Source organism: Pseudomonas sp. DL, from assembly GCF_047199225.1.
GTDB lineage: Bacteria > Pseudomonadota > Gammaproteobacteria > Pseudomonadales > Pseudomonadaceae > Pseudomonas > Pseudomonas aeruginosa.
This window is the reverse complement of record NZ_CP178323.1, coordinates 2,863,222-3,324,594: the sequence shown is the minus strand read 5'-3', so window position 1 is coordinate 3,324,594 and position 461,373 is coordinate 2,863,222. Positions and strand designations below refer to the sequence as shown.

General features: G+C 67.5%; 379 protein-coding genes and 4 pseudogenes (2 of these 383 cut by a window edge). 226 read left to right on the top strand and 157 right to left on the bottom strand.

All coding sequences use genetic code 11. The features are described from left to right. The 6 genes from ACI766_RS15405 to ACI766_RS15380 form a co-directional block, all read right to left on the bottom strand. Positions 1–1,107, bottom strand: the 5' portion of a protein-coding gene (locus ACI766_RS15405) for a copper resistance system multicopper oxidase (protein ID WP_087823895.1). It extends 738 nt beyond the left edge of the window; 1,107 of the gene's 1,845 nt are visible here — the first part of the coding sequence; it begins with the start codon at positions 1,105–1,107; its stop codon lies beyond the left edge, outside the window. 148 nt (positions 1,108–1,255) lie between these two features. Further along, entirely contained in the window at positions 1,256–1,894 is a 639-nt protein-coding gene (locus ACI766_RS15400) for a YdcF family protein (RefSeq protein ID WP_003088740.1), read from the bottom strand. Next, positions 1,891–2,559 carry an HAD family hydrolase gene (locus ACI766_RS15395; protein ID WP_003103648.1) on the bottom strand — a complete coding sequence of 223 codons (669 nt, stop codon included), beginning with the start codon at positions 2,557–2,559 and terminating at the stop codon, positions 1,891–1,893. Before ACI766_RS15395 ends, ACI766_RS15400 begins: the two co-directional genes overlap by 4 nt. A gap of 1 nt (position 2,560) precedes the next feature. Next, positions 2,561–3,724, bottom strand: coding sequence for an MFS transporter (locus ACI766_RS15390; RefSeq protein ID WP_087823896.1), 1,164 nt, complete (start codon positions 3,722–3,724; stop codon positions 2,561–2,563). Positions 3,725–3,767: 43 nt separating this feature from the next. Continuing rightward, positions 3,768–5,492 (bottom strand): carbamoyltransferase, encoded by a 1,725-nt coding sequence (locus ACI766_RS15385; protein WP_015648711.1) that lies wholly within the window; start codon positions 5,490–5,492, stop codon positions 3,768–3,770. A gap of 179 nt (positions 5,493–5,671) precedes the next feature. Next, on the bottom strand, positions 5,672–8,314 hold the full coding sequence (locus ACI766_RS15380; protein ID WP_412828458.1) for a TonB-dependent receptor: 2,643 nt from the start codon (positions 8,312–8,314) through the stop codon (positions 5,672–5,674). A 275-nt stretch (positions 8,315–8,589) separates the two neighbouring features. Between ACI766_RS15380 and fusA the strand changes: the two genes are divergently transcribed. From fusA to ACI766_RS15360, 4 genes are all read left to right on the top strand, one after another. Beyond that, positions 8,590–10,698: an elongation factor G gene (gene fusA, locus ACI766_RS15375; protein ID WP_023085213.1), complete on the top strand. Its 2,109-nt coding sequence runs from the start codon at positions 8,590–8,592 to the stop codon at positions 10,696–10,698. A 171-nt stretch (positions 10,699–10,869) separates the two neighbouring features. After that, positions 10,870–13,464, top strand: coding sequence for a bifunctional diguanylate cyclase/phosphodiesterase (locus tag ACI766_RS15370; RefSeq protein WP_023086303.1), 2,595 nt, complete (start codon positions 10,870–10,872; stop codon positions 13,462–13,464). A gap of 217 nt (positions 13,465–13,681) precedes the next feature. Further along, positions 13,682–15,112, top strand: coding sequence for a purine-cytosine permease family protein (locus ACI766_RS15365; RefSeq protein ID WP_003114861.1), 1,431 nt, complete (start codon positions 13,682–13,684; stop codon positions 15,110–15,112). After that, entirely contained in the window at positions 15,112–15,924 is an 813-nt protein-coding gene (locus ACI766_RS15360) for a nitrilase family protein (RefSeq protein WP_003114860.1), read from the top strand. Before ACI766_RS15365 ends, ACI766_RS15360 begins: the two co-directional genes overlap by 1 nt. Positions 15,925–16,046: 122 nt before the next feature. On the opposite strand, the gene ACI766_RS15355 is transcribed toward ACI766_RS15360, so the two are convergent. Beyond that, complete coding sequence (locus tag ACI766_RS15355; protein WP_003142545.1) at positions 16,047–17,708, bottom strand: hypothetical protein; 1,662 nt, start codon at positions 17,706–17,708, stop codon at positions 16,047–16,049. A 176-nt stretch (positions 17,709–17,884) separates the two neighbouring features. Further along, complete coding sequence (locus ACI766_RS15350) at positions 17,885–18,094, bottom strand: hypothetical protein (RefSeq protein ID WP_003088759.1); 210 nt, start codon at positions 18,092–18,094, stop codon at positions 17,885–17,887. A gap of 513 nt (positions 18,095–18,607) precedes the next feature. Between ACI766_RS15350 and ACI766_RS15345 the strand changes: the two genes are divergently transcribed. Beyond that, positions 18,608–19,510 (top strand): LysR family transcriptional regulator, encoded by a 903-nt coding sequence (locus ACI766_RS15345; RefSeq protein WP_073651995.1) that lies wholly within the window; start codon positions 18,608–18,610, stop codon positions 19,508–19,510. A 36-nt stretch (positions 19,511–19,546) separates the two neighbouring features. On the opposite strand, the gene ACI766_RS15340 is transcribed toward ACI766_RS15345, so the two are convergent. From ACI766_RS15340 to kynB, 5 genes are all read right to left on the bottom strand, one after another. Further along, a complete protein-coding gene (locus ACI766_RS15340; protein WP_003118525.1) occupies positions 19,547–21,451 on the bottom strand; it encodes a 10S-dioxygenase in 1,905 nt (634 codons plus the stop codon). A 39-nt stretch (positions 21,452–21,490) separates the two neighbouring features. After that, a complete protein-coding gene (locus ACI766_RS15335) occupies positions 21,491–23,365 on the bottom strand; it encodes a (7S,10S)-hydroperoxide diol synthase (protein ID WP_087823898.1) in 1,875 nt (624 codons plus the stop codon). Positions 23,366–23,650: 285 nt separating this feature from the next. Continuing rightward, complete coding sequence (locus ACI766_RS15330) at positions 23,651–25,057, bottom strand: amino acid permease (RefSeq protein WP_003088769.1); 1,407 nt, start codon at positions 25,055–25,057, stop codon at positions 23,651–23,653. Between the two features lie 155 nt (positions 25,058–25,212). Further along, on the bottom strand, positions 25,213–26,463 hold the full coding sequence (gene kynU / locus ACI766_RS15325; RefSeq protein ID WP_003160184.1) for a kynureninase: 1,251 nt from the start codon (positions 26,461–26,463) through the stop codon (positions 25,213–25,215). A 3-nt stretch (positions 26,464–26,466) separates the two neighbouring features. Beyond that, entirely contained in the window at positions 26,467–27,108 is a 642-nt protein-coding gene (gene kynB / locus ACI766_RS15320; RefSeq protein ID WP_003162661.1) for a kynurenine formamidase KynB, read from the bottom strand. A gap of 132 nt (positions 27,109–27,240) precedes the next feature. On the opposite strand from kynB, the gene kynR reads away from it, so the two are divergent. The 13 genes from kynR to ACI766_RS15255 all read left to right on the top strand — a co-directional run bounded on the left by kynR (position 27,241) and on the right by ACI766_RS15255 (position 41,908). Then, a complete protein-coding gene (gene kynR / locus ACI766_RS15315; protein WP_003088777.1) occupies positions 27,241–27,717 on the top strand; it encodes a kynurenine pathway transcriptional regulator KynR in 477 nt (158 codons plus the stop codon). A 201-nt stretch (positions 27,718–27,918) separates the two neighbouring features. Continuing rightward, positions 27,919–29,193 carry an aromatic ring-hydroxylating oxygenase subunit alpha gene (locus ACI766_RS15310; RefSeq protein WP_003105323.1) on the top strand — a complete coding sequence of 425 codons (1,275 nt, stop codon included), beginning with the start codon at positions 27,919–27,921 and terminating at the stop codon, positions 29,191–29,193. 87 nt (positions 29,194–29,280) lie between these two features. Next, positions 29,281–31,113 carry an asparagine synthase (glutamine-hydrolyzing) gene (asnB, locus tag ACI766_RS15305; RefSeq protein ID WP_003105325.1) on the top strand — a complete coding sequence of 611 codons (1,833 nt, stop codon included), beginning with the start codon at positions 29,281–29,283 and terminating at the stop codon, positions 31,111–31,113. A 27-nt stretch (positions 31,114–31,140) separates the two neighbouring features. After that, positions 31,141–31,650 carry an aromatic-ring-hydroxylating dioxygenase subunit beta gene (locus tag ACI766_RS15300; protein WP_003105327.1) on the top strand — a complete coding sequence of 170 codons (510 nt, stop codon included), beginning with the start codon at positions 31,141–31,143 and terminating at the stop codon, positions 31,648–31,650. Positions 31,651–31,660: 10 nt separating this feature from the next. Beyond that, a complete protein-coding gene (locus ACI766_RS15295; RefSeq protein WP_003105331.1) occupies positions 31,661–32,563 on the top strand; it encodes an alpha/beta fold hydrolase in 903 nt (300 codons plus the stop codon). Then, entirely contained in the window at positions 32,560–33,216 is a 657-nt protein-coding gene (locus ACI766_RS15290; RefSeq protein ID WP_003114849.1) for a hypothetical protein, read from the top strand. Before ACI766_RS15295 ends, ACI766_RS15290 begins: the two co-directional genes overlap by 4 nt. Then, on the top strand, positions 33,200–34,048 hold the full coding sequence (locus ACI766_RS15285; RefSeq protein WP_003105335.1) for a class I SAM-dependent methyltransferase: 849 nt from the start codon (positions 33,200–33,202) through the stop codon (positions 34,046–34,048). The genes ACI766_RS15290 and ACI766_RS15285 overlap by 17 nt, the downstream gene beginning before the upstream one ends. Before the next feature lie 91 nt (positions 34,049–34,139). Further along, entirely contained in the window at positions 34,140–36,791 is a 2,652-nt protein-coding gene (locus ACI766_RS15280) for a TonB-dependent receptor (RefSeq protein WP_016561844.1), read from the top strand. Between the two features lie 12 nt (positions 36,792–36,803). After that, entirely contained in the window at positions 36,804–37,883 is a 1,080-nt protein-coding gene (locus ACI766_RS15275) for an LLM class flavin-dependent oxidoreductase (protein ID WP_003120261.1), read from the top strand. Further along, entirely contained in the window at positions 37,880–39,163 is a 1,284-nt protein-coding gene (locus tag ACI766_RS15270; protein ID WP_023097675.1) for an MFS transporter, read from the top strand. Before ACI766_RS15275 ends, ACI766_RS15270 begins: the two co-directional genes overlap by 4 nt. After that, positions 39,150–40,343 (top strand): MFS transporter, encoded by a 1,194-nt coding sequence (locus ACI766_RS15265; RefSeq protein ID WP_023096773.1) that lies wholly within the window; start codon positions 39,150–39,152, stop codon positions 40,341–40,343. Before ACI766_RS15270 ends, ACI766_RS15265 begins: the two co-directional genes overlap by 14 nt. Before the next feature lie 102 nt (positions 40,344–40,445). Next, a complete protein-coding gene (locus ACI766_RS15260; protein ID WP_003107976.1) occupies positions 40,446–40,955 on the top strand; it encodes a sigma-70 family RNA polymerase sigma factor in 510 nt (169 codons plus the stop codon). Continuing rightward, positions 40,952–41,908, top strand: a complete 957-nt coding sequence (locus tag ACI766_RS15255) for a FecR family protein (RefSeq protein WP_003118512.1) — start codon at positions 40,952–40,954, stop codon at positions 41,906–41,908. The genes ACI766_RS15260 and ACI766_RS15255 overlap by 4 nt, the downstream gene beginning before the upstream one ends. Before the next feature lies 1 nt (position 41,909). Here the strand turns inward: ACI766_RS15255 and ACI766_RS15250 are convergent, their stop codons facing one another. After that, positions 41,910–42,755 carry a CmcJ/NvfI family oxidoreductase gene (locus tag ACI766_RS15250; RefSeq protein WP_003107935.1) on the bottom strand — a complete coding sequence of 282 codons (846 nt, stop codon included), beginning with the start codon at positions 42,753–42,755 and terminating at the stop codon, positions 41,910–41,912. 148 nt (positions 42,756–42,903) lie between these two features. Continuing rightward, positions 42,904–43,938: an AraC family transcriptional regulator gene (locus tag ACI766_RS15245; protein ID WP_003118509.1), complete on the bottom strand. Its 1,035-nt coding sequence runs from the start codon at positions 43,936–43,938 to the stop codon at positions 42,904–42,906. 146 nt (positions 43,939–44,084) lie between these two features. Between ACI766_RS15245 and ACI766_RS15240 the strand changes: the two genes are divergently transcribed. From ACI766_RS15240 to ACI766_RS15230, 3 genes are read left to right on the top strand one after another with little or no spacing between them, the layout of a single operon-like run. Further along, a complete protein-coding gene (locus ACI766_RS15240) occupies positions 44,085–45,560 on the top strand; it encodes a flavin-containing monooxygenase (protein ID WP_003107859.1) in 1,476 nt (491 codons plus the stop codon). Positions 45,561–45,570: 10 nt separating this feature from the next. Further along, entirely contained in the window at positions 45,571–46,500 is a 930-nt protein-coding gene (locus ACI766_RS15235; RefSeq protein ID WP_079279572.1) for an alpha/beta hydrolase, read from the top strand. After that, positions 46,485–47,240, top strand: coding sequence for an SDR family oxidoreductase (locus ACI766_RS15230; RefSeq protein WP_023122130.1), 756 nt, complete (start codon positions 46,485–46,487; stop codon positions 47,238–47,240). The genes ACI766_RS15235 and ACI766_RS15230 overlap by 16 nt, the downstream gene beginning before the upstream one ends. Before the next feature lie 220 nt (positions 47,241–47,460). On the opposite strand, the gene mdrR2 is transcribed toward ACI766_RS15230, so the two are convergent. Next, the gene (gene mdrR2 / locus ACI766_RS15225) at positions 47,461–48,894 is read right to left on the bottom strand and encodes a transcriptional regulator MdrR2 (RefSeq protein ID WP_003106149.1); all 1,434 of its coding nucleotides are present in this window, start codon (positions 48,892–48,894) and stop codon (positions 47,461–47,463) included. Between the two features lie 132 nt (positions 48,895–49,026). Here mdrR2 and ACI766_RS15220 point away from each other — a divergent pair, with 132 nt between their 5' ends. The 6 genes from ACI766_RS15220 (at position 49,027) to ACI766_RS15195 (ending at position 54,262) form a co-directional block, all read left to right on the top strand. Continuing rightward, complete coding sequence (locus ACI766_RS15220) at positions 49,027–49,917, top strand: DMT family transporter (protein WP_412828457.1); 891 nt, start codon at positions 49,027–49,029, stop codon at positions 49,915–49,917. Position 49,918: 1 nt separating this feature from the next. Next, entirely contained in the window at positions 49,919–50,377 is a 459-nt protein-coding gene (locus tag ACI766_RS15215) for a Mov34/MPN/PAD-1 family protein (protein ID WP_003106151.1), read from the top strand. A gap of 22 nt (positions 50,378–50,399) precedes the next feature. Continuing rightward, entirely contained in the window at positions 50,400–51,818 is a 1,419-nt protein-coding gene (gene moeB / locus ACI766_RS15210) for a molybdopterin-synthase adenylyltransferase MoeB (protein WP_003106152.1), read from the top strand. 18 nt (positions 51,819–51,836) lie between these two features. Beyond that, entirely contained in the window at positions 51,837–52,754 is a 918-nt protein-coding gene (locus ACI766_RS15205) for a PLP-dependent cysteine synthase family protein (RefSeq protein ID WP_003106153.1), read from the top strand. An 81-nt stretch (positions 52,755–52,835) separates the two neighbouring features. After that, on the top strand, positions 52,836–53,531 hold the full coding sequence (locus ACI766_RS15200) for a serine O-acetyltransferase (protein ID WP_003120270.1): 696 nt from the start codon (positions 52,836–52,838) through the stop codon (positions 53,529–53,531). Beyond that, positions 53,528–54,262 (top strand): alanyl-tRNA editing protein, encoded by a 735-nt coding sequence (locus tag ACI766_RS15195; RefSeq protein WP_003106155.1) that lies wholly within the window; start codon positions 53,528–53,530, stop codon positions 54,260–54,262. The genes ACI766_RS15200 and ACI766_RS15195 overlap by 4 nt, the downstream gene beginning before the upstream one ends. A gap of 91 nt (positions 54,263–54,353) precedes the next feature. Here ACI766_RS15195 and ACI766_RS15190 read toward each other — a convergent pair whose 3' ends face one another. After that, complete coding sequence (locus ACI766_RS15190; protein WP_003106156.1) at positions 54,354–54,752, bottom strand: four-helix bundle copper-binding protein; 399 nt, start codon at positions 54,750–54,752, stop codon at positions 54,354–54,356. Positions 54,753–54,922: 170 nt separating this feature from the next. Here ACI766_RS15190 and ACI766_RS15185 point away from each other — a divergent pair, with 170 nt between their 5' ends. After that, positions 54,923–56,695 (top strand): thiamine pyrophosphate-requiring protein, encoded by a 1,773-nt coding sequence (locus tag ACI766_RS15185; protein WP_003088823.1) that lies wholly within the window; start codon positions 54,923–54,925, stop codon positions 56,693–56,695. Positions 56,696–56,713: 18 nt separating this feature from the next. Here the strand turns inward: ACI766_RS15185 and ACI766_RS15180 are convergent, their stop codons facing one another. From ACI766_RS15180 to ACI766_RS15155, 6 genes are all read right to left on the bottom strand, one after another. Then, on the bottom strand, positions 56,714–57,190 hold the full coding sequence (locus ACI766_RS15180; RefSeq protein WP_003106158.1) for a DUF4142 domain-containing protein: 477 nt from the start codon (positions 57,188–57,190) through the stop codon (positions 56,714–56,716). A gap of 67 nt (positions 57,191–57,257) precedes the next feature. Continuing rightward, positions 57,258–58,199 (bottom strand): biotin-dependent carboxyltransferase family protein, encoded by a 942-nt coding sequence (locus ACI766_RS15175; protein ID WP_003118506.1) that lies wholly within the window; start codon positions 58,197–58,199, stop codon positions 57,258–57,260. After that, positions 58,196–58,909, bottom strand: a complete 714-nt coding sequence (locus tag ACI766_RS15170; protein ID WP_023128914.1) for a 5-oxoprolinase subunit B family protein — start codon at positions 58,907–58,909, stop codon at positions 58,196–58,198. The genes ACI766_RS15175 and ACI766_RS15170 overlap by 4 nt, the downstream gene beginning before the upstream one ends. Further along, positions 58,906–59,649, bottom strand: a complete 744-nt coding sequence (locus ACI766_RS15165; protein WP_003161852.1) for a 5-oxoprolinase subunit PxpA — start codon at positions 59,647–59,649, stop codon at positions 58,906–58,908. Before ACI766_RS15165 ends, ACI766_RS15170 begins: the two co-directional genes overlap by 4 nt. A 32-nt stretch (positions 59,650–59,681) precedes the next feature. Continuing rightward, the gene (locus ACI766_RS15160) at positions 59,682–60,911 is read right to left on the bottom strand and encodes an OprD family porin (RefSeq protein ID WP_023089851.1); all 1,230 of its coding nucleotides are present in this window, start codon (positions 60,909–60,911) and stop codon (positions 59,682–59,684) included. 24 nt (positions 60,912–60,935) lie between these two features. Beyond that, complete coding sequence (locus ACI766_RS15155; protein ID WP_003102111.1) at positions 60,936–62,207, bottom strand: MFS transporter; 1,272 nt, start codon at positions 62,205–62,207, stop codon at positions 60,936–60,938. A 254-nt stretch (positions 62,208–62,461) separates the two neighbouring features. Here ACI766_RS15155 and ACI766_RS15150 point away from each other — a divergent pair, with 254 nt between their 5' ends. Together ACI766_RS15150 and ACI766_RS15145 are read left to right on the top strand one after the other, a co-directional pair. Next, a complete protein-coding gene (locus ACI766_RS15150; RefSeq protein WP_003102114.1) occupies positions 62,462–63,415 on the top strand; it encodes a LysR family transcriptional regulator in 954 nt (317 codons plus the stop codon). A gap of 106 nt (positions 63,416–63,521) precedes the next feature. Next, positions 63,522–64,319 carry a putative hydro-lyase gene (locus ACI766_RS15145; protein WP_003120275.1) on the top strand — a complete coding sequence of 266 codons (798 nt, stop codon included), beginning with the start codon at positions 63,522–63,524 and terminating at the stop codon, positions 64,317–64,319. On the opposite strand, the gene ACI766_RS15140 is transcribed toward ACI766_RS15145, so the two are convergent. Beyond that, complete coding sequence (locus ACI766_RS15140) at positions 64,304–65,278, bottom strand: hypothetical protein (RefSeq protein ID WP_087823899.1); 975 nt, start codon at positions 65,276–65,278, stop codon at positions 64,304–64,306. The genes ACI766_RS15145 and ACI766_RS15140 overlap by 16 nt on opposite strands. Before the next feature lie 191 nt (positions 65,279–65,469). Here ACI766_RS15140 and ada point away from each other — a divergent pair, with 191 nt between their 5' ends. After that, positions 65,470–66,546, top strand: a complete 1,077-nt coding sequence (ada, locus tag ACI766_RS15135; protein ID WP_003122790.1) for a bifunctional DNA-binding transcriptional regulator/O6-methylguanine-DNA methyltransferase Ada — start codon at positions 65,470–65,472, stop codon at positions 66,544–66,546. A gap of 167 nt (positions 66,547–66,713) precedes the next feature. On the opposite strand, the gene ACI766_RS15130 is transcribed toward ada, so the two are convergent. The 4 genes from ACI766_RS15130 to ACI766_RS15115 all read right to left on the bottom strand — a co-directional run bounded on the left by ACI766_RS15130 (position 66,714) and on the right by ACI766_RS15115 (position 69,993). Next, positions 66,714–66,953, bottom strand: a complete 240-nt coding sequence (locus ACI766_RS15130; RefSeq protein WP_003102137.1) for a DUF2790 domain-containing protein — start codon at positions 66,951–66,953, stop codon at positions 66,714–66,716. Positions 66,954–67,078: 125 nt separating this feature from the next. Next, positions 67,079–68,179: an NAD(P)-dependent alcohol dehydrogenase gene (locus tag ACI766_RS15125; RefSeq protein WP_003113628.1), complete on the bottom strand. Its 1,101-nt coding sequence runs from the start codon at positions 68,177–68,179 to the stop codon at positions 67,079–67,081. Between the two features lie 332 nt (positions 68,180–68,511). Beyond that, the gene (locus ACI766_RS15120) at positions 68,512–68,940 is read right to left on the bottom strand and encodes a nuclear transport factor 2 family protein (RefSeq protein ID WP_003102139.1); all 429 of its coding nucleotides are present in this window, start codon (positions 68,938–68,940) and stop codon (positions 68,512–68,514) included. Between the two features lie 147 nt (positions 68,941–69,087). Next, on the bottom strand, positions 69,088–69,993 hold the full coding sequence (locus tag ACI766_RS15115; protein WP_003102141.1) for a LysR family transcriptional regulator: 906 nt from the start codon (positions 69,991–69,993) through the stop codon (positions 69,088–69,090). A gap of 125 nt (positions 69,994–70,118) precedes the next feature. Between ACI766_RS15115 and ACI766_RS15110 the strand changes: the two genes are divergently transcribed. From ACI766_RS15110 to ACI766_RS15095, 4 genes are all read left to right on the top strand, one after another. Continuing rightward, positions 70,119–71,255: an SRPBCC family protein gene (locus ACI766_RS15110; protein ID WP_412828456.1), complete on the top strand. Its 1,137-nt coding sequence runs from the start codon at positions 70,119–70,121 to the stop codon at positions 71,253–71,255. 36 nt (positions 71,256–71,291) lie between these two features. Continuing rightward, positions 71,292–72,224, top strand: a complete 933-nt coding sequence (locus ACI766_RS15105) for a LysR family transcriptional regulator (RefSeq protein ID WP_016253474.1) — start codon at positions 71,292–71,294, stop codon at positions 72,222–72,224. A 104-nt stretch (positions 72,225–72,328) separates the two neighbouring features. Next, entirely contained in the window at positions 72,329–73,966 is a 1,638-nt protein-coding gene (locus ACI766_RS15100) for a GMC family oxidoreductase (RefSeq protein WP_003102147.1), read from the top strand. A gap of 21 nt (positions 73,967–73,987) precedes the next feature. Next, the gene (locus tag ACI766_RS15095) at positions 73,988–75,436 is read left to right on the top strand and encodes an aldehyde dehydrogenase family protein (protein ID WP_003122786.1); all 1,449 of its coding nucleotides are present in this window, start codon (positions 73,988–73,990) and stop codon (positions 75,434–75,436) included. Positions 75,437–75,471: 35 nt separating this feature from the next. Here the strand turns inward: ACI766_RS15095 and ACI766_RS15090 are convergent, their stop codons facing one another. The 3 genes from ACI766_RS15090 to ACI766_RS15080 are packed head-to-tail and all read right to left on the bottom strand — an operon-like array spanning position 75,472 to position 77,760. Then, positions 75,472–76,107 carry an IbrB-like domain-containing protein gene (locus ACI766_RS15090; protein ID WP_003088853.1) on the bottom strand — a complete coding sequence of 212 codons (636 nt, stop codon included), beginning with the start codon at positions 76,105–76,107 and terminating at the stop codon, positions 75,472–75,474. Further along, complete coding sequence (locus ACI766_RS15085) at positions 76,025–76,537, bottom strand: GNAT family N-acetyltransferase (protein ID WP_003102153.1); 513 nt, start codon at positions 76,535–76,537, stop codon at positions 76,025–76,027. The genes ACI766_RS15090 and ACI766_RS15085 overlap by 83 nt, the downstream gene beginning before the upstream one ends. After that, a complete protein-coding gene (locus tag ACI766_RS15080; protein WP_003160205.1) occupies positions 76,534–77,760 on the bottom strand; it encodes a phosphoadenosine phosphosulfate reductase in 1,227 nt (408 codons plus the stop codon). The genes ACI766_RS15085 and ACI766_RS15080 overlap by 4 nt, the downstream gene beginning before the upstream one ends. A gap of 853 nt (positions 77,761–78,613) precedes the next feature. Between ACI766_RS15080 and ACI766_RS15075 the strand changes: the two genes are divergently transcribed. The 8 genes from ACI766_RS15075 to ACI766_RS15040 all read left to right on the top strand — a co-directional run bounded on the left by ACI766_RS15075 (position 78,614) and on the right by ACI766_RS15040 (position 87,574). Then, on the top strand, positions 78,614–79,165 hold the full coding sequence (locus ACI766_RS15075) for a fimbrial protein (protein WP_003120281.1): 552 nt from the start codon (positions 78,614–78,616) through the stop codon (positions 79,163–79,165). 87 nt (positions 79,166–79,252) lie between these two features. Further along, complete coding sequence (locus tag ACI766_RS15070; RefSeq protein ID WP_003088863.1) at positions 79,253–79,999, top strand: molecular chaperone; 747 nt, start codon at positions 79,253–79,255, stop codon at positions 79,997–79,999. Next, entirely contained in the window at positions 79,983–82,601 is a 2,619-nt protein-coding gene (locus ACI766_RS15065; RefSeq protein WP_003120282.1) for a fimbria/pilus outer membrane usher protein, read from the top strand. Before ACI766_RS15070 ends, ACI766_RS15065 begins: the two co-directional genes overlap by 17 nt. Further along, positions 82,598–83,959, top strand: a complete 1,362-nt coding sequence (locus ACI766_RS15060) for a fimbrial protein (RefSeq protein WP_033975908.1) — start codon at positions 82,598–82,600, stop codon at positions 83,957–83,959. Before ACI766_RS15065 ends, ACI766_RS15060 begins: the two co-directional genes overlap by 4 nt. Next, complete coding sequence (locus ACI766_RS15055; protein ID WP_034010728.1) at positions 83,949–84,662, top strand: molecular chaperone; 714 nt, start codon at positions 83,949–83,951, stop codon at positions 84,660–84,662. The genes ACI766_RS15060 and ACI766_RS15055 overlap by 11 nt, the downstream gene beginning before the upstream one ends. Then, the gene (locus ACI766_RS15050; RefSeq protein WP_034010731.1) at positions 84,659–85,516 is read left to right on the top strand and encodes an EAL domain-containing protein; all 858 of its coding nucleotides are present in this window, start codon (positions 84,659–84,661) and stop codon (positions 85,514–85,516) included. Before ACI766_RS15055 ends, ACI766_RS15050 begins: the two co-directional genes overlap by 4 nt. Before the next feature lie 140 nt (positions 85,517–85,656). Further along, positions 85,657–86,181 (top strand): DUF4142 domain-containing protein, encoded by a 525-nt coding sequence (locus tag ACI766_RS15045; RefSeq protein WP_003088871.1) that lies wholly within the window; start codon positions 85,657–85,659, stop codon positions 86,179–86,181. A 28-nt stretch (positions 86,182–86,209) separates the two neighbouring features. Next, the gene (locus ACI766_RS15040) at positions 86,210–87,574 is read left to right on the top strand and encodes a cation:proton antiporter (RefSeq protein ID WP_019371818.1); all 1,365 of its coding nucleotides are present in this window, start codon (positions 86,210–86,212) and stop codon (positions 87,572–87,574) included. Here the strand turns inward: ACI766_RS15040 and ACI766_RS15035 are convergent. Both ACI766_RS15035 and ACI766_RS15030 read right to left on the bottom strand, forming a co-directional pair. Continuing rightward, entirely contained in the window at positions 87,552–88,001 is a 450-nt protein-coding gene (locus tag ACI766_RS15035; protein WP_003102168.1) for a DUF421 domain-containing protein, read from the bottom strand. The genes ACI766_RS15040 and ACI766_RS15035 overlap by 23 nt on opposite strands. Positions 88,002–88,026: 25 nt before the next feature. Continuing rightward, positions 88,027–88,551 (bottom strand): hypothetical protein, encoded by a 525-nt coding sequence (locus ACI766_RS15030; RefSeq protein WP_003088874.1) that lies wholly within the window; start codon positions 88,549–88,551, stop codon positions 88,027–88,029. Positions 88,552–88,799: 248 nt separating this feature from the next. Here ACI766_RS15030 and ACI766_RS15025 point away from each other — a divergent pair, with 248 nt between their 5' ends. The 6 genes and pseudogenes from ACI766_RS15025 to ACI766_RS15000 all read left to right on the top strand — a co-directional run bounded on the left by ACI766_RS15025 (position 88,800) and on the right by ACI766_RS15000 (position 93,694). Continuing rightward, a complete protein-coding gene (locus ACI766_RS15025) occupies positions 88,800–89,189 on the top strand; it encodes a response regulator (RefSeq protein WP_023082932.1) in 390 nt (129 codons plus the stop codon). Between the two features lie 17 nt (positions 89,190–89,206). Continuing rightward, positions 89,207–91,729, top strand: coding sequence for a DNA ligase D (gene ligD, locus ACI766_RS15020; RefSeq protein ID WP_009876372.1), 2,523 nt, complete (start codon positions 89,207–89,209; stop codon positions 91,727–91,729). A gap of 75 nt (positions 91,730–91,804) precedes the next feature. Beyond that, the gene (locus ACI766_RS15015) at positions 91,805–92,020 is read left to right on the top strand and encodes a PLDc N-terminal domain-containing protein (RefSeq protein ID WP_003088893.1); all 216 of its coding nucleotides are present in this window, start codon (positions 91,805–91,807) and stop codon (positions 92,018–92,020) included. Between the two features lie 19 nt (positions 92,021–92,039). After that, a complete protein-coding gene (locus ACI766_RS15010; protein WP_003120196.1) occupies positions 92,040–92,279 on the top strand; it encodes a metallothionein in 240 nt (79 codons plus the stop codon). Between the two features lie 10 nt (positions 92,280–92,289). Beyond that, positions 92,290–92,837, top strand: a pseudogene (locus ACI766_RS15005) (CinA family protein). Then, positions 92,834–93,694 (top strand): SDR family oxidoreductase, encoded by an 861-nt coding sequence (locus ACI766_RS15000; RefSeq protein ID WP_003100806.1) that lies wholly within the window; start codon positions 92,834–92,836, stop codon positions 93,692–93,694. Before ACI766_RS15005 ends, ACI766_RS15000 begins: the two are co-directional and overlap by 4 nt. A gap of 19 nt (positions 93,695–93,713) precedes the next feature. On the opposite strand, the gene ACI766_RS14995 is transcribed toward ACI766_RS15000, so the two are convergent. Next, on the bottom strand, positions 93,714–93,890 hold the full coding sequence (locus ACI766_RS14995; RefSeq protein ID WP_170945041.1) for a hypothetical protein: 177 nt from the start codon (positions 93,888–93,890) through the stop codon (positions 93,714–93,716). A 254-nt stretch (positions 93,891–94,144) separates the two neighbouring features. Between ACI766_RS14995 and ACI766_RS14990 the strand changes: the two genes are divergently transcribed. Both ACI766_RS14990 and ACI766_RS14985 read left to right on the top strand, forming a co-directional pair. Next, positions 94,145–94,432, top strand: coding sequence for a DUF2513 domain-containing protein (locus tag ACI766_RS14990; protein WP_003100808.1), 288 nt, complete (start codon positions 94,145–94,147; stop codon positions 94,430–94,432). A gap of 52 nt (positions 94,433–94,484) precedes the next feature. Then, positions 94,485–96,923 carry a glycogen/starch/alpha-glucan phosphorylase gene (locus tag ACI766_RS14985; protein ID WP_003100816.1) on the top strand — a complete coding sequence of 813 codons (2,439 nt, stop codon included), beginning with the start codon at positions 94,485–94,487 and terminating at the stop codon, positions 96,921–96,923. Positions 96,924–96,929: 6 nt separating this feature from the next. On the opposite strand, the gene ACI766_RS14980 is transcribed toward ACI766_RS14985, so the two are convergent. Further along, a complete protein-coding gene (locus ACI766_RS14980; RefSeq protein WP_003100818.1) occupies positions 96,930–97,328 on the bottom strand; it encodes a hypothetical protein in 399 nt (132 codons plus the stop codon). A 498-nt stretch (positions 97,329–97,826) separates the two neighbouring features. Between ACI766_RS14980 and ACI766_RS14975 the strand changes: the two genes are divergently transcribed. The 9 genes from ACI766_RS14975 to glgB all read left to right on the top strand — a co-directional run bounded on the left by ACI766_RS14975 (position 97,827) and on the right by glgB (position 109,729). Beyond that, positions 97,827–97,994, top strand: coding sequence for a general stress protein (locus ACI766_RS14975; RefSeq protein WP_003088912.1), 168 nt, complete (start codon positions 97,827–97,829; stop codon positions 97,992–97,994). Positions 97,995–98,074: 80 nt separating this feature from the next. Further along, positions 98,075–100,204: a catalase HPII gene (gene katE / locus ACI766_RS14970; RefSeq protein WP_004343460.1), complete on the top strand. Its 2,130-nt coding sequence runs from the start codon at positions 98,075–98,077 to the stop codon at positions 100,202–100,204. A 96-nt stretch (positions 100,205–100,300) separates the two neighbouring features. Then, positions 100,301–100,435 (top strand): PSPA7_2676 family Cys-rich small protein, encoded by a 135-nt coding sequence (locus ACI766_RS14965; protein WP_003088917.1) that lies wholly within the window; start codon positions 100,301–100,303, stop codon positions 100,433–100,435. Then, complete coding sequence (locus ACI766_RS14960; RefSeq protein ID WP_003088919.1) at positions 100,432–100,923, top strand: MgtC/SapB family protein; 492 nt, start codon at positions 100,432–100,434, stop codon at positions 100,921–100,923. The genes ACI766_RS14965 and ACI766_RS14960 overlap by 4 nt, the downstream gene beginning before the upstream one ends. A 13-nt stretch (positions 100,924–100,936) precedes the next feature. Further along, on the top strand, positions 100,937–101,179 hold the full coding sequence (locus tag ACI766_RS14955) for a hypothetical protein (RefSeq protein WP_003088922.1): 243 nt from the start codon (positions 100,937–100,939) through the stop codon (positions 101,177–101,179). 22 nt (positions 101,180–101,201) lie between these two features. Next, positions 101,202–102,083, top strand: coding sequence for a Ku protein (locus ACI766_RS14950; protein WP_003100825.1), 882 nt, complete (start codon positions 101,202–101,204; stop codon positions 102,081–102,083). A gap of 143 nt (positions 102,084–102,226) precedes the next feature. Beyond that, a complete protein-coding gene (locus ACI766_RS14945) occupies positions 102,227–104,221 on the top strand; it encodes an alpha-1,4-glucan--maltose-1-phosphate maltosyltransferase (RefSeq protein ID WP_003116987.1) in 1,995 nt (664 codons plus the stop codon). A 10-nt stretch (positions 104,222–104,231) separates the two neighbouring features. Beyond that, positions 104,232–107,534 carry a maltose alpha-D-glucosyltransferase gene (gene treS / locus ACI766_RS14940; RefSeq protein ID WP_003088929.1) on the top strand — a complete coding sequence of 1,101 codons (3,303 nt, stop codon included), beginning with the start codon at positions 104,232–104,234 and terminating at the stop codon, positions 107,532–107,534. Beyond that, positions 107,531–109,729 carry a 1,4-alpha-glucan branching protein GlgB gene (glgB, locus tag ACI766_RS14935; protein WP_003113646.1) on the top strand — a complete coding sequence of 733 codons (2,199 nt, stop codon included), beginning with the start codon at positions 107,531–107,533 and terminating at the stop codon, positions 109,727–109,729. Before treS ends, glgB begins: the two co-directional genes overlap by 4 nt. A gap of 1 nt (position 109,730) precedes the next feature. Here the strand turns inward: glgB and ACI766_RS14930 are convergent, their stop codons facing one another. The 12 genes from ACI766_RS14930 to glgA form a co-directional block, all read right to left on the bottom strand. Beyond that, the gene (locus ACI766_RS14930) at positions 109,731–110,726 is read right to left on the bottom strand and encodes a lysylphosphatidylglycerol synthase domain-containing protein (protein ID WP_023089842.1); all 996 of its coding nucleotides are present in this window, start codon (positions 110,724–110,726) and stop codon (positions 109,731–109,733) included. Then, positions 110,723–111,928 carry a cardiolipin synthase ClsB gene (gene clsB / locus ACI766_RS14925; protein ID WP_012614202.1) on the bottom strand — a complete coding sequence of 402 codons (1,206 nt, stop codon included), beginning with the start codon at positions 111,926–111,928 and terminating at the stop codon, positions 110,723–110,725. The genes ACI766_RS14930 and clsB overlap by 4 nt, the downstream gene beginning before the upstream one ends. Then, positions 111,925–112,662, bottom strand: a complete 738-nt coding sequence (locus ACI766_RS14920) for an endonuclease/exonuclease/phosphatase family protein (RefSeq protein WP_058170395.1) — start codon at positions 112,660–112,662, stop codon at positions 111,925–111,927. The genes clsB and ACI766_RS14920 overlap by 4 nt, the downstream gene beginning before the upstream one ends. Beyond that, positions 112,659–113,597, bottom strand: a complete 939-nt coding sequence (locus ACI766_RS14915; protein WP_003118104.1) for a DUF72 domain-containing protein — start codon at positions 113,595–113,597, stop codon at positions 112,659–112,661. Before ACI766_RS14915 ends, ACI766_RS14920 begins: the two co-directional genes overlap by 4 nt. 3 nt (positions 113,598–113,600) lie before the next feature. Next, positions 113,601–114,848, bottom strand: coding sequence for a zinc-dependent alcohol dehydrogenase (locus ACI766_RS14910; protein WP_003088939.1), 1,248 nt, complete (start codon positions 114,846–114,848; stop codon positions 113,601–113,603). Positions 114,849–114,914: 66 nt separating this feature from the next. Then, positions 114,915–115,331, bottom strand: a complete 417-nt coding sequence (locus ACI766_RS14905; protein ID WP_003088942.1) for a CBS domain-containing protein — start codon at positions 115,329–115,331, stop codon at positions 114,915–114,917. Between the two features lie 99 nt (positions 115,332–115,430). After that, entirely contained in the window at positions 115,431–117,581 is a 2,151-nt protein-coding gene (gene glgX / locus ACI766_RS14900; RefSeq protein ID WP_003113651.1) for a glycogen debranching protein GlgX, read from the bottom strand. Positions 117,582–117,593: 12 nt separating this feature from the next. Continuing rightward, complete coding sequence (locus ACI766_RS14895) at positions 117,594–117,899, bottom strand: DUF2934 domain-containing protein (protein WP_003113653.1); 306 nt, start codon at positions 117,897–117,899, stop codon at positions 117,594–117,596. Beyond that, positions 117,896–120,676, bottom strand: coding sequence for a malto-oligosyltrehalose synthase (locus tag ACI766_RS14890; protein ID WP_023089839.1), 2,781 nt, complete (start codon positions 120,674–120,676; stop codon positions 117,896–117,898). The genes ACI766_RS14895 and ACI766_RS14890 overlap by 4 nt, the downstream gene beginning before the upstream one ends. Then, positions 120,669–122,723: a 4-alpha-glucanotransferase gene (gene malQ, locus ACI766_RS14885; protein WP_003120183.1), complete on the bottom strand. Its 2,055-nt coding sequence runs from the start codon at positions 122,721–122,723 to the stop codon at positions 120,669–120,671. The genes ACI766_RS14890 and malQ overlap by 8 nt, the downstream gene beginning before the upstream one ends. After that, positions 122,716–124,467 (bottom strand): malto-oligosyltrehalose trehalohydrolase, encoded by a 1,752-nt coding sequence (gene treZ / locus ACI766_RS14880; protein ID WP_023110063.1) that lies wholly within the window; start codon positions 124,465–124,467, stop codon positions 122,716–122,718. The genes malQ and treZ overlap by 8 nt, the downstream gene beginning before the upstream one ends. Next, complete coding sequence (gene glgA, locus ACI766_RS14875) at positions 124,467–126,008, bottom strand: glycogen synthase GlgA (RefSeq protein WP_003115521.1); 1,542 nt, start codon at positions 126,006–126,008, stop codon at positions 124,467–124,469. Before glgA ends, treZ begins: the two co-directional genes overlap by 1 nt. Before the next feature lie 367 nt (positions 126,009–126,375). Here glgA and ACI766_RS14870 point away from each other — a divergent pair, with 367 nt between their 5' ends. The 9 genes from ACI766_RS14870 to ACI766_RS14830 all read left to right on the top strand — a co-directional run bounded on the left by ACI766_RS14870 (position 126,376) and on the right by ACI766_RS14830 (position 132,033). Continuing rightward, positions 126,376–126,741 (top strand): DUF3509 domain-containing protein, encoded by a 366-nt coding sequence (locus tag ACI766_RS14870; RefSeq protein ID WP_003113659.1) that lies wholly within the window; start codon positions 126,376–126,378, stop codon positions 126,739–126,741. A gap of 328 nt (positions 126,742–127,069) precedes the next feature. After that, positions 127,070–128,167: a DUF3182 family protein gene (locus tag ACI766_RS14865; protein ID WP_017149010.1), complete on the top strand. Its 1,098-nt coding sequence runs from the start codon at positions 127,070–127,072 to the stop codon at positions 128,165–128,167. Then, positions 128,164–128,940: an alpha/beta hydrolase family protein gene (locus ACI766_RS14860; protein WP_003113660.1), complete on the top strand. Its 777-nt coding sequence runs from the start codon at positions 128,164–128,166 to the stop codon at positions 128,938–128,940. The genes ACI766_RS14865 and ACI766_RS14860 overlap by 4 nt, the downstream gene beginning before the upstream one ends. Positions 128,941–129,065: 125 nt before the next feature. Further along, entirely contained in the window at positions 129,066–129,518 is a 453-nt protein-coding gene (locus ACI766_RS14855) for a PA2169 family four-helix-bundle protein (protein ID WP_003113661.1), read from the top strand. Between the two features lie 26 nt (positions 129,519–129,544). Then, entirely contained in the window at positions 129,545–129,754 is a 210-nt protein-coding gene (locus tag ACI766_RS14850; protein WP_087823901.1) for a PLD nuclease N-terminal domain-containing protein, read from the top strand. A gap of 74 nt (positions 129,755–129,828) precedes the next feature. Next, a complete protein-coding gene (locus ACI766_RS14845) occupies positions 129,829–130,299 on the top strand; it encodes a hemerythrin domain-containing protein (RefSeq protein ID WP_003113663.1) in 471 nt (156 codons plus the stop codon). Positions 130,300–130,302: 3 nt separating this feature from the next. Further along, positions 130,303–131,379, top strand: a complete 1,077-nt coding sequence (locus ACI766_RS14840; protein WP_017149011.1) for a peptidase M42 — start codon at positions 130,303–130,305, stop codon at positions 131,377–131,379. 26 nt (positions 131,380–131,405) lie between these two features. Continuing rightward, on the top strand, positions 131,406–131,756 hold the full coding sequence (locus ACI766_RS14835; RefSeq protein ID WP_003088973.1) for a DUF2892 domain-containing protein: 351 nt from the start codon (positions 131,406–131,408) through the stop codon (positions 131,754–131,756). Between the two features lie 55 nt (positions 131,757–131,811). Beyond that, on the top strand, positions 131,812–132,033 hold the full coding sequence (locus tag ACI766_RS14830) for a hypothetical protein (RefSeq protein ID WP_003113664.1): 222 nt from the start codon (positions 131,812–131,814) through the stop codon (positions 132,031–132,033). 32 nt (positions 132,034–132,065) lie between these two features. Here the strand turns inward: ACI766_RS14830 and ACI766_RS14825 are convergent, their stop codons facing one another. The 3 genes from ACI766_RS14825 to ACI766_RS14815 form a co-directional block, all read right to left on the bottom strand. Then, positions 132,066–132,374, bottom strand: a complete 309-nt coding sequence (locus tag ACI766_RS14825; RefSeq protein ID WP_003144276.1) for a hypothetical protein — start codon at positions 132,372–132,374, stop codon at positions 132,066–132,068. 283 nt (positions 132,375–132,657) lie between these two features. Next, positions 132,658–133,005: a hypothetical protein gene (locus ACI766_RS14820; RefSeq protein ID WP_003088982.1), complete on the bottom strand. Its 348-nt coding sequence runs from the start codon at positions 133,003–133,005 to the stop codon at positions 132,658–132,660. A gap of 12 nt (positions 133,006–133,017) precedes the next feature. After that, the gene (locus ACI766_RS14815; RefSeq protein WP_073652798.1) at positions 133,018–133,608 is read right to left on the bottom strand and encodes an NAD-dependent epimerase; all 591 of its coding nucleotides are present in this window, start codon (positions 133,606–133,608) and stop codon (positions 133,018–133,020) included. A 229-nt stretch (positions 133,609–133,837) separates the two neighbouring features. On the opposite strand from ACI766_RS14815, the gene ACI766_RS14810 reads away from it, so the two are divergent. Then, positions 133,838–135,790, top strand: a complete 1,953-nt coding sequence (locus tag ACI766_RS14810) for a PAS domain-containing sensor histidine kinase (protein WP_010794153.1) — start codon at positions 133,838–133,840, stop codon at positions 135,788–135,790. A gap of 3 nt (positions 135,791–135,793) precedes the next feature. Here ACI766_RS14810 and ACI766_RS14805 read toward each other — a convergent pair whose 3' ends face one another. Further along, entirely contained in the window at positions 135,794–136,402 is a 609-nt protein-coding gene (locus ACI766_RS14805; RefSeq protein WP_003123473.1) for a Yip1 family protein, read from the bottom strand. 161 nt (positions 136,403–136,563) lie between these two features. Between ACI766_RS14805 and ACI766_RS14800 the strand changes: the two genes are divergently transcribed. Continuing rightward, complete coding sequence (locus ACI766_RS14800; protein ID WP_009876384.1) at positions 136,564–136,785, top strand: hypothetical protein; 222 nt, start codon at positions 136,564–136,566, stop codon at positions 136,783–136,785. Here the strand turns inward: ACI766_RS14800 and ACI766_RS14795 are convergent. Beyond that, positions 136,769–137,719 carry a methyltransferase gene (locus tag ACI766_RS14795; RefSeq protein WP_009876385.1) on the bottom strand — a complete coding sequence of 317 codons (951 nt, stop codon included), beginning with the start codon at positions 137,717–137,719 and terminating at the stop codon, positions 136,769–136,771. The genes ACI766_RS14800 and ACI766_RS14795 overlap by 17 nt on opposite strands. Beyond that, positions 137,703–139,079: an iron-containing redox enzyme family protein gene (locus ACI766_RS14790; protein WP_070142654.1), complete on the bottom strand. Its 1,377-nt coding sequence runs from the start codon at positions 139,077–139,079 to the stop codon at positions 137,703–137,705. The genes ACI766_RS14795 and ACI766_RS14790 overlap by 17 nt, the downstream gene beginning before the upstream one ends. Positions 139,080–139,264: 185 nt before the next feature. Between ACI766_RS14790 and ACI766_RS14785 the strand changes: the two genes are divergently transcribed. Both ACI766_RS14785 and ACI766_RS14780 read left to right on the top strand, forming a co-directional pair. Further along, on the top strand, positions 139,265–140,398 hold the full coding sequence (locus ACI766_RS14785) for a carboxylate-amine ligase (protein WP_034012357.1): 1,134 nt from the start codon (positions 139,265–139,267) through the stop codon (positions 140,396–140,398). Further along, positions 140,388–140,489: pseudogene (locus ACI766_RS14780) on the top strand (hypothetical protein); the annotation flags it as partial. The gene ACI766_RS14785 and the pseudogene ACI766_RS14780, both read left to right, overlap by 11 nt. A 10-nt stretch (positions 140,490–140,499) precedes the next feature. On the opposite strand, the gene ACI766_RS14775 reads toward ACI766_RS14780, so the two are convergent. The 3 genes from ACI766_RS14775 to ACI766_RS14765 form a co-directional block, all read right to left on the bottom strand. Further along, positions 140,500–140,769, bottom strand: a complete 270-nt coding sequence (locus tag ACI766_RS14775) for a hypothetical protein (RefSeq protein WP_003116974.1) — start codon at positions 140,767–140,769, stop codon at positions 140,500–140,502. A 293-nt stretch (positions 140,770–141,062) separates the two neighbouring features. Beyond that, positions 141,063–141,347: a DUF2061 domain-containing protein gene (locus tag ACI766_RS14770; RefSeq protein ID WP_003115518.1), complete on the bottom strand. Its 285-nt coding sequence runs from the start codon at positions 141,345–141,347 to the stop codon at positions 141,063–141,065. Beyond that, a complete protein-coding gene (locus tag ACI766_RS14765) occupies positions 141,344–141,853 on the bottom strand; it encodes a ferritin-like domain-containing protein (protein ID WP_003113674.1) in 510 nt (169 codons plus the stop codon). Before ACI766_RS14765 ends, ACI766_RS14770 begins: the two co-directional genes overlap by 4 nt. 253 nt (positions 141,854–142,106) lie before the next feature. On the opposite strand from ACI766_RS14765, the gene ACI766_RS14760 reads away from it, so the two are divergent. The 3 genes from ACI766_RS14760 (at position 142,107) to ACI766_RS14750 (ending at position 143,775) form a co-directional block, all read left to right on the top strand. Next, on the top strand, positions 142,107–142,991 hold the full coding sequence (locus ACI766_RS14760; RefSeq protein ID WP_003113675.1) for a manganese catalase family protein: 885 nt from the start codon (positions 142,107–142,109) through the stop codon (positions 142,989–142,991). 83 nt (positions 142,992–143,074) lie between these two features. Then, the gene (locus ACI766_RS14755; protein ID WP_003113676.1) at positions 143,075–143,245 is read left to right on the top strand and encodes a hypothetical protein; all 171 of its coding nucleotides are present in this window, start codon (positions 143,075–143,077) and stop codon (positions 143,243–143,245) included. A gap of 104 nt (positions 143,246–143,349) precedes the next feature. Beyond that, complete coding sequence (locus ACI766_RS14750) at positions 143,350–143,775, top strand: low affinity iron permease family protein (protein WP_003116972.1); 426 nt, start codon at positions 143,350–143,352, stop codon at positions 143,773–143,775. A gap of 19 nt (positions 143,776–143,794) precedes the next feature. Here the strand turns inward: ACI766_RS14750 and ACI766_RS14745 are convergent, their stop codons facing one another. Then, entirely contained in the window at positions 143,795–144,961 is a 1,167-nt protein-coding gene (locus tag ACI766_RS14745) for a zinc-dependent alcohol dehydrogenase (protein WP_412828511.1), read from the bottom strand. Between the two features lie 259 nt (positions 144,962–145,220). Here ACI766_RS14745 and ACI766_RS14740 point away from each other — a divergent pair, with 259 nt between their 5' ends. Both ACI766_RS14740 and ACI766_RS14735 read left to right on the top strand, forming a co-directional pair. Beyond that, positions 145,221–145,775: a ClpP family protease gene (locus tag ACI766_RS14740; protein WP_003113679.1), complete on the top strand. Its 555-nt coding sequence runs from the start codon at positions 145,221–145,223 to the stop codon at positions 145,773–145,775. A gap of 175 nt (positions 145,776–145,950) precedes the next feature. Next, positions 145,951–146,295: a general stress protein gene (locus tag ACI766_RS14735; RefSeq protein ID WP_003113680.1), complete on the top strand. Its 345-nt coding sequence runs from the start codon at positions 145,951–145,953 to the stop codon at positions 146,293–146,295. Positions 146,296–146,454: 159 nt separating this feature from the next. On the opposite strand, the gene exoY is transcribed toward ACI766_RS14735, so the two are convergent. After that, the gene (gene exoY / locus ACI766_RS14730) at positions 146,455–147,591 is read right to left on the bottom strand and encodes a type III secretion system adenylate cyclase effector ExoY (protein ID WP_004343509.1); all 1,137 of its coding nucleotides are present in this window, start codon (positions 147,589–147,591) and stop codon (positions 146,455–146,457) included. Positions 147,592–147,819: 228 nt separating this feature from the next. On the opposite strand from exoY, the gene ACI766_RS14725 reads away from it, so the two are divergent. Further along, the gene (locus ACI766_RS14725) at positions 147,820–148,233 is read left to right on the top strand and encodes a CBS domain-containing protein (protein ID WP_003089022.1); all 414 of its coding nucleotides are present in this window, start codon (positions 147,820–147,822) and stop codon (positions 148,231–148,233) included. On the opposite strand, the gene ACI766_RS14720 is transcribed toward ACI766_RS14725, so the two are convergent. Then, positions 148,193–148,459: a hypothetical protein gene (locus tag ACI766_RS14720; protein ID WP_003162802.1), complete on the bottom strand. Its 267-nt coding sequence runs from the start codon at positions 148,457–148,459 to the stop codon at positions 148,193–148,195. The two genes, ACI766_RS14725 and ACI766_RS14720, sit on opposite strands and share 41 nt — an antisense overlap. A 197-nt stretch (positions 148,460–148,656) precedes the next feature. Between ACI766_RS14720 and hcnA the strand changes: the two genes are divergently transcribed. The 9 genes from hcnA (at position 148,657) to ACI766_RS14675 (ending at position 157,438) form a co-directional block, all read left to right on the top strand. Then, the gene (gene hcnA, locus ACI766_RS14715) at positions 148,657–148,971 is read left to right on the top strand and encodes a cyanide-forming glycine dehydrogenase subunit HcnA (protein WP_003113684.1); all 315 of its coding nucleotides are present in this window, start codon (positions 148,657–148,659) and stop codon (positions 148,969–148,971) included. Further along, on the top strand, positions 148,968–150,362 hold the full coding sequence (hcnB, locus tag ACI766_RS14710; protein ID WP_087823902.1) for a cyanide-forming glycine dehydrogenase subunit HcnB: 1,395 nt from the start codon (positions 148,968–148,970) through the stop codon (positions 150,360–150,362). Before hcnA ends, hcnB begins: the two co-directional genes overlap by 4 nt. Positions 150,363–150,364: 2 nt before the next feature. After that, positions 150,365–151,618, top strand: coding sequence for a cyanide-forming glycine dehydrogenase subunit HcnC (hcnC, locus tag ACI766_RS14705; RefSeq protein WP_003113686.1), 1,254 nt, complete (start codon positions 150,365–150,367; stop codon positions 151,616–151,618). A gap of 153 nt (positions 151,619–151,771) precedes the next feature. Continuing rightward, the gene (locus ACI766_RS14700) at positions 151,772–152,356 is read left to right on the top strand and encodes a TetR/AcrR family transcriptional regulator (protein WP_010794159.1); all 585 of its coding nucleotides are present in this window, start codon (positions 151,772–151,774) and stop codon (positions 152,354–152,356) included. Between the two features lie 130 nt (positions 152,357–152,486). Next, positions 152,487–153,524, top strand: coding sequence for an NADP-dependent oxidoreductase (locus ACI766_RS14695; protein ID WP_003144252.1), 1,038 nt, complete (start codon positions 152,487–152,489; stop codon positions 153,522–153,524). Continuing rightward, on the top strand, positions 153,521–153,865 hold the full coding sequence (locus ACI766_RS14690; RefSeq protein WP_003113690.1) for a putative quinol monooxygenase: 345 nt from the start codon (positions 153,521–153,523) through the stop codon (positions 153,863–153,865). Before ACI766_RS14695 ends, ACI766_RS14690 begins: the two co-directional genes overlap by 4 nt. A 5-nt stretch (positions 153,866–153,870) precedes the next feature. Beyond that, positions 153,871–154,746 (top strand): NAD(P)-dependent oxidoreductase, encoded by an 876-nt coding sequence (locus ACI766_RS14685; protein ID WP_003113691.1) that lies wholly within the window; start codon positions 153,871–153,873, stop codon positions 154,744–154,746. 87 nt (positions 154,747–154,833) lie between these two features. After that, positions 154,834–156,429, top strand: a complete 1,596-nt coding sequence (locus tag ACI766_RS14680) for an EAL domain-containing protein (protein WP_009876395.1) — start codon at positions 154,834–154,836, stop codon at positions 156,427–156,429. A gap of 124 nt (positions 156,430–156,553) precedes the next feature. Then, a complete protein-coding gene (locus tag ACI766_RS14675) occupies positions 156,554–157,438 on the top strand; it encodes a DUF1911 domain-containing protein (protein ID WP_003113693.1) in 885 nt (294 codons plus the stop codon). A gap of 15 nt (positions 157,439–157,453) precedes the next feature. Here ACI766_RS14675 and ACI766_RS14670 read toward each other — a convergent pair whose 3' ends face one another. The 8 genes from ACI766_RS14670 to ACI766_RS14635 form a co-directional block, all read right to left on the bottom strand. Further along, positions 157,454–158,131: an amino acid ABC transporter permease gene (locus ACI766_RS14670; protein ID WP_034022134.1), complete on the bottom strand. Its 678-nt coding sequence runs from the start codon at positions 158,129–158,131 to the stop codon at positions 157,454–157,456. A 1-nt stretch (position 158,132) separates the two neighbouring features. Further along, a complete protein-coding gene (locus ACI766_RS14665) occupies positions 158,133–158,849 on the bottom strand; it encodes an amino acid ABC transporter permease (RefSeq protein WP_016851652.1) in 717 nt (238 codons plus the stop codon). An 80-nt stretch (positions 158,850–158,929) separates the two neighbouring features. Further along, entirely contained in the window at positions 158,930–159,742 is an 813-nt protein-coding gene (locus tag ACI766_RS14660; protein ID WP_003123456.1) for an ABC transporter substrate-binding protein, read from the bottom strand. Positions 159,743–160,040: 298 nt separating this feature from the next. After that, a complete protein-coding gene (locus ACI766_RS14655; protein ID WP_003089049.1) occupies positions 160,041–160,517 on the bottom strand; it encodes a hypothetical protein in 477 nt (158 codons plus the stop codon). 81 nt (positions 160,518–160,598) lie between these two features. Beyond that, the gene (locus ACI766_RS14650; protein ID WP_003089050.1) at positions 160,599–161,546 is read right to left on the bottom strand and encodes a LysR family transcriptional regulator; all 948 of its coding nucleotides are present in this window, start codon (positions 161,544–161,546) and stop codon (positions 160,599–160,601) included. A gap of 67 nt (positions 161,547–161,613) precedes the next feature. Then, positions 161,614–163,134 (bottom strand): tripartite tricarboxylate transporter permease, encoded by a 1,521-nt coding sequence (locus ACI766_RS14645; protein ID WP_003089051.1) that lies wholly within the window; start codon positions 163,132–163,134, stop codon positions 161,614–161,616. Then, complete coding sequence (locus tag ACI766_RS14640; protein ID WP_003113696.1) at positions 163,131–163,661, bottom strand: tripartite tricarboxylate transporter TctB family protein; 531 nt, start codon at positions 163,659–163,661, stop codon at positions 163,131–163,133. Before ACI766_RS14640 ends, ACI766_RS14645 begins: the two co-directional genes overlap by 4 nt. A 27-nt stretch (positions 163,662–163,688) precedes the next feature. Continuing rightward, positions 163,689–164,702 carry a Bug family tripartite tricarboxylate transporter substrate binding protein gene (locus tag ACI766_RS14635; protein ID WP_017001613.1) on the bottom strand — a complete coding sequence of 338 codons (1,014 nt, stop codon included), beginning with the start codon at positions 164,700–164,702 and terminating at the stop codon, positions 163,689–163,691. A 266-nt stretch (positions 164,703–164,968) separates the two neighbouring features. On the opposite strand from ACI766_RS14635, the gene ACI766_RS14630 reads away from it, so the two are divergent. The 11 genes from ACI766_RS14630 to ACI766_RS14580 all read left to right on the top strand — a co-directional run bounded on the left by ACI766_RS14630 (position 164,969) and on the right by ACI766_RS14580 (position 179,254). Continuing rightward, complete coding sequence (locus tag ACI766_RS14630; RefSeq protein WP_003111001.1) at positions 164,969–166,294, top strand: MFS transporter; 1,326 nt, start codon at positions 164,969–164,971, stop codon at positions 166,292–166,294. Next, entirely contained in the window at positions 166,287–167,246 is a 960-nt protein-coding gene (locus tag ACI766_RS14625) for an amidohydrolase family protein (RefSeq protein WP_003113699.1), read from the top strand. The genes ACI766_RS14630 and ACI766_RS14625 overlap by 8 nt, the downstream gene beginning before the upstream one ends. Then, positions 167,243–168,256 carry a 4-hydroxythreonine-4-phosphate dehydrogenase PdxA gene (locus ACI766_RS14620; protein WP_003123450.1) on the top strand — a complete coding sequence of 338 codons (1,014 nt, stop codon included), beginning with the start codon at positions 167,243–167,245 and terminating at the stop codon, positions 168,254–168,256. Before ACI766_RS14625 ends, ACI766_RS14620 begins: the two co-directional genes overlap by 4 nt. Before the next feature lie 172 nt (positions 168,257–168,428). Next, the gene (locus ACI766_RS14615) at positions 168,429–169,679 is read left to right on the top strand and encodes an OprD family porin (protein WP_023084281.1); all 1,251 of its coding nucleotides are present in this window, start codon (positions 168,429–168,431) and stop codon (positions 169,677–169,679) included. A 185-nt stretch (positions 169,680–169,864) separates the two neighbouring features. Next, positions 169,865–171,187 (top strand): MFS transporter, encoded by a 1,323-nt coding sequence (locus ACI766_RS14610; RefSeq protein WP_003113702.1) that lies wholly within the window; start codon positions 169,865–169,867, stop codon positions 171,185–171,187. Positions 171,188–171,217: 30 nt separating this feature from the next. Continuing rightward, a complete protein-coding gene (locus ACI766_RS14605; protein WP_003113703.1) occupies positions 171,218–172,393 on the top strand; it encodes an L-lyxonate dehydratase in 1,176 nt (391 codons plus the stop codon). A 27-nt stretch (positions 172,394–172,420) separates the two neighbouring features. After that, on the top strand, positions 172,421–173,416 hold the full coding sequence (araD1, locus tag ACI766_RS14600) for an AraD1 family protein (protein ID WP_003123447.1): 996 nt from the start codon (positions 172,421–172,423) through the stop codon (positions 173,414–173,416). A gap of 128 nt (positions 173,417–173,544) precedes the next feature. Continuing rightward, complete coding sequence (locus ACI766_RS14595; RefSeq protein WP_023116127.1) at positions 173,545–175,128, top strand: aldehyde dehydrogenase (NADP(+)); 1,584 nt, start codon at positions 173,545–173,547, stop codon at positions 175,126–175,128. A 647-nt stretch (positions 175,129–175,775) separates the two neighbouring features. Further along, positions 175,776–176,396 carry a paraquat-inducible protein A gene (locus ACI766_RS14590; RefSeq protein ID WP_003089139.1) on the top strand — a complete coding sequence of 207 codons (621 nt, stop codon included), beginning with the start codon at positions 175,776–175,778 and terminating at the stop codon, positions 176,394–176,396. Then, on the top strand, positions 176,389–178,692 hold the full coding sequence (locus ACI766_RS14585; RefSeq protein WP_023086271.1) for a PqiB family protein: 2,304 nt from the start codon (positions 176,389–176,391) through the stop codon (positions 178,690–178,692). The genes ACI766_RS14590 and ACI766_RS14585 overlap by 8 nt, the downstream gene beginning before the upstream one ends. Before the next feature lie 79 nt (positions 178,693–178,771). Then, positions 178,772–179,254, top strand: a complete 483-nt coding sequence (locus tag ACI766_RS14580) for a transcriptional regulator (RefSeq protein WP_223309047.1) — start codon at positions 178,772–178,774, stop codon at positions 179,252–179,254. A 65-nt stretch (positions 179,255–179,319) separates the two neighbouring features. On the opposite strand, the gene ACI766_RS14575 is transcribed toward ACI766_RS14580, so the two are convergent. After that, a complete protein-coding gene (locus ACI766_RS14575; protein ID WP_219828273.1) occupies positions 179,320–181,272 on the bottom strand; it encodes a sigma-54-dependent Fis family transcriptional regulator in 1,953 nt (650 codons plus the stop codon). Between the two features lie 196 nt (positions 181,273–181,468). Between ACI766_RS14575 and ACI766_RS14570 the strand changes: the two genes are divergently transcribed. The 7 genes from ACI766_RS14570 to ACI766_RS14540 all read left to right on the top strand — a co-directional run bounded on the left by ACI766_RS14570 (position 181,469) and on the right by ACI766_RS14540 (position 188,635). Continuing rightward, complete coding sequence (locus ACI766_RS14570) at positions 181,469–182,524, top strand: phosphotransferase family protein (RefSeq protein ID WP_016253453.1); 1,056 nt, start codon at positions 181,469–181,471, stop codon at positions 182,522–182,524. Further along, complete coding sequence (locus ACI766_RS14565) at positions 182,521–182,877, top strand: DUF6285 domain-containing protein (RefSeq protein WP_028680867.1); 357 nt, start codon at positions 182,521–182,523, stop codon at positions 182,875–182,877. The genes ACI766_RS14570 and ACI766_RS14565 overlap by 4 nt, the downstream gene beginning before the upstream one ends. 50 nt (positions 182,878–182,927) lie before the next feature. Continuing rightward, positions 182,928–184,100, top strand: a complete 1,173-nt coding sequence (locus ACI766_RS14560; protein ID WP_028680868.1) for an acyl-CoA dehydrogenase family protein — start codon at positions 182,928–182,930, stop codon at positions 184,098–184,100. After that, on the top strand, positions 184,100–184,867 hold the full coding sequence (locus tag ACI766_RS14555; protein ID WP_028680869.1) for an SDR family NAD(P)-dependent oxidoreductase: 768 nt from the start codon (positions 184,100–184,102) through the stop codon (positions 184,865–184,867). The genes ACI766_RS14560 and ACI766_RS14555 overlap by 1 nt, the downstream gene beginning before the upstream one ends. An 86-nt stretch (positions 184,868–184,953) precedes the next feature. Continuing rightward, positions 184,954–186,600 carry an AMP-binding protein gene (locus ACI766_RS14550; RefSeq protein ID WP_371320539.1) on the top strand — a complete coding sequence of 549 codons (1,647 nt, stop codon included), beginning with the start codon at positions 184,954–184,956 and terminating at the stop codon, positions 186,598–186,600. 56 nt (positions 186,601–186,656) lie between these two features. Further along, positions 186,657–186,980: a DUF485 domain-containing protein gene (locus ACI766_RS14545; RefSeq protein ID WP_003089157.1), complete on the top strand. Its 324-nt coding sequence runs from the start codon at positions 186,657–186,659 to the stop codon at positions 186,978–186,980. Next, positions 186,977–188,635 carry a cation acetate symporter gene (locus ACI766_RS14540; RefSeq protein WP_009876408.1) on the top strand — a complete coding sequence of 553 codons (1,659 nt, stop codon included), beginning with the start codon at positions 186,977–186,979 and terminating at the stop codon, positions 188,633–188,635. The genes ACI766_RS14545 and ACI766_RS14540 overlap by 4 nt, the downstream gene beginning before the upstream one ends. 303 nt (positions 188,636–188,938) lie before the next feature. Here the strand turns inward: ACI766_RS14540 and ACI766_RS14535 are convergent, their stop codons facing one another. From ACI766_RS14535 to ACI766_RS14500, 8 genes are all read right to left on the bottom strand, one after another. Beyond that, a complete protein-coding gene (locus ACI766_RS14535; RefSeq protein WP_003122778.1) occupies positions 188,939–189,859 on the bottom strand; it encodes an NAD(P)-dependent oxidoreductase in 921 nt (306 codons plus the stop codon). A gap of 87 nt (positions 189,860–189,946) precedes the next feature. After that, positions 189,947–191,200, bottom strand: a complete 1,254-nt coding sequence (locus tag ACI766_RS14530) for an aspartate aminotransferase family protein (RefSeq protein WP_023086269.1) — start codon at positions 191,198–191,200, stop codon at positions 189,947–189,949. A 45-nt stretch (positions 191,201–191,245) separates the two neighbouring features. Further along, the gene (locus ACI766_RS14525; protein ID WP_023091335.1) at positions 191,246–192,670 is read right to left on the bottom strand and encodes a gamma-aminobutyraldehyde dehydrogenase; all 1,425 of its coding nucleotides are present in this window, start codon (positions 192,668–192,670) and stop codon (positions 191,246–191,248) included. 78 nt (positions 192,671–192,748) lie between these two features. Beyond that, positions 192,749–194,080, bottom strand: coding sequence for an APC family permease (locus ACI766_RS14520; protein WP_023086267.1), 1,332 nt, complete (start codon positions 194,078–194,080; stop codon positions 192,749–192,751). A 12-nt stretch (positions 194,081–194,092) separates the two neighbouring features. Continuing rightward, complete coding sequence (locus ACI766_RS14515; RefSeq protein ID WP_003158800.1) at positions 194,093–195,250, bottom strand: iron-containing alcohol dehydrogenase; 1,158 nt, start codon at positions 195,248–195,250, stop codon at positions 194,093–194,095. Positions 195,251–195,480: 230 nt separating this feature from the next. Next, positions 195,481–196,356 (bottom strand): alpha/beta fold hydrolase, encoded by an 876-nt coding sequence (locus ACI766_RS14510; protein ID WP_003144183.1) that lies wholly within the window; start codon positions 196,354–196,356, stop codon positions 195,481–195,483. Beyond that, positions 196,353–197,879, bottom strand: a complete 1,527-nt coding sequence (locus ACI766_RS14505; protein WP_023086266.1) for a flavin-containing monooxygenase — start codon at positions 197,877–197,879, stop codon at positions 196,353–196,355. The genes ACI766_RS14510 and ACI766_RS14505 overlap by 4 nt, the downstream gene beginning before the upstream one ends. 370 nt (positions 197,880–198,249) lie before the next feature. Further along, a complete protein-coding gene (locus tag ACI766_RS14500) occupies positions 198,250–198,831 on the bottom strand; it encodes a TetR/AcrR family transcriptional regulator (RefSeq protein ID WP_003089176.1) in 582 nt (193 codons plus the stop codon). 448 nt (positions 198,832–199,279) lie between these two features. Here ACI766_RS14500 and ACI766_RS14495 point away from each other — a divergent pair, with 448 nt between their 5' ends. The 7 genes from ACI766_RS14495 (at position 199,280) to ACI766_RS14465 (ending at position 209,387) form a co-directional block, all read left to right on the top strand. Then, positions 199,280–200,167: a phytanoyl-CoA dioxygenase family protein gene (locus ACI766_RS14495; protein WP_023091818.1), complete on the top strand. Its 888-nt coding sequence runs from the start codon at positions 199,280–199,282 to the stop codon at positions 200,165–200,167. A gap of 61 nt (positions 200,168–200,228) precedes the next feature. Further along, a complete protein-coding gene (locus ACI766_RS14490; RefSeq protein ID WP_003122771.1) occupies positions 200,229–201,596 on the top strand; it encodes an NAD(P)/FAD-dependent oxidoreductase in 1,368 nt (455 codons plus the stop codon). Positions 201,597–201,706: 110 nt separating this feature from the next. Further along, positions 201,707–202,354, top strand: a complete 648-nt coding sequence (locus ACI766_RS14485) for a hypothetical protein (protein WP_015648784.1) — start codon at positions 201,707–201,709, stop codon at positions 202,352–202,354. Positions 202,355–202,908: 554 nt separating this feature from the next. Next, on the top strand, positions 202,909–204,333 hold the full coding sequence (locus tag ACI766_RS14480; protein ID WP_003089182.1) for a DUF1329 domain-containing protein: 1,425 nt from the start codon (positions 202,909–202,911) through the stop codon (positions 204,331–204,333). Between the two features lie 83 nt (positions 204,334–204,416). After that, on the top strand, positions 204,417–206,003 hold the full coding sequence (locus tag ACI766_RS14475; protein ID WP_003160252.1) for a DUF1302 domain-containing protein: 1,587 nt from the start codon (positions 204,417–204,419) through the stop codon (positions 206,001–206,003). 8 nt (positions 206,004–206,011) lie between these two features. Beyond that, a complete protein-coding gene (locus tag ACI766_RS14470) occupies positions 206,012–208,414 on the top strand; it encodes an efflux RND transporter permease subunit (RefSeq protein ID WP_023111224.1) in 2,403 nt (800 codons plus the stop codon). A gap of 10 nt (positions 208,415–208,424) precedes the next feature. Beyond that, positions 208,425–209,387, top strand: coding sequence for a WD40/YVTN/BNR-like repeat-containing protein (locus ACI766_RS14465; RefSeq protein ID WP_003144176.1), 963 nt, complete (start codon positions 208,425–208,427; stop codon positions 209,385–209,387). A gap of 84 nt (positions 209,388–209,471) precedes the next feature. On the opposite strand, the gene ACI766_RS14460 is transcribed toward ACI766_RS14465, so the two are convergent. Then, complete coding sequence (locus tag ACI766_RS14460; RefSeq protein WP_003089190.1) at positions 209,472–210,338, bottom strand: phytanoyl-CoA dioxygenase family protein; 867 nt, start codon at positions 210,336–210,338, stop codon at positions 209,472–209,474. 294 nt (positions 210,339–210,632) lie between these two features. On the opposite strand from ACI766_RS14460, the gene ACI766_RS14455 reads away from it, so the two are divergent. After that, positions 210,633–211,832: a PucR family transcriptional regulator gene (locus ACI766_RS14455; RefSeq protein WP_003160255.1), complete on the top strand. Its 1,200-nt coding sequence runs from the start codon at positions 210,633–210,635 to the stop codon at positions 211,830–211,832. Between the two features lie 22 nt (positions 211,833–211,854). Here ACI766_RS14455 and ACI766_RS14450 read toward each other — a convergent pair whose 3' ends face one another. The 5 genes and pseudogenes from ACI766_RS14450 to ACI766_RS14430 all read right to left on the bottom strand — a co-directional run bounded on the left by ACI766_RS14450 (position 211,855) and on the right by ACI766_RS14430 (position 216,693). Beyond that, on the bottom strand, positions 211,855–212,397 hold the full coding sequence (locus tag ACI766_RS14450; protein ID WP_003122765.1) for a hypothetical protein: 543 nt from the start codon (positions 212,395–212,397) through the stop codon (positions 211,855–211,857). A gap of 124 nt (positions 212,398–212,521) precedes the next feature. Then, positions 212,522–212,910: pseudogene (locus tag ACI766_RS14445) on the bottom strand (IS3 family transposase); the annotation flags it as partial. A 33-nt stretch (positions 212,911–212,943) separates the two neighbouring features. Further along, a pseudogene (locus tag ACI766_RS14440) lies at positions 212,944–213,947 on the bottom strand (integrase core domain-containing protein). Between the two features lie 349 nt (positions 213,948–214,296). Then, positions 214,297–215,376 carry a hypothetical protein gene (locus ACI766_RS14435; protein WP_023114377.1) on the bottom strand — a complete coding sequence of 360 codons (1,080 nt, stop codon included), beginning with the start codon at positions 215,374–215,376 and terminating at the stop codon, positions 214,297–214,299. A gap of 222 nt (positions 215,377–215,598) precedes the next feature. Continuing rightward, positions 215,599–216,693 carry an MBL fold metallo-hydrolase gene (locus ACI766_RS14430; protein ID WP_004343548.1) on the bottom strand — a complete coding sequence of 365 codons (1,095 nt, stop codon included), beginning with the start codon at positions 216,691–216,693 and terminating at the stop codon, positions 215,599–215,601. A 349-nt stretch (positions 216,694–217,042) separates the two neighbouring features. Here ACI766_RS14430 and ACI766_RS14425 point away from each other — a divergent pair, with 349 nt between their 5' ends. From ACI766_RS14425 to ACI766_RS14340, 18 genes are all read left to right on the top strand, one after another. Continuing rightward, positions 217,043–217,405 (top strand): hypothetical protein, encoded by a 363-nt coding sequence (locus ACI766_RS14425; protein WP_003117251.1) that lies wholly within the window; start codon positions 217,043–217,045, stop codon positions 217,403–217,405. A gap of 49 nt (positions 217,406–217,454) precedes the next feature. After that, positions 217,455–218,195 carry an SDR family NAD(P)-dependent oxidoreductase gene (locus tag ACI766_RS14420; RefSeq protein ID WP_003117250.1) on the top strand — a complete coding sequence of 247 codons (741 nt, stop codon included), beginning with the start codon at positions 217,455–217,457 and terminating at the stop codon, positions 218,193–218,195. A 215-nt stretch (positions 218,196–218,410) separates the two neighbouring features. After that, positions 218,411–219,130: an MOSC domain-containing protein gene (locus ACI766_RS14415; RefSeq protein WP_004343550.1), complete on the top strand. Its 720-nt coding sequence runs from the start codon at positions 218,411–218,413 to the stop codon at positions 219,128–219,130. Positions 219,131–219,247: 117 nt separating this feature from the next. After that, positions 219,248–219,844 carry a hypothetical protein gene (locus ACI766_RS14410; protein WP_003089218.1) on the top strand — a complete coding sequence of 199 codons (597 nt, stop codon included), beginning with the start codon at positions 219,248–219,250 and terminating at the stop codon, positions 219,842–219,844. 527 nt (positions 219,845–220,371) lie between these two features. After that, on the top strand, positions 220,372–221,808 hold the full coding sequence (locus tag ACI766_RS14405) for an undecaprenyl-phosphate glucose phosphotransferase (RefSeq protein ID WP_003111160.1): 1,437 nt from the start codon (positions 220,372–220,374) through the stop codon (positions 221,806–221,808). Further along, positions 221,808–223,274: a mannose-1-phosphate guanylyltransferase/mannose-6-phosphate isomerase gene (locus ACI766_RS14400; RefSeq protein ID WP_003117248.1), complete on the top strand. Its 1,467-nt coding sequence runs from the start codon at positions 221,808–221,810 to the stop codon at positions 223,272–223,274. The genes ACI766_RS14405 and ACI766_RS14400 overlap by 1 nt, the downstream gene beginning before the upstream one ends. After that, complete coding sequence (locus ACI766_RS14395) at positions 223,274–224,185, top strand: glycosyltransferase family 2 protein (protein WP_003089226.1); 912 nt, start codon at positions 223,274–223,276, stop codon at positions 224,183–224,185. Before ACI766_RS14400 ends, ACI766_RS14395 begins: the two co-directional genes overlap by 1 nt. A 29-nt stretch (positions 224,186–224,214) precedes the next feature. Further along, on the top strand, positions 224,215–224,985 hold the full coding sequence (locus tag ACI766_RS14390; RefSeq protein WP_003089227.1) for a polysaccharide biosynthesis/export family protein: 771 nt from the start codon (positions 224,215–224,217) through the stop codon (positions 224,983–224,985). A 14-nt stretch (positions 224,986–224,999) separates the two neighbouring features. Next, entirely contained in the window at positions 225,000–226,988 is a 1,989-nt protein-coding gene (locus ACI766_RS14385; RefSeq protein ID WP_003113719.1) for a GumC family protein, read from the top strand. Further along, positions 226,988–228,175 carry a glycosyltransferase family 4 protein gene (locus ACI766_RS14380; RefSeq protein WP_003158941.1) on the top strand — a complete coding sequence of 396 codons (1,188 nt, stop codon included), beginning with the start codon at positions 226,988–226,990 and terminating at the stop codon, positions 228,173–228,175. Before ACI766_RS14385 ends, ACI766_RS14380 begins: the two co-directional genes overlap by 1 nt. Beyond that, a complete protein-coding gene (locus tag ACI766_RS14375) occupies positions 228,165–229,493 on the top strand; it encodes a cellulase family glycosylhydrolase (protein WP_003089230.1) in 1,329 nt (442 codons plus the stop codon). Before ACI766_RS14380 ends, ACI766_RS14375 begins: the two co-directional genes overlap by 11 nt. A gap of 8 nt (positions 229,494–229,501) precedes the next feature. Next, positions 229,502–230,710, top strand: a complete 1,209-nt coding sequence (locus ACI766_RS14370) for a glycosyltransferase family 4 protein (protein ID WP_003158940.1) — start codon at positions 229,502–229,504, stop codon at positions 230,708–230,710. Further along, positions 230,701–231,804: a glycosyltransferase family 4 protein gene (locus ACI766_RS14365; RefSeq protein ID WP_023091333.1), complete on the top strand. Its 1,104-nt coding sequence runs from the start codon at positions 230,701–230,703 to the stop codon at positions 231,802–231,804. The genes ACI766_RS14370 and ACI766_RS14365 overlap by 10 nt, the downstream gene beginning before the upstream one ends. 2 nt (positions 231,805–231,806) lie before the next feature. Beyond that, complete coding sequence (locus ACI766_RS14360; RefSeq protein ID WP_003089234.1) at positions 231,807–233,243, top strand: biofilm formation protein PslJ; 1,437 nt, start codon at positions 231,807–231,809, stop codon at positions 233,241–233,243. A 1-nt stretch (position 233,244) separates the two neighbouring features. After that, positions 233,245–234,654 carry a lipid II flippase MurJ gene (locus tag ACI766_RS14355; RefSeq protein WP_003122758.1) on the top strand — a complete coding sequence of 470 codons (1,410 nt, stop codon included), beginning with the start codon at positions 233,245–233,247 and terminating at the stop codon, positions 234,652–234,654. Positions 234,655–234,736: 82 nt separating this feature from the next. After that, positions 234,737–235,804, top strand: a complete 1,068-nt coding sequence (locus tag ACI766_RS14350) for an acyltransferase family protein (RefSeq protein WP_003089238.1) — start codon at positions 234,737–234,739, stop codon at positions 235,802–235,804. 186 nt (positions 235,805–235,990) lie between these two features. Continuing rightward, positions 235,991–237,724 (top strand): FAD-dependent oxidoreductase, encoded by a 1,734-nt coding sequence (locus tag ACI766_RS14345; protein WP_023087517.1) that lies wholly within the window; start codon positions 235,991–235,993, stop codon positions 237,722–237,724. Positions 237,725–237,779: 55 nt separating this feature from the next. Beyond that, on the top strand, positions 237,780–238,781 hold the full coding sequence (locus ACI766_RS14340; protein ID WP_003113726.1) for a DNA topoisomerase IB: 1,002 nt from the start codon (positions 237,780–237,782) through the stop codon (positions 238,779–238,781). Here ACI766_RS14340 and ACI766_RS14335 read toward each other — a convergent pair whose 3' ends face one another. Then, positions 238,782–239,075 carry an inner centromere protein gene (locus ACI766_RS14335; RefSeq protein WP_003113727.1) on the bottom strand — a complete coding sequence of 98 codons (294 nt, stop codon included), beginning with the start codon at positions 239,073–239,075 and terminating at the stop codon, positions 238,782–238,784. Positions 239,076–239,146: 71 nt separating this feature from the next. Then, a complete protein-coding gene (locus ACI766_RS14330; protein ID WP_003089245.1) occupies positions 239,147–239,608 on the bottom strand; it encodes an Lrp/AsnC family transcriptional regulator in 462 nt (153 codons plus the stop codon). 309 nt (positions 239,609–239,917) lie between these two features. Here ACI766_RS14330 and ACI766_RS14325 point away from each other — a divergent pair, with 309 nt between their 5' ends. From ACI766_RS14325 to lpdA, 4 genes are read left to right on the top strand one after another with little or no spacing between them, the layout of a single operon-like run. Then, positions 239,918–241,150 carry a 3-methyl-2-oxobutanoate dehydrogenase (2-methylpropanoyl-transferring) subunit alpha gene (locus ACI766_RS14325; RefSeq protein ID WP_031631069.1) on the top strand — a complete coding sequence of 411 codons (1,233 nt, stop codon included), beginning with the start codon at positions 239,918–239,920 and terminating at the stop codon, positions 241,148–241,150. Next, the gene (locus tag ACI766_RS14320; RefSeq protein ID WP_003089248.1) at positions 241,147–242,199 is read left to right on the top strand and encodes an alpha-ketoacid dehydrogenase subunit beta; all 1,053 of its coding nucleotides are present in this window, start codon (positions 241,147–241,149) and stop codon (positions 242,197–242,199) included. The genes ACI766_RS14325 and ACI766_RS14320 overlap by 4 nt, the downstream gene beginning before the upstream one ends. Then, on the top strand, positions 242,200–243,471 hold the full coding sequence (locus tag ACI766_RS14315) for a dihydrolipoamide acetyltransferase family protein (protein ID WP_014602933.1): 1,272 nt from the start codon (positions 242,200–242,202) through the stop codon (positions 243,469–243,471). 3 nt (positions 243,472–243,474) lie between these two features. Further along, a complete protein-coding gene (gene lpdA / locus ACI766_RS14310) occupies positions 243,475–244,869 on the top strand; it encodes a dihydrolipoyl dehydrogenase (RefSeq protein ID WP_014602932.1) in 1,395 nt (464 codons plus the stop codon). A 132-nt stretch (positions 244,870–245,001) separates the two neighbouring features. Here the strand turns inward: lpdA and ACI766_RS14305 are convergent, their stop codons facing one another. Beyond that, the gene (locus ACI766_RS14305) at positions 245,002–245,820 is read right to left on the bottom strand and encodes a transcriptional regulator (protein ID WP_003160264.1); all 819 of its coding nucleotides are present in this window, start codon (positions 245,818–245,820) and stop codon (positions 245,002–245,004) included. A gap of 168 nt (positions 245,821–245,988) precedes the next feature. Between ACI766_RS14305 and ACI766_RS14300 the strand changes: the two genes are divergently transcribed. The 6 genes from ACI766_RS14300 (at position 245,989) to pvcD (ending at position 252,808) form a co-directional block, all read left to right on the top strand. Continuing rightward, complete coding sequence (locus tag ACI766_RS14300; protein ID WP_003113731.1) at positions 245,989–247,434, top strand: alanine/glycine:cation symporter family protein; 1,446 nt, start codon at positions 245,989–245,991, stop codon at positions 247,432–247,434. Positions 247,435–247,533: 99 nt separating this feature from the next. Then, positions 247,534–248,520: an asparaginase gene (locus ACI766_RS14295; protein ID WP_003113732.1), complete on the top strand. Its 987-nt coding sequence runs from the start codon at positions 247,534–247,536 to the stop codon at positions 248,518–248,520. Positions 248,521–248,734: 214 nt separating this feature from the next. After that, positions 248,735–249,721 (top strand): paerucumarin biosynthesis protein PvcA, encoded by a 987-nt coding sequence (gene pvcA, locus ACI766_RS14290; RefSeq protein ID WP_003089256.1) that lies wholly within the window; start codon positions 248,735–248,737, stop codon positions 249,719–249,721. A gap of 17 nt (positions 249,722–249,738) precedes the next feature. Beyond that, positions 249,739–250,614, top strand: coding sequence for a paerucumarin biosynthesis oxygenase PvcB (pvcB, locus tag ACI766_RS14285; protein WP_014602931.1), 876 nt, complete (start codon positions 249,739–249,741; stop codon positions 250,612–250,614). Between the two features lie 51 nt (positions 250,615–250,665). Then, positions 250,666–252,168: a paerucumarin biosynthesis protein PvcC gene (pvcC, locus tag ACI766_RS14280; protein WP_003117812.1), complete on the top strand. Its 1,503-nt coding sequence runs from the start codon at positions 250,666–250,668 to the stop codon at positions 252,166–252,168. Continuing rightward, complete coding sequence (pvcD, locus tag ACI766_RS14275; RefSeq protein ID WP_014602929.1) at positions 252,161–252,808, top strand: paerucumarin biosynthesis heme-binding protein PvcD; 648 nt, start codon at positions 252,161–252,163, stop codon at positions 252,806–252,808. The genes pvcC and pvcD overlap by 8 nt, the downstream gene beginning before the upstream one ends. A 235-nt stretch (positions 252,809–253,043) precedes the next feature. On the opposite strand, the gene ptxR is transcribed toward pvcD, so the two are convergent. Continuing rightward, positions 253,044–253,982 carry an HTH-type transcriptional regulator PtxR gene (ptxR, locus tag ACI766_RS14270; protein ID WP_003139449.1) on the bottom strand — a complete coding sequence of 313 codons (939 nt, stop codon included), beginning with the start codon at positions 253,980–253,982 and terminating at the stop codon, positions 253,044–253,046. 562 nt (positions 253,983–254,544) lie between these two features. On the opposite strand from ptxR, the gene ptxS reads away from it, so the two are divergent. The 8 genes from ptxS (at position 254,545) to ACI766_RS14230 (ending at position 263,732) form a co-directional block, all read left to right on the top strand. Continuing rightward, positions 254,545–255,567, top strand: coding sequence for a transcriptional regulator PtxS (gene ptxS, locus ACI766_RS14265; RefSeq protein WP_003113738.1), 1,023 nt, complete (start codon positions 254,545–254,547; stop codon positions 255,565–255,567). Positions 255,568–255,638: 71 nt separating this feature from the next. After that, positions 255,639–256,421: a sugar phosphate isomerase/epimerase family protein gene (locus ACI766_RS14260; RefSeq protein WP_003113739.1), complete on the top strand. Its 783-nt coding sequence runs from the start codon at positions 255,639–255,641 to the stop codon at positions 256,419–256,421. Then, positions 256,414–257,364: a sugar kinase gene (locus ACI766_RS14255; RefSeq protein WP_003158932.1), complete on the top strand. Its 951-nt coding sequence runs from the start codon at positions 256,414–256,416 to the stop codon at positions 257,362–257,364. The genes ACI766_RS14260 and ACI766_RS14255 overlap by 8 nt, the downstream gene beginning before the upstream one ends. Before the next feature lie 62 nt (positions 257,365–257,426). Beyond that, complete coding sequence (locus ACI766_RS14250) at positions 257,427–258,734, top strand: MFS transporter (protein ID WP_003113740.1); 1,308 nt, start codon at positions 257,427–257,429, stop codon at positions 258,732–258,734. Between the two features lie 18 nt (positions 258,735–258,752). After that, positions 258,753–259,739: a 2-hydroxyacid dehydrogenase gene (locus ACI766_RS14245; RefSeq protein WP_003122747.1), complete on the top strand. Its 987-nt coding sequence runs from the start codon at positions 258,753–258,755 to the stop codon at positions 259,737–259,739. A gap of 167 nt (positions 259,740–259,906) precedes the next feature. Further along, entirely contained in the window at positions 259,907–260,623 is a 717-nt protein-coding gene (locus ACI766_RS14240; protein ID WP_003110746.1) for a gluconate 2-dehydrogenase subunit 3 family protein, read from the top strand. A 2-nt stretch (positions 260,624–260,625) separates the two neighbouring features. After that, positions 260,626–262,401, top strand: coding sequence for a GMC family oxidoreductase (locus ACI766_RS14235; RefSeq protein WP_003110747.1), 1,776 nt, complete (start codon positions 260,626–260,628; stop codon positions 262,399–262,401). A gap of 11 nt (positions 262,402–262,412) precedes the next feature. Further along, on the top strand, positions 262,413–263,732 hold the full coding sequence (locus ACI766_RS14230; protein WP_003113742.1) for a cytochrome c: 1,320 nt from the start codon (positions 262,413–262,415) through the stop codon (positions 263,730–263,732). A 72-nt stretch (positions 263,733–263,804) separates the two neighbouring features. Here the strand turns inward: ACI766_RS14230 and ACI766_RS14225 are convergent, their stop codons facing one another. Next, positions 263,805–264,701 carry a LysR family transcriptional regulator gene (locus tag ACI766_RS14225; protein WP_003117815.1) on the bottom strand — a complete coding sequence of 299 codons (897 nt, stop codon included), beginning with the start codon at positions 264,699–264,701 and terminating at the stop codon, positions 263,805–263,807. 86 nt (positions 264,702–264,787) lie between these two features. Between ACI766_RS14225 and ACI766_RS14220 the strand changes: the two genes are divergently transcribed. Next, positions 264,788–265,858: an antibiotic biosynthesis monooxygenase gene (locus tag ACI766_RS14220; RefSeq protein ID WP_023086253.1), complete on the top strand. Its 1,071-nt coding sequence runs from the start codon at positions 264,788–264,790 to the stop codon at positions 265,856–265,858. Here the strand turns inward: ACI766_RS14220 and ACI766_RS14215 are convergent. Next, the gene (locus ACI766_RS14215) at positions 265,822–267,027 is read right to left on the bottom strand and encodes an MFS transporter (RefSeq protein ID WP_003117816.1); all 1,206 of its coding nucleotides are present in this window, start codon (positions 267,025–267,027) and stop codon (positions 265,822–265,824) included. The two genes, ACI766_RS14220 and ACI766_RS14215, sit on opposite strands and share 37 nt — an antisense overlap. Positions 267,028–267,173: 146 nt before the next feature. On the opposite strand from ACI766_RS14215, the gene ACI766_RS14210 reads away from it, so the two are divergent. The 3 genes from ACI766_RS14210 (at position 267,174) to ACI766_RS14200 (ending at position 270,106) form a co-directional block, all read left to right on the top strand. Further along, on the top strand, positions 267,174–267,764 hold the full coding sequence (locus ACI766_RS14210; protein WP_003113746.1) for a TetR/AcrR family transcriptional regulator: 591 nt from the start codon (positions 267,174–267,176) through the stop codon (positions 267,762–267,764). Positions 267,765–267,771: 7 nt separating this feature from the next. Next, a complete protein-coding gene (locus ACI766_RS14205; RefSeq protein WP_003089295.1) occupies positions 267,772–268,287 on the top strand; it encodes a GNAT family N-acetyltransferase in 516 nt (171 codons plus the stop codon). 121 nt (positions 268,288–268,408) lie between these two features. Further along, positions 268,409–270,106, top strand: a complete 1,698-nt coding sequence (locus ACI766_RS14200; protein WP_003110751.1) for a peptidoglycan D,D-transpeptidase FtsI family protein — start codon at positions 268,409–268,411, stop codon at positions 270,104–270,106. 7 nt (positions 270,107–270,113) lie between these two features. Here ACI766_RS14200 and soxR read toward each other — a convergent pair whose 3' ends face one another. Further along, entirely contained in the window at positions 270,114–270,584 is a 471-nt protein-coding gene (soxR, locus tag ACI766_RS14195; RefSeq protein ID WP_003089301.1) for a redox-sensitive transcriptional activator SoxR, read from the bottom strand. A 77-nt stretch (positions 270,585–270,661) separates the two neighbouring features. On the opposite strand from soxR, the gene pumA reads away from it, so the two are divergent. Continuing rightward, positions 270,662–271,039 (top strand): monooxygenase PumA, encoded by a 378-nt coding sequence (gene pumA, locus ACI766_RS14190; RefSeq protein WP_003089304.1) that lies wholly within the window; start codon positions 270,662–270,664, stop codon positions 271,037–271,039. A 24-nt stretch (positions 271,040–271,063) separates the two neighbouring features. Here pumA and ACI766_RS14185 read toward each other — a convergent pair whose 3' ends face one another. Beyond that, entirely contained in the window at positions 271,064–272,125 is a 1,062-nt protein-coding gene (locus ACI766_RS14185; protein ID WP_058148764.1) for an NAD(P)-dependent alcohol dehydrogenase, read from the bottom strand. Positions 272,126–272,333: 208 nt separating this feature from the next. On the opposite strand from ACI766_RS14185, the gene ACI766_RS14180 reads away from it, so the two are divergent. The 5 genes from ACI766_RS14180 (at position 272,334) to arsH (ending at position 276,156) form a co-directional block, all read left to right on the top strand. After that, a complete protein-coding gene (locus ACI766_RS14180; protein WP_003158927.1) occupies positions 272,334–273,224 on the top strand; it encodes an AraC family transcriptional regulator in 891 nt (296 codons plus the stop codon). A gap of 78 nt (positions 273,225–273,302) precedes the next feature. Continuing rightward, a complete protein-coding gene (locus ACI766_RS14175; RefSeq protein WP_003089312.1) occupies positions 273,303–273,653 on the top strand; it encodes a metalloregulator ArsR/SmtB family transcription factor in 351 nt (116 codons plus the stop codon). A gap of 13 nt (positions 273,654–273,666) precedes the next feature. Continuing rightward, positions 273,667–274,950, top strand: coding sequence for an arsenic transporter (locus tag ACI766_RS14170; protein ID WP_003122742.1), 1,284 nt, complete (start codon positions 273,667–273,669; stop codon positions 274,948–274,950). Positions 274,951–274,981: 31 nt separating this feature from the next. Beyond that, positions 274,982–275,452: an arsenate reductase ArsC gene (locus tag ACI766_RS14165; RefSeq protein WP_003112098.1), complete on the top strand. Its 471-nt coding sequence runs from the start codon at positions 274,982–274,984 to the stop codon at positions 275,450–275,452. Between the two features lie 11 nt (positions 275,453–275,463). Continuing rightward, positions 275,464–276,156, top strand: a complete 693-nt coding sequence (gene arsH, locus ACI766_RS14160) for an arsenical resistance protein ArsH (RefSeq protein ID WP_031805315.1) — start codon at positions 275,464–275,466, stop codon at positions 276,154–276,156. 12 nt (positions 276,157–276,168) lie between these two features. Here the strand turns inward: arsH and ACI766_RS14155 are convergent, their stop codons facing one another. Continuing rightward, positions 276,169–277,023: a helix-turn-helix transcriptional regulator gene (locus tag ACI766_RS14155; protein ID WP_003122741.1), complete on the bottom strand. Its 855-nt coding sequence runs from the start codon at positions 277,021–277,023 to the stop codon at positions 276,169–276,171. A gap of 287 nt (positions 277,024–277,310) precedes the next feature. On the opposite strand from ACI766_RS14155, the gene ACI766_RS14150 reads away from it, so the two are divergent. The 6 genes from ACI766_RS14150 to ACI766_RS14125 are packed head-to-tail and all read left to right on the top strand — an operon-like array spanning position 277,311 to position 282,697. After that, positions 277,311–277,739 (top strand): hypothetical protein, encoded by a 429-nt coding sequence (locus tag ACI766_RS14150; protein WP_003089323.1) that lies wholly within the window; start codon positions 277,311–277,313, stop codon positions 277,737–277,739. A 6-nt stretch (positions 277,740–277,745) separates the two neighbouring features. Next, a complete protein-coding gene (locus ACI766_RS14145; RefSeq protein WP_034022128.1) occupies positions 277,746–279,203 on the top strand; it encodes a M48 family metalloprotease in 1,458 nt (485 codons plus the stop codon). Then, complete coding sequence (locus ACI766_RS14140) at positions 279,200–279,871, top strand: hypothetical protein (RefSeq protein WP_003122739.1); 672 nt, start codon at positions 279,200–279,202, stop codon at positions 279,869–279,871. The genes ACI766_RS14145 and ACI766_RS14140 overlap by 4 nt, the downstream gene beginning before the upstream one ends. Beyond that, the gene (locus ACI766_RS14135; protein ID WP_003089328.1) at positions 279,868–280,530 is read left to right on the top strand and encodes a hypothetical protein; all 663 of its coding nucleotides are present in this window, start codon (positions 279,868–279,870) and stop codon (positions 280,528–280,530) included. Before ACI766_RS14140 ends, ACI766_RS14135 begins: the two co-directional genes overlap by 4 nt. After that, positions 280,531–282,075: a M48 family metallopeptidase gene (locus tag ACI766_RS14130; RefSeq protein WP_003117821.1), complete on the top strand. Its 1,545-nt coding sequence runs from the start codon at positions 280,531–280,533 to the stop codon at positions 282,073–282,075. Beyond that, positions 282,062–282,697: a hypothetical protein gene (locus ACI766_RS14125; protein WP_009876436.1), complete on the top strand. Its 636-nt coding sequence runs from the start codon at positions 282,062–282,064 to the stop codon at positions 282,695–282,697. The genes ACI766_RS14130 and ACI766_RS14125 overlap by 14 nt, the downstream gene beginning before the upstream one ends. A gap of 12 nt (positions 282,698–282,709) precedes the next feature. On the opposite strand, the gene ACI766_RS14120 is transcribed toward ACI766_RS14125, so the two are convergent. The 23 genes from ACI766_RS14120 to ACI766_RS14010 form a co-directional block, all read right to left on the bottom strand. Further along, positions 282,710–282,997 (bottom strand): hypothetical protein, encoded by a 288-nt coding sequence (locus ACI766_RS14120; protein WP_023115335.1) that lies wholly within the window; start codon positions 282,995–282,997, stop codon positions 282,710–282,712. 120 nt (positions 282,998–283,117) lie between these two features. Continuing rightward, entirely contained in the window at positions 283,118–285,238 is a 2,121-nt protein-coding gene (locus ACI766_RS14115) for a TonB-dependent receptor family protein (RefSeq protein WP_033979732.1), read from the bottom strand. 131 nt (positions 285,239–285,369) lie between these two features. Then, positions 285,370–287,781 carry a glucose/quinate/shikimate family membrane-bound PQQ-dependent dehydrogenase gene (locus ACI766_RS14110; RefSeq protein ID WP_058148763.1) on the bottom strand — a complete coding sequence of 804 codons (2,412 nt, stop codon included), beginning with the start codon at positions 287,779–287,781 and terminating at the stop codon, positions 285,370–285,372. Positions 287,782–287,934: 153 nt separating this feature from the next. Continuing rightward, complete coding sequence (oprB, locus tag ACI766_RS14105) at positions 287,935–289,293, bottom strand: carbohydrate porin OprB (RefSeq protein ID WP_023104355.1); 1,359 nt, start codon at positions 289,291–289,293, stop codon at positions 287,935–287,937. Between the two features lie 341 nt (positions 289,294–289,634). Beyond that, positions 289,635–289,916, bottom strand: coding sequence for a DUF971 domain-containing protein (locus ACI766_RS14100; RefSeq protein WP_003113105.1), 282 nt, complete (start codon positions 289,914–289,916; stop codon positions 289,635–289,637). Next, positions 289,913–290,878 carry a HEAT repeat domain-containing protein gene (locus ACI766_RS14095; protein WP_023114386.1) on the bottom strand — a complete coding sequence of 322 codons (966 nt, stop codon included), beginning with the start codon at positions 290,876–290,878 and terminating at the stop codon, positions 289,913–289,915. The genes ACI766_RS14100 and ACI766_RS14095 overlap by 4 nt, the downstream gene beginning before the upstream one ends. Continuing rightward, positions 290,875–291,729, bottom strand: a complete 855-nt coding sequence (locus ACI766_RS14090) for an ABC transporter ATP-binding protein (RefSeq protein ID WP_003113103.1) — start codon at positions 291,727–291,729, stop codon at positions 290,875–290,877. Before ACI766_RS14090 ends, ACI766_RS14095 begins: the two co-directional genes overlap by 4 nt. Beyond that, positions 291,726–292,523 (bottom strand): ABC transporter permease, encoded by a 798-nt coding sequence (locus ACI766_RS14085; RefSeq protein WP_003113102.1) that lies wholly within the window; start codon positions 292,521–292,523, stop codon positions 291,726–291,728. The genes ACI766_RS14090 and ACI766_RS14085 overlap by 4 nt, the downstream gene beginning before the upstream one ends. A gap of 24 nt (positions 292,524–292,547) precedes the next feature. Next, positions 292,548–293,954: an ABC transporter substrate-binding protein gene (locus ACI766_RS14080; RefSeq protein WP_003113101.1), complete on the bottom strand. Its 1,407-nt coding sequence runs from the start codon at positions 293,952–293,954 to the stop codon at positions 292,548–292,550. Between the two features lie 134 nt (positions 293,955–294,088). Next, positions 294,089–294,334, bottom strand: a complete 246-nt coding sequence (locus ACI766_RS14075) for a ferredoxin family protein (protein ID WP_003089354.1) — start codon at positions 294,332–294,334, stop codon at positions 294,089–294,091. Positions 294,335–294,419: 85 nt separating this feature from the next. Continuing rightward, a complete protein-coding gene (locus ACI766_RS14070; RefSeq protein WP_003113100.1) occupies positions 294,420–296,144 on the bottom strand; it encodes a fumarate reductase/succinate dehydrogenase flavoprotein subunit in 1,725 nt (574 codons plus the stop codon). Then, positions 296,141–296,890, bottom strand: a complete 750-nt coding sequence (locus ACI766_RS14065) for a GntR family transcriptional regulator (RefSeq protein ID WP_003113099.1) — start codon at positions 296,888–296,890, stop codon at positions 296,141–296,143. Before ACI766_RS14065 ends, ACI766_RS14070 begins: the two co-directional genes overlap by 4 nt. Positions 296,891–297,066: 176 nt before the next feature. After that, positions 297,067–298,518, bottom strand: a complete 1,452-nt coding sequence (locus ACI766_RS14060) for a carbohydrate-binding protein (protein ID WP_412828510.1) — start codon at positions 298,516–298,518, stop codon at positions 297,067–297,069. 219 nt (positions 298,519–298,737) lie between these two features. Continuing rightward, complete coding sequence (locus tag ACI766_RS14055) at positions 298,738–299,280, bottom strand: YbaK/EbsC family protein (protein ID WP_003089366.1); 543 nt, start codon at positions 299,278–299,280, stop codon at positions 298,738–298,740. Positions 299,281–299,347: 67 nt separating this feature from the next. Continuing rightward, positions 299,348–305,725 (bottom strand): non-ribosomal peptide synthetase, encoded by a 6,378-nt coding sequence (locus ACI766_RS14050; RefSeq protein WP_043088745.1) that lies wholly within the window; start codon positions 305,723–305,725, stop codon positions 299,348–299,350. A gap of 19 nt (positions 305,726–305,744) precedes the next feature. After that, positions 305,745–306,764 (bottom strand): TauD/TfdA family dioxygenase, encoded by a 1,020-nt coding sequence (locus ACI766_RS14045; protein WP_003113096.1) that lies wholly within the window; start codon positions 306,762–306,764, stop codon positions 305,745–305,747. After that, the gene (locus ACI766_RS14040; protein ID WP_003160283.1) at positions 306,761–307,849 is read right to left on the bottom strand and encodes a TauD/TfdA family dioxygenase; all 1,089 of its coding nucleotides are present in this window, start codon (positions 307,847–307,849) and stop codon (positions 306,761–306,763) included. Before ACI766_RS14040 ends, ACI766_RS14045 begins: the two co-directional genes overlap by 4 nt. A 29-nt stretch (positions 307,850–307,878) precedes the next feature. Then, positions 307,879–311,559 (bottom strand): non-ribosomal peptide synthetase, encoded by a 3,681-nt coding sequence (locus ACI766_RS14035; RefSeq protein WP_170955563.1) that lies wholly within the window; start codon positions 311,557–311,559, stop codon positions 307,879–307,881. A 164-nt stretch (positions 311,560–311,723) separates the two neighbouring features. Continuing rightward, the gene (locus tag ACI766_RS14030) at positions 311,724–312,341 is read right to left on the bottom strand and encodes a LysE family translocator (protein ID WP_003089383.1); all 618 of its coding nucleotides are present in this window, start codon (positions 312,339–312,341) and stop codon (positions 311,724–311,726) included. Positions 312,342–312,450: 109 nt separating this feature from the next. Then, positions 312,451–313,317 carry an ABC transporter permease gene (locus tag ACI766_RS14025; protein ID WP_003117834.1) on the bottom strand — a complete coding sequence of 289 codons (867 nt, stop codon included), beginning with the start codon at positions 313,315–313,317 and terminating at the stop codon, positions 312,451–312,453. A gap of 16 nt (positions 313,318–313,333) precedes the next feature. Beyond that, positions 313,334–314,182 (bottom strand): ABC transporter ATP-binding protein, encoded by an 849-nt coding sequence (locus ACI766_RS14020; RefSeq protein WP_003113091.1) that lies wholly within the window; start codon positions 314,180–314,182, stop codon positions 313,334–313,336. Positions 314,183–314,189: 7 nt separating this feature from the next. Continuing rightward, positions 314,190–315,212 (bottom strand): ABC transporter substrate-binding protein, encoded by a 1,023-nt coding sequence (locus tag ACI766_RS14015; RefSeq protein WP_023104360.1) that lies wholly within the window; start codon positions 315,210–315,212, stop codon positions 314,190–314,192. A gap of 40 nt (positions 315,213–315,252) precedes the next feature. Next, complete coding sequence (locus ACI766_RS14010; protein WP_003124614.1) at positions 315,253–316,140, bottom strand: TauD/TfdA dioxygenase family protein; 888 nt, start codon at positions 316,138–316,140, stop codon at positions 315,253–315,255. A 289-nt stretch (positions 316,141–316,429) separates the two neighbouring features. On the opposite strand from ACI766_RS14010, the gene ACI766_RS14005 reads away from it, so the two are divergent. Beyond that, on the top strand, positions 316,430–316,588 hold the full coding sequence (locus ACI766_RS14005) for a hypothetical protein (protein WP_003089396.1): 159 nt from the start codon (positions 316,430–316,432) through the stop codon (positions 316,586–316,588). Positions 316,589–316,642: 54 nt separating this feature from the next. Beyond that, positions 316,643–317,224: a helix-turn-helix domain-containing protein gene (locus ACI766_RS14000; protein ID WP_003122724.1), complete on the top strand. Its 582-nt coding sequence runs from the start codon at positions 316,643–316,645 to the stop codon at positions 317,222–317,224. 76 nt (positions 317,225–317,300) lie between these two features. On the opposite strand, the gene ACI766_RS13995 is transcribed toward ACI766_RS14000, so the two are convergent. The 3 genes from ACI766_RS13995 to ACI766_RS13985 all read right to left on the bottom strand — a co-directional run bounded on the left by ACI766_RS13995 (position 317,301) and on the right by ACI766_RS13985 (position 320,532). Then, on the bottom strand, positions 317,301–317,804 hold the full coding sequence (locus ACI766_RS13995) for a hypothetical protein (protein ID WP_003113089.1): 504 nt from the start codon (positions 317,802–317,804) through the stop codon (positions 317,301–317,303). 299 nt (positions 317,805–318,103) lie between these two features. Continuing rightward, positions 318,104–319,357 (bottom strand): MFS transporter, encoded by a 1,254-nt coding sequence (locus ACI766_RS13990; protein WP_003450896.1) that lies wholly within the window; start codon positions 319,355–319,357, stop codon positions 318,104–318,106. Continuing rightward, on the bottom strand, positions 319,357–320,532 hold the full coding sequence (locus ACI766_RS13985) for a serine hydrolase domain-containing protein (RefSeq protein ID WP_003122721.1): 1,176 nt from the start codon (positions 320,530–320,532) through the stop codon (positions 319,357–319,359). Before ACI766_RS13985 ends, ACI766_RS13990 begins: the two co-directional genes overlap by 1 nt. 114 nt (positions 320,533–320,646) lie before the next feature. On the opposite strand from ACI766_RS13985, the gene ACI766_RS13980 reads away from it, so the two are divergent. The 3 genes from ACI766_RS13980 (at position 320,647) to ACI766_RS13970 (ending at position 323,340) form a co-directional block, all read left to right on the top strand. Then, positions 320,647–321,540, top strand: coding sequence for a LysR family transcriptional regulator (locus tag ACI766_RS13980; RefSeq protein WP_003117841.1), 894 nt, complete (start codon positions 320,647–320,649; stop codon positions 321,538–321,540). Between the two features lie 103 nt (positions 321,541–321,643). After that, positions 321,644–322,942, top strand: coding sequence for an NAD(P)/FAD-dependent oxidoreductase (locus ACI766_RS13975; protein WP_003122720.1), 1,299 nt, complete (start codon positions 321,644–321,646; stop codon positions 322,940–322,942). 32 nt (positions 322,943–322,974) lie between these two features. Further along, positions 322,975–323,340 (top strand): cupin domain-containing protein, encoded by a 366-nt coding sequence (locus tag ACI766_RS13970; RefSeq protein ID WP_003089408.1) that lies wholly within the window; start codon positions 322,975–322,977, stop codon positions 323,338–323,340. 484 nt (positions 323,341–323,824) lie between these two features. Here ACI766_RS13970 and gntR read toward each other — a convergent pair whose 3' ends face one another. After that, positions 323,825–324,856 carry a LacI family DNA-binding transcriptional regulator GntR gene (gntR, locus tag ACI766_RS13965; protein WP_003107131.1) on the bottom strand — a complete coding sequence of 344 codons (1,032 nt, stop codon included), beginning with the start codon at positions 324,854–324,856 and terminating at the stop codon, positions 323,825–323,827. 194 nt (positions 324,857–325,050) lie between these two features. On the opposite strand from gntR, the gene ACI766_RS13960 reads away from it, so the two are divergent. The 6 genes from ACI766_RS13960 (at position 325,051) to ACI766_RS13935 (ending at position 331,722) form a co-directional block, all read left to right on the top strand. After that, positions 325,051–325,572 (top strand): gluconokinase, GntK/IdnK-type, encoded by a 522-nt coding sequence (locus ACI766_RS13960; RefSeq protein WP_003107130.1) that lies wholly within the window; start codon positions 325,051–325,053, stop codon positions 325,570–325,572. Between the two features lie 96 nt (positions 325,573–325,668). After that, positions 325,669–327,021 (top strand): GntP family permease, encoded by a 1,353-nt coding sequence (locus ACI766_RS13955; RefSeq protein WP_003107128.1) that lies wholly within the window; start codon positions 325,669–325,671, stop codon positions 327,019–327,021. Positions 327,022–327,046: 25 nt separating this feature from the next. Next, positions 327,047–327,190, top strand: coding sequence for a hypothetical protein (locus ACI766_RS13950; protein ID WP_003089416.1), 144 nt, complete (start codon positions 327,047–327,049; stop codon positions 327,188–327,190). 163 nt (positions 327,191–327,353) lie between these two features. Further along, entirely contained in the window at positions 327,354–328,979 is a 1,626-nt protein-coding gene (locus tag ACI766_RS13945; RefSeq protein ID WP_003117844.1) for an NADP-dependent glyceraldehyde-3-phosphate dehydrogenase, read from the top strand. Positions 328,980–329,196: 217 nt separating this feature from the next. Beyond that, positions 329,197–330,456 carry an acyl-CoA dehydrogenase family protein gene (locus ACI766_RS13940; protein ID WP_003117845.1) on the top strand — a complete coding sequence of 420 codons (1,260 nt, stop codon included), beginning with the start codon at positions 329,197–329,199 and terminating at the stop codon, positions 330,454–330,456. A gap of 30 nt (positions 330,457–330,486) precedes the next feature. Beyond that, complete coding sequence (locus ACI766_RS13935) at positions 330,487–331,722, top strand: SfnB family sulfur acquisition oxidoreductase (protein WP_058148770.1); 1,236 nt, start codon at positions 330,487–330,489, stop codon at positions 331,720–331,722. A gap of 60 nt (positions 331,723–331,782) precedes the next feature. Here the strand turns inward: ACI766_RS13935 and ACI766_RS13930 are convergent, their stop codons facing one another. From ACI766_RS13930 to ACI766_RS13905, 6 genes are all read right to left on the bottom strand, one after another. Next, entirely contained in the window at positions 331,783–333,192 is a 1,410-nt protein-coding gene (locus tag ACI766_RS13930; protein WP_003107490.1) for an LLM class flavin-dependent oxidoreductase, read from the bottom strand. Between the two features lie 857 nt (positions 333,193–334,049). Then, positions 334,050–334,814: an ABC transporter permease gene (locus tag ACI766_RS13925; RefSeq protein WP_003107734.1), complete on the bottom strand. Its 765-nt coding sequence runs from the start codon at positions 334,812–334,814 to the stop codon at positions 334,050–334,052. After that, positions 334,811–336,010, bottom strand: a complete 1,200-nt coding sequence (locus ACI766_RS13920; protein ID WP_003107732.1) for an ABC transporter substrate-binding protein — start codon at positions 336,008–336,010, stop codon at positions 334,811–334,813. The genes ACI766_RS13925 and ACI766_RS13920 overlap by 4 nt, the downstream gene beginning before the upstream one ends. Then, positions 335,976–336,812, bottom strand: coding sequence for an ABC transporter ATP-binding protein (locus ACI766_RS13915; protein ID WP_003115101.1), 837 nt, complete (start codon positions 336,810–336,812; stop codon positions 335,976–335,978). Before ACI766_RS13915 ends, ACI766_RS13920 begins: the two co-directional genes overlap by 35 nt. Beyond that, a complete protein-coding gene (locus tag ACI766_RS13910; protein ID WP_003117847.1) occupies positions 336,809–337,876 on the bottom strand; it encodes an acyl-CoA dehydrogenase family protein in 1,068 nt (355 codons plus the stop codon). The genes ACI766_RS13915 and ACI766_RS13910 overlap by 4 nt, the downstream gene beginning before the upstream one ends. A gap of 49 nt (positions 337,877–337,925) precedes the next feature. Beyond that, positions 337,926–338,486 (bottom strand): carboxymuconolactone decarboxylase family protein, encoded by a 561-nt coding sequence (locus ACI766_RS13905; RefSeq protein ID WP_003122713.1) that lies wholly within the window; start codon positions 338,484–338,486, stop codon positions 337,926–337,928. Between the two features lie 104 nt (positions 338,487–338,590). On the opposite strand from ACI766_RS13905, the gene ACI766_RS13900 reads away from it, so the two are divergent. After that, the gene (locus tag ACI766_RS13900; protein WP_003089436.1) at positions 338,591–339,496 is read left to right on the top strand and encodes an AraC family transcriptional regulator; all 906 of its coding nucleotides are present in this window, start codon (positions 338,591–338,593) and stop codon (positions 339,494–339,496) included. Here ACI766_RS13900 and ACI766_RS13895 read toward each other — a convergent pair whose 3' ends face one another. Then, positions 339,497–341,113 carry an alkaline phosphatase family protein gene (locus ACI766_RS13895; protein ID WP_012614158.1) on the bottom strand — a complete coding sequence of 539 codons (1,617 nt, stop codon included), beginning with the start codon at positions 341,111–341,113 and terminating at the stop codon, positions 339,497–339,499. Between the two features lie 96 nt (positions 341,114–341,209). Then, the gene (locus tag ACI766_RS13890; protein WP_003105356.1) at positions 341,210–342,121 is read right to left on the bottom strand and encodes a LysR family transcriptional regulator; all 912 of its coding nucleotides are present in this window, start codon (positions 342,119–342,121) and stop codon (positions 341,210–341,212) included. Between the two features lie 149 nt (positions 342,122–342,270). Here ACI766_RS13890 and ACI766_RS13885 point away from each other — a divergent pair, with 149 nt between their 5' ends. From ACI766_RS13885 to ACI766_RS13840, 10 genes are all read left to right on the top strand, one after another. Then, positions 342,271–344,640 carry a TonB-dependent receptor gene (locus ACI766_RS13885; protein ID WP_003114997.1) on the top strand — a complete coding sequence of 790 codons (2,370 nt, stop codon included), beginning with the start codon at positions 342,271–342,273 and terminating at the stop codon, positions 344,638–344,640. 22 nt (positions 344,641–344,662) lie between these two features. Continuing rightward, positions 344,663–346,003, top strand: coding sequence for an aryl-sulfate sulfotransferase (locus ACI766_RS13880; protein WP_014602910.1), 1,341 nt, complete (start codon positions 344,663–344,665; stop codon positions 346,001–346,003). 151 nt (positions 346,004–346,154) lie between these two features. After that, positions 346,155–347,060 (top strand): AraC family transcriptional regulator, encoded by a 906-nt coding sequence (locus ACI766_RS13875; protein ID WP_058148772.1) that lies wholly within the window; start codon positions 346,155–346,157, stop codon positions 347,058–347,060. Positions 347,061–347,217: 157 nt separating this feature from the next. Then, complete coding sequence (locus ACI766_RS13870; RefSeq protein WP_003105362.1) at positions 347,218–348,528, top strand: ABC transporter substrate-binding protein; 1,311 nt, start codon at positions 347,218–347,220, stop codon at positions 348,526–348,528. A 75-nt stretch (positions 348,529–348,603) separates the two neighbouring features. Then, positions 348,604–349,536 carry a carbohydrate ABC transporter permease gene (locus ACI766_RS13865; RefSeq protein WP_003105364.1) on the top strand — a complete coding sequence of 311 codons (933 nt, stop codon included), beginning with the start codon at positions 348,604–348,606 and terminating at the stop codon, positions 349,534–349,536. Between the two features lie 10 nt (positions 349,537–349,546). Further along, positions 349,547–350,380: a carbohydrate ABC transporter permease gene (locus ACI766_RS13860; RefSeq protein WP_003105365.1), complete on the top strand. Its 834-nt coding sequence runs from the start codon at positions 349,547–349,549 to the stop codon at positions 350,378–350,380. A gap of 39 nt (positions 350,381–350,419) precedes the next feature. Then, entirely contained in the window at positions 350,420–351,532 is a 1,113-nt protein-coding gene (locus tag ACI766_RS13855) for an ABC transporter ATP-binding protein (RefSeq protein ID WP_003089446.1), read from the top strand. 22 nt (positions 351,533–351,554) lie between these two features. Next, positions 351,555–353,030 (top strand): mannitol dehydrogenase family protein, encoded by a 1,476-nt coding sequence (locus ACI766_RS13850; RefSeq protein WP_003105368.1) that lies wholly within the window; start codon positions 351,555–351,557, stop codon positions 353,028–353,030. Continuing rightward, positions 353,027–354,535 (top strand): xylulokinase, encoded by a 1,509-nt coding sequence (gene xylB, locus ACI766_RS13845; protein ID WP_023087498.1) that lies wholly within the window; start codon positions 353,027–353,029, stop codon positions 354,533–354,535. The genes ACI766_RS13850 and xylB overlap by 4 nt, the downstream gene beginning before the upstream one ends. 40 nt (positions 354,536–354,575) lie before the next feature. Beyond that, complete coding sequence (locus ACI766_RS13840; RefSeq protein ID WP_003106865.1) at positions 354,576–355,508, top strand: carbohydrate kinase family protein; 933 nt, start codon at positions 354,576–354,578, stop codon at positions 355,506–355,508. Positions 355,509–355,550: 42 nt separating this feature from the next. Here the strand turns inward: ACI766_RS13840 and ACI766_RS13835 are convergent, their stop codons facing one another. After that, the gene (locus ACI766_RS13835) at positions 355,551–356,786 is read right to left on the bottom strand and encodes an FAD/NAD(P)-binding oxidoreductase (RefSeq protein WP_003106867.1); all 1,236 of its coding nucleotides are present in this window, start codon (positions 356,784–356,786) and stop codon (positions 355,551–355,553) included. Between the two features lie 418 nt (positions 356,787–357,204). On the opposite strand from ACI766_RS13835, the gene ACI766_RS13830 reads away from it, so the two are divergent. From ACI766_RS13830 to ACI766_RS13800, 7 genes are all read left to right on the top strand, one after another. Then, positions 357,205–358,440 carry an SfnB family sulfur acquisition oxidoreductase gene (locus tag ACI766_RS13830; RefSeq protein WP_003106870.1) on the top strand — a complete coding sequence of 412 codons (1,236 nt, stop codon included), beginning with the start codon at positions 357,205–357,207 and terminating at the stop codon, positions 358,438–358,440. 10 nt (positions 358,441–358,450) lie between these two features. Continuing rightward, entirely contained in the window at positions 358,451–359,668 is a 1,218-nt protein-coding gene (locus tag ACI766_RS13825; protein ID WP_115282370.1) for an SfnB family sulfur acquisition oxidoreductase, read from the top strand. Positions 359,669–359,685: 17 nt separating this feature from the next. Next, entirely contained in the window at positions 359,686–361,074 is a 1,389-nt protein-coding gene (locus ACI766_RS13820) for an LLM class flavin-dependent oxidoreductase (RefSeq protein WP_003106871.1), read from the top strand. Positions 361,075–361,105: 31 nt separating this feature from the next. After that, complete coding sequence (locus ACI766_RS13815; RefSeq protein ID WP_009316120.1) at positions 361,106–361,900, top strand: MetQ/NlpA family ABC transporter substrate-binding protein; 795 nt, start codon at positions 361,106–361,108, stop codon at positions 361,898–361,900. Then, the gene (locus tag ACI766_RS13810; RefSeq protein ID WP_087823967.1) at positions 361,897–363,006 is read left to right on the top strand and encodes a methionine ABC transporter ATP-binding protein; all 1,110 of its coding nucleotides are present in this window, start codon (positions 361,897–361,899) and stop codon (positions 363,004–363,006) included. Before ACI766_RS13815 ends, ACI766_RS13810 begins: the two co-directional genes overlap by 4 nt. Then, entirely contained in the window at positions 362,990–363,643 is a 654-nt protein-coding gene (locus tag ACI766_RS13805) for a methionine ABC transporter permease (RefSeq protein ID WP_019726211.1), read from the top strand. The genes ACI766_RS13810 and ACI766_RS13805 overlap by 17 nt, the downstream gene beginning before the upstream one ends. 177 nt (positions 363,644–363,820) lie before the next feature. Next, entirely contained in the window at positions 363,821–364,948 is a 1,128-nt protein-coding gene (locus ACI766_RS13800) for a glycerophosphodiester phosphodiesterase (RefSeq protein ID WP_003122702.1), read from the top strand. A 65-nt stretch (positions 364,949–365,013) separates the two neighbouring features. Here the strand turns inward: ACI766_RS13800 and zapE are convergent, their stop codons facing one another. From zapE to ACI766_RS13740, 12 genes are all read right to left on the bottom strand, one after another. Then, positions 365,014–366,168, bottom strand: a complete 1,155-nt coding sequence (gene zapE, locus ACI766_RS13795; protein WP_003122701.1) for a cell division protein ZapE — start codon at positions 366,166–366,168, stop codon at positions 365,014–365,016. Between the two features lie 171 nt (positions 366,169–366,339). Beyond that, on the bottom strand, positions 366,340–367,470 hold the full coding sequence (locus ACI766_RS13790; protein ID WP_003111445.1) for a sigma-54 interaction domain-containing protein: 1,131 nt from the start codon (positions 367,468–367,470) through the stop codon (positions 366,340–366,342). Then, complete coding sequence (locus ACI766_RS13785) at positions 367,467–368,651, bottom strand: acyl-CoA dehydrogenase family protein (RefSeq protein WP_003104714.1); 1,185 nt, start codon at positions 368,649–368,651, stop codon at positions 367,467–367,469. The genes ACI766_RS13790 and ACI766_RS13785 overlap by 4 nt, the downstream gene beginning before the upstream one ends. A 29-nt stretch (positions 368,652–368,680) precedes the next feature. Continuing rightward, positions 368,681–369,826: an FMNH2-dependent alkanesulfonate monooxygenase gene (gene ssuD, locus ACI766_RS13780; protein ID WP_003104713.1), complete on the bottom strand. Its 1,146-nt coding sequence runs from the start codon at positions 369,824–369,826 to the stop codon at positions 368,681–368,683. Positions 369,827–369,835: 9 nt separating this feature from the next. Continuing rightward, positions 369,836–370,396, bottom strand: coding sequence for an FMN reductase (msuE, locus tag ACI766_RS13775; RefSeq protein WP_003089470.1), 561 nt, complete (start codon positions 370,394–370,396; stop codon positions 369,836–369,838). Positions 370,397–370,555: 159 nt separating this feature from the next. Continuing rightward, a complete protein-coding gene (locus tag ACI766_RS13770) occupies positions 370,556–370,822 on the bottom strand; it encodes a hypothetical protein (protein ID WP_003104712.1) in 267 nt (88 codons plus the stop codon). A gap of 235 nt (positions 370,823–371,057) precedes the next feature. Further along, the gene (locus tag ACI766_RS13765; protein ID WP_031684598.1) at positions 371,058–372,143 is read right to left on the bottom strand and encodes a sigma-54 interaction domain-containing protein; all 1,086 of its coding nucleotides are present in this window, start codon (positions 372,141–372,143) and stop codon (positions 371,058–371,060) included. Positions 372,144–372,252: 109 nt separating this feature from the next. Next, positions 372,253–373,353, bottom strand: coding sequence for a type VI secretion system protein TssA (gene tssA / locus ACI766_RS13760; RefSeq protein ID WP_087823968.1), 1,101 nt, complete (start codon positions 373,351–373,353; stop codon positions 372,253–372,255). Continuing rightward, positions 373,350–377,165, bottom strand: a complete 3,816-nt coding sequence (locus tag ACI766_RS13755; protein ID WP_023113770.1) for a type VI secretion system protein — start codon at positions 377,163–377,165, stop codon at positions 373,350–373,352. Before ACI766_RS13755 ends, tssA begins: the two co-directional genes overlap by 4 nt. Further along, positions 377,162–377,920, bottom strand: a complete 759-nt coding sequence (locus ACI766_RS13750; RefSeq protein ID WP_003104706.1) for a DotU family type IV/VI secretion system protein — start codon at positions 377,918–377,920, stop codon at positions 377,162–377,164. The genes ACI766_RS13755 and ACI766_RS13750 overlap by 4 nt, the downstream gene beginning before the upstream one ends. 17 nt (positions 377,921–377,937) lie before the next feature. Continuing rightward, a complete protein-coding gene (gene tssK / locus ACI766_RS13745) occupies positions 377,938–379,269 on the bottom strand; it encodes a type VI secretion system baseplate subunit TssK (RefSeq protein ID WP_023088798.1) in 1,332 nt (443 codons plus the stop codon). Between the two features lie 59 nt (positions 379,270–379,328). Then, on the bottom strand, positions 379,329–379,805 hold the full coding sequence (locus ACI766_RS13740) for a hypothetical protein (RefSeq protein WP_003124582.1): 477 nt from the start codon (positions 379,803–379,805) through the stop codon (positions 379,329–379,331). Positions 379,806–380,013: 208 nt separating this feature from the next. Here ACI766_RS13740 and tssB point away from each other — a divergent pair, with 208 nt between their 5' ends. The 11 genes from tssB to ACI766_RS13685 all read left to right on the top strand — a co-directional run bounded on the left by tssB (position 380,014) and on the right by ACI766_RS13685 (position 392,761). Then, positions 380,014–380,559 (top strand): type VI secretion system contractile sheath small subunit, encoded by a 546-nt coding sequence (gene tssB, locus ACI766_RS13735; protein ID WP_003089493.1) that lies wholly within the window; start codon positions 380,014–380,016, stop codon positions 380,557–380,559. A 22-nt stretch (positions 380,560–380,581) separates the two neighbouring features. Continuing rightward, a complete protein-coding gene (tssC, locus tag ACI766_RS13730; RefSeq protein WP_003089494.1) occupies positions 380,582–382,066 on the top strand; it encodes a type VI secretion system contractile sheath large subunit in 1,485 nt (494 codons plus the stop codon). Between the two features lie 73 nt (positions 382,067–382,139). Beyond that, complete coding sequence (locus tag ACI766_RS13725; protein ID WP_003089495.1) at positions 382,140–382,637, top strand: Hcp family type VI secretion system effector; 498 nt, start codon at positions 382,140–382,142, stop codon at positions 382,635–382,637. Between the two features lie 12 nt (positions 382,638–382,649). Then, positions 382,650–383,075 (top strand): type VI secretion system baseplate subunit TssE, encoded by a 426-nt coding sequence (tssE, locus tag ACI766_RS13720; RefSeq protein WP_003122696.1) that lies wholly within the window; start codon positions 382,650–382,652, stop codon positions 383,073–383,075. Next, positions 383,059–384,852, top strand: a complete 1,794-nt coding sequence (gene tssF, locus ACI766_RS13715; protein ID WP_023087492.1) for a type VI secretion system baseplate subunit TssF — start codon at positions 383,059–383,061, stop codon at positions 384,850–384,852. The genes tssE and tssF overlap by 17 nt, the downstream gene beginning before the upstream one ends. Beyond that, on the top strand, positions 384,816–385,832 hold the full coding sequence (gene tssG, locus ACI766_RS13710) for a type VI secretion system baseplate subunit TssG (protein WP_412828509.1): 1,017 nt from the start codon (positions 384,816–384,818) through the stop codon (positions 385,830–385,832). The genes tssF and tssG overlap by 37 nt, the downstream gene beginning before the upstream one ends. 1 nt (position 385,833) lies before the next feature. Next, positions 385,834–388,383: a type VI secretion system ATPase TssH gene (tssH, locus tag ACI766_RS13705; protein ID WP_003110897.1), complete on the top strand. Its 2,550-nt coding sequence runs from the start codon at positions 385,834–385,836 to the stop codon at positions 388,381–388,383. Between the two features lie 90 nt (positions 388,384–388,473). After that, complete coding sequence (locus tag ACI766_RS13700; RefSeq protein WP_003116944.1) at positions 388,474–389,349, top strand: hypothetical protein; 876 nt, start codon at positions 388,474–388,476, stop codon at positions 389,347–389,349. Positions 389,350–389,418: 69 nt separating this feature from the next. After that, positions 389,419–390,204, top strand: a complete 786-nt coding sequence (locus tag ACI766_RS13695) for a hypothetical protein (RefSeq protein ID WP_003116945.1) — start codon at positions 389,419–389,421, stop codon at positions 390,202–390,204. A 6-nt stretch (positions 390,205–390,210) separates the two neighbouring features. Further along, positions 390,211–392,214, top strand: coding sequence for a type VI secretion system tip protein VgrG (tssI, locus tag ACI766_RS13690; protein WP_023104366.1), 2,004 nt, complete (start codon positions 390,211–390,213; stop codon positions 392,212–392,214). A 10-nt stretch (positions 392,215–392,224) separates the two neighbouring features. Then, positions 392,225–392,761 (top strand): toxin-antitoxin system YwqK family antitoxin, encoded by a 537-nt coding sequence (locus tag ACI766_RS13685; protein ID WP_023095583.1) that lies wholly within the window; start codon positions 392,225–392,227, stop codon positions 392,759–392,761. Between the two features lie 22 nt (positions 392,762–392,783). Here the strand turns inward: ACI766_RS13685 and ACI766_RS13680 are convergent, their stop codons facing one another. Beyond that, positions 392,784–393,179: a DUF4280 domain-containing protein gene (locus ACI766_RS13680; RefSeq protein WP_003089513.1), complete on the bottom strand. Its 396-nt coding sequence runs from the start codon at positions 393,177–393,179 to the stop codon at positions 392,784–392,786. Between the two features lie 276 nt (positions 393,180–393,455). Between ACI766_RS13680 and ACI766_RS13675 the strand changes: the two genes are divergently transcribed. Together ACI766_RS13675 and ACI766_RS13670 are read left to right on the top strand one after the other, a co-directional pair. Continuing rightward, the gene (locus tag ACI766_RS13675; RefSeq protein ID WP_023104367.1) at positions 393,456–394,097 is read left to right on the top strand and encodes a LuxR C-terminal-related transcriptional regulator; all 642 of its coding nucleotides are present in this window, start codon (positions 393,456–393,458) and stop codon (positions 394,095–394,097) included. Between the two features lie 200 nt (positions 394,098–394,297). After that, positions 394,298–395,503 (top strand): ABC transporter substrate-binding protein, encoded by a 1,206-nt coding sequence (locus tag ACI766_RS13670; protein ID WP_170954900.1) that lies wholly within the window; start codon positions 394,298–394,300, stop codon positions 395,501–395,503. A gap of 416 nt (positions 395,504–395,919) precedes the next feature. Here ACI766_RS13670 and ACI766_RS13665 read toward each other — a convergent pair whose 3' ends face one another. From ACI766_RS13665 to ACI766_RS13655, 3 genes are all read right to left on the bottom strand, one after another. Continuing rightward, positions 395,920–398,235 (bottom strand): xanthine dehydrogenase family protein molybdopterin-binding subunit, encoded by a 2,316-nt coding sequence (locus ACI766_RS13665; protein WP_023122094.1) that lies wholly within the window; start codon positions 398,233–398,235, stop codon positions 395,920–395,922. Further along, on the bottom strand, positions 398,232–398,702 hold the full coding sequence (locus tag ACI766_RS13660) for a (2Fe-2S)-binding protein (protein WP_003089521.1): 471 nt from the start codon (positions 398,700–398,702) through the stop codon (positions 398,232–398,234). Before ACI766_RS13660 ends, ACI766_RS13665 begins: the two co-directional genes overlap by 4 nt. 265 nt (positions 398,703–398,967) lie before the next feature. Beyond that, the gene (locus ACI766_RS13655) at positions 398,968–399,204 is read right to left on the bottom strand and encodes a hypothetical protein (RefSeq protein ID WP_003104944.1); all 237 of its coding nucleotides are present in this window, start codon (positions 399,202–399,204) and stop codon (positions 398,968–398,970) included. Positions 399,205–399,498: 294 nt separating this feature from the next. Between ACI766_RS13655 and ACI766_RS13650 the strand changes: the two genes are divergently transcribed. Continuing rightward, entirely contained in the window at positions 399,499–399,741 is a 243-nt protein-coding gene (locus ACI766_RS13650; protein ID WP_003089526.1) for a DUF1654 domain-containing protein, read from the top strand. A gap of 86 nt (positions 399,742–399,827) precedes the next feature. Here ACI766_RS13650 and lldA read toward each other — a convergent pair whose 3' ends face one another. The 6 genes from lldA to fpvI form a co-directional block, all read right to left on the bottom strand. Beyond that, positions 399,828–400,979 (bottom strand): L-lactate dehydrogenase LldA, encoded by a 1,152-nt coding sequence (lldA, locus tag ACI766_RS13645; RefSeq protein WP_003104946.1) that lies wholly within the window; start codon positions 400,977–400,979, stop codon positions 399,828–399,830. A gap of 96 nt (positions 400,980–401,075) precedes the next feature. Next, positions 401,076–401,996 carry a LysR substrate-binding domain-containing protein gene (locus tag ACI766_RS13640; protein ID WP_003124571.1) on the bottom strand — a complete coding sequence of 307 codons (921 nt, stop codon included), beginning with the start codon at positions 401,994–401,996 and terminating at the stop codon, positions 401,076–401,078. A 41-nt stretch (positions 401,997–402,037) separates the two neighbouring features. Then, on the bottom strand, positions 402,038–402,361 hold the full coding sequence (locus ACI766_RS13635; RefSeq protein WP_003089535.1) for a transcriptional repressor: 324 nt from the start codon (positions 402,359–402,361) through the stop codon (positions 402,038–402,040). Positions 402,362–402,541: 180 nt separating this feature from the next. Further along, positions 402,542–404,830: an acyl-homoserine lactone acylase PvdQ gene (gene pvdQ / locus ACI766_RS13630; RefSeq protein ID WP_023104372.1), complete on the bottom strand. Its 2,289-nt coding sequence runs from the start codon at positions 404,828–404,830 to the stop codon at positions 402,542–402,544. A 122-nt stretch (positions 404,831–404,952) separates the two neighbouring features. Next, positions 404,953–406,284, bottom strand: a complete 1,332-nt coding sequence (gene pvdA / locus ACI766_RS13625; protein WP_015648860.1) for an L-ornithine N(5)-monooxygenase PvdA — start codon at positions 406,282–406,284, stop codon at positions 404,953–404,955. 132 nt (positions 406,285–406,416) lie between these two features. Continuing rightward, positions 406,417–406,896: a pyoverdine signaling pathway sigma factor FpvI gene (gene fpvI / locus ACI766_RS13620; protein WP_003103620.1), complete on the bottom strand. Its 480-nt coding sequence runs from the start codon at positions 406,894–406,896 to the stop codon at positions 406,417–406,419. Positions 406,897–407,059: 163 nt separating this feature from the next. On the opposite strand from fpvI, the gene fpvR reads away from it, so the two are divergent. The 4 genes from fpvR (at position 407,060) to ompQ (ending at position 412,752) form a co-directional block, all read left to right on the top strand. Next, the gene (gene fpvR, locus ACI766_RS13615; protein ID WP_023104373.1) at positions 407,060–408,055 is read left to right on the top strand and encodes a pyoverdine signaling pathway anti-sigma factor FpvR; all 996 of its coding nucleotides are present in this window, start codon (positions 407,060–407,062) and stop codon (positions 408,053–408,055) included. 100 nt (positions 408,056–408,155) lie between these two features. Next, positions 408,156–409,331 (top strand): pyoverdine export/recycling transporter periplasmic adaptor subunit PvdR, encoded by a 1,176-nt coding sequence (gene pvdR, locus ACI766_RS13610; protein WP_003089547.1) that lies wholly within the window; start codon positions 408,156–408,158, stop codon positions 409,329–409,331. Next, complete coding sequence (gene pvdT / locus ACI766_RS13605; protein ID WP_003131508.1) at positions 409,331–411,322, top strand: pyoverdine export/recycling transporter ATP-binding/permease subunit PvdT; 1,992 nt, start codon at positions 409,331–409,333, stop codon at positions 411,320–411,322. The genes pvdR and pvdT overlap by 1 nt, the downstream gene beginning before the upstream one ends. A 5-nt stretch (positions 411,323–411,327) precedes the next feature. Further along, positions 411,328–412,752, top strand: a complete 1,425-nt coding sequence (gene ompQ, locus ACI766_RS13600; protein ID WP_019371757.1) for a pyoverdine export/recycling transporter outer membrane subunit OmpQ — start codon at positions 411,328–411,330, stop codon at positions 412,750–412,752. Positions 412,753–412,800: 48 nt separating this feature from the next. On the opposite strand, the gene pvdP is transcribed toward ompQ, so the two are convergent. Beyond that, complete coding sequence (gene pvdP, locus ACI766_RS13595; RefSeq protein WP_003124566.1) at positions 412,801–414,435, bottom strand: pyoverdine maturation tyrosinase PvdP; 1,635 nt, start codon at positions 414,433–414,435, stop codon at positions 412,801–412,803. A 215-nt stretch (positions 414,436–414,650) separates the two neighbouring features. Here pvdP and pvdM point away from each other — a divergent pair, with 215 nt between their 5' ends. The 3 genes from pvdM to ACI766_RS13580 are packed head-to-tail and all read left to right on the top strand — an operon-like array spanning position 414,651 to position 418,186. Further along, positions 414,651–415,997, top strand: a complete 1,347-nt coding sequence (gene pvdM, locus ACI766_RS13590) for a pyoverdine-tailoring dipeptidase-like protein PvdM (protein WP_003103610.1) — start codon at positions 414,651–414,653, stop codon at positions 415,995–415,997. Positions 415,998–416,019: 22 nt separating this feature from the next. Further along, positions 416,020–417,303, top strand: a complete 1,284-nt coding sequence (gene pvdN, locus ACI766_RS13585; protein ID WP_003122677.1) for a pyoverdine-tailoring periplasmic protein PvdN — start codon at positions 416,020–416,022, stop codon at positions 417,301–417,303. Positions 417,304–417,331: 28 nt separating this feature from the next. Further along, positions 417,332–418,186: a formylglycine-generating enzyme family protein gene (locus ACI766_RS13580; RefSeq protein ID WP_003103606.1), complete on the top strand. Its 855-nt coding sequence runs from the start codon at positions 417,332–417,334 to the stop codon at positions 418,184–418,186. A gap of 68 nt (positions 418,187–418,254) precedes the next feature. Here the strand turns inward: ACI766_RS13580 and pvdF are convergent, their stop codons facing one another. Continuing rightward, positions 418,255–419,082: a pyoverdine biosynthesis hydroxyornithine transformylase PvdF gene (pvdF, locus tag ACI766_RS13575; protein WP_003114501.1), complete on the bottom strand. Its 828-nt coding sequence runs from the start codon at positions 419,080–419,082 to the stop codon at positions 418,255–418,257. Positions 419,083–419,459: 377 nt separating this feature from the next. Between pvdF and pvdE the strand changes: the two genes are divergently transcribed. Both pvdE and fpvA read left to right on the top strand, forming a co-directional pair. Continuing rightward, on the top strand, positions 419,460–421,109 hold the full coding sequence (pvdE, locus tag ACI766_RS13570) for a pyoverdine export ABC transporter PvdE (protein ID WP_003103601.1): 1,650 nt from the start codon (positions 419,460–419,462) through the stop codon (positions 421,107–421,109). 102 nt (positions 421,110–421,211) lie between these two features. Continuing rightward, complete coding sequence (fpvA, locus tag ACI766_RS13565) at positions 421,212–423,659, top strand: ferripyoverdine/pyocin S3 receptor FpvA (protein ID WP_004349900.1); 2,448 nt, start codon at positions 421,212–421,214, stop codon at positions 423,657–423,659. A gap of 163 nt (positions 423,660–423,822) precedes the next feature. Here fpvA and pvdD read toward each other — a convergent pair whose 3' ends face one another. The 3 genes from pvdD to ACI766_RS13550 all read right to left on the bottom strand — a co-directional run bounded on the left by pvdD (position 423,823) and on the right by ACI766_RS13550 (position 453,203). Beyond that, positions 423,823–431,169, bottom strand: a complete 7,347-nt coding sequence (pvdD, locus tag ACI766_RS13560; RefSeq protein ID WP_269973684.1) for a pyoverdine non-ribosomal peptide synthetase PvdD — start codon at positions 431,167–431,169, stop codon at positions 423,823–423,825. An 11-nt stretch (positions 431,170–431,180) separates the two neighbouring features. After that, positions 431,181–437,654: a non-ribosomal peptide synthetase gene (locus ACI766_RS13555; protein ID WP_076939084.1), complete on the bottom strand. Its 6,474-nt coding sequence runs from the start codon at positions 437,652–437,654 to the stop codon at positions 431,181–431,183. A gap of 99 nt (positions 437,655–437,753) precedes the next feature. Then, complete coding sequence (locus ACI766_RS13550; protein WP_115282365.1) at positions 437,754–453,203, bottom strand: non-ribosomal peptide synthetase; 15,450 nt, start codon at positions 453,201–453,203, stop codon at positions 437,754–437,756. 318 nt (positions 453,204–453,521) lie between these two features. Here ACI766_RS13550 and ACI766_RS13545 point away from each other — a divergent pair, with 318 nt between their 5' ends. Genes ACI766_RS13545 through ACI766_RS13510 form a run of 8 tightly spaced genes read left to right on the top strand, consistent with a single transcriptional unit; the run spans position 453,522 to position 459,706 of the window. Further along, positions 453,522–454,733 (top strand): PepSY-associated TM helix domain-containing protein, encoded by a 1,212-nt coding sequence (locus ACI766_RS13545; protein WP_003106912.1) that lies wholly within the window; start codon positions 453,522–453,524, stop codon positions 454,731–454,733. Further along, the gene (locus ACI766_RS13540) at positions 454,730–455,269 is read left to right on the top strand and encodes a hypothetical protein (protein WP_003111932.1); all 540 of its coding nucleotides are present in this window, start codon (positions 454,730–454,732) and stop codon (positions 455,267–455,269) included. Before ACI766_RS13545 ends, ACI766_RS13540 begins: the two co-directional genes overlap by 4 nt. Continuing rightward, complete coding sequence (locus tag ACI766_RS13535) at positions 455,266–455,595, top strand: hypothetical protein (protein ID WP_003089624.1); 330 nt, start codon at positions 455,266–455,268, stop codon at positions 455,593–455,595. Before ACI766_RS13540 ends, ACI766_RS13535 begins: the two co-directional genes overlap by 4 nt. Next, the gene (locus ACI766_RS13530; protein WP_003089625.1) at positions 455,592–456,152 is read left to right on the top strand and encodes a DUF6162 family protein; all 561 of its coding nucleotides are present in this window, start codon (positions 455,592–455,594) and stop codon (positions 456,150–456,152) included. The genes ACI766_RS13535 and ACI766_RS13530 overlap by 4 nt, the downstream gene beginning before the upstream one ends. A gap of 32 nt (positions 456,153–456,184) precedes the next feature. Further along, entirely contained in the window at positions 456,185–457,138 is a 954-nt protein-coding gene (locus tag ACI766_RS13525; RefSeq protein WP_003113055.1) for a metal ABC transporter substrate-binding protein, read from the top strand. Then, positions 457,135–457,890 (top strand): metal ABC transporter ATP-binding protein, encoded by a 756-nt coding sequence (locus ACI766_RS13520; RefSeq protein WP_003116923.1) that lies wholly within the window; start codon positions 457,135–457,137, stop codon positions 457,888–457,890. The genes ACI766_RS13525 and ACI766_RS13520 overlap by 4 nt, the downstream gene beginning before the upstream one ends. After that, the gene (locus ACI766_RS13515) at positions 457,887–458,792 is read left to right on the top strand and encodes a metal ABC transporter permease (RefSeq protein ID WP_003106903.1); all 906 of its coding nucleotides are present in this window, start codon (positions 457,887–457,889) and stop codon (positions 458,790–458,792) included. Before ACI766_RS13520 ends, ACI766_RS13515 begins: the two co-directional genes overlap by 4 nt. Then, positions 458,789–459,706: a metal ABC transporter solute-binding protein, Zn/Mn family gene (locus ACI766_RS13510; protein ID WP_003120118.1), complete on the top strand. Its 918-nt coding sequence runs from the start codon at positions 458,789–458,791 to the stop codon at positions 459,704–459,706. The genes ACI766_RS13515 and ACI766_RS13510 overlap by 4 nt, the downstream gene beginning before the upstream one ends. 99 nt (positions 459,707–459,805) lie before the next feature. Here the strand turns inward: ACI766_RS13510 and ACI766_RS13505 are convergent, their stop codons facing one another. The 3 genes from ACI766_RS13505 to ACI766_RS13495 form a co-directional block, all read right to left on the bottom strand. Further along, the gene (locus ACI766_RS13505; protein WP_003105945.1) at positions 459,806–460,570 is read right to left on the bottom strand and encodes a thioesterase II family protein; all 765 of its coding nucleotides are present in this window, start codon (positions 460,568–460,570) and stop codon (positions 459,806–459,808) included. Then, a complete protein-coding gene (locus tag ACI766_RS13500) occupies positions 460,571–460,789 on the bottom strand; it encodes an MbtH family protein (protein ID WP_003089636.1) in 219 nt (72 codons plus the stop codon). It abuts the gene before it with no gap. Positions 460,790–460,866: 77 nt separating this feature from the next. Beyond that, positions 460,867–461,373, bottom strand: partial view of an aspartate aminotransferase family protein gene (locus tag ACI766_RS13495; protein WP_087823993.1) — the end only. 903 nt of this gene lie beyond the right edge of the window; only the last 507 of its 1,410 coding nucleotides appear in the window; its start codon lies beyond the right edge, outside the window — the gene reads right to left on this strand; it ends in the stop codon at positions 460,867–460,869.

Genomic DNA, 461,373 nt, shown 5'->3' with positions numbered 1-461,373 from the left:
CATGTCGTCCATGCCGATCAGCGGGCGCGGATCGGGCGTCGGCACCGGCGCGCTAAGCCCTTCGGCCAGCGCCAGGGTGCCGCGGGCGTAGCCGCTGCGGTCCATGGACTGGGCGAAGAGGGTATAGGCGTGCTCGCCGCCCGGTTCGACGATCACGTCGTAGGTCTCGGCCACGGCGATGCGCAACTCGTCGACGCTGACCGGCTCGACGTGCTGTCCGTCGGCGGCCACCACGGTCATCTTCAGGCCGGGAATGCGGACGTCGAAATAGCTCATCGCCGAGGCGTTGACGAAGCGCAGGCGGAGCTTTTCGCCGGGGCGGAACAGGCCGGTCCAGTTGCCGTCCGGCGGCTGTCCGTTGAGCAGGTAGGTATAGGTGTAGCCGCTGACGTCGGCGAGATCGGTGGGACTCATCTTCATCTCGGCCCACATCTTGCGGTCGGCCAGGGTCGCGGCCCAGCCGTTGGCGCTGACGTCGTCGATGAAGTCGCCGACGGTGCGCTTGTGGAAGTTGTAGTAGTCGGACTGCTTCTTCAGCTTGGCGAGGATGCGCTGCGGCTTCTCGTCCGACCAGTCGCTGAGCAGCACCACGTAGTCGCGGTCGTAGCTGAACGGTTCCGGCTCGCGGGCGTCGATCACCAGGGCGCCGTAGACCCCGGCCTGCTCCTGTAGCCCCGAGTGGCTGTGGTACCAGTAGGTGCCGTTCTGCCGGACCTTGAAGCGGTATTCGTAGAGACCGCCGGGAGCGATGCCCTCGAAGCTGAGGCCCGGCACGCCATCCATGTTGGCCGGCAGGATGATGCCGTGCCAGTGGATCGAGGTGTCCTCGGCGAGGCGGTTGCGCACCCGCAGGGTCACGTTGTCGCCTTCGCGCCAGCGCAGGGTCGGGCCGGGCAGCGAACCGTTGATGGTCATGGCGGTGGCCGGCGAGCCGCTGAGGTTCACCGGGGTCTCGCCGATGAACAGGTCGAAACTGTCGCCGGCGAGCAGGTTCTGCTGGCCCGGCCCGGCCAGGGCCCAGGCCGGGGCGCGCCAGAGACCCAGTCCGCCGAGCAGACCGGTGGCGGCGAGGCCTTTGACGAAGGTGCGTCGCGAAGTTCTGTGCATCCGCTGGTTTCCACGCAGGTGGCAGGACGGACTGCGCGAGCCTGCGCAGCCGGGAGGTCGCGGCCCCGCCAGGGCGGTGCGGCGATGCGGACACCCTAGCGGCGCGCGCCTGTCGGCAAGCTGTGGGGAAGATTACAGTGCTGTCAGCTCAGCGCGGCGGGTTCACCAGGTGGCGGTCGAAACCGCGCGCCACCAGGCGTTCCCAGGCGTCCATGACCTGCGCCGGGATCGGGCAGGCGACCTGGAAGCCCAGCGCCGGGTAACGCATGATGCGGTCAAGGTCGCCGACCATCTCGTCGATCACCCCGAGTACGCCGACCAGGTTCGAGATGCCGTCGGGAAATGCGTAGTCGGGCGCATCCACGTGTCCCTCCAGACCCGGCCAGCGGACCGGCAGGGTCAGCGCCACGCGGCGGATCGAGTTGGGCTTGGTGACGAAGGTCGCGCGGCGCAGGTCGGGGAACAGCTCGCGGGCGAAGGCGATGTTCTCGGCGAAGTTGGTCGCCCGCGGCTCGATCACGATGAGGCTGTCGCTTACCCCGCGTGCCCTGGCATGGCGGGCGAACAGCTCGGCTTCCGGCTCGACCCAGAGATGGCGCGTCCAGTGCCCGGTGTTGCCGGTGAACAGCAGGCGTTCGGCGAGGCCGCGTTCGAGCAGTTCGCAGGCGTGGTCGCAGACTCGCAGGTCGTAGGAGCCGCATACCACCAGCAGTTCGCAGGGCACATGGCAGCGGCCCTGGCCGAGGAAGTCCCAGAGCAGCCGGGCATCTTGCAGGGTCGGGCTCATGGGACGCCAACGCTCCTCTCGCTGCCGGTCGTGGCGGGGTGCCGATGCTGGCAGTACAGCCGGTCGTCTTCGCGGACGATCCGTAGCTCGCGGAAATCCCGGACCGACCAGCGCGCGCCGGCGGCGAGCAGGCCGCTCTCCTCGCCGATCGCCACGCAGGTCGCGCCGGCGGCACAGGCGGCCTGCACGCCGCTGAGGGAGTCTTCGAACACCAGGCAGCGCGACGGTGCCACGCCGAGCCTGGCCGCGGCCAGGCGATAGCCATCCGGAGCCGGCTTGCCGTGGACCACGTCGTCGCGGCTGACCAGGGTGCGGAACGCCGCCTGCAGGTCGTGCTGGCGCAGCACGTGGTCGATGCGTGCCGGCCAACTGCTGGTGACCAGCGCCAAGGGCACGTCCAGCCAACGCAGCTGGCGGATCACCGCGGCGACGCCGGGCAGCAGGGGACAGTCGGCGCCTTCCTCCAGCGCATCGACCCGTTGCTTGAGGATCCGCCGGCGCTCCATCGGCAGGTGGCCGAACAGATAGTCCAGGGTGTAGCCGCCCGGGCGACCGTGCACGTGGTCGCGCAGGCAGTCCGGGCCGAGCGCCACGCCCTGTTCGCCGGCGACCCGGCTCCAGGCCGCGGCGATGGCTTCGCGGGAGCTGATCAGGACGCCGTCCATGTCAAACAGAACGGCTGAAAACGCTAGTCGATGCATCTCGGGCACTCTGTAGGGCAAGCCAGACCAGGACCGCGCCGCCGAGGGCGAACAGCGCCATGATCAGATAGGACCACTGCGGCAGGCCTTCGTACAGCCAGCCGGCGGCCGGACTGGCGAGGCCCATGGGCAGCGCTACCGCCAGAGAGTAGTAGATCCCCTGGGTCAGTACCCGCGCGCTTTCCGGCGCGTGGTCGCGGATGTAACGCATCACCGCGGCGTGGTAGGCGGCGAAGCTGAGGGCGTGCAGGCACTGGCCGAGGAGGATCGCGGCGAGGTGTTCGCTGCCGGCCAGCAGGCCCCAGCGCAGCGCCGCGCAAAGGCTGGAGAAGAGCATCACCTGGAGCGCCGGGTGGCGGTCCAGGATGCGGTTGGAGACGGCGAAGAAGCTGATCTCGGCGATCACCGCCAGGCCCCAGAAGGCGCCGACCGAGAACGACGAGTAGCCCAGCGTCTGCCAGCCCAGCGAGGCGGTGGTGAAGTACAGCGAGTGGCTCAGTTGGATCATTCCCGCCGCGGCGATGGCCAGCAGCAGGGGGCGTTGCCGGAGGATCCCGCGCAGGTCGGGACGGCGCCTGGCGCCCGGCAGCGGCGAGTCCGGACGGCGCAGGCTGCGGCGACGGAGGAGCAGGCAGGCCAGCGCGGTGAGCAGCATCGTCAGGCCGACCAGGGCGGGCACCAGTTGCTGGCCGAACCGACCGAGCAGCAGGCCGCCCAGGGTCGCGGTGAGGATGAAGGCCAGCGAACCGACTGCGCGTACCCGCCCGTAGTTCTGCAGGGCGGCCTTGTCGCGCTTGAGCAGGTAGGATTCGGTGAGCGGCAGCACGCTGGTCCAGAACGCGCCGTAGAGCACGCTCAGGGCGATGAACAGGGGCAGGCCCTCGGTCAGCTGGAACAGCAGGGCGCAGGCGCCGGCCAGGGCCGCCAGCAGGGTCGCCAGGCGCAACTGGTCGATGCGCCAGTCGGCCACGTAGGTCAGCGCCACCCCGGCGATCACCTGCGGCCAGTAGGCCGCGGCGATCAACAGGCCGATCTGGCTGGCGCCGAAGCCCAGGCTGGCCAGCCAGGTCGGCCAGAACGGATAGATCAGCCCCTCGGCGGCGAAGTAGCCGGAAAAGATCAGGTACATGCCGGTTCCCGCGTCGCCGTGCCGGTTCGCTGCGGTTTGCGCCTCACTCGAAGCGCGCCCTGGCGAAGGCGTTCTCGCCCTTGCGCCAGACCAGCAGGGACTCGCCCAGCACCACCAGGTCGACCATGCCGTCCTCCAGCGCGCCGAGGGCGTCCTGCGGGGCGCAGACGATCGGTTCCTCGTGGCGGTTGAAGGAGGTGTTGATCAGCGCCGGCTGGCCGCTGCGGGCATGCCAGGCATGCAGCAGGGCGTGCATGAACGGATCGGCCTGCGGCCGGATGATCTGCGGCCGCGCGGTGCCGTCGACATGCACCACCGCCGGGCAGCGCGCGCGGAAATCCGCATGGCAGTCGTAGGTCATGGTCATGTAGTCGGCCGCCACCTGGTCTTCACGCCAGCCAACGTAGCAAGCCTCGGCGTGTTCTACCGCGGTGACCGGGGCGAATGGCATGAACTCGGTGCGTTCCATGCGCTGATTGAGCCAGTCGTTGGCGCTGGCATCGCCGGGATGGTAGACGATGCTGCGGTTGCACAAGGCGCGCGGGCCGAACTCCATGCGGCCCTTGAACATGCCCAGCACCTGGTTTTCCCGCAGCGCTTCGACCAGCGTCTCGATCAGGTTGGCCGGCCGGCTGTAGGCCAGTTGCGGGTACTGGCTGGCGATCAGCTCGGCATTCTGCGCGGCGCTGCGCGCGTCCGGCCCGAGGGCCATGCTCGGCGCCGGGAAGCGCGTACCGTTCTCGCGATAGGCCACCGCCACCGCCGCGGCCAGGGCCAGGCCGCCGTCGCCCATGCAGGGCAGCACGTAGACATCGCGGACCCCGGGGATCTCGCGCAGGCGCTGGTTCAGCTTGACGTTGCCGAACACCCCGCCGGCCAGGCACAGGTTGGCGCAGCCGGTGCGCGCCACGTGCTCCCGGGCGATGGCCACCAGCAGGTCTTCGGAGTGCCGTTGCGCGGCGGCGGCGACATCCGCCGGGCGTTCCGCCGCGCAGCGTTGCAGCAGCGGATCGCTGTAGCCGTCGTAGGAGGGCAGGTACAGTTCGCCGCAGCGGGCGCGCAGGCGGCCGTTCTCCAGGCGGATCATGTCGTTCATCAGCGGCAGCAGCTTTTCCGCGTCGCCGAACGCCGCCAGGCCGGTGATCTTGCCTTCGTGGCGGTTCGGCTTGAAGCCGAGCAGGCGGGTGATGCGCCCGTAGAAGTAGCCCAGGCTGTCGACGCTGGTCTCGCGTTGCAGGACCGTCTCGCCGCCGTCGGCGCGGTAGTGGGTGACGGTGAGCGACTGGAAGTCGCCGCGGCCGTCGCAGGTGAGGGTCAGCGCCTCGTCGAACGGCGAGCAGACGAACGCGCCGAGGGCGTGGCATTCGTGATGGTCGATGTACTCGACCTTGCCGCGCAGGCCGTTGGCGCGGACGAAGGCATCGAATTCGCCGCGCTTGGCCTTGTCGTTGGCCATTTCGTCGGCGATCCGCTTGCGCAGGTGCGGCAGGCCCTCGGGACGCTCGCGGGCTTCCTCGAGGACCCGGTCCAGATAGAGGTCGAGGTGCCGCCCGGCGTCGAACCCGGCGTTCCAGCCGTAGGCGATGCGGTCGATGTCGGCCAGGTCGATGCCGGCCTCGCCGAGCACATAGTCGATGGAGCGGCTCGGCCAGGCCTTGTGGTCCTTCTGGCGGGTGAAGCGCTCCTCGCTGGCGGCGGCGACGATCCCGCCGTCGCGCACCAGGCAGGCGCCGGCCAGGTCGTTGTTGGTGATCCCGAGAATGATCATGCGGTGTCCTCTTGCGCGAACGGGTGGGGGGCGAGAGGCGTAATAGGTTGCATGGCACCGGGAGCCCAACAACCTGCCAGATCTGGTCGCCTGCGAAATCTGGCAGGGCTACCGGATCTGGTAGCTGGACAGCCGTCGACGGGCTTGCCGGCCATACCGGCCGGGCGCCCGCGCCGGCATCAGAAGCTGTAGCTGAGGCGGCCGAACAGGATGCGCCCGTAGGGATCGGTGTAGCGCGGGTCGTAGCCGCTCTGGAAGGTGTAGGTCTGGTTGCTGAACGGCGGTTCGCGGTCGAACAGGTTCTTCACCCCGAGGGTCAGCCCCAGCGCGTGGCTGAGGCGGTAGCTGCCGGCCAGGTCCCAGAGGTTCCACGAGCCGACCTTGCCGTGGCTGGCGCGGTCGTAGTCGTTGTAGCCGCTGGTGTAGCGGTTGCTCAGGGTGGCCTGCCAGGCGTCGCGGCTCCAGGTGGCGTTGGCGACGTGCTTCCAGCGGGCGATCACGCCGACGCCCTGGAAGTCGCCGACATTGTCCAGGTACTGGCCGCCGATCTGCTGCTGGAAGTCGTAGCGGGACACGTAGGTGCCTTGCAGGTCGAGCCCGAACTGCCCGTAGCGGCTGGCCGGGAAACGATAATCGAGGCTCAGGTCGACGCCGCTGGTCTTTACCTTGCCGAGGTTGGCCAGTCCGGTGACGACGTGATCGATCGAGCCGTCGGCCTTGCGCACGATGCGTCCGGCGTAGGCCTGCGGGTCGGCGAAGATCGCCGCTTCGGGAAACTCGGCGATCTGGTTGGCGATCCTGATCCACCAGAAGTCCAGGCCGACGGAAAGGTCGCGCAGCGGCTGGTAGACCAGGCCCAGGGTAACGTTGCGCGCGGTTTCCGGTCGCAGGTCGGTATTGCCGCCGGTGGCGTTGTAGAACTGCTGGGCGCAGTCGCGGTTGGCGATGCCGCCCTGGCTCGGCTGGCCGCCGGCGCACAGGCGCGGGTCGTCGTAGTTGGCGCTGGTATAGGTGGTGAAGGTCGGGTTGTACAGTTCGTACAGCGACGGCGCACGGAAACCTTCGCTGTAGGCGCCGCGCAGGACCAACTGGCGGAACGGCTGGAAGCGGAACGAATATTTCGGGTTGCTGGTGCTGCCGAAGTCGCTGTACTTGTCGTGGCGGATCGCCGCGCTGAGTTCCAGGCTGTCCAGCACCGGCACGTTGAGTTCGGCGTACTGCGCCTTCAGGTTGCGCTCGCCGCTGACCGTGGCGGCGGGATCGACGCCGAGGCTCTGCACGTTGCCGGCGAAGTCCTGGATGTCCTGGTGGAACGCTTCCTTGCGGAACTCGCCGCCCAGCGCCAGGGCCGCCGGCCCGGCGCCGAACCAGTCGCCGATCTCCCGGCTGGCGCGGGCGTCCAGGCCCTTGACGCGGCCGACCGAGGTACGGAAGTCGCCGCTCAGGGCATGGCTGCCGAGGTAGGCGAGGCCGGCGTCGGTCTGCGGCCCGAACGGGTTCAGCGTCCCGTTGGCGATGCCGAGGGCGGCGGCGCGATCATCGACGTAGCCGCTGTGGATATGGTCGACCACCTTGTTCTGGTTGTACGAGGCGCCGATATCGTAGTCCCAGTCGGCGAACTGGCCGTCGAAGCCGAGCAGCAGGCGCTGGCCGGTGTTCTGCGAGGATTGCAGGCGCGGCCCGAGCACGCTCTGTCGCCAGTTGACCTCCACCGGCCGGCTCGGGTCGAGGACGAAGCCGCCGGGTCCGGGAGTGATGCCGTTGCCGGGATAGAAGGCGGTGCCGGGATCGATCTGCAGGCCGGTGAGGGTCCCTGGGCCGACCTGGGTAGCGTTGTCGTTGCGCGACCAGAAGTACTCCAGGCTGACGTTGTGCTCGTCGGCCAGCTTGCCGGTGGCGCGGCTGAACACCGAGGTCTTCTCGGTTTCCGGCACCAGGTCGAGGTAGCGCCACAGGCTCTGCCGGCAGATGCCGTTGCGCGGAATCAGGTCGGCGCCCTTGCAACAGCCGGCGGCCAGCGGATTGCTGGCGTTGGCGCCCTGGCTCCAGTTGCCGGGGAAGGCGGTTCCGGAACTGTAGTCGAGGCCGCGTCCCGGCTGGTAGTTGTAGGTGTAGCCACGGTCCTTGGCGCCGAGGCGCTCCTGCTTGTCGTAGTTGGCCACCGCGAAGACATTGAAGCGATCCTCCTCCAGCTCGCCGAAGCCCCAGCTAGCGCTGACGTTGCGCTGGTTGCCGCCGCCGTCGTGGGTGGGGGAGGCGTAGCCGCTGTCGAAGCGGCCTTCGTTCAGGCTCTTGCGGGTGATGAAGTTGATCACCCCGCCGATGGCATCGGTGCCGTACAGCGCGGAGGCGCCGTCGCGCAGCACCTCGACCCGGTCGATGGCGGCGAAGGGAATGGTGTTGAGATCCACCGCGGAGCCGTCGATGGCATTGTTCGCCAGGCGCCGGTCGTTGAGCAGCACCAGGGTCTTGTTCGCGCCGATTCCGCGCAGGTCGGCGAACGAGGCGCCGCCGGTGGCGCTGCCGACCGAGCGACTGGAGTTGTATACGCCCTGGTTGCCGGAAAGCCGGCCGATCAGTTCCTCGGTGCTGGTCACGCCCTGTTGGCGCAGCTCCTCGGCGCGCAGGACGCTGATCGGCACCGCGGTTTCCGCATCGACCCGGCGGATCGCGCTGCCGGTCACCTCGATTCGTTGCAACTGGGCCGTGGGCGGGTCGACAGGCGCCTGTTCCTCCGCCGCGGCGGCGCTGCCGGGAGCGAGCTGCAGGGCCAGCAGCAGGGCGGCGCCCAGCGGCGCGTCGGTGTGGAGCGATCGGTGCATGGTCGGGGCATCCCTTGTTCCGGTGTGTCCAGGGATGTCCGTCGAGCCGGGGGATTTTCCAGGGACGGCTTAGACCTTTGCGCCATGAGTTTATGTCCGCTGGGAACAAGCCCTGCCGTCGCGCCTTTCGTCGGCGGGCCGGAGCGGCAGAACCAGTCCCCTCTGCCGAGGTCGAAAAGCAGGCGTCGCGGCGGTGCTGCGGCGTCCTTTCTTCAGCTACATTTTTCTTTCAGCAGTCGTTCCCATCATCCAGGGCAGCACCCAAGGGGCAGATCATGGCTCGCACCACTCCCATCGAGCTCTATCGCAACATCGGCATCGTCGCCCACGTCGACGCCGGCAAGACCACGACGACCGAGCGGATCCTCTTCTACACCGGCGTCAACCACAAGATGGGCGAGGTCCATGACGGCGCGGCGACCATGGACTGGATGGTCCAGGAGCAGGAGCGCGGCATCACCATCACCTCGGCGGCGACCACGGCCTTCTGGCAGGGCTCGACCAAGCAGTTCCCGCACCGCTATCGCTTCAACATCATCGACACCCCCGGCCACGTCGACTTCACCATCGAGGTGGAGCGCTCGCTGCGCGTGCTCGATGGCGCGGTGGTGGTGTTCAGCGGCGCCGACGGGGTCGAGCCGCAGTCCGAGACGGTCTGGCGCCAGGCCAACAAGTACCATGTGCCGCGCCTGGCCTACGTCAACAAAATGGATCGCCAGGGCGCCGATTTCCTCCGCGTGGTCGCGCAGATCAAGCAACGCCTGGGCCATGTCCCGGTGCCGATCCAACTGGCGATCGGCGCGGAGGAAAACTTCAGCGGGCAGATCGACCTGGTGAAGATGAAGGCCATCTACTGGAACGATGCCGACCAGGGCACCAGCTACCGCGAGGAGGAGATCCCGGCGGAGCTGCGGGCGCTGGCCGAGGAGTGGCGGGCGCACATGGTCGAGGCCGCCGCCGAGGCCAACGACGAACTGATGAACAAGTATCTGGAAGGCGAGGAACTGAGCATCGAGGAGATCAAGGCCGGGCTGCGCCAGCGGACCCTGGCCAACCAGATCGTACCGGCGGTGCTCGGCTCCTCGTTCAAGAACAAGGGCGTGCCGCTGGTGCTCGACGCGGTGATCGACTATCTCCCGGCTCCGTCGGAAATCCCGGCGATCAGGGGCACCGACCCGGACGACGAAGAGAAGCACGACGAGCGCCATGCGGACGACGACGAGCCTTTCTCGGCGCTGGCGTTCAAGATCGCCACCGACCCCTTCGTCGGCACCCTGACCTTCGCCCGCGTGTATTCCGGGGTGCTGACTTCCGGCGACGCGGTGCTCAACTCGGTGAAAGGCAAGAAGGAGCGGGTCGGGCGGATGGTGCAGATGCACGCCAACCAGCGCGACGAGATCAAGGAAGTGCGCGCCGGCGACATCGCCGCGCTGATCGGCATGAAGGACGTGACCACCGGCGACACCCTGTGCGCCATCGACAAGCCGATCATCCTCGAACGCATGGACTTCCCCGATCCGGTGATCTCGGTGGCGGTGGAACCGAAGACCAAGGCCGACCAGGAGAAGATGGGCATCGCCCTGAGCAAGCTGGCCCAGGAAGACCCGTCGTTCCGCGTGAAGACCGACGAGGAGACCGCGCAAACCATCATTTCCGGGATGGGCGAGTTGCACCTGGACATCATCGTCGACCGCATGCGCCGCGAGTTCAGCGTCGAAGCCAATATCGGCAAGCCGCAGGTGGCCTATCGCGAGACCATCCGCAACACCTGCGAGATCGAGGGCAAGTTCGTCCGCCAGTCCGGCGGCCGCGGCCAGTTCGGCCATTGCTGGATCCGCTTCGCTCCGGCCGACGAGGGGCAGGAAGGCCTGGAGTTCCACAACGAGGTGGTCGGCGGGGTGATTCCCCGAGAGTTCATCCCGGCGATCCAGAAGGGCATCGAGGACCAGATGCAGAACGGCGTGCTCGCCGGCTACCCGCTGATCGGCCTGAAGGCGACGGTGTACGACGGCTCCTACCATGACGTCGACTCCAGCGAGATGGCGTTCAAGATCGCCGCCTCGATGGCCACCAAGCAACTCTCGCAGAAGGGCGGAGCGGTGCTCCTGGAGCCGGTGATGAAGGTCGAGGTGGTGACCCCGGAGGACTACATGGGCGATGTGATGGGCGACCTCAACCGCCGGCGTGGCCTGATCCAGGGCATGGAGGATACTCCGGCGGGCAAGGTGATCCGTGCCGAGGTCCCGCTGGGCGAAATGTTCGGCTATGCCACCGACGTGCGCTCGATGTCCCAGGGGCGCGCGAGCTACTCGATGGAGTTCGTCCGCTATGCCGAGGTACCGGCCAGCGTGGCCGAGGCGATCATCGCCAGGCAGGGCCGCTGAGAGCCGCCGCGCGCCGCCGAGGCCAGCGGCGGCGCGCGCCTTTGCGGGAGCGGCAGCCGCATCTTCGGCGCCGATGCGCTTGCCAAGCGGGGTTTTTGACGCCCCCTGGATGCTTAACTATAAGACAGTGACCAAGGCCCGCACCTATACGGTCACAAGGATGGCGAATCGATGCTTGCTTCAGCGATTGCCAGCGGTACCGCAGTCTCCCAGGTCTCCAAGCATCTCCTAATGTTCCTGGCCGCCCTTTTCCTCGCCCTCGGTGCATGCGGCTGGGCGATCCTGCACATCGCCAGGCACCAGGACGACATCGCCATCGAGCAGAGCCATTTCTACGTGGAAAAGGCGCTGCAGAATCGCCGGGAAAATTCCGAGCAGTTCTCCACCACCTATTCCTTCTGGACCGATGCTTACGTCTATCTGGGAAACCGGGTCGACGTGGACTGGGCCTTCACCAAGAACAACCTCGGCTCGGTGCTCTACACCACCAACGGCTACGACGGCGTCTTCGTCATCGACGACCGTGGCACTCGCTACGCCATGCTCGAGGGCGAGCTTTCCGAACGCTCGCTGGCCGACTCGCTGAACGCCGACACCGGGGACATCCTCCGCTCCGCACGCCGTGCCGCGGTGGACGAAGCGGCGATCAGCCGCTACGTCGACTTCGACGGCGCACCGGCGATCCTGGTTGCCTCGGCGATCAAGCCCACCAGCGATCATGCGCCCATCGACCTGGCCAAGGCCTCGGTGATGGTCTTCGTCGACCGGCTGACCCCGGCGAAGCTGGCCAAGCTCGGCGGCGACTACGGCATCGCCAACCTGCACCTGCTGGCCGGCGGCGCGGCGGGCGACAAGGAAAGCCTTGCCCTGGAGGGCACTCCCCATCGCCTGGCCTGGGTGTCGTCGCGTCCGGGTAGCGCCATGCTGCGGGAGACCGCGTTGCCGCTGCTGGGAATCTTCGTGCTCGCCGCCGGGCTGCTGTTCTGGCTGAGCCGCAGCGCCGTGCTCAACGCCCGCGCGGTGGATCGCCAGCAGAAGGTCCTGAAACGCAGCAACCAGGCCCTGCTGGCCAGCGAGGAACGTTTCAAGTCGATAGCCGAGGCGGCCTCGGACTGGATCTGGGAAGTCGACGGGCATTTCGTCTTCACCTATCTCTCCGTGCGCTTCCGCGACGTCACCGGCTACCAGCCGGAAGCCTGGATCGGGCGGCGGCTGGACGAGTTGCTGGATAGCGATACGGTGAACATCGTCAAGTGGCTGGAAGGGCTGCCCGATGCCGGTGCGCCGTCCAGCCTGGTCTGCGCTTTCCGCGACAGCCAGGGCCAGGCGCGGATCGGCAAGCTGAGCGCCAGCGCGATCCGCAACGGCGTCGCCAGCGGCTATCGCGGCACGGCGGCCGACATCACCGACGAAGTCGAAGCCCATGCGAAGATCCAGCATCTGTCCCTGCACGATGCCCTGACCGGCCTGCCGAACCGCAACAAGCTGTTCCAGTTCCTCGAACGCCTGCTGGCGGAAAAGGCTGGCAAGTCGCCGGTAGCGGTACTGATGCTCGACCTCGACCGCTTCAAGCCGATCAACGACCAGCACGGCCATCCCGCCGGCGATGCGGTGCTCTACGCCATCGCCGAACGGCTGCGCGCCTCGACCCGCGACCAGGACATGGTTGCCCGGCTCGGCGGCGACGAGTTCGTGGTGGTCAGTACCCACGTGTCGTCGAAGCTGGAAATCGAGAAGTTCTGTAGCCGGCTGATCGACGTGATCAACCGCGAGGTCGCCTACGAAGGGCACAGCTTCCATGTCGGCGCCAGCATCGGCGTGGCCCTGGCGCCGGAGCACGGCGGCGATCCGCGCGGCCTGCTGCGTTGCGCCGACGTGGCGATGTACGAGGCCAAGGCCGCGGGGCGCAATACCTGGCGTTTCTACTTGGAAGCGATGGACTCCCATCTCGCCGAGAAGAAGCTGCGCGAGACCGAGTTGCGCGCCGCCTTGCAGAACGGCGAGTTCGAGTTGTACTACCAGCCGCGTTTCCTGGCGCAGGAACAGACGATCGCCTCGGCGGAGGCGTTGATCCGCTGGAACCATCCGCGCCGCGGGCTGATCGGCCCGGACGAGTTCATCGGCCTGGCGGAAGAAAGCGACCTGATCGTGCAGATCGGCAACTGGGTGCTGCGCGAGGCCTGCGCCACCGCCGCCAGCTGGCCAGGCGAGGTGATGGTCTCGGTGAACGTGTCGCCGGCGCAGTTCATGACCGGCGATATCGTCTGGCAGGTGCGCGAGGCGCTGCGCCTGGCCCGCCTGGATGCTCGCCGGCTGGAGCTGGAGGTGACCGAGAACGTCATGCTCAACGATGTCGATGGCGCGCTGCGGACCATGACGGCCCTCAAGGAGCTGGGCGTCCGCCTCAACATGGACGACTTCGGTACCGGCTATTCCTCGCTCGGCTACCTGCGCACCTATCCCTTCGACAGCATCAAGATCGACAAGCGCTTCGTCGCCAGCATGGAGAAGACCGGGCGCGACCGTTCGATCGTGCAGGCCATCATCAATCTCGGCAACGCCCTGAACCTGCGGGTCACCGCCGAGGGCGTGGAGACCGAAGGGCAGATGCACATCCTGCGCGACGAGCAATGCCACGAACTGCAAGGGTTCCTGCTCAGCCGACCGCTGGATGCGCAGCGCCTGCGCGATCTGCTGGAGCGCGAGGCGGGGCAGACCCAGGCGCCCCAGGTTTCCGCCGAAGGCCATGCTGCGCGCCGGCCTTGAGCGGGCGTCAGAAGGGCGCACGCGGTGCCTCGGCGACCCTCGGTTCAGCGATCGCCCTGCGTATGGTTCAGAAAATGCTGAACTGATTATTTGACCTGACTGATTCCCTTCCCGTCTTCGCTTGCCGACACTCCGTCCTTCCCATGGCCTTGTGCCAGGGCCGCCGGCCGGAATGTCTGCTTCCGGCGAGCGATAACAAGAATGACGAGGAAGCCGCATGAGCAATAACAACGAGGCGTCACGCCCGAAGATCGAAGTGCGTTCGATCGATTACGTTCCCCGCCACGAGCGTCACGGCAAGGTCTGGCACCAGGCGCCGTTCTGGTTCACCGGCAATTTCGTACTCACCACCATGGTCACCGGCTTCACCGGGCCGGCCCTCGGCCTGGGGGCGCTGTACTCGATCCTGGCGATCGTCCTCGGCGTCTGCTTCGGCACCTTCTTCATGGCCTTCCATGCCAACCAGGGCCCGCGCATGGGCTTGCCGCAGATGATCCAGTCGCGTGCCCAGTTCGGCCTGCGCGGGGCCATCGTGCCGTTCGCCGCGGTGGTCTTCGTCTATATCGGTTTCAACGTGTTCAACGTGATCCTCGCCACCGACGCGATCAACACCGTGCTGCCGGGACACCGCGCGCCCTGGTACGTCCTGCTGATCGGCGTGGCGGTGTTGCTCGCCATCGTCGGCCACGACCTGCTGCATACCGTGCAGCGCTGGCTGACCTACGTGATGATCGCGGTGTTCGGCGTCCTCACCGTCAGTGCGCTGCGCAGCCTCGAAGCGGACGCGGCGCTGGGCGGTACGCCGGCGTTCTCCTGGAGCGCGTTCCTGGTCCAACTGTCGGCCGCCGCCGGCTACCAGATCAGCTATGCGGTCTACGTCTCCGACTACTCCCGCTACCTGCCGCACGAAACGCCGACCCGCAAGGTGATCTTCTGGACCTACCTGGGCGCCGCCGGTTCGGCGCTCTGGCTGATGTCGCTGGGCGCATTCCTGGCCTCGGCATTGCCGGCGCCGGACGCCATCGGCAGCGTGCGCGAGGTGGGCAACCGGCTGTATCCCGGCTTCGGCACCTTCACCGTGCTGATCGCCGTCCCGGCCCTGGTGGGGATCATGGCGGTCAACTGCTATGGCGCCATGCTCACCAGCCTCAGCGCCATCGATGCCTTCCGCAAGGTCACTCCGACCCTCAACCTGCGCGTCACCGGGATCGGCGTGATCGCCCTGGTGGTATTCGGCGTGGCCCTGTCGATCCCGGAAAGCTACCTGGGCAGCTTCAACACCTTCGTCCTGCTGATGCTGTACTTCCTGGTGCCCTGGACCGCGGTCAACCTGGTGGACTTCTACTTCGTGCGCAACGGTCACTACGCGATCAGCGAAATCTTCAATCCCGAAGGCATCTACGGTCACTGGGGCCGACCGGGGTTGAGCGCCTACCTGGCCGGGTTGCTGGCGATGGTCCCGTTCATGTCCCTGAGCTTCTACAGCGGTCCCTTCGCCGTGGCGCTGGGCGGCGCCGACGTCGCCTTCGTGGTCGGCCTGCTGGTGGCCGGCGCGGTCTATGCCTTCATGTGCCGGGCCCTGGACCTGGAGGCGGAACGACGGCTCGCCACCCTCGGCGAGCGCCTGCTGGAAGAGGGGGGCGCCTGATGGCCAAGGTTACCGTCGCCTGTTGCCAGATCGCTCCGCGGATCGGCGCACAGGAGCACAACCTGCGCCTGGCCGAGCGGGCGATCCGCGAGGCCGCACGGCGCGGCGCCAACGTCGTGGTGCTGCCCGAGCTGGCCGCCAGCGGCTACGTTTTCGCCGATCGCGGCGAAGCCCTGGCCCTGGCGGAAACCCGCGACGGACCGAGCCTGGGGTTGTGGAAAGCGCTGGCAGGCGAACTCGACCTGGTCATCGTCGGCGGCTTCTGCGAACGCCTCGACCCGCAGCGAGTGGCGAACAGCGCGGCGCTGGTGGACGCCGACGGCGTGCGGGCGATCTATCGCAAGGCCCACTTGTGGAACGAGGAAAGCGGCATCTTCGAGGCCGGCGAGCAGCCACCGCCGGTGGTCGCTACCCGCTTCGGGCGAATCGCGGTGATGGTCTGCTACGACCTGGAGTTTCCCGAATGGGTGCGCCTGCCGGCGCTGTCCGGCGCGCAACTGCTCTGCGCGCCGGTGAACTGGCCGGCGGCGCCGCGTCCCGAGGGCGAGCGGCCGGCGGAAGTGGTCAGGGTGCAGGCCAATGCCTCGGTCAACCGCCTGTTCATCGCCGCCTGCGACCGCTGCGGGCAGGAACGCGGGGTTGACTGGGTGGGCGGCTCGGTGATCGTCGACGCCGACGGCTACCCGCTGGACGGGCCGCTGCAGGGCGAGGCGGGTATGCTGCTGGCCCGTCTCGACCTTGCCGAGGCCGACGAGAAACGCATCAGTGCGCACAACCACGTGCACCGCGACCGGCGACCCGAGCTGTATTGAGCGCGCGATACCCTGGGCGCGGCAAAGCGACCCCGGTGTTTGCCGGCGGCCGGACGCAGCTGGGCGAATGAAAAAGGGCGCGGGCCAGTATCGGCGCCGCGCCCTTTTGCCGGAGGAGAACCTTATTCCAGTTCGGCTGCGCTCTCTTCCTGGCGCTTCAACCCGGTATGACTGATGGCGTGCAGAGCGGTATTGAACTGCACGGTCTCGTTGAAACCCTTGACGATCTGCGCCAGCTTCTCGCGGGCGCTTTCCAGCTTCTTGAAGCGCTCGCCGAGTTCCAGGCTGCGCTGCTGGACGCTGGCTTCGCGCTTTTCCAGTTCGGCCTGGCGCAGGTTCTGCTGGCTGCGCAACTCTTCGAGGCGTTCCTGCTCGATCTGCAGTACTTCGGCTCGCCGCGCGCTGCTGCGCTCGCGGGCTTCGACGCTTTCCGCGAGTTGTTGCAGGGCCGCGCTGCGCTCGGCGAGGAGACGGTTGCTCTGCTCGGTTTCCCGCTCCAGCGCCTGGCGGTCGTCCTGCAGGCGCTTGTGCCACTGCCGGAGCTGCTTTTCCTTTTCCTGCAATTGCCGCTCCTTCTCGTGCAGTTGCGTCTGGAGCGACTCCAGCGACTCCTGCTGCTTGAGCGCTTCCTGCTTCTGCTGGCTCAGTTGCTGGGCCATGCCGGCGAGGTCGGCCAGGGTGCCCTGCACGTCCTGTAGCAGATGCTCGGTATCGTTGCCGATATCGAGCGCGGTATCCGTATCCACGTGGGCTTCATCCTCGGGTTGGCGAATGACGGCGGCGGCCTGGGTGGGCGCCTCTCTGGCGTTGGCCCCGCCCTCGGCGCCGGCCAGGCGTGCGGGCGGCACCCGGAGGCGCAGCGACAGGCTGGGGACCCTGGCCGATACCGGTTCCGGCGCGGGTGCGGCGAGGGGGGAGGGGCTCGGGGGCATGGAGGATTCCTCGGCGGCGTCTGGTGACGGAAGGTTGGCGCTGCCCGTGGCGTCGGCGGCGTGCAGCGCGGGGTGGAGCATCTGCGCCAGGTCGGCAAGCTCCTCGCGAAGATGACTGGCGTTGTCGACGAAGGCGCCGATGGCCTCGGCATCCGCTACCTTGGCGGACTGCTCCGCTTTCGCCGCGAACTCGGCTGGCGCCCCACCCTCGGGCGCTGCCGTTTCCGCCTCCGGCCGCGGCTCGGGCTCGACGCATCCGGCCTCGGTGACGGTTTCGTCTTCCGCCGCCTCGGGCTCGTCGATGGGCTCCGCCGGCCCGTCCGTGGTCTCGTCCGCATCGTCTTCGGCGAGGACATCGGGAGCGGCGTCTTCGAAAAGGGCCTCCTGGACGAGCGGCGGGACTTCCGCGCAGGGTTCCTCGCCATCCAGGGCGGGGCCGTAGCCATGGGGGGACTCGAAGGTGACGAGCTTCATCACCCATTCGCGTTCGAGCACCAGGGAGCGGTGTTCTTCCCGCCGCGAAGGGGCGATGGCCGCGTCCTGCAGGTCGATGAGGTGGTAGGCCAGATCGCTGGTCCGGCGGTTGCCGGTGGTGGCTTCGCGGACCAGTTGGCGGAACACCTGGATGGCCGCCTCGCAGGCCTCGTCGGTGTCGAGACGGCCCAGGCGGAAGCCGTCGTCGGTCTTGAACAGGGAGGCGATGTAGACGCGCGAGTCGTTTTCGTCGACCTGTTCGTTGAGGCTGTAGGCGATGAAGTTGCGGTCGCTGGCGGGAATGGCGAAACCACACAACAAGGCCGCATTCAGTTCCGTCTGCTCGGCAGTTTCCACACTGATGGTTCGAAGAAGCATAAGCCCTGGAGATCCCGTTGGTGCTTGAAAGGTGTAACGGGCGAGGGTACCGGGAGCTATGGGCGAGGTAACTTGGACGAGTCCTATTGCCTTGTAAGAAAAATCTTGAAGATTTTACTGCGCACCGTGCCCAGCACACCGCGCAGGCTCGTCCGCTCGTACGGGGGCGGCGCGCTTCAGCGATCCGCCATCAGGACGACGATGGCCTCGGCGACGAAGTCGGCATTGCGCTCCAGGGTCTGCAGGTGGTTCATGACGACATCGTAGGTTTCGCCGCCTTCATGGCGCTTCGCCCAGATCGCCAGCTCCTCCAGGGCCATGCCGAGGGCACTCTGGTTCTGGTTGAGACGGCAGAGCAGGGCGACAGTCAGGTCGTGATCCAGCATGGCGGTACTCCTGATCCTGAAAAACTCAGCGTAGCCCCCCTGGCGCTCCGCCGACACGGAAGCGGTTCACGAAAAGACGAAGCGGTTCAGCCGCTGCCGACGGGGTGGCCTGCGTTCGTGGCCGGTGCCCACGGCGCAGCGCTTTCGATAGCCCCCGGCAGCTTCGGACCGACCTGGCAAGGGGACCTATCCGAACGGCGAGGGTGGCCCGCGGTGGTGGCGCGCCGCATGGCCAGTTTCCCATGCCGCCTGGCTATACTGGCGGCGCGGGAACAAGACGCCGTCCATGAAGAGCGTCCCGGACCCGAACGTCGCGCTTCCTGTCATCTCCGCTACCTATCTTTCGTTCTTCTGCCGCGAAACGGCTTTCGGATGAAGGCGGCCGGCGGTCGCTCGTCGCGCCGTCCCGGGGTTTCCCTGTCCGTGCCGATCCGACCCGTGTTGCCAGCGAGGGGTATGTACGCAATGTCCGTGACCGATGCCAGTTTCCCGATCATCAACTGGTCGAAGGCGATGCCTTCGTTGCGCCAGCTGATGTATTTCGCCTGTGTCGCCGAGTACGGCAGCATCGGCCAGGCCGCCGAGGTGCTGCACGTTTCGCAGCCGTCGCTGTCGCGGCAGATCCAGGCGCTCGAAGTGCACATCGGCGAGGCGCTGTTCGTCCGCGGTCCGGCCGGGGTGAGCCTGACCGAGGTGGGCAGGGTGGTGCATTGCCGCGCGGTGAAGATCATCGCCGAGGCCAAGGCGCTGACCCGCGACATCGGCGACGGCGACGACCGCCAGTTGCACATCGGTTTCAGTCGCTACCTCGATCCCGGCTGGTCCGGCGAGCTGGCCCGGCAACTGAAGGAAGCGCGGGTGTGCAGCGCCGTTTCGCCATCCTGGGCGCCATCGCTGGACCTGCTCAGCCTGGTCCGCGAGTCGTCCCTGGACGCGGCGATCATCGGCGCGCCGCCGAAGGTGGTGCGTGAATACGAGTTGATGGAGATCGGCAGCTACGAGCACGTCATCGCCCTGTCGGAAACCCTGCACCGGCGACTGGCGCCCGACTGGTCGCTGAACGACCTGATCGGCGAGCCGCTGCTGGTACCGAAGGACTCGCTGTTTCCCGCCTACAGCCAGTTCATGAACGATGCGATGGATGCCGCCGCCTTCGCGCCCCGGCGCAGCGTGCGGCCGAACGACCTGAGCATTCTCCTGGCCCAGGTCGCCAGCGGCGACGGCTTCGCCTTCCTGCCGTTGTCGCTGACCAAGTTCGCCTATCCGGGGGTGGCCTTCACCGCTCTGCCGGCGGCGGTCAACGAAGGCTTCCGCCTGCCGGTGGGGCTGGCGGTGTCGCCGACTTCGCGGCTTCGCGCCAGCGAAACCCAGTTCGAATGCTTCGTCGAGACCGCGCGGCGGGTCGCCGCCGGTTGAGGGACGCGGCCGGGAGCGCCGGCCGCGCGAGGGGCTTCAGAGGGTCTTCATGTACTCGACCAGGGCGCGGCGCTGCTGCTCGTTGAACTGCGCGTTGCCGTAGTCGTGGCCGCCATTGGCGTTGCCCGGCTTGCCGCTGTCGAAGAGGAAGCGGTTGGCGCCGCCGGCATCGGTGATGTAGCCGACGTTGACCGGGTCGAACTCGACGCTGCCGGTATAGAAGGTCCGCGGCCGCAGGTCCGGCGGCAGCAGCAGGTCGTAGAGGGTCGCCACCGAGCCGTTGTGCAGGTAGGGCGGGCTGGCCCAGATACCGTTCAGCGGGCGCGCCTTGTAGGCCATCAGGTCGCTGGTCATCGCCAGGCACTGCTCCAGGCGCCGGGCCTTGTCGCTGCCGGCCGCGACGTTTTCGGCCAGGAGCAGGGCGCCTGGCGCGTCCGCGGCGGTCGCTTCGACGCTGTCGGCGTCGGGGCTGTCCGGCACCGGACTGATCAGCGGCGGCAACTGCCCGTCGAAGATGCCCAGGGCGGCGGTCTGGAAGGCACCCAGGGCGACGCTCAGGCCGCGCGCGGCCAGGGCCTGGACCACCACTTCCTGGAGCACGTCCACCGCATAGGCCTGCTTGCCGTAGAAACCGCGCTGGCCGGTGCCGACGAAGGACAGGTAGGGCTTGCCGCGCACGTAGCCGGTCTTCAGTTGGGCGATGCTGTTGCAGGCGGTCCACGGGTCGGTGCCGATCGGCGCGACCTCTCCGCGCGCCTGCAGGTGGGTGAGCACGGTCTTCACCGGGGTCCGCAGGTCGTTGCGGTCCAGCGGCGTGTGGCAACTGGAGCAATGTTGCCGGTACAGCTCGCGGCCCTCGGCGACCCTGGTCGGCTCCGGGGCGCCGAACAGCTGGTTCGGCCAGGCCGGCGGCTTCAGTTGGCCGAGCTGGTCTTCGATGCGGATCAGGTTGTCGACGTTGATGCTCGACGGGTAGCCGATGTGCAGCGCCGACTGGATCGGGCTGAGCACCTTGACGTCGGCGAATACCCCGACCGCCTCGCCGGCGTTGCGCGCCAGGGCGCCGACGTCGAACTTGCGGTTGTCGATCTCGACCACGTTGATGTGGTTCGGGTTGAAGCCGGTCCACTGTACGCGGTCCAGCTGCGGTACGTTCCACAGGAACGGATAGCTCACGGGGGCGTCCTCGGCGCCGTAGATCTGCTCGTCGGCATGCAGTTCGTAGCCCACCGAGTTGAAGATCGAACCGATGGCGTCCAGGCGGCCCGGGCCGAACTCGGGATCGTGCGGCAGGTTGAAGTGCGAGCCGTCGCGCAGGCGCACGATGGTGGCGTCCAGGGCTGCCTGCAGGCGTGCCTTGTTGGCGTCGTTGTAGCCGCTGACCAGGCCATCGGCGCCGAGCACCTTGCGGGCGAAGCGCTCGAACTTGGCGGTGTCGGCGCGGGTGCTCTGCAGGGCGCCGAGGATCTCCAGCTGGAAGCCGGCGAGGTCGCCCATGGTCTGCCCGCCGTAGACGGTCAGCTGGGTGCCCTGGTAGCTGATGTGCGAAGTGTGGCACATGCTGCAGGTCGGTCCGACCCAGGGTTCCCTGGAGCCCTGCAGGGCTTTCCAGCGCAGCTTGGTGAAGGTCAGGTCGCTGTCGTCGCTGCGGTCGACCGCGTAGCCCTGCACCACCTTCACGCTGGAACCGCCGAGGGTGTGCGGGACATAGCCGTACTGGCGGATCAGCGCATCGGACATCAGCGGTTCTTCGCTGGCGCGCTGCTCCAGCGCCACCAGCCAGGCCAGCGGCAGCATCCGCGAGCCCTGGCCGGCTTCCAGCCAGGCGGTCTTCTGGGTCTGGTTCCAGCCCTGGTCGAGGTCGACGCCGCTGTCGTCGGCGAATGCCGGGGCACCGGCGAGGACGGAAAGGATGGCAAGGCTGAGTCGCGATAGGGTCATCGGGCGGTTCTCTCTATTGGGCATGTGGGCGGGGCCGGCTCACAGGGTCTTGAGGTATTCGAGCAGCGCCAGGCGCTGGCTTTCGTCGTACTCGCGGGCGAAGTCGTGGCCGGCGTTGGAGTTGCCTTCCAGGTGGGTGTCGAAAAGGAAGGCGTTGTCCGGGCCGGGCGCGGTGAGGTAGCCGACCCGGCTCGGATCGAACTCGTGGCTGCCGGTGTAGAAGGTGGCCGGCCGTTGCTCCTGGGGCAGCAGCAGGTCGTACAGCGACGGCACCGAACCGTTGTGCAGGTAGGGTGCGGTGGCCCAGATGCCGTTCAGCGGGCGAGCGATGTAGCCGAGGAATGGATGCTCGGTATTCAGGCAGTAGTCCTTGCGCGCACTCTTGTCGGTGGGGACTTCGCCGGCGGTGAGGCTCTGCGCCTGGCTGTCGGCAGGGGCGGCGCCGGCCAGCAGCAATTGTCCGGCGGGCACCGCTTGCAGGCTGTCGGAGCCGGGCAGGGTCTGCTGCCCGGTGACGATGGCGTGGATGATCTCGGCGATGCCGTCGGCCAGCTGGCCTTTCTTGCCGAGCATGATCTGGAACACCTCGGGGACCTGCATGTCGCCGATCTTCGAAGTCCGCCCGACGATGCCGACGCCGCTGGGGGTGCCGAGGGACGGTCGGAACAGGCCGAAGTAGTTGCCGCTGGGGCTGCTGAAGGTGAAGGTGTTGCAGGCCATCCACGGGTCGGTGCCGATCGGCGCGTCGTCGCCATGGGCCTTCAGGCGCACCTGGCGGACCTTGATCGGGGTTTGCAGGTCGTCGCGGCCGATGCTCGCATGGCAGGCCGCGCAGTTCTCCTCGTAGAGGCGCTTGCCCTGGGCCAGCCTGGCGCTGTCCGGGGCGCCGAACAGCTGGCTCGGCCAGGCCGGCGCCTTGAGCTTGTGGATCAGGCCCTCGACACGGGTCAGGTTGTCCACGCGGATGCTCGATATATAGCCCTCCAGGCCGGACAGCGGATGGCTGACCACGTCGCCGTAGTCGCCCTGGACCACACCGATGTCGCCGGCCAGGTAGCCGAGGTCGAAGACCTGGCCGTTGAGGTCGAGGACCTTGACGTTGGGCACGAATCCGCTGGATTGCAGCTTGTCCATCTGCAACGTGTGCCACAGTGCCGGGAAGCTGGTCGGCGCGTCGGTCGGGTTCGCTTGCAGATGGCGGGCGCCGGAGTTGATTGCCGCGCGGTTGAGTGACTGGCCGGTGGCGTCGAGGCGCCCCGGGCCGGGTTGCAGGTCGGTCGCGGACATGCTCAGCAGGGTGTCGATCAGCGCCGCGCGTTTGACCAGGGCGGCCTTCAGCAGCTCGCGGTTGGCCGGGCTGTCCTCGCTGCCGAGGACGTTGCCGGCGAAGCGCGCGAACTTGTCGCCGTCGTCGCTGGTGCGGCGCAGCGCGGCGAGCACTTCGTCGAAGATCGCCTGGACGTTGGCCAGGGTGGCGCCGGCGTCGACGGTCAGTTCGCTGCCGCGGTAACTGATGTCGGTGGAGTGGCAGCCGGCGCAATTCAGCCCGACCCAGGGTTCGCTGGACGACTGGCGGGCTTTCCAGCGCAGGCGGGTGTCGGAGAACTGGCTGTCGTCCTGCTGGTCGAGGGCGAAGCCGCGCGGCAGGCGCAGTTCGCCGCCTTGCCAGTTGCGCAGGGGAAAGCCGAGGCGCCGGGCGTTGTCTTCGGAGAACAGGCGCTCCTCGCTGTCCGGACGCTCCAGCGCCTGGGCCCAGGCCAGCGGCAGCAGCCGTGAACCGAGCGAGGCGTCGTACCAGGAGGCGCGTTGCTCGGCGTTCCAGCCTTGCTCGAGCTGGATTTCGGTGGCGACGGCAGGGCTGCCGGCGGCGGCCAGTGCGGCGGCCAGCAGGACCCGCGAAAAGGTCGGATGCATCGTGTTCCCCTCATGGCTGACGACGTCTGCGTCCCCACAGGGCAGAGCGATGCAGTGCGCTCGATGGCTGGGCGTGCCGCCACTTCGTCCCTGACGGGAGCGCGCCGGCCGCGGCGCGCCGCGGGCCGGAACGTCCGGTTGGGCACTACGCTACGGAGTCGCGGCGGCCGGCGGGTAATGCTTTTTGTGCGACGGAAAAGGTATGGGAAACGGAACCGCCCGGTCCGGAAAGGGCGCGCCGGTCGGGCTTCGCCGTGCGCGCCAGGTTCGCAGGGCGGAGAGCGCCTAGGGCGTTGCCCGTTCTATCGGACAATCCCTGCCGGGCTTGCGGACGAAGACCAGGTAGAGTGCGCTGAGCAGCGCGAGGAACGGCACGCCGAAGACCAGGGTCATGCGGAACGCCTCGGTGAAGAAGGTGGTGACCAGGATCGCCGCCATCAGCGCCAGGCCGAGCAATGTCGACCAGGGCGCCAGGCGCATGCGGAAGGCCAGCGGCGCGCCGCCGTGGCGGGCGCGGTGGCGGCGGAAGCAGAGGTGGGTGAAGAAGATCATCAGCCAGGTGAAGAGGGCGCCGAACATCGACACCGCCATCATCAGGGTGAAGGACTGCTCGGGGTAGACCAGGTTGAGCAGGGTCGCCAGGGCGATACCGACGCTCGACAGCAGCAGCGCGTTCAGCGGCACGCCCTGGCGGCTCAGTTCGCCGAGGCCCTTCGGCGCGTGCCCCGCGCGCGACAGGCTGAACATCATCCGGGTGGTGATGTAGAGCTGGCTGTTCATCGCCGACAGCGCGGCCACCAGCACCACGAAGTTCATCACCCCGGTGGCGCCGGGCAGGCCGATCGCCTGCATCACCGTGACGAACGGGCTCTGGCTCTGCCCGGCCTGGTCCCAGGGGACGATGGCGAGCATCAGCGCCAGGGTCAGCAGGTAGAACACCACCAGGCGCACGATGGTCGAGCGGAACGCCGACTTCACCGCCTGTTCCGGATGCTCGGCCTCGGCGGCGGCGACCGCGATCATCTCCACGCTGAGATAACTGAAGATCGACACCACCACGGCGATCCACATGCCTTTCAGGCCGTGCGGGAAGAAGCCGCCGTGGGCGCTGTAGTTGTGCACGCCGTAGGCCGGGTTGGCGGAGCCGAACACCAGGTAGGCGCCGAGCAGGATGAAGGCGACGATGGCGGCGATCTTCAGTGTCGAGAAGCAGTATTCGAAGTTGCCGAAGGCTTTCACGCTGCTGGCGTTCAGGCCGATCAGCAGGGTCGAGAAGGAGATGATCCAGACCCATTCCGGGATACCGGCGAACCAGTACTTCATGTACATGGCCACCGCCGTGACCTCGGTGCCCACCGCCAGGACGATGGCCGCCCAGTAGGCGTAGCGCACCAGGAACCCGGCCAGCGGGCCGACGTAGTGCTCGGCGAAGGCGCCGAACGAGCCGGGGGTGGCATGGGCCACGGTCATTTCCGCCAGGCAGCCCATCAGCAGCAGGGTGATCAGCGCGCCGATGGCGTAGCTGAGCAGGACGCTGGGGCCGGCGAAACCGATGGCGAAGGCGCTGCCCATGAACAGGCCGGTGCCGATGGCGCCGCCGATGGCGATCATGCTCATCTGCGCGGCCGAGAGCCGCCGTTGCAGGCCCTGTTCGCGGCGCGAGATGGCCTCGAAGCCCTGGGGGTCGTTCATCTGGATGTCCTCTGGAATCTTATTGGGGTTCTTATGAATTGCCGAGGGAACGTCGGTGGCGATGTGCGGGTGCCGGTCGCGGGCTCCTGTGCGCGAGAGCGGTGGGTGTTCGCGGGCCGCCCCGGGAATACCGGCGCGGCCCGCGCGAGCGGGGCTCAGGTCACCTTGTGCCGGACCTGGTAGCGCGGCTCTTTCCAGGCTTCGCTCTGGAGGATTTCCAGCAACGCCTGCACCGCATCCCAGACCTCGACGAAGCGGGTGTACAGCGGAGTGAAGCCGAAGCGCAGGATGCCCGGCTCGCGGTAGTCGCCGATTACCCCCCGGTCGATCAGAGCCTGGACGATGGCGTAGCCCTGGGCATGCTCGAAGCTGACATGGCTGCCGCGCCGGGCATGCTCGCGCGGGGTCACCAGGGTCAGGCCGAAGCGTTCGCAACGGCTTTCCACCAATTCGATGAACAGATCGGCAAGGGCCAGCGACTTGTCGCGCAGGCGCTGCATGTCGGTCCGGGCGAAGATATCCAGGCCGCATTCGACCAGGGCCAGCGAGGTGATCGGCTGGGTGCCGCAGAGGAACCGGGTGATGCCTTCGCCGGGCTGGTAGCGCGGCTCCATGGCGAACTGGCGGGAATGGCCGAACCAGCCGGACAGCGGTTGCCAGACACGCTCGCGCAGGCGCGGCGCGACCCACACGTAGGCCGGCGAGCCGGGGCCGCCGTTGAGGTACTTGTAGGTGCAGCCGATGGCGTAGTCGGCGTCGGCCGCGTGCAGGTCCAGCGGCAGCGCGCCGGCCGAGTGGGCCAGGTCCCAGATCGCCAGGGCGCCGTTTTCGTGGACCAGGCGGGTGACCTCGCGCATGTCGTGCAGGTAGCCGGTCTTGTAGTTGACATGGCTGAGCATCACCACCGCGGTATCCGCGTCGATCGCCGCCGGCAATTGCTCCGGGTCATCCACCAGGCGCAGCCGGTAGCCGCGCTGGAGCATGTCGGTAAGGCCCTCGGCGATGTACAGATCAGTGGGGAAGTTGCTCGATTCGGAAACGATCACCTTGCGCCCTGGCGCTTCTTCCTCCTGGATCCGCAGGGCGGCGCTGAGCACCTTGAACAGGTTGATCGATGTGGTGTCGGTGATCACCACTTCGCCGGCGCGCGCGCCGATCAGGGGCGCCAGCTTGTCGCCGAGGCGCTCCGGCAGGCCGCGCCAGTCGGCGCTGTTCCAGCTGCGGATGAGCCCCTCGCCCCATTCCGCGGCGACCACTTCGGCGGCGCGCTCCACGGCGGCCCGGGGGCGGGCGCCGAGGGAGTTGCCGTCGAGGTAGATCACGCCGTCGGGCAGGGCGAACAGTTGGCGCAGGTCGGCCAGGGGATCGCCGGCGTCGAGCGCCAGGCAGTCGTCACGAGTGGTCATCGGTTACTCCGCGGTAGGCAGGGCTCGCAGCACGGCACGCACCGGGCTGGCATCGAGGTGGGTGAATTTCAGCGGCAGGGCGAGCAGTTCGTAGTCGCCGGCGGGCACGTCGTCGAGAACCACGCCTTCGAGGATCGCCATGCCGTGGCAGCCCACCGCGTGGTGGGCGTCGAGGGTCTTGGAGTGCTGGGGGTCGAGCGACGGGGTGTCGATGCCGACCAGCCTGACGCCGCGCTCGGCGAGGCACTCGATGGTGGCCGGAGCGATAGCGCAGAAGCCTTCCGGCCAGTTCGCCGGGACCCGTTCGAAGGTCCGCAGCAGCACCCGCGAGGGCAGGTCGTCGAGCTGGCCGGCGAGGTGTTCGGGGGTCACCAGCGGGTTAGCGCCGATACAGTGGATCACCCGGCACGGTCCCATGTAGACGTCCAGCGGCACCTGGCCGATGGGCAGGCCGTCGGCGCGGTAGTGCAGGGGGCCGTCGACGTGGGCGCCGGTATGCGGCGAAAGGGTGATCCGGCCGACGTTGACCGGGCACTGCTCGTCCAGCCGCGCCGCCCATTCCTGCTGGAACGGCGTGTCGCCGGGCCAGGTCGGCGTGTTCGGGTCGAGGGCGGGACTGATGTCCCAGTAGCGGAGCGAAGTCATTGTTTTTCTCCGGAAATCCAGCGAATGATAATGAACGAGATTTCGGAGAATTTTCGTGCGAAATGCAAGGTAGCATGGCAATCTATTCGCACAAAATTCGAAGATAGCTATTCATTCTGATAGGAACTGCACATGTCCCTGGACGCCATCGATCTGCGCATTCTCCGTCACCTGCAGCAGGACGGGCGGATGAGCAACCAGGACCTGGCGGAGAAGGTCTCCCTCTCGCCATCCGCTTGCCTGCGCCGGCTGCGCCTGCTGGAAAGCGAGGGGATCATCCGCGGCTACTCGGTGGAGCTGGATGCCGAGCGACTGGGCGTGGAGCTGGAAGCCATCGTCCATGTGTCGCTGCGCCAGGACGTCGAGGGTTGGCACGAGGCGTTCATCGCCAGGGTCCGGGACTGGCCGGAGGTGGTCACCGCCTATGTGGTGACCGGCGCCACCAACTATGTGCTACGGGTCCGGGCGCGCAACCTCAAGCACTATTCGGACTTCATCGTGAACAAGCTGAACCGCGCCGCCGGCGTCACCGACATCCGCTCGGAAATCGTCCTGCAGGAGATCAAGGCCGGTGCCGACCTGCTCGACCTGGTGAACCTGAAGAGTTGAACGGGGCGACCCCTCATAAAAGCATGAGTGCAATGAGCGGGAGGAATTTTCAGTCGTCGACGGAAATAATTATTTTGTCTTTTTTCATGGGGTTACGAGTTATTAGCTAATGAATAAATAGTCTGCCGGAATTGATTTTCCCCGTGCTAGGTTTCCTCCGTCCCCGTTGCCGGGTTGTCAACGTTACACGGAGGTTAGGCGGTGAGTGAATATATCGAGACCGACGACGCAAGTTACTTCCGGGTCAGGCGCCAGGCCTATGTTTCCGCGGAACTGCACCGGCGCGAACTGCACGAGATATTCGACGACAGCTGGCTGTATGCCGCCCACCTCAGCGAACTGCGCGAGCCCGGCGACTTCATCACCCGCGACGTCGGCGGGCGCAACCTGATCATCCAGCGTCGCGCCGATGGCGAGCCGGCGGTCTACCTGAACGCCTGCGCGCACCGTGGGGCCAAGGTCTGCGCCGAGCGCCAGGGCAACAGCCAGCGTTTCACCTGTCCCTACCATGGCTGGACCTACGACAGCCACGGCAGCCTGATCGGCCTGCCGGACAAGGCCGCCTACCAGCATGCCGGGCAATGCCATCCGGAGCTGTCCCTGACACGGGTGAAACACGCGGTCTACCGCAACTTCCTGTTCATCCACTACGCCGCCCGGCAACCGTCCCTGGAAACCTACCTGGGCCAGGCGAAGGACTATATCGACCTGATCTGCGACCAGTCCGAGGCGGAACTGGAGATCATCCCCGGCGGCTTCGAGCATTCGATCAAGGCCAACTGGAAGCTGCTCGCGGAAAACGGCGTGGACGCCTACCACCTGCCGTTCGCCCACAAGCGCTACCTGGAATACCTGAATACCCTCGGCACCGATCCGGAGTCGCACAAGCGCCACGGTCGCGGCGAGGCGCTGGGCAACGGCCACGCGCTGATCATCAGCGGCCCGCCGTCCACCGGACGGCCGATCGCCTACTGGAGCCCGTTGTTCCCGGAAGCGCTCAAGCCGTCCATCGCCGCCAAGTTCGAACGCCTGGTGGAACGCTTCGGGCAGGCGCGGGCAGAGGACATCGCCCACACCAACAAAAGCCTGTTCATCTTTCCCAACCTGGTGATCAACGACATCCTCGGCCTGAACATCCGCTCGTTCTTCCCGACTGCCGCCGATGAGGTCAGCGTCACCGTATGGGGCGCCGGCTTCGCCGATGAGACCCGCGAGGAGCGGGCGGCGCGGATCAATGGGTTGATCTCGTTCATCGGCCCGGGCGGTTTCGGCACCCCCGACGACGTCGAGATCCTCGAATCCTGTCAGCGCGCCTACGCCCACGCCGCCCTCGGCTACAGCGATTTTTCCCGCGGCATGGGACCGGCAACCCGCCGCCACGTCGACGAGGAGCAGAACCGCGGCTTCTGGCGCGAGTGGAGCCGCCGGCTCGGGCAGCAGCCCGCCGCCCTGCGGCTTCTCGCCGTGGCCGTCTGAGCCGTCTTCAACCATCGCTCCCTGCAGATCCCTGCGCGCCGCCCTGGCTACGCGGGGAATAAAGGGTCACTGCAAGGAACGTCATCCATGTGTGGAATCACCGGCTGGACCGACTGGAGCCGCGACCTCGGCGAGCAGCGCAGCATCCTCGAACGCATGACCCGTACCCTGGCCCCGCGCGGGCCGGACGCCGAAGGCCTGTGGCTGTCGCGGCACGCGCTGCTCGGCCATCGGCGCCTGGCGATCATCGACCTGGAGAACGGAGCTCAACCGATGCTTGCCGAGGCTGGTGGGCGGGTGGCGCTGACCTACAGCGGCGAGGTCTACAACTTCCGCGAGCTGCGCGCCGAGCTGGAGACGCTGGGCCAGGTCTTCCGCACCCGCTCGGACACCGAAGTGGTGCTGCGCGCCTATCTGCAATGGGGCGAGGCTTCCTTCGCCCGCCTCCGCGGCATCTACGGCTTCGCCCTGTGGGACGAGCGCGAGCAGAGCCTGTGGCTGGTGCGCGATCGCTTCGGGGTCAAGCCGCTGTACTACTACCCGACCGCCGGAGGCGTGCTGTTCGCCTCGGAACCCAAGGCGATCTTCGCCAACCCCGAGGCCAACCCGGTGCTCGACGCCAGCGGCATCGCCGAGCTGTTCGCCCTGACCACCGCGCCGACTCCCGGCCACGGCCTGTACAAGGGCCTGCGCCAGGTCCGGCCGGGCCAGGCGCTGCGCTTCGACCGCAATGGTGTGCGCGAGTTGGTCTACTGGGCGCTGCGCGCGGAACGTCACGAAGAGGGCGCCGAGGACAGCGCCGAACGCGCCGGCCAGTTGCTCCGCGAGGCGGTGGCCGAGCAACTGGTGGCCGACGTCCCGCTGGGCAGCCTGCTTTCCGGCGGGCTCGACTCCAGCGCCATCAGTGCCTTCGCGGTGGCCGCGCTGGATGGCGACGCGCGGCGCCTGCCGACCTTCTCCGTGGACTTCCCCGGCGAAGGCCGCGGCTTCGTCCCGACGCCCTGGCAAAGCAGCTGGGACGAACCCTATGCGCAGCTGGCGGCGAACTTCCTCGGTACGCCGCACCGTACCGTGCTGGTCGCCCCGGAAGAGGTGCTGGAACAGGACGAGGCGGTGCTCCAGGCCCGCGACCTGCCCGGCTGGGGCGAGCTGGACGCCTCGCTCTACCTGCTGTTCCGCCAGGTCCGCGAGCACACCACGGTGGCACTGTCGGGCGAGTCGGCCGACGAGGTGTTCGGCGGCTACCCGTTCTTCCACGACCCGAGCGCCCTCGCACACGACGGCTTCCCCTGGCTGGCCGGCAAGAGCGGGCCCTGGCAACTGCTGCGGCGGGAGGTCGCCGAACGGGTGGCGGCGCCGGAATACATCCGGGCGCGCTACCGCGAGGCCCTCGCCGAAGTGCCGCGGCTGGATGGCGAGGATGCCGCCCAGCGACGCCAGCGCGAGGTCGCCTACCTGGCGCTGAGCCGCTGGCTGCCGGCGATGCTCGAACGCAAGGACCGGATGAGCATGGCGGTCGGCCTGGAAGTGCGCGTGCCGTTCTGCGACCACCGCCTGGTGGAGTACGTATGGAACCTGCCCTGGGCGCTGAAGAGCGTCGCCGGGGAAAGCAAGAGCCTGCTGCGCCGGGCCCTGCGCGGGCACCTGCCGCAGGCGATCCTGGAGCGGCGCAAGAGCGGTTTCCCGGCCAACCCCGACCCACGTTACCTGGCGCTGCTGCGCGAGCGGGTCGGCCGCCTGCTCGACGACGGCCGCTCGCCGCTGTTCGAACTGGTGGACGCCGGGCGGGTCCGCCAGGCTCTCGAACAGGGCACGCCGCTGCCCAGCCCGCGTGCCTCGGCGAGCCCGACCGCCGGCCTGGCCTACCTGCTGAACCTGGACCGCTGGCTGACCCGCCATGGGGTCGACATCAGCCTCTGAGCGGCACTTTCTTCCCGGAGGATACTCATGAGCCTTGCCTTGTCCCGTCCCGACAGCGACCTGCTGGCGCGGGTCAGCGATTTCCTCGTCGCCGAAGCCGAGCTGCTCGACGACCGCCTGCTGGATACCTGGTTCGCGCTGTTCGAGCGCGCCGCACGCTACCGGGTGCTGCCCTTGCAGGAGCAACTGGCCGGCCAGGCGCCGGAGGACAGCCTGTACATCATCGACGACGACCACGTGCGCCTGCGCGAGCGGGTCGACAGCATCCTCGGCGGGCATACCTGGATGGAGCAGCCGCGCTCGCGCACCCGCCGCCTGGTGGGCAACGTGCGGCTGAAGCGGGTCGAGGGCGAACTGGTCAGCAGCCGCAGCAACTTCGTCGTCCATCAGTTCCGCAACCGCGAGGCCTGGAGCTTCGTCGGCGAAGCCAGTCATGTCCTGCGCGACGGCCCCGGGGGCTTGCGCATCGTCTCGCGGGAGATCCGCCTGGACCACGAGACCATCAGCGCCCAGCGGCGCATCAGCATCATCCTGTGAGGCGCCGCCCATGAATACCGATCCGTTGCTGCCCGGCTTCGACTACCTGACCCTGCACACCTCCGCCGCGCGCCTCCGCGTCGCCGTGAAGGGCAGCGGCCCGCCGCTGCTGCTGTTGCATGGCTATCCGCAGACCCACCTGGCCTGGCATCGCATCGCTCCGCGCCTGGCCGAGGACTACAGCGTGGTCCTCGCCGACCTGCGCGGCTATGGCGAATCGCGGGCGCTGGACGAGGAGGGCGCCGACTATTCCAAGGCCGCGCTGGCCCGCGACCAACTGGAAACGATGGGCCAGCTAGGCTTCGAACGCTTCGCGGTGATCGGCCACGACCGCGGCGCGCGGGTCGGCTATCGCCTGGCGCTGGACCATCCGCAAGCGGTCGCGGCCTTCGTCTCGCTGACCGTGGTGCCGATCCTCGACAACTGGGCCGCGGTGAACAAGGCCTTCGCCCTCAACGCCTACCACTGGTTCCTCCTCGCCCAGCCGTACGACCTGCCGGAGCGCCTGATCGGCGCCGATCCGGAGCACTTCCTCGACTACACCCTGCGACGCATGGCCCAGGGCCGCGACATCTACCACCCGCAGGCGCTGGAAAGTTACCGCCGGGCGTTCCGCGACCCCGCCGTGCGCCATGCGATGTGCGAGGACTACCGGGCCGCGGTGGGCGTCGATGCCGACGCCGACCAGGCCGATCGCGACGCCGGCCGGCGCCTGCAATGCCCGGTCCAGGTGCTCTGGCAGGAGCGCCCCTACGCCGCCGGGCAGCATCCGCTGGAAATCTGGAAGACCTGGGCCGGGCAGGTCGAGGGCGCCGCCATCGGCGCCAGCCACATGCTTCCCGAGGACGCGCCGGACGCCGTGCTGGAGCACCTGCTGGGGTTTCTCGCCAGCCACCGGGAGGCGCTCCGATGAGCGCCGTCGAACGCGATCCGGCGGCGCAGGCGACGCTCTGGCGACAGCGGGTGTTCGAGGTGCACGCGGCGATGTCCGCCTACGTCGCCGAGCGCCATCGGCGTGAAGACCTGGGGGACTGGGTGGCGACCAGCGCGCGGATATTCGCCGATCTGCCGGCGACCGACGATCTGCGCGCCGAAGCCTGGCAGGCGGTGTTCTTCCGCGCCCAGGCGCTGATCGAACAGTTCATCGTCGCGCGCCCGGCGGATTACCGGCTCGACGACTGGGCGCGCGCCACCGCGCGGATCTATCGCGCGCTGGAACCGGCGGGGCGGGGCGATCCGGCCAGCGCCGCCGACCGTCTGGCACGCCAGGCCGCGCTCTACGGTTCGCGTTTCGAGGTGCAGGCCGAGGCTGACGGGCGCGCGGTATTCCACAACCGTCACTGCGCGATCTGGGACTACCGCGAGCGCGCCCGCGCCCGAGGCGTGCCGATCACCCTGGAGTCGGCCTGCACCTATTGCACCAAGCTGCTGTCGGCGTTCGTCACCGCCAGCGATTGCCGCGCCGACTGGCGGCTCTACGAAGAGCCGCAAGGCCACGGCTGCGTATGGACCATCACGGCGGACAGCCTCAACCAAGGAGCAGGCGTACATGAACGCGATCATTGAACAGGCGCGCAGCCTGGACGGCTACCAGGATTCCAGCGAACTGCTGCAACGTCGCGACCAGGACTGGGTGCTCGACCGCGCCGGCATCGAGCCGCGCAGCCTGCTCGATCTCGGCTGCGGCATCGGCTCGCTGCTGCTCGGTGGCGCCCGGCGCTGGCCCGGCCTGCAACGGTTGTGGGGCATCGAACGTTCGCCGCTACGCCTGGAGCAGGCGCGCGCGCAGTTGCGCGGGGCTGGCGTCGAGGCGCGTCTGCTGGAGGGCGACCTGCTCGACCTGCCGCCGCTGGCGGAACGCTTCGAGCTGATCAGCATGACCGCCGTGCTGCACTGGCTGTATCCCGATGAAGAGCGGCTGTTCCGGTGGGTCGCGCGGCACCTCGAGGCGCAGGGGGTATTCCTGTTCACCTCGCACCATCCGTTCGCCGAGGATGGCCTCGGCGGCGAGGACGACCTGGTCGCCCAGGCCCTGGTCGAGATGGGCCTGGCTGCGCCGGAACGGGTGGCGGCGCTCTACGCGGAAGCCGGGCTGCTGCCGATGGGAACCCGCACCCGTGGCCGGGAGGCGTTGCGCGAACGCGTCGAACGACACTTCCGGGTCGACTCCATCGTCTCCCGCCCGGCGGTCCTGCGTGTCGCCGACTCCGCCGAATACCAGCGTTTCCACGCCGCCACCTTCGGCACCTATTTCGCACCGCTGGTGCCGGCGACGCGCCTGGAGGAATTCTTCGTCCGCCTCGGGCGGATCGCCGAGCGGCGCATGCAGGCCGACGGACAGGTCAGCGAAATCCCGGTCAGTGTCTGGCGCTGCCGGGCTCGGGAGGGCGAGGCATAACCTTATGCGCAATCGGTCTGCCGCGCGGCTGAAAATCGGTACGGGCAATTGCACTCGGTGGCATCCGCAACCGATCAAGGATGAACCGACCATGTCCAACCCGCGTTCGCCACGTCTTCGACTCGTCCCCGTGCTCTGCGCGGTCGGCCTGGCCTGCCTTGGCCAGCCCGGCGAGTCGGCGGCAGAGGAGGTCCGCGCCACCAGCAGCGCCGAGATCCAGCGCTTCGACATCCCGGCCGGCGAACTGGCCCAGGTACTGCTGAGCATAGTCCGCCAGAGTCGCACCCCGATCGCCTTCGACCAGCACCTGGTGGAGGGCCTGCCGGCACCGGCGATCCAGGGCTCCTACAGCGTCGAGCAGGCGCTGCAGCGGGCCTTGCAGGGCAGCGGCCTGGAATACATCCGCAGCGCCGCCGGCGTGCTCAGCCTGCAACGCGCCACGGCGCCGGATGCCGCGCTGCCGGCGGCGAAGCCCGCCGGGACCCTGGCCACGGTGGTGGTCACCGGCACCCGCAAGGCCGATGTCAAGGCCGGCGAGAGCCTGGCACCGATCGATGTGGTCAGCGCCGAGCAATTGCGCGACAGTGGCAGCGGCGACCTGCGCGACGCCCTGGTGCGCCTGCTGCCCTCGCTGTCGCGCCAGGCCCAGGCCTACAACGCTTCGGCGCTGACCAACGCGCAGTCGCTGCGCGGCCTGAGTCCCAACCACGTGCTGGTGCTGGTGAACGGCAAGCGCCGTCACGAGACCGCCAACATCAATGTCAGCGGCGGGCTGCAGAGCGGCTCCACCGGGGTCGACCTGGATACCATCCCGCTCGCCGCCATCGAGCGCATCGAGGTGCTGCGCGACGGCGCCTCGGCGCAGTACGGCTCGGACGCCATCGCCGGGGTGATCAATGTCATCCTCAAGTCGGCCGACCACGGCGGCCGGCTCGCCTACGACAACGGTCGCTACGGCGATGGCGACGGCCTGACCCAGAACGGCGGGGTGAATGGCGGCCTGCGTTTCGGCGAGAGCGGTTTCCTCAACCTCAGCGCGCAGTTCCGCGAACAGGCGCGGACCATCCGCGCCGGCATCGACCAGCGTACCGGGCACTACGGCAACCCGTCCATCGGCGACCCTTCGCTGCACCGCCAGGCGCTGGCCTACAACGCCGGCGTGGCGCTGGACGACAACGTCGAGCTGTACAGCTTCGCCACCTATACCCATCGCTCGGTGTCCTCGGCGCAGATCTACCAGTTGCCGTCCCTGGCGCCGCGACTCTATCCGAACGGCTTCACCCCGCGCATCACCAGCGACGAAGACGACTATTCGCTGACCCTCGGCGCCCGTGGCGGCGAGCTGTTCGGCGCCTGGGACTGGGACCTCAGTTCGACCTACGGTGCCGACCGCCCGGAGATCGGCATGGACCATTCGATCAACCTCGCCCTCTACGGCGAGACCGGCGATTCGCCGCGCTCCTTCGACCTGGCGCGCTACAAGGCCACCCAGTGGACCAACAATCTCGACCTGCGCCGCGACTTCGACCTCGCCTGGCTGCCGGCGCCGCTGAATTTCTCCTGGGGCCTGGAGCAGCGCCGCGAGCTCTACGAGGTCGAGGCCGGCGATCCCTGGTCCTACTACAACGGCGGTTCCAAGGCACTCCCCGGGCAGGCGCCGGCCACCGCCGGACAGTGGAGCCGCGACGTGCTCGGCGCCTATCTCGACCTGTCCATCGCCCTCGACGAGCGCTGGCAACTGGAGACGGCGGCGCGCTACGAGCACTACAGCGACTTCGGCAGCACCACCAACGGCAAGCTCGCCAGCCGCTACCGCTTCAGCCCCGAGGTATCGGCGCGGGCCAGTCTCAGCAGCGGCTTCCGCGCGCCGTCGCTGGCCCAGGAGAACTACACAAGCCTGGGCGTCTCGCCGACCATCGCCAGCGGCCTGCTGGCGGTCAACTCGCCGGCGGCCAGGCTGCTCGGCGCCGAAGACCTGGAGCCGGAAAAATCGATCAGCTACAACCTCGGCCTGGTGCTCGATCCCTTGCCGGACCTGAACCTGGCCATCGACGCCTATCGCATCGAGATCCGCGACCGCATCGTCGACGGTGCCACCTATTCCGGACAGCCGGCGATCGATGCGCTGCGCGCCGGCGGGATCAGCATCCCGGCCGGACTGACCCAGGTCAGCACCCACTACATGACCAACGGCGCCGACACCCGTACCCACGGCCTCGACCTCACCGCCAGCTACCTGACCCGGCTCGGCGAGTGGGGCCGGATCGACTGGCGCCTGGGCGCCAACGTCAATCGCACGAAGCTGGTCAGGAATCATCGCGGACGCAACGGCCAGCCGCTGCTCAACGACCAGCAGCAGGCCTGGATCACCAGCTCCACGCCGCGCAGCCAGGTCAGCCTGCAGGCCGACTGGAGCTACCGGCGCTGGGGCCTGACCCTGCGCGAAACGCGCTACAGCAAGACGGTTTCCAAACTGGACTACTACACCGGCGAGCATGCCTATTCGACCACGGTCTTCAACCGCTTCGAGAACTCGCCCAAGTACATCACCGACGTTGCCCTGCGCTATGCGGCGAGCCGCAACCTGACCCTGAGCGCCGGGGCCAACAATCTGTTCGACGTGAAGCCCGACAAGCTGCCGGCCGAGAGCGCCTACCTCGGCTTCAACCAGTACGACACCTATGCCTCGCAGATCAGCTTCAACGGCGCCTTCTACTACCTCGGCGCGGCCTACACCTTCTAAGGAGGACGAACCATGAGCATCGAACTGCGCGGCGGCGTGCGCGCCTCCGCAGTCATCGGCGACAGTGCCTTCGCCCGCCAGGCCGCGCGTTTCCTGCCGGACACCCGCAGTCGCGCGGTGAGCGCCTTCGACATCCAGCAGAAGGCCCGCCTGGAAGAGGCGGACGGCCTCGACGGCGCGCTGTTCACCGTTTCCGCTGCCTGGCCCGACCCCTGGCTGGTCGCCGGCTGGGCTTTGGCCGCGGCGCCGCGCCTGCGCGCCACCGTCGCGCACCGACCGGGGAGCGCCCAGCCGACCGTTGCCGCGCGCGCCCTGGCCACTCTCGACGGCCTGTCCAACGGGCGCGCCGGCGTACACCTGGTGATCGGCTCCAGCGACGCCGACGTGCGCCGCGACGGCGACTTCGCCGACAAGGACGAACGCTACCGGCGCGCCGTGGAGTACCTGGAGGTCTTCACCCGCGCCCTGGAAAGCCGCGAACCCTTCGACTACCACGGCGAGTTCTACCGGCTGGAGGACGCCGGCAGCGGCTTCCTGCCGATCCAGCGGCCGCGCCCGCCGCTATCCGTTGGCGGCTCCTCGGCGCAGGCACAACGCCTGGCGGTGCGCTTCGCCGACGTCTACGCCGGCCACTTCGCCAGCCCCACGCAGACCGCGGAGCTCAAGCGCAGGCTGAACGAGGAGGCGGCGGAGCAGGGACGGCGGCTGAAGTTCTGGAAGCACTTCCAGGTGATCCTCGGCGACAGTCCGGCGGCGGCCCTGGACATCGCCGAGCACTACCGCCAGGCCGCTTTCGAACTGCTTCTGGCACGGCCCCTCGACGAACTGGCGGCATCGCCGCAGGTCGCCCGCGACGGCGAGCGCGACCGGCTCGCCCGGCTGGAGCCGGAGGCCTTGCGCGAATGGGTGGCGAATACCGTGCAGCGCAGCTTCGCCGGGGTGCTGGTGGGCAGCGTCGGCGAGGTGGCGGAACAGATCCTGGCCTTTCATCGCGCCGGCATCGAGATCGTCCAGCTTGAGGCCACCACCGAGAACGCCGAGGACATCCGCTTGCGCCGCCAACTGATCGAGCGCCTGAGGCGCGACGCATGAGCGGCGTCGCCCGCGAGGCCATGGAGGACGTCGCGCCGGCGGCGCCTGGCGTCGGCGAGTTCGGCGTGGCCAGTTGTGGGGTGCTGCTGGCCTCGGTAGTGGGGGTGATCTTCGGCCCCACCGGGCTGGTGATCAGCAGCTTCTCGCTGTTCATCGAGCCGATCGCCGCCGACCTGGACTGGGACCGCGGCCAGTCGGCGCTGCCGGTGACCCTGCTGGGCCTGGCGGTAGCCCTGAGTAGCCCGCTGAAGGGCTGGCTGGTGGATCGCTGGGGCGCGCGCGCCCTGGTCCTGCCGCTGACCGCCGCGCTGGCCCTGTGCCTGGCCAGCCTGGCGCTGGCGCGCAGCGGCTGGCAGCTATACCTGCTGTTCGCGCTGCTCGGCCTGCTGACGCCGGGCAACATTCCCTATGCGCGGATTCTCGGCGGCTGGTTCGAGCGTCGTCGCGGCGCGGCCTACGGCATCCTCGGACTCGGCTTCGGCGTCGGCGGGCCGCTGGCGCTGTACCTGGGCAGCGCCTGCATCGACGCCTTCGGCTGGCGCGCCACCTTCCTCGTCTATGGCCTGCTCGAAGGCCTCCTGGCGCTGCCGCTGCTCTATGCGTTGTTCCGCGAGCGACCCGGCGACCTGCCGCAGGCGCGGCGCACGCCAGCCGACGCGCTGCCCGGAGCGACGCCAGGCCAGGCCTGGCGCTCGGCGGACTTCTGGCTGATCGTCGGCAACCTGATCCTCGGCGTGTTCGCCGTCACTGGCGTGATGGTGCATGGCGTGCCGCTGTTGCAGGAGCGCGGCCTGTCGCGGGAAGTCGCCACCGACGTGCTGGCGGCGCTGTGGGTCGGCATGATCGTTTCGCAACCGGCGCTGGGCTACCTGCTGGACCGCTACGACACCCCGCGCATCGCCTTGCCGTTCGCCCTGCTGGCGGCGCTCGGGCTGCTGCTCCTGCTCCTTGGCGGACCGCCGGCGCTGCTCTGGGGCGCGGTATTCCTGATCGGCCTGGGCGCCGGCGGCGAGACCGGCACCACCCAGTACTTCGTCAGCCGCTACTTCGGCCTGCGCCATTTCAGCGTGATCTATGGCTCGATCCAGCCCTTCACCTTCGCCATCGCCATCAGCCTGGGGTCCTGGCTGCTGGGTTACTTCTACGACCGCGCGGGCTCCTACGCGGGCTCGACGCTGGTCCTGCTCGGCGCGTTCGGCGTGGCGGCAGGGCTGCTGGTCATGCTCGGGCGCTATCGCTACGCCATCGACGGGGAGGCATGCAGCCATGGGCGAGACTGAACGGAGCAGGGCGGAGGTCGGCGTCTGGCTGCTGGCCGGACTGGCCTTCGTGGTCGGCACGGTGGAACTGGTGGTGGCCGGGGTGCTCGACGAACTGGCCGCCAGTTTCGCCGTCAGCCAGGGCCGGGCCGGGTTGCTGATGAGCCTGTACGCGCTGGTCTATGCGCTGCTCGGCCCGCTGCTGGTCTACCTCAGCGCCGGTATCGAGCGCCGCCGCCTGCTGGCCGGCGCGCTGCTGGTGTTCATCGGCGCCAACCTGGCCAGCGCCGCCGCGCCGAGCTTCGCCCTGTTGCTGGCGAGCCGGCTGCTGGTGGCGGCCAGCGCCTCGGTCATCGTGGTGGTGGCGATCACCCTGGCGGTGGCCATTGTCGCGCCGGAACGGCGCGGCCGGGCGATCGGTCTGGTGTTCGCCGGCATCGTCGCCTCGCTGGTGCTGGGCGTACCGCTGGGCACCCTGATCGGCGAGTTCTGGGGCTGGCGTAGCCTGTTCCTGCTGCTCGCCGGGGTCGCGTTGCTCGGCCTGCCGCTGCTCCTGCGCCTGCTGCCGGCCATCCCCGGCGCGCCCGGCATCGCCCCGGCGGAGCAACTGCGGGCGCTGGCCCGGGGCCGGGTGCCGTTCGCCCACCTGGCATCGCTGTTGCAGATGACCGGCCAGTTCACCGTCTACACCTACATCGTGCCGTTCCTGGTCGGCAGCATGGCCCTCGACAAACCGACCATCAGCCTGGTCCTGCTGGTCTACGGGGGCGGCGGCATCCTCGGCGCGCTGCTCGGCGGACGCGCCGCCGACCGCTGGCCGGGGCCGGCCACCTTCGTCGCCTTCCTGCTCCTGCACGCACTGGCCCTGGTCCTGCTGCCGTTCGCCACCGGCGGCCTGCCGCTGCTGCTGGGCGCGGTGGTGTTCTGGTGCGTGTTCAACATGGCGCCGGGGCCGGCGATCCAGAAATACCTGGTGGAACTCAGCCCGGACACCGCGGCGATCCAGATCAGCCTCAACACCAGCGCGATCCAGCTCGGCGTGGCCCTGGGCGCCTTCATCGGCGCGATCCTGGTGGACCAGGTGGCGGTGCGCGCGCTCCCCTGGTGGGGCGCCGCGCTGATCCTCGGCGCCGCCGCCTGCGGCTGGCTGTCCGCGCAGCGGCCGGCGGGCACGGCGGACTGCCGGGAGCGCCTCGATTGATTCCCTACCGCGCGCCACGGGAACAGCCCCGGGCGCCGTTCCTCAACCTCCAGGCTCACTACCGCTATCCGTGGCGTGGCCTGCCAGCAGCGAACGCTTACCATGGATAGCCAAGGCTCCATCAAGAACACCCTGATCGCCCAGTTGTTCCAGCAGAACTACGACTGGCTGTGCAAGAAGCTGTCCTACCAGACCGGCTGTAGCCACAGCGCCGAAGACCTCGCCGCCGAGGCCTTCCTGCAGGTCTGGATGCTCCCCGACCCGGCGTCGATCCGCTCGCCGCGGGCGTTCCTCGCGACCATCGCGCAACGCCTGATGTACGAGAGCTGGCGGCGCAAGGACCTGGAGCGCGCCTACCTGCAGATCCTCGCCGAGGCGCCGGAGGCGGTGCAGCCGTCGCCTCACGAGCAGTGGATGCTGATCGAGAGCCTGCAAGCCATCGACCGCCTGCTCGACGGCCTGTCCGGGCAGGCCAGGGCAGTGTTCCTGATGAGCCAGCTGGAAGGCCTGACCTACGTGCAGATCGGCGAACGCCTCGGATTGTCCCTGGGGCGCATCCACCAGTTGATGAAGGATGCCTTGCACTGCTGCTACCGGGGATTCCAGGAATGAGCGAGAAGCCGGAACGGCAACGCATCGTCGAGGAGGCCATCGAATGGATGGTGCGCCTGCAATCCGGCGACTTCAGCGCCGCCGAGGGCGATGCCCTGGAACGCTGGAAGGCGCTGTCGAGCGAGCATGCCGAGGTGTTCCGGCAACTGCTTGGCAGCCTCGCGCCGCTACAGGACTCGCCCTGGCGCGGCCAGCCGAGCGCTACCGTGCTGCGCGCCCTGGAGCAGCCGTCGAGCCGCCGGCGCTTCGTCGGCGGCGCCCTCGGGCTGTTCGTCCTGCTCGCCGGCGGCGCCGGCCTGGAGCGCTGGGTCCAGGCCGGCATGGGTCTGCCCGGCGAACTGGCGACCGGCACCGGCGAGCGCCGCGACTGGTTGCTGGCCGACGGCAGCCGCCTGCGCCTGAACGCGCGGAGCAAGGCGCGACCGCTGCTCGACGGCGCCCAGCGGCGCCTGGAGCTGCGGCGCGGCGCGATGCGCCTGGAAGTGAAGGAGGACCCGCGCGGCGCCTTCGCCCTCGACTGCGCCGCCGGACGGGTGGACTGCGCCAGCGGCAGCCTGCTGCTGGCCGAGGAGCGCGGGGCGATCCGCCTGGTGACCCTGCGCGGCAGCGCGCGGCTGACCACCGGCGAGGGACGCCAGCTGGCGGTGGCGGCACGACGTAGCCTGCTGTTCGATGCCGGCGGCCTGCTCGAACAGGGCCCGATGCAGGCCGGAGAGGATGCCTGGGCCAGCGGCTGGCTGGAGGTCCACGACCGCTCCCTGGCCTGGGTCGCGGAGGCCTTCCGGCCCTATCTGCCAGGCATCCTCCAGCTCGACGCGGAGATCGCCGGCAACCGCGTCAGCGGTCTGTTCCCGCTGGACGACATGCACACGTCCCTGGACATGCTCGGACGCAGCCTGCCGATCCGCGTGCTGCGCTACAGCGACTACTGGATCAGCCTGCGCCCCGCCTGACTCATTCGTCGAAGAACAGCAGGCAACGCAGTTCGATACTCTGCCGCGGCGGCGCATCGGCCGGGGTGCAGGGATCGTCGAAGGCGGTGTGCGCGCCGAGGCGGGCCTGCGCGTCCTCCCGCGAATCGTAGATCTTCAGCAGCAGCGCTTCCTCCGGCAGCAGGTGCGGGTAGTAGTACCAGCGGTGCTCCGGGTTGGGCTTGACCGAGTAGGTTTCGCCCACCTTGTCGCGGTACACCAGGTCACTGGCCACCAGGTCGTCGAACGCCAGGCTGCGGGCGTCCAGCAACGCCAGCGGCGCGCGCTGCGCCGGGTGGCCGAACGGACGCCACAGGTTGACGATCTGGAAGCGTCCGGCCAGGCGCCGTTCGGCGCGTTCCGCCGGCAGGTGGTCGCGGACCCGGCGCGGCGCCGAGCGCAGGGTCTGGTCGTTGTGCACGTAGCGCACCGGTTCGCGCAGGCCGCGTTCTTCGCGCCCGGCCTGGTCGACGCGCAGCGTGTGGTCGAAGATCACCGCCTCGGCGGCGCCGGTCAGGCGGCGGAGCAGGGCGATGCTTTCCGGGTAGTAGCGTTCACGAACCTGGGCTTCATCCTCGAAATCGCCCACCGCGCTCGCCTCGCGCACCAGTTGGAAACCCTCGCGCTCCAGGCTGGCCGGTTGCGCCAGCAGACGCGCATTGCGGATCGCCACCCGGGTCGGCTGCAACAGCGCGCTGCGCTGCGGCGTCCCGGCAGGGGCCGGATAGGTGTAGGCGACCGGCCGTTGGCCGTTGTCGCGGATATAGTTGACCTCGGCCTCGACCTGCTCCGGCGCGTGCGCCGGCCATGCGTGTTGCTGGCAACCCATGTGTCGTTCTCCCGTTGCCAGCGGAGATGCCTCCGCTGCCGCGCCGCCGGATGCCGCGCGTGAACGGCCAATCTAGCCGCTGGCAGGCGGCGGCGAAACGAACATCGAGCGCTGGCGTCCTGCCTTCGTGGAATAAGCCCGGAGCGGCTCAGGACATCGCGTCGAGTCGTCGCCGCTGGCGATACTGGCGCGGCGTCATGCCTTTCCAGCGCCTGAAGGCATGGATGAAGTTGGACACCTCGCCGTAGCCGAGGCGCTCGGCGATCTCCTCCAGGCGAATCGCGCCGGTGGCCAGCAGCTCTTCGGCGAGGGCCTGGCGCACCTCGTCGAGCAACAGGCGGTAGCTGCTGCCCTCGTCGTCCAGGCGGCGACGCAGGGTACGCACGGTGAGGTGCAGTTCCATGGCCAGGGTCTGCATGTCCGGCAAGTGGCCGGGCGTCCTCAGCAAGCGGTCGCGGATGCGTCCGGCCAGACCGCCGCGCACCTGGCGGCGAGCGAGCAGGGCGCGGCACTGCTCCTCGCAGGCGCGCGCCACCTCTGGATTGGCGCCGGGCAGCGGGAGGTCGAGGAAGCGCCGTTCGAAGACCACCCGGTTGTCCGCCTGGCCGAACGCCGGGCACAGGCCCAGCTCGCGCACGTAGGGCGCGGGATCGGCGGGCGGTGGGCGGCGGAAGCCGGCGCGGAGGATCGGCAGGCGCTGCCCGGTGAGGTCGCGCTGGATGCGCAGCACGCCACCGGCGTCGCGTTCGAGGAGGAAAATCCGCAGGTCCTCGGGAATGCCGGCGTCGTCGAGCACCAGGTGCGCTTCATCGTCGTGTACCTCCAGGCGAATGCCATGGAAGGCGAAGGTCAGGTCGAGGTAGCGCAGGCCCAGTTGCGCGGCGCTGAGGAAGGTCGGGCTGCTGAGCAGGGCGAAGCCCCAGATGCCGTAGGCGTTGAGGTGATAGCGCAGGCCTGCCGCCAGGCCCGGCGCGCAGGCGTCGCCCAGGTGCCGGACCAGGTTGCGCACTACGCTCAGTTCCTGGGCCGCGTCGATTTCCCCGGAGGGATCGCCGAGCAGGCGGATATCCAGGCCGCTACCTGCCAGGCACTGCTCCAGGCCGAGGCCGCGGTCGATGCCGAACTGGATCAGCAGGTGCGCGCTGATGGCGCTGCGGCGGGGAGACCAGGGCGGAGTGGGCATGGTGGCGTCCGAGGTTGACCGAAAATCACAACTTTATGTCCGGCCCGGCCATAACGCCAGTCGCCCCGGCGAACTAGGATGCTGCCATCCGCCGCTGGGCGGAATCGCGCCGGACGGCGTGGCAAGCAACAAACGGGAGCACAACAATGCACAACGAGTCCCGCCCTGAAGCCCCCTTGCGGGTGCTGGTGGTCGGCGCCGGCTTCGCCGGTCTCGGCCTGGCGATCCGCCTGCGACAGGCAGGCATCGACGATTATCTGGTCCTGGAAAAGGCCGCCGATGTCGGCGGTTGCTGGCGGGAAAACCGCTACCCGGGCGCCGCCTGCGACGTCCCCTCGCATCTCTATTCGTTTTCCTTCGAGCCGAAGGCCGACTGGTCGCGCAAGTTCGCCCCGCAGGCGGAAATCCTCGACTACCTGCGGCATTGCGCGGACAAGTACCGTCTGCGCGAGAAGATCCGTTTCCACTGCGAGGTGGAGGAGGCCCGTTTCGACGCCGGCAGCGGCGAATGGCAGGTGCGCTGCGCCGATGGCCAGACGCTGCGCGCACGGGCCCTGGTCTGCGCCACCGGCCAGTTGAGCCGGCCGCTGCTGCCGCGCCTGCCGGGCCTGGAGCGCTTCCAGGGTCCGGCGTTCCACTCGGCGAACTGGGACGCCGAGGTCGAGCTGGCCGGCAAGCGGGTCGCGGTGATCGGCACCGGAGCCAGCGCTATCCAGTTCGTCCCGCGGATCGCCCCGCAGGTGCAACGCCTGTCGCTGTTCCAGCGCAGCGCGCCTTACGTGATCGCCAAGCCGGACCGTACCTACGCCGACTGGGAACGCCGCCTGAAGGCGCGCTGGCCGTGGCTGCAACGCCTGGATCGGGGGCTCAAGTACCTGCACCATGAATCGCGGATGCTCGCCTTCGCGACCTTCCCGGCGCTGATGAAGGTGATGCGGCTGAGCTTCCATCGTCACCTGCACCGGCAGATCGCCGATCCGCAACTGCGCGCGCGGCTGGTTCCCGACTACCCGCTGGGTTGCAAGCGCATCCTGATCAGCAACGACTATTACCCGGCGCTGGCCAGGAGCAATGTCGAACTGGTCGACACGGGCATTCGCGAAGTCACCGAAGACGCCGTGGTCGGCCGTGACGGCCGCCGGCACGAGGTCGACGCGATCATCTTCGGTACCGGCTTCGCCGCCACCGAGTTCCTCGCCCCGATGCGCATCCTCGGCCTCGACGGACGCGACCTGCGGCAGGCCTGGGCGGATGGCGCGGAAGCCTACAAGGGCATCAGCGTCAGCGGCTTCCCCAACCTGTTCATCCTTTACGGGCCGAACACCAACCTCGGCCACAACTCCATCGTCTACATGCTGGAAAGCCAGTTCCCCTACGTGCTCGGCTGCCTGCGCCAGCTCCAGGAGCAGGGCTTGCGCTACCTCGACGTGAAGCCCGAGGTCCAGCGGCGCTTCAACCTGGAGGTGCAACAGGGGTTGCGCCATACCGTCTGGGAGCGTGGCTGCGACAGCTGGTACAAGACTGCCGCCGGCAAGAACACCAACAACTGGCCGGGCTACACCTTCGTCTATCGCTGGCGTACGCGCCGGCCGGAGCTTGCCGACTATGACCTGGCCCGCTGAAGCGCCCCTGATGTCGCCGCCGCAACGCCTGCGCGCCGGTCTCCTGCGCGGCTGCCTGCGCCTGTTGTTCCGCGGGCTGGTCCGTCCGCCCATGCCAGTGGCGCTGCAACGCGGCGTGTTGCGCGGGCTGAGCCTGGCGACGCTGGGCGCCGGCGGCGTCGTCCGCGAGCGCCGCAGCCTCGCCGGCGTGCCCTGCGAGTGGTTGCGGCCGCGCGGGGTGGAGGCGCGGCGCCGGGTGCTCTACCTGCACGGCGGCGCCTACCTGATCGGCTCGCCGGCGACCCACCGGGCGATCACCACGCACCTGGCCCGGCGTTGCGCCGCCGAGGTCTGCGCGGTGGACTACCGGCGCGCCCCGGAACATCCGTTCCCCGCAGCCCGCGACGACGCCCTGGCGGTCTACCTGGCATTGCTGGAGGCCGGCCATTCGCCGCGCCGGCTGCTGCTCGCCGGCGACTCCGCGGGCGGCCACCTGGCGCTGTCCCTGGCCCTGGAGCTGAAGGCGCGCGGCTTGCCGTTGCCGGCCGGGTTGCTGCTGTTCTCGCCCTGGACCGACCTCGGCTGCCAGCGCCTGCACACGCCGGCGGCCGGCGACCCGCTGCTGTCGCGGGCCTGGCTGGAAAGCGCGGTGCGCCTGCTGCTGCCGGCCGACGCGGAGCCAGGCTCGGCCGCCCTGTCGCCGCTGCATGCCGACCTGGCGGGGCTGCCGCCGCTGCTGGTACAGGTCGGCGAGGACGAACTGCTGCGCGACGACAGCCTGCGCCTGGCGCAACGGGCCGGTGAGCAGGGCGTCGCGGTGCGATTGCAGCGCTACGCCGATTGCTGGCACGTGTTCCAGGCTCATGCCGGCGTGTTGGCCAGCGCCGACCGGGCGTTGGACGAGGCGGCCGCGTTCGTCGTCGAATGCAGCGCGGAGGGCGACAGGTGCAGAACATCCTGATCACTGGTGCCGCTTCCGGAATCGGCGCCGCCAGCGCGCGTCTGTTCCACCGCCGGGGCTGGCGGGTCGGTTTGCTGGACATCGATGCCGAGGCGTTGCGCGGCTTGGCCGTGCAACTGCCGGGCGCCTGGCACCGCGCCGTGGACGTCAGCGAGCCCGACGCGGTCGGCGAGGCGCTTGCGCAGTTCTGTGCCGATGGCCGCCTGCGCCTGCTATTCAACTGCGCCGGCGTCCTGCGTTTCGGCCGCTTCGAAGAGGTCGCCCTGGAGGACCACGCGCGGTTGCTGGCGATCAACCTGCATGGCGTCCTCAACTGCTGTCACGCGGCCTTTCCGTTCCTGCGCGCGACGCCGCAGGCGCAGGTACTCAACATGGGCTCGGCATCGGGGCTGTATGGCGTACCGGAGATGGCCGTCTACTCGGCTTCGAAGTTCGCCGTGCGCGGGCTCACCGAGGCGCTGGAGCTGGAATGGCGCCGCCACGGTATTAGTGTGGCCGACCTGATGCCGCCGTTCGTCCGCACGCCGATGGTCGCCGGGCAGACCTACCGACCGCCGGTGTTGCGTCGCCTGGGGCTGAGACTGGACGCCGAGGATATCGCCGAGGCGGCCTGGCGGCAGGCGCACAGCCGGCGGGTACACCGGCCGGTGGGCGGGTTGTTCACGGCGCTGTACTGGGCTGGGCAGTTGTCTCCGCCGTGGGTGAACCGAGCGGTGATGGCGTGGTTGTCGCGGGGTTAGGCTCTGCGCAGGATGGATAGAACGGATTAAAGTTTGGGTGGGTTTCACGCTGGATGGTCTAGCTGCTTTTCGTGGCTGCCTCGACTTCTTGTTTCGCCGTCCCAGGCGAGTGAAATCCATGGTAGATCTCGGACCATAGGTATGCCTTAGCCAGGCGCCGGTGCTTATCGCTACCGTTGAGCCCAAGAGTCCTCCTCGGGTGGGACCGTTGCCTCCCGTATCAAGCACGCATCGTCAGCATCTCTTGGGGGCCTTCGCGTAGGAGCGCTGCCAGGACTGCGAAGCCGTCAGATAACGTATTCCCCCCTCCTGGGGAATTGCTGACGCTGATTCGAATGGCCTGGGGAAGCGTACCGCGGCCCGTACTAAAGGCCTCTGCGGTGGTGACAAGATGCTGCTGTCCGCGCATGCCTTGCTCTATTTCGATGGCGCGCCAGGGGGCTGGCACTTCTACCCAGAAATGCGGACAGCATAGATGGCTGCGATAGGTCAGGCCCTGCAGCAGGTCCACAACCAGCGCTTGGCGACGCGCGATTTCCCCTCTCTGGTATTCGAGCAGTGCGCTTGCAGTACCGTCCTCGACCCATCGGCTCGCAATCTCGAGAACCAGTGGTGTCGCCATCCAGCACGAATTGCGAAGCGCTGCTGCCATGCGACTTACCATGGATGCAGGAGCATGAACGTATCCAACCCGCAATCCTGCAGCGACCGCCTTGCTCATGCCACCGATGAGGATGCCCCGCTCAGGCAGCAGATGGCAGAGAGGGGTGGGGCGTTCGGCCATCAATACAGCATGGGTTTCGTCCTCGATGACGATCAAGCCGTGCTCGCGGCAGATCTTCGCGATTTCCTTCCGCCTGGCGCCTGACATCACTGCAGTGGTCGGGTTCTGGATGGTGGGTGTGCAGTACAGGGCGGTGATCCTGTTCGTGCGGCAGGCCTCTTCGAGGGCGTCGGGCAGTAGCCCCTCTTCATCCATTTCCAAGCCGAGCACCTTGATGCCCAAGAGTTGCGCGGCACTGATCAGCCCAGGATAGGAGAGCTGCTCCGTTACCAGGGTGTCGCCGGCGCGCAGCATGGCCATAAGCACGACGAGCAGACCGTGTTGGCTGCCATTGACGCACAGAATCTGCTGGTGCTCCGCTTGAAACTCACCGTGAGACAGCCATGTTGCTCCCGCTTGCCGGTGTCGGAGCAGTCCTGTGTCGGGTGTGTAGAGCATTAACTCCTGCAGGAGCTCAGGGGCCGCACTCAATTGCTGAAGGCTGCGGGAAAGCAGTTCGGTCTCATTGCCCGGAATATGCATATTCCGGCTCATGTCGTTGCACATCTCGGTGCTGTCTACGAAATTGCGAAAGCCCGCCTCCCGAGCACGTTCTCGACCGCGGTTGCGGACGAACGTACCGTCGCCGACCCGAGCCTCAACCAGCCCCATGCGCTCCAGCTCACCATAGGCCCGGCTCACCGTGCCCGCGGTCACACCGAGCTTGTCCGCGAGGATGCGATGTGGCGGCAGCTTGACTCCCTGCCGGAGAACCCCATTGCGAATAGATTCTTCGATGCCCTGGGCCAGCCGTTTGTACTTCAGGCCGGGCCCTTCTGGTAGGAAGAATCTGAAAATTGAATCGGTGTCAATATTTGCTTTGACCGGCATATTTTCTCCGAATTAACCTCAAATAAAGAGGTTTGATAAGCAATAAAGGGCATCAATCAAAGAATAACATGGGGGAAAGACGTGCAACTTATGTCAATTCAAGCTCTGACTATCAACAGGCGGCAGGTACGTGTGACCAGCCTGGTGACCGCTGTTCTATTTCTAGTGGTGTGTATCAGCTGGGGGACTACCTGGCTCGGCATCAAGATCGCCGTGGAGAGCGTGCCGCCGCTAACTGCCGCCGGATTGCGCTTTCTGATCGCATTTCCGCTTTTCCTGCTCTTTGCGCGGCTGCGCCACGAGACGATCTTTTTCCCGCGGCGACTCCTGGCCTTCTTCGTCTTCGTGACGCTCGGCTACTTCAGCGTGCCCTACTACCTGCTGAACTATGGCGAGCAATACGTCGCTTCAGGTCTTACCGCGCTGCTGTTCAGCAGCATGCCCGTGTTCATCCTGATCTTCTCCGCGATCTTCCTGCGCGAGCGCATCTACCTGTCGCAGATCCTTGGTATTGCGATTGGCTTCGGCAGCCTGTTCATGATCATCAGGTCTCAAGGGCTGCATCTGGACTACACGGAGTTGTTAGGCGTACTTGCCATCCTGCTCGCGGCGATCATGCACGCACTCAGCTACGTCATCACCAAAAGGCAAGGTGCTGACATCGGCGTGATCACCTTCAATACGCTGCCCATTGGCATCGCCGGCTTGGGGCTGTTCATGGCCGGACTCGTGATGGAACACCCGAACCTGTCTGCCGTCACAAGCCGATCTTGGGCTGCCCTGATCTATCTCGGTCTGGTGGCATCAGTCGGGGGATTCATCGTGTACTTCTTCCTGCTCAAGCGTTTGAGTCCCGTTGTGCTGTCGTTCGTCTTCATCATTTTCCCGGTGTTCGCCGTGATCATCGGCGCCTGGTACGAAGGGGTTGCCATCTCTCGCGAGTTGATTGGCTTCACCGTGCTCCTATTGGCTGGATTTGCCATCACCAAGCTTCCCATCGAGAAGCTGCTCGGCAGGAGGTGACATGAATACGAACGTGTTGACCGAGCATGCATTGAGCGTGATCTACAGACACGCCTGCAGGACCTATCCAAGGGAATGCTGCGGATTCGTTCTCGCCGATGCAAAAGTGAAAGAGGGTACGAACATCCAGGATGAACTGCACATGGCTGACCCCCGGAGGTACCCACGCACGGCCGCCAACGGGTACACGTTTTCCGTGACGGATACCGTATTCCTCAACAGCAGCTTCAAGACGTGCAGCCCGGTATCCGTCATCTACCACTCCCACCCGGACGTCGGTGCCTACTTCAGCCGGGAGGATATCGACAAGGCATTGTATGCCGGGGAGCCAATGCTGCCGGTCGACTACCTGGTTGTTGATGTGGCCGCCGGCAACGTTCGCGGCGCAAAACTGTTTGCCTGGCGCAACGGACGCTTTGAATGCACACGAGAGTTCGGGCCATCGAGCCAGGACGAGTAGACATCTGGCAAGGAGCTGAAAAGTGAAGACGGTAATTTTTCCGGAAGTACTGGTACGGGCCGCCCAACTGGAAGGCGGGCGCCTGGAGGGAGCGGGCTTGACGGTTGGCGAGCTGCTGGCAGGCCTTGCCAGGAAGCATCCTTCATTACTCGGGCACCTGTATTACGAAAACGGTCAATTGAAAGAACACTTCCTGCTGACCCACAAAGGTTCGCTAGTCAATCTGGATGGCGAGCTTTCCGATGGAGATGAAGTCGAAGTCATGCTCGCGACATCTGGCGGTTCTGGCGTTGAAGCGTTGAGCGACGAAGAAGTTCAACGCTACGTTCGCCACATCACGTTGCCAGGCGTTGGCAGGGAAGGCCAGCAGCGCCTGAAGCAGGCCAGGGTGCTGATAATCGGAACGGGCGGCCTGGGTTCGCCCGCTTGCCTTTATCTGGCCGCAGCAGGAGTGGGCACCATCGGGCTGGTTGACTTTGACGTGGTGGAGTCGAGCAATCTCCAGCGCCAGGTCGTCCATGGCTATAGCACGCTCGGTATGCCGAAGGTTGAGTCCGCCCAGCGCCGGATGCAGGACCTGAACCCCTACATTGAAGTCGTAACCCACCGTTACGCCATCGACGCGGACAATGCGCAGTCACTGATTCAGAGCTATGACCTGGTATTGGATGGCACCGACAACTTCGCCACACGTTACTTGGTCAACGCGGTTTGCGCCAAGCTCGGAAAACCACTCGTCTTTGGCGCGATCTATCGGTTCGAAGGTCAGGTCAGCGTCTTCAATCTGGAGGGAGGCCCCTGCTACCAATGTCTCTTCCCGAACAATCCCCCGCCTGAGATGGCTCCAAGCTGTAACGCAGGGGGAGTTATTGGTGTGCTGCCTGGAGTGATTGGCCTGCTGCAGGCAACCGAGGCGGTGAAGGCCCTCGTCGGCCTGGGCAAGTCCCTATCAGGCAGACTTCTTCGATTCGACGCGCTGCTCATGCACTTCAATGAAGTGAAGTTCAATCGGCGCGACGATTGTCCGGCCTGCGGCAAAACCGCTGCAGAGAATCCCCGCCACTGGAGGGAGGGATTGCTCTGCCAGGCAAGCGCGGCACCGTCGCAACGACTCGACGACGATCGCTATATCGATCCCGGCTGCCTGTTGCAGTTGATGAAATCCAACAGCGAAAACTATGCCCTTCTGGATGTACGCGACGCGGGCGAGCTCGAAGTGTGCCAGTTGCCGGGGATCGTCCACGTTCCCTTGAACGAACTCGCCAGCCATTTCGCCAATCTCGACTTCAGTAAGCGCTACATCCTCGTGTGCTACGCCGGCACTCGTGCCGAACGCGCGGCCATACAGCTCATGGGGGCAGGGTTCTCCAACGTCCAAGTGCTCGATGGCGGCATGAAGCGATGGGCGAAAGAGATAGAGCAGCACATGCCGATGTACTGAACCATAGGCAGGGAAAGCATGATCTACGATTCGCTACTCGATTTAATTGGCGGGACGCCGGTGATACGGCTGAGCAAATTGTCTGCTCGCCTGGGGGTGAGCGTATTCACCAAGCTGGAATCCTTCAATCCAGGAGGAAGTCATAAGGCGCGTATCGCGCTCTGGATGATTCTGGATGCCGAACGCAAAGGAATCCTGGTGCGCGGGAAAGGGCAGACCATTCTCGAGCCGAGCGGGGGAAATACGGGGATTGGACTGGCAATGGCGGGGAACATCCTGGGGTACCGCGTGACCCTGGTGGTTCCCGACAACTACAGCCCTGACAAGAGACAATTGCTCGAGCTGTATGGCGCTCACGTCGTGCTGTCGGATAGCAGAAAAGGGAACAACTCGCATGGCGAGCTGGCAATCCAGATACTGCTGGAACATCCGGAGTTCGTCATGCTCAACCAGCAGCGCAATCCAGCCAACCCGCAAGCCCATCGCGAAGCTACAGCCCTGGAAATCCTGAGGGACTTTGCAGGCCAGCCACCCCCGGACTTCTTCTTCGCTGGCATTGGAACTGGTGGACATATCACGGGTGTTGGAGAGGTGCTGAGGAACCACTGGCCGGATATGGCCATCTATGGCGTGCAGCCAGAGCAGTGCGACTTGCTCGACGATAGGCACGCACCGCATGAGATTCAGGGACTTTCCATTGGTATCGTGCCGGAAGTCTGCAACCTCGGCATTGTTACTGGCATGGTCGGGGTGTCGAAATCTGCCTGCTTGTCGATGATCCGGGAAGTCCTGCAAAACGACTCTGTGAGCATGGGGTTGTCCTCCGCAGCCAACCTGGTCGCGGTGCTGAACATGGCATCTGCCATGCCGTCAGGCGCTCGTGTACTGACGATGATCTACGATGGCGTCGAGTCATACATGGACGCTTTTCGATGAAGTTGTAGAGCAGAGCACGGCGATAACGCTTGCATGGTCGAAATGAGGTCGCATGCGATGGACAAACTGGTAGGTAATCTGATGCGCGCGGCATTGATGGAGTGCTGCTCACCCCAACTGGTGGAGCGGATAGTCGCTCATTCGATGTTCGAAGAAGCCAGACGTTGGTGCGAGGAAGACCTGCAGGCATTCGCCAGCAAGGATCCAGCCGCACAGGGACGGACATCCGACATTGCGTTTGGCTACAGCTCGTTCAAGGCAGTGCTGCACTACCGGCTTTCCCACATGCTGTGTCTGCGAAGCACATCTGAAGGCGATCCTGAGAGAGCGTTGGAGGCTACCGCGCTCCTGGTCTCCTCTCGTGGAAAGCTCCTGTCGGGCGCGGAAATCCACCCAAGATGCAAGATTGGCAGTCGATTCATCCTGGACCATGGGCATGGCACGGTCATTGGCGAGACAGCGGTAATCGGTGATGACTGTTACATCCTCGGAGGTGTGGTATTGGGGGCAACTGGCATATCGGCTAATCCCGCCGGTAAGCGTCACCCCACCATAGGGAGCCGCGTCCAAATCGGGGCCTTCACGCGTGTACTGGGTGACATCGCTATCGGCGACGATGTGTTTGTCGGTCCGCATTGTGTCATCAAGGACGACATCCCTGTCGGTTCAGTCGTAACCCTGCGTTCTGAACTACAGGTCATCCGAGGCCCCCACATAGTTCAGCAACTACAGCCGGCAGCCACGCAGACCCAAATTCAACCAATGGAGGCATCATGACGCAGACCGCCTCCCTTTTTCTCCAGGACTCCTACCGGGAAGAGTGTTTGGCGAGAATCACCGATGTCGTTGAAGATGGCCTGCTGCTCGACCAGACCGTTTTCTATCCCCAGGGGGGTGGCCAGGCTGGAGACAGTGGTTGGCTGACGCTGGCTGATGGCACGCGGCTCCGGATCGCCGATACACGCAAGGGGACAGAAGCAGGTGCTGGCAGGGATGCCATCCTGCATATCCCAGCTGAAGGCCAGGCAACCGTTCTCCGAGCAATGAAGCCTGGCGAGGTGGTTCTTGCGCAGATCGATTGGGTGCGTCGTTACCGGCACATGCGACTGCATACCGCAGCGCACATGCTCTGTGCTGTCCTGCCCTATCCGGTCAATGGGTGCAGCATCACTGATGAGCATGCGCGCCTGGACTTCGTGACGAGTGAACCGCTGTCCCGCGAGGCCATTGATAGCGCCTTGGCGGCAATGGTCGAGGCAGCACATCCGGTTTCGATCGACACCATGAGCGACGATGCACTGCGGGCTAGGCCGGATCTGGTGCGCACCATGAGTGTCCAACCTCCGATGGGCGCCGGGCAGGTTCGGTTGGTGAGTATTAAAGACACCGACCTGCAGCCTTGCGGTGGAACCCATGTGGCGAATACCGAAGAAGTTGGGGTGGTGCGCGTTTCCAAGATGGAGAAGAAATCAGCGCGCACCCGTAGGGTGGTACTGGTACTGGGTTGAGCGACTACCGTCGACATGGCCGTCGGTTTCCCATTCTACGCCACAGGTCACCCTCGCCACGCCCGGCAGCTCCATGCAATGCCAGAGGGCCTCAGGCCGGCAACAACGGCCGACAGGCCTCGACGAAGCGCCGGCAGGCACCCGCACATTCGCGCTCCAGCGGCTCGTCGCCATCGCAACGCTCCGCGCATGCCAGGGCATAGCGCGCCGCCAGCTCGCAGGCTGCCGGCGCCCATGGGCTGCGGCGCTCCAGCAGCAGGGCGGCGAGGCGGCAGAGGTCGGCGCAGTCGCCGGCGTGCTGGCGTTGTTCCCTGCTGGACTCGGTGCAGAGCGCCAGGTAGCGCTCGCACGCGCGGATGCAGTCCTGGGACGCGAGCCGGCAGCGCTCTTCCGGCGCCTGGACGGCGGCACCGCCGAGCAGGGCGTCGGCGTCGGTTTCCAGCAGGGAGCCGGGGTCTTCGTTTCCGGGATCGTTGATGGCGCGGGTCATGGCGGCACCTCCTGGCGATTGCGCCCATGCGGGCCCTGTTCCTTGGGCCGGTCGACGATGCCGACAGTTCAGTCGATTTCGCCGTCGGCACCGCCGCTCGATTGCCTTGAACCCTCGCCCGCGGCGCCAGTCCTCACTGGTACGACCCCAGACACGACCAGGAGGCGAGAATGTCCAGCACGGTTGCCGATCAATTGCTCGAACGCTTGAGCCAGTGGGGGGTGAAGCGCGTCTTCGGCTACCCCGGCGATGGCATCAACGGGATCATGGGCGCCATGGGCCGGCGCGCCGAGGCATTCGACTATATCCGCGTGCGCCACGAGGAGATGGCGGCCTTCATGGCCGGCGCCCACGCCAAGTTCACCGGAGAGGTTGGGGTGTGCCTGGCCACCTCGGGGCCGGGCGCGATCCACCTGCTGAACGGGCTCTACGACGCGCGCATGGATCATCAGCCGGTGCTGGCCATCGTCGGCCAGCAGGCGGCTACCGCGTTGGGCAGCGACTACCAGCAGGAAGTCGATCTGCAGAGCTTGTTCAAGGACGTTTCCGCCTATGTCGAGACCGTGGTCAGCCCGGCACAACTGCTCCATGTGCTGGACCGAGCCCTGCGCGTGGCGGTCGGCGAGCGGCAGGTGGCGACGGTGATCGTGCCCAACGACGTGCAACAGATGGCGGCCCCGAAGCGCCAGCCCCACGAGCACGGCCACGTGATGTCGGCGGTGGGCTTCGTCCAGCCGCGACCCTACGCGCGCGACGCCGACCTGGAGGCCGCCGCGGCGATCCTCAATCGCGGCCGGCGCGTGGCGATCCTCGCCGGTGCCGGGGCCCTGGGCGCGCACCGGCAACTGGAAGCGGTCGCCGAGCGCCTGGCCGCCGGAGTGGCCAAGGCGCTCCTGGGCAAGGCGGCGGTTTCCGACGACCTGCCGTACGTGACCGGCTCCATCGGCCTGCTCGGCACCCGCGCCAGCAGCATGCTGATGGAGCATTGCGACACCCTGCTGATCGTCGGCAGCACTTTCCCCTACAGCGAGTTCCTACCCAAGGCCGGCCAGGCGCGGGCGGTGCAGATCGACCTGTATCCGCGCAACATCGGTATCCGCTATCCGATCGACCAGGCCTTGCTCGGCGATGCAGGGGAAACCCTGGAGCGCCTGCTGCCGCTGCTCGAGCAGAAAAAGCACGGTGCCTGGCGCCGCCGGGTCGAGCGGGCGGTGACGGCCAGTCGCGAGGAAGCCCGGCGCCAGGCCGAAGAGCCAGCCGACCCGATCAACCCGCAGCGGGTATTCCGTTCCTTGTCGGAGCAACTGCCGGACGATGCGATTCTCTGCGGCGACAGCGGCTCGCATACCAACTGGTACGCCCGCGACATCCGCATGCGCCCGGGCATGCTCGGCTCGCTGTCGGGCAAGCTGGCGACCATGGGCAGCGGCGTGCCCTACGCCATCGCCGCCAAGCTCGCCTATCCGCAGCGGCCGGTGGTGGCGATGGTCGGCGACGGCGCCATGCAGATGAACGGCAACGCCGAACTGGTCACCGTGCAGCAGTACTGGCAGCGCTGGGACTCGCCGACCTTCATCGTGCTGGTGCTGAACAACGGCGATCTCAACCAGGTGACCTGGGAGCAGCGTGCCCTGGCCGGCGACCCGGAGTTCAGCCCGGCGCAGGAAGTTATCGATTTCCCCTACGCGCGTTATGCGGACATGCTCGGCTTCAAGGGCATCCGCGTGGATCGCCCGGAGGACATCGACGCCGCCTGGGCCGAGGCCTTCGCCGCCGACCGCCCGGTGCTGCTGGAGGTGGTCACCGACCCGAACGTGCCGCCGCTGCCGCCGCACATCAGCTTCGAGCAGGCCAAGCACCTGCTTGGCGCCATGCTGCAGGACGATCCCAAGCGCTGGGGGGTGATTCGCCAGAGCGCCCGGCAGGTCCTCGCGCGGCACTGAGCAAGGCGGTCGCGGCGCTCAGTCGGCGCGGCCGCTACGCAACTGGTCGGCCAGTTCGCGGTGGTGGTAGAAGCGCGCCAGCCATTCGTCGGCGAAGCGGCGCAGGTCGGGATCGGCGGAGTCCCGGGCGATTCCCTCGAAGCGTGCGACCAGACGGTCCTGCTGGCGAATCTGCGCGTCGAGGAAACCGCGCTCGTCGAAGCCGCCGGGAGCGGCGGCCTGCCGTTCGGTCTGGCGCGGCGAGGGCAGCGCCAAGGCCTTTTCCCCGGCCAGGGCGCGTAACTGGTGGTCGAACTCCTGCTGTTCGGTGAGTACGCGCTTGGCATAGAGCTGCACCGCCTTGTTTTCGGATCGGCGCATGGCTTGCTCGGCTGCCTCCACCTGGGCCTGGCTGTCGGCCAGGCTGTCGGCGAGCAGGGCGCGGGTATCAGCGGGTTCGGCCTGGACGGCCAGGGGCAACAGCAGGGCGGCGATCAGTGACAGGCGACTGGGCATGGCGAACCTCCGGACGGGACGAGTGTGCGGTGGACGCTCGCCATACGGCGCCGTTCAAAAAAACCGCCTATGCGTCCCAGGCCGCCAGCAGGCGTCGATGCTCGCGGTGCGCCGCCTCCTGCACCGTCGGCAGCAGCCGCACCCGCTGGCCTGGCAGGCATTGCGCCAGGCGCGCCAGCGCCAGCGGGGCGAGGGCGCCGAGACGGGGGTAGCCGCCGATGGTCTGCCGGTCGTTGAGCAGGACGATCGGCTGACCGTCCGGCGGCACCTGCACCGCGCCGAGGGCGATGCCTTCGGAAATCATCGACTGCTGCCGGCATTCCAGGCGCGGGCCGAGCAGACGTACGCCCATGCGGTCGGCGCGTGTATCCACCTGCCAGTCGCCGTTGAACGCATCGAACAGGCTCATGGCCGGGAAGTCGCCGATCTGCGCGCCGAGGATCAGCTCCAGGCGCGCTTCGCCGGTGCAGTCCATGATCCGTTCGCTGGGCAGGGGCAGCGCGCGCGGTCGCGCGCCATCGGCCAGCCAGCCGAGGCTGTCGCCTGCGGCCAGGGCCTTGCCGTCGGCGCGGGGGCCGCCCAGGCCTTCGCGGGCCACCGTGGCCAGGCTGCCCAACTGGCGCTCGCCGGCGAAGCCGCCGGGCGCCGCCAGGTAGGCGCGGGCGCCCTGGCGCGGGTGGGCGAAGGCCAGGCGCTGGCCGCCGCGCACGGCGAACGCGCCCCAGGCCGGTAGCGGCTGGCCATCGAGGGTCGCGCCGAGATCGCCGCCGGCCAGGGCCAACCAGCCGTCGGCACGGCATTCGGCGACGAAACCGCCGAGGGCGATCTCGATCACCGCGGCGTCCAGGGGATTGCCCAGCAGCCAGTTGGCCCAGCCCATGGACAGCCAGTCGAGGGCGCCGCCCTGGGTCACGCCGAGATGGCGGCAACCGAAGCGGCCGCGATCCTGCAACTGGACCAGCGGGGTGCTCTGGCACACCCGCAGGCCGCCGTGGATGGAGTCGTTCATGCCTGGACCTCCAGGGGCGTGTCGTCGCCGCCGAGACGGACGAATTCGGCGTGTCCGATGGGTTCGAAACGCACCCGGTCGCCGGCGCGCAGCAGGCTGTAGCCGTCCAGGGTGAGGTCGAACAGGCGCACCGGGCAGCGCCCGAGCAGGTTCCAGCCGCCTGGCGAGGCCTGCGGATAGACCGCCGTCTGGCGCTCGGCGATGCCGACGCTGCCGGCGGCGATGCGTTGCCGGGGAGTCGCCAGGCGGGGTGCCGCCAGGGCTTCCTCGACCAGCCCCATGAAGGCGAAGCCGGGGCTGAAACCGAGGGCGAAGATCCGATACTCGCGCTGGCTGTGGCGGCGGATCAGCTCGGCGACGCCGAGCTGCTTGCGCCGCGCCAGGGGTTCCAGGTCGGGGCCGACCCGCGGGTCGTACCAGGTCGGCAGGATGTGCAGACGGCCGCCGTCCTGGCGTTTCGGGCGCAAGTCGGACAGCGCCGCGGCGATCCGCGCGCGGGCCTCGCCAGGGTCGAGCTGGAGCAGGTCGTATTGCAGGAGCAGGGTGGTGTAGGACGGCACCAGGTCGAGCAGGGCGGCGCCGAACGCCGCCCGCAGGTTTTCCTCCGCCGCCAGCAGCCAGGGCATGTTGGCTTCGTCGATGCGCTCGAACAGGCGCAGGACGAAGCTGTCGATGGCGGCCACCTCGATGCGCGGTTGCGGTTGGCTCATGCCGCCTCCAGGGCGTCGCGGATGCGCCGCACCGCAGCCAGCGAGGCGGGATTGTCGCCGTGTACGCAGAGGGTCTGCGCCTCCAGCGCCAGGGCGCTGCCGTCGCTGGCTCGCAGCGCCCCGCCACGGGCCAGCAGGAGGGCCTGGGCGAGCACCGTCTCGGCGTCGTGGTGTACCGCGCCGGGCTGGCTGCGCGAGACCAGGTAGCCGGCGCCGTCGTAGGCGCGGTCGGCGAACGCCTCGAACCACAGCTCGATGCCGTGGGCCTCGCCCAGCGCGCGCGCCGCGGTGTTGTCGCGGGTGCTCATCAGCATCAGCGGCAGGGTGCGGTCGTAGGCCGCCAGTGCGCGCAGCACGGCGGCGAGGATCGCCGGGTCGCGCATCATGTCCTGGTACAGCGCGCCATGCGGCTTGACGTAGCGTACCCGCGTGCCCTGGGCGCGGCAGAGTCCGTCGAGGGCGCCGATCTGGTAGAGCAGCAGGTCTTCCACTTCCTGCGCCGAGCAGGCCAGCGAGCGCCGGCCGAAGCCGACCAGGTCGGGGTAGCCGGGGTGCGCGCCGATGCGCACGCCATGCTCCACCGCCAGGGCCACGGTGCGGCGCATGGTGCCGGGATCGCCGGCGTGGAAGCCGCAGGCGATGTTGGCGCAATCGATCAGCGGCATCACCTCGGCGTCCAGGCCCATGCGCCAGGCACCGAAGCTCTCGCCGATATCGCAGTTCAACAACAGGTTGTTCATGCAGGTTCCTTCAGGTCATTGCTCGCCGGACCTCACCACAGCGCCAGGCTGTAGCTGAGGATCAGGCGATTTTCGTCGAGGTCGTTGGCGAAATTCGAACGCACCGTGGCGTTGCGCCATTTCACCCCGAGGTTCTTCAGCGGCCCGCTCTGCACCACGTAGCCGAGGTCGGTGTTGCGTTCCCATTCCTTGCCGTCGTTGGCCGCGCCGCGGGCGACGTTGTCGCCGGAGACGTAGCGGCTCATGAAGCTCAGGCCGGGCAGGCCGAGCGCGCCGAAATCGTAGTCGTAGCGCAGTTGCCAGGAACGCTCGTCGACGTTGCCGAAGTCGCCGATCTGGATGAAGTTGACCAGGTACGGGTCGCTGCCGGCGATGTAGGGATAGGGATCGTCGCCACTGATCCGCTGGTAGCCGGCGGCCACCGCGTGGGCGCCCAGGCGCAGGCTGAAGAGGGCGCCGAAGGCGCGGTTGTCCAGTTCGCGGAAGCCGCCGTCCTCGCTGGCCCGGGCGAAGCGCAGGTCGCTCTTGAGCGAACGCTGTCCGCCGAGGTCGAGGGTGTGTACCAGGCCGGCGAAGGTCTGCCGGTAGATGTCCCTGAGCCGACCCTGGTGCAGGCTGGCGGTCAGCGCCGGGGTCAGGCGATAGTCGCCGCCGGCGAAGTCGAAGGCATCGCTGCGCCCGCCGATGCGGTTGGCGCTGAACACCTGGTAGTCGCTGGAGCTGTTCAGCTTGTTGCGGTCCAGGTGCGCGCCGCGCAGGGTCAGGCCGTCGATCTCCTGCACGTCGAGCAGCGCGCCACGGAACAGTTCCGGCAGCAGGCGGGTGTCGTTGGCCGAGACCAGCGGGCTCTTGAAGTGCAGCGCGCCGACCTTGAGCAGGCTGTTGGAGACCCGCGCCTTGGCGGTCAGGCCGAGCTTGGCGTAGTCATCCTGGGAGCCGCCGGCGGAGCCGTCGGCCGGCAGCAGCCCGGTTCCTCCGCTGCCGCTGCCGGAGTCGAGCTTGAAGCCGAGCAGGCCGATGGCGTCGACGCCGAAGCCGACGGTGCCTTCGCTGAAGCCGGACTCCAGGCGCAGGAGGAAGCCCTGCGCCCATTCGTCGGCGTTGTCGCGCGCGCCGCTCTGGCGGAAGTCGCGATTGAAGTAGAAGTTGCGCAGTTCGAGGCTGGCGTGGCTGTCCTCGACCAGGTCGGCCTGGGCGAGCAGCGGCCAGCCCAGCCCGCTGCCGGCGAGCAGCGCGGCAGCCAGGCGGGGAGTGGGATGCATGCTGGGATTTCCTCGGTCGACGGCTCAGAGTTCCAGTTGCTTGCCGCGGGTTTCCGGCAGGCTGAGGGCGGCGAGGATCACCACGCCGTAGGAGACCGCGGCGAAGGCGCCGATCCCCAGGCCCAGCGAGAGCTTCTGGCCGAGCATGCCGATCAGCATCGGGAACAGCGCGGCGATGGCGCGCCCGGCGTTGTAGCAGAAGCCCTGGCCGGAGCCGCGGATGCGGGTTGGGAACAGTTCGGTGAGGAACGAGCCCATGCCGCTGAAGATGCCCGAGGCGAAGAAGCCGAGCGGGAAGCCGAGCCAGAGCATGGCGCCGTTGCTCACCGGCAACTGGGTGTAGAGCAGGACCACGGTGAAGGAGCCGACGGCGAACAGGACGAAGTTCTTCTTGCGCCCGATCAGGTCGGTGAGGAAGGCACTGACCACGTAGCCGACGTAGGAGCCGAGGATCACCATCGCCAGGTAGCCGCTGGTGCCGAGCACGGTCAGCCCGCGTTCGGTCTTGAGGAAGGTCGGCAGCCAGGCGGTGATGGCGTAGTAGCCGCCGAGCGCGCCGGTGGTCAGCAGCGAGGCGCGCAGGGTGATGCTGAGCATCCCGGGGGCGAAGATCTCGTAGAAGCTGACCTTGTCGGCGCCCTGGTTGCGTTGCCTGGCCTCGCGGTAGATCTCCGGTTCCTTGACCAGCCGGCGTACCACCAGGACGAACAGCGCCGGCAACAGGCCGAGCATGAACAGCGCGCGCCAGGCCTCTTCCGGCGGCAGCAGGCTGAACATCAGCGAGTATAGGATGGCGGTGAGGCCCCAGCCGATGGCCCAGCCGGACTGCACCAGGCCGACCGCCTTGCCGCGGTCGCGGGCCTTGATCACTTCGCCGATGAGTACCGCGCCGGCGGTCCATTCGCCACCGAAGCCGAAGCCCATCAGGGTCCGTGCGACCAGCAACTGCTCGTAGTTCTGCGCGAGGCCGCAGAGGAAGGTGAAGAAGGCGAACCAGAGCACCGTCAGTTGCAGGGTCAGCACCCGGCCGATGCGGTCGGAGAGGATCCCGGCGATCCAGCCGCCGGCGGCGGAGGCGAGCAGGGTCATGGTGTGGATGAAGCCGGCTTCGCCGGTGCCGATCCCCCACAGGGCGATCAGGGTAGGGATCACGAAGCTGAGCATCTGGGTGTCCATGCCGTCCAGGCCGTAGCCGATCTTGCAGCTCCAGAAGGCCCGGCGTTCCTGCTTGTCGAGGGCGCGATACCAGCCGAAATGACCGTCCCGGGAAGCGTCCGGGCCGGCGTCGAGGGTCATGTGTTTTTCCATGGGGGCACCGATCGTCGTTATTGGTGTTATGAAGATTCGGTGGGCGCCGTCGCACCCGGTGGTCGCATTCTTCGAGGCTGGCCAGCGAGCGTCCAACTAATTTATGCGGCCGCCGGGGATAAGAAATTTCGATGGCGGAGCAGGCCGTCATGCGTCGATCATGTGCCGCCGGAAGGTGGGCGCTGGCATGGAAGCTGCTCGCTCCCGCCACCTTGTGTCCCTCGCCCGTCGGTACCCGCCACATGAACCTGAAATTCCTCGAGACCTTCGTCTGGGTCGCGCGCCTGAAGAGCTTCCGCCTCACCGCGGAGAAGCTGTTCAGCACCCAGGCTTCCATTTCCAGCCGGATCGCCGTGCTGGAGGACGAACTCGGCGTGAAACTGTTCGTCCGCGACTCGCGCGGCGTGACCCTGACCCCGGAAGGCGACAAGGTACTGGCCTACGCCGAGCGGATGATGGACACCATGCACGCGCTGAAGCAGTCGCTCGACACCGGCGCCAGCACCCAGGGACGGATTCGTATCGGCGCCATGGACACGGTCATCCACACCTGGCTGAGCCCGTTGGTGGCCAGGGTCACGGAAACCTTCCCGGCGGTGGAGATCGAGCTGATGGCGGACACCGCGCGCAACCTCTCCGAGCAGTTGCAGAAGGGCTACCTGGACCTGATCTTCCAGACCGACTCGCTGCGCCACGAGTCGGTGCTGAACCTCGAACTGGGCAGCTATCCGCTGCGCTGGATCGTTTCCACCGGCTCGATCTACCACCGCGACTACGCCTCGCTGGCGGACCTGGCGCGGGAGCGGGTGGTGACCTTCTCCAAGCACTCGCGGCCGCACCAGGACGTGCTTGGCCTGCTGCACGCCAACGGCGTCGCGGCGCCGCGCCTGAACTGCGTGAACTCGGTGGCGGCGATGACCCGCCTGCTGCGCGACGGCTTCGGCGTCGGCGCCTTGCCGCCGGCGCTGGTCAGCCAGGAACTGGAACGCGGCGAACTGACCCTGCTGCGCCTCGGCCCGCCGCCGCCGAACCTGCCGGTGGTGGTGTCCTGGCGCGGCGGCACCGGCCTGGAACTGGTGGACGAAGTGGTGGAGCTGAGCAAGGCGGTGTTGGCCGACTACGCGGCCAACGTCGGCCCGGAGTGCATGCTCCTGGCGCCGCTGAAGAAAGGAGTGGGGCGGCTGCGTTCGCGCTGATTCGGATTTTCCGATCGCCCCCGGCGGAAAAATCTCGTTGGACGCTGACCGCCGTCCGCTTCTACAAACCTGCCAACAACGACGTCCGCCAGCGCACGGAGCCGCCATGCCCGAACCGACCTTCCACGAACTCGCGCAACTGCCGCCGCCGGTCCTGCGCCAACTGATCCGCCGCGGCGACTACACCGGCCATACCAGCGGCCTCGGCCAGCGCCACCTGCAGGCCAACCTGGTGATCCTGCAGAAATCCTGGGCCGACGAGTTCCTTCGCTTCTGTGCCCTGAACCCCCGGGCCTGCCCGCTGCTCGACGTCAGCGAACCCGGCTCGCCGCACTTCGCCAGGCTCGGCGCGGATATCGACGTGCGCAGCGACCTGCCGCGCTACAGGGTGCATCGACGCGGTCAGGAGCCCGTCGAGGTGAGCGACATCGGCACCTTCTGGGAAGCGGATTTCGTCGCCTTCGCCATCGGCTGCTCGTTCTCCTTCGAACAGGCGTTGCTCGACGCCGGCATCGGCCTGCGCCACCTCGAGCTGGGGCGCAACGTGGCGATGTACCGCAGCTCCATCGCTACCCGGCCGAGCGGTCGCCTGGCCGGGCCCACGGTGGTATCGATGCGGCCGTTGAAGGCCGCCGAGGCGATCCGGGCGATCCAGGTCACCAGCCGCTTCCCTATGACCCATGGCGCACCGCTGCACCTGGGCGATCCGGCGCTGATCGGCATCCGCGACCTGGCGCGGCCCGACTACGGCGACCCGGTGCCGCTCGCGGCGGACGAGATCCCGCTGTTCTGGGCCTGCGGGGTCACGCCCCAGGCGGTGCTCGCCGAGGTTCAGCCGGAGCTGTACATCAGTCACGCGCCGGGGCACATGCTGGTCAGCGACCGACTCTACGACGAGCTCTGAGGGGCGTCGTCCTTCGCCGGACCGGGGATGATCGCCAGGTGGCGCAGGGCATCCGGCTCCAGGCTGTAGCTCTTGCCGCTCGGCGCTTCGATGAGCCGCCCGAGGGCGTAGAGGGTGAAGTAGCGCACCGTTTCGGCGCAACCGAGGATGTCTTCGAGGTAGCGCCGATGCGGATAGCCCTGCAAGGTTTCCGGAGCGACGTAGAGGAATACCGGCTTGCCGTCGATGCGGTCGCGGAACTTGAAGCGGAAGCCCTGCGGCCGGCTCGGCGCACCGTAGCGCCGGACCAGGTCGGCGCCGCCGTAGAATACCTTGCCGGCGCTGCCCGGGGTGGCATAGCCGATGTGCTGGAAATAGGCGCGCAGCGGTATCCGGCCGAGGCCGCTGATGCGGATGTCCAGTTGCTTGAACTCTTCCGCCGGCAGCTCGGCGCGGGCCTGGCGGAAGGTGTCGACGAGCAGTTCGAAATCGCGGGTGCGCCGTGGCCGTTGCGTTCTCTGCCGAGGCGCGGCGGGAGCGTCGGTGCGCACTGCGGCGGAGGCCGGCGGCTGTCCCTCGGCGTCCGGGTCCGCTTGCGGCGGCGCGGCCTCCTCGGCAATGGCCGGGTCGAACTCCTCGACGTAGGCATCCAGCTTGTCGCGGATGCGCCGCTGGCCGGCATCCTCGGCGGACTCGCCCGGGCGCAGAGCGTCCTCCTCGACGAACCATTCGCAATCCGACAGGTGGGTGGAGTGCGGGAACTTGCTGAAGTGCGCGGCCTTGCGGGTGTCCTGCGGCAGCTTGTCGTAGTTGCTCGCCGATACCTTGATCCCCTGTGCCCGGCACCCTTCGCTGGAGCAGAGGAAATCGAAGCGTTTGCGCGGCTCGGCCTGGGAGAAGTATTCGCGGCGGGCGCTGGCGATGGAGATCACCCGATCCAGTTGCACGCAGTAGGCCAGTGCTATCCGTTTGAACGCCATGTTCCCAATCCTTCCGCCGGTTCGAGCGGGCCATTATGGCGCGTGGCGATGGGTAGGCAAGCCGACGGCCTTCCGCACCTGCCGAAGCCGGGCACATGGCCTTGCTCGAATTCAAGCGCAAGAACCGGAGTTCTTGCGCTTGAATGGCGAATTAGTCTGCGGGCATCATCCGCTCCCACAGGGGAAACGCCATGAGCCAGCAGCTCGATCCTTGCAACGCCTACCACACCGACGAACAGCGCTGGGCCGCCGTGCTGGCGCGCGACGCGGCGGCGGACGGGGCGTTCGTCTATGCGGTGAAGACCACCGGGGTCTATTGCCGCCCGAGTTCCTCGGCGCGTCGGCCCAGGCGCGAGAACGTCGAGTTCTTCGCCACTGCCGAGGCCGCCGAGGCCGCCGGCTATCGGCCCAGCCGGCGCGCCGCCGGCGACCGCAGCCTGGCGGCGGAGCAGCGCGCCGAGCGGGTGGCGCAGGCCTGCCGGATGATCGAGACGGCGGAGACGCCGCCGGCACTGGAGGCGCTGGCCGCCCGACTGGGCATGAGTCCGTTCCACTTCCATCGTCTGTTCAAGGCCGAAACCGGCCTGACGCCCAAGGCCTACGCCTCGGCCTATCGTGCCCGGCGCCTGCGCGAGCGCCTGGGCCAGGCGTCCGCCTCGGTGACCGAGGCGATCTACGACTCCGGTTTCAACTCCAACAGCCGCTTCTACGAGTCCTCGTCGCAACGCCTCGGCATGCGCCCGCGCGATTACCGCGATGGCGGCGCCGGCGCGGCGATCCGTTTCGCCATCGGCCAGTGCTCGCTGGGCGCGATCCTGGTGGCGCAGAGCCAGCGCGGCATCTGCGCGATCCTCCTCGGCGAGGAGCCGGAGCCATTGCTGCGCGAGTTGCAGGACCAGTTCCCGCGCGCCCAGCTACTCGGCGGCGACGCCGACTTCGAACGGCTGGTGGCGCAGGTGGTGGGCTTCGTCGAGTCGCCTCAACTGGGACTGGACCTGCCGCTGGACGTACGCGGTACGGCGTTCCAGGAACGGGTCTGGCAGGCACTGCGGGAAATACCGCCGGGCAGCACGGCGAGCTACGCGCAGATCGCCGAACGGATCGGCGCGCCGCGAGCGGTGCGCGCGGTGGCGCAGGCCTGCGCGGCGAACCGGATCGCGGTGGCGATTCCCTGCCACCGGGTGGTACGTCGCGACGGCGACATTTCCGGCTACCGCTGGGGCGTGGAGCGCAAGCGCGAACTGCTGCGCAGGGAAGAGCGGGATTGAACCCAAGGCCAGGCGATACGCGGCCCGGAATGCAAAAAGCCCACTCGATGGTGGGCTCTATGCAATGGGGCGCTGGTCCTTCAGCTGGTTCCAGTATCCATGTCAGGGGTGAAAATTTCGTGAAATGAAACGACAACCCTGACCGTTCGTCCTTTCCTATCGTGGTTTCATTCGTTGCTGCACGTACGCGCCTGCTTCAGGTAGTGCAACACCTGGCGCTCGCCGTGGGAGTCCAGGTATACCAGGGTGGCGCGCACCACCTGGCAGGTATCGCTGGGCGCCTCGTCGACGCTCAGCACCCTGGCCACGTCCAGCGGCATGCCGTAGACGTAGTCGGCAGTCGCCGCGCCGGCGATGACCGGCGCCAGCAGCGTGACGCAGCAGAGGTAGAGCCTGGCTCGGTTCATGGACGGTTTCTCTCCATTCCCCCGCGAAGCGACGGCGCAAGGGCGCCGCCGACGCCATGGGTGGAACCCGCTTCGTCGTTCGCGACGGGTTCGCCACCTCCGTCCAGCAGTATAGGATGACGGTCTCAGTGCGGCTTGATCGCCACCTTCAGTACGTTGTCACGCTGGTTGGCGAACAGGTCGTAAGCGGCGACGATGTCGTCGAGGCGGTATTCGTGGCTGACCAAAGGCCCGAGGTTGACCCGGCCCGAAGCCACGATATTGAGCAGTCGGCGCATGCGCTCCTTGCCGCCGGGGCACAGCGCGGTATTGATCCGGTGGTCGCCGAGGCCGGCGGCGAAGGCCGACAACGGAATCGTCAGGTCTTCCGAATAGACCCCGAGGCTGGAAAGGGTGCCGCCGGGCTTGAGCACCCTCAGGGCGGTCTCGAAGGTCGATTGCGTACCGAGTGCCTCGATCGAAGCATCCACGCCGCGCCCGCCGGTGAGTTTGAGAATTTCCTCGATCACGTCGCACTCCCTGAAGTTCAGCGTGACGTCGGCGCCCATTCCACGGGCGATATCGAGGCGATGGGCGTTGCCGTCGATGGCGATGATCGTGCTGGCGCCCAGCAGCCGGGCGCCGGCGGTGGCGCACAGGCCTATGGGACCCTGGGCGAAGATCGCCACGCTATCGCCGATGCGGATGTTGGCGTTCTCCGCGCCCTTGAAGCCCGTGGACATGATGTCCGGACACATCAGCACCTGTTCGTCGCTGAGACCATCGGGTATGGGGGCAAGGTTGGCCTGAGCGTCGGGAACCAGCACATACTCGGCCTGGGTGCCGTCGATCAGGTTGCCGAAGCGCCAACCGGCGGTCGCCTTGTAGCCATGGCAGGCGCAACGGCCGGATTCCACCAGGTAGCTGCCGTCCTGCGACGGTACGCCGTCCTGGGCGGCATAGGAGTTGAAGTTGGGGCAGATGGCACCGGCGATCACGCGTTGGCCTTCGCGGTAGCCGACCACCGCGCTGCCGAGCTTTTCGATGATCCCGACCGGCTCGTGGCCCACCGTCAGGCCGGGCGCGACCGGATACTCGCCCTTGAGGATGTGCACGTCGGTGCCGCAGAGCGTGGTGGTGGTGATGCGCACCAATGCATCGTTCGGCCCCACGTCGGGAATCGGCTTGTCGACCAGCTCGATACGGCCGGGCTGGATGAATACGGCGGCTTTCATCATCTTGCTCATGGAGCATCCTCACGGGTGGAGGCCCTGGGGCGGCACGGGGCAGGAAAGAACGGACGGATGCCAGGACAGTGGCGGAATTGCCGTCCGATGTCCTTGATATGGGTCATGGCCGCGATGGACGCGGGTTCGCGAAGTACCGACCTGGCGTTTTTGCTGGGAAATGTCCTCGCCCGGTTCGCTGCGGAACTACCCAAGCCCCTTCGCTGTGGCTTGGGTCGACGCTGAACGCGGGAGGGCGGGGGCGTTGCACCCATGTCGGGAGTTCGCCGCGGCGGGCCGACGCTGCGCTCTTGGCAAAGGCAGCGTCGGGCCTTGGCCCAAAGGCTATCGCCTCAGGCCTTGCTCGCGGCCAGATAGGAGGCCAGGCGCCGGCCCATCTCCTCGCCGAGGGCCTGGAGGCCGCTCATGGGACGGACCATCACTTCGAAGTCGACGATCCGGCCGTCGTCGTCGAAGCGGATCATGTCGATGCCTTTCAGTTCGCGTTCGCCGACCCGTGCGCTGAATTCCAGCACCACGCTGCGGCCGTCGGCGCTGGCCAACTGGCGGTGATAGGCGAAATCCTCGAAGACCGTGAGCACGGTATTCAGGATCATCGAGACCACCGGTGCGCCGGCATACGGCTTGTGCGCCATCGGCGAGCGGAACACGGCATCGGGGTGCAGCAGGCGCGGCAACCCGGAGAGGTCGCGGCGGGCGATCAGCCCGTGCCATTCGGCGAGGGTGGCGGCGGCGTTGGCTTCGAGCGGCAGGCTGGTCATACGGTGGCTCCTCTGGCGGGTGCTGGACTGTATCCCCGGGGCGGCCTGGGGCCGGTTGCGGGGCGGAGCCTCACCATAGGTTGTGGGAAAGGCCTCGCTCAATGATCGAAAGTGACGGAAGACTGATCCTCGCGCGCAACCTATGACTCAGCCCTGTTCGATCTGCACGATCTGCTCGCGCAGCCATTGCAGGCCGGGCGTCGCTTCCTGCTGGCGATGCCAGATCAGGTTGACCTGCACCGGGGCCATCTCGAAGGGGACGTCCGCCAGTTGCAAACCATGGCTGCCGGCGAAGCGCTCGGCCAGGCGGCGTGGCACGGTGCCGAGCAGCTCGGTGCTGGCGACGATGGCCGGGATGGTCAGGTAGTGAGGCACCAGCAATTGCACCTGGCGCTGTACCCTGGCCGAGCCGAGGACGATCTCCAGCGGACTGCCGCGCCCGACCCGCGGCAGGATCGAGACGTGCTGCGCGGCCTCGTAGGCCGCGCGGTCGAGGCCGCCGCGGAAGGCCGGATGGCCCTGCCGGGCGATCACCACCAGGCGTTCCTCGCCGACCGGCCGGTAGGCCAGCTCGGGCTCGTCGAAGTACAGGTAGTCGATCGCCAGGTCGAGTTCGCCGCTGGCCAGTTGCGCCGGGATCGAGGCGCCTTCGTCGGGACGTACCTCCAGCGTCACCCGCGGGGCCAGGGTCTTCAGGCGGGTCACCAGGCCCGGCAGCAGGCGCAACTGGGCATAGTCGTTCATCGTCAGGCGAAAGGTCCGCGCAGTGTGCGGATCGAAGGTTTCCTGGGAGCCAAGGCCGGCCTGCAGCAGATGCAGGGCCTGGCGCACCGGCACGTACAGGGCGAGGGCGGCGGCGGTGGGTTCCAGGCCCTTGGCGGTGCGCCGGAACAGCGGCTGGTCGAGCTGCTCGCGCAGGCGGGCGAGGGCGTTGCTCACCGCCGGCTGGCTGCGATGCAGGCGGATCGCCGCGCGCGACAGGTTGCGTTCGCGCATCAGGGCATCGAAGACCAGAAGCAGGTTGAGGTCGAGCTGCTGCAAGTTCAGCTTCATGAATAATCCTCATTCTATTTATCCATTACCCTGATAAGACTGGCATCGCTACACTCGAATGCAAGCCCTTCCGCCCCGGCGGATCGGCCCGGTTCGCGGCCCAGCCAATAACAATCACACGCGAGATGCCGACCATGTCCTTCGATCCCCAACCCTTTCGCCAGCAGTACCGCGCGGCCATCCGGCCCGGCTACAACCCCTGGCTGCACGCCGGCTTCGTCCTCGCCTACGGCGGCGCCTGGATCGTCTTCTTCCTCTCCCGACTCGAGCAGCCGAGCCTGCTGGAATGGCTGACGGTGCCGGCCGCGCTGGTGTTCTTCAACTGGGGCGAGTACCGCATCCACAAGTCCCTCGGCCACCACAAGCACCCGCTGGGGCGGATGTTCTACAAGCGCCATACCGGCGACCACCACAGCTTCTTCGTCGCCGGCCAGATGCGCTACGAACAGGCCCGCGACTGGCGGGTGATCCTGTTCCCGGCCTGGCTGGTGGTGGTCTTCAGCCTCGGCGCGCTGCTCGCCTGGAGCCTGCTCGGCCTGCTGAACGACAACCTCGCCGCGCTGTTCGCCGCGACCCTGCTGCTGGGCTACCTCAGCTACGAGATCTTCCACGCCTGCGAACACCAGCCGCCGGAGCATCCGCTCAGCCGTCTGCCGTGGATCAGCCACATGCGCCGCCTGCACGAACTGCATCACCGTCGCGAGCTGATGCAGACGCACAACTTCAACCTGGTCTTCCCGTTGATGGACTGGTGCTACGGTACCCTCCACTGGGAAGCGGAAACCGCCGAGGAGCACGCCATGACCCGCATGCAGCACCGAATCGAGATCGCCCGCGAGCCCGAGGCGACCCTCGCCTACGCCGCCAGCCCGGGGCTCTGGCCGGAATGGCATCCCTCGTCGTTGCGGGTCGACGGCGCCGCTGGCCCGCTGCCGGCCGGCGCGCGCTTCGAGGAGGACATCCACGCCGGCGGCCGCGCCGGGCACTTGTCCTGGACGGTGGTCGAGTACCAGCCGGGACACCTGTGGCGCGCCAACGCCCGTGGCGACCGGGGGCTGCACCTGCGCCTGAGCTACGAATGCCAGCCGAGCGCGGCCGGCACCCGCTTCGTGCGCACCCTGGAATACCGCTTCGACGGCTGGTCGATGCGCCTGGCCAACCTGTTCCTGCTGCGCCGTCGCATCGAACGTGAGTCGGAGGAGTCCATGCACCGCCTGCGTCGGGTCGCCGAGGCGCGGATAGCGGCGGCGGAAAGCGTATGATCGGGGTCCGCGGGGGCGGATCGCAGAAGGACACCGATGAACAAGTTTGCCGAAATGACCACCTTCGTCAGCGTGGTCGACGCCCATAGCTTCTCCGAGGCCGCCCGCCGCCTGGGCACCACCAAGTCGCAAGTCAGCCAGCGTATCCAGCAACTGGAGAGGCGCCTGGGCCGGGTGCTGCTGAACCGCACCCGGCCGCTGAGTCTCACCGACCCCGGTCGCACCTACTACGAACATGCCTGCCGCCTGCTACAGGAGCTGGAGCAGGCGGAAGCCTCGGTGCTCGACGCCGACGACGACCTGCGCGGCCAGTTGCGCCTCTCCGCGCCGCTGGCCTTCACTCCGCGCTACCTGGCGCCGCTGCTGGCGCGCTTCGCCGAGCGCCATCCGCAATTGCGGGTGGACGTGCAGGCCGACGATCGTTTCGTCAACCTCCAGGAACCGCGCTTCGACATGGCCCTGCGCATGGGCCGGCTGGACGACTCCTGCCTGGTGGCGCGGCCGATCACCGCCAACCGCCACCTGCTCTGCGCCAGTCCCGACTACCTGGCGCGGCATGGCGTGCCGCAGCATCCCGAGGAATTACAGGCGCACGACGGGCTGGTCTACTACAACCGCGAGCCCGGCGGCATGCTCTGTCTGCCGGTGGACGGCGAACCGGCCTCGTTCCGCATCCGGGTGAGGATGCGCACCGACTCCGGGCACCAGTTGCTCGAAGGTGCGCGCGCCGGGCTCGGCCTGGCGATCCTGCCGAGCTTCCTGGCCGCCGATGCCTTGCTGGCCGGCGAGCTGCTGCCGGTCCTGCCTGGCTACTCGCCGGACGGCGGGCAGGTTTCCGTGGTCTACCGCAAGACCCAACGGACGCCCCGGAAGATCCTCGTCCTCGGCCAGTTCCTCGAAGAGGAAATCGGCGATCCGGCACCCTGGGACCGCGCGCTCGTCGAGCGTGGCCTGTTGCCGCCGGGCTGAGTTCGGAAAAACCGAACCAGCGGTTCGCCTTCCGCTGTCTGTCGCCGAGGGCGCGCCGGGCATAGCGTTGCTCCCGTCAATCGATCTGGATACGGGAGAACCCCATGCACCAACCCGAAAACCCGGCGCGCCGCACCTTGCTGGCGCAGACCGTCGCCGGCTCCGCCGCGCTCGCCCTGGGCTCGCTGCTCGGCGGCGCGCCCGGCGTGGCCAGCGCCACGGCGGAAACGCCCCGCAAGGCCTTCGATGGCGGCAGGATCGATGTGCTGATCGTCGGCGGCGGCTCCGCCGGCGCGGTCCTCGCCCGGCGCCTGAGCGAGCGCGGCGACCGCCGGGTACTGTTGCTGGAAGCCGGCCAGGCCTATCCGGCCTGGGACTACCCCAGGATCATCGCCAGCAGCGACAGCGTCGGCGGCGACCCCTCCAGCGACTGGGGCTACCAGTCCCAACCGGGGGCGATCGGGCACCCGATCCATGCGATCCGCGGCAAGGTCCTCGGCGGCAGCTCGGCGATCAACGGCGCGGTGGCGATCCGCGCGCGGCGCGAAGACTTCGCCCGCTGGAACCTGCCGGGCTGGTCCTACGACGACCTGCTGCCGGCGTTCCGCCGCCTGGAGACCCGCCAGGGCGGCGACCCGGCCCTGCACGGCGGGGACGGACCGCTGCCGGTGCGGCAACTGAGCCGCGCCGATCTCTCGCCGATGCAGAGGGCCTTCGTCGACGCCACCCTGGCCAACGGTTTCAAGGCCATCGCCGATTTCGACGGCGCCGACGCCAACGGCGTCGGGCCGTACCCGATGAATGTCGTCAACGGTGTGCGCGTCAACACCGGCATGGCCTACCTCGACAACGCCGTGCGCGCTCGCGCCAACCTGTCGATCCGCGGCGACGCGCTGGTCGACCGGGTGCTCTTCGAAGGCAAGCGCGCGGTGGGTGTGCGCCTGGCCTCCGGCGAGGAAATCCACGCCGGCGAAGTGATCCTCAGCGCCGGCGCCTACGGCAGCCCGGCGATCCTGCTGCGCTCCGGTGTCGGCCCGGCCGACGAGCTGAAGGCGCTGTCGATCCCGTTGCTTGCCGACTTGCCGGTGGGCCGCCGGCTCAAGGACCATCCGTTCTACTACAACGCCTATGCCGCCCGGCCGGAGCGCATCGGCGCGCAGTCGCCGGTGATCGGCGCCAAGCTCTGGACCCATAGCTCGCGGGCGCAGAACGGCGAGCTGGACCTGCACATCACCGCCACCCACCTGTTCCCCGCCGAGATGAGCCCGACCGGGGTCGGCTTCGTCCTCGCCGTGGCCCTGACCCGGCCGCAATCGCTGGGCAGTGTGCGCCTGGCCAGCCGCGACCCGGCCGTCGCGCCGCTGATCGACCTGAACTTCCTCGCCGAGGCCGAAGACCGCGCGCGGTTGCTGGAAGGGGTCAAGCTGGCGCGCCGGATAGGCCGCAGCGAACCGCTCGCCGGGCTGATCCACGCCGAACTCGGGCCGGGGCCCGAGGCACGCAGCGATGCGCAGATCGAAGCGGCGATCCGCGCCACCCTCGATACCTACCACCACCCGACCTCCAGCGCGCCGATGGGCCGCGCCGGCGAGCGCTGGGCGGTGGTCGACCTGGAGGGCAGGGTGCATGGCCTGCAAGGATTGCGGGTGATCGACGCCTCGATCTTCCCCGATGCCATTTCGGTGGCCACCAACATCACCACCATCGCCGTTGCCGAGCACCTCGCGCAGCGCATCGCCTGACCGACCCAGGAGAACTTGCAGATGAACGGACACGCCAGACACTGGATCGACGGCGCATGGCTCGATTCCGCGCAGCGGGGACAATCCTTCGACCCGGCCAGCGGCCAGCCGATCGGCACCTACGCCGACGGCGGGCGGGCCGAGGCCGATGCGGCGATCGCCGCCGCTGTGCGCGCCTTCGAAGATGGTCCCTGGAAGGACGACCACGCGCTGCGCGCGAAAGCCCTGGAGGAAATCGCCGCGGCCTTCGAGCGGCATGCCGATGCGCTCATCGACCTGCTTGCCCTGGAGAACGGCAAGATCAAGCCCGAGGCTGCCTTCGAGGTCGGCATGGTGCCGGGCAAGCTGCGCTACTACGCCGGCCTGGCGCGCAGCGAACGGGGCGCCAGCGGCACGCCGCGCCCCGACGTGGTGTCGCTGGTGCTGCGCGAGCCGATGGGCGTCGCCGGCATCATCGTGCCGTGGAATTCACCGGTGGTGCTGATGATCCGCTCCCTGGCGCCGGCGCTGGCCGCCGGTACCACCACGGTGGTGAAGATGCCGGGGCAGACCGCGCAGACCAACGCCATGGTCGCGCGGATCATCGCCGAAGCGCCGTCGCTGCCTGCCGGGGCGGTGAACATCTTCAGCGAATCGGGTTCCGAAGGCGCCCGGCGATTGATCGACGCGGCCGAGGTGCCGGTGATCAGCTTCACCGGCTCGAGCGCCACCGGCCGAGCGATTTCCGCCGCCGGCGCGCGGCACCTGAAGCGCTTCGGCCTGGAACTGGGCGGCAAGACACCGCACCTGATGTTCGACGACGCCGACCTGGACGCCGCCTTGCCCGTGCTGGAGAAGTCGCTGACGGTGTTCGCCGGGCAGTTCTGCATGACCGGTTCGCGCCTGCTGGTGCAGCGCGGCGTTGCCGAACGGCTACGCGAACGCCTGGCGCAGCGCCTGGAAAACCTGCGCGTGGGGCCGGCGGCGGACCCGCGCAGCGACATGGGGCCGTTGATCGACAAGGCCAACGTCGAGCGCGTCGAGCGAGCCGTACGCCAGGCCATCGCCGCCGGCGCGCGGGTGGTGGTCCGCGGCGGCCCGGTAACCGAGGGCGAGCTGGCGGCCGGCGCCTTCTACCGTCCGACCCTGCTGGAGGTCGATGATCCGGACCTGGACATCGTGCAACAGGAAACCTTCGGACCGGTGCTGACCCTGCAGGTATTCGAGCACGAGGAGGAGGGCGTCGCCCTGGCCAACCGCAGCGAGTACGGGCTGGCGGCCGGGGTCTGGACCCGCGATGTCGCGCGTGCCTTCCGGGTGGCGCGGAAGATTCGCGCCGGCACCGTGTGGATCAACGACTGGGCCAAGGTCTACGACGAATTCGAGGAGGGCGGCTACCGCCAGTCCGGCCTCGGCCGGCTGAACGGGGTCGCCGCCCTGGACGACTTCGTCGAATACAAGCACATCAGCCTGACCACCGGCGCGGCCTGAGCCTGGGCGAGCGGTGCGGCCGACGGCGCCGCCCGCTACTCCCAGGAGCGGGAATACACGTGTTCGCGGAACAGCTCGGGCAATCCGGAAACCTGCTTGAAACGCAGCACCTCGTCATTGTCCATGCCCAGTTCGCGGGCCACGTCGGCCTCGCTCCAGCCGGCCTTGAGCAGGGTCACCACGATCGCCGTCATCGGCAATACGCCGTGCACGCCGCGTGCTCGGTTGTGGCGGATGGTGGCGGCGATGCGCTCGCTGTCGCCTTCACGCCCGGCGCGTATCGCGGCGATCGGCAGGTAGCCGTGCAGACGCTGGCGCAGCGCGCCCTTGGCGCTGCCCACGCGCAGGCGGTGAAAGCCGTCGACCACCTCGTAGCGCCCGTCGGCCTGCGGATAGGCGACGATGGGCTGGGTGAATCCGTCGGACTCGATGGACAGCCTCAGCAGTCGCATCTCCGGTGGCGCGACGGTATTGGGGTTGTAGTCGTTGCCGGCGACGCGCTCGGCACGCACCCACTGTACGCAATCGACCGGCTCTTCGGCGAACGGACTGTGCGCGTGGAGCAGCCGGCGGATCCGGTTGATGGCTTCAATCCGCTCGGCAAGCGGCAACCCGTGCAGTTCGCCGAACAGCGCCTCGGCTCGCTCCGTCAGTGTCTTTGTCTGTGCCATGGGCTTTCCTCATGAGCGTCACCCAGCTACCCCGGGTGGAATGCACGGCGAAGCCGTGCGGTTCGAGAAGGCGCGCGCAGGCCTGGGGCGCGCGGGTGGTACAGGCCAGCCCGAGTTGGTCGACATGCCCGAGGACCCGCTCGCGCAGGGTGCGGAACAGCCCGCGACCGCGCGCTTCCGCACGCAGGTAGGCATCGCGCAGGCGAACCACGTCGGGATGTTGCTCCAGGCTGACGAACCCCAGTATCCGCGTGTCCCCCTGGCGGCGGAGCACGAACCAGCGGTGGTAGGGACCGTCGCTCAGCGGGTAGCCGCCGCATTCGCGGCGCACCCGGGCGCTGGCGAAGAAGCGGCCCATGCTGGCGAAGAAGGCGGCCTCGTCGTCGAACGAGCGCCACTGCAGGATCTCGCAGTCTTGCGGGCGGATCACGAGCGCTTCTCCCGACCGGGGACCAGTCTGTCGATATCGGCCTGGGAGAAGCCGAAGGACAGCGAGCGGGCCATGTCCTGCTTCAGCAGGGATAGCGCGATACGCCGCCAGGACGGCTGCTTGCGACGATTCTCCAGGGCCGGGATCCCCGCGTCCGGCCAGATGGCAAGGGGATAGTCGTGCTGCTTCCACCAGAGGATGAAACGCTCGATGCGCCGCTGGTAGATGCCGCGCAGAGGCGGCGGCATGCTGCGCAGGAGGAACTGGCTGTACTCGCGCCAGGTGCCGAAGGAGGGCGGCAGGCCAAGGCCGCCACGGTAGCCGAGGAAGCGCTGGCGACAATAGCGCGCCCCATAGTTGGCGCCGGCGACGCGCCGGACTACCTTGAACCAGGTGCGTGGCTCGATCCGGTGGAACAGGTCGAGGCCCTTGCGCTGGTCGTCGCCATAGGGCTGGCAGATGCGCATCTGCGAGAACGGCACGCCGGCGCGGTACATCTGGTCGTAGAGGCGGTTATAGGCGTAGCCGTGGTCGGCGACGCAACGCCAGATATCCTCGAAACGCCAGTCGTAGATCGGGAAGAAGCTCACCGCCTGCGGGTTGGCCCGGTCGCGCGCGCTCCAGGCCAGCGGCGCGCAGCCGCCCGGCGGCGTCCAGGCGCATTGTTTCGCCCGGCTCCTGCGCTTGACCGCCAGGTAGCGATTGAGCGATTCGTCCGAACGGATGCCGACCAGGAACGCGGTAGGCTCTTCCCTGGCCAGCCAGGCGTTGAAGCCGGCGACGAACTCCTCGAACTCCATGCGGTAGCGGTAGAAGGGGAAGAACGCCGGGTCGCTGATCACCCCTCGCTGCTTCGGTAGCGGGCGCACCCAGTCGGCCTCGGCGCCGGGCTCCCAGCAGCACCAGTAGGGTTCCTCCAGGCTGGAGGCGTTGCGCAGGTTGAGTGGCAGGCAGACCCACCAGGGGCGTACGTCGGGACGCCCGAGCATCTCGCTGACGTGATCGATGGTGGCCTGGTACTGCCCCTCCAGGTCGATGAACAGTACGTCCACCGGGCTGCGTCCCAACTCGCGTGCCACGTCCAGCGCCAATTGCAGGGTGACCGAGCTGTCCTTGCCACCGGAGAAGGCGACACAGACGCGCTCGAAGTTCCGGAATACCAGTCGGAGGCGGGATAGGGTTGCGGCATGCACATCGGCATCCTGGTAATGCTTGCCTGCCATGGGTGCGAACCTCTTCTTTTAATAACTATTGAGGGAGACCGTTGCGACGACGGTCCATGTGCAATGTTTGTTTCGGAGTTTCTCCAGGCTATTTTTTCGAGAGTCGCGGCAGCCGGCACGTTCGGCGACGTTGGACTCCGAATCAGTGGATAACGGAAATATGTCCAGGCACTTGGCAGAGCGACGACCAACAGGCCCGACAACTGTCGTGCAGGAACTTTTTCAATGCTAGGCGAAACCGTGGTTCGAGTTGTTGACTTGTCGCAAGACGGATTCTCCGAACAGCATCGGCGCAGCGCCCACTTGCAACGAGAGTGCGCACGCCGCCGTTGGCGCTCGTCTGCGCACCGGACTTCTGAGCGGCGGCGGAAAAAGCTTGCTGCGCAAGGAGAAGCGCCTGCGGGTGAACATGGAAATTGCCCGGGAAAAGTCGACGGTAATTATTCGTTGAATAACAGGGAAGTGCATACTTCCAACTTGGAAGTTAACTGCATGGAACCATCCATGCATTACACGGATGACGGTTTTTATTATAAGTCCAAACTGGCGAAGACAAGCAAGAGAGGCCGGGATGCCAGAGTTCCATAGTCGGAAATACAAGCGTTGCAATGTCGACGGATAGCGCGAAGAGGCGGCGGTACCCTGCGAAACGAGGCAATTCCCCGAATGGCGGGCACTCGAACGGATTTATAAGTCCGCCGTTCGGCGTTCACCTCGACGCCTGTGCACGGGATACTTATATCGGTGGTTCGCACCACTGATTATCGATTTGAACTCGTTCGAGTCTTTACCGCGTTCCCGGCCGAAATAAAAGGCGGGTGGACGATTATTGCCTCACACAAGGAACATAGGCATGACCAGAACTTCGAACCCATGCGCAGTGGTATTGGCCTTTGCGGCAATTGCCGCTTCGGGAACCGCGATGGCGGCAAACACTATCACATTCAGCGGCGAAGTGACCGACCAGACCTGCCAGGTCGCGGTCAACGGCTTCACCGACCCCACGGTGATCCTCGACAGCGTACCGGTGAGCGCCCTCGATGGCGCAGTGGGCCGCAGCGCCGGCGAAACCGCCTTCACCCTGCAACTCACCGATTGCGTCGCGCCGACGGCCGACGAGCATTTCACCACCCTGTTCCAGGCCACCAACCCCAGCGCCGCCGGGAACCTGGTGAACACCGCCGCCAGCGGCGCGACGGGCGTGGCGCTGCAATTGCTCGATAGCGTCGGCGGCAACCCGGTCGACCTGGCCGGCGGCGCGGCGGTGCCCGCCGGCGATATCGTGCTCGCCAACGGAGCCACCAGCACCAGCTACGACTACGCGGTGCAGTACGTCTCCGAAGCGGCGACCGTGACGCCCGGTCCGGTACTCGGCGCCGTGACCTACACGCTGCGTTACGAGTGAATGCCGGCGGCGCATGCGCCGCCCCTTCCTTTTCCCAGCACTAAAGCCGGGCCCGGTCGCTGGACCGTGCCCGGCCAGGTAAGCCGCATGCCCAGACATTCGTACCGATCCGGCAGGACATCGGCGCTTCTGCTCGTCCTGCTGGCGAGCATCGCCCAGGCGCGGGCAAGCGTGGTGGTGACCGGGACCCGGGTGATCTATCCCGGCGAGGCACGGGAGAAGACCGTGCAACTGAGCAATCGCGATGCGTTTCCCAACGTCGTCCAGGCCTGGGTCGACATCGACGCCCCGGACGCGCCGCCGGACCAGGCGGACGCGCCGTTCCTGGTCAACCCGGCGGTATTCCGCATGGCCCCGGACAGCGGCCAGACGCTGCGCATCGTCTACACCGGGCAGGGCCTGCCGGGCGATCGCGAATCGCTGTTCCATCTCAACGTCCTGCAGATCCCGCCACGCAACAGCAGCCATGCGGATCGGAACCAGATGCTGCTGATGCTGCGCAATCGCCTGAAGCTGTTCTACCGCCCGGCGGGTATCCAGGGCCGTCCCGAGGACCTGCCCGGGCAACTGCGTTTCGCACTGGTCCGGCGCAGCGCCGGCTGGGCGGTGCGGGTGGACAACCCGAGCGGCTACTACGCCTCGTTCGCCAGCGCCACGCTCAGCGTCGGCCAGCGCCGCTGGCGCTTGCGCAGCGGCATGCTGGAGCCGCGCAGCCATGCCGAATGGCAGGCCGAAACCCGAGAAGCCCTGCCGCCGGGACGCGTGCGCCTGCACGCGCTGCTGATCAACGACTACGGCGCCCATATGGATATCCGTCATGACCTATCGCCATGAACGCCGCTGCCGCACCGGCACGGCCCTGATGGCGGGCGGCATGGCGCTGGCGGCGAGCGCCTTCGGTCATGCCCAGCCCGGCTACGAATTCGATGATCGCCTGTTGCTCGGCTCTTCCCTGGGCGGCGGCGACCTGTCGCGCTTCAACCAGGACGGTCGGATCGATCCGGGTCGCTATCACGTCGATGTCTACCTCAACGAGCGCTTCGCCAGCCGCAGCGAAGTGAGTTTCCGCGCCAACCCCGCCAGCGGCGCGGTGGAGCCCTGCCTCGACGAAGACTTCCTGCGCCAGCGCCTCGGCGCCAAGCCTGGTGACGATCCGCGCAAGAGCGGCGACGGGCGCCACTGCGCCTTTCTCGATGCACGCCTGCCCGGCTCGCGGTTCAGCCTGGACGTCGCCCGCCTGCGCCTGGATCTCTCGGTGCCGCAAGCCTTGCTCGACCTCAAGCCGCGCGGCTACGTCAGCCCCGAGGAGTGGGACGCCGGCGACAGCATGGGCTTCGTCAACTACGACACCAACCTCTATCGCTCCGAATACCGCGGCGGCGAATCGGGACGATCGGACTACGCCTATGTCGGCCTGAACAGCGGCATCAACCTCGGCCTGTGGCGTTTGCGCCACCAGTCCAACTACACCTATTCCCGCTACAACGGGCAGGCCAGGCGCAAGTGGAACAGCATCCGCACCTATGCCCAGCGCGCCTTGCCGGCCTGGCGCAGCGAACTGACGGCGGGGGAGAGCTACACCGCCGGCAACCTGCTCGGCAGCATCGGCTACCGCGGCCTGAGCCTGGCCACCGACGACCGCATGCTGCCCGAGTCCCTGCGCCGCTATGCGCCGCAGGTGCGCGGCACCGCGGCCACCGCGGCGCGGGTGGTGATCAGCCAGAACGGCAGGAAGATCCGCGAGGTGAATGTCGCCCCCGGTCCGTTCGTCATCGACGATCTCTACGACAGCGCCTATGCCGGCGATCTGGATGTCCAGGTGTTCGAAGCCGATGGCAGCGTATCGAGCTTCAGCGTGCCGTTCGCCTCGGTCCCGGAGTCCATGCGTCCCGGCCTGTCGCGCTACAGCTTCACCCTGGGCCAGGCGCGCCAGTACGGCGACGGCGACGACCTGTTCGCCGACTTCACCTACCAGCGCGGCATGAGCAACGCCCTGACCGCCAACCTGGGACTGCGTGTCGCCGACGACTACCTGGCCATGCTGGGCGGCGGCGTCCTCGCCACCCGCTTCGGCGCCTTCGGCCTGAACAGCACCTATTCCAGCGCACGCGTCGAGGATGGCGCGCGCAAGCAGGGCTGGCGCATCGGGCTCGACTACAGCCGGACCTTCCAGCCCACCGGCACTACCCTGACCCTGGCCGGCTACCGCTATTCCACCGAAGGCTATCGCGAACTCGGCGACGTGCTCGGCTCGCGCGACGCACTGCGCCACGGGGACACCTGGGATTCCGGCAGCTACAAGCAGCGCAACCAGTTCAACCTGCTGGTGAGCCAGGCCCTCGGCGGTTACGGCAACCTCTATCTTTCCGGCTCCTCCAGCGATTTCTACGACGGCAAGAGCCGCGACACCCAATTGCAGTTCGGCTACTCCAATACCTGGGGGCAGTTGAGCTACAACCTCGCCTGGTCGCGGCAGACCACCACCTACTACCAGGAGCAGGGCGACCAGGACCCTGGCGTCGAGCTGCTCCGGCGCGACCGGCGCAGCGGCCAGCGCAACGACACCCTGACCCTCAGCGTCTCCATGCCGCTGGGTTCTTCCAGTCGGGCGCCGACGCTCAGCGCCATGGCTACCCGGCGCTCCGGCGACAGCCGTGGCGGCAGCCTGCAAACCGGGCTGAACGGTACGCTGGGCGACGAGCGTACCTGGAGCTACGCGCTGTCCGCCAACCGCGACAGCGAGGTCGCCGACACCACCTGGAACGGCACGTTGCAGAAGCAGGCGGCGCTGGCCACCGTGAATGCCGGCTATGCCCAGGGCGATCGCTACCGGCAATACAGTGGCGGCATCCGTGGCGCGCTGGTCGCCCACCGCGACGGGCTGACCCTTGGCCCCAGCGTCGGCGATACCTTCGCCCTGGTCGAGGCCAAGGGCGCCAGCGGTGCCGCGATACGCGGCGGGCAGGGCGCGCGCATCGACGGCAACGGCTATGCGCTGGCCCCCTCGCTGTCGCCCTATCGCTACAACCCGATCTCCCTCGATCCCGTTGGCATCGATCCCGACGCCGAACTGCTGGAAACCGAGCGCAAGGTCGCGCCCTACGCCGGTGCCAGCGTGCGCGTGACGTTCAGGACGCTGACCGGCCATCCGCTGCTGATCCAGGCACGGCGCGAGGACGGCAGTGTGCTGCCGCTCGGCGCCGTGGTGGTCGACGACGGCGGGGCGGCCATCGGCATGGTCGGGCAGGGCGGCCAGGTCTATGCGCGCGCGGAAAACCAGCGGGGCAGGTTGCTGGTGCAATGGGGAACGGCGCGCAAGGAGCGTTGCGAGTTGCCCTACGACCTGGCCGGTGTGTCTCGCGACCAGGCGCTGATCCGCCTGCGCGGCACCTGCCGGGCAGCCACCACCGACTCCAACCTGGAGAACGCCAGATGAACCGCACGCTTCCCCTGCTGCCCGCGCTGGCCCTCGGCGTGTTGCTGGGGCTTCCCGCCAGTGGCCAGGCGACTTGCTACCGGGTCACCTCGGTAGGCAGCGAGACGACCACCTCGAACACCCAGATCCGCCCAGGCGAAGGTACCGCCGGCAGCTGGACCGGCGCCTGCGACACCTGCAATGGCTCGCTCGGCCTGCCCAGCGTGGTCAACGTCAGCGACGAGAGTTTCCAGCCCTATCCGACGCTCATCGCCAGCGCGGTGGCGCCGCTGACCCAGTACGGCGCCACCGGCGGCTACGACCCCGAGCGGGTGTTCTTCCGCTGTAGCGCCGGGGACGCCGTCTACGAGATGTTTTCTACCAACGGCGACGATCTCTATAGCGGCTACTACACCGGCGCCGACACGGTGGGCAACGACATCGGCCTGCAGGATGCCTACCGGACCGCCTGGCCCAACGTGCTGCTGCGCCTGACCAACGTCGAGACGGGGGAAACCATCACGCCGATCTGGAAGGAGCGCCAGCTCTCCGGGCTGGACATCGACTCGCGCGGCTTCCAGCTGGTCAAGGCGAAGAACCTCGCAGCGGTACGCGCCGAGCTGTACAGCGCGCCGCTGGAGGCGATCCGCTACTACTCGCCGACGATCCTCTCGCAGCCCTATTCCTACACCCAGCCGGCGGCCTACATCGCCATCAAGGGGCCGGGCCTGACCGCGCCGACCGTCGGCCAGGCGCACGTGGGCGGCAACTGGGGCGGCTGGTACAGCAACTGGCCGGGTGCCATCGGGCTGTACCGCTACGTGACCCTGAAACGCTATCCCACCTGCGCGGTGATGACGGTCACCCCGCACGTGCAGTTCCCGTCCATCACCCTGGCCGAGATCGATAGCGGCGGCGTGCGCGAGGCGCCCTTCGAACTCACCTTCAAGTGCCAGAGCGGCATGACCAACGGCACCGGGGCCGGCGCCACGGCGCTGGGCATCCGCGTGTCCAGCGGGGCCCTGACGGCCAGCCCGGCGCTGGGCCTGGTCAACGCCAGTGGCGGACTGTCCTACCTGCTCTCCGACCGTTACGGGGAGCCGGGCATTGCCCGTGGGGTCGGCATCCGCATCTACCGCGACGGCACGCCGATGACGCTCCTGGCCAACGAGAACTCCGCCGGCGGCAGCAACGCCGAGGCCACCGGCTGGTACCCCGCCATCGGTGGCGCGACCCAGGCCAACGGCGGTAGCGGCGGCATCGACCTGTACCGCGAAACCTTCCGCGCGCGCCTGGAGAAACTCGCGCTCGGCAGCCAGCCCGGCGTCACGGCGGGGCGAGTCGAGGCCACGGCGCAGGTGGTTATCCGTGTCCAGTAGGCGCGCGCTCGCGCTGCTGGCCATGCTTTGCCTCGCGCCGACGAGCGAGGCCGGAGTGACCGCGGAGCGCACCCGCCTGGTGTTCGTGGAGGGCCAGCGCGAGGCCTCGTTGCTGCTGGTCAACCAGAATCCCTACCCGGTGCTGGTGCAGGCGTGGGTCGATGACGGCGCCCTCGACGGCGAACCGGAAACCGCGCTGGCTCCGTTCCTGCCGCTGCCGCCCGTATTCCGCCTGGAGCCGGGACGCCAGCGCAGCCTGCGCCTGCTGGCTACCGGCCAGGCCCAGGCACGGGATCGCGAATCGCTGTACTGGCTGAACATCTACGAGATCCCCCCGCAAGCCACCGCCGAGGCCGCTGGCCGGCCCCGGCTCACGGTCACCCTGCGAACCCAGATGAAGGTGCTGTACCGCCCGCACGGCCTGCATCCGCACGCCGAGGACGCGGCCGCCGAACTGGGCTTCGCGCTGCGCGACGAGACCCTGCGGGTGGACAACCCGACGCCGTACTTCGTGTCCCTGGCGGGGCTGGCGCTGGAGATAGGGGAGACGCGCCTGGATCTGCCCGGAACGCTGCTGGCTCCGCGCTCGCAACGACGCCTCGGCTTGCCGCGGCGGGTGGACGGCGGGACGCGCGGCGAGGTGGCGTTCGACTGGATCGACGACAACGGCGTCAGCCGCCAGGAAAGGAAAGCTCTACAGTGAACAGTTCCCCACAGGCTCGCCAGCACGAGCACCCACCGGCCGTTGCCGACTCCCTGGCCGGCGACCTGCGCCTCGCCCGGCGTTTCCAGGCCGCCCTGGCGCGCGGTCGGGTGCGCCTGGACTGGCAGGCCGTACGGCATGCCGGGCATCCGGAATGGGAGCCGCTCTACCGGGAAACCCTGCTCAGGGTCACGGCCGCCAGCGGCGAGCCGCCGTTGCCGACCCAGGAACTGATCCTGGCGCTGGAGCGGCTCGGCCTGATACGCCTGCTCGATCGCTGCGTGCTGGGCACGGTCCTCGACCGGCTGAACGCCGAGCCTACCTTGCGCCTGGCCTGCAACCTGTCGCGCCAGAGCGCGGCGATGGATGCCTGGTGGGAAGCGGTCTGCCGATGGCTGGCCGCCCGTCCGCAGGTGGCACGGAGGCTGACGCTGGAGCTGACCGAGACCGCCGTGGGCGAGAGAGTCGCGACCCGGGAGTTCATCCGACGCCTGCGCGAACATGGCGTGCGCATCGCGATAGACGACTTCGGCGCGGCGCACAACAACCTGGACTTCGTTCTCGATGCCCGTCCCGATGTGATCAAGATCGATTGCCGGTATACCCGCGAAGCACGTCGCTCGGCGAAGGGCGCCGAAGTGCTGCGCCATCTGCTGGCCCTGTGCCGCGAACTGGCGCCCTGCGTGGTCCTGGAAGGTCTCGAGGAGGACGATGCGTTCGCCCGGCTGCCGACCGGGGACGTCTATCTCCAGGGCAACGCGATCGCGCCGCCGATGCGGGTCGAACCGCCGCTGTCCGTACGCCGGCCGAAGAGCCGGGCGCGGATCGAGGCGCTGGCGAGCCGCCAGGGGTGACCGGGGAGGGCGCCCGGCCTGGCACGGTCGGCGAAAAATCTGAACGGTCGGCCGGCGGCGCCGTCACAGCAGCGACGATGCCGAGGTGCGTTGTGCCCAAGTCCCGGCATTTTTTCCCTGTCACGCCAACGGAGTCGACCATGAACAGAGCAATCAGCCTTCCCCTCAAGGGAGCCGCCTGGCTCCTGCTGGTCCTGGCCCTGCCTTTCGCCAACGCCCAGGACATGAACAAGACCGCGCCACAGACCTTCGTCAGCGAGGCCTCGGCGGCCGGCGTAGCGGAAATCGAAGCCGGCAAGATGGCGCTGGAAAAGAGCACCGCCGCCGATGTGAAGGTATTCGCCAAGCAGATGATCGACGACCACGGCAAGGTCAACGCCGAACTGCGCAGCCTGGCCGAGCGCAAGAAACTGGAGGTCGAAGACGACGCCAGCCTGACCGACAAGGCCAAGGCGACCCTGCTCGACCTGCGCGACGCCTCCTTCGACCCGGCCTACGCCAATAACCAGGTGGCGGCTCACGAAAAAGCCGTGGAACTGTTCACCCAGGCCGCGGACAACCTGACCGACCCGGAACTGCAGGCATTCGCCAAGACCCATCTGCCGGCCCTGAAGCATCACCTGGAGATGGCCCGCGCGCTGGCCAAGGCGCACCCATCCAAGTAACGCCCCCGCGGGCGGAGCCTGGCCAGGCATGAGTTTCAGCCTGTGGTTGCTGGTACTGGGCTGCATCCTGCTGACGCTCGGCCTGGCCTCGGCCTACCTGCGCCTGCTGCCGGTCAGCACCTCGTTCATCTACCTGCTGTTCGGCCTGGCCATCGGCCCGGCCGGGCTGCACGCCTGGCGCAGCGGCCTGGCGGACATCAGCGGCTGGTTCGAACACCTCAGCGAGGCGGCTCTGCTGATCTCGCTGTTCATCGGCGGCCTCAAGCTGCGCCTGCCGCTGCGCTCGCCGGCCTGGACCGCCGCCTGGCTGCTGGCCGGACCGGTCCTGCTCGGCTGTATCCTCGGCCTTACCCTGGGCGCGCATTTCCTGTTCGGCCTGGACTGGGGGCTGGCCTTGCTGGTCGCGGCGATCCTCGCGCCCACCGACCCGGTGCTGGCCAGCGACATCCAGGTCAACCACGCCGGCGACGACGATCGCCTGCGCTACGCCGTATCCGGCGAGGCGGGACTCAACGACGGCATCGCCTTTCCCTTCGTCATCGCCGCCCTGCTGCTGATCGGTCAGGGCGGCGGCCTGCCTGGCGAGTTCGACCGCAGCGGCCTGGACTGGCTGCTGCGCGACGTCCTCTGGGCCATCCCCGCCGGATTGCTGGTGGGCTATTGCCTGGGCCATGGCCTCGGCCGCCTGGCCATCCACCTGCGGGCGCGGCACACCGACACCTCGGTGTCGGCCAACGACTTCCTCGCCCTGGCGCTGATCGCGCTGTCCTATGTCGGCGCCGACGCGCTGGGCGGCTGGGGCTTCCTCGCCAGCTTCGCCGCCGGGATCGGCCTGCGCCACGCCGAGGTGGCGACGCTGGGGCGCGCCTCGGCACCGGCCGAGGCGCAGGCGGCCGCCGCCGACGTGCGCGAGGCAGGGCAGGCCAGCGGCGCCATCGAGTACGGCGCCGACCGCAGCGAACACCCGAAGGTGGCGGCCGGCGCGGTGATGCTCGACGTGCTCTCCTTCGGCAACCTGCTGGAGCGCTCGCTGGAAGTGCTGCTGGTGACCCTGCTCGGCGCCATGCTCTACCAGCACTGGGACTGGCGCGCGCTGCCGCTGGCGCTGCTGCTGTTCTGCGTGTGCCGGCCGGCGATGGTCTGGCTGCTGGTCGGCCGGCGGCTGATGCACCCGGCGCAGCGGCGCCTGCTCGGCTGGTTCGGCATCCGCGGCATCGGCAGCCTGTACTACCTCAGCTACGCGCTGAACCAGGGGCTGCCTACGGCGCTCGCGCATACCGCCAGCGACCTGGTGCTGAGCCTCGTCGCCCTGAGCATCTGCGTGCACGGCCTGAGCATCCAGCCGCTGCTGATGCGCCACGCGCGCAGCGTCAGTCGCCGCGATCGGGAATGATCGAGATCTTGCCGTTCTTCTCGAGGATGGCGAAGCGGATCTGCTCCATGCGTTCCAGGCCCTGGGTCTCGCGGGCGGCCAGGAGAATGTCTTCCTCGCGCAGGCGGGCCTCGGCCAGGCGTGCGTGCAATGGCCTGCCGTACTCGACGATGAGCGTCGGGGAGCCCTCGATCAGGGTGTCGAGCTTCGGATGGCGCAGCTTGAGCAGGGACAGACCGACGTCGATGACGATCAGGGTGATGATCACCAGTACCGCGTTGACCAGCGAGAAGTCGTCGCCCAGCAGCGCCTGCTGGGTGGCTTCGCCGATGATCATCAGCAGCAGCAGGTCGAAGGTGGTGATGTCGGTCAGTGAACGCCGCCCGGCGATGCGGAAGAGTACCAGCAGGACCAGGTAGAGCGCGGCGGCTCGCAGTATGGAATCCATCGTGCGCCTCCTCGGAACGGATGACTCAGGGGTAGATGAACTGGTCGAAGGCCAGGCTCTCGCCGGCGAACTCCAGTCGACTGGCGACTTCGCCGAGCTGGTTCGGCAACAACGTCAGGAACAGGCTCAGGCGACCGTCTTCGTCGAGCCTTCCCTCCAGTTCCAGGCCACCCCGCCAGCTGTGACTGCGCAGCGGTTGCGGTTGCAGGCTCTGGATGCTGTGCGCCTGTAGCAGTCCGCCGCCCAGGCGCACGCCAACTTCGGTGCCCGGCGCGCCGCGCAGATCGATGCGCAGGCGGCTGGCGGCGCCGCTGCGTTCGAAACGCTCGTAGGCCAGGGTCAGCCTGCCGCTGTCGCTGACCAGCGTCCGCGAACTCAGAGGCCCGCCGGCGAACACCCCGGTCAGCGCCAGGAGGATCACCCCGAGCAGGACCCACAGGCCCGCCCGTTCGAAACGCCAGGCGCGGCGCTGGCTTTCCAGGCGCTCCGGGATCGGATACTCGCGCTGGTCGAACGCATCGTCTGCGGCGTCTTCTGGGGCAGGGCGCATGGCTGGCTCCTTCGCTCGCGGTCTCTCAGGCTGGACCCCGGTCGACGTGGTTGGTGCCGGCGGGCTTACCAGCGGTCCGCGCGGGTCGGGCAATCTGCACGATGAACAGGCTCCTTCCGGGCACTCTGCTGATCGCACTTTGCGATCAGTCCGCGCCCAATCGCCGTGGTCACGCTGCTCCGGCGCAAGCGGGGCGGACGGCGCGAACCTTGCAGCGAAGCCTTCCTGACAATCCGACAGGGAGAACCATGGTGAACGGAGAAAACAAGATCGTCCTGGTCCTCGAAGAACACGCCGACCAGCTCTGGCGGATCGAGGAATTCCTCCTCGATCGAGGCTACGCGGTGCTCAGCGCGGCGAGTCGCGACGAAGCCCTCGACCACCTGGCCTCGGACGCGGTGATCGACCTGTTCCTGCTCAGCGAGCAGCTCGAAGGTCCTCTGAGCGGCAGCATGCTCATCGAAACCAGCCTGCCGGTGCGCCCGCGGATGCGGGTGATCCTGCTCAGCGACAGCGCTCGCGTCGGCATCGACCCGGCGGCACCCTATCCGGTGCTGCTCAAACCGGTGACCCTGGAGGAACTGGGGAAAACCATCGACATGGTCCTGCACAGCGCGCCGGTCTGCCCCGGCGTCTGACCACCGAGGAGCCCACCATGCCCAGCAGCAAGCCGCTCGCCGAGTACGCCCGCAAGCGCGATTTCCGCCAGACCCCGGAGCCCAGCGGCCGCAAGCCTCGCAAGGACAGCACCGGGCTGCTCCGCTATTGCGTCCAGAAGCACGACGCCAGCCGCCTGCACTACGACTTCCGCCTGGAGCTGGATGGCACCCTGAAGAGCTGGGCGGTGCCCAAGGGGCCGTGCCTCGACCCGGCGGTGAAGCGGCTCGCGGTGCAGGTTGAGGACCATCCGCTGGACTATGCCGATTTCGAAGGCAGCATCCCCCAGGGGCACTACGGCGCCGGCGATGTCATCGTCTGGGACCGAGGCGCCTGGACGCCTCTGGACGATCCGCGCGAGGGTCTGGAAAAGGGCCATCTCAGCTTCGCCCTGGATGGCGAGAAACTCTCCGGGCGTTGGCACCTGATCCGCACCAACCTGCGCGGCAAGCAGCCCCAGTGGTTCCTGGTCAAGGCCAAGGACGGCGAGGCGCGCAGCCTGGATCGCTTCGACGTGCTGAAGGAGCGTCCCGACAGCGTGCTCAGCGAGCGTACGCTGCTGCCCCGCCATGGCGAAGCCGCCACGCCCGCGGCCAGGCCGGCACGACGCGGCAAGAGCGGGGGGAAGACGCCGATGCCCGAATGGATCGCCCCCGAGCTGGCCAGCCTGGTCGAGCAGCCTCCGCGAGGGGAGTGGGCCTACGAACTCAAGCTGGACGGCTATCGGCTGATGAGCCGCATCGAAGATGGCCACGTGCGCCTGCTGACCCGCAACGGCCATGACTGGACCGAACGCCTGCCGCACCTGGAGAAGGCCTTGGCCGGGCTCGGTCTGCAGCGCAGTTGGCTGGACGGCGAACTGGTCGTCCTCGACGAGGAGGGTCGACCGGACTTCCAGGCCCTGCAGAACGCCTTCGAGGAAGGTCGCGGCGAGAACATCCTGTACGTCCTCTTCGACCTGCCGTACCACGAAGGCGAGGATCTGCGCGATGTCGCCCTGGAGGAGCGCCGCGCGCGCCTGGAGGCGCTGCTGGAAGGGCGAGACGAAGACCCGCTGCGGTTCTCCGCGACGCTCGCGGAAGACCCCCGCGACCTGCTGGCCAGCGCCTGCAAGCTCGGTCTCGAAGGCGTGATCGGCAAGCGTCTGGGCAGCGCCTACCGTTCGCGCCGCAGCAACGACTGGATCAAGCTGAAGTGCCAGTTGCGCCAGGAGTTCGTGATCGTCGGCTATACCGAGCCGAAGGGCTCTCGCCGGCATATCGGCGCCTTGCTGCTCGGCCTCTACAGCCCTGACGAGGAGCGCCGGCTGCGCTATGCCGGCAAGGTCGGCAGCGGCTTCACCGCGGCCAGCCTGAAGAAGGTCCGTGAGCGCCTGGAACCCCTCGCGGTCCGCTCCAGCCCATTGGCGAAGGTGCCGCCGGCGCGCGAGACCGGGTCGGTGCAGTGGGTGCGCCCGCAACAGCTGTGCGAGGTTTCCTATGCGCAGATGACCCGTGGCGGGATCATCCGCCAGGCAGTGTTCCACGGCTTGCGCGAAGACAAGCCGGCGCGCGAGGTGACCGGCGAGCGTCCCGCCGGCCCGCCGCCGCTGCGCGGCGCGCGCAAGGCCGGCGCCGGTGCGTCGCGGGCGGCCACCGCCGGCGTGCGCATCAGCCATCCGCAGCGGCTGATCGACCCGTCGATCCAGGCCAGCAAGCTGGAACTCGCCGAGTTCCATGCGCGCTACGCCGACCTGCTCCTGCGCGACCTGCGCGAGCGCCCGGTGTCGCTGGTGCGCGGCCCCGACGGAATCGGCGGCGAACTGTTCTTCCAGAAGCACGCGGCGCGCCTGAAGATCCCCGGCATCGTCCAGCTCGACCCGGCGCTCGATCCCGGTCATCCGCCGCTGTTGCAGATCCGCAGCGCCGAGGCGCTGGTCGGCGCGGTGCAGATGGGCAGCATCGAATTCCATACCTGGAACGCCAGCCTGGCCAACCTGGAGCGGCCCGACCGTTTCGTCCTCGACCTCGACCCGGACCCGGCGCTGCCGTGGAAGCGCATGCTCGAAGCGACCCAGCTGAGCCTGACGTTGCTCGACGAGCTGGGCCTGCGCGCCTTCCTCAAGACCAGCGGCGGCAAGGGCATGCACCTGCTGGTGCCGCTGGAGCGCCGGCATGGCTGGGACGAGGTCAAGGATTTCGCCCAGGCCATCTCCCAGCACTTGGCGCGCCTGATGCCGGAGCGTTTCTCGGCGGTTTCCGGGCCGCGCAACCGGGTCGGCAAGATCTTCGTCGACTACCTGCGCAACAGCCGCGGCGCCAGCACCGTGGCTGCCTACTCGGTGCGCGCCCGCGAAGGGTTGCCGGTGTCGGTACCGGTGTTCCGCGAGGAACTCGACTCGCTGCAGGGCGCCAACCAATGGAACCTGCGCAGTCTGCCGCAGCGCCTCGACGAACTCGCCGGCGACGATCCCTGGGCCGACTACGCCGGCACCCGCCAGCGCATCAGCGCGGCCATGCGGCGCCAGCTCGGGCGCGGCTGACCGTCCGCGAAAAAGGCGGAACTCCCCCGGCGCACAGGGCCTCCACCGTGCAACGAGATGCCGAGGAGGCCCCCGATGGATACCGCCTACCTGATCCTCGCGCTGCTGGTCCTGTTGCTCCTGGTGGATGCCTGGGCCATCAACAGCGTGCTCCGCAGCGACAGCTCCGCCAGTCGCAAACTCGGCTGGTCGCTGCTGATCCTGCTCCTGCCCGTGCTCGGCCTGGTCCTCTGGGGCTGGACCGGCCCCCGTGGCTTGCGCCCGGTGACCTCGCCGGAACACAGCAAGTGAACCCCACTGGAGATTGCCCATGAACAGCGAAACCTGTGCCTGTCCCAAATGCACCTGCCAGCCCGGCGCCGATGCCGTCGAACGCGACGGCCAGCACTATTGCTGCGCGGCCTGCGCCGGCGGCCACCCCCAGGGCGAGCCGTGTCGCGACGCCGATTGCCCCTGTGGCGGCACTACCCGGCCCCAGGTGGCGGAGGATCGCCAGCTGGACGACGCGTTGAAGGAGACCTTTCCCGCCAGCGACCCGATCTCGCCCTGAGGAGCGTGCCATGCCCGACCTGCAACTCGCGGACGAGGCCTCTCGTCTGGTGACCTACCTGCGTAGCGCCGACCTCAGCCTGATCACTGCGGAATCCTGTACTGCCGGGCAGATCAGCGCCGAACTGTCGGCGGTGGCCGGCAGCGGCAAGGTGATGGAAGGCGGCTTCGTCGTCTATTCGCCGGCGGCCAAGCTTGCCCTGCTGGGGCTCGACCCGAACTGGCTGGAGCGTTTCAACCTGACCAGCGTGGAGGTCGCCGAGGCCATGGCCAGGGCGGCCCTGCAACGCAGTCCGGCGAGCGCCGCGCTGGCGGTCACGGGGTTGCTCGGCAGTGAAGCGAAGGACGGCATCCCGCCCGGTACCGTGTGCTTCGCCTGGGCCTTCCGGTTGCCCGCCGGCCTCGCCCTGTTCTCGCGCCGCGAGCGCTTCCACGGCGACCCCGCGCGGATGCGCCGGGAAGCCACCCGCTGGGCGCTGCGGCGCCTGCCCGAATTCCATCAACGCGCCTTGCGCGGCGAACGCGCCTGAGGCGTCCGACAGAGAGGAAACCACCATGAGCGAACAGCGACAGACACTGCCGGCGCAGCACCAGGACCAACGTCCCGGCCACGAAAGCGAGATGCAGCCGAAGCCGGAGTTCGTTTCCGCCGATTACCGTCCGGCGGCCAAGCTGGAAGGTAAGGTGGCCCTGGTCACCGGCGGCGACAGTGGTATCGGCCGCGCGGTGGCGGTGGCTTTCGCCCGCGAGAAGGCGGATGTGGTGCTGGTCTACCTGGATGAGAACGAAGACGCGGCGAAGACCCGCGAGATCATCGAGTCGCTCGGCCGCCAGTGCCTGGCGTTCGCCGGCGACGTCGCCGACGCCGGCTTCTGCCGCCAGGTGGTGGACACGCTAAGGCAGAAATGGGGGCGCCTCGACGTGCTGGTCAATAACGCCGGCGAGCAGCATCCGCAGGCGCGCCTGGAGGACATCAGCGAAGAGCAGTGGGAGAAGACCTTCCGCACCAACATCTTCGGCATGTTCCAGTTGACCAAGGCGGCCCTGCCGCTGATGGGCAAGGGCGGGGCGATCATCAACACCACCTCGATCACCGCCTACAAGGGCAACCCCCAGCTGATCGACTATTCCTCGACCAAGGGCGCGATCACCTCGTTCACCCGGTCGCTGTCGATGAACCTGGTCAACCGCGGCATCCGCGTCAACGCCGTGGCCCCGGGCCCGATCTGGACGCCGCTGATCCCGTCCACCTTCAGCGCCGAGAAGGTCGCCCACTTCGGCGCGGATACGCCGATGGGCCGGCCCGGCCAGCCGGAAGAGCTGGCCGCCAGCTACGTCTACCTGGCCTGTAACGACTCGTCCTACGTCAGCGGCCAGGTGCTGCACGTCAACGGCGGTACGGTAGTCAACGGCTGAGGCGCCCCGGCGGCCGCGTTCACTCGCGTGCCGCCGCCGGCAGCAGGGGGTAGACCCGCACCGCGCTCAGACGCTGCGGGAACAGCAGGGGATAGCAGAGTTGCAGGCGAACGTGCGCCTCGCTGGTGCTGAGGGTTGGCGCGAAAGTGGTGAGCACGGTCTGGCCGGGTTGTCCGGCGTCTGAGAAATGAACCATGAAAGCCTGCATCGGAGCGCTCCTGCCGGGATACGGGAAAGGTCACTGCTCAGTGAAGCTGCGCTCCAGCTCTCGCGCCAGTCCGCACACCGACCGTTGGCAACGGCATTCCTCCCGACTGACGCCGGCGCCCGGCGGTTCCGTCGTGCGGACAGGCGGGCCGCCGGCGAAAAAGAATGAACCATCGCGGCCGCCGCGACTCCGCTTCTAGGTAGCCGGAACGGCCGGCCGCGACGCAGACAAGGAGCATGCCGATGAAACGCGACTGGGGGTTGATCAGGGATCTGCTGGAGCATCTGGAAAGCCTTGGCTTCGGCCAGCACTGGGAAGCACGCGAGCTACCCGGTCATTGCCGCGAGGCGGTGGCCTACCACTTGCAGTTGCTCAACCAGGCGCAACTGCTCTGCGGCAGCGTCCAGCATTCCTGGACCGGCCAGGAGCAATGGGTGGTCCACCACCTGACCCTGGCCGGCCACGACCTGCTCGACCGCCTGCGCCAGGAAAGCGCGGCGGCCGCCGTGCCGGTACGCAAGAGCGCCTGAGAAAACCCCGCAAGCACCGGCCTGCAGCGGCGGGCCGGAAGGAAGCCCGGCGATGCCCGACAGCCAAGACCAGACCCCAAGTGCGGTCCAGACCCTGAAAGCCAGCATCCTCGCCAAACTGCGCTACAGCGTCGGCCGCGACCCATCCACCGCCTGCCCGCACGACTGGTTCGAAGCGGTGGCCCTGGCGGTGCGCGACCACATCATCGACCACTGGGAGGAGGCCACCCCGCAAGGTGAAGCGCCCGCGCGCAAGCGGGTCTACTACCTGTCCCTGGAGTTCCTCATCGGTCGCCTGTTGCTGGACAACCTCGGCAACCTCGGGCTGCTCGAGGAAACCCGCCAGGCCCTTGCCGAGCTGGGCGTCGACCTGCAGCGGATCGTTGCCCTGGAGCCGGACGCGGCGCTCGGCAACGGCGGCCTCGGACGCCTGGCGGCATGCTTCATGGAAAGCATGGCCAGCCTCGACATTCCCGCGCATGGCTATGGCATCCGCTACGAGCATGGCCTGTTCCGCCAGGTGCTGACCGACGGCTGGCAGCAGGAGCAGACCGAGACCTGGCTGGATTTCGGCAATCCCTGGGAGTTCGAACGACCCGAGGTCAGCTACTACATCGACTTCGGCGGCAGCGTGCAGGTCGACAGCGAGCACAGTGGCCGAGCCATCTGGCGGCCGGACGAGCGGATCCGGGCGATCGCCTACGACACGCCGATCGTCGGCTGGCGGCGTGCCAGCGTCAATACCCTGCGCCTGTGGCGCGCTCGCGCTGAGGAAGACCTGCAACTGGACCGTTTCAACGCCGGCGACCATATCGGCGCGGTGGTCGACGTGGTCAAGGCGGAGAGCATCTCGCGGGTGCTGTATCCGGCAGACAGCACCGAGGCCGGTCAGGAACTGCGCCTGCGCCAGGAGTACTTCTTCGTCTCAGCCTCGCTGCAGGACCTGCTCGACCGCCACCTGCGCCATCATCACGACCTGCGTAGCCTGCCGGAACAGGTGGCGATCCAGCTCAACGACACCCACCCGGCGATCGCCGTCGCCGAGCTGATGCGGCAACTGGTGGACGTGCACCAACTGGCCTGGCCGGACGCCTGGGCGCTGAGCGTGGCGACCTTGTCCTACACCAACCACACGCTGCTCCCGGAAGCCCTGGAATCCTGGCCGGTGGCGCTGATGGAGCGCCTGTTGCCGCGCCACATGCAGATCATCTACCTGATCAATGCCTTCCATATAGACGCGCTGCGTGCCCAGGACATCCACGACTTCGACCTGTTGCGTTCGGTCAGCCTGATCGAGGAGGGCCACGGCCGACGGGTGCGCATGGGCAACCTGGCGTTCCTCGGTTCGCACCAGATCAACGGGGTATCGGCATTGCACACCGAGCTGATGCGCGAAACCGTGTTCCATGACCTGCATCGCCTCTATCCGCAGCGCATCAGCAACAAGACCAACGGCGTGTCGTTCCGCCGCTGGCTGTTCCAGGCCAACCCGGGGTTGACCGAGCTGCTGGTGGAGACCCTCGGCGCCGACCTGCTGGACACCCCGGAACGGCGCCTGCCGGACCTCGAGGAGCACGTCGAGGACGCCAGGCTGCGGGCGCGCTTCGCCGAGCAGCGTCGGCAGAACAAGACCGCCCTGGCGCGCCTGGTGCTGGACAGCCTCGGCGTGGCGATCGAACCGGAAGCGCTGTTCGATGTGCATATCAAGCGTATCCACGAATACAAGCGGCAGTTGCTCAACCTGCTGCACACCGTGGCGCTGTACCAGGAGATCCGCAACGACCCGACCGCCGACCGCGTGCCGCGGGTGAAGATCTTCGCCGGCAAGGCTGCCGCCAGCTACCACCAGGCCAAGCTGATCATCAAGCTGGCCAACGACATCGCCCGCACCATCAACGACGACCCCACCGTGCGCGGCCTGCTCAAGCTGGTGTTCCTGCCCAACTACAACGTCAGCCTGGCCGAGGCGATCATTCCCGCGGCGGACCTCTCCGAGCAGATTTCCACCGCCGGGCTCGAGGCCTCCGGGACCAGCAACATGAAGTTCGCCCTCAACGGCGCGCTGACCATCGGCACCCTGGACGGCGCCAATGTCGAGATGAGCCAGCGGATCGGCCTGGAACACATGTTCATCTTCGGCCTCAGCGCCCAGCAGGTGGAGCAGCGCCGGCAGGCCGGGGAGCTGGAGATGGGCGGGGTGATCGCGGCCTCGCCGCGGCTGGAGGAAGCCCTGGAGGCGATCCGCAGCGGGCTGTTCTCGGCCGACGACCGCAGCCGCTACGAAGGGCTGGTGGACGGCCTGGTGCACGACGACCGCTTCATGCTCTGCGCCGACTTCGAGGCCTACTGGCATGCGCAGTGCCGGGTCGAGGAAGTCTGGCGCGAGCCCGATCGCTGGTGGCGCTCGGCGTTGCTCAACGTGGCGCGGATCGGCTGGTTCAGCGCCGACCGGACGATCAGCGAATACGCCCGGGATATCTGGAAGCTATGAAGGGCCTTACCAGAAGCCGGCCGGGTGACGGCGTTCGGGGCCCTCCAGGCGAAGGTCGAAGGCGCGGCGGAAGAATACCGCCAGCTCGCTGTCCAGCACCATCGGGTTGATCGACGCCAGCTCGGCCGGCAGGCTGTGCCATTCCTGGGCCCCGGCCAGGTACTGGCGATGGATGACCCGCTCGCCGGGAATCGCCAGCAGGCTGTAGTGGCTTTTCTCGCCTCCCGGCTCGCCGACTTCCAGGCGCAGGCGAGGATGGCCGTCCTCGTCGAGGTCGAGGTCCACGTTGCAGTCCAGGCCGTAGCTGCGCGCCTCTTCGCAGGAGTCGACGAAAAGCGGTTTCGCCACCTGTTCGACGAGAGAAATGAAATAGTGCTGGAATCGCACTTCGTCACTGTTTTCCATGGCGAGTTCCATTTGTTTTAAAGTTCGACGATTAATTATTGAATGGGTCTATCGGAATGTCAGGGGTTGCAATAGAAAAGAATAATTAAGTGCCTCCGCCTGGGCATTCTTCGGTATTCGCTCCATGATATTTGGGGTAGGGTTCCTGATCACTGTCTCCCGGTTCGAAATTCCATTCATGGCAATCGCGATCGGGTTCTTCGTTGCTTACCACGGGATCGCTGTAGGCCGGATGCTCGTAGGGTTTCATGGTGCTCCTCCGAGATGTGCGGGCTTTCATCTGACGCAATTCGGGGATTCCTGTCAATGCTGGCAATGGAATAAGGCAAGGATCTTTGAACCCTATGGATTGCGCTCGAAACATGCTGGCAAAGCGCTTCGCTTTCATTCGCTGAAAATAATCTGAACCACTGGCGAAACACCCTCTCAGAGTTAGGGCATGCGCAACGCATGCGTCCATGAAATCTGTTCTGAAGAGATTATTCGGAGGAAATAGAAATGGCACAGCATCAAGGTGGTAAAGGCAACTTCGCGGAAGACCCGAAACGTGCTTCGGAGGCCGGCAAGAAGGGCGGCCAGGCCAGCGGCGGCAACTTCAAGAACGATCCGCAGCGGGCCTCCGAGGCTGGCAAGAAAGGTGGCCAGCGCAGCCACGGCGGGAACTGATAACCGCGCAGTGAAGTGAATGGGGCGGAGCAGGGAGGCATCCGCCCCATTTTCATGCCCAGGATGAGGAGAGGAAACCGATGAGCGAGCAGAATAACGAGCAGCGCAGCCAGGCGGCCGGCACCGACACCGTCGACCGTGGCAACAGCAACGCCAAGCTGGAACAGCTGGAGGCCTATCGCGAGGACGCCACCGGAGAGGCCCTGAGCACCAATACCGGCACCCGCATCGCCGATAACCAGAACACCCTGAAGGCCGGCGAGCGCGGACCGTCGTTGCTCGAAGACTTCATCATGCGCGAGAAGATCACCCACTTCGACCACGAGCGCATTCCCGAGCGCGTGGTCCACGCTCGTGGCTCGGCGGCGCATGGCTACTTCGAGGCCTACGAGGACCTCAGCGACCTGACCAAGGCCGGCTTCCTCGCCGAGGCGGGCAAGCGTACCCCGGTCTTCGTGCGTTTCTCCACCGTGCAGGGGCCGCGCGGGTCCGCGGATACGGTGCGTGACGTACGCGGCTTCGCCGTGAAGTTCTATACCGACGAAGGCAACTTCGACCTGGTTGGCAACAACATGCCGGTATTCTTCATCCAGGATGCGATCAAGTTCCCCGACTTCGTCCATGCGGTGAAACCCGAGCCGCACAACGAGATTCCCACCGGAGCGTCTGCCCACGACACCTTCTGGGACTTCGTTTCGCTGACCCCGGAGTCGGCGCACATGGTCATGTGGCTGATGTCCGATCGCGCCATTCCGATCGCCTACCGCAACATGCAGGGCTTCGGCGTGCACACCTTCCGCCTGGTCAACGCGGCCGGCGAGAGCGTGCTGGTCAAGTTCCACTGGCGACCGAAGTCCGGGACCTGCTCGCTGGTCTGGGACGAGGCGCAGAAGCTCGCCGGCAAGGACCCCGACTTCAACCGGCGGACCCTCTGGGAGGACATCGAGAAGGGCGACTATCCCGAATGGGAGCTGGGCCTGCAGGTGATCCCGGAGAACCAGCAGGACAGCTTCGACTTCGACCTGCTCGACCCCACCAAGCTGGTGCCCGAGGAGTTGGTGCCGGTAAGGGTGGTGGGGCGGATGGTACTCAACCGCAACCCCGACAATTTCTTCGCCGAGACCGAACAGGTGGCGTTCCACGTCGGCCACGTGGTCCCCGGAATCGACTTCACCAACGACCCGCTGTTGCAGGGTCGGCTGTTCTCCTATACCGACACCCAACTGCTGCGCCTGAGCGGGCCGAACTTCAACGAAATCCCGATCAACCGCCCGCTGTGTCCGTTCCACAACAACCAGCGCGACGCGCCGCACCGGCAGACCATCAACCGCGGCCGGGCTTCCTATGAACCGAACTCGATCGACGGCGGCTGGCCGAAGGAAACCCCGCCGGCGGCGCGCAACGGCGGCTTCTCCACCTACCACGAGCCGGTCAGCGGCAGCAAGCTGCGCAAGCGCGCCGACTCCTTCGCCGATCATTTCAGCCAGGCCGCATTGTTCTGGCACAGCATGAGCGAGGCCGAGCAGGCGCATATCGTCGCCGCCTACAGCTTCGAACTGTCCAAGGTCGAGCGGCAATCGATCCGTGAGCGCGAAGTCAACCAGATACTCCTCAACATCGATCCGCAACTGGCCGCCAGGGTCGCGGCGAACGTCGGTGTGCAGCTCGCCGCGCCGGCCAACCCGGCACCGCAGCCGAAGCCGTCGCCGGCGCTGAGCCAGATGAACCTGCTGTCCGGCGACATCCGTTCGCGCAAGGTGGCGATCCTGATCGCCGACGGCGTCGCCGAGAGCGACGTCAGCGACCTGCGCGACGCGCTCCGCCAGGAGGGCGCGGACGCCAAGCTGATCGCGCCCAGCGCTTCGCCGGTGCAGGCTGAAAACGGCGCCGAACTGAGCCCTGAGGGAACCTGGGACGGCCTGCCGTCGGTAGCCTTCGACGCGGTCTTCGTGCCTGGCGGCGCGGCCAGCAGCCAGGCCATCGGCGCTGACGGACGCGGCCTGCACTACCTGCTGGAAGCCTACAAGCACCTGAAGCCAGTGGCCTTCGCCGGCGATGCCCAGGCGCTGGCCAGCCAGCTTTCGTTGCCTGGCGACCCCGGCGTGGTGCTCGGCGCCACGGCCACCGATGTCTTCCCCGGCCTGCGCCAGGCATTGATGCAGCACCGGATCTGGCAGCGCGAGGCGGCGACCAAGGCGATCCCCGCCTGAGGAGCGCCGCTGGCGAATCCGATCGCACCTTCCCGTCGTCTCGTTGGTCACAGCTGGAAAGGGCGGCTGGCCGAGCGATTCGGCGGGAGGACCCGGATGACCTTGCGTTGCCTGATAGGCGGTTGCGACTGGTGCCGGCAACCGGCGTTGCGACTGGGTGAGGAAACCTTCGACTGCGAGCGCTGCCTGCGTTGCGGTGCCCTGCGCTACAGCGGGATACAACGCCGATGAGCGCCTGGGAGACGTTGTGGAAGATCCTCGGCGAGGAGTTCGCCGATCTCGCCGACTTCGAGCAGACCGCCCGCGCCGCGTTGCGCCTGCTGCTGGCGGCGGCGCTCGGCGCGGTACTCGGCTACGAGCGCGAGCAGAGCGGCAAGGCCGCCGGCCTGCGCACGCACATGCTGGTAACCCTCGGCGCGGCGCTGTTCGTCATGCCGCTGCAATTGCAGGGTGGCGGGGCGGACGCGCTGAGCCGGGTGATCCAGGGCACCGTCGCCGGCATCGGCTTCCTCTGCGCCGGCACCATCCTCAAGGCAGGTCGGGAAAGCCGGGTCAGGGGCCTGACCACCGCGGCGGGACTCTGGGCCAGCACCGCCATAGGCGTCGCGGTCGGACTCGGTCACCAGGGTACCGCGGTGCTCGGGACGGTCCTGGCGCTACTGGTGCTGCATGTCCTGGCCTGCCTGAACCGTTCGCCGCCATCTTCCGATAGCCATTGAGGAGAGTTCCGTCATGTTCAAGGACTTCGACGCCTGTACCGCCTGGACCGACGCGATGCAGGAGCGCTGCCAGCCGGTCGGCCTGATCCTCTATCAGCCCAAGCGGCGTGGCGCGGCGGTACGCATGCTGTGGGTAGTGACCCCGGGTTGCAGTTGCCTGAGCGACGCCGAGACCGCCGCCGACAACCTGCTCCAGCGCATCACCGACATCGCCGCCGACGGCCGCGTGCGTTACGCGGACGGCGGCACGCTGTAACCATCAAGAGGAGGAAACCGGCATGGCGCGTGCGATCTGGAAAGGCGCGATCAGCTTCGGCCTGGTGCATATACCGGTGAGCCTGTCGGCGGCGACCTCGTCGCAGGGCATCGATTTCGACTGGCTCGACCAGCGCAGCATGGAGCCGGTCGGCTACAAGCGGGTGAACAAGGTCACCGGCAAGGAGATCGAGCGCGAGAACATCGTCAAGGGCGTGGAGTACGAAAAGGGCCGCTACGTGGTGCTGAGCGAGGAAGAAATCCGCGCGGCGCATCCCAAGTCGACCCAGACCATCGAGATCTTCGCTTTCGTCGATAGCCAGGAAATTCCCCTGCAGCACTTCGATACCCCGTACTACCTGGCCCCCGACCGGCGCGGAGGCAAGGTCTACGCGCTGCTCCGGGAGACCCTGGAGCGCACCGGCAAGGTCGCCCTGGCCAACGTCGTCCTGCACACCCGCCAGCACCTGGCGCTCCTGCGGCCTCTGCAGGACGCCCTGGTGCTGATCACCCTGCGCTGGCCGTCGCAGGTGCGCAGCCTGGATGGCCTGGAGCTGGACGAAAGCGTCACCGAGGCGAAACTCGACAAGCGCGAGCTGGAGATGGCCAAGCGCCTGGTGGAGGACATGGCCTCCCACTGGGAGCCGGACGAATACAAGGACAGCTTCAGCGACAAGATCATGAAGCTGGTCGAGGAAAAGGCCGCCAAGGGCCAGCTGCACGCGGTGGAGGAAGAGGAGGAGGTGGCCGGCAAGGGCGCCGACATCATCGATCTCACCGACCTGCTCAAGCGCAGCCTGCGTTCCCGCGCCGGCGGCGGCAAGGACAAGGGCAGCGAAAAGGCCGGGGCCGACGCGAAGGGTCGCGCCAAGTCCGGTGCCTCGCGTTCGCGGCGCAAGGCCTGAGGCGAGCCGCTGGGTAAATCAACCTGAACCAATCGGTCGCCGGCGGGCTCGGAATCAATGACCGTCCGCGCCGCCGGCCATTCGAGGCCGGCGGAAGCCTCGCGACCCATCGCCGAACCCACGTCCCGGAGGAGCGCGCCTCGATGAGTTCGATTGTCCGCAACAGCGACGATGATCCGCTGGTCATCGCCATCCAGCAGCCCCGTATCGCCATCGAGTCGGTCAGCCCTGTGGTGGAAGAGGGTGCCTATCCCGCGAAGACCGAGAGCGACCGCGACCTGCGCCTGGCCGCGCGAATCTTCGCCGATGGCCATGAGGTACTCGGTGCCGAGGTGGTCTGGCGGCGTGTCGGGGAAACCGCGGAGCGGCGCCTGCCGCTGCTGCCCGAAGGCAACGATTTCTGGAGCGCGCAGTTGCGCACGCCGCCCTGCGGCCGCCTGTACTTCCGTATCGAGGCCTGGATCGACCGTTTTGCCGGCTACCGCCGCGAATTGCGTGCCAAGCATGGCGCACGCCTGCCGCTGGACCTGGAGCTGCGCGAGGGCGACGAACTGCTGCAGCGCTGCGCCGAGCGCGGCGGTCCGGAGATCGCCGCCGCCTGTGCGCCGCTGGCCGAACGCCTGCAGGCCTGCCAGAGCGTCGAGGAGCGGGTGGCGCTGTGGCTGGCGGCGCAGACCGGCGAACTGTTGCGTCTGGTCGGCCCGCGCGAGCACCTGGTGCGCAGCCGCGAATACCCGGTGGAGGTGGAGCGACCGCTGGCGCGCTTCGCCAGTTGGTACGAGCTGTTCCCTCGCTCGGAAAGCGGCGACCCGGCACGCCACGGTACCTTCGACGACGTGATCCGGCGCCTGCCGCAGATCGCCGCGATGGGCTTCGACGTTCTCTATTTCCCGCCGATCCACCCCATCGGCCGCACCCATCGCAAGGGCCGCAACAATTCCTTGCGTGCCGAGGCCGGCGACCCCGGCAGCCCGTATGCGATCGGCAGCGAGGAGGGCGGCCACGAGGCGATCCATCCCGAACTGGGCGACCGCGAGGATTTCCGCCGGCTGCTCGTTGCGGTGCGCGAGCACGGCATGGAACTGGCGCTGGACTTCGCCATCCAGTGCTCCCCCGACCACCCCTGGCTGCGCGAGCATCCCGGCTGGTTCGCCTGGCGTCCGGACGGTAGCTTGCGCTACGCGGAGAACCCGCCGAAGAAGTACGAGGACATCGTCAACGTCGACTTCTACGCCGAACAGGCCCTGCCGAGCCTGTGGGAAGCCTTGCGCGACGTGGTGCTGGGCTGGGTCGAGCAGGGCGTGACGCTGTTTCGCGTCGACAACCCGCACACCAAGCCACTGCCGTTCTGGGAGTGGCTGATCGCCGAGGTGCGCGGCCGCCATCCGCAGGTGATCTTCCTTTCCGAGGCGTTCACCCGCCCGGCGATGATGGCGCGCCTGGGCAAGGTCGGCTTCAGCCAGAGCTACACCTATTTCACCTGGCGCAACGACAAGCAGGAACTGGCGGAGTACTTCGCCGAACTCAACCAGCCACCCTGGCGCGACTGCTACCGGCCGAACTTCTTCGTCAACACCCCGGACATCAATCCCTGGTTCCTGCAACGCTCCGGCCGCCCCGGCTTCCTCATCCGTGCCGCCCTGGCGACCATGGGGTCGGGGCTGTGGGGCATGTACTCCGGCTTCGAGCTGTGCGAGGCGGCGGCCTTGCCGGGCAAGGAGGAGTACCTCGACTCGGAGAAATACCAGTTGCGTCCGCGCGACTACCAGGCGCCGGGCAACATCGTCGCCGAGATCGCCCGGCTCAACCGCATCCGCCGGGAAAACCCGGCATTGCAGACGCACCTCGGGTTCCAGGCCTACAACGCCTGGAACGACCGCATCCTGTATTTCGGCAAGCGCACCGCGGACCTCGCCAACTTCGTCCTGGTGGCGGTCTGCCTGGACCCGCACGAAGCCCAGGAGGCGCATTTCGAACTGCCGCTGTGGGAGTTCGGCCTGCCCGACGACGCCAGCCTCCAGGGCGAGGACCTGATGAACGGGCATCGCTGGGTCTGGCACGGCAAGGTCCAGTGGATGCGCATCGAACCCTGGCACCTGCCGTTCGGCATCTGGCGCGTGCGGCGCGTCGACGCATAAGGAGAAACCCATGGCCAGACGCGAGAAGCCGGTCTTTCTCAACGACCCGCAATGGTACAAGGACGCGGTGATCTACCAGGTCCACGTGAAATCCTTCTACGACGCCAACAACGATGGCATCGGCGACTTCGCCGGGCTGATCGAGAAGCTCGACTACATCGCCGACCTCGGCGTGAACACTCTCTGGCTGCTGCCGTTCTACCCGTCGCCACGCCGCGACGACGGCTACGACATCGCCCAGTACCGTGGCGTGCACAGCGACTACGGCAGCCTCGCCGACGCCCGCCGGTTCATCGCCGAGGCCCATCGACGCGGTCTGCGGGTGATTACCGAGCTGGTGATCAACCACACCTCCGACCAGCATCCCTGGTTCATCCGCGCCCGCCACGCGAAGAAGGGATCGCGCGCCCGCGACTACTACGTCTGGTCGGACAGCGACGAGAAATACCAGGGTACGCGGATCATCTTCATCGACACCGAGCAGTCCAACTGGACCTGGGACCCGGTAGCCCAACAGTACTACTGGCACCGCTTCTATTCCCACCAGCCGGACCTGAACTTCGACAACCCGCAGGTCCTGCGCGAGGTGCTCGGGGTGATGCGCTACTGGCTGGACATGGGCGTCGACGGCTTGCGCCTGGACGCGATTCCCTACCTGATCGAACGCGACGGCACCAGCAGCGAGAACCTGCCGGAGACCCACCAGGTGCTCAAGCGCATCCGCGCCGAGCTGGACGCGCACTATCCCGACCGCATGCTGCTGGCCGAGGCCAACCAGTGGCCGGAAGACACCCGGCCGTACTTCGGCGGCGAGGATGGCGGCGAGGGCGACGAATGCCACATGGCCTTCCACTTCCCGCTGATGCCGCGCATGTACATGGCCATCGCCCAGGAGGATCGCTATCCGATCACCGACATCCTGCGCCAGACCCCGGACATCCCGGCCAATTGCCAATGGGCGATCTTCCTGCGCAACCACGACGAGCTGACCCTGGAGATGGTCACCGACGACGAGCGCGACTATCTCTGGAACCACTATGCCGCCGACCGCCGCGCGCGCCTCAACCTGGGCATCCGCCGGCGCCTGGCGCCGCTGGTGGAGCGTGACCGGCGGCGCATCGAGCTGCTGCACAGCCTGCTGTTGTCGATGCCGGGCACGCCGACCCTGTACTACGGCGACGAGATCGGCATGGGCGACAACATCTACCTCGGCGACCGCGACGGCGTGCGGACCCCGATGCAGTGGTCGGTGGACCGCAACGGCGGCTTCTCCCGCGCCGACCCGGCGAAGCTGGTGCTGCCGCCGATTCTCGATCCGCTGTACGGCTACCAGACGATCAACGTCGAGGCGCAGGCGCGCGACCCGCATTCGCTGCTCAACTGGATGCGCCGCCTGCTCGCCGTGCGCAGCCAGCAGAAGGCCTTCGGCCGCGGCAGCCTGAAGATGCTCGCGCCGAGCAACCGACGGATCCTCGCCTACCTGCGCGAATACGCCGAGGGCGAACGGCAGGACAGCATCCTCTGCGTGGCCAACCTGTCGCGCGCGGCCCAGGCGGTGGAACTGGACCTCGCCAGCCATGCCGGCAAGGTGCCGGTGGAGATGATCGGCGGCATGTCGTTCCCGCCGATCGGCGAGCTGACCTACCTGCTGACCCTGCCGCCCTACGGCTTCTACTGGTTCTACCTGGCCGACGCGACGCAGATGCCGAGCTGGCACGTGGCCGCCGACGAGCGCCTGCCGGAACTGCCGACCCTGGTGGTCAAGCAGCGCCTCGGCGAGCTGCTGCAGGGCGCATCGCGGAACATCCTGGAAGGCGAGACGCTGCCGGCCTACCTGCCGAAGCGCCGCTGGTTCGCCGGCGAGAAAGGCCAGCCACGGCTCTGCTACATCGTTCCGCTGGACGAGGCGGAGCCGCGCTGTGCGTTGTGCGAAGTGGAGATCGACGGGCTGCGCTACCAGTTGCCGCTGGGCTTCCTCGACGCCGACCAGCGCGGCGACAGCCTGCCTCAGTTGCTGGCCCTGGCACGCTTGCGGCGCGGTCGCAAGGTCGGCCTGCTGACCGACGCCGCCAGCCTGCCGCTGTTCGCCCGCAAGGTCCTCGCGCAACTCCGCGCCGAGGCGGTGATCGCCCACGGCGACGGCGAGATCCAGTTCATCCCGGCGGCGGGACTGGCGGAAATGGACGACATCGCCGACGAAGACGTCCTGCCGTTCTCGGTGGAGCAGTCCAACAGCTCGATCCGCTTCGGCGAGCGCATGGTCCTCAAGGTGCTGCGCAAGATCCTTCCGGGGCTGCACCCGGAAATCGAGGTCGGCGGCTACCTGACCCGCCACGGCTACCCCGGCATCGCCCCGTTGCTCGGCGAGGTACGGCGGGTCGGCGCGGATGGCGAGCCGCACACGCTGATGATCCTGCAGGGCTACCTGAACAACCAGGGCGACGCCTGGAACTGGACCCTGGACAACCTGGAGCGAGCCGTGCGCGACGAGATATCCGCGGCCAGCGAGGCGCTCGAAGGGCAATACGACAGCCTCGCCGAACTGCGCGGCTTCGCCGCCAACCTCGGCGCCCGGCTCGGCGAGATGCACAGCGTACTGGCCGGCGAGTCGGACGATCCGGCCTTCGGCAGCCGCGAGAGCGACGAAGCCAGCGTCCAGGCCTGGGCGCTGCGCATCGCCGAACAGTTGCGCGAAGCCGGCAAACGCCTGAGCGAGCCGCCACGGCCGTTGCAGGGCGAGGCGGCGGAACAGGCGCGGCGCCTGCTGGAACGCCTGCCGGCGCTGCTCGAACGCCTGCCGCTGCTGGCCCGGCAGGCAGCCGGCGGGCTGCTGATCAGGGTTCACGGCGACCTGCACCTGGGCCAGGTGCTGATGGTCCAGGGCGACGCACGCTTCATCGACTTCGAGGGCGAGCCGGCGCGCAGCCTGGAAGAGCGCCGCCAGCGTCACAGTCCGATGAAGGACGTCGGCGGCATGCTGCGCTCGTTCGACTACGCGGCGGCGATGGTCCTGCGCAACGCGCAGAGCACCGATAGCTCGGAACAGGCCGACAGCGCCCGGCGCAAGGTCGCCATGCGCTATCGCAGCGAAGCCCGCGACGCCTTCCTGGCCGGCTATCGGGCCGCCGCGGCGGGTCTCATGCACGCCTGGCACGGTCGCGAAGGCGAGGGGGCGGCGCTGGCCCTGGCCTGCCTGGAAAAGGCCGCCTACGAACTGCTCTACGAAGCCGACTACCGCCCCGACTGGCTGGAAGTGCCTCTCGCCGGTCTGGCCGAACTCACCGAACACCTCCTGAAGGGCAAGAACCGATGAGCGAACCGATGTCCGAACGCGAACGCTGGCAACTGGAGCTGGACAAGCTGCAGCGCGGCCTGCAGGGCGATCCATTCGCCTTCCTCGGCCCGCAGCGCGACCCCGGCGGCGAAGGCGGCGTGCTGCGCGCCTACCTGCCCGGCGCGCAGCGCGTCGAGCTGCTCGACGAAGACGGCGCGACGCTCGCCGAACTGGAGCAGAGCGACCCCGGCAGCGGCTTGTTCCAGCGCCACCTGGAGCGCCTGCCACCGCGCTACCGCCTGCGCGTGCACTGGCCGGACGGCGTGCAGGAAAGCGAAGACCCCTATGCCTTCGGGCCGTTGCTCGGCGAACTCGACCTCTACCTGTTCGCCGAAGGCAACCACCGCCAACTGGCCTCCTGCCTGGGCGCGCAACTGACCCGTCACGAAGGCGTGGAGGGCGTGCGCTTCGCAGTCTGGGCGCCGAACGCCGTGCGCGTCTCGGTGGTCGGCGATTTCAACGGCTGGGACGGGCGCCGTCACCCGATGCGACGACGCTATCCATCCGGCGTCTGGGAACTGTTCGTCCCGCGCCTCGGCGAGGGCGAACTGTACAAGTACGAGTTGCAGGGCCACGACGGCCTCCTGCCGCTGAAGGCCGACCCCCTGGCGCTGGCCTGCGAGACGCCGCCCGGAACCGCTTCGAAGACCTGCGCGGCGTTGCGCCACGAGTGGCGCGACCAGGACTGGCTGGCCCGGCGCGCGGAGCGCCAGGGCTATGCGGCACCGCTGTCGATCTACGAAGTCCACGCCGGCTCCTGGCGCCACCGCGACGGCCGGCCGCCGCACTGGTCGGAACTGGCGGAGGAGCTGATTCCCTACGTGCGCCAGCTCGGCTTCACCCATATCGAGCTGATGCCGGTGATGGAACATCCCTTCGGCGGCTCCTGGGGCTACCAGCCGCTCGGGTTGTTCGCCCCCACCGCGCGCTACGGCACGCCGGAGGACTTCGCCGCGTTCGTCGACGCCTGCCACCAGGCCGGCATCGGCGTGATCCTCGACTGGGTGCCGGCGCATTTTCCCACCGACGCCCACGGCCTGGGCCGTTTCGACGGCACGGCGCTGTACGAGTACGAACATCCCTTCGAAGGCTTCCACCAGGACTGGGATACCTACATCTACAACCTTGGCCGCAGCGAGGTGCACGGCTTCATGCTGGCCTCGGCGCTGCACTGGCTGCGCACCTACCACGTCGACGGCCTGCGGGTGGATGCGGTGGCCTCGATGCTCTATCGCGACTATTCGCGCAAGGAAGGCGAATGGCTGCCGAACCGCCATGGCGGCCGGGAGAACCTGGAGGCCATCGACTTCCTCCATCACCTCAACCAGGTGGTCGCCAGCGAAACCCCCGGCGCGCTGGTGATCGCCGAGGAATCCACCGCCTGGCCCGGCGTCAGCCGTCCGGTGGCGGAGGGCGGCCTGGGCTTCAGCCATAAGTGGAACATGGGCTGGATGCACGACAGCCTGGCGTACATCGGCGAAGACCCGCTGCACCGGCGCTATCACCACCACCAGTTGACCTTCGGCCTGCTCTACGCCTTCTCCGAGCATTTCATCCTGCCGATCTCCCACGACGAGGTGGTACATGGCAAGCACTCGCTACTGGACAAGATGCCCGGCGACCGCTGGCAGAAGTTCGCCAACCTGCGCCTGTACCTGAGCTTCATGTGGTCGCACCCGGGCAAGAAGCTGCTGTTCATGGGATGCGAGTTCGGCCAGTGGCGCGAGTGGAACCACGACGGCGAACTGGACTGGTACCTGCTGCGCTATCCGGAGCATCAGGGCGTACAGGACCTGGTGGCGGCCCTCAACCGGCTGTACCGCGAACTCCCCGCACTGCATGCGCGCGACGGCGAGGCGCTCGGCTTCGAATGGCTGATCGGCGACGACCAGGCGAACAGTGTCTACGCCTGGCTGCGCCACGCGGCCGGCGAGCCATCGCTGCTGGCGGTACACAATTTCACCCCGGTGCCGCGCCAGGGCTATCGGATCGGCGTACCGCAAGGCGGCGACTGGGACGTGCTGCTCAATAGCGACGCCCAGGCGTTCGCCGGTTCCGGCGCAGGCAGCCAGGGCCGCGTCTCCAGCGAGTCGTGCGGCGCCCATGGCCAGGCGCAGTCGCTGGTGCTCGACCTGCCGCCGCTGGGCACGCTGCTGCTGCGTCCGGCCGGCTGATTCAGGCCTGGCCCTGGCGCAGGCGGCGCTGTTTGCGGCGCAGGCGGATCGCCCGGCGCTCCAACAGCAGGTAGACCACGCAGGCCAGCGCCAGGGGTAGGAGGAAATACAGCACCCGGTAGCCGATCAACGCGGCCAGCAGCACGCCCTGGGACAGGCGCCCCTGGAGCAGGGCGATGAACACCGCTTCGAGCACCCCGAGCCCGGCCGGGATATGGGTGATGACCCCGGCGATGCTGCTGATCAGGAGGATCGCCAGGACGCTCGGGTAATCCACGCTGTGCGGCAGCAGGCTGTACAGCAGGAGCGCCATCAGCGACCAGTTGCTCGCTCCGAGCAGGCCTTGCAGGGCCGCCAGCCGCCAGGACGGCAGGGTCAGCCGATGCTCGCGCCAGCCCCAGGCGCGGCGTCGGGCGAAACGGCAGGCCAGCAGGTAGCCTGCGGCCAGCGCCAGGAGCAGGACGCCGATCAGGCGCAGGCCGTCGCTGCCGAGCTTCCAGCCCGGCGGCAAGGCCGGCAGGCCGCAGCTGAACAGGATGCCGGCGAGCAGCAGGTAGCCGAACCAGTTGGTCACCAGGCTGAAGGTGAGGATCCGGGTGATATCGGCGATGTCCAGGCCGAGCCGACTGTACAGGCGATAGCGCAGCGCCACGGCGCCGACCCAGGAACTCAGGTTGAGGTTGAACGCATTGCACACGAACGCCACGGTGAAGACCCGCCGCTTGGGCAGCGAGTGGCCGATGTAGTAGCGGCTGAGCAGGTCGAAGCTGCTGAACACCGTATAGCCGGCGGCCGCCAGCAGCAGCCCGAGGAACAGGGTCGCGGGGCGATACTCGCCGAGGGCGTGGCGGACTTCCTGCCAGTCGAGATTCTTCACCAGCAGGAACAGCAGCACCGGGACCAGCACGAAGAACGCCAGGGTCAGCAGCCTGCGCAGCCAGCGCCAGTGAGCGCGGCGTGGCGCCGCCGAGGCAGTTGCGTGACCGCCGCCGTTCATGGGTTGCCCCGCTGGCCCTGGCGTTCCTGCCAGCGCCGCGACGGACGCGGCTCCAGCGATTTCAGGCGCGGCAGATGGGCGGGTACCCAACCGGCGATGGCCGGGAAATGCCGGGAAAAGTGGAAGCCGAGGAAGATCAGCGGCGCCCGCCACCAGTAGCCGCGCCTGGCGTGGCGGCGGCTGATGCGCCGGCAGTGGCGGCGCGCCAGCTCGCGCAGGTGCTGGTAGAGCTGGCCGTTGAAGGCGACGTCGTGGATCACCAGGTTGGCCTCCAGGTTCAGCGACAGGCTGAGGGGATCGAGATTGCTCGAACCGATGGTCGACCAGTCGTCGTCGATCACCGCGACCTTGCCGTGCAGCGGACGCTGGCAGTATTCGTGGATACGCACGCCCTCGCGCAGCAGGTAGTCGTAGAGCAGCCGGCTGCACAGGCGCACCAGCGGCATGTCCGGCATGCCCTGTAGTACCAGGTCGACGCGCACGCCGCGGCGCGCCGCATCGCGCAGCTCGCGAAGCAGGCGGTAGCCGGGGAAGAAATAGGCGTTGGCGATCAGCAGGCGTCGCCGCGCCTGGCGGATCGCCTGCAGGTACTCGCGCTCGATGTCGTCGCTGGACTGGTCGTTGTCGCGGATCACCAGGCGCACCCGCGCCGGCTGCCCGGCGCCCGACGGCCGCAACGGCGGGTAGTCGGCGTCCGGTTCGAGCAGCGCCAGGCAGGCCTGGCGGATATCGCGCACCACCGGGCCCTCGACGCGCACCGCGTAGTCCTGCTTGGCCATGTTGCCGCGACGTACCAGGTGGTCCTCGCCGTAATTGATGCCGCCGACGAAGGCCTGCCGGCGATCGATCACCACCAGCTTGCGGTGCAACCGGCGAAACAGGTTGGTGCGCATGCCGAGCAGGCGCGGGCGCGGGTCGAACAGGTGCACGCGAACCCCGGAGGCGGTCAGCCTGGCCAGGTAGTCCGGGCTGAGCGAGGCGGTGCCGTAGCCGTCCACCGTGACCTGCACCTCGACACCGCGCTCGGCGGCGGCGCTGAGGGCTTCCTGCAACTGCCGGCCGACCTCGTCCTCGAAGATGATGAAGGTTTCCAGGAGGATCTCCCGGCGCGCCTCGGCGATGCACTGGAACAGGCGCGGAAAGTACTCTTCGCCGTTGATCAGCAGTTCTACGCGGTTGCCGTCGCGCCAGGGGAAGTTCATGGCTCCACCTCCACCGCCAGCGGCAGGTGGTCGGACAGGTGCGACCAGGGCCGCCGCGAGAGGATGCGCGGCTGGCGCCCGCGGGCATTGCGCAGGTAAATGCGGTCCAGCGGCAGCACCGGCCAGCGCGCCGGGAAGCTGCGCGCCGGCCGGCCCTGGGCGCCGACGAAGACTTCGCGCAGGCCGCAACCGGCGAGCAGTTGGTCAGCGCGCTGGCGCCAGTCGTTGAAGTCGCCGGCGACCACCACCGGCTCGCGCTCCGGCAGGCCCGCCACCAGTTTGCAGAGCAGTTGCAACTGGCGCTGGCGCTGCGCCTCGCGCAATCCCAGGTGCACGCAGACCGCGTGCAGCGGACGGCCGATGTCGATCACCGCATGCAACAGGCCGCGTTCCTCGTTGCCCGCCACCGAGACGTCGAGGTTGCGGTGAGCGAGGATCGGATGCTTGGAGAGCACGGCATTGCCATGGTGGCCTTCGGGATACACCGCGTTGCGCCCGTAGGCGAACTGCGGCCACATGCTGTCGGCCAGATACTCGTATTGCGGCGCCGGCGGCCAGGACGGCAGGCGCGCGGCGTGCAGGCTATGGGAGCCGAGGACCTCCTGGAGGAACACCAGGTCGGCACCGACGCTGCGCACCGCTTCGCGCAACTCCGGTAGGATGAAGCGCCGATTGAACGGGTTGAAACCCTTGTGGGTGTTCACCGTCAGCACCTGCAGGCGCGGCAGGATCATGCGGCACTCTCCCGCAGGTCATCGGGCAACTGTCCGGGCACCGTGCGCAGGCCGCCGTCGAGTTCCAGCAGCTGCAGGAGGCGCCGGGCGTCGTAGGGCGCGCGCACCTTGACGTCGTTGTCGAAGTAGCAGTACAGGTCGCGCGCCGTCGCCGTCGCCGGGGCGTCCTGGCTGGCCCGGCGCAGGTCGTCGGTCTGGCCGCCGCCGGCCCAGGCGCGGATCCGTGCCTGCCACTGGCCCAGGGCCGCTTCCGAATAGCCGCTGCGGTAGAGCTCCTTGTCGCCATGCAGGCGCAGGTAGAGGAAGTCGGCGCAGACGTCGCCGAGCAGCGGCCACTTGCCGGCGGTATCGGCCACCACCAGGGCAACCCGGTATTCGCGCAGCAGCTCGATGAACGTCGGGTCGACGAAGCTCTCATGGCGGATTTCCACGGCATGCCGCAGGCGCTGCGCCGGATCGCCGTCGAGGTAGCCCTCGCGGTGCAGGCGCGCGGCGCTGTGCCGGGCGAGCTTCTGCGCGGCGGCGCCGTCGCGCGGCAGGCGGGCGAGGAAATCGGCGAACAGCTCGCGGTCGAAGCGCATGCTCGGCGGGAACTGCCAGAGGAACGGGCCGAGGCGCTGGCGCAGGGCGAGGGGGCCGGAGGCGAAGAAGTTCGCCAGCGGCTCGTCGATCTCGCGCAGGCGCCGCACGTGGGTGATGTAACGCGGGGCCTTGACGCTGAAAACGAAGTCCTCGGGGGTGTCCTCGGCCCAGCCGCGGAAGCGCTCGGGCGTCTGCAGGGCGTAGAAGGTGCCGTTGATCTCGATGCTGTTCACCGCCCGCGAGGCGAAGCGCAGTTCGTCCTTCTGGCGCAGCCCCTCGGGATAGAAGTCACCTCTCCAGGGGGCGTAGCGCCAGCCGGAAATGCCGATGCGCAGGCGTGCCGGTGCGCTCATGCATCACCCCCGGGCGCCGCTTTCCGGCGTCGGCCGGCGCGCCAGTTCGTCCACCGCGCGTTCGTCGAGGCGTTCCTCGCTGCCCTCGACCTGGCGCTTCTGCGGCACCAGTTCGACCTTGATCCAGCCGGTCTCGCGGCGGTCGAAGGCTTCGAAGGCCTCGATGGCGTCGCCGATCGGCTTCACCTGGGTGAGGATCTTCGCCGGGTCGATGCGTCCGCTGAGCACATGTTCGAGCAGCAGCGGAATGTACTTGCGGTGGTGGCAGTTGCCCATGCGGATGGTCAGGTTGCGGTTCATCGCCAGGCCGATGGGAAACTGCCGCGAGTCTTCGGCGTAGACGCCGATGATCGACAGGGTGCCGGCCTTGGCCAGGCCCTGCACCGCCCACTCCAGGGCCTGTGCGGGGGCGTTGCCGGGACTCCAGCTGGTGCCCTCCTGGCGCGGCGCCGGGGTGGCGGTGCCATGGCTGTGCTCGGCGTCCACGCCGACGGCGTCGATGGCGCGGTCCACGCCGATCCCGGCGGTCAGCCAGCGCAGGGCCTGGACCGGATCCTCGCGCTCGAAGTCGATCACTTCGGCGCCTTGCTGGCGGGCCATGTGCAGGCGGTCCGGGTGGCGGTCGATGGCGAACACCCGGGCGGCGCCGAGGAGCAACGCGCTGGCGATGGCGAACTGGCCCACCGGACCGCAGCCGAACACGGCGACGGTGTTGCCGGGGGCGATACCGGCCAGTTCGGCGCCGAAGTAACCGGTGGGGAAGATGTCCGACAGGAGTATCGCCTGGTCGTCGCTGATGCTGCTGGGCAGGCGGATCAGGCCGATGTTGGCATAGGGAATCCGCGCTTTCTCGGCTTGCAGCCCATGGAAGCCGCCGTTGGCCCGGGGACCGCCGAAGAACGCGGTGCCGGCCTGGCTGCCGCCGGGGTTGGCGACGTCGCACTGGGCGTAGTAGCCGGCTCGGCAATACACGCAATTGCCGCAGGCGATGGTCGAGGGAATCACCACCCGGTCGCCGACCTGAAGGTTGCGCACTTCGTCGCCGAGCGCCTCGACGATGCCCACGCCCTCATGGCCGAGGATGGTTCCCGGACGCATGCCGCCGACGCTGCCACGGACGAAGTGCAGGTCGGTGCCGCAGATCGCCGAGGCGGTCAGCCGCACGATGGCGTCGGTGGGCTCCTGCAGGCGCGGCTCCGCCACGTCTTCCAGGCGGATGTCGCCGATGTCATGGAATACCACGGCTTTCATGGCGTTCTCCCGGTTGGGGCCCGGCCTCGGCCGGTACGGCAAAGGCGGGCCGGGTGGAAGAAAGGCTCAGTAGTGGGCCTGGGCGACGCCCTGCAGGACGGTGGCGCTGGAGGCCTGGTCGCGGCAGCTGGCGATGTTGCCCAGGGAAACCACGCCGACCAGCCGCTTCTCGCGGTTGAGCACCGGCAGGCGGCGCATCTGGATGTCGGCCATGTTGCGGGCCACGTGCTGGACGTCTTCGTCTTCGAAGCAATAGTGGATGTCGCCGCTCATGATGCGGCCCAGCGGGGTATCCCCGGACAGGCCGCCGGCCACCGCGCGGATGGCGATGTCGCGATCGGTGATCATCCCGACCAGGCGGTCGCCTTCGCCGACCAGCAGGGCGCCGCTGTCGATCCTCGCCATGGTGGCGGCCGCCTCGCGGATGCTCTGCTGCGGGTCGGCGACCTGGACGTTGCGGGTCATGATGTCGCTGATCTTCATGCTGTCCTCCTGTGTAGGGTGGATGTGCGGGCGCCGCGTGCGGCACCTACAGGTTCCGACTGGAGGTGCCGGGGGCGGTTCAGCTTTTTTCCCCGCCGTTCATCCTTCCGCTCCGGCGCCCGGCGGTTGTAGCTCGAACAGCAGGAAACTGCGGCCGCCGACCAGGAACTCGCTGGCGAACGGGTAGCGTTCGCCGAGCGGGTCCTCCGGCCGCTGGGTATCCAGCAGGCAGGTCCAGCCGCTGCCTTCGGCCACCTCGGGAAGACGGAAGGACACCGCGTCGTGGTAGGCATTGAGGATCAGCAGCAGGGTGGCATCCTCACCGCTGCGCAGGATCCCGGTGGGTTGCGCGCGGCCATCGAGGAGCACGCCGAGACAGCGGGCGTGCTCGTCGTGCCAGTGTTCCTCGGTCATCTCCTCGCCGCCGGGCGCCAGCCAGGTGACGTCCTTGACACCCAGCGCCTCGTTGTACTCGCCGACCAGGAAGCGCCCCCTGCGCAGGATCGGATAGCGTTGGCGCAGGGCCAGCAGGCGCTGGGTGAAGGCCAGCAGCGAACGGCCCTCGTCGTCCAGCCGCCAGTCGATCCAGCCCAGTTCGTTGTCCTGGCAATAGACATTGTTGTTGCCCTGCTGGGTGCGGCTGAACTCGTCGCCGGCGACCAGCATCGGGGTGCCCTGGGACAGCAGCAGGGTGGACAGCAGGTTGCGCATCTGGCGCAGGCGCAGGGCGCGGATCTCCGGGTCGTCGGTGGGGCCCTCGCAGCCGTGGTTCCAGGACAGGTTGTGGTCGCTGCCGTCGGCGTTGTTCTCGCCGTTGGCCTCGTTGTGCTTGTGATCGTAGGAAACCACGTCGCGCAGGGTGAAACCGTCGTGGGCGGTGACGAAGTTCACCGACGCGTAGGGCCGCCGTCCACGCTGGTCGTAGAGATCGCCGGAGGCGGTTAGGCGTCGCGCCAGTTCCGGCAGCATGCCGTCGTCGCCGCGCCAGTAGGCGCGCACGCAATCGCGGAAACGGTCGTTCCATTCCGCCCAGCCGGGCGGGAAGCCGCCTACCTGGTAGCCGCCGGGGCCGCAATCCCAGGGTTCGGCGATCAGCTTGCACTTGCTCAGCACCGGGTCCTGGCGGCAGGCGACGAGGAAGCCGTGGCGCTCGTCGAAACCGTCCGGATGGCGGCCGAGGATGGTCGCCAGGTCGAAGCGGAAGCCGTCCACGCGCATCTCCGTGGCCCAGTAGCGCAGCGAGTCGGTGACCATCTGCAACACGCAGGGGTGGCTGAGGTCGAGGGTGTTGCCGGTGCCGGAATCGTTGATGTAGTAGCGGCGCTGGTCGGGCATCAGGCGGTAGTACGAGGCGTTGTCGATGCCGCGCATGCACAGGGTCGGACCCAGCTCGTTGCCTTCCGCGGTGTGGTTGTAGACCACGTCGAGGATCAGCTCCAGTCCGGCGTCGTGGAGGTGCGCGACCATCTCCTTGAACTCGTTGACCTGGCCGCTGGCGAGGTAGGCCGGGTGCGGGGCGAAGAAGGCGATGCTGTTGTAGCCCCAGTAGTTGCTCATGCCGTTTTCCAGCAGGTGCTTGTCGTCGACGAAGCCGTGGATCGGCAGCAGCTCGACGCTGGTCACCCCGAGCCGGCGGATGTGCGCCAGCAGGTCGGCGTTCATCAGCCCGGCGAAGGTCCCGCGAACCGCCTCCGGGACCTGTGGATGGCGCATGCTGAGGCCGCGCAGGTGGGCTTCGTAGATCACCGTGCGGTCCCAGGGGACGCGTACCGGCGGGCGCTCGGCCCAGGTGAAGGCCGGATCGATGACCTTCGACTTGGGCACGAAGGGCGCGCTGTCGCGCTCGTCGAAGCTGAGGTCGGCGTCGGCCGAGCCGATGGTGTAGCCGAACAGCGCCTCGGACCAGCGCAGGCGGCCGACCAACTGCTTGGCGTAGGGATCGAGGAGCAATTTGTTGGGATTGAAGCGGTGGCCGGCATCCGGCTCGTAGGGACCGTGCACCCGGTAGCCGTAGATCTGCCCCGGGTGGGCGTCGGGCAGGTAGCCGTGCCAGATCTCGTCGGTGTACTCGGGCAATTCGATGCGCTCGATCTCCTTTTCCCCGCGCGCGTCGAACAGGCACAGCTCGACCTTGGTCGCGTGGGCCGAGAACAGCGCGAAATTGACGCCGAGGCCGTCCCAGGTGGCGCCAAGGGGGAAGGGGTGCCCTTCGCTGATCCGCGAAGGAGCGGGGCTACGCTTTCTGCTCATGCACTGGACTCCTCATTCGCCCGCTTCGGGCTTGCGGCGGCTGCGCGGCTTGGCCGCCGCCGGTTTTTCGCTGGCGGGCCGCGCCGGGGACGCGGCCCTCGGCTTGCGCGGCTTGGCGGCCGGCGCTTGCAGCAGGGCCGGGGTTTCCTTGGCGGCCTTGGCCCGACCGCGGGTCTTCTTCGGTGCCGCCGCGGCGGCTTCCGCTTCGGCCAGTTGCCGGGCCATGGCCCAGTGGCGTTCGGCCTGGCCGTCGGGGCAGCCCTCGGATTCCCAGATCTGGTAGGCGAACTCTCGTATGCGTTTTTCGTCGGCGCTCATGGGGTGTCCTCCTGGGCGAGGCGGTAAAGCAGGTTGACGGGAAAGTCGGCGAGCACTTCGGACAGGCTCAGGTGCCCGTCGCTGGGCAGCGGCATGGTGGAAAACAGGCCGCTGTAGGTGCATTCGGAGAGACTCGGCGGCAGCAGGAGGCAGGTGTCGCCCCAGGCCTCGGCCGGCACCTGCGGCTGCGTGGCGTGGCCGAGCAGGGCGCAGGCCAGGCGCGGGACCACCACCAGCAGGCAACCGTGACGACTGCGCCGGGCGAAGGCCAGGACCCGCTCGGCATGCTCGCCGCTGACCTCCAGGGGCAGGTAGTCGCCGTCGCGGAACAGGCCCGGCTGCATCCGCCGCAGCCCCAGCACGCGGGCGATCAGGGTCTGCTTGATGCGACCGTCGCGCCAGTGCTCCAGCAGTTCCGGGAAGGGCGTCGGCGCGGCCAGGGCGGCGGCGTGCCGGGCGAAGTCCACCGGCCTCCGGTTGTCCGGGTCGACCAGGCTGAAGTCCCAGTACTCGCGCCCCTGGTAGAGATCGGGGATACCCGGGCAGGTCAGGCGCAGCAGGCATTGGGCGAGGCCATTCAGGGCCCCGGCCGGCATCAGTCGCGCCGCCGCGTTGCCCAGCGACTGGCGCAGGGCCTGGGCCAGTGGCGCGCGCAGGAGCTGTTCCAGATAGTCGGCGCAGGCGCGCTCGTAGTCTTCGTCGGGCGCGGTCCAGCGCGTGCGCAGCTTGGCTTCGCGCAAGGCCTTGCATTGCCATTCGCGCATCCGCGCGAGGAACGCTTGGTCCAGCGCGGCGCCGTCGCAAGGCGCGTCGAGCGGCCAACTGCCGAGCAGGGCCTGGAACAGGATCAGCTCGTCGCCGGGACTCGGCGCCGGCCCCTCGGCGAGGTCGCGGCGCAACGGCGTGGCCAGGCTTTGCCAGTGCTCGACGTTACGCGCGAACCAGGGCGCCAGTTCACTGAGCGCCGCAAGACGGGCGCGGGCGTCCTCGCCGCGCTTGTGGTCATGGCTGGCGGTGGCCAGCAGGGCGCGCGGGCTGGCCAGGCGCCTGGCTTCGCAGGCGGCATGGAATTCCTCGGCGGAAGCGGCGAAGCGCTGCGGGTCGAAGCCGACGTCGTTGCGCGAGAGCAGGGCCGCCGAGCGATAGCAGGCGGTATCCTCCACGGCCTTGGCGGCGGTCGGCGAACTCAACTGCTGGAAGCGCGCCAGCAACTCGCCGCGCAGGCGCCGCAGCGGACCGGGCGGCAGCTCGCGCAGCGGCTGCCCGCCGAGCCAGCGTTCGAGATGGTCGAGGACCGCCCGGTCGGCTTCGTCGAGATCCTCGCGGGCCGCCTCTGCGGCATAGCGGAACACCTCGCGATCCTGCACCGAGCGACCGCAGGCCCCAGCGTAGGTACGGTAGACCGGAAAGCGCGCGAGCAACTGGAACAGCGCGCGGCGGATACCGCCCAGGGTCAGGTCGCGGCTGGCCAGGTCGGCCCGCGCCACCCGCAAAAGACCCTGGGCGAGGTTCTCCAGGTCACCGGCGAGGCTTCCCGCCAGGACCAGTTGGCGAGCCTGGTAGACCTCGTCGAGAAACGCCTCCGGGCGTCCGCTGACCCGCTGCCAGAGTTCGCGCAACGGTCGTTCGCCGCGCGGATCGTGCTGCAACAGGCTGACCTGGTTCATGAAGTCGTAGCCGGTGGTGCCGTCGCACAGCCAATCCTCGGGCAGGCGCTCCTCGCCACCGAGGATCTTCTCAACGTACAGCAGCATCGGCGCGCCGCCGCGATGGGCGCGGATCCGCTCGCTGCGGCGGCGCAGGCGTCGGCAATAGCCGCGCGGATCGGCCAGGCCGTCGACGTGATCGATGCGCAGGCCATCGAGCAGACCGTCCTCGAGCAACTGGAAGACCTTGCCGTGCACGGCCTCGAACACCTCGCCGCGCTCGACCCGCAGGCCGACCAGTTCGCTGATGTCGAAGAAACGGCGCCAGTTGATGTCGTCCGCCGCGGTGCGCCAACTGGCCAGGCGGTAGTGCTGCGCCTCGAGCAGGCGGTGCAGGCGTTGGCGAGCCTCCTCGTGGCGTTCCTGGAGTTCGCCCAGCGTGCGCTGGAGGGCTGCGCGCGGAGCGCTCTCGGCGAGCGCAGCCGCCAGTTGACGCTGCATCTCGCGCAAGGCCTCGCGGTCCTGCCGGCACTCGCGGAAACCGCCGGCCAGGGCTGACAGGCGCGGCTCGCCGCTGTCTTCCAGCAGCTCCGGGTAGCTGCCCGGCCAGAGGGGGAAGCGCTGCTCGCCGTGGCTCGCCAGCAGGCGGCCGGCCTCGCGGTCCAGGCTCAGGCCGATCTCCCCGGCAGCCAGGACCTCGCCGTAGTCGCTGCGCAGGAACGGCAGCAGCACCTGGCCGCGCAACGCGGCGTCGTGGGATTCCCACTGAATGTCGAAGAAACTCGCGTAGGGACTCTCGCGCCCCCATTCGAGCACGTCCTGCCACCAGGGATTGGCGCCGCCGCCGATGCCCATGTGGTTCGGCACTATGTCCATGAGCAGGCCCATGCCGCGTTGCCGCAGCCCCTGGATCAGGCGCAGCAGCGCCGGCTCGCCGCCCAGTTCCGGATTGATCCGGGTCGGGTCGACCACGTCGTAGCCGTGGCTGGAGCCGGGCCGCGCGCGGAACAGCGGCGAGGCGTAGAGATGGCTGATGCCCAGGTCGGCGAAATAGTCCAGCCAGGGCAGGGCATCGTCGAGGGTGAAGCCGGCGTGGAATTGCAGGCGCAGGGTAGCGCGGGGCTCAATCATGGGCGGCCTCCTCGGCATCCCGGCGGCTGCGTTCGAGCAGGCGCAGGCGCCGGTCGACCTGCGGCGTTCCGAGCATCTGCGCGGCGTTTTCCGGCCAGCGCCGCCGCCAGTTCGGGTGGGCGTCGCCGGGGCCGGGCAGGTTCGGCTGCTCCAAGCTGCCCAGGGCGTCCTCCAGGGGCAGTAGCACCAACGGCGCGGGGGTTGCCCCGACATAGCCGATGCAGGCGTCCAGCGGTACTTCGGCGGCGGGGTCGGGATCGACCGGCGGTTCGAGGCTGGCGGCCAGGGCCCGGCGCTCCTCGGCGCGCAGTTCCAGGTCGGCCGCGCATTCCTCGGCGCTGCGGTGTCCGGCGCGGCCGCGCCAGTGGATGTCCTGGCCCCGCCACCAGCCGGACAGGCTCGGCAGGTCGTGGGTGCTGGTGGTGGCCATGGCGTCCGCCGGCCATTGCGCCGGGGGCACGAAGCGTTCGCCGCGCCGCTCGAAGAGCAGCACGCGGGTACCCAGCACTTGGCGGCGTGCCAGTTCCTCGCGCAGGCCTTCGGGCACGGTGCCGAGGTCCTCGCCGATGACCAGCGCCGAGGCGCGACTGGCCTCCAGCGCCAGCAGGCGCAGCAGCTCGCGTTGCGGGTAGCGCAGGTAGGCGCCGGCGTGGGGCGGCTGGCCGCGCGGGATCAGCCAGAGACGTTGCAGGCCCATCACATGGTCGATGCGTAGCCCTCCGGGCCAGGCCAGGTTGGCCCGCAGCATCTCGCGGAATGCCCGGTAGCCGTGGCGGCGCAGGCCTTCGGGATTGAACGCGGAAACGCCCCAGTCCTGTCCGGACTGGTTGAGGATGTCCGGCGGCGCGCCGACATTCACTTCGGCGAGCAGCTCTTCCTGCCGCGACCAGGCCTGGCTGCCGCCGCCATCGGCGCCCACCGCCAGGTCGGCGACCAGACCGATGGCCATCCCGGCCTCGCGCGCCTGGCGCTGGGCATGTTGCAGGCAACGTTGGGTCAGCCACTGGCCGAAGGCACGGAAGTCCACTTCCTCGGCGTGATCGGCGCAGAACGCGGCCACCGCCGGCTCGCCGGGACGGCGCAGCGGCTCCGGCCAGCGTCTCCAGTCGGGGCCGGCGCCCAGGTGCGCCTGCAGGGTCTCGAAGCGGCAGTGGTGCAGCAGGGCCTCGCCGGCTTCGCGGCGGAATTCGGCGAGGTCGTGGCGCAAGGGACTGGCGCGCTCGGTGAAGTCGCGGTGGAGTTGGCGCAGCAGGCGCATGCGCAGGTCCGCCGCCGCTGTCCAGTCGATCAGCTCCAGGCTCTCCAGGCGGGCCATCTCCGCGGCCAGGCCGGCGCGACGGATCGCCTGTTCCACCGCCGCCGCGCCGAGAATGGTCGCCGGCGCGGCGTGCAGGACATTGAAGAACAGCCGGCTGGACGGCGAGTAGGGGCTGTAGGCATGTCCGTTGGCCTCGGCCAGGGCGTGCAGCGGGCTGATCGCCAGCGCGTCGGCGCCATGCCGCGCGGCGCTGCGCAGCAGGTCCTCGAGGGCGGCGCTGTCGCCCAGGCCGCCGTCGCCGGGGCGGCGCAGGGCATAGACCTGGGCGGCCAGACCCCAGCGACGCGAGCGACCCGGGGCGAGGCTGGCCAGGGACGGACAGCTCGGCGGCGCCATCGCCACCGCCCATTCCCGCTGCTCCAGCGACAGCTGCGCATAGCCACTGCGGGCCTGCGCCGGCAGGCGGCCTTCGGCGTCCAGGCGCAGGGCGATCCGCGTGCCGTCCTCGTAGACCAGCTCGCCCGGGGTGCCGGCGGGGCCGAGCGCTTGCTCCAGCGGCTGGCCGCATTCGCCGACCAGCAGTCCGAGGTTGGCGCTGTCCTCGCGCAGCCGGGCCAGCGCGGCCAGGCTCTGTTCGATCTGTTGCGGACTCTGCGCCGGATAGCCGAGTGCTTCCAGCAGGCCGCGCTGGACCTCCGGGTCGACCCGCTGCGGCCGTCCGTTGGCGTCCTGCCAGTCGAGTTGCAGGCCCACGGCGGCGGCCAGTTCGGCCAGGCGTGCGTCACTCATGGGCGGGCTCCAGGCTGACCGCGATGCTGCGGGGACTTAGGCGGCCGCGGCGATACTCGGCACAGGCGAGGTTGTCGAGGAACAGCACCCAGGTGGTGGCCGCCGGCGGCTCGACTTCCGCTTCGAGCGGAGAAGGGTTGAAGTCGATTCGCCAGTCACTGCCGTCACCGAGTCGCCAGCGCGCCGACAGCGCGGCGCCGGCGATGGTGGTAACCCCCAGCGAACGGGCGCCGCGCAGGCGCGGGATCAGGTGTTCATGACGGATTTCCAGCAGTTGCCGGTAGAAGCCGCGCCAGGCCGGGTCGCAATCGGCCAGGCCGGGACGCGAGCGCTCGAAGGTCTCCACCGCGTTTGGGTCGGGGAGCGAAGCCAGGGTGGCGCCCTCGCCGAAGCGGCCGAACTCGCCGAACTCCTTGCGTCGTCCCTCGCGGACCGCGTCCGCCAGTTCGCCCTGGTGATCGGTGAAATACAGGAACGGTTCGCGCGCGGCGCATTCCTCGCCCATGAACAGCAGCGGAATCATCGGCGCGAGCAGTTGCAGCGCTATCGCCAGGCGCAACGCCTGGGGTTCGGCGAGGACGCTGAGACGCTCGCCGAAGGCGCGGTTGCCGACCTGGTCGTGGTTTTGCAGAAACAGCACGAAGGCGTCCGGCGCCAGGTCGGCACTCGGTTCGCCGCGCGGCCGGCCGTGGCGGTTGGCTTCGCCCTGGTAGACGAAGCCTTCGGCCAGGCAGCGCGCCAGGCAGCGCAGCGGCTCGGGGTAGTCCTGGTAGTAGCCGTCGTTCTCGCCGGTGAGCAGGACGTGCAGCGCATGGTGGCCATCGTCGTTCCACTGTGCGTCGTAGCCCTGGCGCAGCAGGCTGGCGCGGTTGTCGTCGTTCTCCAGGACCAGGTGCACATGGCGCTCGGGGCCGGCGGCGCCGCGCAGGCGGCGGGCCATCTCGACGAGGAACGCGCTATCGGGAATCGCGTGCACGGCATCGAAGCGCAGGCCGTCGACGCGATAGTCGAGCAGCCACATCAGGGCGTTCTCATAGAAGAACTCGCGGACTTCGCCGCGACGGAAATCGATGGCCTGGCCCCAGGGCGTCTGCCGGTCGTCGCGGAAGAACGCGGCGGCGTACTGCGCGAGGTAGTTGCCGTCCGGGCCGAAGTGGTTGTAGATCACGTCGACGAAGACCATCAGGCCCATGCCGTGAGCGCTGTCGATCAGATGCTTGAGTTGCTCGGGCGTGCCGTAGGCCGACGCCGGGGCGAACGGCAGCACGCCGTCGTAGCCCCAGTTGCGGCGACCGGGAAACTCGCCCAGCGGCATCAGCTCCACGGCGGTCACGCCCAGTTCCACCAGGCGCGGAAGGAAGCGCTCGACCTCGGCGTAGGAGCCGAACAGGCCGACGTGCAGCTCGTAGATCACCGCTTCGTGCCAGGGCCGCCCGCGCCACTCGTCGACGCGCCAGGCGTAGGCGCCATGGTCCAGCACCTGGCTGTGGCCATGCACGCCGTCGGGCTGGAACTGCGAGGCCGGGTCCGGCACCCCGGGGCGACCATCGATGCGGTAACGGTAGCGGGTGCCGGGCGGACAGGGCAGGGTCGCCTCGAACCAGCCGCTGTCGCTGCCTTCCAGCGGCCAGTCGCGGCCGTCGGCGGTCTCGACCCGGACCTCACGGGCGTCCGGAGCCCAGAGGCCGAAGCAGGTCCGGCCGTTGCCTTGGAACTGGGCGCCGAAGCGGCGCCGGATCGCCATCACTGGCGTACCCCGCGCAGGGCCGGAGCGGTATTCCTCAACAGGCGCCGGTACAGGCGGTTGTAAGGCTCCACCGAGTCGCTCCAGAACATCGGCGCGGCCATCGCCTTGCAGCGCATGGCGTTGAGCAGCGAGGGACAGTGGTAGACGTTGATCGCGCGCATCACCGCATCGAGGTAGCTCTGCGCGGTTTCCTCACGGAACAGGAAGCCGGTGACCCCGTCGACGATGGTATCGGCGAGGCCGCCGGTGCAACGCGCGATCGGCAGCGAGCCGAAGCATTGCGCATAGAGCTGACTGAGCCCGCAGGGCTCATAACGCGAGGGCATGAGCAGGAAGTCGCTGCCGGCGTAGATACGGCGGGCCTCGGTCTCGTCGAAACCGATGTGCACGCCGACCTGGCCGGGATGACGCCGGGCGAGTTCGAGCATGGCCTTCTCCAGGTTCGGCTCGCCACGGCCGATGCTGACCAGACGGCCGCCGGCCTGGAGCAGGGCATCGCTGATCTCCAGGGTCAGGTCGATGCCTTTCTGCTGCACCAGGCGCGAGACCACCGCGAACAGCGGCCCCTTGCCCGGCTCCAGGCCGAAACGCTCCTCCACGTAGCGCGTGTTGGCGCGCTTGCCGGCCCATTGGCGGGCGCTGAAGCAGGCGACCAGGTGCGGATCGCAGTGCGGTTGCCAGCTATCGTCGATACCGTTGACGATGCCGCTGAGCTGACGCTTCTCGACCTTGTACTTGAGGATGCCGTGCAGGCCGCAGCCGTATTCCGGGGTAGTGATTTCCTGGGCGTAGGTCTCGCTCACCGTGGTGATGTGGTGGGCATGGGCGATGCCGGCCTTGAGGAACGACAGGCGCCCGTGGAACTCCATGCTTTCGTGGCTCAGCGCTTCGTCGGGGAGGCCCAGTTCGGCGCTGCATTGCAGGTCGCAGAGGCCCTGGTAGGCGAGGTTGTGGATGGTAAACAGGCTCGGCGTGCGCACGCCGTTCCAGGCCATGTAGGCCGGCGTCAGCGCCGACGGCCAGTCGTTGGCGTGCACCAGGCCCGGTTGCCAGCCCTGGGCGCCGCGTCCACCGGCGATCTCGGCGGCGGCCAGGCACAGGCGGGCGAAGCGCAGGTGGTTGTCCGGCCAGTCGTTGCCCTGGTCGTCCATGTACGGCGTACCCTCGCGCTCGTAGAGCAGCGGGCAGAGCACCAGCATGACTTCCAGGCCGTCGTCGAGGGTCACCAGGCCGATCTCGCAGGGCGGGATCGCCGCCCGGCCGGGCAGGCTGCCGATGATCCGCAAGTCGCGGCAGCGCTCCAGCACCTGGCGATAGCCGGGCAGCAGGACTCGCACCGAATGCTCGCGCTTGAGGACCCTCGGCAGCGCGGCGGAAAAGTCGCCGAGTCCGCCGACCTTGACGAAATCGCTGAGCTCGGCGGTAACGAAGAGTATCCGATCCCTCTGTTGCGGCGGGTCCTGCGGGTGCAGCAGCGACGGAAAAGCGGTCAGTACCGCGGGTTCTTCCAGGCAAACGCCTGCAACAGAATGTCCCATGTCATCCTCCGGTCGTACGTTGTCCTTGGCGTTGGTCGGTCGGACTCCGTCGCGCCGTGGCATGGGCGAAGTCCTTGCTAGGGGTGACCGGAGGGGAGCGCCGGAAGTTTAGTTTTTTTTACCGGCGGCTCGGCTTGCGAGAAGCCGCGCCAGGGGGTTGCAGGCGAGACGACGGGCGCAACGGGTTGCCGAATGCAAGGCTCGGCAGGGGCTTTCTTGCAAATTGCAAATATCAATTCGCCGCTTTGTTTTTCAACCTATTGATTTATAAGAAATTAATTTTCAAGAAGAATTGGTACGCCTTCTGCTCGAAAGGGATGCGCCTGATTACCGGCGTCAAAGAATCTGATGAGACAGGAGGCCAGCAATGCTAGATACCGATGAAAACGTGGTTGAGTACCTGGAAGAGCATTTCAAGGATGTGCGCGTCAGTTGCGAACCTCGCCCTGACGGCGCGTTGCTGGTGACCTTGCGTAATAACCAGGGCAAGCGCCTGATGAGCCGGGCGATCTCCGGCCAGGAGCAGAGCAGCCCGCTGTTGCTGAACCAGGTGCTGGAACGCATCCGCCGGGACCTGATCATCGACCAGGGGCCGTTGCAGACGCGCGACAGCGACTATTTCCGCAAGCGCATCGACCTGCTCACGTTCCGCGACAGCGACAACCAGCATCTCACTCATCGCAAGGTCCTGGTCGCCGGCGGCAAGCTGCGTACCATGAGCCTGGCTCGCTGAGCAGGCTGTTTCAGCTCCGGGTCGGTCAGTCGCCGACCCGGCCTTCCGACGCATGGTCCGAACCAAATCCGTCTTCGCCCCCTCCATCTAGAAGTCATCCCTACGATGGAGGCGGACATGCGTTTTCCCACTTCTGCATCATCGGGCGCGACAGCGACCACTCCACGCAACCCCTCGAGGGATCCGGACGAATATCCGGTTCCTGACCACGAAAGCCACGTCCCCCAGGAATTCCCGGAAGAGATTCCGATGGAACAGCCCAACGAAGAGCCCCTCTCGCCCATACCGGAGCCCTGAATGCCCGGTTTCCATCCAGGAGGAGCGGAACATGAGCGCAGACCCTCGGCAGAGACTGGTGGTGGCCCATAGTGTCGATCCCGCGGCCGCCGAACACGAAGTGCAGGGCAACCTGGCCCTGGCGCGCTGGCTGGCGGAAGTCCAGAAGCTGGAGTTCGGCGGCCGCTACGAACCCGAATTGCACCAGCGAGGCCCCCTCTACCTGGTCCCGACCCGCACCCTGGTCGGCAGGGAGACCGCCGTGCGCCTGGGCGTGAACAGTGACGAAGATCTGCTCGGCGGTTTCGTCGAGCACGCGTTCATCGCCGGTAAGGCCATCGTCCATCCGCTGCCGCGCGGCGGCGTGGCGCCGGAAGGCTGGAACCCGCTGTTCGCGGAGAAGGTCCGCGACGTCGTGCTCAACGGCGTCAGCGTCTTCAGCCTGGCCGACGCACACCGCGCAGGCGCCCGCATGCTCGCCGAAGGACCGGTGCGGGCCAAGCTGGCGGAGGCCTGTGGCGGCCTCGGCCAGTACGTGGCGCACGACCTCGACGAACTGGACGGCTGGCTCGGCGGGCTGGAGGAGCGCCAGTTGGCGCAGGGCCTGGTACTGGAAGTCAACCTGGAGAGCATCGTCACCCACAGCGTCGGCCAGCTCCGGGTCAACGGTTTCCTGCTGAGCTACCACGGTCACCAGCACCAGACCCGCAACGCGCGCGGCGAACTGGTCTATGCCGGCTCCGACCTGCTGGTGGCGCGCGGTGGCTACGCCGAGCTGCTGGCCCTGGACCTGGCCCGCGAGGTGCGCCAGGCCATCGAGTACGCGCGGATCTTCGACACCGCCGCGGCGATCTTCTTCCCCGGCTGCTTCGCCTCGCGGCGCAACTACGACATTGCCCAGGGCCGGGACGGCAACGGTCGGGAGCGCTTCGGCGTGCTCGAGCAGTCCTGGCGGGTCGGCGGCGCGAGCAGCGCCGAGATCGCCGCGCTGGAAGCCTTCCGCGCCGATCCGGGGCTGCCCGCGGTGCGCGCCGCGTCGTTCGAGATCCACGAAGACAAGCGCCTGCCGGACAACAGCCGGGTGATCTACCGCGGTCCCGACGAACACGGCGACTTCCTGCTCAAGTATGCGATGACGGGGGAGGCATGACGGCGAACAGCGAACGCATCCGCATCGGGGTCGGCGACGACCGGATCGAAGGCACCTTCCTCAGCCCCCGGGCGAAGGTTCCCGGCGTGCTCTTCGTGCACGGCTGGGGCGGCAGCCAGCAGCGCGACCTGAAGCGCGCCCAGGGCATCGCCGGGCTCGGCTGCGTGTGCCTGACCTTCGACCTGCGCGGCCACGGCGCGGAAAGCGGGCGCCAGGCGCTGGTGACGCGCGAGGACAACCTGCAGGACCTGCTCGCCGCCTACGACCGGCTGGTGGCCCACCCGGCCATCGACAGCGAGGCGATCGCGGTGGTCGGCACCAGCTATGGCGGCTACCTGGCGGCGATCCTCAGCCAGTTGCGCGCGGTGCGCTGGCTGGCCTTGCGGGTGCCGGCGATCTACCGCGACGAGGATTGGCTGACGCCCAAGCTGCTGCTCGACCGCGAGGATCTCAGCGAATACCGCAGCAGCCTGATCCCGGCCGCCAGCAACCGAGCCCTGCAGGCCTGCGCGGGATTCCGCGGCGATGTGCTGCTGGTGGAGTCGGAGTTCGACAGCTATGTGCCGCACTCGACCATCATGAGTTTCCGCGCCGCCTTCCAGCAGACCCATTCGCTGACCCACCGGATCATCGACCACGCCGACCATGCGCTCAGCAGCGAGGCGGCGCAGGACGCCTATACCTCGATCCTGGTGGACTGGATCACCGAGATGGTGGTCGGCGAACGTCTCAGCATCACCCCGGCCTACGCCACCATCCATCCGGCTTTCTGAACGCTCCGCGACGGCGAGCCTCCCACCTTCCGTGGGTGCTGGTTGCTGCCCACGTTCCGTGCCGGCAGGCGCCGGCGCCGACAGACGCGAGAAATCCCGGACAGCTCCGGGCCAAGGAGAGCGAAATGAACCAGACCAACCTCGACGACACCCTCGACGTACTCAACGACCTGCTGCAAACCAGCAAGGATGGCGAGGCCGGTTTCCACGCCTGCGCCGAGGACCTGCGCGACCCGCAGTTGAAGGCGGCGATGCTGGAGCAGAGCCGCGACTGCGCCGCGGCCGCCGACGAGCTGGAGCGGATCGTCCTGGAACTGGGTGGCAAACCCAAGGACAGCACTAGTTTCGCCGGTGACCTGCATCGGCGCTGGGTCGACCTGAAGTCACTGGTCACCGGCAAGGACGAAGAGGCGGTGCTCAACGAATGCGAGCGCGGCGAGGATGTCGCCAAGCACCGCTACCAGGCGGCGCTGGAAAAATCGCTGCCGGCGGAGATCCACCAGGTGATCGAGCGCCAATACCAGGGCGTACTCCGTCACCACGACCGGGTCCGAGCCCTGCGCGACGCCCGCGCCTGAGCCGACCCCGCGAGGAGGAGCGCGCCATGAGCCAGTCCCTGTCTTTCCTGCTCATCGGCCTGGCCACGCTGGTGGGTTTCTACGACCTGTGGGCCTTCGTCAGCGTGTTCCGCAGCGATCGCAGCGTGAATTCGAAAGCCCTGTGGTCGTTGCTGATCGCGGTGCTGCCGGTGCTCGGCGTGCTGATCTGGGCGGTCGCCGGCCCGCGTGCGGCGACCGCCCGTCCTCGCGACTGAACTCGGCGGAGGAACGCGCGCTCAGCCAGAGAGAGTGCCGGAGCACTCGGATAACAAACCGATGAGGAGCGACCATGAACGCCATCGAATTGCTGGTCCATGACCACGAGACCGTGAAGAAACTGCTCAACGAACTCAGCGAGACCACCGAACGGGCGCTGAAGAAGCGCAGCGAGCTGCTGGGCAGGCTGGAGCTGGAACTGGTGCTGCACACCGCCATCGAGGAAGACATCTTCTATCCGGCGATCAGGGAAAGCGGCGGCAAGGAAGAGCTGAAAATGTACTACGAGGCCAAGGAGGAACACCGCACGGTGGATTCCCTGGTCCTTCCCGACCTCAAGCGCACCCGCCCGGATACCGTGCAGTTCGCCGGCCGGGTCAAGGTGCTCAAGGAACTCCTCGAACACCACATCGAGGAGGAAGAGGGCGAACTATTCCCACGCGCCCGGCAATTGCTCGACGCCGCCGCCCTCAAGCAACTCGGCCAGGCCATGCAGCAGCACAAGAAAGAGCTGAAAGCGCGCCTGGAAAAACGGGCGGCCTGAGGCATGCGCGAAGAAGACCGCGCCTTGCTCGAGGAACTCCTGCTGGCACGTGGCCCCGGTGGCCAGGAAGACGAGGTCAGGGCCATCTGCCAGCGGGAACTCGAGGGCTGTTGCGACGAGGTCGGCAGCGATGCCGCCGGCAACCTGGTCGCGCGCATCAGCCCGCCGCACCTGCCGCGCGAGCAGGCGCGGCGGGCCGCGGTGCGGCTGCTCGCGCACCTCGACGAGATCGCCATGATCGTCAAGCGCGTCGAGGCCGACGGTACCCTGCGCGTAGTGGCGCTCGGCGGCGCTCAGCCGGTGAGCTTCGGCGTCTGTCCGGTACAGATCCTGGCCGGCGAGGCGGTACTCGACGGCGTGCTGTCCTACGGCAGCATGCATGCTACCGGCGAGTCGCCGCAGGGCTCCGACGTGCTCTCGGGCGCGGTGCACTGGCGCGACGTACACGTGGTCACCCGGCGCAGCGCCGAGGAGCTGGCGAACCTGGGCGTGCGACCGGGTACCCGCGTGGTGCTCAACCGTCTGTGGCGGCGCCCGTTGTACTTCCAGGATTGCGTCGCCGCGCACTTCCTCGACGACCGCGTACCGCTGCTCGCCGTGCTCGGCGTGGCTCGCGAGATCGCCCGGCGCCGCGATGAGTTGCACGGCGACCTCTACCTGGTGCTCACCACCATGGAGGAGGAGAGTAACGCCGGCGCGCTGTTCACCGCGCGCCGACTGCCGGGCGACATCAGCATCGCGGTGGAAGTCGGCCCAACGGTAGCCGAATACGGCACCCGGCTGTGCCGCGACCCGATCGTCAACAGCGGCGACTCCAAGGGTTATTACAGCCGCCATGTCACCGACCGCCTGTTGCGCGCCGCCGAACGCTGCCAGTACCAGCCGCAGGCGGCGCTGCTGGTGGACTTCGCCTCGGACGCCAGCGCGCTGCTGAGCCACGGCGAGGCCGCGCAGGTCGGCTGCATCGGCATTCCGACCGAGAACACCCACGGTTTCGAGATCGTCCTGGAAGAGGGCATCGAGGCTTGCCGGCGGACGCTGGTCGAGTTCCTCGTGCAACCGCCGGACGACGAAGCCTGACCGATAACCGAAGCAAGGAGAATTCCATGAACGAATACCTGCCGACTTCGACGGCCAATGGCCTGCCGCACAACCTGCAGCGCGGCGAGCGACTCGCTTCCATCGGCGCCGGACTGGTCCTGGCCGGCTTCGGCCTGGCCCGCGGTGGCTTGCCAGGCGCCTGCAAGGCGGTCGCCGGCGGCCTGCTGGTCAGCCGCGGGTTGAGTGGGCATTGCCATGTCAAGGGCCTGCTCAATGAACCGCGGGAAGAGTTGCAGTTGCTGCGCGAAGAGGTGCAGCACCTGACCCGCCGCCTGCAGCGCCTGCAGGAGCGCCAGCGCGACGACTCGCGGCAGGACGCTGCGCTGGACGCCGAACTGCCGCCGAACCTGCCGTGATAGCCATGGGCCCTGCGCCTGGCGCAGGGCCCATCGAAGAGAGGAGGGCGAGACGATGGCCAGCCATCTGTTCCTGATCAGCTACATCCTCGACGACCAGCCGATGACCTGCGAATTGCACAGCGAGGCGGATACCCTCAGCCGCGAAGAGGCCCGCCGCCACTTGGAGGCACTGCATCGACCGCACGACGCCGAGGCGATCAGCGATATCCAGGTCAGCAAGGTGGAGCGTACCCATGAGCCGGGCACCACGCCGGGACACTACCAGCAGCCCTGACGGCGGGAGGGGAAAAAGAAGGGGGGAGGGGCTCAGCCGGTGCCGGTCTGGAGTTCCGCCTCGAACTCGCCGAAGCGCCTGATTTCCTCGCGCAGGTTGAGGATGAAGGCGCTGAGGTCGCTGAAGCTGCTGCTCTTCAGGAAGTCGCTGTTGGGCACGATGTAGAGCGCGCCGTGGGGGCCGTCGACGCGGCAACTGATGGTCACCGTGAAGTCGGGGTTCAGTTGGCACTGGCAGTCGTGGTCGCGCAGTTCCTCCTCGAGGATCTTCTTCAGGTACAGGTAGGAAAGGTTCATCTGGTCAGGTCTCCCCAGTTCGCGAAGCGCAAGAAAAAGATCCACTCCGTCCCTGGAGCGGGATTAGCCTGAATCAGAGAGAAACCGTCGATACGTACAACGGTAGGGATAACTATAGGCGCCGCGCCGATGAAATACCGGCCACATCCAGAATCTGCGGGATAAGCTGTATCCCGCATGAGGCGCGGGATGCAGAATGCAAGAAGTCGTGCAGAACGCTCATGTCGGAGTGCGATCATGACGGGCGAAAAGCCCGTTCGGCGCTCCTTATGGGCATTCGAGAGAACTTTTCGCCCATATGGTTATATGGATTTTCTCGATATTTCCTCTAGGAACCTCGCCGGCTCGTTGGCGAAGAAGCCGATCTTTTTTGCCGGGTTTCCCGCATCGCCCGCCGCAATCCCCTTGCCACCCCGTAACCGAGCAGGCAGCCGAGCAGGGTAGCGCCGACCTGCAAGACCAACCCCAGGGCATTGGCCAGGCTCGGCGAGCGTGCGAGTACGCCGGCTTCGGGCCAGAACGCCAGCCATACCGCGACGAAGGCGAGCACCAGGTCGTACCAGGCGCCGCTGACCCCGCCCGGGCGGTAGCCGCGAACGAAAACGATGAAGGCGCTGAAGGCCAGGGCCAGCAGCAGGGTGCCGAAGGCCTGGCTGAGGGTATCGGGTCCGGACATGGCGGGTTCTCCTCAGGGCGCCAGGCGCAGGCACTGGCGCTTGTGCAGGCCGAGACGGACTTCGTCGAGCAGCGCTTCGGCGCAGGCGAACACCCTGGCGGCCTCCACTTCCGCGACGTCGCCGGCGCGGCTGAAATCGTCGATGCGCAGGCCGGCGGGCAGGCTCGGGACCTCCACCAGCGTCCAGTCCAGGCCGCTGACCGTGAGGCTGCGCTCGAGCCCGGCACCCAGTTGCTCCTCGCCGGCATCGCGCGGCGCCACCAGCCATTGCCAATGGCCAAGCAGGAACAGGCGCGGTACCTCGGCGCGCAGGGCGCCATCGATCAGCGCGGCGCAGATCGGCGGCAAGGCTTCGGCGGTGTAGTCGGACAACGGCGCGAACAGCAGGTCGAGACCGGCAGCCGCCTGGCTGACCTCGATCGACGACGCCAGGCTGGCTGGCTTGCAGCGCAGCCCGGGGCGCGCCTGCAGGCTGTTGAGATCGGCTTGCAAGGCGCTGACTTCGATCTGTCGCTGCAAGGCGGCGGCGATCAGCGCCTGGCTCAGGCTGTCGTGGGGATGGAATATCCCCAGCTTCAGGGTTGCGGTTTCCAGATTGCGCATGGGAACTCCGGGGTCGGTGCGGTGGAAAGGAGATGTCCCTACCTGCATATCGAAAGCCATACTCCGGACAAGGTTCCGGCGAATGGAATTCGCCGGCCGCGCCGGGGTCTTCCGAAAGGTCGGCCAAGTTCCTGGGGCGAGCCAGCGAGCGGCCGGAAGACGTTCTTCGTACTACCTTGCTGGGTGTGCCTTGCAGCCCGGGTCGAGCAGCCGACGAGTGAACACGTCCATGAAAACCACAAGAAAACCGAAAGTCCCCTTGAACCAGGCCACGCGCAACCGCCTGCTCGACGAAGCGGTCGACGACTACGCGATCCACACCCTGGACAGCGCTGGCCGTATCGCCAGCTGGAGCGCCGGCGCGGCGCGCCTGTTCGGCCACGACGCGAGCGAGATCCTCGGCCGCGACTACGCCTGCTTTCACACCCGCAAGGACCGCGACGCCGGCGTTCCGCAACAGGCGCTGCGCCAGGCGGATGCCGAGGGCCGCTTCGAGACCGAGGGCTGGCGGGTGCGCAGCAACGGCAAGCGCTTCTGGGCGCAGGTGGTGATCGACGCCATCCGCGACAGCCAGGGCCAGTTGCTCGGCTTCGCCCAGCTGATCCACGACCTCAGCGAAGGGCGCGCAGCCAAGGAGGCGCTGCGGCGCAGCCAGGAGCAGTTCCGCCTGCTGGTGCAGAGCGTTACCGACTACGCCATCTACATGCTCGACCACCGCGGGCGGATCACCAACTGGAACCTCGGCGCCCAGCGGATCAAGGGCTACCTGCCGGAAGAGGTGATCGGCCGGCACTTCTCCTGCTTCTACACCCCCGAAGACCGCGAGGCCGGCGAGCCGGCCCGCGGCCTGGCCGCCGCCGAACGCGAAGGGCGTTTCGAGAAGGAAGGCTGGCGGGTGCGCAAGGACGGCAGTCGCTTCTGGGCCAACGTGGTGATCGATCCGATCCGCGACAGCGATGGCCGGCTGATCGGCTTCGCCAAGGTAACCCGTGACATCACCCACCGGATCGAAGCCGAACGCGAACTGGAACGGGCCCGCCAGGAGCTGTTCCAGGCCCAGAAGATGGAGTCCCTGGGGCACCTGACCGGCGGCGTGGCCCACGACTTCAACAACCTGCTGACGGTAATCATCGGCAGCCTCGGGCTGCTGAAGAAACGCCTGCCCGGCGACCAGCGCACCGCCGACCTCTTGCAGAACGCCCTGGAGGCCGCCCAGCGCGGCGCCAACCTGACCCAGCGGATGCTTTCCTTCGCCCGCAAGCAACGTCTCGATCCACAGCCCTGCGCGATCCCCGACCTGTTGCGCGGGATGACCGACCTGCTGATCCATTCCCTGGGACCGAGCGTATCGATCGAGACGCGCTTTCCCCTGGATCTCGACCTCGGCCTGACCGACGCCAACCAGCTCGAACTGTCCATCATCAACCTTGCCACCAACGCCCGCGACGCCATGCCCAACGGCGGGCGCATCGTCTTTTCCGCGAGCAACCAGCGGGTGCCGGCGGACAATCCCCATCGCCTCGCACCGGGCAACTATATCTGCCTGAGCATCAGCGACACCGGCAGCGGCATGGACGAGGAAACCCTGCGCCGTGCGGTGGAACCCTTCTACACCACCAAGGGAATTGGGCGTGGCACCGGGCTGGGCCTGTCGATCGTCGACGGCCTCGCCGAGCAGCTCGGCGGCCGGCTCACCCTGGAGAGCCAGCCGGGCGTCGGCACCACCGCGAACATCTGGATACCCGCCGTCCCGCGAACCCCGGAAAGCGCCCGTACGGGCAATGGCGCGACGCCGCAGGCGCCCAGCGAAAGCGAGCGGGTGCGCTTGTCCTGTCGAGTACTGGTGGTGGACGACGACCCGCTGGTGTTGAACAACACCGCGGCGATGCTGGAGGACCTCGGTTGCTCGGTACTCAAGGCCGACTCCGGCAGCCTGGCCCTGGAGATTCTCACGGCGACGCCGGAGCTGGACATCCTCCTGACCGACCAGGCGATGCCACGGATGAACGGCAGCCAGTTGGTGGAGCGGGTCATGGCCCAGGGCCGGCCGCTGAAAATGGCCCTGGCCACCGGCTTCGCGGAAAAGATCGAAGGCGCGGCGGCACAGTTGCCCAAGCTGGCCAAGCCGTTCGGCCAGGAAGAGTTGTACCTGTTCCTGACCGGCACGCTGAAGGCCGGCTGAGCCTCAGCGCAGGTACTCGCCGCTGCCGGCCAGGCTTTGCCCCCAGAACTCGATGAAGATGAAGGCGGTGGTCAGCAGGGTCAGGAAGCCGACGCCGAGGATGCAGAAGGCGTAGAACAATGTCTGCCGCTCCTGCATGCGCATGAACAGCGGCAGGCCGGTGAACAGCAGGCGTACCGAGTAGGCGCAGGCAGCCGCCGCGGCCAGCAGCAGGAGGATCCGCCAGGGCACCAGGGCGACGATCCCGGCGAGCATCAAGGGCACGGCGATCGCCGTGGTGAAGGTCAGGCTGCCCGGTACGCTGGGGCGCGACGGCGTGCGGAACAGCACCCAGCGTACGAAGAAGCCCATGATCACCACGCCGGCGACGAAGCCCAGGTAACACATCGTCGCCAGCAGCAGGGCGCTGCCGCTGGAGAGGTGTTGCACGCTGTCGTTGCCCGGCAGCGACCAGCCGACCTGGGTAGTGCCGATGAACAGGCAGGCCGCCGGCAGCAGCGGCAATAGCAACAGCGGAACGAGGAAGGCGAAAGGGTGATGGTCGTAGTCCTGGCGCAGACGAGGCCAGGCATTGGAGGGACTGATCAGTAGCCGAGCCATTTCGCGGGTCATGACGGGCACCTCTTTTCTGTGGCGTTCAGGAGTCTGGACCGGCCCGGCGCGAGGGGGTTCAGGTGGCGTGCCGGGCGGTCCGCGACCGCCCATCCAGGGCCTTGAACCGGAAGACGCGGGGAGCGCCGAAAGACAAACGTCCCTGTCTTCCGGAGGAGCCCATGACCACCTACGAAATCCAGCACATGCGCGGCTGGCGGCGTTTCGCCCGCACCGTGCGCGCCGCCAGCCGGGCCGAGGCGGAACGCCTGTGCCTGCCCTGGGAGTGGGTGGATGGCGAGGTCCTCGCGGTGATTCCGGCTGAGGCCGAGGTGGCCGAGCGCTGGCAGCGCCTGAACGAGGATCTGGTGGAAGGCCTGGAGCGCCTCAGGCGGGACGAGTGACCCGCAGGCCGACCACGGCGATCCGCTCGGCTTCGCGGTAGGCGGGGCTGTCCAACTCTTCGGCGAACACGTCCGGGTCCAGTTCCTGGTAGTCCCAGTCCCACTCCCGAGACGCCAGGCGTTCGCGGATGCGGGCGAGGAACGGATCGCCGCCTTCGACCATCGCCACCCCGGTATACAACAGCAGGCTGCCGCCGGCTTCCAGGCGCTCGAGGGCGGCATCGACGATTGCCAGCGAGAGCCCGGCGCCGAGCATCCCGCCACCATGCCGGTAGGCGCGCTCCGAGGCATCCAGGAGATAGGGCGGGTTGGCCACGATCAGGTCGAAGCGACCGGGCGCCTGGCTCAGCAGGTCGCTACGCGCCAGGGTCAGGTTACCGACCCCCGCCAGCGCCGCGTTGACCCGCGCCAGGTCGAGCGCCGCCGGATTGATATCCAGCCCGTGTACTTCGGCGTCCGGGCAGGCCATGGCGATGCGGATCGCGCCGGGGCCGGCGCCGCAGCCGATATCCGCCGCACGGCGGATGCGTGCCGGATCGGACGATGCCAGGTGGCTGCGGATCAGCCGGTCGAAGCGGTAGGTGTCGGGGCCGAAGAACACCGCGTCGGCGGCCAGGGTAGGGAAGGCCGAATGGACGAACAGTTGCTCGCCGAGGCTGGAGACGCGCACCTGGCTGCGCCAGCCGTCCGCCTCGCGGCGGATCAGGTCGGCGCCGGCAAGAAGGGTCAGCCAGTCGGCCGGCAGGCTTTCCCCGGCGAATGCCCGGCTCCAGCCGAAGATGCCGGCCAGGTCCCGGGCCATGCGGTTTTCCGGGCGGGCGTTGACGCGCTCATGGGTAGCCGGGGTGACGGTGACGAAACGGTAGTCCTGGCCTCGCAACCAGTTGCCGAGGCTGACCAGGACGTCCAGGCGCGGATCATTCAGGCTGGGCATGGGCGGCCCTCCAGCGCTGGCTGAACATCCGCGTGGCAAGGAGACCGGCGGGCCCGTGGTGGAGGTGCGGGGCCATCAGTTCGAGAAGGCGTGCCACGCCCTGCTCGGAGGATAGCCGCAGCAGCTCGCGCCGCAGCGCGACCTGCTCGGCGTCCACGTCTCCGCCCGCCGTCGCCGGCTCCGCCAGCGGTGCAAGCGGGTCCCTGTCCGCCGGAGCGGGTGCTTGCCAGTCGCCAGCGATCCAGTCGTACAGCAACTGCTGCTCGTAGGGAGTGAAGACTCCGAACATTGCCGCCCGGTCGCCCTCGATCAGGTTCCAGAAGCGGCTGCCGCGCGGATCGGCATGACGCCGGATCCAGCCCTCTTCCTCCAGGCAGGCGAGAAACGCCGGGAACCGCCCGGGCACCGCCAGCCACTGGTTCACCGTGCGCCCGCCGATCCGGCAACGATCCGAATGCATCCCGGCGGCGTAGGGGCGCTTGCGCTCGAACATGGCCAGCAATTCTTCCTCGAGATCGAAGCCGTCGATTACCTGCGTAGTGCTCAGGCCGACCTCGTTCAGGCGGTAGCCGTTCCTCACCCGTTCGAGGAAGGCCGCGCGCCCGCCAAGCTGCGGCAGGTTGTCGTAGAGCGCGCGCAGGGCCTTGCGCGCATGCCCGCTGGCGGCGTTGTCGATGGTCACGTGCAACTGGAAGTAGTAGGGGTCGAAGCCCAGCTCGCGCAGCTCCTGAGTGGTGATCAACAGGTGCAGCGGCGGTTGCTCGTAGCCGAGGTTGTAGCCGATCACTTCGGGCAGGTAGTCCGCGGCGAGGTGGCCGAGGGCGAGTTGCTGGGTGCCCTGCAGGTAGTGGAGGTCGCTGAGGCCTTCGACTTCCTCGCTGCCGATGCTGGCCAGCAGGCGCCGGTAGAGCAGGACGTGGTTGCGTGCCGGGACGCCGTCGCCGAGTTCTTCGAGGAAGGTCTCCAGCAGCGGCCGCAGGCGTTCCTCGCCATGATGCGGCAACAGCCCATAGAGCCAGGCGCCGTCGACCAGCTTGGTCGGGGCCACGCTGCGAATGAAGTGCATCGCCTGGGAGGGAACCTGGAAGTAGCGTCGCCCTTCGCCGCGCCGACGTGCCCGGAGGTATTCGGCATGCGCCTCGGCGGTGCGCCGGGCCCCGGCGTCGAGCCAGGCCGGCCAATCGGCGGGGTCCTCCGGCAGGTCGTCGTCATGGGTGGCGGCCAGGCTCAATTGCTGGTCGAGGAACTCGCCGGCGGCTTCGAGGTGCTCGCGGGGCTCGTCGAGCAGGGCGTGGTACAGGTCGCGGACCCTGGGCGAAGGGCTTGCACTGGAGGCAGGGAGGGGCGAAGACAGGCTCATGTCGCGTTCCTTGTCGTGGGTTTGCGGGGGCGGCCGGGGCGACCACACATATGGGTGCGAGTGACACCAGGGGAAAAAGGTTTCACTGGCAGGATCGGCGGCGCGCCGGGGAACCTCACGGCGGAAAAAACGAACCTCGACGGCACTCCGGCGTCTTCCCGAGACAATCCCCGGGAGCTGCGCCGATGACCCACGACCTGGCCGCCAGCGGCCTTCGCTTCGGCATCGAGGAAGAATTCTTCCTGCTCGATGCCTCCGACCTGGACATCGTCCGCTCCGCCCCCGCCGGATTCGTCGCGGCCTGCCGTGACACGCTCGGCGAGCATTTCGCCGAGGAGATGTTCGAATGCCAGGTCGAGGTGGCCAGCCCGGTGTTCTCCACCCTGGCCGAGGCCGCGCGCTTCCACGGTCAGGCCCGGCAACGCCTGGCGCATCTGGCCATGGAATTCGGCCTGCGCTCGCTCTGCGTCGGCACCCACCCCTTCGCCGACTGGCGGCGGGCGCGAAGCAACCCGGCGGCGCACTTCGCCCGCCTGTTCGAGGACCAGGGGCGGGTGGCCCGGCGCAGCCTGGTCTGCGGCCTGCACGTGCATGTGGAGATACCGCCGAGCCACGACCGCATGGCTGTGCTCCAGCGCGTGTTGCCGTGGCTGCCGCTGCTGCTGGCGTTGAGCGCATCCTCGCCGTTCCGCGGCGGCCGGCGCAGCGGCCTGGCGAGCTATCGACGGGCACTCTGCGGAGAGTGGCCGAGGATGAACATTCCTCCTGCCTTGCCCGACGAGGACGCCTATCGCCGCCACCTGGCGCTGCTGCGCGAGACCGGCTGCATCCGCGAGGATGGCCAGGTCTGGTGGATGATCCGGCCGTCATCCCATGTGCCGACCCTGGAGCTGCGTATCTGCGACGCCTGCCCGCGCCTGGCCGACGCGCTGAGCCTGGCCGGGCTGTTCAGGGCGCTGGTGGGCGAAGCGCTGGGCGCGGGCCCGCATGCGTTGCCGGTCGCGCGCGACGCCTGCCTGGAGGAAAACTACTGGCAGGCGCTGCGTTACGGCTGCGCCGGCCGCTATCTCGTCGATGGCCGCTGCGTAGGTGCCGGGGACTGGCTGGAAATGGCCTGGCGACAGTGCCGGCCGCAGGCCCGCCAGGGCAACGAATGGGCCTACCAGCATGCCTGCGGGTTACTCGAAGAGACCTCCGCCGCCCGCCAGTTGCGGCGTTACCGGAGGTTGCGCGAAGCGGGCCAGGAGCGCCATCCGGCACTGCGCCGGCTGGTGGAGGAGCTGCTGGAGGAAAATCTCCAGCCGGCCTTGGCCGGCTAGCGCGCCGTTCATCATTCCCTTCATCCTCGGCTACACCGCCTGCAGCTACTACGTATTTCGCGGCAAGAGCGCCGATGCCGGCTATCACTGAGCCGGGCCGGTCAGGAACAGGCGCGCCCGATCCGCGGCGTACGGCGGGCACCGGCGAGGAGCAGGGCGAACTCGTCGTGAAGGACTTCGCTCATCCGGCGTACCGCCTCGTCACTGGCCAGGAGATCGAGGGCGACTCCTGGAATGGTGATGTTTTCTTGCGGATTGACATGGCTGCTGAATTGCAAGGTGACTTCATGGGTATCGCTGATGGAAACCAGGCAGTCGTAGCCAGCCAGGTAATTTCGGAAACTGTTGGCAATCATGCGGGGCGTAGTCATGGCTGATACTCCAGGGTGGATCGTTACTCTGACCTTAGCCGCGACGATACCCGCGAGCGAAACATGCAACGATCGACGGGCGCCTCTTCCAGGCAGGCGAAACGAAACGGCAAAGGCCTCGCTTTCTCCATCGCGAACCGACGATTTCGACGCAATTGCCGAAACGCGGGTGAGGCCAGGAAATCTTCTTTCCAAGGAGACGCGCCTACGGACACGCGAGACCCTCGTCGCTCCTCGAACCACCGGCTTGCTGCACCCGGTGGCGGCTTTCGTCGCCCTCGAAGCGCGCCGGCTCAGTCGCGGCGTTCCGACGGCACCAGATTGCCGTGGCCGTGTCCGCTCTCCCGGCGCGGCCGGGCGCCGAAGCGCTGCCAGACACGCTCGTGGAAATAGAACGCCACGGTGTTGCAACTGGGTTCGATCAGCGCGATCAGGCCGCCGGTCAGCACCGAGCCGGTCAGCGTGTAGGCCACGCCGAAGGCGATGCTGAAGTGCAGTATGGCGAAAGTCAGGGTCTTGAGCAGGGGCGCCTGCGGGTCCGATCGCCCGCAGCACGCCCCGATCACCCTTGGGTTCATCGCTTAGCCTCGGTGTCCGGCTGAGAGTCGCGGGCAAGGAAGGCCTGGGTGAGTTCCGGCAGATGGTCGCGCAACCAGTCCGCCATGGCTTGTTCCTGGGGCAGGATGCGTTCCAGCGCGGCAAGGGTTTCGGCGTCGCCGACCTCGCGGGCGGCGGCGATCAGCACGGTGTAGGCGGCGATCTCCATGTTTTCGAACACATAGCCGCTCATGGCGCCCTTGACCACTTCGTCGCTGACTGTCATGCCAGCCACCGCCTGGCCGAAGGCCATCAGCTTGGCGCCGATGTCCTTCAGCGTCGACGGACTGCTGTCCAGGCGCTTCAGACACTCCTCGAGCAGACGCTGCTGGCCATGGGTTTCCTCGATGTGCTGTTCGATCCGCGTCTTCAGTTGCGGATAGTGTTCCAGCCGCGCGGCTTGCGCTTTCAGCATCTGCTCGGCCTGTTGCTCCATGGCGTGGGCATCGCGCAGCCAGTCCAGCAGGTTTTCCTGTTTGCTCGTCATCGCGGTTCTCCTCGGTGTGTATGTGTCTGCTCAGAGGTGGCCGCCGGGCGCAGCGTTCAGTTTCTTTTCCGACCGGTAGCAGTCAGCGCAGCGGCGCCGTTGCGCCAGGCGAGACGCGTTGGGGAAAAGTTCTGAACCATCGCCCGCTGCGGGATTCCGAGCTTCCGTGCGCAGGATGAAAGCGCCGCTTCGAATAGCCGTTGTTCGAATGTCCGTCGGAGGGAAGGTCCACGAACCCACAGAGGAACGAACCATGTTCGTACATGACAAGCGACTGCAGTACACCGTCAGGGTCGCCGCGCCCGATCCTGGCCTGGCCAACCTGCTGCTGGAGCAGTTCGGCGGGCCGCAGGGCGAGCTGGCCGCCGCCATGCGCTATTTCACCCAGGGCCTCGGCGAGTGCGATCCCGGTCGCAAGGACCTGCTGATGGACATCGCCACCGAGGAACTCAGCCACCTGGAAATCATCGGTTCGATCGTCGGCATGCTCAACAAGGGCGCCAAGGGGCGTCTGGCCGAAGCGGTGGAGGAGGAGGCCGAGCTGTACCGTTCGTTGACCGGAGGCGGCAACGACTCGCATATCACCTCGCTGCTTTACGGCGGCGGGCCCGCCCTGGTGAACTCCGGTGGCGTACCCTGGAGCGCGGCCTACATCGATACCATCGGCGAGCCGACCGCGGACCTGCGTTCCAACATCGCCGCCGAGGCGCGTGCGAAGATCGTTTACGAACGACTGATCAACCTCACCGACGATCCCGGCATCAAGGATGCGCTGACCTTCCTCATGACCCGCGAGCTGGCGCACCAGCTTTCCTTCGAAAAGGCCCTGCACTCGATCCAGCCGAACTTCCCGCAAGGCAAGCTGCAAGGGATGCCGGAGTTCGCCCGGCGTTACCTGAACATGTCGCGCGGCGAGGGCGACACGCGCGGTTCCTGGAACGAGGGTGATGGCTGGGAATACGTGGAGGCGCCACAGCCGGCCCTGGATGGAGGCGACGGCACGGCCAGCGTGAACCTGTCCGAGACTGAGCAGGAGGTGTTGCAGCGAATGGCAGACCGCACCCGCTCCGACCCCATGACCGATCCGCTGACAGGTGCGGACCTGGGCGCTGGCGCGGCTGCCGACAAAGCGCCTTGAGCGCGGATGCCCGACGTCGGCGGGCGAGTCCCGGCCTCCACGCCCGGCACCTTAGCGTGGAGGCACGGCAGAGGAGCCTCGAGATGACCGCCAAGCGCGAAACACCCGAGACAGAAAACACCCCGCTGAGCCCCGCCTCGCCGACGCTACGTCCCGAGCGGGGCAAGCGCGACCAGGCGAGCGAGGCGCAACCGGAATTCGCCCCGGACGATCCCGACGTAGCGGGCCCCGGCGAAGCCCGTCGTCCCGCCTGAAGTCGCCGGCGCCCGCAGGGCGCCGGTCATTTCGTCCGGTCGTTGGAAAGCCCGGCGGGGCGGGCGGTCATCAGTAGGGAGAATGCAGCAGGGAGTCCGCCGCCATGAGTTTTTCCCGTTTCGCCCAACGCCTGTCCAACTGGGCCGGCCGCCCGCCAACCTTCGTCGTTGCCCTCGGATTGATCCTGTTGTGGGCGATCAGCGGGCCGTTCTTCGACTTCAACGATACCTGGCAACTGGTGATCAATACCTCGACCACCATTGTCACCTTCCTCATGGTCTTCCTCATCCAGAACACCCAGAACCGCGATACCGACGCGCTGCATATCAAGATCGACGAACTGTTGCGCAGCACCCGACGTGCCCACAATGCGCTGCTCGGTCTGGACGACCTGGACGCCGATACCCTTCGCGAACTGCGTCAGCGCTACCAGCACATGGGCGAGCAGGACGGCGAGACGCCGGAAAGCGTCGCCGCCGAGGAAGAGCGCCAGTGCGGATGCGGCGAGGAGCGACGGCGCGCCGACTGAACCGCCGCGCCGCGATGGCTCATGGGCGCAGGACGACCTTGCGGCAATCCTCGCGTTTTTCGTCGAACAGGGCGTAGCCCTCCGGTGCGTCGTCCAGACGCAGGCGGTGGCTGATGATCGCCTCGGGATGCAGGTCGCCGTTGCCGATGTGTTCGAGCAAGGCCGGCAGCAGTGCCTGTACATGGGTCTGGCCCATCTTGAAGGTCAAGCCCTTGTCGAAGGCATCGCCGAACAGGAAGCCATGGATGAAGCCGGCATACACGCCCGGCACGCTCACTGTGCCACCCCGCCGGACAGCCGCGATGCACTGGCGTAGTGCCTTGCCGCTGCTGGCTTCGAGCTTGAGCGCGGTGAGCACGGTTTCGGTGACGCTGCCCTTGGCCTCGAAGCCCACCGCGTCGATCACCGCGTCGACGCCGCGGTGCCCGTCGGTGCGCTCGATGATCGCCGCGGCGGGATCGTCCTCCTGGTCGAAGTCGATGGGAATCGCACCGTAGGAGCGCGCGGCGAAGTCCAGCCGGTAGGGATGGTGGTCGACGATGAAGATCCGCTCGGCGCCCAACATCCGCGCGCAGGTGGCGGCCATCAGGCCGAGCGGGCCGGCGCCGTAGATCGCCACGCTACTGCCCTGGCGGACGCCGGCATTGCGCACCGCCTGGTAGCCGGTGGGGAGGATGTCGCTGAGGAACAGCACGCGTTCGTCTTCCATTACGTCGGGAATCACGAAAGGCCCGCTGTTGGCCTTGGGCACCCGAACGTATTCGGCCTGGCCACCCGGCACGCCGCCGTACAGGTGGCTGTAGCCATAGAGCGCCGCGCCCGGCGGAATCTGCTTCTTGTTGAGGATCGCGCCGCGCCCCGGGTTGGTGGTCTCGCAGGCGGCGTGCAGGTTCAGGCGGCAGAAGAAGCACTCGCCGCAGGCGATGACGAAGGGCACCACCACCCGGTCGCCCGGACGCACCGCGGTCACGGCCGAGCCGACTTCCTCGACGACGCCCATGAACTCGTGGCCGAGGATGTCGCCCTGCTCGACCATCGGGATCTTGCCCCGGTAGAGATGCAGGTCGGAGCCGCAGATGGCGGTGGCGGTCACGCGAAGCAGCAGGTCGTCGGGTTCCTGCAGGCGCGGTTCGGCAACCCGATCGATACGGACATCGTGGCTGCCGTGGAAGGTGAGGGCGCGCATGGCATTGCTCCTGGCTGTGGGTCGTGCAGGTGGGGCGTGCGCAGCAGCACCGGAGTTCATTCGGCGGGATGGGTGGCGCTCGATACCGGCCCCCGGAGGCCACTGCACCACGTTGAGTCGTGGAGGCCGGCGAGGAACGCAGGCCCTCGCTCCCTGGGTGCCATTCGTCGCGACGATGGCTCACGGCGGACGTACGGCAATCCTCTGTAGGGAAACCCGTGCAGACCGTCGAGGAACCGATACGGAAAGAGAGGCGAGCATGTCCAAGCAGCACATCATCCATTTCACCGGGCCGATCAATTCGTCCACCTGCGGCAATCTGATCAACACTTGCGCCAAGGTCCTGCAACAGGAGGCCGAGGAGTTGCGGATCAACATCGCCACCATGGGCGGGGAATGCAGCTACGGCTTTACCCTGTACAACTTCCTGCGCGCGCTGCCGGTGCCGATACATACCCACAACCTGGGTACCGTCGAGTCGATGGGCAACATCCTGTTCCTCGCCGGCGAGCGACGCAGCGCCAGTGCCCACAGCAAGTTCCTGTTCCATCCTTTCCACTGGACCCTGCATGGCGCGGTGGACCATGCGCGGATGGCGGAATATGCGATGAGCCTCGACTACGACCTGGAGCTTTACGCCCGGATCGTCGCCGAGAACACCCGTGATGCGCCGGAACGCCTGGACATCCCGCGCTACCTGATGGCCTATCCGCGCATCCTTGGTCCGGAAGACGCCCTGGCTTGCGGACTGATCCATACGGTGGACGATTCGCCTATACCCGCTGCCGCCTGCCAGTGGAGTATCCATTCTTAGTTTCCCGCGCCGCCCAGCATATTCCGGCAAGCGGAAGGCCTTGGATCGGCTAATGATTTTTTCGTCCCAGGGCGCCCGCAAAGAGTTTGAACGATCCATCGCGCAAGCCTTCGGAGTAAGTGCACGCGGCGAAAAACGCCGCATCCCTTTCAACCCTCGAGAGGAGGACACGAGCATGACCGACAAACGACAAGGCATGAGCACCAGCGAAGCCGGGCAGAAAGGCGGCGCAGCTACCTCCAGGAGCCACGGCAAGGAGTTCTACCAGGAGATCGGCCACAAGGGTGGCCAGGCCAGCGGCGGCAACTTCGCCAATGACCCGCAGCGCGCCGCCGAAGCCGGGCGCAAGGGTGGCCAGCAGAGCGGAGGCAATTTCGCCAATGACCCGGAAAGAGCCGCCGAGGCGGGCCGCAAGGGCGGCCAGCAGAGCGGCGGGAACTTCGCCAACGATCGGGAAAAGGCCTCCGAGGCAGGACGCAAGGGTGGCCAGCACAGCCACGGCGGCGGACGCTCGTCCTGACCGTGCCGAACCGCTGAAGCGTACGGCGCATCCCCAACGGGATGCGCCGTTTTCACATCGGCCGAAGAGAGCCGGTCCGGGGCTTCGGAAAGTCCCGTTCGAACAGGCGGCAGGATGCCCATGCCGCTGAAAGCGGGCTTTGCCAACGACCTTCGCGCATCAGACCTTACGTTGGAAAAAGTCGAGCGCCTCCTGGAAGCTGGGCCGCAGCGGCACATTCCAGTCGGGATGGGCGGTGAAGTGATAGCCGTTGCCCTTGATGCACTCGACCAGCAAGGAAAAGCTCTTCCGATCCGCCACCACGCAGACCTCGTCGAAGCGAACGGACTCTTCTCCGAGCCGATGCTCCATGGCCCGGGGAAGGTAGAAGGTGGCCGGGAAGTTGTCACCCATATGGGAGCCTGGGTTGCCCGCATCGTCGCTGTGGTGAAACATCTCCCTGTGCTCCCCCCGGCCCAGGCAGTCATTGAGGGCGTCCACCAGTTGCCGCGTGCGCGGAGTGATGTTTCCCCTGGCCATATCCTCCCTGCCATAGAATCCGTCCTCGCTCAGGGGATCCTTTGCACCGAGGGGGGTGTATCTGACCGCGGTATTCCTTCTTGCATCGAGACCACCACTGCCATGCGCCTCGATCGAGGGCGCTACCAGGAAGAGGTCATAATCGGCGGTCATCGCCAGCCCGCAAGCCGGGCTGGCCAGTACCTGCACCGCTTCCGACCGCCCCAGGCGGCTGATCCTGTAGAGACCGTCCGGCTCCTGGCGGGCCTCGAACTCATAGCGTTTGCCGCTGGGGCCCTGCGCGGTCAGGAGGCGAACCGGCCCGAGACCGTCTGCCACCAGGCCGAAATTCCGCACCAGCTCCGCAAGGCGTTGCCGAGAGATCCGCAGGTCGGTCTGGGTATAGGCTCCGCCATCCATTCCCTTCGCCACAGCCAGGTTCAGCTTGCGTATTTCCGCCGTGTCGCGGTCTTCCCGCTTGCTGAGATGCTGGTCGACACAGATGAACCCCGCCTGCGGACCCCAGTTCGAGCTTTTCCCCTTCACCGAGAAGCCCTTGGTCGGGAAACCCTCTTCGATCAGCGTGGTGACGATTCTTTCAACCGGGCGAATGCCAAAGACGGTATTCGTCTGCCTGGCCACCGCCTGCATGCGCAAGGCATGTTCGACGGGAACCCCCACCCCCTGCGCATCGAACAGGTCCTGTAGAGCCCGTGCCTGCATATCCGCAGGGCGCAGTAGCGGTCCGGGCTGTGCCGTTGCGTTAGAAACCACCTGACGATGACCGTCGATACGCATGGTTCGTTTTCCCGCATATGCCAAAGAAGGAGTCGAGAATAAGAATCCGGGCAGCGGCGAGATATCAGAAAACGCGGGCAAATTTTTTGTTTTCCGCACGCTGCCCGCGCGAGCGCTAGGTAGATGACGGCGACGCCGGGAAGAAACTTCGAACTCCCCACATGCGGGCGATTCACAAGCAGGGAGAGCCGCGCCGAAAACGGCGCGCCGGAAGAAGGAGACAGAACGATGAAAGTCCGGGAAATCATGAGTCGCGAAGTACGTACCGTCACCCCCCAGACCACCCTCGGCGAGGCGGCGCTGCTGATGCGCCAAGCCGATATCGGCGCCTTGCTGGTCAACGAGGGCGAGCGCCTGACCGGCGTGGTCACCGACCGCGACCTGGCGGTGCGCGGCCTCGCCGATGGACTCGGAGCCGACCGCCCGGTGCGCGAGGTGATGAGCGGTGAACTGCGCTACTGCTTCGAGGACGAGGAAGTGGACCATGTGGCGAAGAACATGGCGCAACTGGAGAAGCGCCGCTTGCCGGTAATGGATCGCAACAAGCGCCTGGTAGGCATCGTCTCGCTGGCCAACATCGCGACCTGCAACGCCGACAAGCTCAGCGCCAACCTCTTGCGCGGCGTGGCCCGCGCGCACTGAGTCGGACATGACGGAACGACGGGTGGTGGCGATCTGCGGCGGCAGCGCCGGGGTCGGGCGAGCGATACACCGGTGACGGCCAGAGGGCGTCGCCGCCAAGGCGGCGCAGGTGGTCCGGGCGCGCGACCAGGCCGGGCAGGTCGCCGTCGCTGTCGGTGAACGAACGCGGGTAGACCTGGTAGATCACCGCGCGTTTCCACCAGGGCGGCTGGAAGGATTGCAGCATGGGGCCTCCACGGGTGAGCCGGCTTTGCTGCTTGGCACCCTGGGTTAGGCGCGGGTTCGACTTTTCCGCGCGAACGCCTGCACCCCACCTACCAGAATTGGCAGGGGAAGATACCCACCTGTCATGGATCAATGTCCGCGCCCGGCCCGACTCCTAGTGTCGCCGGCTCCCGACTCTCTCTCACGGATGAAAGGGCAATGCACCTTCTTGAACGTCAACACGATATCCAGCCCCTCTCGCGGGCAGACATGACCATCCACCTCAATGGCCAGCCCGTCGCGGCGGCTGCCGGTGAGACCGTGCTCAACGTGCTCAATGCCGTGGGCCTGCGCCGGCTCGCGCGCAACGACCATGGCCAGGCCAGCGGCGCCTTCTGCGGCATGGGCGTATGCCACTGCTGCCTGGTCGCCATCGACGGCCGGCCCAAGCGCCGCGCCTGCCAGACCGTCGTCCGGCCGGGCATGCGGGTGGAAACCGAAAGCAACCGCTTCGACCAGGAGGAACGGCCATGAACCTGCGCCCGGTGATCGTCGGCGGCGGCTCGGCCGGCATGGCCGCAGCCATCGAGCTGGCCAGGCGCGGGGTCCCCTGCGTCCTCTTCGACGAGGCCTCGCGTCCCGGCGGGGTGGTCTATCGCGGCCCCTTGCGGGCCGGCGTCGATCCGGCCTATCTCGGCGCGCGCTACACCCGGATGCTGGAAAAACTGCGGCGCGATTTCTCCGCCTGCGCCGGGCACATCGACCTGCGCCTGAACAGCCGCGTGGTCGGTGGCGACGGCCAGCGCCTGATGGTCCTCGACGAGGCGGAACAGCTGCACGAGGTGGAGTATTCGCACCTGCTCCTGGCCACCGGCTGCCATGAGCGCAGCGTGCCGTTTCCCGGCTGGACCCTGCCCGGGGTGATGCTCCTCGGCGGCCTGCAATTGCAGATCAAGAGCGGCGTGGTGAAGCCCCTGGGCGATACCCTGATCGCCGGCAGCGGCCCGCTGCTGCCACTGGTGGCCTGCCAGCTGCATGCGGCCGGGGTACGTGTCGCCGGGGTCTACGAGGCCTGCGCGTTCGGCCGCATGGCCAGGGAAAGCCTGGCGCTGCTGAACAAGCCGCAACTGTTCCTCGACGGCCTGAGCATGCTCGGCTATCTCAAGCTCAACGGCATTCCGCTGCACTATGGCTGGGGCGTGGTGGAGGCCAGCGGCGAGGGGGAACTGACGGAAGTGACGGTAGCGCCCTACGACGAAGAGTGGCGGCCCGACCTGGAAAACGCGCGACCGGTGAAGGCCAGCACCCTGGCGGTCGGCTATGGCTTCATCCCGCGCACCCAGCTCAGCCAGCAGTTGGGTCTGGAGCACGGCTTCAGCGACGACGGATACCTGCGCGCGGAATGCAACGTCTGGCAGCAGAGCAGCCAACCGCACATCCACCTGGCCGGCGACATGGCGGGTATCCGCGGCGGCGAGGCGGCGATGATCGGCGGGCGCATCGCGGCCTTGTCGATCCTCCTGCAACGCGAGGCCATCGCGCCCGCCGAGGCCATCGAACGCCGAGAATCCCATCTCGCCCGCCTGGAGGCGATCAAGCGCTTCCGCGCCGGGGTCGAGCGCTACACCCAGCGCGGCGCCCGCCAGGTCGAACTGGCGCGGGCCGATACGGTGATCTGCCGCTGCGAACAGGTCACCCGTGGCGACATCGAGCGCGCGCTCGAACAGGGCGTGCAGGACATCGCCGGGCTGAAGATGCGCACCCGCGCCGGCATGGGCGACTGCCAGGGGCGGATGTGCATCGGCTACTGCAGCGATCGCCTGCGCCGCGCCACCGGACGCCATGACGTCGGCTGGCTGCGGCCGCGTTTCCCGATCGATCCGATCCCGTTTTCCGCATTCCAGAACCTCGGTACGAAAGCCTGAACATGAACAGAACCTATGACATCGTGATTGCCGGCGGCGGCGTGATCGGCGCGTCCTGCGCCTACCAACTGTCCAGGCGCGGCAACCTGCGCATCGCCGTGGTCGACGACAAGCGACCGGGCAACGCCACCCGCGCCTCGGCCGGCGGCCTCTGGGCCATCGGCGAATCGGTGGGACTGGGCTGCGGGGTGATCTTCTTCCGCATGATGTCCTCCCGCAACCGGCGCGAGGCCCAGGGCGCGGCGGTGGCGGTGGACGCGAGCACGCCGCACATCCTGCCGCCGGCGTTCTTCGACCTCGCCCTGCAATCCAACGCGCTGTACCCGGAACTGCACCGAGAACTGATCGAACGCCACGGGATGGACTTCAAGTTCGAGCGCACCGGGCTGAAATACGTGATCCAGGACGACGAGGATCGCCAGTACGCCGAGCACATCGTGGCGCAGATCCCGCATCTGGCCGAGCAGGTGCGCTGGCTGGACCGCGAGGAACTGCGTCGTGCCGAGCCGGCGGTCAGCCACGCGGCCCACGGCGCGCTGGAATTCCTCTGCGACCACCAGGTCAGCCCGTTCCGCCTGGCCGACGCCTACCTGGAGGCGGCGCGCCAGAACGGCGTCGAGCTGTTGCCGGGAACCAACGTCACCGGCGTGCTGCGCCAGGGCCGGCGGATCAGCGGGGTGCGCACGGACAATGCCGGGGTGCTGCATTGCCGGACCCTGATCAACGCCGCCGGCGCCTGGGCCGCGGAACTCAGCGAAATGGCCACCGGCCGGCGCATCCCGGTGAAGCCGGTGAAGGGCCAGATCGTCCTCACCGAGCGCATGCCACGACTGCTGAACGGTTGCCTGACCACCAGCGACTGCTACATGGCGCAGAAGGACAATGGCGAGATCCTGATCGGCAGCACCACCGAGGACAAGGGCTTCGACGTCAGCAACACCTTCCCGGAAATCGCCGGCCTGGTGCAGGGCGCGGTGCGTTGCGTGCCGGAGCTGCAACAGGTCAACCTCAAGCGCACCTGGGCCGGCCTGCGCCCGGGCTCGCCGGACGAACTGCCGATTCTCGGTCCGGTGGCTGAAGTGGAGGGCTACCTGAATGCCTGCGGGCATTTCCGCACCGGCATCCTCACGTCGGCGATCACCGGGGTGCTGCTCGACCGGCTGGTCCACGAAGAGACGCTGCCGCTGGACATCGCGCCGTTCCTCGCCGCGCGCTTCCAGCCGGAGCCTGCCGCCGTGGCGGTCGCGGCCTGCTAGGTCCGCGAGGGGTAAATCCGCGGAGCGGGGCGGGCGCCGGACCGGCGTCCGTTCCGCACGGTTCCCGACAGCGGCGCAGTTGCCGTCGGCGCTATACTCATGGCTTCGAATTATTTCTAGACGACTGGTCTAATTCAAGCTACCGTGCGCCCCATGAAAACCAGCTACGACGACACCCGCCAGCATCTGCTCGATACCGGATACCGGATCATGGCGGTCAAAGGCTTCTCCGGAGTCGGCCTCAACGAAATCCTGCAGAGCGCGGGCGTTCCCAAGGGCTCGTTCTACCATTACTTCAAATCCAAGGAACAGTTCGGCCAGGCCCTGCTGGAGGACTACTTCCGCGTCTACCTGGCGGACATGGACCAACGCTTCTCCGCGCCAGGGCTGAATGCCCGCGAACGACTGATGAGCTACTGGCAGAAGTGGCTGGACAACGCCTGCCCGCCCTGCGACGAGCAGCGCTGCCTGGTGGTCAAGCTCAGCGCCGAGGTCGCGGACCTTTCGGAAAGCATGCGCATCACCCTGCGCGACGGCTCCGACGGGATCATCGAACGCCTGGTCGGCTGCCTCGGGCAGGGCCACGACGACGGCTCCCTCGCGCCCTGCGATGCCCGGCACATGGCCAGCGCGCTGTACCAGTTGTGGCTCGGCGCGAGCCTGCTGAGCAAGCTGCACCGCAGCCCGGGACCGCTGGAGACAGCCATGCAGACCACCCGCAGCCTGCTGGAAATCTGAGGTACCGCCAGGAAATACCCGCCCCGCGAGAGGCGGGTATTTTTTCGACCCGTCAGTAGTTGACTGGTCTAATTTGCCCGGCGCACGGTATGAGCCGTTCGCCACATTCGTCAGACAGAGGAGTCTGGAAATGTCCCAATCCACGCAGGTCAACCGCCGCATCGTCCTCGCCTCGCGCCCCCACGGCGCCCCGACCCGGGATAACTTCCGCATCGAGCAGGTTCCGCTTCCTGAGCCCGGCGCGGGCCAGGTGCTGCTGCGCACCGTCTACCTGTCGCTCGATCCCTACATGCGCGGACGGATGAGCGACGCGCCGTCCTACGCGCCGCCGGTGGAGCTCGGCGCGGTCATGGTCGGCGGCACGGTCAGCCGGGTGGAAGCCTCGAACCATCCCGGGTTCAAGGTCGGCGACTGGGTACTCTCGGCCAACGGCTGGCAGGACTACGCGCTTTCCGACGGCAGCGGCCTGGCGCGCCTGGGCGAGTCGCCGGAGCATCCGTCCTACGCCCTGGGCCTGCTCGGCATGCCCGGCTTCACCGCCTACATGGGTCTGCTCGACATCGGCAAGCCCCAGGCCGGCGAGACCCTGGTGGTGGCCGCCGCCACCGGGCCGGTCGGCGCCACCGCCGGACAGATCGGCAAGCTCAAGGGCTGCCGAGTGGTCGGCGTCGCCGGCGGTGCGGAAAAATGCCGCCACGCCGTGCAGGTGCTCGGCTTCGATGCCTGCCTCGACCACCATGCCGCGGACTTCGCCGAACGACTGGCCGAGGCCTGCCCGGACGGCATCGACATCTATTACGAGAACGTCGGCGGCAAGGTCTTCGACGCCGTCTTCCCGCTGCTCAACGCCAAGGCCCGGATCCCGGTCTGCGGCATCGTCGCCCACTACAACGACACCGAGCTGCCACCCGGGCCGGACCGCTTGCCGGCGCTGATGGGCACGATCCTGCGCAAGCGCATCAAGGTGCAGGGCTTCATCATCTTCGACGACTACGGCCATCGCTACGATGAATTCCAGCGCGACATGTCGAAGTGGTTCGCCGACGGCCTCATCCAGTACCGCGAAGAGCGGGTCGACGGCCTGGAGAATGCCCCCGAGGCCTTCTTCGGCCTGCTCCAGGGACGCAATTTCGGCAAGCTGGTGGTGCGCGTCGGAGCCGACGCATGAACCAGGCGGTCCGTGTGGTAGCGCTGTTGCAGGCGCGCGAGGGCAGGGCGGCGGAGGTCGAGCGGCTGCTGCTGGCCTGCGTGCAGCCGTCGCGGGCCGAGGACGGCTGCCTGTCCTATGTCCTGCACCGGAGCCTCGACGAGGCCGGGCGCTTCGTCTTCGTCGAGCGCTGGGCCGACCGCGACGCCATCGAGCGGCACCGACGGATGCCGCACTACAGGGCGATGGCCGATGCCGTCGCCGATCTCCTGGCGGACCGCCAGGTGTTCCTCCTCGAGGAACTGCCAGCGGCCAGCCTGTCTCCGGTAGATCCGGAACCTACAAGACCCCATGAGGAGTGAAACGGATGAAAGTCGGATTTCTGGGCCTGGGCGGCATGGGCGCCGCCATGGCCACCCGCCTGGTGCAGGCGGGACTCGAAGTGACGGTGTGGAACCGTTCCGCGGCGGCCTGCGAGCCCCTGGTGGCGCTGGGCGCTGCCAGGGCGGAGGAGGTCGGCGAGCTGTTCGGCCTCGACGTGGTCATCAGCATGCTGGCGGACGACCAGGCGATTCGCGGCGTGCTGCTCGACAGCGGCGCGCTCGAACGGGCGAGGCCGGGTCTCATCCACCTGAGCATGTCGACCCTGTCGCTCGATTGCGTCGAGGCGCTCGACCAGGCGCACCAGCGCCAGGGCCTCGCGTTCGTCGCCGCGCCGGTGTTCGGCCGCACCGACGTGGCCGAGGCCGGCAAGCTGAACATCGTCGTCGGCGGTCCGGAGGAAGCCATCGAGCAAGTCAAGGCGCTGCTGGAAATTATGGGACAGAAGACATGGTTTTTCGGAAAAGACCCGCGCGGGGCAATGGCGGTGAAGATCTCTGGTAACTTCATGATCGCCAGCGCCATCGAAAGCATGGGCGAAAGCGTCGCCCTGGTGAAGCGCCTGGGCGTCGAGCCCGGCCGGTTCATGGAGCTCATGTCCTCGACGCTTTTCGATGCGCCTGTCTATCGCAACTACGGCCCGCAGATCGTCGAGCAGCGTTTCACCCCGGCTAGGTTCCGCCTGGTCCTCGGGTTGAAGGATGTCGACCTGGCGCTGTCCGCCGGCAAGCGCCACAACGTGCCGCTGCCGCTGGCCAGCCTGTTGCACGACGTGTTGCTCGAAGCCATCGCCCATGGCGACGGGGAATCGGACTGGACGGCGCTGGCGAAGGTAGCGTTGTCACGATCGGGACAAATCTGAAAAGGTTCTGCGCACGGCCCGGCAGGGCCCGTGAAGCTGTTCGGCAATCTGGCGTGCTTTCCATGGATTCATTAGGCGGAAGAAGGTATGTCCGAGCGTGGAACGGCTGCAGAAGGCCGGATCAACTGGCGACGCATCCTGCCGATACTGCTCACCACCACCCTGGTGGGCGGTGTCTGTGGGATCTTCGTCATCAACGAACTGGATCGCCAGCACGACGGCGCGCACCTGCGCTCGTACACCGAGAGGGCGCTGGAGCGGGCACTGGAGATTTCCTCCGCGGCGGACCAGATGCTCCGCGAGATGAACGCCGGCAGCGCGCCGGCCTGCAGCGACCAGGACCTGGAAATGCTGCGTTCCATCGTGCTCGAGTCGCGCTTCATGAGCGACGTTGGCAGGATCAGCGGCGACCGGGTCATGTGCACGGGCGTCCGGGGCCGGCTGCGCGCGCCCTGGGGATTGTCCGCGCCCGACCGGGTAGATGCCGCCGGCACCCGCTTCTGGACGGAGGGCATGCCCCTGCCGTTGCAGGCGTTGCCCACCGGACTGGTCAGTCGCGGCAACGCCGTCGTATTCATTGCCCCGCACGCCTATTTCGATGTCGACCACCCGGACCCGGGCATCTCGGCGGCGGCCGTCAGCAGTGGCGGCGACTACATCTACCACCGTTTCGCCTGGGACGACGACCAGCCCCTCGAGGCGCTCGACCGGCCCGGCTGGCCGCGCTTCATCGGCGCCCGGCAGATAAGCCTGTGCGACCCGACGCAGGACATCTGCGTGGTCTCCCTTCTCCGCGAACGCGGCCTGCTCGGCACCGAGCCCGGACGCGCGGCCATGGCCGCGGCGATCGGCGGCGGGCTGTTGTTCGGCGTCATGCTGCTGCTCAGCTACCTGTTCGGCTTCCTCAACGACGAAAAACTGCCGGCCAGGCTGCTGCGCGCGTTGAAGCGCGAGGCCCTGGAGGTGCACTACCAGCCCATCGTGCGCCTGGCCAGCGGCCGCTGCGCCGGGGTCGAGGCCCTGGCGCGCTGGACCGATAGCAGCCTGGGGCGGGTTTCCCCGGATGTCTTCATCGGCGCCCTGGAGGAGAGCGGCGACATCGAACTGCTGACCCGTTTCGTCTTCCGCCGCGCCCTGAAGCAGCTCGGGCCGTTGCTGAGGGAGCAGCGGAGCTTCTACGTCAGCGTCAACGTCACCGGCAAGGACATCGCCGACCCCGGTTTCATCGATTTCGCCATGCGCCAGATGGCCAGGGAAAGCGTGCGCCCGGAACAGGTCGCGCTGGAACTGACCGAGCGCACCACCGAGGCCCAGGGCTGCCTGCTGGCCGGGATGAACCGCCTGCGCGAACTCGGCCTGAAGATCTACGTGGACGATTTCGGCACCGGTCATTCGAACCTGGTCTACCTGGCCAACCTGCCGGTAGACGCGATCAAGATCGACAAGGTCTTCACTCAGTCCATCGGCGACAGCAGCGCCGTCGAACTGATCTTCGACAAGCTCTGCTCGATGGCCGAGCACCTGGAGATCGGCGTGGTCGTCGAAGGGATCGAGACACAGGCCCAGGCCGACCACGTGCTGCGCCGCTCGCCCGAGGCCCTCGGCCAGGGCTGGCATTTCGGCAAGGCACTGCCGCTGGAGGCCTTCCTCGACTACTACCGGAACCAGCCGGCGGGCCGCTAGAACGGACCTTCCGCGGGGCACCACGCTGCGCTAGCATCGGCCGTCCATACCGGATGCGGCCTGGACGGCCGCACTCCGGATCGCACGGAACGGCCGGAAACGGCCGCGATCACCACAGGCCGCCATGCACGCATTCCCCCTCACCCTGGACAACCGACTCGCCGAAGCCCTGCCGCTATGGCGCAACCTGGCCCGCACCGACCGGGCGCCGCGAAGGAACATCGACCTCGCCGACTGGAAAGCCGACTGGCGCGAACTGATCGCCGCGCTCGACAGGTTTTCCCGGAGCCACGGCTATCGCCAGCCGTTCGCCGCGCAAGGGCACGCAGCCCTGGAAAACGCCTGGGCCTGGGGCCAGGCCGCGGAAAACGCCAGTACGCTGCTGCTCAAGGCCATCGACCGGGGCCTGGCCGGCGCCGAACTGCGCTCCATCTACCTGGAGACCGCCGCGCTGTGGCTGGACTACAGCCGGCTGCTCGGCGCCGCCCGCGACAGCCTGCGCGAGCAGGGCGAGGTCGACTTCGAGACGGCGCCGGCCCTGGCGCCGCGCACAGGCCAGTATCCGTTCGCGCTGCAACTGCTCGCCATGGGCGTGCTGCTCGATGCCCAGGAGCTCATCCCGGCGCTGGTCGAGGAGGTCCTGCAGTTCGATACCGACCGCCTGCTCGACTATCTCGGCGCGGCCGCCCTCGGCCTGACTTCCGCCAGCGAGGAAACCTTCCATCCACGGCCGTTCGGACAGTTGCGGGCGTTCTTCGAAGAGGCGGACGGCAGCGACGCCCAGGCGCTGGCGCCTTACCTGCAAAGCCAGTACCGGGAGTTCTTCCAGCTTTCCCCCAAGGCGCAGAAGAAGACCCGCCGCCTGACCGGCCCCTACGCCTGGGGCTGGTGGGCCATGGAGGTGTCGGCGCTGGGCGTGCTCTACGGCTGGGACGATGGCGTCCTGCGCGCCTCGCCGCATTACCTCGGCGACCTGGTCGACTACGCGCGGGCGCGCGGCGACGCCTGAGCCACCGGCCGCCGCTCAGGCCCGCCGGCGGCGGGCGAGGAACGCGGCGGCCAGGTCGAGGCTGGTGCAGAGCAGGAAGTAGAGCAGGGCGACGAACAGGAAGATCTCCGTCGGGTGGACCATCACCCGGTTGCTCACCTGGGTGGCGACGAAGGACAGCTCGCCGACGCCGATCACGTAGGCCAGGGAAGTGTCCTTGATCAGCGACACCCACTGGTTGAGGAAGGATGGCAGCATCACCGGCAGCGCCTGCGGCAGGATCACCAGGCGCAATACCTGCCACGGCCGCAGTCCGAGCGCGCGGGCGACCGCCCACTGCCCGGCGGGGAGGCTGTGGATGCCGGCGTACACCGAGTGGGCGAGGTAGGCGCCGCCGATCAGCGACAGCGCGCAGACCACGGTGGCCAGCGCCGGTACGTCGACATGGAAGACGATCGGCAGCAGGAAGTAGGTCCAGAAGATCAGCATCAGCACCGGGATCGCGCGGAAGAAGCCGAGCAGCGCCACCAGCAGCAGGCGCGGCTTGCCGGGCAGCACCGCGAGGGCCACGCCGAGGACCAGGCCGAGCACCGCCGAAGCCAGTCCGGAGAGCGACGCCAGCAGCAGGGTCAGCGCCGCTCCGCCGAGCGGGCCGTCCGGGTAGGCGCCGAGCAGCAGGTAGGACAGGTTGTCCGAGATGACCGAGAAATCCATCTCAGGCACCTCCCTGGCGGTAGCGGCGGGTCTGCTGCAACGCCTGGCCGAAAGCTTCGATCAGGGCGATGGCGCCGATGTAGAGAAGGGTGGCGATACCGAAGGCCTGGAAGGTCTTGAAGGTCTCGGTTTCCACCTGGCGCGAAGCGTAGGACAGCTCGGCCAGGCCGATGGCCATCGCCAGCGAGGAGTTCTTCAGCGCATTCATGTACTGCCCGAGCAGCGGCGGCAGAGCCGTGCGCAGGGCCTGCGGCAGCACCACCTCGCGCCATACCTGGCGCTGGGTCAGCCCCAGGGCGAGGCCGGCGGCGCGCTGCTCGGGGCGTACCGAGGCGATGCCGGCGCGGAACTCCTCGGCGACGAAAGCCGAGGTATAGAGGGTCAGCCCCCAGGCACCGGCGAGGAACTCGAAGGACGGCCAGTCGAGCAAGGGCGTCTCGTGCGGCGTGTTCAGCCAGCTCACCAGCGCCTCCGGCAGCAGCGCGGGAACGCCGAAGTACCAGAAGAACAGCTGCACCAGCAGCGGGGTATTGCGGAACAGCGCCAGGTAGGCGCGCGCCGGCCAGGACAGCAGGCGCCGGCGCGACAGCCGGGCGATGGCCAGGGGGGCGCCGATCAGGGTGGCGAGCAGGCAACTGAGCAGGGCAAGACCGAGGGTCAGCAGGAAGCCGTCGAGCAACCAGCGCAGGTACTGCGGGGCGAGAAGTTCGCCGAACATGTGCGGGATTCCGTCGGGTAGAACGAAAAACGCGCCTCAGCGAAGTGAGGCGCGCGGGTCGTGCGGGCGAAGCGGGCCGCTCAGCTCTTGTCGCCGATCTTGTACAGGCGCGCCAGCGGGGTCTTGGTCTGCGGACCGAACCAGGTGTCGTAGATCTTCTGCGCCTGGCCGTCCTGCTCCAGCTCGCGCAGGCTCTTGTCGACGAACTCGGTCAGGGCCTTCTCGCCCTTGGGAATACCGACGCCGATCAGGTCGTTGGAAATGGTGAAGGGCGGCACTTCGTACTTGTCGCGGTCGGGCACGTTGGCCAGCAGGCCGATCAGCTTCGGACCGTCCTGGGTGATGGCCTGGACCTGGCCGTTGCGCAGGGCGGTGAAAGCGAAGGGCGTGTCGTCGTAGGCGATGACCTTGGCGCCGGGGAACTTCTCGCGCAGCACGCCTTCGTTGACCGTGCCCTTGTCCACGCCGACCCGCCACTTGTTGAGGACTTCCGGCGAGGTCAGGGTGCCTTTCTTGACGATGAACTGCTGGCCGGAGGAGAAGTAGGGGATGCTGAAGTCCACCTGCTGCGCACGCTCCGGGGTGATGGTGAAGTTGGCCAGGACCAGGTCGACCTTGTTCGCCGTCAGCAGCGGGATGCGGTTGGCCGGGTTGGTCGGCAGCACTTGCAGCCGGACGCCCAGCTTGTCGGCCAGGGCCTTGGCATAGTCGACGTCGAGGCCTTCGATCTGCTTGCTCTTGGCGTCGACGAAGCCGAACGGCGGGTTGCTGTCGAAGGACGCGACGCGCAATACGCCGGCCTTGCGGATGTCCTCCAGGCGGTCGGCCTGGGCCAGGCCGGAGATCAGGGCGAGGGCGAGGGCGAGGGCGGTGATGGCGGGGAGTTTCTTCATGAAAGTTCCAGCTCCTTGTCGGCCGCGATCGACGATCAGGGCCTTGCAATGTGGGGCGGACATTCCGGATGGGAATGCCGCCATGTCGGCGCGGGGGTATCCCGTGGCGAAGGGAGTTTGGCAGGGGCCAAGGGTCGGGAGAAAAGAATGAATCGATCTATCTTATTTCCAGACGAAATAAGAGGTATGAAAACAAGGATTCAAGGAAATAAAAAACGATAGCGTAACGCCATGATCCGCAGGGCTTCCGCGTCGGGGGTTCGTCGTCGAGAAGGAAGGCCGGGGCCCGGCGGCCCCGTCAGCGGCTGTCCCGGCAGTCGATCACGCTGGCGTTGGTGATGATGTCCCGGCTGTCGGTGTACAGGGTGATGCTGCAGAAATAGTCGAGGATGGTCTCGTTCTCGTAGTAGCCGGTCTTGCGATAGACCGCCTCGCTACTCACCGGCGCCATGCCGGCGACCCCCTGGCCACCGACGCCGACCCAGGTCTCGCGCTGGCCGACGTACTCGGTGCCGGTCTGTATGAAGACCTTGTCCGGCCCCATGTGGGTCCGCACGCGGTTCCAGGCGTAGAAGCCGCCGCTACCGTAGGACGAAGGGCCGAGGCCCTGGTCGGGCTTGCCGAACAGTTCGAAGGCCTTGCCGGCGGGCTGGCCGATGAGCTTCTGCGCGGCGACCTTGACCTCGTTGTCGCGATTCCCCGACTGACCGAGGGAGGCGCAGGCGCTGAGACCGAGGACGAGCAGGGCGAGACCGAAGGGCTTGATCGAGGGCATGGCATTCACTCCGTTGAAATGCCGCAGGATGTTAGAGGTCCAGCCGGCTCGCGGCTATTAGCTCATTTGTGCTAGTGCCGCTCACTTCGCCAGGTGCCGCGCCTGTTCGGCATGTACGCTGGCCATGAAGGTCTGCATGGCCGAGGAGTGGACCCGGTTGCGTCGGGTGATCAGGCCGTAGGGCGGCAGGCGCGGCTCCAGCTGGATCGGCAGGATCGCCAGCAGGTGCTTGCCCGGGTAGTCCTCGATCACCGAGCGTGGAGTGATGCCGATCATGTCGGTCTGTTGCAGCAGGGAGAGCAGGGTCATGATCGAGGTGGTCTCGACGATACTGCTCGGCAGGTCGATGCGCGCATTGTGGAAGGCCTGGTTGACGATCCCGCGCATCGGGCTGGGGTGCTGCTGCAACACCCAGGTCAGCTCCTGCAACTCGCCCCAGTCCAGCTTGCGTGCCTGCGACAACGGGTTCTGCGCGCCGACCACCACGCAGAGTTCTTCCTCGCCGAGGCTGTCGAACACCAGGTCGTCGGTGCGCGCGCCGCTGGGGATGCGTCCGAGCACCACGTCCAGCTGGTCCTGTTGCAGGGCCTGGACCAGCACGTCGCTGGTGTCCACCTGGATGCTCATCGACAGCCGTGGATGACTCTGCTTCAGGGTGGCGATGGTGCGTGTCAGCAGGCTCGAGGCCAGCGCCGGGATCGCTCCGACGGTGACCCGGCCGAGGTTGCCGGATTCCAGCGCGACCAGTTCCTCGCGCATCCCGGACAGCTCGGCGAAGATCATCCGCGAGTAATAGATCAGCGTCTCGCCGAAAGGCGTCGCGCGCATGCCGCGCGGCAAACGCTCGAACAACTCGACGCCGAGCAGGTCTTCGGCCTCGTGGAGCATCTTGGTCGCCGCCGGCTGGGTCATGCCAATCTCGTCGGCGGCGCGGCGCAGCGAGCCGAGTTCCTCCAGGGCCAGCATCAGGCGCAACTGGCGCAGGCGCAGGCGGCTGTGGATGATGCTGGCGTCGGGAATCCGGGACATGGCGTATCTCGCTGGCGGCGGGGAGACCCAGGGTGACAAGAAATCCACCCCGCCGCCAGACGCAGGCTCAGGCGGCATGCCGGAGACTCCGCCGGCCACGCCGGAACAGCGCCCCGGCGCACCGCGCCAGCAACGGCCAGAGCAGCATCGCCAGCGCCGCGCCGGTCAGGCTGGCCACCAGCGGGTTGGACCAGAACACCGAGAGTTGCCCGTCGGAGAACAGCATCGACTGGCGGAACGCGTCCTCGGCCTTGTCGCCGAGCACCGCGGCGAGCACCAGCGGGGCGATGGGGTAGCCGAGTTTCTTGAACAGGTAGCCGAGCGCGCCGAACAGCAGCATCAGGACCACGTCGAGCATGGCGTTGTGCACCGAGTAGGCCCCGATGGCGCAGACCATGACGATGATCGGTGCGACGATGGCGAACGGAATCCGCAGGATCGAGGCGAACAGCGGCACGGTCGCCAGTACCACGATCAGGCTGACCACGTTGCCCAGGTACATGCTGGCGATCAGGCCCCAGACGAAGTCGTGCTGTTCGACGAACAGCGTCGGCCCGGGATGCAGCCCCCAGATCATCAGGCCACCGAGCATCACCGCGGCGGTCGCCGAGCCGGGGATGCCGAGCGTCAGCATCGGCAGCAGGGCGCTGGTGCCGGCGCTATGGTCGGCTGTCTCCGGAGCGATCACGCCTTCCACCTCGCCCTTGCCGAAGTTCTCGCGGTTCTTCGAGAAGCGCCGCGCCAGGCTGTAGCTCATGAACGAGGCGGCGGTGGGGCCGCCCGGAGTGACGCCCATCCAGCAGCCGACCAGCGCGCTGCGCAGCCAGGTCAGCCAGTAGCGCGGCAGCCTGGCCCAGGTACGCAGGATCACCATCGGCGTGATGCGTGCGCGCTCGCCGCGAAACACCAGTCCTTCCTCCACCGTGCAGAGGATCTCGCCGATGCCGAACAGGCCGATCACCGCCACCTCGAAACTCAGCCCGGAAAGCAGCCAGGGCTGGTCGAAGGTCAGGCGCAGGTCGCCGGACACGGTATCCATGCCCACGGCGGCCATGGCGAAACCGATGGTCATCGCCACCAGGGTCTTCAATGGCGGGTTGCGGCTCATGCCGATGAAGGTGCAGAACGCCAGCAGGTAGACGGCGAAGAACTCGGGCGAGCTGAACGCCAGGGCGAAGCGAGCGATATGGGTGGACAGGAAGGTCAGCAGCAGCACGCCGACCAGCGCCCCGAGGAGCGCCGAGGTGAAGGCGGCGGTCAGCGCTTCGCCAGCCTGGCCGTTGCGCGCCATCGGGTAGCCGTCGAAGGTGGTGGCCACCGACGACGGCTCGCCGGGGATGTTGAACAGGATCGAGGTGATCGAGCCGCCGAACAACGCGCCCCAGTACATGCAGGAAAGCAGGATGATCGCCGACACCGGCGACATGCTGAAGGTCAGCGGCAGCAGCAGCGCCACCCCGTTCGGCGCACCGAGGCCCGGCAGCACGCCGACCAGGATGCCGAGCAGCACGCCGATCACCATCAGGCCGAGGTGATGGGCGCTGAGGACCAGGCTCATGCCCTGCATCAGGGAATCGAATTCGCTCATGGCCTGGCGCTCCCGACGAAGGCCGCAAGGTCGACCAGTATTCCGGCATCCAGCGGGACCTTGAACCAGACGGCGAAGACCAGGTAGCTGGCCAGCGCCGCGCCGCAGGACAGCGTGACGATCAGCGGCACGCCGTAGGGTTTGTCGCGGCTACGGTCGCGCCACATGAACCAGGCGATGAACAACGCGGAGGCGAGGTAGATCCCGGCGAACGGCATGGCCGCCACGTAGGCGGCGATCGGCAGGAACACCGCAAGCACCCGGCGAAAGGCCGTGCGGGCGACGAACGAGGTACCCAGCGCCCGCCAGCGGCACAGGGCCAAGAGCAGGTTGCCGAGGCTGGCGGCACTCAGCAGCAGGCCGATGTAGAAGGGGAAATAGCCGGCCTCGGGGCCGCTGTCGCCCCAGCCGATGCCGATATCCTGGCTGCCGTACATGACGATCGCGCCGAGCGCGGCGGTGAACAGCGCCAGGCCGATCTCCACCCAGCGGGTGGCGACCAGCGGCGCATCGGATGAGCTGGACATGTTCGTCTCCTGGTCGCGCTACGCGGGTTACTGGCGAAGCCAGCCGGCTTCCTGGAACAGCGGGATGACGCGCTGGCGGTCCTTCTCGATGTAGCTCACCAGGTCCTCGCCTGCGAGGAAGGTCGGCGCCAGCGCCGAGCGTTCGACATAGTCCCTGAACTCGGCGGTCTGGCTGACCTTGCGCATCAACTCGACGTAGAAGGCGCGCTGCTCGTCGCTGACTCCGCCGGGCAGGAACACGGTGCGCGGGAAGCGGTACTGGTCGATGCCCAGGCCCTGCTCGTGGCAGGTGGGGATGTCCGCCCAGGACTGCTCGGCAGCGACCTTGGCGGTGTAGATCATGCGCTCGTGGCTGAACACGCAGAGCGGCCGGACCTGGCCGCCGCGCCACTGGCTGAGGCTTTCCGCCGGGTTGTTGAGGTTGGCGGCGATGTGCCTGCCGGCCAACTGGATGGACGCCTCGCTGCCGCTCTTGAAGGGGATGTAGGTCAGCTTGCCGCCGACCTGCTTGCCGAGCAGCAGGCTTAGAGTCTGGTCGACGTCCTTCGACTGGCTGCCGCCGAAGCGCATGCCTGTCGCGTCCTTCTTCAGATCGGCGAGGAACGCCGCGGCGTCCGCCCACGGCGCCGCCTGGTAGGTCCAGAGGATGAAGTCGTCCTCGGCCACCGCCGCCACCGGCGTCAGGTCGGTCCATTGGTAGCCCAGCCGGGCCACCAGCGGCAGCAGGTAGACATTGTTGGTGCCGATCACCAGCTTGTGCGCGTTGCCCTTGGCCAGCTTCAGGTCGAGGAAGGCTTCGGCGCCGTTGCCGCCGCCCTTGTTCAGCACCACGGTGTTGACGTCGAGCAGCTTGTTCTGGCTGATCGCCGACTGGACCAGGCGGGCGAGTTGGTCGGTGCCGCCACCGGGACCGCCGGCGACGACGATCTCCAGGTTCTCTTCGGGTTTCCAGGCAGCCGCCAGGGCGGGCAGGGTGGTGCAGCAGAGCAGGGCGCAAGCGGCCAGGAAGGAGGGGACGGAGCGCGCATATGCGGTACGCATGGAGGACCTCTGGTTGTCATTGTTGTTATGGGTAGAGCGGAGTGTGCGAAGCGCACCGATAAGCGTCCACTCAAAATAAGGCATACACCGATAGCCTGGGGTTATGAGTGGAAGCGGATGTCGGATACCTGGAGCGATAACCGTAGGAAATGGCCGTATGAGCAGCTTTGATTAGACGGTTATCGATGGAAAGCCGGATAGTGGGCGTGCCGGACCTGCCAACCCAGTTCCGCAGCACAAGAACAACAATAAAAGAGGTACGACCCATGGCTCAGGCACAGACCGCCGTGCTCCAGGCTGATCCTGCCCAGGACAAGGCCACTGCCGCAAAACCCAGCAACGTCCGCTGGCGCATCTTCGCCATCGTCTTCGCCCTGACGGTGATCAACCTGGTCGACCGGGTCTCGCTGTCCATCGCCATGCCCACCATCGCCGGTGAATTCCAGCTCACGCCGAGCATGCAGGGGCTGATCCTCAGCAGCTTCTTCTGGGCCTACGCGCTGTTGCAGATTCCCGGCGGCTGGCTGATCGACCGCTACGGCCCGCGCCGGGTGATCGGCTGGTCCACCGGCCTCTGGGGAGCCTTCCAGACCCTCGCGGCCTTCGCCAGCGGCGGCCTGTCGCTGATGTTCGCCCGGGTCGCCCTGGGCGCGGCGGAAGCGCCGCTGTTCCCCTCCGGCGGCAAGCTCAACTCGCTGTGGCTGGGCTCCAGCGAACGCAGCCGCGGCGCCGTGCTGATGGACTGCGGAGGGCCGCTGGGCGTCGCTCTCGGCGGACTGGTCATCGCCTACCTGATCGCCGTGCTCGGCTCCTGGCGCAGCGCCTTCTTCATCGCCGGCATCGCCACCCTGGCCATGGCCTGGCTGGCCTGGCACTACCTGCGCGACGACCCGGCCGAGCATCCCGGGGTCAACGCCGCCGAGCTGGACCGGATCAACGCCGACCGCACCACCCCGCTCGCCGAAGCGGACTGCCAGGCCGGCGGAAGACTGGGCATCGCCGGCCGCTCCCTGGTCGGTATCGTCCTCGGCCGCGCCAGTTGGGCCATGGTGTTCTTCGGCCTGCTGACCTGGGGTCCTAGCTACCTGGCGCAGGCGCGCGGCTTCGATATCAAGGGTATCGGCGCCGCGACCTTCGTCATCTTCCTCTGCGGCGCCGTCGGTTCCCTGGTCGGCGGCTTCCTCTGCGACCTGCTGATCCGCAAGGGCGTGCGCCGCGGCCTGGCGGCCAAGGGCCTGCTGACGGTCTCGGGCCTCGCGGCGCTGGTCGCCTTCCTGCTGTTGCCGAGCCTGGAAGATGCCTATGCCGCCGTGACCCTGCTGGCGCTGACCGCCTTCTTCCTGATGTGGGGCAGCCTGTACTGGAGCTTTCCGGCCTTGCTCGCCGCTCCGGCCCGGGTCGGCCTGGTCGGCGGGGTGATGAACATGGCCGGCAGCCTCGGCGGCATCGCCGTGCCGATCCTGGTCGGGCTGCTGCTGCAACACCTGGGCGGATATGCCGCGGTGCTGGGCTTCTTCGCCCTCTGCTCGGCAGCCTTCATCGCCGGCACCCTGCTGATTTCCCTGGACAAGACCGAGGCAAAGCATGGCTGAGCTGTACGACGGGCCGATCGTCGACGCCCATCATCATTTCTGGGACCCGCAGGCGAACTACCACCCCTGGCTCGCGGAGGACGCCAAGATTCCGTTCCGCTACGGCGACTACAGCGCGATCAAGCGCCGCTACCTGCCGGCGGACTACTTCGGCGACGTCGGCGCACACCGGGTGGTCGAGACGGTCTACGTGGAAACCGAGTGGGACCCGCGCGATCCGCTCGGCGAAACCCGCTTCGTGCATCACCTCGCCGAACGCCATGGCGCGCCCCACGCGGTGGTGGCGCAGGCCTGGCTGGACGCGCCGGACGCCGCCGAGGTGCTGGCGGCGCAGGCGGGCTTCGCACGGGTCCGCAGCGTCCGCCACAAGCCCGGCGGTCCGCAACGCCCGCAACAGGTCGGCGAGCTGCGCAGCCTGATGAGCGACGAGCGCTGGCGTCGCGGCTATGCCGAGCTGGCCCGGCACGGCCTGCACTTCGACCTGCAGACACCCTGGTGGAACCTCGCCGAGGCCGCATGCCTGGCGCGCGACTTCCCCGATACGCTGATCGTGCTCAACCACGCCGGCCTGCCGTCCGATCGCAGCGAGGAGGGGCTGGCCGCCTGGCAACGGGCCATGGCGCGCTTCGCCGAATGCCCCAACGTGGCGTTGAAGATCTCCGGCATTGGCCAGGCCGGCCGGCGCTGGAGCGTCGAGGACAACGCCTGGATCGTCCGCGAAAGCATCGCCCTGTTCGGCGTCGAGCGGGCGATGTTCGCCAGCAACTTCCCGGTGGACAGCCTGTGCGGCTCGTTCGACGACATCTATGGCGGTTTCAAACGCATCGTCGCCGACCTGCCGTACGCCGACCAGGAACGGCTTTTCCATAGCAACGCGCGGCGCATCTACCGCACCGTACCCGACACCGTGCGCCTGCAGCAGGCGTCGCCCGACCCGAGGACTTCCCCATGAACGCTCCATCCCTACCGCGACTGGCCATGGTCCTGGGCGATCCGGCCGGCATCGGCCCGGAACTGATCGCCCGCCTGCTGGCCGACACCGAGGTGCGCGAGAAGGCGCACATCGTGCTGATCGCCGACGAAGCGGAAATGCGCCGCGGCATGCGCATCGCCGGCTGCGAATTCCCCTACCGGCGCATCGACGCGCTGGAGACCCTGGATTTCGCCGACGCCACGCCACTGCTGCATCCCTGGCTCAGCCAGGGCGGGGACGAGTTCCCACGCAGCGAAGCGAGCGCCGTCGGTGGCCGCTACAGCCTGGAGACCCTCGCGCTGGCCCTCGAACTGACCCGCAGCGGCAGGACCGACGCGATCCTCTTCGGCCCGCTGAACAAGACCTCGCTGCACATGGCCGGCATGGACCACAGCGACGAGTTGCACTGGTTCGCCGAGCGCCTGGGGTTCGGCGGCCCGTTCTGCGAGTTCAACGTCCTCGACGACCTCTGGACCTCGCGGGTGACCTCCCACGTAGCCCTGGCCGAGGTGCCGGGCCTGCTCAGCCAGGAGCGGGTAGGGGAGGCGATCCGCCTGATCGACGACGCGCTGCGCCGCAGCGGCCTGGCGCGGCCGCGCATCGGCGTCTGCGGACTGAACCCGCACAACGGCGACAACGGCAGCTTCGGCCGCGAGGAGCTGGACATCATCGCTCCGGCGGTGCAGAAGGCGCGCGAACAGGGGATCGCCGCCGACGGCCCGTATCCCGCCGACACCATTTTCCTCAAAGTGCAGGGTGACGCCCGTGCCTTCGACGCGGTGGTGACCATGTACCACGACCAAGGGCAGATCGCGATCAAGCTGATGGGCTTCTCCCGCGGCGTGACCGTCCAGGGCGGCCTGCCGATCCCCATCGCTACGCCGGCCCACGGTACCGCCTTCGATATCGCCGGGCAGGGAAGGGCCGACGTCGGCGCCACCCGCCAGGCGTTCGAGATCGCCTGCCGGATGGGCAGGCGCAAAGCCTGATCGCCTGCATGCGACGCGACAACCAGAGCGCCGCCCCTTCGTAACGCGCTCCCTGGCGCCTCCCTGTACCGTCGCGGCGGGGCAGGAGGCGTCGCACCTTCGACGAGAGACACATCGCCTGGAGCCGCAGCGCTCCACGGCTCGCTTCGGCCTGGGAAAAGGAAAAACAACAATGACCCGTTCCGCTCCGAACCTGCTGAAATCCGCCTCGCTCGCCCCGGTCCTGCTGGCCGGCCTGCCGTCGCTCGCCGGCGCCGAGGGCTTTATCGAAGACGCCAGCGTCAGCCTCGGCCTGCGCAATCTCTATTTCAATCGCGACTTCCGCCAGCCCGGCGCGGCGCAGTCGAAACAGGAGGAGTGGGCCCAAGGCTTTCTCCTACAGGCGAAGTCCGGCTATACCCAGGGCACCCTGGGCCTCGGCGTCGAGCTGATCGGCCAGCTCGGCCTGAAGCTCGACAGCAGCCCTGATCGTGCCGGCTCCGGGCTGCTGCCACGCCACGCCGATGGACGCGCAGCGGACGACTACGCGCGACTGGGCGTGGCGCCGAAGCTGAAGCTGTCGAATACCGAGCTGAAGCTCGGCGAACTGCTGCCGGAACTGCCAATCCTCCTGCGCAACGACGGCCGCCTGCTGCCACAGACCTTCCAGGGCGGCATGCTGACCTCCAGGGAAATCGCCGGCCTGACCCTGCACGGCGGGCAGATGCGTTCGCTCAGCCAGCGCAACTCCAGCGACCACCAGGACCTCTCGGTGGATGGGCGCGGCGGGGCGTTCTCCGACCGTTTCGACTACCTGGGCGCGGAGTACCGCTTCAATGCCGAGCGCAGCCAGGTCGGGCTGTGGCAGGCGCGACTGCAAGACATCTACCGGCAGGACTACTACAGCTTGAGCCACAAGCAGAGCTTCGGCGGCTGGCGCCTGGGCGCCAGCGTCGGGCTCTTCGACACGCGCGACGAAGGTGCCGCGAAGCTCGGTGATCTGGAGAATCGCGCGCTGACCGGTTTCTTCAGCGCGACCCGCGGCGGCCACAGCCTCGGCGCCGGCTACCAGCGCATGTACGGCGACGACGGGATGCTCTACATCGCCGGCACCAGCACGCCGTTGGTCAACGACATCCAGGTGCGCAACTTCACCAGCGCCGGCGAGCGCTCCTGGCAACTGCGCTACGACTACGACTTCGTCGCCCTGGGCATTCCCGGGCTGACCGCCATGGCCCGCTACGCCAACGGCGCCCATGCCCGGACGAAGGCGATGGACGACGGCCGCGCCTGGGAACGCGACGTGGACGTCGCCTACGTGATCCAGAGCGGCCCGCTGAAGAACCTCGGCCTGCGTTGGCGCAACGCCATGCTGCGGTCCAACCATGCCGCCGATGTCGACGAGAACCGCCTGATCCTCTCGTATTCCCTGCCGCTGCTCTGAGCGCAGGGCCGTTCTCGCTGCTGCCCGATAACCGGCGATTGGCTGATTGGTTAAAAGGTATTGCCTGGGGTTATCGATGAATGCGCAGAAGTGATTATCCGCGCGGGAGCGGCCTGGCTACAGTCGGCCCAACGCAAGCGGCCATGCCGCCTCCGCGTCGAACAACAACAAGAAGGAAGCCCTCCATGAGCGCCATGAACGACCACGCCAGGCTGCTGTCCTCGGCGATCGCCACCAGCCGCCTGCGGCTCCTGCCTTTCCTGGTCCTGATGTATGTACTGGCTTTCATCGACCGGGCCAACGTCGGTTACGCGCGGGCCTTCCTGCAAGCCGACACCGGCCTCGGCGATGCCGCCTTCGCGTTCGGCGCGAGCATCTTCTTCATCGGCTATGCCTGCTTCGAGGTACCCAGCAACCTGATGCTGCACCGCCTCGGCGCCAGGGTCTGGCTGTGCAGGATCATGGTCACCTGGGGCCTGGTCTCGGCGGCGATGATGTTCGCCGACGACGCCATGACTTTCTATGTCCTGCGCTTCCTGCTGGGCGTCGCCGAGGCGGGCTTCTTCCCCGGCATCATCCTCTACCTCACCTACTGGTTCCCGCAGCGCAGCCGTGCCCAGGCGCTCGGCCTGTTCTATTTCGGCCTGCCGCTGGCGCTGGTGCTGGGCGGTCCGCTGTCCGGCTGGCTGCTGGAGTTCCACGGCATCTTCGGCCTGGCCAACTGGCAGTGGCTGTTCGTCACCGAGGGCCTGCTGGCCTCGCTGGTCGGCATTGCCGCCTACTTCTACCTGGTCGACCGCCCGCGCGATGCCGGCTGGCTGAGCGACGAGCAGAAGCGGGCGCTGGAAGGCGAGCTGGCCGAAGAAGACACCCGCAAACAGGCACGCGGCCCGCACGGCTTCCTCAGCGCCCTGCGCAGCGGCCAGGTGCTGAAGTTCTGCCTGGTCTACTTCACCATCCAGATGAGCGTGTACGGCGTGGTGTTCTACCTGCCGACCCGCATCGCCAGCTTCCTCGACGGCCAGGTCGGCCTGAACGTCGGCCTGATCACCGCGATTCCCTGGGTCTGCGCCCTGGTGGTAACGCGCCTGGTGACCCGCCAGGCCGACCGCAGCGGCCAGCATCGCCAGCTCGCGGTGGCCATGCTGGGCATGGCCGCAGCCGGCATCGCCGCCTCGGCGCTGGCCGGCAACCTGGGCCTGGCGGTGATCGCCTTCTGCTTCGCCGCGTCCGGCTTCGTCTCGGTGCAGCCGCTGTTCTGGACCCTTCCCACCGGCTACCTGAGCGGTGCAGCCGCGGCCAGCGGCATCGCCCTGATCAACTCCCTGGGCAACCTCGGCGGCTTCGTCGCGCCGAACCTCAAGACCCTCATGGAAAGCCAGTTCGCCGACCCGCGCGCCGGCATGTTCGCCCTGGCCGCCGTCGGCCTGCTCGGCGCCTGCCTGCTGGCCCGGCTGAAGACCTCCGGATCGTCGTCCGTCCCGCTGCGAGCGCGGCAGGCCGGCTGACCCACACTACGCACCGATAGGAGCTGCGACATGAAAATCAAATCCGTCCGTACCCGCGTCTTCGAATGGAAGGGCAAGGTCGTCCCGCCGCAGGCGCACTTCTGCACCAATGCCAGCGACATCCTGTTCGAGAAGGGAGACGCCATGGGCTCGTTCCGCTTCCACGGCTGGCTGGTGGTGGAGATCGAGACCGACGACGGCCTCGTCGGCATCGGCAACTGCGCCCTGGCGCCGCGCGTGGCGAAGGAAATCGTCGACCTCTACCTGGCGCCGATCTGCATCGGCGAAGACCCGTTCGACAACGAGTACATCTGGCAGAAGATGTATCGCCGCACCCACGCCTGGGGCCGCAAGGGCATCGGCATGGCAGCCATCTCGGCGGTGGACCTGGCGATCTGGGACATCATGGGCAAGGCGGTGAACAAGCCGGTGTTCAAGCTGCTCGGCGGCCGCACCAAGGAGAAGATCTGGACCTACGCCTCGAAGCTCTACGCCAACGACAACCTCGACGCCTTCCTCGAAGAGGCCCAGGGCTACCTGAACCAGGGCTTCACCGCGCTGAAGATGCGCTTCGGCTATGGCCCCAAGGACGGCCCGACGGGCATGCGCAGGAACATCGAGCAGGTCCGCGCGCTACGCGAACTGGCCGGGCCGGACATCGACATCATGCTCGAATGCTACATGGGCTGGACCCTGGAATACGCCCGGCGGATGCTGCCGAAGCTCGCCGAGTTCGAACCGCGCTGGCTGGAGGAGCCGGTGATCGCCGATGACATCGAGGGCTACGTCGAGCTGAAGAAGATGGGGATCATGCCGATCTCCGGCGGCGAGCACGAATTCACCGGCCACGGCTTCAAGGACCTGCTGGAGCGCCGCGCGGTGGACGTCATCCAGTACGACACCAACCGCGTAGGCGGGATCACCGCCGCGCGCAAGATCAACGCCATGGCCGAGGCCTGGTCAGTGCCGGTGATCCCGCACGCCGGACAGTTGCACAACTATCACCTGACCATGGCCAGCACCGCCTCGCCGATGGCCGAGTTCTTCCCGGTGTTCGACGTCGAGGTCGGCAACGAGCTGTTCTACTACGTGTTCAAGGGCGAGCCGCAGCCGGTCGACGGCTATATCCAGCTGGACGACCACAAGCCCGGCCTGGGCCTGGAGATATCCGAAGAGCACCTCAAGGATTTCATCATCATCGAGTGATAGTCGGAGCCCACAGGAGGAGCCGAGATGCGGCTGATTCAATTCGAGGACCGGGCAGGGCAGCGCCGGGTCGGCGTCGTCGAAGGCGCCGGGATACAGGTGCTGCGCGGCGTGCGCAGCACGCGCGAACTGGGGCTGGCGGCGATTCGCGCGGGCAGCGGCCTGCAAGACGAGGTGCTGCGCCGAGGCAGCGAGCCAGGCCCGGACTATGCCGGGTTGCTGGAGGAGGGAAGGGTGCTGCCGCCGCTGGATCATGACGACCCGGCCCATTGCCTGGTCAGCGGCACCGGCCTGACCCACCTGGGCAGCGCCGCGACGCGCGACCGCATGCACCAGCAGAACCAGGGCGACGAGACCGCGCTGACCGACACCATGCGCATCTTCAGGTGGGGCCTGGAGGGCGGCAAGCCACCGGCGGGCCAGGTCGGCGCGCAGCCTGAATGGTTCTACAAGGGCGACGGCGGCATCGTCGTGCGCCCCGGCGCGGACTTCCCGCTACCGGCCTTCGCCGAGGACGCCGGCGAGGAACCGGAGCTGGTCGGGCTCTACCTGATCGGCGATGACCGCCGGCCTTACCGGCTCGGCTACGCCCTGGGCAACGAGTTCTCCGACCACCTGATGGAGCGCCGCAACTACCTGTACCTGGCGCATTCCAAGCTACGCGCCTGCTGCTACGGGCCGGAGCTGCGAGTCGGCGAACTGCCGCGCCACCTGCAGGGCGAGAGCCGGATCCTGCGCGACGGCGAAGTGCTCTGGCAGCAGGCGTTCCTTTCCGGCGAGGACAACATGTGCCACAGCCTGGAGAACCTCGAGTACCACCATTTCAAGTACGCGCAGTTCCTCCGTCCGGGCGACGTCCACGTGCATTACTTCGGTACCGCCACGCTGTCCTTCGCCGACGGGATCAAGGCTGCTCCGGGGGATGTCTTCGAGATCGCCATGGCCGAGTTCGGCGCGCCGCTGCGCAATGGCATCGCCGCCGTCGAGACCGCACTGACGCCGGGGCGGGTGGTAGCGCTCTGAAGCCCCACCGCCGTGCATAGGCCGGAGCTCCACGAGAGACCCGCGGCACGGTTTCCTTCATTCCTGCGGAGCCTTGGCTCCAACCCCGCCGGCCATCCCCGGCGGGGCTTCCCCTGTATGAGGTCGACATGACAGCCATCCTCGGACACAACTTCATCGGCGGCGCCCGCAGCGCGGCCGGCACGCTCTTCCTGCAAAGCCTCGACGCCGCCAGCGGTGAGGCGCTGCCGTACCGCTTCGTGCAAGCCACCCCGGAAGAAGTGGACGCCGCCGCCGAAGCCGCCGCCAGCGCCTACCCGCACTACCGGCAACTGCCGGCCAGCCGCCGCGCGGAATTCCTCGATACCATCGCCGCCGAACTCGACGCGCTGGACGACGATTTCGTCGCCATCGTCTGCCGTGAAACCGCGCTACCGGCCACGCGCATCCAGGGCGAACGCAACCGCACCAGCGGCCAGCTGCGCCTGTTCGCCGAAGTCCTGCGGCGCGGCGACTTCCATGGCGCGCGCATCGACCGCGCCCGGCCCGAACGCAAGCCGCTGCCACGCGTCGACCTGCGCCAGTGCCGGATCGGCCTCGGCCCGGTGGCGGTGTTCGGCGCGAGCAACTTCCCCCTGGCGTTCTCCACCGCCGGCGGCGATACCGCCGCGGCCCTGGCCGCCGGCTGCCCGGTGGTGTTCAAGGCGCACAGCGGACACATGGCCACCGCCGAACGGGTCGCCGCGGCGATCCTCCGCGCGGCCGAGCGCACCGGCATGCCGGCGGGCGTGTTCAACATGATCTACGGCGGCGGAGTAGGGGAGCGGCTGGTACGCCACCCCGCGATCCAGGCGGTCGGCTTCACCGGTTCGCTGAAGGGCGGCCGCGCCCTCTGCGACATGGCGGCCGCCCGGGCGCAGCCGATCCCGGTGTTCGCCGAGATGAGCAGCATCAACCCGGTGGTGCTGCTGCCGGCGGCGCTGAAGAAGCGCGGCGAGGCCGTGGCCGACGAACTGAGTGCCTCGGTGGTGCTCGGCTGCGGCCAGTTCTGTACCAATCCCGGGCTGGTCATCGGCATCCGCTCTGCGCAATTCTCGGCGTTCCTCGAACGCTTCGCCGCCCGCATGGACGACCAGCCGGCGCAGACCATGCTCAACGCCGGCACGCTGGCCAGCTATGAAAAAGGCCTGGCGGCGCTGCACGCCCACCCGCGCGTCCGCCATCTCGCCGGGCAACCGCAGGAGGGCCGCCAGGCCCGGCCGCAACTGTTCCAGGCGGACGTCAGCCTGCTGCTGGAGGGCGACGAGTTGCTGCAGGAAGAAGTCTTCGGCCCGGCCAGCGTGGTCGTCGAGGTCGCCGACCACGCCGAACTGAAGCGCGCGCTGCATGGGCTGCACGGGCAGCTCACCGCGACCCTGATCGCCGAAGGGGAAGACCTGGCGTCCTTCGCCGACCTGGTACCGCTCCTGGAACAGAAGGCAGGACGCCTGCTGCTCAACGGCTACCCGACCGGCGTGGAAGTCTGCGACGCGATGGTCCACGGCGGCCCGTACCCGGCCACTTCGGACGCCCGCGGCACCTCGGTGGGCACCCTGGCCATCGACCGTTTCCTGCGCCCGGTGTGCTACCAGAACTACCCGGACGCGTGGCTGCCGGAAGCGCTGAAGGATGGCAACCCATTGGGGATTGCGCGGTTGGTGGACGGGGTTGGGACGCGGGCGGCGATTGACTGAAAGAGGAACCGGGCAAAGACGAGGTTCGGAGGATATCGGAGCCTCAGAGGTGTGCAGCAGGACACTGGAGGAGCCCCGGAAGAGGCCCGCCGGTGTTCCTGCCTGTAAAGCGAGTATCGATCAGGGCTACCCGAGTGCTCCTATCGTCCCATGCCTGGACGCGGAAAAGCCGCTTCTCGGTGTCGAGGGATTCTCGGCCGATACCGCCACTTGCATCGGCATGAGACAGGAGGCGCGCCACAATCTCTCCGGGGGTCCTTCCTTCCGTGGCGAATGCCATGATGCCTCCCTGGCAGGATCGCCGCTTGGCTCCGTATAGCGCGATGGAGAAAAACACATGAGACAATATTGACTCATGTGAACTATATAAGCATCATGCGATCCCAGCGCTCGATCATCGTCCAAGCGGCATGAATAGCGAGTCCGGCCCAGCCTGGCCAGATCGAGCCGAGCGGACAACTGATGCGCGTGAGTGGCCGAACCCATGCCATCGCTGTAACGCCCCGGACAGAATCGTCTTCCGACGGCAGCCTCCCCCGACAGGTGGTTTCCCCGTGCCCATTCCCTGCCGGGCAAGGCACAGGTTGGCCGCCGCGCTGGACGACGACAAACCATCACCGTCCCGGCAGAGATCCTGGAGAACGACAATGCGTGCGATCGATGCCGGCATTCTGGTCTGCGGCGAGTGCCACCAGTTGAATCGCGCCGACGGGAACGAGCATCCGCGTTGCAGTCGCTGCGGCGCGAAGCTGCATCCTCGGCGGCCGAACAGCATTGCCCGTACCTGGGCGTTGCTGATCTCGGCGATGATTCTCTACGTTCCCGCCAACCTGTTGCCGATCATGACCGTCAACATGCTCGGCAAGGGCTCCCCGGCGACCATCATGGGCGGGGTCGTGACCCTGATCCAGGCCGACATGTTTCCCATCGCCCTGGTGGTGTTCGTCGCCAGTATCGTCGTCCCCACCTTCAAGCTGGTCGGCATCGCCCTGCTGCTCTATTCGGTGCAGCGGCACCAGCCGATGTCGGCCCGCCAGCGAATCATGATGTACCGCTTCATCGAATGGGTCGGGCGCTGGTCGATGCTCGATATCTTCGTCATCGCCATCCTCGTGGCGCTGGTCAATTTCGGCAACCTGGCGAGCATCGAGGCCAATCTCGGCGCCGCCGCCTTCGCCAGCGTGGTGGTGCTCACCATGCTCGCCGCCGTGACGTTCGACCCCCGGCTTATCTGGGACAACACCAATCTGGACGACGAGAATGAGTGATTTGCCAAGCCCGAAGAAACACAAGACCTCGAACTGGTCGGCGATCTGGGTGCTGCCGCTGGTGGCCCTGGCTATCGGGGCCTGGCTGGGCTGGCGCGCCTACGACCAGGCAGGGGTGCTGATCCAGGTGCGCTTCGAGAGCAGCGATGGCATCCAGGCGAAGAAGACCGAGGTGCTGTACAAGGGCATCGCGGTCGGCAAGGTCGTCGCGCTGGATGTCAGCGAAGATATCAAGGGCGTGGTGGCCACCATCGAAATGGACAAGGAGGCGCGCCAGTACCTGAGCAAGGGTACCCGCTTCTGGCTGGTCAAGCCGCGGGTTTCCCTGGCTGGCGTCACCGGCCTGGAAACCCTGGTATCCGGCGTCTACATCGCGGTCGATCCGGTGAAGGGCGAGAAGGAAGAACGCAACTTCACCGCGCTGAAGCAGCCGCCCCCCCTTTCCGACAGGCTGCCCGGCCTGCACCTGACCCTCAAGGCCGATCGCCTGGGCTCCCTGGAGCAGGGCAGCCCGGTGTTCTACCGGCAGATCCAGGTCGGCCAGGTGAAGAGCTTCCAGTTGGGCGATGACCAGAGGACCATCGAGATCAAGGTGCACATCGAGCCGGCCTACGCCGACTTGGTGCGCAAGCACACGCGATTCTGGAACGCCAGCGGCATCTCCATTTCCGGTGGCCTGTCCGGCTTCAAGGTGCGTAGCGAATCGTTGCTGACCCTGGCGGCCGGCGGCATCGCTTTCGCTACTTCCGATAGTCGAGGCGACAGCCCGCCGACCGATCCGAGCAAGCCGTTCCGCCTGTACGATGACTACGACGCGGCCCAGGCCGGTCTGCGCGTGAAGCTGAAGATGAACGATGTCAGCGGCATCGATCCGGGCCGCACCCCGGTGATGTTCAACGGCGTGCAGGTCGGCCTGGTCAAGTCGATCGACATGGACAAGGACTACAGCAGCGCCACTGCCGACCTGGCGATGGATCCGCGGGTCGAGGACATGCTGCTGGAAGGCACCGAGTTCTGGACCGTCAAGCCAAGCATCTCCCTGGCCGGCATCACCGGCCTCGAGGCCCTGGTGAAAGGTAACTATATCGACGTGCGCTTCGCCAAGAGCGGCGCGCCGAGTCGCGAGTTCACCATCCGCCCGAAAGCGCCGCCGCTGAACACCGACGCGCCCGGCCTGCACCTGGTGCTGACCAGCGACAAGCTCGGCTCGATCGATATCGGCGCGCCGATCCTCTACCGCCAGGTCCGCGTCGGCAGCGTGCAGAGCTACCAGCTGTCGCGCGACCGCCAGCGAGTGGTGGTGGGTGTGCACATCGAGCCGGAGTACGCGCACCTGGTGAATACCTCGACGCGCTTCTGGAACTCCAGCGGGATCACCCTGACCGGCAACCTCAGCGGCGTGCAGGTGAAGAGCGAGTCGCTACAGACCCTGATCACCGGCGGGATTTCCTTCGACACCCTCGATCCGAAGGCGCCGACCGTGACCAAGGTGCGTCGCTTCACCCTCTTCGACAGCGAGGAGGCGGCGATGGCCCGTGGCGTGGAAATCCAGCTGAGCATCGACAATGCCGACGGCCTACGCGAAGGCACGCCGATCCGCTTCAAGGGCCTGGACATCGGCAAGATCGAAAGCGTCGAGCTGAACCCGGACCTCTCCGGGGTACTGATGAAGGCCCGCCTGACTTCCGCCGGCGAGCGCGTCGCCCGCAGCGGAACCCGCTTCTGGGTGGTGCGTCCGGCGCTCGGCCTGCTGCGTACCGAGAACCTCGGAACCCTGGTCAGCGGCCCCTATATCGAGGCGCTGCCGTCGAGCACGCCGGGCGAGCGCCAGGCACGCTTCCAGACTCTCGCCGAAGCGCCCAACCTGCTGGGTCGGGAAAACGGCCTGCGGCTGACCCTCAGCGCGCCGCGCAAGGGCTCGATCAAGCCGGGCAACCTGGTGACCTACCGGCAGATCCCGGTGGGCAAGGTCGTCGACCTGGCCTTGGGCGAACAGGCCGACCGGGTGCTGATCAGCATCCTCATCGAACCGCGCTACGTACCGCTGGTGCGTACCGGCAGCCGTTTCTGGAATGCCAGCGGCTTCGGCGTCGACGCCAGCCTGTTCAAGGGCCTGTCGCTACGCACCGAGTCGATGGAGGCGCTGATGGAGGGCGGCATTGCCTTCGCCACCCCGAACAATGCGCAGATGGGCGAGCCCGCCAAGCCGGGGCAGACCTTCGCCCTGTTCGATTCGGCCAATGACGAATGGCTGGAGTGGGCGCCCAGGATCGCCCTGAGGAGCGGGGCCCGTTGATGTCGCATCGCACCGCGGCAGCATGAATCCATTCGATCAACCCAGAAGGAGAACGCCGATGTCCAGGCGCTTGCTTTTCGTGGCCACCCTGGTCGCGACCCTTTCCCTTGCCGCTCATGCCGACGAACCCCTGCCATCGGTCGAGCAGGTGATGAACGAGCACAAGGAAAAGATCAGGAACCAGCTGGAAACCATCAACTACAAGCGCAAACGGATGGTCGAGGCAAACATGGCGCTGGACGGCACCGAAGCCGAGACGTTCTGGCCGATCTATTCACGCTACCGAGGCGAGACGGACAGCCTGCACAAGGAGACATTCCAGCTCCTGCTCGAATATGCCCGCGCCTATGGTTCCGGCAGCATTACCGACGCGGAAGCTTCGAGGATGGTCGACCTCTATCGGGGATTGCAGGAGAAACAGCTGGCCGTGCTGCACCGGTACGTGCAGGAAGTGGCCGAGAAGATGTCACCTCGGCGGGCCATGCGCTTCCTGCAGATCGAAGCGCAGCTGGACGCGCTGGAGGCGTTGCAGATCGGCAAGCAGGTTCCGCTGATCAATTGAGTTTCACGGCACCGGCCGCGTCCATGCCTGGGCGAGTTCCGCATCGCCCAGGCGCATCGTTTTGCTCAGCGTGCCGAGCGAAGCCGCCGCCACAGCGTGGTCCGGCTGATCCCGAGCCGACGCGCAGCCTCGTCAAGGCTGCCCTGGCAGCTGTCCAGCGTCTCCTGTATGTAGCGCAACTGCGCGGTTTTGCCGATGGCGTGCAAATCCTTTGTGCGCGATGGCTCTTTCCGGGACCTGGGCTGAGGCTGGCCTTCGAATAGCTCGGGCAGCACGCGAGCCAGGTAATGCTCATCCACGCCGTGCTCATGGAAGATTTCGCTGGCGGAGAGCATCGCCCGTTCGATGACATTCTCCAGTTCCCTGACGTTTCCGGGCCAGGAATGGCGGACGAGGTAGGGTAGCAGGAGCGTCGTTATGCCTGCGGCACCCGGTGGCTGGCCCTGGACCAGCAGGCGCTGGCTGATTCCCTGGCAAATCAGAGGAATGTCCTCGGGCCGCTCGCGCAGGGGCGTGGTCTGCAAGCGCAGGATATTCAGCCGGTAATACAGGTCGGTGCGAAACTCGCGATCCTTCATGGCGGCCCCCAGGTCCTTGTGGGTGGCGGCGACGATGCGCACGTCGATGGAGATCGGCTCGGTGCCGCCCAGGCGCAAGACCTCTCGCTCCTGCAATACACGAAGGAGGCGAGTCTGCAGCGACACAGGCATGTCGCCGATCTCGTCGAGGAACAGCGTGCCACGGTGCGCCGCCTCGAACAGGCCGGGCTTGCCGCCTTTGCGCGAACCGCTGAAGGCGCTTTCCTCGTAGCCGAACAGTTCGCTTTCCAGTAGCGACTCGGGAAACGCCGCGCAGTTGATGGCGACGAAAGGCCCGTGCCGGCGAGGGCTCTCGTTATGGATCCCTTGGGCGAGCAGTTCCTTGCCGGTGCCGCTTTCGCCAGTGATCAGGATGGTCGAATGGCTGGCGGCAAAGCGCTTGGCCAGTTGCAACATCTCACGGTTGGCCTTGCTCGCGCCGTTGAGTTGTTCGAGCCGGTAACGCGCGGTGAAGGCACCTGGACGGCGAGTGGAGCGGATGCGTTGATCCGCGCGCTGCACGGCGGTGATGTCCTGGCAGGTGAGCACCAGGCCGGTACGCTCGCCATTCTCCAGGATCGGCAGGAGATTGCTGACCACGGCGTGCGAGCCCAGCCGGATCACCCGGTTTTCCTCGCCACCGCCATCCTCTAGCGCCTGTTGCAGGTCAAGCTCCGGGCATAGCTGCTGTAACGGTCGACCCAGAGCCGAGCTGACCGGCAACTCCAGCAACTGGGCAAGGGCAGGGTTGAGCGATTGCACCACACCCTGGTTGTCGACCGCTGCCACACCGCTTGGAATGTGTTGCAGCACCGCGTCCAGATGCCGCCGCTTGGCGATCTCCAGGCGCTGGCTGTCGAGGACTCCCATGGCTTCCTCGAGCGCCTTGCGCGCAGTGTCTTCGCTCAGCGACAGCACGCCGTGCAGGCCTGCCTGTTCCGCCAGCTCCACCACCGTCGACGAACCGATGATGCTGCGGCAACCCAGCCGGGCTACCTCCAGGACGGCCTGGCGAGCCTCTTCCAGGGTGGTGTAGGCGACCTGGTGAACCTGCACCGTGAACAGCGTTCGCATGGCTTGCAGGTCCCGGTCGATGCGGTTGTAGCTGAGCAGGGCGACATGGGAGGAGTGTTCGCGGGCTTGCTCCAGCGCACGCAACAGGTCTCCGCCGCCAACACGCATCGTCAGAACCGGACGTGCCAGGTGTCTACGCAGGTAGGCGGCAGTGGCGCCAGCACAGACGAACACGTCGGCCTTGCCGCGCTGTTCGAGATCGCGGGCGGTTTGCAGGGCTTCGGATACCGAGGTGTCGAGCACCTCGATATGGACGTCCGGGTAGCCCGCCGCCAGGCCGGCCACCAGGCTGGCGAGGCGACTGCGCTGCCGAGGTCGTTGAAGGTGACTGACCAGCACGACGACCTGGGAAAGGGGAGGACGCATGTCGAGACCTGTTCAGGATTGAATTGTTTCGATACTGAATCAGTTCGTTGCAAAAGTGAAACCCGGATTGCTTCGTCGAGCGCCATGGAAAAACCTGGCGCCAGAGAGCGCGCGGGTTACAGGCATATCCCGAAAATTGGCCCAGGCGTTGCTAAAGCTGTCTGACAACATGACTACAGGCAGGCCCTACAACCCCATGAGCACTCCTCCTACGACCGTACGGGACGGCGAGACATTCGTGGCCCCGGACGACCAGCCACTGGTCGAGTTCATCCGCGAGCACGCCGCAGCGAAGCGGGTGGTCATCCAGGCACGCCAGCGCCTGAGCGGCGGCGCCATCCAGGAAAACTGGCTGCTGGACCTGCTGATCGAAGGCGGCCCCTGGGCTGGCGCCCGGCGTTGGGTGCTGCGCAGCGATGCGCTTTCCGCGCTACCCGCCAGCCTTGACCGCGAACAGGAGTTCGCGGTGCTGCAAGTGGTTCATCAGGCCGGTGTGAAAGTACCGCGCCCGCTGTGGCTGTGCCGCGATATGCGCGTGCATGGGCGGGTGTTCTTCCTGATGGAGTACGTGCCGGGTGTCGCCGCCGGTCGCTTGCTCAGCGCTGGCGCCGGCACCCAGGGCCGGGCGCAGTTGGCGGCGCAGCTTGGCGCCAACCTGGCGCGCCTGCATCAGGTTCGCCCGCCGTGCGCCGCGCTGGATTTCCTGCCGATGCCAACCCGCTCACCGGCCTTGGCGACCATCGACGCCTATCGCCACTACCTCGACACCCTCGCCGATGCCTATCCGGTGCTGGAGTGGGGCCTGCGCTGGTGCGAGCTGCACGCACCGCGCAACAGCATCCTGTGTCTGTTGCACCGTGACTACCGCACCGGCAACTACCTGGCCAGCGAACAGGGACTCGAAGCCGTACTCGACTGGGAGTTCACCGGCTGGGGCGACCCGTGCGAGGACCTAGGCTGGTTCACCGCCCGCTGCTGGCGCTTCACCCGCCCAGACCTCGAGGCCGGCGGTATCGGCCAACTGGAGGACTTCCTGGGGGGCTACCACGAGGTGTCTCCGCTGCGTATCGAGCGCAGCCAACTGCACTACTGGCAGGTCATGGCCACCCTGCGCTGGGCGGTGATCGCCCTGCAGCAAGGCCAGCGCCACCTGTCCGGCGAAGAGCCGTCCATTGAGCTGGCACTGACCGCACGACTGCTGCCGGAGCTTGAACTCGACATCCTGCACATGACCGGAGCCGAAGCGCCATGACCCAGCCCGATGCCCATGAACTGCTCGTCATCGCTCGCTCGACGCTTCTGGAGCAACTGCTGCCAGCGCTGCCCGGCGAGCTGCGTTACCCGGCCCTGATGATCGCCAATGCCATGGCCATCGCAGCCCGCGAAAGCCGCCTGGGGGCTCTGGCCGAGGACCAGGAGCGGACACGTCTGGCCGCCTTGGTCGACGAGACGCCCGCAGCCTTGCCCGACCTGCGCCGCCAACTGGCACGGGCCATTCGCCTGGGCAGCCATGACGCCCCGCAAAACCATAGAACCCTGGTCGAGACATTGCGCCAGGTCACCCTCGCCCGATTGGCCATCAGCAATCCCAAGGCCTTGCCCTGAACGGCGTCAGCCATCTCATTCCCGACAGACAAGCACCCAGAAGGACAACCATGAACTTCACCCTCCCGGACGAACTGCTCGCCTTGCAGGCCAAGACCCGAGACTTCATCGCCGAACAGGTCATCCCGTTCGAGAACGACCCCCGCCAGGACAGCCACGGCCCCAGCGACGCCCTGCGCCAGGACCTGGTGGCCCGTGCCCGCGCCGCCGGCTTGCTGACACCCCACGCCAGCCGCGAAATGGGCGGCCTGGCGCTGAGCCACGTGGCCAAGGCGATCGTCTTCGAAGAGGCCGGCTACTCGCCGCTGGGCCCGGTGGCGCTGAACATCCATGCCCCGGACGAAGGCAACATCCACCTGATGGACGTGGTCGCCACCGAGGCGCAGAAAGACCGCTGGTTGCGCCCGCTGGTCCAGGGCCATGCCCGTTCCTGCTTCGCCATGACCGAGCCTGCGCCAGGCTCCGGCTCGGACCCTTCGATGCTGCGCACCACCGCCACCCGCGATGGCGACGACTACCTGATCAATGGCCGCAAGTGGCTGATCACCGGCGCAGAAGGCGCCGACTTCGGCATCGTCATGGCGCGCATGGAGGATGGTACGGCGACCATGTTCCTGACCGACATGAAACGCGACGGCATCATCCATGAGCGTCAGCTGGACTCGCTGGACAGCTGCTTCACCGGTGGCCACGGGCAGCTGCGTTTCGACAACCTGCGTATTCCGGCGAGCGATGTGCTCGGCGAGATCGGCAAGGGGTTCCGGTATGCCCAGGTGCGCCTGGCGCCGGCGCGGCTCACCCACTGCATGCGCTGGCTGGGCGCCGCGCGTCGCGCCCACGACATCGCCTGCGACTATGCGCGCACCCGCGACGCCTTCGGCAAGCCGCTGGGCGAGCACCAGGGTGTGGGCTTCATGCTGGCCGACAACATGATGGACCTGCACGTGGTGCGCCTGGCGGTGTGGCACTGCGCCTGGGTGCTCGACCAGGGCCGGCGGGCCAATGTCGACTCCAGCATGGCCAAGGTGATCAGCGCCGAGGCGTTGTGGCGGGTGGTCGATCGTTGCGTCCAGGTACTGGGCGGGCGCGGGGTGACCGGAGACACCGTGGTGGAGCGGATCTTCCGCGACATTCGCCCGTTCCGCATCTATGACGGCCCGAGCGAGGTGCACCGCATGAGCCTGGCGAAGAAACTGCTCGACCAGCGCCTGGAGGCCCGCTGATGCAGCCGAACCTGACCCGACTGTTCGCCCTCGACGGGCGCCGCGCCCTGGTGACCGGAGCCTCCAGCGGCCTGGGCCGCCACTTCGCCATGACCCTGGCCGCCGCAGGCGCCGAGGTAGTGGTGACTGCCAGGCGCCAGGCGCCGCTGCAGGCACTGGTGGAGGCCATCGAGGTGGCGGGAGGGCGGGCGCAGGCCTTTGCCCTCGATGTGACCTGCCGTGAGGATATCTGCCGGGTGCTCGATGCCGCCGGCCCGCTGGATGTGCTGGTCAACAATGCGGGGGTGAGCGACAGCCAGCCCTTGCTGGCCTGCGACGATCAAAGCTGGGACCGCGTGCTCGACACCAACCTCAAGGGCGCCTGGGCGGTGGCCCAGGAAAGCGCCAGGCGCATGGTCGCGGCGGGGAAGGGCGGCAGCCTGATCAATGTCACTTCGATCCTCGCCAGCCGTGTGGCCGGCGCCGTCGGCCCCTACCTGGCGGCCAAGGCCGGCCTGGCCCACCTGACCCGCGCCATGGCGCTGGAGTTGGCGCGCCATGGCATCCGGGTGAACGCCCTGGCGCCCGGCTACGTGATGACCGACCTGAACGAGGCCTTCCTGGCCAGCGAGGCCGGCGACAAGTTGCGCTCGCGTATCCCCAGCCGCCGCTTCAGCGTGCCGGCGGACCTGGACGGCGCCTTGCTGCTGCTCGCCGGCGATGCCGGGCGGGCCATGAGCGGCGCCGAGATCGTGGTCGATGGCGGCCACCTGTGCAGCAGCCTGTAACGCGCCCTGGCGCAATAACAACAAGAACAGGAGGTATGTATGTGCGTGCAAGACCCGAGCAATGTGTCGATGAGGTGGCTGCCATGATGGTTCCGACCCTCGAGCACGAGCTTGCTCCCAACGAAGCCAACCATGTCCCGCTGTCGCCGCTGTCGTTCCTCAAGCGTGCCGCGCAGGTGTACCCGCAGCGCGATGCGGTGGTCTATGGCGCAAGGCGCTACAGCTACCGCCAGTTGCACGAGCGCAGTTGCGCCCTGGCCAGTGCCCTGGAGCGGGTCGGCGTACAAGCGGGCGAGCGGGTGGCGATACTGGCGCCGAATATCCCGGAAATGCTCGAGGCCCACTATGGCGTACCCGGTGCCGGGGCGGTGCTGGTATGCATCAACATTCGCCTGGAGGCACGCAGCATCGCCTTCATCCTGCGCCACTGCGCGGCCAGGGTGCTGATCTGCGACCGTGAGTTCGGTGCCGTGGCCCAGCAGGCGCTGGCCATGCTCGATGCGCCGCCCTTGCTGGTGGGCATCGACGATGATCAGGCCGAGCGAGCCGACCTCGCCCACGACCTGGACTATGAGGCGTTTCTGGCCCAGGGCGACCCGGGGCGGCCGCTGAGTGCGCCGCAGAACGAATGGCAGTCGATCGCCATCAACTACACCTCCGGCACCACGGGGGATCCCAAGGGCGTGGTCCTGCATCACCGCGGCGCCTACCTCAACGCCTGCGCCGGCGCGCTGATCTTCCAGTTGGGGCCGCGCAGCGTCTACCTGTGGACCTTGCCGATGTTCCACTGCAACGGCTGGAGCCATACCTGGGCGGTGACGCTGTCCGGTGGCACGCACGTATGCCTGCGCAAGGTCCAGCCAGATGCGATCCACGCTGCGATTGCCGAGCATGCGGTGAGCCACCTGAGCGCCGCGCCGGTGGTGATGTCGATGCTGATCCATGCCGAGCATGCCAGCGTCCCTGCCGTGCCGGTATCGGTGATCACCGGCGGCGCCGCGCCGCCCAGCGCGGTCATCGCCGCCATGGAAGCACGCGGCTTCAGCATCACCCACGCCTACGGCATGACCGAAAGCTACGGCCCCAGCACCCTGTGCCTGTGGCAGCCGGGGGTCGACGAATTGCCGCTGGAGGCCCGGGCCCAGTTCATGAGCCGCCAGGGCGTCGCCCACCCGATGCTCGAGGAGGCCACGGTGCTGGATACCGACACCGGCCGTCCGGTCCCGGCCGACGGCCGCACCCTTGGCGAACTGGTAGTGCGGGGCAACACCGTGATGAAAGGCTACCTGCACAACCCCGAGGCCACCCGTGCCGCGTTGGCCGACGGCTGGTTGCACACCGGCGACCTGGCCGTGCTGCACCCGGACGGCTACGTGGAAATCAAGGACCGGGCCAAGGACATCATCATTTCCGGCGGCGAGAACATCAGCTCGCTGGAGATCGAGGAAGTGCTCTACCAGCACCCCGAGGTGGTCGAGGCCGCGGTGGTGGCGCGCCCGGATTCGCGCTGGGGCGAGACACCCCACGCGTTCGTCGCCTTGCGGGCGGATGCCTTACCCAGAACCACGGGTGACGATCTGGTCCGCTGGTGCCGCGAGCGCCTGGCGCACTTCAAGGCACCGCGGCATGTGACGCTTACCGAACTGCCCAAGACCGCCACCGGCAAGATCCAGAAGTTCGTCCTGCGCGAGTGGGCCCGGCAGGAGGAGGAGGCCGGCGACGCCGGCCGCTGATGGCGCTGCCGCACCCGCATATTCCATAACAATAACTAGGTTGCCCGAGGTGTCCCATGTCCAGCCTGCTATACGCGCGTATCCGCGCCAGTGCCCGGTTCCAGCAACTGGTGGCGCGCCGAAACCGTTTCACCCTGAGCCTGCTCCTGCTGATCCTGGCCACGTTCCACGGCTACATCGCGCTGGTATCGTTCTGCCCCGAGCTGATTGCCAGGCGTCTGGCGCAGGGCTCGAACATGACCTTCGGCGTCGCGGCCGGCGTGTTCCTGTTCGTGTTTTTCTGTGCCTTGTCGGCGCTCTATGTGTACCGCGCCAACGGCGAATTCGATCGCCTGACCCAGGCTCTGGTCGCTGGGCTGGAAGAGGAGCAGGGCGCATGAAGAAGCTCCTTCCCCTGGCGTTGTCGCTGCACTCCGGCCTGCTGTTGGCCTCGCCCGCGTTGGACGCTGGCCAGCGCCAGCCGCTCAACCTGCATGCCATCGGCATGTTCATGGTGTTCGTGCTGTTCACCCTGTGCATCACCTGGTGGGCGGCGCGACGGACCCATTCGACGGCGGATTTCTATAGCGCCGGTGGCGGTATCCGGGGCTGGCAGAACGGCCTGGCGCTGGCCGGCGACTACATGTCCGCCTCCACGCTGCTGGGAATCACCGCGCTCATCTACAGCTCCGGGATGGATGGCTACATCTATCTCATCGCCTTCTTCGCGGGCTGGCCGGTACTGCTGCTATTGATGACCGAGCGGCTGCGCAACCTGGGCCGCTTCACCTTCGCCGACATCACCTCGTACCGTCTCGACCAGGGCAAGGTGCGCACCATGGCCGCCATCGGATCGCTGACCGTGGTGTGTTTCTACCTGGTGGCGCAGATGGTCGGGGCCGGGCAGTTGATCAGGCTGCTGTTCGGCCTGGACTACCAGATCGCCCTGGTGATCGTCGGTGCGCTGATGATGCTGTATGTGACCTTCGGCGGTATGGTGGCAACCACCTGGGTGCAGATCGTCAAGGCATTCCTGCTGCTGGTCGGCGGCTCGCTGGTGCTGTTCCTGGCGATGCGCGAATTCGACTTCAGCTATGACAGGCTGGTCAGCCAGGCGATGGATAGCCATGCCCTGGGCGAACGCCTGCTGGCCCCTGGTGGCTTGCTGGCCGACCCGTTGACCGCGCTATCGCTGAGCCTGGGGCTGGTGTTCGGCACCGCCGGGCTGCCGCACATCCTGATGCGTTTTTTCACCGTCGGCGATGCCCGGGAGGCGCGCAAGTCGGTGCTCTACGCCACCGGGTTCATCGGCTACTTCTTCAATGTCATTTTCCTGCTGGGCCTGGCGTCGATCGTGATCGTCAGCCAGCAGCCCCGGTTCTTCGAGGGCGGGGAAGCGGGAGGCAAGCTGCTGGGCGGGGGCAACATGGTGGTCATGCACCTGGCCCAGGCAGTGGGAGGCAACCTGCTGCTGGGCTTCCTCTCCGCCGTGACCTTCGCCACCATCCTGGCCGTGGTGTCAGGCCTGGCCCTGGCCGGGGCGTCCGCCATCGCCCATGACCTGTATGCGCGGGTGATCATGAAGGGCGCGGCCAGCGAGGCGCAGGAGCTGCGGGTAACCAAGCTGGCAACCCTGGGCCTTGGCTTGGTGGCGATAGCCCTGGGCATCGTGTTCGAGAACATCAACGTGGCCTTCATGGTCGCCCTGGCCTTTGGCATCGCCGCTTCGGCCAACTTCCCGGTGCTGTTCCTGTCGATGTTCTGGTCGGGGCTGACCACCCGTGGCGCGTTGGCCGGTGGCTACGTCGGGTTGCTCAGCGCCATGGGCTTCGTGGTTTTCTCCAGGCTGGTGTGGGTGGATGTGTTGCACTTCGCCGAGCCGCTGTTCCCCTATACCCAGCCTGCGCTGTTCTCCATGCCGTTGGCGTTCCTGGTGGCGTATGGCGTTTCCCGCCTGGACCGGACCAAGCGGGCCATGGCGGAAAGGGAAGCCTTCGCCGACCAGTACGTACGAGGCCAGACCGGCCTTGGCGCCAGCGGAGCCATAGACCACTGAGACGCACACGGTCGCTGTCGAACGGGTGGCAGCGACCGCATGGCAGGCTTTGAGGCTGTCTGTCGCCCGAGGCCTGGCTAGTGCCCCCGGAAGATGTCTCCGATACCGACGGTGGGGTAGTGCTCCATGCGCTGAGCCGTCCCGCGGTTGACGACGGAAGGCTTCGAAAACAGTGCACTCAGGAAGATGACCAGTACAAGGACAGCCAGTAGAAAACCGAATCGGCGCATATGATTCTCCAGCGATTTTTTATAGTTGTTGTCTTCGGGCGCTATCCACGTGGACCTTAGAAGCGCAGCACAGTCACTGTCCCGCCGCGCTTGCGGTGTCGCATTCGCGGGCGAACAGGCGGGTGACGGCTACGATGTCCTGGTCGCCATAGCCCATGGCTGCCGCGCGTTGCACGGCCTGGCACAGCGCGTCGAAGACCGGCGTCCAGGCCCCTTGTGCGTGCAGGGCTCCGGCGATATGGGCGAAGGCCTGGGCATGCACATCGAGCCTCGCCTGATCGCCTGCGAAATCCTGCGCTTCCAGCCGACGGACCGCTTCCTCGAGTGCATCGGCGACGAAAAAGCGCGACGTGTCGAGCATGAGCCGAGCGGTCTTCGAAGGCGGCAGGCCGAAGTGGACACCAGCCCCCACGGCCTCGAAGAAAGCCACCATCGCGGCAAACGCATGCGCGTGGAGCACGGTGGCGAAGGCCAATGCTTCGTCCCAGGGGAGGAACGTCGTATGACCGGCAAGCCCCTCAAGCAGCGCCCGATGCCGTTCGAAGGCCTCAGGATCACCGGTATGAATGCTGTGGCTTTCGCGACGACCAACGTTGCGCGGGTAGGCCACGATCATCCCTTTGACGTAATGGCCGCCCGCGCGGTTGACGAGACTCTGAAGCGCCAGGCCCTCGTCCCGGGCGTTGGTCGTGTAATCGACGATCGTACGGTTGGCCAGCGCCTGCATCACACCTGGCATCCCGAGCACCTCGTGGGTCGCCTGGTTGTCCAGGAGCACGAAGATCGTGGCCGGGCTTGCAGCCAGCGCGGCTTCGGCGCTCTCGCACAGGTGAGCGCCAGCGGCGACGAGCGCCGCGGCCTTGCCGGGTGAGCGGTTCCAGATCGCCACGCGCCTGCCTTGCCTGAGCAACGCTTGGGCCATGATGGTTCCCATGGCTCCGAGCCCGATCACGGACACTTCGAACTCGAAGCTTTCATCATTGTGTTCACGCACGCTCGAGGTCTCCTGATTATTGTTCTGGCTGATGTCCAACAGGTCTCCGGCCTGCGCTTCAACACAGGCCGAAGGAGACCCTGGCAGCTATTCGCCCAGCGCTGCCGCGACCGACTCGCCGAAGGCCCTGAGGCCGTCTTCGAGTTGGTCGGTCGGAGTGTTCAGCGGTGGCATCAGCTTGATGATTTCGCCATTCGGGCCGCAGCGGTCGACCAGCACGCCCGCTTGCAGCACGCGCTGCTGGGCGTCCTTGGCGACCTCGACGTTGCCGCGGCCGAAATCGATGCCGGCGATCATGCCGCGACAACGCGCGGACGCGACGCCTGGAATTTCCGCAAAGCCGGCAACTGCGCGCTCCATGGCCGCGCAGTTGTCGGCCAGCAATTTCAGGAACTGCTCATCGTGCCAATAGCTGAGCGCGATGCGGGCGGTCAGGAACGCCAACTGGTTGCCGCGGAAGGTGCCGATGTGATCGCCCGGTTGCCATACATCCAGCCCGGCACGAAGCAACACGATCGCCATCGGCAGGCCGAAGCCGCCGATCGATTTGGCGCAGGTGATCAGGTCCGGCACCACCCCGGAGCGCTCGAAGCCGAAGAAGTCGCCGGTGCGGCCGCAACCGGCCTGGATCTCGTCGCAGATAAGCAGCACGCCGTGGTCGGTGGTCCACTTGCGCAAGCGTTGCAGCCATTGGTTGGAAGCCGGGTAGACGCCGGCCTGGATCTGCACCGACTCGACGATCACCGCCGCCGGCAGCTCCGAGCCGCTGCCCTGGTCGTTGGCCAGGCGCTCGAGGAAGCCAATGCTGTCGAATTCGCCATAGGGGCTGTCTTCGTAGGGCACGAACACCACGTCGGTGGAAAGCCCGGGGCCACGGCGAGTGCGGTTGCCGGTGACGGCCAGGGCGCCGGCGGTCATGCCGTGGTAAGCCCCGTAGAACGATACGACCTTGGTACGCCCAGTCGCCTTGCGCGCCAGCTTCAACGCCGCCTCGACGGCGTCGGCACCGGTCGGGCCGGTGAACTGGACCTTGTAGTCCCAGCCGCGTGGCTTGAACAGGTCGCGCTCGATCGCTTCCAGGAACTGGCGCTTGGTGGTGGTGTGCAGGTCGAGGGCGTGGGTCACGCCGTTGGCCGACAGATACGCGATCAGCGCATCGCGCATGCGCGGGTCGTTGTGGCCATAGTTCAGAGCGCCGGCGCCGGCGAAGAAGTCCAGGTATTCGCGGCCATCTTCGCTGCGGATCCTGCTGCCTTGGGCGGTATCGAACACTAGGGGCAAGTCGCGGCAGTACATCCGCACGTTGGACTCGAGCCTTTCGAACGTCTCGATGTTGTTCATGCAAACCTCTTGAAAAATGATCTGGGTAGTCCGGGGTGTGGGCGGTCAGTGCTTGAACATCACGTGGCGCACCACGGTGTAGTCTTCCAGGCCGTACATCGACAGGTCCTTGCCGTAGCCGGACAGCTTGACCCCGCCGTGGGGCATTTCGCTGACCAGCATGAAGTGGGTGTTGACCCAGGTGCAGCCGTATTGCAGGCGGGCGGCCAGGCGATGAGCGCGCCCCACATCGGCGGTCCATACCGAAGACGCCAGGCCGTAGTCGGAGTCGTTCGCCCAAGCCAGCGCCTGGGCTTCATCCTCGAACGACGAGACGGTCACCACCGGGCCGAAGATCTCGCGGCGCATCACCTCATCCTCCTGCGTAGCGCCGGCCAGGACCGTCGGCTCGAAGAAGAAGCCGGCACCCTCGGCGCGCTTGCCGCCGGTGACCACTTCGATGTGCGGCAACTCCCTGGCCCGGTTCACGAACCCCTCGACACGCTCCAGATGCTCCTTGGTGATCAGCGGTCCCATCTCGGTCGCCGGATCGTCCGGCAGCCCGCACCGGATGCTGGATACGGCCTCGCCGAGCTTGCGAACGAACTCCTGGTAGACCCCTTTCTGCACATAGAGGCGGCACGCGGCGGTACAGTCCTGGCCGGCGTTGTAGAAGCCGAAGGCGCGGATGCCTTCGACGGCGGCGTCGATGTCGGCATCGTCGAAGATCAGTACAGGAGCCTTGCCCCCCAACTCCATGTGCATGCGTTTCACGCTCTCGGCCGTACCTTCGATGATCCGGCTGCCGGTGCGCACGGAGCCGGTCAGCGACACCATGCGCACCTGGGCATGGCTGGTCAGCGGCTCACCCACCGAGGCACCTCGACCGTGGACGATGTTGACCACGCCGGCGGGGAAGATCTCGGCAAGCAGCTCGCCCAGTTTCAAGGTACTCAGCGGCGTGTGCTCCGACGGTTTCAGCACCACGGTGTTGCCGCCGGCCAATGCCGGGCCGAGTTTCCACGCTGCCATCAACAACGGATAGTTCCACGGCGCGATGGAGGCGACCACGCCCACCGCGTCGCGGCGGATCATCGAGGTATGCCCCGCGACGTACTCTCCCGCCGCCGAGCCCTGCAGGCAGCGCACGGCGCCGGCGAAGAAACGGAACACGTCCGATACGGCGGGCAGTTCGTCCAGCAGCACGGCGTTGAAAGGCTTGCCGCAGTTGTCCGCCTCCAGGCGAGCGAACACGTGCGCCTGGGCATCGATGCGCTCGGCGAGCTTGAGCAGCAGGGCCGCGCGATCCTTGGGCGGCGTTTGCGACCAGGCGTCGAAGGCCGCATCCGCGCTCTGCACCGCGGCATGGACCTGGGCACCGCTGGCCTCGGTAATTCGCACCAGGACGTTGCCCTGGGACGGGTTGTACACCGCGTGGCTCTCGCCTTCGCCGGCCACCAGGGCACCATTGATCAGAAGTTTGGTTTGCATATCGATTCTCGCCATTGAAGGGCAGGCTCGAAGCCGGCCTTGTGGTTGTTGTCAGAGCGTTCGATAGAAGGGTGGTCGCTACGCCAGCGCGTCGGGCTCCGGGTTGCGGAAGAAGCTGGTCCGGCAAGCGAGATAGACCGCCCCCAGGCCCAGCCAGCTACAGCCCATGATCAGCGCGTCTTTATCCAGGCTGACCAGCATCCACCCGGCCGTGACCAGGCCAACGAGCGGGCAGAGCACCCCGCGCAGCAAGCCCGCCCCGTCTCCGAGGCGGGTATCGAAGGAGAGCCGCAACGCGCAAAGGTTGACTGCGCTGAAGGCGAGAAACGCGCCGAAATTGACCAGGGACGTCGCGGTGGCGATCGTCAGGGCAAAACCCGCGCAGCCGAAAATGCCGCAGAGCAGAATGTTGAAGGCCGGGGTCTTGTAGCGAGGATGCAGGACACCGAACAGCTTGCGCGGCAGTTGGTTGTCCCGCCCCAGGGCGTACAGCAGCCGGCCCACGCTGGCCTGGAACGACATGCCTGCGGCGAAGTGGGCGATGATGATCCCCGCCAGGACCACGGCGAAGAACAGGTCGCCGCCGATCATGCGGGCGATCTCGAAGGCGGCGCCGTCCACATGCTCGAAGGCGGGGGAGGGGTGCGCCAGGTACATGAAGTACGACGAGCCGACGTAGACCGAACCGCCGATCAATGCGACCAGCAGGATCGCGCGCGGCAGTGTCCGGCCCGGGTCGCGGGTCTCCTCGCTGAGCGTGGACAGCGCGTCGAAGCCCAGGAACGAGTACGCGGCAATGGCGGCGCCGGCCATGCTGGTGGCGAAAGACACGTCCGGGTTGAAGAACGGCTTGGCCGACAGCAGCCCGCCAGGGCCGTTGGCCGCGACGATGTAGTGCACGCACAGGCCGATGAACACGACGATGATGGCCAGTTGCGCGACCATCAACAGCACGTTGAAGCGGTTGGCGACCTGGATGCCCAGGATATTAAGCAGCGAGGTGGAGACGATGAAGCCGATGATCCACACCCATTGCGGCACCTCTGGAAAGGCCATGTTGAGGTAGCTGGCGCCGAGCAGCCAGATCAGCATCGGGATGAAGAAGTAATCGAGCAGGGCGGCCCAGCCCACCATGAAGCCGAGGTTCGCGCTCAGCATCTTGCGGGTATAGGTGTAGGCCGAACCGGCGACCGGGAACACCCTGACCAGCCGGCCATAGCTCAAGGCCGTGAACACTACGCCGATTGCCGCGATCAGGTAGGCCATCGCAGTGGTGTTGCCGCTGGCCTGCGTGATCACGCCATAGGTGCCGAACACGATCAACGGAGCGAGGAACGCCAGACCGAACAGCAGAACGGAAAACGGACCCAGCGTGCGCTTCAATGAAGCGCCGGCGATTGATTCGCTCATGACAGGCCTCCTTCACGCTACGTAGTGGTAAGCGGCGGCGACGATTTCACGGTAGGTTTCCACCGTCATTTGCTTGGCATTGCTGCCGTCGGAGAAATTCTTCTTCGACTTTTCGGCGATGCTCAGGAAGTCTTCCTCGCGCACGCCTTTCACCTCGGCGAAGCGGGGGATGCCCAGGTCCTTGCTCATCTGGAACAGGTAGCCAACGGCGGCCTCGGCGGCCTCGGCCGGCGAGAGGTTGGGGTCGATACCCAATGCGTAGGCGACCTGCGCGTGGCGGGTGATGTCGGCGTCGCGGTTATGGCCGAACACGAAGGGCAGGAAGATCGCGTTGCCCACGCCGTGTGGCGTGTCGTACATGCCACCGATGGCTTCGGAAATGCAGTGCACGCTGCCGACGTCCGCGTTACCGAAGGCCATGCCGGCGATCAGGCTGGCCACCAGCATTTGCTCGCGTGCATGCAGGTTGCCCGGCTCCAGTACGGCGGGCCTGAGGTATTGGCTGATCAGGCGGATGGCATGCAGCGCCAGCCCGTCGCTGATCGGATTCGACACACGGCAGGTGTAGGCTTCGATGGCGTGGGTGAGGGCATCCATGCCGGTTGCGGCGGCAATCGATGCAGGCAGCGTGTCGAGAATGCGGGAGTCGAGCAATGCCAGAACGGGGCCCACCCGGTAGTCCTGGACGCTCATCTTGAAATGCCGGGCGGTATCGGTGATCACCGAGAAACAGGTCACTTCGCTGCCGGTTCCGGCGGTGGTCGGGATGGCGACGATAGGCGGGATGGCGTGCCTGAGGGTGAAAGAGCCCTCGTAGTCTTCGATCCGACCCTCGTGGGTCAGCAGCAGGCTGATCGCCTTGGCCGCGTCCATCGCGCTGCCGCCGCCGATGGCCAGCAGGCCTTGGATACCTTTGCCGCGATACAGCTGCGCCGCCTGGTTGATGTCTTCGCTGCGAGGGTTTGCCTTGACGTCCGATATCTCGTCGAACGCGATCTCCCACTCATTCAGGCTGGCATACACGCCATTCAACAGGCCTGCGGCCTTTACCCCGGCGTCCGTCACGATCAGCACATGCGCCATGCCGAGTTCCCGCAGGTATTCGCCGGTGCGCTCACGCAGGTCGGGTCCCATCACGACTTTGGCGGGGAGTAAGAACTTGAATTCCATACGTACCTCTTGCTCGATTTTTGTCGTTGTTGAACGGCAGTGGAGGAATTCACGCGCAGGGCGAACCAACGGCTCCGGCGTGTGATGCATGGCTCTGCGGTCGAGAATCAACCGGGAACCTTTTTGTCTTATGTGGGCCTGGATAAGCACGAACTTCGAAAAGCCCCATGCAAGTCCCGAGGTGTAAAAAGAGGGGCGGCACCCACCCGCCCCTGAAGGGATGTTCCGTACTAATGCATTTGGCCTGCGAGCAGGGAAAGCAGCGTTCCTGTCAGGCAGGCGGGGAAGTCATGCCCCATTCCCGGCAACAGCACCAAGCGTGCCCTGGGAATGGCCGCCGCCGTGGCGAAGCCTCCGCTGGTGGCGACCATGAGGTCTTTCTCAGCATGGATGACCAGCGTGTTGCAGCGAATTCGCTGGAGTTCCTGCGTTCGGTCGCCCGAGTTGATGATGGCGCCGATCTGCCTCGCCATCCCGAGGTTGCTCGCTTCCCCGCCGCCTCGCTCCCAGGCTTGCATGGCGTAGTCGCGATGGGCCTGCTCGTCCCATTCCAGCGTCGTACCGACGGAACGCATGATCTCCACATAGTCGCGAACGCTCTCCCGCTGGTTCCGGGGAGGACGCCGGAGAAGCTGCAAGATGGTCTTGAACGCTGGCTGGCCTACTCGCAGCGATCCTGTCGTCGAGAAGATGGACGCCAGGCTCATGACTCGCTGCGGATAACGAGCGGCAAGTGTCTGGGCGATCATGCCGCCCATCGACATCCCTACGACGTGCGCCGCACCCAGGCGCAGGCCATCCATGAGGCCGATCACATCGTCGGCCATGTCGCCCAGGTCATACCCCGCAGTCGGTTTGCGGAAGAACTGTTGCAGGGTCGTGGGCGGGGTGACCTCGGTGAAGAAAGACCTGCCCGAGTCACGGTTGTCCAGCGTGATCACGCGCAGGCCCCGCTCGACCAGGCCGGCGATGAGCGCTTCAGGCCAGTAGATCAATTGCAGCCCCAGGCCGACGATGAGGATGACCGCAGGCGCGGTTTCCGGACCGTGGCTGCGATAGCAGAGGCTACGCTTGCCCGGTAGCTCGCAGAACCGATCCGCAGTCATCGCCCGCCGCCCTGAGTCTGAAGCGCCACGCTTCTGTGCAGGTAGGCGTCAGGCACCGTGCTGAACCGGAGGCATTCGTCGGCGACCTTCCCTCGGCGCAAAAGCTTGATGTCACGGAAGTAATCCATCGACATCACCCAGGGCTCACGAGGCCCCTGGCGCGGCATGCTATCCAATGCCCGCTGGACATATCCGGCCCCGAAATCCAGCAGGGGACGGGTTTCGACACCATCCGGCGCCTTCGGCTCGCAGACGTTATGGCCCTGGCTGTCCATGAAGCCCAGCAAGCGACAGAAGTGGTCGCACAGCAGGCATACTTTCAGCGTCCAGGATGAGTTGGTATAGCCCACCGCAAAGGCAAAATTGGGTACGCCGGAAAGCATCGTGCCCTTGTACGCCAGCGTCTGGCTCAACACTACCGGCTCGCCATCCTTGTGCAGGGCGATACCGCCGAACAACTGCACGTTCAGACCGGTGGCCGTGATGATGATATCGGCCTTCAGTTCCGTGCCGGACTTGAGCAAGACACCGGACTCGGTAAAGCGCTCGATATGGTCGGTAACGACCGAGGCTTTACCTGCACTGATGGCCTTGAAAAGATCGCCTTCGGGAACCGAGCACAAGCGTTGGTCCCAGGGCTTGTAGGGCGGGTTGAAATGAACGTTGACCGGATAGCCCTTCGGTAATTCTCTACGGGTCAGCCATATGAGCAGCTTGCGGGCGAGCCCGGGGAAGCGCTGGCAGAATCGCCAGAAGACCAGGGTGATCTTGGCATTCTTGTAGCGCGTCAGTGAGTAGGCGGTTTGCGCCGGCAGAATCTTGCGAAGAAAAGCGGCAACGGAATCGTTGGCGGGCTGGTTGACGATATAGGAGGGCGTCCGCTGCAACATGGTGATGCTGGCGACCTCGTCGGCCATGGCGGGAATCAGGGTCACCGCCGTTGCGCCGCTGCCGATGACCACCACATGCTTGCCCCGATAGTCCAAGCGCTCGGGCCAGTGTTGCGGGTGGATGATTTGCCCCTTGAACTGCTCCGCGCCCTCGAAGCGTGGGCTGAAGCCTTGGTCATAACGGTAGTAGCCGCCTGCGCTGAACAGCCAGCGGCATTCGATGGTGCGGGTTTCTGCCGTGTGGCTGTCCTCGACGCATACTGCCCACAGCCCTTTGTCGCTCTGCCAATTCGCCGAGACCACTTTCTGCCGGTACTGGATGAAGGGGTCCAACTGGTATTCAGCGACGGCTTCTCGCAGGTATTCGAGAATGTCGGCGGCATCCGCCAGAGATTTCGCCTTGGTCCAAGGCTTGAAGTCGAAGCCGAAGGTGTACAGGTCCGAGTCGGAGCGTATGCCGGGATAGCGGAACAGGTCCCAGGTGCCGCCCATTCGCTCCCGGGACTCGAGAATCGCAAACACCTTGTGCGGCTGGTGACGTCGAAGGTAAGCCGCAGCGCCGATGCCAGACACACCGGCTCCTATGATCAGAACATCGAGCGGCTCAATTGGAAGAGCAGTGTGAGAGGACATGTCGCCTCCTATTGTTGTGTTATAGAGACTTGATCTTTTGACTTGATCGTTTGACCAGAATAGGCGCGAGCGAGTTGCTGGTACAAGGTGCGAAATGCACCAGGTTTCCATCGGTTTGGGTTTATTTGCACCTAGGTGCCACACCAGGCCATGGCGGAAGCCTGATCCATGGACGAGAAGCGCACAGTCAGCTTGCAGGACTACAAGGAGGAGACCTCCAGGATTCCGCTGGAGGCGGGGAGAGGAGAGGAGAGGAGAGGAGAGGAGAGCTAGAAGAGGCGTCGCACCTGCACTGGCAAGAGGCCCGAAGAGCAGGGGCACGGCGAACCGTGTCCCCATGCCCCTCTCTAGAGATGCGCCTTCGAAAAGATCAGAAGCTGGCCACCAACAGCTTCACAGCCTGGCAGGCGGCTTCGGTCTCGGCATTCAGCCGCTCCTGGTCACCATGGGCGGACCAGGCGAGAAGCAAGCCATCGAACAGGTTGATGAGCAAGCGACTGACAGTGCCCAGCGCTTCCTGGTCCAGCACCGAGCCAGCGACCTGTTCGATGGCCTGCTTCGTCGCTTCGATGGAGTCGGTGTAGATCTTGCTCGCCATCGCGGGGTTGTTACGCAGATTCCAGAAAAACAGCTCGAACTGCGTAGTCGCCAGTTGCGGATGCGTGGTGAACCACCCGACCAACTGGCGCAATATCTCTGCTACCGAGTCTGCCGCCGTGGCTCCCGCCGTAACGTGCAGCAAGGACTGCTGTGGCGTGTCTATCAGGGATTCATAGACCGCGTCGAACAATTCGTCCTTGGTGTGGAAGACATAGTGCAGGGAGGCCAATGGAGAATTCGCCGCGGCCGCGATGCGACGGGTAGTGGCATTCGCCACACCATATTCCGCGATCACCTTCACGGCGGCCTCAATAAAGTCTTGCCTGCGCACTTCGGCGCCCACTCGAGCCATTCAGCTTCTCCTTCTTCGGTGTTGCCGCCAGGCGACTGGTCCGCTGTCGACCGGGACGAATGCTAACGCATGGCCGTTCTCCAATCCATGAGTCGACACGCCTGAAGACCAAGGCAGCGACCCTTTGTCTCTCCAGATGTTTCGCTCCGACCGCCGGCGATGCGTAGCCGAAGCGGAACAGGATCGAGCCTGGGCAATCCGCTATCGCCAGCGCGAACCCGCGTAGAGCCGCATCTTGATTCGGCAGGCCTTTCCTGAGCGCCGAGATGCCACGCAGAATTATTAATCGTTTGACTTGATCACATGATCATGTCGTATGATCAAACCTCCTTTCCGCGCCAGGCGCAAGGAGAGGGCGGTCTGACCGCATGAGAGTGAACGCTCATGGGCTGAGGCTGATTGCGGAGGCCCTGCAGAACAATGACAACACCACACAGGTAGGCATCAGATGAGTACGCGAAGATTGACGACAGTCAGCTGCGACAGCCCGATCGAGCAGGTAGTGGAAATCATCAGGCGTGATGGCGCTGTCGCTATTTCCAACTTCGTCTCGGAAGAAACCTTGAAGTCTCTTACCGAGGACCTGGACAGCTATCTGGGCGTTACCCCCTGCGGCATGGACCCTTACTTCGCCGGCACCCAGACTCGACGTACCGCGCGGATCCTGGCGAAAAGCGACTCCGCCGTGGAAGTGGCTCTGAACCCCCTGTTCCTCGAGACGGCAAAGCAGGTATTGCAGACTCCCACCCATGTCTGGGTAGGGAACGATCGGGTCGAGATCACGCCCGATATCCAACTGAGCATGACCCAGGCCATACAGATCGGGCCTGGACAAGGTCTTCAACCCCTGCATCGCGACGATGCCACTTCGCTCTGGCGGCATCCGCAGTATGGTCGCGAGGCTCGCTTGCAGCTCATGCTGGCGATTACCGACTTCACCGAAGAGAACGGCGCGACGCGGGTCATTCCTGGCAGTCATCAATGGGATGACGAACGGATGCCCACCCAGGAAGAAACCATCGGCGCGGAAATGAAGGCAGGCACTGCGCTTCTCTGGTTGGGATCGGTATATCACGGCGGTGGCGCCAACAGATCCGACGCTCCTCGCACAGGCCTGACCATGGCCTACGACCTGGCCTTCCTGCGCCTGGAAGAAAACCACTTCCTTTCCATACCCGTCGAGCGCGTTCGGCAACTCCCCGCGCAAATGCAGCGTCTGCTGGGGTGGAGTGCCAGTTCCACGCTACTGGGATGGGTGGAGATCGATGGTCAGATGCGTGACCCGCAAGAGCTGCTGGGCATGCCCTCCTTTTCCGAGGCAGGGAAGGGGTTCTAGCGGCACTGCCATGGATCGGCCCATGAGAGGAACAACGTCCGGCAACCCGGGAGTGATGTGAATGAATGCCTTCAACGGAGCGGCACGCAACAATGCCGAACCCATGAGATTCCGCAGCCTTGGCGGATGGGTGGAGCAGCCAGACGACCTGCAGCCGGCGCTGAAAGGCCACGAGCACGCAGACGTAGTCGTGGTCGGCGCCGGGTTCGCCGGCCTGTCAACGGCGCTGGAACTAAGGGCGCGTGGAGCGAACGTCATCGTTCTGGAACAGCAGTTCGCAGGCTTCGGGGCCAGCGGGCGCAATGCCGGGTATCTGCTCGGCAGCATGGGCATAGAATGCGAGGTTTTCGTCAAGCGAGTGGGGCTTGAGCAGGCACGTAAGTTCGTCGGTTTCTATGACGAGGCCGTCACTTATGTGGAAGAGCGTTTGGCTGCGCTGGACATCGATTGCGATTACACGCCCTCGGGAATCATCCGGGCCGCCGTCCATCCCAGCCAGGAAAAGCGACTGCGAGCGAACATGGAGCTTGGCCACGCGCTGGGCTCTGTCACTCGCTTCGTGGATAGCGCCGAGATGCGCGCGCGAGGCATACCGCCCGCATTCCTGTTTGGCAGCGAGCAGCGTGGCGGCACCTTGAATCCGGGAAAGTACGTCAACGGCCTGCGTCGTGCGGCAATCAAGGCTGGCGTGAAATTGTACGAACGCACGCCGGTGCTTTCCTACTGTGAAGGACAGGTGATTACCTGCAATACGGCCCAGGGTATCGCCACCGCCCCTGTAATGGTTCTGGCGACCAACGCCTACACGCCTCAGCTGGGAGTGCTCCGCAACAAGGTTGCACCGATCCGGGTTTCGGCAATCGAAACCCAGCCACTATCGGCGGAGCAACTGGCGTCCCTGGGTTGGCAAGAGCGTGAAGGCCTCATTACGCCGCACTACACCATGGAAAGTCATCGCCTGACGGCCCATGACACCCTGCTGCTGACCGTGAAGCAATTGGGTTATGCCTACGGCTCGAAGACACCCAATGTTCCGGACCACGCCGCCTACGCCGCGTTGTCGCGAGTATTGCGCGAGCGTTTTCCTTCCTTGCAGGGCCTTGCCATTCGGCATTGCTGGAGCGGGTATATCAGCGGGGCCTACGACTTCCTCCCCGTGGTCGGGGTGACAGGGGCCAGGCAGAACATCTTCTATACGGCGGGATGTTCAGGGCATGGCCTTGCCACTCAATCGCTCATGGGCGCGCTTTTCGCCGAGCGAATCGGCGGTGGAGAGCCTCCGCTGCTAGCGGCGCTGGAACACAAGACGCCATCCATGCTACCCGAGCCACTTCAATGGTGCGCCATAAAGACGGCCTTTGCGGCCGCCAGGCTACTGGATGCATGGACCGACAAGAAAGTGCGCAAAGACAAAGCCTTGAACGGCTGATAACGATGCGGGGAGTTAATGGGGATATGCCCGTACTCCCTTGCACCGATTAGACACAAGGCATCTATACAACTCTATCTGAAGGGGCAGTTAACGTGGAACCGAGAGACTTGTTCGCTCTGCTCTCATGTATTCTCCTGGTGATTTCCGGATTGTTTTATGGCGCTGCATTCATCAGGCGGAAAAACTATTTGCTTGGTCTGGAGTTCTTGATCGTAGGTATCTCGGCATCGAACTTCACTACATTCATAGCCACCGGCTGGCAAGCCAACTACAACATCGCGATCTTTCTCGACGCCTTTTCGCGAGGGGTGGGAGTGCCAGTTATCGCTACGCTCGGGCTAATGGCAGTTACCCACGATTACAAACCGTCGCCCGCCAAGGATATCCTCATTTTTGTAGCTGGCTTTGCCGCTACCGGCGTCTATTTCCTGTCTGGAATCATCGAGGGATTCCTCCCTTATTTCTATGTATTCATGTGGTCAGCCTATACCTTGTATCTTTGCTACTTCACCTTGCAACTGGCCCGTGCAGGCGAAGCCCTCCATACTCTGGCCACCATCGTTGGCGGGCTGGCGGGCCTGGTAGTAGCGCTCAGGTATGACTTCTTCCCGATTCCGGGAGACGACACGAAGATGGTCTTCATGACCATGGCCTTCCTGGCTTGGTCCTATTCCATGGTGCAGTTGTACTATGCCTATGGTGCGCTGGAGCGTTCGAACAAGGTATACGGCCAAGCGTTTCCTCGTCCACGCTAAACAATACGGCGCGACAAGTTTTTCTTTCTGACCCGATAACTTGGCAGAACTGTTCTGCTGTAACTCCATGGCAGGCCCTGGCCCTGCCTTTTACCGCCCTTCGGGGCGGTTTTTTTTGCAGGCATTACATCCGCTATAGTCCCGCTCCGCCGCGGAGCGTGCATTGTCGGATAAAGTTGCTCGATTCATGACCGGTCATATCCGATCGCTCCCTCTGACTCGAGGCGAAACGACAATTAAAAATGCCCGAGCCGATATCTACGAAAGTTCCCCTCAAGCTCTCTTGTGCCCTGTTACCAAGCATCTCCAGGTAACACATGTTTCTTTACTTCCCAAGGTGGTGCACAGGGCACTGGGCCTGGAACAGAACTTTTTCCATAACCGCCTGATTTATAACAATTAAAAAAACATGAAAGAGAACTGGCATATGGTTTGCCTCATGATCGTCCGACATGGTCAATTGATCAGGTCAAATGATCATTATCGACAGGAGCCGACTTCTTCCCCTTGGGAGGTCGAGCAACCGGTCCATGCCCTGTGTGAGGAGCCATCCAATGAAAGATGTAACTGAACGGCTGGAAGGTGAAGCGCCCACCCGTCGTGTTTTCCAGCAGCAGTTGTTCATGACCCTCGCGGTATCGACCGTGCTCTGTTCGGTCCAGGCGGCGCCCCAGGGCCCCGAGGCGCTGGGGTCGAAACTGACCCCCTTGGGCGGGGAGATCGCAGCGAGTGCAAGCGGGGACATTCCTGCCTGGACGCAGCCTGGACAGCAGGACGAGGGATGGAGCTACGGCCAGGTGCGAGGAGAGCACTGGAAGTTCAAGGGCGACAAGCCGCTCTACAGCATCGACGCGAACAATCTCGCGCAACACTCGAGCAAGCTGTCCCCCGGACAGGTCGAACTGTTCAAGAGGATTCCCGGCTATCGCATGGATGTGTATCCGACCCGTCGGACCTGTAGCGCTCCGGACTTCGTGGTCGAGAACACCCGGCAGAACGTTGGTTTCGCCAAGCTCGATGCTGCCGGCCTCGCTCTGGACGAGGCTCACGTTCCGGGCATCCCGTTCCCCATGCCGAGTACCGGTGCCGAGGTGATGTGGAACATGAAGATGCGCTACCGCGGCGTTGGCGTCGAAATTCCCCGGACCATTTCCGGAATTTCTCCACGCAAAGGGGGGGAATGGTTACGTCAGTCGACAGATACCTTCTTCTTCACGCCCTGGGGGAAAAAGGGGAGTGCGCTCTTCTCGTCAGTTGGCCGCCTGGAGAATGCGACCTTCTTCAACTACCTCGAGCCGGCTGCTCTGGCCGGCCAGTCCGCGGTACAGACTGCCGTGGCCGGCGAACAGGCCACGACCTTCTACTACTTCCCCGGCCAGCGCCGCGTGCGGCGAATGCCGTCGTACTCCTACGATGCGCCACAGATCGGCCTGGATAACCAGTACACCGTCGACGAGGCGAACGTCTTCTTCGGCACCATGGACCGTTTCGACTGGAAGCTGATCGGCAAGCAGGAGTTGCTGGTGCCTTACAACGATTTCGGTGCCTACGACACTGGCGCCAAGGTGGAGACGTTTGCCGGCAACGACTCGATCGCGCCGCAGTCGCGTCGCTATGAGCTGCATCGGGTCTGGGTCGTCGAGGCCAATGTCCGTCAAGGCATGCGCCATCAGGCGCCGAAGCGCATGTTCTACATCGACGAGGACAGCTGGAACCCGTTGCTGGCCGTGGACTACGACAAGCAAGGGCAGATCTGGAAAGTGCGCGAAGGGTTCTCGATTCCCGTGTACGAGACAGGCGCCTGCGACGTCCAGGCCCAGGTCCAGTACAACCTGGCGGATGGCCGCTACCTCTTCGACATGACCTCGATCGGGGCGGGCAAGAACGATATTCGCTGGCTCACCGAAGACAACGGCTCCCCCCGCCTGAAGCGTGACTTCTTCACCTCCGACAATCTGCGAGCCATCAGCGAGCGCTAACCGACGTCAGATCGAGAGCCAGCATGAAAAAAATAATTACGAAAGCCTCAGGCCTTGTCATCGCGTGCACAACCCCACTGGCAATGGGATTCACGTTCGAAACCGAAACCCTCAATGGCTCCTTCGACTCCACGATCACCGCAGGCATGGGTCTGCGTACCGAGTCACGGGGCTGCAACCTGATCAACCAGGGACCGACCGGGCACAACGCGCCCTCCGGCTGCCTGGCGCAGAGCTCCGGCGTGGCCGACCAGGGCGACCTGAACTACGACCGCGGCGACATGTTCACCAACTACCTCAAGGGCACCCATGAGCTGTTGCTGAAGATGCCCGAGGACATCACCTTCATGGCGCGCGGCACCTGGATCCGCGACTTCGCTGCCACCGATACCACCGGCACGCTGTCGTTCAACACCCCGGAGAGCGTCGGCAGCAACGGGCTGAGCGACGACGCCCGCGACGACCTCGCGTTCAAGGCCCGCCTGCTGGACCTGTGGGTGAGCAAAGGCTTCGACGTGGGCGGGCAGCGGGTCCGCGCACGCCTGGGCAACCAGGTGATCAACTGGGGCGAAAGCCTGTTCGTGGCCGGTGGCATCAACAATACCAACGCCTACGATTACCAGGCCTTGGCGCGCCCCGGCGTGCAGCTCAAGGAGGCCGTGCTGCCGGCGCCGATGCTCAGTGTCGCGTCGGGCCTGGGTTCGGGTGTCAACGTCGAGGCCTACTATCAATTCCGCTGGAACAAGAGCGAATTGCCGCCGGTGGGCAGCTACTGGTCCACCACCAACGCGCTGGGTGAGGGCAGGGGGGACTACGGATTCTCCGAAAAGGACGCCCGCGACAGCGGCCAGTGGGGCCTTTCGCTGCGCTGGCAGCCGGAGGACAGCGACGTCGCCTATGGCTTCTACGTAATGCGTTATCACGACAAGTTGCCATCGTTGCGTGTCGCCATTCTCGACCCGAACACCTTCGCGGCGGCACCGACCTGGGAGTACCAGGAAGACCGGATGATGTACGGCATCAGTGCCAACATGCCGATCGGTGACTGGGCCGTCGGTACGGAGCTGTCGTACCGGCCGAAGGACTCGGTCATGCTCAACCCGGTCATCGACCTGTGTACTGGCAACGGCGGCAAATGCTGGAAGGACGAGAAGAAATTCCAGTGGCACCTGACCGGCCTGTACAGCTTCACGCCGTCCAATTCCCCGACGCTTCTGGATTTCAGCGGGGCCAGCACGGGCAGCTTGCTGACCGAACTGGTGGTCATCAAGTACCCGGGGCTGCATGACGAGGTCAATGGCGAACCGCTCGCCGCGGGACTCAATGCCTGGCAGCTGGATCCTGCCAGAGCGCCGAAGTCTCGTGGCGACAAGACCTCTTCAGGGATCAACCTGGACTTCAGCCTGACCTATGACGGCACCTTGTTGCCGGGCTGGCAGGTCACGCCGGGCGTCTTCTATGCACGGTCGCTGGGAGGACGGACACCGAACCTCAGCGCAACCTTCACCAAGGACGCGAGCAGCATGAACCTGTACCTGAACTTCGTGCGGAACCCGGCCAGTTGGCAGATTTCCCTCAACTACGCGAAGTTCATGGGCGGTGAGACGCCCTACGACCAGCTTTATCGTGACCGCGATTATGTCGGCATCGCGATCTCCCGCACCTTGTGAGGCTTGCCTTGAACGGTTCTGTAAAGCTACCTGAGGCCCCGACACGTGGCCTGTTGTCATATGTCGAAGGTGTGTTGTTCAGGCATCGCCGGCTGGTGCTGGCGAGCCTGGCGCTATTCACGCTGATCATGGGCTGGTTCGCCGTACAGCTGCGCATGGATGCCGGCTTCGAAAAGCAATTGCCGGTAGGCCACGAATACATCGAGACATTCGAGGCCTACCGCAATGACCTGCTGGGGGCGAACCGACTGACCATCGTGGTCAAGGCCCGAGAGGGCGATATCTGGAGCGCCCCGGGCCTGAAGCGGCTGTATGACGTCACCCAGGCGGTGACCTTCCTCCCCGGAGTATCGCGCAGCAGCGTGCGCTCCCTGTGGACGCCCAACGCCTTCGTCAACGAAATCACCGAGGAAGGTTTTCGTGCTGATCCGCTGGTACCCGGAACGGTTTCTCCCGAGCACCTGGATGACCGGATCATCGCGAAGATCGCCAATTCCACTGCCCAGGGCGGCTTCATCGGTACGCTGGTTTCCCGGGACCAGAGCAGCGCGATGATCACGGTGGAACTCAACGAGTACGATAGCCAGGGCGCCCATCTGGACTACGTAACCTTCAACCATCGGCTGGAGAAAGAGATCCGCCAGCGCTTCGAAGACGGCGATTTCGAAATCCAGATCATCGGTTTCGCCAAGCAGATCGGCGACATCGCCGACGGAGCTTCAGCCGTGCTGGAGTTCTGTTTGCTGGCGTTGCTGCTGACGGCGGGGGCGGTGTACTGGTATTGCCACTCGCTGCGTTTCACCTTGCTGGCGTTGGTCTGTTCGCTGGCCTCGCTGGTCTGGCAGTTCGGCAGCTTGCGCCTGTTGGGCTACGGGCTCGATCCGCTGGCAGTGCTGGTGCCCTTCCTGGTGTTCGCCATCGGGGTTTCCCATGGGGTGCAGCAAATCAACTTCATCGTGCGCGAGATCGCCATCGGCAAGAGCGCCGAAGAGGCGGCACGCTCGAGCTTCACCGGGTTGCTGGTTCCCGGGACGCTGGCGCTGGTGACCGCGCTGGTTTCCTTCGTGACGCTGCTGTTGATCCCGATCCCGATGGTGCGGGAACTGGCGATCACGGCTTCGCTTGGCGTGGCCTACAAGATCGTCACCAACCTGGTGATGCTGCCGTTGATGGCGTCGTTGCTGCGCGTCGACGACAAGTACGCAGCCGCCCAGGAGGTTTCCCGGCAGCGTCGCAGCCGTTGGCTGCGGGGCCTGGCCCGGCTCGCCGAGCCACGCAAGGCGCAGTGGGTGCTCGGCGCGGCCTTGGCGGTGTTCCTGGCGGCGATCTGGCAAAGCCATGACCGCGTCGTCGGCACGCTGCAGGCGGGTGCGCCGGAGTTACGCGAGGACTCGCGCTTCAATCGCGACGCGGTCTCCATCGCCAGCAACTACGACATTGGCCTGGACTGGCTCAGCGTGGTGTTCGAAGTCGACAAGGCTCCTTCCGAGGTGGCCTGCGAGGATGTCGCCCTGGGCCAGTACCAGGATCGTTTCGTGTGGGCCATGCAGGGGGTGCCCGGCGTCCTCTCGGTCGCGTCCTTCTCCACCACCATGCGTCAGTTCAACGAGGGCTACAACGAAGGCAACCCGAAGATGGCGGCGGTGCCCATCGACCCGATGAACTACGCCGCGCTGGCCACCGAGGTTGCGCGAACCCCCGGGCTGATGCGCATCGATTGCAGCATGTCGGCCGTGCACCTGTACCTGGCCGATCACAAGGCCACGACCATCAACCGAGTGGTGGACGCCGCCAAGGCGTTCCGCAGCGAGTATCCGATGTCAGGCATTTCGATCCGCCTCGCCTCCGGCAACGCCGGCGTCCTGGCAGCGATCAACGAAGAGGTGGAGAAGAGCGAGACCCCCATGCTGCTTTACGTCTATGCCGCCATCGCCTTGCTGGTGTTCGTGGTCTATCGCGACTTGCGGGCGGTCCTGGTGTGTTGCCTGCCGCTGACCATCGGCACCTTCATTGGCTACTGGTTCATGAAGGAGCTGCAGATCGGCCTGACCATCGCCACCTTGCCGGTGATGGTGCTGGCAGTGGGCATTGGCGTCGATTACGCCTTCTACATCTACAACCGCCTGCAACTGCACCTGGCCCATGGCCAGACGATCACCAAGGCGGTGGAGTACGCGCTGCTCGAGGTGGGCGTCGCCACCATTTTCACCGCCATCACCCTGGCCGTTGGCGTGGCCACCTGGGCCTTCTCGGAGCTCAAGTTCCAGGCCGACATGGGCAAGCTGCTGGCCTTCATGTTCATCGTCAACATGGTCATGGCCATGACCGTGCTGCCGGCCTTCGCCGTGTGGCTGGAGCGGGCGTTCCCGCGCAAACGTCCCGTGCGCATGATCGGCGCGCTGGTGCACTGAGGAGAGAAGCATGAAGTTCAGGGTTTCATTCACCGCGGCCTTGCTCGCAGCAGGATTGCCGCTGATGTCTCTCCAGGCCGCGCCGTTGCAGGCCGTGCCGGCCGTGCAGGCGGGCAATGCCACGCAGGCCACCATGCTGGCCGCCGGCTGGGCCGGAGAGCGGGTGGTTGCCGTGGGCGACCACGGTGTCGTGTTGTTGTCCGACGACCAGGGCAGGCAGTGGCGCCAGGCACGCTCGGTCCCACTATCCACGCCATTGACGGGTGTGTCCTTCGTGGATGCCAGGCACGGCTGGGCGGTGGGTCACTGGGGGGCGATCCTGTCCACCGCCGACGGCGGGGAATCCTGGCAGGTCCAGCGCCTGTCGAGCGAAGAAGACCGGCCGCTGTTCGCCGTGCACTTTTTCGATGCCCGGCAGGGCGTTGCGGTAGGGCTCTGGTCGTTGGTGCTGACCACCGAGGATGGCGGCAAGACATGGACGGAGCAGCCGTTGCAAGCGCCTCCAGGAGCCAAGCGGGCCGACCTCAACCTGATGGGGCTGTTTGCCGACAACCACGGCACCCTGTACGCCACGGCCGAGCATGGGCAGGTGCTGCGCTCCGACGACCAGGGGAAGAACTGGCGTTACCTGGATACCGGCTATGAGGGCACCCTGTGGTCTGGCGCGGTGCTGGCCGATGGGCGTCTGCTGCTGGGTGGTCAGCGTGGCACCCTGTTGCAGGGCTCTGCCGATGGCAAGGCTTTTCGCAGAGTGCCAACGCAAGGCAAGGGCTCGGTCACATCCATAGCAGTGGCTGGCGCTCGGGTACTGGCGGTCGGGCTTGACGGACTGAAGGTACGGAGCAGGGATGGTGGAAACAGTTTCCAGGAAGCACCGTCGGCTGACGGCCTTTCGCTGACGGCGGCGCTGTTCAACGCCGACGGCACGCCGCTGCTGTTTTCACGTCGCGGAGTAATGCCCCGCCAGGAATGAAAGTGTTCACCGGCCTCTTTGCTTGTCCGGGGACGCGGTTGGGCCTGGCGCCTTCGGGGCCAGGCCGGCCAGCGTGGAAGGCTTCTAGAGCTGGAGATAGTCGGCCAGGTCTGCGTAGTTATGTTGCCACAGGCCTGGGCTGCCATTGGGGTACTGGGAGCGGAAGCCGAGGATCTTCTGAACGCGCGGAGCAAGCGTTCTGACCAGTTCGAGCGGCACGATCAACGGGTAGGCCTCTTCAGGCGTGATGATCGAAGCCTGCATCGGGATGGTCAGCCCGCGACGGTAGAAGTCAGCGGTCACGTTGGCCCCGCCGCCATGAACGACTTTCCCGCCGAACAGCACGGCATCTCCTGCTTTCAACAGGGCAGGGATCGTCATTTCTGGGGTTCCTACATCGTCGAAGTCATCCCAGTCCTGGCTCCCGGGGATCAAGCGCGTGGCACCGTTTTCCTCGGTGAAATCGGTCAGCGCCAGCATCAGGTTGGTGATGGTGCGCGGCGCATGTTTATTCATGGCCACGAACGGTTGGTACTGCGCCATGTCGCGGTGCAGCATTTGCGCTTTGTTGCCTGGGCCGATCTCGATCAACTGGGCCGTGGTCAGCCACCAGTCACCGCACTCCGCGGCGTAGAGCACATTCCCCAGGTCGTGAAAGAGGTCGTCATCGAGGATCTCCTCGCGAAAGGTCTTGCTGTGGGTGACGAGGTTGGTGAGCCGTTTGGTCTGGCGGCCATGGAACTCGGCGATCAGCTCGTGCTGGTGCTTGGAGCCGGCCTCGAGCGCGGCCAGGGGAGCGTCCAGTTCGTTGTTGATCCGTGCGACTTGTTCGGGGGTCATGAAGTTGCGGATGATCACCGCACCTGCCTGGTCGCTCAGCAGTGCAATCTCTTGCGCTGGAGTCGAGCGGGTTACGACGGGCAGGCTGAAGGTATCGCGAGAGGCTGACATTGAAAGAACTCCGGATTGAAGGAACGGTTGGCGCAGGCGGGTCGCTGCCCGGGCAACGGGCACCGGCGAACAAGCCCGCTTGCCACTGCGCTAAACCCCAAAAAAAGAACATGGAGCGTCACGGCGCCTCCTTGTATTTTTTTGTTCAGGCAGTGAGTTCATGCTAGGTTTCCCCCAACCTTGCGCCAAGGTACGAACTGCACCATTTCCTCTGTGATTTTTGAGTGTTTTGCACCGCCCATGACCAGTACGCCATCCTCCTGGCCACGCCCATCGGAAGCCGTTCGTGAACTCATGCGCAAAGGCGCCGAGCTCGCTCAGACGCTGCCGCCGGAGTGGGTCGAGCGCCTTAATCAGGCGCTGTTCTCTTCACCGGAAGATGCCAAGCTGCTGGAGGACCCGGTCATCCTCGCGGCGTGCCGGCGCGCCAACCGCGCAGAGTTGCTGCATTGGGCGAACGCCAATCTGCAGCGCCCCGGAGAACCGGTGCAACCCTACGTCTCGGCCGACATGGTGGACACGGCCAGGGAACTCGCCCGCAGAGGGCTGTCCGAGCTGCTGATGAATGTCGCGAGGTCGACACAGAACACCGCCTGGGAGCTATGGATGAAGATGGCCTTCAACCTGACGCAGGATCCCAGGGTGCTTGAGGAATTCCTGGAGGTCTCGTCGCGGTCCATCTCGGAGTTCATTGACAGCAACATGCGTGTGGTGACCCAGATCATCCTCGAAGAAAAGAGCGCCCAGGCCCATGACGACCCGATCGACAAACGAAGCCTGGTCAGTCGGCTGCTCGAGGGCAGGGATGTGGATACGGAGCAATTCGGCAGGCGGCTGGGCTACAGCCTTTTCCAGAAGCACTACGCCGGCCTGGTCTGGTGCGAAAGCCCGGACGCCGAGATCCGCCTTCTGGAGGATGTGGCGCGTACCCTGGCGCAACTCACGGGCACGGCGGCGCCGTTGATCGTATTCGCCGGCCCCGCGACCCTGTGGGTCTGGAGCCATGCGGCGAAACCGCTGGACCTGAACCTGCTGCAAGGCATCGCACTGCGGTTTTCAGGGATTCGCGCGGCAATCGGCTCGCCGGGCACGGGAGTCAATGGCTTCCGTCGCTCGCATCTGGAGGCCCTGACGACGCAAAGGCTGATGGGCCGCCTGGCGGGCGCACCCGCCGTTGCCACCATCGACCAGGTGAGGATGGTGTCGCTGATGACCCAGGACGACCGCGCGGCCAGGCAGTTCGTCTTGAGCACCCTGGGGCGGCTGGCGACGGAGCCTTCGGTGCTTCAGCGCTCGCTGCACGCCTTCCTGGCCAATGGCTGCAATGTCACCCAGACCGCAGAAGCGCTGGGCACGCATCGCAACACATTGCTGCGCCGGCTGGAGCGTGCCCAGGACCTGTTGCCCGTCCGGCTTGCCGATCATCGCATTCAGATCGCCGCGGCCCTTGAACTGGTGATCTGGAGTACTCCCCTGATCGATGATGATAAATAACCATAAAGACCGAACGCGCTCTTCACAGTAAAAAGGATGCCCCGGTCAGGAAAAGACCGCCAATAAGGAAGAGGGTGATCAGACGAGTGCTGAGCCTGAGAGGAGGCTGATGCTCGACAGTCTTGTCCAGGGCGAAATAAAGCTTTCTGAGTATTTGCCGCTCATCGATATCGTCTGCATCGAATATTGAATCGATCACCGAGTCCGCGCTTGGAAATGGGTTATGCAAGAGCGGAGCGACATCGAATGCACTTTTCTGGAGCGCCCGCGCGGAAAGCAGAGCCGAAGTGACCAGGGCCGCAAGCGCTGCGATAGCAAGAACCACCTCCAGGGGAGTGATCATGCTGATACTGGCCGAAGTGCCAAAGCGAAGCATGGTCCCATATAGAGTTATCACGCCGGCGAGGGCACCGAGTGACAACGTGAACATGAGGCGAAGGTAGACCGTCACCAGGTTCCTTGAGGAAGAAACCTGCTCAAGATAGATTTTCACCAGTGCTTCAATGGTCAGTCGGCGCGCTTCGAATACAAGCCGACGCTCGTCGGGGGAGGGGCTAGGTGACATCCGTCGTCCTTCTGCTATGGTTGCCTGCTCGTTTCATCTTCGAATAGAAAGATGAGTCCCGCCAGAGCACTTTTTGAATATTCAATGCAGGACGGCGCTTGCTGCAGCAGCGCCGTCATCGTCCATAGGTGCGGATGTAGGTAATGTCTGTCACCCAGACCTTGTTCGGCTCACTGACCTTGAACTGCCCCGCAAGGTGATTAGGCGAGGCGACGGCTGGCTTTCCGCCATAAAACCCTGGGCGCCGCCGATAACCCGTTTGCGAACGCAACCCCTCTGCCTGCATCAAGCGTCCGACTCGATTTCGCCCACAGATCTCTCCCAACTCTCGCAGGTCATCGTGAATCTTGCGATAGCCATACACACGCTGCTCTTGGGGCTTATTGTAGACCTTGATCCAGGCGTAAAGGCTGTGCACGGACATGCCCAGGCGCTGAGCGACATCGGCGACAGATTTGCCTTTTTGGTCACTCGCTTGACCGCTTCGATCTTGAATTCTTCGGGGTAACGCATGACGTGACCTGCCCCCAGTTTTAGTACCGCTGCCTAGTCAGTAGGCCCTGGGGTTGATATTAATTTTTCCTGCTTCAGCTGCTGCTGGCGAGTTCGCCAACTTGCAGCAAATTCTGCCAGGGCGAGATTGCCAATCGCGCTGTGCGGTCGGTGTTCGTTGTAATCCCGCCGCCAGGCCGCGATGCGGATTCTCGCTTCGGCCAGCGAACAGAACCAGTGCTCATTGAGGCATTCGTCCCGGAGCTTACCGTTGAACGACTCGATGAAGGCATTCTGCGTGGGCTTACCAGGCTGAATCAGCTTCAGCTTGATGTCGCGCTGATAGGCCCATTGATCGAGTGCCTTGCCGGTGAACTCGGGCCGCTGGTCGGTGCGGATCGCTTTCGGGTAGCCGCGAAACCGCGCCATCTCGTCCGACCAGACCTGGTTTGGTGCGCTCGGCAAACTCAGACGTTCGCGCTCCACCGCGACGCCATGGCGGCGGCGGCGCCGTTTCACCATCAAGCCGGCAGCTCGGTACAGGCGATAGATCCGCTTGTGGTTGTCCTGCACGCCAGCACGCCGCAGCAGGATGTGCAGGCGGCGATAGCCAAAGCGCCGGCGCTCTTGGGCCAGTTCCACCAGTTGGGCTTGCAGCTCGGTGTTTTGCACACTGGCTCGCGGCTGGTAGCGCAACACCGAGCGGGACAGCCCGATCAACTGACAGGCACGACGCTCGGAGATGCCGGTTCGCGCCTGCATCTCCTGCACCGCCTCCCGCCGTGCTGTCGGGCTTACCCTTTTCCCCGGGCGACCACTTTCAGCGACTCGATGTCGAGGTGGGCCTCGGCGAGCAACTTCTTCAATCGGTTGTTTTCCAGTTCAAGATCCTTCAACCGTTTGGCGTCCGCCACGGTCATACCGCCAAACTTGGCCCGCCAGGTGTAGAACGAGGCATCACTGAAGCCGTGTCGGCGACACAGTTCCTTCACCGGCACACCGGCCTCCGCCTGCTTGAGGAAGTCGAGAATCTGCTCTTCGGTAAAACGCTTTTTCACTGCCGTCTCCTGCTCGGAAAACGGACTCTACTAAGTTTGACATGGTACTGAAATCGGGGGGCAGGTCAGTGCCGCCAAAGCTCTTGAGGGCGGTCTCCCGCCCACTGTGAATGCGCTCTATCGTCGCAAAAACGTCCGTCGGATCCGATTCGTGGGCATAAATAATGTCTAGGAGGTTCACGTCCCAATCTGAAAGGATCAAGTCATGAAACTCGCGCATCAGCTCATCTCCGCGGCGAGGGTCTAACTGGCTGTTGTTCGATCACCAGAGCCGGCTGACTCACATCAATGTCAGTGAGACTGGCAGAACCTGATCCTTAATTGAGCAGCCTGAAACCTCGCTTGCAAACTACCACTCCAGGACATAGACGGGGAGATCCTCTGCGGCAGATCGTGCAGGCGAGACGTCTTCCCCGTTTGCCTTTATGACGCTGGCACCATGGCAATCTGCATGGAGAACGAATTGCGTGGCCGCGATATTTGAACTCTCGAGCCCTGTGCTTGCAGACATGAGGATTTGAATATCTACCGGCGAAGGAGGGTGGCATATTTTCTTGCACCACACCTGCAAGGCAGCAAAATTATGATCTACACACAATTCGACGCCGTATTTTATTCCAGCGGACTCGAAAATCGGGCTGGCTTCGCCTGGCATGAATAGAAAAGGCTCCTGCCTATCGGCTTTCGACATATCGGTATCGGTACTATCCTGAGCCTCGAAGATTTTGTCGTAACGATGAATGATCGTCGCGCTCTTGAGCACCAAACATGTGTTCTTGGCTATTTTCAATCCTGCCGCATGCTGGCCGCTCTTTGGTGAAGCCTGCTTGAGATCGTATGTCTGTCCATATTTAAGATCCTTATATTGATTTGTGTAGGAAGATAAATGCCGGTCGGGTACGACCCCGCGGTAGTCGAGCGGCGTATCGATCGAGCGCTGGTATCGCTCCAGGTATTTATTCATGTCGCGGGACGCTTCCGGGCCGCGCTCACGTTGCGGCTGTGCAAGTGACTTACGGAATATCTTCACGGCTGAGCGCATCCTCGTTTTGAACCATCCAGCACTACCTGGAATTATCATCAGGTTTGGAAAGCGAAGACTGAGGAATACAAGCTGCGCCCTGATTAGTTCAAATTGCGTTTCCGTCATGAAATGGCTAGGAATGTCCTTGTTTGCTGTAAACAGGTATTCAGGGGCAATGAACAGGTAATTGACGCTTTTATTTCTTGCTGTATGAACGCTGACGCTTTGTGGTGTTATCGCGTGTGGCTGAGCCCCTAGATAAGATACCGTTTCCCCATCCGCAAGGGTCATCATCGTAGTCCAGGCACTCTGTATTGCAACAGTCAGGCTTGCAAACCTTGCGTCTGGCGTAGCCGCATGATTTTTCGTATTGACCGACCAGATGGCAACTATCAGCTTTGGCATGATTACGCTCTGTCCATGACACAGAAACGAAGCGTAGCTGAAAAAACATTCTGAGCAGCCCGGAGCGGAGGCTTCTCATGAACATTCTCAACATGGCCTATCGTTTAACATAATATACATTATGCGAATCTACAGGTTCGCAGGACCTAGGGCAGCATCACGCATTTCGAAGCGACTCCATGGCGGCTTCCGTCTGGAGCCCTCGTGCGATCGCTCGCCGACCTAGCTTCTGCAACAGCCGTAACCCTGCACCTGCGTTTCGCTGTCGACCACTTCGCGCCACCAGCGTCGGCCGGCATGCGGTGCTTGCAGGTCGATCCGCTCGCCCATCATCGGCGTGGAAACCCGCACGCCGTGTTCGGTGGCCAGTTCGAGTATCCGTTCGAACGGCTCGTACCAGGCATGCATGGCCAGGTCGAAGGTGCCGTTGTGGATCGGCAGCAGCCAGCGCCCGCCAAGATCCCGGTGAGCCTGGAGGGTCTGCTGCGGGTGCATGTGCACGTACGGCCAATGTTCGTTGTAGGCGCCGGTTTCCAGCATGGTCAGATCGAACGGTCCGTAGCGGCGGCCAATCTCGGCGAAACCATCGAAGTAACCGCTGTCTCCGCTGAAGAACAGCTTCAGTTCGGCGCTTTCGATCACCCAGGAACACCACAGCGTACGGTTCCCATCATGTAGCCCACGGCCTGAGAAGTGCTGTGCCGGCGTGGCAGTCAGGCGCAAACCGCCAGCCTCGATACCTTGCCACCAGTCCAGTTGGCGCACCTTGCCTGGCGGTACGCCCCAGGCCAGCAGGCGGTCGCCTACGCCGAGCGGCGCCAGGAACAGTTCGACGAGCGGGACCAGGGCCTTGATCGCGGCGCGGTCCAGGTGGTCGTAGTGATCGTGGGAAAGAATTACCCCACGGATCGGCGGGAGATCCGCCAATGCCACCGGCGGCGCATGGAAACGCTTCGGCCCGGCGAACGGCAACGGCGAGGCGCGCTCGGAAAATACCGGGTCGGTCAACCACCAGCTACCGGCCAGTTTCAGCAGCAAGGTCGAATGACCCAGGCGGAACAGACTGCCATCGACGGTCGCATCGAGCTCGGCACGACTCGGGCTGAGCACGGGTAAAGGCTGCCGCGGGACGGTGCTTCTCGGCTTGTTGAAAAGCGCGTTCCAGAGCACCCGGGCACCGGGTGCCGGCATGTCCGCCGGCCTGGGGCTGAGATTGTGGAAACGCCCCTGGCGCAATTGCGGGGAATCGTGATGTCCGCCGATGGCGGCTCGCCGTATCGAGGGAAGTTTCAAAGCGTCATTATTCCTGTCTGGCATTTCGACAACCGTAGCGCAGCCGCCGACATTCGTTCGCGGTCACTATTGGGCATCCTCCCCTCCTCGTCATTGCCTATTCCTCGGGAGTCCTTGCCCGATCGTGCGGGCCTGCTCAAACGGTCGAATGCCCCGCTCGCCCCGATCGTTGAGCGTCATCGACGAGGCCGTTCCGAAGCGCCCGAAACTGTCATCGGCGCAGAGTCAAACCGACTACATGCGGGTCATTACGACCGCAAAAAGATCGTGTCAATATGACTCATAAACCTTCAAATCATTGATCTATATCAATAAAAAACCTGGCATGGGAAATGGAAAGCCAATGGCGACTCCTTCCCATTCAGGATTTCCCATGAAACACATGCTCCCCCTCATCGCACTGGCCCTGGCAACCACGACTCCCCTCGCCCACTCCGCCGAAGTGATTTCCGCAGATAGGGACCGAACGGTCGGCTACGGCGCCGGCGGCGTGGTTGGCGTCATGGTCGGCGCGGCCCTCGGCGGTCCCCTGGGCGCTATCGCCGGGGCCGCGCTGGGAGCCCTGGGAGGCGCCTCCGTCCAGCAGGCAACCGGTCTGAGCGAAAATGCCTACACCGTTCGCTACGAGGACGGCACGACCGAACGCTTCCGCTCTCCCAACGCCCGGTTCGACGCCGGCGACCAGGTGCAGGTACAAGGCATCCGCCTCATCCCTGCCCCGTCGCTCTCGCGTTGATCCATCCCTATCGAAGACCCGTATCTCCATCACCCCACGAGGGATTCCCATGAGTGAATTCAACGACCGGTTCGCCGTCGTCACCGGCGCGAGTTCCGGCATCGGCCTGAAACTGACCGAAACGTTGCTCGGGCACGGCGCGACTGTCCTGGCGATGGCAAGGCGCGAAGGACCGCCGGAAAGCCTGCACGCCCACTCCGGCAAGCGTCTGCACTGGCTGGCGGGCGACGTCACCCGCGAACGGGACCTGGACGCCCTGGCTTCGCGTGCCGCGTCCATCGGCCCCGTCGATTACCTGGTACCCAACGCCGGCATCGCCCAGCTCGCCGACGGCCTGGACAGCCTGGCGTTCGAGCAGCAGTGGCGGGTCAACGGCGCCGGGGCGCTGAACACCTTTTCCGTGCTCAGCCGGCAAACGAGCAAACCGGCCAGCGTAGTCTTCATCGGTACCTTCCTCAGCCAAGTGACCTTCCCCGGGCTCGCCGCCTACATCGCTTCCAAGGCGGCCCTGATCGCCCAGGCCAGGACGCTGGCGGTGGAATGGGCGGAAAAAGGCGTGCGGATCAACCTCGTCTCCCCCGGCCCTACCGCCACCCCGATATGGGCGTCACTGGGCCTGAGCGATGCCCAGGCGGAGTCTGTCACCCGGAGCATCAACCAGCGCCTGGTCGACGGCAGCTTCCTCAGCCCCGGGGAAATCGTCGACGTGGTGATGTTCCTGCTGTCGTCGAAATCCGCCGGGCTCTACGGCCAGGAGTTGATCGTCGACAAGGGCTACGGGCTGCGCTGAGGGCCGCCGATGCCGGACGTCGTATCGCGACGTCCGGCGCCTTTGCGGTTTCCTGTCGGGACCCCACGGCAGCTCAACTAGGGGGCCTGGATGCCCCCGGCTCGCCGAGGCTATCGACGCATCCGGAGGGTCTGGCGGCTTGACAGCGGGCGAAGGCTTGGCGGACTCTATATTGTATTTAGTCGATACCATCTCGCATCTTAGAGAACCCTCCCATGCCCCTGCCTGCCCTACCCCTGGATGCCCTTCTCACCGGCCGCGCCCGGCCCTTCACCCGCCCCGGCTCGCGCAGCGGCATCGCCAAGTCTCCGCGCGACGGTGCGCTCAGGGTCACCCCCGTCGGCCTGGAAGGCGACGAACAGGGCGACCTGCGCGTCCATGGCGGCGTCGAGAAAGCGATCCACCATTACCCACGCGAACACTACGCCGCCTGGATCGCCGAACTGGGCGAACACCCCCTACTGATGCAGGCGGGCGCCTTCGGCGAGAACTTCAGCACCAGCGGCTGGAGCGAAGCCGACGTCTGCCTCGGCGACCGCGTGCGGGCCGGGACCGCGCTGCTGGAGGTGTCCCAGGGGCGCATGCCCTGCTGGAAGCTCAACGACCGCTTCGAGGTCGCCGGGATGTCCCTGAGGGTGCAGGAGTCCGGGCGCACCGGCTGGTACTACCGGGTGCTGGAGGAAGGCGTGGTGGCGGCTGGCGATATCCTGCAACTGGTCGAACGGCGCCATCCGGACTGGTCGTTGTTGCGCCTGTCCGAGGTGCTGTTCGACAGGCGGGCCGACGCCGAGTTGCTGCGCCAGTGCCTGGCGCTGCCGCTGACGCCATCCTGGCGGCGCACCCTGGAGCGGCGCCTGGAAAAAGGCCAGGTCGAGGACTGGGGGCCGCGCCTGGAGGGAGCCCCCAGCCAGGCCGAGACGCCCAGGCCGACCTGAGGAAGCGCCGACGTCCCCCGCAGGCAGGGAATCGGCCTGGGGATGCATGGAGTGCCGGAAAGCGGGTATAAAGCGCCAGCGTTAAGCGACCCAGACGTCTGCCAAAGGACCCCTTTCATGCTGCGGCTCTCGATGCCGGCCCTGCTCCTGGCTCTTGCCGGCTGCGCCACCAAGCCCCCCGCCAATCCCGACAACCTCTGCGAGATCTTCCGCGAAAAACCGAAATGGCACGAGGCGGCGCTGAAGATGCAGCAGCGCTGGGGCGCGCCGGTCCAGGTGCCGATGGCGATGATGTACCAGGAATCTTCCTTCAAGCATGACGCCCTGCCGCCGCGCTACTACTTCCTCGGTTTCATCCCCTGGGGCCGGGTCAGCTCCGCCTACGGCTACGCCCAGGCCAAGGACGAGACCTGGGCCGACTACAAGCGCGAGGCCGGCGGCTGGGGCGCCAGCCGCGACGACTTCGCCGACGCCCTGGACTTCATGGGCTGGTACATCCAGAAGAGCCAGCGGGTCAACGGCGTCTCCAAGTGGGACGCCTACGGCCAGTACCTGAACTACCACGAGGGCTGGGGCGGCTACCGCAACCGCAGCTACGACGCCAAGCCATGGCTGAAGAACGTCTCGCAGAAGGTCCAGTCCCGCGCCTCGCTGTTCGGCGCCCAGTACCGCAGTTGCCAGCAGGAGCTGTCGCGCGGCGGCTGGTTCTGGTAGCCCGGTCCGCGCACGCCGCGGGCTCGAACCTCTTCCGCCTTCGACGAGGGTAGCGTCCGCCAAGACGGCCCCAAGCCGGATCGGCACGCTCGAACGGCCAACCTGCGTCATGGAACCGCAGGCGCATCCTGCCCAGCCAGCCCGCAGCGCCAGTGGACAGGCGGGTCGTCGAACCGGCGGCTGGCCACCTGGCCGAGCGGCCTGCCCTCACCTTTCACCCCGCTTCGCTTCCCAGGCCAGAGCGCTCGCGGATTGGCAGCGTCAGATTTCCTCGTCTACTGTTTGGATAAAAGTTTGGCGCCAGAAATACGTCAATAAATTGACTAAAAAAACTTACCCAGACTACGGATATTTCCCTGGGAATGCTAAGATAGCTATCACAAAGCCACTATCGACGAATGAACCTATTCGACGGGAAAATGACTAAACCGCGTGGCAAATGAAAAATAGTCACTAAATTGACGCTTCACCGCCTTGCTCTTCCCTATCCACTCAATGGACTGCCCGTGATCGGCAGAGCAAACAACATGCATTCGAAGTCGGTAGATAGCCTGTCGCTGACACGGGCTGGATTCATCGAGTACTTCCTGGTCGCGACCAAGCTGGTACACGCGCTCACCGCCATCGCCCCGGCGCTGTTCCTGCTGTACTACCCCGGCCTGGTTCCCGTGGAGCTGCGCAGCAACATGCTCGGGCTGCTGCTGTTCTTCGGCGCGCTCACGGTGATCATGTTCCAGGCACTGGACGTCTACTCCGACGATATCTTCAGCAACCGCCTGCGCTTCCGCATCATGTTCTTCGCCTGGGCCTCGGCGTTCTGCCTGCTGTTGTTCATGTACCAGGGCCTGGGCCTGTTTCCCTACCTCAGCAGCAAGCTGGTGATCTTCTGGTTCACCGGCAGCCTGCTGCTGTTCGGCGTGCAGCGCCTGCTGGTGCTGCGCCTGTACCGGGCCTGGATGAAACGCGGCATGTACCTGCAACGCACGGTGATCCTCGGCTTCACCGAGAGCGGCATGCACCTGGCCGAATACCTGGTACGCAACCACGACATCCGCTCCGGCATCATCGGCTTCATCGACGACCGCTCCGAGCGGGTCCCGGAGAACTACAACTCGCTGCCGCTGCTGGGCAACACCAAGGACCTGGAGAAGCTGATCCGCCAGGAACAGGTCGACCAGGTGCTGGTCGCCCTGCCCTGGTTCGCCGAGGGGCGCATCGGCGCCATCGTCCATCGCCTGCGGCAATTGCCGGTGAACGTCCTGCTGGTGCCGGACATGGCTGCCTTCCGGCATGCCCACAACCGCATCGTCGATGTCTCCGGGATCCCCATGTTCAACGCGTCCGAGCTGCCGCTGCGCGGCTGGTCGCCGCTGATCAAGCGCTGCGAGGACCTGGTCCTGGCGAGCATCGCGCTGGTCCTCTTCGCCCCGCTGATGGCCCTGGTGGCCCTGGCGATCAGGCTCGATTCCAAGGGGCCTGTGCTGTTCCGGCAGAAACGCTACGGCTACAACAACCGGCTGATCTGGGTCTTCAAGTTCCGCTCGATGTACACGGAAAGGACCGACGCCAACGCCGAACGCCAGACCACCCGCGACGACGACCGCATCACCCGGGTCGGCCGCTTCATCCGCAAGACCAGCATCGACGAGCTGCCGCAGCTGTTCAACGTGCTCGCCGGCAGCATGTCGATGGTCGGCCCGCGCCCCCACGCCACCGCGACCAAGGCCGCCGGCATTCCCTTCGAGGAGGCGGTCAGCGAATACAGCTCGCGCCACCGGGTCAAGCCCGGCATCACCGGCTGGGCGCAGATCAACGGCTACCGCGGTGAGACCGACACCCTGCACAAGATCAAGAAACGCGTGGAATACGACCTCGAATACATCGCCAAGTGGTCGGTGTGGTTCGACCTCTACATCCTGTTCCGTACGGTGCCAGCCGTACTCCTGACCAAGGAAGTCTACTGATGAACGCCGTCGCCCCGCTGATCCCCTGCATCGTTTCCGGCGGTTCCGGGACCCGCCTGTGGCCGGTTTCCCGGGAGAGCATGCCGAAACCCTTCATGCGCCTGGCCGATGACCAGAGCCTGTTGCAGAAGACCTTCCTGCGTATCGCCGGGCTGCCGGACGTCGCCCGCCTGCTCACGGTGACCAACCGCGATCTGCTGTTCCGTACCCTGGACGACTACCGCGCGGTCAACCGCAGCGGCCTGGCCCAGGACCTGCTGCTGGAGCCGATGGGACGCAATACCGCGCCGGCCATCGCCGCCGCCGCGCTGCATGTGCAGGAGCACTTCGGCGACCAGGCGCAGTTGCTGATCCTTCCCGCCGACCACCTGATCCGCGACGAGCAGGCCTTCGCCGCGGCGGTGGCCGAGGCTCGCGGACTCGCGGCCCAAGGCTACCTGGTGACCTTCGGCATCACCCCGGAGCGCGCCGAGACCGGCTTCGGCTATATCGAACAGGGCGCCCCGCTGGGCAACGGCTTCCGGGTCGCGCGCTTCGTCGAGAAACCCGACCAGGCCACCGCCCAGTCCTACCTGGACAGCGGCAAGTACCTGTGGAACGCCGGCATGTTCTGCTTCCAGGCCGCCACCGTGTTGCAGGAACTGGAGCGCCACGCGCCGGAGGTGCTGATCGCCGCCCGCGCCGCCCTGGCCGACGGCAGCAGCCTGGAGAACGGCCAGTGCCGCCAGCGCGAGCTGGCCGCCGGGGCCTTCGCCGAGGCGCCGGACATCTCCGTCGACTACGCGCTGATGGAGCGCTCGGACAAGGTCGCCGTGGTGCCCTGCTCCATCGGCTGGAGCGACATCGGCTCCTGGCAGGCGCTGCGCGAACTCAGCGCGGCGGACGAGAACGGCAACCAGGTACGCGGCGAAAGCGTGCTGCACGACGTCAGCAACTGCTACATCGATTCGCCGAAGCGCCTGGTCGGCGCCGTCGGCGTGCACGACCTGATCATCGTCGACACCCCCGACGCCCTGCTGGTGGCCGACGCGGCGCGCAGCCAGGACGTCAAGTTCGTCGCCCAGGAACTCAAGCGTCGCGGCCACGACGCCTTCCGCCTGCACCGCACGGTCAGCCGGCCCTGGGGCACCTACACCGTGCTCGAGGAAGGCCGCCGCTTCAAGATCAAGCGCATCGTGGTGCGCCCCAAGGCTTCGCTGTCGTTGCAGATGCACCACCATCGCAGCGAGCACTGGATCGTGGTCAGCGGCATGGCGCTGGTGGAGAACGGCGAGCGCGAGTTTCTCCTCAACACCAACGAATCCACCTTCATCCCCGCCGGGCATAGCCACCGCCTGAGCAATCCGGGGATCATCGACCTGGTGATGATCGAGGTACAGAGCGGCGAGTACCTCGGCGAGGACGACATCGTCCGCTTCAACGACATCTACGGTCGCGCCCCCGCCAGCGACGAGAAGAAAGCCTGATGCGCTGCGCCCTGGTCATTCCCACGCGCAACGCCGGCGCGCACCTGGACCGGCTGCTGCCGGCCCTGGCCGCGCAACGGCGGCAGCCGGACAGCATCCTGGTGGTGGACAGCCGCTCCAGCGACGACACGGTGGAGCGCTTCCGCGCCTTCGGCGCGCGGGTCGAGGTCATCGAGCCGGCCAGCTTCAACCACGGCGGGACGCGGCGCTGGGCCAGCCAGCAGGTCGAGGCCGACGCGCTGATCTACCTGACCCAGGACGCCATTCCCGCCTCGCCCGACAGTTTCGCCAACCTGCTCGACGAACTCTATGCCGAGGCCGACATCGGCGTGGCCTACGGCCGCCAGTTGCCGCACCCCGGCGCCGGCCTGCTCGGTGCCCAGGCGCGGCGCTTCAACTACCCGCCGGAAAGCCGCAGCAAGCGCCTGGCCGACGCCTCGGAACTGGGGATCAAGACCTGCTTCAGTTCCGACTCGTTCTCCGCCTACCGCAGCGACGCCCTGGCGGCCGTCGGCGGCTTCCCCGAAGACGTCATCGGCAGCGAGGACGCCTACGTCGCCGCGCGCCTGCTGCAGGCCGGCTACGCGGTGCGCTACGCGGCCAGCGCCGAGGTCTACCATTCCCACGATTACCGCTTGCTGGAAGAGTTCCGCCGCTATTTCGACATCGGCGTGTTCTACGGCCGCGAGCGTTGGATACGTGCCGCCTTCGGCGGCGCGGGTGGCGAGGGCAAGCGCTATGTCCTCGCCGAGATACAGGCCTTGCGTGCCGCCGGTGCCCTGTATCGCGTACCTGAAATAGCGCTGCGTAGCGCGTTCAAGCTGCTCGGCTACCGCCTTGGCCAGCTGGAACGCCACCTGCCGGTCGCCCTCAAGCGCCGCATCAGCATGTTTCCAGGCTACTGGAAGTGAACATCATGACCTACAGGAAGTGCTCCCTCATGAAACGCACCCTCCTCATGCTCGCCATGCTCGCCCTGGCCGCATGCAACACCCCCGCACGGATTCCCGCACCGGACAGCGACACCGTGGACAGCGGCAAGCGTGCCCTGGAAGAACTCGCCAGGCTACCGCCGGCGATGGAGCGGGTGCGCGTCGGGGACACCCTGCGGATCGTCCGCGATGCCGGGGAGATGCCGACCCTCTCGGCGTTCAACGTCGCCACCATCTATGAACTGACGCTGTACACCGTGCTCAACGACGGCAGCATCTACTATCCGTTCATCGGTCGCATCCAGGCCGCGCACCGCACGCCGCAGGAAATCGCCAACGAGCTGACCACCAAGCTCGCGCCGATCTACCGCGAGCCGCGGGTCACGGTGAACATCAACCAGGCGCCGGGCAATACGGTGTTCGTCGGCGGCGCGGTGCGCAACCCGTCGGCCGTGCCGATCCCCGCCGCCAACAACATGGAGCAGGCGATCCTCGGCGCCGGCGGCATCCTGCCGGTGGGCGACGCCCGCCGCGTGGCGCTCATGCGCGAGGACTCGGAAGGCCGCTATCACGCCTACTTCCTCGACTTCAGCCAGTTGATGAAGATCGGGCCGGAAGGCCGCAAGCCCCTGGCCATGCAGCGTGGCGACATCGTCTTCGTGCCCAAGTCGATGGTCGGCGACCGTATCGAGGGCGTCGACGTCTACCTGAACCAGTTGCTGCCCTTCGCCAAGTCCATCGGCGTCGGCGTCAGCTACACCGTCAACAATGATCGCTGAGGAGCGACATCGCCATGATAGAAATTCGTTCCTTGCGTGATCTGTTGCGCCTGCTGTTCATCTACCAGCGCGAGTTCAAGCTGGCGGCCCTCAGCGCGGTGGTGATCATCGTCCTCGGCGCCTTCCTGCTGCCGGCCAAGTACGAGTCCAACGCACGCCTGCTGGTCAAGCCGGGCCGTGACTCGACCCTGCCGATAGAGATCAGCAACCGCCAGGCGCTGGTGATGCCGAGCACCCAGCGCGACCCTATCGTCGACGAAGAACGCCTGCTCACCGGCCGGCCGATCGTCCGTCAGGTGGCCGAGCGCTACCTCGAGGTGCTGGCCAACCGGCCGCCGCCGGAGGGCCTGTGGAAGCGCACCAAGTTCTATGTGAAGAAGGCCATCGGCGCGGTGTTCGACGGGATTCGCGTGACCCTGGAAACCTTCGGCGTGATCGAGGAAACCACCGCGGTCGAGCGCCTGGCCAAGGACCTCGAGAAGAAATTCGAGGTCACCCATGCGGCCGGCTCGACGGTGATGGAGATCAGCTTCACCTGGAGCGAGCCGGAAGTCGCCCAGGAAGTGGTCAAGGCCTGGATCGAGATCTACATGGAAGAGCGCACCCAGGCGCTCGGCCGCAAGAGCCTGTACGCCTTCTACGAGGCGCAGACTGCCGACAGCGCGGCGCAGATCAAGAGCTACAAGGCGCAGATCCTCAAGCACCTCAACGAGATCGGCGCATCCAGCATCGAGGACCGCCTGCAGGACCTGTCCGAGCGGATCAACGTGCTGCGCGGCGAGCGTTTCAACTCGATCCGCCTGATCGCCTCCTCCGACAGCGCCCTGGAATCCACCCGCCAGCAACTCAAGGGGCTGCCCAGGGAGATCGTCACGGTGCGGCAGATCGCGCTGAACCCGGCGCAGCAGGACCTGCGCCGGCTGCTCAACCAGAAGCGCCTGGAACGCGCCGACATGATGCGCACCTACACCGACGACGCGCCGCCGGTGAAGGCCCTGGACGCCTCGATCCGAGCCCTGGAGAAGGAAGTCCAGGACGAAGGCGCCACCGTGCAGAGTTCCGAGGACCGCGCGCCGAACACCCTGACCACTCACCTGGAACGGGTCCTGCTGGACGAGACCAGCAACAACGCGGCCCTGCGCACCCAGCTCGCGGAGCAGGAAAAGCAGCTCGCCGAACTCGAGGCGCAACGGCGCGAAGCGCTGGACATCGAGCCGACCCTGGCGCGCCTGCAGCGCGAGCTGAACGCCACCGAGCGCAACTACGCGCTGTACGTCGACAGCCTGGAGAAATCGCGGATCGACCGTGAACTGGACAAGAGCCAGATCAGCAACATCTCGGTGATCGAGGAAGCCACCTACAACCCCGGGCGGATCTTCCCGAAAACCCTGCTGATGCTGTTCCTCGCCGTGCCCTTCGGCCTCGCCGTCGGCCTGCTGGTGGTCTATCTCTGCTACCTGCTCGACCAGCGCATCCACGACGGCGGCCTGGTCGAGGAGAAATTCGGCCTGCCGCTGTGGACCACCCTGCCGGAGCTGAGCAACAGCACCGCGGAGAGCAGCAACGCCTTCACCGCCAGCATCTACCGGCTGTACGGGCTGCTGCCCTACGCGCGCATTGAGGAAAAGGGCCTGACCCTGGGCCTGACCTCGGCGCGCCACGGTGAAGGCGTGACCTTCATCATCGAGCAACTGCGCCGCCTGCTGGAGGAAAACGGCGTGCGCGTGCGGATCGGCGGCGAACCGGCCCAGCCGGGCGAAGTGGTATTGCTCGACGCGCCGGCCCTGCTGGACAGCCGCGAGGCCTTCATCGCCCTGCGCCGCGCCGACCTGATCGCCCTGGTGGTAGAGGCGCAGAAGAGCACCGTGCCGGTGGTCGAGCATGCGCTGACCATCCTCACCACGGCGTTCGGCAAGGTCGACGGGATCATCATCAACCGGCGCCGCTTCGAGGTGCCGAGCAAGGTCCTGCAGACCATCGCCCGCTACCGGAGCGCGTTCTGATGCGGATCGCCCTCCTCGCGCCCCTGCCGCCGGAAAAGAATGGCATCGCCGACTACGCCAGTCATTTCCGCAACGCCCTGCAGGGTCTCGGCATCGAAGTAGCCACGCCGCTCGCCGGCGTGGCGGCCGACAGCGCGAATATCGCCAGCCGGCTGGACAGCGTCGACTGGAACGGCTTCGACCTGGTCCATGCCGAACTCGGCGGCGGCCGCCTGGGCGAGTTCATCGCCCTGCGCGAGCTGCGCAAGCGCTTCCCGCGCCTGCCGCTGAGCGCCACGGTGCACGATCCGGAGCGCATGGTCTGGCGCCGCGAGCGCCTGCCCTGGCCGCTGAACCTGCTGGAACGCCTGCCCTCTCCCCTGCCCCAGGCCGCCGTGGTGCTCGCCGACCCGCTGACCCTGCGCGAAGAACGTGCCGTGGCCCAGGGCCTGACGCGCCTGGTGACCCTCACCGGCCTGGGCGGCGAGTGCCTGGCCCGGCGGATGCGCCTGCCGCCCGGGCGGGTCGAGGTGATCAACCACGGCAACCTGGAGATCGCCACGGTGCCGCTGCCGTCGCTGGACACCCTGCGCCTGCTGTACTTCGGATTCATCTATCGCGGCAAAGGCATCGAGGACCTGCTCGAGGCCCTCGCCGACCTGTTCGCCAGCGCGCCGGAGATGCGCCAGCGCGTGCGCCTGACCCTGGCCGGCGGCACCGCCGCGGAAATGGCCTTCGGCGCCGGCGGCAACTACCTCGACCAGTTGAAGGCACAGATCGCCGAGCTTGGCCTGGCCGACGCCATCGACTGGAACCTGAACCTGGCCGCCGCGGACATCCCGCGTACCATCCAGGCCCACCACGTGATGGTCCTGCCGTACCGCGAGTCGAAGAAACTCGGTCTGCTCGGCCAGCAGCGCGGCACCAGCGGCGCCCTGTCCTGGGCGGCAGCCTGCGGGCGCGGCGCGATCACCTCGGACGCTCGCGCCTTCGCCGAGGAAGTCGCCAGCGGCAACGGCGCCATCTACCCTCAGGGAGACGTGGCAGCCCTCTCCGAACAGTTGTTGAACCTCGCTCGCGAACCCCGCCTGGCACAGGCCTGGGCCGAGCGCGCCGGAGCGATCGGCCATGCGCGGACCTGGCCGCGCACCGCGCTGCGCTTCCAGGCACTGTTCAACGACATGGTGGGAACCGTTCATGGCACGTAAGGGACTCTATCTGGGCGGCAGCGCGCTGCTGCTCGCCGTGGTACTGCTGCTGGTGTTCTGGGGGCGTCCCGCCGACGCCGAGATCCAGGTACTGAAGGCGCCTCGCGCGGTGGTCTGGAAAGACTTCCTCGGGGTCAACGCGCAGTTCCTCTGGTTCAGCCCGGAGCGTTACAACAAGCAGATCGACCGCCTGCAGGACCTGGGGCTGGAGTGGGTGCGCCTGGACCTGCACTGGGACCGCCTGGAAACCGCCGAGGACCAGTACCAGCTGGCCTCCCTCGACCAGTTGGTCAAGGATCTCGAGGCGCGCCAGCTGAAGTCGGTGTTCTACCTGGTCGGCTCGGCCCGCTTCATCACCACCGCGCCGTTCTACTCGCCCTTCCAGGACCAGTATCCGCCGCGCGACCCGGAAGTCTTCGCCCGGCGCATGGCGATGCTCTCGCAGCGCTACCCGAGCGTGGCCGCCTGGCAGGTATGGAACGAGCCCAACCTGATCGGCTTCTGGCGGCCCAAGGCCGACCCGGAAGGCTACGCCAAGCTGCTCCAGGCCAGCACCATCGCCCTGCGCATGGTCGACCCGGAGAAGCCGGTGGTTTCCGCCGGCATGGCCTTCTTCAGCGAGATGCCCGACGGCCGCACCATGTTCGACGCCCTCGGCCACCTGGGCGTGGAGAGCCTCGGCACCATCGCCACCTACCACCCCTATACCCAGTTGCCGGAAGGCAACTACCCGTGGAACCTGGACTTCGTCTCCCACGCCAACCAGATCAACCGCGCCCTGCGCAACGCCGGCGTGCCGGCGATCTGGAGCACCGAGTGGGGCTGGTCGGCCTACAAGGGGCCGAAGGAGTTGCAGGACATCATTGGCGTCGAAGGCCAGGCCGACTACGTGCTGCGTCGCCTGGCGCTGATGAGTGCGCTGGACTACGACCGGATCTTCCTCTTCACCCTCAGCGATCTCGACCAGCGCGCCAGCGTGCGCGACCGCGACTACGGCCTGCTCGACCTGGACGCCAACCCCAAGCCGGTCTACCTGGCCCTGCAACGCTTCCTCAAGGTCACCGGGCCGAAGCTGCGCCCGGCCGACCCGCCGGTCACCGAGGACCTGCCCGACGGTTCCTTCAGCATCGGCTGGACCCGCGAGGACGGTCGCAACGTCTGGCTGTTCTGGTCGGCCCGCGGCGGCAACGTGCGCCTACCGAAGCTCAAGGAGGCCACCCTGCACGATCCGCTCAGCGGCAAGGTCACGCCCTTGAGCGGCAGCGACGGCCTGGAAGTCCCGGTGAAGTCCAGCCTGCAGATGCTGGTCTGGGAGTGAAGCCACCCATGCGTATTCTCTGGATTCTGCCCTACTCGCCCTGGCCCACCACCAGCGGCGGCAAGACCCGCCAGTACCACCTGCTGCGCAGCCTCGCGGCACGCGGCCACCGGATCACCGTGCTGCTGCACAGCAAGCAGCCGGTGAGCGCCGAGGACCGCCAGGCCCTGGAGCCCTTCCTCGAACGCCTGGTCGTGCTGCCGCGCCGACCGCTGCGCAGCCTCTCCACGCTGCTCGCCGCGCTGTTCGCGCCCTACCCGCTGCTGGCCAGCGTCAACGGCCTGTCGGCGGAGCTGCAACGCACCGCCACGGAGTTGCTGCGCGAGCCCTGGGACGTGGTCCAGGTCGAGCACAGCTATAGCTTCCAGCCCTACGAGCGACCGCTGCGCGACGCCGGCCAGCCGTTCGTGCTCACCGAGCACAACGTCGAGTCGTCCCTCGGTGCCGCCACCTACGACCGCCTGCCGGGCTGGGCGCTGCCCTTCGTGCGCTACGACCAGTGGCGTTACCGCCGCTGGGAACGCCGGGTGATGAGCCAGGCGGCAGCGGTCGTCGCCGTGACCGAGAAAGATGCGCGGCAGCTCGGCGCGATGCTCGGCCGCCCGGTGCCAGTGGTGGTCAACGGGGTCGACTGCGAGCACTTCGCCGCCGCCCGGCCGACGCCCGAAGCGCAGCGCGTGCTGTTCCTCGGCAACTACGAATACGCACCGAACGTCGATGCCGTGGAATGGATGCTCGACGAGATCCTGCCGCGGGTCTGGGCACACTGCCCCGAGGCGCGCATGAGCGTCTGCGGCTATGCGCTGCCGGCGGAGTGGGCGCAACGCTGGAGCGATCCGCGCATCGAATGGCAAGGCTTCGTTCCCGACCTGCTGCAATTGCAATCGAGCAGTTCGGTGTTCCTCGCCGCGCTGCGCCATGGCGGCGGTTCGAAGCTGAAGGTGCTCGAGGCCCTGGCCGCCGGGCTGCCGCTGGCGAGTACCGCGCAGGGCGTTTCCGGCCTGGAACTGCGGGACGGCGAGGACTACCTCGGCGGCGAATCCGCCGAGCAGCTCGCCAACGCCGTGGTGCGCCTGTTGCAGGACCCGGCGCAGGCCCGCGCGCTGGGCGAGAACGGCCGCGCCTACGTACGTCGCGCGCACGACTGGAGCGTCGCCGCCAGCCAACTGGAACAGGTCTACGCCGGCCTCGCCGAAGGAGCGCCGGCATGCGCATAGGACTCGACTACCGCACCGTCGGCAGCTCGCCGCACTCGGGCATCAGCCGCCAGGTCTATGCCATGGAGCAGGCCCTGGAAAGCCTGCCCGGCACGCAGGTGACCCGCTTCACCGTGGCCCCTCTCGACGACCCGCTGCGCCAGCGGGCGGTCTGCCCGCCGTGGGGCTGCCCGCGCACCGCGATGCACCAGCCGCACCAGCGCCTGCGCTTCGAAGCCGGGTTCCTCCCACGCGCCTTGCGCGAACAGGACATCGACCTGTACATCAGCACCTTCAACATGGGCCTGCCGCTACCGCCGCGTCCGCCGGGCGTGCGCTATGCGCTGCTGATCCACGACCTGTTCCAGATCACCCTGAAGAACTACCACGCCAACCGCCTCAAGGCACTGGTCTATCGGGTCAGCGACTACCTGTCGATCGCCTATGCGCTGCGTGTCGCCGACCGTGTCTGGACCCCTTCGCAGTACAGCGCCGACGAGGCTGTGCGGCTGTTTCCCGGGGTCGCCGGGAAAGTCCGGGTGCTGCCCAACCAGGTCGACGGCTTCGCCGGCGAACCCGCCGACCTCTCGGCACGCGGCCTGCCGCCACGCTACTGGCTGCTGGTGGGTACCCGCGAACTGCGCAAGAACGTGCCCTGGTTCGTCAGTGCCTGGGCCCGGGCGCGCGCCCAGGCGCCCGGCGTGCCGCCGCTGGTGCTGGTCGGCAGCCTCGACCACCTGCCCGAGGAACAACGCGGCTTGCCCGGCCTGCACGCGCTCGGCGGGCTCGACGACGCCGAACTGCACGCGCTGTACCGCCAGGCCGAGCGGCTCTGGCAACCGTCCTACGCGGAAGGCTTCGGCCTGCCGGTGGTCGAGGCGCTGAGCGTCGGCACGCCGGTGGCGGTGGCCAGCGGCACCTCGCTGGACGAAGTCACCCCGCCGTCGGCGCCGCGCTTCTCGCCCAGCGACGGCGCCGCCCTGGAACGCCTGATGCTGCGCCTGGCCGATACGCCGCGCGAAGCCTCGGCGGAAGAACTCATCGCCTGGGCCGCGCGCTTCAACCGCGAAGCCTACCGGCAACGGCTGGCCGCACTGATCGAGGAACTGAGTTGAGAATGTCGTTGGGAAACCTCGTCGCTGTCGTCTTCGGCCTGGCCTTCGGCGGAGCGCTGCTGATGCTCAGCCCGGCCAAGGCCGGCGCCGCCATGGTCGGCCTGGCGGCCGCGGTCACCATCCTGCGCTTCCCGTTCTGGGGGCTGCTGCTGTTCGCCCTGGTGGCGACCTTCATGCCCTACTCCACGGTCAACGTGGGGATCCGTTCGACGGTCAGCGAAGCGATCCTCGCCCTGACCTGGGGCGCGGTGCTCTGGCACATCTTCCTCTCGCGCCTGCCGCCGGCGCCGGCGCTGCGCTACCGCTCCACCGAGCGCATGCTGCTGTGGCTGATGCTGTTCACCGTGCTGCCGTTCGTGGTCGGCCAGGTCAGCATCAAGGCCGAGGCCAGCGGCCTGTCGAACTGGCTGCGCTGGCTGCTCAACCTGTCCATCGTGTTCCTCGCCGGACGCCTGCTGGTGGAGCGCAAGAACCGCGAGACCCTGGTCATCGCCCTGCTGCTGGGCACCCTGGCGATGCTGCTGATGTCCATCGCGGTGTTCATCCGCTACCGCTCGGCGTCGGGGATGGCGCCGATCCTGGCGATGTTCAACTACGCCAACCTGGACACCCTCAAGTTCGGCCTGGAGGCGCTTTCCTCGCGGATGGGCTCGCCATGGATGCACCCCAACGCCACCGGCGGGATCATGGCCCTGCTGCTGCCCCTGGCGTTCTGCTACGGGGTCGCCAACCAGGGCTGGCGGCGCGGCCTGGGCCTCGCCGTGGCGGTCCTCGGCGCCGCCGCGATCCTCCTCGCCAGTTCCCGCGGGGCGATGCTCAGCCTGGCGGTGGTGCTGTTCTGGATGTCCCTGCGCAAGGTGCCCTACACCGGCCGCCTGCTGTTGCTCGGGGTCGGCCTGGTGGTGGTCCTGGTGCTCAGCTACCCGCCGTTGCAGGAACGCCTGGCGACCATCTTCTCGCCGCAGAACGCCAGTACCGAGGTGCGCTTCGACGAATACCGGATGTTCCCCAAGGCCGTCGCCCGCTATCCGCTGGGAATCGGCTTCAAGGTCGACCCGCCGGTGCCGGGTACCGACCTCCTGGGCATCTCCAACCTGTGGCTGAACTTCATGTACAAGGTCGGCCTCGGCGGCATGCTGCTGTTCATCGCGGTGACCTGGCGCTGGTGGCGCGAAGCCCGTCCGGAGAAAGGCCCGATCCGCCTGACCCGCGACAACGCGATCTGGCTGGGCAGTACGGGCGGCATCCTGGCGGCGCTGGTCAGCGGCCTGTTCGACCACTACTTCAGCTTCGCCGTGGTGATGATCGGCCTGTTCTGGCTGCTGGTCGGGATCAACCTGCTGGAAGCCCGCCGGCTGTTCCCGGAACGCCAGCCGCAACCGCGGGCGGTGGGTTATCGCAAGCTCAAGCGACAGCTCGAGCGCGGGGCCGAGGCCTGAGATGCTCGGCTCCGCCTTCTGGCTGACCCTTGCCACCCTGCTCGGCCTGTGCCTGGGCTTCGCCCGCGAATGGCTGCTGGTGGCCTCCTGGGGCGCCGGCGAGCGCAGCGACGCCTTCCTCATCGCCCTGTTCCTGCCCGAGGCCCTGCGCATGTCGCTGGCCGGCGGCGTGCTCAGCGCGGCGGCCCTGCCACTGTTCCTCGAACGCCAGGGCGAACGTCGCCTCGACTGGCTGGCGGCGATCCTCCCGGCGCTGCTCGGTATCGCCGTGGCGCTCAGCCTCCTGCTGCTGGCGGCGGCGCCCTGGCTGGTGCGCTTGCTCGGCCCGGGCCTGGCCGAGACGGCCAGCGCCCAGGCCGCGGCCAACTTGCGGGTCCTCGCCTGGTGCGTGCCGGGGCTGATGCTCCATGCGCTATTCAGCATCCCCCTGCAGGCCGCCGAGCGCTTCGTCCTGGCCGGGCTCGGCTCGCTGCTGTTCAACCTGCCGCCGGTGCTCTACCTGGCCTTGCACGGCCAGGCCAGCCAACCCGAACAACTGGCCCTGGCCTGCCTGCTCGGCAGCCTGCTGATGCCGCTGGTGCTGCTGCCTTCGCTATGGATCGAGGGCTGGCGGCCCTGGCACTGGCGCCTGTCCGGCACCGAACTGGGCGAGCTTGGCGGGCGCATCGCTCCGCTGTTGCTGAGCAACGCCGCCAGCCAGGGCCTGGCGCTGGTCGAGCGGCTGGTGGCCTCGCTGCTCGGCGAAGGCGCGGTGACCTGGGTCAACCTGGCGCGCAAGCTGATGAACCTGCCGCTGATCGCCCTGATGAGCCTCAACCAGGTGTTGCTCGGCATGATGAGCCGACGCCAGGGTGGCGAGCGTCTGGCCCTGCTTCGCCGCGGCCTGGAGACCGCCAGCCTGCTGACCCTGCCGGCCGGGGTCGGGCTGGTCGCTGCCGCACCCGGCCTGGTGGCCCTGTTGCTGCCGCGGCAGACCGCTGGCTCGCCGTTGCCGGCGCTGCTGGCCTGGTTCGCCGTGCCACTGGTGTTCGGCGCCTGGAATGCCTTGCTGGCGCGTTACGCCTACGCCGCCGGCGATACTCGCCTGCCGCTGCGCTGCGAGCTGCTCGGCAGCGCGCTGAACGCCGCGCTGCTGGCGGTCCTGCCGTTGATTTTCGGACTGCCGGGGATTCCCCTCGCGGCCCTTGGCGGGGTGCTCTGCACCGCGCTGCTGCTGATGCGTCGCCAGGCCCTGCTCGGCGCCCTGCCCTGGGCCCGGCTGTGGCTACTGAACGCCCTGGCCATGGCGCTCGCCGCCGGCCTGCTGTTCCGCATCGACGGTATCTGGCTGCAATTGGGCCTGGGCACCGTCGCCGGCTGCCTGGCGCTGCTCGGCATGGCGCTCTGGCTGCGGCCCTGGCGCACCGATTGACCCATGGCTCCGGGTAGGGAGCCTGGCCCTGGGGGCCTTCGAACAACCACTGTGAGTTAGCGCGTCAAGCGGGAGTTGCAAAGTGAAAAAACGCTGGATTCAGATGGATGTGACCCGCGGCGTGGGCATCCTGATCATCGTCTTCGGGCACAGCTGGTTCGTCGCCAGTTCGCCGACCGTGCTCTATCCGTTGCTCTCTCCGTTCATCCTGCCACTGTTCTTCTTCATTTCCGGGGTGTTCTTCAGGACCGAGCAACCCTTCGGCGAGATGGCCCTGCGCAAGGCCGACGCCCTCCTCAAGCCGTTCTTCGTGACCATGCTCGGCTACGTCATCCTCCGCGACCTGCTGCGCGGCCAGCCGCTGCTGCCGGACATCGGCGGAGTGCTGTACGCCTCGGTCGACACCCTGCCCTGGCAGGCGCTCTGGTACCTGCCGCACTTCTGGGTAGCGACCCTGTTCGCCTGGTTCATGCTGCGCGTCATCCAGCGTCTCGGCCTGTCCCTCGCCGCCAGTTGCGTGCTGCTGGCCGTGCAACTGGGCCTGGGCATCCTGTTCCTCAAGACGTTCTGGCAGATCCCGGTGGAGTTCGGCGGCGAACAGTACCTGCTGCCGGGCCTGCCGTTCAGCCTGGACATCACCCTGATCAGCAGCGCCCACTTCATGTTCGGCTATGTCCTGCGCGACGTCCTGCGTCGCCACCAGAGTTCGTTGCTGACCCTGTGCATCGCCCTTGCCGTGACCACCGCCAGCTTCCTCTACTACCCGACGGTGGTGGACATGGCGCAGCGCCGCTACGACCACTGGTTCTGGGCCACCGTCCAGGCGGTGAGCGGCGTCTACCTGTGCTGGGCGCTGTCCGGGCTGATGATGAAGATCGACTGGCTGGGCAAGGCGATGACCTACATCGGCCAGTCGACCCTGATCCTGCTGATCTTCCACGGCGAGATCCAGCACAAGACCTTCAACCTGCTGGTCCACCTGGGTCTGTCGGAACCGGCCGCTGCCAGCGTCGCCCTGGTGATCTCGGTGATCGTCTCGCTGCTGATCGGCGAAGTGATCAAGCGCGTCGCGCTGCTGCGCGCCCTCTACTTCCCCTTCCCGGTGCGCAAGAAGGCCGCCGCGGTCCAGGGCGGCGGCGAAGCGCGCTGACGCCCTCGGCCCGGTGCGCCTGCGCCGGGCCTTTCCCCTCCCGTCTCCCTTTTCCCTAACGGGCGGCCGACCTCGCTTCGACCTGGCCGATGATCGCCCGCTCCTTTCGCTGAGCGGGTTGGTACGCGGGCATTGCCTCCCTAGAATATGGAACATCGTTCCGAAATCTTGAAAAAGGGAGAAGCCATGACCTCTGCGGCCGTCGAGACCACCCCGCTAACCTGTGACGTGCTGGTCGTCGGCTCCGGCGCCGCCGGGCTGGCGGCGGCGGTGACCGCGGCCTGGCACGGGCGCCGGGTAGTCCTGGTGGAGAAGGACCCGGTGTTCGGCGGCGCCAGCGCCTGGTCCGGCGGCTGGGCCTGGTTGCCGCGCAACCCGCTGGCGCGTCGCGCCGGTATCGAGGAGGACATCGAGCAACCGCGTACCTACCTGCGCCACGAACTGGGCGAGCGTTACGACGCCGCGCGGATCGACGCCTTCCTCGAAGCCTGCCCGCACATGGTGGCCTTCTTCGAGCGCCACACCCACCTGCGGTTCGTCGACGGCAACGGCATCCCGGACATGCATGGCGACACGCCGGGCGCCGCCGAGGGCGGCCACCAGTTGGTCGCCGCGCCCTATGACGCACGGCAACTGGGCCCGCTGCTGCCGCGCCTGCGCAAGACCCTGCGGGAGACCTCGTTCATGGGCATGCCGATCATGGCCGGCGCCGACCTCGCCGCCTTCCTCGACCTGACCCGCTCGCTGCCGGCCTTCCTGCATGTCGCCCGGCGCTTTTCCAGCCACCTCTGGCACCTGCTGCGCTACGGTCGCGCCATGCACCTGGTCAATGGCGTGGCCCTGGTAGCGCGCCTGGCCAAGTCCGCCGAAGCCCTGGGTGTGCGCCTGATCGAATCGGCGCCAGCCCGCGAACTGCTGCTGCGTGACGGCAAGGTGGTCGGCGCGCTGGTCGAGAGCGCCGAGGGACTCCTGCGCATCGAGGCAGGCGCCGTGGTCCTGGCCTGCGGCGGCTTTCCCCATGATCCGCAGCGCCGCGCCGAGCTGGCCCCCACCCTGGACACCCTGCTGCCGCTGCCGCCGCCGGGCTGCAACGGCGACGGCTTGCGCCTGGGGGAAAGCGCCGGCGGCCGGGTGGCCGACGACCTGCGCTCGCCGATCGCCTGGGCGCCGGTCTCGCGAGTTCCCCACCGCGATGGCGAGACCGGGCACTTCCCGCACATCATCGAGCGCGGCAAGCCCGGGGTGATCGGCGTGCTGGCCAACGGCAGGCGCTTCGTCAATGAGGCGCACGGTTACCACGACTATGTCGCCGCCCTGCTCGAGGCCACCCCGCCCGGGCAGCCGGCACGCTCCTGGCTGGTCTGCGACCGGCGCTTCCTGCGTCGCTACGGCCTCGGCTACGTGCGTCCGGCGCCGCTGCCGATCGCCGCGCACCTGCGCAGCGGCTATCTCAAGCGCGGGACCAGCCTGGATCAGTTGGCAAGGAGCTGCGGCATCGACCCGTCCGGCCTGGCCGCCACCGTCGCCGAATACAACCGCCACGCCCGCGAGGGCCGCGACCCAGAGTTCGGCCGCGGCGGCACGGCATTCAACCGCAAGCAGGGCGACCCGGCGTATCCGGGGCCGAATCCCTGCGTCGCCCCCATCGAACGCGGACCGTACTACGCGGTGCAGGTCGAGCCCGGCTGCTTCGGCACCTTCGCCGGGCTGAAGACCGACGCCCAGGCCCGCGTGCTGGACGGCGGCGGGCAGCCGATCCCCGGCCTGTACGCGGCGGGCGCGGACATGGCGAGCCTGTTCGCCGGCCACTATCCCTCCGGCGGCATCAACCTGGGGCCGGCGCTGACCTTCGGCTACATCGCCGGCCGCCATATCGCCGGCGCCCTCGGCTACGAGCAGGAGCAAGCGCAGCGCGGTTGAACGTTCCAGCGGGCGCAACGGCCTAAACAGGCAAGCTTTCCTTCGGAACCCAAGCATGAGCGCAGCGCCACCGGATATCCCCGCCCTGCCCGCCGGCCTCTGCTACGTCGACGACCGCCAGCCGGGCATCCGTCGACGCCGGCAGGGCAAGCGCTTCGTCTATTTCGATGCCGACGGCCAGCGCATCGGCGACGCCGAGGAGATCCGCCGGCTGGACAAGCTGGCCATTCCGCCGGCCTATCGCGAGGTCTGGATCTGTCCCGACCCCAACGGCCATCTCCAGGCCACCGGCCGCGACGCCCGTGGGCGCAAGCAGTACCGCTACCACCCGCGCTGGCGCGAGGTACGCGATGCCGACAAGTACGAGCGCCTGCTGCGCTTCGGCCAGGCGCTGCCGCGGCTGCGCCGGCACATCGACGCCCAGTTGCGCCTGCCCGGCCTCGGTCGCGACAAGGTGGTGGCCCTGGCGGTTGCGCTGCTCGACGCCACCCTGATCCGCGTCGGCAACCACCGCTACGCCCGCGACAACCGCTCCTACGGCCTGACCACCCTGCGTACCCGGCACGTGGACGTGAACGGCAGTCGCATCCGGTTCCGCTTCAAGGGCAAGAGCGGCATCGAGCACGACGTCAGCCTGGAGCATCCGCGCCTGGCGCGGGTGCTGCGGCGCTGCCTGGAATTGCCCGGCCAGGACCTGTTGCAGTACCTGGACGAGGACGGCCAGCCGCACCGCATCGGCTCCCACGACATCAATGAGTACCTGCGCCGGCATACCGGCGAGGATTTCAGCGCCAAGGACTACCGTACCTGGGCCGGCAGCGCGCTGGCGCTGGAGCGCCTGCGGCGTGCCGAAGCCGACGGGCTTGGCGCGGTGGTGGCGGAGGTCGCCGCCGAATTGGGCAACAGCGTGGCGATCTGCCGGCAATGCTACATCCACCCGGCGATCATCGAGGCCTACCAGGCCGGGCAACTGGGCCAGCTCAGGCGCGCCCGCAAGCGCCGCTGGCTGAGTGCCGAGGAAGCGACCCTGCTGGCCTTCCTCGACACGCCCGGCTGATCAGTTGCCCGGGTGCGGATCGATGCCGTGCCGGCGCAGCAGGCCGAGCAGGCGGCCAATCTCGGTCTGGCAGGCTTCCAGTTCCTTGCGCAGGGTGTGTTCGCGGCGCTGCTGCTCCAGCTTCACGCGTTCGAGTTCGGCGCGCGCCTCACGGCGGATCTGCCGCTCGCGCTCCTTGTCGGAATGCTCGGCGCCGAGGGCCTCTTCGGCCTTGCGCGCGCGGTATTCGCGCATCCGCTGGGCGGCCGACTTGGCCTTGCCGCTCGGCTTGGGCCCGGGTTTGCTGGCTTTCATGAACGCCTCCATCTGCGTAACGTTACGCAATCAGAATAGCGTAACGTTACGCAGATAGACAGGGTCTATGCTTAGAGCGGCGGGGCCGAGCGCAGCATCACCGACTTCAGCGCGAAGGCCGACTTGATGCCAGCCACGCCGGGAATGCAGGTCAGGGTATTGGTGAGGAACGCCTGGTAGGCGGCGAGATCCTTGACTACAACCCGCAGCATGTAGTCCGCATCGCCGGTCATCTGGAAACAGCTCATGACCTGCGGCGCATCGACGATGCGTTCCTCGAAGCGAGCGAGGTAGTCGCCGGTCTGCTTTTCCAAGGACACCGAGACGAACACGCTCATCGCCCCGGACAGGCGCTCCTCGTCGAGCCGGGCGAAGTAGCCCTGGATGTAGTGTTCCTCTTCCAGGCGGCGTACCCGGCGCAGCGTCGGCGTCAGCGACAGGCCGACCTTCTGGGCGAGATCGCGCCAGCTCAGGCGGCCGTCGTCGGCCAGGGCACGGAGGATTTTCAGGTCGATGCGGTCGAGTTCAGCCATGGTGCGTTGTTTCTCTTGTTAGCGATTCTTGTAGTTCAAACAACCCAATACTGCCGGAATACCTTAGTCAATTTGGAGCAAAAAACTAGCACCCGAAGCCTATACTGAAATTACAAAAACAAAACCCGAGGGCCTCACCATGAGTGACGTCACCCAGTACGACCGCGCCTGCCGTACCCCGGCATGCCTGCAACCCGCCCCCACCCACAGGACGGGAACCCGCCATCCGCCCAGTCCGCCGCTTCGAGCGCCGTTCGCCCGTTTCTGATCTCTCCAACCGTTTGGCCCGGACCGGGCCGGAGGCCTGTCATGAGTGATTACGAGCCGTTGCGTCTGCATGTCCCGGAGCCCACCGGGCGTCCTGGCTGCAAGACCGACTTTTCCTATCTGCACCTGTCCCCCGCCGGCGAGATACGCAAGCCGCCGGTGGATGTCGAGCCCGCCGAGACCAGCGACCTGGCCTACAGCCTGGTACGTGTGCTCGACGACGACGGCCACGCCGTCGGTCCCTGGAATCCGCAGCTCAGCAACGAACAACTGCTGCGCGGCATGCGGGCGATGCTCAAGACCCGCCTGTTCGACGCGCGCATGCTCACCGCGCAACGGCAGAAAAAGCTTTCCTTCTATATGCAATGCCTCGGCGAGGAAGCCATCGCCACCGCCCACACCCTGGCCCTGCGCGACGGCGACATGTGCTTTCCGACCTATCGCCAGCAAGGCATCCTGATCACCCGCGAATACCCGCTGGTGGACATGATCTGCCAGCTTCTCTCCAACGAGGCCGACCCGCTCAAGGGCCGCCAGCTGCCGATCATGTACTCGAGCAAGGAGGCCGGTTTCTTCTCCATCTCCGGCAACCTCGCCACCCAGTTCATCCAGGCGGTCGGCTGGGGTATGGCCTCGGCGATCAAGGGCGACACGCGCATCGCCTCGGCCTGGATCGGCGACGGCGCCACCGCCGAGTCGGACTTCCACACCGCCCTCACCTTCGCCCATGTCTACCGCGCGCCGGTAATCCTCAACGTGGTCAACAACCAGTGGGCGATCTCCACCTTCCAGGCCATCGCCGGCGGCGAAGGCACCACCTTCGCCAACCGTGGAGTGGGCTGCGGGATCGCCTCGCTGCGGGTCGACGGCAATGACTTCCTGGCGGTCTACGCCGCCTCCGAGTGGGCCGCCGAGCGCGCCCGGCGCAACCTCGGGCCGAGCCTGATCGAATGGGTCACCTACCGCGCCGGCCCGCACTCGACTTCGGACGACCCGTCCAAGTACCGCCCCGCCGACGACTGGACCAACTTCCCGCTGGGCGACCCGATCGCCCGCCTGAAGCGGCACATGATCGGCCTCGGCATCTGGTCGGAGGAACAGCACGAAGCCACCCACAAGGCCCTCGAAGCCGAAGTACTGGCCGCGCAGAAACAGGCGGAGAGCCATGGCACCCTGATCGACGGCCGGGTGCCGAGCGCCGCCAGCATGTTCGAGGACGTCTATGCAGAACTGCCGGAGCACCTGCGCCGGCAACGCCAGGAGCTCGGGGTATGAATGCCATGAACCCGCAACACGAGAACGCCCAGACGGTCACCAGCATGACCATGATCCAGGCGCTGCGCTCGGCGATGGACATCATGCTCGAGCGCGACGACGACGTGGTGGTATTCGGCCAGGACGTCGGCTACTTCGGCGGCGTGTTCCGCTGCACCGAAGGCCTGCAGAAGAAATACGGCACCTCGCGGGTGTTCGATGCGCCGATCTCCGAGAGCGGCATCATCGGCGCCGCGGTCGGCATGGGTGCCTACGGCCTGCGCCCGGTGGTGGAGATCCAGTTCGCCGACTACGTCTACCCGGCCTCCGACCAGTTGATCTCCGAGGCGGCGCGCCTGCGCTATCGCTCGGCCGGCGACTTCATCGTGCCGATGACCGTACGCATGCCCTGTGGCGGCGGCATCTACGGCGGGCAGACGCACAGCCAGAGCCCGGAGGCGATGTTCACCCAGGTCTGCGGCCTGCGCACGGTGATGCCGTCCAACCCCTACGACGCCAAGGGCCTGCTGATCGCCTGCATCGAGAACGACGACCCGGTGATCTTCCTCGAGCCCAAGCGCCTCTACAACGGCCCGTTCGATGGCCACCACGACCGCCCGGTGACGCCCTGGTCCAAGCATCCGGCCAGCCAGGTGCCGGACGGCTACTACAAGGTGCCGCTGGACAAGGCGGCGATCGTCCGCCCCGGCGCGGCGCTGACCGTGCTGACCTACGGCACCATGGTCTACGTGGCCCAGGCCGCGGCCGACGAGACCGGCCTGGACGCCGAGATCATCGACCTGCGCAGCCTCTGGCCGCTGGACCTGGAAACCATCGTCGCCTCGGTGAAGAAGACCGGCCGCTGCGTCATCGCCCACGAGGCGACCCGCACCTGCGGGTTCGGCGCCGAGCTGATGTCGCTGGTGCAGGAGCACTGCTTCCACCACCTGGAGGCGCCGATCGAGCGCGTCACCGGTTGGGACACCCCCTACCCGCATGCCCAGGAGTGGGCGTATTTCCCCGGCCCCGCGCGCGTCGGCGCGGCATTCAAGCGTGTGATGGAGGTCTGAATGGGTACCCATGTGATCAAGATGCCGGACATCGGGGAAGGCATCGCCGAGGTCGAACTGGTGGAGTGGCATGTCCAGGTCGGCGACTCGGTCAATGAAGACCAGGTCCTCGCCGAGGTGATGACCGACAAGGCCACGGTGGAGATTCCCTCGCCGGTGGCCGGACGCATCCTCGCCCTCGGCGGCCAGCCGGGCCAGGTGATGGCGGTGGGCGGCGAACTGATCCGCCTGGAGGTGGAAGGCGCCGGCAACCTCGCCGAGAGTCCGGCCGCGCCCGTCGCCGCCACCCCGGAGAAACCGAAGGAAGCCCCGGTCGCGGCGCCGAAAGCCGCCGCCGAAGCGCCGCGCGCCTTGCGCGACAGCGAGGCGCCACGGCAGCGGCGCCAGCCCGGCGAACGCCCGCTGGCCTCCCCCGCGGTGCGCCAGCGCGCCCGCGACCTGGGCATCGAGTTGCAGTTCGTGCAGGGCAGCGGTCCCGCCGGACGCGTCCTCCACGAGGACCTCGATGCCTACCTGACCCAGGATGGCAGCGTCGCGCGCAGCGGCGGCGCCGCGCAGGGGTATGCCGAGCGACACGACGAACAGGCGGTGCCGGTGATCGGCCTGCGTCGCAAGATCGCCCAGAAGATGCAGGACGCCAAGCGACGCATCCCGCATTTCAGCTATGTCGAGGAAATCGACGTCACCGATCTGGAAGCCCTGCGCGCCCATCTCAACCAGAAATGGGGTGGCCAGCGCGGCAAGCTGACCCTGCTGCCGTTCCTGGTCCGCGCCATGGTCGTGGCGCTGCGCGACTTCCCGCAGTTGAACGCGCGCTACGACGACGAGGCCGAGGTGGTCACCCGCTACGGCGCGGTGCACGTCGGCATCGCCACCCAGAGCGACAACGGCCTGATGGTGCCGGTGCTGCGCCACGCCGAATCGCGCGACCTCTGGGGCAACGCCGGCGAAGTGGCGCGCCTGGCCGAAGCCGCACGCAGCGGCAAGGCGCAACGCCAGGAGCTGTCCGGCTCGACCATCACCCTGAGCAGCCTCGGCGCGCTCGGCGGGATCGTCAGCACACCGGTGATCAACCATCCGGAGGTGGCCATCGTCGGCGTCAACCGCATCGTCGAGCGACCGATGGTGGTCGGCGGCAACATCGTCGTGCGCAAGATGATGAACCTCTCCTCCTCCTTCGACCACCGGGTGGTCGACGGGATGGACGCGGCGGCCTTCATCCAGGCCGTGCGCGGCCTGCTCGAACATCCCGCCACCCTGTTCCTGGAGTAAGCGATGAGCCAGATCCTGAAGACTTCCCTGCTGATCGTCGGCGGCGGTCCCGGCGGCTACGTCGCGGCGATCCGTGCCGGGCAACTGGGCATTCCCACCGTACTGGTGGAGGGCGCCGCCCTCGGCGGCACCTGCCTGAACGTCGGCTGCATCCCGTCGAAGGCGCTGATCCACGCCGCCGAGGAATACCTCAAGGCCCGCCACTATGCCGGCCGGTCGGCGCTGGGCATCCAGGTACAGGCGCCGAGCATCGACATCGCCCGCACCGTGGAATGGAAGGACGCCATCGTCGACCGCCTCACCAGCGGCGTCGCCGCGCTGCTGAAGAAACACGGGGTCGATGTCGTCCAGGGCTGGGCGAGGATCCTCGACGGCAAAAGCGTGGCGGTCGAACTCGCCGGCGGCGGCAGCCAGCGCGTCGAGTGCGAGCACCTGCTGCTGGCCGCCGGCTCGCAGAGCGTCGAGCTACCGATCCTGCCGCTGGGCGGCAAGGTGATCTCCTCCACCGAGGCGCTGGCGCCCGGCAGCCTGCCCAAACGCCTGGTGGTGGTCGGCGGCGGCTACATCGGCCTGGAGCTGGGTACCGCCTACCGCAAGCTCGGCGTCGAGGTGGCGGTGGTGGAAGCGCAACCGCGCATCCTGCCGGGCTACGACGAAGAACTGACCAAGCCGGTGGCCCAGGCCTTGCGCAAGCTGGGCGTCGAGCTGTACCTCGGGCACAGCCTGCTGGGCCCGAGCGAGAACGGCGTGCGGGTCCGCGACGGCGCCGGCGAGGAGCGCGAGATCGCCGCCGACCAGGTACTGGTGGCGGTCGGCCGCAAGCCGCGCAGCGAAGGCTGGAACCTGGAAAGCCTGGGCCTGGACATGAACGGCCGGGCGGTGAAGGTCGACGACCAGTGCCGCACCTCGATGCGCAATGTCTGGGCCATAGGCGATCTCGCCGGCGAGCCGATGCTCGCGCACCGGGCCATGGCCCAGGGCGAGATGGTCGCCGAGCTGATCGCCGGCAAGCGTCGCCAGTTCGCCCCGGTGGCGATCCCCGCGGTGTGCTTCACCGATCCGGAAGTGGTGGTCGCCGGGTTGTCCCCGGAGCAGGCGAAGGATGCCGGCCTGGACTGCCTGGTGGCGAGTTTCCCGTTCGCCGCCAACGGCCGCGCCATGACCCTGGAGGCCAACGAAGGCTTCGTCCGCGTGGTGGCGCGTCGCGACAACCACCTGGTCGTCGGCTGGCAGGCGGTGGGCAAGGCGGTCTCGGAACTGTCCACGGCCTTCGCCCAGTCGCTGGAGATGGGCGCCCGCCTGGAAGACATCGCCGGCACCATCCACGCCCATCCGACCCTCGGCGAAGCGGTCCAGGAAGCCGCCCTGCGCGCGCTGGGACACGCCCTGCACATCTGATTCCCGCGAACCTCGGTAGCCGGCCAACCACCGGCGCACATTACCCCCTTGCCCGTCGGGCAAGGGGGCTTTTTTCGTGGCCGCGAACCGGGTCGTCAGCAGGTCTCACCGCCCTGCGCGATCCCCCGCCCCTCACTCCGTCTCCAGCAACCCATGCCGCAAGCTCCCCGCCGCCAGGCGCTGGCGAATATCCTCGTCGATCCGCGGATCGTCCGGGCGGTACAGGCGCACCTGGCGGTAGGCGTTGATCCGGTTGATTTCCGCACCGAGGTACTCCCAGACCACCCGGCTGCATGCCGGGGTCCGCCGGTCACCGCTGGAAACGCCCATCTTCAGGCCGTTCAGGCGGGTGATACGGCTCTTGAAACTGGGAATGAGGATGGTCTGGCTCATCTCGTTGAGGGTCAGCGACTCGTAGTCGATCAGGAACACCCGGTCCTGCAACTGGAAGGCCGCGCCGAGGTAGCGGCAGCGCGCCCACTCCTCCGCCTGCACGTCGGTACTGCTGGTGCGCTCCTGGCGTTCCTGGCGCTCGAAGAGGAACACGCCGTCTTCCTCGTAGAGATGCACCAGGGAGAGCAGGATGCTGCCTGGCACCGACATGCAGTTGGCATATTCGAAGTAGTAGCCGCAGTAGCGGCTCAGGTCGCCGGCCTCGGCGCGCAGCGGTTGCAGCAGCCGCAACAGCGGGTCGTTGCTGGGCTGGCGCGGCTGGGCGCTGGTGCGGGCGCCGATCAGGCGGGCGAACTGCTCGGGCGGCAAGCCCAGCTCGTAGTCCTCGACGCCGAAGAAGTCGCCGATCCGCTTGCGGTTGTACGGCGTCGGCTGGCTCTGGCCGCTGAGGTACTTGTTGAACTGTGCGCGATTGATCGCCAATTGCCGGCAAACCTCGGAAATCGAGCGGTAATGGCTGCAAAGCAGCTTGAGATTGGCGCCCAGGTGCTCGGACATCGATGGCTCCAAAACTGATGCTATGGACGCGATTCTAGCATCAGGTCGCATCAAGCAGGAGCAACCCGCGAAATTGTAACCAGGTGCGTCATGGCCAACCATGCGCCGCGCACCAAGGCGCTGCCGCAGCGCACGCCGGTACCAGAATAAGAACCGAGGTAGACCTCCATGCTTGAAATGCTCAACGATTTCCTTTCCGGAAAAGTCCTCATCGTCCTGATCGTCGGCCTGGGTGCCTACTTCACGATCCGTTCGCGTTTCGTCCAGTTCCGCCACTTCGGCCACATGTTCGGCGTATTCAGGGAATCGCTGCGCGGCCAGGCCGGCCAGCTCAGTTCCTTCCAGGCCCTGATGCTGAGCCTCGCCGGCCGGGTCGGCGCCGGCAACATCGCCGGGGTCGGCATCGCCGTGACCCTCGGCGGTCCGGGGGCGGTGTTCTGGATGTGGGTCACCGCGCTGGTCGGCATGTCCAGCAGCTTCTTCGAATGCACCCTGGCCCAGGTCTACAAGCGCAGCGACGGCGACGGCCTGTATCGCGGCGGCCCGTCCTACTACATCCAGCACGGCCTGAAGCTGCGCTCGATGGCGGTGGTCTTCGCGGTACTCCTGCTGGTGACCTACGGCTTCGCCTTCAACGGCCTGCAGTCCTACACCGTCACCCATTCGCTGCAGAACGCCTTCGGCTTCGCCCCGCAGCACACCGGGATCGCCCTGGCGGTGCTGCTCGGCGTGGTCTTCATCGGCGGCATCAAGCGCATCGCCGCGGTCTCCGACCTGCTGGTGCCGATCAAGACCCTGGCCTACATCGGCGTCACCCTGTACGTCATCGCCAGCCAGATCGAGCACGTCCCGGCAATGCTGGAAACCATCGTCAAGAGCGCCTTCGGCCTAGACCCGGCGTTCGGCGGCCTGCTCGGCAGCGCCATCGTGATGGGCGTCAAGCGTGGCGTCTTCGCCAACGAGGCCGGCCTGGGCAGCGCGCCGAACGTCGCCGCGGTCGCCGCCGTGCGCCATCCGGCGGCACAGGGCGTGGTCCAGGCCTTCAGCGTGTTCCTCGACACCTTCGTGATCTGCACCTGCACCGCCCTGCTGATCCTGCTCTCGGGCTTCTACACCCCGGGCTTCGAAGGCGACGGCATCGTCCTCACCCAGAACTCCCTGGCCGCGGTGGTCGGCGACTGGGGCCGGGTGTTCGTCAGCGTGGCCCTGTCGCTGTTCGTCTTCACCTGCATCCTCTACAACTTCTACCTGGGCGAGAACAGCCTGCAGTTCCTCAGCCGCAACCGCCTGGTGCTGATCGGCTACCGCGCGCTGGTGCTGGCCCTGGTGGTCTGGGGCTCGGTGCAGGACCTGTCCACCGTGTTCGCCTTCGCCGACATCACCATGACCTGCCTGGCCTTCGTCAACCTGATGGCCCTGGCCCTGCTGTTCAAGGTCGGCCTGCGGGTGATGCGCGACTATGACGTGCAGCGCCGCGCCGGGATCAAGCAACCGGTGTTCGACTCGGCGCAGTTCGCCGACCTCGACCTGGACCGCGAAGCCTGGCCCGCCGGCCAGCGCGCCGAGCCCCCGGCGCAGGCGGACGCCGAGCCGCTGCCGAGCGGCAATCGCTGAGTCTCGCGCAGGCGCCCTCCCCCCGGAGCGGCGCCTGCGCCACAATGGTGTCCCCTCTTCGCACGTCCGGCGCGAAAAGGCCCGACACAAGGATTACGGATGCTCCCAGTCAAGAACCTCTTCGTGCTCTACACCGGCGGCACCATCGGCATGTTGCAGACCCCGCAGGGTCTGGCCCCGGCCGGCGGCTTCGAAGCGCGCATGCGCGACCACCTGCAAAGCCTCGGCGACGCCCCGGACCTGCGCTGGCGCTTCGCCGAACTGCAACCGCCGCTGGACAGCGCCAACATGACCCAGGGCAACTGGCTGGCGATGCGCGACGCCATCGTCGCCGCGCTCGACGCCGGCCACGACGGCGTGCTGCTCCTGCACGGCACCGACACCCTGGCCTACAGCGCCGCGGCGCTGTCCTTCCTGCTCCTCGACCTGCCGATCCCGGTGCTGCTGACCGGCTCCATGCTGCCGGCCGGCGCGCCGGGCAGCGATGCCTGGGACAACCTGGTCGGCGCCCTGCGCGTCCTCCAGGAGGGCCACGCGCGCGGCGTACAGGTCTATTTCAACGATGCCCTGCTGCACGGCGCGCGAGTCAGCAAGCTGCGCAGCGACGCGTTCGACGCCTTCGCCGAACTGCCGCGACCGCGCCACGCCGAGCATGCGCCGGTGCCTGCGGCGCTCGGCTACCGCCAGCCGCGCCGGGAAGTGAACCTCGCCGTGCTGCCGCTCTATCCAGGGCTGCGCGCCGCGCACCTGCGCGGGCTGCTCGACAGCGGCGTGGAAGCGCTGCTGCTGGAATGCTATGGCAGCGGCACCGGCCCGTCCGACGACGAGGAGCTGCTGGCGCTGCTGCGCGAAGCCCACGCCCGCGGCGTGCTGCTCGCCGCGGTCAGCCAGTGCGCCTACGGCCAGGTCGAGTTCGGCGTCTACGCCGCCGGCAGCCGCCTGCGCGACGCCGGCCTGCTCTCGGCTGGCGGAATGACCCGCGAGGCGGCCCTGGGCAAGCTCTTCGGCCTGCTCGGCGCCGGCCTCGGACGCGACGAAGCGCAACGCTGGTTCGCCCTCGACCTGTGCGGCGAGAACGCCGACTGACCGCCCTGCGGCCGCCCGCCGGCGGCCGCTTCCTTCAGCCCTCCCCGCGATACGCGACAACGCCGGCGGCCCGCCCGTGCCCGGCGCCCATCGTCAAGCTTCAGCGAACAGTGTTTCCGGCCTTCCCCGGTTTATCCCCCGGCGGCGAGTCCACAGGATGTCGCCTTCCGCTGCCGGCCCCGCCGGCATCCGCCCACAAGGAGGAAACACCTGCATGTACGCCATCGCCGAAGACACCCTTCCCGCACGCGTATTGAAAGAACTGTTGCTCTATCGCCGCCGTTACCCCGAGCATCGCCAGAGCGCCAGCGAAGCGGACGAGATCCGCCGCATCGAACAGGTCCAGTTGCCGCGCATCGCCGCCTTCATCGAAGCCGGCGAGCCCATCGAATTCGTCCTGCCGGCGTTTCCGGCCAAGTCGCCGAACCCCGGCAAGGTCCTCGACAGCCGTCCGGACATGGCCGAGCGCCTGTCGCTGTCGTTCCTCAACCACCTGTGCCAGCGCATCCAGCTGTTCTATGCACCGGGCGCGAAGATCACCGTCTGCTCCGACGGCCGGGTTTTCGGCGACCTGGTGAGGATCGGCGATGCGCACATCAGCGCCTACCAGGATGCCTTGCGCCTGATGATCGAGGAGATCGGCGCCACCCATATCGGCGTGTTCAACCTGGAGGACGTACGCGCCTTCGAGGCCCAGCGCGACAACCACGAGCAGCTCCGCCAGTTGCTGATCGACGGCTACGCCGAGCCGCTGGAAAGCATCCGCGAGACCCTGCTGGCCAGCGAAGAAGGCCTGCTGCTGTACCGCGCCATCACCCGTTTCCTCTACGAGGACGGCCTGACCCCCGACTACCAGGGCTCGAAGACTGCCCTGCAACGCGACGCCAAGGAGCGCGCCTACGGGGTGATCCAGCGCAGCTGGGCCTGGGGCGCGCTGCTGGCCGACCAGTTCCCCCGCGCGATCCGCCTGTCCATCCATCCGCAGCCGGCGGACAGTCTGAAGTTCGGCATCCACATGATGCCGACCCGCGACGACTGGCTGACGCCCTGGCACGGCGTGGCGGTGAACACCGAGGACCGCTTCGTGCTGATGAAGCGCAGCGAGGTGCTGGAACTCGGCGGCGAGCTGGTGCAGATCAACGGCCAGCCCAGTCACTACCGCCTGCCGGCCAGGGCCGCCCGGCGCGCCGCCGTGGCCTGAGCCCGAGGAGCCAGACGATGAACGCCTATCTCAGCGATCAACCGGTACGTCTCTCGCCGCTGCGCGACGAACAGGGCAACCAGCCGCGCTTCGGCCTGCTGCTGGAGTCCGGCCGCCCCGGCATGCACGTCGGCGAGCTGCCGGCGCAGTGGCTCAAGGGCCTGGCTCGCAGCCACCACCTGCTGCTCCTGCGCGGCTTCGCCGCCTTCGCCGACGCCGAGAGCCTGACCCGCTACTGCCACGACTTCGGCGAAGTCATGCTGTGGCCGTTCGGCGCGGTGCTCGAGCTGGTGGAACAGGAAGGCGCCGAGGACCACATCTTCGCCAACAACTACGTGCCGCTGCACTGGGACGGCATGTACCTGGAGACGGTCCCGGAATTCCAGGTGTTCCACTGTGTCGACGCGCCCGGCGACAGCGACGGCGGCCGCACCACCTTCAGCTCGACCCCGGCGGCGCTGCAACTGGCCGACAGTAGCGAGCTGGAACTCTGGCGCCGCGCCAGCGGCCGGTACCAGCGCAGCGCGGCGCACTACAGCAGCCGCTCGGCGGCGCCGATAGTCGAGCGCCACCCGCGCCGCGAATTCCCCATCCTGCGTTTCTGCGAACCGCCGGTCGAGGGCGACGCCAGCTTCATCAACCCCTCCGAGTTCCACTACGACGGCATCGCCCCGGAACAGCGCGGCGAACTGCTCGCCAGCCTGCGCCGCTGCCTGTACCACCCGCAGGCGCATTACGCCCACCGCTGGCGCAGCGACGACCTGGTGATCGCCGACAACCTGACCCTGCTGCACGGTCGCGAGGCCTTCGTCCACCGCGCGCCGCGCCACCTGCGGCGGGTGCATATCCACGCCGAGCCGGCGCTGCGCAACCCGCACCTGCAGCGCGACTGACCGCCCCGCCGGCCGTGCGCGCCACGGCCGGCGTCCCGACAAGGAACCAGCATGAGCCATTCCGTCCCCAACGCGCTGATGACCGGCGCCGACTATCTCGACAGCCTGCGCGACGGTCGCCAGGTCTACCTCAACGGCGAACGGGTCGCCGACGTCACCCGGCACAGGGCGTTCCGCAACGCCTGCCGCAGCATCGCCGGGCTCTACGACGGCCTCCACGGCGAGCAGCGCGACGTCCTCACCCGGGTCGATGCCCAGGGCCGCCGCAGCCACCGCTTCTTCACCCCCGCGCAGAACGCCGAGGACCTGCTCGGCGCGCGCGAGGCGATCGGCTGCTGGTCGCGCATGACCTACGGCTTCATGGGGCGTACCCCGGACTACAAGGCGGCGTTCATGTCCGGGCTGGAGGCCGGCGCCGGCTTCTACGGCGACTACCGGCAGAACGCCTGCGCCTGGCACCGCGCCTTCGCCGACCGCGGGCTGTTCCTCAACCACGCGATCATCAATCCGCCGCTGGACCGCAGCAAGGCGATCCACGAGATGCGCGACGTGTTCGTCCACGTCGAACGCGAGACCGACCAGGGTATCGTCGTCAGCGGGGCGAAGATGCTCGCCACCGGCAGCGCCATCACCAACGCCACCTTCGTCGCCCCGGTCGCCTCGGCGCAGATGGAAGCCGGCAAGGCCGAGGACTTCGCCCTGGTGTTCTTCGCCCGCATGGACAACCCCGGCCTGCGCCTGATGTGCCGGCCATCCTACGAGGAGCGCGCGAGCAGTCCCTTCGACTATCCGCTGTCCAGCCGCTTCGACGAGAACGACAGCGTGCTGCTGTTCGACAAGGCGCTGATTCCCTGGGAGGACGTCCTGGTCTACCGCGACCTGCGCCGCGCCACCGGCTTCTATGCCGACTCGGGCTTCGCCAACCTGTACAACTTCCAGTCCGGCATCCGCCTCGGGGTGAAGCTGGAGCTGATGATCGGCCTGCTTTCCCTCGGCGTGCGCGCCAATGGCACCCAGGGCTTCCGCGGGATACAGGCTGCCCTCGGCGAGCTGATCGCCCTGCAGCACCTGCTGCAGGCGCTGACCACCGCCATGGCCCGCGACCCGGAGCGCAACGCCGCCGGGTCGGCGGTGCCGCGCCTGGAGTACGCCAATGCCCTGCGCATCCAGGTGCCGCAGATCTGGAAGCGGGTCCGCGAGCTGCTGGAAAGCGCCCTCGGCGGCGCCCCGCTGGTCACCGTCTCGGGCGCCGCCGACCTGCGCGACGGCGAGGCGCGGCGGCTGGTGGACAGCTACTACCGCGGTGCCGAGCTGGAGCCGGAGCAGCGCCTGAAGCTGTTCAAGCTGATCTGGGACGCCACCGGCAGCGAGTTCGGCGCGCGCCACGCGGTCTATGAGAGCCATTATTCCGGCAATGCCGAGCAGATCCGCCTCGACTCGCTGGCCTGGGCCAGCCGTCGCGGGCACCTGGCCTACTGCGAGGCGATGGTCCAGCGCTGTATGGCCGACTACGACATCCACGGCTGGCTGCGGGGGCCCTGGCAGCATGACTGAGCGCAAACGCTGGCTGGCCGGCTGCCTCTCGGCCCTGCTTTCCCTGCCGCTGGCCGCCGCCGTGCCGGGCCCGGACGCGCCCGCCGACCTGGCGCGCGGCAAGGCGATGGCGCAGAAAATGTGCTCGCGCTGCCACGACGACGACGGCAACGGCGGGCCGCGGCCGAACCGCAGCTACCCGAAGCTCGCCGGGCTCGACCGGGAATACCTGTACAAGCAGATCTACGACCTCAAGACCCAGCGCCGGCGCAACCCGGCCACCAACGGCCGCGGCGAGGAGCTGAGCGCGGCGGACGTGGTCAACGTCTCCGCCTGGTTCGCCGCCCAGCGCATGAGTGCCGGCGAGCAGACCCTGGCCGACCCGAGGCAACGCGAACGCGGCCGCCAGCTCTTCAAGAATGGCCTGGCGCAGCGCGGCGTACCGCCCTGCGTCACCTGCCACGGGCCCGCCGCCCAGGGCCTGGCGGCGCTGAAGGCGCCGCGCCTGGCCGGGCAATGGGCGGAATACCTGGCAACCCAGTTGCACGGCTTCCGCGACGGCAAGCGCGGCAACAGCGCGACCATGCGCGCGGTCGCCGGCGGCCTGGAGGATAGCGACATCCAGGCGCTCGCCGGCTACCTGGGCAGCCTGGGGCCGTAGGGCGAATAACCGCTCGCGGTTATCCGCCGCCTATCCCTGGCATCGGCGGCGGATAACGCCTGTGGCGTTATTCGCCCTACGCCAGTTGGAATGGCTTGCGACCGAGATGCTGCCGAAGCCCGATCCGTAGGGCGAATAACCGCTTGCGGTTATCCGCCGCCTATCCGCGACGCCAGCGGCGGATAACGCCTGTGGCGTTATTCGCCCTACAGCCCCCCAGCACGGATGCCCAGCCTCATTCGCCCTGCGCCAGGCGGAACGGCTCGCGACCGAGATGCTCGCGCAGCGACTCGATGAACGCCCTGACCCGCACCGGCATGTAGCGCGCCGAGGGGTACAGGGCATAGATGCCGCCCTGCGGCAGGCGCCAACCGGGCAGCAGCCGGACCAGCCGTCCGCGGGCGATCTCGCGGGCTACCAGGAAGCTCGGCAGCACGCTGACGCCGGCACCGTCGAGCACCAGGCGGTACACCGCCAGGGTGTTGTTCGCCAGCAGGCGCCCTCGGGTCTGTACCGTGGCACGCTCGCGCTGGCGTTCGAAGGTCCAGGTCCAGGGCGTGCTCAGGCGGGTATGGCCGATCCATTCGCAACGCGCCAGGTCGTGCGGCTGGAGCACCGGCGGCAGACCGGCGAGGTATCCCGGCGTCGCCACGGCAACCTGCTGGAAGTCGCACAGCTTGCTGGCATGCAGGCCGGAGTCGCGCGGCCAGCCGATACGTACCGCGAGATCGATGCGCTGGCCGACCAGATCGCTGAACTGGTCATCGGCCAGCATTTCCACCTGGACCTTGGGAAACTGCCGGATGAACGCCGCGGAAACGCTGCTGATGTGCCACTTGACGAAGTCCTGCGGCGCGGTGATGCGCAACCGGCCACTGGGCTCGCCCTGCAGGTCGCGCACATCGGAGAGCGCGCCGTCCAGCTCGCCGAGCATGCGCTGGGCCACGCCGAACAGCAGTTCGCCGCGATCGGTAAGGGTCATGCGACGGGTGGTACGGGTCAGCAACTGGATCCCGAGGTCGGCCTCCAGGCGTCGCAACTGCTCGCTGAGTAGCGATTTCGACAAGCCCAGGGCCTCCGCCGCGGCGGTGAAGCTGTTGTGTTCGGCGACGGCGACGAAGGCATACAAGTGATTCAGGTTCAGATGATTCAATCGCTCCAGGGCGGCGCTCATCCTGTCATTCCTTAGCCGGGAAGTGGGTCCGGACGGGTCTTGTCGAAAAATCCTGCTGCGACGGAACGGCGGCATTCGACAGGACCCGCAACGATCGGTGAGCGTGATGACGCGACCGGGCGGTCAGGTCGTCGATAAAGACCGCCAGGCGCGCATAAGTTTCAGCGCGCCACCTTCGTTTTCCGATAAATGAGAACTGCTTCAGACGGTCGGCCGGGTGCTTTTCATGTCAGCGAAGCTCGCCTGATTGATCGCTTTCTACCGACAAAACCTTCTTAAAGTAGTTTCTCAAGTATTGGACAAACTTCCTTTTTATTTATGGAGATATGGCACATTCATTCCATTCGACATTAATAATTGCAAACCATCATTCGAAACGATTATTCGGTTTTCATGAACAACGTCCTGGCCTCATGCCTGGCTCGGCCCCGGTAGGCGTTTTTTTCCCGTTGACGGGCATCGGCCTTCTGGTATTTTCTGAAACCGGTTTCAAATCCTGGCATCCGCTGGCGAAGACCAGCCGGACACACCAATAAGAACAGCACCAAGAGGTACCAGGTCCGTGAATGGTTCAGTACTGCCCAGCCGTGGCCGCGTCACCATCAACCAGGTGGCCGAGGCCGCCGGCGTCTCCAAGGCCAGCGTGTCGCGCTATATCGGCGGCGACCGCCAGTTGCTCGCCGATGCCACCGCCCGGCGCATCGAGCGCGCCATCGACCAGCTCGACTACCGCCCCAACCAGATGGCCCGAGGCCTCAAGCGCGGGCGCACACGGCTAATCGGAATGCTGGTGGCGGACATCCTCAACCCCTACTCCGTGGCCGTCATGCATGGCGTGGAAACCGCCTGCCGCGAACACGGCTACAGCCTGGTGGTGTGCAATACCGACCGCGACGACGAGCAGGAGCGTCATCACCTGGCCGCCCTGCAGTCCTACAACGTCGAAGGACTGATCGTGAACACCCTCGGCCACCATCCCGGCGAATTGCGCGCCCTGCACCGCGAACTGCCGATGGTGCTGGTGGACCGCCAGTTGGCCGAGCTGGATACCGACCTGGTCGGCCTGGACAACGCCGACGCCGTCGAACAGGCCCTCGACCACCTGCAGCACCGCGGCTTCCGCGACATCCTGCTGGTCACCGAACCGCTCGACGGCACCAGCTCGCGGATCGAGCGGGTCCAGGCCTTCAATGCCTCCATCGGCCGGCGACCGGCGCTCAAGGGCCAGGTCCTGCAAACCGACGACTTCTTCCGCGACGGCCTGCGCGCCTTCCTTTCGGCCAGCGGCCCCGGGCCGAAGGCGCTGTTCACCTGCAACGGCGTCGCCACCCTCTGCGCCACCCGCCAACTGCGCGACCTCGGCTGCCGGCTGTTCGATGAGGTCGGCCTGCTGGCCCTGGACGAACTCGACTGGTACCCACTGGTGGGCAGCGGCATCACCGCCCTCGCCCAACCCACCGACGAAATCGGCCGCACCGCCTTCGAGCGCCTCCTGGCGCGACTCGAAGGCGACCGCGAGCCGGCGCGCCGGGTGACCTTCCCGGCGCAACTGATCGTTCGCGGCTCGACCCATCCACGCGGCTAGCGGCCCGCCGCCGGCGCGTTGCCGGCGGCTTTCGCACGGCTTGAAATGAAACCGGTTTCAGAGGATCGCCAATGTCCCTTCACCCCGTCTCCATCAGTCTTTCCAGCTATGGCGCGGACCTCGTTCGCAGTCGCGGCCAGGCCAGCTTCCTGCCCTTGCTGGCGATGGCCGGCGCGCAGCGCGTGGAACTGCGCGAGGAACTCTTCGCCGGCCCGCCGGATACCGAGGCGCTGACCGCCGCCATCCAGTTGCAGGGGCTGGAGTGCGTGTTCTCCTCACCCCTCGAGCTGTGGCGCGAAGACGGCCAGTTGAACCCCGAGCTGGAGCCGACCCTGCGCCGCGCCGAAGCTTGCGGAGCCGGATGGCTCAAGGTCTCGCTCGGCCTTCTGCCGGAACAGCCCGATCTCGCCGCCCTCGGCCGGCGCCTGGCGCGCCACGGCTTGCAACTGCTGGTGGAGAACGACCAGACGCCCCAGGGCGGCCGGATCGAGGTGCTGGAACGCTTCTTCCGCCTCGCCGAACGCCAGCAGCTGGACCTGGCGATGACCTTCGACATCGGCAACTGGCGCTGGCAGGAGCAGGCGGCCGACGAAGCCGCCCTGCGCCTTGGCCGCTATGTCGGCTACGTGCACTGCAAGGCGGTGATCCGCAACCGCGACGGCAAGCTGGTCGCGGTGCCGCCGTCGGCCGCCGACCTGCAGTACTGGCAGCGCCTGCTGCAGCATTTCCCGGAAGGCGTGGCGCGGGCCATCGAATACCCGCTGCAGGGCGACGACCTGCTCAGTCTCAGCCGCCGGCACATCGCCGCCCTCGCCCGCCTCGGCCAGCCCCAGGAGGAACGCCAGCATGGCTGACTTCGAGATCCTCTGCTTCGGCGAGACCATGGCCATGTTCGTCGCCGAACAGCCCGGCGAACTGGACCGGGTCGAGCAGTTCGGCAAGCGCATCGCCGGCGCCGACAGCAACGTCGCCATCGGCCTCGCCCGCCTCGGCTTCGCGGTGGCCTGGCTGAGCCGGGTCGGCGACGACTCGCTCGGCCGCTTCGTACTCGACAGCCTGACCCGCGAGGGCCTCGACTGCCGCTTCGTCGAGGTCGACGCGCAAGCGCCCACCGGGTTCCAGATGAAGTCCCGCGAGGTCGATGGTGCCGACCCGCGGGTCGAGTACTTCCGCCGCGGCTCGGCGGCCAGCCGGCTGGGCCTCGCCCATATCCGCGAAGAAATGCTCGGCGCCCGCCACCTGCACGCCACCGGCATTCCGCCGGCACTCTCGGCGAGTGCCTGCGAGCTGTCCCACGAACTGATGCGGCGCATGCGCGGCAGGGGCGCCAGCCTGTCCTTCGATCCCAACCTGCGGCCCTCGCTGTGGCCCAGCGAGCGCCGCATGATCGCCGAGATCAACGCCCTCGCCGCGCATGCCCACTGGGTCCTGCCGGGCCTGGAGGAAGGCCGCCTGCTCAGCGGCTGGCAGGAACCCGCGGATATCGCCGCGTTCTACCTGGACATGGGCGTCGACGCGGTGGCGATCAAGCTCGGCCCGAGCGGCGCCTACTATCGCGATGCCCACGGCGAAGGGCTGGTCCCCGGCGTGCCGGTGGCGACCGTGGTGGACACCGTGGGCGCCGGCGACGGCTTCGCGGTCGGGGTGGTCAGCGCGCTGCTGGAAGGCCTGCCGCTGCCCGACGCGGTGGCGCGCGGCAACTGGATCGGCAGCCGCGCGGTACAGGTCCGCGGCGACATGGAGGGGCTGCCGAAACGCAGCCAACTGCTCGACCGCGAGCGCCGCAGGAGCGCCTGAACCCGCCGCCCACGCGGCACCTGTTGCGACAAGAACAAGACAAGCTCAGGAGATACCCGACCATGACCATGCCTCGCCTCGCCAGCAGCCGCTGGTGGTACATCATGCCGATCGTTTTCGTCACCTACAGCCTGGCCTACCTGGACCGCGCCAACTACGGCTTCGCCGCCGCCTCCGGGATGGCCGACGACCTGCGGATCACTCCCGGGCTGTCCTCGCTGCTGGGCGCGCTGTTCTTCCTCGGTTACTTCTTCTTCCAGGTGCCGGGGGCGATCTACGCGGAAAAGCGCAGCGTCAAGAAGCTGATCTTCGTCAGCCTGATCCTCTGGGGCGGACTGGCCACCCTGACCGGGATGGTCGCCAACGTCTATCTGCTGATCGGCATCCGCTTCCTCCTCGGCGTGGTCGAGGCGGCGGTGATGCCAGCGATGCTGGTCTACCTCTGCCACTGGTTCACCCGCGCCGAGCGCTCGCGGGCGAACACCTTCCTGATCCTCGGCAACCCGGTGACCATCCTCTGGATGTCGGTGGTCTCCGGCTACCTGGTGGAGCATTTCAGCTGGCGCTGGATGTTCATCATCGAAGGCCTGCCGGCGGTGATCTGGGCCTTCATCTGGTGGCGCCTGGTGGATGACCGCCCGCGCCAGGCCGCCTGGCTGAGCGGCTCGGAAAAACGCGACCTGGAAGACGCCCTGGCCGCCGAGCAGCAGGGCATCAAGCCAGTGAAGAACTACCGCGAGGCGTTCCGTTCGCCAAAGGTCATCGTCCTCTCGCTGCAGTATTTCTGTTGGAGCATCGGCGTCTATGGCTTCGTCCTCTGGCTGCCGTCGATCCTCAAGCACGGCGCCAACATCGACATCATAGAAGCCGGCTGGCTGTCGGCGCTGCCCTACCTGGCGGCGGTGATCGCCATGCTCGGGGTGTCCTGGGCCTCGGACCGGTTGCAGAAACGCAAGCGTTTCGTCTGGCCGCCGCTGCTCATCGCGTCCATCGCCTTCTACGGTTCCTACGCCCTCGGCAGCGAGCACTTCTGGCTGTCCTACGCCCTGCTGGTGCTGGCCGGGGCCTGCATGTACGCGCCCTACGGACCGTTCTTCGCCATCGTCCCGGAAGTCCTCCCGGCCAACGTCGCCGGCGGCGCCATGGCGCTGATCAACAGCATGGGCGCGCTGGGCTCGTTCTCCGGCTCCTGGCTGGTCGGCTACCTGAACGGCATCACCGGCGGGCCCGGGGCTTCCTATCTGTTCATGAGCGGAGCGCTGCTGCTGTCGGTGCTGCTCACCGTGTTCCTCAACCCGCACGCCGACAAGCGCGAGCCCGATGCCGCTCGCGCGCACGCCTCGCGGCGGGCGGCGCCGGCCCACCCCTGACCGACTCCGGAGCATCCGATGAAGAAAGTGGTTCTCTACAAACGTCTCTCCGCGCCCCTGATGGAACGCCTGCGCGAACGGGTCGAGGTGCTCCTGGTCGAGGAGCCCGGCCGCGACGGCCTGGCCCGCCTGCGCGACGCCCTGCCCGAGGCCCACGGCCTGCTCGGCGCCAGCCTGCGCCTGGACGCCGGACTGCTCGACCTGGCACCGCGACTGGAAGCCATCGCCAGCGTCTCGGTGGGCGTCGACAACTATGACATCGACTACCTCGACCGCCGCGGCATCCTCCTCAGCAATACCCCCGACGTGCTCACCGAGACCACCGCCGACACCGGCTTCGCGCTGATCCTGGCGACAGCCCGGCGGGTAGTGGAACTGGCCGGCTGGGTGCGCGCCGGGGAATGGAAGAAGAGCGTCGGCGCCGCCCAGTTCGGTACCGACGTGCATGGCAAGACCCTCGGTATCGTCGGCATGGGCCGCATCGGCGAGGCCCTGGCCCGGCGCGGGCACCACGGCTTCGGCATGCGCGTGCTGTACCACAGCCATAGCCCGAAGCCCCACGTCGAAGAACGCTACGCAGCGAGCTACCGCCCCCTCGACGCGCTGCTCGAGGAATCCGACTTCGTCTGCCTGACCCTGCCGCTGACCGCCGCCACCGAAGGCCTGATCGGTGCCGAGCAGTTCGCCCGGATGCGCCCGCAGGCGATCTTCATCAACATCTCCCGTGGCCGGGTGGTCGACGAGGCGGCCCTGATCGAGGCCCTGGCCCAGCGGCGGATCCGCGCCGCCGGCCTCGACGTGTTCGAGCGCGAGCCGCTGTCTCCCGACTCGCCGCTGCTGCGCCTGCCGAACGTGGTGGCCACTCCGCACATCGGCTCGGCCACCGAGGAAACCCGCGAAGCCATGGCCCGCTGCGCGGTAGACAACCTGCTGGCCGCCCTCGCCGGCGAGCGGCCGCTGAACCTGGTCAATCCTTCGGCCTGGGCGCGACGGCGAGGCGCCTGAAGGCCGCGCCGGGCCGACGCCCGGCGCGCCGTTCTGCTTCACTTGCCGGTATTGGCCTGCCTGAATCCTTGCTGAAACGTTTTTTCAACGTGACACATGAACTTATAATTAGCCTGCTAATCATTATCAGAAAGACGAAACCGTGATGATCCAGAGAGGACCCCACCATGCCCGATGACAAGGCCGTCAACGGCCGCCGCGACTTCCTGCGCAAGACCCTGACCGTGATCCCGGCGGTGACCCTGGCCGGCTATGGCGTCGGCCATGCCATGCAGACGCCCGCCGCCGAGCAGGACAAACCCCGCGAACGCTACCAGCCTCGCTTCTTCACCAACACCGAATGGGCTTTCGTCAACGCCGCGGTGGCGCGACTGATCCCCAGCGACGACAACGGCCCCGGCGCCATCGAGGCCGGGGTGCCGGAGTTCATCGACCGACAGATGGAAACCCCCTACGGGCACGGCGCACTCTGGTACATGCAGGGGCCGTTCGTCACCGACGCCGCGCCGGAGTTCGGCCATCAGTTGAAGCTGGTGCCACGCGACATCTACCGGGTCGGCATCGCCGCCCTGGAACGCTGGAGCAAGGCCAACCAGGGCAAGCCGTTCGCCGAGCTGGAGCCGTCGGCGCAGGACGACATCCTGCAACGCCTGGAAGCCGGCCAGATCGACCTGCAGGACCTGCCGGCCAAGCTGCTCTTCGGCCAGTTGCTGCAAAACACCCACGAAGGCTTCTTCTCCGATCCGCAGCACGGCGGCAATCGCGGCCTGGTGGGCTGGAAGCTGGTCGGTTTCCCCGGCGCCCGCGCCGACTTCATGGACTGGGCCGACCGCGGCGAGAAGTATCCCTTCCCGCCGGTGGCGATTTCCGGCGAGAGGGGTTGAACATGGCGACGACACTCAAACCGGTGGACGCGGTGGTGGTCGGCTTCGGCTGGACCGGAGCGATCCTGGCCAAGGAGCTGACCGAGGCCGGGCTCAACGTGGTGGCGCTGGAGCGCGGCGAGAACCGCGATACCTATCCCGACGGCGCCTACCCGAACACCCTCGACGAGCTGACCTACAACACACGCGGCAAGCTGTTCCAGAATCTCTCCAAGAGCACCGTGAGCATCCGCCACGGGATCAACGACACCGCGCTGCCCTACCGTCAGCTCTCCGCCTTCCTTCCCGGCGACGGCGTCGGTGGCGCCGGCCTGCACTGGTCCGGCGTGCATTTCCGGATCATGCCCGAGGAACTGCGCCTGCGCAGCCATTACGAGGAACGCTACGGCAAGAAATTCATCCCCGAAGGCATGACCATCCAGGACTACGGGGTCAGCTACGAAGAGCTGGAGCCGCACTTCGATTTCGCCGAGAAGGTCTTCGGCACCTCCGGCACCGCGCATACGGTCAAGGGCCAGGTGGTCGGCAAGGGCAATCCGTTCGCCGCCGACCGCTCGGACGACTTCCCGCTGCCGGCGCTGCGCCAGGTGTACTCCGCGCAACTGTTCCGCAAGGCCGCCGAGGAACTCGGCCTACACCCCTACGACCTGCCGGCGGCCAACGCTTCGGGGCCCTGGACCAACCCCTACGGGGTGCAGATGGGGCCGTGCAACTTCTGCGGCTTCTGCAGCGGCTACGCCTGCTACATGTATTCCAAGGCCTCGCCGAACCTGAACATCCTGCCGGCGCTGCGCCAGACCCCGCTGTTCGAACTGCGCGCCAACTGCAACGTGCTCAAGGTCAACCTCGACAGCGACGGCAGGCAGGCCACCGGCGTGACCTACGTCGACGCCCAGGGGCGCGAGATCGTGCAGCCGGCGAAGCTGGTGATCATCAGCGCCTTCCAGTTCCACAACGTGCGCCTGCTGCTGCTCTCCGGCATCGGCAAGCCCTACGACCCGCGCACCGGCGAGGGCGTGGTGGGAAAGAACTTCGCCTACCAGAACATGGCCACCATCAAGGCGTTCTTCGACAAGGACGTGCATACCAACCCCTTCGTCGGCACCGGCGGTGGCGGCGTGGCGGTGGACGACTTCAACGCCGACAACTTCGACCACGGACCGCTGGGCTTCGTCGGCGGCTCGCCGATGTGGGTCAACCAGGCCGGCTCCAAGCCGATCGGCGGCCTCGCCGTGCCGCCCGGCACGCCGAGCTGGGGCAGCGGCTGGAAACAGGCGGTCAAGGACGCCTACACGCACACCGTGTCGATGGACGCCCACGGCAGCAACATGACCTACCGCGACAACTACCTCGACCTCGACCCGACCTACAAGGACGCCTACGGCCAGCCACTGCTGCGCATGACCTTCGACTGGAAGGACAACGAGATCCGCATGAGCCGCTACGTCACCGAGCACATGCGCAAGATCGCCGAAGCGATGAACCCGAAGGCCATCTCGGTGAGCGTCAAGAACTTCGGCGACCACTTCAATACACGGGTCTACCAGACCACCCACCTGCTCGGCGGGGCGATCATGGGCAGCGATCCGAAGACCAGTGTGCTCAACCGCTACCTGCAGAGCTGGGACGTGCACAACGTCTTCGTCATGGGCGCCTCGGCCTTCCCCCAGGGCACCGGCTACAACCCCACTGGGCTGGTGGCGGCGCTGGCCTACTGGTCGGCCAAGGCGATCCGCGAGCAATACCTGAAGAACCCCGGTCCGCTGGTGCAGGCATGAGGAGCGCAACGATGAAACCGACAGCCTTCCTCGCCCTCTCCGCCCTCGCCTGCGGCATCGCCCAGGCCGCCGCAGCGCCGGACCCGGCCCTGGTCAGGCAGGGTGAATACCTGGCCCGCGCCGGCGATTGCGTGGCCTGCCACACCGCCAGGGACGGCAAGCCGTTCGCCGGGGGCCTGCCGATGGAAACGCCGATCGGCGCGGTGTACTCGACCAACATCACCCCGGACCGCAAGACCGGCATCGGCGACTACAGCTTCGAGGACTTCGACCGTGCCGTGCGCCACGGCGTGGCCAGGTCCGGCGACACGCTCTACCCGGCGATGCCCTACCCGTCCTACGCGCGAGTCAGCGAAGCGGACATGCGCGCCCTCTACGCCTACTTCATGCATGGCGTGGAGCCGGTGGAGCAGCCCAACAAGGCCAGCGACATCCCCTGGCCGCTGTCGATGCGCTGGCCGCTGGCATTCTGGCGCTGGACCTTCGCTCCCGAGGTGAAGGACTTCCAGGCCGCCGCCGGGCAGGACCCGGTGCTGGCGCGCGGCGCCTACCTGGTCGAAGGCCTTGGCCACTGTGGCGCCTGCCATACCCCGCGTGGGCTGGGCATGCAGGAGAAGGCCCTGGCGGCGAGCGATGGCGCGGCCTACCTGTCCGGCAGCGCGCCGCTGGAGAACTGGATCGCCAAGAGCCTGCGCGGCGACCACCGGACCGGACTGGGCAGCTGGAGCGAAGCCGACCTGGTCAGCTTCCTGCGTACCGGCCGCAGCGAGCGCAGCGCGGTGTTCGGCGGCATGTCCGACGTGGTGGTGCACAGCATGCAGTACATGACCGACGCCGACCTCACCGCCATCGCCCGCTACCTCAAGTCGCTGCCGCCGGCGGACCCCGCCGACCAGCCGCACGTCTACGACGAGAGCGTAGCCCAGGCACTGTTCCACGGCGACGACAGCAAGACCGGCGCGGCGCTCTACGTCGACAACTGCGGGGCCTGCCACCGCACCGACGGCAAGGGCTATGCGCGGGTCTTCCCGGCCCTGGCCGGCAACCCGGTAGTGACCGGCAGCGACCCGACCTCCCTGGTGCACATCGTGCTCAAGGGCGGCACCCTGCCGGCCACCCACCAGGCACCGTCGAGCTTCACCATGCCGCCGTTCGGCTGGCGGATGAACGACCAGGAGATCGCCGACGTGGTCAACTTCATCCGCACCAGCTGGGGCAACCAGGCGCCAAGCGTCAGCGTCGACGAGGTCAGGCGCCTGCGCAAGGACACCGGCGCGGCGGCGGTGGGCGACATTCCGCCGCCGGGATCGGCCGCGGCGGATCGCGGCTGAGCGCCAGGCCTGCCATTCCAGCCCCTCTCCCGCTCGCGGGAGAGGGTTGCCATACCAGGCACGGCCACCCCTTCACTCATCTCCCAATCGCACATGCCGCCCCAGCTCGTCGAACAATGCGACCACCGAGCGCAACGCCCGGCAGTCCGGGCGGGTCAGCAGCCACAGGGCGCTGGCGCAGCCCTCGAGGTCGGCGTCCAGTACCCGCAGGCCGTCGCCGTCGCGTAGCAGGTAGGCAGGGATCGCCGCCAGGCCGAGGCCGGCGCGGGCCATCTCGGCGACCGCCAGCACGCCGTTGCAGCGGTAGGCCGGCAGCACCCCAGGATAGTGTCGACGACGCCAGACCACGCTCGGGTGGTCGGGAAGAAAATCGTCCGGGGCGATCCAGTGCAGCATGGCGGGCTCCGTCGCGTCGCGGCCCTCCAGGTAGCGTTCGCTGGCGCAGAGCACGTAGCGCACCTCGCCGAGGTTGCGCCCGACCAGGTGTTCCGGCGGCGTGCGGGTCATGCGCAGGGCGATGTCGGCGTCGCGCCGGCTGAGGTTGGCAAAGTCGTTGGAGGTCGCCAGCTCCAGTTGCAGGGCCGGATAGCCAGGCATGAAGCGCGCCAGCGCCGGCAGCAGCAGGCCATGCAGGACGGCGTCGGAGCAGGTCATGCGCACGGTACCGCTGAGCACCTCGCGCTCCAGTTCGAGGCCGATGCGCGCCGCCTCCAGCGCCTGCTCCGCCAGTTCCGCCTGCTGCGCCAGACGGCGGGCGGTCTGGTTCGCCAGGTAGCCGCTGCGGCTCTTGTCGAACAATGCCTTGCCGAGGTTCTTCTCCAGCCGGCGGATGGCCCGGAAGACCGTCGACACATCGACCCTGAGCAACTCTGCGGCCCGCGCCAGGCTGCCGCCGCGAACCAGGGCGAGGACCAGGGCAAGATCGGCATGGTCCAGGCGATATTGCAGCGGTGCATTCATCTTTTGCATTGGCGCCGATATCGAGTGCAGAAACGCAACTATAGAGTGAGCGCCAGGGCCCGCCAACCGGCGTGGCGAAACTGGAGCGAAAACGGATGTCCACCCCTCCCGCGGCGCCGCTGCGCATTGCCCTGGTCGGCGACCACGACCCGCACATCACCGCCCACCGGGCGATTCCCCTGGCCCTGCGCCTGGCCGGCGAGGCACTCGGCCTGGAGATCGCATTCGACTGGCTGGCCAGCGACCGCCTGCCCGCCGAGCCGGCGCTGGAGCGCTATGACGGGTTCTGGTGCGTGCCGGGCAGCCCCTATCGCGACGCCGACGCGGTGCTGCGCCTGATCGCCCATGCCCGGGGCCGGCGCCGGCCGTTCCTCGGTACCTGCGCCGGCTTCCAGCACACGATCCTCGAGTTCGCCCGCAACGCCCTCGGCTGGCAGGCGGCGACCCATGGTGAGGAGCATCCGCACAGCGACCAGGCGGTGATCACCGCCCTGCCCTGCGCTCTGCTCGAAGCCCGCGAGGAAGTCCGCCTGCTGCGCGGCTCGCGCCTGGCCCTGGCGTATGCCGCCGACTGGATCGAGGCGGACTACCATTGCCGCTACGCAATCGCCCCGCGCTTCGCCGCGGAACTTACCGGCGGCGCACTGCGGGCCAGCGCCTGGAGCGCCGACGGAGCGATCCGCGCGGTGGAGCTGGAACAGCATCCGTTCTTCGTCGCCACCCTGTTCCAACCCGAGCGGGCAGCCCTGGCCGGCGTCCTGCCGCCACTGCCGAAGGCATTCGTCGAGGCGTGCCGGACGCAGCGCCGCGACCGCCCCCGGCGCGGCCCGACACCTTATTACGCAGTGATCTTCAGCTCCCATCGCAGCGCCGTCGACGACGGCTACGCCGAAGCGGCCGAGCGCATGCTGGAACTGGCCAGCCGCCAGCCGGGCTATCTCGGCGTGGAGTCGGTCCGCGGCGCCGACGGTTTCGGCATCACCGTCTCCTACTGGGACAGCGAGGCGGCGATCCGTGCCTGGAGCCGCCACGCGGAGCACCGCGACGCCCAGGCGCGCGGCCGGCACGACTGGTACGCCGGTTTCAGCGCGCGGATCGCCCGGGTCGAACGCGAATACGCCTTCCCGGCTCAGCCGGACACCGCGCAGTCTCCGGCCTCGTCCTGAGCCAGCACCCGGAAGCAGGCCAGGGCCAGCAGCCAGGCCAGCCAGCCGGCGCCGACCGCGACGAGGAAACCGCTGGCGGCGCCGTAGCCCTCCACCACCCAACCGGCCAGCGCCGAGCCCAGGGCCATGCCGATGCCCAGCCCGGTGATGGCCCAGGTCAGGCCTTCGGTGAGGCGCGCCGGGTCCACCGCGCGCTCGACCAGGCCCATGGCCAGGATCATCGTCGGCGCCACGCTGAAGCCGGCCACCAGCACGGTCAGGGCAAGCGCAAGGATGCTCTCCACCCCTAGCAGCGGCATCAGGCTCAGGGCCATCAGCGTAACCATGCAGAGCAGTTGCCGGGAAAGCGCCAGGCGCCAGCGCAGCAGCCCGAACAGCAATCCCGCGAGACATGAGCCGACGGCATAGACCGACAACACCAGGCTTGCCGCAGCCTTGTTGCCGTGCGCCTCGGCGAAGGCCACGCTGACCACTTCCACCGCGCCGAAGATCACCCCGATGGCGGCCAGCACCAGCGCCAGCACGCGTACCGCCGGATAGGCCAGCGCGCTGCCGGCGCGGCGCCGCGGATGGGCATGCAGCGGCGGTTCGGTGCCGCGTTGCAGGCTGAACAGGCTCACCCCGGCGACCAGGAACAGCGTCGCCAACAGCGGCCCCGCCTCGGCGAACCAGCCGACGCTGAGGCTCACCGCCAGCACCGGCCCGATGATGTAGCACACCTCGTCCATCACCGATTCGAAGGAAAACGCCGTGTGCAGCTTCGGCGAGCCCCGGTACAGCTCGGTCCAGCGCGCCCGTACCATGGCCGGCATGCTCGGCATCGCCCCGGCGAGCAAGGCGAACAGGTAGAGCCAGGCATTCGGCGCTCGATAGTGCGTACACAGCAACAGCGCGCTCATCGCCAGGGCGCTGGCCAGCGCGGCCGGGAGCAGCACCCGGCCCTGGCCGAAGCGGTCCACCAGGCGCGATACCTGCGGCGCGAGCAAGGCATTGCAGAACACGAAGGTGGCCGCCACGGTACCGGCCAGCCAGTAGTCGGCATGCACCTGGGAAAGCATGGTGACGATGCCCAGGCCGGTCATCGACAGGGGCATCCGCGCCAGCAGGCCGGCGGCTGAAAAGCCCTTGGCGCCGGGCGCGGCGAACAGTTCGAGATAGGGGTTGCTCATGGAAAGCCTCGGCTGGCCGGCTCCAGCGGAACCGGCGACGACGGGAGAAGACGAAATTCACATACGCTGCGTATGTCAAAAATCATGGAGACATACGCAGCGTATGTCAATTATCCTGAAGCCCCTTCGCCACCCGGAGACCTCGCATGGCCCGCAAGCCTCGCGCCGAGATGATCGAGGAAACCCGCGCCAAGCTGATCGACGCCGCGCGCCGAGCGTTCGCCGACAACGGCTACGCCGGCGCCTCGATGGACGAACTGACCGCCAGCGCCGGCCTCACCCGCGGCGCGCTGTATCACCACTTCGGCGACAAGAAAGGCCTGCTGGCCGCGGTGGTGCAGCAGATCGACGACGAGATGAATCTTCGCCTCGGCGCCATCCTGGCTGCCGGCGAGGACCTCTGGAGCGGCTTCCGTGCCTACAACCGGGCCTACCTGGAAATGGCCCTGGAAGCGGAAATCCAGCGCATCGTCCTGCGCGATGCCCCGGCCATCCTCGGCAGCCCCAGCAGCGAGGCCAGCCAACTGCGCTGCCTAAGCTCGATGACCGGGCAACTGCGCGAACTGATGGACAGCGGGCGGGTCCGCCGCACCGACGCCGAGGCCCTAGCCTGGCTGCTCAACGGCGCGCTGGTGGACGCCGCCCTGCGTATCGCCAACGCCGAACACCCGCCGGAGAGCCTGGCCAGGGCCTGCCAGGCCTTGGACGTGCTGCTCGACGGCCTGCTCATGGAGTGAAAAGCCAATGGACTACCGCATCAGAACCAGCCGCGACGAGGACGCCGCGCTGCTCCCGGCCATCGAGCGCTCAGCCGGGGAAAGCTTCCGCCTGCTGCCCGAGCTGGCCTGGATCGCCGACGCCGGGGTCGCCGGGGTGGACTTCCATCGCCGCCTGATCGAGCGCGGCAGCCACTGGCTGGCGGAAGACGCCGATGGCCAGCCGGTCGGTTTCCTCGCCGCCGAACGCTGCGCCGACGAGTTGCACATCGCCGAGTTGTCCATCGCCCAGGCCCACCAGCAACAGGGCCTGGGCCGCCGCCTGCTGGAGCGCGCGGTGACCTACGCCCACGCCAGCCACTGCCGGGCGCTGACCCTGACGACCTTCTGCGACGTGCCCTGGAACGCGCCGTTCTACGCACGCCTGGGCTTCCAGCGGCTGACCTGGCAGGAAGCCGGCGAGCGCTTGCGCGCGATCCTCGGCCACGAGCAGGAGATCGGCTTCGCCGCCGACAGCCGCTGCGCGATGCGCCTGGTGCTCTAGACGGCGGCAAAGGGCTTGACCGGCGGGTGGCGGGTGACGGTACAGTTGCCAACTGCAACAGGATGTTTCAGCACTGCCCCGGACGGGCTTCCGCTCTCCCTCTTCCCCAGTGTGCCCTTGCATGAGCAGTCAACGCCGAAACTACCGCTTCATCCTTGTCGTCACCCTGTTCGTCCTCGCCTCCCTGGCCGTCTCCGGACGGTTGGTCTATCTCCAGGTCCACGACCACGAATTCCTCGCCGACCAGGGCGACCTTCGCTCGATCCGCGACCTGCCGATCCCGGTCACCCGCGGCATGATCACCGACCGCAACGGCGAGCCGCTGGCGGTATCCACCGAAGTCGCGTCGATCTGGTGCAACCCCAGGGAAATGGCCGCCCACCTCGACGAGGTGCCGCGCCTGGCTGGCGCCCTGCACCGCCCCGCGGCGCCGCTGCTGGCCCAGCTCCAGGCCAACCCGAACAAGCGCTTCCTCTACCTCGAGCGCGGCCTGTCGCCGATCGAGGCCAGCGAGGTGATGGCCCTGGGCATAACGGGGGTACACCAGATCAAGGAATACAAGCGTTTCTACCCCAGTTCCGAGCTGACCGCGCAGTTGATCGGCCTGGTCAACATCGACGGCCGCGGCCAGGAAGGCACCGAACTGGGCTTCAACGACTGGCTGAGCGGCAAGGACGGGGTACGCGAGGTGGCGATCAACCCGCGCGGCTCGCTGGTCAACAGCATCAAGGTGCTGAAGACGCCCAAGGCCAGCCAGGACGTGGCCCTGAGCATCGACCTGCGACTACAGTTCATCGCCTACAAGGCGCTGGAAAAGGCCGTGCTCAAGTTCGGCGCGCACTCCGGCTCGGCGGTCCTGGTGAACCCGAAGAGCGGGCAGATCCTGGCGATGGCCAACTTCCCCTCCTACAACCCGAACAACCGCGCCAGCTTCGCCCCGGCCTTCATGCGCAACCGCACCCTCACCGATACCTTCGAGCCGGGCTCGGTGATCAAGCCGTTCAGCATGTCGGCGGCGCTGGCCTCCGGCAAGTTCGACGAGAACAGTCAAGTCAGCGTGGCACCGGGCTGGATGACCATCGACGGGCACACCATCCACGACGTCGCCCGGCGCGACGTACTGACCATGACCGGGGTGCTGATCAACTCCTCGAACATCGGCATGAGCAAGGTCGCCCTGCAGATCGGACCCAAGCCGATCCTCGAACAGCTCGGCCGGGTCGGTTTCGGCGCGCCGCTGTCGCTGGGCTTCCCCGGCGAGAACCCGGGCTACCTGCCGTTCCACGAGAAATGGTCGAACATCGCCACCGCCAGCATGTCGTTCGGCTACAGCCTGGCGGTGAACACCGCCGAGCTGGCCCAGGCCTACTCGGTGTTCGCCAACGACGGCAAGCTGGTGCCGCTCAGCCTGCTCCGCGACAACCCGCAGAACCAGGTGCGCCAGGCGATGGACCCGCAGATCGCACGGCGCATCCGGGCGATGCTGCAAACCGTGGTGGAAGACCCGAAGGGCGTGGTCCGCGCCCGCGTGCCGGGCTACCACGTGGCGGGCAAGAGCGGCACCGCGCGCAAGGCCTCGGGCCGGGGCTACGCGGACAAGTCCTACCGTTCGCTGTTCGTCGGCATGGCGCCGGCGTCCGACCCGCAACTGGTGCTGGCGGTGATGATCGATTCGCCGACCAGGATCGGCTACTTCGGCGGCCTGGTCTCGGCGCCCACCTTCAGCGACATCATGGCCGGATCGCTACGCGCCCTGGCGATCCCGCCGGACAACCTGCAGGACAGCCCGGCCGTCGCCGACCGCCAGCACCACGGCTGACCGCTGCCTAGCCGTCGTGCTCGCGGCCCTCGGCGTCCAGCCAGTGCGCTCCCGGCCCCTCGGCGGAAAGCTGGTCGCCGGGGTTGCGCAACGGGCAGGCCTGGAGCGACAGGCAGCCGCAACCGATGCAGCCGTCCAGTTGGTCGCGCAACAGCAGCAGCTTGTCGATGCGCTCGGTGAGATCCTCCTTCCACTGCGCCGACAGGCGCGCCCAGTCCGCCGCGCTAGGGCTACGCCCCGCCGGCAGGGTCTGCAGGGCGCGAGCGATCTCCGCGAGGGGAATGCCGACCCGCTGGGCGACCTTGATCACCACCACCCGGCGTAGCGTCTCGCGACTGAAGCGCCGCTGGTTGCCGGCGTTGCGCTGGCTGCTGATCAGCCCCTTGGTTTCGTAGAAATGCAGGGCGGAGACCGCCACGCCGGCACGCCTGGCCAGTTCGCCGACGCTCAGTTCACGAGATGCGCAGGAATTCTTCATGATTGGCTTGACCTCAAGTTTGCTTGAGGTTTTACCCTGGGCCGGCCCTCGACACAAGTCACCCGGAGTAACCCGCCATGCTCATCCCCTCCTCCTACTGCTGCACCGACGATCAGTGCCCGGCCGCTAGCGAGCGGTCGCCGTGCTACGCGCAACTCATCGATATCGAGGTGGAACCCGCCAGCCAGTTGTCGCTGGCGCTGGAACAGAACGCGCACCTGCAACGCCTGGAACGCTGCTTCAGGAACTGCCCGGGCTACCTGTCCGCCAGCCTGCACCCCAGCGAGGACGGCCAGCACGTGCTGAACTACACCTGCTGGCGTTCACGCGAGGACTGCGAACGCGCCTGGCAGGCCCGGGAGGACGCGCAAGGCCCGCTGAGCGCGGGCGTCTGGCGGCTGGGGGCGAAAAGCGTGCGTTTCGAGACCTTCCTGGTCGACGCCGAGGGCTGCTGAGCCCGCCGGCGCCGACGGCCCGTCTCAGAAGGACTTCGGCAGGGAGGCCATGTCGATCACGAAGCGATACTTCACGTCGCTGGCCAGCATCCGCTCGTAGGCCTGGTTGATCTGCTGGATCTCGATCATCTCGATGTCGCAGGCGATCCCGTGGGCCGCGCAGAAATCCAACATTTCCTGGGTCTCGGCGATGCCGCCGATGGCCGAGCCGGCGATCGAGCGGCGTCCCATCACCAGTTGCGCACCGTGCACCGCCGGCTCCAGCGGCTCGAGCAGGCCGACCAGTACGAGGGTGCCGTCGCGCTTGAGGGTCGCCAGATAGGGATTGAGGTCGTGCTGGTGCGGCACGGTGTCCAGGATCAGGTCGAAGCGTCCGGCGACGGCGGCCATCCGCTGTGGGTCGGTGGAAAGGATCACCTGGTCGGCGCCGAGCTGCCGCGCTTCCTCTTCCTTGCCCGGCGAGCGGGTGAACAGGGCCACCTCGGCACCGAGCGCCCTGGCGAACTTCAGGCCCATGTGACCGAGGCCGCCCAGGCCGACCACCGCCACCCGGCTGCCGGGACCGACCTTCCAGTGACGCAGTGGCGAGTAGGACGTGATCCCGGCGCACAGCAGCGGCGCCGCCGCCTTCGGATCGAGCCCCTGGGGAATGCGCAGGACGAACCTGGCCGAGACCACGATGCGCTCCGAGTAGCCGCCGAAGGTCGGCAGGCCGTCGTGGCGGTCGCGGCCGTTGTAGGTCAGGGTCGGGTATTCCGCGCAATACTGCTCCAGGCCCTCGGAGCAGGCGGCGCAGTGCCGGCAGGAGTCGACCATGCAGCCGACGCCGACCAGTTCGCCGACCGCGAAACCGCTCACCGCCTCGCCGACGCTGGCGACCCGGCCGATGATCTCGTGGCCCGGCACCAGCGGGTACAGGCTGTTGTGCCATTCGTTGCGCGCCTGATGGAGGTCCGAGTGGCAGACGCCGCAGTAGAGGATGTCGATCACCAGGTCGTCGGCGCGCGGCGCGCGGCGTTCGAAGCGATGGGCGGTCAGCGGGGTGCTGGCGGACTGGGCGGCGTAGCCGCGGATCTGTAGGGTCATCGGTGTGTCCTCTTCGCAGGATGGCGGGCCGCGACGGCTTGCTGGCGGCGGTCCGTTCGGGGGGCAATTGTTCGCCGGATGGGCGCCGCCGCAGAATGTCCATTCCTGTCGAAGCCTTGCCCATTCGTGCCGATGTTGCGTGCCGCCACTGCCCAGGCGCGCACGGGGTTGCTACGTTTGCCTCCCCTCCTGGAGAAACAGCCAAGGCATGAGCACTACTTCCACCGACATGGCGTCGCTGATCGCCACCCTGCAAGGCGAACCGGGTTTCGACGCCACCCGCATCCCCGGGGTCCGCCTGATGCGCGCCGAACAGGCCTATCCGCGCAGCCCGGTGTTCTATGAGCCGCGCATCTGCATCCTCGCCCAGGGCCAGAAGATCGGTTTCCTCGGCGGCGAAACCTACCGCTACGACGCCGAACGCTACCTGGTGATGTCGGTGCCCCTGCCGTTCGAATGCGAAACCCACGCCTCCGCCGCCGAACCCTTGCTGGGAGTGAGCGTCGACGTGGATATCGGCACCTTGAAGGAACTGCTGCTACAGATGGAAGAGGCTCCCGGCAGCGACGACGACAATGAGCTGGCGCCCAGCGCGCCGATGGCTTCGGTACCGCTGGACGCGGGGATGGCCGATGCGGTGATGCGCCTGCTGGGCTGCCTGCAGAGCCCGCTGGACAGCCATATCCTCGGCCCGCAACTGGTCCGCGAGATCATCTTCCGCGCCCTGCGCAGCGAGCAGGGCAACGCCCTGCGTGCGGTGGCCGGCCGGCACAGCGGCTACGGGCGCATGGCCAGGGCCCTGCGGCGCATCCACACCGACTACGCCAGTGCGCTGGACATCGACACCCTGGCTCGCGAGGCGAACATGAGCGTGTCGACCTTCCACCACAACTTCAAGGCGATGACCTTCACCTCGCCCCTCCAGTACCTGAAGAGCGTGCGCCTGTACAAGGCCTGGAGCCTGATGGTGCAGGACGGGCTGAACGCCAGTACCGCCGCCAACCAGGTCGGCTACGAGAGTCCCTCGCAGTTCAGCCGCGAGTTCAAGCGCTACTTCGGGCGCACGCCGAGCGAGGAAGTCCAGGCCGCCCGCCGCTAGCCGGCGGGAGCGGGGGCGCTTGCAATACATACGGATATCCGTATATTCAGCTTTCCATATATCCAGGAAGGCCCAGCGATGCCCAGCCCCGCCGAAGTGTTCAAGTGCCTGGCCGACGAGACGCGCGTTCGCGCCACCCTGCTGATCGTCGACCAGGGCGAACTGTGCGTCTGCGAACTGATGTGCGCCCTCGCCGACAGCCAGCCGAAGATCAGCCGCCACCTGGCCCAGTTGCGCAGTGCCGGGCTGCTCCTCGACCGTCGCCAGGGCCAGTGGGTGTATTACCGCCTGAACCCTGCGCTGCCGGCCTGGATCCACGAAGTCCTGCAAGTGACCCTGCGGGCCAACGGCGACTGGCTGCAAGCCGACGCAGCGCGCCTGCGCGACATGGACGGCCGCCCGCAGCGCGCCTCCGCCTGCTGCCAATAGCGCGAGCCGCCCCATGCTGATCGCCTTCGCCATCTTCCTGTTCACCCTGGTCCTGGTCATCTGGCAGCCCAGGGGCCTCGGCATCGGCTGGAGCGCCAGCATCGGTGCCCTGCTCGCCCTGGCGCTGGGCAGCGTCGCGCCGGGCGACATCCCGACCGTCTGGAACATCGTCTGGAATGCCACCGCCACCTTCATCGCGGTGATCGTCATCAGCCTGCTGCTGGACGAGGCCGGCTTCTTCGAATGGGCCGCGCTGCACGTCGCGCGCTGGGCTGGCGGCGACGGCCGGCGCCTGTTCGCCTTCTGCGTGCTGCTCGGCGCGGCGGTCTCGGCGCTGTTCGCCAACGACGGCGCGGCGCTGATCCTCACGCCCATCGTGATGTCGATGCTGCTGGCCCTGCGCTTCAGCCCGGCGGCGACCCTGGCCTTCGTCATGGCGGCGGGCTTCATCGCCGACAGCGCCAGCCTGCCGCTGGTGGTCTCGAACCTGGTGAACATCGTCTCGGCCGACTACTTCGGGCTCGGCTTCGGCGAGTACGCCGCGGTCATGCTGCCGGTAAACCTGGTGAGCGTCGCGACCTCCCTGCTGGTGCTGTTCCTCTATTTCCGCCGCGACCTGCCGCCGGTCTATGCGCTGGAGCAATTGAAGCCGCCGCGGGCGGCGATCCGCGACCGCGCGACCTTCGTCGTCGGTGGCTGGATGCTGCTGGTCCTGCTCGCCGGGCTGTTCGCCCTGGAGCCGCTGGGCGTCCCCGTCAGCGCGGTGGCCGCGGCCTGTGCGGCACTGCTGCTGGCGGTGGCCGGGCGCGGGCGGGTGATCTCGACCCGGCGGGTGCTGCGCGAAGCGCCCTGGCAGATCGTGGTCTTCTCGCTGGGCATGTACCTGGTGGTCTACGGCCTGAAGAACGCCGGTCTCACCGACCTCCTGGCGCAGCTCCTGAACCGCCTGGCCGAGCACGGCGTATGGGCGGCCGCGCTGGGTACCGGACTGCTTTCCGCCGCCCTCTCGTCGGTAATGAACAACATGCCCAGCGTGCTGCTCGGCGCCCTGTCGATCCAGGCCAGCGACACCGCCGGCGCGGTGCGCGAAGCGATGATCTACGCCAACGTCATCGGCTGCGACCTGGGTCCGAAGATCACCCCTATCGGCAGCCTGGCGACGCTGCTCTGGCTGCACGTGCTGGCGCGCAAAGGCATGCGCATCACCTGGGGCTACTACTTCAGGGTCGGCGCCCTGCTGACCCTGCCGGTCCTGCTGGCGACCCTTTCGGCCCTGGCCCTGCGCCTGGCCATCTGACGGCCGCCGGCGACGGCGGCAGGAGCATCCCATGCGAGTCCTGTTCATGTGCACGGCCAACAGTTGCCGCAGCATTCTTTCCGAAGCCATGTTCAACCACCTGGCCCCGCCGGGTTTCGAGGCATGCAGCGCCGGCAGCCAGCCCAGCGGGCGGGTGCATCCGCGCAGCCTGGCGACCCTCGAACAGGCCGGCATCGCCACCCACGGCCTGTACAGCAAGGGCAGCGAAGCCTTCGAAGGCGCACCGCCGGACATCGTCATCACCGTTTGCGACGCCGCCGCGGGGGAAGCCTGCCCGCTGTATCTCGGCGCAGCGCTGAAGGCCCATTGGGGCCTGGCCGATCCCTCCGCCCTGGATGGCGACGAAGCCCTGCGGGATGCGGCGTTCCACGCCACCCTGGCACGCATCGAACAGCGTTGCCGAGCCTTCCTCGGCCTGCCCTTCGCTACCCTGGATCGCGACCAGCTCAAGCGTGAGCTGGAGCGCATCGGCTCGCTCTGACCGGAGGAAGCATGTCCGAACAACTACCCAACCTCGATCCCGCGCTGCTCGGCGACCCGCCCCCCGTCTCCGGGCACAGGCCGCGCATCCTCCTGCTCTACGGCTCGACCCGCGAGCGCTCCTTCAGCCGCCTGCTGGTGCTGGAGGCCGCACGCCTGCTCGAACGCTTCGGTGCCGAAACGCGGATTTTCGACCCTTCCGGGCTGCCATTGCCCGATGATGCACCGGTGGAGCATCCCAAGGTCCGCGAGTTGCGCGACCTGGTGCAGTGGTCGGAAGGCCAGGTCTGGTGCTCGCCCGAGCGCCACGGTGCGCTGTCCGCGGTATTCAAGGCGCAGATCGACTGGATTCCCCTGGCACTCGGGGCGGTGCGCCCGACCCAGGGCAAGACCCTGGCGGTGATGCAGGTCTGCGGCGGCTCGCAGTCGTTCAACGTGGTCAACCAGTTGCGCGTGCTGGGTCGCTGGATGCGCATGTTCACCATCCCCAACCAGTCCTCGGTTCCCAAGGCCTACCTGGAGTTCGACGAAGCGGGCCGGATGAAGCCATCGCCCTACTACGACCGGGTGGTCGACGTGATGGAGGAGTTGTTCAAGTTCACCCTGCTCCTGCGCGAGCGCACGGACTTCCTGGTGGACCGCTATTCGGAGCGCAAGGAAAGCGCCGAGCAGCTTGCCGCGCGGGTCGACCAGCGTTCGCTCTGAACCGCGTCCGCCTCACTCGCGCCCCGGCGGATGGCCGAAGCGCGCGCGGTAGGCATGGGTGAAGTTTTCCGGACTGGAGTAACCCAGGCGATAGGCTATCTGCGCGATCTGCCAGCGACCCTCGCGGACCATCTGCCGGCCGATCTCGAGACGCCGGTCGCGGACGTACTGCAACATCGAGCGACCGAACTCGTTCTTGAAAATCCGCCGCAGGGTGGTTTCGCCGACCCCCAGTTGGCGCGCCAGTTCGAGGCTGGCCGGCGGCTCACCGAGGTTCGCCTCCAGCAGGCGGCGCGCTTCATGGGCCAGGTCGCGCTGGGCGCGTGGGGTGCGCGCGCGACGAAGGTCCGCGCCGCCCAGGTAGGCGGCCAGCTCCACCAGCAGGCCCAGGGTCAGGCTCTCTTCGTGCAGGCGTCCGAGGGCGCCGCGGTATGGATTCTGGTAGAGGCGCTCGAACAGGGCGGTGATGGCGCCGCAACGAGACAACTGGGTAAAGCTCGCGCCGTCGCCCTTCAGCCGCGCCAGCGGCCGCAAGGCGCCATCGCCGGTTTCCAGTTCCTCTTCCAGATAGCTGGCGGCGATCCGCAGCCCGCCCAGGCGCACGCGGCTGCCCGCCGGCAGGATATCGAAGGCCTCCATCGGCTCGCCGGTGCCGAGCACCGAAGGACCGCCCAGGTTGTAGAGATAAGGCTCGCCGCCGTCGACGCTGTGCCGCCACTGGCCGTCGAACATCTGCACGATGCACAGGCCTTCCGGCAGCACCTTGTGGGTTCGCAGCGGCTCGGTGAAGCTCAGGTCGCAATCGAAATACTGCATCGACGGGCGCACCGTCCGCGCCTGGTAGTGACCGGTGGCGCTGCCGAGCATTTCGCGCGCGTCGAGGATCTGCGACTGGCTCAGGGGTGAAGGAGCGTCGAAATAGAGCTCCGTGTCGTGGTAGGGATTCCAGCTTTCCATGGCGTAGGTATCGGTGGGACGCAACCATCTGAACCGGTTCAGGCAGCGGCTTTCCAGGATGGTTCCGTGCGCTGATCGAACCGAACCTGTGGGCGACGACGCTTTTCCTGTGAGCGGCGGCCGCCTCGGTTGTTCGTGGCTCGCGCCTGTATTAATAGATGCGCCCCTTTTACATCGCGTTGCCAAAGGGGGCGAGAATGATAGCAAAGTGGACTGCGGCACTGCTGATGGGCGCACTGGCGTGGGGATCCTGCACGGCGCAGGCCGAAGAGGCGCGGCCGCCAGTCGCCGACAAGGTGGTGGCCTACCAGGGCCAGCAGGGGCTCAAGGTCTGGACCCTGCGTATCGGCGAAGCGGCGGCCGGCGAAGCGCTGTTGCAGGTCGAAGGTCTGGACCACGACTGGGACCGCCTGATCCACAAGGTAAAGGTGGAAAAGAGCGCCAGGGACAGTCGCTACTCCACCGAACTGAACGGCAGCAAGTATGTGATCCTGATCGTGCGCGACGGCTGGGGCGAGCTCTACCTGCCCGGCGAACAGCAGACGCGGCAGGTCGCCTATAGCGAGTCGCTGTCGTCCGCAGGCGAGCCCCAGGCATTCCTGACCGACTACCTCGAGCAGAAATAAACGCGGATGAGCCACGATACGCTGCGGGTAAGGCTGCTCGCATTCCTCTTCCTGATTCCCCTGGCGCTCTACGCCTGGTCCGCCGTGCAGGCCTTCCGGGTCGACTCGACCCTGCACGACGAACAGTTCATGCGCGACTGGAGCGCCTCGGTGCGCAACGACCCGGACGCCGCCGGCGCCATTCCCCGTCACCTGTTCCGTCCGGCCTATGGCGTCGAAGGTCATCTTCACCAGTTCGCCGAAGACGCCGAGGCCATCCGCCGCGACCATCCTTGGCTGGCTCTGCGCGGCTGGCTGGCCGCTATCGGCAAGCTCTGCGCGCTGGCGTCGGCGCTGGTCGCGGCCGCCTTGCTGGCGAGACTGGAATACGACGGGCGCCGCTCGATGCGCTCGCAAGCCTACCTGCTCGGCCACCTCGCGCCGGCCTGGCGGCGCCTCGGTCGACTGGTCCCGCTGCACGCTGGCCTGCTGGTCGCCGCCCTGGCCAGCCAGTTGCTCTACGAAGCGCTGTGGAGCTACAGCCACTGGCACAGCCACGGCTTCGTCGCCCTGCTCTTCTCGCTGCCGCTGTGGCTGCTGTTCCTCGGCGGCCTGCTCATGCTGCGGCGCCTGCGCGGCGAACTGCTGCCGCTGGAGGAACCGGTGCTCCACCTGCTCGGCCGCGAACTCGACCGGGTCGCCGCGCCCGGCCTCTGGCAATGGCTGGGACAGATCGCCGACCGCGCCGGAGCGCCGCTACCGGACCATGTCGTCACCGGCATCGAGCACTGCTACTTCGTCACCCAGGCCAAGGTCCTGCTGGCACCCCGCGGCATTCCGCTGGAGGGACGTACCCTGTACATCCCGCTGACCTATGCCTCGGTCATGAGCGAGGCCGAAAGCGCCGCGATCATCGGCCACGAACTGGGCCACTTCGCCGCCGGAGACACCGCCCACGGTGCCTCCCTGTCGCTCCTGCAGCGGCAGGTGCGCCTGCGCATCGAACGCATCGCCGCCCCCGAGGATGGGCGTGTCGGCCTGCTCGGCAAGCCGGGCCTGTGGGCCGCGCTGTACTTCCTCGATCGCTTCGAGCGCGCCTACCTGCACTGGAATCGCCGCCAGGAACTGGCCGCCGACAAGGTCGGGGCGCTGGTAGCCGGCGCGCGGGTCTTCGCCATCGCGCTGCTACGCACCTGCGCCCTTGCAGGACTGATCGAACGCCTGCTGGCCAGCCCGCAGACGCGCAACCTGGTGCATGCGCTGACCGACCATCTGCGCGGGAACGCCCTGGAACTGGACGAACACGACAGCGCTCGCCGCCTGGAACACCCCTTCGACAGTCACCCGCCGACCTACCAGCGGATCGCGGACCTTTCCCTGGCGCTCGACGACGATCTGCTGCGACAGGCAAGGCGCATCGTCAGCGCCGACGACACGCAGTGGCTCAACCGCCTGCTCGATGCAGGCCACGGGGAAAGCCGGTGATCCCGCCGGGCGCGCAAACGCCCTGCCCCGCCGGGACAAGGGGCGACGAAGCCACGCAGTTGCGGCGCTTCGTCGCCAGCGTCCCCAACCGGATAAGCATCGGCGCCGCCCGTGGCGCGGCGCCGCTGTCCGCCCTGCTCGGCCTGCTGCTGCTCGGCGGCGCCTGGACCTTGCGCGACCACCCCGGTCCCGGCCATGAGGCGGCGGCGCTGTGCCTGCTGGCGGCGGCCGCCCTCCTCATGTGCCTGGCCTGCCTGCAGCGCAACGCCAGGAGCGCGCCGTTCCTCGTCCTCGGCCAGGGGCGCCTGCGCGCCCGCAGCCTGTCGGCGCCGCTGGACCTGCTGGAGGTCGCCGACCTGCGCCTGGAGGACGGGGTCTGGTTCTCCGCGATAGTCCTCGAACTGCACGGCAAGGCGCTACCGGCACCATCCACGCGCCCGCTCGATCCGTTCGCCGCGCGTGCCGTCAGCGAATGCCGGGACGGCCCACGGGTTCGCCTGCTGTCCCCCGGCTGGCGCCTCAACGGTCGCAACCTGTCGCTACTGGAAGCCGCGGAGGTCATCGACCTCTACCTGGACATCGCCCGCGCCCAGGCCCGGCTCCGCCAACTGGGCGAGATCCCGCCCAGTGCTTCCTCTTCACTCCCAACTCCAAGGATATTTCCATGAGCAACCAGGAACCCCGGGACCTCGTCTCCAACCTCGCCGAAACCCTCGGTGCCGAACACGAAGAGCTGAACCAGGCGAAGACCGCCGAGGTCATCGCCCACCTGGAGCGGGTGATCGCCAACGTACCGCCGGCCACCGAGTTCACCAATACCCGCAAGTACGTGGTGCTGGGTCCGCTGCTGAGCATCGTGCCCTTCATCATGACCGGCATGTGGTTCTCCCAGGGCAAGCCGGGGGTCGGCGTCGTCGGCTTGCTGCTCGGCCTGTTCGGGCTGTTCCTCGGCTACCAGCATCGCAACTCCGGCAAGACCCCCTTCATGCGCCTGACCCGTACCCAGCTCTGGGCCGACAGCCTGTCGGCTCCGGTCGAGCTGGCCGACGTCATCGATTTCAGCGTCAAGGCCGACATGCTGCAAACCACCCAGACCCTCCACCTGCGGCCCGAAACGCCGCTGCCGACCCATCGCGCCGTACGCCAGGTGTTCGCCTCCCAGGCCATGGCCTTCAAAGGCAAGGACCCGCGCATCACCATCATGTCGGCCGGCCTGCAGAGCGATGGCAAGAAGCTGGACTGCGACGACATGGCGGCGATCCTCGACGCCTACATCCAGGCCGCCCACGCCCAGCGCTACCTGCAACAACTGCGCAGCCAGGGCTGAGTGAAGGGCACGGTCCATCCGCGAAGGCTGCTGCTTTGCCTGGTGCTGGTTCCAGCGCTGCTGGCGGGGCTCGGCGCCTGGCAGTCCTGGCGCGCCGAGCAGCAGGCCGAGCGACTGGGCGCCGCGCAGCAGCGGGTCGAGCGCGCGCTCGCCGAAGCGCGGGCGCTGCCGCCGAGGGCCAGCGTCCGGGTGGACGGCCGGGCCTATGTGCGCGACCTGGCCCTGGCGCGGCTCGACGAGCAACTCGCCGACACACGAAGCGCACAGCGCCTGAATCGCTTCGCCGCCGTCCTCGCCGATAGCGGAGCCTGCCTGGCGGCGCTGGTCGCCGTATTGGGAGCCGTCTCCCTGGCCGGCATCGCCGGCGCCGCACGCAGCGCACTGCGCTCGCGTCGCTGCCTGCTCCTGTGGTTCGAGCTGGGCCGACGCCTGCTACCCTGCCTGCTCCTCGCCCAGATCGGCCTGCTCGCCCTGGCCCTGGCCTGTGCCGGAACGTTCGAGATCCTCGGGCTGTGGCGGGTCGGCCAGGTTCCGGTCAGCGAAGGACGCACCCAACTGAGCGTGGCGCTGATCCTTCTCGGCCTGCTGGCGTCGGCGTGGCAAATGCTGGCGAAGATCAGCCGCTTGCGCCTGCGCCCGGCGCCGGCCCTGGATGTCATCGGCCGCCGGCTGGGCGAAGAGGATGCACCGGAACTCTGGACGCTACTGCGCGAGCTGGCGGCGCGCCTCGACACGCCAGCCCCGCAGCACCTGTTGGTAGGTCTCTGCGACGGCTTCTACGTGACCGCCAACCGCGTCTGCCTGCAACCTTCCGGCGAGCATCTGGAAGGACGCAGCCTATACCTCTCGCTACCGTTGCTGGGCCTGCTGGACCGCGCCGAACTGAGTGCAGTGATCGCTCACGAACTGGCCCACTTCGCCGGCCGCGACGCCCATTACAGCCTGCGCTTCCTGCCGATCTACCAGGGCGCCGCGAGCCAACTGGCCGCCATCGAGGAGCAGGAAGCCAACGTCTTCGAACGTGCGGCACTGGAACCGGCGCGACTATTGGCCGGGTACTTCCTCGAACGTTTCGGCCTCGCCGTGAACCACTGGAGCCGCCTGCGCGAATTCGCCGCCGACCGCCGCGCCGCACAACTGGCCGGTGCGCCGGCGATGGCCTCGGCCCTGCTGCGCAGCGCGGCGGCCGGCGCGCCGATACGGGCGTTCCTCGAACACTGCCTGCTCGCTCCGGCGCGCGCGCCGGACAACCTGGTGGACGCCATCCACGTCTACCTGGGCCAGTCCGGCCTGGAAGCACCGGCCCCCGGGGCGGAGGGACTCCAGGTCCATCCGCAGGATACCCACCCTCCGCTGGGCCTGCGCTGCACGGCGCTGGGAGAGAGCTTCGAACGCACCTGGGCCGGGACCGCCGGCCGGGCCGTTCCGACACGACCGCCGAGCCAGGCGCTGGGCGTCTGGTTCGGCGCCCCCCTGGCGTTGAGCCGAGCGCTCAGCGCCGACCTGCTCGGCAAGACCTGTGAGAATCCCCATGCAAGAAACTGACGAAACCCTCGACGAACTGCCGCCGCTGGAAGCCCGCTGCGAGATCCGCGAGGTCTCGCGGGGCACCGCCTGCGTTGCCCTGCTCGCTGGCCTGGTGGCTGGCGCCACCGGTCTCTGGCTCGCTTCGCTGCCCCACGCCTGGCGCCTGGCCAGTGGCCAATGGCTGTTCTGGCTGCCAGCCGCGCTGCTGCTGGGCGGCGGCCTGTACGCCTGCCTGGCGGGCGTGTTCCTCTACCGGCGCCACGGCCAGGTCGCGCTCACCCTGACGCCGGAGAGCATCGCCTTCGCCAACGCGCCGCAGGTGCCGATGTACACCTTCCAGTCGCTGGAGATCGAGCGCGGGCGCTGGCTGGAACTCACCTTCGCGACCACCTTCGACTGCACGGCGCCGAGCTTCGACAACCATGCCCGTTTCGACCCGCGGGCTTTCGCCCGCCCCGAAGCCCGCGCGGTGGCCGGCGGCAAGCGGGTCAAGCTGGCACTCTGCGGCGCCGCGCTGAACGGCCAGAAAATGGAGCTGGAGCCGCTCGCACGACTGATCTACCGGTACATCCTCGCCGGCCATCGCCAGCGCGCCCTGCAACATCATCGCGCGCCCGGAAGCGACGGCAGCGGGGCCTGAAGCGAGCAACGCTCAGGCTGCGCGCTGGCGTTGCCAGTCCACCGCAGCTTTCAGGCGCGCCACCACCTTGCGCACGAAGAGCGGGTCGTCCGCCACGCAGAGTTCCGCGCTGACCCACTCCGGCCAGCCGGTCCCCTGGCGCTCGCGAGCACCCAGCAGGCGCTCGACTTCGTCGCGCACGGCGCACTCCAGGCGTTCGCTGGCACGATTGCGGGACAGGTGGAGGCGCAGGCAAGCCTGTTTCTCGCGCTCCAGGGCGCGGCGTCGGGACAGCGGCAGTTCGGCAAGGTTGTGGCTCATGATCGGTGCTCCTTGTCGCGCAGGCAGGCGATTTCCGATTACTGTACATCCATACAGTAATCGGAATTGACGACGCTGACAAGGGCTGGCCGGGTAGCGCGAACAAGCGCATCCGGCACTTCAGAACTGGTATTCGACCCCGGCTCCCGCGTACCAGGACAGCCCGGGGGCCGCTTCGTAGTAACGCCGGTTGCCGTCGCCGACGATGACCGAGCCGACGTACTGGCGGTCGAACAGGTTGTCCAGGCGCACCAGCTGGTGGAAGGCCCAGGCTCCCAGGCGCTGCTCGAAGCGGGTGCGCCAGTTGAATACCGCATAGCTCGGCGCGGCCTTTTCGCTGTTGCTGTCCTCGACGTAGACCTGGCTGCGGTACATGCCTTCCCAGCCCATGCTGATGCCCTCCGCGGGCTTCCACACCAGTTCGCCGAACAGGCTGCTTTCCGGCACGCCCGGCAGGTGCTTGCCCTTGCCGATGGTCTTGCCGCCGGCCTCGAAATCCGAATCGTAGGTGGCGGATAGCCGGGTATAGGCCAGGTTGGCGTTCCAGTGCTCGCTCAGTTCGCTCTCCAGGCCCAGTTCGAAGCCGCGACGCAGGGTCTTGCCGGCGTTCTGGTAGCTGGTGCGACCGCCGAGGGAGCTGGCGACGACGATCTCGTCCTCGGTGCGGATCTGGAAGATCGCCGCGTTGACCCGCGTATTGCCCCACAGGCGCGCCTTCAGCCCGGCTTCGTACTGGCTGCTGGTGGCTGGCTTGAGGCCGAAGTTGAAGACGTCCGGCGCGTTCGCCGCCACCGGCGCATAGGCCATCTCCGCCTGGGTCGGAGTCTCGAAGCCCTTGCCGGCGCTGAGGTAGCCGTGCAGGTCGGGGGTGAAGGCGTACATCACCGAGAACGACGGGGTGTTCTTCCGGTAGCGCCGCGAGCCGCTGGCATCGCCGTTGCTCAGGTAGCGGTCGTCGACCTCCATCTTCATGGTGCTGTGGCGCACCCCGGCCTGCAGGGTCCAGGCGTCGATGGCCCAGCTCGCCTGCAGGTAGGGATCGAGGCTGGTGGCGGTGTCCACCTCGTCGCGGCGCAACTCGCCCTTCACGCCGAGCTGGTCGCCGTTGAAGTTCTGGTAGCCGCGACGGTCGTCGCGGCTCTGGTCGTAGTCGAGGCCGACGGTCAGGTTCAGCACGCCCGGCGCCTGGCGTACCGGTTGCAGCCAGCGCACGGTGCCACCGTGGAAGTCGCGGTCGAAGTCCACCACGCCGCCGCCACGCTGACTGTTGGAGGCCACCCCCCTGGGGATCGACAGATACTGCACGACACTGCGCTTGCCCACGTAGGCGTTGACCTGCAAGGTCGCCTCGCCGAAGTAGCGCTCGTAGTTCATCCCGGCCTGCTGGTGGTCGATGCTCTTGCGCGTGTCGTACAGCTCGGCGTTGGCGGTGACGGAGCGCGGGTCGTGCTTGTAGGCGTCCCAGGTCTGCCCCAGCGGATCTTCAGTGTCGTTCTGTTCCAGGCTGCTGTAGATCAGCGCCAGGCGGCTGTCGGCGTCGGGCCTGAAGTTGAGCTTGGCGAAGGTCTGGTCGCGGCGCGCGGCGCTGTGGTCGCGGTAGCCGTCGGTGTCCATCCGCGAGGCATCCACCAGGAAACCGACCCCGTCGCCCTCGCCTTCCGTGTACAGGTGGTTGCGGCTCAGGCCATCGCTGCCGACGGAGGTTTCCGCGCCGACCCGCGGGGCGCCCTGGCCGTCGCGGGAGACCATCTGGATCACCCCGCCGGCGTTGCTGCCGTAGATCGTCGAGGCCGGCCCGCGCAGTACCTCGATGCGCTCGGCGACGTCGAGGTTGAGGGTCGCGGCCTGGCCCTGGCCATCCGGCGTACTGGCCGGGATGCCGTCGGCGAGCAGCTTCAGCCCGCGGATACCGAAGGCCGAGCGGGCGCCGTAGCCGCGCGAGGAGATTTGCAGGTCCTGAGCGTAGTTCTGGCGGTTCTGCACCACCAGGCCAGGTACCCGCGGCAGGACTTCGGAGAGGTTGATGCCGAGCTGGCCGTCGGCGATCTGCCGACGCTCGATGCTATCCACCGAGAACGGCAGGTCGAAGGTGTCGCTGGGGTTGTAGCTGCCGGTCACCACCATGGGTTCGAGGCTGCGTCGCTCCTCGCCCTGGACGGCGCAGGCGATGGCCAGGCCGCAGAGCGCCAGGGAGCCGGGCAACAGGTGGGAGACGAAGCTGGGTCGGGGTCGGGACGGCATGCAGGGTTCCGCGGGTCGCAAGGTATCGAAGGGGCTTTGCCAAGGGCGGGAACGCGCCTCCCCTTGGCAAAGCCCCTTCCGGGCCGAGGCCCGGAAGGCCGGGAGCCGGCTGTGGGCTCCCGGTGGGCGGGTCATTGCCTGGGCAGGGCGTAGGCGATGATGTAGTCGCCCATGCGGGTACCGAAGGAGCCGTGTCCGCCAGCGACGATCAGCACGTACTGGCGACCGTCCTTGCCGGTGTAGCTCATCGGCGTGGCCTGGCCGCCGGCCGGCAGGCGCGCCTGCCAGAGCTGCTTGCCGTCCTTCACGTCGTAGGCGCGCAGGTACTGGTCGAGCGTGCCGCTGAGGAAGGCCACGCCGCCGGCGGTGGTGATCGAGCCGCCCATGCTCGGTACGCCGACGGTGAGGCCGATCGGCACCGGGGTGTTGTCGCGGCTGGTGCCGTTCTTGTGCTGCCAGACGACCTTGGCGGTGGTCAGGTCGATACCCGCCACGTCACCCCAGGACGGCGCCTGGCACGGCAGGCCGATGGGCGACATGAACGGATGCATGATCACCGCGTAGGGCGCGCCGGTGTTCGGCTGCACGCCGCTGGTCTCGCCCTCGCGCTTGCTTCCGCTGGGCACCTTGTCGCGCGGCACCATCTGCGAGACGAAGGCCATGTAGTTGGGGCTGGTGAAGAGGATCTGGCGCACCGGGTCGACCGACACCCCGCCCCAGTTGAACACTCCGACGTTGCCCGGATAGATCAGGCTGCCCTGCTCCGACGGCGGGGTGTACTGGCCCTCGTAGCGCAGCGAGCGGAACTGGATGCGGCAGAGCATCTGGTCGAACGGGCTGCTGCCCCACATGTCGCGCTCGGTCAGCGGCGGGCGCAGCAGGTTGAGGTCGGAACGCGCCTGGGTCGGCGCGGTATGGTCGCCCTCCACCGCGCCCTGCGGCGCCGGCACTTCGCGGATCGGCACGATCGGCGTGCCGTCGCGGCGGTCCAGCACGTACAGGCTGCCCTGCTTGGTCGGCGCGATCAGCGCCGGCTTGACGCCATCGGCGGTCTTCAGGTCGAGCAGGGTCGGCTGGCTGCCGACGTCCATGTCCCACAGGTCGTGGTGGGTGAACTGGTAGTTCCAGCGCAGCTTGCCGGTGTTCAGGTCGAGGGCCACCAGGCCGGCGCTGAACTTCTCGGCACCGGGGGTGCGGTTGCCGCCCCACTGGTCGGGCATCTGGTTGCCCAGCGGCAGGTAGACCTGGCCGAGCTTCTCGTCGACGCTGGCCAGCGACCACATGTTCGGCGAGTTGCGGGTATAGAACTTGCCGGGAGCCAGGGGCTCGGTCTCGTCCGGGTTGCCGCTGTCCCAGTTCCACACCAGCTTGCCGTCGTGCACGTCGAAGGCGCGGATCACCCCGGACGGCTCGTTGGTCGACTCGTTGTCGGTGACGTGGCCGCCGATGATCACCAGATTGCGGGTGACCGCCGCCGGCGAGGTGGAGTAGTAGCCGCCCGGGGTGAACGGACCGATGCCGGCCGTCAGGTCGACCGCGCCCTTGACCCCGAAGTCCTCGCAGACCTTGCCATTGTCGGCGTTGATCGCGATCAGACGGGCGTCGGCGGTGGGCAGGAACAGGCGCCGCGGACAACTGGCGGCGACCGCCTTGCCGGCCTCGGAGAGCGCGGCCGGCGGCGCGCCGACGTCGCTCCTGGCGTACTGCTCTTCGTCGTAGTAGGAGACGCCACGGCAAGTCATGTGGGCGAAGCCCTTGAAGCCTACCGGGCTCTGGATCTGCGGATCGAAGCGCCAGATTTCCGCGCCGGTGTCCGGGTCGAGGGCCAGCACCTTGCTGTGCGCGGTGCAGGCGTAGAGCATGCCGTTGACCTTCAGCGGGGTGTTCTCGTTGGTCAGTTCGAGCGGATCGTCGGCGGTCGGCAGGTCGCCGGTACGGATGCGCCAGGCTTCCTCGAGCTGGCCGACGTTGGCCGGGGTGATCTGCTTCAACGGCGAGTAGCGGTCGCCGAACTCGGTGCGCCCGTAGGCCTGCCAGTCGCCGTCCGGCATCGCCGGGGCGGTGCTGGTCATGCCGCTGTCGCGGTCGATGCGACCGACGATCTGCCCCGGATTGGTGAACTGGCTGCCCACCGCGGCGGCGCCGGCCAGGACCACCGCCACGCCCAGCGCCGCGGTGCCCAGCGGCGCCGGACCGTCGGCCAGCAGCGGGCGGCGGAACCAGGGTAGCCAGAGCAGCAGGCCGAAGACGAACCACAGAGCCAGGCGCGGCACCAGTTGCCACCAGTCCAGGCCGACTTCCCACAGCGCCCAGACGGTGCTGGCGAACAGCACCAGAGCGTACAGGCCTAGCGCCGCACGCTTGCCCAGCAGCAGCAACAGTCCGCTCAGGGCCAGGCCGATGCCGGCCAGCAGGTAGTACAGCGAGCCGCCCAGGCTCGCCAGCTTGATGCCGCCGACCAGCAGCGCCAGGCCGGACAGCAGGATCAACAGGCCGAGCAGGCTCGGCAGCAGGCGCGATCGACTGCGGTTACCTTCGCTCATCGTCCGGTACTCCCTTCGGGGTTGATGACAGGCATTGCTTACTCTCCTATTACGTTCTGCACGCCGGGCTGTTCAGCCCGCCGCGCCGCGTTGGGCGGCGCTGAAGAAATGGCCGCTGGCCATGACCGAATCGCGGTTGTCCGAAGCAACAGCCTAGAACACCGTCTGGATCTTGATCCCCGCCACCAGCGCGTTGTCGACCTCGTCGACCCCGCCCGGCTGCTTGATGTATTGCAGGTTCGGCCGCACCGTCAGCCAGTCGGTCACATGCACCCCGTAGTACAGCTCGGCGTTGTACTCGGTGTCCTGCAGCGGCTGGTACAGCGGGTTGTCGTAGTCGTCGATGCCGTTCACCTGGTTCACCAGGCGCTGGCGCTTCTTCACATCGTCGTTGACATGGATGCGCGCGATGCCCAGGCCGATGTCGTCCTTCGGCCGCGCGTCGAACGGACCCTTGTAGACCACCCCGAGCTGCTGGTAGTTGTCCACCACGTTGGTCGCCTTGTCGTGGACCGTCAGGTTGGCGAACAGGCTCAACCCGCGCGAGGCATCGCCGTTGTGCGAAGTGACCTGCTGCTGCGCCACCACCCACCAGCCATGCTTGCTGCCGCGCGACTTGAAGTCGTTGCCGGTCAGCCCCTGCGGCTGGCCGTCGACGTCGTCGTAGACGTCATCGGCCTTCGCCGTGCTGTAGTAGTAACCCAGCCGGTACTCGCCCGGCAGTTGCTCGGCGCCGACCTTCGGCTGCCAGATCAGCTCCACCGGCAGCAGCGCGCCCTTGGTCCCGCTGCCGCTCATCTTGAAGCCGTTGCCGGTCTTCAGGTTCGACGGGTTCTGCTCGTAGGCGCCGACCTGCACGTACCAGTCCGGCGCGAAGTTGTACTTCACCCGCAACGCCCACTGGCTGACCGGCCAGTTGTACCAGATGCTCCCCGCCCAGTTGCCCACCTGCGAGCCGCAGAAGGCCAGGTTCTGGAAATCGCAGGGGAAGCTGTTGAAGTCCTCGCCCTCGCCGAAACGGCCGAATTTCACGTCCAGCGCGCCGTCGAAGTACTGCTGCTTGAGCCACAGCTGGGTCAGCCGCCAGGTCTGCCCGCGGCCCCAGACCTCCTGCACCGAGCTGATGTGCCCGGCACGCGGGTCGCCGATGCGGTCGTTGGAAAGGTTCTTGCCGTTGCGCTCGGTGACGGTGAACTGGAACTCGGTAGCCTTCCAGCCGAGGATCTTCTCCAGATCCATGTGCACGCCCAGGGCGAACTGGTCGGTGTAGCGTCCGGTCTTGTCGTCGTCATAGCCGCCATCGAGGTTGGCCGCCGCCTCGCCGACGTACTCCAGCTTGAAGTCGTAGCCCTTCTCCAGCAGCTCGGTGCGCTTGCCGCCCCAGTCGCCGAGCATCCATTTCGAGTTCGGCGAGAACGCCTCGGCGGCGTGCACCGCGTTGCACAGCAGGGAGGCGGACAATAGGCCGCCGGCCACGGGGCGCAGGGCCGGGCGGAGAAGATGGGATTTCACGCGAACGCTTCCTCGTTGCGAATGGTCGACTGGCCGCACGCAGCGACCGCTCTACTTCCTCGATAACCTTGCAAGGAGCAAGGGTTTATGAAGAGGACTCATGATCTGAGCCAAGCAGAACAATGGTTAATTTGCGAATGATAAGGTCTTTGCAAGTAAAGCTGAAACGTTTCAGGCTGGAAAACAGTGTTACGGAAACGACAACGAAGCCAGGCGGCGGGCCTTCGAGCGGGTCACCCGGGTGGTGGCCGTGGCGGGACGGGGACAACGCAGGGAGTGGCAACAATCTGAAACCCATGAACGCGCTTCACGTTGTTGCCGGGAGCGGAACAATACCCGCCTCAGAGTTCGTCGCGCAGATAGGACCAGGGGTAGATACCGCGCTCGTGGCCATCGTCGAACAGCAACTGCACGCCGTAGCCCTGCAGGCGGATATCGCGCAGGCGCACGCCCTGCTCCGCCGCGACGATCCGTCCGCGCAGGCGCTGCGCCCGGCATTGCGCACAGGGACAGGCGGCGCGCAGGCGAGCATGGTCGATCCGGCTGACCGCGCCGTCCGCCCATTCGAGCATCAGCCAGCCGTCCCTGGCGGAATTGCGCAGGCGCAGCGGCGGCTGGGTCATGCCGGCACCCGCAGTTGCGCCAGGGCGATACGCACCGCCTTGCGCACCTCGGGATCGCCGTCGCCTTCGGCGACCCGCAAGGCCTGGGCCGAGGCCGGGTCCGCCAGTTCGCCGAGGGCCAGGGCGGCCTCCTTGCGCAGGTTGCCGATGGGATGGCCGAGCAATGCTTCCAGCGCCTCCCGCGCCGGGCGGTGGCGCAAGCGCCCGAGCGCCCGCGCGGCGCGCAGGCGGACCTGCCAGTAGTCGTCCGCCAGGGCCTTCAGCAGCGGCTCGCCGGCCTCCTCCCGGCCCAGCTTGCCAAGGGTCGTCGCCGCCTCTTCGCGAACCTGCCATTGAGCGTCCGCCAGCGCCGCGCAGAGCGCCGGCAGCACCGTCGCCTCGCGGCTCAGGCCGAGGGCGCCGGTGGCCGCCCGGCGTACCTCCGGGTCGACATCGGCGCTGGCCAGCCTGGCCAGTTCGGCCAGGGCCGGCTGGTGGCGGAGCCAGCCGAGTACCGCCACCGCCTCGCGGCGCACCGCCGCCTGCGGATCGCCGAGGGCGGCCAGGGCCGGCACGGCGCTCTCCTCCAGACGCAGTTCGCGCAATGCACGCAATACGCTGGCGCGGACGAAGGCATCGGCATGCCCGAGCCACGGCAGCAGGCGCCGCCCGACGGCCGGTTCCTTGAGTTCGCCAAGGCTCTGCGCGGCGGCATCGGCCACCGCCGGCACCGGATCGGCCAGGGCCGCACAGAGCGCATCGACCACCGCGTCTTCCTCCCAGGCCTCCAGCAGGCGCGCGGCCTCGCCGCGCACGCCGGGGTCGGGATCGCCGCGCAGGGCCGCAATCAGCAACGGCAGCGCCTCCGGCAGCTCCAGGTCGGCCAGTTCGATCAGCGCCAGGCGGCGTACGCCGGGGTCGGCGTCCTCCAGGCGCAGCGACAGTTCGAGGATTTCGGGCAGGGTGGCGTTTTTACAGGTCATATGGCGATCCGCAGTCGGTCCGGGGTGATGCCCGGCGGCAAGCCGAGCGGGGTCAGGCGCGGCAACTGGCGGCCGTCGTCGTGGTCGAGCAGTTCCAGGCAGTGGCGTTTCAGGCGCACGAAGTCGGCGCTGGTCACCAGCCGGGTGTCGCGAGGGCGCGGGAAGTCCAGCGCCAGGTCGGCGATGATCCGTCCCGGACGGGGGCTCATCACCAGCACCCTGTCCGCCAGGTACAGGGCCTCGTCGATGTCGTGGGTGACGAACAGCACCGTGGTGCGGACCCGCGCCCATACGTCCAGCAGCAAGGTCTGCATCTTCAGCCGGGTCTGCGCGTCGAGGGCGCCGAAGGGCTCGTCCATCAGCAGCAGGCGCGGCCGGTTGACCAGCACCCGGGCGATCTCCACGCGCTGCTGCATACCCCCGGACAGTTGGCCGGGCCAGCGCCCGGCGAAGTCCGCCAGCCCCACCAGTCCGAGCATCTCCATGGCGCGCCGGTTGCGCTCGGCGCGGGCCAGGCCCTGCATCTTCAGGCCGAAGGCGACGTTGTCGCGGACCCGCCGCCAGGGGAACAGGGTGTGCTGCTGGAATACCATGCCACGCTGCGGCGAAGGTCCTTCCACGCTCCGGCCGTCGACCCTCACGCTGCCGGCGCTTGGCCGCAGGTGGCCGGCCAGGGCGCCGAGCAGGGTCGACTTGCCGCATCCCGAAGGCCCGAGCAGGCAGACGAACTCGCCCGGCCGCGCCTCCAGGTTCAGATCGCGGACCGCCTCGAAGGCTTCGCTCCCCTGCCCCAGGCGGATGCTCAGGTCGCGGATCTGGATGCGCCCCAGGCTGTTGCCGGCCGTCGTCATCGGACCTTGCCTCCCGCCGCGTACCAGGGCGTCAGCGACGCGCCGACGCGCTTCACCAACCCACTGCTGCCCATGCCGAAGAGGCCGATGAGCAGCATGCCGACCACCACCTCGTCGTAGTTCTGGATGTTGTAGGAAGCCCAGGTGTAGTAACCCAGTCCCCATTGCCCGGAGATCATCTCGGCGGTCACCAGGCAGAACCAGGAGGTGCCCATGCCGATCGCCAGGCCGGTGAAGATGCCCGGTCCGGCGCCGGGCAGCAGCACCTCGCGCAGCAGCGCCCGGCGCCCCGCCCCCAGGCTGCGCGCCGAAGCCAGCAGGCGCGGATCGAGCGCCTCCACGCCATGCACGGTATTGAGCAGGATCGGGAACAGCGCGCCGGTGAAGGTAATGAAGATCATCGAGGCCTCCGACGAAGGGAACATCAGGATCGCCAGGGGAATCCAGGCCACCGCCGGGATCGGCCGCAGCACTTCCAGCGGCGGCAGCAGCAAGGCCTCGGCCCAGGCCGAGCGGCCGATCGCCAGGCCGAGGGCGATGCCCAGCGCGGCGGCCAGCAGATAGCCGGCGAAGACCCGCGCCAGACTGGCGCCGAGGTGCGCCAGGAGCACGCTGGACTGGGCCAGGTTGCAGGCCGCCAGCAACACCGCACCGGGCGTCGGCACGTTGGCGAAGGTCACCAGGCCCAGATTCAGTTGCAGACCGGCGGCGAGCTGCCAGAACGCCAGGCAGGCCGCCAGCGAAGCGGCGCGGGTGGCCCAGCGCCAGGGTCGGGAGATCGGAAGCGAACTCATGGGCGGACTCCGAAGACGCCCGCCTCAGCGGAGCGCCAGCGCCTGCTGGCTGGCGGCGGCAAAGTCGCGTACCTCGCCGCCATGGCGGCGGGCATAGTCCTGGGCCTGCTCGCGGAGCAGGAAGGCGTTGAGGCGACCCTCGCCGTCGCGGACGAACCACGCCTGGTTGGCCAGCAGCTTGATCCCGCTGTCACGATCCTGGGCGTAGATCGCACGAATCGCCTTGCCCTGCGCCTTCAGCTCGGCAAGATCGGCCAGGGCCGACTCCGGCGAAGCGTAATGGCGCACCCTGGCCTCGCCCTTCACCCAGATCTGCGCTACCCGTTCGAACTCCTCGATCGGCCGGCCGCTGCGCGCGTCGCTGGCGCGCAGCGGCGACGGTGCGTAGTCTGCCAGCGCCGCCTGGTAGTCCAGCCCGGCCTGACGGTAGGCCTCGCGGATGTAGCGGTCGTCGACGAAACGCTCGACGTCCAGCCCACGGTCGGCCTTCTTCAGCAGCTTCAGGGTGTCGATGGAGGTCGCCAGCGCCTGGCGGTATTCGGGTTTCCAGGCCTGGTCGCGGGTCTGCAGGCCGAGCGGACCGTGGAACAGGTAATTGACCTCGGCCTCGATGCCGGTGACCTTCTCGATCAGCTCGCTGTATTTCTCCGGTTCGGCGGCCAGCAGTCGATTGGCTTCGATGCTCGCCCGCAGGTAGGCCACCACCACCTCCGGATAGCGCTCGGCGTAGGCGGCGTCCACCAGCGCGCCATGGAAGGTCGGCGCGTTGGCCTGGGAACCGTCGTAGATCTTGCGGGCGAAGCCGCGATTGGGGAACAGCTCGGCGAAGGGTACGAAGTCGGCATGGGCGGCAATCTTGTTCGCCTGCAAGGCCGAACCGGCGATTTCCGGCGGCTGGGCGATGATGGTCACGTCGCGCTGCGGGTCCCAGCCTTGCGCCGCCACCGCGCGCAGCAGCATGCCATGGGCGGTGGAGGCGAACGGTACGGAGATGGTCTGGCCTTTCAGTTCGGCCAGCGACTGCACCGGCGAGCCGCTCGGTACCACGATGCCGTTGCCGCTGCCACGGGTGCTGCCGGACAGCACGCTGATGAACAGGCTGCGCTTGCCGGCGGCGGCGAAGGCCACGCCGTTGAAGGTGCCGGGAAAGTCGGCCATGGCGCCGAAGTCGAGCTTGCCGGCGACCATCTCGTTGGTCAGCGGTGCGCCACTGGTGAAGTTCTTCCACTCCACCCGGTAGTCCGCATCCTTGTAGCGGCCGTCGCGCGGCAGGTATTTCTCCAGCAGGCCCAGCTCGCGGATCAGCAGCCCGCCGGCGGCGCAGTTGATGGTGGTGTCCTGAGTGCCGATGGCCACGCGGATGGTTTCCGCCTGGGCACCCAGGGAAGTCAGGGCCAGCGCCAGGCTGGCCAGGATTGCACGCAGTCGCATGGGGATTCCCCTCGAATCATGGTCATGGGAATCGTCTCCGCCACCCGGACGGTGGTGGGAAACGAGGGGTGTTTCAGGGTGGCGTCCGGGAGTGGCCGGATGGCGGGTTCTGCCTCGCTTGCCGGGAGCGGGCGTCAGCGCAGCAGGTAGGGAATCTCGACCTTCACCGCGCCGGTCGGGCAGTCCTTTTCGCAAGGCATGCAGTACCAGCACTCGTCGTAGGCCATGTAGGCCTTGCGGGTGGTCGGATCGATGGCCAGCAGGTCCATCGGGCAGACCTCGACGCAGACGGTGCAGCCCTTGTCGGCGATGCAGCGGTCTTCGTCGATGGTCACCGGGGCGCTGCTGCGGAAGAAGATGTCCTGGGGTCGGTAGGCCATGGCACGCGGTCCTCGTGGTTCGATCTGGCCCGCTTTCGTGGCGGCGGGCTCGGTGTCTAGCGGTACTACGCCGGGGCGTGGGGCCCTAGGCGGCGTCGTTCCTCAGCCGCAGGCGCTGGTAGGCCTGCTGTTCGCCCTCGTCGATGGCGAACAGGTAGGGTTCGACCGGTTTCCTGAAGCTGGCCATGCGTCCCTGCTCGTCCTTCTTCAGGTGCGCGTGGCAGAACCAGGCAGCGTCGTCGCGCCGCGGATAGTCCACCCGGTGGTGGTACAGGCCCCAGCGGCTCTCGGTGCGGAACAGCGAGGCGCGCGCGGCCATCTCCGCGCAATCGCGGATAACGCTGACTTCCAGGGCGCGCATCAGCTCGTGGGGGTTGTCCGCCTTGATCCGCTCCAGGTCCTCGGCGATGGCCTGGATGCGTTGCAGGCCCAATTCCATCTTGCGGGTCACCTTGGGCGGTTGCAGGTAGTCGTTGACCAGCCGGCGCAGCTTGTACTCCACCTGCGCCGCCGGCAGGCCATGCTCGCGCAGCAGCGGCGCCTCGATCCGCGCACGCTCGCGCTCGACCTGGGCGCGGTCGACCGCGCTGAAGGCGCGCCCGGCGACGTATTCGGCGGCGTTGCGCCCGGCGAACCAGCCATAGGTGAAGGCGCCGAGCATGTAGTTGTGCGGCACCGCGGCCATGTCGCCGGCAGCGTAGAGGCCCTTCACGCTGGTCTCGGCCTTCTCGTTGACCCACACGCCGGAGGCCGAGTGGCCGGAGCAGAAGCCGATCTCGGAAATGTGCATCTCGACCATCTGCTGGCGGTAGTCGGTGCCGCGCCCGGCGTGGAACTGCCCGCGACTGGGGCGTTCGTTGCCATGGAGGATGTCCTCGATGGTCTGGATGGTTTCCTCCGCCAGGTGGTCGAGCTTGAGGAACACCGGGCCATTGCCGCCTTCGAGTTCCTGGTGGAACTCCCACATCATCTGCCCGCTCCAGTAGTCGCATTCGATGAAGCGCTCACCCCTGGCGTTGGCGGTATAGCCACCCAGCGGGCCGGTGACGTAGGCACAGGCCGGGCCGTTGTAGTCCTTGATCAGCGGGTTGATCTGGAAGCATTCCAGGTTGGCCAGCTCGGCGCCGGCATGATAGGCCATGGCGTAGCCGTCGCCGGCGTTGGTCGGGTTCTCGTAGGTACCCATCAGGTAGCCCGAGGACGGCAGGCCCAGGCGGCCCGCCGCGCCGCAGCAAAGGATCACCGCCTTGGCGCGGATCACATGGAAGTCGCCGCTGCGGCAGTCGAAACCGAGTACGCCGTTCACCGCGCCCTCGGCATCGGTGAGCAGGCGGGTGCAGACCAGGCGGTTGGCGATGGGGATCCGCGCACGCTTGAGCTGGCGGTAGAGCACCTTCTTGATGTCGTGCCCTTCCGGCATCGGCAGCACATAGGCGCCCATGTGGTGGACCTTCTTCACCGCATAGTCGCCGGTCTCGTCCTTTTCGAACCTGACGCCCCAGCGATCCAGCTGCCGCAGGGTCTCGAAGCTGTGGCTGGCATAGGCGTAGACCGCCGCCTGGTTGACGATGCCGTCGTTGGCCACGGTGATTTCCCGGGTGTACTGCTCGGCCGTGGCGTGGCCGGGGACGATGGCGTTGTTCAACCCGTCCATGCCCATGCTGATGGCGCCGCTGCGCTTGACGTTGGCCTTGTCCACCAGCAGCACGCGCAGTTCGCGGTCGTGCTCCTTGGCCTTGATCGCCGCCATCGGCCCGGCGGTGCCGCCGCCGATCACCACGATGTCGTATTCCTGCTCCAGGGTGTTCATGCCCGCTCTCCCTTCTGCCGATCGATGCGCAGGCGATACTGGAAAGCGTCGCCGCGGTAGTAGAGGTATTCGAAGTCCAGCGGCGCGCCGTCGGCGGCATGGGTCAGGCGCTCGATACGCATGATCGGCGCGCCCTCCTCGACCGCCAGGGCGCGGGTCAGGTCGGCATCGGCGAGCACCGCGTCGATGGCCAGGTCGGCATGGCCGAGGGGAATGCCGCAATCGTTCTCGAGGATCAGGAAGATGTCACGGGTCACCAGGTCGGCCTTCTCCAGGCGCTCGCCGAGCGCCTGCGGCAGGTAGGTGACTTCCAGCGAAACCGGCTCGCGGTTGACCAGCCGCACCCGCTTGATCTCGCACACAGGGCTGCCCTCTTCCACCCGCAGGCGCTCGGCCACCCGCGCGCCGGCCGGCACGTAGCGCAGGCCATGCAGGCGGTTGATGACCTCGTAGCCCATCTGCGTCATGGACTCGCCCAGGCCTTGCAGGGTGCTGACGTTCTGGAACGCCTTCGGCCGGGCGACGAAGGTGCCCTTGCCGTGGATCTTGAAGATCAGCCCTTCCTTCTGCAGGTCGCCGAGCGCCTGGCGCACGGTGATGCGGCTGACGTCGAAGGCCTTGCCCAGCTCGTTCTCCGAGGGCATGCGGCTGAGCGGCGGGTAGACGCCGTCGAGGATGCGCCCGCGCAGCAGCTCCTTGAGCTGGCTGTACAGCGGCACGGGAGAAAGCGGGAGCAGTTTGCCCATGGTCGGATTCGCTTGTCGGAGTGGCTCGGACACTTGTTATAACAAGTTATGCTGTGATGGTAAACGCCATGAACGATCAAGCGGAAATACCGAAAACGCATATGGATAGGCCGCCGCCCCGTGCGAGGTTCTCGCCGGCCAAAGGGCCAGCCCGCGGCGCGGACCGGCCCGCCCCCTCAGCGCAGCGGCCGCCAGAGGGTGAAGGCTACCGGCGGCGTCCAGCCGCTGTTGGAGGTGTGCGCCTGCAGGCAGAGATAGCGCAGCCCCTCGTAGGTCCCCCCATCGTCGACCCGATAGGCCTGGTTCTCCCGCCATTGCGGGAATTGCGGATCCACCGCCCCGCCGCTGGTGCTGACCTCCAGGCCTTCGCTGGGCAGCGACTGGTTGCCCTGGGTATCGGTGGCGGTGACGAAATAGCTGTAGCGGGTGTCCGCCGTCAGGCCGCTGTCGGTGGAACCCAGCGCGGCGCTCTGGCCAACCATGGCGCCGTCGCGATAGAGGCTGTAGTAATCGATCGGACGCTGCCCGCTGGAGGCGTTCCAGGCCAGCACCAGGCTGGTCTCGCCGCGCTCCAGCAGACGCAGGCCCTGCGGCGCCGCCGGGCGCTGGTCGCCGCCCTCGCCGTCATGGATGAGGCTGGCGTAGCGCTTGCGGAACTCCCAGTTGTAGCGCTCGCCGCGCTTGTTCAGGCCATCGTCCCAGTTCACCGACCAGGTCATCAGGCCCTTGATCGCGTGACCGGCGGCTTCCAGGCGACGAAACGCGTTGCTCACCGCGGCGGGATCGATCACGTAGCCGGTAGCCGCCGCATCGACGTTGCTCGGCAGGCCGATGGCCAGGCGCTGCGCCGGGATCCGCACGAAGTCGCGGCTGCCGGTGGCCAGGCTCTCGGTGAGGTAGTAGAGGAAGTCTTCTTTCATCGCGTCGTTGTTCTGCGCGATCCAGGCGCCCTTGCCGCCGTTCGCCTCCTGGACCCACAGGCCGTCGCCGCCCTGGTTGTAGTACTGCGGCGCGATGAAGTCGTAGACGCCTTCCAGGGCCTGCAGATAAGGCACGTACTTGCCGTTCTTGTGCAGATAGGGAAACTCCGGGGCCATGCTGACGATGAAGTGCTTGCCCTGCCCGGCGTAGTGCTCGCGCACCAGCTTGAGGGCCGCCGGCAGCACCCGCTGGTTGTCGGCCAGGTCGATGGCGCTCTGCTCGAGGTCGATGTCCAGGCCGTCGAAACCGTAGGTTTCCACCAGACGGACGATCTCGGCGGCCAGCGCCTGCTCCTGCCCGGCGTGCAACTCGATGTGCGCGTCGGCGCCCCCCAGCGAAATCAGCACCGCGCGGCCCTGGGCGTTGAGCACGCCGACCTGGCGGCGAAACTCCGCGTCGGACAGGTTGTATGGCTGGAAGGTCGGGATGCCGCGCCCTTTCATGAAGGCCACGGCGACCACGTTGTACTCGCTCGGCACGTCTTCCAGCGCGATGTTGGCGAACGAGCCCTGCTGGTAGCCGTCGGCGGCGCCGGCCGGCCAGTTGTGCCAGAAGCCCATGAGAATCTTCTTGCCGGCGATGCTCGGCATGGCCGCCGCGGCATCTTCGCGGGCCTGGTGCAACTGGGAAAAGTCGATCCTGATCATTTACCGCTCCTCGGATGAAGGTAGGAAACGCATCCGGAGGGGCTGTCCGACGAACCGCGCCGTGGCCGCCGCGAACGCTTAGAAAAAACAGGCGCGAGCGTCTACCACGGGGCATTCCGGCGTTTGTCGCGATCAGGGCGGGGGCATGGTTGCAGAGACGGCGGAAGGCTTCACCTACCACAATTGGCAGAGCCGCGGCGGCGATGCTCCGCGCCGGGTTCAACCGGCTTCGCTGAGTTCGGCGACCACCACTCCGGGAAGGTCTTTCAGCAGTGCCGGGGACAGCAGCAGCTTGGTCTCGCGGACCCCGGCGCCCATCACCACCAACGGCCGTTCGAAGACCGCCGCGTCGACCAGCAGCGGCATGCCTTCGGGCAAGCCGAACGCGGTGATGCCGCCGAACTGCATGCCGGTCAGCTCGGTGGCGACCTCGCGGGCGGCGAAGGACAGCCGGCGGGCCCCGAGCAGCGCCTTGACCGCGCCGTTCACGTCGAGCCGCCGCGAGCCCAGGTTGACCACCGCGGCATAGCCTTCGGCGCCGTCGCGCTTGTAGCGCAGGACCAGTGTGTTGGCGCAGTCCTCCAGGCCAAAGCCGTAGCGTGCGCTGAACGCCGCGGTGTCGGAATGCTCGTCGGCGACGCGGAACACCACCAGCTCGGCGGAAGGCAGGCCGCGCGCGACCTGCTCCGGCAGATGGCGGTGGTAGTCGGCCGGGGCGACGGCGTCGAGCCGGTGGCGTTGGGTGTATTCGCGCAGAACCATGGGCAACCTCGAATGAAGACGGACGGCACCGGCCCCTGCCGCCAGGCGGGCGGCAGGGGCCGGCGGTTCAGGTTGCCAGGTTCGCCGGCACGCCGCCAGGCACATCGGGCGCCAGGCGCTGCCGCAGGATCGCGCAGACCTCCTCCGCCGCCGTCACCACCAGGCCGTGGCCGCCGGCCAGGGTCTCCAGCTCGTAGCGGCTGGCGTGCCGCCGCCAGCCGTCGATGGCCGCCCTGGAGACGCCCGGGTCCTGCTCGCCGAGGATCGCGGTGATCGGTATGGCCAGCGGCTCGCGCGGGCGGTAGCGATAGTCGGCGGCCAGGCGCGAATCGGCGCGCAGGGTGGCCAGGCTGATCTCGCGCAGCTCCGGGTCGTCGAGCACTTCCAGCGGCAGCACGTCGTACTCGCGCAGGGTTCGCAGCAACTCGGCGTCGCCCATCGCATGGAAGCGCGGGTATTCCAGGTCCGGCCCCGGAGCGCGGCTGCTGATCACGAACAACTGCCTGGCGCGCAGGCCGTGCAGGCTTTCCAGGCGTGCCGCCAGTTCGTAGGCGAGCATGCCGCCGAGGCTGGCGCCGACCAGGGCGAACGGACGGTCGAGCAATGGCAGGAGCGCGTCGTCGATGGCACAGAGCATGGCCTCTACATCGGTGACGAATGGCTCGTCCTGGCGTTCCTGGCGCCCCGGATACTGGATCGCCAGCAGCTCCACGTCCGCCGGCAGGCGCGCGTCCCAACCGCGGAAAGTGCCGGCGTTGCCGCCCGCGGGCGGCAGCGCGATCAGGCGCAGGCGCGGCTGCGCGCTCCCGCTGCGCTGCAACCACAGGGCCCGGGCGCGCTCGGTGGCGGGCGGCAACGGCGGCGCGTCGGCGGCATGGCAGCGGCGCACCACTTCGCGGGCATCCGGATCGCCCTGCAACAGCCCCAGGCTCAGTTGCCTGCCGGTCAGCCGGCGCAATTCGGCGATCGCCTGCACGCCCAGCAGCGAATGCCCGCCGGCGCTGGCGAAGCCCTGGTCGGCCGCCAGCGGCCGGCCGAGCACCCGGGACAACACCTTGAGCACCCGCCGCAGCTCCACGCTGTCCTCGGCCTGGACCGCCGCGGGCGGCTGCGCCGGGTCCTCGAGCAGCGCCAGCAACGCCTCGCGGTAGGCGTCGGCCAATGCCTCGGCGCGCTCGGCGGGGAAACGTCCGGCGGCGTACTGGAAGCCCACCTCGAGGCGCTCGCCGGCCACCTCGAAGTCCACCGCCAGCGGCACGTCGACGTCCACCACCACCTGATCGAGGATGCCGCCGTGCCTTACTCCCGCCGCCGGCGCGGCGTCGTCCTGGTGGAAATCGACGAAGTTGAACAGGCTGTCCAGGCGCAACTCGCGGTTGCGCCTGCGAATCGCCGCCAGCGGATGGCGCCGATGTTCCAGGCTCGCGCGCTCGTAGTCGAATGCGCGACGGGCGCTGTCGAGCAGATCGACGGAAGCCGACAGCCGGCACGGCAGGGTGTTCAGGAACAGGCCGAGCAGGCGGTCCGCTCCCGGCTCCTCGGGGCGCCCGTGGCTGACGAAGCCGGTGACTACTTCATCGGCATCGCTGAAGCGGCACAACGCTCGGCCATGCGCCGCCAGCAACAACGAACGCAAGGGCAAGCCGCTGCGTTCGGCCAGGGCGCGCAAGCGCGACAGGCTGTCGGCCGGCACGTCCACGCGGACCGCCGCCATGCGCCGGGGTCCCTCCTCCGCCAGGCCGGGCAACGGCCGGTAGCGGGCGCCGGCCAGGTAGTCGAGCCAGAACAGCGCCGAGGCGGCGTTGGCCTCGGCCTCACGCTCCAGCGCCACGTAGTCGCGGAAGCCTACCGCGGGCGCTTCCGCTTCCCGCGCGACGACACCGGCGAGAAGGTCGGCGTAGACCGCCAGCAGCTCGTCCACCAGGCTTTGCAGGCTCCAGCCGTCCAGCACGCTATGGTGTTCGGCGACGCCCAGGGCGAAGCGCCGCTCGTCCAGCGCCAGCGCGGCGAGGCGCACCAGCGGTGGGCGGCTCCAGTCGAACGGGGTGGCCTGCTCTTCCTCGATCCAGGCACGCAGGCGCAGGCGCCGTGTTTCCCCATCGAGGCCACACAGGTCGTGCACCGGCACCTCGGCGGCGACCGCAGCGGCCGGGTGGACCCATTGCAGGGGAACCTGGCCACCGTGCAGATCGAAGCCGGTACGCAGGATCGCGTGGCGGCCGATCAGGATCGCCCAGGCGCGCGCCAGCAACTCGCTGTCCAGGCGTCCATGCACCTCGTGCAGGACGACGTTGTGCAACAGCCGTGGATCGCCGCTGGCCTCGCTTTGCAGGAGCATGCCCTGTTGCAGGCTGGTCATCGGATAGGCGTCGTCGAGCCCCTCCGGCAGGCGCTTGCGTTCCGCCGCCGACAACAGGACGAACGGCTCCAGGGCCCGCGGCGCCGAGCTCGCGGCCGCATCCGCCGGACTCGCCGGAGCGGCCAGCAGGCGCGCCAGTTCGCGGATGCTCTGGTGGTTGAACACGTCGCGCAGGGTAAAGGCAAGCCCCGCCTCGCGCGCCATGACCTGCATCTGGATCAGGCGGATGGAGTCGCCGCCGACCTGGAAGAAATTGTCGCTGATGCCGATCGCCGGGCGTTTCAGCACGCTCTTCCAGATCTCCAGCAGGGCCGCCTCGGTGGCATTGGCCGGCGCTTCCAGGGTCTGCGCGGCCGCCTCGGCGGCCAGCGCCGCCAACAGCGCGCGACGGTCGAGCTTGCCTTCGGCGGTCAGCGGCAGGCGTTCGACCCGGGCGATCCGGCTCGGCAGCATGTAGGCCGGCAGGCGCGCCTCGAGGAAGCCACGCAGGGCCTGCTCGCTCAGCTCGCCGCCGAGGGCCGCGGCGGGGCGCGGCGCGAGCGCGCGCCAGTCGATGCGCTCAGCCAGCGACTCGGCATAGCCCGGGCGCACCGCGTAGCAGTTGTAACGGTCGGTACCCTCCAGCAGCGCGTCCTGACGGATGCTCACCTCGAAGCCATGGCGGCGCAGCAGGTCGCTCAAGGCATCGGCGCGGCCGGCGGTGGCACCGTCGCGCTTGTCATGGACCTCCAGGACGATCTGCCGGACCTTGGCCAGCGCCGCATCGTCGAGACCGAGCAGCACATCCATTTCCGCGCGCTGCACGTCGATCTTCAGCAGGTCGATACGCTCCAGGCCCAGTTCGTCGATCACCTGGTCGAGGCGGCGCAGGCGGCAGCGGTGGGCTTCGGCGCGCAGGCGGTCGTCGAGGATTTCGTCGATGTTGTCCAGCAGCAGGTTGGCCCCGCCCTCCTCGCCCTGGTTGCTCAGGTAGCGTCGGATGACGTCGCGTTCGCCGCTGGCGTCGGCGTACTCGGCGATCCCGGAGAAGGTCGAGTAGCCCGGATAGTAGGTGAAGGTTTCCTCACGCTCGGCGTCGGACAGACCGATGCCGAATACCTCGACCTGCGGTGCGTAGCGTCCGAGGTTGGCCTCCAGGCGCCGGCGGATCGGTGCCAGCGGCTCGAAGGCGACCACTCGCGCGCGCGGCGCGCGGCTGGCGATGTACAGCGAGAACAGGCCGATGTTGGCACCGACGTCGAGGACCACCGCGTCCGGCGGCAGGACGATGCCGTCGCGGCTGTAGACCTCGTCGACGAAGATTTCCTGGTAGACGTACTCGGTTTCGTTGAGGTTCAGTCCGGCGACCCGGTGCCCGCTGGGCAGGTCGACTTCCAGCCAGGACTCGTCCGCGGTCTCCCCGGCGGCGGTGACGAAGGCGACGATCCGGCGATCCGCGCCCGGCTCGGCCGCATCGGCCTCGTCGGTGAGTACCGCCGCCTCGCCCACTGCCGGGTGTTCCAGCAACGCGCTGCGGATCTCGCCCAGTTCGATGCGGTAGCCGTTGATCTTCACCTGTTCGTCGATCCGCCCGAGGAACTCCAGGCAACCGTCGGCGCGCCAGCGCACCAGGTCGCCGCTGCGGTACAGGCGGCCGCTGCCCGGCCAGCCCTCCTCGAGGAAGCGCCCGGCCGCCTCGCCGGCGTCGCCGGCATAGCCGCGCGCCACCCCGGCGCCGCCGATCCATAGTTCGCCGCTGGCGCCACGGGTCTTGCGACGACCGAGGCCATCGACCACATGCAGATCGACGTTGGCCAGGGCGCGGCCGATGGTCGGCCGCGCATGCTCGGCGACCCGCGCCAGGCTGGCGTTCACCGTGGCTTCGGTAGGACCGTAGAGATTGAACACCTGGCAGCGGCGCCAGCCGGCGGCGACCTCCCAGGACGCTTCGTCGAAGCGCTCGCCCCCTACCAGGATGCGCCCGGGCAGCGCCGGGTGGGCATCGTCGAGGCCGGCCTGGAGCAGCAGGCGGAACAGCGACGGGGTGCAGTCGAGCACGTCGATGCGCCGTTCTTCGAGGAACCCCAGCATCCGCTGCGGATCGCTGCGCACCTCCTGCGGCACCAGGACCAGGCAATGGCCGGAGAGCAACTGGAGAATCTGCTTGATCGAGGAGTCGAAGGAGAACGGCGCGTTGACCGTCACCCGCAGGCCCTCGCCCACCACGTTCGCGTATACCGTGCGCGCCAGGGCCTGGGACAGGTTGAGCGCGCTGGCGTGCTCGACCACCACGCCTTTGGGCTGGCCGCTGGTGCCCGAGGTGAAGATCATGTAGGCCGCATCGCGCCCGCCCGGCGCCGGCAGGCTCATGCCGCTGCCGGCAAGCGGCAGCGTCGACAGGTCCAGGCAGGCCCCGGCGAAGGCCTCGCGGGCGCGCCCGGCGCACTCGGCATCGGCAAGGGCGAAGACGATCCCGCCCGCTTCGCGCATCCGCTCCACCCGCGCCGCCGGAAACTCCGGATTGACCGGGGTGTACACCGCCGCCGCGCGCATCACCCCGAGCAGGGCGACGATCGCCTCGCGGTTGCGCCCGGTCATCACCGCCACCGCCTGGCCGGGCCGCACGCCGGCAGCCAGCAGCGCTTCGGCGACCGCTTCGCTGCGCGCGCGCAGCGTGGCGAAATCCAGGCTGCCGTGGGCATCCAGCAACGCCGGCGCCTGCGGCTGCAGGGCGGCGCGCAGATCGAACGCGGCCACCAGGGATTCCACCGGCGCGGGCTCCACGCGCTCGCCCTGCCAGGCCTGGTAGCGCTCGCGCTCGGCCGCGCCGATCAACGGCAGCCCGGCCAGTGGCAGTTGCCTGTCGGCGGCGATGCTTTCCAGGCATTCGACCCAGGCGTCGAGCAAGCGCCCGGCCAGCGTTCCGTCATGGTCGCGGCGGACCCGCAGGCTGGCCAGCCGGCCTTCGCCGTGGGGCAGCACCTGCAACTCGAGGAACCCGCCCAGCGGCGGCTGACGGCAATCCAGCTCGGCCACCCCGGCGCCATCCAGTTCGCCCGCCAGCCAGGCGAAGCCCAACTCGGCGAGCGGCCAGTCGGGGGCAAAGGGATCGCGCAGGGCCGCTGCCTCCTCCTGGGCGAGGATCGCCGCCTGGAGGGCGTCGAGCCGCTCGCCGACGCTGCCCGCGCGGACATTCTCCAGGCACAGCGGCGCGACCCCGGCGAACGGTCCGGCCAGCTCGGCGAACTCGTTGAACAGGCGCCCCGAGACCAGTCGCGCCATTTCCAGCGGGAGGCCCTCGTCGCCCTGGAACTGCCCGGCGACCTGGGTCCAGGCCAGCAGGGCGGCCGCCTCCGGCAAGCCGTTGGCGGCCAGGCGTTCGAGCAGCGCGCGCGGCAGCAGGCGCCGCGCCGTCCACTCGCCTTCGCCCAGGTCGTCCGCCAGCGCCAGCGGACTCTCCGCCGCAACGGCCGCCTGCTCTCGCCAGTAACCGCTGGCGCTTTCGCCGTCTTCGCCGGCCAGCGCCTCGTTGGCCCACTCGGAGAAATGCTGGAACAGCAGCGCCTCGTCTCCCTCGTCCGCGCTCGCCTGGCCGGCCGGCCCCAGGCCGCGGCGCAGCAGCGCCACCAGGCTGGCCGCATCGACGACGAACGCCGGCGCCGCCAGCAACAGCCCCTGGAGCGTCTCTCCGGCGGCGTCCAGCAGCAGGCCGAGCGCCAGTACCGGCTGGCCTTCCCCGCCCAGGGGCGAAGCGGCGAGACGCGCGCTTTCGCGCGCGAAGCGTCCGGCCCAGTCGCCGTCTCCCGGCAGGCGCTCGACCAGCAGATCGGCCGCGCGCCCATCCAGTACCTGCACCGGCAGGCTCATGCCCGGCATCGTCCGGTAGGCCACGCGCAGTTGCGCCTCGCCGTCCAGCGCCCGGCGCAGCCGCTCCAGCGTCGCCACGGGATCGGCCGGGGCGTGCAGGCGCACGCCGACAACCGTATTTTCCGGCCGCTCGGCATGGCGGCGCCAGGCGCGGGTCTGCAAGGGAGACAGCGGGAATCCTTCGAGCGCTTCGCTCGCGGCCGGTTGCACAGCGGATTGCAGGTCTTCTGACGCACTCATGGCTATCCCTCGCACGGGTTCAGGGTTGGTGGACATGCAGGTCGGTCATCGCCACCAGCACCTTGCGCTCGCCGGTGTACGGCTCGCGGCCGTGGACGCTGATGAAGTTGTCGAGCATCAGGACATCGCCGCGCTCCCAGGCGAACGCGCGGGTTTCCTCGCGGTAGGCGGCGCGGATGGTGTCCAGCACCTCCGCCTCGATCGGGCTGCCGTCGCCGTAGTAGGCGTTGCGCGGCAGGCCCTGTTCGCCGACCTCGTCGAGCAAGGCCCGGGCCAGGGCCGGCGGCATGTTGGAGACATGGAACATGTGCGCGTGGTTGAACCACAGCGTCTCGCCGCTGAGCGGGTGGCGCACCATCGCCTGGCGTACCTGGCGGGTATTCAGGCGCTGGTCGTCGAGCCAGGTCCATTGGGTACCGGTCTGCCGGCAGTAGGCCTCGACCTCGGCGCGACTGTCGGTCTGGAAGCCTTCCTGCCAGGTCAGGTCGATCTCCGGCCCGTAGTTGCGCACGTAGCACACCCCATGGCGGAGGAAGCGCTGCCTGATCGCCTCGGGTATCCGAGCGCTGACCCGGCGCTCGTCGGCCAGGGGCGTGCGGCCCTGGGTGGCGGGCGGTGTCTGGCAGTAGAAGTGGATATAGCTCGGCCAGTTGTGCGAGTAGGACATCTCGTGGTGCGGCGGAATCCAGCCGTCCGGCGAGAACTCGGTGGAGGTGAACACCCGGTGCGCCACTTCCTGGCGTGCCGCCGCGCGCTCCAGGTAGTCGAGCATGTTCGGCGAAAAGCTTTGTACCGCCTGGGAGAAGCCCTCCGCTCCGTCTACCGCGAAGCCACGAAACAGGATGCCGCCATGCCGCAGCAGGCTGTCGCGCAGCCCTGCGCCGGCGGCGGCGATCCATTGCCGCAGGTCCATGCCCGGCTGGCGCGCGCGGACGATGCGCAGGTAGTCGTTGGCCGGGTCGAGCAGGCTTTCCTCCACCAGGTCGCCGGCCGAGAGCTGCCGGGGGCGCAGGCGCGGCGCGCTGAACGAGGCGCTCATGCGGCACCTCCGAGCGCCAGGCGCGAAGGTGTCGGCGGGACATCGGCGGGCGCCAGGCTGGAATACGGCGTGGACATGATGGTGAGGATCCGTCGCGGCCCGCGGAACGGCTCGCGGCCGTGCTGGGCGAGCATGTTGTCGAGGATCAGCACGTCGCCCACGCGCCAGTCGAAGCGCCGCGTCTCGCGGTCTATGGCGCTGCGGATGGTCGCCAGGGTCTGCGCCTCGATCGGGCTGCCATCGCCGTAGTAGGTCTGGTACGGCAGGTCTTCCTCGGCGACGCTGCGCAGCAGCGCATCGCGCAGGCCCGGCTCGAGACTGGTGGCATGGAAGAACATGCCGTGGTTGAACCACAGGCGCTCGCCGGTATACGGGTGGCGTTGGAACGCCGCGCGCCTCTGCCAGGTGCGCAGGTGCTCGTCGCCGATCCAGGCATGGGCGATCCGGTGCTCAGCGCAGAACGCCTCGACCTCGGCTCGGCTGTCCGTCTGGAACGCTTCGCGCCAGGACAGGCCGAGGCCGGCGCGGTAGTTGCGCACGTAGAGGATGCCCAGGCGCCCGAAGCGTTCCAGCAATTCGTCCGGCAGGTGGCGGAGCACCAGCCGGTTGGCCGCCACCGGGGTGGCGCCGCCCTCGAGCGGCGCGACCTGGCAATGGAACATGATGTACAGCGGCCAGTCGGCGGTATAGGACTGCTCGTTATGCAGGAAGATCGGCTGGTCCACCGGATGCTCGGTGGAGGTGTAGACCTCGCCGCTGACCTGGCTACGCGGCGAGGAACGCTCCTTGTAGTCGAGCAGTTGCGGGGCGAAGGCAGCGGCGGCTGCGCGGAAGCGCTCTGCCGAGTCGACCTCGAAGCCTCTCAGCAACAGGCCGCCAGCCAGGTTCAGGTCGTCGTGCAGGGACTGGCCCTGCTCGCGAATCCAGTCGGCCAGGGACAGGCCGGGAGCCTGTGCCTCGATCAGCAGCGGCAGGCCGTCGCGCTCCGCCGCCGGGCGCCGCACCAGCGCCTCGCTGCTGCGCGGGCTGAGATTGCGCGGCCGGGCGAAGCCGCGACCGGTGAGACTGGGAGCTGTTCGTTCCATCGCTGTTCTCCGTGGGAGGCTCGGGGTCGTCAGGAAGCGTTGCAGCCCTCCGGCGACATGCGTTTCGAGGTAGGTTCGCCGGCATTCGCCAGCAGGCGCCGCTCCCAGGCCTGGTGCAGGCGCTCGATGCGGTGCAGGTCGAAGATCGCGCTGGCCCCGGTCCAGACGGCCAGCCAACCCTGCGGCTGGTCTTCCAGCCACAGCGTCAGGTCCAGGCGCGCGCCAGGCACCGGGATGAAGTCGGCTTCGACGCGCACCCCGGCATCCACCGCCGGGGCCGCCCGACCGTTGTGCGCGCCGCAGGCGATGCGGATCGGCAGGCCGCTGGCGCCGCGCTGGCGCAGGGCCTGGGTCACGCATTCGAGGGGCACGTCCTGGTGTTCGAGCAGTTCCAGCAGATCATGGCCGACCTGGCGTAGGCGCCACTCCACGGACTGCTCCGGACGCAGGCCGACCGCCAGCGGCAGGAGGTTGACGAAGCAGCCGACCAGCCCCTGCATTTCCAGGCGCGAACGCCCGGCCAGGGCCACGCCGACGAGCAGGTCGTCGACGCCCAGTTCGGCGCCGAGCACTTCGGCGAAGGCCTGTAGCGCAGCACTGAACGGGCTTACCGAGGTGCGTTCGGCCAGCGCCCGGCAGGCGGCATGGACGGCGGCGGAAACCGGCAGGGCGAGGCGTTGGCCGGCGCGCCCGCCGCTCTCCTCCGGGCGCGCCGGCGCGGCGCCGGGAGCCTTCGCCAGCGGCAACAAACGCTCAGCCCAGCGCTTGGCGACGCGGTCCAGGCGTCCCGAGGCCAACGCCGCGCGCTCGCGGGCGGCAACCTGTTCCGGCGTGCTGGCGAGCACGCCCAGGCGACCGCCATCGAGCAGCGTCTTCAGTTCCGCGGCAAAGACCGCCAGCGACACATCGTCGAAGGCGTAGTGATGGACGCTGAGCAGGAGGTCGGCGCGCGCGCTGTCGCGGGTGACGACCAGCAGCAGGCGTGCCGGCGCCTCGTGGGCGAGGTCGAAGACTCGCGCGCCCTCACGGCGCACGCCATCCTCCAGCAACCGCTCGGCGTGGACGGCGTCGCTCGCCAGCAGGCGTTGCAGGGGCACCGCATGCGCCGCCAGCGCATGCGGCTGCGGCCCGTCGACGCCCGTTTCGACACGCCGGCGCAGCGCCACATGCCGTTCCAGCAACTGGCGCAAGGCCTGTTCGATGGCGTCGGCCGTGGCGCCGACTATGCGCAGGTGGGCCAGCAGGTTGTAGGAGGTGTCCTCCGGCGCCAGTTGCTGGGCCACCCACAGGCGCCGTTCGGCGAGGCTCAGCCCGGCGGCGCCGGCGCTCGGCTCCGGCTCGTCGCCCTCGGGCGCGGCCTGGCGCAGCAGTTCCAGCAGGGCCTCGGGGGTCGCCGGGCCACCGGCGAACGCCTGCAACGGTACGCGTCGGGACAGTCGCTGGCGCAGCGTCGCGAGCAGGTGCACCGCCCGCAGGGAATCGCCGCCGGCGGCGTAGAAGCCCTGTCCGGCGCGCGGCGGCGCACCAAGCTGCGCCTGCCAGGCCTGGTGTAGCGCCTGCTCCAGCGGATCGCTGGGCAGCGCCTGCGGCTCGGCGCCGGTCGCCTGGGGACGCGGCAGGGCCTTGCGGTCGATCTTGCCGTTGAGCGTCTTGGGCAGCTCCGCCAGGACCACGAACGCTGACGGCAACATGTAGTGCGGCAGACTTTGCCCAAGGTGCTCGTTCAGCGCCTGGAGCGGCGGGGCGAACGGCGCCGCCAGGTAGCCGACCAGCCGACGCAGGCCGGCGCTGTCCTCGGTGAGCATGGCGCAGGCTTCGCTCACCCCGGGAAAACTCGCCAGGCACGAGGCGATCTCGCCCAGCTCGATGCGGAAGCCGTTGAACTTGACCTGGTCGTCGAGCCGGCCGAGGTGTTCCAGCACGCCGTCCTCGCGCATGCGTACGCGGTCGCCGGTGCGATAGCGGCGCTCGCCGCTGCCCGGATCGACGCGGAAACGCTCGGCGGTCTGCTCCGGCTTGCCGAAATAGCCACGCGCCAGGCCGATGCCGCCGAGGTACAGCTCCCCGGCCACGCCCAGCGGCAGCGGCGCCTCGAAGCCGTCGAGCACCTCCACCGTGGTGCCGGGCAGCGGTCGGCCGATGGGCGGCTCGTCGAGCGCTTCGGCGTGCAGGTCCAGTTCGTGCACCGTCGAATAGGTGGTGTCCTCGGTCGGCCCGTAGAGATTGACCAGGCGCCGTACCTGGGGTTGGCCACGAATCTGTCGCACCAGGTGGCCGCGCAGCGGTTCGCCGGCCAGGTTCAGCGTGCGCACCCCACCCGGCAGGTCGCCGAGGGCGAGCAGCGCGGCACACACCGAGGGCACGGTATTGAGCAGGCTGATCTCGTCGCGGCGCGGGTAGTCCGGCAGGCTGAACAGATTTTCCACCAGGTGCAGCGTGCCGCCTTCGGCCAGGGTGCCGAACAGCTCGTAGACCGACAGGTCGAAGCACACCGAGGTCGCCGCCAGTACCCCGCTCCATTCTTCGGCGGCATAGTGCTGGCCGGCCCAGCGCAGGAAGGCATGGGCGCTGCCGTGCTCGATGGCGACGCCCTTGGGGCGTCCGGTGGATCCGGAGGTATAGATGATGTAGGCGAGGTGGTCGGCGCCGACCTCGCTCGCGGGCAGCGCCAGGTCGTTCGCCTGGTCGCCGCCCTCCTCCAGCGTCAGGCATGGCCGGCCCAGCGCGGCGACCCGCTCGCGGGTGCTCGCGTCGACCAGCACCAGCAGGCAGTCGGCGTCGTCGAGCATGTAGGCCACCCGCTCCTCCGGATAGGCCGGGTCCAGCGGGACGTAGCAACCGCCGGCGCGGAGCACGCCAAGCAGGCCGACCAGCAGGCCGCTGTCGCGCCGCAGGCAGACCCCGACCCGCTGCTCCGGAGCCACCCCGGCGGCGCGCAGGCGCACGGCGAGCGCGGCGCTTTCGCGCTCCAGCTCGGCATAGCTGAGGCTACGGTCGGCGGCGTGCACGGCGATGCGCTGCGGTGTGCGCCGCGCCTGGGCCTCGAACAGATGGTGGAGTACGCCGCGCGACGGGGCGGCCTGGGGCTCGCTGCGCAGGGCCTGCAAACGGCGCTCTTCGTCGGCGTCCAGCCAGGGCAGCCGGCCGACGCAGGCCTGGGCGTCGACCAGGCCGCGCGCCAGGCGCGCGAGATGGCCGGCGATACGCCGCAATTCGTCGTACTGGGGATCGCGCAGAGCCAGGCCGACGCTGCCGTCCGCCGCCAGCACCAGGGCCAGCCAGCCGGGGCTGCTCGCCGTCGGCCGCGCCGCCAGCACCTGGACCGCGCAGCGCCCGGCCAGGGCGGCGCGCTCCTGGCCGTCGGCGGATAGCTGCCGCCGGGCGTCATCGAGTTCTTCCGCCAGCCGCGCGCTACGTTCGGCGGACGACTCCATCGCCCGGTAGGAGGAACGCAGCAGCGCGGGCGCCTGCCGCCCGCGAACCGTGATCGGCTCGGGAAAGCCCAGGGTGATCTCTTCGTTGCCGTAGCGTCCCAGCAGTACCAGGAACGCCGCCAGCCAGTGCGCCGCCGGGAACGCTTCCGCGGCCGCCTCCGGCTCGAACCATTGCCAGGCGCAATGCGGGTCGCGCAAGGCGATTCGTCCCGGCAACTCCAGCCCCAGCGGGGCGCCTTGCAGGTAGCGCCGCTCCTGCGCAACCTCCGGGCGCACTGCGCGTCCCGCGGTCAGCGCCTTGCCCGACGAAAAGCTGCGTAACGGTAAGCCATGTCGCTCCTGCATCGCTCTCCCCCTTCCGAGGCTGGGCACCGAGCGAAAAACTCTTCACGAAATGGCGACGAGTTACGAGCTAATACAATTGATAGGGTGGTGACAGGTCAGGCCGAATGGTTTTCCGCGAGGATCGGGTACAGCGACGCGACCAACAGCAGCGCCATCCCTACGTTGAACACCCTCAGCCAGCGCGGATCGCGCAGCACGTTGCGCAGCATGCTGCCGAAACCGGCCCAGATTCCGATGGTCGGCGCGTTGATCAGGGCAAATACCGTCGAGATCACCACCACGTTGGTGAAGTAGCCCTGCAACGGCGTATAGGTGCTTATGGCGCCGACCGCCATCACCCAGGCCTTCGGGTTGACCCACTGGAACGCCGCCGCGCCCCAGTAGCTCAACGGCTTGCCACGTCCTTCCGGGTCGTTGCCGGCCGGGCCGGACGTGGCGATCTTCCAGGCCAGGTACAGCAGGTAGGCCGCGCCGACGTAGCGCAGGATGGTGTACAGCACCGGATAGGCCTCGAACACCGTGCCCAGGCCGAAGCCCACCGCCATCACCATGATGAAGAAGCCGCAACTGATCCCGAGGATGTGCGGGATGGAGCGGACGAAACCGAAGTTGACCCCCGAGGCCAGCAACATGGTGTTGTTCGGACCGGGCGTGACGGAGGTGACGAAGGCGAACAGGGAGAACGCCAGCAGCAGATCCACGGAGAGCGACATTCGTTCCATCCTTTGAAGTGGGTGCGGGCAAGACGTTACTCCGCTTTGCCGCCGCGCCAGCGCAACAGTTGCCGAGAAAGTTGCCGTAACACTCCACCCGTCCGCCGCCCTAGCGTTGCACTCCCCAGCGCTTCACCGTGAGGCGCTCGATGCTGCCGAACACCAGGTTCTCCACCAGCAGGCCGATCAGCACCACCACGGCCAGGCCGGCGAATACCTTGTCGGTGTACAGCTCGTTGCGGTTCTGGAAAATGTACCAGCCGAGCCCGCCCTTGCCGCTGCTCGCGCCGAACACCAGTTCCGCGGCGATCAGCGTGCGCCAGGCGAAGGCCCAGCCGATCTTCAGCCCGGCGAGAATCGACGGCAGCGCCGCCGGCACCAGGATCAGCAGGACGAAGCGCAGGCCACGCAGGCCGTAGTTGCGCCCTGCCATGCGCAGGGTCTCCGAGACACCGAGGAAACCGGCATAGGTGTTCAGCGCCAGCGCCCAGAGCACCGAATGCACCAGCACGAAGATCAGGCTGTTCTGGCCCAGGCCGAACCAGAGCAGCGCCAGCGGCAGCAGCGCGATCGCCGGCAGCGGGTTGAACATCGCCGTGAGGGTCCCGAGCAGGTCGCGGCCCAACTGCGTGGAGACCGCCAGGCTGGTCAGAACGAAGGCCAGGACGATCCCCAGCAGGTAGCCCTTGAACAGCACCAGCAGGGAGATCCCCGCCTTGGCCGGCAGTTCGCCGCTGGCCAGGCCCTCGCCGAGGGCCCTGGCCGTCTGCAGGAAGCCTGGCAGCAGCAGGTCGTTGCCCTGGACCCGCGCCGCCAGCTCCCAGGCCAGCGCCAGCAGCGCCAGGATCAGCCCCTTGCGCAGCCAGCCCTGTTGCCAGAGACGCTGGCTCAGGGGCAGGCGCCGCTCCAGGGAGACCTCCAGCAGGGGTTCGAGCTGGACTTCGTATTCTTCGCGAACGCGCGTGACTCGACTCATCGATCGATTCCTCTGCTCAATGGGCCAGCCGGATATCGGCGAAGTCGAGGGTCGCGGCCGCCGTCGGTTCGCCGCCCTCGTCGAACAGCAAGCGGTGGATGCGTCGCGCCGCGGCTTGCAGCGGCTCGCCGCCAAGGCTGTGCAGCCCGAACGGGTGGCCGTGCACTTCGGCCCGGACCCGCCCCGGGTGCGGCGAGAGCAGCAGGATGCGATTGCCCACCACCAACGCCTCCTCGATGGAATGGGTGACGAACAGCAGAGTGAAACGCACCTCTTCCCACAGGCGCAGCAGTTCCTCCTGCATCTTTCGCCGGGTCAGCGCGTCCAGCGCGGCGAACGGCTCGTCCATCAGCAGGATCTTCGGCTGCATCGCCAGCGCCCGGGCGATCGCCACCCGCGCCTTCATGCCCCCGGACAGCGTGTGCGGATAGGCCTCGGCGAAGCCCGCCAGGCCGACCTTCTCGAGGCATTCGTCGGCGCGTCGCTCGGCCTCGTCGCGCGTCACCTGGCCGGACACCCGCAAGGGGAACAGCACGTTCTGCCGTACGGTCTTCCATGGCGGCAACTGGTCGAACTCCTGGAACACCACGATACGGTCGGGGCCGGGCGCCCTGACCGCCTGTCCCTGAAGGCGGATCTCGCCCTCGCTGGGCGTGATGAAGCCGGCCACCGCCTTGAGCAGGGTCGACTTGCCGCAACCGGACGGGCCGAGCAGGACGAAGCGATCGGCCGGGTCGACTTCGAAGCTGACCCGCTGGGTGGCCCGCACCACGCGCGAGCGGGTGCGGTATTCGAGGCTGACTCCGTCCACCGCCAGCAGGGCGTCGGCGGGGAGCGTGGAAGGTTGGCGGGAGGCGGCGTTCATCGGCGTCTCAACTCCCCTGCAACGGCGCGCCGTCCTGGAAGAAATAGTCCTGCCAGGAGGCCGGCTTGTTGCGGATCGCACCGACCCGGTAGAGAAACTCCGCCAGCGGATAGGTGTTCTTCGGCGTGACGCTGAACTCCACCTGCGGATTGGCGATGATCTTCAGCAGCGCGGCTCGGTCGATCTTCGCCCCGGTCACCCGGATATAGGTATCGGCGGCGGCCGCCTTGTCGTTCTGGGCGAAGGCCGCCGCTTCCTTCAGCGCCTCGACGAAGGCCCGGTAGGTCTTCGGGTTGTCCTGGCGGAACTTCTCCGTGGCGAACAGCACGGTCGGCGAATTCGGCCCCAGCAGCTCGTAGCTGTCGAGCACCACGTGGACCTTCGGGTTGGCCAGCGCCTGGTCCTGGAACGGCGGGTTGGAGAAATGCCCGGTCAGCTCGGTGCCGCCGGCCACCAGCGCGGCGGTGGCGTCCGGATGCGGCAGCGCCACGGTGTACTTGTCGAGGCGGTCGAACTGCTTGTCGCCCCACTGCTTCGCCGCGGCGTACTGGAGGAAGCGCGACTGCACTGAAACCCCCACCGCCGGCACGGCGATGCGATCCCCGGCGCCGAAGTCGGCGATGCTCCTGACCCGCGGGTCGTTGCTCAGCAGGTAGTAGGGGAAGTTGCCCAGCGAAGCCACCGCCTTGACGTTCTGGCGCCCGCGGGTACGGTCCCAGATGGTCAGCAGCGGACCGACGCCGGCACCGGCGATATCGATCGCCCCGGACAGCAGCGCATCGTTGACCGCCGCGCCGCCGGACAGTTGGGTCCAGTCGACCTTGATTTGCAGGCCCTCGACCTGGCCGTGCTTTTCGATCAGGCGCTGGTCGCGGACCACGTTGAGCAGCAGGTAGACGATGCCGAACTGCTCGGCGATGCGGATCTCGCCCTCGGCCTGCGCCGGCCGGCTGGCCAGCAGCGTGGTGGCGAGGCTCAGGCCCAGGCCGAGCGCGGCGACCAGGCGGGTGAAACGGGGAATGCGGTTCATGGAAACGCTCCTGGCGAAGAAGGGGAAGCGCGCACCGTCGTCAGAACGGCGCGTCGCCCTGGATGGTGGTGCGGTAGAGCTTGCGCCGCAGGTGGGCCGGGCAACCGCCAGCGAGATGGATCAGCGAGCGGTTGTCCCAGAACACCAGGTCATGCGCCTGCCAGCGATGCCGGTAGATGTGCTCGGGGCGCACGCTGTGCGCATACAGCTCGGCGAGCAGTTGGGCGCTCTCGTCGGCCGGCAGGCCGACGATGCGGGTGGTGAAACCTTCGCTGACGAACAGCCCCTTGCGCCCGCTTTCCGGGTGGGTGCGCACGATCGGATGGACCACTTCGCGCACCTCGGCGAGCTGGGCGGCGCTCAGGGTCGGCCGCCAGTTGCCCTCGAAGCGCGGTTCGCTGTAGCGGGCGGTATAGGAATGCGCCGCCGTGCGTCCCTCGATGGCCTTGCGCAGGGCTTCCGGCAGGCTGTCCCAGGCCTTGTGCATGTCGGCGAACAGAGTATCGCCGCCCTCCTCCGGCAGCTCCTGGGCATGCAGCATCGAGCCGAGGCTCGGCAGCTCCTTATAGGAAAGGTCGGAGTGCCAGAACTTGCCGGCATCGCCGAGACCGATGGGCTGGCCGTTCTCGACGATGTTGGAAACGATGAGGATCTCCGGATGCCCTGGGAGCAGGAACTGCTTCAGCACATGGATCTGCAACTCACCGAAGCGCCGGCTGAAGGCGATCTGCTGCGCCGGGGTGATGCGCTGCTCGCGGAACACCAGCACATGGTGGTCCAGGTGCGCCCGGTGGATACGGCGGAAGTCCTCGGCGGCCAGGGGCAACCCGAGGTCGAGGCCGAGCACCTCGGCGCCGAATGCGGCATCGAGGGCACGAATCTGCAAAGGAACGTCGGCGCGCGCTGGCGCCGGAAGGGAAACGGACATCGCTGACTCCCACGCAAGCCCGGACACGCCAGGCACGAGATACCGCGCAAGGCGGCATGGATTCGGTGCGGCGCGCCGATTGGTCGGCAGGTACGCGAGAGCCTTTAATTTATTGGAATAAGAAAATTAATTTAAATATCTTTAAAGAATATAAATATGCTGCTCCGTACGGTTCGGCGTTCCTTGTAAGCACAAAAGTGAATTAATAAATAAAAACTTAGTATTTATGGCTCTAAGCGGCGAAGGGATAGTCTGGCTGCCATCGAACCCGCCGCCCGAGGAATGCCTCATGGACCGCACCGACAACGTCATCGATTTCGCCCGCTACCGCTCGCGCCGCCAGGCACGCCGCCTGGGCGAAATGATGTGGGCGGTGTACGCCTGGCGGGCCGGCTACGCCGTGCCGCAACCGCCAGCCAGGCACGACGAGCGCAGCCGCCGGGCCTGACCGATGAACCTGCCCGCCAGCGATGGCGTTGCCCACCTGGAACTGGCCGCCGGCGTGCATACCGAACCCGATGATCTGATTGGCCAGCGCGTCGCCCACAACCTGCTGCGCCTGCGCGGCAAGCGCAATCTCTCGCTGGACGCCCTGGCGCGGATTTCCGGTGTCAGCCGGGCGATGCTGGCGCAGATCGAGTCCGGGCGCAGCGTGCCGTCGATCAAGGTGCTGTGCAAGATCGCCCAGGGTCTCAAGGTGTCGGTGGCAGCCTTCCTCGACGATCGCGCCTTCGCCGGTGTCGCCGTGCTGCCGGCGCAACAGAGCAAGCGCCTGGTCAGCGCCGACGGCGCCTTCACCAGCCGCGCGCTGTTCCCCTTCGATGTGGCGCGCCAGGTGGAGTTCTACGAACTGCGCCTGCGCGGCCTCGGCCAGGAAGACGCCGAAGCCCACGCCCCCGGCACCCAGGAGAACCTGGTGGTGGCGCAGGGGGTACTGGAAGTGCGGGTCAACGAGGAGCGCTTCCTGCTCGCCACCGGCGACTCGATCCTGTTCTACGCCGACCAGCCGCACAGCTACCGCAACCCCGCCGATAGCGAAGCCCTGGCGTACCTGGTGATGACCTACCCGGAGCGCCTGGACTGACCCCCGGCCCTGCTGCCATGGACGAAGAAAGGCCCGCCCGGTCATCCCGGGCGGGCCTTTTCCATCCGGCGACGGATCAGCAGGTGCAGCACATCATCGGCATGCCGTTGCAACTCATCATCATCGGCATGCCGCACTCCATCATCTTCGCCATCAGCATGCAGCAGTTCTTGAACATCTCCATGTCCATGCCCTGCATCGGCATCATCCTGCAGTGCATGGCGTCGCCCTGCATGGAGCACTCCATCATGCACTTCATCGGAGCCATGCCCATCATCGGCATGCCCATCCCCATGCCCATCGTCGGCATCATCGCCATGCAGGCCTGGGACATGCCCATCATCGCCAGGTTGCCGCACTGCATCATCATGGGCATGCCGCAGTTCATCATCATCGCCATCATCTCGGCGCTGTTGCGGAACTGGCCCATGTCCATGCCCATCGCCGGCATCATCTTGCACAGCATGCCGTCGTCCATCGTTTCGCACTGCATGGTCGCCATCATCATCGGCATGCCCATCATGGGCATCATCGGCATGGCGGCATTCATGTTCATCGGCATCTGCATGGCATTCATCATGGCGGTAACTCCTGTAGGCGAAGCGGGGGTAGGTGCGAATGGGGCCGATTCTAGGCAGCGCCGACGCACCGGCAAGATGCCGGTGCAACAGCCGAGCCGGGCGCTGCATGGTGGCTAGCGGCGAGACAGCGAAGATGTTCGGCGCAATGACAGCGGATTCCGCTGCATGGCGGAGGAACGCATCGTCACGGCCGGTATTTCGACGCGATGGATATTCGAAACGGACCTATCCAAATAACCCAGGTGAATAAACGTTCTAAGACCCGCAGCCTTTTTCCCCTTGCCGGGCGCAGCCCCGTCTATTGCGCCGCTTTCCGGTGCTCGGGCGATGCCCTGCGGAAGTCGCGCGGGCCGACGCGGAAAGCGTGCGCGGCATTGCCCCAGGCCAGCACGGCGGCCAAGCCGATCAGCGGTAGCAGGGTCCAGGGCAGCATCTCGCTGCCCCAGCGCTGCAACACCATGCCACCCAACGCTCCGCCGCCGGCGATGGCCAGGTTCCAGGCCACCACGATCATCGATTGGGCCAGGTCGGCGCCCTCCCCGGCGGCGTCCGCCGAGGCGGTCTGCAGCAGCGTCGCCGCGCCACCGAACGTCAGCCCCCAGAGGGCCAGGCCGGCGAACGCCAGCCAGCTCCAGCGAGCGCCCAGGCACAGCGCCAGCGCCGCCACGGCGAACAGCGCCAGGCTGGCCAGGACCATCCGCCGCAGGTGCCGGTCGACCAGCACGCCGACCAGCCAGATTCCCGCCACCGCGGCGCTGCCGAATACCAGCAGGGCCAGGTCCACCGAGGCGCCCAGGCCGACCTTGGCGAGGAACGGCGCGATATAGGTGTAGAGGATGTTGTGCGCCAGCACCCAGGCGACGATCACCAGCAATACCGGACGCACGCCCGGCGTGCGCAGCACCCCGAGCAGGCGCAGGCGCCGCCCGGCCGGCTGGCCAGGGAAGTCCGGCACGCTGCGCAGCACCCAGCCGACCAGCAGCAGCGCGGTCAGCGACAACAGGCCGAAGGCCCAGCGCCAGCCGAGTAGGCCGCCCAGCCAGGTGCCCAGCGGAACGCCGAGCGACAGCGCCAGCGGCGCACCGAGCATGGCCACCGCCAGCGCCCGCCCCTGCTGCTCCGGCGGCACCAGGCGCCGCGCGTAGCCGGCCAGCAGGCCCCAGGCGAGGCCGGCGGCGACGCCGCTGCCGAAGCGCGCCAGCAGGGTCAGGCGGTAATCCGAGGAAACGGCGGTTAGGCTGTTGCAGACGAAGAAGATCAGCAGCGCCAGCAGCAGCACCCGGCGGCGCCGCCAGCCCTGGGTTAGGCTCGCCGCCGGCAGCGCGGCCAGTAGCGAACCCAAGGCGTAGACGCTGACCAGTTGCCCGGCCAGCGCCTCGCTGACCGCCAGCCCCGCGCCGATTTGCGGCAGCAGGCCGGCCGGCAGGGTTTCGCTGAGAATGGCGACGAAGCCGGACATCGCCATCGCCAGCAGCGCACTCAGCGGCAGCCGCGGCGCCACGGCCGACGCAGCGGCCCCGGCGTTCTCCGGAAATGCTTCGCGGCGTCCCATCAGCGCAGCTCCGCGGAACGGTAGACGGCGTCGCGCAGGTCGTTGACGAAGCGTCCCGACATGCCCTCGAACAGGGTGTTGGTAAGCGCCACCACCGACAGTTCGCGGGCCCGGTCGACGAACCAGGAATGCCCGTAGGCGCCACCCCAGCGCCAGGTGCCGGGAGCCTCCGGCGATTGCGCGATAGCCGGGTCGCGCAGCACGGAGAAACCCAGGCCGAAGCCGAAACCGGGATTGGCCGGCAGTTCCAGGCCGGGTACCTGGTCGCGGCCCATCTCCTCCACCAGGCCAGGCGTCAGCAACGGCGCGCCGCCCTGGCGAAGGATTTCCAAAAGGCGCAGCACGTCGCCGGCGCTGCCGATCATCCCCGCCCCGCCGGACGCATAGGCAGACGGTTCGAAAGCCCGACTCGGCTCGAAGCGAATGCCGACGCTGTCCTCGAACGGCGCCACGGTCTCCCGCCCGGCCATTCGGCGCGGGCGTGGCCGGTCGCTGACGTAGACCGCCGCCAGTCGGCACGCGTCGGCGCAGAGGAAGCCGCTGTCGCGCATGCCGGCTGGAATCCCGACCCGCTGCCGCAGCGCTTCCGCCAGCGGCCGCCCGTCGACCCGCTCCACCAGCGCGCCGAGCACGTCGGTGGCCAGCGAATAGCCCCAGGCGCGGCCGGGTTCGTAGAGCAAGGGCACGGAGGCCAGGCGACGGAGATTCTCGGCCAGGTCGAAACCCGGCAGGTCCATGCCATCGGAAATCCCGGCGCGGGCATAGGGGCCGTCTGCGTCGGCTTCGAGGAAGCGATAGCCGAGGCCGGCGCTGTGGCTCAGCAACTGCCGCGGCGTGATGCGCGCCTCGCGGCCGTCGGCCAGGCGCGGACGGAACGCCGGCAACCAGTCGGCAATCGGCTCATCGAGGGCCAGCCGGCCCTCGTCCACCAGGCTCAGGGCCGCGACGCTGACGATCGGCTTGCTCACCGAGGCCAGGCGGAACAGGCTGTCCTCGCCCATTATCCGGCCGGCTTCGCGGTCGGCCAGGCCGGCAGCCCGTCGATAGAGCCACTGCCCCCGGTGTGCCACCAGCACCACCGCCCCCACCAGGCGCTGGTCGGCGAATGCCGCCTCGATCACCTGATCGACATTTTCCGCCAGGCCGCAGCCTGGCTCTCGTTCGAAACTGGACATGCGGGACTCTCCGCAGATGAAGGATGCGGACAGGCTAAGAGCGCTGCAAAAGCGGAAAAAGACGGATAGAGTTCCGTTCTATCCGGACCGTTATGTCCGTAATCGGAGCCTTGCATGGACAGCCTCAGCGGTTTCACCGTCTTCGTCCGCGTCGCCGAGACCCGCAGCATCGTCGGCGCCGCCCGGACCCTCGGCGTCAGCGCCTCGGCGGTGGGCAAGCGGGTCGCCCGCCTGGAAGAGAAACTCGGCGTGCGCCTGTTCCACCGCAGCACCCGCAGCATCACCCTGACCGCCGAAGGCAGCCTGTTCCTCGAGCGCAGCCGGCGCATCCTGGCCGAGATCGAAGCCACCGAGCTGGAGCTGTCGCAAAGCCGCGAGACCCCGCGCGGGCGCCTGCGGGTCAGCCTGCCGCTGGTCAGCGGGCTGGTCCTGCCGACGCTCGCCGATTTCATGCAGGCCTATCCGGACATCGAGCTAGACCTCGACTTCAGCGATCGCGTGGTGGATGTCGTCGACGAAGGCTTCGACGTGGTCCTGCGCACCGGCCAGCCGGTGGATTCGCGGCTGTCCATGCGCGAACTGGGTGAGTTCCAGCTGAAGCTGGTCGGCTCGCCGGCCTACTTCGCCCGCCACGGCACACCGCGCTGCCCGGAAGACCTGCTGCGGCACACCTGCCTGCACTACCGCTTCCCCAATACCGGCCGCCTCGAGGAATGGCCGCTGCGCCGCGCGGACGGCGAAGCCCCGCCGCAGATCCCGGTGTCGATGGTCTGCAACAACATCGAGACCCGCGTCTGCTTCGCCCTGCGCGACCAGGGCATCGCCTGCCTGCCGGACTTCTCGATCCGCGAGGCGCTGCGCGAAGGGCGCCTGGTCAGCGTCCTCGACACCTTCTGCGAGCGCCGCGCGCGGTTCTTCCTGCTCTGGCCGTCCGGCCGCCAGGTCTCGCCCAAGCTGCGCGCCTTCATCGACTTCGTCGCGCCACGGGTGATCGCCACGCTGGGCTGAAGCGCGCCTGGCAGGGCCGGTCAAGCCGGCGGCAGACAGGAACAAGACCGCGGCGGCCACGGAGCGTCTAATAGGTACATCCACCCCTTGCCAGGCCGCATCCATGATCAACATCGAGACGCCGACCTACTACACGGCGACCAAGAAGTACGAATTGTCCTTCCCCTCCCTGGAAACCGACCTGGACGCCGACGTGGTGGTGATCGGCGGCGGCTTCTCCGGGATCAACACCGCGCTTGAGCTGGCCGAGCACGGCATCACCGACATCGTCGTGCTGGAGGCCCGCCACCTCGGCTTCGGCGGTACCGGGCGCAACGGCGGGCAGATCATGGCCGGCATCGGCCACGACCTGGAGAAGATCCGCAAGGATGTCGGCGAGGACGGCCTGCGGGCGATCTTCGAGATCAGCGACCTCGGCGCCGACATCATCAAGGGCCGTATCGAGAAGTACGCCATCGACGCCGACTTCTGCCACGGCTACGGCTACATGGGCTTCAACGCACGCCAGGCGAAGACCCTGCAGGCCTGGGAAAAGGAATTCCGGTCGCTCGGCTCGCCCCATGAGATCCGTTACCTGCACGGTGCCGAGGTGCGCCAGATCATCGGCTCGGACGCCTACGGCAGCGCCCTGCTGCACATGGGCGGCGGCCATGTGCACTCGCTCAACCTGCTGCTCGGCGAAGCCAAGGCACTGGCCGGCCTCGGCGCACGGATATTCGAATACAGCCCGGCGCTGGAGGTGCAATACGGCGAGCGCATCCGCGTGCGCACGGCCAAGGGCTCGGTCACCGCGAACAAGCTGCTCTGGGCCTGCGACAGCTTCCTCAACCGGCTCGAACCCGAGCTGCACCGCACCACCATCAATACCTACGCGTTCCAGATGATGACCGAGCCGCTGCCGGACGAACTGATCCAGCGGATCAGCCCGATCCGCGGCGCCTACAGCGACATCCGCCCGGTCATCGACTACTACCGGGTGACCAACGAGAACCGCCTGCTGTTCGGCGCCGCCACGCCCTTCGTCGAACGCATCCCCGGCGACCTCAAGGCCTGGAACCGCAAGCTGATGCTGAAGATCTTCCCCTACCTGGAGCACATCCGCATCGACCTCGCCTGGGGTGGGCCGATGGCTTGCAGCGCCAACCTGTTCCCGCAGATCGGCAGCCTCTCGGGGCGGCCCAACGCGTTCTTCGTCCAGGGTTATTCCGGGTTCGGCGTGACCCCCAGCCACATCGTCTGCAAGGTCCTCGCCGAAGGCATGAGCGAAGGCTCGGCGCGCTACGACCTGCTCAGCTCGGTGCGCCGCATCCCGATCCACGGCAAGGACCACTTCCGCCCGCTGCTGCTCAGCGCGGGCAAGACCTGGCACCAGCTCTCCGGCTACTGGAACGGCCGGCGCTGAAACCTACCGATCACTCTACAAGGAGCATTCCCATGGCCATTACCGTTATCCGCCACGGCATCACCCTCGACGAACTGGACGCCTGGGGCAGCGTCGCCGACCTCGGCTCGGAGATCCTCGAAGGCGAGGTGAAAGCCTTCGGCAAGATGACCGCAGGAGCCCCCACCGACCCGGTCAGCGCCGCCTACTTCGGCACCACCGCCGGCAAGTTCCGCATGACCTATCCGTTCAGCGAACAGGCCACGGTGGTCAGCGGCGAGGTCCGCCTCACCGACGAGTCCACCGGCCAGAGCACGCTCTACAAGGCCGGCGACAGCTGGTTCGTCAGCAAGGGCACCCCGGTGCTCTGGGAGGTTGCCGACGGCGGCTTCGTCAAGCATTACTACGCGGTGGCTTGAGACACCGGCGTAACGGCGAGCCATTACGCCCGGAGGCGCTGCCAGCCCTCGACACGCCCCCGTAGGGCGAATAACCGCTCGCGGTTATCCGCCGTGAAATCCGGCGTAACGGCGGATAGCGCCTGCGGCGCTATTCGCCCTACTCGGCAAGCCGTTCCGCCCGGAGGCGCTGCCCAGCCCTCGACATGTCCCCGTAGGGCGAATAACCGCTCGCGGTTATCCGCCGTGAAACCCGGCGTAACGGCGGATAGCGCCTGCGGCGCTATTCGCCCTACTCGGCAAGCCGTTCCGCCCGGAGGCGCTGCCCAACCCTCGACATGTCCCCGTAGGGCGAATAACCGCTCGCGGTTATCCGCCGTGAAACCCGGCGTAACGGCGGATAGCGCCTGCGGCGCTATCCGCCCTACCCGGCAAGCCGTTACGCCCGGCGGCGCTGCCCAGCCCTCGACATGTCCCTGAACGGCCGCACCGTCGGGCCGCGGGTTCAGGTGCTCTCCCGCGCCATCAGCTCGAACCCCATGTCCAGCGCGCTATCGCGCACCTCCTTGCCGGCGATCAGCGCCAGCAACTGCTCCGCCGCGCGCCGGCCGATGGCTTCGCGCGGGGTGCGGATGCTGCTCAGGCGCGGGACCGTGCAGTCCGAACCCGGCAGGTCGTTGAAACCGAGCACGGCGATCTGTTCCGGCACCTTGACCCCACGGCGCAGGGCCTCCAGCAGCGCGCCCTGGGCCAGGTCGTCGTTGCAGAAGAACACCCCGTCGACCTGCGGCTGGCTGGCCAGCAACTGCACGAAGAGTTCGCCGCCGAGGGCCACCGAGGACGGCCGCGGCGTAAGGATTTCCAGCCCCGGGTCGTAGCAGCCGGCCTTTTGCAAGGCGCGGCGGAACCCCTCGCCGCGCAGCAGGGTGCGCTGGTCGAGCTGGGCGCCGATGTAGGCCAGGCGCCTGCGGCCGCGTGCCAGCAGGTGCTCGGCGGCGGCCTCGCCGGCGCGCAACTGGGAGAAGCCGACGCAATTGAGCCCGGAGCCGGAGTCCAGGTCCATCATGTACACGCAGGGAATGCCGCTGGCCTCGATCATCCGCCGGGCGCTCTCGGTGCGCTCGAAGCCGGTCAGCAGCAGGCCGCGTGGCTGGTAGGCCAGGTAGTTGCGGATCAGGTCCTCTTCCTCGTTGCGCGAGTAGTGGAAGTTGCCGATCAGCACTTCCAGGCCCTGCGGCCGCAGTACCGCGTGGATCGCCTCGAGGGTCTCGATGAACAGCAGGTTGGCCAGCGACGGCACCAGCACCGCCACGCTGTGGCTTTGCGCCGAGGCCAGCGCGCGCGCCGCGGGGTTGGCCACGTAGCCGAGTTCGCGGGCGGCGTCGCGGACCTTCTGCGCCAGTTCTTCGGCGACGCTGGCGACGCCGCGCAACGCGCGCGACGCGGTGATCGGGCTGACCCCGGCGCGGCGCGCGACTTCGTTGAGGGTGGGACGTCCGGTGGTTCGCGTGTTCTTGTCGTTCTTGGTGATGCTCATCGTGGCCTGCTTGCCAAACAAAATTCCAGGCACTAAGGTAGCGCTGTCTCGCGATCTGGGCAATCGCCTGAGGCGGCCTGTCCGCCACTGCCCGCGCGGGATTCGACAGACCACAACGACAAGAAGGCGGAGCCAGGCTCGCGCGATTTTTTCCAGGTCGCAAAGACAGCGCTGTCTCACGCTTGAGGTGTTCCATGCATCCACCCCTCCAAGCCCTGGTCATCATGGGTGTCGCCGGTTGCGGCAAGTCCAGCGTCAGCCAGGCCCTTTGCCAGCGCAGCGGCGCCCACGGCATCGAAGGCGACAGCTTCCATCCCGCCGCCAACATCCGCAAGATGAGCGCCGGCATTCCCCTCACCGACGACGACCGCGCCGGCTGGCTGGACACCCTCGCCGAGCAGCTGCGCCAGGCGGTGGCCGCCGGCAAGCTGCCGGTACTGACCTGTTCCGCCCTCAAGCGCGCCTACCGCGACCGGTTGCGCCGCGCGGTGCCCGGCCTCGGCATCGTCTACCTGGAACTGACCCCGGCGGTCGCCGCCGAGCGCGTCGCCCAGCGCCCCGGCCACTTCATGCCGGCGACCCTGATCGACAGCCAGTTCGCCGCCCTCGAGCCGCCGCTCGACGAACCCCTGACCCTGCGCCTGGACGCCACCCTGCCGGTGGAATGCCTGGCGCAGGCCGCCCACGCCTGGTGGCTGGAGCACGCCGCCGCCTGAAGTCTTTCGCTTGTCCGACAAAGATAGCGCTACCCCGAAAAAGCGCTTCAATGAAACAGCAACTCCGGTAGAACAACGACAAAAGGAGAGCCCTCCATGTTCGGCATGTCACACGATGCCTACCTGCTCCTCGACGCCCTGGTGACCATCATCGGCCTGATCGTGCTGATCACCCGCTTCAAGGTGCATCCCTTCATCGCCCTGATCATCGCCGCCGGCTTCCTCGGCCTGACCTCGGGGATGCCGGTGGAGAAGATCGTCAAATCCTTCCAGGACGGCTTCGGCGGCGTGCTCGGCTTCGTCGGCGTGATCCTCGCCCTGGGCACCATGCTCGGCAAGCTGATGGCCGATTCCGGCGGCGCCGACCAGATCGCCCGCACCCTGATCCGCGCCTTCGGCAAGGAGCGGGTGCACTGGTCGATGATGCTCGCCGCGTTCCTGGTGGGCATCCCGCTGTTCTTCGAGATCGGCTTCATCCTGCTGATCCCGCTGGTGTTCATCGTCGCCCGGCGCAGCGGCGTGTCCCTGATCAAGATCGGCATCCCGTTGCTCGCCGGCCTTTCCGCGGTGCACGGTCTGGTGCCGCCGCATCCCGGCCCGCTGCTGGCGATCGGCGTGTTCGGCGCCGACATCGGCAAGACCATCCTCTACGGCCTGATCGTCGCCCTGCCCACCGCCGCCATCGCCGGCCCGCTGTTCGGCGCGCTGGTCTCGCGCTACATACCCGGCACGCCATCGGCGGAACTGGTCGAGCAGATCGCCCACGAGCCCGAGACCCAGGACCTGCCCAGCTTCGGCGTGACCCTGGCGACCGTGCTGCTGCCGGTGTTCCTGATGCTGCTGAAGACCTTCGCCGACGTCGCCTTCCCCGATGGCCACGCGTTCCGCGCCTGGATGGACATGATCGGCCATCCGATCAGCGCCCTGCTCCTGGCCCTGCTGGTGGCGCTCTATACCTTCGGCTACGCCCGTGGCTTCGACTCGAAGAAGATCCTCAGGCTGCTCGACCAGAGCCTGGCACCGACCGCCGCCATCGTGATGATCATCGGCGCCGGCGGCGGCTTCAAGCAGATGCTGGTGGCCAGCGGGGTCGGCGACGTCATCGGCCATCTCGCGGTGAACGCGCAGATCTCGCCGATCCTGCTGGCCTGGCTGGTGGCCGCGGTGATCCGCATCGCCACCGGCTCGGCCACCGTCGCCACCATCACCGGGGCCGGCATCGTGGTGCCGGTGATCGACCTGATTCCCGGCGTCAACCGCGAGTTGCTGGTGCTCGCCACCGGCGCCGGCTCGCTGATCCTCTCCCATGTCAACGACGCCGGGTTCTGGCTGGTCAAGCAGTACTTCAACATGAGCGTCAGCGAGACCTTCAAGACCTGGACCGCGATGGAGACCATCCTCTCCGTGGTCGGCCTGGTCTTCATCCTGTTGCTGTCGCTGGTGCTCTGAGCACCAGCCCGACCGGAGTTCAGCCATGACCGAACCAATGCAACGCCCCGACCACGAAGCCTCGCGCTGGCCGCGCGACTTCGATATCCGCCAGCGCTATGCCGAGCAGCAGGAACTGCTTGAGCCACCGCCGGCGCGGCCCCGCGAAGAGCCTACCGCCGACGCCTGAAGCCAGCCGGCGCCATGCCTTTGCTCCCGCCCCCCACGAAGCGGGAGCAAAGGCTGATTTCCGGCAAGGGCGCGACGGTTTTCCTGCTGAAACGATTTACCTTCGATCCGGACCGCGCTACAACAGTCCCACGCCTTTCATCCACGTCATTCGAGGACCCGCCATGACCGCCCCGCTCCACCTCGATTCGCTGTTTCCCAGCCTCGACGCCATTCCCGAGCAGTACCGCCCCGACGCCCCCATCGAGCAGCGCGACTACCTGGTCGACGGCCAACTGCGACATTGGGACGGCCCGCTGGCGCCGGTACGCAGCCCGGTATTCCTCGCCGAGGCCGACGGCGAGCGCCAGGTGATCCTCGGCAGCACCCCGCTGCTCGACGCCGACGCCGCGCTCGCCGCGCTCGACGCCGCGGTGCGGGCCTACGACCACGGCCAGGGCCTGTGGCCGAACCTGCGGGTGGCCGAGCGCATCCAGCACGTCGAACGCTTCCTGGCGCGGATGCGCGAGCAACGCGAGGCGGTGGTCAAGCTGCTGATGTGGGAAATCGGCAAGAACCTCAAGGACTCCGAGAAAGAGTTCGACCGCACCTGCGACTACATCGTCGATACCATCGAAGCGCTGAAGGAACTCGACCGCCGCTCCAGCCGTTTCGAACTGGAACAGGGCACCCTCGGCCAGATCCGCCGGGTTCCGCTGGGCGTGGCGCTGTGCATGGGGCCGTACAACTACCCGCTGAACGAAACCTTCACCACCCTGATCCCGGCGCTGATCATGGGCAATACGGTGGTGTTCAAGCCGGCCAAGTTCGGCGTGCTGCTGATCCGCCCGTTGCTGGAAGCCTTCCGCGACAGCTTCCCGCCAGGAGTGATCAACGTCATCTACGGGCGCGGCCGGGAAACCGTGTCGGCGCTGATGGCCAGCGGCAAGGTCGACGTGTTCGCCTTCATCGGCACCCATTCCGGCGCCAGCGACCTGAAGAAGCTGCACCCCCGCCCGCACCGCCTGCGCGCCGCCCTCGGCCTGGACGCGAAGAACCCGGGTATCGTCCTGCCGCAGGTCGACCTGGACAACGCGGTGAACGAGGCGGTCACCGGCGCGCTGTCCTTCAACGGCCAGCGCTGCACCGCGCTGAAGATCCTGTTCGTCCACGAAAGCGTGCTGCGACCGTTCCTCGACAAGTTCAGCGCGCGCCTGGCCAGCCTCAAGCCGGGCATGCCGTGGGAACCGGGAGTGGCGCTGACGCCGCTGCCGGAGCCGGGCAAGGTCGACTATCTCGAAGGCCTGCTGAACGACGCCCTGGCCAAGGGCGCACGAGTGGTCAATGCGGGCGGCGGCGAGCATCGGCAAAGTTTCTTCTACCCCGCTCTGCTGAGTCCGGTGAGCCCGGACATGCGCCTCTACCACGAGGAGCAGTTCGGTCCGCTGGTGCCGGTGGTGCCCTATCGCGAGCTGGACGAGGTGATCGACTACGTCCTGCGCTCCGACTACGGCCAGCAGTTGAGCCTGTTCGGCAACGACCCGGCGCAGATCGGCCGGCTGGTCGACGCCTTCGCCAACCAGGTCGGCAGGATCAACGTCAACGCCCAGTGCCAGCGCGGCCCGGACAGCTACCCGTTCAACGGCCGGAAGAATTCGGCGGAAGGCACCCTGTCGGTCCATGACGCGCTGCGGGTGTTCTCCATCCGCACCCTGGTGGCGACCCGCGACACCGAGGCGAACAAGACCCTGGTCAGCGAGATCATCCGCAACCGCGCGTCGAACTTCCTCACCACCGACTACATCTTCTGAAGCGCCTGTCCCTCTCCCGCCGGGAGAGGGACCTGCCGCCACCTCCCCCACTGTCCGCCAGGCAGCAGCCGCGCAACAGGCTGCCGCCCCGGCAACACCTCCTGCTCGCGCGAACCCGCGCAACCAGTGGCCTGCGCGGGTCGGCACAGGCTGTGCAACGGCCCGGACTCCAGGGTAGCCGTCGACCGGACGGCCCCGCTGCCTACCAGGAGTCCGCATGAACGCCCGCGTCCATCCCGAAGCCACCGCCGCCAGTCTCTCCGAAGGCGCCGACTACGAACTGCTCGCCCAGCGTTTCCGACCGATCTTCGCGCGCATCGCCGAAGGCGCCGTCGAGCGCGAACGGCAACGCGAACTGCCCCACGAGGCGATCGCCTGGCTCAAGCAGGCCGGCTTCGGCGCCGTGCGCGTGCCGCGCGAGCACGGCGGCGCCGGCGCCTCGCTGCCGCAGTTGGTTCAGTTGCTGATCGAACTGGCCGAGGCCGACTCCAACATCACCCAGGCCCTGCGCGGCCACTTCGCCTTCGTCGAGGACCGTCTCAATGCCGAGCCCGGCCCTGGCCGCGACCGTTGGCTGCGGCGCTTCGTCGAGGGCGACCTGGTCGGCTGCGCCTGGACCGAGGTCGGTTCGGTACGGCTGGGCGAAGTGCTCACCCGCGTCTCGCGCAAGGACGACGGTCGCTGGGTGGTGAACGGCAGTAAGTACTACAGCACCGGCAGCCTCTTCTCCGACTGGATCGATCTGTATGCCCAGCGCGACGACACCGGCGCCGACGTGATCGCGGCGATCCGCACCGACCAGCCCGGCGTGCGCCAGAGCGACGACTGGGACGGCTTCGGCCAGCGCACCACCGGCAGCGGCACGTCGCTGTTCGAGGACGCCGAGGTGGAGGAAGAGAACCTCATCGACTTCGCCAGCCGCTTCAAGTACCAGACCGCGTTCTACCAGTTGGTCCTGCTCGCGGTGCTGGCCGGCACCGGCCGCGCCGCCTTGCGCGACGTCGCCGCCGAGGTGCGCGGGCGGACCCGTATCTACAGCCACGGCAATGCCCCGCGAGTCAGCCAGGATCCCCAGGTGCAGCAGGTGGTCGGGCGCATCGCCGCGCGCGTCTACGCCGCCGAGGCGGCCACCCTGCGCGCCGCCGAAGCGGCCCAGCGCGCCTACCTGGCGCGCTTCGTAGGCGACCCGCAGGCGGAGAAGGAGGCCAATATCGCCGCCGAGATCGAATCGGCCAAGGCCCAGGCGATCGTCGCCGAACTGGTGTTGCAGGCCACCAGCGAGCTGTTCGACGCCAGCGGCGCTTCCGCCGTCGGCCGCGGCAAGCAGCTCGACCGCCACTGGCGCAATGCGCGCACCGCCGCCTCGCACAATCCCCTGATCTACAAGCAACGGATCGTCGGCGACTGGGAGATCAACGGCAGCGAGCCGCCCTACGTCTGGCAGATCGGCAGCGGTCCGGCCACGGCGTCCCGCTGAACCTCGCCCATCCCATCGCAAGGAGTTGCCATGAGCGCACTGGAAAAGAACGCCGCCGATCCCTATCGGCAACCGCTGCCACGGACCCCGGCCCGGCGCATCGCCGACGACGCCGAGGCGATCCGCGTCGCCCGCGAACTGGCCGGGCTGTTCGCCGAGGAAGCCTCGCTGCGCGACCGCCAGCGCCGGCTGCCGGTGGCCGAACTGGAAGCCTTCTCGCAGAGCGGCCTATGGGGCATCAGCGTACCGCGCGCCTACGGCGGCGCCGAGGTCGGCTACCGGACCCTGGCCGAAGTACTGAAGACCATCGCCGCGGTAGACCCGTCCCTGGCGCAGTTGCCGCAGAACCACCTGGCGGTGCTCGACCATTTGCGCCTGGACGGCAGCGAGGAGCAGAAACGCTTCTTCTACGGCCTGGTGCTAGACGGCGTGCGCTTCGGCAACGCCTTCTCCGAACGCCACAGCCGTACCGTCGCCGAATTCCAGACACGAGTCCTGGCGGATGGCGACGGGTTCCGCATCGACGGCCGCAAGTTCTATTCGAGCGGCGCCCTGCTCGCCCACTGGGTACCGGCCGTCGGCCTCGACGCCGAGCAGCGCGCGCACCTGGCGTTCATCCCGCGCGACGCGCCGGGGCTGACGGTGATCGACGACTGGTCCGGCTTCGGCCAGCGCACCACCGCCAGCGGCACCGTCATCCTGGACAACGTGCGGGTGCCGGCCGAGCACGTCATCCCGGTGCACCGCGCCTTCGACCGCCCCACCGCCGCCGGCGCCGTATCGCAGTTCATCCAGGCCGCCATCGACGCCGGCATCGCCCGTGGCATCCTCGCCGAGACCGTGCAGCAGGTGCGCCGCCACGCGCGGCCATGGATAGACGCCAACCAGCAGCATGCCTGGGAAGACCCCTACACCATCCAGCAGGTCGGCGACCTGCGCATCCGCGTGCGCGCCGCGGATGCCATGCTCGACCTGGCGGGCGACGCCATCGAAGCGGCGCTCGCCGCCCCCGACGAGGAGAGCGTGGCCGCCGCCTCGATCGCCGTGGCCGAGGCCAAGGTGCTCACCACCGAAGCCGCCCTGCTCGCCGCCAACCGGCTGTTCGAACTGGCCGGCACGCGCTCGACCCTGGAGGAACTCAATCTCGACCGCCACTGGCGCAACGCCCGCACCCACACCCTGCATGACCCGGTGCGCTGGAAATACCATGCCATCGGCAACTACCAGTTGAATGGGGTGAAGCCACCGCGGCACGCCTGGCTCTAGGAGCCGTCCCGGGCCCTGGGGCGGATATCGCCACCGGCGTCATCCCGCCGTCCGCCCAGGTCAGGCCGGCAGCGCGTTGCGCCCGGCCTCCTTCTCCCAGAGCGCCCGCAGGTCGCGATAGCCGGCCGCCGGATGGGAATCCGGCAGCCGCGGGCCGTCGCCGAACAACTTCTCGCGCAGAGTCCCCGGCGCATATTCGGTCTTGTACACCCCGCGCTTCTGCAACTCCGGCACCAGCAATTCGACCACGTCGCTGAAGGTTTCGTGGGCCAGCGCATAGGCCAGGTTGAAGCCATCCACGTCGGTGTCCTCCACCCACTCCTGCAACAGGTCGGCGACGGTCGCCGGGCTGCCGACGAACAGCGGGCCGAAGCCGCCGATACCGACCCAGTCGGCCAGCTCGCGGACCGTCCAGGTGCGCGTCGGATCGGCGCTGGAAAACGCTTCCACCGCCGATTGGATCGCATTGGTGTGGATGTGCCGCAGCACCTGGTCCGGCCGATACTGGCCGAAGTCGATCCCGGTCCAGCCGGAGATCAGCGCCAGGGCCCCTTCGTAGCTGACGAAGGCGCGGTATTCGTCGAACTTGGCCCTGGCCTTGGCGTCGGTTTCGCCCAGCACCACCGTCTGCAGGTTGAACACCAGTACCTTGCGCGGATCGCGGCCGGCCTCGGCGACGCGCTGGCGGATGTCGGCGACCGCCTGCTTGAGCACGGTCTTCGATGGCGCGGCGACGAACACGCACTCGGCGTGCTCGGCGGCGAAGCGCTTGCCACGACTCGACGCGCCGGCCTGGTAGAGCACCGGCGTGCGCTGCGGCGACGGTTCGCAGAGATGGATGCCGGGTACCTGGAAGTGCTCGCCGACATGGCGGATCTCGTGAATCTTGCCCGGGTCGCTGAAGATCCTTCGGCGACGGTCGCGGAGCACCGCGCCGTCCTCCCAACTGCCTTCGAAGAGCTTGTAGAGCACCTGTAGGTATTCGTCGGCATAGTCGTAGCGGCGGTCGTGGTCGAGCTGGGCCTGCTGGCCGAGGTTGCGCGCGCCGCTTTCCAGGTAGGAGGTCACTACGTTCCAGCCGATCCGGCCCTTGGTCAGGTGGTCCAGGGTCGAGAGTCGGCGGGCGAAGGGATAGGGATGCTCGAAGGACAGCGAGGCGGTCAGGCCGAAGCCCAGGTGGCGAGTCACCGCGGCCATCGGCGTGATCAGCGCCAGCGGGTCGTTCACCGGTACCTGGGCGGCCTGGCGGATCGCCGCGTCGCCATTGCCGTCGAGCACATCGTAGATGCCCAGCACGTCGGCGATGAACAGTCCGTCGAAACGGCCGCGTTCGAGCAACCGCGCCAGGTCGGTCCAGTACTCCAGGTCCTTGTACTGCGAGGAGCGGTCGCGCGGATGCGCCCAGAGGCCGGGCGACTGGTGGCCGACACAGTTCATTTCGAAGGCGTTGAGACGGATTTCGCGCGGCATGGGGACTCCTTGGCTTGCCTGTGCATCCGGCACCCCGTGCACAGCCCGTGCCGGGCCGCGGGGCCGCGCCGGACAAGGCCTGGGTGGCAAGCCCCTGTCGCTGTGCGGGCGCAACTGCTGGGCAAGTGTTGGTGGATCAACACATTCGCCCGCCCCACCCGAGCCCCGAGCCCCGAACCCCGAACCCCGTAGGGCGAATAGCGCCCTGGCGCTATCCGCCAGCGCACCGGTACCCCGTCCGGCGGATAGCCGCAAGCGGCTATTCGCCCTACCCGAGCATCCCCATTGACCCGTAGGGCGAATAGCGCCCCGGCGCTATCCGCCAGCGCACCGGTACCCCGCCCGGCGGATAGCCGCGAGCGGCTCTTCGCCCTACCCAAGCTCCTCGTAACCCGTAGGGCGAATAGCGCCCTGGCGCTATCCGCCAGCGCACCGGTACCCCGTCCGGCGGATAGCCGCGAGCGGCTATTCGCCCTACCCGAGCATCCCCATTGACCCGTAGGGCGAATAGCGCCCCGGCGCTATCCGCCAGCGCACCGGTACCCCGCCCGGCGGATAGCCGCGAGCGGCTCTTCGCCCTACCCAAGCTCCTCGTAACCCGTAGGGCGAATAGCGCCCTGGCGCTATCCGCCAGCGCACCGGTACCCCGTCCGGCGGATAGCCGCGAGCGGCTATTCGCCCTACCCGAGCATCCCCATTGACCCGTAGGGCGAATAGCGCCCCAGCGCTATCCGCCAGCGCACCGGAACCCCAGCCGGCGGATAGCCGCGAGCGGCTATTCGCCCTACCCGAGCTCCTCGTAACCCGTAGGGCGAATAGCGCCCCGGCGCTATCCGCCAGCGCACCGGTACCTCGTCCTACCCGAGCGCCCCGTGCGCCCAGCGCCGGTAGAGTCCGCGCGCCGCCGCGTCGAGCAGGTAGCCGAGCAGGCCGATCAGCAGCACCATCGCCATCAGCTCGGAGTACGCCAGGCGGTCGCGGGTGTCGAGGATGTAGTAGCCGAGCCCGGCGCTGACGCCGAGCATCTCGCAAGGCACCAGGACGATCCAGAGGATGCCGATGGCCAGGCGCACGCCGGTCAGCACATGGCCGAGGATGCCCGGCAGGATCACCCGGCGCAGGGTTTCCCAGGGCGTGGCGGCGAGGCTGCGGCTCAGTTGCAGCCAGCGCGGGTCGAGCTGGCGCACGCCGGCGGCGGTATTCAGCAGGATCGGCCAGAGCGCGGCGAAGGCCAGCAGGAAATAGATCGGCTGGTCGCCCACGCCCATCAGCATCACCGCGATGGGCATCCACGACAGCGGCGAGATCATCCGCAGGAACTGGAACGCCGGAGTGGTCGCCGCTTCCAGGTTGCGCGAGGCGCCCACCAGCAGTCCCAGCGGCACTCCCACCAGCAGCGCCAGGAACAAGCCCAGCAGGACCCGTTTCAGGCTCACCAGCACGTGCTCGTAGAGTTCGCGGCGTTCCAGCAGTTCACCCAGGCTGAGCAACGTCGCCTGCGGCGAGAAGCGTGCCGAAAGGCCGTCGGCGGCGCCGAACAGGGCCACGCCGAGCCACCACAGGGCGAACAGCGTCAACAGCCCGGCGACGCCTAGCGCGCCCTGGCGCAGCGTCTGCCTCACGGGCTGATCTCCTCGCTGCGCTGGAAGCCCTCGGCGAGGCCGAACGCCTGCAACCCGCCGACCTCTGCCAGGGCCTGGCGGACGAAGCGGTCGTCCACCAGGTCACTGGCCACCTGGCGCGGATCGAGGCTGGCGAGGAAGGCATTATTGCCTTCGATCAGGGTGTCCTTCAGCCGCCGCACCAGTTCCTCGGTATAGCTCGGATAGGGATAGGGCTGGAAGTCGATGCGCCGCTCCTGCCAGTCGGCGTGGCGGATCGCGCCGCTGGCGAGATAGGCCTGCTGCTCCTCGGCGCCCGGCGCCAGCACCCGGCCGAGGACCTCCGGTGCGTGCGGCGTGTAGCGGTTGGCTCCGGCCTTGGACAGCAACTGTGCGGCCTCGGCGCGGTGCTCGCGAGTCCATAGCTGGGCCTTGACGATGGCGTTGACCACCTTTTGCGACCACTGCGGCCGCCGCTCCAGGTCGTGTTCGTGCATGAACACCACGCAGCAGGCGTGGTTGCGCCAGACATCGCCGGTGAAGCGCTGTACCCGGCCGACCTTGAGGTTCTCCGCCAGGGCGTTGAACGGCTCGGCGACGATGTAGCCGTGGATGCGCTTGCTGGCCAGCGCCGGTGGCATGTCCGAAGGCGGCAGCACCACCAGGTTGACCTCGTCGGCGGCCAGCGCCGCGCCCACCGCACGGCTCACCGCGCGCAGGCCGTTGTCGCGCAGCAGTTGCTGCAACACCACGTTGTGGATCGAGTACCAGAACGGGATCGCCACGCTCTTGCCGCCGAGCTGGCGCACGTCGGCGATCTCCGGAGCCACCGTGAGCCCCGAGCCGCCGACGTGGTTCCAGGCCACCACCTTGGCCGGCACCTTGCTGCCGTAGCGGGCCCAGACGGTCATCGGCGACAGCAGGTGGATGACGTTGACCTGGCCGGAGATGAACGCCTCGATCACCTGCGCCCAGCTACGCAACAGCACCGGCCGTTCGGCCTGGATGCCCTCGGCCTCGAACAGGCCGTTGGCATGGGCCACCAGCAAGGGCGTGGCGTCGGTGATCGGCAGATAGCCGATGCGCACCGGCGCGTCGGGTTCGGCGGCGGCACGCGCCTGCAGGCTGCTCAGCAGCGGCAACGCGCCGGCAGCGCTGAGCAGCGCGGCGAGCTTGAGGATGTCACGTCGGGAATGGGTCGGGTCGTCCAGGCACATGGGAGGCCTCCGGCTGAGCGATGGGATGGGCATGGGTGCGGCTCGCCCGCCGTAGGGTTTTCAGGATCTCGATGCGCAACGCGCCCAGTTCCTCGACCAGCTCCGCGCGTGGCTGCGGCAGGTCGATGCGCCACTCGCCGAGGGTCCGCGCCGGGCTGTCACCCAGTAGCAGGATGCGTTCGGAGAGCAGCAGGGCCTCGTCGATATCGTGGGTGATCAGGACCACGGCGGTGCCGCGCTCGTGGATCGCCCGCAGCAGCAGCTGCTGCATGTCGGCGCGGGTCACTTCGTCCAGCGCGCCGAAAGGTTCGTCGAGCAGCAGCACTTTCGGCTGCCGCGCCAGGCAGCGGGCCAGCGCGGTGCGCTGGGCCATGCCGCCAGAGAGTTGCGCCGGGTAGCGGGCACGGGCATGTTCCAGGCCGACCGCGGCGATCGCCTGGTCGACGCGGGCCTGGCGGGTGGCCGCGTCGAGGTGCGGCTGGCGGGCGAAATCGAGGCCGAAGGCGACGTTCTTCTCCAGGTTCAGCCAGGGCAGCAGGCTGGGGTCCTGGAACGCCACCGCGACGCCCGGATGCGGTCCGCGCAGGGGCTCGCCGAGTACCCGCACGCTGCCGGCGGCCGGCTCCTGCAGGCCGGCCAGCACGCGCAGCAGGCTGGACTTGCCGACGCCGCTGGGACCGAGGATCGAGACCACCTCGCCGGCGCCCAGACGCAATTCGAAATCGCCGAGCACCGCCTGCCAGCCGGCACCGCGCGGATAGCCGAGGGCGATCCCGCGAGCGTCGAGGAGCGCCTCGCTCATGCCTTGGCCTCGGCCTGGCGTTGCAGTTCGGCGCGCAGTTGCACCAGGCTCGGCGTAACGATCGGGACGAACGCCGACTCGCGCCAGCGGCGGGCGAAACCGGCGCCGTGCTCGCTCAGGTAGGCCTTGCCGCCGCTGGCCTGCAACTCCAGTTGCACGGCATTGGCGGCGGCTTCGGCGAGCCCGATGCGGATGCGGAACAGGCGTGCCGGCTGGCTGGCGAACTCGCCGCTGGCCAGTCCGGCGTGCAGCGCCGCCACGTGTCCGTCGAGGGTTTCGCGCTGTGCCGCCAGCTCGCCATCCAGGAGCGAACGGCTGCCGCCCAGGTGCCGCTGCACTTCGTCCAGTGCGCGGCGCGCCAGGCCGATGGCCATGCCGCATTGCAGGCCGAGGAAGGCCGGGCGCACCCGTGGCAGGAACTGCCGGGCGTCGTCGTGCAACAGCCAGTCGCGCCCGACCGCCACCGCGCGCAGATCGAGGGCGGCGGTGTTGCTGCATTGCAGGCCGAGCAGGCGCAGGTCCGCCGAGCGCTGCAAGCCGGCGAGGCCTTCGGGAATCGCCAGGACGAAGGGCTTGCCGCCCTCCCCGTGTTCGATCGCCGCCGCCACCACGAAATCGCCGCTGCGCAGGTTGGTCACCCACGGCAGGCGACCGTCCAGGCGCCAGCCGGCCTCCTCCGCGTGCGCCACCACCTGCAGCGCCTCGATCCCGGAAAGGAACTTCATCGCGTTGGACAGCCCGGTGGCGCCGGCCAGGCGGCCGGCCAGCAGGTCGCCGAGCAGGCGTTGGCGCAGTTCCTGGTTGGGACTCTGCAACAGGTACTCGATGAAGGCGCGCTGGCCCCAGAAGACGAACGCCGCGGTCAGCGAGCGCGCCGCCACTGCGGCCACCCGCTCCACCGCGTCGGCGAGCGTGCCGCCGGCGCCGCCAAGGCGTTCCTCCACCGCCACGCCGAGCACGCCGGCGGCGGCCAGGCGCGGCAGCAGCGCGGCGGGATCGGCGTCGCCGCGGTCGAGGGCGTCGGCCTGGCGGTCGAGCCAGTCGCTCAGGGTCGGGTCAAGCATGGTCGTCACTCCTTGCGCCGGCGCGGCATGCCGCCCGGCAAGCGCAGGCTCAGGCCTGCGGGTTGGTCCAGCGATATTGCTCCAGCTCGGCATTGAGCGGCGTGCGGGCGAACACGTTGGCGAAGTTGCAGAGCGTCGCCAGGCTCACCCCGAGGATCACTTCCAGGGCCTGGGCCTGGTCGAAACCGGCGGCGCGGAAGGCTTCGAACTGCTCGTCGGTGACCGCACCGCGGCTGGCGATCACCGCGCGGGTGAAGTCGGCCAGGGCTTCGTAGCGGGCATCGGGCAGTTCACCGCGGGCGCGCAGGGCCTCGATCACCGGCTCCGGCAGGCGCGCCTTGTTGCGCGCCACCGCGGTGTGCCCGGCAACGCAGAAGTCGCAGCCATGGGTGGTGGCCGCCACCAGTTGCACCACTTCCCGCTCGGGCAGGCCGAGGCTGGCCTTGGCGTTCAGCCCGGACACGGTGAGGTAGGTTTCCAGGGCGGCCGGCGCATTGGCCAGCACGCCGAGCAGATTCGGGATATAACCCGAGTTGTTCAGCGCGGTCTGGAGGAACGGAAGCGCCGCCTCGGGGGCGTTTTCCAGGGTGAGCACGGGAACGCGTGACATGCTTTCGACTCCGGTGGTTGAGGTGTCGAAGAAGTCTCTTGGTAATAAGAAATCCATTCAATATTCTAAAGTCGCTATCACTTGCTCTTGAGTCTTTCCCTTAGATGAATTCGTCCAACCCCCTTGTCGATTGGTTATTAGACAGCCTCGAAGTCGACACCAGCCTGTTCCATGTCGGTCGCTACTGCGGCGGCTGGCATGCCTCCACCCACGGTCTGGCGCGTGCCAGCTTCCACCTGGTGGTGCAGGGACACTGCTGGGCGCACGTCGCCGGAAGCGCCCGGGGCTGGCGACTGGACAGCGGCGATGCGCTGTTCTTCCTGCGCGACGTCGAGTTCCGCCTGTCCAGCGAGGCCACCGCCGAGGCCGCGCGCTGCCAGCCGCGTGGCGAAATGCAGGCGCTGGAGTGGAACGCGGCGGACGGTGCCGGCCTGGTCTGCGGGTTCTTCCACTTCCATTCGGGATTGTCCGGGCTGATCGTCGACGCCCTGCCCGACTGGCTGATCCTGCGCGCCGGCGATCCGGCGCTGGACGCGGCGCGACGCCTGTTCGCCCTGATCGTCGACGAGTGCCGCCGCCAGCCGGCGCCGTCGCCGGTTCTGCTGGAGCGCCTCAGCCACCTGCTGTTCCTCTACGTGTTGCGCCAGCAGGTGCTCGACAACCCGACCCTCGGCGGCCTGGTGGCACTGGCACGCCAGCCGCAGTTCGCCGGCCTGCTGGAAGCGCTGATCGAGGCACCCGAACAGCCCTGGAGCCTGGAACAGATGGCCGAACGCACCGGACTCTCGCGCTCGGCCTTCTTCAAGCGCTTCAACGAACTCAGCGGTCAGTCGCCGGGGCAGGTCCTGCTGGCCCTGCGCATGCACCGCGCCTGCGCCCTGCTGCGCGCCGACGCCAGCGTCGCCGAGGTCGCGGCGGCGGTCGGCTACCAGTCCACCGCCGCCTTCACCCGTGCCTTCCACAAGGCCACCGGGCAGCAGCCGGGGGCCTATCGCAAGGCCAGCCGCTGATCACCAGAGACCGATCGGTACCAGGCGCCCGCCTTCCGGCTCGCCGTAGCGGAACGCCTGGCCGCGCAGGTCGATCTCCGCGTTGCTGATGGTAGTCCGCCGCTTCAGCCCGCGCAGCCAGTCGAACAGCATCCCGGCATGGGCCTCGCGCACCGCCGCATGCGCCGGGTCGGCGCCGAGGTCGCGCAATTCGCCGGGGTCGCTGGCAAGGTCGAACAGTTGGGCGCGGAAGCCGTCGTAGGCGATGTACTTCCAGCGCTCGCTGCGCACCATGTACATGCGGCAGGCATCGATGGGTCGGCCCAGGCGCTCCCGCGCCGGCGCCTGGAAGGCGTAGTCGTACTCGGCGATGGCGTAGCGGCGCCAGTCCGCCGGCGGCGCGCCATGGACGAAGGGCAGCAGCGAACGGCCCTCGATGCGATGGCTGGCGGGCTCGACGGCGAAGGCTTCGAGGATGCTCGGCAGTACGTCGATGGACTGCACCAGCGCCTCCTCCACCCGGCCGCGGGTGGCGTCCGCCTCGGGGCGCGGATCGCGGATCAGCAACGGCACGCCCACCGCCGACTCGAGGAGGAACTCCTTCTCGCCCAGGCCGTGGTCGCCGAGGAAATCGCCATGGTCACTGGTGAAGACGATCAGGGTATCGTCCCAGCGCCCGCTGGCGCGCATGTGCTGGAAGAGCCGGCCGAGCTGGTCGTCGACCTGGCGGATCAGCCCCATGTAGGTAGGTATCACCTGCCGGCGCACGTCTTCGCGGGAGAAATTGAGGCTCTCGCGATGTTCGCGGAAGGCGCGGTACACCGGGTGGTCGCTTTCTTCGCCGGGCGCCGCGCGTAGCGCCGGGAGCACCTGGTCGGCGCGGTACAGCGCGTGGTACGGCGCCGGCGCGATGTAGGGCCAGTGCGGCTTGATGTAGGACAGGTGCAGGCACCAGGGACGCTCGCCCTGCTCGTCGATGAAATCCATGGCGCGACGGGTGGTATAGGCGGTCTCGCTGTGCGCCTCCGGCAAGCGTGTCGGCAATCCGGCATGGCGCATCCGCCAGCCGCTGAGGATTTCCCCGTCGGCGCTGGCGGCGGAGTTGGCCCAGTCGTGCCAGGGGTTGTCGCCGGTGAAGCCGAGGCGCCGCAGGTAGTGGGTGTAGGGCGCGCTTTCGCGCTTGTCGGCGAAGGCCGGGTCATCCGGGTAGACCCCGTCATTGCGGTCGTAGGGCTCGAAGCCGGCTTCGGCGAGGGCCGCGCCGCGCGCGCTGGCCGGATCGATGCCGAACCGCCGCATGCCTTCCAGGTTGGCCGTGGCGTGTGTCTTGCCGACCAGCGCGGTGCGGACTCCCGCGGCGCGCAGGTAGTCGCCCAGGGTCAGCTCCTCCAGCGGCAGCGGCACCGCGTTCCAGGCCACCTGGTGGCTGCTGACGTAGCGCCCGGTGTACGAGGACATCCGCGACGGCCCGCAGATGGTGCCCTGGGTATAGGCACGGGCGAAGCGCACGCCCTCCGCGGCCAGGCGGTCGATGTTCGGCGTGTGCAGATAGGGATGGCGGTAGCAGGACAGGTAATCGCGACGCAGTTGGTCGCACATGATGTAGAGGACGTTGCGGATCGGCTTGGGCTGGCTCATGACGGCTCGCGAAAAGGAAACGACGCTTCATTTCGCGGTCCGCCGCGTCCGGCGGCAAGCGCATTCGGAACATAGTTGGCATGCGTGCGACGCAATTCAGGTGGCGTCGTCGACCCGCTTCAGTTCGTCGATCATCGCCTCCGCCAGCGGCGACAGGCTGTAGCCGGCGCGGCTGACGATGCCGTAGCGGGTATGCAGTTCGTCGAGGTCGTCGGGCAGCTCGCGCACCCGCAGCGGACGCAGGCCTCCCTGTCCCGGCGGCGCCAGGTCGCCGAGGCCGCTGCTGATGCCGATGGCATCCGAGGCGAGAACCACGCCGAGCAGGCTATGGCCGTTCTCGCACTCGATGGCCGGGCGGAAGTCGGGACGCCCGCTGAGGTCCACCAGCACCTTGCGGATGTTCGGCGGGCTGATGTTGGTCGCCAGCGGGAAGCTCAGCAGCTCCTCGGCGGAAACGCTCTCGCGCGCGGCCAGTGGATGCCCCTCGCGGCAGCAGAAATGCCAGCGCCGGGGACGCAGGCGCGAGGTCCGGTATTGCGGGTCGGCCTCGAAATGCCGGGTGTCGGCGACGAAGAACTCGAACTCCTCGGCCTGCAGGCGGCGGTTCAGCGCCTGCCAGTGTTCGACCTGGAAACTCACCCGCGCCTTCGGATAACGCACGTTGAAGCGCCCCACCGCACGCGGCACCAGCCAGGTGGCGGGAGCCGGCCCGGCGCCGAAGCGCAGTTCGCCGGCCTCCAGGCCGTTGAACAGGGCGATCTCGTTGGCCAGGTTGTGCGCGCCGCTGACCAGCCGGCGCGCATGTTCGAGGACGATCAGGCCCTGCTTGGTCGGACGCAGGTCCTTGGCCGCGCGGTCCACCAGGCGGCAGCCAGCGCTGTGTTCGAGCGCCTGGATGCTGCGGCTGAAGGCCGATTGCGAAAGGTTAACCGCCAGCGCCGCGGCGACGAAGCTGCGGTGCTCGTGAAGGGCGATGAAGTGGCGGAGCTGGCGGAGATCGATATGCATTTTCTACATGGAAAATATCGGGCGAATGCAATTGCCGGGGACGGCGTGGGCTTTTTATAAAGGCAATCTCTTATTCCGTAAAAGCAATATAAAACATAAATAAATAACCATACGGAATTAGCAGTCACCCCTTCATCCAGGACCCACACATGAATCGCCGACCCGCGTACCGCTCCATCCCGTCGTCCCGCAGCGCACCGTTCCGCCGTCGCCTGCTGCCCCTGTCGATCTGCCTGGCCTGCGCCGGAGGGGCGCAACTGGCCGGCGCCGACGACACCCCCGCGGGCACCGAAGAGGCGCGCCAGGCGCAGCCGGCCACCACCCTGCAGACCGTCACGGTGACCTCGCGGCGACGGGTGGAAAACTCCCAGGATGTGCCCACCGCGATGAGCGTGCTCGGCGGCGAAACCCTGGAGAGCCAGCGCATCTACCGGGTGCAGGACCTGCAGCAACTGGTGCCGAGCACCAACGTCGCCTACGTCCACGCGCGCCAGTCCAGCGTGTCGATCCGCGGCCTCGGCAACAACCCGGCCAGCGACGGCCTGGAAGGCAGCGTCGGGCTGTACCTCGACAACGTCTACCTCGGCCGCCCCGGCATGGCCTCGTTCGACCTTCTCGACATCGAGCAGCTGGAGGTCTTGCGCGGCCCGCAGGGCACCCTGTTCGGCAAGAACACCACGGCCGGGGTGATCAACATCGGCACCCGTGCGCCGAGCTTCACTCCGGAGCGCAGCGTTGAGATATCCGGCGGCGAGGACGGCTACTTCCAGGCCAGGGGCACGATTTCCGGACCGCTCGGCGAGACCCTCGCCGGGCGCCTGTCGGCCTACCGCACCCGCGACGACGGCTACGTGAAGAACCTCCACGACGGCAACACCCTCAACGGCGGCGCACGCCAGGGTTTCCGCGGGCAGTTGCTGTTCAAGCCGAACGACGACTTCAGCCTGCGCTGGATCGGCGACTACAACGAGGAAGACTCCGACAATGGTGTCCTTACCCTGTTCAGCAGCGGCCCCACGGTGAACGGCGTGAACCGCTACGAACAGCGCGCCGCCGCGGCCGGCGCGACGCTGGTGGACGGCCATCGGCGCAAGGTCAACTTCGACTCGGACCAGCAGGTCACGGTGTTCCAGGGCGGAACCTCGGTGGAAGCCAACTGGAAGCTGGCCAACGACTTCACCCTCACTTCCATCAGCGCCTACCGCTGGTGGGATTTCACGCCGCGCAACGACGACGGCCTGGACGTACCGGCGGCCTATAACGCCGGAGTCTCGGTGCGCGACAAGCAGTGGTCGCAGGAAATCCGCCTGGCTTCGCCCAGCGGCGGCTTCTTCGACTACGTGCTCGGCGCCTACTACTTCGGCCAGGACCTCGACAACAAGTCCTTCACCGACTACGGGCCCAGGGCAGACATCTGGAACGGAACCCCCGCCGGCGCCCTGAGCGACGTCAGCACCCGCGGTCGCGGGCACATCGACACCGACAGCTACGCGCTGTTCGCCCAGGGCACCTGGCACCTAACCGAGCGCCTGGACCTAACCGCCGGCGTGCGCGGCACCTACGAGGAAAAGTCCGCCTGGGTCGAACGCTACGCCCCGCTCGGCGGCGCCGCGGTGAGCGGCGCGGCGGCGGCCGCGCGCAACGGCAGGGTCGGCGCCTACGACAGCGGCGACATCGGCCTGCACAGCGTCAGTCCGTCCGCTCTGCTCAGCCTCAGCTACCGCTTCAGCGACCAGGTTCTGGGCTACGCCTCGCTGTCCCACGGCGAGAAATCCGGCGGCGTCAACCTGACCGTGGCCAGCGCTCCCAGCGCCGGTGCCGACTCGCTGCTGATTGGCACCGAGCGCGCCAACGATGCCGAGCTGGGGTTGAAGACCACCCTCCTCGACAACCGCCTGATCCTCAACGGCAACCTGTTCTGGACCGTGGTCCACGGCTACCAGGCCAATGCCTACGACGAGGCCAACCGCACCCAGTACCTGACCAATGCCGGCGATGTGCGCTCGCGCGGCCTGGAGTTCGAAGCGACGGCCCTGCCGATCCGCGGCCTGACCCTGAATTTCAATGCGTCCTACAACGACGTTCGCTACCTGTCCTACAAGAACGCCCCGTGCGCCCCCGAGGTGGCCTTCCAGGCCGGCGCCCCGGCGTCCTGCGACCTCAGCGGGCACCAGGTGGTCGGTGCCTCGAAGTACATCGCCAACTTCAATGGCGAGTATCGCTGGAAGCTCGACGATGGCCTGGAGCCCTACCTCACCGCCAGCTACGCGTTCCGCTCCAGGGCGGTGGGCACCATCGACGACTCCGCATACGGACAGATCCCCAGCTACGCCCTGGTCAACGCCTCCGCCGGCCTGCGCGGCGACTACGGGGACGGCCAGTGGGACCTGTCCCTGTGGCTGAAGAACGCTTTCGACAAGACCTATTTCACCAGCCTCTGGAATTCCGCCAACGGCGGCTACGCCGGCGTGCTCGGCACGCCGCGCACCCTGGGCGTGACCGCCCGCTACGACTTCTGAACCGATCGCCGAGGAACCCGCCATGCCCAGATTCCCGATGCTCCTGCTCAGCGCCGCGCTGCTCGCCGCCGGCGCCCATGCCGCGCCCAGCGTCTACCCCACCGGAGTGACCCGCTACGACCCGCAGAAGGCCTTCAACCAGTACGTGATCTTCAGCGGCGCAGACCGCAAGACCCACCTGATCGACATGAACGGCAACGAGGTGAAGCGCTGGGACTACCCCGGCTTCCCCGCCGCCGTGATCGACCCGGCCCTGAACGGCGGCAAGCGCGGCCATGTGCTGCTGCAACTGGCCGACCTGGCCGCTCCGGACAAGCTGGCCTCGCCCGGCAACGGCCTGGCCAACCAGGCCCTCGGCGAGCTGGACTGGGATGGCAAGGAGGTCTGGCGCTGGGGTGACCAGGCGCCGGGCGGCGCCGCCCATCAGCACCACGACCAGCGCCGGCTGGCCAACGGCAACACCCTGCTGCTGGCGAACAAGGTCCACGCGGTGAAGGGCTTCGCCGTGCCCCGGGTAATCGATGACGTGATCTACGAGGTCACGCCGCAGGGCAAGCTGGCCTGGAGCTGGACCGCTTCGGAGCATCTCGACGAATTCGGATTCACCGCCGACCAGTTGAAGCGGGTACGGGCCAGCGAGAACCCCGACTACCTGCACATCAACAACCTCGCCCCGCTCGGCGAGAACCGCTGGCACGCTGCCGGCGACCGGCGCTTCGCCCCGGACAACCTGCTGCTCGACTCACGCAACGCCAACTTCATAGCGATCGTCGACAAGGCCAGCGGCAAGGTGGTCTGGCGCCTCGGCCCGAACCTTCCGCCGATCGACCCGAAGAGCGCCCGTAAGCTGCCGCGCCCGGTGGACCAGATCAGTGGCCAGCACGACGCCCACCTCATTCCCGAGGGCCTGCCGGGCGCCGGCAACCTGCTGGTGTTCGACAACCAGGGTGACGCCGGTTACCCCTCGGTACAGCGCGGGCTGGTCTCCGGCTCGCGGGTACTGGAAATCGACCCGCTGAAGAAGCAGATCGTCTGGCAATACACTGCCGAGGACTCGCAGCAGCCCGGCTGGGCCTTCTACAGCGCCTTCATCAGCAGCGCGCGGCGCCTGCCCAACGGCAATACGCTGATCGACGAAGGGCAGAACGGACGCTTCTTCCAGGTAACGCCCGGCGGCGAGATCGTCTGGGAGTACGTCAGCCCCTACTTCGGCAAGGCGCCGCGCGGCGACGCCCGGAGCAACTGGGTCTACCGCGCGCTGCCGGTGGCCTACGCCTGGGTGCCCGAAGGTACGCCGCGCGAGGAGAAGGCGGTGAACCTGGCGGTTCCCGGCGCCACGCCGCAGGTCACGGCGCGGCGTTGAAGCGGATGGCGGCGGATAGAGCCACGGCCCGCTACCCGCCCCTGCGGCCACCCGGCGCCACGCAGGGGAGCGAGGCTCGCGGGTGGTCCCCTGCACAGCCCCGCCGCTTCGGGCTAGGATGTGCCTTCGTTCCCCCGGTCGGCCCGCGCCCATGCCCAGAGCCAGCAAAGTCACCGATCCGTCCTACGAGCTGATGGACGACCACGAAGGCCATTCGCTGATCTACCGCCAGCACGGCTTCCCCAGCCCGCTGGTGCGCTGGCACTTCCACAAGGAGTACGAGCTGCACCTGATCGTCGCCAGCTCCGGCAAGGTATTCATCGGCGACTACATCGGCAACTTCGCCCCCGACACCCTGTTCCTCACCGGTCCCAACCTGCCGCACAACTGGATCAGCCAGGTGGAGCCCGACGAGGTGGTGGCCCGGCGCGACATGCTGGTGAACTTCACCGACGAGGTGCTGGAGGACGGCAGCTGCGTATTCTCCGAGCTGAACCGCCTGGCCCCGCTGCTGGCGCGGGCGCGCTACGGCATCGAGTTCCGCGACCCGGCGCTGATCGGCGAAAGCCGGCGACTGTTGCAACGCATCGCCGACAGCGGCGGCATGACCCGCCTGGGATACTTTTTTATCCTCATGGAACAGCTCGCCGAATGCGAGGACTACCAGTTGCTCTCTACCGTCACTTCCTCGCAACTGGCCGACGAGCACAACGTCGAACGGATCAACCGGGCGGTGGACTACATCTTCCAGCACTACGCCCAGGACCTCACCCAGGAGCAGGTCGCCGCCCACCTGGGCATGACCCCCACCTACTTCTCGCGCTTCTTCAAGCAGGCCGCCGGGCGCGGCTTCGTCGAGTTCGTCAACCGCCTGCGCATCAGCAAGTCCTGCGAGCTGCTGGCCCGCAGCGAGCTGCCGGTGACCGAGGTGTGCTTCGAGTCGGGCTTCAGCAACCTGTCCAATTTCAACCGGCGCTTCCAGCAGCTCAAGGGCATGACGCCCACCGGCTACCGGCGCCTGGTGACCCAGCGGCTGACCGAGCAGAACCTGCTCTGAGCCGCCACCGCCCCACCCCGGCGGTGCAAAAAAGTATCGGTCGAAGTGCAGTCGAGGCTTTGTCGGTTGCGTGACGCGCCTGTGTAATCGGCAGCGAGCGACACAAAAACAATAATGTCTTCCGCGCCGCCCGCCGGCCCGGAAGAGGAGTTCACCGATGAACGACTCGATCAAGGCCTGCCTGGCCGCCGCCTGCCTCGCCCTGCCCCTGCTGGCCCAGGGCGCCGAGACCCTGACCATCGCCACGGTCAACAACAACGACATGATCCGCATGCAACGCCTGTCCAAGGTGTTCGAGGAAAGCCACCCGGACATCGCGCTGAAATGGGTGGTGCTCGAAGAGAACGTCCTGCGCCAGCGCCTGACCACCGACATCGCCACCCAGGGCGGACAGTTCGACCTGCTCACCATCGGCATGTACGAAGCCGCGCTGTGGGGCGCCAAGGGCTGGCTGGAGCCGATGAGCGGGCTGCCCGCCGACTACGCCCTGGACGACCTGTTGCCCTCGGTGCGCGACGGTCTCTCCGTCAAGGGCACGCTGTACGCCCTGCCGTTCTACGCCGAAGCCTCGATCACCTACTACCGCAAGGACCTGTTCCAGCAGGCCGGGCTGCGGATGCCCGAGCAACCGACCTGGACCCAGCTCGGCGAATTCGCCGCCAGGCTCAACCGCCCGGACCAGGGCCAATACGGCATCTGCCTGCGCGGCAAGGCCGGCTGGGGCGAGAACATGGCGTTGATCGGCACCCTGGCCAACGCCTTCGGCGCACGCTGGTTCGACGAGCGATGGCAGCCCGAATTCAGCGGCGGCGAATGGAAGAAGGCTCTCGACTTCTATGTCTCCACCCTCAAGCGGTACGGCCCGCCCGGCGCCTCCAGCAACGGATTCAACGAGAACCTGGCGCTGTTCAACAGCGGCAAGTGCGCGATCTGGGTGGACGCCAGCGTCGCCGGTTCGTTCGTCACCGACAAGAGCCAGAGCAAGGTCGCCGACGCCACCGGCTTCGCCTTCGCCCCCCGGGAAGTCACCGACAAGGGCGCCTCCTGGCTGTATTCCTGGGCCCTGGCGATTCCCGCCAGCTCGCGCGCCAAGGACGCGGCGAAGGCCTTCGCCACCTGGGCCACCTCGCAGGCGTACGGCAAGCTGGTGGCGGACAGGGAAGGCGTGGCCAACGTGCCGCCCGGCACCCGCGCCTCGACCTACAGCGAGGCCTACCTGGCCGCCGCGCCGTTCGCGCGGGTCACCCTGGAATCGCTGAAGCGCGTCGATCCCAACCATCCGACGCTGAAGCCGGTGCCCTATGTCGGCATCCAGTTGGTCACCATCCCCGAGTTCCAGGCCATCGGCACCCAGGTCGGCAAGCTGTTCTCCGCCGCCCTCACCGGGCAGATGAGCAGCGACCAGGCGCTCGCCGCCGCGCAGCAGAGCACCGCCCGCGAGATGAAGCGCGCCGGCTATCCGAAGTAGTCCGCCGCCGGGCGCAGCCGCGCCCGGCGCGGCGCTGCTCGAGCGCTTGCCCTTGAAGATCCAGACGGAGTCGCCATGAACACCTCGGCCCTCGATACCCCGCTCCCGGCCCGTCCCGCCCGCCGCCGTCTCCAGCGCCGCCGGCGCGGCCCTGGCTGGCTCCTGGTCAGCCCCTCGGTGGCGCTGCTGCTGTTGTGGATGATCGTGCCCCTGGGCATGACCCTGTATTTCTCGCTGATCCGCTACAACCTGCTGTATCCCGGCGAGAATGCCTTCGTCGGCCTGGAGAACTTCACCTTCTTCGTCACCGACGCCGGCTTCCTGCCCGGCGCGCTGAACACCCTGCTGCTGGTGGGCAGCGTGCTGGCGATCAGCGTGGCGTTCGGCGTGCTCATCGCCGCGCTGCTGGAGGCCGGCGAATTCTTCGGCCGCGGCGCGGTGCGGGTGTTGCTGATCTCGCCGTTCTTCATCATGCCGACGGTGAGCGCGCTGCTCTGGAAGAACCTGATCTTCCACCCGGTCTCGGGCATCCTCGCCGCCGTCTGGCGCCTGTTCGGCGCCGAGCCGGTGGATTGGCTGGCGCACTATCCGCTGCTGTCGATCATCCTCATCGTCTCCTGGCAATGGCTGCCCTTCGCCATCCTGATCCTGATGACCGCCATGCAGTCCCTCGACCAGGAGCAGAAGGAGGCTGCCCGCCTCGACGGCGCCGGTCCGCTGGCGATCTTCTGGCACCTGACCCTGCCGCACCTGGCGCGGCCCATCGCGGTGGTGCTGATGATCGAGACGATCTTCCTGCTCTCGGTGTTCGCCGAGATATTCACCACCACCAGCGGCGGCCCCGGCTACGAATCGACCAACCTCGCCTACCTGATCTACAACCAGGCGCTGCTGCAGTTCGATGTCGGCATGGCCTCGGCCGGGGGCCTGATCGCGGTGCTGATCGCCAATATCGCCGCCATCGTGCTGGTGCGGATGATCGGCAAGAACCTTACCGAGCGCAGCTGAGGAACCCGCCATGCTGACACTCAAGCAATCCCGCCGCCTGCGCAATGCCCTGCTCGGCCTGCTCTGCTGGGGCATCGCCCTGCTGCTGTTCTTCCCGATCTTCTGGATGCTGCTGACCAGCTTCAAGAGCGAGATCGACGCCTTCGCCACGCCGCCGCAGTTCATCTTCCAGCCGACCCTGGAGAACTACCTGCACATCAACGAGCGCAGCGACTACTTCGCCTACGCCTGGAACTCGCTGCTGATCTCCTCCTCGGCGACTCTCCTGTGCATGCTCGTCGCGGTGCCGGCGGCCTACTCCATGGCCTTCTTCGAGACCCGCCACACCAAGCGCACGCTGCTCTGGATGCTGTCGACCAAGATGCTTCCGCCGGTCGGCGTACTGATGCCGATCTACCTGCTGGCCAAGCAGTTCGGCCTGCTCGATTCGCGGCTGGCGCTGATCATCGTCTACACCCTGATCAACCTGCCGATCGTGGTCTGGATGGTGTACACCTACTTCAAGGACATCCCCGTGGACATCCTCGAAGCAGCGCGCCTGGACGGCGCCGGCACCTGGCAGGAGATCGTCCGCGTACTGCTGCCGATCGCCCGCGGCGGGCTCGCCTCGACCCTGCTGCTGTCGCTGATCCTGTGTTGGAACGAGGCCTTCTGGTCGCTCAACCTGACCTCCTCGGCCGCCGCCCCGCTGACCGCCCTGGTCGCCTCCTATTCCAGCCCCGAAGGACTGTTCTGGGCCAAGCTCTCGGCCGTCTCCACCCTCGCCTGCGCGCCGATCCTGGTCTTCGGCTGGATCAGCCAGAAGCAGCTGGTACGCGGCCTTTCCTTCGGCGCCGTGAAATGAAGCGCATCCCCATCCTTTCGTCCACGGAGGTATTCCGCCATGGCTGATCTCAAGATCCGCAACCTGCAGAAAGGCTTCGACGGCCAGGCCATCATCAAGGGCATCGACCTCGACGTCCGCGACCGCGAGTTCGTAGTCTTCGTCGGCCCCTCCGGCTGCGGCAAGTCGACCCTGCTGCGCCTGATCGCCGGCCTCGAAGAGGCCAGCGGCGGCAGCATCGCCCTCGACGGCACGGACATCACCGACACCCCGCCGGCGAAACGCGACCTGGCGATGGTCTTCCAGACCTACGCGCTGTACCCGCACATGACGGTGCGCAGGAACCTCTCCTTCGCCCTCGACCTGGCCGGCGTCGACAAGCGCGAGGTCGCCGCCAAGGTCGACGCCGCCGCACGCATCCTCGAACTGCAAGCGCTGCTGGAGCGCAAGCCGCGCCAGCTCTCCGGCGGCCAGCGGCAGCGGGTGGCGATCGGCCGGGCGATCGTGCGCAACCCGAAGATATTCCTCTTCGACGAACCGCTGTCCAACCTCGACGCCGCCCTGCGCGTGCAGATGCGCCTGGAACTGGCGCGGCTGCACCAGGAACTGGCGGCGACCATGATCTACGTGACCCACGACCAGGTCGAGGCGATGACCCTGGCGGACAAGGTCGTGGTGCTCAACGGCGGGCGCGTCGAGCAGGTCGGCTCGCCGCTGGAGCTTTACCACCATCCGGCCAACCTGTTCGTCGCCGGCTTCCTCGGCACGCCGAAGATGGGCTTCCTGCGCGGCCATCTCAGCCGCAACCAGGGCGAGCGCTGCGAGGTCGCCCTCGAATGCGGCGCGCGCGTCGGCCTGCCGCTATGCGCCGGCGAGCTGGCAACCGGCAGCCCGGTGACCCTCGGCATCCGCCCGGAACACCTGAACATCGCCCGCCCGGGCCATGCCTTCCAGGGCCTGCTGCGGGTCGCCGCCGACGTCAGCGAGCGCCTGGGCAGCGACAGCTTCTGCCATGTCCGCGCCGACTCGGGGGAAATGCTCACCCTGCGCGTGCGCGGCGATTTCGCACCGGACTACGGCGCCCCCCTGGAGCTGGGCTTCGATCCGGCGCACTGCCACCTGTTCGACAGCAACGGCCAGGCCCTCGACAAACGACTGCAACAGGCGGCCTGAAGCCGCCAGCGGGAACCCACCGATGAAACTCAACCGGCAGCACCTCCCCCTGCTGGCGACCGCTGTCGCCCGCCCGTCCTACGACCCCGCGCAACTGCGCCAGGGCATCGTCCACATCGGCGTCGGCGGCTTCCACCGCGCGCACCAGGCGGCCTACACCGACGCCCTGATGAACCGCGGCGAAGCCCTCGACTGGGCGATCTGCGGCGCCGGCCTGCGCAGCGACGACCGCGCCATGCACGACGCCCTGGCCGCCCAGGACTACCTCTACACCCTCTACGAGCTGGGCGACCAACCGGACACCGAGGTCCGCGTGATCGGCGCCATCAGCGGCATGCTGCTCGCCGAGGACGGCGCCGAGGCGCTGCTGGAAAAACTTGCCGAGCCGGCCATCCGCATCGTCTCGCTGACCATCACCGAAGGCGGCTACTGCATCGACGATGGCAGCGGCGAGTTCCTCGCCGAGTTGCCGCTGGTGCGCCACGACCTGGCCAACCCGCGGACCCCGCGCGGGGTCTTCGGCTTTCTCTGCGAGGCTCTGCGGCGGCGCCGCGACACAGGCGTGCCGGCGTTCACCGTGATGTCCTGCGACAACCTCCCGCATAACGGCGAGGTGGCGCGCAAGGCGCTGCTGGCCTTCGCCGAACGGCTCGACCCGGGGCTGGCGCGCTGGATCGCGACGCACGTCAGCTTTCCCAACGCCATGGTCGACCGCATCACCCCGATGACCAGCCCCGCCCACCGCCGCCAACTGGCCCAACGGCACGACGTGGAAGACGCCTGGCCGGTGGTCTGCGAACCCTTCGTGCAATGGGTGCTGGAAGATCGTTTCAGCGCTGGGCGCCCGGCCTGGGAAAAGGTCGGCGTGCAGTTCACCGACGACGTCACGCCCTACGAGGAGATGAAGATCGGCCTGCTCAACGGCAGCCACCTGGCGCTCACCTACCTGGGCTTCCTGCGCGGCTACCGCTTCGTCCACGAGACCCTCGGCGACCCGCTGCTGCGTCGCTACGTGCGGGCCTTCATGGACCGCGACGTGGCCCCGCTGCTGGCACCGGTACCGGGGATCGACCTGGAACGCTACAAGGACAGCCTGGTCGAGCGCTTCGCCAACCGCGCCATCGCCGACCAACTGGAACGGGTCTGCTCGGACGGCTCGTCGAAGTTTCCCAAGTTCATCGTCCCCACCGCCAATCGGCTGATCGCCGCCGGCCGGCCGCTGGAACGGGTGGCCCTGGTGGTGGCGGCCTGGGCGCTGTACCTGGGCGGGGTCGACGAGCATGGCGAACGCTACCCGATTCCCGATCCGCGCGCCGCCGAATGCCAGGCGCTGGTTGCCGAACGCCACGGCCTGGGCCGGCGCCTGCTCGGCGTGGAGACCGTGTTCGGCCCGGCGATCCCGGCCTCGGCGGCCTTCGTCGAGGCCTTCGAGCGGCTCTACGACAGCCTGCGCCGACACGGCGTCAGCGAAACCCTGCGCCAGGTACTCGGCGAATGACTCCGAAGGGCCGCATGCACGGATTGTTCCTCGGCATCGATTGCGGCACCCAGGGTAGCAAGGCGCTGCTGCTCGACGCCGGCAGCGGCCGCACGCTGGGCCTGGGCAGCGCCGCGCAGCGCCCGCCGGAAGGCCGCGACGGACGCCGCGAGCAGGACCCGGCGGACTGGCTGGAAGCCATGGCCAGCGCGGTACGCATGGCCCTGGAAGAAGCCGCGGTGGACGGCCGCGAGGTCCGCGCCCTGGCGGTTTCCGCCCAGCAGCATGGGCTGCTCCTGCTCGACGCCGAGGGCCGGGCGCTACGCCCGGCCAAGCTCTGGTGCGACACCGAGAGCGCGGCGGAGAACCGCGAGCTGCTGGAAGCCCTCGGCGGCCCGGCCGGCTCGCTGGAACGCCTGGGACTGGTGCTCGCGCCGGGCTACACGCTGTCCAAGCTGCTCTGGAGCAGGCGCCGCTTTCCCGAGCTGTTCGCCCGCGTCGCGCACATCCTCCTGCCCCACGACTACCTCAACCACTGGCTCACCGGCCGCGTCTGCAGCGAAGCGGGCGACGCCTCCGGCAGCGGCTACTTCGACGTGCGCCGGCGCACCTGGGCCAGCGACGTGCTGGAGCTGGTCGAGCCGGGCGGACGCCTGGCGGCGGCGCTGCCGGAGCTGATCGAGCCCGGCGCCTGCATCGGCAACCTGCGCCCCGAAGCGGCCGCCGCCCTCGGCCTGGCTCCCCACACGCGGGTCGCCTGCGGCGGCGGCGACAACATGCTCGCCGCCATCGGCACCGGCAACATCCGCCCCGGCCTGCTCACCGCCAGCCTGGGCACCTCCGGCACCCTGAGCGCCTATGCCGAGCGGCCGCTGGTCAGTCCGCACGGCGAGCTGGCGACCTTCTGCGCCTCGTCCGGCGGCTGGCTGCCGCTGGCCTGCACGATGAACCTCACCGGCGCCTGCGGCCTGGTACAGGACCTGCTGCACCTCGACCTCGACGAATTCTCCCGGCTGGCCGCCCAGGCGCCGGTCGGCGCCGAGGGTCTGCTGATGCTGCCGTTCTTCGACGGCGAGCGGGTTCCGGCGCTACCGCACGCCAGCGCCAGCCTGCATGGCATGACCGCGGCCAACCTGAGCCGCGCCAATCTTTGCCGGGCGGTGCTCGAAGGCACCGCCTTCGGCCTGCGCTACGGCCTCGACCTGCTGCGCGCCAGCGGCCTGCCGGGCGAGGAAATCCGCCTGGTCGGCGGCGCGGCGAAGAACCCGCTGTGGCGGCGGACGCTCGCCGACCTGCTCGGCCTGCCGCTGGTCTGTCCGCGGCAGACCGAGGCCGCCGCCCTTGGCGCGGCGCTCCAGGCGGCCTGGAGCCTGGGCCGCGAAAGCGGCGCCGGTGAAAGCCTGGAAGCCCTGTGCCGTCGCTGCGTGGCGCTCGACGAGTCGACCCGCACCCAGCCCCAGGCGCGACAACAGGCGGCCTACGAACAGGCCTACCGGCGTTACCTGGAGCACCTGCCTCCGCGATAATGGTCGCTTTCCTTCCTCTTCTGGCGTTTTGGAGATCTGCATGTACCTGGTGTGTGGCGAGGCCCTTTTCGATGTCTTCAGCCTGGAAAGCGCTGCGCGCAGCAACGAGCTGGGCTTCACCGCGATCGCCGGCGGCTCGCCGTTCAACGTCGCCGTCGGCCTGCGCCGGCTGGGCGTGGAGGCGGCGCTGTTCGGCGGGCTGTCCAGCGACTACCTGGGCACGCGGCTGCGCCGGGTGCTCGAAGAAGAAGGCGTGGACTGCGGCTTCCTGGTGCCCAGCGACGCCCCGACCACCCTGGCGATGGTCGGCCTCGACGCCAGCGGCTCGGCGCAATACCAGTTCCGCGGCGACGGCTGCGCCGACCGCCAGGTGCGCCTGGAACACCTGCCGACGCTGGATGGGCGGATACGCGGTTTGCACGTCGGCTCCTATACCCTGGTGGTGACACCGGTGGCCGACACCCTGCTGGCGCTGGTCCGGCGCGAGAGCGGCCGGCGCCTGGTCAGCCTGGATCCCAACGTGCGCCTCGACCCGCAGCCGGACATCGACCTCTGGCGGCGCCGGGTCGAGGCCTTCGCCAGTCATGCGCACCTGATCAAGGCCAGCGAGGAAGACCTGGCCCTGCTCTACCCCGGGCGCGACCCCGGCGAGGTGGCCCGCGGCTGGCTGAACCCGCGCTGCCGGCTGGTCTTCGTCACCCACGGCGGGGCCGGCGCCAGCGTGCACTGCACCCACGGCAGCTGGAGTCGCCCGGCGGATACCGCCCTGCCACTGCGCGATACGGTCGGCGCCGGCGATACCTTCCAGGCGGCGACCCTCGCCTACCTCCGCCGCCTCGACGCCGACAGCCCGGCCGGGCTAGCCGCGCTGTCGCGGGAAGCGATCGACGCGATGCTCGCCTTCGCCATCCGCGCGGCGGCGGTCACCTGCTCGCGGGTGGGGCCGGACCTGCCGTTCGCCCACGAGCTTTGAGGCCGGCCGTGCGGAGGGTCAGGCCGAGGGCTGCCGCCCGGTCTAGCGCCCCGGCCGCGCCAGCCACTCCCGGCCCTTGAGCATGGCGTTCCAGTACACCCAGGGCAGTACGTGGCGCTTGAGCAGCCAGGCGAAGCGGCTGGCCGCGGTGGGCTCCAGCGGGAAGGTCGGCAGCAGCTTGCCGGCATAGCCGAACTCCGCCAGCACCACCCGGCCGCGCTCGACGGTCAGCGGACAACCGCCGTAGCCGTCGTAGCGCAGCGGCAGGCCACGGCCGCTGCGCAGGCCGAGAAGGTTCTCGGCCACCACCACGATCTGCTTGCGCGCCGCCGCCGCGGTCTTCGCGTTGGCGGTGCCGCAGACATCGCCGAGGGCGAAGATCTCGCCATGGCGGACATGTTGCAGGGTCGCCGGGTCGACTTCGCACCAGCCGGCCGCGTCGCCCAGGCCGCTGGCGGCGACGAAGGTCGGCGGCAGCTGCGGCGGCACCACGTGCAGCAGGTCGAAGTCCTTTTCCGCCAGATTGGTGTTGCCGTCGGCGTCCTTCACCTCGAACCAGGCCTTGCGCGCCGCGCCGTCGACCTTCACCAGGTTGGAATTGAACGCCAGCTCGGCCGAATACTTGCGCACGTACTCCATCAGCGGCGGAACGAAATCGGCGACACCGAACAACGCCGCGCCGGCCAGGTCGAACTCGACCTCGATGTCCTGCAGCACGCCCTCCCGCAGCCAGTGGTCGCAGGACAGGTACATGGCCTTCTGCGGCGCCCCGGCGCACTTGATCGGCATCGCCGGCTGGGTGAACAGCGCCTTGCCGCCGCGCAGGCCGCGCACCAGCTCCCAGGTGTAGGGCGCCAGGTCGTAGCGGTAGTTGGAGGTGACGCCGTTGCGCCCCAGGGTCTCCTCCAGGCCCTCGATGCGCTCCCAGGCCAGGCGCAGGCCGGGGCAGACGATCAGGTTGCGGTATTCCAGGCTGTCGCCGCCCTCCAGCAACAGTCGGCGCGCCTCGGGGTCGACCCGCTCGACGCGGGTGCGCAACCACTCCACGCCGGGCGGGACCAGCCCGGCCATCGGCCGCGCGGTGTCGCCCTGTGCGTAGGCGCCGCCACCGACCAGGGTCCAGCCCGGTTGGTAGTAGTGGGTGTCCGCCGGCTCGATCAGGCTGATACGCAACCCCGGCGAACGTTTCAGCAGGCTGGCGATCACGCCGATGCCGGCCGCGCCGCCGCCGATCACGGCGATGTCGGTGGTGAGTTCTGAAGCGTTAGCGCTCTGCATGGGAGTTCCTTCGACGATCCGAGTGGGTGGACGCGCGCCAGGCCGCCGCGCGCGAAACCCTATCACCCTAGCAGCACGGCGCCGGCGCGCGGCATCCGGCTGTAATCCGCCGGTAACTGTTGCCCTGGCAACAGCGGAGCAACAGGCAGCGCCCGCGGACCAGCAGAAACTGTTGGAAAAAACCTCCAAATCTTTGATTTTTCTATGGATTAGCAAACGGCACGGCTTGTGCAAACAGACCCGGCAGAGGCTTGGCGATCGCGCCAGCCACCTATCCGAACTGCCAGAGGTGCCCAGCGAGCATGTCGTTACCGCCTGTTTCCCCTCCCTCCTCCAGGCGTTCCACCCGCACCACCGAACCCGCGAGCCGCGCCACACCGATGCCGCTGGCGGAACCACCACGCTGCAAGGCTGAACCATGACCGACGAAACCGCACCCAAGGATCTTCGTGACCAGGCGCCCCGGCTACTCCCGGCACGCCTCATCGAGAACGACGCCCAGGCGTTGCAGGCCGCCCACGAGGTAGCCGGACTGGCCCGTCGCGAAGCGGCGCTACGCGACCGCGAACGACGCCTGCCCTGGCAGGAACTGGAACTCTTCACCCGCCTCGGCCTGGGCGGCATCGGCATTCCCCGCGCCCATGGCGGCGCGCAGGTTTCCCATGTGACCCTGGCCGAGGTGTTCCGTGTCATCTGTGCCGCCGACCCGGCCCTCGGACAGATTCCGCAGAACCAGTTCGGCCTGCTCAGCGTGATCGACAACGTCGCCAGCCCGGCGCAGAAACGCAAGCTGTTCCGTGGCATCCTCGACGGCCGCCGGCTGGCCAACGCCGGCCCGGAGCGCAATACCCGCCACACCCTGGAGCTGAAGGCGCGGGTCCGTCGCGACGGCGACGGCTACCGGGTCAGCGGCGAGAAGTTCTACTCCACCGGCGCCTTGTTCGCCCACTGGGTGGCGGTCAAGGCCATCGACGAGGAAGAGCGCGCGGTGATGCTCTTCGTCGAGCGCGGCGCTCCCGGCCTGCGCATCGTCGACGACTGGTCCGGCTTCGGCCAGCGCACCACCGCCAGCGGCACGGTACTGCTGGACGAGGTTCCGGTAGCCGGCGACATGCTGATCCACAACGGCCTGCTGGCTGAGATCCCGAGCCTCCAGGGCGCCGTCTCGCAACTGATCCAGGCCGCCATCGACGCCGGCATCGCCCAGGCGGCGCTGGACGACGCCCAGGCTTTCGTCCGCGAACGCAGCCGGCCCTGGATCGACGCCCAGGTCGAACGCGCCAGCGATGAGCTCTACAGCATCGCCGAGGTCGGCCGCCTGCAAATCGAGCTGCACGCCGCCAACGCCCTGCTGGAGAAGGCCGGCCAGGTCCTCGACGAAGTGGCCGCGCGGCCGGTGGACGCCGAGTCGGCGGCACGCGCCTCGATCGCCGTGGCCGAGGCCAAGGTGCTGAGCACCGAGATCAGCCTGGCCGCCAGCGAGAAGCTCTTCGAGCTGGCCGGCAGCCGTGCCACGCTCGCCGAGTTCAACCTCGACCGGCACTGGCGCAACGCCCGCACCCATACCCTGCACGACCCGGTGCGCTGGAAAGTCCACGCGGTCGGCGACTACTACCTGAACGGCGCCCGTCCGGCGCGTCACTCATGGATCTGAGGAGCGCCCGATGAGCCTCGCACACGCTACACGCGACAATCCCACGGCCGCTGCCCATCGCATCGGCAGCGACGACGAAGCCCTGGAAACGGCCCGCGAGCTGGCCGCCCTGTTCGCCCGCGAAAGCATCCAGCGCGACCGCGAGCGGCGCCTGCCGCTGGAAGAACTGGAACTGTTCTCCCGCTCCGGCCTGTGGGGCATCGCGGTGCCCCGCGAATATGGCGGGGCCGGCGTCTCGCGGGTGACCCTGGCGAAGGTGGTGGCGATCGTCAGCGCCGCCGACAGTTCCCTGGGGCAGATTCCGCAGAACCATTTCTACGCCCTCGAAGTGCTGCGGGTGAATGGCTCGCCGGCGCAGAAAGGTCGCCTGTTCGGCGCCGCCCTGGCCGGCGAGCGTTTCGGCAACGCCCTGGCCGAGATCGGCACGCGTACCGCCAGCGAGCGCCGTACCCGCCTGCGCGCCGACGGCGACGGCTACCGCCTGGACGGGCGCAAGTTCTACTGCACCGGCGCACTCTACGCGCAGCGGGTGCCGACCCTGGCGGTGGACGACGAGGGCCGCCAGCAACTGGCCTTCGTCCCGCGCGACAGCGCCGGGCTGGAAATCGTCGACGACTGGTCCGGCTTCGGTCAACGCACCACCGGCAGCGGTTCGGCGCTGTTCGACCGGGTACCGGTGGCCGCCGAGGACGTGGTCTCGTTCCAGGACGCCTTCGAGCGCCCGACCACCGTCGGCCCGCTGGCGCAGATCCTCCACGCGGCGATCGACGCCGGGATCGCCCGCGGCGCCTTCGAGGACACCCTGCGTTTCGTCCGCGAGCGCGCCCGGCCCTGGGTCGACTCCGGCGTCGACAAGGCCAGCGCCGACCCACTGACCATCCATGAGATCGGCCGCCTGGCGATCCGCCTGCACGCCGCCGAAGCGCTGCTGGAGCGTGCCGGGCGGGTGCTCGACCGGGCCACCGCCGAGCCGGACGCGGAAAGCGTGGCGGCCGCCTCGATCGCCGTCGCCGAAGCCCGCGCGCTGACCACCGAGGTCGCCCTGCTGGCCGGCAGCAAGCTGATCGAGCTTGGCGGCAGCCGCGCCTGTCTCGCCGAACTCGGTCTCGACCGCCACTGGCGCAACGCCCGCGTACACACCCTGCACGACCCGGTGCGCTGGAAGTACCACGCGGTCGGCGACTACTACCTCAACGGCCGCCTGCCGCCACGCCGCGGCACGCTCTGAACGCCGAAGGAACCGCCATGAGCAAGAAGCAGATTCTCCTAAACGCCTTCAGCATGAATTGCGTCGGCCATATCAACCACGGCCTCTGGACCCACCCGCGCGACCGCTCCAGCGACTACCGCAAACTGCGCCACTGGACCGAGCTGGCCCGGCTGCTGGAGCGCGGCCTGTTCGACGGCCTGTTCATCGCCGATATCCTCGGCGTCTACGACGTCTACCAGGGCGGCATCGAGGTGACCGCCCGCGAAGCCGTCCAGTTGCCGGTGAACGACCCGCTGATGCTGGTCTCGGCCATGGCCGGGGTCACCGAGCACCTGGGTTTCGGCGTCACCGCCAACCTCACCTACGAGGCGCCCTACCCGTTCGCCCGGCGGCTCTCGACCCTCGACCACCTGAGCGACGGGCGGATCGGCTGGAACATCGTCACCGGCTACCTGGAAAGCGCGGCCAAGGCCATGGGCCAGTCCGCGCAGATCGAGCACGACCGCCGCTACGACCGCGCCGACGAGTACCTGGAGGTCCTCTACAAGCTCTGGGAGGGCAGCTGGGAAGACGACGCGGTGCTCGCCGACCGCCAGCGACGGGTCTACGCGCGGCCGGAGAAGATCCACAAGATCCGCCACCATGGCGAGTTCTACCAGGTCGAGGGCTACCACCTCGCCGAGCCCTCGCCACAGCGCACCCCGGTGCTGTTCCAGGCCGGCTCCTCGGAGCGTGGCCTGGCCTTCGCCGCGCGCCACGCCGAATGCGTGTTCGTCTCCGGACAGACCCGCGAGGCCACCCGCCAACTGGTGCAGCGCATCCGCGCGGCGGTGGTCGGCGCCGGCCGTCGCGCCGAGGACATCAGGATCTTCATGGGCATCAACGTGATCGTCGCAGCCACCGCGGCCGAGGCCCGCGACAAGCATGCCGAGTACCGCCGCTACGCCAGCCCCGAGGCCGGCCTGGCGCACTTCGCCAGCTCCAGCGGCATCGACCTGTCGCGCTACGGACTCGACGAGCCGATCCGCTACGAGAAGAACAACGCCATCGAGTCGGTGGTGAAGAACCTCACCGTGGCGCGCACCGACTCCACCGTGCGCAAGCTCCTCGACCAGTTGGCCCTGGGCGGCCGCTACGTGACCCTGGTAGGCGACCCGCGCCAGGTCGCCGACGACCTCGAAGGCTGGATCGCCGATACCGGCCTGGACGGCTTCAACCTGACCCGCACCGTGGAGCCGGAGAGCTACGCCGACTTCATCGACCTGGTGGTGCCCGAGTTGCAGGCACGCGGCAGCTACAAGACCGCCTACGCTCCCGGCACCCTGCGGGAGAAGCTCTTCGGCGGCGGCCGCGCGCGCCTGCAGGCGGAACACGCCGGCGCCGCCTTCCGCCAGCCCCCGGCCGCGCGCCAGCGCCAGGCCTGACCCCACTTTCCCTTTCGTTCAGGAGCCCACCATGCTGAACACTCTGAAAACCCTGAGCCTGGCCGTCCTCCTCGGCAGCGGCCCGGCCCAGGCCGCCGACGCCCCGCTGAAGATCGGCACCACCGCCGCCTTCGCCCCGCCGCTGGAAGTCGCCGTGAGCGAAGCCGGCAAGCAGGGACTGAAGGTCGAACTGGTCGAGTTCAGCGACTGGAACGCCCCCAACATCACCCTCGCCCAGGGCGACATCGACGCCAACTACTTCCAGCACGTGCCCTTCCTGGAAAACGCCAACCGCGAAGGCGGCTTCCGGCTGAAGCCGTTCGCGCCGGGGATCATCAACAACGTCGGGCTCTATTCGAAGCGCTACGCCAGCCTCGCAGAGTTGCCGGAAGGCGCCAGCGTGGCCATCGCCAACGACCCGATCAATGGCGGCCGCGGCCTGCAACTGCTACAGAAGGCCGGCCTGCTGAAGCTCAGGGACGGCGTCGGCTACAAGGCGACCCTCGACGATATCGTCGACAACCCGAAGGACATCCGCATCACCGAGCTGGAGGCGGTGCAACTGGCGCGCGCCCTCGACGATTTCGACCTGGCCCAGGGCTACCCGCACTACCTGCGCCTGGCCGGGACCATCGACCCGACCCGGGCGCTGCTGTTCGACGGGATCGACAACCGGGAATACGTGATCCAGTTCGTCACCCGCGGCGACTACCAGGACCGCGACGGCCGCCTGGCGCGCTTCGTCGACATCTACCAGCATTCGCCGGTGGTCCGCGCCGCGCTGGACAAGGCCCATGGCACGCTGTACCAGCCGGGCTGGGAGTGACGACCATGACCGTTCCCCCGAGCCTGCTGCCCCTCGAACCGTTCCCGACGGCGCCCGACACGCGCGCCTCCACGCCGCACATCCGTCTCCACGGCCTGGGCAAGCGCTACCCCGGCGGGGTCCAGGCCCTGCGGGAGATCGACCTGGAAATCCGCCGCGGCGAAGTGTTCGGCATCATCGGCCGCAGCGGCGCCGGCAAGTCCTCGCTGATCCGCACCCTCAATCGCCTGGAGCGTCCCAGCGAGGGGCAGGTGCTGATCGACGATGAAGACATCGGCGGCTACGACGGCCAGCGCCTGGTCGCCCTGCGCCGACGCATCGGCATGATCTTCCAGCACTTCAACCTGATGTCGGCCAAGACCGTGCGGCAGAACATCGCCCTGCCGCTGCGGGTGGCCGGGGTGCCCCGGGCACGGATCGAGGAGCGGGTCGCCGGGCTGCTGCAACTGGTCGGCCTGGAGGAAAAACGCGACGCCTATCCGGCACAGCTCTCCGGCGGACAGAAACAGCGCGTCGGCATCGCACGCGCGCTGGTGCACCAGCCGCAGATACTGCTCTGCGACGAAGCCACCTCGGCGCTGGACCCGGAGAGCACCCAGGCGATCCTCGCGCTGCTGCGCGACATCAACCGCCGGCTGGGCCTGACCATCGTCCTGATCACCCACGAGATGGCGGTCATCCGCGAGATCTGCGACCGCGTGGTGGTCCTCGAATGCGGCCGCATCGTCGAACAGGGCGAAGTCTGGGAAGTCTTCGGCGATCCGCGCCATGCCGTCACCCGAAGCCTGCTCGGCAGCCTGCGCGCCGCCCTCCCGGCCGACCTCCAGGCGCGCCTGCGCCAGGCTCCCGGCGGCGGCGACCCGGTGCTGCTCGATCTCCAGTACACCGGCGCCAGCCGACGGGTGCCGGACCTGCTGGCCATCGCCAAGGCCATCGGCCAGCGCGTCGACCTGCTCCACGGCGGCATAGAGCGGATCCAGGGCCGCGCCCTGGGGCGCCTGCTGCTACAGGTCGGCGCGCCGCCCGGCGAGCTTCCCGGCGTGCTGGCGAAGGCCGCGCTGGTGGCGGACAAGGTGGAGGTGCTCGGCCATGTCGCCCATGCTTGAACGGCTCTGGCAAGGTTTCCTCGATACGCTGCTGATGATCGGCGCGTCCTCCGCCATCGTCCTGCTGGTGGGTATCCCGCTGGCCCTGGTGCTGGTCACCACCGGGCCGGGCGGGATCTTCGAGGCGCGCCTGCTCAATCGCATCCTGGGCGCTGTGGTCAACGTGCTGCGCTCGGTACCCTTCCTGATCCTGATGGTGGCGCTGATTCCCTTTACCCGGATGATCGTCGGCACCAGCTATGGAGTCTGGGCCGCGGTGGTGCCGCTGACCATCGCCGCCACGCCGTTCTTCGCGCGGATCGCCGAGGTCAGCCTGCGCGAAGTCGACCACGGCCTGGTGGAGGCGGCCCAGGCGATGGGCTGCGAACGCCGCCACATCATCTGCAACGTACTGTTGCCGGAGGCGCGACCGGGCATCGTCGGCGGCTTCACCATCACCCTGGTGACCATGATCAATTCCTCGGCCATGGCCGGCGCGATCGGTGCCGGCGGCCTCGGCGACCTGGCCTACCGCTACGGCTACCAGCGCTTCGACACCCAGGTGATGCTCACCGTGATCATCGTCCTTGTGCTGCTGGTCACGTTGATCCAGTTCGGCGGCGACCGCCTGGCCCGCCTGCTGAACAAACGCCTGTAGAATCCGCCCTCCCGGCCCGGGAGGGCTGGCGCTTTGCCGAGGGCGACAGGAACGAGCGTCGCCGCGACAGCGCATCTTTCCCCGCGCCGGACAGACCTGTATCTGTCGTCCTCCGGTCATCCGGCGACGCCAGACTGGTCGGCAATCCCGTGAAAAAGAAAGAAGGAAAGGCGCCTCATGCGGCAAAGATTCTGGCAAGGAACATTCAAGACCCTGGGCCTCCTCGGCCTGACGGCGGGGCTCGCCGCCCAGGCCGCGGAGCCGTCCGGCAAGGCCCTCAGCGCCGCCGCCGGCGTGCCCTGGCCGGCGGTCATCGCCCACCGCGGCGCCTCGTACGACGCCCCCGAGGAAACCGCCGCGGCCTACCTGCTGGCCCGCGACCTCGGCGCCGACTACCTGGAAGCCGACGTGCAGCGCAGCCGCGACGGCGTGCTGGTCGCCCTCCACGACGACACCCTGGAGCGCACCACCGACGTCGCCGAGGTCTTCCCGGAGCGCGCCAAGGACCCGGTGAGCAGCTTCACTCTCGCCGAACTCAAGCGCCTGGACGCCGGCTCCTGGTTCAATCGCGCCTTCCCCGAGCGCGCCCGGCCCGGCTTCGTCGGCCTGCGCATCCTCACCCTCGACGAGATGCTCGACATCGCCGAGGGCGGCGCCAACAAGCCGGGCCTGTACCTGGAGACCAAGGTACCGGCGCAATTCCCCGGCATCGAAGACGACCTGCGCAAGCTGCTGGAACGCCGCGGCTGGCTGCAACCCCGCGAGCGCGCCGCCGCCGGGCATGTCGACGTGGCCCACGGCAATGGCCGGGTGATCCTGCAGACCTTCGAGAAGAGCAGCCTGGAGCTGCTGCAAGAAAGCATGCCGCAAGTGCCGAAGATTCTCCTGCTGTGGCTCGGCGACGGTTACCTGGAAGCCCGTTCGCCAGTGACCTTCAAGGAATCCGGGGAAACCGACAAGGCGGCCTTCTACGCCAGGCAGGAAGTGAAGTCCGAAGCCGAGTTCGGCGCCTGGCTGGACTGGGCCAAGGCCCACGGCGCGCTGGGCACCGGGCCCTCGGCGACCCTCAGCGAACGCGGCGAACAGAGCTACGCCGACCTGGTGAAACCCTGGATGAACCGCATGACCCACGCGCGCGGGTTGTTCATCCATGCCTACTCGGTGGACTCGGCGGAAGACTTCAAGGCCCTAGGCGCGGCCGGCGTCGACGGTTTCTTCACCAACCGCACCTCGGAACTGCTGAAGTTCCAGGGCCGCCCGGCGGCGCAAGACATGGACGCGCTGCTGCGCCGGCACGGCTACTGAGCCTCGGCCTGGCCGGCGGATGAGCGCGGGCGGCCATCCGCAGTTCCCGCTTCGGCGGCGCGGCGCTAGCCGGCGCTGTCGCTGCCGAAGCGTGCCAGCTGCATCTCGCGCAGCCGGCTGAGGGTGCGACGGAAGGCGAAGGCCAGGTAGCCCTCGGTATAAAGTGCCTCCAACGGCACCCTGGCCTCCAGGTAGAGCGGCACCTTGCGGTCGTAGCATTCGTCCACCAGGGCGATGAAGCGCCGCACGCCGTCGTCGTGCACCGACAACTGCGGCAATTCGCGATCACCCGCCTCCACCAGTTGCGCGCCGTCCTCGGTGCCACGGGCTATGCGGCCTTCGCGCTGGCTGGCGCTCAGGCACGGCAGGTCGTCCATCAGGATCGCCCGGTAGCGGTCGCAAAGGCCGATGAAGTCCAGTGCCGACAGCGGCGCCTCGCAGAGCTGCGCATAGCTGCACCAGAGCACCGATTCGCTGTGCCGGTGCACCGCCAGCGGGCGGTGCCCCAGTTCGATGGGCTGCGTGGATGCCGCTTCGCCGGCACTCAGGCGCGCGAAGAGTTCGGCGAAACCGCTCGCCTGCCCCGCCTCCACCACCCAGTAGCGTTGCTCGGCCCGGCCGGGATGCAGGCGGTGGTCCTGGCCGCCATCCACCGCGACCACCGCCATGTGCCGCTGGATCGCCTCGATCGCCGGGAGGAAGCGTTCGCGGTTGAAACCGTCGGCGTACAACTGCTCCGGTGGCTGGTTGGAAGTGGCCACCAGCACCACGCCCTCCTCGAACATGATGCGCAGCAGGCTGCCGAGCAGGATGGCGTCGCCGATATCGCTGACGAACAGCTCGTCGAAGCACAGCACCCGCACGTCCCGCGCCAACTCGCGGGCCAGGGCGCGCAACGGGTCGGCTGTACCGGTCAGTTCGAACTGGCGCTGGTGCACCCATTGCATGAAGTGGTGGAAGTGCTGGCGCCGCGCGGGCACGCGCAGGCACTGGTAGAAGTGGTCCATCAGCCAGGTCTTGCCGCGTCCTACCGGTCCCCACAGGTAGACGCCCTGGATCGCGCCGTGGCGGTGCGGCTCGTGCAGGGCCTGGAAACAACGCTCCAGCGCCTCGGCTGCGCGCCGCTGCGCCTCGTCGGGAGCGAAACCGCGCTGTTCCACGGCCTGACGATAGGCGGCGAGCGGCGACATGGCCGGCAGATCGGGAGAGGTATCGGGCATCGGGCGGTTCCACCTGGCGCAGAGCGCGGAGCCAGACGCTCCGCAAAGCGCCGAGTCTACTGCGCCCGGCTGGGTTTGGGCGAATGCCGCAGCGCCGGCACGGCGGATAGTCGCGGGAGGTTGGCCGAATAACCGCTTGCGCTTACCCGCCGCGATCCCGAGCGCCTGAACTCAGATCGACAACCGCACCGCCCGCTCGCCATCGATCCGCTGGCCACCGCGCTTGTTCACCACCAGTTCGCCGATGGCGATCAGCCGCGTGCGCGTGACGTTGCGGCTGAGTCCCAGCAGGTTGGCGGTATGCACCTGGTTGCCGTGGCAGAAACGGTACGCCGCGCGCAGCAGGGCATCTTCGACCCGCCCATGGAGGTTCTCGCCCTGCTCTTCGAACAGACGCTGGAAAGCCTGCTGCAACAAGTGCTCGGCGGCGCCGCTCGCCGGGCCCCCGCGCGCCAGCTCCTCGCCACGCTCCAGGCGCAGGTTGGACAGGTGCAGGTCATCCGCGCGGATCAGCCCGTCGCGGCAGATCAGCAAGGTATGGTGGATGACGTTCTCCAGCTCGCGGATGTTCCCCGGCCAGGAATAGGCACGCAACTTCTGCGCCGCCTCCGGGCTCAACTGGCTCTGGCCGTAGCCCAGGCGACGGCTGTATTCGGCGATGAAGTGGCGGGTCAGCGGCAGGATGTCGCCGGGTCGCTCGCGCAACGGCGACAGTTCGAGACTGACGACATTGAGCCGGTAGTACAGGTCCTCGCGGAAGTGCCCGGCATTGATCGCCCGCTCCAGTTGCACGTTGGTCGCCGCCAGCACGCGCACGTCGATGGGGATGCTCTTGCGCGACCCCAGGCGCACCACCTCGCGCTCCTGCAACACGCGCAGCAACTTGACCTGGATCGGCATCGGCAGGTCGCCGATCTCGTCGAGGAACAGGGTGCCGCCGTTGGCCTCCTCGAACCAGCCGGCCTTGGCCGCCAGGGCGCCGGTGAAGGCACCCTTCTCGTGGCCGAACAGCTCGGCTTCCACCAGTGACTCGGAGAAGGCCCCGCAGTTGACCGCCACGAACGGGCCGTTGCGCCGCGCGCTGAGGTTGTGGATATGCCGCGCCACCAGTTCCTTGCCGGTGCCGGTCTCGCCGATCACCAGCACGCTGGCCTCGCTCGGCGCCACCTGGCGCAGGTGTTCGAGCAGGGCCTGGGACTTCGGATCCTCGAAGACCTGGGCGGTGGCGCGGATCGAGGTCGCCAGGTTCGGCGAACGTGGCAGCGTCAGCAGCCGGTCGGGAGTACGGGTAGAAGCGTTCATGAGTAGAAGGTCGGTTGCGGCGGTGACTGGTTCAGCGCCCAGTCGCCCAGCTCGCGGATCTTGTAGTCCAGCGGGTCGTGCAGGGTCTGGGTGCGCAGGTTGCGCCAGTAGCGGTCCAGGCGCAGGGCGGCGTGAGTGGAGCGGGCGCCGGTGACTTCGAACATGCGGTTGCACAGGTCGAGGCCGTTGCGCGTCGCGGCGACCTTGGCGGCGGCGATGGCCAGGGCCAACTGGCCGCGCTCGCTGGCGTCCAGCGCCGGGCCCTTGGACCAGGCGGCGTCGAGGCGCTGCGCGGCGCGCTCGACCAGCGCCCGGGTGCTTTCCAGGCCGACCCAGAATTCGCCGTAGCGCGCCAGCACATAGGGGTCGGCATTGGCCTCGGCGACCTCGGAGCGGAACCACGGTCGCGCTTCGCGCAGGGTGTACTGGCGAGCCTCCTCGAAGGCGCCTTCGGCGATGCCGAGGAACACCTCGGTGAAGATCAACTGGGCGATCAGCGGCCGCAGGCAGGCGAACGGCGTGCTCAGCGGCCCGGGATCGAGCAGCAACTCGCTCTCCTCCACCCGCACCCGCTCGAAGATCGCGCTGCCGCTGTCGGTCTGCCGCTGGCCCATGTTGTCCCAATCCTGGCCCAGGCTGATACCGCTGCGCGCGGTGGGGATGGCGGCAATCAGCAGCGCCCCGCCCTCGCCGTCCAGTGCCGAGGCGATGAGCATCTCCGAATCGCGGGCGCCGGAGCAGAAGCTCTTCTTCCCGGAGAACTCGCGCCAGCCGTCGAAGCGCCGGGCCACGGTACGGTTGTCCAGCGGGTTCAGCGCGTTGCCCCAGAACCAGCGGTTGCGCGCGGTCAGCTCGAACCACGGCTGCCATTGCTCGGGCCGCGAGAACAGGCGCACGGTGGCCAGCATCAGGTGCTGGAAGCCATAGACGTGGGCGATCGAGCTGTCGACCCGGGCCAGTTCGCGCACGGTTTGCAGGGTTTCGCTCCAGCTCGCCCCCAGGCCGCCGTATTCGCGCGGGATGATCAGCGACAACAGGCCGCTGCGGCGCAACGCGTCGCGCTCGGCCTTCGGGGTACCGCCGGCGACGTCGCGCTCGGCGGCGTTCTCGGCGAAATCGGCGGCCAGGCGCCGGGCGATCTGCAACGGCGTTTGCGCCTCGGGGCGGGTCTTCGCATTCACAGGGGGTTTCTCCTCGGGGGCCCGGCTGCTCAAGCGCCGGCGCGAGCCGGCAGCACGTCGTTGGCGATCATTTCGCCGAACGGCCCGGTCAGGTTGGTCAGCCCACGGCCGGCCAGGCTGGCGTAGGGTTCGGGCAGCAGCGGGAAGACCAGTTCGGCGAAGCGGTAGGCCTCTTCCAGGTGCGGATAGCCGGAGAAGATGAAGCTGTCGATGCCGAGCTCGGCGTATTCCCCGATGCGCTCCGCCACCTGCCGCGGATCGCCGACCAGCGCGGTGCCGGCGCCGCCGCGCACCAGGCCGACCCCGGCCCAGAGGTTCGGCTGGATCTCCAGGCGATCGCGGCGGCCGCCGTGCAGCGCGGCCATGCGTCGCTGGCCTTCGGAGTCGAAACGGGCGAAGGACTGCTGCGCGGCGGCGATGGTCTCGTCGGAGATGTGTTCGATCAGCCTGTCCGCGGCGCGCCAGGCTTCTTCGGCGGTTTCGCGGACGATCACATGCAGGCGGATGCCGAACTTCACCGTACGCCCATGGCGAGCCGCTCGCTGGCGCACGTCGGCGATTTTCGCCGCCACCGCCGGCAACGGCTCGCCCCAGGTCAGGTAGACGTCCACCTGTTCGCCGGCCAGTTCGTGGGCGGCCTCCGAGGAACCGCCGAAGTACAGCGGCGGATACGGCCGTTGCAGCGGCGGATAGAGCGCCTTGGCGTTCTCCACGTGGATGTGCTTGCCGTGGAAGTCCACCGCCTCGCCCTGCAGGACGCGCCGCCAGACCCGAAGGAACTCGTCGGTGACCTCGTAGCGCTCGGCGTGGCCGAGATGGATGCCGTCGCCGCGGTTCTCGTCGGGATCGCCGCCGGTGACCACGTTGATCAGCAGGCGCCCGCCAGACAGGCGGTCGAGGGTCGCCGCCATCCGCGCCGAGACGGTCGGCGAAACGATTCCCGGACGGATCGCCACCAGGAAGCGCAGGCGCTCGGTCAGCGGCGCCAGCGCCGAGGCCACCACCCAGGAGTCCTCGCAGGAGCGTCCGGTGGGGATCAGCACGCCGTGATAGCCAAGGCTGTCGGCCGCCTGTGCCACCTGCTTCAGGTAAGGCAGCGAGACCGGCCGCGCGCCCTGGCTGGTGCCGAGGAAGTGGCCATCGCCGTGGGTCGGGAGGAACCAGAACACGTTCATCGGCGCACCTCAGGCGATCTTCAACAGTTCGGAGCGTCCGCCGAACAGCGGCGCGGCGCGCTCGGCGGCGAGGCGGATGCGCGCCTTCAGCGGCTCGCTGACGATCCGGTAGTTGTCGAAGTCGGCCTCGCTGGCGTAGACCCCGATGGGCAGGGTGATCGCCTGGAAGAAGCTGAACAGCGGGCGCAACTGGTGGTCGAGGACCAGCGCGTGGCGCTCGGTGCCGCCAGTGGCGGCGAGCAGCACCGGGGTGTCGATCAAGGCGTTGAGGTCGATCAGGTCGAACAGGTGCTTGAGCAGGCCCGGATAGGAGCCACGGTAGACCGGCGAGGCGACCAGCAGCAGGTCGGCGCTTTCGATCTCGTCGAGCACCGCCTGCAGTTCCGCCGGCGCCTGGTTGCGCGCCAGGGTAGCGCCCAGCGGCGCGGCGATGTCGGTCAGCTCGATGACCCGGCTGTCGATCGGCAACGACTGGCCAAGCTCGGCGATCAGGGCCTGGGTGAGAACCAGGGTGCGGGACGGGCGATAGGTGCCGCCGGAGACGGCGACGACTTTGAAGGGGCTGGTCATGGGATTTCCCTGTGGACTGTTGCGCTAGGTGCAGTGCCCTGGAGCAAGGGCCGTACCAACGGGGAAATGTGCATTTTCCGGGCAGTTGCGGCGGGTTTCCGGCCTCGGCCTGTCAGCCACGCAACAGCGCTGCTGTCCGACTGTTGCCCGGGCAACAGTTCAGTTCAGCTTGTAGGCCTGGAGCAGGAATATCTGGAATGCCCGCGCCGAATGCTGGTCGCCCGGCGGCAGAACGAACGGCGGCAGGCGCCCCTTGCGGCGCTTGACGTCGGCCCAGCGCTGGCCATTGCGCGAATGGAACTGGCAGAACGGCTGGTCGCCCAGGTAGAACACCCCCGGCCGCGGCTCGCGGATGCGCGGCCAGCGGCGCAGGCAATCCAGCAGCGGGCCTAGGTCGGCGAGTTGTTCCGGCGAACAGTACGGCATGCAGCGATCCTCTTCGCCGGGTCGGGAAACCAAGGTTGCTGTGACTGGAGGACCGGGCGGACTCGGCGCGGCCGGGAAAGCGGCTACCGGGAGCGAGCGACACAGGCGAGCGGAGCGAGGCATGGCGACGTCCCTGGTCCGGCCAACGAGATTCACCGCTCCGTTGTAGAACAGCCGCCGTCCGGGTTCTTGCCGGTTTTGTGGGGGAATTGTGAAAGACTGTAAAGCGCCACGCTCACTTGCCCACCAGCGAGACCACGTTGTGTCGTGGCGAGGTTTCCAGCTCGCCGATCTTCTCCAGGCGGGCGCGCACGATGTTGCGGCTGATCCCCAGCAGGCGTCCGGTCTGCAACTGGTTGCCGTGGCAGAAGCGATAGGCGGCACGGAACACGGTTTCCTCGATGTGCTCATAGAGATCCTCGCGGTTTTCCTCGAACAGCGCCTGCAGCGCCGCCTCCAACGCCGAGCCGGCGGCGCTTTCGGGAGCGCGGCGCAAGCCGTTCGGCTCCTGGCGCGCACGCATGTCGATGAGGTGCAGGTCGGCCGGCTGGATCAGACGGTTGCGGCAGACCAGCAGCGCGTGGTGGATGGCGTTCTCCAGCTCGCGGATATTGCCCGCCCAGGAATGCCCGAGCAGCTTGCGCTCGGCTTCCGGGCTCAGGCTCGCGCTGGTGTAGCCGAGGCGCCGGCAGTGCTCGACGATGAAGTACTCGGCCAGCGGCAGGATATCGCCGCGGCGCTCGCGCAACGGCGGCAGTTGGATGGTCGCCACGTGCAGGCGGTAGAACAGGTCCTCGCGGAAGTGTCCGGCGACCACCGCGTCAGCCAGGTCGACGTTGGTCGCCGCCACCAGCCGCACGTCGATGGGGATCGGCCGGCGCGAACCGAGCCGCACCACCTCGCGTTCCTGCAGCACGCGCAGCAGCTTGACCTGGATGCTCGGCGGCAGGTCGCCGATCTCGTCGAGGAACAGGGTGCCGCCGTTGGCTGCCTCGAACCAGCCGGCCTTGCTCTGCAACGCACCGGTAAAGGCGCCCTTCTCGTGACCGAACAGCTCGCTCTCCACCAGGCTCTCGGCGAAAGCACCGCAGTTGACCGCGACGAACGGGCCGCCGTTGCGTCCGCTGAGGGCGTGGATATGGCGCGCCACCAGCTCCTTGCCGGTGCCGGTCTCGCCGATGACCAGCGCGCTGGCCTCGCTGGGCGCCAGGCGCTCGATGCGCTCCAGCAGCTCGCGGGAACGGGGGTCGTTGAACACCAGCACGGTGGCGCGCACCGATTTGGTCAGCTCGCGGGCGTGGGGATGGGTGATGACGGACATGCTGGGTTCCGAGCCGGGGAATGTGCGCCCATCTTGCCCCAGGAACCCATAGATTAAAAAATTCTGAATTCGTATTTATATATTCGAATAAAAAATATAACCCCGCTCATTAGGGCAGTACGCCAAGCAGCGACCAGACCCGGCGCGCCTCCGAGTCCGCATTGATCAGCTCCGCCAGCAACTCGCTCAGCGGCTTGTTGCCCCACTCCACCGCGCGCTTGATCAGGTAGGGAACCGGGCTGTGCGGCTCGGTGCGCGCCAGGTAGTCAGCGATCAGCAGCAATTGCCGGTAGGCGTCCTCGCGACTGGTCGGCGCGCCAGCCGGCCCGCTCGGCGCGCTCGCCGGGACGCTTTCCTCGCCGTCCGCGTCGCCTTCGGCGGCGTCCGCCTCCGCGACCGGGGGCTGTTCTTCGGACAGCGGCGCTTGCGGGTGCATGGCGATGAACTCCTTGAGCAAGGCCAGCCATTGCGCGATGACCTCGCGCAATGGCTGGCAACTGGGGGCGAGTTCGCCCAGGCAGCGGTCGCACCACTGTTCCAGGCGCTGTAGTTGCTGCTGGCAGGCGAGCAGGCTGGCCTGCTTGCGCTGCCATTGCACCAGGGGCTCCGCGCGCAACGCTTCGTCTAGCTTCTTCTGCTGAAGTTGCGCCGCTTCCAGCGCCGCCTTGGCGCTCTTGCTGTCGCCGCTGGCGACCTGCTGGCGCTGCAACCTCTGCCAGGCATAGAGGGTGATCTCGGCGAACGCGCCCTGCCCCATCAGCGGCAGGCGCGTGTGCAGCAGCTCGGCATAGCGGCGCAACAGCCAGTCGATGGGCGACACCCGCCACGACTGGTCGCCGTCCTGGGCTTGCGGATGCACCTCCTCGGGGTAGCGCTCGCAGAGTTCCGCCAGCAGCACCAGCGCGCGCTGCAATCCGCCCAGCCCGCCGCGTTGCAGCCAGGCCTCGCCGAGCCAGGCGGCGAGCATCAGGTCCTTGCTGCGCCGCTGCAACAGTTCGCTGGCCAACTGCTCCACCGCGGCCCAGTCGGCGCGCTTGGCCTCCGCTTGCCAGACGCCGGTCGGCAGGCTGCTGTCGTCCTCCCGGCGCAACTCGCGCAGGCGGTCGTAGTCCGGGTCGTAGCGCAGGCTGGGGCCGCACGGCTGTCCGGGGTCGATCGGTTCGAGCAGCACTTCCAGGGACAGGGCGTTGCCGGAAAGAGGCAGGGTCATGGGGTACCTCCGGTGCTGGCGACGGTGGCCGGCAACAGCGTCGCGAACGGCGATTGCGGCGCGCGCACCGGCAGCGGCTGGATGGACAGCGGGGTCTTGCCGCCCAGGCTCATCAACGACAGGCGGAGGAACATCCGCGCCTCGTTTTCCGGGCTGTAGGGCGCATACACCGGCAGTTGCAGGACCAGCGGAAACTCCGTGTAGTCGACGTTCGGCGGGCGCTGCCGGGAGAAGTGCGCGCGCATCATGCGCAACAGCGCCCAGGAGCCCTGGTAGCTCCAGCCGGCCTCGAGGTCGGCCACCGCCAGGCTGGCCTGGCGCGGGTCGTCTGCCGGACGCTGCGAGCCGTTCTTCGCCCAGCGCAGCATGATTTTCAGCGGATCGCCGACATTCCAGGTCAGGCCCTTGTCCTGCGCGCCGGGGAAACGGCTTTCCTGGTCGCCCGAGTACAGGCTCCAGGCGATCACCTGGTCGGCGCCGCGTTCCAGGCTGCGGTCGCTGCGCCAGTCGATGTCCAGGGCGACGCCGAGCAGGCCCGACTTGTCGCGCTCGAACAGCGGGCCGAGCCAGCGCTGCGCCTGCTCCAGGCGGCGGACGAAGTCCTCGGCGGCCGGCAGGTCCGGCGAGCGAACCTGGGCCAGCCCTTCGCGCACCTGCGGCAAGCGCGTCTCCATCAGTTTCAGCAGGTGCCGCACCCGCCCCGGCTCGGCATCGGCCGCTTCCAGGCTGTAGGCGAACGGGAAGCGTCCGGCGAGGTACTGGTTGAAGTAGTCGGCGAGGTCCTTCCAGGCCTGCGCCGCCTGCTGCTGTTGCAACGACTGGCAGCGCCCGAGCGCGCCCTGGCGCAGGTCCACCAGGCGCGTCGCCAGGTCGCTGCGGCTGGACGGCAGGAGCACGCCGTTGAGAATGTCGGCGCAACTGCCGATGTCCATCTGGTTGAAATCGTTACCCACCAGCTTCGCCAACTGCGCCGCGGTGCTCGCCGGGTTGTCGGCCTTGAATTTCTGCAGTTCGGCGTTGAGCGCGCTGAAGCGCACGAACGCGTTGTAGTCGGCGGTGGCCAGGCTGGATTGCTGCGCCTGCAACCACTCCAGCGCCGGGGCGTGGCGTTCGGCGACGGTCGCCATGGCATTGAACTGGCTGTTCAGGCTTTGCTTCAGCTCGGCACTGTCCTGGGCGCGGAACATCTGCAGGCCGAAATTCGGCGCGCCCGACCAGCGGCTGAAATCGACCGGCTCGCGCAGCACCGCCTGCTCGTCGATGTCGCGCAGGGCCTGGCCGATATCGGCCACGGCCAGCGCGTTGAGGCTGAGCAGCAGGCGCGCGCCGGCCTGCAGGTCCTGCAACTCCAGCAGCGCCGCCTGCAACACCTGGACCTGCTTGACCTGCACGTCGAAACGCGAGGCATTGCGACTGGCCAGGCTACGACTGCGCGGCCCGAGGCTTTGCCACATGGCCTCGGTCGCCGCGCTGGCGGCGGCGTGCAGGACCGAATAGCGATAGCGCGGGTTGAGCGATGGCAGGGTGCTCTCGTAGTAGCCGGTGAAGTCGTTGAAGAAGCTCAACGCCTGAGTCACGCCGATATCGTCGATGCTCAGCAAGGAGTGATCCGCCAGTGTCTTGTCCGCCAGGGCCACGGAGACGAAGTCCTTGGTCTTCAGGTCATCGATGGCGCGTTTCAGACCGAGCAGGTCATCGGCCAGCTTGAGCGTCGCCCCCTGTTTCACCAGCAGGCCGTCGCCGGCAGCCTCCGGAGGCGCGATCCATTCGCTGCGAAACTGCTGCTGCAACTGCACGGTGAGGTTCTGCAGTTCCTCCACGCGGTTTCCCAGCAAGCTGCTTTGCTGGGCGCTCTTGAGCAGGTTCTGGTAGCCAGGGACGAGATCCTGGCCGACGCCATTGCCCCAGATCAGGTTGATGCGGTTGACCTGTTGCTGCAGGTGGTTGATCAATTCGCCGATCCCCAGCAACTGGGCCGCCGTGGCGTCTCGTTCCTGGCCGAGCTGCGCGAGTTCCTGGGTCAGGGCATTGCCGGTGCGTTCCAGGCTGTCGGTGAGGAAGTAGGCGTTCAGCCAGCGTGCCATCAGGTCATGGAAGTTATCCGCCGCCGTGGCGGCGACCCGGCCCAGGTCGAGGGCGGCGAGATCGGCCGGACGCTCGGCGAACAGCGTGCGGTTGTAATAGGCCAGGCGCGCCAGGCTGCCGGCGTTGTAGCTGCTGCCCAAGGCATCGTTACTCAGTTGCAGAAGGTCGTCGAGCGGCGTCCTGCGGTTGTCGATGGCCTGGGCGAACAAGCGATTGTGGCGCTCCAGCGTAGTGGCGCGGGCGACCAGGTCCTTCGCCGCCAGGTAGTCCTTCCACTGGCTGGGGTCGTCGCCCTCCTTCAGGCCGGGTTGGCCATCGCTGCGGATCGCCCGCAGGTCGCTCGCCTCGCCTTCCAGCAGGCTGCGCAGCGGTCGCACCAGCAGGCGCTCGGAAACGCGGCGATACGCGTTGTCGATACGTGCATCCAGGGAGGAAAACCAGGAACTGGGAAACGCCAGCGAAGTGAAGCGCCAGCGCGGCGCCTGTGACACCAGTTGCCACCAGGCCTGGACGTTCTGCCGGACCTGGGCGGCGCGCCGAGTGTCGTCGTCGAGCGGCTGGTAGCGCTCACTGGCGCCATGCAGCAGTTGCGACAGTTCACCGGCGTCGCGCAGCGCGTCGCGCCAGACCCAGGTCATCAGGCCGCCCCAGAGCAGGCACAGGCACAACGCGGCGAGGCCGATCCCGCGCTGCCAGCGCTGACGCAGCTGGAGGATGCGCGGCACCGCCTGGGCCAGGCCTTCCTCGGCAAGGATCCGCCGTGCCCACAGTTGGCTGGCGAAGCTGCTGCGCCGACGCGGCGCGTCGACCGCCGGCAGGACTTCGTCGGCTGCCGCGCCCGCCGCCTCGCTGCCGCTCAGGTAGAGACCGCGAAAGCGCGGCGCCTCGCCCCTGGCGTTGCCCTGGAAGACCGGTTCGAGCAGCGCCTGCAACGAACCGCGGAGACTTTCCAGGCGTGGCGGCAGGCAATACAGCTCATTGTCCACCTGGCCGCGCAAGGTACCGAGTTCGACGATCGACTCGGTCAGGGTGGCGGTGATTTCCTCCAGCGCCTGCTCGCACCAGCGCGACTGCCAGGCCGCTTCGGCGGCGAACGGCGAGGACCAGCCGAGGGCGCGCTCGCGCGCCTCCTCGGGCAGCGCCGCGAGAAGTTCCTGGAAACCCGGCAGGTCTTCCAGGCCAGTGATCACCACGTAAACCGGCAGGCTCAGGCCAAGGCGCTGGGTCAGTTCCACGTAGCGACGGCGCGCGGCGAGGCCGAGGTTGGCCGCCTGCTCGCCATCCTGCAGCCGCGCCAGCGGAATGTTCCAGACCACTCCGTCCAGCGCGCGCCTGCCGCGCAGGCGCAGGAACAGACGCAACAGGCGCAGCCAGGCGCCGCTTTGCCGGCGCAGGCCCTCGTCGGGCAGGAAAACCGACTCGGGCACCAGCAGGATCGCCCCCTCGCCGTCCGACCACCAGCGGCCGAACCAGGCCGGGCGCGCCACCGGCAGCAGGCGCCAGGTGGCGCACAACTGCTCGCCCTCGGTCTCGTTGCCGAGCATCAGCAGCCACGGCGCTTCGTAGCGGCCCTGCCAGCCCTGCTCGCGCTCCATCTGCCGGACCGCCGCGTAGAAGCTGCGGATCTCCGTACCACCGCGGGTTCGCCACCACCAGCCCAGCGCCCCCAGCAGCAGCGCCAGCAGCACCAGGAGGAGAACCAGCATGAACAGGGTCGCGCCGCTCATGGCGCCTGCTCCGCATCGGCCAGGTGGGTCACCGCCGCCATTTCGTGCTGGATGTCGCGCCAGAACAGGTGTCCGATACCGCTCATCAACAGCACCAGCCCGAGCACCGCCAGGCCCAGGCGGAAGCCGTCCGGCAGCGCTGCGCGCACCGGCAGACGCCGTGGCGGCGCAGCGGCGGGCTGCTCAAGGCGACGGCCGAGGTCGGCGGCGTCCGCCTCGCGCTGCCAGGCGAAGGCGAACAACGCCTGCCGCCACTTCTCGTGCAGCGCCTCGCCGCGCGGCCCGCGCAGGCGACCGCGGAAGCCGAGGATCAGGCATTGCAGGTAGACGTTGGCCAGGTCGCGACTGGCCGGGGCGCGTTCGTCGAGCAGGCGCTTGATCGCCAGCGGCAGGTATTCGCCCGCCTGGCGACTGCCGTAGAGATGCGACTCCAGCGGTTTGTCCTGCCAGGCGCCCTGCCCCGGCCAGGCGCTGAAGACCAGGGTCTCGTCGACCAGGGCGACGAAGGCATAGACCATCGCCTTGACCTGCACGCCCGCCGCGTCGCCGACGCTGGCGAAGGCGCTGCGCCACAGACGCCGGGTGATGCGGGTGGACAGTTCGAGGGCGCGCTCGACCATCCGTGGCACATCCTGGGCGTCCCGGTCGAGGGCGCCCCAGGCCTCCAGCCATTCCTGCCAGGCCTGGCGGAATGCCGTGCTGAGCGGCTGCTCCTGGTACGCCTGGGAAAAAGGCCCTGCACTCCCTTCGGGCATTGGCGGCTCCTTCCTGTCTAGGTGTTGTCGCTGCCGTCGGCGACGAACAGCACGATCTGCCAGGGACTGCTGGCGACCCCGCTGACCGGCGCGACGATGCGCAGCGGCTGGCCGGCATCGAACCAGTCGCCGGCACCCTGCACGACGAACAAACGGGTGTCGTCGCCAACGCTGTAGGCCACCTGTTCCTGGCGATTCATCGGCTGCCGCGCCAGTCCGCTCATGCGTTGCCGGGCGAGCAACGGCAGGTGCGGGTCGGAGGCGACGATGGCGCGCTCCAGCCAGTCAGCCGCCGCCTGTTCGCCGGCGCCGGCGGGCATCCGCAGGCCGACCACCAGGCGCTGACGCGGCGCCGGATCGGGCAGGCGCACGGAAAATACCTGTTCCTCCTGCTCGAACGGCAGGCAGCGGTAGCCCGCGCGGATCGACTCGATGGCGCGCTCCAACCAGTCCAGCAGCGGCTCGTAGCCACGCCGCAGGTCGAGGAAGTCGAGCGCTTCGAAGGCCGGCACGCCGGCCAGCGGATCGAGCGCCGCCCAGGCACCGGCCAGGCCCAGCAGGCTGCCGTGCAGGGCCAGCGGCGAGGCCGTACGGCTTGCCAGCAGGCCTTCGACCTCCGGCAGGCGGGTCCAGAGCGCGGCAAGCTGGCGACGGATTTCCACCGCGTCGTCCTGGTTGCCCGCCTGCTGCGCCAGGCGCAGGCGCCCGCCGAGGAACAGCGCCTTCTCCCGGGCCCGCGCGCAGAGTGACTGCACGCGTCTGCCCAGGGGCGACTCCGGCAGGATCAGTGGCGTCGGCGGGACGTAGGGCAGGCTGACGTAGGCGCCGCCCTCCTTCGCCACGCGCAGCAACGGCAGGCACACGGAGTCGGCCTTGCCGTCGTCGCCGACCAGCCGCAGCGACGCTCGCCAGACGGTGATCGGCTCGGGGTGCTCGCCGCTGGCCAGGTCCGGCAGCGGCGCGCCGACCCGCGATTGCAGACGGCCCTTCAGCGGCAGCAACTGACCCGCCCGCCACAGCGGACTGACCGCCAGGTGGACGTTCAGCAGCGGCCCTTCGGCGGCCGCCAGCGCTGTCTCCAGATCGAACTCCAGCGGCGCGTCGACACCAGCCTGCACGCTCACCGGCAGGCCGTCGGGCAGGATCGCTTCGAGGTGCAGGACCCGCACTTGGCCGGCGCACAACGCCGAGGGGTCCAGTTCCAGGGCGGTCACTCCCCAGAACCAAGGGTTGCAGGCCTGTCCGATGCGCGCCGCCAGCGCCTCGGCACGCAATCCCTGCAACTGGAAATGCTGGGGAAGCAGTTGCATCCCTTCGTGCCAGCACACCGCGTCAGGCAGAACACTCATACGACTCCCCTTCGACGTCCTACGTTGTCGTGCACGACGGTCGCTCGCCTGCCCCTCCGCTAACGCGTGGCGGGATCGTTGACCAGTCGCATTTCCCGGGTATCCAGACGCAGCCAGACGCGCTGCTGCTGGTCGAGGCGCAAGCGGTGCGCGCCGGGTGTGTTATAGCCGGCGAAGACCAAAAGTCCAGTTGCGCGGTCGCCGCGCAAGGGGAAGGACTCCGACTCGATGAACTGCCCCGGGACCAGCTCCAGGCTCCATACCGCGAACTGCTGCCGGTAGTCGCGGCGGTACTGCTCGCGATTGGCGAACCACTGGCTGGCCGGCAGTCCGGCCAGTTCCTTGAACAGCTCCGCATCCTTCACCGCGACGAAATCCACGGCGATCGGCGAGTCGTCGTTGGCGCGCGCGGCGACATCCAGGGTCAGCCGCTGCAACTCGACCCGCGGCGCGAAGAAATACGAGCAGCCGGCCAGCGCCAGGATCGCCAGCGCCAGGGAGAGTTTCCGACATATGGTGAAACATCCGTGCTTCATGGGAGTCCAACGAAAATTTTATTTTGCAAATCCATAGACCTGTTCTAGCGTCTTTTGTAGTTCGTCGCCAGTGACGGACCAGAGGGATCGCCAAGGACAGGTTCTGCGCCGTTTTCCCTGTCATGCCTGTGATCCAGCAAGGGACTGCGATGATCAGGGCATCCCCCCGATGCATTGCTCCCCCACCATTGCATCGGAGTCAGCCGCCATGGCCGAGAGTACGCAGCACAAGCTGGACCGGGTGCGCCCGCCGCGCGTGCAGATCACCTACGACGTCGAGATCGGCAACGCCATCGAGAAGAAGGAGCTGCCCCTGGTGGTCGGCATCCTCGCCGACCTCTCCGGCAAGCCGGATACCCCGCCGGCGAAGCTGGTCGAACGGCGTTTCGTCGACATCGACCGCGACAACTTCAACGAGATCCTCTCCTCCATCTCTCCCCGCGCCACCCTGCAGGTCGACAACACCATCAGCGGCGACGACAGCAAGCTGAACGTCGAGCTGCGCTTCAACCACATCGAGGACTTCGACCCGGTCAACCTGGTGAAGCAGGTGGTCCCGTTGCGTCGCCTGTTCGAAGCGCGCCAGCGCCTGCGCGACCTGCTGACCAAGCTCGACGGCAACGACGACCTCGACCAGTTGCTGCAGGACGTGGTGGCCAACACCGAAGGCCTGCAGGAAATCAAAGCGGCCCGCCCGGAAGCCGAAGCGGCCCCGGCCGGCGACAGCGAACCCCCGGCCGACCAGCCGGCCTGACCCTCTTCCCGGAGAAGCCGCCATGCCCAAGTCATCCGCCGCCGAACAATCCGGCGAGAGTTCGACCCAGACCCTGTCCCTGCTCGACGAGATCATCGCCAAGGGCCGCATGGCCCACGACGACAGCCAGCAGGACTATGCCCGCGACATGCTCGCGGAATTCGCCACCCAGGTCCTCGACGAGGGCATGGCCGTCGACAAGGACACCGTGGCGATGATCAACGACCGCATCAGCCAGATCGATGCGCTGATCAGCGACCAGCTCAACCAGATCATCCACCACCCCGAGTTGCAGAAGCTGGAAGCCTCCTGGCGCGGCCTGCACCAACTGGTGAGCAACACCGAGACCAGCGCGCGGCTCAAGCTGCGCCTGCTGAACGTCGGCAAGAACGAACTGCAGAACGACCTGGAGAAGGCGGTCGAGTTCGACCAGAGCGCACTGTTCAAGAAGATCTACGAAGAGGAATACGGCACCTTCGGCGGACACCCCTTCAGCCTGCTGATCGGCGACTTCACCTTCGGTCGCCATCCGCAGGACATCGGCCTGCTGGAGAAGCTGTCGAACGTCGCCGCGGCTGCCCACGCGCCGTTCATCGCCGCCGCCAGCCCACGCCTGTTCGACATGAACAGCTTCACCGAACTGGCCGTGCCACGCGACCTGACCAAGATCTTCGAGAGCCTGGAGCTGATCAAGTGGCGCGCCTTCCGCGAGAGCGAGGACTCGCGCTACGTGTCGCTGGTGCTGCCGAACTTCCTCTTGCGCCTGCCCTACGGCCCGGAGACGCGACCGGTGGAAGGCATGAACTATGTCGAGGACGTCAACGGCACCGACCACTCCAAGTACCTCTGGGGCAACGCCGCCTGGGTCCTGGCGCAGCGCATCACCGAGGCCTTCGCCAAGTACGGCTGGTGCGCGGCGATCCGCGGCGCGGAAGGCGGCGGCGCGGTCGAGGGCCTACCGGCGCACACGTTCCGCACCAGCTCCGGCGACCTGTCGCTGAAGTGCCCGACCGAGGTGGCGATCACCGACCGCCGCGAGAAGGAACTCAACGATCTCGGCTTCATTTCCCTGTGCCACAAGAAGAACAGCGACGTGGCGGTGTTCTTCGGCGGCCAGACCACCAACAAGGCCAGGCTCTACAACACCAACGAGGCCAACGCCAACGCGCGCCTGTCGGCGATGCTGCCGTACGTGCTGGCGGCATCGCGCTTCGCCCACTACCTGAAGGTGATCATGCGCGACAAGGTCGGCAGCTTCATGACCCGCGACAACGTGCAGACCTACCTGAACAACTGGATCGCCGACTACGTGCTGATCAACGACAACGCACCGCAGGAAATCAAGGCGCAGTACCCGCTGCGCGAGGCGCGGGTAGATGTCAGCGAGGTGGCCGGCAAACCGGGGGCCTACCGCGCCACGGTGTTCCTCCGGCCGCACTTCCAGCTCGAGGAACTCAGCGCGTCGATCCGCCTGGTCGCCAACCTGCCGCCGCCGGTAGCGGCGTGAGTCCGCCCCCGCCGGCAGCGCCGGCGGGGCGCCCTTCCCGTTCCAGACAGCCCCTCTCCAGGAGTCAGATGCGATGGATGCGATCATTCTCGATTTCGGCAGCGACATCAAAGGCGACAGCCTGCTCGTCGGCTACGAAAACAAGATCGAAATCATGTCCTACAGCCACAACGTGGCGATGCAGGTCACCAACGACGTCAGCAACTCGGAGCGCACCTCCGGCAAACCCCACGTCGGCGAATTCACCCTCACCAAGTTCATCGACACCTCGACCCCGACCCTCAACGAGTATTGCTGCGCCGGCAAGCCGATCGCCGAGGCGACCATCACCATCGGCCGCAACGCCGCCGAGGGCAACGGGCAGATCATGCCCTTCATCGTCTACACCCTGAACAACGTGGTGCTCTCCAACGTCAGCGTCAGCGGCGGCGCCGGCGGCAAGCCGGTGGAGACCCTGTCGCTGAACTTCACCAAGATCAAGTGGGAGCTGACCGCGCAGAAGGACGACGGCACCAAGGAAGGCACGGCCGCCTCGACCTGGGACCTGGCCGCCAACCAGCTGGTCAAGTGACCGGGCGCCGACATGTCCGGAGCCCTGCCGCCGCTGTTCGAGCGCCTCAGCGCCGAGGCCGACGAACGTCCCGCGTTCGACGACCGGGCGCTGGCCGAGTCGGTCCGCGGCGAGCTGCTGCGCCTGCTCAACACACGGCGCCCGGCGAATGCGCGCAGCGGCATCCTCGCCTACGGGCTCGCCGACTGGACCGCCGTGCAACGCCTGCGCGCCGAGGACCGGCGCCAGCTGGCGCGCGAGGTGCGGGCGGCGGTCGAGCATTTCGAGCCGCGCCTGCAACTGGCCGAGGTCGAGGTCGAACCTGACCCGGGCAATCCGCAGCGCCTGCGTATCCAGCTCGGCGGCAGCCTGCGCAGCGGGTCGCGCCTGACGCCTGCGCTATTCGTCATCGAACAGGGCAGCGATGGCCTTGAGGTGCGCCATGAGCGATTCGATTGATGCCGACCTGCTCGACTACTACCAGCGCGAGCTGACCTGGCTACGGCACGCCGGCGGCGCCTTCGCCGAGCGCTATCCGAAGGTCGCCCGGCGCCTGCAACTGGCTCCCGGCGAATGCCCCGACCCGCACGTCGAGCGTCTGCTGGAAGGTTTCTCGCTGCTCACCGCGCGCCTGCAACGGCGCCTCGACGACGACTACGCAGAGTTCAGCGACGCCCTCCTCGAACAGCTCTACCCCCTGGCGCTGCGCCCGCTGCCGTCCTGCGCGATCGTCCAGTTCGAGCCGGACCCGACCCAGGGCAACCTCGCCGAGGGCTACCGGCTGCCGCGCGACACCGCGCTGTTCGTCACCACCCGTGGCGGCGACAGCGTGCATTTCCGCAGCAGCGCCGAGGCGACCCTGTGGCCGCTGGCGATCGACGAGGCGACCCTGCTCGGCGGCGAGGAGGCGCAAGCCCTGACCGGAGTCGGCGCCGCCCGCTCGGCGTTGCGCCTGAGCCTGCGCTGCCTGGGCGAGTACCGCTGGGACGAACTGTCGATCGAGCGCCTGCGCATCCACCTGGCGGCTTCGCCGATGGGCTGCGCGATCCTCTACGACCTGCTCGCCGCGCATGCCGTGCAGGTCATGGCGGGGGCGCCCGGCACGCCGCCGGCGGCGCTCCGCGGACTGCCGGAGATCGTCGGCTTCGCCGCCGACGAGGCGCTGCTGCCGGAGGAAGACGGCGGACATCCGGGCCTGCGCCTGCTCGCCGAGTACTTCGCCTTCCCCGACAAGTTCCACTTCTTCGACCTGCCGCTGTCCGGCGCGCTCGCCGACGGACAGACGCTCTACCTGTACCTGGTCTTCGATCGCGCACCGACGGCACGCCTGCATTTGCAGGCGGAAGACTTCCAGCTCGGCTGCGCGCCGGCGATCAACCTCTTTCCGCGGACCTCGGAGCCGCTGCGCCCGGACGGCACCCGCAGCGAGTACCGCCTGGTCGCCGACAGTCACCGCGAGAACAGCGTGGAAATCCATAGCATCCGCGCCGTGCGCTCGGTTGCCGGGAGCACCGTGCAGCCAGTCCCGGCCTACTATGGCTGCCGCCACGACAGCCACCTCGGCACGCTCTACTGGCACGCCCGGCGCATCGCCGGGCTGACCCCGAACCGGCTGGGCAGCGACCTGCTGCTGAGCCTGGTGGATACCGGCTTCGACCCGTTACGCGAGGCCCCGGCCTTCAGCCTGACCGCCGAGCTGCTATGCACCAATCGCTATCTGGCCGAGCGCCTGGGTGCCGGCACCGCGCTGGGCTTCGAACGGCCCGGGCCGGTCGCCGCCGCACGCCTGCGCAACGCGCCCAGCGCGCAGAGCCAGCCGCGCCTGGACGGCCAGTCGCGCTGGAGACTGGTCTCGCAGCTGACCCTCAACCACCTCTCGCTGGTGGAAGGTCCGCGCGCCCTCGAAGCCCTGCGGGAGATCCTCGCCCTGCACAACCTGCGCGACGATGCCAGCGCCCTCCGGCAGATAGAAGGCCTGCGGCAACTCGACTGCCAGCGGGTGGTGGCGCACGTCGGCGAGGATGCCTGGCGCGGCTGGCGCAATGGCCTGGAAATCCGCCTGCGACTCGATCCGCAACACTTCGTCGGCGCCAGCGGCGTGCTGTTCTCCGCCGTGCTGGCGCAGTTCTTCTCGCTGTATGCCACCGCCAACCGCTTCGTGCGCACGGTCCTGGTGGAAGCCGACAAGGAGGTGAAGACATGGCAACCCCAGGCCGGCTCGCCGCTCTCCCTCTGAGTCAGCGGCTGCGCCGCACGCCGCAGCGCTTCGAACTGTTGCAGGCGCTGCTGCTGCTCGAACGCGAGCGTCCCCAGGCGTTGCCGCTGGGCACCGGCAACGCGCCGCGGGCGGAGGCCCTGCGCCTGCGCGGGCCGCTGCTGCCGCTGTTCGCCTCGAGCGAGGTGGAAAGCCTGCTCGACGACCCGCAGCAACCGGTGCTGTCCACCCCGGTGTTCGGCCTCGGCGGCCCCGACGGCCCGTTGCCCTATGCCTACCAGGAATGGCTGCAACAGCGTGCCCGGCAGAAGGACCATGCCCCCGCCGAGTTCCTCGACCTGTTCCAGCACCGCCTGCTCAGCCTGCTCTACCGGGTACTGCGCAAGCATCGCGTGGCGCTCGGTTTCGCGGTGCCGGCGGCGACCCCGGTGCAGGCGCAGCTACGCGCCCTCAGCGGCCTGTTGCCGAAGGCCCTGCAAGAGCGCCTGGCGCTGCCGGACAGCGCGGTGCTGGCACGCACCGCGCTGTTCGCCGGCGGGCGTCGCTCCCTGGCCGGCTTCGCCAGCCTGGTGCGCCAGCACTTCGGCGTGGAGGCACGGCTGGATGCCTACCAGGGCGCCTGGAAGGAAATCCCCGCGGCCAGCCGCAGCCGGCTGCAACGCGGCGGACGCAACCTGCACCTGGGTCGCGACGCCATAGCCGGCACGCGCACCTGGGACGAACACGCCGGCATCGCCCTCAGTCTCGGTCCGCTGGATGCCCGCGAAGCCGCCCGCTTCTTCCCCGACGGCGACGCCCATGGCCAGTTGGCCAGCCTCGCCGCGCTGTACTTCGGCCCCGACCTGGATTGTCGCCTGAGCCTGCTGGTGAGCGGCGGCGCGCCGCTGCGCCTGGAGCGCGGTGCACCGCCCAGGCTGAGCTGGAACACCGGCCTGCGGCGCGTCGAAGACGGCCAGCGGCAGCGCATCGATCTCGACCTGCGGCAGCCGGAGGTAGCCTGAAATGGAACTCGCCGCCCTGATCGGCCGCCTCAACCCGGACTGTCGCCGCGCCTTGGAGCGCGCCGCGCAACGCTGCCTGCAACGCACCCATCATTACGTAGAGATCGAGCACCTGCTGCTGGAGCTGCTGGACATCGACGGCGGCGACTTCGCCTGCCTGCTGCCGCGCTTCGGCCTGGAGCGCGACGCCCTGGTCGCCGAGATCAACCTGTCGCTGGAGCTGTTCAAGGCCGGCAATACCCGCACTCCGGCGCTGTCCGCGCACACCATCGGCCTGCTCGAGGACGCCGTGGTCCACGCCAGCGTGCTCGGCCAGGCTCAGATCCGTTCCGGCCTGCTGCTGCTCGCCCTGCTCGACCGCGAGGAGCGCCGCGCCCTGCTGCTGAACAGCGCGTCGTCGCTACTGCGGATTCCCCACGAGGCCTTGCAGGCCAACCTGCTGGAGTGGATCCAGACCTCCCGCGAACAGCCGGCCGCGCCGAACCGCCCGGCGGCAGGCGGCGACAAGCCGGAAAGCGCCCCGGACCCGCTGCTCGACCAGTACACCCAGGACCTCACCGCCGAAGCCCGCGCCGGGCGCATCGACCCCATAGTCGGGCGCGACGGGGAGATCCGCCAGTGCGTCGACATCCTCCTGCGCCGGCGGCAGAACAACCCGATCCTGGTCGGCGCGCCGGGTGTCGGCAAGACCGCTGTGGTCGAGGGCCTGGCCCTGCGCATCGCCGCCGGCGAGGTGCCGCCGTCGTTGCAGGAGGTGATCCTGCGGGTGCTCGACCTCGGCCTGTTGCAGGCCGGCGCCAGCATGAAGGGCGAGTTCGAGCAGCGCCTCAAGGGGGTAATCGACGCCGTGCGCAACAGCGCGCAGCCGATCATCCTGTTCATCGACGAGGCGCACACGCTGATCGGCGCCGGCGGCGCGGAAGGCGGCAGCGACGCCGCCAACCTGCTCAAGCCGGCCCTGGCGCGCGGCGAGTTGCGCACCCTGGCGGCCACCACCTGGCTGGAATACAAGAAATACTTCGAGAAGGACCCGGCGCTGACCCGGCGCTTCCAGCTGGTCCAGGTCGAGGAGCCGGACGAGGCCACCGCCGTGGAGATGCTGCGCGGCGTCGCCGGCAAGCTGGAACAGCATCACGGCGTGCAGATCATGGACGCGGCCATCGTCGATGCGGTGAAGCTGTCGCACCGCTACATCTCCGGCCGCCAGTTACCGGACAAGGCGATCAGCGTGCTCGACACCGCCTGCGCGCGGGTCGCCCTCGGCCAGCACGACGTGCCGCCGCCGCTGGAAAGCCTGCGCCACCGCGAGCAGGCGCTGGAAGAGGAATTGCAGCGGCTGCGCCGGGAACAGGCCACCGGCCTCGACCACAGCGCGCGTATCACCGCCCTGGAAAGCGAGTCGGGCGATAACCGCCGGACCATCCGCGAGCTGGAGACCCGCTGGGACGAGGAACGCGAAGCGGTGCGCGAACTGCTCGACACCCGCCGCGAATTGCTGGCCCTCAGCGAAAGCGCCGACGCGGCCAAGCCCGACGAGGAACTGGACGGTCGCATCGACCACCTGGCCGCCGAACTGGCGCGCCTGGCGGCCGGCCTCGAAGCCATCCGCCAGGACGACCCGCTGGTTCCCGAGCAGGTGGACTCGCGTACCGTGGCCGCGGTGATCGCCGGCTGGACCGGCATCCCGGTGGGCAAGATGCTCGCCGACGAAGCCCACGCCATCCGTTCCCTGGCGCAACGAATGGGCCAGCGGGTGATGGGCCAGGAGGCCGCCCTGGGCGCCATCGCCCAGCGCATCCAGGCCTATCGCGCCGGACTCAGCGACCCGGCCAAGCCGGTCGGCGTATTCCTCCTGCCCGGCCCCACCGGCGTGGGCAAGACCGAGACCGCCTACGCCCTGGCCGACGCCCTCTACGGCGGCGAACGCAACCTGATCAGCATCAACCTCTCCGAGTACCAGGAGGCCCACACCGTCAGCCAGCTCAAGGGCGCCCCGCCCGGCTACGTCGGCTACGGCAGCGGCGGCGTGCTCACCGAAGCGGTGCGCCGCAAGCCCTATTCGGTGGTGCTGCTGGACGAGATCGAGAAAGCCCATCCGGACGTGCTGGAAGCCTTCTACAACGTGTTCGACAAGGGTGTGATGGAAGACGGCACCGGCCTGGTGGTGGACTTCAGGAACACCGTGATCCTCGCCACCAGCAACGTCGGCGCCGAACTGCTGCTGGACAGCCCGGCCGAACAGGTCGCCACCCCGGCCTTCGACGAGCGCCTGCGCAAAGTCCTGCTGCAAACCTTCCGCCCGGCGTTCCTCGCGCGCATGACCGTGGTGCCTTACCGGCCGCTGGAGGAAGCCACCCTGGAAGGCATCGTCGTGGCCAAGCTGGAAAAACTGCGGGAACGCTACAAGGCCGCTACCGGCAAACAGTTCGACTTCGACCCGGCCATCGTCAAGGCCGTGCTCGCCAAGTGCAGCGCGGCGGGCGCGCGGGATATCGAGAACGTGCTGATGGCGCAGGTGACGGGGAAGTTGGCGGAGTGGGTGTTGGAGTAGCTACAAGCATCACCACTCCGTTACTTGGTCAAGCAGCAACTGTCTGGCACGCGCACTGAAGTTATTCAGAAGCATCAATTAGGAGGAGCTGTGTCGATCACTAAGAGCGGATCTTTCAGCGGAGTGAAGCCCAATGAGCGTGACAGCGTTCCATTCCACTGGAAGCGCACGCAGTTGGTCCCGGACATTTCGTGGAAGTATCACCACATCATCCCCTGGCAGACACTGCGCGATACTTGGCAAGCCTTGCTGATGTGCGACTACTGGAAAGGGTGCGTGCTCTACGTAAAAGTCATCGGAGTGGTTTCGTGGGGGCCCTTGATTTCCAGGCTGATGAATGCCCAGATGACCCAAGAGGACTGCGATGAGCTTTACGCCAAACTCTCCTGGCCTGCCTGGAACATTGTCGAAGGGCCCGCCGACAGGGACGATGAGGGTGGCACCGACCTAGATCTTTTCAGGCACGGCCTTCAGGGGACAGAGCCGGCAAGAATGCAGGCGTTGCAGCGGCTGTATGACGCCATGGAAGACTTTCTCTCACTATTCAACCGGAGAGAATTTGAGGCTACACGGCTGACAGTCTACAACCCCCGAGGGGGAGCACCAGCAGTCGACGAAGCTCGCCGCGAGGCCCTACACACCGCGCTACAAGGCATGCTGCCGTACAAGGATCAGGCCTTCATTCCCTATCGGCCAGAGATGTGGATCGTGACTTTGGAAGGGCGCGAGCATCGCAAGTATCCAACTTGGCTGCGGACGCCCAGATACAAAAAAGCCGACGGCTCCCCACCTAAAGCAGCACCGCACGCTGTCGAGCAAACTGGCCTGACGCAATGCCCCAAATGCGGCAATAAATTCCGTACAAATACTGCTGTCCAGATATTCGCCGAGCACCGCTCCTGCCCCAGGTGTGGCACTGCGGTGTATGTGGCGAAACATGCCTTTAAGGACCCTACCTTCCCCTGAACAATCCAGATAAAGGTAGGGTTGCCATTTCTACATGGCAGCCCCCAGAAGCACAAGGATGTAAAAAGCATGCCCTCCATCAGAATCCTGACCTGGAATAGTACTGGCGAAAGCTTTCCGAAGGCGGCAAGTCTGGCTGCCGAGGCTGCCACCCATGCCGCTCACGCCACACACCCGGTGATCGATATTTACCTCATTCAGGAGGCTCAACAAGGTGCAGGAGGCGCCATCAGTAACTATCTGACTGGCCTCGCTGGCTACACCGTGCATCACATCCATGAAAATCTTGGAGGTGGGGGCAAGGGTTATATCTGTGCTACGCGCAATGCGAGTGTGACTGTGTCCACTCCCCTTGCACTCTGGAACTATGCAGCCGATCCGGGATTCATGGCCTGGGCAGGCCATACTGCCTTACAGGCATCCAGTTGGACGCCACCTGCCAGAACACCCGCCTATAGCCTTCTGCAGGTCGGCGGCAGCAACATCCTGCTAATCACCTGGCATGCCCCCCTTGGCGTGTCCTTGCTACCGATCATCGTGGGCTCGATGAGCGGTGGAGCCTTGATCGACGCTTATCTGGCGCTGGATCAAAGCGGACTGCTCAACAACCCGATGCTCGCGATCGGCGTCGTCCCGGACTTCATCGTCATCGCAGGCGACATGAACGCCAAGCCGGCAGCACTGGGCAAGAGCTATGCCGGCTATACCCCACTGGACAACTTCACCGGGGTTGCCAATAACCTCGACCACATTATGGCGACATCGCCGCCACATACCGCATTCAACTTTTCCGAGGACTACAGCACCGCCACTGCTAGTACCCACGACATTCTCTGCGCCCGAATGAACTGGTGACCGACCATGTCTCGCGGCACTGATACCAGCAGCCTCTCATTAGTCGCCGAGTTGTTGAGCGACCTAAATCTGGAAACCCTAGCCGGAGGCGAGAGGCTGAATACATTGGACAGCATGTCTCTCCAGGGCAACAGCTCCACGTCGCTGACACTATCCAACACCGTCGCCTCGCACCTCAGCGCCACCCTGCACAACGACTCCCAGCAACGCCCCCTCGACGCCCTGGTCGCGGAAATCCACCAGCTCCCCGCCGACGCAACTGCCGACCGTTTTCAACTCGTACTCAGACCATGGCTCTGGTGGCTGACCCTGGCCAGCAACAACCGCGTGTTCCAGAACCTCGCCACCAGCGACATCGTCACCACGATCTTCAAGGCCCACGGCTTCACCGACTTCAAGCTGTCGCTGACCGGCAGCTACGAGCCCCGTGAATACTGCGTGCAGTACGGCGAGACCGACTTCGCCTTCGTCTCGCGCCTGCTGGAGGAGGAAGGCATCTTCTGGTTCTTCATCCACGAAGTGGGCAAGCACACGTTGGTGCTGGCGGACAGCAACGACGCCTTCCCGCCGATCCCCAACGGGCCCAAGGTGCCATACCTGGACCAGGAGATCGGCGTGCGCGAACTGCACGGCATCCGTTCGGCGCAGTACTGCCTGCAGGCGGTCGCCGGGACCTACAGCGCCACCGACTACGAGTTCACCACACCCAGTACTTCGCTCTATTCCCAGGCACAGGCCGAGGCCGGGCCGCGCGCACGGTACGAACACCCCGGCGGCTACACCGCCAAGGGCCGCGGCGATGCGCTGACCAAGCAGCGCGTGGACGGCCTGCGCAGCCAGGAAAAGCGCCTGATCGGCGAGAGCGACTGCCGCTGGCTGGTGCCCGGCCACTGGTTCACCCTCAGCGGGCATGACGACGATTCGCTGAATATCGACTGGGTGCTGACCTCGGTCACCCATGACGCCAGTCACGCGCACTACCGCAACCGCTTCGAGGCGATCCCCAAGGCCACCGCCTACCGCCCCGCGCGGGTCACGCCCAAGCCGCGCATGCACACCCAGACCGCCCTGGTGGTGGGCAAGGCCGGCGAGGAGATCTGGACCGACCAGTACGGCCGGATCAAGCTCCAGTTCCCCTGGGACCGCGACGGCAAGAACGACGAGACCTCGTCCTGCTGGGTGCGCGTGGTGCTGCCCTGGAGCGGCAAGGGCTTCGGCATGCAGTTCGTGCCGCGCATCGGCCAGGAAGTGATCGTCACCTTCATCGACGGCGACCCGGACCGCCCGCTGGTCACCGGCTGCGTCTACAACGGCGACAACGCCCTGCCCTACGCGCTGCCGGACAACCAGACGCAGTCCGGGATCAAGACCAACTCGTCGAAGGGCGGCGGCGGTTTCAACGAGCTGCGCTTCGAGGACAAGAAGGACGCCGAGGAAGTCTTCCTCCAGGCGCAGAAGGACCTCAACGTCAACGTGCTCAACGACAGCACCGCCAGCATCGGCCACGACGAGACCCTGACGGTGCAGAACGCCCGCACCCGCACGGTGAAGGAAGGCGACGAGACCGTCACCCTGGAGAAAGGCAAGCGCACGGTGACCATCCAGACCGGCAGCGACAGTCTGGATGTGAAGGACACGCGCACGGTGACGGTGGGCGCCGACCAGACCCACAGCACCGGCGGCAACTACAGCCACAAGGTCAGCGGCAACTTCGAGCTGACGGTGGACGGCAACCTGACCATCAAGGTCAGCGGCACCCTCGCCCTGCAGAGCGGCGGCAGCCTGACCCTGAAGAGCGACGCCGACCTCGCCGCCCAGGCTGGCACCTCGCTGACCAGCAAGGCCGGGACGTCGCTGACCAACCAGGCCGGCACCTCCCTCACCAACAAGGCCGGCACCAGCCTGACCAACGATGCCGGCGTCAGCCTGACCAACAAGGCCGGCGCCGAACAGACGGTGGACGGCGGCGGCATGCTGACCATCAAGGGCGGCCTGGTAAAGGTCAACTGAGGAGAAGCGCATGGCGGCATCCGGCAAGCTCGACCTGGTTCGTGGCGACAGCCATCTCGCCGGCAACCTGCTCGACGGCAGCCTGGAAGGCCCGTTGCGCATCGACGAGCACGACAGGCCGCAGGCCAGCCTCGGCTACCGGCAGGGCCAGTTGCACGGCGCCAGCACCCTGTTCCATCCCAACGGCAAGGTCTCCGCGCAACTCGCCTTCGTCGACGGCAAGCTGCACGGGCCGGCCAGTTTCCATGCCGCGGAAGGCTGGTTGCAGCGCAAGGCGCACTACCGCAACGGGCTGCTCCACGGCGAAGCGCTCACCTATTTCGCCAACGGCCAGGTGGCCGAGCGCGAGCATTACCGCGACGGCGTGCGCGACGGGGTCTACCAGCGCTTCCATGGCAATGGCCAACTGGCCTTCGACGGACGCTATCTGAACGGCCAGCTACTGGACGGCGCTCAGCCGTTCGCCGATGACGGCCGGCCGCTGGATAGCGAGGGCAGGCCCATGGCGCGCTGGCGCTGGTGGTGGATCAGGCTGGCGGAGCCCTAGGCGCGCATCGGCCAGGCGGCGCTCAGGGAATCAGCATCTGCACCTGTCCCGGCACGCTGATCTTGATCACCCCGCCCCAGGTGCAGATCAGCGTGCCGTTGGCGTCCAGCGCGGGCATCCCGCCCAGCAGCAGGGTCGGCGGACCGCCGGGGATCCACGGGCTGGCGGTGGCGGGAATGCACGGCATCGGCGTCAGTACGCCGAGGGCGGCGGCGGTGGCGGCGGCCACCACGGGGTTGGCCGGACTCTGGCAGAGGCCGAAGGTGGGAATGTTCAGCAGCGGGATGTGGTCCATGATGTTCGCCGCCGGCATCCCGCTGGTCAGGGTGCGGTTCTGCGGCAACACGTTGAGCACCGTCGGCGCCGCCCCGAAGCTGCATTGCAGGGTGGCGCCGGCGCAGACCTGCGGGCAGCCCATGCCGTCCTCCCGAGCGCGATGGCGTTGTAGCAGGATAGACCAGCCCATCGCGCTCGCCGTGGGGCTGGCTTGCTGTTTTTCTGACGAATGCCCGACATGCGTGTCGCCAGCGGCGCTAGAATTCCGCTGTCATGCGGGGCGGAGCCCCGCGACAGGGATCGACGAAAAAGGATTTTCGGCGGATCGAACGGTGCCCGCAGCGCCCTCGCCGGCCGGCCTGCGGCCGGTCGATACAGGGGTTGCCGCACCCTGGCCGCCCCCAAGGACGGGACGACAATGCCTAGCACAAGAAGCCTCCCCGCACGGGTCATCGTCGCCGATGACTATCCCCTGTTCCGCGATGGCCTGAGACGGGTCGTCCGCAGCTACCTCCCGCAAGCCGCCGTAAGCGAAGCGGGCAGCTTCGACGAGGTGCTGCGCCTGGCCTCGAGCGTCTCGCCGGAACCTCCCGTCCTCTTCGTCCTCGACCTGCTGCTTCCCGGCTTCGCCGCCTCCCAGTCCATCGAGCGCTTGCGTCGCGCCTATCGGCACAGCGCAATCGTCATCGTCTCGATGCTCGACGACCCGCGTCTGGTGGACGAGGTGCTGGCCGCCGGCGCCGACGGCTACCTCGGCAAATCCCTGGAGGCCGGGGAGATCGGCACGGCGTTGCAGACGCTCGGCAGCGGCGAACCGGTGGTGCGCCTGCGCGGCGGGTCGAGCGCCGGCAGTCGGCAACGCGCCCTCCTGGACGCCCTGACCCCACGGCAGCAAGCGGTACTGCGGCTGATCGCCGATGGCCTGTCGAACAAGGAAATCGGCCGCGCGCTGTCGATCTCGCCGTTCACCGTGCGCGTGCACGTTTCCTCGCTGCTGCGCGCCCTGGAAGTGAACACGCGGACGGCCGCTGCGGCGCTGGCGGCGAAGGCCGGCTTCTAGGCAGGTTCCACGTGGCCGTACCCGGAGTTCCCGCGCAAGCATCCGGGAATGCCGAAACGAGAAGTCTGCCGCGATTTTCCGCGAAGTCTCCTCGCGGCGCTGAAGCCCGTCGCGGCGGACCAGTCCCATCCATGAGGGGCGCGCCTGCGCGCCGGCCTCACCGGGAGCGGCGACGCTCGTTTTCAGCAGAGGAACGGCACATGATCGACAGGGTGAAGCCGCTGATGGCGGCATGGGTTCTGGTCTTCGCATCTTCTTCGTTCGCCGGCGAAACGGCGGGAAAATTGCCACGAAAGCCAGCTCTAGGGCCGGAAACCGCGGGGGCGACCCTGGTCATTCCCGGCGAGACCGACAGGCTCGCGTCGCTCTACGCCCGCGCACAGGGCGAAGGCGGCAAGGTGGTGCTCTGGGCCGGCGGCGACGCGCCGAACCAGATGGACTGGTTGAAGACGGCCTTTGAGAGCCGCTTTCCCGGCGTGATCCTGGACGTCACGGTGGACCTCTCCAAGTTCCACGACCTGCGCATCGACCAGGAACTCGCCGCCGGCACCCTGACGCCGGACGTGGCGATGCTGCAAACCACCTTCGATTTCGACAGATGGAAGGCCCGCGACGTGCTGCTGCGCTACAAGCCGGTCGGCTTCGCCCGGCAGAAGAAAGGCTACGCCGATCCCGACGGCGCCTATGTCACGGCCTACAACAACGCCTTCGTGCCGACCTACGCTTCCGTCCGGCTGCCAGCGGAGCGCTATCCGACGCGCTTCGCCGATTACCTGAAGCCGGCCTTCAAGGGCAAGCTGGTGCTGACCTATCCCCATGACGACGATGCGGTGCTGTACGTCTACGACAAGCTGGAACGGCGCTACGGCAGCGGTTTCCTGCGCGCCCTGGCGGCGCAGAAGCCGAACTTCCTGCGCGGCACGGCGGCGCCGGCGGCCTCGGTGGGCACCGACTCCATCGGTTCGCTGGGCAACCTGACCGGCTATGCGACCGACAGCGATACACCGGCCGGCTACTTCATCCCGACCGACGAGCCGTTCATCGTCTGGAACCAGCGCGCGGCGATCTTCAAGGCCGCCCGTCATCCGGCCACGGCCAAGCTGCTGCTGTCCTACCTGGGCTCGGCCGAGTTCCAGTCCAGCTACGGCGGCTGGCGCGCCCGCGCCGACGTCGGCGAAGCGCCTGGGCTGCCGCCACTGGAGTCGCTGAAGAACGTCGACGTGCACGATTTCACCCGCTGGATGGCCGATCGCCAACGGGTGGCCAGCCTGCGCAGGCACATGGCGCAAATCTTCGGCCCGGTACGCGGCGAGTCGCCGTTGCGCGACCCGGCGCTGATGAGCCTGCTGGGGCTGACGGCGAACGACATCGTCGCCCTGCCCGAACCGGACCTGCCGATCTACTGAACCGCCATGACGGCCTCGCGCACGGACGACGCGGGGTCGTCGATCCTGGAGAATTGCCTATCAGGTTTCGACGGTAAGCAGGCGGCCTGGAGCGGCTGGGAAGACTCCCACTTCTTATAAAATACTTTTAATGAACGATTTATCCTATTGATTAACAAGATAAATAAAATACTAGAATTCACTTTAAGTTGAGACGACAAGGCGGCGCATAACGCTACCCGTTGTCCGCCCTGGCGTCCGCTTGCCGCCTTCGCTGCGCAGGGCGAACGAGGCCACCCGCGTTATCCGCCGACAGGCCTCTGCCAGGGAAGGACGACGGCACGGAAAACTCTTCTTCGACAACGACTTCCGCGTAGAACCTGATCCATCGCCTGCGCTCGCGCGAACTCACGCAGGCGACGACCAGGACGAAGGACCTAGGCCTTCCGCCACCCCTGCAACTGATTGCGGATCGGCAACTCGCGGATGCGCTTGCCGGTGGCGGCGAAGATCGCGTTGCACAGCGCCGGCGCTATCGGCGGCACGCCGGGCTCGCCGACCCCGCCCAACGGCAGGTCGCCATCCGGCTTGAGCAGATGCACCGACACCGCCTTGGGCGCCAGCGGCATGCGCGCCAGCTCGTACTGGTGGAAGTTGTCCTGCTGGACCTTGCCATCCTTGAAGCTGATCTCGCCCAGCGCCGCCAGGCCCAGGCCCATCACGCAGGCGCCTTCGAGCTGCGAGCGGATGCGCTCGGGGTTGATCTGCGGACCGCAGTCGGCGGCGATGGTGGCCTTGTGCACCAGCAGCGCGCCGTCGTCCTTCACCTCCACCTCGATCACCACCGCCACGTAGGTGACGAAGCTGTAGTGCGCGGCGATTCCCCGCGCCCTGCCCCTGGGCAGCTCGCCGCCCCAGCCGGACTGGCGCGCCGCCTCCTCGATCACCCCGCGCAGGCGGCCGACATCGAGCGGGTAGCGCTCCGGCGACTCGCCGTAGTTCCAGCTGTCGCCGAGTTCGGCGGTGTCGATTCGCCGCGCCGGGCCGAGCAGCTTGAGCAGGTAGTCCTTCGGGTCCTGGCCGGCCTTCGCCGCCAGTTCGCCGACGAAGCTCTGGATGGCGAAGGCGTGGGGGATGTTGGAGACCGAGCGGAACCAGCCGACCCGGGTGTGCGCCGGGGCCTCGGGGTTCTCCAGGCGCACGTTGGGGATGGCGAACGGCAGGTTGGTCAGGCCCATGCCCAGTTCGAAGGCGCCCTGGTGCTTGCTGTCCGGGCCGAACAGTGCGGTGATGCTCGGCGCCACCGAGCGATGCAGCCAAGCCTGCGGCAGCCCGTCGGCGCCGAGCACGGCCTGCAGGCGCTCCACCGAGACTGTGTGGAAATAGGAGAAATGCAGATCGTCCTCGCGGGTCCACTGCACGCGCAGGTGGCGACCGGGGAACGCCTTGGCCAGGATCGCCGCTTCCAGCACGAAGTCGGGCTTGGACTTGCGGCCGAAACCGCCGCCGAGCAGGGTCACGTTGACCGTGACCTTGTCGAACGGCAGCTTCAGGCGCTCGGCGATGCGCTCGCGGGTCACTTGCGGCGCCTGGGTCGGGGCCCAGACCTCGCAGGCGCCGTCCTTGTACCAGGCGGTGGAGACCGGCGGTTCCATCGGCGCCTGGGCCAGGTGCGGCAGGTAGTACTCGGCCTCGACGATATCCCCACCCTTGGCGAACAGCGCCGCGGCATCGCCGCTGTCGCGCACCACCTTGCCCGGCTTGCGCGCGGCCTCTTCCAGTTGCTTGCGGTAGGCCACCGAGTCGTAGCCGCCGTTGACCCCGGCGTCCCACTCGACCACCAGCGCCTCACGCCCCTTGATCGCCGCCCAGGTGTTCTGCGCCACCACGGCGACCCCGCCCAGCGGCTGGAACTCGGACGGGATCGGCCGGCCCTCGATCTCGATCACCTTGACCACCCCCGGCACCTTCAGCGCCGCGGCGGCGTCGTAGCGCTTGAGCTTGCCGCCGTAGAGCGGCGGCCGGGCGACCACGGCGTAGAGCATGTCGTCGAAGCGCGCGTCGAAGCCGAAGCCGGCGCGGCCATTGACGATATCGGCGCCGTCGATGGCGCGCGCCACGTCCTTGCCGATGTAGCGGAACTGCTCGGGCTTCTTCAGCAGCAGCTTGTCGCGCGCCGGCACTTCGAGACCCGCGGCGGCCTCGGCCAGTTCGCCGAAGGACAGCGAACGGCCGCTGGGCGCATGCAGCACCTTGTTCTGTTCGGCGCGGCACTCGCCCAGCGGGACCTTCCACTGGTTGGCCGCGGCCTGTTCGAGCATCTGTCGCGCCGCCGCACCGCAGCGGCGCATGGGTTCGAACCAATGGCGCATGCTGCGCGAGCCATCGGTGTCCTGGTTGCCGTAGCGCGCTTCGTCGCCGGGCGCCTGGATCACCTTGACCCGGCTCCAGTCGGCCTCCAGCTCGTCGGCCACCACCATCGCCAGGCTGGTGCGCACGCCCTGTCCCATTTCCGAGCGGTTGCAGACGATGCCGACCGTGCCGTCCCGGTCGATGCTCACGTAGATCTTCGGGTTGTCTACCCAGCCGTGGGGCATGGCGTCGGCGCCGAAGGCCTTCTTCTCGGCGGCCAGGGCGTCGCGCCAGCCCCAGTTGGCAGCCACCAGCAGCACGCCGGTGGCGCCGACGCCCTTGAGGAAACCGCGGCGGCTGAGATTGCCGATGACCAGATCGTCGGGGTACGAGCGCTTCATGCCTTGGCCTCCTGCAACTTGGCGGAGGCGTTGTGGATCGCCGTCTTGATCCGGTTGTAGGTGCCGCAGCGGCAGATGTTGCCGGCCATGGCCGCCTCGATCTGCTCGTCGCTGGGCGCGGGGTTGCTCTTCAGCAACGCCGTGGCCGACATGATCTGCCCGCCCTGGCAGTAGCCGCACTGCGCCACGCCGATGTCCAGCCAGGCCTGCTGGACGACTTCGCCGACCTTGTCGGTGTGCAGGTGGTCGATGGTGGTGACCTTCCTGCCCTGCGCCAGGCTCACCGGCGTGATGCAGGAACGGGTGGCCTGGCCGTCGATATGGATAGTGCAGGAGCCGCACAGGCCCATGCCGCAGCCGAACTTGGTCCCGGTATAGCCGACGACGTCGCGGATAGCCCAGAGCAAGGGCATATCCTCGGTGACATCGAGCTGATGATCCTTGCCATTGAGGTTCAGGGTAATCATCGGTGCACGCCTTTTCTGGTTTCTGGTTATGGAGTCGCACGGCGACTGCGCCGCCCCCCATGGGCGCGGCGAGTCTCTCATCGGACTGAAGGGAGATTATTGGCGAGAGGACTGCGGCGCATAACCTGGCAGAACTGAACGTATCGTTGAATGGAATTCATCGATACCCAAGCCGGGCGGGAATCGCCCGGGCGAGGCAGCATTCCCGGTGGCCCGCTCCTCGCCGCTCGCCGGAAAGCGAGCGACGAGGAGTGGGGAAACGGCGTTAGCCGCGCCGCACGCGCAGGCGCTCGGCGTGGTAGATCAACGGCCCATGCTGGTCCTCGGCACCGCTGGGGTCGTCCAGCAGCACGCCGGTGATGCGGCCCTGGCGGAACAGCAGGCGGATCGCCAGCAGGTTGGCCCTGGGGTCGCCCTTGAGATCATGGAGGGAACGCGGGGTGTCGGCATCCAGCTGACAAAACACCGATTCGAGCAAAACATCGGAAGGTTCTAACGCCATGCAGTCGTATCCGTCGAGAAGTACCGGTCACCTTGCCTTGCACTGGGTGCCGGTCAAAGCCCATCCCTGGAAAAACGCCTTTCCGCGCATTGAAACAATGCGCAACGATTTTCCTCGCGACGCAGTGTCGCCTACCGCCAGAGCCGTTGCCAAGAGCCGTACATCCCTGCGGCGTGCCCCTGCGACAACGTTGCAATACTTTCTTCACACGAGTTCCGCTACAAAGGTATCTCGCCGGAACCGAGGGTTCCTTTGTCCACCCACCCATAACCGAGAAAGCAAGCGGAGGCACCCATGAACCACACTGCATCGATCCCCGCCCTGCCCACGGCCTATGACCTGCTGAACACCCGCATCCAGCGCATCATCCACGCCCCGGCCGCGCAACAGGCCTGCCAGGCCTGCATTTCCCGATTGCCCGGCGAAGACGAGGGCGACTGGGCCCACCTGCTGGAAAGCTTCGACCGTTCCAACCAGTGGCTGCTCGACCCGCAGCGCGACGGCAGCATCGTCCTGCGCTGGAGTTCCGCCGCCTGATCCTGTTTGCCGCGCGGCCGTCGAGCCGCGCGGCTTGCGCTCTTCCCTTCCCTTCCCTTCCCTTCCCTTCCATTCGCTGTTCGCGGCTATCGCGGATAGCTTCCCGGCAACAGGATGTCCCGGCCGACCTCGCGGATGTCGGTATGGCCGCAGAAGGCCATGGTCAGGTCCAGCTCGCGGGCTATGATCTCCAGCGCCCGCGTCACTCCGGCCTGCCCCAGCGCGCCCAGCCCGTAGAGATAGGGACGGCCGATCATGGTCCCGCGCGCACCGAGGGCGATGGCCTTGAGCACGTCCTGCCCGGAACGGATGCCGCTGTCGAGCCAGACCTCGATGCGCTCGCCCACCGCCTCGACGATCGCCGGCAGCGCGCTGATGGTCGAGGGCGCGCCGTCCAGTTGGCGTCCGCCATGGTTGCTGACGACCAGCGCATCGGCGCCGGAGTCGGCGGCCAACCGCGCATCCTCGGCATCGAGAATGCCCTTGAGTACCAGCTTGCCGCCCCAGCGCCGCTTGATCCATTCGACGTCGCCCCAGTTCAGCCGCGGGTCGAACTGGCGGGCGGTCCACTCGGACAGTGAGCCCATGTCGTCGACGCCCTTGACGTGCCCGACGATGTTGCCGAAACCGCGACGCCGGGTGCCGAGCATGCCCAGCGCCCAGCGCGGCTTGGTGGCGATGTTCAGCAGGTTGGCCAGGGTCGGCCGCGGCGGCGCCGAGAGACCGTTCTTCAGGTCCTTGTGGCGCTGGCCGATGATCTGCAGGTCGAGGGTCAGCACCAGCGCGTCGCAGCCGGCGGCCTTGGCACGGTCGATCAGGCGTTCGATGAAATCGCGGTCGCGCATCACGTAGAGCTGGAACCAGAACGGCTGGCCGACTTCCGTGGCGATGTCCTCCAGGGAACAGATGCTCATGGTCGACAGGGTGTAGCGCACGCCGAACTCGGCGGCGGCGCGGGCGGCGAGGATCTCGCCGTCGGCATGCTGCATGCCGGCCAGCCCGGTGGGCGCGATGGCCACCGGCATGGCCATCTCCTGGCCGAGCATGCGGGTGCGCAGCGAGCGGTTCTCGATATTCCGCGCGACCCGCTGGCGCAGCTTGATCGCGGCGAAGTCGTCCTGGTTGGCGCGGTAAGTGCCTTCGCTCCAGGAACCGGAGTCGGCGTAGTCGTAGAACATCCGCGGCACGCGCTTGCGCGCCAGGCGGCGCAGGTCTTCGATATCGGTGATGACGCTCATGCAGTCCACTCCTTCGGGGGTGGCTGGATGGTAGAGCGCGACGTACCGCCGCAGGCGGAATAATTGTCGGCATCGGCGGAAGGAAATTCCGCCGTTTCAGTCGTCCGCCGCCGGAAGGAATTCCCTGCCCTGGGCCACCGCCTCGCGGCAGATCGCCGCCAGCCAGGCGGCGAAACGCTGACTGGCCGGCGAGGCCTGGTGGCTGCGCAGGTGGTAATGGTGGGTGGGCGCCGAACGCAGCGGGAACAGCACCACCAGCCGCCCCTCGGCAAGCCAGGCGCGCGCCAGCGAGGGTCGCGCGAGGGCCACGCCCTGGCCGTTGGCGGCGGCTTCCAGGGTCATGCCCAAATCGAGCAGGCGCGGCCCGGCGCAGGGCTCCGGCCAGTCCAGCCCGGCCACGCGGAACCACGGCTGCCAGGGCTCCAGCGGCGAGCGCAGCAACGGCAGGCCGGCGAGCATGGCTGGCGTCCAGGGCCGCGGCAGGCCGAGCAGCAGCCCCGGCGCGGCCATCGGTAGCACGCGCTCCTCCAGCAGCCGCTCGCCGGCCGCCACGCCATGGCTGTCGCCGCGCACCTCGACATCGGCCAGCGGCAGGTCCTGGCCGTCCGAAGGACTCGACAGGAGAATCTCCAGCTCGATTTCCGGACAGGCCTCGGCGAAGGACGCCAGGCGCGGAATCAGGATCTGCCGGGCGAAGGTCGGCGGCGTGCGCAGGGTCAGCCGCTGCTGGCGCTGGACCTGGCGACGATGCAGCGGAACCGCCGCGAGCTGGGCGAGGATCGGCGCGATCTGTTCGAGGTACTCGCGGCCGTGGGAGGTCAGCGCCAGCGAGCGGCCGTCGCGCTGCAACAGGCTCACCCCGAGCATCCCCTCGAGACCGGAAACCCGCTTGCTGGCGGCGCTGCCGGTGATCGACAGGAGTTCGGCGGCGCGCTCGAAGGTACCCAGCCGGGCAGCCGCTTCGAACGCCTGCAACGCTTCGATGGAAGGAAAACGGAAATCGTCGGGATTGAGCATGGGGCAGACTTTACCCGCTGCCCGAGATCAGGGATACCGCGTCAGAGCCGCTGCTCGTTGGCCGCGGCGCGGCGCTCGGGCGCCGCGGAACCGGCGGCACCGCCCCAGGAAGCCTTGCCGGGGCTGTAGACATCCTGTTCGTCGAGGGTCACCAGGCCGCTTTCCACCAGGCGCCCGAGGACCTGGCGGATGCTCACCAGGGACAGCGGCGTACCGGTTTCGGAGAGACGCCGGTGCAGGGTGCGGATCGGCACCCGGCCCTGCTCCCCCGAGGCTTCCCAGAGCGCATCGATCACTTTCAGCCGGGCCAGGCTCATCTTCAGGCCGGCCTCCTTCAACATCTGTTTGACGGGCGAATGGGTCATCGTGACGCTCCTTTCGTGGACGAGTGGGTAGCGGGTCCCCGCCGAAGCCGAGCATCCCTGCTCGCTGCCTGCACGTGTTCCCTGGAACCGGGCGGCTGTGGGCCGCCTCTATGGTTAAAGACGAACGAGCGCGGAAAAACCGTCAGTTTTTTTCCCATCAGATCTGATAGGCATTGCTTATCATTCGCGAATGCTTAGCCGTTGCAGTTGCGGGTCGGCGTCGATCTGCCTGTCGCTGAACGGCAAGGTCTGCCATTGCTGGCGGGAAAACAGCTCGGTCTGGTCGCGGTAGTGCGGCGAGCGCGGATCGCTGGACTGGGAGAAAGCCAGCAACCCGCGAGCCTTGGGCCCTTCCTCGGGGAAGGTCACCAGCTGGATGTAGCTGGTACCGCCGACCACCTCCAGGTGGTCGCCCTTGCGGACGCTCTGGATCGCGTTGTAGACCCCGAAATGGCCATCGCCGCCGGGAATCGCGATGCGTTCCTGGCCACGGGTGCTCACTTGCAGGTCGCCCCAGCGCGCGCCGTCGGGAATCCCGCTCTTCTCCACCTCCGCCGCCGCGTCCGCCAGCGCCTGGCGCACCTGGGTCGCCACCTGCGGCCGGTCGAGGGCGATGCCTTGCGGCGTATCCAGGGGACGTTGCGCATCGAACGTTTCCTTCCACGCGCCGTCGAGTTCGGCGAAGCGTTGCATGAAGCGCTGGAAGTAGACGAAGCCGCTGCCGCTGTCGAGGTTGGCGCCACGGTCCCACTGCGCCAGGGCCGCGCAGGCACGGGCAAGGGAATTCTCGCCCTGGTTGTCGCGGCACAGGCGGAGCAGGTCCGGCAGCACCTGGTCGGCGCTGAAGACATGGTTGGCGGTGACCATCTCCTCGAGCGTCTTCGCCTCCAGCGGCTGCTTGCCCTGTAGCCGGCTCAGGGCGTAGCGCGCCCGCGGACCGATGGGCTTCTCCTGGCTGACCAGGGGCGAGAAGCCCTGCAGCGGGCTCGCCGGGTTGGTCAGCCAGGCGCTGTCGTTGGAGTTCTGCACGAAGTCCCTGCGCAACAGCACCGGCAGTTGCGCCGCCGGGGTGATGCCAGCCTGGGCCGCGGCCGGGTCGCGGCTCCAGGCACAGCGGCTGTCCTGCCCCTGGAGGGCCGGCAGGCCTTCGGCGACCAGTTGCGGAATGGCGCAGGCGGGAATCAGTTCCGGCTTCAGGTAGGGCACCACCGACTGGTTCATGTACAGGGCGTTGCCCTGCTCGTCCGCGGCCAGGGTGTTGACCCAGGGGATCCCCTGTAGCGCCTCGACGCGCCGGCGCAGGTCGGCGACGTCGCTGGCCTGGTTGATCGAGTACCACTGTTGCAGTACCCGGGTGTTCTCCAGGTTGGCGTCACGCAGCGCATAGGCCTCGCTGCGGTTCCAGTCCAGCTTGCCGGGCCAGACCACCAGCGGGCCGTAGATCGACTGGTAGACCTTGTGCTCGACGCGCGACAGCTTGCCGTCGGCGCCGCGCACCTCGATCGCGACGGACTTCTCCTCCAGCGGCAGCGAACGACCGTCGACCAGGTAGCGCCGCGGGTCCTTCGGGTCCAGCGCCAGGCGATACAGGGTGAAGTGGCTGGAGGTATCCACCGTGTGGGTCCAGGCCAGGTGGCGGCTGAAGCCGATGTTGACCACCGGCAGGCCGGGCAGCGAGGCCCCCATCACGTCGAGCCGGCCGGGAATGGTCAGGTGCATCTGGTAGAAACGCATCGCGCCGTTCCAGGGGAAGTGCGGGTTGGCCAGGAGCATGCCCTTGCCGTCCGCCGAACGTTCGCTGCCAACGGCAATGGCGTTGCTGCCGCGCTCCAGGCGGAAGCGCTGGCGCCGCTGCTCGGCGACCTGGAACGCCTGCTCGCCGCTCAGGGCGACCTTCTCCGTGCCGGGCGGCGCGGCGGCCACCAGCGCGTCGGCGAACTGGCCGACCCCGCCTTCGACCAGCAGGCGCCGGGTCAGGCGCAGCAGGTCATCGGTCGCGATGGCCCGCAGCCAGGACTGGCCAAGGCAACTGGTGGTCTTGCCGTCGGCCTCGCGGAGGAAGCGGTTGAAACCGGCGGCGTAGCCTTCGAGCAACTGGCGTACCGCGGGCGTCTGCGCCTGCCAGAAGGCTTGCAGCGCCTCGGGTTGGTTGAGCCAGGCGTAGAAGATGTCGGACGGCAGGTTGTCCAGCTCGGCCGACGACTTGCCCTCGCTGCCGAAATAGCGCGCCCGCTCGCCGCGCGCGGTGACGATCTCCTCGGCCAGCAGGCAGGCGTTGTCGCGCGCGTAGGCGTAGCCGATGCCATAGCCCAGGCCGCGCTCATCCTTGGCCCGGATGTGCGGCACGCCATAGGCGGTCCAGCGGATGTCCGCGGCCAGCCCGGTCGGCCGCGGCATATCGGCCTGGACCGGCATCATCGAACCCAACAGCATGCCGGCCAGGCCGGTCAGTACGGTACGCATCCCCATCGATGTCATTTCTCTGCAAAGTGGTGGCCGGAACGGCCGGGACATGCAACGAAAACGCCCTGCGTGCCGGGCATCCCCTGGCGGGGAAACGGGCAACACAGGGCGTGGCGGCGTGGCGCCGATCAGCTGGCCAGGGCGTGCTCGTGCAGGGCGCGGGCCGGAGCGCCGGGCTTCAGGTGCTGGTACAGGGAGCCGGAGATTTCCTCGGCACGTACCGGCAGCACCGACAGCAGGGTGTCGCTGAGGCCATGGCTGGCCTGGCTGAAGCCCTGCGCGTAGATCGCCACCTTGCAGCGCTCGTCGGTCTGCAGGCGGTAGTCGCGGCCGATCTCATGGTCGCCGAGGTACTCCGCCAGCGGTTCGAGCAGTTGGCGGTGCAACTGGCGCTCATAGCCGGTGGCCAGGATCACTGCGTCGTAGATCTCTACGCTTAGCTCGCCGCTACCGGCGTCGCGCAACGCCAGCTCGATGCCCTGGGCGGTGGCGGTCGCGCGCTCCACAGTAGTCATGCAACGGAAGGCGTGGCGCGGGATGCCGGAGACTTTCTGGCGGTAGAAGACGCCGTAGATGCGCTCGATCAGGTCGGTATCCACCACCGAATAGTTGGTGTTGTGGTATTCGCGCAGCAAACGCTCGCGTTCGGCATGCTCGCGGCTGTAGATGAGATCGGTGAACTTCGGCGCGAACACTTCGTTGACGAACGGGCTATCGTCCGCCGGCTTGAGCGCCGAGGCACGCAGGATCATGTCGGCCTGCACCGACGGGTAGCTGTCGTTGAGGTCGATGAAGGCCTCCGCCGCGCTCTGCCCGCCGCCGATGATGGCGATCTTCATCGGCTTGCCGCTGCTGCAGGGCTGCTTGGCCATGTGCTCCAGGTACTGGCTGTGGTGGAACACCCGGCCGTCGCCCTTGAGCGCACGGAACACCTGCGGGATACGCGGGGTGCCGCCGGGACTGACCACCAGGGCGCGGGTGGTGCGCACCAGTTCCTCGCCGTCGGCGTTGCGCGAGATCACCCGCAGCGCCTCGACCTGGCCGGCGCTCAGCATCGGCTCGATGCGCAGGACCTCTTCGCCGTAGCGGCTCTGCTCCTGGAAGTGGCTGGCGACCCAGCGCAGGTAGTCGTTGAACTCCATCCGGCAGGGATAGAAGGTGCCCAGGTTGATGAAGTCGACCAGGCGATCGTGCTTGTGCAGGTAGTTGACGAAGGAATACGGGCTGGTGGGGTTGCGCAGGGACACCAGGTCCTTGAGGAAGGAGATCTGCAACTCGCTCTGCGACACCAGGGTGTTGCCGTGCCAGCGGTAGTCGCCCTGCTTGTCCAGGAACAGCACTTCCAGGGCGCCCTGCGCCTGGGCCCGTTCCTGGAGGGCAATCGCCAGGGCGATATTGGAAGGGCCGAAGCCGACACCGATGAGATCGTGAACCACGGCGGTTGCAGTTGCCTGAGTCATTTCCAGTTCCTCTGGATTGGCCCCCTTTCAAGCGGGAGCGATAAGTCGAGAGCAGCCCTGGAGGGCCATCTGTTGACTAGGAACGAGGACAGGGAAATGAAATTTAAGCGTTGCCGAGCACGAATAGCGAAATCAGTCGGCTTCCCATTCGCGCATGCGCACCCGACAGTGCTTCATCGCGTTGACGATGTGCTTTTCCACCAGGCTGCGGGAAATATTGAGATGTTCGGCGATCTGCGAATGGGACAGGCCGTCCAGCTTGCGCAACAGGAAGGAACTGCGGCAGATGGCCGGCAACTCGGCCAGCGCGCGCTGCAGGTTGTCCAGGCGCTGCCCCTGGTCGACCACCGTCTGCGGCGAGGGACTGGCCAGGCCCTCCTCGTCGTCCAGGACCTCCAGGGGTTCCGCCCGGCGCACCCGGCTGCGACGGTGCTCGTCCACCGCCAGGTTGAGCGCCGTCCGGTACAGAAAAGCCTTCGGATGCTCGATCTGCGCTTGACTGGAGCGCTCCAGAACGCGCAAATACGCGTCGTGGGCGACATCCGCCGCTGCGTGTCGATCCCCGAGCCTGGCACTGAGGAATCGCAGCAGCTCCCGATAATGGTTTTCCAAGACGACTCCTGCTCGCTGCCTCTACGGCACTGTCCTTCCAAGGGCGGGATCGCCTGCCGGCGACATTGGCAGTATGAAATCATTAAATTTATAATAATTCTCATCAAGCTTTAAAGCCTTGTTTCGCTCGCAGCGCAATCCGAAGGCATAACTGGAACCCTCGATGAAGACACCCTCTCCCGCCGACAGCGACACCCTTGTGCAGGACGCCGCGCATTGGTGCATGCGCCTGCACGCCGAGGACTTCTCCGAGGAAGAGCGTGGCGAGTTCCAGCGCTGGCTGGCAGCCGATCCCCGGCACGCCGCCGAATACGCAGAAATGGAGGAGATCTGGGCGCTCAGCGAACTGCTGCCGCGAACGCCGGCGCCCGAGCTTCGCAACCACGCCGCAACCCGCCCGCTCGGCCGTCGCCGCAGGGGCTGGAAGAGCCAGGCACGCGCCGCCGCCCTCGCCCTGCTTATGTTACCGACGGCCGGCTACCTCGGCTGGCTGCAAGGCTGGATTCCTTCCAACTACCAGCGCTACGAGGCCGAGGGCAACGTCAGGCATGTCGTTCTTCCCGACGGCAGCGAGGTCGAACTGGACCTCAATACGCAGCTGAGCTTCGCCAATTTCAAGGACATCCGCCGGGTTTCCCTGGACAGGGGCGAGGCCTACTTCCATGTCACCCACGACAGCGCGCACCCCTTCGTGGTCAAGGCCGGCAACGGCTCGATCACCGTCACCGGCACCCGCTTCAACGTCTGGAAGTACCAGGACAACGTGGTAGTCACCGTCACCGAGGGCTCGGTGAAGGTCCGCAGCGAAGGCTCGGGCAACGACAGCAGCCTGACTCCCGGCATGCAGGCCAGCTACTATCCGGGCCTGCTGCAACCGTTGGTCGAAGCCGTGGATACCCGCCAGACGCTAGCCTGGCGCGAGGGCCGCCTGGTACTCGACGACCTGCCCCTGTCCAAGGCCCTGCCGCTGATCAACCGCTACCTCGACGCTCCGCTGGTCCTGGGCGACAGGAGCGCTGCGAAACTGCGCATTGGCGGGATCTACAGCACCCGCGACATCCGCAGCCTGGTCGACGCCCTGCCGAAAGTCCTGCCCGTGGACCTGGAACATCGCGAGGACGGCAGCATCCGCATCAGCAGCCGTTACGCCCAGCTCTGAACCCAGGTTAAATTTAGCCGCCCTGGCCTCGTATATCTGGCAGTGCCCAGCCTGCCGATCCAGCGGCGGCGGTCTCTCCACGCACCGGCCGGATTCCCGAATGAGACGAACCCGTAGTACTCGTCGCGCACTGCTCGTCGCAGTCTGCCTCAGCCCCCTGATCGCCCTGGCCGCCTGGCAGGCCTATCCGTTCCGCAGCAACAGCTTCGATACCGTGAGCGTCAGCCGCGGCAGCATCGAGAGCAGCGTCTCGGCGCTCGGCACCCTGCAACCGCGGCGCTACGTCGACGTCGGCGCCCAGGCCTCCGGGCAGATCCGCAAGTTGCACGTCGAGGCCGGGGACGATGTGACGGAAGGCCAGTTGCTGGTCGAGATCGACCCCTCCACCCAGCAGGCCAAGGTCGATGCCGGCCGCTATTCGATCGAGATGCTCAAGGCCCAGCTGGCCGAGCAACGTGCCCAGTACACCCTCGCCCGCCAGCAGTACCAGCGCCAGCAGCGGCTGGCCGCCGGCGGCGCGACGCGTACCGAGGACGTGCAGAGCGCCCAGGCGCAGATGCTCGCCACCCAGGCGCGGATCGAGATGTACCAGGCGCAGATCCGCCAGGCCCAGGCCTCGTTGCGCAGCGACGAAGCCGAACTCGGCTATACCCGCATCTACGCGCCGATGTCCGGCACGGTGGTGGCGGTCGATGCGCGCGAAGGCCAGACCCTCAATGCCCAGCAGCAGACCCCGTTGATCCTGCGGATCGCCAAATTGTCGCCGATGACCGTCTGGGCCCAGGTTTCGGAAGCCGACATCGGCCGAGTCAAGCCCGGCATGCCGGCCTACTTCACGACCCTCAGCGGCGAAGGCCGGCGCTGGACCGGCAAGGTCCGGCAGATCCTCCCGGTGCCGCCCAAGCCGCTGGACCAGAGCAACCAGGGCGGCGGCAGCCCCACCAGCGGCAGCGGCGGGCAGAGCGGCAGCGGCCGGGTGGTGCTGTATACCGTGCTGGTCGACGTGGACAACGGCGACCACCAACTGATGGCGGAAATGACCGCCCAGGTGTTCTTCGTCGCCGCCACCGCGGAAAACATCCTCACCGCGCCGGTCGCCGCCATTCACGACGACGGCAAGGGCGGCCAGGTCGCCTGGGTGGTCGGCAGCAATGGCAAGCCGCAGAGCCGCCAGATCAGGACCGGCATCAGCGACCGCCTGCGGGTACAGGTGCTTGCCGGCCTGGAGGAAGGCGACCGCCTGTTGATGGCCGCTCCCGACGGCAGCGACAGCTGATGGAAAACGCCACGCAACCCGTCCCCCTGATCGAACTGCGCGACATCCGCAAGCGCTACGGCGGCAATGGCACTCCGGAAGTCGAGGTACTCAAGGGCGTATCGCTGTCGATCCACGCCGGCGAGTTCGTCGCCATCGTCGGCGCCTCCGGCTCCGGCAAGTCGACCCTGATGAACATCCTCGGCTGCCTCGACCGGCCCAGCTCCGGCAGCTACCACTTCGCCGGCCACGACGTCGCCGAACTGGACAGCGACGAGCAGGCCTGGCTGCGCCGCGAGGCATTCGGCTTCGTGTTCCAGGGCTATCACCTGATCCCCTCCGCCTCGGCCCAGGAAAACGTCGAGATGCCGGCGATCTACGCCGGCACCCCGGCGAGCGAGCGGCACACCCGCGCGCGGGCCCTGCTCGAGCGCCTGGGCCTGGCCGAGCGCACCGCCAACCGTCCGCACCAGTTGTCCGGCGGCCAGCAGCAGCGGGTATCGATCGCCCGCGCGCTGATGAACGGCGGCCATATCATCCTCGCCGACGAACCCACCGGCGCCCTCGACAGCCACAGCGGCGCGGAAGTCATGGCGCTGCTCGACGAGCTGGCCAGCCAGGGCCACGTGGTGATCCTGATCACCCACGACCGCGACGTCGCCGCCCGCGCCAAGCGCATCATCGAGGTGCGTGACGGCGAGATCGTCAGCGACAGCGCCAACGACGAGCGCCCGGCGCACCCGAGCGCCGGCGTCGAGCGCCACCTGCAAGCCGACGATCTCAGCCAGCGCCTCGCCGAGGGCAGCAGCGAACCCTCGGGGGCCTGGCGCGCCGAACTGCTGGAGGCGGTGCGCGCCGCCTGGCGGGTGATGTGGATCAATCGGTTCCGCACCGCGCTGACCCTGCTCGGGATCATCATCGGCGTCGCCTCGGTGGTGGTCATGCTCGCCGTCGGCGAGGGCAGCAAGCGCCAGGTGATGGCGCAGATGGGCGCGTTCGGCTCGAACATCATCTATCTCAGCGGCTACTCGCCGAACCCGCGCGCGCCGATGGGCATCGTCAGCAGCGACGACGTCGCCGCCATCGCCACCCTGCCCCAGGTGAAGAAGGTCATGCCGGTGAACGGCGGCGAGCTGGTGGTGCGCTACGGCAACATCGACTACCACGCCTACGTCGGCGGCAACAACACCGACTTCCCGGAAATCCTCAACTGGCCGGTGGCCGAGGGCAGCTACTTCACCGAGCGCGACGAAGACGCCGCCACCACGGTCGCGGTGATCGGCTACAAGGTGCGCAAGAAGCTGTTCGGCAGCGCCAACCCGATCGGCCGCTACATCCTCATCGAGAACGTGCCGTTCCAGGTCATCGGCGTGCTCGCCGAGAAAGGCTCCAGCTCCGGCGACAAGGATGCCGACAACCGCATCGCCATCCCCTACTCCGCTGCCAGCATCCGCCTGTTCGGCACGCGCAACCCCGAGTACGTGATCATCGCCGCCGCCGACGCCCAGCGCGTGCACCAGGCCGAACGCGCCATCGACCAGTTGATGCTGCGCCTGCACCGCGGCCAGCGCGACTACGAGCTGACCAACAACGCGGCGATGATCCAGGCCGAGGCGAAGACCCAGAACACCCTGTCGCTGATGCTCGGCTCGATCGCCGCGATCTCCCTGCTGGTAGGCGGGATCGGCGTGATGAACATCATGCTCATGACCGTGCGCGAACGCACCCGCGAGATCGGCATCCGCATGGCCACCGGCGCCCGCCAGGGCGATATCCTCCGCCAGTTCCTCACCGAGGCGGCGATGCTCTCGGTGGTCGGCGGCCTGGCCGGGATCGCCCTGGCCCTATGCATCGGCGGCGTGCTGCTGCTCGGCCAGGTCGCGGTGGCCTTTTCCCTGTCGGCCATCGTCGGCGCCTTCAGTTGCGCGCTGGTCACCGGACTGGTGTTCGGCTTCATGCCGGCGCGCAAGGCCGCCCAGCTGGACCCGGTGGCCGCCCTGGCCAGCCAATGACGGACATGTCCATGAAGAATCTTTCCCTGATTTCCGCCTGCCTGCTGCTCGGCGCCTGCGGCAGCACGCCGGCGCCCCTCGACAGCGGCCTGGCCGCGCCCCCTCAGTGGCGCTACCTGGCGGCCGGGCGCAGCGATGCCAGCGACATCCGCCAGTGGTGGAAGGCCTTCGGCGCGCCGGAACTGGACAGCCTGCTGCAACGCGCGCTGCTGAACAGCCAGGACCTCGGCGCGGCGGTGGCCCGCGTACGCCAGGCCCAGGCCTCGGCGGTGATCGCCGGCGCGCCGTTGCTGCCGGAGCTGAATGCGACGCTCGGCGCCAGCCGGCAGAAACTCCTGCGCGACTCGGGCTACAGCGGTACCGACGCGACCTCCGACAACGATGCCGTCGACTCCTTCTCCGCCGGCCTCAGCGCCAGCTACGAAGTGGACTTCTGGGGCGGTCGCCGGGCTGCCTACCGCAGTGCCCTGGAAAGCCTCAAGGCCAGCGAGTACGACCGCGCAACGGTAGAGCTGACCCTGCTCTCCGGCGTCGCCAACAGCTACCTGCAGGTATTGGCGCTGCGCGAACAGCAGCGCATCGCCAGGCTCAACCTGGACAACGCCGAGCACGTCCTGCGCCTGGTGGAGACCCGCCATGCCGCGGGCTCGGCCACCGCCCTGGAGGTCGCCCAGCAGAGCAGCCTGGTCGCCAGCCAGCGCAAGCAGCTGCCGCTGCTCGAGCAGCAGGCCCATGAGGCGCTGATTACCCTGGCCACCCTGATCGGCGAGCCGGTGCAGGCGCTACAGGTGGCCGAGCGGCCTTTCGACAGCCTGCGCTGGCCGGAGACCGGAGCGGGCCTGCCGAGCGAACTGCTCAGCCGCCGTCCCGATATCGCCAACGCCGAAGCGCAACTGGCCGCGGCCCAGGCCGACGTGCAGGTGGCGCGCGCGGCGCTGTTCCCCAAGCTGACCCTGAGCGCCTCGCTGTCGTCCGGCGCCAACCGCGCCGCCGACACTTTCCGCAACCCCTATTACAACCTGGGCGCCAACCTGCTCGCCCCGATCTTCAACCACGGCCGCCTGCGCGCCGAGCGCGACCGCAGCCTGGCGCGCCAGGAAGAACTGCTGGAAACCTACCGCAAGGCGATCCTCACCGCCTTTGCCGACACCGAACGCTCGCTGAACAGCATCGACGGCCTCGACCGCCAGCTGCACTGGCAGCAGCAGGAGCTTGAGCAGGCGCAGCGCGCCTTCGATCTCTCCGACAGCCGCTACCAGGCCGGCGCGGAAACCCTGCTGACGGTCCTCGAAACGCAACGCACGCTGTACGCGGCGCAGGATGCCGCCGTGCAACTGCGACTGGCCCGCCTGCAGGCCTCGGTCGGCCTGTACAAGGCCCTCGGCGGCGGCTGGCAGAGCGACCGCCAGGGTCTCGCGCGGAAAGACTGAGGCCCGCGTTGCGCGGGCCTCCTCCATCCTTACTCGCTCTTTCGCCGTTCAGCGCCTGAGCTGGTCGCGCGCCAGCTTCAGGTTGCGCGCGTACCAGGGCCGCCGCGGCGCACGCTTGAGCCAGCCGCTCAACTGGTCTTCTTCGCTGAAGATGATGCGCAAAGCCAGCTTCATGGTTTCCACGTCCAGCTCCACCGAGTTGCTGCTCGCCTGGACATCCGAGAGCCCGCATCCATGGGTCGCCGGGCCCAGCCAGGGATCGCCGACCTCGACCCATCGACCGGGCGCGAACCATTGGATGCCCTCCACTTCGCGGCGCTGCACTTCGCCAGGATGGAAACGCTCGTGGGCGCGATACCAGTCCTCGATGCGGTCGTCGATCCAGCCGTGGAACGACCAGAACACCGGATTCACATGGGAGGAAAACGGGTCGCCGAGGAAGTCGTTCTCCGGGCGGAACCAGCGCGGGGCGAAATCGGCCGGAAAACGGTCGGTCATGACCGGGGCGCCGTTGGAAGGGTCCCTCGTCACCGAGGCCCAGCGCATGTGCAGCCAGTCATGCATGCCCAGTTCCAGCTCCGAACCGAACTGGCCGAGGGTCAGCTTCGCCAGGTACGTCGGGTCCTGGTACTGCGATTCCCAGACCAGGAAATTGGCATGGTAGGCCTCGGCGCTTTTCAGGCCATGCAGCCACTCGCTGTACTCGTCGTCATCCACTGCCACCCAGGCCGGAGGCACGGAAAACCCGTCCGGATTGTCGAAGTAACGGATGAAGCCGGGACGATCGTACTCCAGCGGCACCACAGGTCGCGGCAGACGCTCCCAGGACGGCAGGTCCTGCATGGAACGCGCGGTGTGCAGCATGTGCCGGTGCATGAAAAAGAAGTCGATACCCGAGGCATTGCGATCCTTGCGCGGCCCTCGCGCATCGCGTTCGCGGTCCAGCGGGCCGGGCTGCCAACCGACTCCGCGCAACGCATTGCGTTGTTTTTCCGAAAGCCGATGCCATTTGTCCCGCGAAGCGTGCCATAGCTGGTGGAACAGTCGGTGCTGCGGCGACACCAGCCAACCGAGAAGTTTCTCGTTGAGCACGATGCGCTCATGGGCCAGGGGGAAGTGACGCTTTACCGCAACGAAGCGAAAATCCTCGTTCGGCGACAGCGGCGAACGCTCCAGGCGCTGTATGCGTCCGCTCAGGGTTCCGTCGCCCGCGTTCGCATAGTCTGCCCAGACCTCGTCGAACACCGCCGAGCAATCGTGAGTCGGCGCCACGGAACCGCTCGCCTGGTCCACCAAACGCCAGCGGATGCTTGCAGAACTGGCTCCGAGCAAGTCGCCAAGCACACGGAAGCGCGGCGGCTCCGCCGCGAGGAGACGTTCAGGAGTATCCAGGTAGCCAATCAGGCCGCGCCCCTTGGGTGCCACGTCCAGCACCAGTTGCAAGCCCTCCCGAGGCAGCCCGGGCAGTTCGGCATCACCGCCTACCAGGCGCAGGTCCCATAGACCGCGCAGGCGGTCGCCCAGTCGTATGCCATCGGTAGCCGCCAGGTCGAGCGAAGCCTCGTCAGGCGTCTGCGGCTCCTCTTCGCGGGTCAGATGACGATGTGTGTAGTAAGCCACCGGCAGCGCCGCCGCCCCGGTAAGGGCCAGGCCCGCCATGAATCCGCGTCGAGAAACCGTCATCGTCCTACCTGTATCAACCGTGAAGCTCGCTTTATCCAGCTAGAACGTTCCTTCCGTCGGCAAATTTACCGCCCACATGCCGTTCCACAGGCAACTCGACAATCCCTCCCGCGGCGCTAAATTTTCCCGCTCCGGCCTCGTCCCACCCTGACAGGTGAGTCCGCTTCGGCAGACGCTCATCCGCGCTTTCGATCTCGAACCTGACTGGGACGGCAATGACTAGAACACGCACACGCAAGGCCCTCTACCTCGGCTTGCCGATCTTCCTCATCCTCGTCGGCGGCGGCCTGCTGGCCTGGAAGACCTTCGGCCCGAGCGAAGCGGGCTACCCGCGCAAGGTCATGAAGCACGCCGAGGAGTTGCATGAGCGCATCCTCTCCTTCGATAGCCGGATCACCATCCCGCCGGACTTCGGCACCGAAGGCAACGAGTTCGACAAGGACGGACCGAACCAGCTCGACCTGGTCAAGGCGGGCCGCGGGCGCCTGTCCGGCGCTGCCCTGGCGATCTTCGGCTGGCCGGAGATGTGGAACGGCCCGAACGCGCCGCACAAGCCGACCCCCGGTTTCGTCGACGAAGCCCGCCACCAGCAGGAAATTCGTTACAAGATTCTCACCGGCATGGTCCGCGACTTTCCCAACCAGGTCGGCATCGCCTACTCCCCCGAGGACTTCCGCCGCCTGGCCATGGAAGGCAAGTTCGCCATCGTCATGAGCATGCTCAACGCCTACCCGCTGGGCGACGACCTGTCCCAGCTGGACAAATGGGCCGCCCGCGGCGTGCGCATGTTCGGCTTCAATTATGTCGGCAACAACGATTGGTCCGACTCTTCCCGTCCCTTGCCATTCTTCAACGACACGGCGGATGCCCTGGGCGGCCTCTCCCCGCTAGGCAAGCAGGCGGTCGAACGGCTCAACGATCTCGGGGTGATCATCGACGTCTCGCAGATGTCGACCAAGGCCCTGGAACAGGTCGCCGCCCTCAGCCGCGCGCCCATCGTCGCCTCGCACTCCGCGCCGCGCGCCCTGGTGGACATCAAGCGCAACCTCAGCGACCACGAGATGCAACTGATCAAGGACAGCGGCGGCGTGATCCAGGTGGTCGGCTTCCCCGCCTACCTGCGTCCGCTGAGCAAACCGACCCTGGACAAGCTCAACGCCCTGCGCGCGCGCTTCGACCTGCCGCCCCTGGAAGGCCTGGACTATGCGCTGATGCCGGGCGATCCGATCATCACCATCTGGCCGGAACAACGCTTCGGTGAATACGCCAGCGCCCTCTACGGCATCCTGGAGGAGGAGCCCAAGGCCGGCCTCAAGGAACTGGTGGACGCCATCGACTACACGGTGAAGAAGGTCGGCATCGACCACGTGGGCATCAGCTCGGACTTCAACGACGGTGGCGGCGTGGACGGCTGGAAGGATGTCAGCGAAATCCGCAACGTCACTGCCGAACTGATCACCCGCGGTTATTCCGATGCCGACATCGCCAAGCTCTGGGGAGGCAACTTCCTGCGCGCCTGGGGCGAAGTGCAAAAACGCGCCAAGCCGACAGCCACCCCCTGACCACGCCGCAACGGACCTCCCGATGAACGACCGTCGTACCTTTCTCAAGCAGGCCGGCATTCTCGCCGCCGGCCTGCCGCTGCTTTCCGCTGCCCAGTCGCTCCGCGCCGAAGGCGCACCGAGCGACGCCGGCAATAAGTGGAAAGCGCTGCGCCAGCAATTCGATCTCGACCCGCAGTATCTGCACTTCGCCAACTTCCTCCTCACCTCCCACCCTCGGCCGGTGCGGGAGGCCATCGAGCGCCTGCGGGTCCGCTTCGACCGCAACCCGGGCGAAGCGGTGGACTGGCATCGCGAGGAAATCTGGAAATACGAGGACGAGGCTCGCGCCTGGGCAGGTCGCTACTTCGCCGTGCAACCTGGCCAGGTGGCGCTCACCGGCAGCACCACCGACGGCCTGGCGGCGATCTACGGCGGCCTGCTGGTGCAGCCGGGCAAGGAGATCCTGACCTCCTCCCACGAGCACTACTCCACCTACACCACCCTGGAATACCGGCACAAGCGCATGGGTACCCAGGTCCGCGAGTTCCCGCTGTTCAAGGACCCGCACCGGGTTTCCGCCGACGAGATCCTGTCCAGCATCGCCGCTCAGATCCGCCCGCAGACCCGGGTGCTGGGCATGACCTGGGTGCAGTCGGGCAGCGGCGTGAAGCTGCCGATCCGCGAGATCGGCAAGCTGGTGCGCGAACTCAACCAGAAGCGCGACGAACAGGACCGGATCATCTACGTGGTCGACGGCGTGCATGGTTTCGGCGTGGAAGACGTCAGCTTCGCCGACTTCGACTGCGACTACTTCATCGCCGGCACCCACAAGTGGCTGTTCGGCCCGCGTGGCACCGGGGTCATCATCGCCCGCTCGGAACAGCTCCAGGAGCACCTGGTGCCGAGCATCCCGACCTTCTCCCGCGCCGACAACTTCGGCACCCTGATGACCCCTGGCGGCTACCACGCCTTCGAACATCGCCTGGCCCTGGGCACGGCCTTCGAGCTGCACCTGCAGTTGGGCAAGGCCGAGGTCCAGGCGCGTATCCACCAGCTCAACGCCTACCTCAAGCAGCGCCTGGGCGAGCATCCCAAGGTCCGCCTGGTCACGCCGACCAGCCCCGAGCTGTCTTCGGGCTTCACCTTCTTCCGCGTCGAAGGCCGCGATTGCGAGGCGGTCGCCAAACACCTGATGGCGCACCGGGTAATCAGCGACGCCGTGGATCGCGATGTCGGCCCGGTGGTGCGCCTGGCGCCGAGCCTGCTGAACGACGAGGCGGAGATCGACCGGGTGCTGGAAATCCTCGCCCCGCAACTCGCCTGACCCCTTTCGCCACTCAACGAGAACCGCCATGCACGCATTATCGCCCCTGGCCCTGGCCGCACTGATCGTCGCCACCGCCCCCGCCTTCGCCGACGAAGCGAAGAAACCCGGCACGGTGTTCAAGGATTGCAAGGACTGCCCGGAGATGGTCGTACTGCCCGCCGGCAGCTTCACCATGGGCACCCCGGACGACGAGGTCGGCCGCCAGCCCGACGAGGGCCCGCTGCACGACGTGACCTTCGCCAAGCCGTTCGCCATCAGCCGCTACCAGGTCACCGCCGGCGAACTGGACGCCTACCTGAAGGCCACCGGCGTCAAGCTGGCCGACGGCGATACCCGCCCCGGCCGCGAATGCATCGCCGGCAAGCCGCGCTACCAGCAAGGCCCTCGCCAGCCGGCGGTGTGCGTCGACTACAACGACGTGAAGAACTACGCCGCCTGGCTGTCGAAGAAGACCGGCAAGCACTACCGCATGCTCAGCGAGGCCGAGCGCGAGTACGGCGCCCGCGCCGGCAGCGCCGGCCCCTTCCCCTTCCCCTTCGACGAAGGCAAGGAATACAGCATCGCCAAGCACGCCAACACCTACGGCGCCAGCGATGGCTACAACTTCACCTCGCCGGTGGGCAGCTTCCCGCCCAACGCCTTCGGCGTCTACGACATGCACGGCAACGTCTACGAGTGGGTCGCCGACTGCTGGCACGACCACTACAACGGCGCGCCGAGCGACGGCAGCGCGTGGATGGAGGACAAGTGCGAGCTGGTGCAGATCCGCGGCAACGACTGGGGCGAGCCGCCGATCTTCTCGCGCTCGGGCAACCGCAACAATGCGGCCCCCAGCGACCGCGGCGACTGGATCGGCTTCCGCGTGGCGCGCGAACTCTGACTCAGAATGAAGAAGGCCGGAGCGACGACACCGCTCCGGCCTTTTCGAACCCCTCGAAGGAACCGGGTTCAGAGCTTCTCGGCGAGCAGCGCCAACCCTTCGTGCAAGGCCGGGAACAGGCTGTTGTTGAAGTTGTTCCAGCGCAGCTCGAGGATGGTGTCGTCGGGTGAAATCTCCGTTTTCAGCACATCATGGAACACTTCGCCGGAATCGATGCCATTGTCCACATAGTGGAACGATGCTCCGGTCCAGTACAGCGGCTCGACCGCGACCTTCTCCATGGTCGCCCAATCCACCACCTTCTCGCCCCGCGCTCCATACAACGCGTCCAGGGTCGCATAGGCGCCACGACGCTCGTAAGGCGAGTCCTCGCGCGTCACGCCAGGATGGATATTCATGATCCGCCGTGCGAACGGAGCACCCGGGCGTACCAGCTCATCGAGGATGACCAGGAGCCCGTCCAATACCACTACATCGGCGCCCAGCTCCACCAGGGTGTCATGCAGGCGTCGCTCGAAATCGCTCTTGCCGGCCACATGCTCGGGGGTACCCCGCGGGTACCGACGGTAGGTGGACGGCACGCTGAGCAAGAGGTCGTTCAGGGTCTTGCCTTGCACCTGCAGGTCTGCCGGATAGAACCATTGCTGCCCGGGACGATAGGCGAAACCGTAGTCCTTGATTTTTCCCTGGTCGCGAGGCAGCTCCGCGTCGTCGTCGTAGATCACGCCCACGAGCTCGTAGGCATCGCCCAGCGCAGTCTGGTTCAGCGCCTCCACCAAGGACTCCAGTACCGACTTCATGTACCGCTGTTCGCCCTTGTACGGCACGTACTGGCCGGCCTTGTCGGCCGCGGCGTTTCTCAGGGACCAGATATAGGCCAGTTTCCTTTTCGTCATTTCATCATTCCCAGGAGTGGATCGAGCGCCAGAGGAAGGCAGCGCCATGTCGAGTCGAAGCGCGCGTCGACCTGCGACGGGCGGGCGCGACACCTCTTCCTGATCTGCAACGAACGGCATCGCCTGCAATTTACGTGGAAGAACCTACGCCCCGCCGAACGCCGCTAAATACCGGGCATCCTGCTTCGTCTGTCTGCAAGGAGGCCGAGACGGGTGACGCATGCTCCTGGAGCCGGTCGCCGTCCGCATTCGCAGTGCCGCAACGAAAGCCTGCGCCAGGCCACCCCACTCAACCGTCCCATGCCTACCGGCCCAGCCGGGAGCGGCCATGGAACGATCCTGGGACCCCACCGACCTAGTACATCCGGGAAGCAACTATGACCAATCCCAAGCGCGGCGCCATTCGCGAACTGCTCGCCCTGCTCAGGCCCTTTCGAGCGATCGTGGCCGTCTCCATAGCACTGGGCATGGCCGGCGGCCTTGCCATCACCCTGCTGCTGGCCAGCATCAACAACGCCTTGCACTCGGAAAACGGCCTCGGCCAAGGCGTACTGCTGTCGTTCGGCGGACTCTGCCTGCTGGCATTGGTCAGTTCGATCGTCTCCGACATCGGTACCAGCTACGTCGGCCAACACATCATCGCGAAGCTGCGCAAGGAACTCGGCGAGAAAGTCCTCTCGGCGCCCATCGAGCAGATCGAGCGCTACCGGACCCACCGTCTCATTCCGGTACTGACACACGACATTGATACCATCAGCGACTTCTCCTTTTCCTTCACCCCACTGGCCATCGCCCTGACCATCACTTTCGGCTGCCTGGGTTACCTCGCCTACCTATCGGTCCCGATGTTCCTGCTGACAGTCGTCGCCATCGTCATCGGCACGGCAGCCCAGTACCTGGCGCGCTCCCGCGGTTTCAAAGGGTTCTATGCCGCCCGCGATCTCGAAGACGAATTGCAGAAGCACTACACCGCCATCGCTTCGGGCGCGAAGGAACTGCGCATCCACCGCCCCCGTCGCTATCGCATGCACACCGGCCGCATCAGCGAAACCGCGAACAACATCCGCGACCTCCACATCAGCTCCATCAATATATTCATCCTGGCCAAGACCTTCGGCTCGATGCTGTTCTTCGTGGTGATCGGTCTGGCGCTTACGCTCCAGGCCTACTGGCCTTCGTCCAATCCGGCCGCCATCACTGGCTTCGTGATGGTCCTGCTGTACATGAAGGGACCACTCGAACAGGTGGTGACCATCCTTCCCATCGTCAGTCGCGCCCAGGTCGCCTTCCAGCGGGTCGCCGAACTTTCCGAGCGTTTTTCCTCTCCCGAACCCCATCTTCTGCTCAGCGAACAGGAGGCCCCGGACAAGACCGTCGACAGCCTGGAACTGCGCGACGTTCGCTACAGCCCCCCCGCCGTCGAAGGCAGCGAACCGTTCCATCTGGGCCCTATCAATCTGCGTATCGCCCAAGGTGACATCGTCTTCATCGTCGGCGAGAACGGCTGCGGCAAGACGACCCTGATCAAGCTGCTGCTCGGCCTCTATCGCCCGCAGTCCGGCGAGATCCTTCTCAACGGAGAACCGGTCAGCGCGGAGACCCGCGACGATTACCGCCAGCTCTTCAGCACCATCTTCGCCGACTACTACCTATTCGACGACCTGGTCCAGGGCAAGCAGGCTTCGTTGCAGAACGCGACCCAATATCTGCAACGCCTGGAAATCGCCCACAAGGTCAGCGTCATGGACGGCAACTTCAGCACCACCGATCTCTCCACCGGGCAGCGCAAGCGCCTTGCGCTGATCAATGCCTGGCTCGAAGAGCGACCGGTCCTGGTCTTCGACGAATGGGCCGCAGACCAGGACCCGGCTTTCCGCAGGGTCTTCTACACCGAACTGTTGCCGGACCTGAAACGCCAGGGCAAGACCATCATCGTGATCAGCCACGATGATCGCTATTTCGAAATGGCGGACCAGTTGATAAGGCTCTCGGCAGGCAAGGTCGTCAAGGAAACCGAGACGGCGTGAAACTTTTTCATCCGGTTTTCCGTGGGTAAAACGTCATACTAAGAGAATTGAGAAGCGATCTCATTTATTCGCAACTTGCCAACCTAAGAAGAGCAATCACCCATGCCAGCACCACACGGTCTCAGTCCTCTGAGTAAGGCGTTTTTGATGCGCCGTGCCTTCCAACGCAGGATTCTTCCCCACTCGCTCGCCATGGCCCTGAGCCTGCCGCTGGCGGGATATGTCCAGGCGCAGGAAGTCGAGTTCGACATCCCTCCCCAGGCGCTGGGCAGCGCACTCCAGGAGTTCGGCCGCCAGGCGGATATCCAGGTGCTGTATCGCCCGGAAGAGGTCCGGAACAAGCGTAGCAGTGCGATCAAGGGCAAGCTGGAGCCGAACCAGGCGATTACCGAGCTGCTTCGTGGCACCGGCGCATCGGTGGACTTCCAGGGCAATGCGATAACCATCAGCGTCGCCGAGGCGGCGGACAGCAGCGTCGATCTCGGCGCCACCATGATCACCTCCAACCAGTTGGGCACCATCACCGAGGACAGCGGCTCCTATACGCCAGGCACTATCGCCACGGCGACCCGCCTGGTCCTGACTCCGCGCGAGACGCCCCAGTCGATCACCGTGGTCACCCGCCAGAACATGGACGACTTCGGCCTCAACAACATCGACGACGTCATGCGCCATACGCCGGGCATCACCGTCTCGGCCTACGACACTGACCGCAACAACTACTATGCCCGCGGCTTCTCGATCAACAACTTCCAGTACGACGGGATTCCCTCGACGGCCCGCAACGTCGGCTACTCCGCGGGCAATACGCTCAGTGACATGGCCATCTACGACCGGGTGGAAGTACTCAAGGGGGCGACCGGCCTGCTCACCGGTGCGGGGTCCCTCGGCGCCACGATCAACCTGATCCGCAAGAAACCTACCCATGAATTCAAGGGCCATGTCGAACTGGGCGCGGGCAGTTGGGACAATTACCGCTCCGAACTGGACGTCAGCGGCCCGCTGACCGAGTCCGGCAACGTCCGCGGCCGGGCGGTAGCCGCCTACCAGGACAAGCACTCGTTCATGGATCACTACGAGCGCAAAACCAGCGTCTATTACGGCATCCTCGAGTTCGATCTGAATCCCGACACCATGCTTACCGTCGGCGCCGACTATCAGGACAACGATCCCAAGGGATCGGGCTGGTCGGGCAGCTTCCCGCTCTTCGACAGCCAGGGCAACCGCAACGACGTCTCCCGCTCCTTCAACAACGGAGCCAAGTGGAGCAGTTGGGAGCAGTACACCCGCACCGTCTTCGCCAACCTCGAGCACAATTTCGCCAACGGCTGGGTCGGCAAGGTGCAACTCGATCACAAGATCAACGGCTACCACGCGCCCCTCGGCGCGATCATGGGCGACTGGCCGGCACCGGACAACAGCGCCAAGATCGTTGCGCAGAAGTACACCGGCGAAACCAAGAGCAACTCGCTGGATATCTATCTCACCGGCCCCTTCCAGTTCCTCGGTCGCGAGCACGAGCTGGTGGTCGGCACCTCGGCTTCCTTCTCCCACTGGGAGGGCAAGAGCTACTGGAACCTGCGCAACTACGACAACACCACCGACGACTTCATCAACTGGGACGGCGATATAGGCAAGCCCGACTGGGGTACCCCCTCCCAGTACATCGATGACAAGACCCGCCAGTTGGGCAGCTACATGACCGCCCGTTTCAATGTGACCGATGACCTGAACCTGTTCCTAGGTGGACGCGTGGTCGACTACCGGGTAACCGGCCTGAATCCGACCATTCGCGAGTCCGGACGCTTCATTCCCTACGTCGGCGCGGTCTACGACCTGAACGATACCTACTCCGTCTACGCCAGCTATACCGACATCTTCATGCCGCAGGACAGTTGGTATCGCGACAGCAGCAACAAGCTGCTCGAACCCGACGAAGGCCAGAACTACGAGATCGGCATCAAGGGTGAATATCTCGACGGACGACTCAATACCAGTCTCGCCTACTTCGAGATTCATGAGGAAAACCGCGCGGAGGAAGACGCCCTCTACAACAGCAAACCGACCAACCCCGCCATCACCTACGCCTACAAGGGCATCAAGGCCAAGACCAAGGGCTACGAGGCGGAAATCTCGGGTGAACTGGCGCCAGGCTGGCAGGTTCAGGCTGGCTATACCCACAAGATCATTCGCGACGACAGTGGCAAGAAGGTTTCCACCTGGGAGCCTCAGGACCAGTTGAGCCTCTACACCAGCTACAAGTTCAAGGGCGCCCTGGACAAGCTCACGGTCGGCGGCGGCGCCCGCTGGCAGGGCAAGAGCTGGCAGATGGTCTACAACAATCCCCGCAGCCGCTGGGAAAAGTTCTCCCAGGAAGACTACTGGCTGGTGGACCTGATGGCCCGCTACCAGATCACCGACAAGCTGTCGGCCAGCGTCAACGTCAACAACGTCTTCGACAAGACCTACTACACCAACATCGGTTTCTACACCTCGGCATCCTATGGCGATCCACGGAACCTGATGTTCAGCACTCGCTGGGACTTCTGAGCCCGACTGCGAAAAAGAACGCCCCGCAATGCGGGGCGTTCTGCTTCTCGGCTACCCCACGCGACCCATCGCCGAAGACGCCTGTCGGCACGACACCAAATGATTCCTGTACAGAAACAAAGAGCCCGCCTGAAGGCGGGCTTTGAACGGAACGGACCTGAGATCAGCGCCCGGCACGCTCCAGGGCGGCCCGGAAGCTCTGCACAAACTCAGGGTGGTCGATGATCTTGTCGTGCCGGGTATCCAGCACCCGCACCGGTTCGACACGCTCAGCCCCGATCGCCTCGGCCATCGAGCGCTCCACCGCGCTCCGCTGGATGGCATTGGTGCTGCGCGCGGCCCACCAGAGGCTGACCTTCGCCGTCAGACGCGGGTAATCCATCGCTTTCAGGCGCTCGTCGAGGATCTGTTTCAACTCCCAGGACACTTCCAGTTCGTTGCTCTGTGCGATTTCGCTGCGCAGTGTCGCGAACTCGGCGCCGATCTCCGCTTCCGCCCAGTCGCTCATCCTCGTCCAGCGCTGCTCATCGTCCGTCGTGGCGGAGCAGATCGATGACCAGGCCCGTTCGATATGCTCGGCCCGCTCCGGAAACATGACACCGAGCAGTTCCACCCGCATCTCGCCCACGGATAGGTTCGGGACTGCCTCCGGCGTCGGCCCGATCTCGTTCCAGAACGCTTCGACCCTGACCGGTGCCGGCGCATCGATCCAGCCGACGAAAGCCACCTGCCGCCCACGCTGCTCCAGCCGGGCCGCGACATCCATCGCCAGGTTGCCGCCGAGCGACCATCCCGCCAGGTTGAAAACCCCTTCGGGGTGCTCCTGCAGCAATTGCTCGGCGTATTCCGCAACCATATCGTCCCACTCCGGCACCTCGCGACCAGCGCCCAGCAGGGCACGGCAGACAACACCCTTGACCGGATGACGATCCCGCAGCGCCATGGCGAGGGTCTTGTAACAGTGCACAGAGCCGAAACTCGGATGGAACATGAACAGCGGCGAACCTTCGCGCCTGCCGTTGAGTGGCACCAGCAACGACTCACGCGCCTGCCCCTCGATGCATGCCGCCTGTTCCGCGACGCTGGCATGGGTCATCAGTTGGCTGATGCTCAGCGTAGCCTGGCAGGTATCGCCGATCCGCTCCTTGAGCATCAGCAGCAACAATGAGTGACCGCCCAGTTCGAAGAAGTTGTCGTCCAGGCCGACCCGTTCCACTCCCAGGATCTCCGCCCAGATCGCTGCGATGCGCTGCTCCAGCTCGCTACCGGGCGCTCGATAGGCCTGCTGCGACAAGCTCGCATCCGGTTGCGGCAACGCCTGCCGGTCGAGCTTGCCATTGACCGTCAGCGGCATCCGCTCCAGCAGCATCAGGTGCGCCGGCACCATGTAGTCCGGCAGGTGCCGCTTCAGCGACTCCCGCAGCGACTCCCGCAGACGCTCGGCATCCTCCGCCGAGTCCGCCACCACGTATCCCACCAGTTGCGTGCCGCCGACCCCGTCATGGGCCAGCACCACGGCATCACGTACCCCGGCCAGACCGGCGAGCGCCGCTTCGATCTCACCCAGTTCGATACGGAAGCCGCGAACCTTCACCTGGTGGTCGATACGCCCGATGTACTCGATATTGCCATCCGCCTGGAACCGTGCCAGGTCGCCGGTACGGTACAGCCGCTCGCCGGCGCCGCCGGGGAACGGGTTCGGCACGAAGCGGGTGGCACTCAACCCGGGCCGCCTCAGGTAGCCGCGCGCCAGACCGGCGCGACCGATGTACAGCTCGCCCACCGCGCCGCGCGGCACCGGGTTCAGGTCACGGTCGAGGATGTACCAGGACAGGTCCGGGATGGTCCCGCCGATCGGACTGACCAGGCCACCCTCCAGGTCGGCTTCGCTCACCGGACGGTAGGTTACGTGCACCGTGGTCTCGGTGATGCCGTACATGTTCACCAGTTGCGGCTGGCGATCGCCAAAGCGCTGGAACCACGGCCGCAGGCTCTGCAGATCCAGCGCCTCGCCACCGAAGATCACGTAGCGCAGCGCCGGCTGCTGCGTCGCCATGTCGGCGGAACAGGCCACCGCCATCAGTTGCTTGAACGCCGACGGCGTCTGGTTGAGCACCGTCACGCCTTCGCGGCACAGCAGACGGTAGAAGTCTTCCGGCGAACGGCTCACCCATTGCGGCACGATCACCAGTCGCCCGCCATAGAGCAGCGCGCCGAAGATTTCCCAGACCGAGAAGTCGAAGGCGTAGGAATGGAACAACGTCCACACGTCCCGCTCGTCGAAGCCGAACCAGGCCTCGGTGGCGCTGAACAGGCGCAGCGCGTTGCGGTGGGTGAGCAATGTGCCCTTGGGCTTGCCGGTCGAGCCCGAGGTATAGATCACGTAGGCCAGGTTGTCCGCCGATAGCGTCGGGAGCGGACCGCTCTCGGCGTAGCCGTCCAGCACCAGTCCGTCGATGGCCAGCACCTCCACCCCCGCCTGCCGTGGCAGGTGCTCGAGCAGATGCCCCTGGGTCAGCAGCAGCCGTACCCCACTGTCGTCGAGGATATGCGCCAGGCGCTCCTCTGGCGCCGCCGGGTCCAACGGCAGGTAGGCGCCGCCGGCCTTGAGGATCGCCAGCAAGCCGACCAGCATGTCCAGCGAACGCTCCAGCGCCAGCCCGACCGGCACGTCCGCGCCAACGCCGCGAGCGATCAGGCAGTGCGCCAGGCGATTGGCCCGCGCATTCAGTTCGCCGTAGCTCAACCGTTGTTCGTCGAGGATCAGCGCAACCGCCTGTGGCCGTTGCCGCGCCTGCTCCTCGAAACGCTGCTGCAAGGTGCCCTGCACCGCGCACTCGCGCTGGGCCGGGTTCCATTCGGAGAGGGTCTGCCGGCGCTCCGGGGCATCCAGCAGCGGCAACTCGCCGAGCCGCTGTCGTGGGTTGGCGACGATGCCGCGCAACAGGTTGCGCCAATGGCCGGCCAGGCGTTCCACGGTGGAGGCGTCGAACAGATCGGTGGCGTAGTCGAAGGAGGCCCAGATGCCGTTTTCGTCTTCCTGAATATCCAGCGTCAGGTCGAACTGCGCAGTCTGGCCGTCCCAGGCCAGGCCTTCCAGACGCAGGTCCTCCAACTGAACCTCGGGCGTCACCGAGCGTATCTCGCTCTGATGGTTGAACAGCACCTGGAACAGTGGGTTGTGGCTGGCATTGCGCTCCGGCTGCAAGGCTTCCACCAGTTGCTCGAACGGCAGGTCCTGGTGCGCCTGGGCCTCCAGCGCGCGTTGGCGGGCCTGTGCCAGCAGCTCGTCGAAGCCCATCCGACCGTCCAGGTCGGCCTTGAGCACCTGGGTGTTGACGAAGAAGCCGATCAGCCGCTCGGTCTCCACGCGGTTGCGATTGGCGATCGGCACACCGACACGGATATCCGCCTGCCCGCTGTAGCGATACAACAGCGCCTGGAACGAGGCCAGCAACAGCATGAAACTACTGGCGCCTTCACGCTGGGCCAAGGCTCTCACGGCCTCGACCAGTTCCCGTGGTAGCTCGAAACCCAACTGCGCGCCACGATGGCTCTGCCGGGCCGGACGCGGCCGATCGAACGGCAACTCCAGCACCGGCTGCTCGCCGCCCAGCAGGCCGGTCCAGTACGCCAACTGGCGCTCCTTTTCCCCCGCCTCCATCCAGCTGCGCTGCCACAGGGCGTAGTCCGCGTACTGGATCGGCAGGGCTGGCAACACCACGTCGAGCCCTTGGCTATAGGCGGCATAGAGCTGGACCAGTTCCTCGACCATCACCTGCATCGACCAACCGTCGGACACGATGTGGTGCTGGACCAGCACCAGTACATGGTCGTCTTCGGCCAGTTGCAACAGGTTCACCCGCAGCAGCGGCCCCCGTTCCAGGTCGAATGGCTGCACAACGATGGCCTGTATCCGTTCGATCAGGCCTTCTTCACCGAACTGTTCCCGCTCGATGGAAACGCTAACCGCAGGTTGTACCTGCTGGTACGAACGCCCTCCCTCCAGTCGGAAGCGGGTACGCAAGGTTTCATGCCGCGCGACCAGGCTGTCGAAGCTGCGTTGCAAGGCATCCACGTCCAGCCGCCCGCGTAGGCGCAAGGCACTCGGAATATGGTAGGCCGCGCTTTCCGGCTCCAGTTGCCAGAGGAACCACTGACGCTCCTGAGCGAAGGACAGTGCCAACGGTTGCTGCCGATCGGCAAGCGGTATCGTCGAGACCGCATCCGTCGTGCGTTCCAATCCCTGGGCGAACGCTTCCAGAACCGGCCGCTCGAACAACGCCTTCAGGCTTGCGTCCAACTGCTGCTCCTGGCGAACCCGAGAAATCACCCGGGTAGCCAGCAACGAATGACCGCCCAGTTCGAAGAAGTTGTCGTCCAGGCCAACCCGTTCCACTCCCAGGATCTCCGCCCAGATCGCTGCGATGCGCTGCTCCAGCTCGCTACCGGGCGCTCGATAGGCCTGTTGCGACAGGCTCGCATCCGGTTGCGGCAACGCCTGCCGGTCGAGCTTGCCATTGACCGTCAGCGGCATCCGCTCCAGCAGCATCAGGTGCGCCGGCACCATGTAGTCCGGCAGGTGCCGCTTCAGCGACTCCCGCAGCGACTCCCGCAGACGCTCGGCATCCTCCGCCGAGTCCGCCACCACGTATCCCACCAGTTGCGTGCCGCCGACCCCGTCATGGGCCAGCACCACGGCATCACGTACCCCGGCCAGACCGGCGAGCGCCGCTTCGATCTCACCCAGTTCGATACGGAAGCCGCGAACCTTCACCTGGTGGTCGATACGCCCGATGTACTCGATATTGCCATCCGCCTGGAACCGTGCCAGGTCGCCGGTACGGTACAGCCGCTCGCCGGCGCCGCCGGGGAACGGGTTCGGCACGAAGCGGGTGGCACTCAACCCGGGCCGCCTCAGGTAGCCGCGCGCCAGACCGGCGCGACCGATGTACAGCTCGCCCACCGCGCCGCGCGGCACCGGGTTCAGGTCACGGTCGAGGATGTACCAGGACAGGTCCGGGATGGTCCCGCCGATCGGACTGACCAGGCCACCCTCCAGGTCGGCTTCGCTCACCGGACGGTAGGTTACGTGCACCGTGGTCTCGGTGATGCCGTACATGTTCACCAGTTGCGGCTGGCGATCGCCAAAGCGCTGGAACCACGGCCGCAGGCTCTGCAGATCCAGCGCCTCGCCACCGAAGATCACGTAGCGCAGCGCCGGCTGCTGCGTCGCCATGTCGGCGGAACAGGCCACCGCCATCAGTTGCTTGAACGCCGACGGCGTCTGGTTGAGCACCGTCACGCCTTCGCGGCACAGCAGACGGTAGAAGTCTTCCGGCGAACGGCTCACCCATTGCGGCACGATCACCAGTCGCCCGCCATAGAGCAGCGCGCCGAAGATTTCCCAGACCGAGAAGTCGAAGGCGTAGGAATGGAACAACGTCCACACGTCCCGCTCGTCGAAGCCGAACCAGGCCTCGGTGGCGCTGAACAGGCGCAGCGCGTTGCGGTGGGTGAGCAATGTGCCCTTGGGCTTGCCGGTCGAGCCCGAGGTATAGATCACGTAGGCCAGGTTGTCCGCCGATAGCGTCGGGAGCGGACCGCTCTCGGCGTAGCCGTCCAGCACCAGTCCGTCGATGGCCAGCACCTCCACCCCCGCCTGCCGTGGCAGGTGCTCGAGCAGATGCCCCTGGGTCAGCAGCAGCCGTACCCCACTGTCGTCGAGGATATGCGCCAGGCGCTCCTCTGGCGCCGCCGGGTCCAACGGCAGGTAGGCGCCGCCGGCCTTGAGGATCGCCAGCAAGCCGACCAGCATGTCCAGCGAACGCTCCAGCGCCAGCCCGACCGGCACGTCCGCGCCAACGCCGCGAGCGATCAGGCAGTGCGCCAGGCGATTGGCCCGCGCATTCAGTTCGCCGTAGCTCAACCGTTGTTCGTCGAGGATCAGCGCAACCGCCTGTGGCCGTTGCCGCGCCTGCTCCTCGAAACGCTGCTGCAAGGTGCCCTGCACCGCGCACTCGCGCTGGGCCGGGTTCCATTCGGAGAGGGTCTGCCGGCGCTCCGGGGCATCCAGCAGCGGCAACTCGCCGAGCCGCTGTCGTGGGTTGGCGACGATGCCGCGCAACAGGTTGCGCCAATGGCCGGCCAGGCGTTCCACGGTGGAGGCATCGAACAGATCGGTGGCGTAGTCGAAAACGGCGCAAAAACGCTGCTCTTCGTCCGTCAGGTCCAACGTCAAGTCGAACTGCGCCGTCCGGCTGTCGAACTGCACGCTTTCCATCTGTAACTCGTCGAAGCGGAATGCCTGGCCGTTGCCACGGGCTTCGCTCTGGTAGTTGAACAGCACCTGGAACAGCGGGTTGTGGCTAAGACTGCGCTCCGGCTGCAAGGCCTCCACCAGTTGCTCGAACGGCAGGTCCTGGTGCGCCTGGGCCTCCAGCGCGCGTTGGCGGGCCTGTGCCAGCAGCTCGTCGAAGCCCATCCGACCGTCCAGGTCGGCCTTGAGCACCTGGGTGTTGACGAAGAAGCCGATCAGCCGCTCGGTCTCCACGCGGTTGCGATTGGCGATCGGCACGCCGACACGGATATCCGCCTGCCCGCTGTAGCGATACAGCAGCGCCTGGAACGAAGCCAGCAACAGGGCGAAGGCAGTAGCCCCCTCCTGCTGGGCCACGCGCCTGAGCGCCTGGGACAGATCAATATCCAGTTCCAGGATGAACTGGGCACCACGATGGCTTTGCCGAACCGGGCGCGGCCGGTCGAACGGCAACTCCAGCACCGGCTGCTCGCCGCCCAGCAGGCCGGTCCAGTACGCCAACTGGCGCTCCTTTTCTCCTGCCTCCATCCAGCTGCGCTGCCACAGGGCGTAGTCCGCGTACTGGATCGGCAAAGCCGGCAGCGCTACCTCGAGCCCTCGACTATAGGCGGCATAGAGCTGGACCAGTTCCTCGACCATCACCTGCATCGACCAACCGTCGGACACGATGTGATGTTGGACCAGCACCAGCACATGGTCGTCCTCGGCCAGCCGCAACAGGCTCACCCGCAGCAGCGGCCCACGCTCCAGGTCGAACGGCCGCGCGATCGTCGTCTCGACCTGCCGAGCGAGGGCGCCCTCCTCGAGCGGCCCCAACGCGACGATATCCAGCGGCAATGCCATGGATGCGGCGATCTCCTGGCGCGCCTCGTCGCCGTCGAGGCGAAAACGGGTGCGTAGGGTCTCGTGCCGCGCAACCAGGCTGTCGAAGCTGCGTTGCAGGGCATCCAGGTCCAGCCGCCCACGTAGACGCAAGACACTCGGGATATGGTAGGCCGCGCTTTCCGGCTCCAGTTGCCAGAGAAACCACTGTCGCTCCTGGGCATAGGAGAGCCGCAGGGGCTCGCCGTCCTGGCGCTTGAACACTGGCGCGATCTCGAAGAGATTGACACCTTGCTGCTTGAGCAGGACAGCCAATGCCTTCCTTTCCTGGGGGGAAAGGGAGCCCACCTTCTCTATGAGTGCTTGCACGCTACCGCCTCTTAGGAAATCAGTTTTTCAAGTTCATCGGCAGATAGACGTTTGAGCGCCTCCAGGGATTTAGCCAGAGCATCTTCCACCGGCGCGCTCTCGGCCTTGAGGGTCTCGACGCCGTGGCAGAACTCACCCAGTGTCTCCGCGGTGAACATCGACTTGATCGGCACCTCCAGGTGCAGTCGTTCGCGTAGGCGGCCAATGACCTGGGTGGCCAGCAACGAGTGGCCGCCGAGTTCGAAGAAGTTGTCGTCGAGCCCGACCTGTTGCAATTGCAGGACCTCCGCCCAGATCCCCGCGACCTGTTGCTCCAGATCGCTTCGCGGCGCCACGTAGACCTGCTGCAACAGGCTCGCATCCGGCTGCGGCAGGCCCTTGCGGTCCAGCTTGCCGTTCGGCGTCAGCGGCATCCGCGCCAGGAACAACAGGTGCGATGGCACCATGTATTCCGGCAGGCGCTCGCGCAGCGCCGTCTTCAACTGCGCCCGGCACTCCGCCTGCGCTTCCGGCGAATCCGCGACCGCCGGCTCCTGCGCCACCACGTAGCCCACCAACTGCTGGCCCACCGCGCCCGGCTGGGCCACCACCACCGCCTCGCGCACCGCCGGATGCTCGCGCAGGCGCGCCTCGATCTCTCCCAGTTCGATGCGGAAGCCTCGGATTTTCACCTGGTGGTCCACCCGTCCGAGGTAGTCCACCACCCCATCCGCACGCCCACGAGTCAGGTCGCCGCTGCGGTACAGCCGGCTGCCCGGCGCGCCAAAGGGATCCGGCACGAAACGCTCGGCGGTCAGCGCCGGACGCTCCAGGTAGCCACGCGCCACCCCTTCCCCGCCCAGGTACAGTTCGCCCGCCACGCCTACCGGCAGCAGGTTCAACTGCCCGTCGAGGATGTAGCCGCTACGGTTGCCCAGCAGCGTACCGATCGGCATGTAGGCCGCGCCGCAGGCATCGCCCGCTCGCGCTTTCCACAGCAGCGGCGTCACCACCGTCTCGGTCGGGCCGTAGCCGTTGAACAGGTACTTCGGCTTCAGCGCCCGCCACGCCAGGTCATAGCTGGCCTGCGCCACCGCGTCGCCGCCGAAGCAATACACCCGTACCGGCGGCGGATTGCCGTCGCGCTCGGCATGCTCGGCCAGTTGCTGCAGGTACACCGGCGGGAACACCCCCACCGTTACCCCGTGGCGATGCATCTCGGCGTAGGTTCGTTCCGGCAGCCACAGGCTGTCGTCGCGGATCAGCACCCGCGCGCCGTTGATCAACGGGTGCATCCAGCCTTCGTGGGAACCGTCGAAGGCGAACGACATGAAGTGCAGCTCGCAGTCCTCCGGGGTCATCTCGTAGCGCTCGCCGGTAGCCACGATATGGGCGATCAACGGACCATGGGACACCGCCACGCCCTTGGGCATGCCGGTGGAGCCGGAGGTGTAGATCACATAGGCCAGGTTGTCGCCGTGCAGCGCCACCTCTGGATCATGGGCGGGGAAGCCGGCCCACTCCTCCTCGCGATCCACGGACAGACAGGACAACCCCTCGGGGATCGGCAGACGCTCCAGCAGGTGGCTATGGGTCAGCAGCAGGTGCGCGCGACTGTCCTGCATCATGTACAGCAGGCGCTCGCGCGGGTATTCGATATCCAGCGGCACGTAGGCGCCGCCGGCCTTCAGTACCGCCAGGAACGCCACCATGATCTCCGCACTGCGCTGCATGGCGATCGCCACCCGCACCTCGGGGCCAACGCCTCGGGCGATCAACACATGGGCCAGGCGGTTGGCCCGGCTATCCAGCTCGGCGTAGGTGAGCTTTTCCTCGTCGAAGATCACCGCCACCGCATCCGGCGCCATACGCGCCCGCTCGGCCACTCGCTGGTGTACCAGCGGCGTTGCCGGATAGCCCGAGCCGCTGCGGTTCCAGAGCTGCCCGATGACTTCGCGCTCCTCGCGGTCGAGCATGTCCAGCTCTCCCAGGCGAGCGTCAGGCATCGCCAGGATCGCATCCAGCAGGTTCTGCCAATGCCGTACCAGGCGCTCTGCGGTCGAAGCATCGAATAGATCGGTCGCATAGACCAGCGCCGCCCAGATGTCCGACTCGGACTCACAGGTATCCAGCACCAGGTCGAACTGCGCCGTATGGCTTTCCCACGCCTGCTCTTCGATGCTCAGTCCCGCGACTTCCGGCAAGCCGTGCTCGCCCCGCTCCGCCTGGTAGTTGAATAGCACCTGGAACAGCGGGCTGTGGCTGAGACTGCGCTCCGGTTGCAAGGCTTCCACCAGTTGCTCGAACGGCAAGTCCTGGTGCGCCTGCGCCTCCAGCGAGCGTTGGCGAACCTGGTGCAGCAATCGGTCGAACCCCATCTGCCCATCGATGTCGGCCTTGAGCACCTGGGTGTTGACGAAGAACCCGATCAGTCGCTCGGTTTCGACCCGGTTGCGATTGGCGACCGGCACGCCGACACGGATATCCGGCTGACCGCTGTAGCGATACAGCAGCGCCTGGAACGACGCCAGCAGCAACATGAAGGTACTCGCACCCTGCCGTTGGGCAAGCGCCTTCAGCCGCCTGGCCCGCTCGGCGCCGAGTTCGAACTCCAGCCGCGCGCCGCGAAAGCTCTGCTCCGCAGGACGGGGACGATCGAACGGCAGCTCCAGCACCGGCTGTTCGCCACCCAGCAGGCCGATCCAGTACGCCAACTGGCGCTCCCTCTCTCCGGCCTCCATCCATTCGCGCTGCCAGACGGCATAGTCCGGATACTGTATCGGCAGCGCCGGCAGGGCCGCTTCGCGCCCCTGGCTGTAGGCGGCGTAGAGCTGGACCAGCTCTTCGACCATCAACTGCATCGACCAACCGTCGGAGACGATATGGTGCTGGACCATGACCAGCACATGGTCATTCGGAGCCACTTCGAACAGACTGATCCGCAGCAACGCATCCGCCCGTAGGTCGAAGGGCCTGGCCATCTCCGCTTCGACTGCCGCCCTGAGCGACGCGTCATCGACATTCGCCAGACTATGCCGGGAAACCTGCAACTGCCCATCGGCATCCACCACCTGAACGGTACGCAGGCCTTCCTGGCGGAAGCGGGTACGCAACGACTCGTGACGCTGTGCGAGGCGCTCGAAACTGCGCTGTAGCGCGACGACATCGAGGCCGCCGCGCAAGCGCAGGGCGGCGGGAATGTGATAGGCCGCGCTCTCCGGTTCCAATTGCCAGAGGAACCACTGGCGCTCCTGTGCATAGGACAACGGCAGCGGCTGCTCGCGGGTAACGGGCATGATCGGCGGAACCTCCGCCGGTTTCTCGCCCAGGCTCTCGACGAATCCCTGCAGGACCGGCTGCTCGAAAAGGCTCTTCAGGCTGACTTCGATACCGAGATCCTGGCGAATCCGCGAGACCAGGCGCGTCGCCAGCAGCGAGTGTCCGCCCAATTCGAAGAAGTTGTCGGTAAGGCCGACCCGTTCGACGCCCAGCAACTCGCCCCATATCGCGGCCACGTCTTTCTCCAGCGCGCTCGCCGGCGCCATGTGGTCGTGTTGCATCAGGCCGGCATCCGGCTTCGGCAGCGCCCGACGGTCCAGCTTGCCATTTGGACTGAGCGGCATCCGCTCGAGGAACAGCAGGTGCGAGGGCACCATGTAGTCCGGTAGCGAGGCCCGTAGCGCTGTGCGGATACGCTCGCGCAAAGCCGGCTGGCGAGTCTCGTCCTCGCCCCCCTCAGCCACCAGGTAGGCCACCAGTTGACCGTCCAGCGCAAGAGCCGCCGCTTCGCGTATTCCCTCCAAGTCCAGGAGGCGGGCTTCGACCTCCCCCAGCTCGATGCGGAAGCCGCGGATCTTCACCTGATGGTCGGCACGCCCCATGTACTCGATCACGCCGTCACCGCGTCGGCGCGCCAGGTCGCCGGTCCGGTAGAGCCTTGAGCCCGGTTCGCCGAAGGGGTCGGGCAAGAAGCGCTCGGCGGTCAAGCCGGGCCGATCGTGGTAGGCACGGGCCAGCCCGGCACGGCTGGCGATATAAAGCTCGCCTACCGCCCCTACGGGCAGTAGGCCGAGATGTTCATCCAGCACCAGCAACGTACGGCCGGGTAGCGCCTGGCCGATAGGACTGGCATTGCCCACCCGGGCGTTCTCGGCGGAACAATCGAAGACGCTGGACACCACCGTGGCCTCGGTCGGTCCATAGGTATTGAGCAACCTCACCCGGCCCATGCCGGCTTGCCGCCAGAGCTTCGGCCCCTCCAGTGGCATGGCTTCGCCACCGATGTGGATCTGCCGCAAGGCACCGTAGGAACGCCGTGGCTCGGCCAGGGCATCGAGCAGGAACAGGTTCCAGTACGCCGTGGGCAGGTCGGCAAGGGTCACGCCCTGCTCGACTATCTGCCGATACAGCTCACCGGTATCCCAGAGGTCGCCGCCACGCAGGACCACGCAGGCACCACGGGTCAGCGCCGGATAGAGCTGTTCGACGAAGCCGTCGAAGCTCAGGGTGGCGAACTGCAATATCCGATCCTCCGGGGTGAGCGCGGAATAACCACTGGCGATACGCGAGAACTGCGCAAGCGCCGCATGACTGATGGCCACGCCCTTGGGTTTTCCGGTGGAGCCGGAGGTGTAGATCACATAGGCCAGGTTCTCCGGCCGCAGGTTCACCACCGGATCATCCGTAGACACCGATGCGTCCCGTTCCAGGCGGTCGATGGAGAGCACCTCCAGCCCTTCGTGCAAAGGCAGCCCGGGCAGCAAATGCTCCTGGCTGAGCAACAGGCCGACGGCGCTGTCCTCGAGCATGTGACGCAAACGGTCCTGCGGATAGGTCGGGTCCAGCGGCACATAGGCACCACCGGCCTTGAGGATCGCCAGCAGACCGACCACCATGTCCAGCGAGCGCTCGACGGCGATTCCCACCAGCACATCGGGACCGACGCCACGCGCTATCAGGCAGTGAGCCAGACGATTGGCGCGGGCGTTGAGCTCGGCGTAGCTCAACGCCTGCCCCTCCAGCGCCAGTGCTTGCGCCTGCGGACGCAGACGGGCCTGCTCCTGGATCTGCAACTGGACCAGGGGCGGCAACCCACCCTCGTCGGCGTTCTCTGCCCAGGCCCGCAACAGGCAATCGCGCTCCTCGTCCAGCAACAGCGGCAACTCGGCGACCGGCCGGCCCGGTTCGGCCACGATGCCGCGCAGGAGATTCTGCCAGTGCCGAGCCAGGCGCTCGACGGTCGAGGCCTCGAACAGATCCGTGGCATAGCCGAACGATGCCCAGATACCGTCCTCGGCCTCGTGCACGTCCAGCGTCAGGTCGAAGGCCACGGAGCTGCTCCGCCACTCCATCCGCTCCAGCGACAGGCCTGGCAGTTGCACGCCCTGGTTGGCCGAACGAGAGTCGGCCTGGTGATTGAACATGACCTGGAACAACGGGTTGTGGCCGAGGCTGCGTTCCGGCTGCAAAGCCTCCACCAGTTGCTCGAACGGCAGGTCCTGGTGCGCCTGTGCCTCCAGCGCGCGCTGGCGGGCCTGGGCCAGCAACTCGTCGAAACCCATCCGGCCATTGATGTCGGCCTTGAGCACCTGGGTGTTGACGAAGAAACCGATCAGCCGCTCGGTTTCAACCCGGTTACGGTTGGCGATAGGCACGCCGACACGGATATCCGCCTGTCCGCTATAGCGATGCAACAGCGCCTGGAAGGAAGCCAGCAACAGCATGAACATGGTCACACCCTTGCGCTGAACCAGCTGTTTCAAGGCAAGGGCCAGGTGTGGCTCCAGCTCCAGGTCCAATTGCGCTCCACGATAGCTGCGCAGCGGCTGCCGCGGGTGATCGAGGGGCAACTCGATCACCGGCTGCTCGCCGCCCAGCAGGCCGGTCCAGTACGCCAACTGGCGCTCCTTTTCCCCCGCCTCCATCCAGCTGCGCTGCCACAGGGCGTAGTCCGCGTACTGGATCGGCAGGGCCGGCAACACCACGTCGAGCCCTTGGCTATAGGCGGCATAGAGCTGGACCAGTTCCTCGACCATCAATTGCATCGACCAACCGTCGGAGACGATATGGTGCTGGACCATGACCAGCACATGCTCGTCGGCGTCCACCTCCAGCAAAGTCACCCGCAGTAACGGTCCCTGTTCGAGATCGAAGGGTCGTGCGATCTCCGCCTCGACCCGCTCCAGCAATCGCTGTTCGTCGAGTCCCCGTTGCACTTCGACTTCGAGCGCCAGCGAGACGTCGGCGGAGACGACCTGCACCCATTCATCACCCATCCGCGCGATCCGCGTGCGCAGGCTTTCGTGCCGCTCGACGAGCGCCGCGAAGCTGCGCTGCAAGGACGCAATGTCCAACCTGCCGCGCAGGCGCAGGGCGGTAGGAATGTGGTAGGCGGAACTCTCCGGCTCCAGCTGCCAGAGGAACCACTGCCGCTCTTGGGCATAGGACAGCGGCAGGTTGTCCATCTCCTGGCGAGTCTGCGGGATCGGCAGGCGGGCGAAGCTCATGCCCTTGGCCTGGACACGCTGATAGAACAATTTCTGCTGCGCCAGAGGCAGGCGAACGAAGCGGGACACGAGGTCCAGGTTTGGATTGGAAAGCATGGGTCAGATCGCCTCTAGTTCGCTCATGAATTCACGAAGGTCATCGAAATCGGTGTCATTGCTGGAAGTCTGCGCCGCGGCAAGCTCGGCATAGGCTTGCAGCGACTCGGTCTGGAACAGCGCCGCCAGCGGCAGCTCCACGCCGACCTCGCTCTGCATCCGGGCAGTCACCTGGATCGCCAGCAACGAGTGGCCGCCAAGCTCGAAGAAGTTGTCGTCGAGCCCGACCTGTTGCAATTGCAGGACCTCCGCCCAGATCCCCGCGACCTGTTGCTCCAGATCGCTTCGCGGCGCCACGTAGACCTGCTGCAACAGGCTCGCATCCGGCTGTGGCAGGCCCTTGCGGTCCAGCTTGCCGTTCGGCGTCAGCGGCATCCGCGCCAGGAACAACAGGTGCGACGGCACCATGTATTCCGGCAGGCGCTCGCGCAGCGCCGTCTTCAACTGCGCCCGGCACTCCGCCTGCGCTTCCGGCGAATCCGCGACCGCCGGCGCCTGCGCCACCACGTAGCCCACCAACTGCTGGCCCACCGCACCCGGCTGGGCCACCACCACCGCCTCGCGCACCGCCGGATGCTCGCGCAGGCGCGCCTCGATCTCTCCCAGTTCGATGCGGAAGCCTCGGATCTTCACCTGGTGGTCCACCCGTCCGAGGTAGTCCACCACCCCATCCGCACGCCCACGGGTCAGGTCGCCGCTGCGGTACAGCCGGCTGCCCGGCGCGCCAAAGGGATCCGGCACGAAACGCTCGGCGGTCAGCGCCGGACGCTCCAGGTAGCCACGCGCCACCCCTTCCCCGCCCAGGTACAGTTCGCCCGCCACGCCTACCGGCAGCAGGTTCAACTGCCCGTCGAGGATGTAGCCGCTACGGTTGCCCAGCAGCGTACCGATCGGCATGTAGGCCGCGCCGCAGGCATCGCCCGCCCGCGCTTTCCACAGCAGCGGCGTCACCACCGTCTCGGTCGGGCCGTAGCCGTTGAACAGGTACTTCGGCTTCAGCGCCCGCCACGCCAGGTCATAGCTGGCCTGCGCCACCGCGTCGCCGCCGAAGCAATAGACCCGTACCGGCGGCGGATTGCCGTCGCGCTCGGCATGCTCGGCCAGTTGCTGCAGGTACACCGGCGGGAACACCCCCACCGTTACCCCGTGGCGATGCATCTCGGCGTAGGTCCGTTCCGGCAGCCACAGGCTGTCGTCGCGGATCAGCACCCGCGCGCCGTTGATCAACGGGTGCATCCAGCCTTCGTGGGAACCGTCGAAGGCGAACGACATGAAGTGCAGCTCGCAGTCCTCCGGGGTCATCTCGTAGCGCTCGCCGGTAGCCACGATATGGGCGATCAACGGACCATGGGACACCGCCACGCCCTTGGGCATGCCGGTGGAGCCGGAGGTGTAGATCACATAGGCCAGGTTGTCGCCGTGCAGCGCCACCTCTGGATCATGGGCGGGGAAGCCGGCCCACTCCTCCTCGCGATCCACGGACAGACAGGACAACCCCTCGGGGATCGGCAGACGCTCCAGCAGGTGGCTATGGGTCAGCAGCAGGTGCGCGCGACTGTCCTGCATCATGTACAGCAGGCGCTCGCGCGGGTATTCGATATCCAGCGGCACGTAGGCGCCGCCGGCCTTCAGTACCGCCAGGAACGCCACCATGATCTCCGCACTGCGCTGCATGGCGATCGCCACCCGCACCTCGGGGCCAACGCCTCGGGCGATCAACGCATGGGCCAGGCGGTTGGCCCGGCTATCCAGCTCGGCGTAGGTGAGCTTTTCCTCGTCGAAGATCACCGCCACCGCATCCGGCGCCATACGCGCCCGCTCGGCCACTCGCTGGTGTACCAGCGGCGTTGCCGGATAGCCCGAATCGCTGCGGTTCCAGATAGCGCCGATAGCGCTAAGCTCCGCCTTCTCGAGCATCTGCAGATCGACCAGACGTCGCTGCGGATGTTCGGCGAATGCCTCCAGCAGAGTCGTCAGGTGGCGACCCAGGCGCTCGATCGTAGCGGCCGGGAACAGTCCGCGATCGTAGCTGAATTGCAGTGACAAGCTATCCCCGCCACCCAGCGCCAGGGCCAGCGGATAGTTGGTCTGCTCGTGCATCGCTACGGCACCGAAACGCACGCCTCCAGCGGAGGACCGTTCGAGCACCTCGTCCACCGGGTAGTTTTCGAACACCAACAGGTTGTCGAAAACCGCCTCGCCGCCGAACCCCGCCCAGCGCTGCAGCTCGAACAGAGGCGTGTGCTCCTGTTCGCGCAACGCCAGGTTCTGCCGTTGCAGCCCCTGCAGCAGTTCGTCGAGGGTCATCTGTGGAGCCAGCGTTACCACCACCGGCAAGGTATTGATGAACAACCCGACCTGGTTCTCGACACCCGGCAGATCGGCAGGGCGCCCGGAGACGGTGGCGCCGAAGACCACGGTGTGTTGTCCGGTATAGCGTTGCAGGAGCAGCGCCCAGCCCGCCTGGACCAGGGTATTGAGAGTGACCTGGTGGCGCCGGGCGAAATCCCGGAGCCGCGCGGTAGCCGTTGCGTCCAGCTCACGCAGGTGCTCTCCGACGCCGTTGGCCGATGTCAGTCCCGGCTGAGCCAGTGCCTCGACCAATCGCGTCGGCTCGTCCAGAGCCGCCATCTGCTCGCGCCAGAATGCCTCGGTAGCTGCCGCGTCCTGCCGCTGCAGCCAGGCGATGTAGTCGCTATAGCGGCCATCCCGGGGCTGCTCCGGCGAGCGTCCGGCATAGGACTCCAGCACCTCGCTGAGCAACTGGGCATTGCTCCATCCGTCCAGCAGGATGTGATGATGGGTGTAGATCAGGTGGTGCTCACCTTCGGCAGTCTTCACCAACAGCAGCCGCAACAGTGGCGCACGCTGCAATTCGAAACCGCGTTCGCGCTCGGCCGCAGCCAGCGCGAGCAGCGCGGCGTCCCGATTCGCCGCCTGGCTCAGGTCCTCTTCGGCGAAGGGCAACTGGCGCTGTCGATAGACGATCTGCAAGGGCTGCTGCAGCTCCCCCTGCCAGGCGAAACCACTGCGCAGGATCGCGTGCCGGTCCAGGGCGGACTGCCAGGCTGCGCGGAAGCGCGGGATATCGAGGCCGGACACATCCACACGCATCTGATTGATGTAGTCGCTCGATGCCTGCTCGTACAGCGAATGGAACAGCATGCCCTGCTGCATGGGTGACAGCGGATAGATGTCCTCGACCTCTTCCAGCGCGACCGGCAGGGCATCCAGACGCGCCTGCTCCAACCCCGCCAGCGGGAAATCGGAAGGCGTCGCGCCATGCCGTGGCGAATCGCAGCAGAAGTCGACCAGCGCCGTCAGCTCAGCCACATAGTCATCGGCCAGGCGACGCACCTGGTCCTCGCCGAACATCTGCGAGCTGAAGCTCCAGTCGATACTCAGTTCACCGTCGAACACCCGGCCATTGAGACTCAGCCAGTTGTCCAGCGGAGCGCCGGGGTCCATCTCTGCCCCCGCGCTTTCGCCAGCCGGGTCCAGCAGAGCCATCTCGTCGAACTGAGCGTCGAACTGGCCCAGGTAATTGAAAGTGATCCGCGCCTGCGGCAACCCCGCCAGGACCCGGGCACTTTCCTCTCCAGCCAGATAGCGCAGCAAGCCATAACCCAGGCCCTTGTCGGGAATCGCACGCAACTGTTCCTTGATCGCCTTCAGGGACTCGCCAAGATCCGCGACCGGGCTCAGGCGCACCGGGAACAAACTGGTGAACCAACCCACGGTACGACTCAGGTCGATATCGGCGAACAGCTCCTCGCGCCCATGCCCTTCCAGCTGTACCAGGCTTGAAGAGGCGCCGCTCCAACGGCAGACCACTCGCGCCAGGGCGGTCAGCAGAAGATCGTTGACCTGGGTCCGGTAGGCTGCCGGCGCCTGCTTCAGCAAGCGTTCGGTCAAGCTGCGGTCGAAGCGACTCTGCACGGAGGTAGCGAAACGCTGCTCCAGAGCGCCTTGCGGATGCTCGCACGGAAGCTCGGCCGGCGCACCTTCCAGCAGCTCGCGCCAAAACTGCAACTGCGCCTTCATCGACTCACCACGGGCATGCTCGCTCACTCGGCCGGCCCAGGCCTTGAACGGGCTGGTCTTGCCAGGCAGCCGCGGAGCTTCTCCACGGAGGCTCTGCTGGTAAGCCCTTTGCAAATCCTCCAGCAGAATGCGCCAGGACACCCCGTCCACCACCAGATGGTGGATCACCAACAACAGACGCTGGCCGCCGTCGGCCATATCCACCAACAGGCTCCGCAACAGTGGGCCGTCGGCCAGGTCCAGGCTGCGCTGCGACTCCTCGCAGAGCGACTCCAGCGCTTGTCGGTCCACCGCCTCGGCACGCCAGAGCAGCGCACCGCCCAGCGTTGCTTCGGCATGTTCGGCATGCCAGGTTCCGTCCGTTTCATGGAAGCGCAGACGCAATGCATCGTGATGTTCAACCAGGGCCTGCAAGGCCGCTTCGAGTGCCTTCGCATTCAGGGCCTCGCGCGGCTTCAACAGCAATGACTGGTTCCAGTGCTGGCGATTGGGAATCGGCTGTTCGAAGAACAACCGCTGGAACGGCAACAACACCGTCTCGCCGCTCACAGGCCCCTGCTCCATTTGCACCGCAGCCCCTACGCGGGCGACTCGCGCCAGCCCCTGTACGGTCTGTTGTTGGAACAGGTCCTTCGGAGTGAACTGGATGCCCGCCGCACGGCATCGACTCACCACCTGGATCGAAACGATGGAATCGCCACCCAGGGCAAAGAAGTTGTCGGTGGCGCCCACCTCCTCCAGCTTCAGCACGTCCGCCCAGACGGCCGCGATACGTCGCTCCATTTCATTCTGCGGCGCAACATGCGTCTGCCCCGCAGCAGCTTGCGGTCGCGGCAGCGCCTTGCGATCCAGCTTGCCGTTCGGACTCAGCGGCATCCGCTCCAGCGCCAGCCACTGCGCCGGCACCATGTACTCCGGCAGGCTTGTCGCCAGGTGCGCGGCCAGCGCTTCGCGCCAGTCGCCGCCCTCGCTCTCCAGCACCACGTAGCCGACCAACTGCCTGCCGTCCACCGCCAGCACCGCCGCCTCGCGCACCCACGGATGCTCCAGCAGGCGCGCCTCGATCTCGCCCAGCTCGATGCGCAAGCCGCGCAGCTTCACCTGGTGGTCGATCCGCCCGGCGTACTCGATCACCCCGTCGGCGCGGTAGCGCGCCAAATCGCCGGTGCGGTACATCCGCTCCCCAGCCACGAACGGGCTGGCGACGAAACGCTCGGCAGTCAGCCCCGGACGCTGGTGGTAGCCACGGGCCAGGCCCTGCCCGGCCAGGTACAGCTCGCCGAGCACGCCCACCGGCACCGGCTCCAGGTTGCCATCGAGGATGTAGCAGGCCAGGTTGGCGATCGGCCGGCCGATCGGCACCGCGTCCTTGCCCTCCTCCACGCAGGTCCAGTGGGTGACGTCGATGGCCGCCTCGGTCGGGCCATAGAGGTTATAGAGGCCGGCCTGCGGCAGCTTGGCGAACACCTGCTGCTGCGCGTCCGCCGGCAGCGCCTCGCCGCTGCAAACGATGCGTTTCAGGCTGGTGCAGGAGACGACGTCTTCGTCCTGCAGGAAGGCCTGCAGCATCGACGGCACGAAGTGCAGCGTGTCGACCCCTTCGCGATTGATCAGCTCCACCAGCTTCGCCGGATCGCGATGGTCGCCCGGCGCGGCCACCACCAAACGCGCCCCGCTCATCAGCGGCCAGAAGAACTCCCAGACCGACACGTCGAAGCTGAACGGGGTCTTCTGCAACACCGTGTCGCCGACGCCCAGCCCATAGGCCTGCTGCATCCAGCACAAGCGGTTGCTCAGCGCCGAATGGCGGTTGCCGGCGCCCTTGGGCTTACCGGTGGAACCGGAGGTGTAGATGACATAGGCGAGGTTCTCGCCATCGAGATGAATATCCGGGTTCGCCTCACTGTAATCCTCGAACCAGGGCGCACCGCGATCCAGGTCGATCCGCTGCACGCCTTGCGCCAGCGACAGCTTCAGGTGCGACTGGCTGAGCAGCAGCTGCACGCCGCTGTCCTCCAGCATGTAGGCCTGGCGTTCCTCGGGATACTCCGGGTCCACCGGCACGTAGGCGCCGCCGGCCTTGAGGATCGCCATCAGGGCCACGACCATCTCGATGGAACGCTCCATGGCCACGCCCACCAGGCGGTCCGCGCCGACCCCGCGCTCGATCAGGGCATGCGCCAGGCGGTTGGCCCGGCGGTTCAGCTCGGCGTAGTCCAGGCGTTCCTCGCCGAAGGCCAGCGCCGGCGCCGTCGGCGTGCGCTCGACCTGCTCCTCGAACAACCGGTGCACGCCGCGTTGCAGCGGGTACTCGGCCGCAGTGGCGTTCCAGCCTTCCAGCAACTGGTAGCGCTCCTCGGCATCGAGCATCGGCAGCGAGTCGACGCTGGCCTGCGGGTTCTCCAGCATGCCGCGCAGCAGGTTCTGCCAATGCCGCGCCATGCGCTCGACGGTCCGCGCCTCGAACAGGTCGGTCGCGTAGGTCAGCGCCGCCCCAAGGCCGTCCGGGGTTTCCCAGGTATCGAGGGCAAGATCGAACTGTGCGGCAGCACCGTCCCAGGCAAAACTCTCGATGTGCAAACCATCGACTTGGGCATCCTGCCGCTCGCCGCTCTGGTGGTTATACATCACCTGGAACAACGGGCTGTGGCTGAGATTGCGTTCGGGCTGCAAGGCATCGACCAATTGCTCGAACGGCAGATCCTGGTGCGCCTGCGCGCCCAGCGCCGCCTCGCGCACGCGGCCCAGTAGATCGCGGAAAGCCAGGCCAGCATCGACCTGGCAACGCAGCACCTGGGTATTGACGAAGAAGCCGATCAGGCGCTCGACCTCGGCGCGGTTTCGGTTGGCGATAGGTACCCCGACGCGAATGTCCGACTGCCCGCTATAGCGCTTCAACAGCACCTGGAACGAGGCCAACAGAAGCATGAACGGGGTGACACCCTCCCGCCGGGCGCAGGCCAGCAGCTCCTCCGATAATGGCACCGGCAGCGCCATGTCCAGACGCTGCCCGCGTCCGCTGGCCTGGGCCGGGCGCACCCGGTCGGCGGGCAGTTCCAGGACCGGCTGCTCGGCGCCCAGGCGCTCACGCCAGTAATCCAGTTGCCGCGCGCCCTCGCCGCTGTCCAGCCAGGCGCGATGCCAGGCAGCATAGTCGGCGTACTGCAGCGTCAATGGCGCCAGCGTCGGTTGTTCGCCGCGCCGCGCCGCGGCATAGGCCTGGAGCAGTTCGTCGACCATCACCTGCATCGACCAACCGTCGGACACGATATGGTGCTGGGTGATGACCAACACATGCTCCTGCCCAGCCAGCGCCAGCAGACGCACGCGCAGCAGCGGCCCACGAGCCAGGTCGAATGGCTGGCGGATTTCCTCGGCCACCCGCTGGCGCAACGTTGCTTCGCTCGCCCCGGCGCAATCCTCCAGGACAATGCGCAACGGCATGTTCGCCAGGATCGTCTGGCGCGCCTGACCGTCGACCTCCTCGAAGCGGGTGCGCAAGGTCTCGTGGCGCAGCACCAGCCAATCGAAGGCCTGCTGTAACGCTGCCCGGTCCAGGACGCCACGCACGTGCAGTACGCTGGGGAGATGATAGGCCGCGCTTTCAGGCTCCAGTTTCCAGAGGAACCACATGCGTTGCTGAGCATGCGACAAAGGCAGCTCGGCGACTCGCGGCAATACTTGCAGCACAGGGGCAGCGCTCGCCGCCTGGGACTCCAGGGAAGCGGCGAAGTCTGCCAGGACCGGCCGCTCGAACAGGATGCGCAAGGGTACGTCCAGTTCCAGATCCTGGCGCAGGCGCGAGACCACCCGGGTGGCGCTGAGGGAGTGACCGCCGAGTTCGAAGAAGTGCTCGTCGCGGGCGATGCCCTCGACACCGAGCAGCGCCTCCCAGATCGCTGCGACCGAACGTTCGAGCCCCTCCCGCGGAGGCTCTCCGGCCTGGCGGCGGGCAGCCGCGTCCACCTTCGGCAGCGCCTTGCGATCCAGCTTGCCGTTGGCGTTCAGCGGCAAGCTGGACAGCACCTGCCAAGCCGTCGGTTGCATGTACGCAGGCAAGCGTCCGGCCAGCCAGGTGCGCAGCTCCGCCAGAAGGTCCTCACCCCGCATAGCGTCACGCCCCACCAGGTAGGCCGCCAGCAGCGGACCACCGACGCCATCCTGCGCCACGACCGCTGCTTCCGCCACATACGGGTGTGCAAGCAGTTGGCTCTCGATTTCGCCGATCTCGATGCGGAAACCACGGATCTTGATCTGCTGATCGGCCCGGCCGAGATATTCGACCTGACCGTCGACGCGATAACGCGCCAGGTCCCCGGTGCGATACAGGCGCTCGCCCGAACCTGAGAACGGATCGGCCACGAAACGCTCGGCGGTCTGGCCGGGGCGGCCCAGGTAGCCACGAGCCAGGCACTGGCCGCCGATGTACAGCTCGCCGATCATCCCCGGCGCACATGGCTGCAGGGCTGCGTCCAGTATGCAGGCCCGGCGCGCACCGAGCGCGCGGCCGATAGCGGGAGCACCGCCCTCTTGCGTCCGACAGTGCCAGGCCAGCGGAGTGATCACCGCCTCGGTGGGACCGTAGGCGTTGAACCAGGCTTCAGCCTGCACCGCCTGCTGGGTCAGCAGGCTAGCGTCCCAGGCTTCGCCGCCGAGGATACAGGCGCGTACCGCGATCCGGCGGCCGGCGTGGCGCAACTCCTCCGCCTGTTGCTGAAGATAAGCCGGCGGTAGATCGAGGATAGTCACCGCGTGCCGCTCCACCTCATCCGCCAGATGTTGCGCGCTCCACTGTCCGGCGTCGCCGAGCAGGACCCGGGCTCCTGCCAGCAGGGGTACGAAGAGTTGTTCGGCAGCGGCATCGAAACTGATCGAGGCGAACTGCAATTGGCAGTCGCCAGGGCCGACGCCGTAGGTGCGTGCTGCCGCCTGGCAGTGCGCGACGAGCGCCGCCTGGCTGACCGCCACTCCTTTTGGCTGGCCGGTCGAGCCGGACGTATAGATCACGTAGGCCAGCGTCTCGCCAGCTACCTCCGGCAGCGGCCGCGTATCTGCACTCGCCGGCCAGGCGGCGGTCTCCAGCGGCAGCCGCTCGACCTCTGCCGGGCAGGGCAGCCGCTCCGCCAGGGTTTCCTGGCAGATCAGCCAGCGCGCGCCGCTGTCGCGCAACATGTACGCCAGGCGCTCCGCGGGGTAGTTCGGATCCAGCGGCAGGTAGCCGGCACCGGCCTTGAGGATACCCAGCAGGCCGACGACCAGGTCGAAGGAGCGCTCGGCAGCGATCGCCACCAGCGCTTCCGCGGCCACGCCGCGCGCCCGCAGGCCACGCGCCAGACGCTCGGCGCGCATATCCAGTTCGGCATAGCTGAGATGCTCGTCGCCACATACCAGCGCGATCGCCTCAGGCGCCGACGCTGCCTGATGCGCGAAGGCCGCCGCGACGCCGCCCCGCGGCAGCGCCTCGAGCGGTGCCTGCCAATCCCGCAGCGCCTCCTGGCGTTCCCCGGCGTCGAGCAGGGCCAGCTCGCCCAGCGCTGCCTGGGGGGTCTCGGCCATCCGCTGCAGCAGATGCAGCAGATGACGGTCCAGTTCGGCGATGTCCGCTGCGTCGAAATCGCGCCGCGCATAGACGTACTGCAGGCTCAGGCGCTCACCCAGGGTGACACCCAGCGTCAGGGGGTAGTTGGTCTGCTCGTGGTTGCTTGGCGTGGAGAACTCCAGATCGGCGGGAGCCTGGCGCAGAGCCTCGGCCACGGGGAAGTTCTCGAACACCAGGATGCTATCGAACAGAGCCTCGCCGCCATGCCCGGCCCAGCGCTGGATGTCGTACAGAGGCGTATGCTCGTGTTCGCGCAGCGCCAGGTTGAGCGCCTGCATCCCCTGCAGGTAGTCCGCGACGCTCTGCTGTGGCTGCGGCGCGGTGATCACCGGCAGGGTATTGATAAACAGACCGATCTGCGCCTCGATGCCTGGCAGTTCCGCCGGCCGTCCGGCCACGGTGGCGCCGAAGGCTACCGTCTCCTGCCCGCAGTGCCGCTGCAGGAGCAGCGCCCAGGCCGCTTGCACCAAGGTGTTGAGCGTGACCTTCTGACCTTGGGCGAAGGACGCCAGTTGGCGGGTCGTCTGCGGATCCAGTTCGCGCAGATGCTCACCCTGGCCAGGCTGCTCCGTCCTCGTCTGGCGCGCCAGGCGTGTCGGAATCTCCAGGGAGGCCAGCCGATCGCGCCAGAAGGACTCGGTCGCCTTCGCATCGCGGCTCTGCAACCAACCGATGTAGTCGCGGTAACGCCCAACGGGAGCGGCTACCTCCTGCCCCGCATAGCGCTGCAGTACCTCGGCGAGCAGTTGGGCGTTGCTCCAGCCATCCATCAGGATGTGGTGATAGGTATAGATGAGGTGCATCCGCCCATTCGCCAGCGGCACCAACACCAAGCGTTGCAACGGCGCCCTGGCCGGGTCGAAACCGGCTTCGCGCTCAGCCTCTGCCTGCCGTTGCGGATCACTGCCTGGCGGGGCCAGCCGCAGCTCCAGCGTCGCCTGCTCGAATACCACCTGCAACGGCTGAGGCCAGCCGTCCTTCCAGAGGAATCCGCTGCGCAGGATCTCATGGGCATCGAGGGTGGCCTGCCAGGCTGCGCGGAAGCGATCCGGGTCCAATCCGCCGATATCCATGCGCAACTGGTTGACATAGTCGCCTTCCGTTCCATGAAGACTGTGAAACAGCATGCCCTGCTGCATCGGCGACAACGGATAGATGTCCCGCACCGAATCAGGATCCAAGGACAATTCATCGAGCTGCGTCTGGGAAAGCCCGGCCAGCGGGAAGTCCGACGGCGTCACACCCCGATGCCGCGGGTCGAGACAATGCTCGATCAGCGCGTGCAGCTCCCGCGCGTAGTCATCGACCAGGCGCTGGACGGTCGCCTCGGCGAACATTTCCCGGCTGAAGCTCCAGTGCAGGCTCAGCTCGCCACCGTAGACCTGGCCTTCGATGCTCAACCAGTTGGCCAGCGGGGCGCACGGATCCTGGGCGGCGCCGGCGCTTTCCGTGGCCGGTACCAGCAGCGCCGCCCCATCGAACTGACGGTCGAACCGGCCCAGGTAATTGAAGGTGATCCGCGGCTGCGGCAGCGCGGCCAGGCGGGCCGCAGCCTCCTCTCCAGCCAGGTAGCGCAGCAGGCCGTAGCCGACGCCCTTGTCCGGCACGCAGCGTAGTTGCTCCTTGATCGCCTTCAGCGACTCGCCGAGGTCCGCGGCCGGGGTCAGGCGCAGCGGGAACAGGCTGGTGAACCAGCCCACCGTGCGGCTCAGGTCGATGGCCTCGCCGAGGTCCTCGCGGCCGTGCCCTTCGAGCTGCACCAGCACGCTGGCGTCGCCGCTCCAGCGGCAGGTCGCACGGGCCAGGGCGGTCAGCAGCAGGTCGTTGACCTGGGTCCGGTAGGCCGCCGGGGCTTCCTGCAGCAACTGCCGGGTACGCTCGGCGTCCAGGGTCAGGACGAGCTTGCGCTCATGGCGGTTTTCCAGGGCTCCGTGCGGGTTTTCGCATGGCAGCGCATGCGGAGCGTCGTGCAGTTGCGCCTGCCAGTAGTCGAGTTCGTCCAGGCGCGCGCCGGCCTGTTCGTGCAGGTGCCGGCTCCAGGCCTGGTAGGAACTGCTACGCGGCCCGAGATCGGCGTCGAGGTCGGCATAGAGACGCTGCAGGTCTTCCAGCAGGATACGCCAGGACACCCCGTCCACCGCCAGGTGGTGGATGACCAGCAGCAGGCGCTGGCTGCCGTCGGCCATGTCCACCAGCAGCGCACGCAGCAGCGGCCCCTGTTCGAGGTCGAGGCTGCGCTGGGCTTCTTCGCAAAGCGCCAGCAACGCCTCCTCGGACCCCGCCTGCCGGCGCCACAGCGGCTCGCCGGCCTGCTCGGCGTAGGCCTGGTGCCAGGCGCCGCGCTCTTCGCGGAAACGCAGGCGCAGGGCATCGTGCTGCGCCTGCAGGCGTTCCAGGGCACGCCCCAGCCGGTCGCCGTCGAGCGGCTGGCGCGCCTGCAACAAGAGAGACTGGTTCCAGTGCTGGCGATTGGGAATCGCCCGCTCGAAGAACCAGCGCTGTACCGGCGCCAGCGCCACCTCGCCGCTAGCCGGCCCCTGTTCCGCCGTCGCCGCACCCGCCTTGGCCGCCAGGGCCAGGCTGCGGATGTTCTGGTGCTGGAACAGGTCGCGCGGGCTCAGTTGCAATCCGGCCTGGCGCGCACGGCTGACTACCTGGATCGAGACGATCGAGTCGCCGCCGAGGCTGAAGAAGTTGTCGTCCAGGCCGACCCGCTCGACGCCCAGCAGGTCCTGCCAGATTTCCGCCAGGGTTCGCTCCACTGCGGTGCGCGGTGCGCTGTAGCCTGCCTGCGCCACGCTTACTTCAGGCGCCGGTAGCGCCTTGCGATCCAGCTTGCCGTTCGGACTCAGCGGCATCCGCTCCAGCGCCAGCCACTGCGCCGGCACCATGTACTCCGGCAGGCTTGTCGCCAGGTGCGCGGCCAGCGCTTCGCGCCAGTCGCCGCCCTCGCTCTCCAGCACCACGTAGCCGACCAACTGCCTGCCGTCCACCGCCAGCACCGCCGCCTCGCGCACCCACGGATGCTCCAGCAGGCGCGCCTCGATCTCGCCCAGCTCGATGCGCAGGCCGCGCAGCTTCACCTGGTGGTCGATCCGCCCGGCGTACTCGATCACCCCGTCGGCGCGGTAGCGCGCCAGGTCGCCGGTGCGGTACATCCGTTCCCCAGCCACGAACGGGCTGGCGACGAAACGCTCGGCAGTCAGCCCCGGACGCTGGTGGTAGCCACGGGCCAGGCCCCGACCGGCCAGGTACAGCTCGCCGAGCACGCCCACCGGTACCGGCTCCAGGTTGCCATCGAGGATGCAGCAGGCCAGGTTGGCGATCGGCCGGCCGATCGGCACCGCGTCCTTGCCCTCCTCCATGCAGGTCCAGTGGGTGACGTCGATGGCCGCCTCGGTCGGGCCATAGAGGTTATAGAGGCCGGCCTGCGGCAGCTTGGCGAACACCTGCTGCTGGGCGTCCGCCGGCAGTGCCTCGCCACTGCAAACGATGCGTTTCAGGCTGGTGCAGGAGGCGACGTCTTCGTCCTGCAGGAAGGCCTGCAGCATCGACGGCACGAAGTGCAGCGTGTCGACCCCTTCGCGATTGATCAGCTCCACCAGCTTCGCCGGATCGCGATGGTCGCCCGGCGCGGCCACCACCAAACGCGCCCCGCTCATCAGCGGCCAGAAGAACTCCCAGACCGACACGTCGAAGCTGAACGGGGTCTTCTGCAACACCGTGTCACCGACGCCCAGGCCATAGGCCTGCTGCATCCAGCACAAACGGTTGCTCAGCGCCGAGTGGCGGTTGCCGGCGCCCTTGGGCTTGCCGGTGGAGCCGGAGGTGTAGATGACATAGGCAAGATTCTCGCCGTTCAGCTCGACCCCTGGATTGTTCTCGGCATGGTTTTCCAGCCAGGCATCGGCCTGGTCCAGGTCGATCCGTTGCACACCTTGCGCCAGCGGCAGCTTCAGGTGCGACTGGCTGAGCAGCAGCTCCACACCGCTGTCCTCCAGCATGTAGGCCTGGCGCTCCTCGGGATACTCCGGGTCCACCGGCACGTAGGCGCCGCCGGCCTTGAGGATCGCCATCAGGGCCACGACCATCTCGATGGAACGCTCCATGGCCACGCCCACCAGGCGGTCCGCACCGACCCCGCGCTCGATCAGGGCATGCGCCAGGCGGTTGGCCCGGCGGTTCAGCTCGGCGTAGTCCAGGCGCTCCTCGCCGAAGGCCAGCGCCGGCGCCGTCGGCGTGCGCTCGACCTGCTCCTCGAACAACCGGTGCACGCCGCGTTGCAGCGGATACTCGGCCGCAGTGGCGTTCCAGCCTTCCAGCAACTGATAGCGCTCCTCGGCATCGAGCATCGGCAGCGAGTCGACGCTGGCCTGCGGGTTTTCCAGCATGCCGCGCAGCAGGTTCTGCCAATGCCGCGCCATGCGCTCGACGGTCCGCGCCTCGAACAGGTCGGTCGCGTAGGTCAGCGCGGCGTACAGGCGGCCGCCCTTCTCGTAGGTATCCAGGCTCAGGTCGAACTGGGTGGTACGGCTCTTCCAGTCGAGCTGGCCGAAGCTCAGGCCGGCCACGCTGTCCAGCGCCTCGATGTCGGCCACCAACGGCTGGTGGTTGTACATCACCTGGAACAGCGGGCTGTGGCTCAGGCTGCGCTCGACCTTGAACGCCTCGACCAGGCGCTCGAACGGCAGATCCTGATGGGCCTGGGCGCCAAGCACGGTGTCCTTGAGCCCGGCCAGCAGGGTCGCCACCGACGTGCGGCCGTCGAATACCGAGCGCAGCACCTGGGTGTTGACGAACAGGCCGATCAGCCCTTCCACCTCGGCGCGGTTGCGGTTGGCGATGGGGACGCCGACCCGCAGGTCGGTCTGCCCGCTATAGCGTTGCAGGAGGATATTGAAGCCGCCGAGCAACAGCATGAACAGGGTCAGCCCCTGGCGTCGGGCGGTGCCGCGCAGGGCCTCGGCCAGGGCCGGCTCGATGCTGAACTCGTAACGGCTGCCACGGTAGCTGGGAACCGCCGGACGCGGGTGGTCGGTCGGCAACTCCAGGACCGGATGCCGCTCGCCGAGCTTGCCGCGCCAGTACTCCAGCTGGCGCTCCTGCTCACCGGCCTCCAGCCAGCTGCGCTGCCACAGGGCGTAATCGGCGTACTGGATCGGCAAGGCCGGCAGGCCGGGCTCCGCGCCAGTCGCATAGGCACTGTAGAAACGACTGAATTCTTCGATCAGCACGTTCATCGACCAGCCGTCGGACACGATGTGATGCAGGGTCAACAGCAGCACATGCCGCTCCTCGCCCAGGCGGATCAGGCGGACCCGCAGCAACGGCCCCTCGCACAGGTCGAACGGCTGCAACGACTCGCGCTGCGCCTCCTCGCGCAGGCGGGCTTCCTGCTCAGCCTCGGACAGGCCGCTGCAATCCTCGAAGGCAACCTCCAGCGGGCGTTGCAGGGGCGCCTGCGTCAGGCTGTCGTCGGCGCCGCGCGGGAACACCGTGCGCAGGGTTTCGTGACGCTGCACCAGGCTGGCGAAGGCGCGCTCCAGCGCCTGGCGGTCCAGCGGCCCGTTCAGGCGCACCGCGCTGGGCAGGTTGTAGGCGCCGCTCTGTGGCTCCAGGTGCCAGAGGAACCACATGCGCTGCTGGGCGTAGGACAGGCGGTCGCGCTCGGCCGAAGACACGCCGGCCGGAATCGGGAACAGCGAGAAATCGATTCCCTCTCCTCGCAGGGTTTCGAGGAAGACCCGACGCTTCTCAACGGGTAGTTCGATAAAGCGGCGGGCGAGCTTGAGGGAATCTTCTGCGTTCATCGGTCTTCTTCCGTGCACATGGGCAACGAGCGCGGGGCTCGGTCATTCATGTGAAACGGACGACACATCGTGAAAATTAACCGGACAGCGACTTCCGGTCGCACCTTGGCCGATCGGTTTTTTTGCATAGCCATCAGGCGTTTACGGAAGCCCTCGGACAAGCCGCCGGCGCCAGGCTGAAAGCAACTGCGAAACATTTGCTTTCATCTTCCCCTTCAGGTTCTACCGGCCTCATTCGTCCTATATGGATGAACGGGGCGCATCCAGTCCCCGCAACCCATGGTCGGTGCCCACGACCCCTAACCTACCGTTAGCCTCATGTCGAAAAAGTCCCGCTCCAGACTCTGGTTCCTCGTCCACAGCTGGCTGGCCCTGCCCATCTGGTTCTTCGTCCTGATCGTCTGCGTCACCGGCACCCTGGCGGTGGTCAGCCAGGAGATCGTCTGGCTGGCCAACCCTGACGTCCGGGCCAGCAAGCCCTACGAAGATGCCGAGCCGCTCAGCTTCAGCCAGGTCCTGAAGGCGATCAACGAAGCCCAACCGGACCTCCTGGTCGAATCCATCCAGCGCCCCGACGAAGAGCATTTCGCCCTTACTGCCGAGGTCAGCTATCCCGGCGGCAGCGAGGCGACCCTGTACATCAACCCCTACACCGGCGCCATCCAGGGCGAAAGCCCCTCCTTCGACTTTCGTCAGTTCACCCGTGCCCTGCACGGATGGTGGCTGGTTCCGTTCAACAACGGCTACAGCTGGGGCTGGTACATGGTCTCGCTGCTCGGCCTCCCCATGCTGGCATCGCTCATCACCGGGCTGGTGGTCTATAAACGATTCTGGAAGGGCTTTCTCAAACCCAGATTACGCATCAACCAAGGCGCCCGGATCTTCTGGGGCGACTTCCATCGCCTGAGCGGCATCTGGTCGATCTGGTTCATCGCCCTGATTTCCATCACCGGCACCTGGTTCCTGATCCAGGCCATCCTTGCCGACAACCACGTCACCCTGACCAACGACGGCATCCCTCCGGTCATCGCACGCGCCGACGTGCCCCGCGCCGCACCCGGTCAGAAGGTTCCATACATCGAGCTGGACGAGGCGGTGCGGCTCGTCACCGGGCGTATCCCCAGCCTGGAGGCCAGCGCGGTGTTCCTGCCCGGCAACGCCTACAGCCCGATGTTCGTGGCCGGACGCGGCTGGTATCCGCTCATGTTCCAGTCGGCCGCGCTGAACCCTTATACCGGCAAGATCGAAACCACCCGCCTGCTCAGCGACCGTACCCCCCTGCAGTTCGTCACCGAATCCATGCGCCCCCTGCACACCGGCGATTTCGGCGGTATCTGGGTCAAGCTGATCTGGTTCGTCTTCGGTCTGCTGCTGAGCATGATGGTGCTCAGCGGCCTGCTGATCTGGAGCAAGCGCACCGCACAGGCCACCGCCGCGCTGGTCAAGCGCGGCAAGCGCCCGGCGCGCCAGCCGAAACCGGCCAAGCCGGCGCCGGTAATGGCCAACCAGACCGCGGAGGGACAGCCATGAGCAAGGCCGCCGTTGCCCAGCCCGTTTCGCCGCTGCGCCAGTTCTGGCTGCGCTGGCGTTTCCACCTGAACGTTCTGCTGATCCTGATCCCGCTCGGTTTCATGCCGCGTTATTTCGCCGACATGGCGTTGTTCTCTGGCAGCAGCGGACTGGGTGAACGCGAGATCGGCGAAGTCCAGGTAGGCCCCTGGAGTCTCAAGCTCGCCGAATGGCGTATCGAACCGCCGCACGACGAAGGCCCCGCCGGCTTCATGAAGGACTTCAATGCCGCCCTCTGCCAGGCCTGCATTCCCCAGGTCAAGGCGACCTACCTGCGCATCGGCAAGCCGCGCAGCCTGCGTGCCGCCGGGGTGATCTTCTTCGGCAGCCCCTACCGCATGGGCACCAGCGTGCCGATCCCGCCGCGCACCCGGCCCGACGCCGAGCTGTGGATCACCATGGAAGGCTGGGACGGCTCCATGCACCAGGCTTCCATTCCCCTGGCCGAGGCATCCCCCGCCACCGTGGCCTGGCTGAACAAACGAGGTAAGCAATGAGCATCCACACCCGCCCCTGGCGCCTGCCCCTGGCCGCCCTGTTGCTCGGTCTGAGCGGCGCGGCCCTGGCACACAACCCGATCTGCGAATGCGAGGAAGTGCAGGCCGGCGAGATCCGCTGCAAGGGCGGCTTCTCCGACGGCAGCGGCGCCCCCGGCGTAACCCTCGACGTGATCGGCTACGACGAGCAGATCCTGGTTCCCGGCAAGCTCGGCGCCGACTCGACCCTGACCTTCAAGCGTCCCGACGGCGAGTTCTACGTGCTGTTCGACGCCGGCCCCGGCCACGTGGTGGAAATCGACCACGCCGACATCGCCGCGCCATGAGCGTCGAAACCGTCCGCCCGGCCGGCGCCGGCCACGAGACCCTCTACGTACTGCTCGGCAGCGTGCTGATCCTGGCCCTCGCCGCCACGGTGGTCGGGCTGCGCCAGCAGTCCCATGAAGCGCAAGCCCTGGACGCCCACCAGGTGGACGCCCGGCTCGACCTGAATGCCGCCGAACAGGGCATCTATGCCGACCTGCAGGTCGCCGCCGAAGACATCCAGGCGCGCCTGGACGACGGCGAAGCCGCGCCCTCCGTCGACGAACTGGCCGCCGAGGGCTTCCCGCCCTTCGTCGCCGACGTCGCCGCGAGCAGTCGCGGCGAGCACCGCTGGAGCCACGGCGAAACCGCCGGGCGTCCGAGCTACCTGGGCGTCAGCGGCAAGCCCGAGGTGGCCGGCTCGTTCCTCCTGCTGCTCGGCCCCGCCGAAGTCTGGCTGAAGCCCGCCGCGGCCGCTGCCGGCGCCGTACCGGGCGACGCCCGCGCCCTGGCCGACGCCGGCTGGCGCCAGGTGGTCAGCCGCTTCGACGCCGGCGTGACCCGTCAGCACCGCCATTGATCGCACATCGACTCCACAGAAGGCGTTTTTCCATGCTGTTCTCCCGTCGCTCATCCCGTCCGCGCGGCCTCGCCGCCCTCCTCCCGGGCCGCGCCCTGCTGGCCGCCCTGCTGCTGGCCCTGCTCGCCCCGCTGGCCCAGGCCGAAGACGGCAAGCGCCTGCGCATCGGCATCACCCTGCACCCCTACTACAGCTACGTGAGCAACATCGTCGGCGACAAGGCCGAGGTGGTGCCGCTGATCCCCGCCGGTTTCAACCCGCATGCCTACGAGCCGCGCGCCGAGGACATCAAGCGCATCGGCACGCTCGACGTGGTGGTGCTCAACGGCGTCGGCCACGACGATTTCGCCGAGCGCATGATCGCCTCCAGCGAAAAGCCCGGCATCCCGGTGATCGAGGCCAACGCCAAGGTGCCGCTGCTGGCCGCCACCGGCATGGCCGCGCGCGGCGCCGGCAAGGTGGTCAACCCGCACACCTTCCTGTCCATCAGCGCCTCGATCACCCAGGTCAACACCATCGCCCGCGAACTGGGCAAGCTCGACCCGGCCAACGCCAAGGCCTACACCCGCAACGCCCGGGCCTACGCCAAGCGCCTGCGGGCCCTGCGCGCCGACGCCCTGGCGCGGCTGAACAAGGCCCCGGCCGCCGACTTCCGCGTCGCCACCATCCACGGCGCCTACGACTACCTGCTGCGCGAATTCGGCCTGGAAGTCACCGCCGTGGTCGAGCCGGCCCACGGTATCGAGCCGAGTCCGAGCCAGTTGAAGAAGACCATCGACCAGCTCAAGGCGCTGGACGTGAAGGTGATCTTCTCCGAGATCGACTTCCCCTCCACCTACGTCGAGACCATCCAGCGCGAGTCCGGGGTGAAGCTCTATTCGCTGTCGCACATTTCCTATGGCGACTACAGCGCCGGCAAGTACGAGGAAGAAATGGCGCGCAACCTCGACACCGTGGTCCGCGCCATCCAGGAGTCCGGCGCATGACCGTGGCCGAACGGCTTTGCGCCACGCCTTGCGGGCCGGCCATCGACTTCGCCGGGATCGACCTGAGCCTCGGCGGCAGCCGCATCCTCGATGGCGTGCGCCTGCGCGTCGAGGCCGGTAGCGTGCACGCGCTGGTCGGACCGAACGGCGGCGGCAAGAGTTCGCTGGTCAAGACCCTGCTCGGGCAGATGCCGCATCGCGGCGAGCTGCGCCTGGAGTGGCCCGGCGCGCCCGGCTGCATCGGCTACGTGCCGCAGGCGCTGGAGTTCGACCGCGGCCTGCCGCTCACCGTCGACGATTTCATGGCCGCCATGTGCCAGCGCCGTCCGGCCTTCCTCGGCCTGTCGCGCAGCCGGCGCCCGGCGATCGACGCGGCCCTGGAACGGGTCGGCATGCTGGCCAAGCGCGGTCGGCGCATGGGCGCCCTCTCCGGCGGCGAGCGCCAGCGCGTGCTGCTGGCCCAGGGCCTGGTACCGCCGCCGCAACTGCTGGTGCTGGACGAACCGATGTCGGCCCTCGACGAGGGCGGCATCCAGGTCTTCGAGCGGCTGCTGCTGGACTGGCGCCAGGCCGGCGTCACCGTGCTCTGGATCGAGCACGACCTGGAGGCCGTCGGCCGCCTCGCCGACCGGGTCAGCGGTCTCAACCGCCACCTGCTGTTCGACGGTCCGGCGGCCAGCAGCCTGACCCCGGAACGCCTGCTCACGCTGTTCTCCACCCAGCCCCGGAAGAACGCGGAGGCCAGCCGATGAACGACGCCTACGAACAACTGCGCCAGGCCGTCCAGGCCTGGGCCGCCGCCGGCTACCTTCCGGAGACCCTGGCCTACGGCTTCGTCGTCAACGCGCTCCTCGCAGGCCTGCTGATCGGCCCGGTGCTCGGCGGCCTCGGCACCCTGGTGGTGGTCAAGCGCTTCGCCTTCTTCTCCGAGGCGGTCGGCCACGCCGCGCTCACCGGCGTGGCCATCGGCATCCTCCTCGGCGAGCCCTACACCGGGCCCTACGGCAGCCTGTTCGGCTACTGCCTGCTGTTCGGCGTCCTGCTCAACTACCTGCGCAACCGCACCGGCCTGGCCCCGGACACCCTGATCGGGGTGTTCCTCTCGGTGTCCCTGGCGCTCGGCGCCAGCCTGTTGCTGGTGCTGGCGGGCAAGATCAACGTGCATATCCTCGAGAACGTGCTGTTCGGCTCGGTGCTGACCGTGAACGGCCATGACCTCGCGGTGCTGGCGGCGGTCGCCGTGCTGGTGCCGTGCCTGGCCCTGCCGCTGTACAACCGCATCATGCTGGCCAGCTTCAACCCGCAACTGGCGGCGGTGCGCGGGGTCGCGGTGAAGAGCCTGGACTACCTGTTCGTGGCCCTGGTGACCCTGGTCACCGTCGCCGCGGTGAAAGTGATCGGCGCGATCCTGGTCGGAGCCCTGCTGGTGATCCCGGCGGCGGCGGCGCGCCTGGTCAGCCAGTCGCTGAAAGGGTTCTTCTGGCTGGCGGTGCTGATCGCCACCGTCAGCACGCTGGCCGGTATCCTGTTGCCGATCATGTTCGACCTGCCGATTCCCTCCGGCGCCGCGATCATCCTGGTCGCCGGCCTGGCCTTCGGTCTCGCCGCCATCGCTCGCGGCTGCCTGCCGCACCTGAAAGGAACCCCCGGATGAACCTGAAACCCCATTGCCTCGCCCTGGCCCTGGCTTGCGCCGGACTCGCCGGCCCGCTCCCGGCCCTCGCCGCGACGCCGGCCGCGGCCCAGTCCGCGCCAGTCACGGTACTGGCCAGCCTGCCGGTCACCCACGCCCTCGCCGAACGCCTGCTGCGGGACACCGAGGTCAAGCTGCAACGGGTCGCCCCGGCCAACCTGCCGGCCAGCCGCCAGGCCTCGTTCTTCGCCGGGCGCGGCGCCGGCGGCCTGGCCAAGGCCGCCGGGCAGGCCGACGCGGTGATCGACCTGCGCTCGATCTGGAGCGACGACCCGCTCTACCCGCTGGCCCGCCGTAGCAATATCCGTATCGTCGAGATCGACGCCGCGCGTCCGGTGGACGGCGCCCTGCCCGGCATCGCCCTGCGCCCCGGCAGCGACCTGCATGCCTACCCCTGGCTCAACCCGACCAACCTGGGGCGCATGGCCGATGTCCTCGCCAGCGACCTGGAACGCCTGGCGCCCGGCGCCGCAGCGACCATCCAGGCCAACCTGGCGACGCTGAAGAAGCAATTGCTGGAAGCGACCGCCAGTAACGAGACTCGCCTGGCGAAGGCCGACAACCTCAGCGTGATCAGCCTCTCCGAACGCCTCGGCTACCTGCTCGCCGGGCTCAACCTGGACCCGCTGGACGTGGAGATCCAGGCCGACGACGGCTGGACCGAGACCAATATCCAGGCTTTCGCCGAGGAGCTGAAGAGCGAGGATATCGCCCTGGTCCTGCACCATCGCCAGCCACCCAAGCCCCTCGCCGATGCCATCGCCGCCAGCGGCGCACGCCTGGTAGTGGTGGACACCGAGGCGGCGGACCCGGTGGCCGGCCTGGAAAGCGACATGAAAGCGATAGTCGAAGGGCTGCTGGCCGGTAAAGGCTGAGCCGCGCCTCGTAACGAAAAAGGCCGGGGAGCGCTGCTCACCGGCCTTTTTTTCGTCGACATCGGACCCGCCGCAGGGCCTATGGCGCCCTCGCGGGCATCAGCAGATCGCCGCCGACTCCACCGCCAACGCCGCGGCGCCCTGCCCCGCGCGCCAGGCCTCGACCTGGCGCTCGACGACCGCCAGCACCTCGGCCTCGCGCTGATGGATGAAGAAGTGCCCGCCGTCGAACAGTTCCAGTTCGAAACCGCTGCGGGTTTCCTCGGCCCAGGCCAGCAACTGTTCCTCGCTGGCCTTGTCCTCCCTGCCGCCAAGCGTTCGGATCGGACAGGCCAGCGGCGGGCGCCGCTGGTGACGATAGCTGCCGCAGAGCAGGAAATCGGCGCGCAGGATCGGCAGGGTCAGGCTCATCAGCTCGCGGTTGCCCAGCACCTCTTCCGGCGTACCTTGCAGGTCGCGCAGGTCGGCGATCAGCTCGGCGTCGCTCTTCGGTTCGGCGAAACCGCGGTCATACTCGGCGCGTCGCGACGGCGCCGCGGTGCCGCAGGCGAAGAACCCCAGCGGCGTCGGGCAACCCAGCTCGCGCAAGGCATACAGCACCTCGCAGGCGAGCAAGGCGCCGAGGCTGTGCCCGAGCATCGCGTAGGGGCCCTGGCGGACCTCGTCGTGCAGCTCGCGCGCCAGTTGCTGCGCCAGGCTCGCCAGGTCGGTCTGCAACGGCTCGGCCATCCGCGCCCCGCGCCCCGGCAACTCCACCGGACGCACCGCCAGCCAGGCCGGCAGCTTGCGCCGCCAGCGGCTGTAGGTCATGGCGCTGGCGCCGGAATACGGCAGGCAGAACAGCCGTACGGGCGTACCGCCCACTCAGCCGGCCGCCTTGTCCATGTGCTGGCGCAGGCTCAGCGGGCGCATGTCGGTCCAGACTTCCTCGATGTAGGCCAGGCAGTCCTTCTTCAGGCCGCTCTTGCCGGCCGCCCGCCAGCCCTGGGGAATCTCCTTGTATTCCGGCCAGATGGAATACTGCTCCTCATGGTTGACCACTACCTGGAACTGGATGTCGTCACGGTCGAACACTGAAGTCATTGCTTGCTCCTGATGGGATCGAACGGCCGCGCGCAGCACGGCCCTTGCGTTGGATAACGAAAAGCCCGGCGGGAAAATTAGCCGGCCAGCGCCGCGCCGAGGGCGCGGGCGAAACGCCGGGCCACCTCGTCGATCTGTTCGGCGCCGATGATCAGTGGCGGCAGGAAGCGCACCACGCTGCCGTGGCGGCCGCCCAGTTCGAGGATCAGGCCGCGCCTCAGGCACTCGCGCTGGACCCGCGAGGCCAGGGCGCCGTCGGTCGGCGGATGACCGAGGGCATCCGCCTCGCCCTGCGGGGCGACGATCTCGACCCCGAGCATCAGCCCCCGACCGCGGATATCGCCCAGTTGCGGATAGTCGCGCTGGAGGATGCGTAGGTGCTCGGCCAGGCGCTCGCCCATGGCCGCCGCGTGGGCCGCCAGGTCGTGTTCCTTCAGGTAGCGCATCACCGCCGAACCGGCGGCCATGGCCATCTGGTTGCCGCGGAAGGTGCCGGCGTGGGCGCCGGGCTGCCATTTGTCCAGCCATTCGCGGTAGACCACCACCGCCAGCGGCAGGCTGCCGCCGATGGCCTTGGACAGCAC

Coding starts and splice junctions, on each gene's coding strand:
- ACI766_RS15400 (WP_003088740.1), bottom strand. CDS start 1,894: ATGAGCCCGACCCTGCAAGATGCCCGGCTGCTCTGGGACTTCCTCGGC.
- ACI766_RS15395 (WP_003103648.1), bottom strand. CDS start 2,559: ATGGACGGCGTCCTGATCAGCTCCCGCGAAGCCATCGCCGCGGCCTGG.
- ACI766_RS15390 (WP_087823896.1), bottom strand. CDS start 3,724: ATGTACCTGATCTTTTCCGGCTACTTCGCCGCCGAGGGGCTGATCTAT.
- ACI766_RS15385 (WP_015648711.1), bottom strand. CDS start 5,492: ATGATCATTCTCGGGATCACCAACAACGACCTGGCCGGCGCCTGCCTG.
- ACI766_RS15380 (WP_412828458.1), bottom strand. CDS start 8,314: ATGCACCGATCGCTCCACACCGACGCGCCGCTGGGCGCCGCCCTGCTG.
- fusA (WP_023085213.1), top strand. CDS start 8,590: ATGGCTCGCACCACTCCCATCGAGCTCTATCGCAACATCGGCATCGTC.
- ACI766_RS15370 (WP_023086303.1), top strand. CDS start 10,870: ATGCTTGCTTCAGCGATTGCCAGCGGTACCGCAGTCTCCCAGGTCTCC.
- ACI766_RS15365 (WP_003114861.1), top strand. CDS start 13,682: ATGAGCAATAACAACGAGGCGTCACGCCCGAAGATCGAAGTGCGTTCG.
- ACI766_RS15360 (WP_003114860.1), top strand. CDS start 15,112: ATGGCCAAGGTTACCGTCGCCTGTTGCCAGATCGCTCCGCGGATCGGC.
- ACI766_RS15355 (WP_003142545.1), bottom strand. CDS start 17,708: ATGCTTCTTCGAACCATCAGTGTGGAAACTGCCGAGCAGACGGAACTG.
- ACI766_RS15350 (WP_003088759.1), bottom strand. CDS start 18,094: ATGCTGGATCACGACCTGACTGTCGCCCTGCTCTGCCGTCTCAACCAG.
- ACI766_RS15345 (WP_073651995.1), top strand. CDS start 18,608: ATGCCTTCGTTGCGCCAGCTGATGTATTTCGCCTGTGTCGCCGAGTAC.
- ACI766_RS15340 (WP_003118525.1), bottom strand. CDS start 21,451: ATGACCCTATCGCGACTCAGCCTTGCCATCCTTTCCGTCCTCGCCGGT.
- ACI766_RS15335 (WP_087823898.1), bottom strand. CDS start 23,365: ATGCATCCGACCTTTTCGCGGGTCCTGCTGGCCGCCGCACTGGCCGCC.
- ACI766_RS15330 (WP_003088769.1), bottom strand. CDS start 25,057: ATGAACGACCCCCAGGGCTTCGAGGCCATCTCGCGCCGCGAACAGGGC.
- kynU (WP_003160184.1), bottom strand. CDS start 26,463: ATGACCACTCGTGACGACTGCCTGGCGCTCGACGCCGGCGATCCCCTG.
- kynB (WP_003162661.1), bottom strand. CDS start 27,108: ATGACTTCGCTCCGCTACTGGGACATCAGTCCCGCCCTCGACCCGAAC.
- kynR (WP_003088777.1), top strand. CDS start 27,241: ATGTCCCTGGACGCCATCGATCTGCGCATTCTCCGTCACCTGCAGCAG.
- asnB (WP_003105325.1), top strand. CDS start 29,281: ATGTGTGGAATCACCGGCTGGACCGACTGGAGCCGCGACCTCGGCGAG.
- ACI766_RS15300 (WP_003105327.1), top strand. CDS start 31,141: ATGAGCCTTGCCTTGTCCCGTCCCGACAGCGACCTGCTGGCGCGGGTC.
- ACI766_RS15295 (WP_003105331.1), top strand. CDS start 31,661: ATGAATACCGATCCGTTGCTGCCCGGCTTCGACTACCTGACCCTGCAC.
- ACI766_RS15290 (WP_003114849.1), top strand. CDS start 32,560: ATGAGCGCCGTCGAACGCGATCCGGCGGCGCAGGCGACGCTCTGGCGA.
- ACI766_RS15285 (WP_003105335.1), top strand. CDS start 33,200: ATGAACGCGATCATTGAACAGGCGCGCAGCCTGGACGGCTACCAGGAT.
- ACI766_RS15280 (WP_016561844.1), top strand. CDS start 34,140: ATGTCCAACCCGCGTTCGCCACGTCTTCGACTCGTCCCCGTGCTCTGC.
- ACI766_RS15275 (WP_003120261.1), top strand. CDS start 36,804: ATGAGCATCGAACTGCGCGGCGGCGTGCGCGCCTCCGCAGTCATCGGC.
- ACI766_RS15270 (WP_023097675.1), top strand. CDS start 37,880: ATGAGCGGCGTCGCCCGCGAGGCCATGGAGGACGTCGCGCCGGCGGCG.
- ACI766_RS15265 (WP_023096773.1), top strand. CDS start 39,150: ATGGGCGAGACTGAACGGAGCAGGGCGGAGGTCGGCGTCTGGCTGCTG.
- ACI766_RS15260 (WP_003107976.1), top strand. CDS start 40,446: ATGGATAGCCAAGGCTCCATCAAGAACACCCTGATCGCCCAGTTGTTC.
- ACI766_RS15255 (WP_003118512.1), top strand. CDS start 40,952: ATGAGCGAGAAGCCGGAACGGCAACGCATCGTCGAGGAGGCCATCGAA.
- ACI766_RS15250 (WP_003107935.1), bottom strand. CDS start 42,755: ATGGGTTGCCAGCAACACGCATGGCCGGCGCACGCGCCGGAGCAGGTC.
- ACI766_RS15245 (WP_003118509.1), bottom strand. CDS start 43,938: ATGCCCACTCCGCCCTGGTCTCCCCGCCGCAGCGCCATCAGCGCGCAC.
- ACI766_RS15240 (WP_003107859.1), top strand. CDS start 44,085: ATGCACAACGAGTCCCGCCCTGAAGCCCCCTTGCGGGTGCTGGTGGTC.
- ACI766_RS15235 (WP_079279572.1), top strand. CDS start 45,571: ATGTCGCCGCCGCAACGCCTGCGCGCCGGTCTCCTGCGCGGCTGCCTG.
- mdrR2 (WP_003106149.1), bottom strand. CDS start 48,894: ATGCCGGTCAAAGCAAATATTGACACCGATTCAATTTTCAGATTCTTC.
- ACI766_RS15215 (WP_003106151.1), top strand. CDS start 49,919: ATGAATACGAACGTGTTGACCGAGCATGCATTGAGCGTGATCTACAGA.
- ACI766_RS15205 (WP_003106153.1), top strand. CDS start 51,837: ATGATCTACGATTCGCTACTCGATTTAATTGGCGGGACGCCGGTGATA.
- ACI766_RS15200 (WP_003120270.1), top strand. CDS start 52,836: ATGCGCGCGGCATTGATGGAGTGCTGCTCACCCCAACTGGTGGAGCGG.
- ACI766_RS15195 (WP_003106155.1), top strand. CDS start 53,528: ATGACGCAGACCGCCTCCCTTTTTCTCCAGGACTCCTACCGGGAAGAG.
- ACI766_RS15190 (WP_003106156.1), bottom strand. CDS start 54,752: ATGACCCGCGCCATCAACGATCCCGGAAACGAAGACCCCGGCTCCCTG.
- ACI766_RS15185 (WP_003088823.1), top strand. CDS start 54,923: ATGTCCAGCACGGTTGCCGATCAATTGCTCGAACGCTTGAGCCAGTGG.
- ACI766_RS15180 (WP_003106158.1), bottom strand. CDS start 57,190: ATGCCCAGTCGCCTGTCACTGATCGCCGCCCTGCTGTTGCCCCTGGCC.
- ACI766_RS15175 (WP_003118506.1), bottom strand. CDS start 58,199: ATGAACGACTCCATCCACGGCGGCCTGCGGGTGTGCCAGAGCACCCCG.
- ACI766_RS15170 (WP_023128914.1), bottom strand. CDS start 58,909: ATGAGCCAACCGCAACCGCGCATCGAGGTGGCCGCCATCGACAGCTTC.
- ACI766_RS15165 (WP_003161852.1), bottom strand. CDS start 59,649: ATGAACAACCTGTTGTTGAACTGCGATATCGGCGAGAGCTTCGGTGCC.
- ACI766_RS15160 (WP_023089851.1), bottom strand. CDS start 60,911: ATGCATCCCACTCCCCGCCTGGCTGCCGCGCTGCTCGCCGGCAGCGGG.
- ACI766_RS15155 (WP_003102111.1), bottom strand. CDS start 62,207: ATGACCCTCGACGCCGGCCCGGACGCTTCCCGGGACGGTCATTTCGGC.
- ACI766_RS15150 (WP_003102114.1), top strand. CDS start 62,462: ATGAACCTGAAATTCCTCGAGACCTTCGTCTGGGTCGCGCGCCTGAAG.
- ACI766_RS15145 (WP_003120275.1), top strand. CDS start 63,522: ATGCCCGAACCGACCTTCCACGAACTCGCGCAACTGCCGCCGCCGGTC.
- ACI766_RS15140 (WP_087823899.1), bottom strand. CDS start 65,278: ATGGCGTTCAAACGGATAGCACTGGCCTACTGCGTGCAACTGGATCGG.
- ada (WP_003122790.1), top strand. CDS start 65,470: ATGAGCCAGCAGCTCGATCCTTGCAACGCCTACCACACCGACGAACAG.
- ACI766_RS15130 (WP_003102137.1), bottom strand. CDS start 66,953: ATGAACCGAGCCAGGCTCTACCTCTGCTGCGTCACGCTGCTGGCGCCG.
- ACI766_RS15125 (WP_003113628.1), bottom strand. CDS start 68,179: ATGAGCAAGATGATGAAAGCCGCCGTATTCATCCAGCCCGGCCGTATC.
- ACI766_RS15120 (WP_003102139.1), bottom strand. CDS start 68,940: ATGACCAGCCTGCCGCTCGAAGCCAACGCCGCCGCCACCCTCGCCGAA.
- ACI766_RS15115 (WP_003102141.1), bottom strand. CDS start 69,993: ATGAAGCTGAACTTGCAGCAGCTCGACCTCAACCTGCTTCTGGTCTTC.
- ACI766_RS15110 (WP_412828456.1), top strand. CDS start 70,119: ATGCCGACCATGTCCTTCGATCCCCAACCCTTTCGCCAGCAGTACCGC.
- ACI766_RS15105 (WP_016253474.1), top strand. CDS start 71,292: ATGAACAAGTTTGCCGAAATGACCACCTTCGTCAGCGTGGTCGACGCC.
- ACI766_RS15100 (WP_003102147.1), top strand. CDS start 72,329: ATGCACCAACCCGAAAACCCGGCGCGCCGCACCTTGCTGGCGCAGACC.
- ACI766_RS15095 (WP_003122786.1), top strand. CDS start 73,988: ATGAACGGACACGCCAGACACTGGATCGACGGCGCATGGCTCGATTCC.
- ACI766_RS15090 (WP_003088853.1), bottom strand. CDS start 76,107: ATGGCACAGACAAAGACACTGACGGAGCGAGCCGAGGCGCTGTTCGGC.
- ACI766_RS15080 (WP_003160205.1), bottom strand. CDS start 77,760: ATGGCAGGCAAGCATTACCAGGATGCCGATGTGCATGCCGCAACCCTA.
- ACI766_RS15075 (WP_003120281.1), top strand. CDS start 78,614: ATGACCAGAACTTCGAACCCATGCGCAGTGGTATTGGCCTTTGCGGCA.
- ACI766_RS15070 (WP_003088863.1), top strand. CDS start 79,253: ATGCCCAGACATTCGTACCGATCCGGCAGGACATCGGCGCTTCTGCTC.
- ACI766_RS15065 (WP_003120282.1), top strand. CDS start 79,983: ATGACCTATCGCCATGAACGCCGCTGCCGCACCGGCACGGCCCTGATG.
- ACI766_RS15060 (WP_033975908.1), top strand. CDS start 82,598: ATGAACCGCACGCTTCCCCTGCTGCCCGCGCTGGCCCTCGGCGTGTTG.
- ACI766_RS15045 (WP_003088871.1), top strand. CDS start 85,657: ATGAACAGAGCAATCAGCCTTCCCCTCAAGGGAGCCGCCTGGCTCCTG.
- ACI766_RS15040 (WP_019371818.1), top strand. CDS start 86,210: ATGAGTTTCAGCCTGTGGTTGCTGGTACTGGGCTGCATCCTGCTGACG.
- ACI766_RS15035 (WP_003102168.1), bottom strand. CDS start 88,001: ATGGATTCCATACTGCGAGCCGCCGCGCTCTACCTGGTCCTGCTGGTA.
- ACI766_RS15030 (WP_003088874.1), bottom strand. CDS start 88,551: ATGCGCCCTGCCCCAGAAGACGCCGCAGACGATGCGTTCGACCAGCGC.
- ACI766_RS15025 (WP_023082932.1), top strand. CDS start 88,800: ATGGTGAACGGAGAAAACAAGATCGTCCTGGTCCTCGAAGAACACGCC.
- ligD (WP_009876372.1), top strand. CDS start 89,207: ATGCCCAGCAGCAAGCCGCTCGCCGAGTACGCCCGCAAGCGCGATTTC.
- ACI766_RS15015 (WP_003088893.1), top strand. CDS start 91,805: ATGGATACCGCCTACCTGATCCTCGCGCTGCTGGTCCTGTTGCTCCTG.
- ACI766_RS15010 (WP_003120196.1), top strand. CDS start 92,040: ATGAACAGCGAAACCTGTGCCTGTCCCAAATGCACCTGCCAGCCCGGC.
- ACI766_RS15000 (WP_003100806.1), top strand. CDS start 92,834: ATGAGCGAACAGCGACAGACACTGCCGGCGCAGCACCAGGACCAACGT.
- ACI766_RS14995 (WP_170945041.1), bottom strand. CDS start 93,890: ATGGTTCATTTCTCAGACGCCGGACAACCCGGCCAGACCGTGCTCACC.
- ACI766_RS14990 (WP_003100808.1), top strand. CDS start 94,145: ATGAAACGCGACTGGGGGTTGATCAGGGATCTGCTGGAGCATCTGGAA.
- ACI766_RS14985 (WP_003100816.1), top strand. CDS start 94,485: ATGCCCGACAGCCAAGACCAGACCCCAAGTGCGGTCCAGACCCTGAAA.
- ACI766_RS14980 (WP_003100818.1), bottom strand. CDS start 97,328: ATGGAAAACAGTGACGAAGTGCGATTCCAGCACTATTTCATTTCTCTC.
- ACI766_RS14975 (WP_003088912.1), top strand. CDS start 97,827: ATGGCACAGCATCAAGGTGGTAAAGGCAACTTCGCGGAAGACCCGAAA.
- katE (WP_004343460.1), top strand. CDS start 98,075: ATGAGCGAGCAGAATAACGAGCAGCGCAGCCAGGCGGCCGGCACCGAC.
- ACI766_RS14965 (WP_003088917.1), top strand. CDS start 100,301: ATGACCTTGCGTTGCCTGATAGGCGGTTGCGACTGGTGCCGGCAACCG.
- ACI766_RS14960 (WP_003088919.1), top strand. CDS start 100,432: ATGAGCGCCTGGGAGACGTTGTGGAAGATCCTCGGCGAGGAGTTCGCC.
- ACI766_RS14955 (WP_003088922.1), top strand. CDS start 100,937: ATGTTCAAGGACTTCGACGCCTGTACCGCCTGGACCGACGCGATGCAG.
- ACI766_RS14950 (WP_003100825.1), top strand. CDS start 101,202: ATGGCGCGTGCGATCTGGAAAGGCGCGATCAGCTTCGGCCTGGTGCAT.
- ACI766_RS14945 (WP_003116987.1), top strand. CDS start 102,227: ATGAGTTCGATTGTCCGCAACAGCGACGATGATCCGCTGGTCATCGCC.
- treS (WP_003088929.1), top strand. CDS start 104,232: ATGGCCAGACGCGAGAAGCCGGTCTTTCTCAACGACCCGCAATGGTAC.
- glgB (WP_003113646.1), top strand. CDS start 107,531: ATGAGCGAACCGATGTCCGAACGCGAACGCTGGCAACTGGAGCTGGAC.
- ACI766_RS14930 (WP_023089842.1), bottom strand. CDS start 110,726: ATGAACGGCGGCGGTCACGCAACTGCCTCGGCGGCGCCACGCCGCGCT.
- clsB (WP_012614202.1), bottom strand. CDS start 111,928: ATGAACTTCCCCTGGCGCGACGGCAACCGCGTAGAACTGCTGATCAAC.
- ACI766_RS14920 (WP_058170395.1), bottom strand. CDS start 112,662: ATGATCCTGCCGCGCCTGCAGGTGCTGACGGTGAACACCCACAAGGGT.
- ACI766_RS14915 (WP_003118104.1), bottom strand. CDS start 113,597: ATGAGCGCACCGGCACGCCTGCGCATCGGCATTTCCGGCTGGCGCTAC.
- ACI766_RS14910 (WP_003088939.1), bottom strand. CDS start 114,848: ATGAAAGCCGTGGTATTCCATGACATCGGCGACATCCGCCTGGAAGAC.
- ACI766_RS14905 (WP_003088942.1), bottom strand. CDS start 115,331: ATGAAGATCAGCGACATCATGACCCGCAACGTCCAGGTCGCCGACCCG.
- glgX (WP_003113651.1), bottom strand. CDS start 117,581: ATGAGCAGAAAGCGTAGCCCCGCTCCTTCGCGGATCAGCGAAGGGCAC.
- ACI766_RS14895 (WP_003113653.1), bottom strand. CDS start 117,899: ATGAGCGCCGACGAAAAACGCATACGAGAGTTCGCCTACCAGATCTGG.
- ACI766_RS14890 (WP_023089839.1), bottom strand. CDS start 120,676: ATGATTGAGCCCCGCGCTACCCTGCGCCTGCAATTCCACGCCGGCTTC.
- malQ (WP_003120183.1), bottom strand. CDS start 122,723: ATGAGTGACGCACGCCTGGCCGAACTGGCCGCCGCCGTGGGCCTGCAA.
- treZ (WP_023110063.1), bottom strand. CDS start 124,467: ATGGCGATCCGGCGCCGCTTCGGCGCCCAGTTCCAAGGCAACGGCCGG.
- glgA (WP_003115521.1), bottom strand. CDS start 126,008: ATGGGACATTCTGTTGCAGGCGTTTGCCTGGAAGAACCCGCGGTACTG.
- ACI766_RS14870 (WP_003113659.1), top strand. CDS start 126,376: ATGCTAGATACCGATGAAAACGTGGTTGAGTACCTGGAAGAGCATTTC.
- ACI766_RS14865 (WP_017149010.1), top strand. CDS start 127,070: ATGAGCGCAGACCCTCGGCAGAGACTGGTGGTGGCCCATAGTGTCGAT.
- ACI766_RS14860 (WP_003113660.1), top strand. CDS start 128,164: ATGACGGCGAACAGCGAACGCATCCGCATCGGGGTCGGCGACGACCGG.
- ACI766_RS14855 (WP_003113661.1), top strand. CDS start 129,066: ATGAACCAGACCAACCTCGACGACACCCTCGACGTACTCAACGACCTG.
- ACI766_RS14850 (WP_087823901.1), top strand. CDS start 129,545: ATGAGCCAGTCCCTGTCTTTCCTGCTCATCGGCCTGGCCACGCTGGTG.
- ACI766_RS14845 (WP_003113663.1), top strand. CDS start 129,829: ATGAACGCCATCGAATTGCTGGTCCATGACCACGAGACCGTGAAGAAA.
- ACI766_RS14840 (WP_017149011.1), top strand. CDS start 130,303: ATGCGCGAAGAAGACCGCGCCTTGCTCGAGGAACTCCTGCTGGCACGT.
- ACI766_RS14835 (WP_003088973.1), top strand. CDS start 131,406: ATGAACGAATACCTGCCGACTTCGACGGCCAATGGCCTGCCGCACAAC.
- ACI766_RS14830 (WP_003113664.1), top strand. CDS start 131,812: ATGGCCAGCCATCTGTTCCTGATCAGCTACATCCTCGACGACCAGCCG.
- ACI766_RS14820 (WP_003088982.1), bottom strand. CDS start 133,005: ATGTCCGGACCCGATACCCTCAGCCAGGCCTTCGGCACCCTGCTGCTG.
- ACI766_RS14815 (WP_073652798.1), bottom strand. CDS start 133,608: ATGCGCAATCTGGAAACCGCAACCCTGAAGCTGGGGATATTCCATCCC.
- ACI766_RS14810 (WP_010794153.1), top strand. CDS start 133,838: ATGAAAACCACAAGAAAACCGAAAGTCCCCTTGAACCAGGCCACGCGC.
- ACI766_RS14805 (WP_003123473.1), bottom strand. CDS start 136,402: ATGACCCGCGAAATGGCTCGGCTACTGATCAGTCCCTCCAATGCCTGG.
- ACI766_RS14800 (WP_009876384.1), top strand. CDS start 136,564: ATGACCACCTACGAAATCCAGCACATGCGCGGCTGGCGGCGTTTCGCC.
- ACI766_RS14795 (WP_009876385.1), bottom strand. CDS start 137,719: ATGCCCAGCCTGAATGATCCGCGCCTGGACGTCCTGGTCAGCCTCGGC.
- ACI766_RS14790 (WP_070142654.1), bottom strand. CDS start 139,079: ATGAGCCTGTCTTCGCCCCTCCCTGCCTCCAGTGCAAGCCCTTCGCCC.
- ACI766_RS14785 (WP_034012357.1), top strand. CDS start 139,265: ATGACCCACGACCTGGCCGCCAGCGGCCTTCGCTTCGGCATCGAGGAA.
- ACI766_RS14775 (WP_003116974.1), bottom strand. CDS start 140,769: ATGACTACGCCCCGCATGATTGCCAACAGTTTCCGAAATTACCTGGCT.
- ACI766_RS14770 (WP_003115518.1), bottom strand. CDS start 141,347: ATGAACCCAAGGGTGATCGGGGCGTGCTGCGGGCGATCGGACCCGCAG.
- ACI766_RS14765 (WP_003113674.1), bottom strand. CDS start 141,853: ATGACGAGCAAACAGGAAAACCTGCTGGACTGGCTGCGCGATGCCCAC.
- ACI766_RS14760 (WP_003113675.1), top strand. CDS start 142,107: ATGTTCGTACATGACAAGCGACTGCAGTACACCGTCAGGGTCGCCGCG.
- ACI766_RS14755 (WP_003113676.1), top strand. CDS start 143,075: ATGACCGCCAAGCGCGAAACACCCGAGACAGAAAACACCCCGCTGAGC.
- ACI766_RS14750 (WP_003116972.1), top strand. CDS start 143,350: ATGAGTTTTTCCCGTTTCGCCCAACGCCTGTCCAACTGGGCCGGCCGC.
- ACI766_RS14745 (WP_412828511.1), bottom strand. CDS start 144,961: ATGCGCGCCCTCACCTTCCACGGCAGCCACGATGTCCGTATCGATCGG.
- ACI766_RS14740 (WP_003113679.1), top strand. CDS start 145,221: ATGTCCAAGCAGCACATCATCCATTTCACCGGGCCGATCAATTCGTCC.
- ACI766_RS14735 (WP_003113680.1), top strand. CDS start 145,951: ATGACCGACAAACGACAAGGCATGAGCACCAGCGAAGCCGGGCAGAAA.
- exoY (WP_004343509.1), bottom strand. CDS start 147,591: ATGCGTATCGACGGTCATCGTCAGGTGGTTTCTAACGCAACGGCACAG.
- ACI766_RS14725 (WP_003089022.1), top strand. CDS start 147,820: ATGAAAGTCCGGGAAATCATGAGTCGCGAAGTACGTACCGTCACCCCC.
- ACI766_RS14720 (WP_003162802.1), bottom strand. CDS start 148,459: ATGCTGCAATCCTTCCAGCCGCCCTGGTGGAAACGCGCGGTGATCTAC.
- hcnA (WP_003113684.1), top strand. CDS start 148,657: ATGCACCTTCTTGAACGTCAACACGATATCCAGCCCCTCTCGCGGGCA.
- hcnB (WP_087823902.1), top strand. CDS start 148,968: ATGAACCTGCGCCCGGTGATCGTCGGCGGCGGCTCGGCCGGCATGGCC.
- hcnC (WP_003113686.1), top strand. CDS start 150,365: ATGAACAGAACCTATGACATCGTGATTGCCGGCGGCGGCGTGATCGGC.
- ACI766_RS14700 (WP_010794159.1), top strand. CDS start 151,772: ATGAAAACCAGCTACGACGACACCCGCCAGCATCTGCTCGATACCGGA.
- ACI766_RS14695 (WP_003144252.1), top strand. CDS start 152,487: ATGTCCCAATCCACGCAGGTCAACCGCCGCATCGTCCTCGCCTCGCGC.
- ACI766_RS14690 (WP_003113690.1), top strand. CDS start 153,521: ATGAACCAGGCGGTCCGTGTGGTAGCGCTGTTGCAGGCGCGCGAGGGC.
- ACI766_RS14685 (WP_003113691.1), top strand. CDS start 153,871: ATGAAAGTCGGATTTCTGGGCCTGGGCGGCATGGGCGCCGCCATGGCC.
- ACI766_RS14680 (WP_009876395.1), top strand. CDS start 154,834: ATGTCCGAGCGTGGAACGGCTGCAGAAGGCCGGATCAACTGGCGACGC.
- ACI766_RS14675 (WP_003113693.1), top strand. CDS start 156,554: ATGCACGCATTCCCCCTCACCCTGGACAACCGACTCGCCGAAGCCCTG.
- ACI766_RS14670 (WP_034022134.1), bottom strand. CDS start 158,131: ATGGATTTCTCGGTCATCTCGGACAACCTGTCCTACCTGCTGCTCGGC.
- ACI766_RS14665 (WP_016851652.1), bottom strand. CDS start 158,849: ATGTTCGGCGAACTTCTCGCCCCGCAGTACCTGCGCTGGTTGCTCGAC.
- ACI766_RS14660 (WP_003123456.1), bottom strand. CDS start 159,742: ATGAAGAAACTCCCCGCCATCACCGCCCTCGCCCTCGCCCTCGCCCTG.
- ACI766_RS14655 (WP_003089049.1), bottom strand. CDS start 160,517: ATGCCCTCGATCAAGCCCTTCGGTCTCGCCCTGCTCGTCCTCGGTCTC.
- ACI766_RS14650 (WP_003089050.1), bottom strand. CDS start 161,546: ATGTCCCGGATTCCCGACGCCAGCATCATCCACAGCCGCCTGCGCCTG.
- ACI766_RS14645 (WP_003089051.1), bottom strand. CDS start 163,134: ATGAGCGAATTCGATTCCCTGATGCAGGGCATGAGCCTGGTCCTCAGC.
- ACI766_RS14640 (WP_003113696.1), bottom strand. CDS start 163,661: ATGTCCAGCTCATCCGATGCGCCGCTGGTCGCCACCCGCTGGGTGGAG.
- ACI766_RS14635 (WP_017001613.1), bottom strand. CDS start 164,702: ATGCGTACCGCATATGCGCGCTCCGTCCCCTCCTTCCTGGCCGCTTGC.
- ACI766_RS14630 (WP_003111001.1), top strand. CDS start 164,969: ATGGCTCAGGCACAGACCGCCGTGCTCCAGGCTGATCCTGCCCAGGAC.
- ACI766_RS14625 (WP_003113699.1), top strand. CDS start 166,287: ATGGCTGAGCTGTACGACGGGCCGATCGTCGACGCCCATCATCATTTC.
- ACI766_RS14620 (WP_003123450.1), top strand. CDS start 167,243: ATGAACGCTCCATCCCTACCGCGACTGGCCATGGTCCTGGGCGATCCG.
- ACI766_RS14615 (WP_023084281.1), top strand. CDS start 168,429: ATGACCCGTTCCGCTCCGAACCTGCTGAAATCCGCCTCGCTCGCCCCG.
- ACI766_RS14610 (WP_003113702.1), top strand. CDS start 169,865: ATGAGCGCCATGAACGACCACGCCAGGCTGCTGTCCTCGGCGATCGCC.
- ACI766_RS14605 (WP_003113703.1), top strand. CDS start 171,218: ATGAAAATCAAATCCGTCCGTACCCGCGTCTTCGAATGGAAGGGCAAG.
- araD1 (WP_003123447.1), top strand. CDS start 172,421: ATGCGGCTGATTCAATTCGAGGACCGGGCAGGGCAGCGCCGGGTCGGC.
- ACI766_RS14595 (WP_023116127.1), top strand. CDS start 173,545: ATGACAGCCATCCTCGGACACAACTTCATCGGCGGCGCCCGCAGCGCG.
- ACI766_RS14590 (WP_003089139.1), top strand. CDS start 175,776: ATGCGTGCGATCGATGCCGGCATTCTGGTCTGCGGCGAGTGCCACCAG.
- ACI766_RS14585 (WP_023086271.1), top strand. CDS start 176,389: ATGAGTGATTTGCCAAGCCCGAAGAAACACAAGACCTCGAACTGGTCG.
- ACI766_RS14575 (WP_219828273.1), bottom strand. CDS start 181,272: ATGCGTCCTCCCCTTTCCCAGGTCGTCGTGCTGGTCAGTCACCTTCAA.
- ACI766_RS14570 (WP_016253453.1), top strand. CDS start 181,469: ATGAGCACTCCTCCTACGACCGTACGGGACGGCGAGACATTCGTGGCC.
- ACI766_RS14565 (WP_028680867.1), top strand. CDS start 182,521: ATGACCCAGCCCGATGCCCATGAACTGCTCGTCATCGCTCGCTCGACG.
- ACI766_RS14560 (WP_028680868.1), top strand. CDS start 182,928: ATGAACTTCACCCTCCCGGACGAACTGCTCGCCTTGCAGGCCAAGACC.
- ACI766_RS14555 (WP_028680869.1), top strand. CDS start 184,100: ATGCAGCCGAACCTGACCCGACTGTTCGCCCTCGACGGGCGCCGCGCC.
- ACI766_RS14550 (WP_371320539.1), top strand. CDS start 184,954: ATGGTTCCGACCCTCGAGCACGAGCTTGCTCCCAACGAAGCCAACCAT.
- ACI766_RS14545 (WP_003089157.1), top strand. CDS start 186,657: ATGTCCAGCCTGCTATACGCGCGTATCCGCGCCAGTGCCCGGTTCCAG.
- ACI766_RS14540 (WP_009876408.1), top strand. CDS start 186,977: ATGAAGAAGCTCCTTCCCCTGGCGTTGTCGCTGCACTCCGGCCTGCTG.
- ACI766_RS14530 (WP_023086269.1), bottom strand. CDS start 191,200: ATGAACAACATCGAGACGTTCGAAAGGCTCGAGTCCAACGTGCGGATG.
- ACI766_RS14525 (WP_023091335.1), bottom strand. CDS start 192,670: ATGCAAACCAAACTTCTGATCAATGGTGCCCTGGTGGCCGGCGAAGGC.
- ACI766_RS14520 (WP_023086267.1), bottom strand. CDS start 194,080: ATGAGCGAATCAATCGCCGGCGCTTCATTGAAGCGCACGCTGGGTCCG.
- ACI766_RS14515 (WP_003158800.1), bottom strand. CDS start 195,250: ATGGAATTCAAGTTCTTACTCCCCGCCAAAGTCGTGATGGGACCCGAC.
- ACI766_RS14510 (WP_003144183.1), bottom strand. CDS start 196,356: ATGACTGCGGATCGGTTCTGCGAGCTACCGGGCAAGCGTAGCCTCTGC.
- ACI766_RS14505 (WP_023086266.1), bottom strand. CDS start 197,879: ATGTCCTCTCACACTGCTCTTCCAATTGAGCCGCTCGATGTTCTGATC.
- ACI766_RS14500 (WP_003089176.1), bottom strand. CDS start 198,831: ATGGCTCGAGTGGGCGCCGAAGTGCGCAGGCAAGACTTTATTGAGGCC.
- ACI766_RS14495 (WP_023091818.1), top strand. CDS start 199,280: ATGAGTACGCGAAGATTGACGACAGTCAGCTGCGACAGCCCGATCGAG.
- ACI766_RS14490 (WP_003122771.1), top strand. CDS start 200,229: ATGAATGCCTTCAACGGAGCGGCACGCAACAATGCCGAACCCATGAGA.
- ACI766_RS14480 (WP_003089182.1), top strand. CDS start 202,909: ATGAAAGATGTAACTGAACGGCTGGAAGGTGAAGCGCCCACCCGTCGT.
- ACI766_RS14475 (WP_003160252.1), top strand. CDS start 204,417: ATGGGATTCACGTTCGAAACCGAAACCCTCAATGGCTCCTTCGACTCC.
- ACI766_RS14465 (WP_003144176.1), top strand. CDS start 208,425: ATGAAGTTCAGGGTTTCATTCACCGCGGCCTTGCTCGCAGCAGGATTG.
- ACI766_RS14460 (WP_003089190.1), bottom strand. CDS start 210,338: ATGTCAGCCTCTCGCGATACCTTCAGCCTGCCCGTCGTAACCCGCTCG.
- ACI766_RS14455 (WP_003160255.1), top strand. CDS start 210,633: ATGCGCAAAGGCGCCGAGCTCGCTCAGACGCTGCCGCCGGAGTGGGTC.
- ACI766_RS14450 (WP_003122765.1), bottom strand. CDS start 212,397: ATGTCACCTAGCCCCTCCCCCGACGAGCGTCGGCTTGTATTCGAAGCG.
- ACI766_RS14435 (WP_023114377.1), bottom strand. CDS start 215,376: ATGCCAAAGCTGATAGTTGCCATCTGGTCGGTCAATACGAAAAATCAT.
- ACI766_RS14430 (WP_004343548.1), bottom strand. CDS start 216,693: ATGCCAGACAGGAATAATGACGCTTTGAAACTTCCCTCGATACGGCGA.
- ACI766_RS14425 (WP_003117251.1), top strand. CDS start 217,043: ATGAAACACATGCTCCCCCTCATCGCACTGGCCCTGGCAACCACGACT.
- ACI766_RS14420 (WP_003117250.1), top strand. CDS start 217,455: ATGAGTGAATTCAACGACCGGTTCGCCGTCGTCACCGGCGCGAGTTCC.
- ACI766_RS14415 (WP_004343550.1), top strand. CDS start 218,411: ATGCCCCTGCCTGCCCTACCCCTGGATGCCCTTCTCACCGGCCGCGCC.
- ACI766_RS14410 (WP_003089218.1), top strand. CDS start 219,248: ATGCTGCGGCTCTCGATGCCGGCCCTGCTCCTGGCTCTTGCCGGCTGC.
- ACI766_RS14405 (WP_003111160.1), top strand. CDS start 220,372: ATGCATTCGAAGTCGGTAGATAGCCTGTCGCTGACACGGGCTGGATTC.
- ACI766_RS14400 (WP_003117248.1), top strand. CDS start 221,808: ATGAACGCCGTCGCCCCGCTGATCCCCTGCATCGTTTCCGGCGGTTCC.
- ACI766_RS14395 (WP_003089226.1), top strand. CDS start 223,274: ATGCGCTGCGCCCTGGTCATTCCCACGCGCAACGCCGGCGCGCACCTG.
- ACI766_RS14390 (WP_003089227.1), top strand. CDS start 224,215: ATGAAACGCACCCTCCTCATGCTCGCCATGCTCGCCCTGGCCGCATGC.
- ACI766_RS14385 (WP_003113719.1), top strand. CDS start 225,000: ATGATAGAAATTCGTTCCTTGCGTGATCTGTTGCGCCTGCTGTTCATC.
- ACI766_RS14380 (WP_003158941.1), top strand. CDS start 226,988: ATGCGGATCGCCCTCCTCGCGCCCCTGCCGCCGGAAAAGAATGGCATC.
- ACI766_RS14375 (WP_003089230.1), top strand. CDS start 228,165: ATGGCACGTAAGGGACTCTATCTGGGCGGCAGCGCGCTGCTGCTCGCC.
- ACI766_RS14370 (WP_003158940.1), top strand. CDS start 229,502: ATGCGTATTCTCTGGATTCTGCCCTACTCGCCCTGGCCCACCACCAGC.
- ACI766_RS14365 (WP_023091333.1), top strand. CDS start 230,701: ATGCGCATAGGACTCGACTACCGCACCGTCGGCAGCTCGCCGCACTCG.
- ACI766_RS14360 (WP_003089234.1), top strand. CDS start 231,807: ATGTCGTTGGGAAACCTCGTCGCTGTCGTCTTCGGCCTGGCCTTCGGC.
- ACI766_RS14355 (WP_003122758.1), top strand. CDS start 233,245: ATGCTCGGCTCCGCCTTCTGGCTGACCCTTGCCACCCTGCTCGGCCTG.
- ACI766_RS14345 (WP_023087517.1), top strand. CDS start 235,991: ATGACCTCTGCGGCCGTCGAGACCACCCCGCTAACCTGTGACGTGCTG.
- ACI766_RS14340 (WP_003113726.1), top strand. CDS start 237,780: ATGAGCGCAGCGCCACCGGATATCCCCGCCCTGCCCGCCGGCCTCTGC.
- ACI766_RS14335 (WP_003113727.1), bottom strand. CDS start 239,075: ATGAAAGCCAGCAAACCCGGGCCCAAGCCGAGCGGCAAGGCCAAGTCG.
- ACI766_RS14330 (WP_003089245.1), bottom strand. CDS start 239,608: ATGGCTGAACTCGACCGCATCGACCTGAAAATCCTCCGTGCCCTGGCC.
- ACI766_RS14325 (WP_031631069.1), top strand. CDS start 239,918: ATGAGTGATTACGAGCCGTTGCGTCTGCATGTCCCGGAGCCCACCGGG.
- ACI766_RS14320 (WP_003089248.1), top strand. CDS start 241,147: ATGAATGCCATGAACCCGCAACACGAGAACGCCCAGACGGTCACCAGC.
- ACI766_RS14315 (WP_014602933.1), top strand. CDS start 242,200: ATGGGTACCCATGTGATCAAGATGCCGGACATCGGGGAAGGCATCGCC.
- lpdA (WP_014602932.1), top strand. CDS start 243,475: ATGAGCCAGATCCTGAAGACTTCCCTGCTGATCGTCGGCGGCGGTCCC.
- ACI766_RS14305 (WP_003160264.1), bottom strand. CDS start 245,820: ATGTCCGAGCACCTGGGCGCCAATCTCAAGCTGCTTTGCAGCCATTAC.
- ACI766_RS14300 (WP_003113731.1), top strand. CDS start 245,989: ATGCTTGAAATGCTCAACGATTTCCTTTCCGGAAAAGTCCTCATCGTC.
- ACI766_RS14295 (WP_003113732.1), top strand. CDS start 247,534: ATGCTCCCAGTCAAGAACCTCTTCGTGCTCTACACCGGCGGCACCATC.
- pvcA (WP_003089256.1), top strand. CDS start 248,735: ATGTACGCCATCGCCGAAGACACCCTTCCCGCACGCGTATTGAAAGAA.
- pvcB (WP_014602931.1), top strand. CDS start 249,739: ATGAACGCCTATCTCAGCGATCAACCGGTACGTCTCTCGCCGCTGCGC.
- pvcC (WP_003117812.1), top strand. CDS start 250,666: ATGAGCCATTCCGTCCCCAACGCGCTGATGACCGGCGCCGACTATCTC.
- pvcD (WP_014602929.1), top strand. CDS start 252,161: ATGACTGAGCGCAAACGCTGGCTGGCCGGCTGCCTCTCGGCCCTGCTT.
- ptxR (WP_003139449.1), bottom strand. CDS start 253,982: ATGAGCGCCGCCCTGGAGCGATTGAATCATCTGAACCTGAATCACTTG.
- ACI766_RS14260 (WP_003113739.1), top strand. CDS start 255,639: ATGTCCCTTCACCCCGTCTCCATCAGTCTTTCCAGCTATGGCGCGGAC.
- ACI766_RS14255 (WP_003158932.1), top strand. CDS start 256,414: ATGGCTGACTTCGAGATCCTCTGCTTCGGCGAGACCATGGCCATGTTC.
- ACI766_RS14250 (WP_003113740.1), top strand. CDS start 257,427: ATGACCATGCCTCGCCTCGCCAGCAGCCGCTGGTGGTACATCATGCCG.
- ACI766_RS14245 (WP_003122747.1), top strand. CDS start 258,753: ATGAAGAAAGTGGTTCTCTACAAACGTCTCTCCGCGCCCCTGATGGAA.
- ACI766_RS14240 (WP_003110746.1), top strand. CDS start 259,907: ATGCCCGATGACAAGGCCGTCAACGGCCGCCGCGACTTCCTGCGCAAG.
- ACI766_RS14235 (WP_003110747.1), top strand. CDS start 260,626: ATGGCGACGACACTCAAACCGGTGGACGCGGTGGTGGTCGGCTTCGGC.
- ACI766_RS14230 (WP_003113742.1), top strand. CDS start 262,413: ATGAAACCGACAGCCTTCCTCGCCCTCTCCGCCCTCGCCTGCGGCATC.
- ACI766_RS14225 (WP_003117815.1), bottom strand. CDS start 264,701: ATGCAAAAGATGAATGCACCGCTGCAATATCGCCTGGACCATGCCGAT.
- ACI766_RS14220 (WP_023086253.1), top strand. CDS start 264,788: ATGTCCACCCCTCCCGCGGCGCCGCTGCGCATTGCCCTGGTCGGCGAC.
- ACI766_RS14215 (WP_003117816.1), bottom strand. CDS start 267,027: ATGAGCAACCCCTATCTCGAACTGTTCGCCGCGCCCGGCGCCAAGGGC.
- ACI766_RS14210 (WP_003113746.1), top strand. CDS start 267,174: ATGGCCCGCAAGCCTCGCGCCGAGATGATCGAGGAAACCCGCGCCAAG.
- ACI766_RS14205 (WP_003089295.1), top strand. CDS start 267,772: ATGGACTACCGCATCAGAACCAGCCGCGACGAGGACGCCGCGCTGCTC.
- ACI766_RS14200 (WP_003110751.1), top strand. CDS start 268,409: ATGAGCAGTCAACGCCGAAACTACCGCTTCATCCTTGTCGTCACCCTG.
- soxR (WP_003089301.1), bottom strand. CDS start 270,584: ATGAAGAATTCCTGCGCATCTCGTGAACTGAGCGTCGGCGAACTGGCC.
- pumA (WP_003089304.1), top strand. CDS start 270,662: ATGCTCATCCCCTCCTCCTACTGCTGCACCGACGATCAGTGCCCGGCC.
- ACI766_RS14185 (WP_058148764.1), bottom strand. CDS start 272,125: ATGACCCTACAGATCCGCGGCTACGCCGCCCAGTCCGCCAGCACCCCG.
- ACI766_RS14180 (WP_003158927.1), top strand. CDS start 272,334: ATGAGCACTACTTCCACCGACATGGCGTCGCTGATCGCCACCCTGCAA.
- ACI766_RS14175 (WP_003089312.1), top strand. CDS start 273,303: ATGCCCAGCCCCGCCGAAGTGTTCAAGTGCCTGGCCGACGAGACGCGC.
- ACI766_RS14170 (WP_003122742.1), top strand. CDS start 273,667: ATGCTGATCGCCTTCGCCATCTTCCTGTTCACCCTGGTCCTGGTCATC.
- ACI766_RS14165 (WP_003112098.1), top strand. CDS start 274,982: ATGCGAGTCCTGTTCATGTGCACGGCCAACAGTTGCCGCAGCATTCTT.
- arsH (WP_031805315.1), top strand. CDS start 275,464: ATGTCCGAACAACTACCCAACCTCGATCCCGCGCTGCTCGGCGACCCG.
- ACI766_RS14155 (WP_003122741.1), bottom strand. CDS start 277,023: ATGCTCGGCAGCGCCACCGGTCACTACCAGGCGCGGACGGTGCGCCCG.
- ACI766_RS14150 (WP_003089323.1), top strand. CDS start 277,311: ATGATAGCAAAGTGGACTGCGGCACTGCTGATGGGCGCACTGGCGTGG.
- ACI766_RS14145 (WP_034022128.1), top strand. CDS start 277,746: ATGAGCCACGATACGCTGCGGGTAAGGCTGCTCGCATTCCTCTTCCTG.
- ACI766_RS14135 (WP_003089328.1), top strand. CDS start 279,868: ATGAGCAACCAGGAACCCCGGGACCTCGTCTCCAACCTCGCCGAAACC.
- ACI766_RS14125 (WP_009876436.1), top strand. CDS start 282,062: ATGCAAGAAACTGACGAAACCCTCGACGAACTGCCGCCGCTGGAAGCC.
- ACI766_RS14120 (WP_023115335.1), bottom strand. CDS start 282,997: ATGAGCCACAACCTTGCCGAACTGCCGCTGTCCCGACGCCGCGCCCTG.
- ACI766_RS14115 (WP_033979732.1), bottom strand. CDS start 285,238: ATGCCGTCCCGACCCCGACCCAGCTTCGTCTCCCACCTGTTGCCCGGC.
- ACI766_RS14110 (WP_058148763.1), bottom strand. CDS start 287,781: ATGAGCGAAGGTAACCGCAGTCGATCGCGCCTGCTGCCGAGCCTGCTC.
- ACI766_RS14100 (WP_003113105.1), bottom strand. CDS start 289,916: ATGACCCAGCCGCCGCTGCGCCTGCGCAATTCCGCCAGGGACGGCTGG.
- ACI766_RS14095 (WP_023114386.1), bottom strand. CDS start 290,878: ATGACCTGTAAAAACGCCACCCTGCCCGAAATCCTCGAACTGTCGCTG.
- ACI766_RS14090 (WP_003113103.1), bottom strand. CDS start 291,729: ATGACGACGGCCGGCAACAGCCTGGGGCGCATCCAGATCCGCGACCTG.
- ACI766_RS14085 (WP_003113102.1), bottom strand. CDS start 292,523: ATGAGTTCGCTTCCGATCTCCCGACCCTGGCGCTGGGCCACCCGCGCC.
- ACI766_RS14080 (WP_003113101.1), bottom strand. CDS start 293,954: ATGCGACTGCGTGCAATCCTGGCCAGCCTGGCGCTGGCCCTGACTTCC.
- ACI766_RS14075 (WP_003089354.1), bottom strand. CDS start 294,334: ATGGCCTACCGACCCCAGGACATCTTCTTCCGCAGCAGCGCCCCGGTG.
- ACI766_RS14070 (WP_003113100.1), bottom strand. CDS start 296,144: ATGAACACCCTGGAGCAGGAATACGACATCGTGGTGATCGGCGGCGGC.
- ACI766_RS14065 (WP_003113099.1), bottom strand. CDS start 296,890: ATGGGCAAACTGCTCCCGCTTTCTCCCGTGCCGCTGTACAGCCAGCTC.
- ACI766_RS14060 (WP_412828510.1), bottom strand. CDS start 298,518: ATGATCAGGATCGACTTTTCCCAGTTGCACCAGGCCCGCGAAGATGCC.
- ACI766_RS14055 (WP_003089366.1), bottom strand. CDS start 299,280: ATGGTTCTGCGCGAATACACCCAACGCCACCGGCTCGACGCCGTCGCC.
- ACI766_RS14050 (WP_043088745.1), bottom strand. CDS start 305,725: ATGAGTGCGTCAGAAGACCTGCAATCCGCTGTGCAACCGGCCGCGAGC.
- ACI766_RS14045 (WP_003113096.1), bottom strand. CDS start 306,764: ATGAGCGCCTCGTTCAGCGCGCCGCGCCTGCGCCCCCGGCAGCTCTCG.
- ACI766_RS14040 (WP_003160283.1), bottom strand. CDS start 307,849: ATGGAACGAACAGCTCCCAGTCTCACCGGTCGCGGCTTCGCCCGGCCG.
- ACI766_RS14030 (WP_003089383.1), bottom strand. CDS start 312,341: ATGTCGCTCTCCGTGGATCTGCTGCTGGCGTTCTCCCTGTTCGCCTTC.
- ACI766_RS14025 (WP_003117834.1), bottom strand. CDS start 313,317: ATGAGTCGAGTCACGCGCGTTCGCGAAGAATACGAAGTCCAGCTCGAA.
- ACI766_RS14020 (WP_003113091.1), bottom strand. CDS start 314,182: ATGAACGCCGCCTCCCGCCAACCTTCCACGCTCCCCGCCGACGCCCTG.
- ACI766_RS14015 (WP_023104360.1), bottom strand. CDS start 315,212: ATGAACCGCATTCCCCGTTTCACCCGCCTGGTCGCCGCGCTCGGCCTG.
- ACI766_RS14010 (WP_003124614.1), bottom strand. CDS start 316,140: ATGTCCGTTTCCCTTCCGGCGCCAGCGCGCGCCGACGTTCCTTTGCAG.
- ACI766_RS14005 (WP_003089396.1), top strand. CDS start 316,430: ATGGACCGCACCGACAACGTCATCGATTTCGCCCGCTACCGCTCGCGC.
- ACI766_RS13995 (WP_003113089.1), bottom strand. CDS start 317,804: ATGATGAATGCCATGCAGATGCCGATGAACATGAATGCCGCCATGCCG.
- ACI766_RS13990 (WP_003450896.1), bottom strand. CDS start 319,357: ATGGGACGCCGCGAAGCATTTCCGGAGAACGCCGGGGCCGCTGCGTCG.
- ACI766_RS13985 (WP_003122721.1), bottom strand. CDS start 320,532: ATGTCCAGTTTCGAACGAGAGCCAGGCTGCGGCCTGGCGGAAAATGTC.
- ACI766_RS13980 (WP_003117841.1), top strand. CDS start 320,647: ATGGACAGCCTCAGCGGTTTCACCGTCTTCGTCCGCGTCGCCGAGACC.
- ACI766_RS13975 (WP_003122720.1), top strand. CDS start 321,644: ATGATCAACATCGAGACGCCGACCTACTACACGGCGACCAAGAAGTAC.
- ACI766_RS13970 (WP_003089408.1), top strand. CDS start 322,975: ATGGCCATTACCGTTATCCGCCACGGCATCACCCTCGACGAACTGGAC.
- gntR (WP_003107131.1), bottom strand. CDS start 324,856: ATGAGCATCACCAAGAACGACAAGAACACGCGAACCACCGGACGTCCC.
- ACI766_RS13960 (WP_003107130.1), top strand. CDS start 325,051: ATGCATCCACCCCTCCAAGCCCTGGTCATCATGGGTGTCGCCGGTTGC.
- ACI766_RS13955 (WP_003107128.1), top strand. CDS start 325,669: ATGTTCGGCATGTCACACGATGCCTACCTGCTCCTCGACGCCCTGGTG.
- ACI766_RS13950 (WP_003089416.1), top strand. CDS start 327,047: ATGACCGAACCAATGCAACGCCCCGACCACGAAGCCTCGCGCTGGCCG.
- ACI766_RS13945 (WP_003117844.1), top strand. CDS start 327,354: ATGACCGCCCCGCTCCACCTCGATTCGCTGTTTCCCAGCCTCGACGCC.
- ACI766_RS13940 (WP_003117845.1), top strand. CDS start 329,197: ATGAACGCCCGCGTCCATCCCGAAGCCACCGCCGCCAGTCTCTCCGAA.
- ACI766_RS13935 (WP_058148770.1), top strand. CDS start 330,487: ATGAGCGCACTGGAAAAGAACGCCGCCGATCCCTATCGGCAACCGCTG.
- ACI766_RS13930 (WP_003107490.1), bottom strand. CDS start 333,192: ATGCCGCGCGAAATCCGTCTCAACGCCTTCGAAATGAACTGTGTCGGC.
- ACI766_RS13920 (WP_003107732.1), bottom strand. CDS start 336,010: ATGTGCCTGGACGACCCGACCCATTCCCGACGTGACATCCTCAAGCTC.
- ACI766_RS13915 (WP_003115101.1), bottom strand. CDS start 336,812: ATGAGCGAGGCGCTCCTCGACGCTCGCGGGATCGCCCTCGGCTATCCG.
- ACI766_RS13910 (WP_003117847.1), bottom strand. CDS start 337,876: ATGCTTGACCCGACCCTGAGCGACTGGCTCGACCGCCAGGCCGACGCC.
- ACI766_RS13905 (WP_003122713.1), bottom strand. CDS start 338,486: ATGTCACGCGTTCCCGTGCTCACCCTGGAAAACGCCCCCGAGGCGGCG.
- ACI766_RS13900 (WP_003089436.1), top strand. CDS start 338,591: ATGAATTCGTCCAACCCCCTTGTCGATTGGTTATTAGACAGCCTCGAA.
- ACI766_RS13895 (WP_012614158.1), bottom strand. CDS start 341,113: ATGAGCCAGCCCAAGCCGATCCGCAACGTCCTCTACATCATGTGCGAC.
- ACI766_RS13890 (WP_003105356.1), bottom strand. CDS start 342,121: ATGCATATCGATCTCCGCCAGCTCCGCCACTTCATCGCCCTTCACGAG.
- ACI766_RS13885 (WP_003114997.1), top strand. CDS start 342,271: ATGAATCGCCGACCCGCGTACCGCTCCATCCCGTCGTCCCGCAGCGCA.
- ACI766_RS13880 (WP_014602910.1), top strand. CDS start 344,663: ATGCCCAGATTCCCGATGCTCCTGCTCAGCGCCGCGCTGCTCGCCGCC.
- ACI766_RS13875 (WP_058148772.1), top strand. CDS start 346,155: ATGCCCAGAGCCAGCAAAGTCACCGATCCGTCCTACGAGCTGATGGAC.
- ACI766_RS13870 (WP_003105362.1), top strand. CDS start 347,218: ATGAACGACTCGATCAAGGCCTGCCTGGCCGCCGCCTGCCTCGCCCTG.
- ACI766_RS13865 (WP_003105364.1), top strand. CDS start 348,604: ATGAACACCTCGGCCCTCGATACCCCGCTCCCGGCCCGTCCCGCCCGC.
- ACI766_RS13860 (WP_003105365.1), top strand. CDS start 349,547: ATGCTGACACTCAAGCAATCCCGCCGCCTGCGCAATGCCCTGCTCGGC.
- ACI766_RS13855 (WP_003089446.1), top strand. CDS start 350,420: ATGGCTGATCTCAAGATCCGCAACCTGCAGAAAGGCTTCGACGGCCAG.
- ACI766_RS13850 (WP_003105368.1), top strand. CDS start 351,555: ATGAAACTCAACCGGCAGCACCTCCCCCTGCTGGCGACCGCTGTCGCC.
- xylB (WP_023087498.1), top strand. CDS start 353,027: ATGACTCCGAAGGGCCGCATGCACGGATTGTTCCTCGGCATCGATTGC.
- ACI766_RS13840 (WP_003106865.1), top strand. CDS start 354,576: ATGTACCTGGTGTGTGGCGAGGCCCTTTTCGATGTCTTCAGCCTGGAA.
- ACI766_RS13835 (WP_003106867.1), bottom strand. CDS start 356,786: ATGCAGAGCGCTAACGCTTCAGAACTCACCACCGACATCGCCGTGATC.
- ACI766_RS13830 (WP_003106870.1), top strand. CDS start 357,205: ATGACCGACGAAACCGCACCCAAGGATCTTCGTGACCAGGCGCCCCGG.
- ACI766_RS13825 (WP_115282370.1), top strand. CDS start 358,451: ATGAGCCTCGCACACGCTACACGCGACAATCCCACGGCCGCTGCCCAT.
- ACI766_RS13820 (WP_003106871.1), top strand. CDS start 359,686: ATGAGCAAGAAGCAGATTCTCCTAAACGCCTTCAGCATGAATTGCGTC.
- ACI766_RS13815 (WP_009316120.1), top strand. CDS start 361,106: ATGCTGAACACTCTGAAAACCCTGAGCCTGGCCGTCCTCCTCGGCAGC.
- ACI766_RS13805 (WP_019726211.1), top strand. CDS start 362,990: ATGTCGCCCATGCTTGAACGGCTCTGGCAAGGTTTCCTCGATACGCTG.
- ACI766_RS13800 (WP_003122702.1), top strand. CDS start 363,821: ATGCGGCAAAGATTCTGGCAAGGAACATTCAAGACCCTGGGCCTCCTC.
- zapE (WP_003122701.1), bottom strand. CDS start 366,168: ATGCCCGATACCTCTCCCGATCTGCCGGCCATGTCGCCGCTCGCCGCC.
- ACI766_RS13790 (WP_003111445.1), bottom strand. CDS start 367,470: ATGAACGCTTCTACCCGTACTCCCGACCGGCTGCTGACGCTGCCACGT.
- ssuD (WP_003104713.1), bottom strand. CDS start 369,826: ATGAACGTGTTCTGGTTCCTCCCGACCCACGGCGATGGCCACTTCCTC.
- msuE (WP_003089470.1), bottom strand. CDS start 370,396: ATGACCAGCCCCTTCAAAGTCGTCGCCGTCTCCGGCGGCACCTATCGC.
- ACI766_RS13770 (WP_003104712.1), bottom strand. CDS start 370,822: ATGCCGTACTGTTCGCCGGAACAACTCGCCGACCTAGGCCCGCTGCTG.
- ACI766_RS13765 (WP_031684598.1), bottom strand. CDS start 372,143: ATGTCCGTCATCACCCATCCCCACGCCCGCGAGCTGACCAAATCGGTG.
- tssA (WP_087823968.1), bottom strand. CDS start 373,353: ATGACCCTGCCTCTTTCCGGCAACGCCCTGTCCCTGGAAGTGCTGCTC.
- ACI766_RS13755 (WP_023113770.1), bottom strand. CDS start 377,165: ATGAGCGGCGCGACCCTGTTCATGCTGGTTCTCCTCCTGGTGCTGCTG.
- ACI766_RS13750 (WP_003104706.1), bottom strand. CDS start 377,920: ATGCCCGAAGGGAGTGCAGGGCCTTTTTCCCAGGCGTACCAGGAGCAG.
- tssK (WP_023088798.1), bottom strand. CDS start 379,269: ATGAGTGTTCTGCCTGACGCGGTGTGCTGGCACGAAGGGATGCAACTG.
- ACI766_RS13740 (WP_003124582.1), bottom strand. CDS start 379,805: ATGAAGCACGGATGTTTCACCATATGTCGGAAACTCTCCCTGGCGCTG.
- tssB (WP_003089493.1), top strand. CDS start 380,014: ATGGCCGAGAGTACGCAGCACAAGCTGGACCGGGTGCGCCCGCCGCGC.
- tssC (WP_003089494.1), top strand. CDS start 380,582: ATGCCCAAGTCATCCGCCGCCGAACAATCCGGCGAGAGTTCGACCCAG.
- ACI766_RS13725 (WP_003089495.1), top strand. CDS start 382,140: ATGGATGCGATCATTCTCGATTTCGGCAGCGACATCAAAGGCGACAGC.
- tssE (WP_003122696.1), top strand. CDS start 382,650: ATGTCCGGAGCCCTGCCGCCGCTGTTCGAGCGCCTCAGCGCCGAGGCC.
- tssF (WP_023087492.1), top strand. CDS start 383,059: ATGAGCGATTCGATTGATGCCGACCTGCTCGACTACTACCAGCGCGAG.
- tssG (WP_412828509.1), top strand. CDS start 384,816: ATGGCAACCCCAGGCCGGCTCGCCGCTCTCCCTCTGAGTCAGCGGCTG.
- tssH (WP_003110897.1), top strand. CDS start 385,834: ATGGAACTCGCCGCCCTGATCGGCCGCCTCAACCCGGACTGTCGCCGC.
- ACI766_RS13695 (WP_003116945.1), top strand. CDS start 389,419: ATGCCCTCCATCAGAATCCTGACCTGGAATAGTACTGGCGAAAGCTTT.
- tssI (WP_023104366.1), top strand. CDS start 390,211: ATGTCTCGCGGCACTGATACCAGCAGCCTCTCATTAGTCGCCGAGTTG.
- ACI766_RS13685 (WP_023095583.1), top strand. CDS start 392,225: ATGGCGGCATCCGGCAAGCTCGACCTGGTTCGTGGCGACAGCCATCTC.
- ACI766_RS13680 (WP_003089513.1), bottom strand. CDS start 393,179: ATGGGCTGCCCGCAGGTCTGCGCCGGCGCCACCCTGCAATGCAGCTTC.
- ACI766_RS13675 (WP_023104367.1), top strand. CDS start 393,456: ATGCCTAGCACAAGAAGCCTCCCCGCACGGGTCATCGTCGCCGATGAC.
- ACI766_RS13670 (WP_170954900.1), top strand. CDS start 394,298: ATGATCGACAGGGTGAAGCCGCTGATGGCGGCATGGGTTCTGGTCTTC.
- ACI766_RS13665 (WP_023122094.1), bottom strand. CDS start 398,235: ATGAAGCGCTCGTACCCCGACGATCTGGTCATCGGCAATCTCAGCCGC.
- ACI766_RS13660 (WP_003089521.1), bottom strand. CDS start 398,702: ATGATTACCCTGAACCTCAATGGCAAGGATCATCAGCTCGATGTCACC.
- ACI766_RS13655 (WP_003104944.1), bottom strand. CDS start 399,204: ATGGCGTTAGAACCTTCCGATGTTTTGCTCGAATCGGTGTTTTGTCAG.
- ACI766_RS13650 (WP_003089526.1), top strand. CDS start 399,499: ATGAACCACACTGCATCGATCCCCGCCCTGCCCACGGCCTATGACCTG.
- lldA (WP_003104946.1), bottom strand. CDS start 400,979: ATGAGCGTCATCACCGATATCGAAGACCTGCGCCGCCTGGCGCGCAAG.
- ACI766_RS13640 (WP_003124571.1), bottom strand. CDS start 401,996: ATGCTCAATCCCGACGATTTCCGTTTTCCTTCCATCGAAGCGTTGCAG.
- ACI766_RS13635 (WP_003089535.1), bottom strand. CDS start 402,361: ATGACCCATTCGCCCGTCAAACAGATGTTGAAGGAGGCCGGCCTGAAG.
- pvdQ (WP_023104372.1), bottom strand. CDS start 404,830: ATGGGGATGCGTACCGTACTGACCGGCCTGGCCGGCATGCTGTTGGGT.
- pvdA (WP_015648860.1), bottom strand. CDS start 406,284: ATGACTCAGGCAACTGCAACCGCCGTGGTTCACGATCTCATCGGTGTC.
- fpvR (WP_023104373.1), top strand. CDS start 407,060: ATGAAGACACCCTCTCCCGCCGACAGCGACACCCTTGTGCAGGACGCC.
- pvdR (WP_003089547.1), top strand. CDS start 408,156: ATGAGACGAACCCGTAGTACTCGTCGCGCACTGCTCGTCGCAGTCTGC.
- pvdT (WP_003131508.1), top strand. CDS start 409,331: ATGGAAAACGCCACGCAACCCGTCCCCCTGATCGAACTGCGCGACATC.
- ompQ (WP_019371757.1), top strand. CDS start 411,328: ATGTCCATGAAGAATCTTTCCCTGATTTCCGCCTGCCTGCTGCTCGGC.
- pvdP (WP_003124566.1), bottom strand. CDS start 414,435: ATGACGGTTTCTCGACGCGGATTCATGGCGGGCCTGGCCCTTACCGGG.
- pvdM (WP_003103610.1), top strand. CDS start 414,651: ATGACTAGAACACGCACACGCAAGGCCCTCTACCTCGGCTTGCCGATC.
- pvdN (WP_003122677.1), top strand. CDS start 416,020: ATGAACGACCGTCGTACCTTTCTCAAGCAGGCCGGCATTCTCGCCGCC.
- ACI766_RS13580 (WP_003103606.1), top strand. CDS start 417,332: ATGCACGCATTATCGCCCCTGGCCCTGGCCGCACTGATCGTCGCCACC.
- pvdF (WP_003114501.1), bottom strand. CDS start 419,082: ATGACGAAAAGGAAACTGGCCTATATCTGGTCCCTGAGAAACGCCGCG.
- pvdE (WP_003103601.1), top strand. CDS start 419,460: ATGACCAATCCCAAGCGCGGCGCCATTCGCGAACTGCTCGCCCTGCTC.
- fpvA (WP_004349900.1), top strand. CDS start 421,212: ATGCCAGCACCACACGGTCTCAGTCCTCTGAGTAAGGCGTTTTTGATG.
- ACI766_RS13555 (WP_076939084.1), bottom strand. CDS start 437,654: ATGAGCTTCGCCCGCCTGCCGATCCCGCAGACTCGCCAGGAGATGGAC.
- ACI766_RS13550 (WP_115282365.1), bottom strand. CDS start 453,203: ATGAACGCAGAAGATTCCCTCAAGCTCGCCCGCCGCTTTATCGAACTA.
- ACI766_RS13545 (WP_003106912.1), top strand. CDS start 453,522: ATGTCGAAAAAGTCCCGCTCCAGACTCTGGTTCCTCGTCCACAGCTGG.
- ACI766_RS13540 (WP_003111932.1), top strand. CDS start 454,730: ATGAGCAAGGCCGCCGTTGCCCAGCCCGTTTCGCCGCTGCGCCAGTTC.
- ACI766_RS13535 (WP_003089624.1), top strand. CDS start 455,266: ATGAGCATCCACACCCGCCCCTGGCGCCTGCCCCTGGCCGCCCTGTTG.
- ACI766_RS13530 (WP_003089625.1), top strand. CDS start 455,592: ATGAGCGTCGAAACCGTCCGCCCGGCCGGCGCCGGCCACGAGACCCTC.
- ACI766_RS13525 (WP_003113055.1), top strand. CDS start 456,185: ATGCTGTTCTCCCGTCGCTCATCCCGTCCGCGCGGCCTCGCCGCCCTC.
- ACI766_RS13520 (WP_003116923.1), top strand. CDS start 457,135: ATGACCGTGGCCGAACGGCTTTGCGCCACGCCTTGCGGGCCGGCCATC.
- ACI766_RS13515 (WP_003106903.1), top strand. CDS start 457,887: ATGAACGACGCCTACGAACAACTGCGCCAGGCCGTCCAGGCCTGGGCC.
- ACI766_RS13510 (WP_003120118.1), top strand. CDS start 458,789: ATGAACCTGAAACCCCATTGCCTCGCCCTGGCCCTGGCTTGCGCCGGA.
- ACI766_RS13500 (WP_003089636.1), bottom strand. CDS start 460,789: ATGACTTCAGTGTTCGACCGTGACGACATCCAGTTCCAGGTAGTGGTC.